This is a genomic window from Butyricimonas sp. Marseille-P2440 (genome assembly GCF_900091675.1).
GTDB lineage: Bacteria > Bacteroidota > Bacteroidia > Bacteroidales > Marinifilaceae > Butyricimonas > Butyricimonas synergistica.
The window spans coordinates 114,528-575,900 of sequence record NZ_LT594608.1 but is presented as its reverse complement, the minus strand read 5'-3'; the positions used below and the strand labels follow the sequence as shown (position 1 = coordinate 575,900).

Annotated in this window: 367 protein-coding genes, 9 tRNA genes, 1 other RNA gene and 2 pseudogenes (2 of these 379 running past the window's edge); 206 read left to right on the top strand and 173 right to left on the bottom strand. The window is 43.6% G+C overall.

Features of this window, described 5'->3' with window-relative positions; all coding sequences use genetic code 11:
- From BN8899_RS05950 to BN8899_RS05940, 3 genes are all read left to right on the top strand, one after another.
- Positions 1–2,285, top strand: partial view of a zinc-dependent metalloprotease gene (locus tag BN8899_RS05950; protein ID WP_065218701.1) — the 3' portion only. The gene continues 199 nt to the left of window position 1, outside the view; the window shows 2,285 of its 2,484 coding nt (coding positions 200–2,484); the start codon falls outside the window, past its left edge; the stop codon is at positions 2,283–2,285.
- Positions 2,286–2,295: 10 nt separating this feature from the next.
- Positions 2,296–4,680 (top strand): zinc-dependent metalloprotease, encoded by a 2,385-nt coding sequence (locus BN8899_RS05945; protein WP_187376782.1) that lies wholly within the window; start codon positions 2,296–2,298, stop codon positions 4,678–4,680.
- Between the two features lie 208 nt (positions 4,681–4,888).
- A complete protein-coding gene (locus BN8899_RS05940; RefSeq protein ID WP_065218699.1) occupies positions 4,889–5,788 on the top strand; it encodes a lysophospholipid acyltransferase family protein in 900 nt (299 codons plus the stop codon).
- 34 nt (positions 5,789–5,822) lie between these two features.
- Here BN8899_RS05940 and BN8899_RS05935 read toward each other — a convergent pair whose 3' ends face one another.
- The 4 genes from BN8899_RS05935 to BN8899_RS05920 form a co-directional block, all read right to left on the bottom strand.
- A complete protein-coding gene (locus BN8899_RS05935) occupies positions 5,823–9,080 on the bottom strand; it encodes a golvesin C-terminal-like domain-containing protein (RefSeq protein WP_148375292.1) in 3,258 nt (1,085 codons plus the stop codon).
- 181 nt (positions 9,081–9,261) lie between these two features.
- Complete coding sequence (locus tag BN8899_RS05930) at positions 9,262–9,597, bottom strand: fibronectin type III domain-containing protein (RefSeq protein ID WP_065218697.1); 336 nt, start codon at positions 9,595–9,597, stop codon at positions 9,262–9,264.
- 75 nt (positions 9,598–9,672) lie between these two features.
- On the bottom strand, positions 9,673–10,311 hold the full coding sequence (locus BN8899_RS05925; protein WP_065218696.1) for a hypothetical protein: 639 nt from the start codon (positions 10,309–10,311) through the stop codon (positions 9,673–9,675).
- A 122-nt stretch (positions 10,312–10,433) separates the two neighbouring features.
- Positions 10,434–11,078: a hypothetical protein gene (locus BN8899_RS05920; protein WP_065218695.1), complete on the bottom strand. Its 645-nt coding sequence runs from the start codon at positions 11,076–11,078 to the stop codon at positions 10,434–10,436.
- 311 nt (positions 11,079–11,389) lie between these two features.
- Here BN8899_RS05920 and BN8899_RS05915 point away from each other — a divergent pair, with 311 nt between their 5' ends.
- Positions 11,390–12,274 carry an Rpn family recombination-promoting nuclease/putative transposase gene (locus BN8899_RS05915; protein WP_065218694.1) on the top strand — a complete coding sequence of 295 codons (885 nt, stop codon included), beginning with the start codon at positions 11,390–11,392 and terminating at the stop codon, positions 12,272–12,274.
- Between the two features lie 85 nt (positions 12,275–12,359).
- Here the strand turns inward: BN8899_RS05915 and BN8899_RS05910 are convergent, their stop codons facing one another.
- Both BN8899_RS05910 and BN8899_RS05905 read right to left on the bottom strand, forming a co-directional pair.
- A complete protein-coding gene (locus BN8899_RS05910) occupies positions 12,360–13,358 on the bottom strand; it encodes a GGGtGRT protein (RefSeq protein ID WP_065218693.1) in 999 nt (332 codons plus the stop codon).
- Between the two features lie 56 nt (positions 13,359–13,414).
- Complete coding sequence (locus tag BN8899_RS05905; protein WP_018339406.1) at positions 13,415–14,107, bottom strand: iron-sulfur cluster assembly scaffold protein; 693 nt, start codon at positions 14,105–14,107, stop codon at positions 13,415–13,417.
- 221 nt (positions 14,108–14,328) lie between these two features.
- Between BN8899_RS05905 and BN8899_RS05900 the strand changes: the two genes are divergently transcribed.
- Positions 14,329–15,726, top strand: coding sequence for an alkaline phosphatase (locus BN8899_RS05900; protein ID WP_065218692.1), 1,398 nt, complete (start codon positions 14,329–14,331; stop codon positions 15,724–15,726).
- 107 nt (positions 15,727–15,833) lie between these two features.
- Positions 15,834–16,385 carry an RNA polymerase sigma-70 factor gene (locus tag BN8899_RS05895; RefSeq protein WP_018339404.1) on the top strand — a complete coding sequence of 184 codons (552 nt, stop codon included), beginning with the start codon at positions 15,834–15,836 and terminating at the stop codon, positions 16,383–16,385.
- 55 nt (positions 16,386–16,440) lie between these two features.
- Here the strand turns inward: BN8899_RS05895 and BN8899_RS05890 are convergent, their stop codons facing one another.
- Positions 16,441–17,619, bottom strand: a complete 1,179-nt coding sequence (locus tag BN8899_RS05890) for an OmpA family protein (protein WP_065218691.1) — start codon at positions 17,617–17,619, stop codon at positions 16,441–16,443.
- A 348-nt stretch (positions 17,620–17,967) separates the two neighbouring features.
- On the opposite strand from BN8899_RS05890, the gene BN8899_RS05885 reads away from it, so the two are divergent.
- The 22 genes from BN8899_RS05885 to BN8899_RS05780 all read left to right on the top strand — a co-directional run bounded on the left by BN8899_RS05885 (position 17,968) and on the right by BN8899_RS05780 (position 60,220).
- A complete protein-coding gene (locus BN8899_RS05885; RefSeq protein WP_065218690.1) occupies positions 17,968–18,483 on the top strand; it encodes a GNAT family N-acetyltransferase in 516 nt (171 codons plus the stop codon).
- 156 nt (positions 18,484–18,639) lie between these two features.
- Positions 18,640–19,821, top strand: a complete 1,182-nt coding sequence (locus BN8899_RS05880; RefSeq protein WP_065218689.1) for a FecR family protein — start codon at positions 18,640–18,642, stop codon at positions 19,819–19,821.
- A gap of 256 nt (positions 19,822–20,077) precedes the next feature.
- On the top strand, positions 20,078–23,506 hold the full coding sequence (locus BN8899_RS05875) for a SusC/RagA family TonB-linked outer membrane protein (RefSeq protein ID WP_082986924.1): 3,429 nt from the start codon (positions 20,078–20,080) through the stop codon (positions 23,504–23,506).
- A gap of 13 nt (positions 23,507–23,519) precedes the next feature.
- Positions 23,520–25,028, top strand: coding sequence for a RagB/SusD family nutrient uptake outer membrane protein (locus BN8899_RS05870; protein WP_065218688.1), 1,509 nt, complete (start codon positions 23,520–23,522; stop codon positions 25,026–25,028).
- An 11-nt stretch (positions 25,029–25,039) separates the two neighbouring features.
- A complete protein-coding gene (locus BN8899_RS05865; RefSeq protein WP_065218753.1) occupies positions 25,040–25,789 on the top strand; it encodes a DUF4843 domain-containing protein in 750 nt (249 codons plus the stop codon).
- A gap of 11 nt (positions 25,790–25,800) precedes the next feature.
- Entirely contained in the window at positions 25,801–27,465 is a 1,665-nt protein-coding gene (locus BN8899_RS05860) for a PKD-like family lipoprotein (protein WP_065218687.1), read from the top strand.
- A gap of 86 nt (positions 27,466–27,551) precedes the next feature.
- On the top strand, positions 27,552–29,888 hold the full coding sequence (locus tag BN8899_RS05855; RefSeq protein WP_065218686.1) for a S9 family peptidase: 2,337 nt from the start codon (positions 27,552–27,554) through the stop codon (positions 29,886–29,888).
- Between the two features lie 16 nt (positions 29,889–29,904).
- Positions 29,905–32,244, top strand: a complete 2,340-nt coding sequence (locus BN8899_RS05850) for a S9 family peptidase (protein ID WP_065218685.1) — start codon at positions 29,905–29,907, stop codon at positions 32,242–32,244.
- Entirely contained in the window at positions 32,241–34,565 is a 2,325-nt protein-coding gene (locus BN8899_RS05845; protein WP_082986921.1) for a S9 family peptidase, read from the top strand. The genes BN8899_RS05850 and BN8899_RS05845 overlap by 4 nt, the downstream gene beginning before the upstream one ends.
- A 45-nt stretch (positions 34,566–34,610) precedes the next feature.
- Positions 34,611–37,241 carry a zinc-dependent metalloprotease gene (locus BN8899_RS05840; RefSeq protein WP_065218684.1) on the top strand — a complete coding sequence of 877 codons (2,631 nt, stop codon included), beginning with the start codon at positions 34,611–34,613 and terminating at the stop codon, positions 37,239–37,241.
- A 29-nt stretch (positions 37,242–37,270) separates the two neighbouring features.
- Positions 37,271–39,901: a zinc-dependent metalloprotease gene (locus BN8899_RS05835; protein WP_187376780.1), complete on the top strand. Its 2,631-nt coding sequence runs from the start codon at positions 37,271–37,273 to the stop codon at positions 39,899–39,901.
- Between the two features lie 122 nt (positions 39,902–40,023).
- Positions 40,024–42,729, top strand: coding sequence for a S9 family peptidase (locus BN8899_RS05830; protein ID WP_065218683.1), 2,706 nt, complete (start codon positions 40,024–40,026; stop codon positions 42,727–42,729).
- A 167-nt stretch (positions 42,730–42,896) separates the two neighbouring features.
- The gene (locus BN8899_RS05825; RefSeq protein WP_065218682.1) at positions 42,897–43,469 is read left to right on the top strand and encodes an RNA polymerase sigma-70 factor; all 573 of its coding nucleotides are present in this window, start codon (positions 42,897–42,899) and stop codon (positions 43,467–43,469) included.
- Between the two features lie 86 nt (positions 43,470–43,555).
- Complete coding sequence (locus BN8899_RS05820) at positions 43,556–44,746, top strand: FecR family protein (RefSeq protein ID WP_065218681.1); 1,191 nt, start codon at positions 43,556–43,558, stop codon at positions 44,744–44,746.
- A gap of 158 nt (positions 44,747–44,904) precedes the next feature.
- On the top strand, positions 44,905–48,303 hold the full coding sequence (locus tag BN8899_RS05815) for a SusC/RagA family TonB-linked outer membrane protein (RefSeq protein WP_231932277.1): 3,399 nt from the start codon (positions 44,905–44,907) through the stop codon (positions 48,301–48,303).
- 12 nt (positions 48,304–48,315) lie between these two features.
- The gene (locus BN8899_RS05810; RefSeq protein WP_065218680.1) at positions 48,316–49,845 is read left to right on the top strand and encodes a RagB/SusD family nutrient uptake outer membrane protein; all 1,530 of its coding nucleotides are present in this window, start codon (positions 48,316–48,318) and stop codon (positions 49,843–49,845) included.
- 6 nt (positions 49,846–49,851) lie between these two features.
- Positions 49,852–50,610, top strand: a complete 759-nt coding sequence (locus BN8899_RS05805) for a DUF4843 domain-containing protein (protein WP_065218679.1) — start codon at positions 49,852–49,854, stop codon at positions 50,608–50,610.
- Between the two features lie 12 nt (positions 50,611–50,622).
- Positions 50,623–52,275, top strand: a complete 1,653-nt coding sequence (locus tag BN8899_RS05800) for a PKD-like family lipoprotein (RefSeq protein ID WP_065218678.1) — start codon at positions 50,623–50,625, stop codon at positions 52,273–52,275.
- Between the two features lie 113 nt (positions 52,276–52,388).
- Positions 52,389–54,707, top strand: a complete 2,319-nt coding sequence (locus BN8899_RS05795) for a S9 family peptidase (RefSeq protein ID WP_065218677.1) — start codon at positions 52,389–52,391, stop codon at positions 54,705–54,707.
- Between the two features lie 5 nt (positions 54,708–54,712).
- On the top strand, positions 54,713–57,037 hold the full coding sequence (locus tag BN8899_RS05790) for a S9 family peptidase (protein WP_065218676.1): 2,325 nt from the start codon (positions 54,713–54,715) through the stop codon (positions 57,035–57,037).
- Positions 57,038–57,067: 30 nt separating this feature from the next.
- The gene (locus BN8899_RS05785; RefSeq protein WP_082986918.1) at positions 57,068–59,770 is read left to right on the top strand and encodes a S9 family peptidase; all 2,703 of its coding nucleotides are present in this window, start codon (positions 57,068–57,070) and stop codon (positions 59,768–59,770) included.
- Positions 59,771–59,803: 33 nt separating this feature from the next.
- Positions 59,804–60,220, top strand: coding sequence for a lipocalin family protein (locus BN8899_RS05780; RefSeq protein ID WP_065218674.1), 417 nt, complete (start codon positions 59,804–59,806; stop codon positions 60,218–60,220).
- Positions 60,221–60,315: 95 nt separating this feature from the next.
- Here BN8899_RS05780 and BN8899_RS05775 read toward each other — a convergent pair whose 3' ends face one another.
- From BN8899_RS05775 to BN8899_RS05725, 11 genes are all read right to left on the bottom strand, one after another.
- Positions 60,316–61,965, bottom strand: coding sequence for a PKD-like family lipoprotein (locus tag BN8899_RS05775; protein WP_065218673.1), 1,650 nt, complete (start codon positions 61,963–61,965; stop codon positions 60,316–60,318).
- Between the two features lie 16 nt (positions 61,966–61,981).
- The gene (locus tag BN8899_RS05770; RefSeq protein WP_065218672.1) at positions 61,982–62,674 is read right to left on the bottom strand and encodes a DUF4843 domain-containing protein; all 693 of its coding nucleotides are present in this window, start codon (positions 62,672–62,674) and stop codon (positions 61,982–61,984) included.
- A 12-nt stretch (positions 62,675–62,686) separates the two neighbouring features.
- The gene (locus BN8899_RS05765) at positions 62,687–64,177 is read right to left on the bottom strand and encodes a RagB/SusD family nutrient uptake outer membrane protein (RefSeq protein WP_065218671.1); all 1,491 of its coding nucleotides are present in this window, start codon (positions 64,175–64,177) and stop codon (positions 62,687–62,689) included.
- Between the two features lie 12 nt (positions 64,178–64,189).
- Positions 64,190–67,621, bottom strand: coding sequence for a SusC/RagA family TonB-linked outer membrane protein (locus tag BN8899_RS05760; RefSeq protein WP_082986916.1), 3,432 nt, complete (start codon positions 67,619–67,621; stop codon positions 64,190–64,192).
- 55 nt (positions 67,622–67,676) lie between these two features.
- Positions 67,677–68,849, bottom strand: a complete 1,173-nt coding sequence (locus tag BN8899_RS05755; RefSeq protein WP_187376779.1) for a FecR family protein — start codon at positions 68,847–68,849, stop codon at positions 67,677–67,679.
- A gap of 75 nt (positions 68,850–68,924) precedes the next feature.
- Positions 68,925–71,225 carry a Gldg family protein gene (locus BN8899_RS05750; RefSeq protein WP_065218669.1) on the bottom strand — a complete coding sequence of 767 codons (2,301 nt, stop codon included), beginning with the start codon at positions 71,223–71,225 and terminating at the stop codon, positions 68,925–68,927.
- Between the two features lie 11 nt (positions 71,226–71,236).
- A complete protein-coding gene (locus tag BN8899_RS05745) occupies positions 71,237–72,175 on the bottom strand; it encodes an ABC transporter ATP-binding protein (RefSeq protein WP_065218668.1) in 939 nt (312 codons plus the stop codon).
- Between the two features lie 17 nt (positions 72,176–72,192).
- Entirely contained in the window at positions 72,193–74,490 is a 2,298-nt protein-coding gene (locus BN8899_RS05740; protein WP_065218667.1) for a Gldg family protein, read from the bottom strand.
- 16 nt (positions 74,491–74,506) lie between these two features.
- A complete protein-coding gene (locus tag BN8899_RS05735) occupies positions 74,507–75,439 on the bottom strand; it encodes an ABC transporter ATP-binding protein (RefSeq protein ID WP_065218666.1) in 933 nt (310 codons plus the stop codon).
- Positions 75,440–75,550: 111 nt separating this feature from the next.
- Positions 75,551–76,105, bottom strand: coding sequence for an RNA polymerase sigma factor (locus BN8899_RS05730; RefSeq protein ID WP_018339371.1), 555 nt, complete (start codon positions 76,103–76,105; stop codon positions 75,551–75,553).
- 190 nt (positions 76,106–76,295) lie between these two features.
- Positions 76,296–76,949, bottom strand: a complete 654-nt coding sequence (locus BN8899_RS05725; protein ID WP_231932276.1) for a hypothetical protein — start codon at positions 76,947–76,949, stop codon at positions 76,296–76,298.
- Positions 76,950–77,220: 271 nt separating this feature from the next.
- Between BN8899_RS05725 and BN8899_RS05720 the strand changes: the two genes are divergently transcribed.
- On the top strand, positions 77,221–77,907 hold the full coding sequence (locus tag BN8899_RS05720) for a hypothetical protein (protein ID WP_065218664.1): 687 nt from the start codon (positions 77,221–77,223) through the stop codon (positions 77,905–77,907).
- Positions 77,908–78,055: 148 nt separating this feature from the next.
- On the opposite strand, the gene BN8899_RS05715 is transcribed toward BN8899_RS05720, so the two are convergent.
- The 9 genes from BN8899_RS05715 to BN8899_RS05675 form a co-directional block, all read right to left on the bottom strand.
- Positions 78,056–80,674, bottom strand: a complete 2,619-nt coding sequence (locus BN8899_RS05715) for a zinc-dependent metalloprotease (protein ID WP_018339368.1) — start codon at positions 80,672–80,674, stop codon at positions 78,056–78,058.
- 46 nt (positions 80,675–80,720) lie between these two features.
- Positions 80,721–81,611: a BACON domain-containing protein gene (locus BN8899_RS05710; protein ID WP_018339367.1), complete on the bottom strand. Its 891-nt coding sequence runs from the start codon at positions 81,609–81,611 to the stop codon at positions 80,721–80,723.
- A 27-nt stretch (positions 81,612–81,638) separates the two neighbouring features.
- Positions 81,639–82,721 carry a hypothetical protein gene (locus BN8899_RS05705; RefSeq protein ID WP_065218663.1) on the bottom strand — a complete coding sequence of 361 codons (1,083 nt, stop codon included), beginning with the start codon at positions 82,719–82,721 and terminating at the stop codon, positions 81,639–81,641.
- A 21-nt stretch (positions 82,722–82,742) separates the two neighbouring features.
- Positions 82,743–84,209, bottom strand: a complete 1,467-nt coding sequence (locus tag BN8899_RS05700; protein ID WP_065218662.1) for a RagB/SusD family nutrient uptake outer membrane protein — start codon at positions 84,207–84,209, stop codon at positions 82,743–82,745.
- Positions 84,210–84,220: 11 nt separating this feature from the next.
- Positions 84,221–87,910, bottom strand: a complete 3,690-nt coding sequence (locus tag BN8899_RS05695) for a SusC/RagA family TonB-linked outer membrane protein (RefSeq protein WP_231932275.1) — start codon at positions 87,908–87,910, stop codon at positions 84,221–84,223.
- A 100-nt stretch (positions 87,911–88,010) separates the two neighbouring features.
- Positions 88,011–89,213 carry a FecR family protein gene (locus BN8899_RS05690; RefSeq protein ID WP_018339363.1) on the bottom strand — a complete coding sequence of 401 codons (1,203 nt, stop codon included), beginning with the start codon at positions 89,211–89,213 and terminating at the stop codon, positions 88,011–88,013.
- Positions 89,214–89,289: 76 nt separating this feature from the next.
- Positions 89,290–89,850: an RNA polymerase sigma-70 factor gene (locus BN8899_RS05685; RefSeq protein ID WP_018339362.1), complete on the bottom strand. Its 561-nt coding sequence runs from the start codon at positions 89,848–89,850 to the stop codon at positions 89,290–89,292.
- A gap of 82 nt (positions 89,851–89,932) precedes the next feature.
- Entirely contained in the window at positions 89,933–90,535 is a 603-nt protein-coding gene (locus tag BN8899_RS05680) for a LysO family transporter (RefSeq protein ID WP_065218660.1), read from the bottom strand.
- Positions 90,536–90,546: 11 nt separating this feature from the next.
- Complete coding sequence (locus BN8899_RS05675) at positions 90,547–90,816, bottom strand: LysO family transporter (protein WP_065218659.1); 270 nt, start codon at positions 90,814–90,816, stop codon at positions 90,547–90,549.
- 135 nt (positions 90,817–90,951) lie between these two features.
- Between BN8899_RS05675 and BN8899_RS05670 the strand changes: the two genes are divergently transcribed.
- The 3 genes from BN8899_RS05670 (at position 90,952) to BN8899_RS05660 (ending at position 95,318) form a co-directional block, all read left to right on the top strand.
- Entirely contained in the window at positions 90,952–91,389 is a 438-nt protein-coding gene (locus tag BN8899_RS05670; RefSeq protein ID WP_065218658.1) for a DoxX family protein, read from the top strand.
- Between the two features lie 100 nt (positions 91,390–91,489).
- Complete coding sequence (locus tag BN8899_RS05665; protein WP_148375291.1) at positions 91,490–94,858, top strand: golvesin C-terminal-like domain-containing protein; 3,369 nt, start codon at positions 91,490–91,492, stop codon at positions 94,856–94,858.
- 43 nt (positions 94,859–94,901) lie between these two features.
- Positions 94,902–95,318 carry an immunoglobulin domain-containing protein gene (locus tag BN8899_RS05660; protein WP_065218656.1) on the top strand — a complete coding sequence of 139 codons (417 nt, stop codon included), beginning with the start codon at positions 94,902–94,904 and terminating at the stop codon, positions 95,316–95,318.
- A gap of 82 nt (positions 95,319–95,400) precedes the next feature.
- On the opposite strand, the gene BN8899_RS20935 is transcribed toward BN8899_RS05660, so the two are convergent.
- From BN8899_RS20935 to folB, 3 genes are all read right to left on the bottom strand, one after another.
- A complete protein-coding gene (locus tag BN8899_RS20935; protein ID WP_018339358.1) occupies positions 95,401–95,550 on the bottom strand; it encodes a hypothetical protein in 150 nt (49 codons plus the stop codon).
- A gap of 153 nt (positions 95,551–95,703) precedes the next feature.
- Positions 95,704–95,774: transfer RNA gene (locus BN8899_RS05655), tRNA-Cys, on the bottom strand.
- Positions 95,775–95,838: 64 nt separating this feature from the next.
- The gene (gene folB / locus BN8899_RS05650; RefSeq protein WP_065218655.1) at positions 95,839–96,192 is read right to left on the bottom strand and encodes a dihydroneopterin aldolase; all 354 of its coding nucleotides are present in this window, start codon (positions 96,190–96,192) and stop codon (positions 95,839–95,841) included.
- 424 nt (positions 96,193–96,616) lie between these two features.
- On the opposite strand from folB, the gene BN8899_RS21340 reads away from it, so the two are divergent.
- The 8 genes and pseudogenes from BN8899_RS21340 to BN8899_RS05610 all read left to right on the top strand — a co-directional run.
- Positions 96,617–98,806: a M18 family aminopeptidase gene (locus BN8899_RS21340; RefSeq protein WP_018339356.1), complete on the top strand. Its 2,190-nt coding sequence runs from the start codon at positions 96,617–96,619 to the stop codon at positions 98,804–98,806.
- Positions 98,807–98,961: 155 nt separating this feature from the next.
- Complete coding sequence (locus BN8899_RS05640) at positions 98,962–99,513, top strand: RNA polymerase sigma factor (RefSeq protein ID WP_065218654.1); 552 nt, start codon at positions 98,962–98,964, stop codon at positions 99,511–99,513.
- A gap of 76 nt (positions 99,514–99,589) precedes the next feature.
- On the top strand, positions 99,590–100,738 hold the full coding sequence (locus BN8899_RS05635) for a FecR family protein (protein ID WP_065218653.1): 1,149 nt from the start codon (positions 99,590–99,592) through the stop codon (positions 100,736–100,738).
- Between the two features lie 82 nt (positions 100,739–100,820).
- Complete coding sequence (locus tag BN8899_RS05630; protein WP_065218652.1) at positions 100,821–104,408, top strand: TonB-dependent receptor; 3,588 nt, start codon at positions 100,821–100,823, stop codon at positions 104,406–104,408.
- 11 nt (positions 104,409–104,419) lie between these two features.
- Complete coding sequence (locus BN8899_RS05625) at positions 104,420–105,850, top strand: RagB/SusD family nutrient uptake outer membrane protein (protein ID WP_065218651.1); 1,431 nt, start codon at positions 104,420–104,422, stop codon at positions 105,848–105,850.
- 22 nt (positions 105,851–105,872) lie between these two features.
- Entirely contained in the window at positions 105,873–106,775 is a 903-nt protein-coding gene (locus tag BN8899_RS05620; RefSeq protein ID WP_065218650.1) for a hypothetical protein, read from the top strand.
- A 151-nt stretch (positions 106,776–106,926) separates the two neighbouring features.
- A complete protein-coding gene (locus tag BN8899_RS05615; RefSeq protein WP_065218649.1) occupies positions 106,927–109,848 on the top strand; it encodes a golvesin C-terminal-like domain-containing protein in 2,922 nt (973 codons plus the stop codon).
- A gap of 918 nt (positions 109,849–110,766) precedes the next feature.
- Positions 110,767–111,291: pseudogene (locus BN8899_RS05610) on the top strand (alpha/beta hydrolase family protein); the annotation flags it as partial.
- A gap of 1 nt (position 111,292) precedes the next feature.
- On the opposite strand, the gene BN8899_RS05605 reads toward BN8899_RS05610, so the two are convergent.
- The 3 genes from BN8899_RS05605 to BN8899_RS05595 form a co-directional block, all read right to left on the bottom strand.
- On the bottom strand, positions 111,293–112,417 hold the full coding sequence (locus BN8899_RS05605) for a helix-turn-helix transcriptional regulator (protein ID WP_082986914.1): 1,125 nt from the start codon (positions 112,415–112,417) through the stop codon (positions 111,293–111,295).
- Positions 112,414–113,568 carry a hypothetical protein gene (locus tag BN8899_RS20700; RefSeq protein ID WP_222860553.1) on the bottom strand — a complete coding sequence of 385 codons (1,155 nt, stop codon included), beginning with the start codon at positions 113,566–113,568 and terminating at the stop codon, positions 112,414–112,416. The genes BN8899_RS05605 and BN8899_RS20700 overlap by 4 nt, the downstream gene beginning before the upstream one ends.
- Before the next feature lie 369 nt (positions 113,569–113,937).
- Complete coding sequence (locus BN8899_RS05595; RefSeq protein WP_065218646.1) at positions 113,938–114,687, bottom strand: DUF5131 family protein; 750 nt, start codon at positions 114,685–114,687, stop codon at positions 113,938–113,940.
- A 571-nt stretch (positions 114,688–115,258) separates the two neighbouring features.
- Between BN8899_RS05595 and BN8899_RS05590 the strand changes: the two genes are divergently transcribed.
- The 13 genes from BN8899_RS05590 (at position 115,259) to BN8899_RS05530 (ending at position 136,541) form a co-directional block, all read left to right on the top strand.
- The gene (locus tag BN8899_RS05590) at positions 115,259–115,852 is read left to right on the top strand and encodes a DUF3575 domain-containing protein (protein WP_148375286.1); all 594 of its coding nucleotides are present in this window, start codon (positions 115,259–115,261) and stop codon (positions 115,850–115,852) included.
- A 10-nt stretch (positions 115,853–115,862) separates the two neighbouring features.
- Positions 115,863–117,275, top strand: a complete 1,413-nt coding sequence (locus BN8899_RS05585; RefSeq protein WP_065218747.1) for a DUF3868 domain-containing protein — start codon at positions 115,863–115,865, stop codon at positions 117,273–117,275.
- Between the two features lie 20 nt (positions 117,276–117,295).
- Positions 117,296–119,236 (top strand): Mfa1 family fimbria major subunit, encoded by a 1,941-nt coding sequence (locus BN8899_RS05580; protein WP_065218746.1) that lies wholly within the window; start codon positions 117,296–117,298, stop codon positions 119,234–119,236.
- Between the two features lie 8 nt (positions 119,237–119,244).
- The gene (locus tag BN8899_RS05575; protein WP_065218644.1) at positions 119,245–120,255 is read left to right on the top strand and encodes a FimB/Mfa2 family fimbrial subunit; all 1,011 of its coding nucleotides are present in this window, start codon (positions 119,245–119,247) and stop codon (positions 120,253–120,255) included.
- Positions 120,252–121,337, top strand: coding sequence for a hypothetical protein (locus BN8899_RS05570; RefSeq protein WP_065218643.1), 1,086 nt, complete (start codon positions 120,252–120,254; stop codon positions 121,335–121,337). The genes BN8899_RS05575 and BN8899_RS05570 overlap by 4 nt, the downstream gene beginning before the upstream one ends.
- Before the next feature lie 18 nt (positions 121,338–121,355).
- A complete protein-coding gene (locus BN8899_RS05565; RefSeq protein WP_065218642.1) occupies positions 121,356–124,340 on the top strand; it encodes a DUF4906 domain-containing protein in 2,985 nt (994 codons plus the stop codon).
- 347 nt (positions 124,341–124,687) lie between these two features.
- The gene (locus tag BN8899_RS05560; RefSeq protein WP_026207836.1) at positions 124,688–125,794 is read left to right on the top strand and encodes an OmpA family protein; all 1,107 of its coding nucleotides are present in this window, start codon (positions 124,688–124,690) and stop codon (positions 125,792–125,794) included.
- Positions 125,795–125,941: 147 nt separating this feature from the next.
- Entirely contained in the window at positions 125,942–126,520 is a 579-nt protein-coding gene (locus tag BN8899_RS05555) for an RNA polymerase sigma factor (protein WP_018339326.1), read from the top strand.
- Positions 126,521–126,589: 69 nt separating this feature from the next.
- Positions 126,590–127,789 (top strand): FecR family protein, encoded by a 1,200-nt coding sequence (locus BN8899_RS05550; protein ID WP_065218641.1) that lies wholly within the window; start codon positions 126,590–126,592, stop codon positions 127,787–127,789.
- 72 nt (positions 127,790–127,861) lie between these two features.
- A complete protein-coding gene (locus tag BN8899_RS05545) occupies positions 127,862–131,425 on the top strand; it encodes a SusC/RagA family TonB-linked outer membrane protein (protein WP_065218640.1) in 3,564 nt (1,187 codons plus the stop codon).
- An 18-nt stretch (positions 131,426–131,443) separates the two neighbouring features.
- Positions 131,444–132,925 (top strand): RagB/SusD family nutrient uptake outer membrane protein, encoded by a 1,482-nt coding sequence (locus BN8899_RS05540; RefSeq protein ID WP_026207834.1) that lies wholly within the window; start codon positions 131,444–131,446, stop codon positions 132,923–132,925.
- A 25-nt stretch (positions 132,926–132,950) separates the two neighbouring features.
- On the top strand, positions 132,951–133,841 hold the full coding sequence (locus tag BN8899_RS05535) for a putative zinc-binding metallopeptidase (RefSeq protein ID WP_065218639.1): 891 nt from the start codon (positions 132,951–132,953) through the stop codon (positions 133,839–133,841).
- Between the two features lie 63 nt (positions 133,842–133,904).
- Complete coding sequence (locus tag BN8899_RS05530; protein WP_065218638.1) at positions 133,905–136,541, top strand: zinc-dependent metalloprotease; 2,637 nt, start codon at positions 133,905–133,907, stop codon at positions 136,539–136,541.
- 206 nt (positions 136,542–136,747) lie between these two features.
- Here BN8899_RS05530 and BN8899_RS05525 read toward each other — a convergent pair.
- A tRNA-Val gene (locus tag BN8899_RS05525) sits at positions 136,748–136,825 on the bottom strand.
- A gap of 247 nt (positions 136,826–137,072) precedes the next feature.
- Here BN8899_RS05525 and BN8899_RS05520 point away from each other — a divergent pair.
- Positions 137,073–138,008, top strand: a complete 936-nt coding sequence (locus BN8899_RS05520; RefSeq protein ID WP_231932274.1) for a DUF4595 domain-containing protein — start codon at positions 137,073–137,075, stop codon at positions 138,006–138,008.
- 66 nt (positions 138,009–138,074) lie between these two features.
- On the opposite strand, the gene BN8899_RS05515 is transcribed toward BN8899_RS05520, so the two are convergent.
- The gene (locus BN8899_RS05515) at positions 138,075–138,491 is read right to left on the bottom strand and encodes an acyl-CoA thioesterase (RefSeq protein WP_018339519.1); all 417 of its coding nucleotides are present in this window, start codon (positions 138,489–138,491) and stop codon (positions 138,075–138,077) included.
- On the bottom strand, positions 138,488–139,123 hold the full coding sequence (locus BN8899_RS05510) for a lactate utilization protein (protein WP_065218636.1): 636 nt from the start codon (positions 139,121–139,123) through the stop codon (positions 138,488–138,490). Before BN8899_RS05510 ends, BN8899_RS05515 begins: the two co-directional genes overlap by 4 nt.
- 190 nt (positions 139,124–139,313) lie before the next feature.
- Here BN8899_RS05510 and BN8899_RS05505 point away from each other — a divergent pair, with 190 nt between their 5' ends.
- The 3 genes from BN8899_RS05505 (at position 139,314) to BN8899_RS05495 (ending at position 143,207) form a co-directional block, all read left to right on the top strand.
- Complete coding sequence (locus BN8899_RS05505) at positions 139,314–140,447, top strand: OprO/OprP family phosphate-selective porin (RefSeq protein ID WP_065218635.1); 1,134 nt, start codon at positions 139,314–139,316, stop codon at positions 140,445–140,447.
- Between the two features lie 40 nt (positions 140,448–140,487).
- Positions 140,488–142,602, top strand: a complete 2,115-nt coding sequence (locus BN8899_RS05500; RefSeq protein WP_065218634.1) for a type IA DNA topoisomerase — start codon at positions 140,488–140,490, stop codon at positions 142,600–142,602.
- A gap of 98 nt (positions 142,603–142,700) precedes the next feature.
- On the top strand, positions 142,701–143,207 hold the full coding sequence (locus tag BN8899_RS05495; RefSeq protein ID WP_018339523.1) for a TlpA family protein disulfide reductase: 507 nt from the start codon (positions 142,701–142,703) through the stop codon (positions 143,205–143,207).
- 87 nt (positions 143,208–143,294) lie between these two features.
- On the opposite strand, the gene BN8899_RS05490 is transcribed toward BN8899_RS05495, so the two are convergent.
- Positions 143,295–143,663: a YccF domain-containing protein gene (locus BN8899_RS05490; RefSeq protein ID WP_065218633.1), complete on the bottom strand. Its 369-nt coding sequence runs from the start codon at positions 143,661–143,663 to the stop codon at positions 143,295–143,297.
- Positions 143,664–143,826: 163 nt separating this feature from the next.
- Here BN8899_RS05490 and BN8899_RS05485 point away from each other — a divergent pair, with 163 nt between their 5' ends.
- The 3 genes from BN8899_RS05485 (at position 143,827) to BN8899_RS05475 (ending at position 147,359) form a co-directional block, all read left to right on the top strand.
- Positions 143,827–144,180 (top strand): thioredoxin family protein, encoded by a 354-nt coding sequence (locus BN8899_RS05485; RefSeq protein WP_018339525.1) that lies wholly within the window; start codon positions 143,827–143,829, stop codon positions 144,178–144,180.
- Positions 144,181–144,275: 95 nt separating this feature from the next.
- Positions 144,276–145,928: a SulP family inorganic anion transporter gene (locus BN8899_RS05480; protein WP_065218632.1), complete on the top strand. Its 1,653-nt coding sequence runs from the start codon at positions 144,276–144,278 to the stop codon at positions 145,926–145,928.
- A gap of 15 nt (positions 145,929–145,943) precedes the next feature.
- Positions 145,944–147,359 carry an amidophosphoribosyltransferase gene (locus BN8899_RS05475; RefSeq protein ID WP_065218631.1) on the top strand — a complete coding sequence of 472 codons (1,416 nt, stop codon included), beginning with the start codon at positions 145,944–145,946 and terminating at the stop codon, positions 147,357–147,359.
- A 66-nt stretch (positions 147,360–147,425) separates the two neighbouring features.
- Here the strand turns inward: BN8899_RS05475 and BN8899_RS05470 are convergent, their stop codons facing one another.
- The 14 genes from BN8899_RS05470 to BN8899_RS05405 form a co-directional block, all read right to left on the bottom strand.
- Positions 147,426–147,707, bottom strand: a complete 282-nt coding sequence (locus tag BN8899_RS05470; protein ID WP_065218630.1) for a hypothetical protein — start codon at positions 147,705–147,707, stop codon at positions 147,426–147,428.
- Between the two features lie 23 nt (positions 147,708–147,730).
- Complete coding sequence (locus BN8899_RS05465; protein WP_065218629.1) at positions 147,731–148,537, bottom strand: formylglycine-generating enzyme family protein; 807 nt, start codon at positions 148,535–148,537, stop codon at positions 147,731–147,733.
- 33 nt (positions 148,538–148,570) lie between these two features.
- Complete coding sequence (locus tag BN8899_RS05460) at positions 148,571–149,143, bottom strand: TlpA family protein disulfide reductase (RefSeq protein WP_065218628.1); 573 nt, start codon at positions 149,141–149,143, stop codon at positions 148,571–148,573.
- A gap of 25 nt (positions 149,144–149,168) precedes the next feature.
- On the bottom strand, positions 149,169–149,738 hold the full coding sequence (locus BN8899_RS05455; protein WP_065218627.1) for a TlpA family protein disulfide reductase: 570 nt from the start codon (positions 149,736–149,738) through the stop codon (positions 149,169–149,171).
- Positions 149,735–150,256, bottom strand: coding sequence for a TlpA family protein disulfide reductase (locus BN8899_RS05450; protein ID WP_065218626.1), 522 nt, complete (start codon positions 150,254–150,256; stop codon positions 149,735–149,737). The genes BN8899_RS05455 and BN8899_RS05450 overlap by 4 nt, the downstream gene beginning before the upstream one ends.
- Before the next feature lie 10 nt (positions 150,257–150,266).
- A complete protein-coding gene (locus tag BN8899_RS05445) occupies positions 150,267–150,968 on the bottom strand; it encodes a fibrobacter succinogenes major paralogous domain-containing protein (protein ID WP_065218625.1) in 702 nt (233 codons plus the stop codon).
- 26 nt (positions 150,969–150,994) lie between these two features.
- A complete protein-coding gene (locus BN8899_RS05440; protein ID WP_065218624.1) occupies positions 150,995–151,906 on the bottom strand; it encodes a hypothetical protein in 912 nt (303 codons plus the stop codon).
- A gap of 2 nt (positions 151,907–151,908) precedes the next feature.
- Positions 151,909–153,447: a RagB/SusD family nutrient uptake outer membrane protein gene (locus BN8899_RS05435; RefSeq protein ID WP_065218623.1), complete on the bottom strand. Its 1,539-nt coding sequence runs from the start codon at positions 153,445–153,447 to the stop codon at positions 151,909–151,911.
- Between the two features lie 11 nt (positions 153,448–153,458).
- Entirely contained in the window at positions 153,459–157,007 is a 3,549-nt protein-coding gene (locus BN8899_RS05430; protein WP_231932273.1) for a SusC/RagA family TonB-linked outer membrane protein, read from the bottom strand.
- A 37-nt stretch (positions 157,008–157,044) separates the two neighbouring features.
- On the bottom strand, positions 157,045–158,109 hold the full coding sequence (locus BN8899_RS05425) for a FecR family protein (protein ID WP_065218621.1): 1,065 nt from the start codon (positions 158,107–158,109) through the stop codon (positions 157,045–157,047).
- 84 nt (positions 158,110–158,193) lie between these two features.
- Complete coding sequence (locus BN8899_RS05420; RefSeq protein WP_018339537.1) at positions 158,194–158,784, bottom strand: RNA polymerase sigma-70 factor; 591 nt, start codon at positions 158,782–158,784, stop codon at positions 158,194–158,196.
- Positions 158,785–158,978: 194 nt separating this feature from the next.
- Complete coding sequence (locus BN8899_RS05415; protein WP_065218620.1) at positions 158,979–160,097, bottom strand: cytochrome d ubiquinol oxidase subunit II; 1,119 nt, start codon at positions 160,095–160,097, stop codon at positions 158,979–158,981.
- A 56-nt stretch (positions 160,098–160,153) separates the two neighbouring features.
- On the bottom strand, positions 160,154–161,707 hold the full coding sequence (locus tag BN8899_RS05410) for a cytochrome ubiquinol oxidase subunit I (RefSeq protein ID WP_065218619.1): 1,554 nt from the start codon (positions 161,705–161,707) through the stop codon (positions 160,154–160,156).
- A 4-nt stretch (positions 161,708–161,711) separates the two neighbouring features.
- Positions 161,712–161,921, bottom strand: coding sequence for a DUF4492 domain-containing protein (locus tag BN8899_RS05405; RefSeq protein ID WP_018339540.1), 210 nt, complete (start codon positions 161,919–161,921; stop codon positions 161,712–161,714).
- Between the two features lie 220 nt (positions 161,922–162,141).
- Between BN8899_RS05405 and BN8899_RS05400 the strand changes: the two genes are divergently transcribed.
- Positions 162,142–163,269, top strand: a complete 1,128-nt coding sequence (locus BN8899_RS05400) for an AI-2E family transporter (protein WP_065218618.1) — start codon at positions 162,142–162,144, stop codon at positions 163,267–163,269.
- Here BN8899_RS05400 and ahpF read toward each other — a convergent pair.
- The 4 genes from ahpF to BN8899_RS05380 all read right to left on the bottom strand — a co-directional run bounded on the left by ahpF (position 163,264) and on the right by BN8899_RS05380 (position 166,982).
- Positions 163,264–164,820 (bottom strand): alkyl hydroperoxide reductase subunit F, encoded by a 1,557-nt coding sequence (gene ahpF, locus BN8899_RS05395; protein WP_065218617.1) that lies wholly within the window; start codon positions 164,818–164,820, stop codon positions 163,264–163,266. The genes BN8899_RS05400 and ahpF overlap by 6 nt on opposite strands.
- An 84-nt stretch (positions 164,821–164,904) precedes the next feature.
- Positions 164,905–165,471 carry an alkyl hydroperoxide reductase subunit C gene (gene ahpC, locus BN8899_RS05390; protein WP_065218616.1) on the bottom strand — a complete coding sequence of 189 codons (567 nt, stop codon included), beginning with the start codon at positions 165,469–165,471 and terminating at the stop codon, positions 164,905–164,907.
- Between the two features lie 123 nt (positions 165,472–165,594).
- Positions 165,595–166,269 (bottom strand): hypothetical protein, encoded by a 675-nt coding sequence (locus BN8899_RS05385; RefSeq protein ID WP_231932272.1) that lies wholly within the window; start codon positions 166,267–166,269, stop codon positions 165,595–165,597.
- 74 nt (positions 166,270–166,343) lie between these two features.
- Positions 166,344–166,982 carry a DUF6266 family protein gene (locus tag BN8899_RS05380; protein ID WP_065218614.1) on the bottom strand — a complete coding sequence of 213 codons (639 nt, stop codon included), beginning with the start codon at positions 166,980–166,982 and terminating at the stop codon, positions 166,344–166,346.
- A 478-nt stretch (positions 166,983–167,460) separates the two neighbouring features.
- On the opposite strand from BN8899_RS05380, the gene BN8899_RS05375 reads away from it, so the two are divergent.
- Both BN8899_RS05375 and BN8899_RS05370 read left to right on the top strand, forming a co-directional pair.
- Positions 167,461–169,365, top strand: coding sequence for a leucine-rich repeat protein (locus tag BN8899_RS05375; RefSeq protein WP_065218613.1), 1,905 nt, complete (start codon positions 167,461–167,463; stop codon positions 169,363–169,365).
- A gap of 10 nt (positions 169,366–169,375) precedes the next feature.
- Complete coding sequence (locus BN8899_RS05370; RefSeq protein WP_065218612.1) at positions 169,376–170,647, top strand: agmatine deiminase family protein; 1,272 nt, start codon at positions 169,376–169,378, stop codon at positions 170,645–170,647.
- Between the two features lie 168 nt (positions 170,648–170,815).
- On the opposite strand, the gene BN8899_RS05365 is transcribed toward BN8899_RS05370, so the two are convergent.
- The 4 genes from BN8899_RS05365 to lon all read right to left on the bottom strand — a co-directional run bounded on the left by BN8899_RS05365 (position 170,816) and on the right by lon (position 174,275).
- Positions 170,816–171,067, bottom strand: coding sequence for a hypothetical protein (locus BN8899_RS05365; protein WP_065218611.1), 252 nt, complete (start codon positions 171,065–171,067; stop codon positions 170,816–170,818).
- A complete protein-coding gene (locus BN8899_RS05360; protein ID WP_065218610.1) occupies positions 171,042–171,533 on the bottom strand; it encodes a DUF3990 domain-containing protein in 492 nt (163 codons plus the stop codon). The genes BN8899_RS05365 and BN8899_RS05360 overlap by 26 nt, the downstream gene beginning before the upstream one ends.
- Positions 171,530–171,769, bottom strand: a complete 240-nt coding sequence (locus tag BN8899_RS05355) for a DUF3791 domain-containing protein (RefSeq protein ID WP_065218609.1) — start codon at positions 171,767–171,769, stop codon at positions 171,530–171,532. Before BN8899_RS05355 ends, BN8899_RS05360 begins: the two co-directional genes overlap by 4 nt.
- A 91-nt stretch (positions 171,770–171,860) precedes the next feature.
- Complete coding sequence (lon, locus tag BN8899_RS05350; RefSeq protein ID WP_065218608.1) at positions 171,861–174,275, bottom strand: endopeptidase La; 2,415 nt, start codon at positions 174,273–174,275, stop codon at positions 171,861–171,863.
- 186 nt (positions 174,276–174,461) lie between these two features.
- Between lon and BN8899_RS05345 the strand changes: the two genes are divergently transcribed.
- The 11 genes from BN8899_RS05345 to BN8899_RS05295 all read left to right on the top strand — a co-directional run bounded on the left by BN8899_RS05345 (position 174,462) and on the right by BN8899_RS05295 (position 190,529).
- Positions 174,462–175,637 (top strand): GlmU family protein, encoded by a 1,176-nt coding sequence (locus BN8899_RS05345; protein ID WP_065218745.1) that lies wholly within the window; start codon positions 174,462–174,464, stop codon positions 175,635–175,637.
- Positions 175,638–175,900: 263 nt separating this feature from the next.
- Positions 175,901–176,473, top strand: coding sequence for an RNA polymerase sigma-70 factor (locus BN8899_RS05340; RefSeq protein ID WP_065218607.1), 573 nt, complete (start codon positions 175,901–175,903; stop codon positions 176,471–176,473).
- A gap of 169 nt (positions 176,474–176,642) precedes the next feature.
- On the top strand, positions 176,643–177,872 hold the full coding sequence (locus tag BN8899_RS05335) for an AAA family ATPase (protein ID WP_065218606.1): 1,230 nt from the start codon (positions 176,643–176,645) through the stop codon (positions 177,870–177,872).
- Positions 177,869–178,501: a retron system putative HNH endonuclease gene (locus BN8899_RS05330; protein WP_065218605.1), complete on the top strand. Its 633-nt coding sequence runs from the start codon at positions 177,869–177,871 to the stop codon at positions 178,499–178,501. The genes BN8899_RS05335 and BN8899_RS05330 overlap by 4 nt, the downstream gene beginning before the upstream one ends.
- A gap of 124 nt (positions 178,502–178,625) precedes the next feature.
- Complete coding sequence (locus BN8899_RS05325; protein WP_065218604.1) at positions 178,626–179,813, top strand: FecR family protein; 1,188 nt, start codon at positions 178,626–178,628, stop codon at positions 179,811–179,813.
- 76 nt (positions 179,814–179,889) lie between these two features.
- A complete protein-coding gene (locus BN8899_RS05320) occupies positions 179,890–183,450 on the top strand; it encodes a SusC/RagA family TonB-linked outer membrane protein (protein WP_065218603.1) in 3,561 nt (1,186 codons plus the stop codon).
- A gap of 10 nt (positions 183,451–183,460) precedes the next feature.
- On the top strand, positions 183,461–185,008 hold the full coding sequence (locus tag BN8899_RS05315) for a RagB/SusD family nutrient uptake outer membrane protein (protein WP_065218602.1): 1,548 nt from the start codon (positions 183,461–183,463) through the stop codon (positions 185,006–185,008).
- Entirely contained in the window at positions 184,996–185,637 is a 642-nt protein-coding gene (locus BN8899_RS05310) for a hypothetical protein (protein WP_231932271.1), read from the top strand. Before BN8899_RS05315 ends, BN8899_RS05310 begins: the two co-directional genes overlap by 13 nt.
- A gap of 10 nt (positions 185,638–185,647) precedes the next feature.
- Entirely contained in the window at positions 185,648–186,451 is an 804-nt protein-coding gene (locus BN8899_RS05305) for a hypothetical protein (RefSeq protein ID WP_065218601.1), read from the top strand.
- Between the two features lie 17 nt (positions 186,452–186,468).
- On the top strand, positions 186,469–187,749 hold the full coding sequence (locus tag BN8899_RS05300; RefSeq protein WP_231932270.1) for a thioredoxin family protein: 1,281 nt from the start codon (positions 186,469–186,471) through the stop codon (positions 187,747–187,749).
- On the top strand, positions 187,746–190,529 hold the full coding sequence (locus BN8899_RS05295) for a M16 family metallopeptidase (RefSeq protein ID WP_065218600.1): 2,784 nt from the start codon (positions 187,746–187,748) through the stop codon (positions 190,527–190,529). The genes BN8899_RS05300 and BN8899_RS05295 overlap by 4 nt, the downstream gene beginning before the upstream one ends.
- A gap of 73 nt (positions 190,530–190,602) precedes the next feature.
- Here BN8899_RS05295 and BN8899_RS05290 read toward each other — a convergent pair whose 3' ends face one another.
- Both BN8899_RS05290 and BN8899_RS05285 read right to left on the bottom strand, forming a co-directional pair.
- Positions 190,603–190,866: a type B 50S ribosomal protein L31 gene (locus BN8899_RS05290; RefSeq protein ID WP_026207888.1), complete on the bottom strand. Its 264-nt coding sequence runs from the start codon at positions 190,864–190,866 to the stop codon at positions 190,603–190,605.
- A gap of 218 nt (positions 190,867–191,084) precedes the next feature.
- Positions 191,085–191,840: a Fic family protein gene (locus BN8899_RS05285; RefSeq protein WP_065218599.1), complete on the bottom strand. Its 756-nt coding sequence runs from the start codon at positions 191,838–191,840 to the stop codon at positions 191,085–191,087.
- 163 nt (positions 191,841–192,003) lie between these two features.
- On the opposite strand from BN8899_RS05285, the gene pgeF reads away from it, so the two are divergent.
- Genes pgeF through BN8899_RS05265 form a run of 4 tightly spaced genes read left to right on the top strand, consistent with a single transcriptional unit; the run spans position 192,004 to position 194,395 of the window.
- On the top strand, positions 192,004–192,819 hold the full coding sequence (pgeF, locus tag BN8899_RS05280; RefSeq protein ID WP_065218598.1) for a peptidoglycan editing factor PgeF: 816 nt from the start codon (positions 192,004–192,006) through the stop codon (positions 192,817–192,819).
- A gap of 4 nt (positions 192,820–192,823) precedes the next feature.
- Complete coding sequence (locus BN8899_RS05275; protein WP_065218597.1) at positions 192,824–193,177, top strand: CidA/LrgA family protein; 354 nt, start codon at positions 192,824–192,826, stop codon at positions 193,175–193,177.
- A 21-nt stretch (positions 193,178–193,198) separates the two neighbouring features.
- The gene (locus BN8899_RS05270) at positions 193,199–193,897 is read left to right on the top strand and encodes an LrgB family protein (protein ID WP_018339566.1); all 699 of its coding nucleotides are present in this window, start codon (positions 193,199–193,201) and stop codon (positions 193,895–193,897) included.
- Positions 193,898–194,395, top strand: a complete 498-nt coding sequence (locus BN8899_RS05265) for a 3'-5' exonuclease (protein ID WP_065218596.1) — start codon at positions 193,898–193,900, stop codon at positions 194,393–194,395. It abuts the gene before it with no gap.
- Here BN8899_RS05265 and BN8899_RS05260 read toward each other — a convergent pair.
- The 3 genes from BN8899_RS05260 to sppA all read right to left on the bottom strand — a co-directional run bounded on the left by BN8899_RS05260 (position 194,390) and on the right by sppA (position 198,101).
- Positions 194,390–195,202, bottom strand: coding sequence for a purine-nucleoside phosphorylase (locus BN8899_RS05260; protein ID WP_065218595.1), 813 nt, complete (start codon positions 195,200–195,202; stop codon positions 194,390–194,392). The two genes, BN8899_RS05265 and BN8899_RS05260, sit on opposite strands and share 6 nt — an antisense overlap.
- The gene (gene lpxK / locus BN8899_RS05255; protein ID WP_065218594.1) at positions 195,177–196,229 is read right to left on the bottom strand and encodes a tetraacyldisaccharide 4'-kinase; all 1,053 of its coding nucleotides are present in this window, start codon (positions 196,227–196,229) and stop codon (positions 195,177–195,179) included. The genes BN8899_RS05260 and lpxK overlap by 26 nt, the downstream gene beginning before the upstream one ends.
- Positions 196,230–196,295: 66 nt before the next feature.
- Positions 196,296–198,101 carry a signal peptide peptidase SppA gene (gene sppA / locus BN8899_RS05250; protein WP_018339570.1) on the bottom strand — a complete coding sequence of 602 codons (1,806 nt, stop codon included), beginning with the start codon at positions 198,099–198,101 and terminating at the stop codon, positions 196,296–196,298.
- Between the two features lie 200 nt (positions 198,102–198,301).
- On the opposite strand from sppA, the gene murA reads away from it, so the two are divergent.
- Positions 198,302–199,609, top strand: a complete 1,308-nt coding sequence (gene murA / locus BN8899_RS05245) for a UDP-N-acetylglucosamine 1-carboxyvinyltransferase (protein WP_065218593.1) — start codon at positions 198,302–198,304, stop codon at positions 199,607–199,609.
- Between the two features lie 17 nt (positions 199,610–199,626).
- Here the strand turns inward: murA and folK are convergent, their stop codons facing one another.
- The 3 genes from folK to BN8899_RS05230 all read right to left on the bottom strand — a co-directional run bounded on the left by folK (position 199,627) and on the right by BN8899_RS05230 (position 203,178).
- Positions 199,627–200,106 carry a 2-amino-4-hydroxy-6-hydroxymethyldihydropteridine diphosphokinase gene (gene folK, locus BN8899_RS05240; RefSeq protein ID WP_065218592.1) on the bottom strand — a complete coding sequence of 160 codons (480 nt, stop codon included), beginning with the start codon at positions 200,104–200,106 and terminating at the stop codon, positions 199,627–199,629.
- A gap of 28 nt (positions 200,107–200,134) precedes the next feature.
- Positions 200,135–200,761 carry a DUF4290 domain-containing protein gene (locus BN8899_RS05235; RefSeq protein ID WP_065218591.1) on the bottom strand — a complete coding sequence of 209 codons (627 nt, stop codon included), beginning with the start codon at positions 200,759–200,761 and terminating at the stop codon, positions 200,135–200,137.
- 146 nt (positions 200,762–200,907) lie between these two features.
- On the bottom strand, positions 200,908–203,178 hold the full coding sequence (locus tag BN8899_RS05230; protein ID WP_231932269.1) for an ATP-dependent helicase: 2,271 nt from the start codon (positions 203,176–203,178) through the stop codon (positions 200,908–200,910).
- Between the two features lie 832 nt (positions 203,179–204,010).
- On the opposite strand from BN8899_RS05230, the gene BN8899_RS05225 reads away from it, so the two are divergent.
- From BN8899_RS05225 to BN8899_RS05185, 8 genes are all read left to right on the top strand, one after another.
- On the top strand, positions 204,011–208,060 hold the full coding sequence (locus BN8899_RS05225) for a hypothetical protein (protein ID WP_148375282.1): 4,050 nt from the start codon (positions 204,011–204,013) through the stop codon (positions 208,058–208,060).
- Between the two features lie 49 nt (positions 208,061–208,109).
- Positions 208,110–211,391, top strand: a complete 3,282-nt coding sequence (locus BN8899_RS05220; RefSeq protein ID WP_231932268.1) for a DUF6443 domain-containing protein — start codon at positions 208,110–208,112, stop codon at positions 211,389–211,391.
- 18 nt (positions 211,392–211,409) lie between these two features.
- The gene (locus BN8899_RS05215) at positions 211,410–211,766 is read left to right on the top strand and encodes a hypothetical protein (RefSeq protein ID WP_065218588.1); all 357 of its coding nucleotides are present in this window, start codon (positions 211,410–211,412) and stop codon (positions 211,764–211,766) included.
- A gap of 425 nt (positions 211,767–212,191) precedes the next feature.
- The gene (locus BN8899_RS21100; RefSeq protein ID WP_065218587.1) at positions 212,192–213,409 is read left to right on the top strand and encodes an RHS repeat domain-containing protein; all 1,218 of its coding nucleotides are present in this window, start codon (positions 212,192–212,194) and stop codon (positions 213,407–213,409) included.
- A gap of 1 nt (position 213,410) precedes the next feature.
- Positions 213,411–214,103 carry a hypothetical protein gene (locus BN8899_RS05205; protein ID WP_065218586.1) on the top strand — a complete coding sequence of 231 codons (693 nt, stop codon included), beginning with the start codon at positions 213,411–213,413 and terminating at the stop codon, positions 214,101–214,103.
- Positions 214,104–214,110: 7 nt separating this feature from the next.
- Entirely contained in the window at positions 214,111–215,256 is a 1,146-nt protein-coding gene (locus BN8899_RS21095; RefSeq protein WP_065218585.1) for an RHS repeat domain-containing protein, read from the top strand.
- Between the two features lie 555 nt (positions 215,257–215,811).
- Positions 215,812–216,243: a DUF4279 domain-containing protein gene (locus BN8899_RS05190; protein ID WP_065218583.1), complete on the top strand. Its 432-nt coding sequence runs from the start codon at positions 215,812–215,814 to the stop codon at positions 216,241–216,243.
- Between the two features lie 409 nt (positions 216,244–216,652).
- Positions 216,653–217,444, top strand: coding sequence for a DUF6443 domain-containing protein (locus BN8899_RS05185; RefSeq protein ID WP_065218582.1), 792 nt, complete (start codon positions 216,653–216,655; stop codon positions 217,442–217,444).
- A 43-nt stretch (positions 217,445–217,487) separates the two neighbouring features.
- Here BN8899_RS05185 and BN8899_RS05180 read toward each other — a convergent pair whose 3' ends face one another.
- The 6 genes from BN8899_RS05180 to BN8899_RS05155 all read right to left on the bottom strand — a co-directional run bounded on the left by BN8899_RS05180 (position 217,488) and on the right by BN8899_RS05155 (position 225,700).
- Positions 217,488–220,493 (bottom strand): golvesin C-terminal-like domain-containing protein, encoded by a 3,006-nt coding sequence (locus BN8899_RS05180; RefSeq protein ID WP_148375280.1) that lies wholly within the window; start codon positions 220,491–220,493, stop codon positions 217,488–217,490.
- A 509-nt stretch (positions 220,494–221,002) separates the two neighbouring features.
- On the bottom strand, positions 221,003–221,722 hold the full coding sequence (locus tag BN8899_RS05175) for a 16S rRNA (uracil(1498)-N(3))-methyltransferase (RefSeq protein ID WP_065218580.1): 720 nt from the start codon (positions 221,720–221,722) through the stop codon (positions 221,003–221,005).
- A gap of 360 nt (positions 221,723–222,082) precedes the next feature.
- Positions 222,083–222,430 (bottom strand): hypothetical protein, encoded by a 348-nt coding sequence (locus BN8899_RS05170; RefSeq protein ID WP_065218579.1) that lies wholly within the window; start codon positions 222,428–222,430, stop codon positions 222,083–222,085.
- 5 nt (positions 222,431–222,435) lie between these two features.
- Positions 222,436–222,744 (bottom strand): hypothetical protein, encoded by a 309-nt coding sequence (locus BN8899_RS05165; RefSeq protein ID WP_065218578.1) that lies wholly within the window; start codon positions 222,742–222,744, stop codon positions 222,436–222,438.
- Between the two features lie 2 nt (positions 222,745–222,746).
- Positions 222,747–223,328 (bottom strand): hypothetical protein, encoded by a 582-nt coding sequence (locus tag BN8899_RS05160; RefSeq protein ID WP_065218577.1) that lies wholly within the window; start codon positions 223,326–223,328, stop codon positions 222,747–222,749.
- Between the two features lie 212 nt (positions 223,329–223,540).
- Complete coding sequence (locus tag BN8899_RS05155; RefSeq protein ID WP_018339581.1) at positions 223,541–225,700, bottom strand: elongation factor G; 2,160 nt, start codon at positions 225,698–225,700, stop codon at positions 223,541–223,543.
- Between the two features lie 177 nt (positions 225,701–225,877).
- Between BN8899_RS05155 and BN8899_RS05150 the strand changes: the two genes are divergently transcribed.
- Positions 225,878–226,567, top strand: a complete 690-nt coding sequence (locus tag BN8899_RS05150; protein ID WP_018339582.1) for a zinc metallopeptidase — start codon at positions 225,878–225,880, stop codon at positions 226,565–226,567.
- A 71-nt stretch (positions 226,568–226,638) separates the two neighbouring features.
- Here the strand turns inward: BN8899_RS05150 and metK are convergent, their stop codons facing one another.
- Entirely contained in the window at positions 226,639–227,925 is a 1,287-nt protein-coding gene (gene metK, locus BN8899_RS05145) for a methionine adenosyltransferase (protein ID WP_065218576.1), read from the bottom strand.
- 250 nt (positions 227,926–228,175) lie between these two features.
- On the opposite strand from metK, the gene BN8899_RS05140 reads away from it, so the two are divergent.
- The 3 genes from BN8899_RS05140 (at position 228,176) to nagB (ending at position 232,401) form a co-directional block, all read left to right on the top strand.
- Positions 228,176–229,096, top strand: coding sequence for a cation diffusion facilitator family transporter (locus tag BN8899_RS05140; protein WP_018339584.1), 921 nt, complete (start codon positions 228,176–228,178; stop codon positions 229,094–229,096).
- A gap of 167 nt (positions 229,097–229,263) precedes the next feature.
- Complete coding sequence (locus BN8899_RS05135) at positions 229,264–230,448, top strand: ROK family transcriptional regulator (RefSeq protein ID WP_231932267.1); 1,185 nt, start codon at positions 229,264–229,266, stop codon at positions 230,446–230,448.
- A 24-nt stretch (positions 230,449–230,472) separates the two neighbouring features.
- Entirely contained in the window at positions 230,473–232,401 is a 1,929-nt protein-coding gene (nagB, locus tag BN8899_RS05130; RefSeq protein WP_065218575.1) for a glucosamine-6-phosphate deaminase, read from the top strand.
- Between the two features lie 56 nt (positions 232,402–232,457).
- Here the strand turns inward: nagB and BN8899_RS05125 are convergent, their stop codons facing one another.
- The gene (locus BN8899_RS05125) at positions 232,458–234,095 is read right to left on the bottom strand and encodes an ABC-F family ATP-binding cassette domain-containing protein (protein ID WP_065218742.1); all 1,638 of its coding nucleotides are present in this window, start codon (positions 234,093–234,095) and stop codon (positions 232,458–232,460) included.
- A 361-nt stretch (positions 234,096–234,456) separates the two neighbouring features.
- On the opposite strand from BN8899_RS05125, the gene BN8899_RS05120 reads away from it, so the two are divergent.
- Positions 234,457–235,365: a PLP-dependent cysteine synthase family protein gene (locus BN8899_RS05120; protein WP_065218574.1), complete on the top strand. Its 909-nt coding sequence runs from the start codon at positions 234,457–234,459 to the stop codon at positions 235,363–235,365.
- Here the strand turns inward: BN8899_RS05120 and BN8899_RS05115 are convergent.
- The gene (locus BN8899_RS05115; protein WP_065218741.1) at positions 235,359–235,943 is read right to left on the bottom strand and encodes a sugar O-acetyltransferase; all 585 of its coding nucleotides are present in this window, start codon (positions 235,941–235,943) and stop codon (positions 235,359–235,361) included. The two genes, BN8899_RS05120 and BN8899_RS05115, sit on opposite strands and share 7 nt — an antisense overlap.
- Before the next feature lie 119 nt (positions 235,944–236,062).
- On the opposite strand from BN8899_RS05115, the gene gnd reads away from it, so the two are divergent.
- The 6 genes from gnd to BN8899_RS05085 all read left to right on the top strand — a co-directional run bounded on the left by gnd (position 236,063) and on the right by BN8899_RS05085 (position 243,281).
- Positions 236,063–237,538, top strand: a complete 1,476-nt coding sequence (gene gnd, locus BN8899_RS05110; RefSeq protein ID WP_018339590.1) for a decarboxylating NADP(+)-dependent phosphogluconate dehydrogenase — start codon at positions 236,063–236,065, stop codon at positions 237,536–237,538.
- 6 nt (positions 237,539–237,544) lie between these two features.
- A complete protein-coding gene (gene zwf, locus BN8899_RS05105; protein ID WP_018339591.1) occupies positions 237,545–239,047 on the top strand; it encodes a glucose-6-phosphate dehydrogenase in 1,503 nt (500 codons plus the stop codon).
- On the top strand, positions 239,044–239,886 hold the full coding sequence (locus BN8899_RS05100; RefSeq protein WP_018339592.1) for a patatin-like phospholipase family protein: 843 nt from the start codon (positions 239,044–239,046) through the stop codon (positions 239,884–239,886). The genes zwf and BN8899_RS05100 overlap by 4 nt, the downstream gene beginning before the upstream one ends.
- A 4-nt stretch (positions 239,887–239,890) precedes the next feature.
- Complete coding sequence (locus BN8899_RS05095) at positions 239,891–240,304, top strand: DUF2721 domain-containing protein (RefSeq protein WP_018339593.1); 414 nt, start codon at positions 239,891–239,893, stop codon at positions 240,302–240,304.
- Positions 240,305–240,439: 135 nt separating this feature from the next.
- Entirely contained in the window at positions 240,440–241,216 is a 777-nt protein-coding gene (locus tag BN8899_RS05090; RefSeq protein ID WP_018339594.1) for a Cof-type HAD-IIB family hydrolase, read from the top strand.
- 442 nt (positions 241,217–241,658) lie between these two features.
- The gene (locus BN8899_RS05085; protein ID WP_065218573.1) at positions 241,659–243,281 is read left to right on the top strand and encodes an ATP-binding cassette domain-containing protein; all 1,623 of its coding nucleotides are present in this window, start codon (positions 241,659–241,661) and stop codon (positions 243,279–243,281) included.
- A gap of 345 nt (positions 243,282–243,626) precedes the next feature.
- On the opposite strand, the gene BN8899_RS21090 is transcribed toward BN8899_RS05085, so the two are convergent.
- The 6 genes and pseudogenes from BN8899_RS21090 to BN8899_RS05060 all read right to left on the bottom strand — a co-directional run.
- Positions 243,627–243,779, bottom strand: a complete 153-nt coding sequence (locus tag BN8899_RS21090) for a HepT-like ribonuclease domain-containing protein (protein ID WP_231932266.1) — start codon at positions 243,777–243,779, stop codon at positions 243,627–243,629.
- Between the two features lie 77 nt (positions 243,780–243,856).
- Complete coding sequence (locus BN8899_RS05080; protein ID WP_231932265.1) at positions 243,857–244,084, bottom strand: nucleotidyltransferase family protein; 228 nt, start codon at positions 244,082–244,084, stop codon at positions 243,857–243,859.
- A 14-nt stretch (positions 244,085–244,098) separates the two neighbouring features.
- Positions 244,099–245,040, bottom strand: a complete 942-nt coding sequence (locus BN8899_RS05075) for an ADP-ribosylglycohydrolase family protein (protein WP_065218572.1) — start codon at positions 245,038–245,040, stop codon at positions 244,099–244,101.
- Positions 245,041–245,718: 678 nt separating this feature from the next.
- Complete coding sequence (locus tag BN8899_RS05070; protein WP_065218571.1) at positions 245,719–246,243, bottom strand: hypothetical protein; 525 nt, start codon at positions 246,241–246,243, stop codon at positions 245,719–245,721.
- Between the two features lie 11 nt (positions 246,244–246,254).
- Entirely contained in the window at positions 246,255–247,409 is a 1,155-nt protein-coding gene (yidD, locus tag BN8899_RS05065; RefSeq protein ID WP_065218570.1) for a membrane protein insertion efficiency factor YidD, read from the bottom strand.
- Between the two features lie 384 nt (positions 247,410–247,793).
- Positions 247,794–248,668, bottom strand: a pseudogene (locus BN8899_RS05060) (DUF3871 family protein); the annotation flags it as partial.
- Positions 248,669–249,196: 528 nt separating this feature from the next.
- Between BN8899_RS05060 and BN8899_RS05050 the strand changes: the two are divergent.
- Positions 249,197–249,958, top strand: a complete 762-nt coding sequence (locus BN8899_RS05050) for a Fic family protein (RefSeq protein ID WP_065218568.1) — start codon at positions 249,197–249,199, stop codon at positions 249,956–249,958.
- A 550-nt stretch (positions 249,959–250,508) separates the two neighbouring features.
- Here the strand turns inward: BN8899_RS05050 and BN8899_RS05040 are convergent.
- The 5 genes from BN8899_RS05040 to BN8899_RS05025 form a co-directional block, all read right to left on the bottom strand.
- Positions 250,509–250,847 (bottom strand): HepT-like ribonuclease domain-containing protein, encoded by a 339-nt coding sequence (locus tag BN8899_RS05040; RefSeq protein WP_065218566.1) that lies wholly within the window; start codon positions 250,845–250,847, stop codon positions 250,509–250,511.
- Positions 250,840–251,139 (bottom strand): nucleotidyltransferase family protein, encoded by a 300-nt coding sequence (locus BN8899_RS05035; protein ID WP_013613501.1) that lies wholly within the window; start codon positions 251,137–251,139, stop codon positions 250,840–250,842. The genes BN8899_RS05040 and BN8899_RS05035 overlap by 8 nt, the downstream gene beginning before the upstream one ends.
- Before the next feature lie 159 nt (positions 251,140–251,298).
- Positions 251,299–251,404, bottom strand: a tRNA-Gly gene (locus BN8899_RS20685).
- Between the two features lie 379 nt (positions 251,405–251,783).
- Positions 251,784–252,131: a HepT-like ribonuclease domain-containing protein gene (locus BN8899_RS05030; protein ID WP_065218565.1), complete on the bottom strand. Its 348-nt coding sequence runs from the start codon at positions 252,129–252,131 to the stop codon at positions 251,784–251,786.
- Positions 252,115–252,411: a nucleotidyltransferase family protein gene (locus BN8899_RS05025; RefSeq protein ID WP_065218564.1), complete on the bottom strand. Its 297-nt coding sequence runs from the start codon at positions 252,409–252,411 to the stop codon at positions 252,115–252,117. Before BN8899_RS05025 ends, BN8899_RS05030 begins: the two co-directional genes overlap by 17 nt.
- Positions 252,412–252,774: 363 nt before the next feature.
- On the opposite strand from BN8899_RS05025, the gene BN8899_RS05020 reads away from it, so the two are divergent.
- Positions 252,775–252,954 (top strand): hypothetical protein, encoded by a 180-nt coding sequence (locus BN8899_RS05020; protein ID WP_065218563.1) that lies wholly within the window; start codon positions 252,775–252,777, stop codon positions 252,952–252,954.
- A 112-nt stretch (positions 252,955–253,066) separates the two neighbouring features.
- Here BN8899_RS05020 and BN8899_RS05015 read toward each other — a convergent pair whose 3' ends face one another.
- The 5 genes from BN8899_RS05015 to BN8899_RS04995 all read right to left on the bottom strand — a co-directional run bounded on the left by BN8899_RS05015 (position 253,067) and on the right by BN8899_RS04995 (position 259,509).
- On the bottom strand, positions 253,067–256,540 hold the full coding sequence (locus tag BN8899_RS05015) for a BACON domain-containing protein (protein ID WP_187376773.1): 3,474 nt from the start codon (positions 256,538–256,540) through the stop codon (positions 253,067–253,069).
- An 8-nt stretch (positions 256,541–256,548) separates the two neighbouring features.
- A complete protein-coding gene (locus BN8899_RS05010; RefSeq protein ID WP_065218561.1) occupies positions 256,549–256,782 on the bottom strand; it encodes a hypothetical protein in 234 nt (77 codons plus the stop codon).
- Positions 256,783–257,172: 390 nt separating this feature from the next.
- Positions 257,173–258,225 (bottom strand): DUF3871 family protein, encoded by a 1,053-nt coding sequence (locus tag BN8899_RS05005; RefSeq protein ID WP_148375277.1) that lies wholly within the window; start codon positions 258,223–258,225, stop codon positions 257,173–257,175.
- 251 nt (positions 258,226–258,476) lie between these two features.
- Positions 258,477–258,929 (bottom strand): JAB domain-containing protein, encoded by a 453-nt coding sequence (locus BN8899_RS05000; RefSeq protein ID WP_065218560.1) that lies wholly within the window; start codon positions 258,927–258,929, stop codon positions 258,477–258,479.
- Positions 258,930–259,125: 196 nt separating this feature from the next.
- The gene (locus BN8899_RS04995; RefSeq protein ID WP_148375275.1) at positions 259,126–259,509 is read right to left on the bottom strand and encodes a hypothetical protein; all 384 of its coding nucleotides are present in this window, start codon (positions 259,507–259,509) and stop codon (positions 259,126–259,128) included.
- A 341-nt stretch (positions 259,510–259,850) separates the two neighbouring features.
- Here BN8899_RS04995 and BN8899_RS04990 point away from each other — a divergent pair, with 341 nt between their 5' ends.
- Complete coding sequence (locus tag BN8899_RS04990) at positions 259,851–260,627, top strand: HNH endonuclease (RefSeq protein WP_065218558.1); 777 nt, start codon at positions 259,851–259,853, stop codon at positions 260,625–260,627.
- A 186-nt stretch (positions 260,628–260,813) separates the two neighbouring features.
- Here the strand turns inward: BN8899_RS04990 and BN8899_RS04985 are convergent, their stop codons facing one another.
- Entirely contained in the window at positions 260,814–261,752 is a 939-nt protein-coding gene (locus BN8899_RS04985; protein WP_065218557.1) for a hypothetical protein, read from the bottom strand.
- Positions 261,753–262,653: 901 nt separating this feature from the next.
- Here BN8899_RS04985 and BN8899_RS04975 point away from each other — a divergent pair.
- Both BN8899_RS04975 and BN8899_RS04970 read left to right on the top strand, forming a co-directional pair.
- On the top strand, positions 262,654–263,481 hold the full coding sequence (locus tag BN8899_RS04975; RefSeq protein ID WP_065218555.1) for a hypothetical protein: 828 nt from the start codon (positions 262,654–262,656) through the stop codon (positions 263,479–263,481).
- 298 nt (positions 263,482–263,779) lie between these two features.
- Complete coding sequence (locus tag BN8899_RS04970) at positions 263,780–264,508, top strand: phage Gp37/Gp68 family protein (protein ID WP_065218554.1); 729 nt, start codon at positions 263,780–263,782, stop codon at positions 264,506–264,508.
- A gap of 187 nt (positions 264,509–264,695) precedes the next feature.
- Here BN8899_RS04970 and BN8899_RS04965 read toward each other — a convergent pair whose 3' ends face one another.
- The 16 genes from BN8899_RS04965 to BN8899_RS04890 all read right to left on the bottom strand — a co-directional run bounded on the left by BN8899_RS04965 (position 264,696) and on the right by BN8899_RS04890 (position 278,894).
- On the bottom strand, positions 264,696–265,577 hold the full coding sequence (locus tag BN8899_RS04965) for a hypothetical protein (RefSeq protein ID WP_065218553.1): 882 nt from the start codon (positions 265,575–265,577) through the stop codon (positions 264,696–264,698).
- 569 nt (positions 265,578–266,146) lie between these two features.
- The gene (locus tag BN8899_RS04960; RefSeq protein WP_065218552.1) at positions 266,147–267,364 is read right to left on the bottom strand and encodes a site-specific integrase; all 1,218 of its coding nucleotides are present in this window, start codon (positions 267,362–267,364) and stop codon (positions 266,147–266,149) included.
- A 103-nt stretch (positions 267,365–267,467) separates the two neighbouring features.
- Positions 267,468–267,540 (bottom strand) — tRNA-Gly (locus tag BN8899_RS04955).
- A gap of 6 nt (positions 267,541–267,546) precedes the next feature.
- Positions 267,547–267,628 (bottom strand) — tRNA-Tyr (locus BN8899_RS04950).
- A 171-nt stretch (positions 267,629–267,799) separates the two neighbouring features.
- Positions 267,800–268,483 carry a NigD1/NigD2 family lipoprotein gene (locus BN8899_RS04945; protein WP_018339603.1) on the bottom strand — a complete coding sequence of 228 codons (684 nt, stop codon included), beginning with the start codon at positions 268,481–268,483 and terminating at the stop codon, positions 267,800–267,802.
- A 181-nt stretch (positions 268,484–268,664) separates the two neighbouring features.
- Complete coding sequence (locus BN8899_RS04940) at positions 268,665–270,425, bottom strand: sensor histidine kinase (protein WP_018339604.1); 1,761 nt, start codon at positions 270,423–270,425, stop codon at positions 268,665–268,667.
- A 24-nt stretch (positions 270,426–270,449) separates the two neighbouring features.
- Positions 270,450–271,127: a response regulator transcription factor gene (locus tag BN8899_RS04935; protein ID WP_065218551.1), complete on the bottom strand. Its 678-nt coding sequence runs from the start codon at positions 271,125–271,127 to the stop codon at positions 270,450–270,452.
- 10 nt (positions 271,128–271,137) lie between these two features.
- Positions 271,138–271,815, bottom strand: a complete 678-nt coding sequence (locus tag BN8899_RS04930) for a phosphate signaling complex PhoU family protein (RefSeq protein WP_065218550.1) — start codon at positions 271,813–271,815, stop codon at positions 271,138–271,140.
- A gap of 123 nt (positions 271,816–271,938) precedes the next feature.
- Positions 271,939–272,706 (bottom strand): phosphate ABC transporter ATP-binding protein PstB, encoded by a 768-nt coding sequence (gene pstB / locus BN8899_RS04925; protein WP_018339607.1) that lies wholly within the window; start codon positions 272,704–272,706, stop codon positions 271,939–271,941.
- Positions 272,707–272,775: 69 nt separating this feature from the next.
- Entirely contained in the window at positions 272,776–273,639 is an 864-nt protein-coding gene (gene pstA, locus BN8899_RS04920; protein ID WP_018339608.1) for a phosphate ABC transporter permease PstA, read from the bottom strand.
- A gap of 8 nt (positions 273,640–273,647) precedes the next feature.
- Positions 273,648–274,499, bottom strand: coding sequence for a phosphate ABC transporter permease subunit PstC (gene pstC, locus BN8899_RS04915; RefSeq protein ID WP_065218549.1), 852 nt, complete (start codon positions 274,497–274,499; stop codon positions 273,648–273,650).
- Positions 274,500–274,597: 98 nt separating this feature from the next.
- Positions 274,598–275,656, bottom strand: coding sequence for a phosphate ABC transporter substrate-binding protein PstS (pstS, locus tag BN8899_RS04910; protein WP_065218548.1), 1,059 nt, complete (start codon positions 275,654–275,656; stop codon positions 274,598–274,600).
- Between the two features lie 99 nt (positions 275,657–275,755).
- Positions 275,756–276,736, bottom strand: coding sequence for a hypothetical protein (locus tag BN8899_RS04905; RefSeq protein WP_026207894.1), 981 nt, complete (start codon positions 276,734–276,736; stop codon positions 275,756–275,758).
- A 114-nt stretch (positions 276,737–276,850) separates the two neighbouring features.
- The gene (locus tag BN8899_RS04900) at positions 276,851–277,387 is read right to left on the bottom strand and encodes an RsmD family RNA methyltransferase (protein ID WP_018339612.1); all 537 of its coding nucleotides are present in this window, start codon (positions 277,385–277,387) and stop codon (positions 276,851–276,853) included.
- A complete protein-coding gene (locus BN8899_RS04895) occupies positions 277,375–278,217 on the bottom strand; it encodes a DUF3822 family protein (RefSeq protein ID WP_018339613.1) in 843 nt (280 codons plus the stop codon). Before BN8899_RS04895 ends, BN8899_RS04900 begins: the two co-directional genes overlap by 13 nt.
- 26 nt (positions 278,218–278,243) lie before the next feature.
- A complete protein-coding gene (locus tag BN8899_RS04890; protein ID WP_018339614.1) occupies positions 278,244–278,894 on the bottom strand; it encodes a hypothetical protein in 651 nt (216 codons plus the stop codon).
- 181 nt (positions 278,895–279,075) lie between these two features.
- On the opposite strand from BN8899_RS04890, the gene BN8899_RS04885 reads away from it, so the two are divergent.
- Positions 279,076–280,503: an ATP-dependent DNA helicase gene (locus tag BN8899_RS04885; RefSeq protein WP_018339615.1), complete on the top strand. Its 1,428-nt coding sequence runs from the start codon at positions 279,076–279,078 to the stop codon at positions 280,501–280,503.
- Positions 280,504–280,579: 76 nt separating this feature from the next.
- On the opposite strand, the gene BN8899_RS21085 is transcribed toward BN8899_RS04885, so the two are convergent.
- The 11 genes from BN8899_RS21085 to BN8899_RS04830 all read right to left on the bottom strand — a co-directional run bounded on the left by BN8899_RS21085 (position 280,580) and on the right by BN8899_RS04830 (position 292,758).
- Positions 280,580–282,211 (bottom strand): carbohydrate-binding protein, encoded by a 1,632-nt coding sequence (locus BN8899_RS21085; RefSeq protein ID WP_065218547.1) that lies wholly within the window; start codon positions 282,209–282,211, stop codon positions 280,580–280,582.
- Between the two features lie 6 nt (positions 282,212–282,217).
- Complete coding sequence (locus tag BN8899_RS21080) at positions 282,218–283,327, bottom strand: hypothetical protein (protein WP_231932263.1); 1,110 nt, start codon at positions 283,325–283,327, stop codon at positions 282,218–282,220.
- Between the two features lie 687 nt (positions 283,328–284,014).
- Positions 284,015–284,389 carry a fibronectin type III domain-containing protein gene (locus BN8899_RS04870; protein WP_018339617.1) on the bottom strand — a complete coding sequence of 125 codons (375 nt, stop codon included), beginning with the start codon at positions 284,387–284,389 and terminating at the stop codon, positions 284,015–284,017.
- A gap of 291 nt (positions 284,390–284,680) precedes the next feature.
- Positions 284,681–286,423: a phospho-sugar mutase gene (locus BN8899_RS04865; RefSeq protein WP_065218545.1), complete on the bottom strand. Its 1,743-nt coding sequence runs from the start codon at positions 286,421–286,423 to the stop codon at positions 284,681–284,683.
- 147 nt (positions 286,424–286,570) lie between these two features.
- Positions 286,571–286,924: a 50S ribosomal protein L19 gene (gene rplS / locus BN8899_RS04860; RefSeq protein ID WP_018339619.1), complete on the bottom strand. Its 354-nt coding sequence runs from the start codon at positions 286,922–286,924 to the stop codon at positions 286,571–286,573.
- Between the two features lie 241 nt (positions 286,925–287,165).
- Entirely contained in the window at positions 287,166–288,863 is a 1,698-nt protein-coding gene (locus tag BN8899_RS04855; protein ID WP_065218544.1) for a dipeptidase, read from the bottom strand.
- 34 nt (positions 288,864–288,897) lie between these two features.
- Positions 288,898–289,359 (bottom strand): DUF4293 domain-containing protein, encoded by a 462-nt coding sequence (locus BN8899_RS04850; protein WP_018339621.1) that lies wholly within the window; start codon positions 289,357–289,359, stop codon positions 288,898–288,900.
- A 16-nt stretch (positions 289,360–289,375) separates the two neighbouring features.
- A complete protein-coding gene (locus BN8899_RS04845) occupies positions 289,376–290,254 on the bottom strand; it encodes a nucleoside phosphorylase (protein ID WP_026207895.1) in 879 nt (292 codons plus the stop codon).
- A gap of 113 nt (positions 290,255–290,367) precedes the next feature.
- Positions 290,368–291,903, bottom strand: a complete 1,536-nt coding sequence (rny, locus tag BN8899_RS04840) for a ribonuclease Y (RefSeq protein WP_018339623.1) — start codon at positions 291,901–291,903, stop codon at positions 290,368–290,370.
- Between the two features lie 269 nt (positions 291,904–292,172).
- Positions 292,173–292,466, bottom strand: a complete 294-nt coding sequence (locus tag BN8899_RS04835) for a cell division protein ZapA (protein WP_065218543.1) — start codon at positions 292,464–292,466, stop codon at positions 292,173–292,175.
- Between the two features lies 1 nt (position 292,467).
- A complete protein-coding gene (locus BN8899_RS04830) occupies positions 292,468–292,758 on the bottom strand; it encodes a hypothetical protein (RefSeq protein ID WP_065218542.1) in 291 nt (96 codons plus the stop codon).
- Between the two features lie 89 nt (positions 292,759–292,847).
- Between BN8899_RS04830 and BN8899_RS04825 the strand changes: the two genes are divergently transcribed.
- A complete protein-coding gene (locus BN8899_RS04825) occupies positions 292,848–294,548 on the top strand; it encodes a M23 family metallopeptidase (protein ID WP_082986908.1) in 1,701 nt (566 codons plus the stop codon).
- Here the strand turns inward: BN8899_RS04825 and BN8899_RS04820 are convergent.
- Positions 294,510–295,163 carry a hypothetical protein gene (locus BN8899_RS04820; RefSeq protein WP_231932262.1) on the bottom strand — a complete coding sequence of 218 codons (654 nt, stop codon included), beginning with the start codon at positions 295,161–295,163 and terminating at the stop codon, positions 294,510–294,512. The two genes, BN8899_RS04825 and BN8899_RS04820, sit on opposite strands and share 39 nt — an antisense overlap.
- Before the next feature lie 259 nt (positions 295,164–295,422).
- Between BN8899_RS04820 and BN8899_RS04815 the strand changes: the two genes are divergently transcribed.
- The 16 genes from BN8899_RS04815 (at position 295,423) to BN8899_RS04740 (ending at position 311,200) form a co-directional block, all read left to right on the top strand.
- A complete protein-coding gene (locus BN8899_RS04815; RefSeq protein WP_065218539.1) occupies positions 295,423–296,106 on the top strand; it encodes a hypothetical protein in 684 nt (227 codons plus the stop codon).
- Between the two features lie 75 nt (positions 296,107–296,181).
- Entirely contained in the window at positions 296,182–296,457 is a 276-nt protein-coding gene (locus BN8899_RS04810; RefSeq protein WP_065218538.1) for a tetratricopeptide repeat protein, read from the top strand.
- 247 nt (positions 296,458–296,704) lie between these two features.
- A complete protein-coding gene (gene rpsU, locus BN8899_RS04805) occupies positions 296,705–296,896 on the top strand; it encodes a 30S ribosomal protein S21 (RefSeq protein ID WP_065218537.1) in 192 nt (63 codons plus the stop codon).
- Between the two features lie 67 nt (positions 296,897–296,963).
- Positions 296,964–297,875, top strand: coding sequence for a tyrosine-type recombinase/integrase (locus BN8899_RS04800; protein WP_065218739.1), 912 nt, complete (start codon positions 296,964–296,966; stop codon positions 297,873–297,875).
- A gap of 18 nt (positions 297,876–297,893) precedes the next feature.
- Positions 297,894–298,190, top strand: a complete 297-nt coding sequence (hpf, locus tag BN8899_RS04795) for a ribosome hibernation-promoting factor, HPF/YfiA family (RefSeq protein WP_065218536.1) — start codon at positions 297,894–297,896, stop codon at positions 298,188–298,190.
- A 172-nt stretch (positions 298,191–298,362) separates the two neighbouring features.
- The gene (tuf, locus tag BN8899_RS04790) at positions 298,363–299,550 is read left to right on the top strand and encodes an elongation factor Tu (protein WP_065218535.1); all 1,188 of its coding nucleotides are present in this window, start codon (positions 298,363–298,365) and stop codon (positions 299,548–299,550) included.
- Between the two features lie 48 nt (positions 299,551–299,598).
- Positions 299,599–299,671 (top strand) — tRNA-Trp (locus tag BN8899_RS04785).
- Between the two features lie 19 nt (positions 299,672–299,690).
- Positions 299,691–299,882: a preprotein translocase subunit SecE gene (gene secE, locus BN8899_RS04780; RefSeq protein ID WP_065218534.1), complete on the top strand. Its 192-nt coding sequence runs from the start codon at positions 299,691–299,693 to the stop codon at positions 299,880–299,882.
- Positions 299,883–299,900: 18 nt separating this feature from the next.
- Entirely contained in the window at positions 299,901–300,449 is a 549-nt protein-coding gene (gene nusG, locus BN8899_RS04775; protein ID WP_065218533.1) for a transcription termination/antitermination protein NusG, read from the top strand.
- Positions 300,450–300,473: 24 nt separating this feature from the next.
- On the top strand, positions 300,474–300,911 hold the full coding sequence (rplK, locus tag BN8899_RS04770) for a 50S ribosomal protein L11 (RefSeq protein ID WP_065218532.1): 438 nt from the start codon (positions 300,474–300,476) through the stop codon (positions 300,909–300,911).
- 24 nt (positions 300,912–300,935) lie between these two features.
- Positions 300,936–301,631, top strand: coding sequence for a 50S ribosomal protein L1 (gene rplA / locus BN8899_RS04765; RefSeq protein WP_065218531.1), 696 nt, complete (start codon positions 300,936–300,938; stop codon positions 301,629–301,631).
- 29 nt (positions 301,632–301,660) lie between these two features.
- Positions 301,661–302,179 carry a 50S ribosomal protein L10 gene (gene rplJ / locus BN8899_RS04760; RefSeq protein WP_065218530.1) on the top strand — a complete coding sequence of 173 codons (519 nt, stop codon included), beginning with the start codon at positions 301,661–301,663 and terminating at the stop codon, positions 302,177–302,179.
- A gap of 42 nt (positions 302,180–302,221) precedes the next feature.
- Positions 302,222–302,599, top strand: coding sequence for a 50S ribosomal protein L7/L12 (rplL, locus tag BN8899_RS04755; RefSeq protein WP_065218529.1), 378 nt, complete (start codon positions 302,222–302,224; stop codon positions 302,597–302,599).
- 93 nt (positions 302,600–302,692) lie between these two features.
- Positions 302,693–306,505, top strand: a complete 3,813-nt coding sequence (rpoB, locus tag BN8899_RS04750; protein ID WP_065218528.1) for a DNA-directed RNA polymerase subunit beta — start codon at positions 302,693–302,695, stop codon at positions 306,503–306,505.
- Positions 306,506–306,579: 74 nt separating this feature from the next.
- Positions 306,580–310,824 (top strand): DNA-directed RNA polymerase subunit beta', encoded by a 4,245-nt coding sequence (rpoC, locus tag BN8899_RS04745; RefSeq protein ID WP_018339638.1) that lies wholly within the window; start codon positions 306,580–306,582, stop codon positions 310,822–310,824.
- A gap of 58 nt (positions 310,825–310,882) precedes the next feature.
- The gene (locus tag BN8899_RS04740) at positions 310,883–311,200 is read left to right on the top strand and encodes a DUF3467 domain-containing protein (protein ID WP_065218527.1); all 318 of its coding nucleotides are present in this window, start codon (positions 310,883–310,885) and stop codon (positions 311,198–311,200) included.
- A 6-nt stretch (positions 311,201–311,206) separates the two neighbouring features.
- On the opposite strand, the gene corA is transcribed toward BN8899_RS04740, so the two are convergent.
- Both corA and BN8899_RS20335 read right to left on the bottom strand, forming a co-directional pair.
- Complete coding sequence (gene corA / locus BN8899_RS04735) at positions 311,207–312,268, bottom strand: magnesium/cobalt transporter CorA (RefSeq protein ID WP_018339640.1); 1,062 nt, start codon at positions 312,266–312,268, stop codon at positions 311,207–311,209.
- Positions 312,269–312,309: 41 nt separating this feature from the next.
- Complete coding sequence (locus BN8899_RS20335) at positions 312,310–313,860, bottom strand: mechanosensitive ion channel family protein (protein ID WP_082986907.1); 1,551 nt, start codon at positions 313,858–313,860, stop codon at positions 312,310–312,312.
- Positions 313,861–314,254: 394 nt separating this feature from the next.
- Between BN8899_RS20335 and BN8899_RS04725 the strand changes: the two genes are divergently transcribed.
- Both BN8899_RS04725 and BN8899_RS04720 read left to right on the top strand, forming a co-directional pair.
- Entirely contained in the window at positions 314,255–316,099 is a 1,845-nt protein-coding gene (locus BN8899_RS04725; protein WP_065218526.1) for a 2-oxoacid:acceptor oxidoreductase subunit alpha, read from the top strand.
- A 2-nt stretch (positions 316,100–316,101) separates the two neighbouring features.
- Positions 316,102–317,118, top strand: a complete 1,017-nt coding sequence (locus BN8899_RS04720; RefSeq protein WP_065218525.1) for a 2-oxoacid:ferredoxin oxidoreductase subunit beta — start codon at positions 316,102–316,104, stop codon at positions 317,116–317,118.
- Positions 317,119–317,172: 54 nt separating this feature from the next.
- Here the strand turns inward: BN8899_RS04720 and BN8899_RS04715 are convergent, their stop codons facing one another.
- Positions 317,173–319,539 (bottom strand): GH92 family glycosyl hydrolase, encoded by a 2,367-nt coding sequence (locus BN8899_RS04715; RefSeq protein WP_065218524.1) that lies wholly within the window; start codon positions 319,537–319,539, stop codon positions 317,173–317,175.
- Positions 319,540–319,654: 115 nt separating this feature from the next.
- Here BN8899_RS04715 and BN8899_RS04710 point away from each other — a divergent pair, with 115 nt between their 5' ends.
- The 30 genes from BN8899_RS04710 to BN8899_RS04570 all read left to right on the top strand — a co-directional run bounded on the left by BN8899_RS04710 (position 319,655) and on the right by BN8899_RS04570 (position 362,692).
- Positions 319,655–321,808: a cation:proton antiporter gene (locus tag BN8899_RS04710; protein WP_018339645.1), complete on the top strand. Its 2,154-nt coding sequence runs from the start codon at positions 319,655–319,657 to the stop codon at positions 321,806–321,808.
- Between the two features lie 17 nt (positions 321,809–321,825).
- Positions 321,826–324,435, top strand: a complete 2,610-nt coding sequence (locus BN8899_RS04705) for a hypothetical protein (RefSeq protein WP_065218523.1) — start codon at positions 321,826–321,828, stop codon at positions 324,433–324,435.
- A 77-nt stretch (positions 324,436–324,512) separates the two neighbouring features.
- Positions 324,513–325,058, top strand: a complete 546-nt coding sequence (locus BN8899_RS04700; RefSeq protein ID WP_065218737.1) for an RNA polymerase sigma-70 factor — start codon at positions 324,513–324,515, stop codon at positions 325,056–325,058.
- A 77-nt stretch (positions 325,059–325,135) separates the two neighbouring features.
- The gene (locus BN8899_RS04695) at positions 325,136–326,458 is read left to right on the top strand and encodes a FecR domain-containing protein (RefSeq protein ID WP_065218522.1); all 1,323 of its coding nucleotides are present in this window, start codon (positions 325,136–325,138) and stop codon (positions 326,456–326,458) included.
- 169 nt (positions 326,459–326,627) lie between these two features.
- Positions 326,628–330,137 carry a SusC/RagA family TonB-linked outer membrane protein gene (locus BN8899_RS04690; RefSeq protein ID WP_231932261.1) on the top strand — a complete coding sequence of 1,170 codons (3,510 nt, stop codon included), beginning with the start codon at positions 326,628–326,630 and terminating at the stop codon, positions 330,135–330,137.
- A 20-nt stretch (positions 330,138–330,157) separates the two neighbouring features.
- Positions 330,158–331,660: a RagB/SusD family nutrient uptake outer membrane protein gene (locus tag BN8899_RS04685; RefSeq protein WP_065218520.1), complete on the top strand. Its 1,503-nt coding sequence runs from the start codon at positions 330,158–330,160 to the stop codon at positions 331,658–331,660.
- Positions 331,661–331,664: 4 nt separating this feature from the next.
- Positions 331,665–332,672 (top strand): hypothetical protein, encoded by a 1,008-nt coding sequence (locus tag BN8899_RS04680; protein WP_065218519.1) that lies wholly within the window; start codon positions 331,665–331,667, stop codon positions 332,670–332,672.
- 88 nt (positions 332,673–332,760) lie between these two features.
- Entirely contained in the window at positions 332,761–333,141 is a 381-nt protein-coding gene (locus tag BN8899_RS04675; RefSeq protein WP_065218518.1) for an HsmA family protein, read from the top strand.
- A 41-nt stretch (positions 333,142–333,182) separates the two neighbouring features.
- Positions 333,183–334,103, top strand: coding sequence for an ABC transporter ATP-binding protein (locus tag BN8899_RS04670; RefSeq protein ID WP_065218517.1), 921 nt, complete (start codon positions 333,183–333,185; stop codon positions 334,101–334,103).
- Positions 334,104–334,114: 11 nt separating this feature from the next.
- A complete protein-coding gene (locus BN8899_RS04665; protein WP_082986905.1) occupies positions 334,115–336,418 on the top strand; it encodes a Gldg family protein in 2,304 nt (767 codons plus the stop codon).
- Positions 336,419–336,451: 33 nt separating this feature from the next.
- Complete coding sequence (locus BN8899_RS04660; RefSeq protein ID WP_065218515.1) at positions 336,452–337,384, top strand: ABC transporter ATP-binding protein; 933 nt, start codon at positions 336,452–336,454, stop codon at positions 337,382–337,384.
- Between the two features lie 18 nt (positions 337,385–337,402).
- Positions 337,403–339,748: a Gldg family protein gene (locus BN8899_RS04655; RefSeq protein ID WP_065218514.1), complete on the top strand. Its 2,346-nt coding sequence runs from the start codon at positions 337,403–337,405 to the stop codon at positions 339,746–339,748.
- A gap of 21 nt (positions 339,749–339,769) precedes the next feature.
- A complete protein-coding gene (locus BN8899_RS04650; RefSeq protein ID WP_065218513.1) occupies positions 339,770–341,107 on the top strand; it encodes a MutS-related protein in 1,338 nt (445 codons plus the stop codon).
- Complete coding sequence (locus tag BN8899_RS04645; RefSeq protein ID WP_065218512.1) at positions 341,097–342,428, top strand: MutS-related protein; 1,332 nt, start codon at positions 341,097–341,099, stop codon at positions 342,426–342,428. The genes BN8899_RS04650 and BN8899_RS04645 overlap by 11 nt, the downstream gene beginning before the upstream one ends.
- Positions 342,429–342,433: 5 nt before the next feature.
- On the top strand, positions 342,434–343,645 hold the full coding sequence (locus BN8899_RS04640) for a thioredoxin family protein (protein ID WP_082986904.1): 1,212 nt from the start codon (positions 342,434–342,436) through the stop codon (positions 343,643–343,645).
- A gap of 20 nt (positions 343,646–343,665) precedes the next feature.
- Positions 343,666–345,036 carry a TolC family protein gene (locus tag BN8899_RS04635; protein WP_065218511.1) on the top strand — a complete coding sequence of 457 codons (1,371 nt, stop codon included), beginning with the start codon at positions 343,666–343,668 and terminating at the stop codon, positions 345,034–345,036.
- Between the two features lie 21 nt (positions 345,037–345,057).
- Positions 345,058–346,242, top strand: coding sequence for an efflux RND transporter periplasmic adaptor subunit (locus BN8899_RS04630; protein WP_065218510.1), 1,185 nt, complete (start codon positions 345,058–345,060; stop codon positions 346,240–346,242).
- A gap of 32 nt (positions 346,243–346,274) precedes the next feature.
- Positions 346,275–347,015 (top strand): ABC transporter ATP-binding protein, encoded by a 741-nt coding sequence (locus BN8899_RS04625; RefSeq protein WP_065218509.1) that lies wholly within the window; start codon positions 346,275–346,277, stop codon positions 347,013–347,015.
- 10 nt (positions 347,016–347,025) lie between these two features.
- The gene (locus tag BN8899_RS04620; protein ID WP_065218508.1) at positions 347,026–348,246 is read left to right on the top strand and encodes an ABC transporter permease; all 1,221 of its coding nucleotides are present in this window, start codon (positions 347,026–347,028) and stop codon (positions 348,244–348,246) included.
- A gap of 179 nt (positions 348,247–348,425) precedes the next feature.
- Complete coding sequence (locus BN8899_RS04615; RefSeq protein ID WP_065218507.1) at positions 348,426–348,977, top strand: sigma-70 family RNA polymerase sigma factor; 552 nt, start codon at positions 348,426–348,428, stop codon at positions 348,975–348,977.
- Between the two features lie 109 nt (positions 348,978–349,086).
- Positions 349,087–350,250 carry a FecR family protein gene (locus tag BN8899_RS04610; protein WP_187376771.1) on the top strand — a complete coding sequence of 388 codons (1,164 nt, stop codon included), beginning with the start codon at positions 349,087–349,089 and terminating at the stop codon, positions 350,248–350,250.
- Positions 350,251–350,433: 183 nt separating this feature from the next.
- Positions 350,434–351,756: a SusC/RagA family TonB-linked outer membrane protein gene (locus tag BN8899_RS21075; protein ID WP_231932260.1), complete on the top strand. Its 1,323-nt coding sequence runs from the start codon at positions 350,434–350,436 to the stop codon at positions 351,754–351,756.
- Positions 351,753–353,882: a TonB-dependent receptor domain-containing protein gene (locus BN8899_RS21070; protein ID WP_231932279.1), complete on the top strand. Its 2,130-nt coding sequence runs from the start codon at positions 351,753–351,755 to the stop codon at positions 353,880–353,882. The genes BN8899_RS21075 and BN8899_RS21070 overlap by 4 nt, the downstream gene beginning before the upstream one ends.
- A gap of 19 nt (positions 353,883–353,901) precedes the next feature.
- Complete coding sequence (locus tag BN8899_RS04600; RefSeq protein ID WP_065218505.1) at positions 353,902–355,398, top strand: RagB/SusD family nutrient uptake outer membrane protein; 1,497 nt, start codon at positions 353,902–353,904, stop codon at positions 355,396–355,398.
- Positions 355,399–355,408: 10 nt separating this feature from the next.
- Positions 355,409–356,320, top strand: coding sequence for a hypothetical protein (locus BN8899_RS04595; RefSeq protein WP_065218504.1), 912 nt, complete (start codon positions 355,409–355,411; stop codon positions 356,318–356,320).
- Positions 356,321–356,327: 7 nt separating this feature from the next.
- Positions 356,328–357,326: a TlpA family protein disulfide reductase gene (locus tag BN8899_RS04590; protein ID WP_065218503.1), complete on the top strand. Its 999-nt coding sequence runs from the start codon at positions 356,328–356,330 to the stop codon at positions 357,324–357,326.
- Between the two features lie 67 nt (positions 357,327–357,393).
- Positions 357,394–359,094, top strand: coding sequence for a S8 family serine peptidase (locus BN8899_RS04585; RefSeq protein WP_065218502.1), 1,701 nt, complete (start codon positions 357,394–357,396; stop codon positions 359,092–359,094).
- Between the two features lie 11 nt (positions 359,095–359,105).
- Positions 359,106–360,245 (top strand): aspartyl protease family protein, encoded by a 1,140-nt coding sequence (locus BN8899_RS04580; RefSeq protein ID WP_065218501.1) that lies wholly within the window; start codon positions 359,106–359,108, stop codon positions 360,243–360,245.
- A gap of 3 nt (positions 360,246–360,248) precedes the next feature.
- The gene (locus tag BN8899_RS04575) at positions 360,249–361,415 is read left to right on the top strand and encodes a pepsin/retropepsin-like aspartic protease family protein (protein WP_018339671.1); all 1,167 of its coding nucleotides are present in this window, start codon (positions 360,249–360,251) and stop codon (positions 361,413–361,415) included.
- Positions 361,416–361,420: 5 nt separating this feature from the next.
- On the top strand, positions 361,421–362,692 hold the full coding sequence (locus BN8899_RS04570) for a thioredoxin family protein (protein WP_026207906.1): 1,272 nt from the start codon (positions 361,421–361,423) through the stop codon (positions 362,690–362,692).
- Between the two features lie 124 nt (positions 362,693–362,816).
- Here BN8899_RS04570 and BN8899_RS21285 read toward each other — a convergent pair whose 3' ends face one another.
- Both BN8899_RS21285 and BN8899_RS04565 read right to left on the bottom strand, forming a co-directional pair.
- Entirely contained in the window at positions 362,817–362,945 is a 129-nt protein-coding gene (locus BN8899_RS21285; RefSeq protein ID WP_255366253.1) for a hypothetical protein, read from the bottom strand.
- 119 nt (positions 362,946–363,064) lie between these two features.
- Positions 363,065–364,183, bottom strand: a complete 1,119-nt coding sequence (locus BN8899_RS04565) for a PDDEXK nuclease domain-containing protein (protein WP_065218500.1) — start codon at positions 364,181–364,183, stop codon at positions 363,065–363,067.
- Positions 364,184–364,656: 473 nt separating this feature from the next.
- Here BN8899_RS04565 and BN8899_RS04560 point away from each other — a divergent pair, with 473 nt between their 5' ends.
- The 9 genes from BN8899_RS04560 (at position 364,657) to BN8899_RS04520 (ending at position 376,781) form a co-directional block, all read left to right on the top strand.
- On the top strand, positions 364,657–365,208 hold the full coding sequence (locus tag BN8899_RS04560; RefSeq protein WP_065218499.1) for an RNA polymerase sigma factor: 552 nt from the start codon (positions 364,657–364,659) through the stop codon (positions 365,206–365,208).
- A gap of 69 nt (positions 365,209–365,277) precedes the next feature.
- Complete coding sequence (locus BN8899_RS04555; RefSeq protein ID WP_018339674.1) at positions 365,278–366,504, top strand: FecR family protein; 1,227 nt, start codon at positions 365,278–365,280, stop codon at positions 366,502–366,504.
- A 137-nt stretch (positions 366,505–366,641) separates the two neighbouring features.
- Positions 366,642–369,878 (top strand): SusC/RagA family TonB-linked outer membrane protein, encoded by a 3,237-nt coding sequence (locus tag BN8899_RS04550; protein ID WP_187376769.1) that lies wholly within the window; start codon positions 366,642–366,644, stop codon positions 369,876–369,878.
- A gap of 14 nt (positions 369,879–369,892) precedes the next feature.
- Positions 369,893–371,311: a RagB/SusD family nutrient uptake outer membrane protein gene (locus tag BN8899_RS04545; RefSeq protein ID WP_018339676.1), complete on the top strand. Its 1,419-nt coding sequence runs from the start codon at positions 369,893–369,895 to the stop codon at positions 371,309–371,311.
- A 13-nt stretch (positions 371,312–371,324) separates the two neighbouring features.
- Positions 371,325–372,119, top strand: coding sequence for a DUF4843 domain-containing protein (locus BN8899_RS04540; protein ID WP_082986902.1), 795 nt, complete (start codon positions 371,325–371,327; stop codon positions 372,117–372,119).
- A 16-nt stretch (positions 372,120–372,135) separates the two neighbouring features.
- Positions 372,136–373,671: a PKD domain-containing protein gene (locus BN8899_RS04535; RefSeq protein ID WP_065218497.1), complete on the top strand. Its 1,536-nt coding sequence runs from the start codon at positions 372,136–372,138 to the stop codon at positions 373,669–373,671.
- Entirely contained in the window at positions 373,668–374,195 is a 528-nt protein-coding gene (locus BN8899_RS04530; RefSeq protein WP_148375273.1) for a TlpA family protein disulfide reductase, read from the top strand. Before BN8899_RS04535 ends, BN8899_RS04530 begins: the two co-directional genes overlap by 4 nt.
- Positions 374,192–375,724: a hypothetical protein gene (locus BN8899_RS04525; protein ID WP_065218496.1), complete on the top strand. Its 1,533-nt coding sequence runs from the start codon at positions 374,192–374,194 to the stop codon at positions 375,722–375,724. The genes BN8899_RS04530 and BN8899_RS04525 overlap by 4 nt, the downstream gene beginning before the upstream one ends.
- 1 nt (position 375,725) lies before the next feature.
- A complete protein-coding gene (locus BN8899_RS04520; RefSeq protein ID WP_065218495.1) occupies positions 375,726–376,781 on the top strand; it encodes a thioredoxin family protein in 1,056 nt (351 codons plus the stop codon).
- A 45-nt stretch (positions 376,782–376,826) separates the two neighbouring features.
- On the opposite strand, the gene BN8899_RS04515 is transcribed toward BN8899_RS04520, so the two are convergent.
- Together BN8899_RS04515 and BN8899_RS04510 are read right to left on the bottom strand one after the other, a co-directional pair.
- Positions 376,827–377,909, bottom strand: coding sequence for a linear amide C-N hydrolase (locus BN8899_RS04515; protein ID WP_065218494.1), 1,083 nt, complete (start codon positions 377,907–377,909; stop codon positions 376,827–376,829).
- Between the two features lie 192 nt (positions 377,910–378,101).
- Positions 378,102–378,449 (bottom strand): STAS domain-containing protein, encoded by a 348-nt coding sequence (locus BN8899_RS04510; RefSeq protein WP_065218493.1) that lies wholly within the window; start codon positions 378,447–378,449, stop codon positions 378,102–378,104.
- Positions 378,450–378,772: 323 nt separating this feature from the next.
- On the opposite strand from BN8899_RS04510, the gene gcvT reads away from it, so the two are divergent.
- The 4 genes from gcvT to BN8899_RS04490 all read left to right on the top strand — a co-directional run bounded on the left by gcvT (position 378,773) and on the right by BN8899_RS04490 (position 383,465).
- Positions 378,773–379,870, top strand: coding sequence for a glycine cleavage system aminomethyltransferase GcvT (gene gcvT / locus BN8899_RS04505; protein ID WP_065218734.1), 1,098 nt, complete (start codon positions 378,773–378,775; stop codon positions 379,868–379,870).
- A 224-nt stretch (positions 379,871–380,094) separates the two neighbouring features.
- Positions 380,095–381,168 (top strand): 3-phosphoserine/phosphohydroxythreonine transaminase, encoded by a 1,074-nt coding sequence (serC, locus tag BN8899_RS04500; protein ID WP_065218733.1) that lies wholly within the window; start codon positions 380,095–380,097, stop codon positions 381,166–381,168.
- Between the two features lie 103 nt (positions 381,169–381,271).
- The gene (locus BN8899_RS04495) at positions 381,272–382,189 is read left to right on the top strand and encodes an NAD(P)-dependent oxidoreductase (protein ID WP_065218492.1); all 918 of its coding nucleotides are present in this window, start codon (positions 381,272–381,274) and stop codon (positions 382,187–382,189) included.
- A gap of 25 nt (positions 382,190–382,214) precedes the next feature.
- Positions 382,215–383,465: a DUF1015 domain-containing protein gene (locus tag BN8899_RS04490; RefSeq protein ID WP_065218491.1), complete on the top strand. Its 1,251-nt coding sequence runs from the start codon at positions 382,215–382,217 to the stop codon at positions 383,463–383,465.
- 33 nt (positions 383,466–383,498) lie between these two features.
- Here the strand turns inward: BN8899_RS04490 and BN8899_RS04485 are convergent, their stop codons facing one another.
- Genes BN8899_RS04485 through BN8899_RS04470 form a run of 4 tightly spaced genes read right to left on the bottom strand, consistent with a single transcriptional unit; the run spans position 383,499 to position 387,681 of the window.
- Positions 383,499–384,839, bottom strand: a complete 1,341-nt coding sequence (locus BN8899_RS04485) for an ABC transporter permease (RefSeq protein WP_065218490.1) — start codon at positions 384,837–384,839, stop codon at positions 383,499–383,501.
- Entirely contained in the window at positions 384,836–385,759 is a 924-nt protein-coding gene (locus BN8899_RS04480) for an ABC transporter ATP-binding protein (protein WP_065218489.1), read from the bottom strand. The genes BN8899_RS04485 and BN8899_RS04480 overlap by 4 nt, the downstream gene beginning before the upstream one ends.
- Before the next feature lie 45 nt (positions 385,760–385,804).
- Complete coding sequence (locus tag BN8899_RS04475) at positions 385,805–386,119, bottom strand: acyl-CoA carboxylase biotin carboxyl carrier protein subunit (RefSeq protein ID WP_065218488.1); 315 nt, start codon at positions 386,117–386,119, stop codon at positions 385,805–385,807.
- Positions 386,120–386,136: 17 nt separating this feature from the next.
- Entirely contained in the window at positions 386,137–387,681 is a 1,545-nt protein-coding gene (locus BN8899_RS04470; protein WP_018339692.1) for an acyl-CoA carboxylase subunit beta, read from the bottom strand.
- Between the two features lie 307 nt (positions 387,682–387,988).
- Here BN8899_RS04470 and BN8899_RS04465 point away from each other — a divergent pair, with 307 nt between their 5' ends.
- Positions 387,989–392,734 (top strand): translocation/assembly module TamB domain-containing protein, encoded by a 4,746-nt coding sequence (locus tag BN8899_RS04465; RefSeq protein ID WP_065218487.1) that lies wholly within the window; start codon positions 387,989–387,991, stop codon positions 392,732–392,734.
- Positions 392,715–395,042, top strand: coding sequence for a translocation and assembly module lipoprotein TamL (locus tag BN8899_RS04460; RefSeq protein WP_065218486.1), 2,328 nt, complete (start codon positions 392,715–392,717; stop codon positions 395,040–395,042). The genes BN8899_RS04465 and BN8899_RS04460 overlap by 20 nt, the downstream gene beginning before the upstream one ends.
- A 433-nt stretch (positions 395,043–395,475) precedes the next feature.
- Here the strand turns inward: BN8899_RS04460 and BN8899_RS04455 are convergent, their stop codons facing one another.
- From BN8899_RS04455 to glpA, 7 genes are all read right to left on the bottom strand, one after another.
- Positions 395,476–396,444: a hypothetical protein gene (locus BN8899_RS04455; protein ID WP_065218485.1), complete on the bottom strand. Its 969-nt coding sequence runs from the start codon at positions 396,442–396,444 to the stop codon at positions 395,476–395,478.
- A gap of 38 nt (positions 396,445–396,482) precedes the next feature.
- Complete coding sequence (locus tag BN8899_RS04450) at positions 396,483–397,634, bottom strand: porin (protein ID WP_065218484.1); 1,152 nt, start codon at positions 397,632–397,634, stop codon at positions 396,483–396,485.
- Between the two features lie 48 nt (positions 397,635–397,682).
- A complete protein-coding gene (locus BN8899_RS04445; protein ID WP_018339697.1) occupies positions 397,683–398,624 on the bottom strand; it encodes an HAD family hydrolase in 942 nt (313 codons plus the stop codon).
- A 5-nt stretch (positions 398,625–398,629) separates the two neighbouring features.
- On the bottom strand, positions 398,630–399,970 hold the full coding sequence (gene glpT / locus BN8899_RS04440) for a glycerol-3-phosphate transporter (RefSeq protein ID WP_018339698.1): 1,341 nt from the start codon (positions 399,968–399,970) through the stop codon (positions 398,630–398,632).
- Positions 399,971–400,309: 339 nt separating this feature from the next.
- Complete coding sequence (gene glpC / locus BN8899_RS04430) at positions 400,310–401,530, bottom strand: anaerobic glycerol-3-phosphate dehydrogenase subunit GlpC (RefSeq protein WP_065218483.1); 1,221 nt, start codon at positions 401,528–401,530, stop codon at positions 400,310–400,312.
- 8 nt (positions 401,531–401,538) lie between these two features.
- Entirely contained in the window at positions 401,539–402,795 is a 1,257-nt protein-coding gene (gene glpB, locus BN8899_RS04425; protein ID WP_065218482.1) for a glycerol-3-phosphate dehydrogenase subunit GlpB, read from the bottom strand.
- 2 nt (positions 402,796–402,797) lie between these two features.
- Positions 402,798–404,423 (bottom strand): anaerobic glycerol-3-phosphate dehydrogenase subunit A, encoded by a 1,626-nt coding sequence (gene glpA / locus BN8899_RS04420; RefSeq protein ID WP_065218481.1) that lies wholly within the window; start codon positions 404,421–404,423, stop codon positions 402,798–402,800.
- Positions 404,424–404,937: 514 nt separating this feature from the next.
- Here glpA and BN8899_RS04415 point away from each other — a divergent pair.
- Positions 404,938–405,357, top strand: coding sequence for a helix-turn-helix domain-containing protein (locus BN8899_RS04415; RefSeq protein WP_018339703.1), 420 nt, complete (start codon positions 404,938–404,940; stop codon positions 405,355–405,357).
- A 428-nt stretch (positions 405,358–405,785) separates the two neighbouring features.
- Here BN8899_RS04415 and BN8899_RS04410 read toward each other — a convergent pair whose 3' ends face one another.
- The 4 genes from BN8899_RS04410 to ffs all read right to left on the bottom strand — a co-directional run bounded on the left by BN8899_RS04410 (position 405,786) and on the right by ffs (position 406,622).
- Positions 405,786–406,106, bottom strand: a complete 321-nt coding sequence (locus BN8899_RS04410; RefSeq protein WP_065218480.1) for an Arm DNA-binding domain-containing protein — start codon at positions 406,104–406,106, stop codon at positions 405,786–405,788.
- Positions 406,107–406,345: 239 nt separating this feature from the next.
- Positions 406,346–406,417 (bottom strand) — tRNA-Thr (locus BN8899_RS04405).
- 24 nt (positions 406,418–406,441) lie between these two features.
- A tRNA-Thr gene (locus BN8899_RS04400) sits at positions 406,442–406,515 on the bottom strand.
- An 8-nt stretch (positions 406,516–406,523) separates the two neighbouring features.
- Positions 406,524–406,622: signal recognition particle sRNA small type (ffs, locus tag BN8899_RS04395), an RNA gene on the bottom strand.
- Positions 406,623–406,850: 228 nt separating this feature from the next.
- Between ffs and BN8899_RS04390 the strand changes: the two genes are divergently transcribed.
- Positions 406,851–407,954: a hypothetical protein gene (locus BN8899_RS04390; RefSeq protein ID WP_065218479.1), complete on the top strand. Its 1,104-nt coding sequence runs from the start codon at positions 406,851–406,853 to the stop codon at positions 407,952–407,954.
- Positions 407,938–409,068, top strand: coding sequence for a hybrid sensor histidine kinase/response regulator (locus BN8899_RS04385; RefSeq protein ID WP_065218478.1), 1,131 nt, complete (start codon positions 407,938–407,940; stop codon positions 409,066–409,068). Before BN8899_RS04390 ends, BN8899_RS04385 begins: the two co-directional genes overlap by 17 nt.
- Here BN8899_RS04385 and BN8899_RS04380 read toward each other — a convergent pair.
- Together BN8899_RS04380 and BN8899_RS04375 are read right to left on the bottom strand one after the other, a co-directional pair.
- Entirely contained in the window at positions 409,065–409,664 is a 600-nt protein-coding gene (locus BN8899_RS04380) for a 3'-5' exonuclease (RefSeq protein WP_018338235.1), read from the bottom strand. The two genes, BN8899_RS04385 and BN8899_RS04380, sit on opposite strands and share 4 nt — an antisense overlap.
- Positions 409,665–409,674: 10 nt before the next feature.
- Positions 409,675–410,211 (bottom strand): DUF5063 domain-containing protein, encoded by a 537-nt coding sequence (locus BN8899_RS04375; RefSeq protein ID WP_018338234.1) that lies wholly within the window; start codon positions 410,209–410,211, stop codon positions 409,675–409,677.
- Positions 410,212–410,574: 363 nt separating this feature from the next.
- On the opposite strand from BN8899_RS04375, the gene BN8899_RS04370 reads away from it, so the two are divergent.
- Together BN8899_RS04370 and BN8899_RS04365 are read left to right on the top strand one after the other, a co-directional pair.
- Positions 410,575–410,662: transfer RNA gene (locus tag BN8899_RS04370), tRNA-Ser, on the top strand.
- Between the two features lie 161 nt (positions 410,663–410,823).
- Positions 410,824–412,017 carry a site-specific integrase gene (locus BN8899_RS04365; RefSeq protein ID WP_065218477.1) on the top strand — a complete coding sequence of 398 codons (1,194 nt, stop codon included), beginning with the start codon at positions 410,824–410,826 and terminating at the stop codon, positions 412,015–412,017.
- Positions 412,018–412,037: 20 nt separating this feature from the next.
- On the opposite strand, the gene BN8899_RS04360 is transcribed toward BN8899_RS04365, so the two are convergent.
- From BN8899_RS04360 to BN8899_RS04340, 5 genes are all read right to left on the bottom strand, one after another.
- Entirely contained in the window at positions 412,038–412,307 is a 270-nt protein-coding gene (locus BN8899_RS04360; protein WP_065218476.1) for an HU family DNA-binding protein, read from the bottom strand.
- Positions 412,308–412,316: 9 nt separating this feature from the next.
- On the bottom strand, positions 412,317–412,508 hold the full coding sequence (locus tag BN8899_RS04355) for a hypothetical protein (protein ID WP_065218475.1): 192 nt from the start codon (positions 412,506–412,508) through the stop codon (positions 412,317–412,319).
- 54 nt (positions 412,509–412,562) lie between these two features.
- Positions 412,563–412,769 (bottom strand): hypothetical protein, encoded by a 207-nt coding sequence (locus tag BN8899_RS04350; RefSeq protein ID WP_065218474.1) that lies wholly within the window; start codon positions 412,767–412,769, stop codon positions 412,563–412,565.
- A gap of 488 nt (positions 412,770–413,257) precedes the next feature.
- Positions 413,258–414,220, bottom strand: coding sequence for a tyrosine-type recombinase/integrase (locus BN8899_RS04345; RefSeq protein ID WP_082986900.1), 963 nt, complete (start codon positions 414,218–414,220; stop codon positions 413,258–413,260).
- A 117-nt stretch (positions 414,221–414,337) separates the two neighbouring features.
- Positions 414,338–415,507, bottom strand: a complete 1,170-nt coding sequence (locus tag BN8899_RS04340; protein WP_065218473.1) for an LPD29 domain-containing protein — start codon at positions 415,505–415,507, stop codon at positions 414,338–414,340.
- A gap of 1,573 nt (positions 415,508–417,080) precedes the next feature.
- Between BN8899_RS04340 and BN8899_RS04335 the strand changes: the two genes are divergently transcribed.
- Genes BN8899_RS04335 through BN8899_RS04305 form a run of 7 tightly spaced genes read left to right on the top strand, consistent with a single transcriptional unit; the run spans position 417,081 to position 421,307 of the window.
- Entirely contained in the window at positions 417,081–418,625 is a 1,545-nt protein-coding gene (locus tag BN8899_RS04335; protein ID WP_065218472.1) for a phage/plasmid primase, P4 family, read from the top strand.
- Positions 418,626–418,636: 11 nt separating this feature from the next.
- Positions 418,637–419,020, top strand: coding sequence for a hypothetical protein (locus BN8899_RS04330; protein ID WP_065218471.1), 384 nt, complete (start codon positions 418,637–418,639; stop codon positions 419,018–419,020).
- The gene (locus BN8899_RS04325) at positions 419,013–419,837 is read left to right on the top strand and encodes a hypothetical protein (protein WP_065218470.1); all 825 of its coding nucleotides are present in this window, start codon (positions 419,013–419,015) and stop codon (positions 419,835–419,837) included. The genes BN8899_RS04330 and BN8899_RS04325 overlap by 8 nt, the downstream gene beginning before the upstream one ends.
- Positions 419,830–420,207 (top strand): SH2 domain-containing protein, encoded by a 378-nt coding sequence (locus tag BN8899_RS04320; protein WP_065218469.1) that lies wholly within the window; start codon positions 419,830–419,832, stop codon positions 420,205–420,207. The genes BN8899_RS04325 and BN8899_RS04320 overlap by 8 nt, the downstream gene beginning before the upstream one ends.
- On the top strand, positions 420,200–420,535 hold the full coding sequence (locus BN8899_RS04315) for a hypothetical protein (protein ID WP_065218468.1): 336 nt from the start codon (positions 420,200–420,202) through the stop codon (positions 420,533–420,535). The genes BN8899_RS04320 and BN8899_RS04315 overlap by 8 nt, the downstream gene beginning before the upstream one ends.
- Positions 420,519–420,950 (top strand): hypothetical protein, encoded by a 432-nt coding sequence (locus BN8899_RS04310; protein ID WP_065218467.1) that lies wholly within the window; start codon positions 420,519–420,521, stop codon positions 420,948–420,950. The genes BN8899_RS04315 and BN8899_RS04310 overlap by 17 nt, the downstream gene beginning before the upstream one ends.
- Before the next feature lie 12 nt (positions 420,951–420,962).
- On the top strand, positions 420,963–421,307 hold the full coding sequence (locus tag BN8899_RS04305) for a hypothetical protein (RefSeq protein ID WP_065218466.1): 345 nt from the start codon (positions 420,963–420,965) through the stop codon (positions 421,305–421,307).
- On the opposite strand, the gene BN8899_RS04300 is transcribed toward BN8899_RS04305, so the two are convergent.
- The 4 genes from BN8899_RS04300 to BN8899_RS04285 are packed head-to-tail and all read right to left on the bottom strand — an operon-like array spanning position 421,302 to position 425,354.
- Entirely contained in the window at positions 421,302–421,667 is a 366-nt protein-coding gene (locus BN8899_RS04300; RefSeq protein WP_065218465.1) for a hypothetical protein, read from the bottom strand. The genes BN8899_RS04305 and BN8899_RS04300 overlap by 6 nt on opposite strands.
- The gene (locus BN8899_RS04295; protein ID WP_065218464.1) at positions 421,664–422,164 is read right to left on the bottom strand and encodes a hypothetical protein; all 501 of its coding nucleotides are present in this window, start codon (positions 422,162–422,164) and stop codon (positions 421,664–421,666) included. Before BN8899_RS04295 ends, BN8899_RS04300 begins: the two co-directional genes overlap by 4 nt.
- Positions 422,165–422,166: 2 nt before the next feature.
- Positions 422,167–423,696: a phage portal protein gene (locus BN8899_RS04290; protein WP_065218463.1), complete on the bottom strand. Its 1,530-nt coding sequence runs from the start codon at positions 423,694–423,696 to the stop codon at positions 422,167–422,169.
- Positions 423,684–425,354: a terminase large subunit domain-containing protein gene (locus BN8899_RS04285; protein ID WP_231932259.1), complete on the bottom strand. Its 1,671-nt coding sequence runs from the start codon at positions 425,352–425,354 to the stop codon at positions 423,684–423,686. The genes BN8899_RS04290 and BN8899_RS04285 overlap by 13 nt, the downstream gene beginning before the upstream one ends.
- Before the next feature lie 174 nt (positions 425,355–425,528).
- Between BN8899_RS04285 and BN8899_RS20675 the strand changes: the two genes are divergently transcribed.
- The 12 genes from BN8899_RS20675 to BN8899_RS04230 all read left to right on the top strand — a co-directional run bounded on the left by BN8899_RS20675 (position 425,529) and on the right by BN8899_RS04230 (position 436,716).
- Entirely contained in the window at positions 425,529–425,708 is a 180-nt protein-coding gene (locus BN8899_RS20675; protein ID WP_148375271.1) for a hypothetical protein, read from the top strand.
- Positions 425,709–425,806: 98 nt separating this feature from the next.
- Entirely contained in the window at positions 425,807–426,523 is a 717-nt protein-coding gene (locus BN8899_RS04280; RefSeq protein WP_065218461.1) for a hypothetical protein, read from the top strand.
- An 18-nt stretch (positions 426,524–426,541) separates the two neighbouring features.
- On the top strand, positions 426,542–427,189 hold the full coding sequence (locus BN8899_RS04275; protein ID WP_065218460.1) for a hypothetical protein: 648 nt from the start codon (positions 426,542–426,544) through the stop codon (positions 427,187–427,189).
- 13 nt (positions 427,190–427,202) lie between these two features.
- Complete coding sequence (locus BN8899_RS04270) at positions 427,203–428,315, top strand: major capsid protein (RefSeq protein ID WP_065218459.1); 1,113 nt, start codon at positions 427,203–427,205, stop codon at positions 428,313–428,315.
- 2 nt (positions 428,316–428,317) lie between these two features.
- On the top strand, positions 428,318–428,713 hold the full coding sequence (locus BN8899_RS04265; RefSeq protein WP_065218458.1) for a hypothetical protein: 396 nt from the start codon (positions 428,318–428,320) through the stop codon (positions 428,711–428,713).
- Positions 428,706–429,032, top strand: a complete 327-nt coding sequence (locus BN8899_RS04260; protein WP_065218457.1) for a hypothetical protein — start codon at positions 428,706–428,708, stop codon at positions 429,030–429,032. Before BN8899_RS04265 ends, BN8899_RS04260 begins: the two co-directional genes overlap by 8 nt.
- Positions 429,019–429,543, top strand: a complete 525-nt coding sequence (locus tag BN8899_RS04255) for a hypothetical protein (protein WP_065218456.1) — start codon at positions 429,019–429,021, stop codon at positions 429,541–429,543. The genes BN8899_RS04260 and BN8899_RS04255 overlap by 14 nt, the downstream gene beginning before the upstream one ends.
- A gap of 2 nt (positions 429,544–429,545) precedes the next feature.
- Positions 429,546–429,947, top strand: a complete 402-nt coding sequence (locus tag BN8899_RS04250; RefSeq protein ID WP_065218455.1) for a hypothetical protein — start codon at positions 429,546–429,548, stop codon at positions 429,945–429,947.
- A gap of 24 nt (positions 429,948–429,971) precedes the next feature.
- On the top strand, positions 429,972–430,553 hold the full coding sequence (locus BN8899_RS04245) for a hypothetical protein (protein ID WP_065218454.1): 582 nt from the start codon (positions 429,972–429,974) through the stop codon (positions 430,551–430,553).
- Between the two features lie 55 nt (positions 430,554–430,608).
- Positions 430,609–431,064: a hypothetical protein gene (locus BN8899_RS04240; protein WP_065218453.1), complete on the top strand. Its 456-nt coding sequence runs from the start codon at positions 430,609–430,611 to the stop codon at positions 431,062–431,064.
- A 17-nt stretch (positions 431,065–431,081) separates the two neighbouring features.
- Complete coding sequence (locus BN8899_RS04235) at positions 431,082–431,351, top strand: hypothetical protein (RefSeq protein ID WP_222860552.1); 270 nt, start codon at positions 431,082–431,084, stop codon at positions 431,349–431,351.
- Between the two features lie 4 nt (positions 431,352–431,355).
- Positions 431,356–436,716, top strand: coding sequence for a tape measure protein (locus BN8899_RS04230; RefSeq protein ID WP_065218451.1), 5,361 nt, complete (start codon positions 431,356–431,358; stop codon positions 436,714–436,716).
- A 23-nt stretch (positions 436,717–436,739) separates the two neighbouring features.
- Here BN8899_RS04230 and BN8899_RS04225 read toward each other — a convergent pair whose 3' ends face one another.
- On the bottom strand, positions 436,740–437,177 hold the full coding sequence (locus tag BN8899_RS04225; RefSeq protein WP_065218450.1) for a hypothetical protein: 438 nt from the start codon (positions 437,175–437,177) through the stop codon (positions 436,740–436,742).
- A complete protein-coding gene (locus BN8899_RS04220) occupies positions 437,170–437,748 on the bottom strand; it encodes a Panacea domain-containing protein (RefSeq protein ID WP_065218449.1) in 579 nt (192 codons plus the stop codon). Before BN8899_RS04220 ends, BN8899_RS04225 begins: the two co-directional genes overlap by 8 nt.
- Positions 437,749–438,035: 287 nt before the next feature.
- On the opposite strand from BN8899_RS04220, the gene BN8899_RS04215 reads away from it, so the two are divergent.
- The 9 genes from BN8899_RS04215 (at position 438,036) to BN8899_RS04175 (ending at position 449,726) form a co-directional block, all read left to right on the top strand.
- Positions 438,036–438,506: a hypothetical protein gene (locus BN8899_RS04215; protein WP_065218448.1), complete on the top strand. Its 471-nt coding sequence runs from the start codon at positions 438,036–438,038 to the stop codon at positions 438,504–438,506.
- A gap of 2 nt (positions 438,507–438,508) precedes the next feature.
- Positions 438,509–446,122: a hypothetical protein gene (locus BN8899_RS04210; protein ID WP_065218447.1), complete on the top strand. Its 7,614-nt coding sequence runs from the start codon at positions 438,509–438,511 to the stop codon at positions 446,120–446,122.
- 21 nt (positions 446,123–446,143) lie between these two features.
- Positions 446,144–446,491: a hypothetical protein gene (locus tag BN8899_RS04205; protein ID WP_065218446.1), complete on the top strand. Its 348-nt coding sequence runs from the start codon at positions 446,144–446,146 to the stop codon at positions 446,489–446,491.
- Between the two features lie 17 nt (positions 446,492–446,508).
- Positions 446,509–446,745, top strand: a complete 237-nt coding sequence (locus tag BN8899_RS04200; protein ID WP_065218445.1) for a hypothetical protein — start codon at positions 446,509–446,511, stop codon at positions 446,743–446,745.
- A 181-nt stretch (positions 446,746–446,926) separates the two neighbouring features.
- Positions 446,927–447,322 carry a hypothetical protein gene (locus BN8899_RS04195; RefSeq protein ID WP_065218444.1) on the top strand — a complete coding sequence of 132 codons (396 nt, stop codon included), beginning with the start codon at positions 446,927–446,929 and terminating at the stop codon, positions 447,320–447,322.
- Positions 447,303–447,758 carry a hypothetical protein gene (locus tag BN8899_RS04190; RefSeq protein WP_065218443.1) on the top strand — a complete coding sequence of 152 codons (456 nt, stop codon included), beginning with the start codon at positions 447,303–447,305 and terminating at the stop codon, positions 447,756–447,758. Before BN8899_RS04195 ends, BN8899_RS04190 begins: the two co-directional genes overlap by 20 nt.
- Positions 447,755–448,291 carry a hypothetical protein gene (locus BN8899_RS04185; protein WP_065218442.1) on the top strand — a complete coding sequence of 179 codons (537 nt, stop codon included), beginning with the start codon at positions 447,755–447,757 and terminating at the stop codon, positions 448,289–448,291. Before BN8899_RS04190 ends, BN8899_RS04185 begins: the two co-directional genes overlap by 4 nt.
- Positions 448,292–448,407: 116 nt before the next feature.
- Entirely contained in the window at positions 448,408–448,713 is a 306-nt protein-coding gene (locus tag BN8899_RS04180; protein WP_065218441.1) for a hypothetical protein, read from the top strand.
- Positions 448,714–448,766: 53 nt separating this feature from the next.
- Positions 448,767–449,726: a hypothetical protein gene (locus BN8899_RS04175; protein WP_065218440.1), complete on the top strand. Its 960-nt coding sequence runs from the start codon at positions 448,767–448,769 to the stop codon at positions 449,724–449,726.
- Positions 449,727–449,766: 40 nt separating this feature from the next.
- On the opposite strand, the gene BN8899_RS04170 is transcribed toward BN8899_RS04175, so the two are convergent.
- Entirely contained in the window at positions 449,767–450,405 is a 639-nt protein-coding gene (locus BN8899_RS04170) for an HNH endonuclease (RefSeq protein WP_065218439.1), read from the bottom strand.
- A 130-nt stretch (positions 450,406–450,535) separates the two neighbouring features.
- On the opposite strand from BN8899_RS04170, the gene BN8899_RS04165 reads away from it, so the two are divergent.
- The 5 genes from BN8899_RS04165 (at position 450,536) to BN8899_RS04140 (ending at position 452,812) form a co-directional block, all read left to right on the top strand.
- The gene (locus BN8899_RS04165; RefSeq protein WP_065218438.1) at positions 450,536–450,880 is read left to right on the top strand and encodes a hypothetical protein; all 345 of its coding nucleotides are present in this window, start codon (positions 450,536–450,538) and stop codon (positions 450,878–450,880) included.
- A 45-nt stretch (positions 450,881–450,925) separates the two neighbouring features.
- Positions 450,926–451,459, top strand: a complete 534-nt coding sequence (locus BN8899_RS04160; protein ID WP_065218437.1) for a hypothetical protein — start codon at positions 450,926–450,928, stop codon at positions 451,457–451,459.
- Positions 451,460–451,465: 6 nt separating this feature from the next.
- Positions 451,466–451,717, top strand: a complete 252-nt coding sequence (locus BN8899_RS04155) for a hypothetical protein (RefSeq protein ID WP_231932258.1) — start codon at positions 451,466–451,468, stop codon at positions 451,715–451,717.
- A 50-nt stretch (positions 451,718–451,767) separates the two neighbouring features.
- Positions 451,768–452,190, top strand: a complete 423-nt coding sequence (locus BN8899_RS04150) for a DUF7841 family protein (protein WP_065218435.1) — start codon at positions 451,768–451,770, stop codon at positions 452,188–452,190.
- A gap of 175 nt (positions 452,191–452,365) precedes the next feature.
- Positions 452,366–452,812, top strand: coding sequence for a hypothetical protein (locus BN8899_RS04140; RefSeq protein ID WP_065218433.1), 447 nt, complete (start codon positions 452,366–452,368; stop codon positions 452,810–452,812).
- Between the two features lie 343 nt (positions 452,813–453,155).
- Here BN8899_RS04140 and BN8899_RS04135 read toward each other — a convergent pair whose 3' ends face one another.
- From BN8899_RS04135 to BN8899_RS21065, 16 genes are all read right to left on the bottom strand, one after another.
- Positions 453,156–453,959 carry an NYN domain-containing protein gene (locus BN8899_RS04135; protein ID WP_082986864.1) on the bottom strand — a complete coding sequence of 268 codons (804 nt, stop codon included), beginning with the start codon at positions 453,957–453,959 and terminating at the stop codon, positions 453,156–453,158.
- 446 nt (positions 453,960–454,405) lie between these two features.
- Positions 454,406–454,723, bottom strand: coding sequence for a hypothetical protein (locus BN8899_RS04130; RefSeq protein WP_065218432.1), 318 nt, complete (start codon positions 454,721–454,723; stop codon positions 454,406–454,408).
- A gap of 18 nt (positions 454,724–454,741) precedes the next feature.
- Positions 454,742–454,942, bottom strand: a complete 201-nt coding sequence (locus BN8899_RS04125) for a hypothetical protein (protein ID WP_148375269.1) — start codon at positions 454,940–454,942, stop codon at positions 454,742–454,744.
- A 25-nt stretch (positions 454,943–454,967) separates the two neighbouring features.
- Positions 454,968–455,177, bottom strand: a complete 210-nt coding sequence (locus BN8899_RS04120; protein ID WP_065218430.1) for a hypothetical protein — start codon at positions 455,175–455,177, stop codon at positions 454,968–454,970.
- Between the two features lie 2 nt (positions 455,178–455,179).
- Positions 455,180–455,461, bottom strand: coding sequence for a hypothetical protein (locus tag BN8899_RS04115; protein ID WP_065218429.1), 282 nt, complete (start codon positions 455,459–455,461; stop codon positions 455,180–455,182).
- Positions 455,462–455,639: 178 nt separating this feature from the next.
- Positions 455,640–455,990: a hypothetical protein gene (locus BN8899_RS04110; protein ID WP_065218428.1), complete on the bottom strand. Its 351-nt coding sequence runs from the start codon at positions 455,988–455,990 to the stop codon at positions 455,640–455,642.
- Between the two features lies 1 nt (position 455,991).
- Positions 455,992–456,141 carry a hypothetical protein gene (locus BN8899_RS20670; RefSeq protein WP_157237426.1) on the bottom strand — a complete coding sequence of 50 codons (150 nt, stop codon included), beginning with the start codon at positions 456,139–456,141 and terminating at the stop codon, positions 455,992–455,994.
- Between the two features lie 13 nt (positions 456,142–456,154).
- On the bottom strand, positions 456,155–456,415 hold the full coding sequence (locus BN8899_RS04105; RefSeq protein ID WP_065218427.1) for a hypothetical protein: 261 nt from the start codon (positions 456,413–456,415) through the stop codon (positions 456,155–456,157).
- 276 nt (positions 456,416–456,691) lie between these two features.
- A complete protein-coding gene (locus tag BN8899_RS20665) occupies positions 456,692–456,982 on the bottom strand; it encodes a DUF3391 domain-containing protein (RefSeq protein WP_148375267.1) in 291 nt (96 codons plus the stop codon).
- 54 nt (positions 456,983–457,036) lie between these two features.
- Positions 457,037–457,810, bottom strand: coding sequence for a phage antirepressor (locus BN8899_RS04095; protein WP_082986899.1), 774 nt, complete (start codon positions 457,808–457,810; stop codon positions 457,037–457,039).
- A gap of 13 nt (positions 457,811–457,823) precedes the next feature.
- Complete coding sequence (locus BN8899_RS04090; RefSeq protein ID WP_082986898.1) at positions 457,824–458,489, bottom strand: Rha family transcriptional regulator; 666 nt, start codon at positions 458,487–458,489, stop codon at positions 457,824–457,826.
- 10 nt (positions 458,490–458,499) lie between these two features.
- Positions 458,500–459,003 carry a Rha family transcriptional regulator gene (locus BN8899_RS21335; protein ID WP_082986897.1) on the bottom strand — a complete coding sequence of 168 codons (504 nt, stop codon included), beginning with the start codon at positions 459,001–459,003 and terminating at the stop codon, positions 458,500–458,502.
- A gap of 254 nt (positions 459,004–459,257) precedes the next feature.
- Entirely contained in the window at positions 459,258–459,497 is a 240-nt protein-coding gene (locus tag BN8899_RS04080; RefSeq protein WP_065218423.1) for a hypothetical protein, read from the bottom strand.
- A 12-nt stretch (positions 459,498–459,509) separates the two neighbouring features.
- A complete protein-coding gene (locus BN8899_RS04075; RefSeq protein ID WP_065218422.1) occupies positions 459,510–460,019 on the bottom strand; it encodes a hypothetical protein in 510 nt (169 codons plus the stop codon).
- Between the two features lie 10 nt (positions 460,020–460,029).
- Positions 460,030–460,836, bottom strand: a complete 807-nt coding sequence (locus BN8899_RS04070; RefSeq protein WP_065218421.1) for a phosphoadenosine phosphosulfate reductase family protein — start codon at positions 460,834–460,836, stop codon at positions 460,030–460,032.
- Between the two features lie 4 nt (positions 460,837–460,840).
- On the bottom strand, positions 460,841–461,373 hold the end of the coding sequence (locus tag BN8899_RS21065; RefSeq protein WP_065218420.1) for a DNA cytosine methyltransferase. The gene runs 1,522 nt beyond the window's last position; 533 of the gene's 2,055 nt are visible here — the last part of the coding sequence; its start codon lies beyond the right edge, outside the window; it ends in the stop codon at positions 460,841–460,843.

Genomic DNA, 461,373 nt, shown 5'->3' with positions numbered 1-461,373 from the left:
ATTACATGGAAATTCCCGACGCGATGATGGAGCGGGAATTTGTATCCATGATTTCCATTATCAAGGGGTCGGAAAATCCGAAGCCGACCCCTACTCAAATGTACGGTTACCCGGGGGATGCCTTGACTCACACGATCATTAGTTTCGAGCGGGGACCCAAGGACAAGGTGTTCGTGAAGAAGCCGACTTATGGTTATGCCGTGACGGACACGACGATGGGAATATACAATACGGTAAAGAATGCCAGTTTGATTCCCGTGTTATACGTGTTCGACGTGAAGGCGAAGAGTGACAATTCCCTGTTGTTGGATGTGACAGCAGCTGTGACCGGGGATAATGACTTGTTCTCCTTAAAGGCGTCAGCCAAGAAAATGGGATTGGGATCCTTTCAGGCAGACCGTTCTTATATGACAAAGATCAGTACTTTCAAGAATAATATCATCTTCCGTTCCGTGAAGAGTTACTCGGCGGGTTCGAGAGCGTTGCCGCCCAGTCCGGCATACCCCAAGGGCGGAAGCGAGCCGACGCCTCCCACGCGTTGGGAGATAGGGGTTTCCATTGCCCTGTTGCCGGAAGTGCCCATGCGTCCCCGTTTCGAGGATAGCCGGGTAGGATACTTTGCGTATGGTAAAGTGGATTTCGGGGCGAATCCGTACAAATCGGAGCGTATCAGCATGGTCAGCCGCTGGCGCTTGGAGCCGAAACCCGAGGATATGGAGAAATACAAGCGGGGAGAATTGGTAGAGCCTGTAAAGCCGATCGTGTTCTACATTGACCGGAATACCCCGAAGTTTTTACAGCCTTATTTCGTGGAGGCGGTGAACTTGTGGCAACCCGTGTTCGAGAAAATCGGGTTCAAGAACGCCATTATCGGTAAAATGGCTCCGACACCGGAAGAAGATCCCGACTTTTCTATCGAGGATATCCGTTATTCCGTGATTTCCTACAAGGCGTCATTGGTGGCGAACGCTTATGGTCCGCACATGGCAGATCCCCGTTCGGGAGAGATACTTTGCTCGCATATCGGAATCTTCCACAATGTGATGGCGATGGTACAGCAGTGGTATTTCTGTCAGGCTGCCGCTTCTGATCCCCGGGTGCGCCAGTACCCGATGCCGGAAGAGGTGATCGGCGACGTGATGCGTTTCGTCGTAGCCCACGAGGTGGGACACACCCTCGGGTTGCGCCATAATTTCGGGGCAAGCAGCACGTATCCCGTGGAGAAATTGAGAGATCGGGAATTCGTGAAGAAACACGGGCACACCGCTTCCATCATGGACTACGCGCGTATGAACTATATCGCCCAGCCGGAAGACAAGATCGACACGAAAGATCTGATTCCCGGTATCGGAATGTATGATGAATTTGCCATCGAGTGGGGATATCGTTATTTCCCCGGGATGAAACTGAACGAGGAAACCGCTTATTTGAGAAAATGGGTGAGTGAAAAATACAAGGAAGACCCGAAATACTGGTTCGGAACGGAATTGGATATGTCCGATCCCCGCTGGCAATCCGAGGACTTGGGTGACAATAGCATGAAAGCAAGCGAATACGGTATTAAGAACCTGCAGCTAATCATGAATAACCTGGAAGCGTGGACGAAAGGCGATGACGACGAGGCAACTTACCTGAAAATGATATACAACGGGGTATTGAATCAGTATATGTACTTCGTTACGCACGTGCTGAAAAACGTGGCAGGTCGTTACAGCGAAACTCCCTTGCGTTCGGAACCTGGAACGGGCTCCAGCATGGTGGAATTCGAACGTCAGAAAGAGGCGATGGACTTCCTCGCGAAACACGTGTTTAATAAGCCTGACTGGTTATTTGATAAACGTATCACGGGATTGGCAGAAGTCGACGGGTTGAAAACCTGGAGCAGTATCCAGCGTTTCGTGATTCAAAACTTGTTGCCGAAATCAGCATTCCTTACCACTTGCGTGGAATTGTACGGGCGTGAAGGGAATTACACCCCCGAGGAATTCTTCCGGGATATGGAAAACGGTATATTCTCCGAGTTGAGAAATGGGGACGAGATTTCTTCTTCCCGCCGTGACCTTCAGATGGAATACATCCGTCAGGTGATGGCGATCACGAATTACTCGGAAGTAAGAAAAACGACCAACCTGTTGACGTTGTTTACCCTGCAAATGGAGCGGGTGGCAAAGGCGGCAGAAGCCTACGCGGCGAAGACACAAGACGAGTCTGCCCGGATGCACGCTAACGCGATCGTGAAAACGATAGGGGCTTGGTTGAAGGGCGAGAAGAATGCTATATATTAAAAGGGAGGTTATGATGAGAAGTTATATATTGTTCATTGTATTGTGCCTGCTGGTGTCCTTGCCGGGTATCGGGCAGGAGAAGAAAGCCCCGGAAGAGAAAAAGACCGAGGTAAAGAAAGGACCCATACCGTTTGAGAAATTCTTCAAGGAAGGAATGAAACGGGTGGATGCTATTTTCCCCGTGTACGAGGCGGACGATAAATATTACATGGAGATAGCGGACGAATACTTGGGAAGAGATATCTTCATTTCCGGTCAGATGTTGAAAGGCATCGGGGTAAGAGCTTCCGGTCAGGAATCCGCCGGGGTAGTATGCTTCAAGAAGGGACCGAAAGATAAACTGTATATGTACAGCGAGTACAACGGTATGGTGGCATCCGGCGAACAACCTGAATTGGAGCGCATACTGGCGGAGGAAACCCTCTTGCCCGTGGAAGCGGTTTACCCGATCGTGGCTTGGGGAAAGGACTCCGCCGGGGTGATTATCGAGATCACGAACCAGATCAAGGGTGTTGCCGATTGGTACAAACTCTCGGACGAGGGCACGAGTGCCGCGCTCAAGGGAAACAAGCAGTCCGGCGGGGGCGAGATGATTTTCGTGAACGAGGTGTTGAAGAAGCGGAACGGGGTGAAATTCACCTTGACATGGATTGTTGACCAAAACGTGGCGGGAATCGAGTGTCACGTGGACTTGTTGCCCGAAAGACGTATGCGGGTACGCTACGCTGACGAAAGGGTGGGATACGAAACTTTGAATTACTACGATTTCGGGACGAATCCTTACGGGGTGAAGAAAAGAACCATCGTGACCAAATGGAACTTGGAACCGAAGGACATGAACAGTTACGCCAAAGGCATTCTGACCGAGCCGAAGGAACCGATCGTGTTCTATCTGGACGCCTACTTCCCGAAAGAACTGGTCAAATACGCCAAAGAAGGGGTTTTGCAATGGCAGTCCGCTTTCGAGAAAGCGGGATTTAAAAACGCCATTCAGGTAAAAGAGGCGAAGGACGAGAACGAGATGACTTCCGCCCGTGCCGTGATCTCGTACAGTATCAATGCCGGTAGCAACTCCACCTCTTTCGACCGGGATATCCGTACCGGGGAGATACTGGCTTGCAACGTGAATTTGAACCATGTTACGCTGGGAGGCTACTTGGAAACCTATTTCGCCCGTTGTGCCGGCGTGGATCCCCGTGTGGAAAAGAATTACTTCGATCCCCGTGTGGCAGGCGCTATCGTTCGTATGTTCGTGGCAAGGCAAGTGGGATTCGCCTTGGGATTGCTTCCCAATTACGCGGGTAGCTATGCGTACACTCCCGCCCAGATCCGTGATCGCGCTTTCGTGAGGAAGAACGGTTTCTCGGCTTCCGTGCTGGATGATTGTTCCTACAATTTCGCGGCACAGCCCGAAGACAAGATGACCACGGATGAGTTGATCGGCAGTAAAGTCGGTGTTTATGACCGTTGGGCTATCGAGTGGGGCTACCGGTGGTTCCCGGACAATAAAGATGCCAATGCCGACAGAAAGATATTGAAAGACTTGGCAGACCGTCGTTTGAAAGACAAGGCACTTCTTTACATGAAGAACACGAGTTTCGACCTTCGTGCCCTGCCTTCGGATTTATCTTCGGACAAGATAGAGGCGGCACGCTTGGGAATCCGCAACATGGAGCGTTTTATCAAAAACCTGAACAAGCTCTCCGCCTCTGCCGACAAGAAGAAAGACGATTGGATGGTGTATGCACAAGGCGGGGCGACGGCTTTAGGGTCATTGTACCAAAATCTGGTATACAAAGTGATGGAAAACATCGGCTGCCGCATGGCTTTGGAAAAAGGGGAAACCTTTTCTTCCCGGGAATTGCAGCAACAGACGTTGGAGTTCTTGAACGAGTGCGTATTTGCCGCCCCGCAACCGTGGATGTATGACAAGGTACTTGCCCGGGAATTCGGCGTGGGACCGGAAGCCGTGCGTTACGGGTTGCAGGAGATCGTGTTCACGTACTTGTTAAACCCGAAAGTGGTCGGAAATATCGAGTTGGCATCCCGTGTCGAGGGCGAAAAAGCGTATAATCTGATTGAATACTGGCAGGATATACGTCGGCTGCTATTCAAGGATTTTGACAAGAATACAGTTCTTTCCGCTTTCGAGTGCCACACGGAAAATATATTTATCATGTGCTTCATGGACTTGTTGGTGAAGAATGCCGTTCTAACTAACAGCAACAAATTGTCGACCTATGGCACGAACATGATCGCTTGGGTGAATGATATTCACGATCAGGCGAAAATATTGTCCGAGCAACACGCCGACCAAACGATGCGGGACCATTACCGAGCCATGATGTACCGTATCGAACAGGATATGAAACTGATAGCTTCCGTGACGAAGTGAGAATTATTGAATGAGGGAGCTTGCTCCGAATGTTTGTGGGCAGGGAGGCGTGTACCCGGGTACACGCCTCCCTTTTTGAGTGCCTTTAATATATGGAAAAAAGTATAAAAGTTGAGTGATTACCGCTAGAAAGCCGATTATTTTCATACCTTTGAGAAACTTATGGCAGGAAACAAGTCAAAATGCGTGTGAAACTTATTCGTTTTGAATGAAATTATTAGTTACTTTTTGTTCTTATGTGGGGTATGGGATGTTGTGGGGAGTTAGTTTTTTTTCGTTGCGGGTAATGTATTTGGTTACTGACGTACTATTTCTGATTCTGTATTATGGCATCCGTTATCGCCGCCGCGTGGTGGACACGAACCTGCGGAATGCTTTCCCCGAGAAAAGCAAAGAAGAACGCCGACGGATCGCCCGGCATTATTACAGGCACTTGTGCGACACCTTTGCCGAGTTCTATAAATTGTGGCATATATCGGAAGCCGAAATCAAGCGGCGTTGCGTGATGGTAAATTTGGACGTCCCGCGCCACTATTTTGAACAGGGACGTAGCGTGATCGCTTTCTCCGGGCATTACGGGAACTGGGAAATGATGTATTCTTATAAACTGTGGGAAAAGGGTATCGAGTTAATCCCGATCTATAAACCGATACACAACAAAATATTCGACCGGATGACGTGCAACATCCGGAGCCGCTTCGGTGCCACCCCTCTGGCGAAGGCGGACACGCTGCGTGTCATGCTGCGAAACCAGAAAGAGGGAAAGATATGTATGACCGGGTTTATCGGCGACCAGACCCCAAACAGGTATTCGCTTAACTTCTGGACTACTTTTCTGAATCAAGACACCCCCGTGATGGAGGGGACGGAACGGATTGCCCGGAAACTGAACCAGCCGGTAGTGTATCTCAACATGAGAAAAGTGAAACGCGGTTATTACCATGCCGAGTTCTACGATTTGTGTGCAAATCCTGGGGATTTGGAACCGGGAGAACTGACCCGTATGCACACCCGTATGCTGGAGAAGTTTATCCGTGAAAATCCCGAGTACTGGCTTTGGTCGCATCGGCGTTGGAAACACAAACGTCCCCAGCTGGAAACGGAATGACAGGAGTTCGGAAATATTCATGGCGTAAGATGATTTATATTTTATTTTGGCATTTTACCCATTTCGCGGCATCTCCGATGATAGCCTGGTAAGGATTGCTTCCGAGATCAAGTAACATGATTTTCACTTCCCCTGTGACAAATGGAAATTTCCCGAGTGAAACCCATCCGTATCCGGTTTGTCGAATTTCAAGCGTAATGCTTTCTTCCCCTTCGGCATGCGTGAATTGGTAAGTTTGCGTGGGATTCTCCACGATTTGTTTTTTTCTATCGACATATTGTTTGATATACCCGTTTTGGCTAAATAGTTTTTCATCGAGATAAACGAATATTTCATATATTCCATCCTCGGGTAGCATGGTGTTCCACTCGACGTGGGAATTTCCCATTCCCGCGAGTCTTATACAATAACTCTTCACGGGTTCCCCGTAACAGTTGTTCATGAGGTCATATTCCCTAGTCCACCGTTGATAACTAGATAAAGGTGAGTATTTTCCCTTTTCCTCTTGTACCAAACGTGTTAGGACCTGTCGGGATTCGACAACACGGAACCCGTTATCCTCGTTATCCACGATAAATTCATTCGAGGGTGTGATAAAGAATGTGCTGTCGCAATCAAATATCCCAGGTGTAGTATTTTTGATACTTCCTGTGGGTTCAATATTTTTGAAATTGTAAAATGCCGGGATATTTCGAGCCAAATTGGTTTGCACTTGGAGTGAAAATTTATCCGGTTCCTCAGGGATATAAACCCTGAGTTCTTTGCATGTTTTTGCGGGTATTAGGTAATGTATATTTTGCTCAAGATGTGAACCCGTGAGGGTGATTATGCCATCGGTAGTTCCCCGGTTCCACACCTTTATGCTTTGTAGGAAACCTCTTTCCCCGGTAGTGTTTTCAACCTGTTGCACACGGATATCTCGTACACGGAACTCGGGCAATCCTTTTTCTTTATATAATTGTCGGGTAAGTGCTAATAGATTAAAAGTGTCAATCGCTTGTAATTCTTTGCATAGCCGCTCGTGGTCCACTTCGCTGAAAGCGTGTGTCGAGTAGAAACGTTCCATGAAATTTTGAAATCTCTCGGGAGAAATGGAACATAGGATACGGGTCAGGAACGTGATACTTTTTGCGGTCAGATATTGTTGGAAATGCAATGATTCTTGTGGTTCTTGAAAAATATCGAGCAAACAATGGTCGTCGAAGTATACGGATGCATTCTCGTAACTAGGATTGTCATTATAACTGTAAAGTGCGTTTCCCCAATAGTTTTGAATCTTTTGGAATACCCGATGAATACCGGGAAATTCGGGAGAAGTGATTTGCACGTGGTATTTTTGTAATAAATCTGCTAAATCGTACTCGTTACTCGTGTATTCTTCTTTTTCCGCTATCACGGGGAAGCCCGCGTGTATAGTCCGGGAGGAGGAGTAAGCACGAGTATATTGGGAGAACCATTCTGCTTCCGGGGGGATACCCGGGGTGGAAGCTTCTGCGGGGATTTTTATTCCTTGTGTGCTCAAAGCCTCCCGTTCCGGACGGAAAATCATTTCGGGTTGCACGTACTCGCTTCCCGTTTTCCATGTTCTGGCATACGCGCAATAGTTGACAGGTACTTCAATCATGGCTAATTTGTCGAACGCGTATGCCTGATCTTGCCTTTCCAGGTCTTGCAACCAAAATTGCAACACCATCGGGAATTGTTCAGGTAATTCCGGCAGGAAATCCTCATGCTGTTTTAGTACATAGGTTTCAAATCGGATATCATTCACCGTGAGTTGTTTTTGTGTATAATTGCCGATGCAGAGGGAAAGTCCGGGTAACGGGATCTCGTTCGTGAAATATGCCGTGTCTCTTTGTTCGATACGCTTGCCTTGGGAAACCGGAGTGCGTTCTTTTTCTCCTATGACAGAGAGCTGGAATTTCGTGTAATTTTGAATTGTCATCATCGGGGACAACACGTTTACAGGGGGAAGTGTCACCGGGTACCACAGGCATTCCGGCGTGAGTAGCGTGAAATCCTCCCGCAAGTAATGGAAGTCCATTCCCGTGTTGAAGTGATAATACTGCCGGAGTTTGTACAAGGAATCCAAATTTTCTATTTCCGCGTAACATACTTCCGGGACGATGTGCCCGCGGTATTGAAGGGTTAATTCCCGTGAAGTATGTGAGGACAAGGAAATGGGGATGATGATCACCTGTTCTTCCCGCTCGAAAGCGACCTCTTTTCCATTTCCAGTGAGCCTGGTGACTTTTAATCCGGGATTTAGGTACAGTAGGATAGAGGAAAGTGTTTCCTCGTGTGGGTTGTGTATTTGTAGAGTACTGGTTGCTCGATAGGTGTTTCCGTTTTGCTCGAACGTGATACTGTGTTCTGTGATGCGGGCTTTAGGCATTCCCTTGTGTTTTGCGAACACTTCCCGGAGTTGTTTGCGGTATTGGTGTATTTGCTTTTGTTCTTGCAAGTAAATTATTGCCGGGATGAAACCTGCCGCGATAAATGACAAGTAAAGCCATTTCGTCTGTCGATAACTCCGTTGCGAGTCCGGTATTCGGGTGATAATATGGATACCCGCGATCAACAATCCGCATCCCAAGAGAAAAAAGGTGGAGCGTTGTAAAAAATAGAGGAATGCTTGCGCCATTCCTGTCACCTCCGAGAGCACGTTGGGCATGTTCGTGAGAAATAAGTCATTTATCCCGTGCAGCCGATTGGCGAGTAAAACGGTCCCGAGGTAAAAAATGACCAATAGACACGATACCGCGAGGACACTTTTTCTTAATACACTTTTGATGAATAAAGAAACTCCCGTCACGAAGATTATCGTTGGCACGGATAACGTGAAAAAGTAGAACAAGTACGGGAAGAACGAGAAGGGCGAATCGCTTAAAAACAAATGTATGCTTATTGCGATACTTGCGGCAGTGACATCAAACAAAAATATGACCAAGAGAAAGCCTACTATTTTTCCTGCTAGCCATTCCGCGTTCGAAAACGGGCGTACGCTGAGGGAGGTGAACGAATCGATTCGTTCTTCCTCCTGAAGCGAATGTCCGGTCCAAAATATAATGATTAAAGCCTGCAACCAGTTGACCATGTAGGCATTCGTGAAAGGAATCATCGAGGGTAACGCGATGGTCAACCACATGGGCGACGCTAAATTACTTTGCGTGATAACGTGTATAAACGCTATTAATAATATGGACAGGCATAGAATGCCCGTGAGCACCCGATCCCTGCGGAGCAATTTCATCTCATTCGTCGCTATATGTTTGACCGTATTGTAATTCATCGTGTTCTCTTGTTGATTATTATTCACTTGTGCCGCTTCGCAACTATTTTTTAAGTCGATATGGAATCGGATTTGTCTCTTTGGGCGAGATGTCTAGTAAACTATTTATGTCGAATGTATTAGTATGTGATTTTGAATATATGCTTTTCGTTGCGCCATCCTCGCAAACTAGAAAAATTTCTCAAGAATTAGATTTTGAAAAGTCAGCATAATCTGGATCTGATGGTTTAGATAAGCCATATTTATTTATAGCAATAACTCGAAATTCGTATCTGATAGGTTCAAAATCTCCTTTGTACGTGTATTCTTGAATTTCAGGAAGCAGGCTCCAATTTATTAGCCGCTTCCATTTGGTATCATATTGGGATTTTACTTCTATCCAATAACCTGTAATAGGTGTACCTCCATTATTTCTTGGTGGTTTAATTTTTATTTTAACCTCACAAGTTTCTGCAAATAGCATTGTACTGAAAAATAAACTGATCAGTAAGACTGTAATTCTTTTTGTAGTTCTCATAATAAATCAAGTTGATTATTTGTTCTATATTAATACACGATAAGGAGGAAAAAGGATTAAAACTTTTTTAATTTTTCACTCGTGTTTTACCTTCGTGTATGCCGATCGGGAAGCCCGGGTGTTAAAAGCCGATACCGCGAAGACATAAGCGATGATGCCTTCCGGTTGGAAATCCTCGTGAAGTGGGAAATCTGCTTTACCGGGATTCCCCCGTTTACCCAGCGGGAAGACTAGGTCGCTTCCTGCCTTTGGGTCGAAAATGGCAAGAAATAAATCGTCCTCGTCTTTTGCCACCGGGGAAAGTGGTTGCCGGAACCATTCGGCATGTATACGCCTTCCCCTGTCGTTGCAGGTTACTGCCACCGTGGGCGGGAGCAGGTTGCCTGTCGAGCAAGTGATGCGCTCGAGGTGAACCGTCACGGCAAGCGTTTCTTCGTCGACTTCCACGGCATTTTGGTTTGTCCCGATAAATAGGGCACGAGCTTTTGCCCACGACACTCCCCGGTACCCTTTCTTCAACGCGTTGTAAAAACCGAGTGACAGGTCGGAAAGCGTGGCAAACCGTATTTGTTGTACCCGTTGCGCGGGCGATTGTTTTTTACTTTTGATGAAAATCTTGGCTCTAGCCACGTTTTTCCCATCGTAATGGCACATGGTCACGTTTCCCACGGAACCCGATGCCTTGTCGAATAAATGTGAATGAAATATTGCCATATTGAATAGAGTTATAAAGTTTATCAAGTTTGTAAGGTTCATAAAGTGGCAATAACAACCCGGTCAACAAAGCAAGTATCACAAGCTTTGTTGACGGTTGCCACTTCACTCCGCACACGGGTTTACTTTAACTGTACGTTGAAGTAAATACTGTTCGTGAATTTGTCTTTCTCTTGGTTCATGAAGAACGCGTAAACGTGTGCTTCCCGCGCGGACGGGTTTTCTAGCGGGATCAAAGCGCGGCCATCTGCACGGGTTGTTCCGGTGTGATCGATTATCTCGACCCGGAAAGGTTCGTTGTCATAGATGACTGCCAATGCCAATTCGTCCTTGTTCCTGCGGTCGCTGCTCCACGGGGTGGTTTCCCAAACCAAGGAAAGCATACCTGCTGGGGCTTCCTGTTGCCGCATTTGGAAAGGGATTTGTAATGTCCCCAGCGTGAGATGGAGCAGGCGAAAATCACCGGTGGAGTAGTTCGCGTTGTAAGCCTGAAGATTTGTTTGTATAAAAAGATTGTATCCCGATATGATCTCTTTCCGGGTGGCTTCCATGCGCCACGTGTCGTACAGGTACGTTTTCTTTATCGATTGATAAAGCGTGACAACTGCCGCCATACGGGCATTTTGGGCAGCCCGGGTCGCGGAACCGGCGTTACCGTCATACGAGGGCAATGCCCTGCCGAATGTTTTCTTTCCTTTTTGGAATATGACCATTCCCTTGTACTGCCCTTTGGCATCTTTTAGTACTCCTGATTTGATTTCAACCATAACTTTACCTTTAAATATTACCTAATACTCCTCGATCCATCCATTTTGCCTTTTGGAAGGCTTTCTAAAGGTACTGCCGGAAGGAGGCTTTGTCAAGTTAAATTTGCTTTTATTTCGTTAAAACGTGGGCGAAGAGTGGGCGAACTGTAGGCAACGAGTGGGTGATGTCGCCTAAAACCCGCCCAAAACCCGGGCAAAACCCACTCGTGAAGGGAGAATTGGTTGCGGTCAGCGGTATTTCGCCCTCAGTAAAGGATAAAATGGAAAATCGTCAAAAAAATATTATATTTGTGATATAAACAAAGATTGCCATGGGTATAGATTACTTGAAAGAGCGTTACGTGAATCCTTACACCGATTTCGGGTTCAAGCGGTTGTTCGGGGATGAGATTAGTAAAGATTTATTAATCAGTTTTCTCAACGCTTTATTGCACGAGGAACAACACATCGTGGATATTACTTATTTACGAAATGAACATCTGGGATTTCTGGAGAAAGACAGGAAAGTCGTGTTCGATGTTTACTGCGAGAATGACAAAGGGGAGAAGTTTATTGTCGAGATGCAGAAAGCCGAACAACAATTTTTCAAGGATAGAAGCGTGTTCTATTCTACTTTCCCTATACGGGAACAGGCTTTACGGGGAGAATGGGATTATAGTCTGAAGGCTGTTTATACTATAGGTATACTGAATTTTGTTTTTGACGAGGATCGGGAGGACGAGAATTATTATCATCACGAGATTAAATTAATGGATATTAATAAAAAGGAAGTGTTCTATGATAAACTCTCGTTTATTTACCTCGAGATGCCGAAATTCATGAAAACGGAAACGGAACTTGTAACTTTGTTCGACAAGTGGATGTATGTACTCAAGAATCTCCCCCGGTTAATGGAACGCCCGATTGCTTTACAAGAACGGATTTTCGAGCGGGTGTTCAGGATTGCGGAGATCGCCAAATTCAATAAAAACGAGCTGGTGGAATACGAGGAGAGTTTGAAAGTTTTCCGGGATATGAACAATGTGATTAACACTGCCGAGTTGAAGGGAGAAATCCGAGGAAGGGCAGAAGGAAGGGCAGAAGGCGAGAGAATGAAAGCTCTTGATATCGCCCGCAATTTGAAAAGCAACGGTTTGTCGATAGAAGATATTGCGAAGTTTACCGGGTTGAATCCGGAAGAAATTTTGAAACTTTAGTACTGGTGCGGGGGGTAAAAAAAGAAGTCAGGTAATGTTTGATTTACCTGACTCCCGAATGAAAAATTTGTTGAAAACGAGTTTTTTATTTCATCGCTTCCTCGATGGCAACGGCAACGGCAACCGTTGCGCCCACCATCGGGTTGTTACCCATCCCGAGGAATCCCATCATCTCCACGTGGGCGGGAACGGATGACGAACCGGCGAATTGTGCGTCGCCGTGCATACGCCCGAGCGTGTCGGTGAAGCCGTAGCTTGCGGGACCTGCTGCCATGTTATCCGGGTGAAGGGTACGTCCGGTACCACCCCCGGAAGCCACGGAGAAGTATTTCTTCCCGGTTTCCATGCACTCTTTCTTGTAAGTTCCGGCAACGGGATGCTGGAAACGGGTCGGGTTCGTGGAGTTCCCCGTGATGGATACGTCCACTCCCTCGTGGCGCATGATGGCAACACCTTCCCGAACATCGTCGGCGCCATAGCATCTCACTTGCGCGCGTTCCCCCTTGGAGTAGGCTTTCTCCCGCACGATTTTCAATTCCCCGGTGTAATAATCAAATTCGGTCTGCACGTAAGTGAAACCGTTGATACGGGAGATAATCATGGCGGCGTCTTTGCCCAAGCCATTAAGGATCACTTTCAGCGGTTGCTTGCGTACCTTGTTGGCAGATTTGGCAATGCCGATAGCGCCCTCCGCGGCGGCGAAAGACTCGTGACCGGCAAGAAAAGCGAAGCATTTGGTTTCCTCGCGGAGCAACATGGCGGCAAGATTACCGTGTCCCAGCCCTACCTTGCGGTCGGCGGCAACGGAACCCGCGATACAGAAAGATTGCAGCCCCTCGCCGATAGCTTCGGCAGCCTCTGCCGCTTTCGTGCATCCTTTCTTGATCGCGATAGCCGCGCCTACAACGTAAGCCCACGCCGCGTTCTCGAAAGCGATAGGCTGAATCTCTTTACACATCTTGTACGGGTCTATCCCTTTCGCGTCGCAAATTGCCTTTGCCTCGTCGATGTCCTTGATCCCGTAGCTATTTAATACCGCGTTGATTTGATTTATCCGGCGGTCATAACTTTCAAATAAAGCCATAATAATTTTGAATTTAATGATTACAAAGTCGTTTGCGACTTTTTCACTGAATTGATTTATTCTTGCCGCGGGTCAATGTATTTAACGGCTTCTGCGAAACGACCGTAAGAACCTTTCGCTTTGTCCACGGCTTCTTTCGGGTCGATGCCTTTTTTCAGCATGTCGGTGAATTTGCCCAAGTGAATGAACTCGTAGCCGATAACCTCGCCGTCCTCGTCCAGACCCATGCGGGTAACGTAACCTTCTGCCATTTCAAGATAGCGGGTTCCCTTGGCACGAGTGCCGAACATTGTACCTACTTGGCTGCGCATCCCTTTGCCCAAGTCTTCAAGGCTGGCACCGACGGGAAGACCACCCTCGGAGAAGGCGCTTTGGCTGCGTCCGTACACGATCTGCAAAAATAACTCGCGCATGGCGGTATTGATAGCGTCGCAAACCAAGTCCGTGTTCAAGGCTTCCAGTAACGTCTTGCCGGGAAGAATCTCGGATGCCATGGCGGCAGAGTGAGTCATCCCGGAGCAACCGATGGTTTCCACGAGTGCTTCCTCGATGATTCCGTCCTTGATATTCAAGGTCAATTTACACGCTCCTTGTTGCGGCGCGCACCAGCCGATCCCGTGGGTTAATCCTGAAATGTCCTTGATTTCTTTGGAACGAACCCATTTCCCTTCTTCCGGGATAGGAGCCGGACCGTGATTCGGTCCTTTCTTCACAACACACATGTGTTGTACTTCATGTGAGTAAATCATTGTCTTTGTTTTTGATTGATATATTGTTAAATACCTCGTCTAAATGCTAATCGCGGGCAAAATTAACACATTTGTTCCGGATAAAAAATATCTTATAAAACATATAATTGCGCATACGTTTGCATTATAACATATTGGTATATAATATATTATTAAAAGTGCCCGGAAGATTTGGCATTTTGCCCGTTTATGCCTAATTTTGATAAATTAAATAACGAGTGATGAAAAGAGTTTTATTTGTTGGATTGATGTTAGCGTGTTTCCTTGTATTGGCGGGATGCAAGGACGATACCGTGAAAATAAAGTACGTTTTTTATTTCATTGGTGACGGCATGGGGGTGAATCAAGTGAACGGAACGGAAATGTTTCTTGCCGAACTGGATAGCGTGATCGGGGTAAAGGCTTTGAATTTTGCGGGCTTCCCCGTGCGTAATTACGCCACTACTTATTCCGCGTTCAACGGGGTCACGTGCTCGGCTGCCGCGGGAACAGCATTAGCCACGGGCGAGAAAACGAAAAATTACACGATTGGAATGGACCGGGAACGGAAGCAACCCCTGTACAGTGTCGCTCGAAAAGCCAAAGATGCCGGGCGCAGGGTTGGGATTATTACCAGCGTGGGGATGAATCATGCCACGCCTGCCGCCTTTTATGCCCACCAGCCGAGCCGGACGATGTACTTCGAGATCGGGAAGGATGCCGCTGTCGCCGGGTTTGACTTGTACGGGGGAGGGGGAATCATACGGGCGGTTTCCCCGAATGATTCGTTGAATCTTTACCGGGTACTGGAAGGGGCGGGTTACGTGATTACCCGTGGAGATAAGATGTTCCGGGAGAAAGCGGGAGAGGCGGCGAAGGTTGTCATGTTACAAGAGGGAGAGAAGTCGACGCTTCCTTATGCCATTGATCGAGGCAAAGAAGATTTGACATTGGCACAGATGACTGCCGGGGCGATCGGTTATTTGAACCGGGGTGACGAGGGATTCTTTCTGATGGTAGAGGGCGGTCTGATCGATTACGCTTGCCACGTGAATGATGCTGCGACAGCGTTCCGGGAAACGGTGGATTTTGCCGATGCAATCCGGGAGGCGATTCAGTTTTACACGAAACATCCGGACGAAACTTTGATTGTTGTTACCGCCGATCATGAAACGGGAGGGATTGTTCTTGGTGACGGGTCATATGAATTGAATCTAAAAATACTGGGGAACCAAAAAATATCGTTGGAACGGTTGACGGGAAAAATAAAAGAGATGCGTAAAACAAAAAATAATAAAGTGAGTTGGGAAGAAGTAAAAGCCGTTTTGTCCGAGAATCTTGGTTTCTGGAAGGAAGTTGTTTTGTCGGAAGAAAATGAGCGGCGGTTGAAAGAGTGTTATGTAAAAACGTTTTCCGGGCAAGAGGTGGAAATGGTAAAAAATCTTTATTCCGAGGATGAACCGATAGCTATATTGGGGGTGCGTGTCTTGAACGATATGGCTAGGGTGAAGTGGGCGAGTGGCGGACATTCGGCAGGCGTGGTACCCGTGTATGCCACTGGTAGCGGGGCTGAGCGCTTTCAAAGACGTTTGGATAACACGGATATTCCCAAGGTTATCATTGAATTAGCAGGATATTAAAACGGTATTGATGTTTTTTCTTTTTTGTTACGATTAATTAATTAGGCTTTTCTCGTTGGAATTGATTTCTTTACTGAGTTTTAGTAGCATGGAAAAATGTAAGTAAGATGGCAAGAAGTGACGTGCGAACAACAAGTGATAAAGTGAATGATGTGGAACTGGTATTTAAAGAATATTACGGTTCTTTGTGTTATTTTGCTTCCAAGTATTTGCAAGACGAGGAGGTGATCGAGGATATCGTGCAAGATATATTTATTACTTTGCTGGAGAGAAAGACTCAATTCCAATCTGAAACTCATTTAAAGAATTTTTTATACCTTTCCGTCCGTAATGGTTGTTTGAACCATATGCGTAACTTGCGGTCGCGGGATAGATATATCGCTTCGTTAGCCCGTGAAGAACAGGAGGAGTCTTTTGAGGAGAATATCATCTTGGCGGAAGTCCATCGTGAATTGGCTACCGCTGTGGGCAAATTGCCGGAAGAATGCCGCAAAGTGTTTGAACTCTGCTATTTTCAAGGGCTTGATAACGAGAGTGCCGCCAAAGAGCTAGGGGTGAGTATTAATACTGTTAAGGCACAAAAAGCCCGCGGGAAAAAGATACTGAAAGAGAGCCTGAAAGACCTTATGCCGCTTTTTTTCTACTTTTTTATGGGATGAGCAAAAAAAAGAGGCTGTCCTCCAGCCCCTTTTTTGTTTAAAAAACAGATTAGGTCTATTCTATGATAACAACGCGGTTTAATTCAACCTCTCCTTTGTAAAGATTTGCAACACCGCCTTTACCGATAACTTCCAATTGTTTTGCATCTACCCCGTATGTCTTGATTAAAGCGTCAGCCACGTTTTGTGCGCGTTTTTCGCTTAATTTCTGGTTGAACTCGGCGCTACCGGTAGCTTTGTCCGCGTAACCGATAACCTTGTAAACTTGTCCCGGGTTACTCTTGATGAGGTTAGCGTAGTATTCCAAGTTAATCAACTCTTTTTTCGTGAGGTTGGCTTTGTTTATCTTGAAGAAAATAGCCAAAGGCGCGTTCTTGATAGTTTTTGCTTTGTTTTTCTCTGCTTCCAGATCTTTGCGAGCTTGGTTTAACTCGTCTTGCAAGCGGTCTGCACGACGGATTTGTTCTGCCAATTTAGCTTCTGCCGCGCTCAACATTTCTGGGGAAACACCGGTGTAAATTGTTTCAGCTTTTTTCTCTCTTCTAAAATTGCGTTGTTTGAATTTGTAGGTAACACCCACAGAAACTCCCAGAATGCCTTCTCCCTTGCATCCGCCTACTTCTCCGTCAAATGCTTGCGGTACGAGGCTACCTTTGATTTCCACGTTAACATCGAAGGCGTCCGTTAAACGCATTTTATTGATTAATCCTGCTGTAAACATGAATTTCGTGTTGTCCACGGAAGAACAACCATGGATCATTCCGAAACCGGCAAAGGGTACTGCCTCGTAAAAACGGTCGGTACGGTATCCTCCAATCCAGTTTGACAAGTTGAGCAACCCGTCCACGTGCAGATTGAATTGTTGCCATTTTTGTTTGTAGTAGCCATTTTTAAGGACACCTTTAGCGTAAATGTTTTCAGCGTTTGCCGTTGCACCTTTTAACGTGAATCCACCTACTTGAACTCGAGCTCCGATTGTTGGTAATACCCATTTTCCAACTGATAGGTCAAAAGCCGGAGTCAAACGTTTCCCGAAACTAGCTTTACTATCACTCTCCCCGAAGTAAATTTGTCCCCCGAAGTTAAAGGATGTGAACCAATTGTCCCAAAAACCGTTGGTGACGAAACCACTCCAAGCCTTGCCTTTTTCTGTTCCCAAGTTGTTACTTTCATTTTGGGCACTAGCCCAAAGAGGCAATGCAGCGATGCATAACAAAATAAATACTCTTTTCATACAATATTGGTTAATTTGTGAATGGGATAATCATTTAGAATGAATAAAATCATACCCCTTTTAATTCAAAAATAATAGTTTTTTCGTGGTGCAAATATACAGTATTTTCATTTATAATACATTTATATTTTATATTTTTCGAATTGCGTCATTTACATGGGCTTGCTTGCGCTTTTCGTTGATATCCAATATGAAAGAAATAGATATTTTGAATTAAATTATATGCAAAGTGTTAAAATCGCCACTATATAGTATTGTAATTGGATATATTTTTTGTTGTAAATATTCATGTCGGATTGATTTTTTCCCGGAAAAATTAATTTTGTGGTAAAATAATGAAGTTTAAATATGGTACTAGAAACAAAAAGATTGGTTTTGAGAGAACTTGTTCAAGAAGATTTTGATGACGTGTGTAAATTATTGCAGGATCCTGTAGTGATGTATGCTTACGAGGGGGCTTTTAACGAGCGGGAGGTGCAAGAGTGGTTGGATAAGCAATTCCGGAGATATGCCAATGATGGTTTCGGGTTGTGGGGAGTAGTGGAGAAGAGTTCCGGGGAGCTGATCGGGCAATGTGGTGTTACTTTGCAGGAATTTGACGGGAAACAGGTTCCGGAAGTCGGTTACCTGTTTAGAAAGGAGTTTTGGCACAGGGGATTTGCCTCGGAAGCGGCTGCTGCTTGCAAAGAATATGCCTTTGAAAAACTTGGTTTTGATAAGGTTTATTCAATTATACGGGATACTAATATTGCCTCTCAAAATGTGGCTTTACGGAACGGGATGAAAAAAGAGGCGGTTTTCGTGAAGCATTACCGGAATGTTGATATGCCGCATTTCGTCTATTGCGTACTTAAAAATGAATGAGTTTATTTTGTTTGTCTATTCATTTTAAGGTATGCGGGAATTAGGAATCGGGCAAAATGCTTATTACCGTGGGGGGTGGGGGCAAGAATGATTTTTTTTAGAAAAAAATGCGATTCCGTTTAATCCTTTTTGTGAGGGGTCGTGTATTAATAGTGTATGAAAAAGAAAGAAGAAACATATCAGTATGAAATTGCCGCTTTAATACTGGCGTATTTGCGGAATGAAATTGATGATGAGGGACGGAAAAAACTCGATTCATGGTTGAGCGAGTCCGCTTCTCACGAGGTTCTTCTTGCCCGGGTACGGGACGAGGAGTTACAAATGGAGGCCATCCGTAAGATATTATCTTATGATGCCAACAAGGCATGGATGGAAGTGACTCGGAAAGTAGCTCGTCGCCGCAGAAGGAGAGTAGGAATAATATACAGGATTGCAGCTTCTGTTGTGGTAGTGTTAGGTGTTTCTCTTGCGCTGTGGATGAACCGGAATGAAAAAGTGAACACGAATAAAGTCGTGGAGGTCGCACAAGTTGCCGAGATCGTCCCGGGACGCCCGATGGCGACGTTGACCGTGGCTTCCGGTGCGGTTTACCAGTTAGATACGTTGAATAACGTGGCGTTATCTTCTGCGCTGGCAGCCAACAATGGCAAGGAAGTGATTTTCACGGATCTTCAAGGGCGTGATTCTTTGGCGGAAGTACAATACAACAAGATTGAAATTCCCCGGGGAGGAGAATATAAAATTACCTTGAGTGATGGAACGCATGTATATTTGAATTCACAGACAGTGCTCCGTTTCCCGGAAAGCTTCGCGAATAGCGAACAACGTGTGGTGTATCTTTCCGGAGAGGCTTATTTCGAGGTGGCAAAAAACGCAACCAAACCTTTTATCGTGTGTTGTAAGAATTATAACGTGAAGGTGTTGGGAACCTCGTTTAACGTGAATGACTACGAGGATGAGAGTGATTCCAAAACCACGTTGGCATCCGGGAAAGTGGAGATCAGCATGAACGGTCGTCAGACGGTCTTGAAGCCGGGGCAACAGGCTGTGATTAAAGCTGGGTGGGTGGATGTGAAGGAAGTCGACGTGGAAGTGTACACAACTTGGATGCACGAGAATTTCCGTTTCCAAAGCGAGACAGTGGAAGAGATAATGAAAAAGTTAGCCAGATGGTATAATATAGATGTGGTTTACTTGGGCGAGTCCGTGAAAGGTTATCACTTTACGGGTTATTTGCCTCGGTATGCTGATATTTCAAAGGTGTTGGATTTATTGAGTTTAACGACAAAAATTAAATTTGAATTGAAAGGTGAAACAATTATGGTGATGGAAAGATAGTGTAAAATAAAGCCGAAGCTGCAACTCCGGCTTTATAAATGTGTACTAAAAATAAACCCAAAAGGGATTTGACAAATATACACGATTTTTTTCTAAAACCAAGCTGAAATGTATTTTATGTGGTGAATTTTCACTGCAAGTGCGTGTAGTATTTTTTAATAAACATCAATTACTTGAACATGGGGGGTAATTCTCAGAGTTTTACCCACTTGTTTCAAGTGAAAGAGTACTAAAAATGACCTAAATAAATTTATCAATGAGAAGTAGAGTTAAAAATTGCGTGTTCGGTTGCGGTAAGCGGTCATTAGCCTGCAAGCTAGTGATGGTGATGCTGCTACTTACACATTTTGCGTTTTCGAGCGGAAATGCGTTTAGCCAACAGAACATTACTGTTCAGTTTGAGCAACAGCCTTTAAGTGAAGTCTTGCGTGTTTTAAAACAAAAGACGAATTACGAATTCTTGTATAACGACGAGGAAATCAAAGGGATCACGGGAATTACCCGTTCATTCACGAATGCCTCGGTGCAAGAGGTTTTGACGGTTTGTCTGGCAGGAACTAGGTATAGCTTTAAGATTGTGGACAATCTGATTGTGATTACTCCCGATGACGAAAAGAAAGAGGAGGTGAAGAAGATAACCGTGAAAGGAAAAGTCGTTGACGAGAAAGGAGAGATGCTTCCCGGGGTGACAGTTCTTTTGAAAGGTACAACTGTCGGAGTCGTTACCGATATTGACGGGAAATTCAAAATTGAATTACCGAAACGGGATACGATGATTTTGGTTTTCACTTTCGTGGGAATGAAGTCGCATGAGTTGAACGTGGGTAAGGTGAAAGATTTGAGTAAAGAGATTTCTATTAAAATGGAATCTGATACAGAAACATTGGATGAAGTGGTGGTAACAGGATATGGAAATATTAGAAAAGAAAGCTTTACTGGTAGTTCTGTTTCTGTGAAGCGGGAGCAATTATTAAAAGCTTCATCTACCAATGTGATTCAAGCATTATCAACTTTTGATCCTTCTTTTCGTATACAGCAAAGTAATAAATGGGGATCTGACCCAAATGCTATTCCTGAAATTTATATTCGAGGTCGTTCCGGTATTGGTGTGAAAGAATTGGATTCAGATGCTTTGTCGAAGTCTAATTTGAAAAATAATCCAAACCTTCCGGTGTTTATCATGGACGGTTTTGAAGTAAGCGTTCAGAAGGTTTATGATATGGATCCCATGAGGGTAGAAAGTATCCAAATTTTGAAAGATGCTGCAGCTACTGCAATGTATGGATCTAGAGCTGCCAATGGAGTTGTAGTTATAACGACAGTCGCACCTAAACCGGGAGAAGTGACTATTTCTTATAGTTTTACCGGTACTGCGAATATGCCTGATTTGTCTGATTACAATTTGGCAAATGCGGCAGAGAAACTAGAAATAGAAAAACGAGCTAATTTATATACTGCAGAAAAATATAACGGGGATTGGGCTGCAGCTTTGAATGCTTATAATCAACGTTTGGTCAGAGTACAAGAAGGTGTTACAACCGATTGGTTGTCTATTCCTTTGCGGAATTCATTTGACCATAAACATAGTTTGTCAGTAGAAGGAGGTAATGCTGATTTACGTTACGGGCTTGATTTGAGTTATAGTAGTAAGAATGGTGTAATGAAAGATTCATATAGGGATGTGCTTAATCTGGGTTTTCATGTTGATTACCGGATCAAGAATTTGCAAGTGGTCAATTATATCGAGTATGAATATACAGAGGCACCGGATTCTCCTTATGGAGATTTTAGCGATTACGCCCACTTGCAACCCTATGATCGCCCTTATGATAAAGATGGAGTTTTGATTTCTGGAGCATTGGATTTTTCCCGGAAGTCAAATGGAAGCACTATGAACAATCCTTTGTATGAGGCTCTATTGAATAATTATAAGTGGGATAAGTCGGATGTGTTCACGGATCGAATTATGCTTAATTGGTTTTTTACAGATGCGTTGCATTTGAAAGGTCAGTTCGCTGTAACTAAGGAAATAACAAAAAGTGAGCGTTTTATAGATCCACTTTCTAGCAAAGCAACGGCTTTGGATGATAGTGATAATTCCGATTTGTTGGGAGATCTTTACACGACGGATGGAAACTCTACCAAATGGGATGCGCAAGTGGGGCTTTATTATTCTAGAGCATTGGGACTTCATGCGCTTAATACTTCGCTTGTGATGAATGCTACTTCTAATAAATCGGAAAATACTTCAGCGCACTATCGAGGTTTTCCATCTGGCGAATATCATTCACCGAACTACGCTGCGGAAATTTATGAAAAACCTTCTAAAACTCAAAGTATGAGTAGATTGATTGGTTTTGTGCTGCTTGCAAACTATAGTTGGAATGATATATATTTGGCAGACTTGTCTGTTCGTTTTGATGGTTCTTCTGAGTTCGGTTCTGATCAAAAATGGGCTCCATTTTGGGCTGGAGGTTTTGGTGTAAATATTCATAATTACGGTTTCCTGAAAGATAATGCTATTATAAATCGTTTGAAAATAAAAGGCTCTTACGGGCAAACCGGTAAAGTAAATTTTCCTTCTTATAGTGCGACAACTATTTATAAAACATTTGACCGTTGGTATATCTCCGGTTTTGGAACAGCTTTAAAAGCTTTGGGAAATAGAGATTTGAAGTGGGAAACAACAAATAAATTGAATATTGGAACTGAGTTAGGTTTTTTGAATGATCGGATTTCGTTAGATTTTGATTATTATCGTAATAAGACTGTTGATTTGATTACAGATGTAACCTTACCTTTTTCTTCCGGTTTTTCTTCGTACAAGAGTAATTTAGGAGAAACATTGAATGAGGGATTTGATATCCAATTTCGTTATGATATACTTCGGACAAAAACTTGGAATTTTGCGGTATGGGGAAATTTGAATCATAATGTGAATAAAATATTGAAAGTTTCGGATGCGTTGAAGGCTTATAACTCGCAAGTAGATGATTATTATAGTGATGCAGAAGAGAGTTTGACTATAAATGCGAGCTGGGATAAAACGCCAGCGGAGTATGCAAAACCAATTATGAAGTATGAAGAAGGTGCTTCTTTAACTTCAATATATGGAGTACGTTCATTGGGTATAGATCCGACTACTGGTAAAGAATTATATCTTTATCGGGATGGGCAAGTAAGTAGCGTTTGGAAAGCTTCTCAGCAAGTTCCATTAGGAGATACAGAACCTGATGCTAGCGGGTCGTTTGGTTTTAACGCAACGTATAAGAATTTTTCACTTTTTGCGTCTTTTGCATATGATTGGGGAAAACAAATCTACAATGAGACTCTTGTTAATTTAGTAGAAAATGCTGATATCGAGTATGCTAATGTCGATAAGCGTGTGTTGACGCAACGTTGGGAAAAAGCAGGGGATATAGCACCATTGAAGGATATCAAGAGTACAGAGAGTACGACTTTGCCTACTTCTCGTTTTGTGCAAAATGAGAATGTACTTTCGTTATCAGCGTTGACATTTAGTTATGATTTTAATTCAGAATGGTTGAGAAAGATATATTTGAAAACACTCCGTCTTGAAGTGCAAGCGAGTGAATTGTTCCGGTTATCTACGGTTAAACAAGAAAGAGGTACGAGTTATCCATTTGCTCGAAGTATAAATTTCTCGTTACGTGCAACTTTCTAGAAAATGATATAATATGAAAAGATATAAATTATTATTATGGGGTATTATCCTGCCATTTTTCCTTTTTTCTTGTAGTGAATGGTTGGATGTAAGACCAGAGGATGAGATTGCTGAAGAAGATGCTTTTGCTTCCGGGGACGGATTCCGTCATGCGTTAAATGGAATTTATTATTCCATGGAATCACAGAATATGTACGGAATGTACTTGACTTGGGGAATTCCAGATGCTTTAGGGCAAGTATATTCTTATTCTTATTCTATGTCGAACGAATTAGAAAATGCAGCTGCATACGAATGGGAGAATAAGAATCTGAAACCGGTGTTGGAGGCGATGTGGAAAGAGACTTATTATGTTGTGGCAAATTGTAATAACTTAATTCAGCAGATAAGGAATGCAGATCCAGATATGTTTTATGCGAAAAACAGAGAGAAATCTGCTATTTGGGGGGAAGCGTTGGCATTACGGGCATTTTTACAATTTGATATGTTGCGTTTATACGCTCCCGCTCCTATTACGAATCCTGGAAATCGGAAATTTGTTCCATACGTGCAGGAATATCCTTCTTATGTGTCTCAACTTAAAACTGTAGATGAATGTTTGACTGCAATTGTAGAAGATCTGAAAGCAGCTAAAGAGTTACTTTGGAAAGTGGATTCTGCAAATACGTTTACCCAGGGAGTATTTGATATTCCGGGATCCGGAGAATCAACATTTTTGACTAGAAGAGGTTATCGATTAAATTATTGGGCGGCAACAGCTTTGTTGGCTCGGGTATATTTATATGCACAGAAAGAGAATGAAGCATTAGAGCAAGCAAATGAGGTTATTGAATTTGTAACAACGAAAGGTGCATTCCCATTTAGAAATAATGCATCTAATGGTGATATAAAATTTTATTCGGACGTGATCTGGGGATTGCATGTTATTGATTTATCAAAGATATATAGTACCGTAAACCGGATTGAAAATACACGTGATCAGCACTATCTGGAGATATGTAATGTCGAAGGTAATTATTTTGGGGAAGATATGTCCCAGAGGAATGGAGTATGGCAGAGTAATGATAGGCGTTTTACTTACTGGATTGAAGATATGAATAATTACCATTATTATTATCGGTTTAAAAAATACGATGAAGAAAAGTCCGGTTCCTATATAAACATATCTAATACAATGGTTCCGCTTGTACGGATGAGTGAGGTGTATTATATTGCTGCAGAAATACTTGCTGCTCAGGGTGACGAAGGATTGACCAAGGCAAAGTCATATTTGAAGTTAGTAAAACAGGGGCGTGGATTGAAAGTCTCGGATAATTCCATGTTAGCTGTAGATAATGCTTTATCGAATGATGATTTTATGAATGTTTTGATTAATGATATGCGTCGGGATTGGATAGGGGAAGGACAGACATTTTATATTTATAAACGTCTGAATAAAGATATCCCAGGGGATAGGTCTTCTATTGCAGCAAGTGAAAAAGTATTTGTTATACCTCTTCCTGATGGAGAAACTAATTTATAATGGATTTAGTTATGAAGAAATATATTATTTTACTGTTTATATGTATTGGAATGTTAACTTCTTGTGAAGAGAAGGGGATTATGGAATATTCCGATAATTCGTTGTACGTTTCTTTTGAGGCAGATGCAACAAAAGATAGTGTAATCTTGTCTTTTAGAGCTTACCCGACTGGGGTTGTGACTTGGAAAGTGCCGGTAAAAGCGGTAGGGGTATGGGCAAGGGAAAATCGTGAATACACGATATCTATAGATGAAGAGATGACAACTTTGCCTGCAGACCTTTATGAATTACCGGAGAAATGTGTATTTCCTGCTGGACAAGATCGGGATACGATAGAAATCACTCTTTATAATGGTTCGATATTAGCGGAGAAAGCATACCGTTTGGTTTTAAAAATTGATGAAAATGATAAAGTAAAGGAGGGGGAACTTAATTATAGGCGGGCAATATTTCAAGTATCAGATAAACTAGAACGTCCTAAATGGTGGACGGAATTAAATGGTGGTTATGGATATGCTAATGTATATAATATCGCAGAAACTTATTATTTAGGAAGTTATTCTGAAGTAAAATATTCAATGTTTCTGGAAGAGTTGGCGAAAGATAATATTGTTTTTGACGGAGAGGATACCGCAATATTGAAAAAATATTCACTCCGTTTGAAATATCGTGTTCAAGATTATAATGATGATCCCGCGAATGCTGGAAAGCCTTTGTCCGATGAAAATGGAAATCCGATTATAATTCCAGTTGTAGGTTAAAATGAAATGTTATGAAAAAGAGTTTTTTATGGATATGTATGCTTTTATTAGTCTTTGGCTGTTTAGATGATAAAAGTAATTATGATTATAAGGATATAAATGATTTTGATAATTGGATAAGTAAGGGAGTATCCAATATTCAAGACTCGTATACGTTATATCCGGGAGAGAGTCAGTTATTGGAACCTAAGGTGCGTTTTTCGATTGATACATTAAATCCAGATGCCACTTATGCTTGGTATTTGGGAGATGTAGATGAAATGAAAAAACTTGCAGACACAAAAGATTATACCTATACTGCAGAAGTATTGGGGAAGCATAATTTGATTTTTTCAGCAACAGATAATAAAACTGGAGTGACCTTTAGCAAAAAAATTGAGGTAACTGTTGTCACCTCATGGAAAAATGGATGGTTGGTGCTGGCGGAATCTGCTTCAGGAGAAACACAATTGTCTGTAATTTTATCGAAACTACAAACAAAACAGATCGTGGGTGACGATGGAAAAGTTACGTATGTGGATACAGTTATTTATGTTGGAACGGATATGAATGTAACTCCAAATTTAGGTCGGAAACCACGTAAATTAGTCGAAAACTTCCCATTTGTTGATTATGCTAATTTAGAGATTGAGGATGAAATTATGGTGTTGTATGATGGGGGATATGTTGAATTGGATGGAAATGCATTGCAACAGGTGGGGAGCCCTGCTGAAGAGTTCTTGAATGGTTTCCCGGTAGATTTTGATCCGGTGGATGCAGTACTTAGTTGGGGTGGAAAATGGCTGTTAAATGCTGACGATTATGTTTACTCAGCCGTAATGTCTGTATCAACCGATTTGCATTCTGGACGTTATTTGAGTGAACCATCATTTAATAATAAGAAAGTGAAAGAATTATTGCCATATTGGAAAGGTGGTGGAAATTATTACGATGTTGCTAATTTTTTTCTAGGCGTCGGAGAGGATAATACGTTTTTTGCTGTTCGTGACGATGGAAATGTCGGTGGATATTATAATGGTAATTTCGGTATTAATGCAGCTAATTACATCAGTAGTTACGTGGAATTAAGTGATAATATAGGTGATGGTGTAGATATGTCGTTCTTTAAAAATATAAATGGAGAATATATATTTCATGCTTGGGCAGGGCAGGCATCTTATTATGATCCTCTCGTTTACCTTTCAATTTTGAATCGAAGCGGAAGTTATTATTGGAGTTATTATACTGTGGAACCAGAGGTTAATCGTTATACGCCAGGGCATAAGATTGAGATAACAAGTCAGTCATATGGGTTATTGGATGCAGGAATAATGGCAAGTTACCAGTGTGCAACTGTGTTGCCATGGAAGAAATTGCTTGTAATTGCTTCCGGTAATAGATTGTATGGCTTTGATTATTATGAAGATAAGTCAAATGTGGCGATTGTAAATGCGCCGACATTTAATTCAGAAATCATACATATGGCAGTAAAAGATTATGGGAAAGTTACAAATAATGCACACCTTGCAGTGGCATTAAAATCTGGGGAGATATACGTGTATGAAGTCGCATACGATGCTGAAAATCATCAGGCTAAATTAACAGAGTTGTATCATAAGGATGGATTTGGGAAGATTGCTGATTTGATCTATAAATTTGGGAATCCCTATAATCCGGGATCTTATAACTTGTATTAATGTAGTATTTTAAAATTTTGAATTCTTGAAGGGGGGAAAATACCCCTTCAAGTTATTTCTATCGTTCGTATGTGTAAATAATTTGTATGAAAAGAATTGTATTGTCGTTATTATTACTTGTTGCTTATCTGGGAGGAAATGCTCAACAAAAGGCAAATTACAAGTTGGCAGAAAGATTTACTCAAATGGGTTTATCTGGGATTGCTGCCCGGAATAGTATGCGGGTGGTACCGCATTATATTCATGGTGGCGAGAAGTTTTGGTTTGAGTTTAGGACGGACGAGGGGACGATGTATTATTTGGTTGATCCGGAGAAAGCGGAAAAGCGATTGCTCTTCGAGAATACGGATATAGCGCAAGGGGTGAGTAGTATTGCCCGGAAGGCATATAACGAGAAAGATCTGCAACTTTCAAATGTAGATTTCTCAAAGGATATGTCAAAGATGACTTTTTCGTTGGGAGGAGGGAATTTCGAGTATAATATGAAAACGAAGAAGGTAAAGGAGTTGCCGAAAGAGGAGAAGAAGGAGGACATGGTAATGTACACGTGGATGTCTTTATCTCCGGACAGCAACTATATTGTATACGCGAAGAATCATAACCTCTACATGAGAGGGAATAAATATAAAGGGCAGGATACGACAGAGATTCAGTTGACGACGAACGGGGAGCGTTATTTCTCCTATGCCCGAAATGGTCAGGATACGGTATCTGATGAGGAAGCCATGGCAGGACGTTGGTTCAAGAAAGTGAATAAAATCTATGTCTTGCGGCAAGATAATCGGAATTCTGACGAGATGGCGGTGATCAATGTGTTGGCGAAGCCGAAACCTGTATTGGAACGCTACAAATATGATATGGCGGGAGATAAGAATTTGTCGAAGTGGGTACTTTCGGTGATTGATGTAGACAAACGGAAAGTAATAGATTTTAATATCGAGCGCTGGCAGGATCAAGATGCCGAGGTAAGATACGTGACGGACAAAGGAGATAAGATATTCTTTGAACGTTATAGCCGGGTGCGGGACGAAGTGGAATTGTGCGTGGGGAACACGGAAACGGGAGAAGTGAAAGTGCTGATTCACGAGGTAGATAAGCCCTATATCGATTATCATATGCGTAATATCGTTTTCTTGAACGAGGGGAATGATATTCTCTACCGTTCGGAGCGTACCGGATGGGCCCATTATTATCATTATGATGGTAATGGAAATTTGAAGAATACGATTACTTCCGGTGATTGGGTTGCCGGACAGATTGCAGCTATCGATACGGTGGGTAGAACAATTTACTTGTACGCACACGGGTATGATAAAAAGATGAATCCTTACTATTATCAAGTGGTGAAGGCTCATATTGATCGTGAAGGGGTGAAATTGTTGAGCCCGGAAGACGGGCAACATAAGGCGGAGTTCTCTAAATCCCGGAAATATTTTGTGGATAGCTATTCCCGGGTGGATATGGAACCAAGATTTACTTTGAAGGATAATAACGGGCGAGTGATTATTAAGGATTTGGCAAAGGTAGATATCCGGAGGGCTTACGAGATGGGATGGCGTGCACCGGAACGTTTCGTGGTGAAGGCTGCCGATGGATTGACTGATCTGCACGGGATCATGTGGAAACCGGCAGACTTTGACCCGAACAAGAAATACCCGATTATTTCATCTGTATATCCGGGACCTTTCTTTGAATACGTGAGTACGTCTTTTAGTTTGGATGACAGCTATAACATGAAGTTGGCTCAACTCGGCTTTATCGTGGTGTCCATGGGACACCGGGGAGGAAGCCCTATGCGGGGTAAGTTTTATCATCGTTACGGGTATGGAAATTTGAGGGATTATCCTTTGGCTGATGATAAATATGCGATCGAGCAATTGGCGGATCGTTATTCTTATATCGATATAACGAAAGTAGGTATTTTCGGGCATTCCGGCGGAGGTTTCATGTCAACGGCAGCATTGTGTACTTATCCTGATTTCTATACTGCCGCGGTGTCTTCTTCCGGTAATCATGACAATAATATCTATAATAATGGTTGGGTGGAGATTCATCATGGCGTGAGAGAAACGAAGGAAACGGTGAAAGATAGCGTGAACGGAGATCATGAGGTTTCAAAGTTCAGCGTGAAGGTGCCCACGAATATGGAGTTGGCTAAAAATTTGAAAGGACATTTGTTGATCGTGACCGGGGATATGGATAAGAACGTGCATCCCGCTCATACTTTGCGGATGGTGGATGCCTTGATTGAAGCCGGAAAGAATTTCGATATGCTGGTATTGCCGGGCAAGACTCATGGTTACGGGAGTGCGGATAGGTTCTTTGAACGGAAGTTGTGGTATCATTTTGCTAAATATCTGTTAGGTGATACCACTGCCGATCATTACGGTAACATCGAGGAATACAAGGGAATTGAAAATTGAAAATGGAGGATTGAAAATGAGGACAAAATATATCATCATGCTTTTGTTGGTGGTGGCAGGAAGTTCTGTATGCGCGCAACAAAAGGCTAATTTTAAACTTGCAGATCGTTTCTCTAGCCGAAACTTCCGGTCGGCAGATAGAAACAGTATGAGTATATATCCCATGTATATCAATGATGGGGAGTGCTTTTGGTACTCTTTCACGACGGAGGAAGGGAAACGTTATTACTACGTGAATCCGGAGAAGAGGGAGAAGCGTTTGCTGTTTAACACGGAGAAGTTATTCGGGTTTCTGAATAAAGAAACACACGAGGTGTGTGACGCAAAAAATTTTATGTTTCAAGGATTAGAGTTTGATAAAAAAGGTACTTCTTTCACATTCGATTACGAAAAGCATAAGTATCGTTATGATATGAAAACGGAGGAAGTAACGAAATTAGATACGGTTATTCATAAGGGATTCGGGGAATCATGGAAAAAATATTCACCGGATAGCACTTATATTTTGTTTGCCCAACGTCATAACCTATATGTCATGGGAAATAAGGATAAAGGGAAAGATACCACGATCGTGCAATTGACGACAGATGGCGAGAAATATTTCTCTTATTTCAAGGAAGAAGAAGAGGTTGGTACGGATACATTCCCGGCAGCTCCCGTTGCCGTGTGGATGAAAGATTCCAAGAAAGTGTATGCCTTGCGTGAGGATACCCAGCACGTGGATGAATTGTTTCTGGTGGACGTGATGGAAACTCCCCGTCCTAAAGTGAAAACATACAAGTATTCTATGGCAGGCGATCAGAAATTGGAAAAATACGAATTGACGGTTATCGACGTGGAAACAAAAGAGGTGAAAACGATCGATATTGATCATTGGCAAGACCAGTATGTAGATGTGCTTTATACCTCCAAGGACGGTAATAAGATCTATTTCGGACGGAAGACCCGGGCTTTTGACGAACAGGAGGTTTGCGTTGCCGATCTTACTACGGGAGAGGTGAAAGTGTTAATCCACGAGATAGACAAACCTTTTATGGATTACAAGATGGCAAATATTATGTTCTTGAATGACGGGAAGGATATTATCTATCGTTCAGAACGTACAGGCTGGGGACATTATTATCTCTATGATAACGAAGGGAATTTTAAACATGCTATTACTTCTGGGGAATGGGTTGCCGGTCCTTGTTCGGATATTGATACCGTGGGACGTACGCTTTATTTCTACGCTTTGGGGAAAGACGAAAATATCGACCCGTATTATTATACCCCGTGTAAGGTGAATATTGACAAACCGGAAAGTCTGACACAATTGACTTTTGATAACACGAATCATCAGGTACATTTCTCGAAATCTTTTAAATATTTCGTGGATACCTACGAGCGAGTGGATATGGTTCCCCGTATCGTGTTGAGAAACCGAAAAGGAAAAGAAATCATGGAATTGGAGAAACCTGATATTCGCCGGGCTCTAGAGATGGGATGGAAGGCTCCGGAACGGTTTAAAGTAAAGGCAGCCGACGGAACGACAGACCTATACGGGGTGATGTGGAAGCCATTTGATTTTGATTCGACGAAGGTTTATCCGATTATTTCTTCCGTGTATCCCGGTCCATTCTATGAATACGTGCCGACACAATTCCGGTTGATTCATGATGATAATACCCGTTTGGCTCAATTGGGCTTTATCGTGATTGCCGTGGGGCACCGCGGGGGAACACCTATGCGGGGAAAATTCTATCATACTTACAGTCATGGAAGATTGCGGGATTATCCGTTAGCGGATGACAAATACGCTATAGAGCAATTGGCTGACCGTTATCCTTTTATCGATGCGACGAAAGTCGGTATCTACGGTCATTCCGGGGGAGGATTTATGTCTACTGCTGCTATCTGTACTTACCCGGATTTCTACAAGGCAGCTGTTTCTTCCGCGGGAAATCATGACAATACAATTTATAATCACTGGTGGGGAGAAACTCACAACGGGGTGAAAGAAGAAAAGAAGGTGATCAAGGATAGCGTGAATGGCGACCGGACGGAATCGACCTTTAAATTCAAGGTGGGTACGAATATGGAACTGGCGAAACGATATAAAGGCGGTCTGTTGTTGATTCACGGTTGGATGGATGATAACGTGCATCCGGCTCATTCGTTGCGTATGGTCGATGCGTTGATTAAAGCAGACAAAAATTTTGATATGATCATTTTACCGAGATCGAATCATGGTTTCAGTGGGGCGGAGAATACATTTTACGAGCATAAGATGTGGTTCCATTTTGCCCGTATCCTGCTTGGGGATGATACCGGGGATTATTATTATGAGATTGAACAATACAAGAAAGCTGATAGATGATAAAGAATTTTTTATTCGGTCTATTTTTACTTGTTACCGTTGGAGCGTTCGGGCAGCAAAAAGCGAATTATGAGCTTGCCGAGCGCTTCCGGCGCATAACACAAGTGCCTCTGACGAAGAATAGCCTGGAAGTAAGTCCACGTTATATTAATAACACGGATCGTTTTTGGTATTCATTTCGCACGAGTGAAGGAAAAAACTATTATTTGGTCGATCCGGCTAAAAAAGAGAAACGTCTGCTTTTCGATAACGCGGAATTGTTGATGAAGATTAGCGAGATCACGAGGAAGGGATATAATCATAAGGATCTGGACCTGGATTTTACTTTCGATGCGGATGGTGAAACAATTCGTTTTTGGTTTGACCGGAAGGATTTCACCTATAATATCAACACGAAAGAGTTGAAGTTGGCGGAAAAACAAAAGGGACAAACCAATTATAATCCTTACTGGATGTATTATTGTCAGGATAGTTCCTATATGCTGTTTGCTAAACGCAATAATCTTTATATCGTGGGGAACCCGAATAAAGGGAAGGACACGATTGAAGTGCAATTGACTGCCGACGGGGAGCGTTATTTCACGTTCAATCGGGAAGACGAAGGCGAATTGGACGAACGCATGGGATGTTCTGCCAAATGGTTTAAGACGGGGCACAAGTTTTACGCTATCCGGGAGGATTCCCGCGAAGTAAGTGATTTATGGTTGATTGATGCGCTGGCGAACCCCCGTCCTCGCTTGAAGACGTATAAGGCAGAGTTGGCGGGAGATAAGAACGTGATTCAGTTCGAGTTGTTGATCGGTGATGCCGATACCCGTGAGGTGAAAAAGATTAATATAGATCGATGGAAAGATCAATATATAGACATCTTGTATGCCAGTAAAGATGCAAAACGGCTTTATTTCCAACGTTATAAGCGGACATGGGATGAGTGCGAGATTTGCGTGGTAGATACGGAAACAGGAGAGGTGAAAGTGTTGATTCATGAGATTGACAAGCCCTATCTGGATTATCAAATGCGTGCCATTCATTTTTTGAATGACGGGAACGAGATTCTTTTCCGTTCCGAACGTAATGGGTGGGGGCATTATTACTTGTATGATAAGGATGGAAACTTGAAAAATCAAGTTACTTCCGGGTCATGGGTTGCCGGACCGATCATGAAGGTCGACACGACAAACCGGCAAATTTATTTTATAGGCTTGGGCAAGGAGAAAGAGATCGATCCTTACTATTATGTCCTTTATCGTGCCGACTTGGATAAAACTAACGCGATAACATTATTGACCCCGGAGAATGCTTCCCATAACGTGAATATATCCCCGTCGAGCAAGTATTTCGTGGATAGTTATTCACGGGTGGATATGGAGCCCGTGAACGTGGTACGTGACCGGAAAGGTAAAGTGATTGTTGAGTTGGAAAAGGCGGATTTGGAAAGCCTTTATGCTTTCGGCTGGAAGAAGCCCGAGCGTTTTAAAGTGAAGGCGGCAGATGGGGTGACGGACATTTATGGCGTGATGTGGAAACCGGCGGATTTTGATTCCACGAAAACTTACCCGATTATTTCGTCCGTTTACCCGGGACCTTTCTTTGAATACGTGCAAACCCGTTTCACGGTAAACGATGACATGAATACCCGTTTGGCTCAAGTCGGTTTTATTGTTGTATCCATGGGACACCGGGGAGGAACGCCTATGCGGGGGAAATATTACCATACTTACGGGTACGGTAACCAGCGGGATTATCCTTTGGCTGACGATAAATATGCGATTGAGCAATTGGCACAACGTTACCCCTTTATTAACGTGAAAAAAGTGGGAATATTCGGTCATTCCGGTGGTGGGTTTATGTCCACGGCGGCATTGTTGACTTATCCGGATTTTTACAGTGCAGCGGTATCTTCGGCAGGGAATCACGATAATAATATTTACAACAAGGGATTTGTTGAAATTCACTATGGCGTGAAGGAGAAAAAGCAGGTGGTAAAAGACAGTGCGGGAAACGAACGGGAAGAAATCACTTTTGAAACCCGGAGCAAGACGAACCAGGAATTGGCGAAAAATTACAAGGGAGGATTGTTGATCGTGACCGGGGATATGGATCGCACGGTGCATCCGTCACATACCCTGCGAGTGGTCGATGCCTTGATTAAAGAGGGGAAGAACTTCGATATGCTCGTGTTGCCCGGTAATTCTCACGGATTCTCCGGTGAGGCGGAAGAGTTCTTTGAACGCAAGTTGTGGTTCCATTTTGCTAAACATCTGTTGGGGGATGCCTCGGCGGATTATCAGGGGGATTTGAATTACTTTTTGGAAAGATAATGTATTGTATGTGTACTATAATGTAAATCCAGTAAAAGATTAATTATGAAATTGAAAACAATTCTTTGTGTAGCAGCAGGATTATTTTTCATGCAGGCTACGTCGGTAACTTATGCCGGGGAGAGGAAGAAAAAGGAGTCCAAGAAAGAGAGTGTGGAGAAGAAGGAAACGGCGTATGACAAATTGTTCAAAGAGAAGAAGTGTGAAACCGTGAAAGGGATGGTCACGATTCACAAGATGGACGGGAAAGTTTATTTTGAATTTCCGTTGAACCTGTTAAACAAGGATATGCTATTGGGGTCTACGATTACCAAGATCACGAATAACGGTTTTGGAAGCGTGGGAGAGAAACCCTATGATCCGTTGCATATCACGTTTACCAAATTGGATTCAACAATTAATTTGTGTTTGGTGAACACGAATTACACGTCCAATGATAAAAAAATCAAAGAACGTATTGCTGAAAGCACGACTCCGGCAGTGATGAAGGCTTTTAAAATAGAGGCATATTCACCGGATAGTACTGCCGTTGTTTTTGACGTGACGGATTATTTTCTGTCTGACGACGACAACATCAGTCCCTTCTCGGCTTACGCGCCTATTTTATACCGTCGCCGGTTGGATAAGGTGTTCAAGAGAGAGGATTCACAAATCACGAAAATCAAAGCGTATGCCGATAATATCAGTGTCGGTTCGGCATTGAATTATGAAATCAGTGTCAATGACGAACGTTATTATTATATCTACAAGGCTCCTTTTACAGCCGAGATGACACGCAGTTTGATCCTTTTGCCGGAGGAACCGATGCGTCCCCGTTATGCGGATCCTCGTATCGGTATTTTTATCGGGGGAATGTCCGAGTTTACCAGTGATGGTTCCGGTGTACAGCCACTTTATTTTGCAAACCGTTGGAGATTGGAGCCGAAAGACGTGGAAGCCTACAAGCGGGGTGAATTGGTAGAACCAGTGAAGCCGATCGTGTTCTACGTGGATAATACTTTCCCGGAGGCTTGGGTAAAATATATCAAAGAAGGGGTGGAGCAATGGCAAGCTGCTTTTGAGGCGATCGGTTTCAAAAATGCTATTGTCGCGAAAGATTTCCCCACGGATGATCCTGAATTCGATCCGGATAATTTGAAGTATTCTTGTGTTCGTTATTCTCCTTCCTGGACTGCAAATGCGATGGGACCCTCCTGGACAGACCCTCGTACGGGAGAGATTTTGAATGCTTCCGTTTATTTATATCATAACCTGATCGAGCTGGTACAAAACTGGCGTTTCATTCAAGGTGGTCCGGCAGACCCGTCTGTTCGTAAAAAGGTATTGGGCGAAAAGACTTTGGGTGACTGTATCCATTACGTGGTAGCCCACGAGATCGGGCATTGTTTGTCATTGATGCACAACATGGGGTCTTCTTCGGCAATTCCGGTAGACTCGTTGCGGTCCCCGTCATTCACGCAAAAGTATGGTACGACTTATTCCATCATGGATTACGCTCGTAATAATTACGTGGCACAACCTGGTGATGCAGCCCGTGGGGTGAAGATGACTCCGCCGGACTTGGGCGTGTACGATATGTATGCTATCCATTGGTTGTATACTCCTATCTTTGATGCTGCAACACCGAAAGATGAGGTGCCGACGTTGGATAAATGGATTACCGAGAAATCCAATGACCCGGTTTTCCGTTACGGGAAACAACAAATCTATTACCGGATTGACCCGAGTTCCATGGAGGAAGATTTGGGAGATGATGCTGTAAAAGCTGCCACGTATGGCGTGAATAACTTGAAATATTTATTGAGCCACTTGAACGAGTGGGTTGGTGAGGATGATAAAGATTTCCGTTTCCGGGAGAATATTTACAATGAAGTGATCTACCAGTATGTCCGTTATATCAATCACGTGATTTTTAATATCGGTGGCGTGTATTTGAACGAGCGTTACGCAGGTGATGCCCGTCCTAGCTATCAATCTGTTGAAACCGAGAAACAGAAACGGGCTACCCGTTTCATGTTGGATCAATTGAAAGATTTGTCTTGGCTGGATAACGAGGAATTGTTGAAAAACTTTGAACTTCGTTCCAGAATTACTTCCGATTTGGAAGATATGATCCTGGATGGTTTGATGAAACGTTTCGGACCGGTAGCCATGAGTGCCGATAAAGCAGGCAAGGGCGCTTATACCCAGCGTGACTACATGAAAGATTTGATGGATTTCGTGTGGAACCCGACAAGACAAGGACGTTCATTGACTGATTTGGAGAAAAAATTACAATTGAATATGACTTCTTTCACGATCGGGAATACCGGAATCAATATGAACCGGGCTAACCCGCTAGCTTTCTCTGCCGAGAATTTGATGATTCAGGTTCCGGAATACGTGAAAGCCAAGAGCCGTGAAATGTATGGTGAAATCCCAGAACATTGGATGGGGATGTTTACCAACCGGGAAGTGGCAGGACATACCGGGTCATGTTGCCAGGGTGAAGATGTGCAAGGTTTTGGGTGGCATCTTTCCGTGACTCCTCCTTATGAACCGTTAGAGCATCTGTATTTCGAGTATTTACAGAATACACTGGCTTTATTGAAGAGTAAAGCAAATACCGGAAATTCGGATACTCGTCAACATTATCGTTTGTTGATCTACAAGATCGAACAGGCATTGAAAAAATAGTTGTATTCATGTTGATAAATAAGTTCGAAATGAAAAACGGAATCTATATATTATTAGCCTTTATCTTTCTTTTAGGAGCGAGCGGAAACGTGGACGCCAAAAATAGAAAGAAAGAACAAAAGGAGACGAAGAAAGAGGTGGAAACTCCCTATGATAAATTATTCAAGGGGAAGAAATGCACCACGGTCGACGGATTAATGAAAGTACATTGTATCGATCAGAAAGTTTACGTGGAATTTCCCTTGGCTTTGTTAGAGAAGGATATGATGTTGGCTTCATCTATCGAGAACATCAGTGATAACGGGGAAGGTGTGGTCGGGCAGTTTGCCGGGTATCCTTTCCGTATGCGTTTTACCTTGCAGGATTCTATGTTGCAAGCGAGAGCCGTGCTGTTTGATCTCCCTGTAAATACGGGTAAAGAGGTAAAAGTAAACCGTGCTTTGGCAGAAGCATCGCTACCTGGTATTTACGCCAGTTTTGACGTGAAAGCCTACACGCCGGACAGTACGGCTGTCGTTGTGGATATGACAAAACTGTTTTTGGAAAGTTCATACTACACGAACCCGTTTGCCGGTTACGCGGGAAACTCGTTGTTCGGTTTTGTTTCTCGTGAGCATAAATTCAGAAAAGAGCGTTCTTCTATTGTCGGGATTAAGGCTTATGACGATAATATAACCGTTCTGTGTAATATGGGATATAACGTGGATCATAAGGTGTTCGGGGCATTCATGATGAAGAAGGATGTACCCGTGACGGCGACGATCAACAAGATGTTGCGTTTGTTGCCTGCCGACCCGATGATGCCTCGGTTGGCAGATTCCCGTATAGGAGTCGCTCATGTTACTAAAACCGATTATTCCGGGGGAAGCGAAGGATTCAAACCGGTTTATTACACGAAACGTTGGCGTCTGGAACCAGCCGACGAGGTGAAATATAGAAATGGAGAGTTGGTGGAACCAAAGAATCCTATTGTCTTTTATTTGGATACTTTGATGCCTGAATTTTGGAAGCCTTACGTGAAAGAAGGCGTGGAGGCATGGAATGAAGCCTTCGAGAAGATTGGGTTCAAGAATGTACTTTCTGTTCGGGATTTTCCGGCTAATGACCCGAATTTCAACGCAAATAACGTGAATTATAATACAATTCGTTATGCTCCTTTGTGGATGTATTTTATCCAAAATTCGATACAGATAGATCCTCGTACGGGTGAAATATTGAATACGTCGATGTATATTCACGATAACGTGGTTGCTGGATTGCACGAAGATCGGTTAATGAACACCATGGCTTCTGATCCTTCTGTACGCACGTTGAAGCCGACTCCTGATTTGGATGGCGAAGCGCTTCGGTTGAAGGTGATGCAGATCACGGGAAAATGTTTGGGATTGGAGGAGAATATGGGGGCAAGCTATGCTTATCCGACCGATTCTTTGCGTTCGGCATCCTTCACGAAGGTGCATGGATTGAGCCCGTCTATCATGGATTATTTCATGTTTAATTATATCGCCCAGCCGGAAGACGTGGAGAAGGGGGCTCGTTTGACGACAACAGGCTTGGGTGCCTATGATTTTTATGCTATTAAATGGTTGTATACTCCCATCCCGGATGCCAAAACTCCGCAAGGTGAAACGGCGACATTAGACAAATGGATTCGTGAACATCAGGACGATCCGATGTATCGTTTCGGGATACGCCAGCCTTCATACGCTTCGTATGATCCGACCTCTATGTATGCCGACCTGGGAAATGACCCCGTGAAAGGTTTGAAGTATGCCATTAATAATATAAAAGCTTCGATTCAGAATGTATATACCTGGTATGACGGAAACGAGGATCGCAATATGGCTAAAAGAAAAGGAATGTACAATTCTTTGGTTTCGGCGTTACGTTCTAAATTGGACTACGCATATGCCTTGATCGGTGGAATGTACCTTACCGATAAACGCGAAGGAGATGTGCAACCTTCTTATCTGCCTGTGGATAAAGCCCGTCAGAGAGACGTGATGAAATATATGGTAGAACTTTCCCGAGATCTTTCTTGGTTGGACAATGAGTCTGCATTGAAAGAGTTTGAAATCGGGGATAAGGCTGCGGCAAAGAACGAAACGGAAATTATCTACGGATTGTTAGATCGTATTCGTTACATCGCTATTGCGGCAGAACGGGGTGGTGAATATTCTCCCCAGGAATATATCAATGACATTTACAATATCATCTGGGAGCCAACGATCAAAAATCGGAAGTTGACCATGAATGATATGAAATTGCAAAGTAATTTCTTGGCAAGCATTATCGCGACCTCATCGGTTACTTTGCCGGCAGCCGTGTTTGAAGTTCCCCGTGAAGCATTCCGTTTGACTGATTTTCAAGCTCAATGTGCCCGGAATATCCAATGTCGTGATTATTCCTTGCTCGAGAATGCAGCATTCCCGGTAACTTTCGGGGAAGATGGATTAGTTTTGGCTCAAGAAAGAAAAGGTTTTGGAGAAATGCCTTTCATTGAGGCAAAACCCTATCCGACGACGCATCTCTTTTACAGTATGTTGCTAAAAACCAGAGATATGTTGAATACGGCTGTTTCAAGAAACACGGGAGAAGCTAAAGCATATTATGAACTTTTGTTATTCAAAGTTCAGAAAGCGCTGGACAATAAAAAATAAGTTTGCCTTGAATAAGGGCGGGACAGATTGTGATGAGTTGTTTTAACAACCTTCAGGAAAAAAATAAAAAGAGGTTGTCAATTTATTTTGAACAACCTCTTTGAAATTATAAAAGAAAAAAAATGAAGATTCGGAAATATTTAATTGTATTATTCCTGCTGGGAATTGTTCTACCTGCTGCGGCACAAAAAAAGCCCCTTGATATGGAGGCTTATAAATTGTGGCGCAGAGTTGAAGGTCAGCATATGTCGGATGACGGGAAATGGATCACCTATCGTTTCGTGTATATTGACAGCGACGATCATGAAAAAGATACGCCTGTCACTTACCTGCATCATAACGAGTCTGGGAAAACCTACGAGTTGGAAAATGTACGGCAAACTAATTTCTTTAATAACGGGAAATGTTTGAAATACGTGGTATCTCCATCTCCGCAAGATACTTCCGGGTTGGTGAAAGATTCCGTTTTCCTGTTGACTTTAAAGAATATGAAAAAACAGTTGTGGGATAGACCTTATGACTGTAACGAATCCTCCGATTCTCCCGTGATGACTTATTCTTATCCTATCGGTAAGAACGAGAAAGGCAATGACATCAAGAGGTTGGTGATTTGGAATTTTGAAACGGGAGATTCTACGGTTATGGATAGCCTGGATTACCATATACTGCTGGATAATAATAAAACGATCATCTACACGAAAGAGCGTAACGGTTATAAATCCTTGTATACTGGTCCGGTGAAAGGAAAACAACGGTTGATTTATGGTGACCCGGATGCCCGTTTGATAAGTTTTTCTTTGGACAGGAGAGATTTGAATGGTGTATTCACCGTAGCGTCGGACACGTCTTACCTGAAGGATCCCGATCTGTTGTATGCTTTTAATTTGAAAGACGGCAAGTATAAACAGATCATGGATGTCAAGGAAATCGAACTTCCGGGAGATTATAAGGTTCGGGGAGGAATACACACCCCGTTCAATAACGGGAAGTATATCTTCGTGGAGGGTTCGCCTAAAGTTCCGGCTCCTCGTCGCCCTAAAGTAGAGCCGGACAAGAGTTTCGAGCTGGAATTGTGGAAATGGGATGATGAACTCTCCCAAAGCCGGCAAAGACACGGGCGAGGTTATCGGCGTAATGTTCCGAAGTACGTTTACCATATCGATACTAAAAAATGTGTTCTTGTATCTCCACCCGAGATGGATAATATGTTCAATCCGACTTGCGATGAATACAATTACGTGATTATCGCGGATGAATCTCCTTACCGGGGACTCACGGATTGGCGTGACGGAAACGCGATGGATTTGTATCTCGTGAGCCTTGAAACAGGGAAACGGAAATTGATATTTTCGGATTTCCGCCAGCGTCCGGTATGGAGCCCGAACGGGAAGTATGCCTTGTTTTACTACGGGGAAAAGAAAACGTGGTATAAATTAGACCCGACCACGGGAGAGTTGACAGATATATCCACGGTAATTGGTTATCCCGTGTACGATGAAGACCACGATAAACCGGTTCCTGCCGGCTCATATGGTATTGCCGGTTGGCTTGCCGGGGGAAATGAAGTTGTCCTCTATGACAGGTATGATATGTGGGTGGTTGACCTGACGGGTAAGAATCCCACTTATTCGCTTACGGACGGTTGGGGAAGGAAGAACAACGTTTCTTTGCGATTGTTGAAAACGGATTACGATTCTAAATGGATCGATACGAAGCAAAATATTTTGTTGAGAACCGTGAACACGGAAACTTTGGATCAGGGGGTATATGCATTGACGCCTGCCCGTAAGATTCGTAAATTAATGGAAGGGCCTTACGCGTTCAATTTTAACCAAATGACACGTGACGGGAAATATTGTATGTTCATTCGCCAGAACTATCAGGAGTTCCGTGATATATGGTGGAGTAAGACCGATTTTGCCCGTCCGGTGAAGATTACGGACACGAACCCGCAACAGAAGGATTATCACTGGGGAAGCGTGAAATTAGTCGAGTGGACAAATTTCGGGGGCAAACGGAATCGGGGGCTGTTGTATCTGCCGGATGGTTACGATCCGTTGAAACGCTACCCGGTCATCGTGAACTTTTATGAAACACACACGGGAGATATTCACGTGAATCCCGTGCCTGCCTTGAGTAGTGCCATGATTAACGTGGTAACCTACGTGAGTAACGGGTACGTGGTCTTCATGCCGGACGTGCATTTCACGGTAGGAGCTCCCGGGGAGAGCAGCTACAATGCCGTGGTGAGCGGTTCCCAGATGTTGATCGACCGGGGAATTGCCGACAAAGACCGTATCGGGATACAGGGACATAGCTGGTCGGGCTATCAGGTGGCTTACCTGGTGACCCGCACGAATATGTTCCGGTGTGCCAATCCCGGTGCAGCCGTTTCAAACATGGTTTCGGCTTACACCGGCATCCGGGAAGGGAGCGGTATGCCCCGTATGTTCATGTACGAGGAAACGCAAAGCCGCATGGGGAAAACACTTTGGGACGATCCCGAAATGTATATTAAAAACTCCCCGATATTCTATGCCGATAAGATACAGACACCTTTGTTGATTTTCCATTGTGATAAGGATGAGGCGGTGCCTTACTCGGAAGGATTGAATTTATTCCTAGCCATGCGTCGTTTGCAAAAGCCCGCTTGGTTACTGAATTACAAGGGCGACAAGCATTTCTTGTACAATAAGGCGGCAGAGAAGGACTGGACGATTCGTTTACAACAATTCTTTGACTATTACCTGAAAGATGCACCCATGCCTCGTTGGATGAAGGAGGGGATAAATATCGACGAGAGGGGGATAGACCAAAAGTATGATTGAGTGAAATAGTCTAACGTAAAAAAACTCGTTTTACAGCTGTAAAACGAGTTTTTTATTGCAAAATAGTTGTGGCGCGAACGAGTAGAATCATTCGTAAAATTGTTATTATCATTTTTTTCTCTATTTTTGTGACCGCAAGAGTTTTTTCTGGTGTAACTCATAGAATTATGTCTGAAAGTGATCAAAATAGCGAAGATTTTTTATTTAACTCCATTCGTGCGGGTAATATTGCGGCTTATGAAGTCTTATTTAAAAAATATTTCCTGTCTATGTGTATGGTCGCTTGCCGTATTGTTGGAGATGAGGATGTTGCAAAAGATATTGTTCAGGAGGTGTTTATGCGTTTGTGGGAAAAGAGGGAAGCTTATGATTTTTCAACCACACCGGATATATTTTTATATGTAACTGTCAAAAATAAATGCTTCGATTATTTGAGGATGCAAAAGAAAATGCCTATTCAGGATAATTTAGGAGCTGCTGACAATGAATATTTTTTTCGAGACATATTGATTGAGGAGGAAACATACCGGATTGTTAACGAGGCAATCGATGCACTGCCGACTCAAAGTCGTCGAATTATAAAATTGAGTTTGGAAGGTAAGCAGAATAAAGAAATTTCAGAGGAATTGGGGATTAGCGTGAATACAGTTAAGTCGCTTAAATATAAAGCAATGGATGTACTCCGTGTGGCGTTGAAGGATTATTATTATGTATTTTTGATTCTGCTGTTAAAAATATAATTGAAAAAAAACGGAAAATCCACTCATCCCTTTCTGAAATTTTGACGTTCTGTAAATAGAAATATAAATTAGAATTAGGACGTTTTATGATGGAATATCCGAAAGATTATAAAATATCTCGTTTGATCGCCAAAAAAATGATCGGAACAATTCTTCCCGCCGAAGAAGAAAAATTGGAGGCGTGGTTGAAAGAGGATGTTCGGAACGGGGAATTGTTTCAACGTATCCTTGAAGGGAAGAATGTTCCTGACAGAGATTTGTACGCCGAACGTTTTGAAGTGAATGAGTCATGGGAGGTGATAAAGAAGCAGTTGGTAGAACAAGATAAACGCCGGAGTATATCTCCCTGGTGGATGGGGATAGCGGCTTCTATCGTATTACTTGTCGGTATCGGGTTGTACCTGGGACTTTTAAGGAAGCCGGCGGTACAAGAGATTGCGCAACCGATAGCCCGTATTGAAACGGGTGGCTCCAAGGCTGTTTTAATTACTTCCTCTGGTGACAAGATTGTATTGCAAGATACTTCCATGCAATTGATTTCGCTGGGAAGCGGCATGATAGCCCGCAATGACGGTAGCCGGGTTTCTTACGAGGGAGTCGGGGAAGGAGATGGAGAAGATGTGCTGGTGTATAATACGATTCGGGTACCCCGTGGCGGGGAGTACAAATTATTTTTGTCCGATAGCACGGAAGTGTTTTTGAATTCGGATTCCGAGATCCGGTTCCCTGTAAAATTCGGGAAAAGCGAACGGGATGTATTTTTGCGGGGAGAGGCTTTCTTTATCGTCAAAAAAGATGCTTCACGCCCGTTTGTCGTGAATGCGGATGACAAGGTTTCTGTCGAGGTGCTTGGAACTCAATTTAATTTGCAGGCTTATCCGGATAAGAAAATGGTGGAAGCCACGTTGAATGAAGGATTGGTGCGGGTGTATGACAAAAAGCAGAGCGTGAAGATCAAGCCGGATCAACAAGTTGTATATAATCGTGAAGACAGCAAGCTGGTTGTTCGTGAAGTAGATGCGAGTCTTTATTCTGCGTGGAAGGACGGACGGCTGGTATTGTTGAATAACACGTTGGAGGATATTATGGTTTGTTTGGGGCGTTGGTATAATATTGATGTATTTTGGGTAAACCCGGAATTGAAAGAATATCATTTCTCCGGAGAGTTAGCTCGGTATGAGGATTTTATGGAGATATTGGATATGCTGGAGAAAGCTACGCGGGTACATTTCGTGGTGAAAGACAGAACCGTGTTCGTGAGTAAAATATTCAAATAGATGTTGTTATATATAAAGAGCAGAAAATATTGGTACTATTTCCTGCCCTTAAATGAGTTTTAATAACGATTAAAAAATCAATTATTAATCATTAAGCATGTAAAAGTATGAAAAAAAACGGAATTGAGGTCTTTAGCGGCATGCAAAGATTTGAAAAGATGCGATTTATTTTTAAACGCGCTCTTCTTCTTCTGTTTACGTTTCTCTTCCTCCTGCAAGTAGATGCGAAATCTCAGGTCGTAAGATTGACGATGAATCTGGAAAACGTTACGATTGATCAGGCAATCACGGAAATGAGTCAAAAAACAGGTTATCGTTTTTTGTACCAGATGGAAGAGGTTATGAAGTTCGGGAAACGGGATTTGAAGGTGAAGGACGCAACTTTGGACGAAGCGTTGAAGGTGTTACTGAAGGGGACGCCCTTGTCTTATGTTATTCAAAACGATGTGGTCATTATCACTCCGGCAAAGGAGGAGGAAGTGCAGAAGAAAACCCGGCAGATAAAAGGCAAAGTGATTGATGAGAAGGGAGTGCCGTTGCCCGGGGTCACAATCCTTATAAAAGGTACTAAACTGGGTATGGTAACAGATGTGGATGGAAAGTTTAAAGTTGAGATACCCCAGATGGATAGTACAATTCTGGTATTTTCATTTATTGGGATGGAAACGATTCATTACCGTTTGAGTGATGACCGGAAAAATGACGGGAAAGAATTGGTTATCGCGATGAAGGAAGATATCGCAGAAATGGACGAGGTGGTAGTAACGGGATACGGTAATATTAGAAAAGAGAGTTTCACGGGTAGTTCGATTTCCGTGAAACGGGAGGATTTGTTGAAAGCGTCCTCCACGAACGTTATTCAGGCATTATCTTCATTTGATCCCTCGTTCCGCATTCAACAAAGTAATAAATGGGGATCAGACCCGAATGCTATACCAGAGATTTATATCCGCGGTCGTTCGGGTATCGGGGTGAAAGATTTGGATAAAGATGCGTTGTCAAAATCTTCTTTGAAAAATAATCCGAACCTTCCGATTTTTATCATGGACGGGTTCGAGGTGAGCGTGCAGAAGGTGTACGATATGGACCCGATGCGGGTGGAAGATATTCAGATATTGAAGGATGCGGCTGCCACTGCCATGTATGGTTCTCGTGCGGCGAATGGTGTTGTCGTGATCACGACTGTTGCACCCAAGCCGGGAGAGGTGACTATTTCTTATAGTATGACCGGAACCGTTTCTATGCCCGATCTTTCAGATTATAATTTAGCCACGGCTAGAGAAAAATTGGAGATCGAAACGAAGGCAGGGCTTTATACACCCAAATATTTTATAACTTGGAAGCAAGCGTTGGATGCGTATAATGAACGTTTATTGCGGGTGCAGGAAGGCGTGAACACGGATTGGTTGTCGTTGCCTTTGCGGAATGCCGTGAATCACAAGCATAGTTTGTCTATCGAGGGGGGAAATGCTGATTTGCGTTATGGGCTTGACCTTTCCTATAATAACAACAATGGTGTTATGAAGGATTCTTACCGGAACACGATGAATCTAGGATTTCACGTGGATTACCGGCTTAAGAATTTGCAGGTCGTGAATTATATCGAGTACAATTACACGAAAGCAAATGAATCTCCTTACGGTGATTTTTCCGATTACGCTCACCTGCAGCCTTATGATCGTCCTTATACGAAGGATGGAAAGTTGATAGAAGGTACTTTGGAGTTTTCTACGATACCTCATCGGGATGATAAGTTGAATAATCCGTTGTATGAAGCTCTTTTGGATAATTTTGAGTTTGAAAAAGGGGATGTATTTATTGAACGATTGATGGCACGGTGGTATCTGACCGATTATTTATACCTGAAAGGGCAATTTGCCATAACGAAAGAGTTTAACAAGAGAGAGCGTTTTATTGATCCTCTTTCCTCGAATTCGACGTCTAAAACACAGGGTGAAGATAAGGAGTTGGCGGGCGATCTTTATTTAATGAAAGGAGAATCTACCAATTGGGATATGCAGGTTGGGGCATATTTCTCGAAAGTATTCGGCAGTCATGCGATCAATGCCTCGGCGGTGATGAATGCAACTTCGCGTTTCTCCGAAAGTACTTCCAGTCACTATCGAGGGTTTCCTTCTGGGGAATTCCACTCACCTAATTACGCTGCTGAGATTACAGTAAAGCCGAACAAAACACAGAGTGCAAGTCGTTTGGCTGGATTCTTGTTAATGGCGAATTATACTTGGAACGATATTTATTTGGCAGATATATCCGCTCGTTTTGACGGTTCTTCCGAATTTGGGTTGGATCAGAAATGGGCTCCGTTCTGGTCGTTGGGAATGGGTATTAATGTTCACAAGTATAACTTTTTGCAGAGTAGTAAAATTATTAATCGCATGAAACTTCGTGTTTCATACGGGCAAACCGGTAAAGTGAATTTCCCGTCTTATAGTGCGAGAACGGTTTACAAGACTTTTGACCGTTGGTATATCAGTGGGTTTGGTGTCGCTCTGAAAGCCTTGGGGAATCGGGATTTGAAATGGGAAACGACGAATAAATTGAATGTCGGTACGGATCTGGAATTTTGGAATAATCGGATCTCTTTTGTCTTTGACTATTATCACAATAAAACGGTGGATTTGATTACAGACGTGACCCTGCCGGGATCTTCGGGATTCTCTTCTTATAAGAGTAATTTGGGAGAAACTTTGAATAAAGGTTTTGATATTCAGTTTCGCTTCGATGTGATGAAAGATAAAGATTGGAATGTGGCTTTATGGGGAAACCTGAATCACAATAAAAACGAGATATTGAAGGTGTCGGATGCCTTGAAAGCGTATAATTCTCAGGTAGATGAGCATTATGAACTTGCGGAAGAGAGTCAAATACCGACAACCGCGTGGAGTAAAGCTGGGAAAACGTATGAAGATTTTATTAAGCCGATCATGAAATATGAAGAAGGTGCTTCTTTGACGGCGATTTATGGGGTACGTTCACTAGGTATTGACCCTACTAACGGGAAAGAGTTATACTTGTATCGCAACGGTAAAGCCAGCAACGTGTGGAAAGCTAGCGAGGAGGTTGTACTTGGAGATACCGAGCCTAAGGCGAGTGGTTCTTTTGGTATAAATGCGACATATAAGAATTTTTCGTTATTTGTTTCATTTGCTTATGAATGGGGAAAGCAAACATATAATGAAACTTTAATTATGAATGTCGAGAATGCGGATATACAGGGAAGTAATGTAGACAAACGGGTGTTGACTCAACGTTGGGAAAAGCCGGGCGATATTGCGCCTTTAAAGGATATACAGGATATGAATAGCGTTACCTTGCCGACCTCTCGTTTTGTCCAGGATGAGAATGTTTTATCGATGAGTGCGTTGAATTTAAGTTATGACTTTAATCCGGCGTGGTTGCGCAAGATTTACTTGAAGACCCTTCGCTTGGAAGCAAGTACAAATGAGTTATTCCGTTTATCAACGATCAAGCAGGAGCGGGGTACCAGTTATCCTTTTGCCCGGACGGTGAATTTTTCTTTACGTGCAACTTTCTAGTTAGTTAAGAATATGAGAAATAAGTTATTATATTTGATTTTAGTTTTGCCATTCTTTATGTCGTCATGTAATGGATGGTTGAATGTGGAACCGGAAGATGAGATTACCGAGGAGGAACTATTCACCACGGGCAATGGTTTCCGTCATGCGTTGAATGGTATTTATTATAGCATGGAGTCGCAGAACCTGTACGGGAAACAGTTGACATGGGGAGTTGTGGATGCGTTGGGGCAAGTGTATTCTTATAATAAATCCGGTAGTGTAAATGAACTGGAATACGGAGCCAAAAAGTACGCATGGGATTATTATGCGCTGAAGCCGGTGATTACTTCTATTTGGAAAGAGGCGTATAATGTCGTGGCTAATTGCAATAATTTGGTACAACAGATTGAAAATGCCGATCCTGAGATGTTTGATTGGAAAGGTCAGGAGAAGGCTATGATCTGGGGAGAGGCGTTGGCATTGCGTGCCTTCATACAGTTTGATATGTTACGCTTGTTTGCACCTGCTCCTGCTGCCAATCCCGGGGAACGTAAGTTTATCCCTTATGTAGACACGTATCCCTCTTATGTTTCAAAGCCGAAGACGGTTGATGAATGTTTGGAATTGATAGCCAAAGATTTGAAAGAGGCAAAACAGTTGCTGTGGAAATTTGATACGGCAAAAGCTTTCAGCCGGAGTGATAATTTTGAAACTAAGGGGAATACATTTCTAGGTCGTAGGGGATTCCACTTGAATTACTGGGCTGCGACGGCTTTATTGGCACGAGTGTACCTGTATGCGCAGAAAGAGGACGAGGCTTTAGAGCAAGCCAGTGAAGTGATTAATTTTGCCTCGGAGAAAAGGGCTTTTAGTATTGCCAACAGGTATTCCTATGGGGATCGGAAATGTTATTCGGATGTTATATTTGGGCTGCACGTCATTGATTTGTTGAAGTATAATTCGGCAGTGAATATCATGGAAAATGAAAGTAGGGCTTATTACTTGTGTGTTTCCGAGATCGAGAAAAATTATTTCGGCGAAGATTTGTACAAAACGAAGGTTGAAAAAGAGGAAATCGTGAAGAGTAACGATTACCGCTTCACGTACTGGATCGAGGATATGAAAAATCAACATTCAAATTACCGGTTTAGAAAATATGAAGCGATGTCTTCCGGTTCGACTGCATCAGTGATAGATGTTTCCGATCATATTGTCCCGTTTATCCGGATGAGCGAAATGTATTATACTGCTGCCGAGATTTTATGCAAACGGGGAGCGGAAGGATTAAGCAAGGCAAAGACTTTTTTGTCCTATGTAAAGAAGTGTCGCGGCTTGAAGGATACTGACGTGTCCGTGAAGCAGATAACAACAGCCAACACAGATGACTTTGTGAATCTTTTGATTAATGATATGCGTCGGGAATGGCAGGGTGAAGGACAGACTTATTTTATTTATAAGCGTTTGAATAAGAATATCCCGGCAGAAAAAGGCGGTTTTATTGAGGCTGCGGAAAATGTATTCGTCGTACCTGTTCCGGATATTGAAACTAATATAAAATAATGGATTATGAGAAAATATATATTATTGGTATTTGCATGGATGTGTGTCCTCTCGGCTTGTAGCGAGAAAAATATAATGGAGTATTCCGAGGATACGCTTTACGTGTACTTTGCGGCAGATGCTACTGCCGATAGTACGACTTATTCGTTTAAAGCTTTTCCCAGTGGGGAAATTCACATGAAGATTCCGATGAAGTCTAACGGTGTTTGGCTAACAAAGGAACGGGAGTATACGGTGTCGGCAGACGAAGAATTTACAACCTTGCCTTCCGAGTTGTACGTGTTGCCGGAGAAGTGTTTTTTCCCGGCAGGGCAAGCACAGGACACGATAGAAATCGTTTTGTTGAACGGTGATCTGTTGAAAGAGAAGACTTGCCGTTTGATGCTGAAAGTTGATGAAACGGAATGGATAAAAGAGGGTGATGATAAATATAGCCGAGCGATTATCTTGGTTTCCGATAAACTGGAGCGTCCCCAATGGTGGACTGTGTGGGATGGTGGTTATGGTGGCGTTCCCTATTATAATATTGCTGAATATCTCTATTTAGGAGCCTATTCGGAAACGAAGTACACGATGTTTCTGGAAGAATTGGCGAAAGATGGGGTGGAGTTTGACGGACAAGACAAGATGATTTTGAAGAAGTATTCTTTGCGGTTGAAATACCGGATTGAAGCATTCAATAATGATCCGGAGAATATCGCTTCGGGGAAGGCTCCGCTAAAAGATGAAAATGGTAATGAATTGGTTATTCCCGCGGTTGGATAAAAACGAGTAATTATGAAAAAGAATTTGATATATATATTCATTCTATTATTTACGGTGGGTTGCTTGGATGATAAAAGCAACTACGATTACAAGGATTTGAATGATTTTGAAAATTGGGATAAGGACGGAGTGAAAAATGTAAAGAATAAATATACATTGTATCCCGATGAGGAAATCAGGTTTGAACCAGAGGTGCGTTTTTCTATCGATACGTTGAATCCGGATGCTTCTTACGCATGGTATTTGGGGGAAGAAGAGAAAATGACTTTGTTGAGCGATCAATTGAATTACACGTATCGGGCAGAACAGTTGGGTGATTTTGTCTTGTTATTCTGTGCAACGGATAATAAAAGTGGTGTCACGTTTTCCAAGGAAATTGAAGTGGCGGTTGTTGCCCCATGGAAAAACGGCTGGATGATTCTATCCAGATCTGCGGGTAACGACTCCCAATTGTCGTTGATTTTATCCAAAAAGCAGTCAAAGATAGTGGTTGTTGATGGCAAAGAACAATCAAAGGATACCGTCGTTTATGTAGGGGAAGCTATGAATGTTGTGCCCGGTTTGGGGCAGGGACCTCGTAAATTGGTCGAAAATTTTATTTATCCGACGGCTCCTGGAATTGCCGTGGAAGATGAAGTGATGGTTTTGCAGGAGAGCGGGACTGTCGAATTGGATGGGAATGATTTGATCCCGGTCGGGTACGCGAAGAATGAATTTTTTGATGGAGTCCCGGATAATTTTGACCCGGTGGATGCCGTGTTGAGTTATGGCGGGAAGTGGCTGTTAAGTGCCGACAACTATATTTATCTGGCTAATCTTTCGGTTGCTATTGATTTGCATTCCGGATTTTATTTGAAAGATCCTAGTTTGAACGGTAAGAAAGTAAAAGCATTATTGCCGTATTTCAAGGGTGACAACTATGGAAACTTCCTGATTGTCGGGATTGACGAGAATAATACTTATTTCGGAATTATGGATGATGGGGAATGTGCTAGAGATGATAATAGTTATACTATATTGCCTGCAAATCACATTGGTTCTTATCTGGAATTAGTAAATCTCTCCCAGGATGAGCATCCTTTTTTATTTAAAAATGTGGAAGGAGAGTTCGTGTTTCATGCTTGGGCGAATGGAGCGGGTGGATATTATGCTCCTCCTGCCTACTTTTCAATCCTTCGTCAGAACGGGAATTATTATTGGCATCGTTATGAACTCAACAGAGCGAATTATTCATATAAGCCGGGACATAAGATGATTGTCGAGTCGAGTGAATATGGGGAATTGCCCGCTTCCATCATGAACGATTATCGGTGTGCGGCATTGTTGCCTTGGCAGGAATTATTGGTGGTCGCTTCCGGCAACAAATTGAATATTTATAATTATTGGGATAAGTTTATTTTTAATTTCGCTTCTCTTCCGGTGTTTAATTCTGAAATTGTCGGGCTTGCCGTGAAGGATTATGACACATATTACAAGACGCTCAACGCTCATCTGGCTGTTGCCTTAAAGTCCGGGGAAGTCTATGTTTTTGAAGTGAAATATGATAATGCGGAGCAGACTGCTGAGTTCGTGGAATTATATCATAAAGACGGCTTCGGGGAGATTGTGGATATCGAGTATAAATTTGGTAACGGAAGTCGACCGGGGTCTGGCGGTTTGTATTAATATGTTGTTTCAGTATATTGATTTCGGAGGGAGCATAGCTCCCTTCGTATCTTCTTTCGTGTGTAAAAAAAAGAGTGGGTTGTTTGTTAATTGTATGTAAATCAATCGATGATATGAAAAGGGTATTTGTATTGTTGTCATTGCTATTGTTGTTCGTGAGCGGAAATGCCCAACAGAAGGCAAATTATAAGTTGGCAGAAAAATTACGGAATGTTTCATTTGGTAGCTTGGTCGGAAAATACAGCATGGGTATATTCCCCCGGCAAATCAATGATACGGACAAGTTTTGGTTTGAATTCAGCACGGAAGACGGAAGGAATTTCTATTTCGTCGATCCGGCAAAAGGAGAGAAACGGTTGCTTTTTAATCCCACGGATATAGCTCAAGGAGTGAGCCGGATTACTCGTAAAGCTTATAACGAGAAAGATTTGAGAATCTCTGGTATGGAGTTTTCCAAAGATTTGTCCAAAATGACCTTCTCGATGGATGGTCATTATGAATTTGATTTTAAGACGAAAAAAGTTCGGGCGTTAGAAGAAAAGAAAAATTCAGAGGAAGACAACGAAGTCATATACTCTTGGATGACTTTCTCGCCGGACCGGAAATATATATTATATGCTAAAAACCATAATCTGTACGTGAAAGGGAACAAATATAAGGGCATGGATACCACGGAGATTCAGTTAACGACTGATGGAGAAAAATATTATTCTTTCGCGCGGGATCCCGAGGAGGATAAAGAGGGAGAGGCGGAAACCAATGCCCGATGGTTTAAAGATTCCAAACATATTTACGTGGTGCGGGAAGATAGCCGGAAGTTGCAGGATATGTTCGTGATAAACTCGTTGACGAAGCGTCCCACTTTGGAAAAATATCGTTACGAGATGCCCGGCGAAAAGGATTTATGCCAGTACGAGCTATGGATTATCGATGCCGGGGAAAAGACAGCTAACCGGGTGCCTGCCGATAAATGGACGGATCAGTATATTCAAGTGATCCAACCTGGGGAGAAAGGGGATAAACTTTTCTTCCAGCGTTTTAAACGCACGTGGGATGAGGTAGATATTTGCGTGGTGAACACGGAAACCCTAGAGGTGAAGGAATTGATACATGAAGTAGATAAGCCCTATCGGGATTATCATATGCAGAATACCGTGATATTGAATGATGGAAAAGATATTCTGTTTCGCTCCGAACGAACGGGGTGGGGACATTATTATCACTATGACGGGGAAGGACGATTGAAAAATGTGATTACTTCCGGAGCGTGGGTAGCCGGACCAATAGCCGCTATCGATACCGTGGGACGCACGCTCTATTTATATGGATATGGACGGGAAAAAGGGGTAGACCCTTATTATTACATCCTTTATAAAGCTCACATAGATCGGGAGGGTGTTACGTTGTTGACTCCGGAGAATGCCCAGCATAATACTTCATTCCTGTCTTCCCGGCGTTATTTTGTGGATACATACTCCCGGGTAGATATGGAGCCTAAAATTGTATTGAAAAATAATCAGGGGAAAGTAATTATGGAACTGGCAAAACCGGATACCCGGCGTTTGCGAGAGATGGGATGGCGTGCCCCGGAACGTTTCACCGTGAAAGCGGCTGACGGAATAACAGATTTATATGGCATTATGTGGAAGCCTGCGGATTTTGACCCGAACAAGAAGTATCCGATAATTTCCTCCGTGTATCCCGGTCCGTTTTTTGAATACGTGAATACTTCGTTTAGCTTGGATGACAGTTATAACATGAGGTTGGCACAACTCGGTTTTATCGTGATGTCCGTGGGGCATCGGGGAGGAAGTCCGTTACGGGGAAAATTTTATCATCGGTACGGGTATGGTAATTTGCGGGATTATCCTTTGGCTGACGATAAGTATGCCATAGAACAATTGGCTGATCGTTATTCTTACATCGATATTACCAAGGTCGGGATATTCGGTCATTCCGGGGGAGGATTCATGGCTACTGCTGCGATTTGTACTTATCCGGATTTCTATACTGCCGCGGTGTCTTCTGCGGGGAATCATGATAATAATATATTTAACCGGGGATGGTCTGAAATCTATCATGGTGTTCGTGAGTCTGTCGATACCGTGAAAGGTAAAGACGGGCAGGACAGTACGGTATACACCTATTCTTGTAAAGTGCCGACGAACATGGAATTGGCGAAACGTTTAAAAGGGCATTTGTTATTGGTCACGGGCGATATGGATAAAAACGTGCATCCCGCGAATACCTTGCGAATGGTCGATGCCTTAATCAAGGCAAGGAAAAACTTCGATATGATCGTGTTGCCCGGAAACGGGCATGGTTTCCGGGGAGATGCCGATGCTTTCTTTGAACGAAAGTTGTGGGCTCATTTCGCGAAATATTTACTGGGGGATTCGTCTGCCGATTATGAAAGTACAATTGAAAGATAGAGGGTATGAAAATGAATAAATTGCTGATAGTTATATTTTTAATTGCTTTTTGTGTTACGGGATTTGCGCAACAAAAGGCAAATTACGAGTTAGCGGAACGTATGCGGGAGATCACGCAAGCTCCGATAACGAAGAATACATTATTGGTAAGACCGAATTTTATTAAGGGAACCGATTGTTTTTATTATTCTTTCCGGACAGAGGAGGGGAAAAATTATTACTGGGTGGATCCCAAGCGGAAGATCAAAAAATTATTGTTCGATAATGTTGAATTGGTGTCTAAAATTAGTGAGATTACCAGAAAACCGTATAACCACAAGAATTTGGATATTGAGGTGAAATTTTTGGACAAGGAAACTTTCCGGTTCTATTTTGATCGTCAAGATTATACCTATAATATTCGTACAAAAGAATTGAAACGTTGGGAGTGTGAAAAAACGATCGATTCGACTCCTTATTGGATGTACTATTCTCCGGATAGCAGTTATATGCTATTCGCCAAGCGTCATAACCTGTATCTTGTCGGTAATCCGCTAAAAGGGAAGGACACGACAGAAATACAATTGACTTTCGATGGTGAGAAGAATTACTCTTTTAACCGTGAGGATGAAGGGGAACAGGATGGGCGTTTCCTATGTAGTGCCAAATGGTTTAAAAGAGGAAACAAATTTTATGCGTTGCGGGAGGATTCCCGAAAAGTGAATGATATGTGGCTGGTAGATGTACTCGCCCAGCCTCGTCCGAAATTAGTAACATACAAGTACGAAATGGCGGGAGATAAAAACGTGATACAATATACGTTGCTTATCGGGGATGCGGAATCACGGGTGGTACGGGAGATTGATATTACCCGTTGGGCAGATCAATACGTGGATATTGTTTATAGCAGCAATGATGGCAAACGCCTTTATCTTCAAAGATACAAACGCACGTGGGATGAAGCGGATATCTGTATGGTCAATGTTGAAACCGGGGAAGTGAAATCGCTTATTCACGAGGAGAATAAACCTTATTTGGATTATCAGATGAGAAGTATCGCTTTTCTCAATGATGGCGAAGAGATCCTGTTCCGCTCGGAACGTAGCGGTTGGGGGCATTATTATTTGTATGACAAAGACGGGAATTTGAAAAATCAGGTTACCTCGGGAGCTTGGGTTGCTAGCCCCTTGATTAAAGTGGATACTCTTCGCCGGCAGATCTATTTTTATGGATATGGACGGCAGCAAGGGATTGATCCTTATTATTATATCTTGTATCGGGCAGATTTGGACAAAGAGAATAAACTGGTTTGCCTGACGCCGGAAGATGCGACGCATAATGTGGCGATATCTCCTTCGAGTGAATATTATGTGGATGGATACTCTCGTGTGGATATGAAACCCCGGAATGTGGTTCGCGACCGGAAAGGGAAAGTGATAATGACTTTGGAAGAACCTGATTTGCATCGTTTGTACGAGATGGGATGGAAAGCTCCGGAGCGTTTTTCGGTGAAAGCGGTTGACGGGGTTACCGATCTGTACGGGGTGATGTGGAAACCTGTCGATTTTGATACCACGAAATCTTACCCGATTATTTCTTGCGTGTACCCCGGTCCATTCTTTGAATATGTTCCCACTCGTTTTACGATCAATGATGCCTTGAATACCCGTTTGGCTCAGTTAGGATTTATCGTCATTACCGTGGGACACCGGGGAAGTTCTCCAATGCGGGGGAAATACTATCACGCCTTCGGGTATGGAAATCAACGAGATTATCCTTTGGCTGACGATAAATATGTAATAGAACAGTTAGCGGATCGTTATGCTTTTATCAATAAGAAAAAGGTGGGTATTTACGGTCATTCCGGGGGAGGATTTATGGCAGCAGCGGCGATTTGTACTTACCCGGAGTTTTACTCTGCGGCTGTAGCTTCAGCCGGGAATCATGATAACAATATGTATAACAAAGGGTGGGTAGAGATTCATTTTGGAGTACAGGAACGGAAGAAAATAGTAAAAGACTCTTTAGGCAAGGAATATGAGGAGATCACGTTCCATACATCCAGTAAAACGAATATGGATTTGGCAAAAAATTATAAAGGCGGCTTGTTGCTCGTGACGGGCGATATGGATCAGACCGTTCATCCTGCACACACTTATCGTATGGTAAATGCCTTGATTGAAGCGGGTAAACATTTTGATATGCTGGTGCTTCCTGGGCAGGATCATGGGTTTAGTGGAGATGCCGAGGTGTTTTATGAACGAAAGCTGTGGCATCACTTTGCTCGTTTGCTTTTAGGGGATTCCTCTGCGGACTATCAGACAGACCTGGATTACTTTATGAAGAGATAAATCCCTAAAGTATGGAATGTTAAAGCTATCATGATGAAATTGATTAAATGCGGAATAATTTTCCTGTCGATCCTTTTGGGCGGGGAAATCGGACTTGCCCAGAAAAGGGCTTTGGACACGGCGGCATATAAATTATGGCGAAGAGTGGATGCTCCCAATCTCTCGGATGACGGGAAATGGGTGACATACCGATTGGTTTATATCGATTCCGACCATGACACGTTGCCCCCGGTGACCTATTTATATCACCCGGAGAAAAAAGTAAAAATAGAGCTTAAACACGTTGTTCGACCTACCTTCTTCGCGAACGGGAAATGGTTGCGTTACACGGTGGCTGCTTCCGAATCGGACTCCTGTGCCCGCGATTCGACTTTTTTGTTGCGTTTGCGGGATATGAAAAAGATTTATTGGGATAGAGAATATGATTTCAGTGAATACAGTACATCAGAATTGATTACTTATTCCTATCCGATAGACAAGGAACAACCGGATATGAAAAGGTGGGTACTTCGGAACATCGGGACGAACGATTCCATCGTGATGGATAGTGTCGAAAATTGTATTTTGCTGAAAGGGCATAAATCCATGGTTTATATCAAGAATCATGGGGATTACAAGTCTTTGTGCTACCGTCCGTTGCGAGGGAAGCCTGTCGTTATTTTTTCGGATAGGGGGAAGGTGTTGAAAGATTATTCGTTATTGCCTCACCAGATGCAGGGAACCTTTGCCGTCGCTTCTGATTCTTTGAGAAGCAAAAATCCCAATCTGCTTTATTCTTTTTCTTTGCCGGAAGGAGAGTGTCGGCTTTTAGTGGATTGGGAACAGGTGCAATTCCCTGAAAACTATATATGGCGGGGAAGGGCTTATCGGTTGTCTGATAACGGGAACCGGATTATTTTGGATGTGGATACCGTGTACCGGGAACCGGCAAAAAAGCAAGGGAAGAAAGACGCCCGCTTCGAGTTGGAATTATGGACTTGGGATGATGAGGTTTCGTCTCTTCAACAGCGAAGTGGTAATTACAGGGCAAGCAACGTGAAATTTGCTTATAATCTCGACACGAGGACGTGCTGCCGGGTAACCAATCAAAAAATGGAAAAGTTGATTTTACCGGAGAGTAACCAATACGATTATGCTTTTACCCTGGATAAAACGCCCTATAAGCGTTTTGCCGACTGGAAGAGCGATATTAACGCGGATATTTACTTGGTCAATCTGAACACGGGTGAAACGGTGCTCTTTGAGCGGAATGCTTACGAGGAACCGGTATGGAGTCCGAACGGTAAGTATGCTTTGTGGTATGATGCGTTGGGAAAGGCCTGGTATAAAATTGATCCGGCAACCCGTGAACGGGTGAATATCTCCGGGGGAATAGGTTATCCCGTCTATAACGAATGGCACGACCTTCCCAAGCCTGCCGATGCTTACGGTATTGCCGGGTGGACGAAAGACGGGAATCAAGTTGTCCTGTACGATCGTTATGATATGTGGGTAGTAGACCTGACCGGTCGGGAACAAGTCTATTCATTGACGAATAGGTATGGGCGAGCCACGGGTCGGCAATTCCGTCGGTTGAAAAATGATTACGACGATAAGATGATCGATCTGGAAAATGGCTTTTTGATGACTTCCGTGAACCTGGATAATCGGGATGAAGGAATTTATCGTTTTTCACCTAACGGGAAAATAAAGAAATTGATTGAAGGGGCTTATTCCCTTTCAATCAACCAACGGTCCGATGATGAGAAATACTGTATTTTTTCCCGGCAGAGTTACACGGAATCCCGTGATTTATGGTGGAGTGATTTGACCTTTACCCGTCCCGTGCGGATAACGGATGTAAACCCGCAACAAAAAGATTATGCCTGGGGAACCGTGAAATTGATCAAGTGGATGAATTACGGGGGGAAAGAAAATGCCGGCTTGCTTTATTTGCCGGAGAATTATGACTCGAGCAAACGCTACCCCGTCATCGTGAACTTCTACGAGACTCATACCGAGGGTTTGCATGAATATGTCGTACCCACTTGGAGCAGCGGGATGCTGAATGTCGTTTCTTACGTCAGCAACGGATACGTTGTGTTTATGCCGGATATTCATTTTACAGTAGGTGCTCCCGGCGAAAGTTGTTATGATGCCGTGGTCAGCGGGACACAATGGCTTATTGACAACGGTATTGCCGACAAGGATCGTATCGGCATACAAGGGCATAGCTGGTCAGGTTATCAAGTTGCTTATCTGGTGACCCGGACGAATATGTTTGCTTGTGCCAGTCCGGGGGCTGCCGTATCCAGTATGGTCTCCGCGTATACCGGTATTCGCGCGGGTAGCGGGATGCCCCGGATGTTCATGTACGAGGAAACGCAGAGTCGCTTGGGTAAATCCCTGTGGGAAGACAAAGAGATGTATCTTCGCCATTCTCCCATCTTGAATGCCGATAAAATACAGACCCCTCTGTTGATATTCCATTGTGACAAGGATGAGGCTGTCCCCTATTCCGAGGGATTGAATTTATTTCTAGCCATGCGACGTTTGCAGAAACCCGCTTGGTTATTGAATTACAAGGGAGAACGACATTTCTTGTACAATAAAGCGGCAGAGGCGGATTGGACGATCCGGATGAAACAGTTTTTTGATCATTACCTGAAGGGTAGCCCGATGCCTCGTTGGATGAAGGAAGGGATTCACGCGAATGAGCGTGGTTTCGATCAAAAATATGATTTGATGAAGTAAATTTTTGAAATAGTAATTTTAATCCAAAATAAAATGAGAAATTTGTTATGTATAGGTTTTGCCTTACTTTGTTTGGCTTGTGCCAGTGATCCGCAAAAAGAAATGGAGAAGAAAATTATCGGGGAATGGTGCAATCCCTACACTTACGAGTCGACCGGGGAATTAAAAGGGTTTCGTTTTAAGAAAGGTGGCGTGTGTGAAGCGATTAATATCCCGAGCCTAGACTTGAAATCCTGGAATATTAATGAAGGGTATTTGTTTATAAAAGGCTTTAGTTTAACGGAGAATGGCGAGAGAGAAGTTTACGAAACAAAAGAGAAGATTGATCTCTTGAATGCCGATTCTTTATGCCTTGTGGCACGGGAATCAGCTCCCCGGCTTCTTTTTTTGTATTTGAATTCGAAGATTATTAAAGAACGAGTTCCCGTGAATACGCAGTCACAAGAGTAGTATTGCAAGATGTAAGAAGCCCGCCTGACTTTTCTTTTTGTCAGGCGGGCTCTTGCTTGATGTTTTATATTATTTTCTATTTAGGTAATTTTAATTCAGGATACAACTCCTCCAACTTTGAGAGTTACATCCACTATTTTTCCTAAGTCAACCTTGGAGTCCGATTCCCAAAGGAATTTTTCTGCATCTGAACTTAATTGTTTTGCGTTTTTCGTGTTCAATAGCAGAACTCCGCCATTGTCCAAACCAATGATCATTTCATCTCCAGAGTATGTACGTCCATTCATGTCAACAACATTTCCTTTGCAAGTGTAATAGTGCCTGATCCCATTTTGAGGCACATCTCTATCCATGAAGTAGATCTCTTTGCCATGTGCCAAGAATACATATTTGTTTTGACTGGAAGCAAGCGTGCAGAACACGCATTCTTCTAAGGGAACAGGGGACGTCATAGGGGATGAGAATAGTATTTCGGAGTTTTTATCGGAACCGGGAACTTTTCCTTGTGGATAAGATAAGCCCTCCCCGCTATATTCTCGTTCTATTTCAAAATATTGATATTGGTACGTGCCGTCAGAGGTTTTCAGAAACATGGTATAACCAGCCGTTTTTCCCCAGCCACTAGGACGAATGTAACCTATGTGTAATACTTTGGAATCGCCAAGATCTGTTAAAGGTTTAAAGTTTTCCGGCCATCCGTTCTTGGGGGTTGGTAAAGCAACTACTTTACCGGATGAATAGAGGTCGTCATATTTATCTCGGATGTCGTGTATTAATAAAAGACGATTTTCTGGTTCATCCGGTGTACCTCTTGAAAGAAGCAACGTGAAAGGTTTATCTTGGTCTCGTTGTGAGTTGATGAGATTTCCCCGCACTTCTTTGTTTTCAAAATATAAAGGGGTATGAATATAATAACCGCTTTGGAATAGGTCATATGAATCTTTAATTTTGGAATAAATTTTTCCGTCATAGTTTTCTATCATGTGCGTGTAAACCATCATTTCTGCATTTACAGGATGAAAATCCTCCGGGTAAGCCCCTCCGATAAAAGCATCGGCGAGTAAGATGTCTTTAAGCATAGTAGTTCCGTCTAAATCGACAGATCCTTGTCCTCCTTCTTGGAAAACAATAACATGTCCGTCTGAAGGATATATATGGGCTATATGTTCTTGGAGAAAAAGAGGGTGAGAACCCAATACTTCTTTGTTTTCTTTGTAATATACATCTTCGATTACCTCAAATTCCTGTATGTCCCGTCCGAACTCGTCTTGGATATAATCTCCGTCTTCATCTTCTTTATATCTTCGCACGATATAGGAAAGTATTGATTGTCCACCCTTTTCGGATAACACAAGGTAACCTTTATCTGACGTGTAAATAGTAGTCGGAATTATTGTTTCAGATTGTATGTAAGTCAAATTATTCTCTACGTTGGTCACCCGTAAGACAAGTTTATGCTGAACGTGAGTATCAAGAACCCAAACAAGCTCCCTTTCTTGATTGATTACTTTATTTGCGTAAGTCCATTCATATTTCAATTTTAAATCAGAACTGTCATTGAGGGCGTATTTGAATTTGGGATATACCCTAATTGTGTCGCCAATTATTTGATGTGTAGCTACTTCTGGAGTGAATAAAATCTCAATGTCGTTTAACTTTTCGTAATCATAGTTCCCTTTGTCATCATAGCACCCCATGAATACGGATAATGCTAGGAACAAAAATAGAGTATATTTATTTTTCATAGTCATTTATTTTTTATTAATAAACAGGAATGCCATTTACCATAGGTGTTTTGCCGTCATCCTCCATGATATTGTTTTCAATCAAATAAACCTTGAATTTCATTGTCAATTCGCGAGCTTCCGACAAACTTATTCCCGTAAGGTCATTTCTACCTGTTGCGATGATAAAATGCCTGAATTTGTTGGGCGAATACGCTCCTAAGATTAATTTTTCTAAATCACCGTCCCACCACAGGGGTTTGCTTTCAATATTGTTGAAGATAATGCGAATCATTTGTTTGCCGGATAAACCGGGAGAGAAGTTTTTATTTGCGGCGATTTTAAACGTCACATGAACTTGTTGCGTTTTTAAAGCTTCGCGGGTACCATTGCAGCGTATTTTTAACGTGCTCAATGTTTCTCCTGCCGGGAACAGTAATCCTTGTGGCATTTCGTAATCTTCAGCTAAGGCGGTTGTCAGGGAGTCTACCACTTGCAATTCATATTCGAGGTCTTCTTCCGCTGGCAATCCGGTAAGGGCGATGTAAAAAGAGGCATCATGACTCGTCTCTCCGGGATAGTGGGAAAAAGAAAATTTGACAGAATCCAAACCCTTCAAGGAATCCTGAAAGAACAAATATCTCGGGGAGGAATAAACATTAACCTCCTCTGTATTGCAGGCGTACATCCCTGCGATAATCAAGCATATATAAATAATATGTTTCCTCATATTCTATATTGTTTAGTGAATAGTTTCGTTTTCCGGTTTGGGTAAAATCATATCAGCGTCTTTCATGCCGGTTTTAGGAAATATATTGAAGCGTTTGTAATAAAAGAATGCTTGTCCTTCTTGCATGAATTCCCGCAACGCTTCCTTTGCCATTTCCTGTTTGAAAGATTCAAGGTCCTTGATTTTCTTGCTCATTTCGCCCATGCTACCGGTTTGACAGTTGCGTGCAAACCTTACTTTATCGAGTTTCTCTATTGCCCCTTGAATATCATCCTGGCGGCAAAGATGCTCTGCTTGTATGTAGTACAATTCGCCTAAACGGATCATGGGCAACATATCTTGGCAATACACGTAGTCGCCGATATTTCCATGCGGGGCGATGTTTTTAGTACAAATTTGATAGCTGCCGCTGGCTTCTATTAATTCCGTCCACCGGGCGTCGGCATTATCGTCAAACAAGGAACTGGGAGATCGCAGATAGAATTTAACCTTAGGTGACTCGCTTGATGTCAGAACTTCGTAATTTTCCAGTAGTTTTTGGTTGGAAAGGCAGAAAAGTACCTCCTCGTACCGTTTCTTGTTTTCATCCGTGTCATAATAATCCGTGAAGTCTAAAGTAGAGTAATAGCTGTCAGGAGCAACGGCAAACGTAAGGACATGTTCTGCCATATCGTATGATTTTTGGTAATAGGTTGCGTCCAATTCTCCCATGTAATTGTACACCCTTGCCAATAATGCGCAAACGGCGAGATAATTCATTCGGAATCCTCTGTTCTTGAAGAACAAATCTTGATTTGCTTTTGTATCTGTTCCCCTATAATATATTCTGTGAGCATTTGTCAACATATACCGCCAGTCTAATGTGTCGTGTGGAGCGACAAGGTTTTTGGCTTCTTCCAAATCCTTGATGGCAAGTTCCAAGACTTCTTTTACCGTGCGGTCCGGTTCGAACGTCGACGGATAAGTCGTGAAATAGGGTATGTGTGTTCCTGTATTTTGGGTCACCGGTGCCGGGGCAAAGAGTCGGAGTAAGTCGAAGTGTAGGAAAGCCCGTAATGCCAATGCTTCTCCTTTAATCAATAATTTTTCGTGATTCAAAGCCCTGAATAGCGTGGAATCTGTTTCGTCTATTTTGCTTAACAGGCTATTGCAATTAGCAATGGAATTGTAAGCTTGCGACCAAATAGTCTGGATGACAGGTTTTATATCCTTGTCTTCGTAATTGTATTTCGACATGATCTTGTAATAGTTCGTGGCCGAACCGAAAGCTCGAGATTGATACAATTGCGCCATTACATCCAGCATGCCCCAGCTTAATTCCTGTCCATACATGGAGGAGGTTGCCATTTGTTTGTACACGCCGTTTAATACGTTACGGTATCCGTCCCCTGTGGCGAATAACTTATCTTCGTCCACCGTGTCTTGGGGGGTGATATCTAGCCATGAGTTGCAGGAGGTCAAGGCTAGAATGAATATTGTTGAAATGATACTGATTACTTTCATAACAATTAAATTTTAGAAAGTTAGGTTTAAAGAGAAATTCATGGTTCTGGCAAAGGGGTAACTCAATCCTCTTTCTGCCTTGATGCTGGACCAATAGAATAGTTCGTTGGCCCCGATTTCAAAACGCAACATACTGATGCCGCTCGTTTTCAACCAACGGTGAGAATTGGCTTGCAGACTATATCCCAGCGTGATGGAATTTAACGATAAATTGTTGTTTTTTTGAACGAACCGTTCGGTAGGCCGGGTTGTGGGTATCGTGAACGAACCTTTGTTTTCCCTTAGTGCCAATTTGCGGTATTTTTTTACATCTCCCGGTTTTTGCCAACGTTCCGTTAGAATTCGCTTATCGACATTCATCGTGTAGATATTGGCGTTTTCGACTTTATCTACTAAAGTTTGATTGTAAGCGTCTCCGCCGAATTCATACATGAAAGTGGCGTACAAACTCCAATTTTTCCAGGTCACGTTGATTCCGAAGGTACCCTGTGCGTCCGGTTCCGTGTTCCCCAGTACGGTTTGTTCACTGGAAGACCAGGTTTTTGTTTGCTCTCCGTTACGCTTGAGTAGGATCTCATCGCCTGTGGCAGGATCTATGCCCAGGGAACGCATACCGAAGATGGAAGTCAGTGACCCTCCTTCAACATATTTTAAAAATGGTTCATTTTCATCTCTGTTTTCTTTAAAATGTTGGTCAACAGAGTCATTGTATGCTTTTAGGCTTTCGGAAATTTTTAAGATTTTATTTCGATTGTGAGCCAGATTAGCGAACAATGCCACGAAAAGGTTATTCTGTCGTATAACGTTTGCCCTGAAATTCAATTCGAAACCTTTATTCTCGATTTCTCCTATATTATCCATGTAAGTAGTGAATCCGGTAGAACTGGGAATGGTTACGTTGTTAATCAAGTCTACGGTTTTTTTCCGGTAATAAGTGGCATCCATGTACAGTAAATCTTGTAATACGCCCACCTCGATACCGATGTTATATTCTTTGGTCGTTTCCCAAGTCAAATCCTTGTTCCCCAGTGCCATTAACGTGGCTCCGAATCCGGTTTTGTACCATTCGTCGGAGAGGATCTTGAATGTCGTGCGGGCAACGTAAGAAGGGAAGTTTACTTTTCCTGTTTCCCCGTAAGTTCCTCTTATCTTCAATAGATCGAACTTGCCCCAATTTTTCATGAATGCATAGTTGTGGATATTGATTCCGACCCCGAATGATCCGAATGGAGCGAAACGTTTGTCCGAACCGAATTCGGAAGAACCGTCCATACGCACGGATGCATCCAGTAAATAAATGTTATTATAGCTGTAGTTGATTGTTCCCAAGAAACCCACAAGGCGGGTGCTGTTCTCGGAGGCACTTGGTTTCTCGTATATTTCTTCCGCGTAATTAGGAGAATTCAATACTCCGGAAGGAAATCCCCGGTATTCGGCGGAAATGCTTTCCGTCTTTGAAGCTTTTTGGTTGACACCGACCAGGAAATTGATATTGTGTTTCTCGAGGGTACGGTTATAAGAGAGGGTTGCCTGCATATCCCAGCTGAAACTATTGCCGTCCGTGGTATGTAATTCTCCTGAAGTCGAGTTAAAGGAGGAAATGGGATTGGCATTTTGTTTAGATAACGGATCCAAGAAACGGCGGCTTTCGTTCATTTGTCGGGTGAGACTGAACTGGCCTTTCAACAACCAGTATTGCCCGATGTTCCAATTTACGGATAGATTGTTTATAAGTTCTTCCGTTTGGGATTTGTCAAAGTTTCTTAGAGATGATTCATACATGGGATTGGGGAATGTGTTTCCTTCACCCCAGGTATTCAATTCCTCCAAATAACGTCCGGCTTCATCTTTGTATTCGTTATATGGTAATGCGTTCGCGAAATTGCTGAAAGAACCGTAGGGTGATTCTTTGGATTTTGTGATGTTGAAACTGGTTTGGTTCTTTACTTGAAGGTTTTTGAAGCGGTAATCTAAAGTGACTCCAGCTCCCAAACGGTCTCGGAAAGAGCCTTTCATCACACCGTCTTCGTTATAATACGACAAATCAACACCAAAACGCAAGTTGTCCGAACCGCCCTCGATAAACAGGCTGTGTTTGTGGTTAAAGGCTGTTTGCAGGGGTAACGACAACCAATAAGTGTCAACACCTTTTACAATGTTATTCAGTTTTGCCTGGTATCTTTTTTCCAACTCTAAATCAATATCATACTGGTAGGGGCCTTCATAGGGTTCAAAAGCTCCGGCAAGTCGTTCTGTTTCCAATTTTTCTTTGGCGTTCATCAAGTTGTAGGCGGACAAGTCCGGCATGGTTACTTCTCCCGTTAAGCTGTACGATATGTTCAGTTTCCCCGGCTTCGGAGCTACTGTGGTGATGATGACAACCCCATTGGCAGCACGCGAACCGTAAAGTGCGGTTGCGGCAGCGTCTTTCAGTATCGTGATGTTTGCAATACGTGCCGGATCCATGTCGTATAGTTTTTGGACGCTGATCTCAAATCCGTCCATGATAAAGGTCGGCAAATTCGGATTATTTTGCAGATTCCCTTTACTCGTGTAATTGGCGTCCAGTTGTTTGACTCCAATTCCCGAACGTCCCCGGATATACATTTCAGGCAAAGCATTCGGGTCGGATCCCCATTGGTTATTGGTTTGTATGCGGAAAGAGGGATCGAACGCCTGTAAAGCTTTCAAAACATTGGTTTTAGAAACTTTCATCAATTGTTCTTGCGATACGCTGACGCTGCTTCCCGTGAAACTTTCTTTCCGGACTTTGCCGTAACCGGTAACCACCACCTCTTCCATTTCGGTGATCTCCTCTTTTAGTTTGATGGCAAGTTCTTTTTTATCATCTTTCGGGTCTTCGCTCAACGGGAGATACAACGTTTCGTATCCGATAAAAGATACTACCAGAACGATACTGTCCATCTTGGGAATTTCCAACTTGAATTTCCCGTCGGCATCCGTTACAACCCCTACAGCAGTGCCTTTTATCATGATTGTGGCTCCCGGTAGCGTCTGTCCCTTTTCATCATAGACCGTTCCTTTTATATTTCGTGCCTCCTTTGTTTTTTTATCATCATCTTTAGAAGGACGGATGATGATGACGTCATTTTCTATTTCGTATGATAAATTCGTTCCTTTCAAAATGTTTGTCAAAAATTCTTCGATAGATGCATTTTGGAGGTTTACGTCCCGTTTCCCGTATTTATTCACTTCTTCAATACGATAAAGAAATTTGTAATCGGTTTCCGTTCTTACGGTTTTGATTAATTCATCGATGGTGGCATTTTCCATCTTCATCGTAATTTTAGTCACTTGTCCCGACGCATTCGCTTCCACGGTGAAAGCCTGAATGAGCAAGAAAAAGAGAGCTGTTCGTAGAATGAGAAGCATCTTCTTCCCCTTTTGATGAAAATCAAAAGTACTCTTTCGTTTTTTTTCCATAAATTTAAAAATTAATGATTTGGATGATCAGTTTTAAAATTGCTTGTTTAATTGGTTATTGTTTGACGATAACGGTATTCCCATTTATAACGAATTGAATGGATGTAGCTTTTTCTATCATATTAAGTACTTTTTGAAAATTGCTATATCGTTCTAGGTCTCCCGTGAAATGATAGGTCTTCACTACAGGGGATTCGTAGAACACGTGGATGTCATACCAGCGGGAAAGGGTGTTCATGATATTCTCGAGAGATTCATTTTCGAACACGAACATTCCTTTTCTCCAAGTTGTGTACGCGCGTGGGTTCACTTTTCGGGTAGATAGATTCTTGTCCGCTTTCACGTACACCGCTTGTTGGGAAGGAAGTAGGGTTACGCTGTTTTCTCCATCTGAAACTTTGACAGAACCTTCGCATAAGGTTGTTTCCGTAACTTTTGCATCGGGGTAAGCTTGGACATTGAATTGCGTACCCAATACTTGGATGTCAAGATTATTCGTCTTCACGATGAATGGGCAGTCTTTCATTTTGGCAACATCAAAATAAGCCTCTCCGGAAAGTAATACTTCCCGTTTGTCGTTGCTGAATTGAACGGGGAAGGATAATTCGGAATCCGAATTGATCCATACATGAGTTCCATCCGGTAATATTAATTCGTATTCTCCTCCTCTCGGAACCCGAACGGTATTCTTTTTCCCTTTATAATTGATCGCTTTGTCGTCACCGATGTATTCAATGCCTTGCTTTTTGGCAATAACTCGAATGCCAGAACCAAGTTCAAGGATGCGGGTTGTATCCTGAAGCGAAAGATGGAATTGTTTTCCTTCGGGAGTGATGAATGTCGCCTTGGTGCTTCCCGGCTGCACGTTGGCTACAGGAATGGCATTTTTTATCTCTTTTTTTGAAGAAATATTGGGCAATAATGCCAGAGCTAACAAAATAATAGCGGCTGCAGTGCTTGACCACCATGCAAGTTTATGTATACGCGCCTTGCTTTTTCGTGAAATGCGTTTCTCCACTTTTTGCCATGAAGAAATCGTGTCCAATTCATGTATAAACGAAGTGCGTTGGCGCTTGTTTTCCGGATCTTCTATTTTAATCCGAAGCGACTTGTTGGAAGGGTTATTTTCCCATTCTTGCAGTTCGTGCTTCTCTTCTGGAGTGAGAGAGCCCGTCATTTGTTTCGCTAAAAGCTGTGCGATCCGGTATTCTTTTGTGTACTCTGGCATAAGTTTCCGATATTTAGGTTTCATTATCTATTTACAGAACACATGAAGTGTGTAAAAGGATGAATGCAACAACAATTATTTGCTCTTTCGTTTCCACCATAAGCAAAGGTATAGTATGACAAGTATTCCCGGGATCATTCCCATGAAAAGAATATTTATCCAGATTCCTGCTTTTTGTCCCAAGTGTACACCTCTGTCCGAAGAATAGTTTCGATGCGTGTCCACGGGAAATTCCCCGTTTGAAAGCAATCTGAAAGATTCTGTTACAAGCGTGAAGTTCGTTGCGTCAAGTCCGTTGCGCTGTTTAGACAATTCTCCATTCCCGATACAATCGGCATCCCCGAGGACGATGACACGCTGTTCTTTGCCATTTATTTGTCGGGTAAGGTATAACATGGTGGCGTATGCTTTTTCTATTTCTCCGATAGCGGGATTGACGCGGGCTGTGTCTTCAATGAAATTAGTGGTTTCCAATTCATTCCACGTTCCGGTTGAGTCCGTCATTAATAGCGGGGTCAGGGTGAATCCCTTTTCTTCAACTTGGCGTATTTCGACAGTGGTTGGCATTGTCGCTTTGTAGCCATAACGAGCCATCCTGTAGAAAGAACGAGACAATTCGCTTGCGGCTTGAGTGGCAGAAGCTAAAATCAGGTCGGCAGAAAAATCTTTACTTTCCTGTACAAGAATACCGGGCATAAACTTTAACCCGAAAAGGGCGAGCAATGGGTTCATTTGTTCTTGACGCCGGGGCTCGCCCGCGATCAAAAGATTTCTGCCTTCTTCAACATAGTTTTCAATAATTTTCTGTTCTCTATCAAGTAAAGAGGTACGCATGTCTGAAATGACGAGAATATCAACGTCATTTGGGATTGCATCAATGCTGTCAAGCGACAAAGATATACAGTCAAAGCCTTGATTGACGAGTGAATTGCGGAAAGATTTGTATTGGGAGAAGGCGTAGTAATCGCGTTCTCCGGCTCCGTTAATATTCCGTTCTCCGTGACCGGTGAGAAATGCTACCAACGGGGATTTTACCACCATGCGCTTGAGTGCGGCTGTGATTTCTGTTTCAGAAGGATGCTTATGGTTATCATCGTATATTCGGAGAAAAGCTTTTTGCCCGTTGCCTCGTTCTATAACGCGTACAAATTTGTTATATTCGCCTGAAAGATCTTCTTGCTTGCGAATTTCTTCAGGGGTAAGGATGTCTTCTACGTCAACGTCTTCAACTTCACATATCTTTTCCAGGCATTGCTCGTCTGTCAAACCAGGGTAACGCTGTTGAAGGTGCGGGTTGGCAATTTTGTCATAATAGTAGACATATTTTATTTTAATTTCCGGTTTAAAACGGACATACTTTTCAAATCGTTCGTTATCATCGTTGTAATAACGGGGCATGCCTCGGAAATAGTCTTCGTCCAACATGTTGACGTATGTTGTGATGGATAAGGGACCATCCAGTTTTTTCATGACATCCTGGCTGTTTTGGGTCAATGTGTTATCTTTCATTTCCGTCGCATCGTAATATACGCGTGCATAAGGACGGGAGCTCGTGTAACCGATAACGAGAGTCAATAAAATAACGCCACCATACCGGAGTGTATTTTGTGTAGCGGAACGTTTGGTGCGTTCTGCTTGTAAGCGAAGTATGGAAAGTGTTATAAAGAGTGCGATAACAAGAAGGAAATAGAGCAGATCTTCACTGCACACAAGGCCGCGGAAAAAGGTATCCGCACGTCCCGATATGGAGAGCCAATAGGTGATATCGCGTACGAAAGGTATTTCTTGTCCGATATTACCGATATAGTTCAGGGAGGCCAATACTGCCAGCGTCCCCACGGCGGCAACAACTTGGTAAGATGTCAGGGTCGACATGAACAAACCGATGGCAGCGTAAGCGCATACCATCAGGAAAATTCCCAATAAAGCGACAAAGACGTAAGGAGTATCTATGTTTATTATCGAAAATGCCGCGAACACGTAATAGATAAAAAGAACCGCGATGAGTAATAGCGCGTAAACAATCATGGAAAGGTATTTCCCGAAAATAATCTGGCGATTGCTTACCGGGGAGGAATAAAGTAATTTGATAGATCCTCTATTATACTCTTGGCTCATGAGTCCCATGGTCAGGAGTGGAATGTAAAGGTACAGATTATCTTGCATGCCGGATATGGCTCCAGAATAGCCGAGAAGCAAACGTTCGGTCGTGTTGTACACGTTATAGCCTAGTGCCAGTGAGCGTAAAATGCCGGCCCAAGCGTCCGCGAAAGTCATTCCCGATTGGAACGTGAAGATAATAAGAATAAGCCAGGCTATTGGGGAATAGAATAGCGTGCTAAGTTCGTTTTTGGTTATCTTTAATATTGTTTTCATAGATGGGGTTTTCATTTTTTACAATTGAACTTTTTTCCTGATAACTGGGCGAAAATCGTGTCAAGAGCCAGTCGCTCCAGTTGAATCTCGCATAATTGCCAAGCATTGGTCACGCTGAGTTGAACAATCCGTTCGCTAATTTCTTTTGATGCGTCAAATCGCAGGCGATAACTGTACCGGTCGATTTGTTCCACGGCGTCAACATCTTCTATCGCCTCGAGAGTCTGCAATGAAGGAGCGGCTTCAAACCGGACTAATAAAGAGGATGGAGCCACGTAGTTGTTGAAGTCATCCATGCTTCCTGAGAATACAAGTTTCCCCTGTTCAATCATTTGGATATTGTTGCAGGTTGCCTGTACCTCGGATAAAATATGGGTAGATAACAATACGGCATGGTCTGTGGCAATTTCTTTTATCAAGCGGCGAATCTCGACAATTTGGTTCGGGTCAAGACCGTTTGTAGGTTCGTCCAAAACAACGAAACTCGGATTATGTACGATAGCTTGTGCGATTCCCACCCGTTGTTGATATCCCCCGGAAAGATTGCTGATCATCCGGTTGCGGAAATGCGTGATGTCGCAGCGTTCCATGGCCCGTTTGACGGCTTCGGGTATGTCTTTTGTCTGCATGAGTCGCAAGTGGGCACAATAGGTTAGGTATTCTTCCACGGTAATATCCGGGTAAAGAGGTGGTTTTTGGGGAAGGAACCCAATATGGCGTTTCGCTTCTATTGGGTTTTCCCGGAGACTGTAACCGTTAAGGTAAACCTCTCCTTCGGTCTGGTTCAGCACGCCGCAAATAATATTCATGGTTGTGGATTTTCCGGCACCGTTGGAGCCAAGTAAACCCAATACTCCTTTTTCTTTGATTTCGAAATTGATATCTTCTATTGCCCAATGTATATGATACCGGTGAGACAAATGCTCGACCTTTACAATTGAATTTTCCATGTGTTGTAATTTAAAATTTAAAACTTTCTTCTCTTGTACCACACCATGAATCCGGCGAAAGCCAGGATAAATGGAATTACTCCCAATGAAAAAGCTCTTATCCACGGGTCGGCTTTACGGGTTAGGAATATCGTGTTGTCGATGGTTTCAGGACGAGAAGTTTCTATGGGGAATTCCCCGTATGACAACCATTTAAAAGTTTCGCTGATAAAATCGAAATTAACTGCGAAAATACCGTTGCGGCTGTTTGCCAATTCCGTGTTGCTGATACAGTCGGCATCTCCCGTAATCACGATACGTTGTTCTTTATCGCCCCGTTGGCAGGTTAATGCCAGGATTGTGGGATAAGATGCTTCCTTCTCGCCGATAGCTTCGTTGACGGACAATTCCCCGTCGAGGAAGTCCGTTGTTTCCAATTCATTCCAACTGTCTTTGGGAAGAGTCATTGCGATAGGTTTGACCGTGTATCCTTTGTCTGTGTCATATTGCAGGGGGGAGGCGTCGGGCATAGCGATACAAGCTCCCCAATTTTTGACTTTAGCATAACGGGGGCTTTGTGCTGCGGCTTGATCTGTAAGGCGTGCCGTGATAACGGATGGTAGGTAATCCTGATTGCGCTGCACGAGAGTTCCGGGCATAAGTTTTACCCCGAAACGAGAGAGCAACGGGTTCATGGCTTCTTGTCGATTGGGCTCTCCAAGGATGAATAGGTTGCCACCTCGATCTATATACCTTTCCAGTCTTGCCATTTCCTCGTCGGAAAGCGGGCTGCGCATATCGGCGATAACCAGTATATTTACATCTTCCGGAATATCTTTATCTTTAATGGATAAGGTCGTGGCATCAAATCCTTGGTTGATCAACGAGTGGCGGAAATAAATACTCCGGGCAAACGTGTAATAGAAACGGTCTCCACCACTATTCACGCTACGCTCGCCATGCCCGGTAAGGAATGCCACTTTTGGGGCTGGTACTAAAAAGCGTTTCAATGCTGTCGTAATCTCTGTTTCCGATGGATGTTTCATCATATCGTTATAAAGACGCAAGGTTGCCTTTTGTCCGTTTTCGCGTTCCAGTATGCGGACGAAACGGTAGCCTTCGGATTTTAAATCGATGACTTGATCTATTTCTTCCTGTGAAAGGAACATATCGAAATCAACCTCCATGATTTTACAGATACGTTCTGCTCTTTCTTTCCCTTGCAACTCCATGAATCGGCCATCGAAAGAGGGCTCTACGGAAGGTGCGTAGTAATAAACATATTCCATCTTGATTTCCGGCTTGAAGCGCACGTATTGTTCGAAGCGTTCAAAGTCGCTTTTTAATTGGCTGGGAAGGGCACTGCCATAATTGGCGTCCAAAATATTCATGTAAGTTGTGATTTTCAGGCCTCCATCAAGATTTTTAACAACTTCTTGGCTGCCGGGAGTCAGCGTGTTTACCTTGAGGTCTGTTGCGTCATAATAAAATTTGCAGACTGGCAACGATGATAGGTATCCGATAAAAAGCGCACAACCGACAACTGTAAAGTAACGGGCGAAAGTAACAATCGAACTGCGTTTTTTCCGGGCAGCTTGCAGGCGCATGACAGAAAGTAGGATAAACAACATCACCACGATGATGAAGTACAAAACGTCCTCGCTGCATATTATTCCGGCAAGGAACTTGTAAGCGCGTCCCGAGATAGACAGCCAGTATGTGATGTCGCGCACGAGTGAAATATCTTGTCCAACTTCACCGATGAAATTCAACACGGCCAAAACAGCCAATGTTCCCATGGCGGCGACAACTTGGTAAGATGTGATGCTTGACATGAAAAGCCCTATCGCGGCGTAAGCGCACGTGAGCAAATAGAGCCCCAGTAAGCCGGTAAGGACGAAAGGCAAATCCATATTCTCTATGGTGAATGCACCGAAAACAACGTATATTAATAAGATAACTACTAGCATTGCACCGTAAATCAACATGGAAAGGTATTTGCCGAGAATAATTTGCGTTGTAGTTATCGGTGATGAATACAAAAATTTAATAGAGCCGCTGCTTAATTCCCGGCTCATTAGTCCCATGGTAATAAGCGGAATGTAAAGGTACAGGCTTTTGAGCATGGAAACGAATAACCCCGTGTACCCGGCAAATGTTTCTTTGGTAATCCCGCCCAGCCCGTATTCCAGGGCTTGGCGTTTTAATTGTCCACCGAAGTTGTCCGAAAAATTTAACCCTGCCTGAAAGGCGAAAATCACTAGGATCAGCCAAGATACAGGCGAACAGAATAGAATGCGAAGTTCTGTCTTCGCTAGTCTGAATATTGTTTTCATATATAAATGGTGTCTTTTATTTTTGAATATTTTTTCCTGACAGTTGGGCAAATGCCGTATCGAGAGAATCTCTTTCCAGTATAATCTCGTGCAGATGCCAATTGTTGGCAACACTCAATTCGATCATTTTTTTGGTAATCTCTTGTCCTGAACTGAAATGCATTCTGAATCGGGTGTCCGTGATATGCTCCACGTGAGTGATTCCCGGGATTTTTGATAAGGTGTCTATTGACGGGGGGGCTGTCATGGAAACGATAAAAGTATTAGGCTCCATATAATTGGAAAAATCGTCCATGGTGCCCGAGAAAACGATTTTCCCGTGTTCGATCATGATAATGTCGTCGCAAGTGGCTTGTACTTCCGGCAAGATGTGAGTGGAAAGCAACACGGAATGGTCTTCAGCAATCTCTTTAATTAGGTGTCGTACTTCTACGATTTGATTCGGGTCCAATCCGTTTGTCGGTTCATCAAGAATCACGAATCTTGGGTTATGCACGATAGCTTGGGCAATACCCACTCGTTGCTGGTACCCTCCGGATAAGTTTTTGATCAACCGTCTGCTGAAATGTGCTATACCGCAGCGATTCTTTGCTTTTTTCACTGCGGTTTTGACTTGATTTTTATCAACCAGACGCATCAAGGCGCAGTGAGTCAGGTATTCGTCGACCGTGAGGTCCGGATACAATGGCGGTTTCTGTGGAAGAAAACCAATATGTTTTTTAGCCTCGACCGGATTTTCCCGAAGATTGATACCATTTATATATACTTCTCCGGCTGTCTGATTAAGAACTCCGCAAATGATATTCATCGTGGTGGATTTCCCCGCCCCGTTCGAGCCGAGCAACCCGAGAGTTCCTTTGCGTTTAATTTCGAAATTGATGTCTTTAATCGCCCACTGTACGCTGTAGCGATGCGAGAGATGTTCGACTTTTACTACTGATTCTTCCATAATCTTTTTATCGTGTTATTGGATTTTCGTTTCTAATAGCAGAACACGACAAAACTGGGAAAGGATGAATCGAGGGTGCTTTTTCACGTTATTTTGACATTTCTTTTAGAATTATTTTTCTGCCAGAAATAGCAAAAGAACGTAAAAATAGTCTTTTAATATCGTTCGTAACGAATTTAGTGCGTTGTATTTTAGCGTTTTAACAGAATTGACGGAAATATTTAGGATTTCTGAGATTTCTTTGTTTTGTTTTCCTTCTAAATACATTTTAACTATTCGTGCGCTTTGCGGGGGTAGGGCGTTTACTGCATCTTCTATAATTCGATATGTTTCCTCCTCGATCAAAAGATCTTTGAAAATGACCTCTTGCTTTTCCGCTTCAGGCGAAGTATAGTCGATAGTGACCTTTCTATCCCGGATGTGATTGAAGCATAAATTCTTGACAGACACGTAAAGAAATGTTTTTAAGCTAGGAATATCTTGGTAAGCATTTCGTTTTTCCCACAGTTTGATAAACGCCTCTTGTACAATGTCTTCTGCCGCTGTTTGATCAGCGATGAATTTCGTAGCGACAATACACATAGAAGGATAAAACTCTTGAAAGAGAGTTTCAAAGGCTTTAATATCCCCATTTTTAATGTCTTCGTATGTGATTATAGCACCCATTGCATTAAACCTTCGTTTATTGCTATCATGCCATATTTTCCCGTAAAAAAAGAGAACTTTACGAAACCATCTAATTGCCAGAGGAAAAAAACATCCTATCTAAAAGTCTGTGAGATGTTTTTTTCGTATTTTTGAAATCAATAAACGAAGGTTTAATGATAGATATTTAATTATAGATTTATCATTCATATCAAACTTCCACGTACTCGCTTGGGGAGAACCGATTGGGGTTCTCGTTGCCGAAGAATAAATAGAGGTGTAGAGGGGTTCCATCCGGTTGTTTTGCCGTGGGAATTTCGATGATAATTTCGCCGTCGCCCCGGTGGGAGTTGATGCAGGTGATGAATTGCGGGGAACGGGGTTGCGTGCCGTAGAAGTAACCGATGTATACTTGGTCGGAAGTGCTTGCTTTGGGGCAATCAATATCGTTTTCCCATCGCAAGGTGACTTGCCAGCCGTCACGTTCGGCACTCGTGATCACGGGAGCATCCAGTGTCCCCATCGAGAATCGGAACGTGGGGAATGCCCATACACCTTCACCCGGGCGGAAGCAACTCCCGTTCACGGAATGGAATAGTGTGTCGCTCTTGGGAGCCCCTGTTTCTCTCGCCCACACGCTCCATATCGGCAATCCCCCGATGGCACGACGGTACATTCGCCACATTTTGCGGACTTCGGTAAAGCGGTTCGAGGATTTTTCCTCGCCTTCCGTTCTTGTTTTCTTGGGACCCCGTTTGGTTTTGCAGGTTCTTACTTGACCGCCTTGAAGAAAGTAGGTAACCCCGTCCATTCTGATCGGTCCGTTGGCGAGTAGCGCGAGAAGTAGTGGTGATGTTTTATCCATAACCTATATGAATTAAGTATTAATAGTGTATCAATTCCGGTACAATAGTACAAATAATATTGTAAATATACAATAGGTTCGCTGTAGCAACGCTGTATATATATAGCGTTGTTACAGCGAATCTACAGGGAATCTACAGCGTTTTACACGGTATTGATTCTGTATTGTTACGAAAATAAAACTAAAATAATTTATGTATTTCCCTTGTCTTGGGTTAATTTTGAATTTATTTCCTTATTTTTGTAAATAGGAAAAATAAAGTAAGAAGTTTATGGCAGAATTTGTAAATCCAATAGGAAAGATTAGGGGAAAATACGGGAACGTTATCGGTTACGTGAGGCCCGACGGGAAAAATTGTTGTAGAAGTACCTCGTTGAAACGTAAATCCGGGGGAGAACCACAAAAACGGCAGTCCATGGCGTTTGGGACTGTTGCGGGAAGAAAGCAGTGGATGATGGTGGTGATTCGGTTGGGTTTTCCCGGGGGAAACGGGTATGGCAAGGGGTTTAACGGGTTTACCGGTGCGAACGTGAAGAGCGCGGTCGTCGTGGAGAAAATAGACCCGGAAAAACCGGTGAGTAATCGTAAAAAGGCGGAGAAGGAATTCTCGGGAGTGATTGATTATGGCAAATTGCGCGTGGCGGCGGGACAGTTAGTGTCCCCGATGGTCGATGTCGAAGTTGATGCGGGGAACCGGAAGGTTGTTTTCACCCACGAGGGGATGCCCGTGGAGTCGGTTGATTGTTTCTCTGATGATAAGGTGTACGGGGTAATGCTTTCCGTGCAGAAGCGGCGTTGTCGGTTGCAAGAGTTGGGAACTCGGGGTGAATCGTTTGTTGCGAGCATGGATTTTCCCGGCAAAGCGGATGCGGACGGGCTTTTTGTTTATGTTTTCGCCGTGAGAGCTGACGGGAAAGATACTTCCGATTCGATATGCGTGTGGGAGCCGGAGGCGTGAGGGTATTTACTTGTTTCTCTGCTGATAGTATGAAAAATAGAAATTGTGTTTCGAGTGTATATTTTAGTGAATAATAAGAGGGGGCACTTTATTTCAAAATGATTGTGCCACCCCCTTTTTACCCAAAAGAACAAACCGTTTTGTCCGTTTATTTGTTCAAGGCTTTTATTTTGAACAGGATCGCCTGGTAGTGTGCTTTATCTATTTTGTTAGCAGAGGCGATTCGATTTTCCAATAAGTTTTTTACTTTGTTGAGCATGGTTATGTAGCAACTTTCGGATTCGTCGATGCTTTCGATTTCTAGTTTCTTTTGCCACTTGTAGCCGTAATCGAAATTTTGTTCCAACCGTTCGGCGATGGCAGCCTGTCCTTTTTCTTTCTCGATTTCTTTCAATTCTTTGTAATACCGCTGGGTCATGCCGGACGGGTCAAGGCGATAATCGATGATTTCGTCCAGCGAGGGGGCATAGGCATTGAAAAGCGGATCCTTACCTTCTATGATTCGTAGTGTTCCTTTCACGAGAGCCTGCATGGCGGAGCGTTGCAACATCCGGTCATTCGCGGTTAGTTTTTTGTTGTCGATGGTGTTTTTCCAGATTCCGGCATACAAGTCATCGTAGTAATCTTGTATCGTGTAAGGATCGTCTGACAGTTGGGCTGCTACCTGTACTTTGTTGGATAAGGTTTCAAATATGGTTTCTGCCATACTGGAAACGACACGGGAAGACATCTTCAGGGAAAGGCTTGCCTGTGGAGCGTTTGTCTGATTGTCCAGCCATTCGCAGTCCCGGAGTTGATTTAAGACCCAGTTGATGGAACGTTTTTGCAGGGCTTTGGGCAGGGGTTCAAAACGTTTGCCCGGCGTGCCTTCTTTTACTGCGGTCATGCGTATGCCGCCCACGTTGTACATCACGTTGCGAAGGTAACGGAAGTATTGGCTGGCTAGTTCCCCGTACAGTTCCTGCCGATGGAGGGTAGTTGCGTCGTCTTGAATCCAGTTGTTCAGGTTGGCGAAGATGTATTTCAGGTTTTTGATCCCGTATTCGCCTGCTTTAATCGGGTCGTCGCCGAGGTCTTCCTCGATGGCGGTCGGGTCGTAACGGCTCAGGATTTGTTGTTTGCCGTAACGGAAGCGGGGATCGCCGGCTTTCTCGTCCACCCATTTTTCCAGAATCTTGGCTTCTTCGGTGGAGGTCAGGTTGCCGGAGATGGGGGAGTACAACCATTTGATGGCGAATTCATCATATACGCCCAAGTCGGGAGGGGTTAATCTTACGCCTTGGTCACCCGGTTGAGCCACGTAGTTGAATCTGGCATAGTCCATGATAGACGGGGTGGTGCCGTATTTTTGGGTGAAGGTGGCTGAACGTAACGAATCGACAGGGTAGGCATTGGATGCGGACATATTGTGCATTAAACCGAGAGTGTGTCCTACCTCGTGGGCGATAACGTAGGCGATGGATTCCTTCACGATGTCGTCCGGCATTTTCTTGGTGCGGACGGAGGGATCGATATGTGCCGTTTGCACGAAACGCCAATTGTTGATTAGTTTGATGATGTTGTTGTAGACGATAACCGATGCGTTGATGATTTCCCCGGTCGTGGGGTCAACCCAAGAGGGACCCATGGCATTTTCGATGCTGAGCGGGACGTAGCGGATGCAGGAATATTTCAGGTTATCCGGGTCAAAGTCCGGGTCGTTTTTCGGGAAGTCCCGGACTTGTACGGCGTTTTTGAAACCGATTTTTTCGAATGCCTTGTTCCACCGGAGTACGCCTTCTTTTATGGGGTCTTGCCACAGTTGCGGGAAAGCGTTGTCGATGTAGTACACGATCGGCTTCTTCGGTTCTACCAGTTCGCCCCGTTCCCATGCGTTCATGTCTTTGGGTTCGAGCCGCCAACGGTTGGCTATGCTGTAAAAGTTGATTTTGTCTTCGTCCGTGGAGATATGTTGTTTCATGGTGAGGAAGATGCCCACGCGGGAGTCGGATATGCGGGCTTTCATTTTGTCTTCCGGTAGTAGCAGCACGGTGCGTACTACCCGGGCTGATACGTCGCCGCCGCCGCCGGAGAAGAACAGGAAGCGCAGGACGTAGCTGAATGACAAGTTGGATTCTATGGTCACGTTGTCGTCGAATGCCTTGATGTTGCCTAACGAGGATAGGTCTGATTTCATGTTGGAAACGACAGACAGGTATCCCAGTTGCGTGATGATGGGGGATAGTTCGGGTTCGTTGCCCATGAACATGGACGTCATGTCGAAGACCACTGCCGTGCTGTCCGGATTGTACGCGAGGACGGGGTATTTTTTGATGTACACGTCCTTGAAGCTGCTTTTGACAGCCCGGGTCAGGTTCGGGTCGGATTCGTCATATGTTACCGAGCTGGTTACGCGTTGCAGGTAGACCAGGCTGTCCTCGAGGACGAATTTCACGTGTATGGGGTCATGTCCCTTGTACCCGATGGGGCATACCGTGGGGTCACTGGATTCTGCCGGGGTGGAGGCGATCAACATTTCCCGAGTCATGTATTTTAACGGGAATTCAAAGTAGATTTTCCCCCCGAGTTTGTGTAAGGTGATGAAATTCCCTTTCGCGGTTTGGCAACCCGGTTTTTTGAGGAGTTTGTCATATTTGCTGACTTTCTTTTTTATGGAGTCTGTTTGAGTGGTTTTCTTTTTGTCCTTTCTCTTTTTTTCTCCTCCATACGCTAGGCTACATGGCACAAGAAGGGCTAGTGCCAGGATGAGTACATACAATCTTTTCATACATCCAATTTTTAAAGTTAACATTTTGTTTTTATTGTGTGATTATTTAAAAGGCTCGGATCGCTCTCACCCACCGTTTTGTTGTTTTGGAGGTGTAGGGCATACTTTTTTCGTTTGTTTTAAAGAGTACCTGGTAGGCATTTTGTGCGGTCATTTCGGAAGATGCCCACAGGTGCATATTGTTGTTATAGACGAATGGCGTTCCGCCGGCGGCAGTGACCATGGTATCGAATTGGTTTCTCCACGTGATGTTGTGTGTCCCGGCGAGTTGCTTGCATCCGGTGGCGGCGAAATAAAGTTCCTGTAATTCCTGGTAGGAGGGCAGGTACCATTCCCCGTCGGGGTTGTTGCCGTTTTTAGTGTTGTATATCCAGTGGAATATCGGGTATTTCCCGGCAAAGTCGGGGTCGTCTTTGTGGTTGCGGATGACGGTACGCGTGTTGTTTATGCCGTCGGTTTCCGATTGTACTTTTTCAAGCGCATCCGATACGCCCCACTCCCCTTCAAACATGTCGAGAGACATGATTAGACCGTGTTCTCCCCCGTGGGTGACTTTGTAGATGATGCCGATGGGATGGGTGGCATCCGGGTACGGGTCGCCGATAGCCCGCATGCTGGCTTTTTGGGTTACCATGAGGAAGCCTGGGGTTTTGCGTGAAACGACAATCACCCGTTCCGTTCGTTCCGATTTGGTGGGATTGGGCTCGGCACCCACGACCACGTAGCAGCTGTCACGGTCTGTTGTTAGCCATGAATTTTTGGAGGCGACAATTCGCCATTGGGGGTTGTCCGTGAATACTTCCACTTTTTGCGGTTCTCCGCTTGCCTCCAACGTGATGGTTTCTGTTGATAAGTCCAGCGTTTCCTCTTTGTCATCGTTACAGCTAATCATGCTACCGAGGCATAGGGTCAGGAGTAGATATATTAACTTTTTCATGTTCGTCGAATTTTAAGGTTTTCCGAATTACTTTTTTGACGTGGCTTGCAGTTCGTTCGAGAATTGCAGCGCTACTTGGTATTTGTCGAGTATGATTTCCATGTAGTGTTCCGCGTATTCGTCCACGAGTTCCTGAAATTCTTGTTCCGTGAGGTCTTTCAGGTCGTCCTCGTCCAGGTTCTCTTCCAGGAAGTCGGGGATGATTTTATTCATTTCTTTTTTCATGTTTTCCCGAAATCGATCGAGGGCTTCCCCGTACAGGAGCGTGGCTTTGAGGTAAGCGGCAAGGTCTTGCGCTTTCGTCGGGGTAGTGTATTCGTCAACGTCGGAGTATCTGCCGTCCGGGCTGGGAGCGAGGAAACCGAAGCCGTACCAGATATCGAATGCCGGGTGGGTGCCCCTCGGGTCTTTGTAATAATTGTCCAGGACACAGCCGTATATGGTATGCCCGGCTTCCGGGTCTTCCCATTCAGCCAGTTCCTCGGAGAGGGCGTAGAAATTTTCGACTTGTTCCGTCGGGTTCTTGTACAGGTGAGCCCCACAGATTTCTCCCGTGATTTCGGCTGCAAAATCATCTTGTTCGTCGGCGGTCATTCCTTGAATGTCTTCGACAGCGCCGATGGCGGTCGTCATCATTGCCGTCCATGTTTTCCCGACTCTCATGGTGGTAGAGGATGTCGTGTTGAGTATCAATTCCTTGACGAGCAGTAAACTTTTGGGATAGGCAATAGCCGGAATGGCGGGTATTACTTTTTGCTGGACAAATTTGATTGCGTCGTAAAGTTTGTCTCGGTCTGCCGACAACGTGTATTCGACGGTCTGGTTGTTCTCTTCTATCGTGTAGCATAAGTCCAATATCTCGTAATGGATGACTGAATCGCCGTATCCGGACATTCCCCTGTATTGCGAACCGATGGTGTCGTTGTAGTAGACGGAAATCCTGTTTTTTTTGTAAATATCGTAACGCAGCCCGTCTAACGGGTCGTCGCTGGGCTGGATGGCGAACCAGTCGATGTCGGCGTACGTGGGGTCTAATCTGCCGTCGTCGCTTGTGCATCCGCGGAGAAGTAGCCCCGCTAAAAGAATGTATAGTAATATATTATTTTTCATATTATGGTGTTTTTTATGGTGTTATTCTTTACTTTCCGGTTGCCGGTCTTTGCGTTCTTCGTTTTGGATCAGGGCACCCTGGTTTTCGGTGATTTCGTCTTCCGGGATCAGGAGTGTCCACCCGGAGGGTTCTTCCGAGTATTTGCCCAGTACCATGTCGTTCAAGGTGACGGCGGAACCATCCTCGTAGTAGGGGTGGCGGATACTCGTTTCGGAAGGGTATTTGGGACTGACGGCATAGCGCCGCAGGTCAAACCAGCGATGTCCTTCGAAGGTGAGTTCAAGTCGTCGTTCGGTACGGATGAAGTTTACCAAGTCTTCGCCGCTTTGAGTGATTGCACCACCGCTCTTGTCCGCGAATCGTTTTGCACGCAGGGCTTTGAGCAATTCGATGGCTTCTGCGTCTTCGCCTAGGATGGCTAAGGCTTCGGCTTTGTTTAGGTAAGCTTCGGATAGCCGGAGCCCGAAGGTGTCGGAGTATTCCCCTCCGGCAGAGGATGCCTGTTTGTTCGGGTAGTTGTAGCGGGCACCACCGAAATTACCCGATTTGAAGAATAGTTTGTTGCGTAAATCTCCCTGCACGTACAGTTTTAAGAATTCGTCCCGAACCCGGAAAAAACTACGGTACATATACATATATAGTTCGTTGGAACCGCCGAAGGAGTTGCCGCCATTGGTGAATATGGTTTCCGGTGACGTGGCGGATAACGCTTTGCCCGCGGTCACGGAATTGTAGTCGAGGAGGTGGTATTGGGGTTTCGCCATCACGGAGTCGCAATGTTTGATGCATTCGTCCCATTCGCCCATGTACAGGTACAAGCGGCTTAACAGAAGGTGGGCGGCTTCTTCCGATGCCCGAAAGGTGGTGGGCTGGTTGATGCCTTTCAGGCATATGATGGCATTTTTCAGGTCGGAGATCATTTGGTCGTAACATTCTTGCAGGGTGTTGCGGGTGAAATTGCGGTCTTCGATTTTTGCCGTTAGTTTCAACGGTATGCCCAAATCCCGCTCTGCCGTGGCTTTCGAGTAGGGTTTCGCGTAAATGTTTGTCAGGAAAAAGTAGTATCCTGCCCGGAGAAAGTGTGATTCTCCTTTGATTCGACGGTAGCCGTCGCCTTTTTCATCCTTGAAGTCATCGATTTCACTGAGGATGGTGTTCAGGCACAAGATGTGTTTATACAGGTCGCTCCACGTGTCCTCAGAGTCCGGGTTCGCTTCCCAGTTGTAGAATTTCAGGTACTGCTGCATGGAACTCATGACGGCAGTCACGGTGCGGGTGTATTCCACGTCGTCGTCCATGAGATTGAGCCATTTGCCGATGTCCCATCTGGTAGGACCGGAGAGGTAGCCGTCACCGATGAGGAGTTCATTGAAGTCGTCGGTGCTGGTGGGGTACACGGTGTCTTTCGGGTATTTGGTAAGAAAATCGTGGCAGGAGGTTAGTGCCAGCACGATGATGACCGATATGTAAAGTATTCCTGTTTTCATAGATCGTTTATTTAAAATGAAATATTCAGGTTGAAAGAATAGGTCGGGCGCAAGGACATATTGATTTGCGGTGCCGAACCATTTTGTGTAGCGGGATCTTGCCCCTTGAGTTTTTTGCTGCAGAAGGTATGCAGGTTGGTCGCCGAGAAGCTCACGTAACAGGATTTTAAACTCAGTTTGTTACACAGGTTGTCGGATAGGTTGTAGCGTAATGACAGTGACTGGATTTTGACGTAATTGCCGTTCACGACTCTCAGATCCGAGTTGTCGTACATTTGCCACAAGTCTGACGCAAAGCTGTAAGAAACTCCCGCTTCGTTTTTGGCGTTGTAGTTGTTCCACCATACTTTGTCGTGAAGCGTGTTCACGAATTCGGGTCCGGAAACGACTCCCGGGATGTCCGTGCGTAGTTCGTCGCCGGGGACTTGCCAGCGTTTCAGAAATTCCCGGCGTACATTTTCAGTCGGTCGGGGAGCGATCGTGCCATAGTTGGAAGATACGTTGGAATACATTTTTAACAAGCGTATTTTAGCACCGAAGCTGTAAGCCACGTTGATAGCCATGGTGAAACGTCGCCAGGCAAACGTGTTCTGGATTCCTCCCTGGATGTCGGGTACCCGGCTTCCGGAGTAGACCATGACTTCCTGCCACACGTCTTGGCGGTCGCTCATTTTGTTGTATCTTTCCATGAGGTCGGTTTTTTTGCCGTCGATGTAAGTGGTTTGGTCGGAACCGAAGAATGTGGGCAACCCGTTTCCTGGCTCCAGCCCGATGTATTGGTACGAGAAGAAGGAGTTGAGCGGGCGACCGGCGATGTCTGCCGAGCCATTGAGGTACATATCGTAAGTGACGGTTTGTTCAAAGGATCTGTCCTTGCGTGACCGCCGGTTTACCAGTTGGTTGATGACTTGCCCGATGTTGGGGTTGAACGTCCAGCGGAACCCGTTGATGTTGACGCTCCGGGTGTCTATGGGGGTGAAGTTCATGGATACTTCGATTCCTTGGTTGGTGATGACTCCCTGGTTTACTGTCCAAGTGTTCAGCCCGTTGATTTTGGATACGTTTTTCGTCAAGAAGGCGTCTTGTGTCCTCTTGTAAAAATAGGACACGGAGCCCCGGAGAAAATTTTTGAAGAAGGAGAAGTCGAGCGAGGCGTTGTAGGAAGCTGTCTTTTCCCATTTCAGATCCGGGTTCGGGTAGTTTTGCACGGTAGAGTAGTATTCTTTCCATGTGTCTTGTATGCCTTCTTTGCGGATCACGAGTTTTGCCGAGGCGTTGTCCAGCATATTTCCCTGGTAGCCGAAAGAAGCTCTTAAGTCTAGGGTATTGATCCAATTGGCTTTTGACAGGATACTTTCTTTGATGTTCCAGCGTCCGGATACCGACCAGATGGGTGCCAGTTTCTCGTTTGCCCGCGAACCGAAACGGTTGGAGGCGTCTATCCGGATGTTGGTATTCAGGGAATACATATTTTTGTAGCTATAAGAGATTGTGCCGTAGAAGGAAGCGACGTTGGTCAGTTTATCTGCCCATTCGCCCATTGCAGCCGAGGTCTTGCCTCTCCATTTCATGAAATCTTCGTATTGGCTCCAATCGGTGATTTCTGCCATCTTTTTCCCCCTTTCCCGCAGGTAGCCCCGGTAGGTTTGATTGAGCCCGTAGTATTGGGTGGAAGATATTTCTCCCCCGGCGGAAGCGGAGATCAGGTGAATTTGTTCGGAGTCGATGAATTTATTGAAATCCAGTTGTGTCCGTACGACGTAGGAGTATTTTTCGGAATTCTGGTAAATGAGTTCTCCCCCGAATGGCAGTACATTTTGGATTTGCAGGGATTTGGCGTAGAATGATTTCTCGCCGTGCCAGGTTTCCTGGGTGGTGTTTGCCGTGGAGTACGAACCGGTGACAGAGGCTTTCAACGGATCGAGGATTTTGTAGTCTACCGTTGCCCGGATGGTCATGCCCGTTGCCCGGATGTCCTGTGAGGTGTTGGCGACGTCCTCGAGGATATTGAAGTCGACGGGTTGGTTGTTTGACGTGTAACGCTGGTAGTACCATAATTCGTCATTCTCGTTGTAGACGGGGAGTGCCCGTGTGGTGTTGTAAGCGTACGTGGTGACGCCGACGTCCCCCGGTGTGTATTTCCGTTTACTGGCGTCAGCGGTGATTCCCATGCGGAAGGTGAATTTGTTGTAGTTTGCCGTCAGGTTGATGTTTGCCGTGTAGCTTTTGTTGTTTTCGCCTTTTATGCTTCCGCTGGCGTCGCTGAAACCGACAGAGGCGTAGTATCTCAGACTGCTACTTCCCCCGGAAATGCTTAGTGTATGTTTGTGCGTGAAGGAGTTGCGCATGAGCAGGTCAAACCAGTCTGTGTTCACGGACTCGTAGTACCCGACTTCTTTCTGCATTTCCTCGAAGGATATTTTGTTTTCCCAATAGTCCCGGAGGGGTTTCTCGTATCCCATCCAAGTCTGCAAATCCCCGAAAGGAGCCCTCTTTTCGATGAGTTCCCGGGAATAAGCGATTCTCTCGCGGGAGTTCATCATATTCACGCTGTTGTCCCCGTAGTGCGGGCGGCGCATGAAGCTTCCCGATAAGGAGTACGAGATGGTGGGCGGTCCGGGTTTGCCTTTTTTGGTCGTGATTACGATTACCCCGTTGGCGGCACGTGCCCCGTAAAGTGCGGTTGCCGAGGCGTCTTTCAATACGTCGATTTGTTCGATGTCTTCCGGGTTGAGCCCGGATATGGCATTGCCGACCAAATTGACGAAGTCCAGGTCATTGATCTGTTCCGGATCGACATCCACGGGGTTCTCCTGTACGATACCGTCGATGACCCACACGGGTTCCTGGGAACCGAGCACGGTGGACGTTCCCCGAATGCGGATGCGGGGGGTAGCCCCGATCTGACCGGAGTTTTGCATGAAGGTCATGCCGGGAATGTAGCCTTCCAGCATCTGGTCGATGGATTGCAATCCAGCGACAACGATGTCCGAGGCTTTGATGGATTGTATGGCACTGGTGGTCTTGCGAAGGTCGATTTGCTGGTAACCGGTGTTCACGATGACTTCGTCCAGCATTGCCGATGATTCTTTCATCACTACGTTTATGGTGTCTTTGCCCGTGTATTTGATTTCCCGGGTTTCCATTCCGATGAAGGAGTAGACTAGGGTGATAGAATCCAGTTTCGGAAGTACGATCTGATACCACCCGTTGATGTCGGTAGAGGTGCCCATTTGACCGGATTTCAGGCGAACAGTCACGCCTGCCAGAGGCTGCTTTTGCTGATCCGTTACTTTTCCCACGATGCGGATTTCTTTCTTACCTTCCGGTTCGGTGGGTTTTTCGCGAATGATTACCACGTTATCATCCCACTGGTATTCCAGACCGAATCCGGGTAGGAGTTCGTCCAGTATCTGTTTGAGTTCTTTGTTTTTGGCAACGAGGTTGACTGTACCCTTGCTTTTGATGAGGTTGTGATTGTACAAAAAATCACATTTTGCCTGTTTCCCGAGTTCTTTGAATACGGCGGTCAAGGATACATTCTGCATATTCGCGTTGATTACCGCTCGTTGAGAGAAGACGTTTGCTTGTACTGTCATAAATGTACAACATAAAATGATCCATGCGAATTTCATAAAGATTAACATTTTACGCAACGAAATCCAAGGTATGGTTTTCGTTCCCATTCGTTTTTTTTCCATAAATTTGTAATTGAATAGTTATACATGTTACACCTATTACTTGCAAGGCTATAAGTGTAATTTAACTTGGAGATTGGGAATTGACGGATTCCCAATTTTTTTATTTCTTCTTTATCGTTACACTCCTTTCTTTAATAATGAATTCGACTTCATTGGTTTGTTCAAATTTTTTCAAGAGGTTTTCTACATTCTCGTATCTTTTCAGGCGACCGGTGAAGAGAATATTTTTTGTTTCCGGGTTCTGGTAGAATATATTCAAATCATACCATAATGCCAGCGTGGACATGATCTCTTGCAAGGACATTTGTTCGAATTTGTAGTACCCTGATTTCCATGACGTGTAGAGTTCCGTGTCTACTTCTTTTATTTCGATTTTTTGATCTGTCGTGTTGTAGGTGATTTGGCTGCCGGGGGTGATATTATAGTTTTTGCCCTGGCAGGTGACTTGTATTTTTCCTTCCTCCAGCGTGGCTGCCGTCTGTTCCTGTGCCGGGTAGGCTTTCACGTTGAATGAGGTCCCCAGTACGCGGATGGACATCTGTCCCGTTTTCACGATGAAAGGATGAAGAGAATCTTTGGCAACCTCGAAGTAGGCTTCCCCGATAAGACATACTTCTCTGTTTTCTCCCGTGAAGCCGGTGGGATAATGGAGTCCCGATCCGGAGTTCAGGTGTACTTTTGTCCCGTCAGACAGGATCACTTTGTATTCGGCTCCCAGGGGGACGGAGAGGGTGTTGTACGTGATGTCCTTGGTTGCGGGGTCCTTCGTGTCGTAGATCAAGGTGTGGGCTTTGTTTTTGATCTCGAGGGAGCTGTCAACCATGATGTATTCCCGTTGACGGGCGTTTAGTGGTATAACTTCTCCCGTGGCTAGTTGCAACAGGGCTTTGGATTCTCCCGGTTTTATTTGTTGGGCAACGGGTGCGGGAGTTTTTATTTCGGGGTGGCGGTTGTCACTGAAATAGTAGAACATTCCCAGTATGATGAGGATACTTGCTGCCGCGGATAACCAAGCGAGATGTTTTTGTTTTTGTCGTTTTGTTTCTTGTTTTTTGATTTTTTGTTGTATTCGTTCAAAAAGGATTTTTCGATCGGTACCCCGCAGGATGCCTGAGTTCCTCTCCATGAGCGAACGGAATTGCCGGTATATCGCTTGATTTGCCGGATGGGCTTGTTTCCATGCCTCGAATAATCGGGCTTCTTCGGTTGATAACGGTTCCCCGGACAGGTCGTTGGCTAATATTTCATAGATGTTTTCTGTCATATCCCAAGGATCCGTGTGCTCGTTATTTTGATTCTCCATATTTGGTGCTTTTTATGGAGATAGCACCGGTACTTTGATTTTGTGTGACAGGGAAAGATTATTTTTTTATTTTTTTCTAGCATTTTGTCCAAAGCTGGAATAGCGTGATAAAGATGTTTTTTTGTAATTTTTCCCGCAGGAATTTGAAGGAACGTCCCATTTGTTTTTTGACGGTGTTGATGCTTATGTGTAGTTTTTCCGCTACTTCTTGGTATTTCATGCCCTCCAGGCAGATCATGAGGAATATTTTTCTTCGTTCTTCCGGCAGTTCATTAAGCGCCTTGTATAAAACTTCGTCGTTCCATTCGATTTCACTGGCATTCAAATTTTCTCGTTCGTTTTTCTCGGCGGCAATATAGTATTTTCTCCTTCTTTTTTCTCCCCGCAGATGGTTGAGGGTAGCGTGTTTCACGGATTGGAAAATGTATTGTTCTAATCCGTTGGGAAGATTAGCAAAACGGCGGTGTACCCAAAAGTCGACAAAACAATTTTGAACGACATCTTTTGCCGCTTCCGGATCATCGATCATTTGATTGGCGAACAGCAACAATGTATCATGATAAGTATCAAAAAGCAGCTTGAAAGCCTCTTCTTCATTTTGTTTAAATAGAGATAATATGGTTTCCGCCTGTCCCATAGCACGTGTTTAAGTTTTACAAATATAAAGAATAAAATTATCTTACAAACTTTTGTCTTTTAAATTTAACGTGATGGTGTTTTTATATCGTGCAGAAAAAGGTTACCAGGAAGGGGACGCTTAGGTCGACGGTGATGCCGTGGACGATGGAGATAACCACGAATTCTTTGCCACAGAATTTGGTGATGATGGGTAATGTGGTGTCGGCAGTTGTGGCGCCTCCCACGGAGATGGGGGCTAATTTCCCGAAATAGCGGACAAGGAGGGGGGCGGCAAGTAGGGCGAGTAGTTCCCGCATGATGTTCGAGACGAGGGCGATAGTGCCCAATTCGGCTCCCTTGTACTGGGTAATGAATATGGAGGAAAGGGAGTAGTAGCCGAAGCCTGATCCCACGGCAAGGCAATCCGTGATGCTTCTGCCGCTTAGCAGGAAACTGACCAAGGCGGAACCGACGAGCGTGCCGACGACGGTAGCCAGGGGGACGAGCACGATTTTCAGGTTTTGTCGTTTCAGGGCTTGCAGGGCTTTTTTGTCACTCCCGATGCTGATACCGACAAGGAACATCAGTATATACAGGGCGTAAAGCGTGGGGGCTTCTGCCGTTAATATGGCGGGGATGTCGACGAAGCGACCCAGTAATACCCCGGCGACGAAGAACGAAACGATGATGATACTGCCTTTCATGGGAGGGAATGTTATTTGGATGGTACGAAGAAAAAACGGTATATCCCCCACGCGCAAAGAACACTTCCGGTGACGGCGGCGAGGGTGATGAGCAAGGCGTCGTAACCGATGGCGGCCAGGTTGTTCATGATGTCCCCGTTGGCACCGACTGTTATTCCCAGCAAGAAAAGTAATAAAAAAATAGCGTAGTTGATCAATTTGTGTACGATCTTCAAATTCCTCTCCCGGAAGAGGTATCCCAGGATGATTCCGCTGACCATTAAACCGATAACAATACTCATAACTCGATAATTATTTTCCGCGAAGCTACGATTTATTTTTTAAAACACTATCTTTACAATAGGCGTGTAGAAATTGAAACATTCTTAAAAGAGTGTTCGTTATTAATAACAGTTTTAATCTTTAAAAATGTTGTTATGAAAAAAGTGATTTCGTCGGTTATATCTCCCAACCAAAGGTTTTTGAGTTTGGGATTGCTTTTCTTGCGCGTGTTGGTGGGAATTACCATGTTGACTCATGGACTTGCCAAGTTGACTTCGTTTTCGGAATTGTCTTCGACGTTCCCAGATCCGATCGGGTTGGGCGGTACGCTTTCCCTGGTGATGATTATTTGTGCCGAGGTGGGGTGTTCCATTTTCCTGATCGTGGGGGCATTTACCCGTCTGGCGACGATCCCGTTAATCTTTTCGATGCTGGTGGTGATCCTAATCGTGCATGGTAACGATCCGTTTCAGGTGAAGGAGTTGCCCTTGTTGTACCTGGGTGTCTATATTTTCTTGTTTTTTACGGGTGCGGGAAGGATTTCCCTGGATTCGATTCTTCTGAAAAAGATAAACACGAGTATTCCGAAATAGCGATTCTGTCCCGTTAAGGGAGAGGGTTGTATTTTTTTTTGTTATTATCTTGTATTTGTAACGAGTTTTTTTTGTAATTTCACAAAAAATGTTCGGCGTTATGAATACAAGTAATGTTTTTATAGAATCTCTTTACGAGTTTAAATGTTCGCGACGGAGTATCCTATTTCGTATATTTGCACTCTTGGCGCTTCTTGGATTAATTATTTACCAGTTTACTTTTTTATCCAAAGGTGGTGGAATTTCAATAAACGAGTTATTTCGATTTTATTTGGATTGGCCTTCTCAGGCTTTGGCGTCGTCGATACCTTTTAAAAGTGCTTGTTATTTTAATTTTATACAATTGCTTTTGGTGGTGTGTTTTGCCGTGAATGATTCTAGGGAATTTAGGTTAAGCACGAGGGATGCATTGTATACTCGGTCACAAAGTAATCATGAAATAGTAGTCGGGAGGTTTTTGGGGAGGTTGTTGATAGTTACTTTGTTGAACGTGCTGGCGTTTGCCGTATCTATTATTTTTAATGTCGTCCTGTTTCCCCACTCTTTTGAGGTGGGGTATTATTTTTTCTATTGGCTCACGCTTACCTTTCCCTCGTTGATTTACTTTCTTGGTTTTTCTTACCTGTTGACCCGTTTTGTGCGTAATCAAGGGTTAGGTATCATGATATTACTTGTATTTCTAGGAGGAATGATTTTGTGGGGTGCCGATCTTTGGAATGGGGCGTTCGATCCTAGTGCCCGCCATGTGCCTAATATGTTTTCGGATTTCACAGGACACGTGAATCTTGGGAGTTACTTGTTGCAGAGAGGAGGGACGCTGCTGATGGGGGTGGGTTTCTTGGTATTGTCGGTTATCCCTTTCCGGCGGATTCCTAATAGTTTGCACGTGACGGGGAGATGCACGAGTGTGGCGGTAGGTTTGTTCGTGGTGGCGGGCGGTTTGCTGGGGGAATATTGGGGACAACGGGAAATGGGAAGGAGTGACAGGGAACGTTACAAGGTGATTTATGATAAATACGCGGGGGAAGCTATGGCAAAGGTTTGCAAAAACGATTTGCACGTGAGGGAGCTGAAGAATGGCGGTATATCGGTAAAGAGTCGGATGGAGATCGAGAACGTGAACAAGATGCGTGTACCCTTGATCGTGTATTTGAACCCGGGGCTTGAGGTCAAGTCTTTCGAGGTGGATGGGAGGGCGGTTTCTTGCCGTCGGGAATGCCAGGTTTTGCTGCCGGGTAAAGAACTGGAGCCGGGAGAGAGGTGCTCGGTGGAGATTGAATACGAGGGGCAGATTGATAATTCTGTGTGTTTTTTGGATGTTCCCGCAGCCCGGTATGGCACTCCGGAGGTGAACCGGAACGGAATATATCATTACGGCTACAAGCCTGCATTTTGCGAGAGAGGGTATAAATTGCTTACGCCGGAGTGTATTTGGTATCCCGTGTGCTTGCCCCCGTATAGTCAGTCGGGATGTAGAGGGGTAAATTTTACCCGTTACGCCTTGCGAGTGGAGCATGATTCCCGGCTGGTGGCTGTTTCGCAGGGAGAGGTGACCCGGGAGAAGGAGGGGGTGACTACTTTCGTCGTTTCGCACGATATGCCGGGGATCAGTCTGTGTATCGGGGAATACAAGAAGAGGGAAATGACGATATTCACGCAAATCCCGGATGATACGACCCGCGTGGAAGTGTATTATTTACCCGGTCACGAGTATCTTTTGGATAAATATGATCTTCCGGAGGAGAAAATGTTTGAAATATTAGCGGGAAACAAGCACGATCATGAATATAGAGAGGGAATGTATAGGATGGTCACTGATCTTACGGTCGAAGAGTGGGAGGCAATAAGGTCAGAGGATAATTGGATGCAAAACATGAGTGAACTTATTAACATTCAGTACGCTAAAAGAGGGTTTGATCCGAGACGTCATTACCCGTATCGTTCGTTGACCTTGTTGGAGGTCCCTTGTGATTTTCATTGTTTCTCGAGTTTAACGCGATTGAGTGGAGAACGGGAACAGGGGGGAATGGTGTTTGTACCGGAAAAGTTGTATTCGATGAAAGGTTATAAATTTTCTATTTCTGAATCTGAGAATAGAGATGAAGATGTTGAAAATGAATTGAATAAAGATATTGAAAATTTGTTGTGGCAGGGGAGTTGTGATATTACCCCTGTGCTTTATGGTAAAACTACATTTATTGCTTCGGATGATTGCCCGGTGTTGCATAGTGTGCTGGTAAATATGGCACGAGCGAGTGATGGATTGACTTATACACTTGATGATGTGCAACTGGTGGAGTACTTGAATGGACATAGCCTAAAAGATGCTTTATACGATTCGGCTCTTTCGTCGGATGAGCTTCGGAATATTATCCGGATGAAAAGCGATGAATTGTACACGTATATGCTATTGCATATAGATAAGGAAGCCTTTCCGAAGTTTTATTTTGATTCTATCGCAGGTAATTTATTTAAAGAGATGTCCTTGGAGGAGTGTTGCTCTAAGATGTATGATGCACTAGGGGTTAGGCTTGATTCGTTGATCAAGTACTGGTACGAGGTGGATTGTTTGCCGGCATTGGATATTCGGGATGCATGGGCGATACGTATAGGAGAGTTTCCAACTGGTGGAATTTTGATAGCAGAACCTACTGACATCGTTTACCATTTTAAAGTGTTTAATCGAGGAAATGTGCAAGGATTAGTAAAAGCTGATGACGGACAGGTATGGATCATTCCGCCTCACGAGGGAAGGGAAATCAAAGCTCGGACGCAAGCTTATTTTAAGAATAGTCTATTTTTCTCCTTGTCAACCCTTTTGGCTCAAAATCTTCCTATCACTGTTGATTTAAAGTTGGAATGTAGTGATATTGCGAGAGTGGACACGGCAACGGGTGTTAATAAAGTGGATTCTTCTATGTTTTATCAATCCGAGAAATTACTTGACGAGATTATCGTTGATAATGATGATCCGGGGTTTAAAGTGTTAAAGGCAAAGGGATTTGATTTGTTGTTTTTGTTTGGTAGGGGGGGGCGTGGCTCAAAATATTATAATAGGGTCAAGCCTGTTGATTCATGGGTACCTATTATTGATCAACATTGTTATGGTTTCCCGGTACGAAGTGCTTTCTATAAAAGAGCCGGTAGCGGACAGCAAAAGGTGGAGTGGAGTACACAATTGCCGCAAGCGGGAGAGTACGAGGTGTTTTTTTATCACGTGAAGCCATATAGTGTGAATTATGATCCGGTTCAAGAGTTTTATTATACTGTTTTTGACGGGCGTGAGGAGCATGAAGTGGTCATTCCCGTACAAGGGAAGGAGGTCGGTTGGGTGTCTTTGGGCGTGTTTGAATTTACTGGCGAAAGTGCAAAGGTTACGTTAAGTGACAAGGATCGGGGAAATATTGGTGGTGAGAATAGTAGGTCGCAAGAACTTGTGGCAGATGCGGTGAAGTGGGTAAGATTGTGAGTTTTTTTAGTTAATAGATTGTAAAATTTTAAAATTGTAAATTATGAAAAAGCTGTTGTTTGCTGTTTTTGTATTTTTGGCTCTTACTGGATTTGTAAACCAAGACGTTAACATTTTGTCTAACAAATTTGTTTCGGTGGGTTATGAATTCATCAATCCTCCCCAAATAAAAACTTGGAGTCCTTCTAGTCGTACAATCAATGCGGACGAAGGCCAATCCGCTAAGATGGAAATTACATTTTCGTCAGGTAATGATCCTGATGCTCGGATTGAAGTATTTAAGGATGGAAAGCCTCTGGGCGTTTCAAGTAACTATCAAATGACGACAAATGGAGATCGTTTTCAACTAACGATATTGGATATAAAGTCTGGAGATAGTGGAACATACACGATACGTGTAAGTAATAAAGCTGGAACCGTTTCTATTAATTTTACATTGACGGTAAATTCTAACTCTTAAGATAAGAGTTCTTTTGTTTGAAAAATTTTAGAAAAAAATGTAATTCTTGAGCAGAGAAGACAATGAATGTGAGCAGGTGTTCCTACGGGATCACCTGCTCTGTTCCGTCCAGTATGGGGACGACATTTTCATCTTCTTCCAGTACGGTTGCCGCAAGCAGCCAATAGATCAGTAATACGATGGCAATGATGATTCCTACAATTGTCCACACGTTGTTTTTTCTTCTTTTCATGATTCCTTTTGTTAGATTGTTCGTGTAGGAATAAACGAAAAACGGATGGGTTTGGTTCGGTTTTTAAACTAAAACATCCCCGAGTAGGTAGGATTGGAAGGATAATTTTAGAGGAAACAAAAATCAGCCACTTTCAAAGTGACTGATTTTCTGAGGTCGGTAGCAGATTTGAACTGCTGTACGCGGTTTTGCAGACCGCTGCCTAACCGCTCGGCCAACCGACCCTGTTGCGATTTTGCAGTGCAAAGATAAGGTGAAGTTTTGAATTTTACAATACCTTGCTGTAATTTATTTTGATAAAGTAACACTCGTTGCCGCAATCTTACCACCTAGGGGAGGATTGAGCTTTGATACTTTTATAGTTACGTGCGTGATTTGAGGGAATGCCTGGTAAAGGGCGTCGATCATTCTTTGTGCCACGTGTTCCAGTAAGTGTGATTTGATCATCATTTCCCGGGCGATGATCTCGTACGCGGTCAGGTAACTGAGGGCGTCGTTGATGTCGTCGCTTTGGGCGGCTTTGCTGCAATCCGTTTGGATGCGGGCGTATACCATGAATTTGTTTCCCACGATTCGTTCGGTTTCATAACATCCGTGGTACGCGAAAAATTCCATTCCTTCAATTTCGATGATTCCTTCCATGATTGTTAATTTTTGTTTCTCGTAATTTATTCTTACCTTGCGGCTGTAAATACAAAAGAGCCGACGGGGAATGTCGACTCTTAAGATTACATTACTAACTACTAACCTAAACCATACAAACTTATGAAAAATCTTCAATCTCTTAAAGACGGTGCAAAGATAGAGGCTATTCTTGAATCTGACGAATGTTTAGTGTTAATAAAAGCTGTTTTTAGGGTTAATGTAGGTTAATGATTTCCGTTTTGTTTGGAACTAAATGGCGTGTTATAAGATCGTTTTTAGTGTAACATGTTGTATGATAATGTCATGTATTTTTGTGTCATGTGAATACTATTCATTAATTGTTAATTAGTTGTTATTGGATGGTACATCGAACGAATATTATTCGTATGTTTATCAAATAGATTTAAGTATAAAAATTAATATGATTGATTGGGTAAAAGTATCAGATATTCAGGATATTATTCGTGGAGCGGGATTTTTAGTGATGGAGATATATAAAAAAAGAAATTTTCAGGTCGAGACGAAAAGTGACATGACTCCGGTCACGGAAGCGGATAAGGCATCGAGTGAATACATTGTGCAGGGGCTGAAAAAGCTTTATCCGGATATCCCCGTGATTAGTGAGGAAGCGTCATTGCCTTCTTACGAGGAGCGCAAAGGATGGAAGTACGTGTGGCTTGTCGACCCGCTGGATGGAACGAAGGAGTTTATTTTTCGGAACGGGCGTTTTTGTATCAATATCGCTTTGGTGGAGGATGGGCATCCCGTGTTCGGAATGATCAATAATATTTGTGATGAAGAGATATTGTGGGCTTTCGCGGATGGGGAACGAGGGGTCGTACGAAAAGAGCAGAAGAGCAAGTTGTTGTCATCCATGGAAGTACCGCCTCGATTGAGGGTTGCCGTGAGCCGTTTCCATCTGACAGAAGGAGAGATGCAATATATCGATCACTTGAAAGAGGCGGGGTACGATGTGGAGTTAATGCCGCTGGGGGCTTCTTCAAAGCATTGTTTGGTGGCGGAGGGAAAGGTGGATATTTGCCCGAAGTTCGGGAAATGCTCGGAATGGGATGTGGCTTCAGGTCAGGCATTGGTGGAAGCTACCGGGGGGCTTGTCGTGAACATGGAAACCGGGAGAGAGGTTGTGTACAACAAGGAAAATATATTGAGCCCGCCTTTTATCATGTTCAGTAAGCGGATACACGAGGAAATTAAACGGGGGAATCGTACTTTTTTGGGTTGTGATGCCGAGATTGAGGTAAAAAATGATTATCTTGGGGCACAAAGAAATGAAGTAATAAATCAAGATATAATGGAAAAACAATTAGCAAAAGAACTGATTGAGTTTATACACGAGAGTCCGACGAACTTTCATGCCGTGGCGAATGCCAAGAAAGAGTTGTTGGATCATGGTTTCAAACAACTGTTTTCCGGGGAAGCCTGGCAAATTGAAAAAGGGGGCAAGTATTTCGTGACGAAGAATCACTCTTCGCTTTTCGCTTTCGAGATCGGAAGCGGGGAAATCGCTGAAGACGGGTTCAAGATTATTTGTGCCCATAGTGATTCGCCGACATTCCGGATCAAGCCGAATGCGGAGATGCCTGTCGCCGGACAGTATCTGAAGTTGAACACGGAGGTGTATGGCGGTCCCATCATGTACACGTGGTTCGACCGTCCCTTGTCTATGGCAGGACGCGTGATGCTAAAGAGTTTGAACCCGTTGAAGCCCGCTACGCAATTCGTGAATTTCAAACGCCCGTTGATGGTAATTCCACATATCGCGATTCATTTTAACCGTGCCGTGAACGATCAGGGGAATCCGTTAAGCAAGCAAAAGGATATGTTGCCGGTGATCGCTATGATCAACGAGACTTTCGAGAAGGATGATTTCTTGTTGAATTTGATTGCCGAGGAAATGGGCGTGAACAAGGAGGATATTCTTGATTTCGACCTGACCTTGTACGAGTTCGAGAAAGGTTGCCTGCTCGGGGTGAACGAGGAGTTTATTTCTACCGGGAAATTGGATGATTTGGCTATGGCATTTGCCGGGTTGAAGGCATTCGTGAAATCGGAGAAGTGCCGGAAAACGAAAGTGCTTGCTATTTTCGATAACGAGGAGGTGGGAAGCGGAACAAAACAAGGTGCCGGTTCTCCGATCTTGCGTACAATCGTGGAGCGTATCGTGTTCGGGCTGGGTGGCAAACCGGAGGATTTGTACCGGGCTATTCATAATTCCTTTATGATTTCGGCGGATATGGCTCACGCTTTGCACCCGAATTACGTGGAGAAGCATGACCCGACGAATCATCCGGTGATGAATGGCGGTCCGGTGATTAAGTTCAATGCGAACCAAAAATATGTTACGGACGGCGATTCCGCTGCCGTGTTTGAAACGATCTGTAAAATGGCGGGTGTCCCGTGCCAGAAGTTTGTCAACCATTCGGATATGGCTGGCGGTTCAACCTTGGGAAATATTTTGCTTTCCCAGATGGAGATGCGGGGGGTGGATATCGGCAACCCGATGTGGGCGATGCATTCCGTTCGCGAAACGGGCGGGGTGATGGATAACGCTTACGTGATTAAAGCTTTCACTACGTTTTATAATATTTAAGATTGTTGTTATTGATAGAAAGGGTGCATCTTACGGGATGCACTCTTTTTTTGTTTTGGTTGAAATCAGTTGAGGCTAATTCCGTGTTCTTCTTGTTAGGTAAAACTATTTTGTCTATTTTTGTTTTTTGGCGGTTGTATAGAATCTATTAGTGTATGGCAATCCTGGACGAAAAGGAAATATTAGTGAAAATTAATCAAGGTGATGAAGCCGGGTTAGAGGGATTATTCGTTTTGTATTATAAGCCTTTATGTGTGTTTGCCTTGAATTTTATAGATTCCTATGAAGAGGCAGAGGATTTGATTCAGGAACTTTTCGTGAAGTTTTGGGAACGACGGGGAAAAACGGAGTTCCAGGGGTCTTTGCGTGCTTATTTGTTTTCTTCCGTGCAGCATAATTGTATCAAATTGATAAAAAGCAGAAGAAGGTATCATTTTGATGGTATCGAGAATTATGAGGATTTGCTTGAAGATAAATATACTTCCGTCGAGATGGAGGAGGAACGGGAAAGGTTGTACGCGGAGATCGAGAAGCTGCCGGAACAGTGCCGGAAAGTGTTTGAAGCGATTGTATTGAAGGATATGAAATATAAAGAGGCGGCAGAGTTGCTTGGCTTATCCGTAAATACGGTGAAAACTCACCTTGCCAGGGCAATGAAGCAGTTGCGTAGTTCGTTGCATATCATTGTTTTGGTAATGCTGCGGTAAAATTATTTATTTTTTTTGCTTTTTCGTTCACCCATTTTTGCCTCTTTGGGCTTTAGGTAGTAAAAGATGGCATTTTATGGATGAAAAAAGAATTATCGAGTTTGTTATTTTATATTGTAGAGATGAGTTGACAGCATCGGATGCCACGGAATTGGATCTGTGGCTAAAGGAGAGCGAACGGCATCGGGTGCTTTTTACTACTTATTTAGAGCGGTATAGGTTAGCGAGGCGCGTGGGGTTTTATGATGCAATGGATGAGCGTAGGGCTTGGAGCCGATTGACCCGGAGAATAAGATATGTAGGGATGGGAAGAAAAAGTCGTTTTACGCGTTATTTCCCCTATGTGGCTTCATTTTTGTTATTGGTGTCCGTATTTTCATACACGGGGTATAAATATTTTGGTGGGGATAATGTGCCAAATATTGTTGAACCCGGTTCGTCAAAGGCTGTGTTGCAATTATCGGATGGAAGGACTATTCCTTTATCGGCGGATTCGGTGATGTCGTTGACCGAGGTGAATGGAGTGGTTATAGAAAAAGGAGAAGAAGGGGGTATTCGTTATTTAGTGGCAGGCGGGGAGGTTGAAACGGTGTTCAATACGATACGAGTGCCTCGAGGGGGAGAATATTATTTGTGTTTGTCGGATGGAACAAGAATTTGGCTTAATTCGGACTCGGAATTGACTTATCCCGTTTCAATGGTCGGGAGTTCCAGGGATGTGCGATTGAAGGGCGAGGCATATTTTGAAGTTGCAAGGGATGAGGTTCATCCTTTCCGGGTGGCGTGTGGGGATTCCCGAATCACGGTGTTGGGGACTAAATTTAATATCATGGCTTATGCCGGGCAGAGGGATGTAGTGACGACTTTGGTTGACGGGAGCGTTCAAGTAACTGCCGGCAGGGATTCTTTAACGTTAGTTCCGGGAGAACAGTCCTTATCCGGGATAAATGGTATACATGTGAAGAAAGTCGATGCCAATATGTGTATAGCATGGATTTCGGGAATATTTGAATTTGAAAATATGACTTTGCGGCAGATCACGGAGCAATTGGGACGTTGGTATGATGTGACGTTTGTCTATACAGACCCGGTGTTGCAGGATATAATGTTCACGGGAGCTGCCGATCGCCACCGTTCGTTGGATATTGTTTTAAAGATGATTGAAAAACTTTCGGGCGTGTATTTTGAAACAAAAGGGGATGTAATTGTGATATCTAAAAAATAGAAAGAGAGGAATGTTTCCGCATCCCTCTCTGCAAACTCCTGTCGGCTAAACAGGAATTGATTTTAATGTAAAAAACAAAATTATGAAAAAAAGAAGTAAGTGGTATGAATTTGCACGGGGAAAATGTGCAAATAAATTCATGAAGATTATGAGGTTAACGTGTTTATTGATGTTTATTTTTGTTTTGCACCTTTCCGCGGAGAGTGTGGCGCAACAAGTGGTGAGTGCCAAATTTTCGGATCAGACTTTGAAGGAAGTGTTTCGGGAAATTAAGGCTCAGACCGGTTTTTATTTCATGTATAATAGCCAGGAGGTCGATGTTCGGCAACGGGTTAGTGTAGAACTGGATCAGGTATCACTGGAAGAGGCGTTGGAAAAAATATTCGAACATTTGCCTTATCGATTTGAGGTGACAGAAGGGTACGTGTTGGTTGCGGCTCGTCCGAAAACGGCAATGGATGACAAGACTCCCAAGAAAAAGGTGCATGGTGTGGTCATCGACGAAGATGGATTAAAATTACCGGGAGTCAGTATCGTGATTAAAGGTACGGGTATGGGTACCGTAACTGATGTGGAGGGAAACTTTAAATTGGATGTACCTGCCGATAGAGATATTATTTTGGTATTTTCTTTTGTAGGGATGGAAAGTAAAGAGGTGCAGGCGGATACTTCGTTTATGAAAGTTGTGTTGAAGGAGTCGGTGGAACAGATGGATGAAGTGGTGGTGACCGGTTACCAGCAGATTGATAAACGAAAATTATCCAGTTCTATTGTATCAATTAAAGGAGAAGATTTGGTCGGGGGAAGTGCTATTTCTATTGATCAGATGTTACAAGGGCGTTTGGCAGGGGTGGCTGTTTTGAATCAAACATCAACCCCGGGGGCTGCTCCGAAAATCAGGATTCGGGGTTCGTCTTCTATCACCGGGAACCGGGAACCCGTGTGGGTGGTGGATGGGATAATTTTGGATGAGCCGGTGCAACTTTCCACGGAGGAGTTGAATAGTATGGATCGAGTGAATTTGATAGGGAATGCCATTTCCAGTTTGAACCCGAATGATATCGAACGGGTTGATATTTTGAAAGATGCTAGTGCCACTGCTATTTACGGGGTGAAGGCGGCAAATGGTGTGATCGTGGTGACCACGAAGAGAGGAAAGTCCGGAAAGCCCAGGATTAATTATGCTGCCGGAATTTCGGTGATGACGCCTCCTTCCTATAAGGTGATGCGTTTGATGGATTCGGAGGAACGGATCGAGTTGTCGGAAGAGATGCATAAAAAAGGATTACAATTTTCCTCGTATCAACCAACAAACATGGGGTACGAGGGTGCTTTGATGGATTTGTGGAATGGTGTACTCTCGTATGATGAGTTCCGTTATAAAGTGAAGGATTTGAAGGAATTGAATACGGATTGGTATGATTTGTTATTTCGCGCTTCTATCAGTCACCAGCATTCGGTAGCCGTGTCCGGAGCATCGGATAACACGGATTATTATTTTTCTGTCGGTTACGCGAATGACCAAGGTGTGAATAAAAAAGAGGATTTAGATCGTTTTAACGCATTGGTAAAGGTGAATACCCGTTTTACGCCTAATTTTAAGGTCGGGATGAATATGAGCGGGGCATTGACGAACACGAAGCGACCGCATAATTCTATCGATGTTTATCAATATGCCGCACAGACATCAAGGGCGATACCCGTGTATGACAAGGATGGCGAGTTGTTTTATTACGATAATGCATTCGGTATTTCAGAGAATATTCCTTTTAATGTTTTGAACGAGTTGAAGGAAAGTGGCTCGACGGTGAAAAATCAAGCTTTGAGGTTTGATGTTTCTATTGATTGGAATATTATTCCCGGTTTGAAGTTTAGTTCTATCATCGGGTTGACGACCAATAATAATTACCAGACGTATTGGGCGAGCGAGAAGTCTTTCTATATTTCTCAACAAAGGGGAACGCCTTATGGTACGCCTCTCCCCACGCAAGTAGGTGATGATTTTGCTGCAAAATGTAAGATCCCGATGGGTGGTGAATTGATAAAGGAAGACACGAGAAATACGCGTTACACGATACGTAATAGTTTTGCTTATCACGAGGCTTGGGGGAATCATCAGGTTTCAGCCATGGTCGGGAGTGAGATTTCATCTTCAAAGTATGATGCATTAAAGTCGACACAATGGGGATATTTGCCGGAGCGGGGAAAGAAGTTTGTAAATATAGATTTGGCAATATGGAAGGGATATGCAGAGATGGTGACGAATACGCCGAATGTAATCACGGATAACCTGACGAATATTGTATCTTGGTATGGAACATTTACTTATTCTTATTCTGATCGTTATATCGCGAATTTTAATATTCGGGTGGATGGTTCCAATAAGTTCGGGCAGGATAAAAGTGTACGATTCCTTCCGGTGTGGTCGGCTTCGGGCAAGTGGAATTTACACAATGAAAAATTCCTGAAGTCAGCGGAGTGGATGGATGAATTGGCTGTACGTGCATCTTACGGGATACAGGGGAATGTGCATCCGGATCAGACGCCGAATCTGATTGTTAAATTGGGGACTTATGATGGCATTGCTAAAGAGTATCAATCTACTTTGTACAAGTTGCCGAATAATAATTTGAAGTGGGAAAAAACGGAATCGTATAATTTGGGTATCGATTTTTCTTTTTTCCGTTCTTGGTTATCCGGTACGATCGAAGTGTATAAGAAGATCGGTAAAGATCAAGTTGTACAAAAAACGTTGGCTCCATCGACAGGAGCGAATTACGTGGCAATAAATGATGGTGATGTGGATAATAAAGGATGGGAGTTAAGTGTGAATCTGAATCCTGTCCGGGGAAAGGATTGGAACTGGGGCATTTCGTTCAATACCGCAAAGAATTATAACAAGGTGAAGAATGCTGGAGAGGAGTTGTCCGTGACGTGGAGTGATTACGTGAATGGAACTTTGGTGAGTAACGGAAGGTCAATTAATAGTTTTTATGCTTATCGTTTCAAAGGATTGAATGATGAGGGGTTGCCAACATTCTATGGCGAATCGGAGAAGAATGAGGACGGGGAAGTGATTATTACCACCCAGGAGGAAGCTTTTGATGCTGCATTCGTGTATGCGGGACGGCGTGAACCGACGTTGTCTGGAGGTTTCTCGACTAACGTGAGATTTAAGCGGTTGACGATGAACGCTAATTTTTCTTTTGCCTTGGGAAATAAAGTTCGTTTGAACAATCTTTACTATGAGTCGGGACAGGCATTGCCGTTCCCGCAACAGAATATGTCCAGTGAGTTTGTACATCGTTGGCGTGAACCGGGTGATAAGACGGTTATTCCTGCCTTGTCGGATAATGCTATGACATTTACCACGTACGAGAGAAAATTCCCGATAGCTAACAATCGTTGGGATATGTATAACAAGAGTGATTTGAGAGTTGTGTCGGGAGATTTCCTTCGTTGTCGGTCTTTGAGTCTTCGTTATGATATATCCTCGGAATGGTTACGCAAGTTTTATCTTTCGGCTGCCAGCCTGAGTTTTGACGTGAGCAATCCTTTCGTGGTTAAAAGTAAAGACCTGAAGGGGCGCGATCCGGAACAGGTGACGATGGGCTCCGGTACAGTTCCACCACAAAGGGGATATTCATTGAGGTTAAATGTTTCATTCTAAATTTATTCGTGATGAGAATACAGTATATATATATTATCGTGATGGGGATGTTGCTGGGAGCGTGTAGCGATTTCCTAGAAGAAAATTCTCAAGATTTGATGATTCCTAAGACTGTACAGAGCTACAAAGAGTTCTTGTATGGAGAAGGTTTAAATAATAAAATCGTTCTTTGTGAGTATTTGGATGTTATGACGGATGATGCCGAGGAGATAATAAACACGAAAAGACCTTACGAGACGAGTGTCGATTCTCGTAAATATTGGTCTTATTATACTTGGCAGGAGTACCCGGAGATTCAAATGGATAATTCTTTATCGGAGGATAGGGCTTGGGGCGAATTTTATCATAGAATACTGATCGCTAATATTATCCTAAATCATATGAGTGATATGGAGGGTACGTATGCAGAGAAAATGGATTTGGCGGGTGAGGCTTATTTCTTGCGGGCTTGGTCTTATTTTATGCTGGCTAATTTATACGGGAAGCCGTATATTAATAAAGAGCAGGCTGCAAAAGATTTTTGTGTTCCGATAAATCACGCCATTGATATAGAAGATAAATTATTGCCTCGTTCTTCTATAAAGGAGGTATATGATTTGATGGAAGCGGATATAAAGTCTTCAATAGCATCTTTTAAATCATCAAGGGTTGAAAAAACGATTTTTCGTCCTAATTTGGCGACTTCTTATTTGTTGGCTTCCCGGATAGCGCTTTTTCGGAAGGATTATGATAGGGCGATTGTTTATGCGGATTCCGTGTTGTTGTCTTCGGAAGCAAGTTTGTTTGATATGACGGAGCCATATAGTATTCCTCGTTTTTTGAATATTGGAAATAATGAAATTTTATTTTCTTACGGAGAGGTGCCGTCGAATATTTCAGCTGTTTTCCAATATTCTTCTTCGCAACGGGCATCTTTTATTCCTTCAACGGATTTGATGAAGTTGTATGCCGCGAATGATATACGGAAGACTTCTACGTTGTTTTTTGCTAATGCAGGAAAGAAGCCAATGAAATACTATGGTACCACGTCAGAAGGTTTATATCCCCATGCTTTTCGTTTGGCAGAAGTGTATTTGAACCGGGCAGAGGCTTACGCGGCAAAAGGTATGACGACAGATGCGCTTCGGGAAGTGAATGCACTTCGGGAGAAACGAATCCCCGAGAATCATGAAGTTACGGCGACAACGGCGGAAGATGCACTTGCTTTAGTGAAGGATGAACGACGGATGGAGTTCTGTTTCGAGGGGTTCCGGTGGTTTGATTTGCGGCGGTGGGATCGCCCTCAGTTAAAACATCGTTTCTCTTCTGCCGAGAACCCGAGTAATTATATCGAGTATGTGTTGCAACAAGATGATCCGGCGTATACTTTACCAATACCACAAAAAGAACGGGAGATGAATTTGCCAATAGAGAATATTAACCGTCCGCGGCGAGATAAGTAAATGAATTAAAAAACTGGAAGTTATGAAACAAGTAAGATTAATGATTATATGCGTGTTGCTCTTCGGTTTTAACGCGTGTTCAACGGAAGATGATATTCATGCTAAGGTGGAGGATGGGTGGTATAATTTGGAAGATGATCCTTCCGACCCGGTGCAGCATTATATCTATCAGTTTTATCGGGATTATCAAACGATTATTATAAAAGACCCGGAAGTAGAGGATTACCGGTATAATTTTAGGAAGAGGAATAATATTCGGATTGTAGCTCCCACGCAAGAGGCAGTTTTGCTAGAGAAGGGGTTGGATATGGTGAAAGATGTTTTTATCGATATTTATCCGGATGGTTTTAAAAAAGATTATTTCCCTTATTCTATTATTATGGCAGATTCGATTCTCTTTTTGGGTATGGAGGATCAGATTCCTTCTTACCATGGATTTGCAAGTACAAACTTTGTTGCTATTGCCGGAATACGTTCGGAGATGAGTGGTTACACGGATAGTGATGTTCGGAAAATACGGGGAGAGGTGAATGCTAAGTTTTGGAATGATTATTTGTCTGCTATCAAAAATGTTTTTGTTGTTCCGGATGATTTTTACGAGGTGAGTAAAAAATTCTACGGGCAGAGCGATTGGGACTGGGATGTGGTTTATACCCCGGATGATGTGGATTGGCATGAGATGGGATTTATCTCTTATGATCCGGGTAACACGAGTTTTGATGATGACCCGGTGTGGGGAGGATGGTGGATTCAAGCACCCAATAAAAGCATTGATATTTCGCAATGGTTGGAATTCGTGTTTGGTACGACAATGGAAGAGCGGGAAGCATTATTAGAGGAATACCCATTGATGAAAAAGAAATATGAAATTTTGCAAGGAGCAATGAAGAAGTGTAGTGGTTTTGATATTTCTAAGTTGAATTGAAATTGGGTTTGTTGTATTTTATCCGGAGGAGGAGGCATATTGCTTCCTCCTTTGTTGTTTGTAAAATGAAATGTCGGAACAAGGACTGTTTTTTCGGGAATAATTTAGGGAAAGGGATAGTACTGTCCGTGCATGGGAAAAGTGTGATGCGATGGAAGTTATTGATGTTTATCCGGCAGGAAACGGGGAACGGACAATGGGATATGTTGGGGCAATCGTTAGATTGATATTGGTACTGAACGTGGTCGTGTTGTTGATTGCCGCTCTTTTTCAAGCGTTGTTTTATCAAGGGGTGTTGAGTTTGTGGATTAATGTTTTCTATCTTTTGACATTGACATTACCCACGTTAGTATTTGTTTTGGGATTGTCCTTGTTCGTGATGCGAGTGGTGAAGATTCATTTTTTGGCGTTGCTTCTGCTGCTGGGGTATCTGTTGTTGACCTATTTCTTCTTGTCGGAGATCGGACACGGGGTGTTTGATCCTTGGGGACGTGTAATTCCAAACGTGTTTTCTGGATATGTGGGACACGTGGGCTTGGCGGAATATCTGCCGCACAGGATGGGATATTTGTTGATAGGTATTGGGTTGATTTGTTTATCGGTATGGAGTATGCCTCGTTTGCCTAATGCGAGGCGACCCGGTCGTGCTTGTGTATGGGAAGGAATATGCTCTTGTTTGATAGGATTGTTGTTGATGGCTGGATTCTCACGGATATTTACGGAGTCGGAAAGCACAAGAGAGAAGTATCGGGCATTATACGCTCGCCATGCAAAAGAACTTCATGCGACGGTTTCGGAGCATCATATCGATTATTTTGTTTTACCTGACGGATACCGTGCAACGAGTCGTTTGATGTTGAAAAACGGCACGGGGCAAGATTTGGAAACTTTGTTGTTTTTCTTGAATCCGGGTTTACGTGTGAAACGATTGGATGTGGAAGGGGAAGCCGTTGCTTCGGAACGGGATGGTCAGGTGCTAAAGGTGAAGTATCCCTTGGTAGCGGGAGATAGCGTACGATTATTTGTGGAGTACGAAGGTGAGATTGATGATCGGGTTTGTTATCTTGATATTCCATCCAGTGATTTTTATCAGACGAAAAGTTCGATGGGAAAAATACTTCGGACAGGGCGGCAATTGGCGTATTGTTCGCCGGAGTTCACGTTCCTTCATCCTGAATGTTTATGGTATCCTGTGACGGTGCCTCCTTTGAACCTGGAAATCGCTTTTGTTCGGGAAGTACATTTTACAGATTACAGGTTGAACGTGCACAATGCCGGGGGGCAAACCGTGATTTCGCAGGGAAAGGCTGTTCGGGAGGGAGATCGGATTTCACACACTCCGGCGCAACGTCACACGGGACTCTCGCTCGCGATTGGAAATTACTTGCGACGTTCAATGACGATTGATAGCGTGGAGTTCGAGATTTATTATTTCCCGGAGAGCGAGTATTTGATAAAGGAATACGATGATTGGGAGAAGGTAGAGGGCGACGAGGCAAAGGAGGTGCAACTGATTCGGACAAAGAGGTGGGTGGAAGAAGCACATATCCGTCGGAAATATCCTTTTGAGCGTTTAGCTTTCGTGGAAATACCCGTGTCTTTTACCGCACATTCCCGCTGGTGGGTAGCGGGTTCCAGTTATTCGCAGCCGGAAATGATTTTTATCCCGGAACGAGGGACTGAATCTCAGTTTCTTTCTATAACTCATCAGAAATTATATTATTCTTCTAACATCGTTCATATGGACAATCAAGTGATTGAGATGCGTCGGGAGCCTCATATCACGAGTTCTTTTTTCGGGGGATTGAGCGGGGGCTTGTTTGACGTATCCAAACAAGCCGGGGAGTTTTCGAATTATGTATCCTCTACGGTCTATCCTGCTATTAATGTTGTAATGGAATCTCTTATGCGGTTAAATAGTCGTTTTGATTATGAATTTAGCGATGATAGCCATTTGGAGATGGTGGAATATTTTGATAAGCATAGTCCGAAAAAATCATTGGAAGATTTTTACAGGCAAGCGAGAGGGCGTACTTGTGATTTCGAGGAGTTTCGATCAGGATTTGAGGAATTGTCCGGTGTCGATCTTGGACCGATATTTGACGAGTGGTACGATAGCCGGGGAATGTCCTCGTTGATACTAAAGGATATTCGGTACGAGAGAGCGGAGGATGATGTCTATGCTCCGCACTTGAAGGTGAGTTTTAAAGTATATAATCCTTCTTCCGTGGATGGTGTTATATCTTTGATCGGGCAAGATGGATTTTATTCGGATAAAGGGCTAAGCGTGAAAAGTTTTTTGATTCGTCCGGGTGAATGCAAGGAAATCAAAGAGATAGAGCCATTTGCAACCCAGCATTTGATCACAACGGGATTGTCATACAATGCACCTGCCGATTTTCATTTCAACCCGACTGATTATAGATTTAGGGAAAGTCCAGTTGCACGGGATCTTTCTATCGGCGTTACAGATATTGATCCGGGAGAGTTTTTTCCGAAAGAAGGAGAGTATATTGTGGATAACACGGATGAGGGTTTCCATTTGATTGATTCTGTCGGGGGGCGTCGAAAATTGGCTGATTTTTTCAAGAAAGATGAAATTGTGTTTAAAGGCATCTCGTTGCTAGAGGAGAATCGGTGGAGAGAGGTAATCATGGCAGAGCTTTATGGTGGAATTTTACGCAATGCTTTTGCCAAATTAGCAGGTAATGGGCGGCTTAAGGCGGAATGGAATCAAATATTATCAGAAGAAGGAGAGTACGAGGTATTCTTTTATCATATTCCGATAGATAATACCGGAATCACGGAGAACTACGGGAAAGGTGCAGAGTTGTACTACACGGTAAGTTACGGGGAAGAAAGTAAGGAAGTCGTGGTTGATCTGAGCGAGAGAATGGAAGGTTGGATTTCTCTCGGGAAATATTATTTCCCGGCGGGAATGAAAGCAACGGTTGTTTTGGATGACCGGGGTTGTACGTTTGAGACGGATCCCAAGTATGTAGAGAAGGGCTGGGAAATTCCTCCGAGAAAACAGATCATTGTTGCCGATGCCGTGAAGTGGGTGAAAAAATAACTTTTGATATGCCATCGTTCTCTATGATAAATGAGACTTTTTGTGCAACCTCTTTCGTGGAAGAAGATTATTTATTGGCGGGAGGGGGGTGACAAATGTTGTATTATTTGATCTGGGGAAAACGAGAAGTTTTATATCCGAGAATTTCTCGTTTGTTTTAGGGACTTTTTCACTCGTGTGCACTTCGATAAAAATACTCCGAGAAGTTCTGTCGTTGACGGAGGAGTAGGCGAAGAGAGGGGCAATGTCGCCTATTTGTCTGCTAATTGTCGCCTTTTAATTGCTTAACAGTGTAGGATCCCGGTTTATCGGGGAAATTAGGGGAACAAATGTCAGAAAATGTTCGATATTTAAAGTATTTAGAGGCATGTTGTACTTTTTTGGAAATTATTTATACCTTTGTCACACGAGCGATGGAGATTTCGCTCGGTAGAGTTTAGAACCTTTAAATGTACTAAAACCAAAGATCATCTCCACCGCTGGAAACGAAAGGGTGATCTTTTGGGGACGGAGTGCGTATATATAAAAATTTACGCACCCGTCTTAGTTCTACATCCTCTTTCGTTTCCAGCGGTGGGAGGTGTCGGCTAAGATTGGGTGCGTTTTTTTATGCTCAAAAATATTTAGTAATGATAGTTTTTTGATCTGATTGTCTGTGATGTACGAGTGGTGTTGTACAAGCAAGACAGCGACCGCCAAATGCAACTAAACCAATTCAAGACGGCGGCGGGGGGAAGATATGGACACTTCCCCCTCTTTTTTTGTACCGATCTGATTTTTGCTTTGATTTTACGCGTGAATCATTATCTTTGCAGATGGATAATCTCCTGATGTATGGATGATGTGGAGTATGACAATCTTGTCGAGGGTATAAGACATCGGAAAGAAGCGGCGCTTGCCACGCTTTTTGATTTGTATTACGGTAATTTGCGGGATTATCCTTTGGCGGATAATAAACACGGATTGGAACAACTCATTACTCGTTACCCGTTTATTGATGGTTCCCGGGTAGGCATATACGGGCATTCCGGGGGAGGGGCTATGTCGGTAGCCGCCATTTGTACTTATCCCGATTTCTACACGGCGGCAGTTGCTTCCTCGGGTAATCATGATAACACGATTTTTGATTATGGGTGGAGTGAGATTCATCACGGGATAAAAGAGAGCCGGAAGGGCGATAGCGTGAGTTTTGAATTTAACGTGCCGACGAATCTGGAACTGGTGAAGAATCTGAAAGGACACCTGATGTTGGTCACGGGAGATGCGGATGATACCGTGAATCCGGCGAACACGTTGCGCCTGGCGAGTGCCTTGATTAACGCTAAGAAAGATTTCGAGTTGGTCGTTTTGCCGGGGCAGAAGCACGGTTTTATGGGACCGGCGAAAGAATTCTATCATCGCAAGATGTGGTCGCATTTCGTGAGATATTTGTTAAAAGAGTGAATCATGCTCTTATCAGAATGGTATGGGAATTTTCTGTTTGTTTCACCCGGACGTAGCTGCGGTAGCTGCTGAACCCGGCGTGTAGGATGAGGTCTATCGTGTTGTCGTTTTTGTGAGTGGGGTTGATACGCAGGTGTTGCAGTTCTTCGAGCCGGAGTCGATTGATGTACCGGCTGAAATTCATCCTGTATTCTTGATTGATAAAAGCCGATAGATAGCTTCGGTTGGTGCCGAAGTCGAGGCACATATCCGTGATTTTCAGTTTCGGATCGAGATACGGTTTCTTCTCCCGGATGTATTTCTCAAATTTTTTGCGGTCTAGTTTTGCCGTTATGATCGGTTTTGATTCTTCCCCGGTCGAGGGTTCTATAATTACGTAATTCCCGGAGATGAGGTTGTAGGTGAGTAGCCCGTGTTGGATAAGTGCCGGTAATGTTCCCAAGATGATAAGCGGGGAGCCAAACACGATATTCCTGGGATAAAAAATGGTGGCAAGGGGGATGGGAATGATAATGATAATTAGGACAATGAGGGAATAGATCCATCTGACGGATGTCTTTTCTGTGTCGGCAGAGTAGTTGATTACTTCCCGGCGATACTCGTTAGCCCGGCGGAAGGCCAAGATGGAGTAGAGTATGTTGTATATGCAAAATACAAAGGTCGACGAGGAGAAGAATAGGGAAAATACGGGGTATTCCGGGTGGATGATTCCTCGGCTCGCCACGAGCCGGTATTTCATTTCAAAGGGGATCGTGACAGACCAGACCCCGATGAATAGCGTGATCGCGAGAGGAATGATGTAATGTATCCGCTTGAATCTCCGGCGTTGTTTCGTGTGTGTTATCGTGTAAACGAATTTGTATAGTAGAACCTGATCCAGCATGAGTATGAGGAAGAAAAACGGGTTGAAGTAGACGAATAATTTGTAATTGGAGATGTACAGCACGGCACCGTACCAGCAGAGGGCTCCGAAAATGAAAGTGTAGCCCAATAGCCCGGAAAGTCTTCCCTGACGCGTGTGGCGAGTTTGGTAATAGTGCATGAAGCATAACGCCGAGCATACCCATGCCGAGAACATAGGACCCGACAGGGCGGTTAATTGTAATATGTAATGAGAGTCCTTCATTCTTGTTGTGTTTGTTCGTTTTTCTGTGCCCGGAGGTAATGTTTCCCGTCCCTGAATCCCGCTTTGGAGGCTAACCGGTAAGGTTTTATTTTCAAGTTGGAAGGCAATTTTGCCAGTCGTTCCAGTTCGAGTAGCCTGCATCGGTTGATGTACCGGTTGAAATTGACCTTGTAAGTTTCATTGATAAAACGTGAGATGTAGGTACGGTTGATTCCTAACTCCTCGACAAGATCGGTGATCTTGAAATCCGGGTCGAGATACGGTTTGTACTTTTTGATATAGGTTTCGAACGTTTTTTGAGTCAGTATCTCCGGTATTTTGCTCGAGCGGGAGTGATATTGTTTGTTCTTCGCGTGAACGTGATTTCCCTCGCCTTTTCCTTGCATGATGGTGTAAAAGAGAGATTGCCTTTGAATGACGTAATACGTGAGAACGAGATGCTGGCATATGATGACGGTAACTGCGAATAGCATGACAGGGGAGTGAAGTGCTGTTTCCCGGGAAAAACAGCTCCCGATAAATGAACATAGAAGTGAGGATAACGTCAACCCGATGATGATCGTGATTGATGCATGGAGTTTTGAACGTGAATTTACCTGAAGATGCATCATTTTGTGGTATTTCCGTAACCTGATGAAGGTTAATGTGGCATAGACTATTCCAAAAAGTAAACGTGCGAGAGGTTTCGAGAGGAAGAATCGGGCGTAAGATTCATACCCGGGTGGGAGGGAGGCTCCTTTCCCCTTGACTATCGCTAATTGAACATCGAGAGGGATGAAAAATGACCAAATCAACAAGATACAACTCATGACCACGGGCAGGACGTAATGGCAGGAGGAAAACCGATCCTGTTCGTCGATCCGGGTCAGAATGTAAAAGAGATGGTAGAAGAGTACTTGAATGAGCAGAAAGGTCAGGTAACAAAAGGAGTTTATATAGATAAATATCTCGGAAAGATGAAGGTATGCAAATATGCAGAACCATGATATGGATGCCGACAGGAAATACCACGACATGACACGTTTGACGTGTATTTCGCCTTGGGATTGGCTATCGCGACACGACAAAATCATTAAAAATCCGCAAGTGATTGCGGAGAAAACGGGTATTAAAAAATAAATAAAACAAATATATTCGACCACTGTCATCATAACATTTCCAAAAATACTCAGAAAAATAGACGTGGTGGAAGATTTATTTTTCTAAAATGGCACGGGATAGTTCTTTTTTATCTTTTTGTTCTATTTTACATTTTTACCCTTGTCAAAAGGCTTGATTTACGATTTTGCCTGTTCTTGTTTTACGATTTGTCAAGCGAACAAAGATTTGTTTTATCTGAAATAGAAACACGTGAGCAATACGAACACTGGAAATATTCCGGTGCCGGGCTGAGCAAATAGTTCGAAATGGGGGGGAGTTGTATATTGCAAAAAGGTAGACTTGTTGCTGTGCTAGACGGAAGCTGAAATCGACCTTCGGTTTTTCGATGATATTGAATTTTGTATGGGAGATGCTCTTGTTTATTCCGCATCGAAGTTAATCCCCGCTTTTCGAGCTTGGGAATGTTGTTGGCGGTAGTTGATGGGATATAATTTCCCGTTTTTTATGAATTTGGCTCCGGTTTGCTTGAACCAAAACGAAATATTTTGTTCCACGCATACATCATGTAGTTCCATTATCCAATCGAAATCGCAGGGGCGGGCTTCGTTGCCTGACTCCCCGCCGGCAACAACTTGTTCGATCCACGAGTCAATATTGTATGGAGTCAGGTCGATTCGTTCCAAGATGGGTTCGCAGATGATGATTTTGTGTTTTATCGGGGCGGCTTGGTAGATTGGTAGGCGGTAATCCGCTCTATCCTGATTCTCGACCGTGCAACAGATCGTGACGTGATCGTACCCGTCGCCCCAGCCATCGGGGAGGAATATTTGCAAGCGGTCGATGCGTTTGGTTATGATCATGAAATTTAAATCATCCCGGGTACGTATCATGTCCCATGCCTCGGCACGCCATTCGTCGGCATCTTCGAGAAAGAAGTCGGACGTGAAGCACGTGTAAACTAATGTTTCCGGTGGGATTTTATACTCTCCGTTTCGCTTTTTTTGGACGGGCAGGTCAAAATTTTGAGTTTTGGAAACAATGCTGCTGTTGATACCTCGTTTGGAATCGCCCCGGTATACGTAACAATGCTTGCAGCCTGCGCTTAGTTTGTGGCAACCGTGCCACGGGTTCCACATTTTGGATTTCGATTCGATAGCGTTCTTGCTCATTTGTCACGGTTTTAGGTATCGTTTTACTGGTTACAAAAATATTTAAATCCGGTACGATCGTCAAAAATAAGTAGGATGATTTTCGTATGTACTTATTTTTTTGATTTATTATGAGTGGTTGATGCAAAGATTTTTGTTGTCAAAAATATATCTGTATTGGTGATATTTTGGTAAAATGTACAAAATTAAATTTATGCGTTTTATATCTTGAAACCTTCGTTTAAAGCGATTAAAAAAAAAGGAGGTAAAAAACGAATTGTTTGATAATTAAATATAATCATATATACATATGCACCAAATTATTACGCGAAAATTTTGTATTGTAATTTTACCCCATTATCTTTGTATCATTAAACGAACGATTAAAGCGATTTTGTTTAATAGCTTCATTTATTTGTGCAATAGATGTTTAGTATAGATATGAAGTGTTTTGAATTGATAGTGTATTGAGGAACAAGTGTTAGAGTGGTATAGTATGAAATGGCGTTTATTTATAAAGCAGACCGAGGCTTTGTTTATTATGTTTTGTAGTGAGATCTGCATAGGTGTATAATTACGATGAATCTTGGATATGGGAAAAATGAGTTTAAAGCTTTGTATGTTTTTGCTTTTGGGACTTTTTTTCAGCACGGGAGCAAAATGCCAAAAAATGGCAGTGAAGAGCAACTTGTTATATGATGCAACGGCAACAATTAACGCCGGCATAGAGTTTCGTTTGGCGCCGAGATGGACGTTTGATCTCTCGGGCAATTATAACGGGTGGACTATATCGGGCGATCACAAGTGGAAGCATTGGATGCTGCAGCCGGAGGCTCGTTATTGGTTTTGTGACCGTTTTGCAGGACATTTTTTAGGTGCACATGTGTTGGGCGGGAAGTATAATGTCGGTAACTTGAAGAATAATATTTCTTTCCTGGGAACGGATTTCTCCAAGTTGACGGATCGCCGTTACCAAGGGTGGTTTGTCGGAGCGGGAGTGGCTTACGGTCACTCGTGGGTGCTTTCCAAGCACTGGAATTTCGAGGCAGAGATCGGCGTGGGGTACATTTATACTCGTTACGACGTGTATCCTTGTGCCGAGTGCGGGACAAGGTTGGCAAAAGGGCGGTCGCATCATTACGTGGGACCGACGAAAGCGGCGTTGAATTTTGTTTATTTGTTTTAAAAAGATGGCTATGAGAAAGATATGGTGTTTAGGCTTGCTGATGTTGTTCATGGTAAACGTGAGCGGGCAGGAACTTGCCGACGGGCAGGTTGTGGTAAGGAATCTCGACGTGGTGCGTGGGGAGAATGCCTTGTTCGTTTCAATGGACGTGGACGTGTCCGCTTTGAATATTGCCACGAACCGGGAATTGCTTTTTGTCCCGGTATTGAAAGGCGAATCGGATAGCGTGCAGTTGCCCTTTATGATCGTGGCGGGACGGAACCGCTATTTCTATCACTTGCGCAACACGCCCGTGTCGGACGGGGATGTTTTGGAACGGGCGGGACAGGCGAAAGTGATTCGTTATCGTGCTTCGCTTCCTTTCGAGTCGTGGATGTCGAAGGCTACCTTGGCAATAGACGAGAGAGCTTGCGGTTGTCGGGGCGAGGGGGAGGACCGTCGGGTGCCGCTGTTGCGGATGGAGCCGAAAGTTTACACTCCGGTGTTCGTGTATCTGCCGCCGGAGGTGGAGATGGTGAAGACGCGTGAAGTGAAAGGTTCCGCTTATATCGATTTCCCGGTGAATCGCACGGAGATACACGAGGATTACCGGAAGAATCCGACAGAGTTGCGGAAGATACGACAGACGATCGACGTGGTGCGGGAGGATCCGGATGTGCGTATCACGGCATTGAGTATCAAAGGATATGCCTCTCCGGAGGGTACGTATGCCAATAACACTCGCCTGGCGAAGGGGAGAACGGCAACGTTGAAAACTTATGTGCGGGAGTTGTATCATTTCCCCGATAGCGTGATTCTTACCTCTTACGAGCCGGAAGATTGGGCGGGTTTGGAGGCTTACGTGGACAGTACTAATTTGAGGAATCGAGATGATATTCTGGGGCTTATCCGTGCCGATTTGGAACCGGATGCCAAGGAAAAGATGATAAAATCGACTTACCCGGAGGATTACCAGTTCCTGTTGAAGAACGTGTACCCGGGACTTCGGCACTCGGATTACGTGGTGAGATACGTGGTACGCACTTACACGGACGCGGAAGAGATCCGGCGGATCATGAAAACCCAGCCACAGAAATTGAGTTTACGTGAATTATATATAGCGGCGAAAGATTTGGAGCCGGGTAGCGACGAGTACAATGAGGCGTTCGAGATCGCGGTACGGATGTTCCCGGCGGACGAGATTGCCAACCTGAATGCTGCCAATGCCGCCATGGCGAAAGGCGACTTAAAAGGAGCTGCCCGTTACCTGGGCAAGGCGGGTGATCGCGTGGAAGCCGTTTATGCCCGGGGGGTTTACGCGGTTCTATCGAAAGATTACGATTCGGCAATGAGGTTTTTCGCCGAGGCTGCCCAAGGGGGGATCACCGAGGCGGAAGATGCTTTGCGTCAAGTGAAAGAAGTGAAAAATGACCAAATAGAATGACCAATTTAAATAAAAAAGAGATGAAAAGAATGTGGAATTATTTCGCGAGCATTCTCGTGATGGGGTTGCTCGCCGGGTGTAGCAATGACACTCTTACAGGCGACGATTCTGACGAGAATCTGAATGGCTCTAAAGATGCCGTTTACATGAATGTATCGGTACAGCTTCCTGCCGGGGGAGTGGGGGCTCGCAGTAAAACGGATACACCGGAAAATGGGGATTATGGAACCAGTACGAGTGGCACAGAGGTGGGGCAGGATAAAGAGAACACGGTGAGCGAGGTTTTGCTCGTGTTGGCAACGACGGGTGACGAGTTGATTGCCCACAGTATCACGGAAACGTCAGAAAACATGACGAACTTGTCTTCGACTTCTTTCAGCACGACGAAAAGGATTTCGAAGACATCAATCGCCGCTTATTACAGTAAAGAGGCTGGCAACACGGATGCGAATGGTAATTTGACAACAGGAAAGGATGAAATACACGTTTATGTGTTCTGTAATCCTACGACGGTTTTAAAAAATTTGATTGATGGTGCAGGTGTGGGAACTACTGCATGGAGAGATGGAATTGCTGGCAGAACGGAGTTTGATGCTGCTATTACTGATAAAAAGTTCTTGATGTCAAATGCTGTATTGGCAAAAAAGAAATTGCCTAAGGCATTAGCTGATTGGAACGATTACACGACAGAGAATAATGCGTTTAATTTGTCCGGTCCCAATAATTATGGTACCGATAAAGAGGTTGTCAATAACGGGGCAATTCGAGTAGAACGTTCTGTCGCTCGTTTTGATTTCAAGGACGGGAGCGGAAAGAACAATACATACGATGTAGTGATGAAAAATAATAAACCTCTCATGCAAATTCAGTTGCAAAAAATGGCATTGGTGAACATGAGCAGAAATTTCTACTACTTGCGCCGTGTATCCACGAATGGATTGAAGGACGGCTGGAATATTTGTGGTGTGGAAACTTCATCAAATTACGTGGTAGACACGGATGCCGCAGAGAAAAATGAGGGTATTACCAGTGGTTTTGTAACGTATTTTGATTATTGCTTAGGCCACGAGGAGGGTACGTCGTGGACAATTGACCAGACCGCTCGCGGGCAGTGGGATACGCATGATATTAGTACGGTGTTGGGTGAAAATGCCCCGAGTGACAATTATGGTTCAAAAGAGTATAAAATTTGGCGTTACGTGGCGGAAAATACAATTCCCGGGGAAACTTCTAATCAAAAACAAGGAATTACTACCGGGGTTGTTTTTAAAGGTCGGATGATTGCACCTGAGGATGCGGACGAGACAAGTTCCTTGGTGCAACTTCTGAAACGTACAGATCTCAAGGGAGATCCGATGCTGGACCCGATCCTTTATACCTATTTGACGAATATTTACGTGACTTGGAAAGAGGTACGTGCTGCTGCTTTGGATGAAAATGCCAGTCGTGAATTTTATGCTGCGGTATTCGGGAATCCGAGTAATGCAGATAAGATCTGTGTAGAGAAAGCGGCTGAGGGCGATGTGGAAGCTGTAAATGCCGTGTACAGTAATGACCCGAAGAGTCCTGATTACTTGTGGAGTCAATGGCAAGCAAGCGCTTCTAACACGACTTATTGGGAAAGTTTTAGAACGGCTGCTGTCGGTTCCAGATTTACCATTTACCAGTCTAGTAAAGAAGGTAGTGATCCTGTCGGGTATTATTGCTATTATTACTACTGGAACCGCCACAATGATAACAGGGATAATGGAAGCATGGGCCCGATGGAGTTCGGCGTGGTGCGTAACAACGTGTACAAACTTGCTGTCACGAAAATTGACCGTTTAGGCCATCCGCGCATTTCTGACAACGATCCGGACCCAATAGAGCCGGATGAGCCGGATGAAAAAAGCGATGTTTACCTGACGGTTTCCGTGGAGGTATTGCCTTGGACGGTCCGTATAAATAATATCGAATTTTAAGAATCAACATGCAAAGTAGAAAACGAAATATAGTTTCAAGAATCATCGGTGCGGCACTTTGTGCCGCGTCGATGAGCTTTGCCTTCTCCTCGTGCGAGAAAATATATGAAGATCTCGATCCATGCGCACACGGGGTGTCGCTTCGTTTTATCTACGACTACAACATGGAGTTTGCCAACGCTTTCCCCAAGAAGGTGGATTGCTTGACACTTTATATATATGACGAGGAAGGCAATTACGTGGATACCCGCGTGGTGACGGGACCGGAATTGCGGAACGAAAGTTACCGGATGACGTTGGAATTGGAGCAGGGAAATTATCGCTTCGTGGCTTACGGGGGAATGGCTTGCGAGGAAAGTTCTTTTTTCATGGTACGACCTCCGGCACCGGGAAGCAAGTATGGCGATGCCCGGGCAAGAATGGACGAGGATTGCCTGACGAACCCCGACCGGAAGGAATTGCATGGCATGTACTGGGGACAGCTCACGCTTGCCACGGCGGACTTGTATCAAGAGGGCGTGGTGGAGATGATGAAGAACACGAATAATATCCGGATCATGTTGCAACAGATGAACGGCGACCCGGTGGATGACAAGGATTTCGATTTTGAGATCACGGATGACAACACGTTGTTCGCTTGTGATAACGATCTGATCCCGAGCGGGGAGGTGACCTACACGCCTTGGGCGAGGGGGCAAGTGTCAGCGGGAATGATGGGGGACGACAAGGAGGTGGTCATGGCATACGCGGAGTTTTCAACCTCGCGGTTGATGCTGAAGAATAGCCCGAAGCTCGTGATTCGCCGGAAGGCGGATGCAGGGGAGGTGCTGAACATTCCGTTGAACAATTATTTGCTGGCGTTCAGGAGTGAATTTTACAAGGATATGGATAAGCAGGAGTTTTTGGACCGGCAGAGCGAGTGGTCGATGCTTTTTTTGCTTGACACGGATTACCGGTGGTTGAAAACGACGATAAAGATTAATGATTGGACGGTTAGAGTCAATGACATTCAAAAATGAAACAGGTTGCGTGTTATCTCATATTTGGATTGATGGCGTTCTTGTTGTCCGGGGGATGTAGCCGGGATACCGGGGAAAATGCCGAGGGAGAGGTTCTGGTGAACCTCAATATCAACGTGGCGTTGTCCGACGTGGCACGTCCCATAGCCCGCGGGGTAGTGGAGGATGCGAAACCCAAGAATGAGGACGAGATGATGCAAAAATTGCGGGTGATCGTGGTGCGGGAGAATGGCGTGGTCGAGATAAACGACTTTATAAATTTTTCTTCTTCTGCCGTGATGAGCGTTGTGTCTGGAAAATTTAAGGTGGTTAGCGGGGAATGGAAACAGATTTATCTTTTCGTGAACGAGGATAACAAGAGTATTCAGGTGGGTCAGGGAGATAGCAACGAGACGCTTGCCCTATCTGATTTCCTTGATGGTATAATGGTCGGGGAAACATTCCCCGCGGAGGTAATTTCCAATCTGACGGTCCGGGTGGAAACGCCTTCGGGACAATTGTCGGGAGCTTTGCCCATGAACGAACGCCACCAGGTGTACGTGTCTCGCCAGGAGAATAACGAGTGCCAGCTTTTCGTGACAAGAGCTGCCGTGAAATTCACGTTCCGGATAACGAACGAGACTTCTACCATGAGGGAATTGACGGGTTTGGTGATTAAAAATATGGCGGACAAGGAGTATTACTTGCCGCGAAACGCTAAATACGAAGAAGAGACGATTGGGGAGGAGGGGGACAATTATTCGGTTTTAGCGATAAAGAGTTACAATGTGCCGCCGTTTTCCGGGGTGTATGATTACAAGCATGAGGGGGTGGATGTTATATTGCCCGCCAATAATGGATTTAAGGAATTAGAACCTATTTATTTACTGGAGGGGAAACCCGACGGGGAGTATCTCGTGGGTATCACGGTGAATGGGGTTTCTTGGGAAAGAAAACTCGGAAACCTGCCTCACGGGCTTCCGAGGAACACGCATGTCGTGGTGAATATCACGATAAAGAATGATGATAAATTTGAATTAGAGTGGGTGGTTGATGTGGAGCCTTACCGGGAAAAAGAGCTTAAACCGGATTTTGGGTTATAACAGAGAATCGTTGAAAATATGAAACGGGATATACTATATAGTCTTTTGTATGTGCTGTTCATTTGCTTCGCCGCTTGCGAGGATGAACCGCTGGGAGGAGATGATGATTTTACTCCCGGGGCTACAAGTACGGTGTCCGCAACCGTGGAGTTCAAACCGCTGGTTCCCGCGTTGAACGGGGCGAGCAGAAGTGCCGGGGACGCGATAAAAGATATTCAGAGTTTGTGGGTGTTGTTATACACGGAGGGGGGAAACTTGGTCGAGAAATACGAGATTGAAAATTTCAAGCCGACGACATCCGTTGACAGGGATGGCCTTACATCCGGGGGGCCTTATGCCGAATCGGCAACTTCCCGTGCTTCTTTTACATTGACTGTTCCGCAGGGGAGGTATTATATTTACGCGGTTGCCAATTTGGACCTTGCTTCTTATGGAGAGGCCATTCAAACTGTGGAGGGATTGAAAGGAATCACTTTAACTTGGATCGCTGATGATGTGGCAAAGAATAGTCAAATGTTCGGTCACTTTATGGTAGATAATGATGGATTGGCAGATAAAAAGGCGCTTGTCGCGGAGGAAACGGTGTTGATCAACAAAAACACGACAAAATTGCACTCATGGGTGCGGCGTGCGGCATCGAAAGTGACGGTGGCGTACGATGCTTCCGGGTTGAAAGAAGGGGTTTTCGTTTACTTGAAATCGGTCCGGATTAAAGATATACCCAGTACTTGTTTCTTGGGGGACACGAATAAAATAAAGGACGTGGCGAATCTTATTGATGGAGAAATTATACGTTATTACGAGGGAGAGGATGTGCCGGCATTTAATGAATATTATCCCGTGCGCTTATCGACCGGTAAGCCCGAGTATGGCGAACACAGAGATACGTCCAACGCTTTGTTCTTTTTTGAAAATATGCAAGGAAAAGGAAAAGATAAACGGCAAGATACCGATGGGAATGGATTGGACCGCCCCGGATTTCCCGGTGATGATACTTATAGTCCTAAAGATGACATGCCTTTCGGCACGTATATCGAAGTGGACGCTTATTACGTGTCCATTAATCCCCAAAAGGTGGGTAGCGGTCCTATAAAATACCGATTCATGCTCGGCAAGGATGTCACGACCGATTATAATGCCGAACGAAATTATCACTATAAACTCACGCTGGTGTTGAAAAACTTTGCCAATGATGCGGATTGGCACATCGAGTATAAAGAGGAAAAACCGGGAATAGAGGTTCCGCCGGTTTATTACATTTCTTATCTTTATAACCGCTCTTTGGATTTTCCTATAAAAATAAATACCGGAGGGGGGCAACTTGAATCTTTGGATGCGAGAATTATATTCAATAATTGGGCGCCGGAGGGGGCCTCTACGCTTGACTATGCCAAGCAATATGATTACGCGGTGACACCTACTGACGCAAACAATGCCCCTTGGCATGGTTTCCTTTCGCTTCGCAAGACTACGGCTAAAATATTGTCAAATGGTAATGAAAAAGGGGAAGGTATAATAACAATTACGAGTAATAAGGCGTACTATGAAGAAACAGAAAGGGGAACAAGGAATTACTCGACAACAGATGGGACGCATTCGGAGAAGGATGGAGATTACACCATAGTCACGGATAAAGTAAATAAAACCGTAAACATAACGATTCCCTTGTACACTCGGGCGAAGCAGATGATTGTCAGTTCTGCCTATACCGGTAACAATCCTTATGTCGCCTATCAGCGTCAGGCACAGGTAGAATTTACTGCGAAAATAAAATTTGATGACGGGGGAGAGAAAACATTAAAAGACACGGCAAAAATTTTCCAGGTGCGACGTGTCGTTAATCCCAAGGGCATTTACCGAAGTGCAGGGAACACGAGTTCTTTTCATGTAAAATTGATGAGATTGCCGAAGGAAGAGGCAGTCAATTTTGAAGCCTTCCCTTCCGAAGGGCGTTGGCGGGCTTATATCCCCTCGGAGGTGGATGGAGTCCCTTTTCGGGGGGATGATTTCATTACGCTTGAAAATGCAGAAGGGAAGACGGGAAGTTTTATCGAATTTGACGTGAAATTCAAAGGCAAGATACCAGAGGGGGAGGTGCGTCAAACGGTTATTCGTGTAGATTATCATGATTACACTTGCCAGCACTTGATTTTCGTGACGCAGGGAGATGGTCCGGTGCAACTCGTGGACGGAGGTGCGAAATGGCATAACCGTAATTTGCTTGCCGCGGGTAAAGAAGTTGATACTCCGCTTGACGAGGGGTCGTTGTTTCGTTATGGCAATTTGGAGCAACCGATAGCAGCTTCCAGCCAAGTACATCGCAAAGTTCCATGGAATAATGTCAAACCGGGGGATTTCGTGGCTCCCGGGACTTTGAATATTGTAGGTGCGGCACCTCTCGCGTGGGATGGCATAGCCTCTCAAAATACGGAAAATCCTTCGTGGAAAGTAAATCTTGGTGCTAACGTAAGAATTGCGAATTACAATGATTATAATCTTCTTTTTACCACTTCTAGTGTTGAACAAGGTTTTGGTGTGCTTTATGGAGATAGCACCAATGATAATTCGACACATACAAGTATTCAGGACGTTTATGAATACCGCTCGGGGAAAGGCGGTTCCGGCGTTGAAAGCGGTTATGGGATGAGAGGATGTTTCGTGTATAACAAGACGAATGGTAAGCACGTATTCTTCCCTATAGGAGCGTCCGGATACGGGCGTCGAAGATTTGCAGAAAATGGTATGCTTCGGTATGCCAATAGAACTGCGGCATATCCCGATGGTGCGGATTTATTGGCACTCCGTCCTCTATTTTATGATTTGTATCGTCGGCAGGGAGCGATTTATTGGCTTGAAAAACAGTATGGTAAAACTTCTAGTGAGAATATTTGTGGTTGGGATATAAATTATTATACATTTGATTTCCATGAAATAAGTTCAGGTAATAATTTAAGTTCTGGTGGCAGTGACGCTTGTTTTATCCGTTGCGTGGAAGATAATTAAATAATTATGCGGGGAAGTGTATCAAAACACGCCTTTTAATTCCTAATTTCTATAAAGTCAAGCAATGTACAAATTGGTGATTATCAGTGTAATTGTGCGTAATTTTGTGATGTATGTGACTTTATGGACAGACTTTGGGGTGTGTTTATGGCAAAATGAAAGCTCATGGGTGTAAATTCCCAATTGAGTGTTTTGTAACTTACAAAACGCTCAGTTAACTAAAGGTGCCTTTCAAAGGTATGTTTATTTGTTTGTTGTGTTGTGCGTGAATTTTATTAATTTTGCGATGTTTTTTCAATTTTGTATATGAGGATTGTTACCGAATAAACACTTTAATTGTTTTGAAAATGAAAAAGAATTTATTGTTTGTATGCATGTTGGTGTTGTGCATTTCAACTTTTGCACAATCTAGCCAAGAAAAAAACTTACCTGGTTACAAAACATCTTTTGAAACCAATAATTTTTGGGATAATTGGTTTGTTTCTTTGAATTTTGGTGCCCAGGCTCTTTACGCGGAAGGTTCTACTGATGCTAAATTCGGGGATAGATTGACTTTTATGCCGGCATTGTCTGTCGGTAAATGGTTCGCACCGTGGTGGGGAGTGAGAGTACAAGGTCAGGGAGGTGCGTTACACGGATTCCAGAATAACGGGAATACCATGTTGCATAAACATTATGGAGCTGTTCATGGAGATTTCATGTTCGGGTTGCTGAATTTTTTCGGACGTTATAACGAGAAACGTTGTTTTGATTTGGTTCCTTTCGCCGGGATCGGGGGAGCGTTTATTGGCAGTGACCAATCTTTCACGATTAATGCCGGTGTTCAGGCTCGTTTCCGTTTGTGTGAACGCTTTGACTTGAATTTGGAATATTCAGGAATGATTTTGGATGACGATCTTGTGACTCGCGGTGGTTTTCCCAATGACGGTATCATGGGGTTGAGCGTGGGTGTTACCTATAGATTCAAAAACCGTTCTTTCAAGAAAGCTGTTAGCCACAAGCAATATGCAGAGCTTCAAACTTTGACAAAAGCACAAGAAGCCCAGATCCAAGAGTTGTTGAGAAGAGCTCCGGATACTGTTGTGAAAATTGTAAAACAAGAAGTTCCGACGACTAAGACCGATGTCGAATACAAGGCTCTGCCGACTACTATAAATTTCGCATTCAATAGCTATAAGATTGATGCAACCCAAGAAGTGGGTATTTATAATTTAGCACAATTCCTGAAAGAGAATCCTGATGTGCGTATTCGTTTAACCGGTTACGCTGATAAACGCGGAACGCAGAAAGCAAATATGATTATCTCTGAAAAACGAGTAAATGCCGTTGCGGATATGTTTATCAACAAATATGGAATAAGCAAGCAGCGCGTTGTTAAGGATCATAAAGGTGTTAGTTCCCGTTATGACAAAGATGAATGGAATCGTTGCGTTCTTGTTGAGATTATCAAATAAGATACTATGTGATTTTAAAGAGGGACCCCTGTCGGATTCGACGGGGTCTTTTTTTTAACTGGTGGAGGTTTGTGCACGTATACAAGAGAAGGTTTTTGAACTTACAAGGAATATTATTATTTTTGTTCATCACTAAAAAGGGGATACGTGATACATGATGATGCAGACATATTGAGAATGCTAAAGTCCGGGGAACGGGACGGTATGAAGTTTTTACTGCGACGTTATTACCGTTCTTTAGTTCTTTTTGTTGACGGATTTATGCATAATTTGTCTGAATCCGAGGATATCGTGCAGGAGCAGTTTATCAAGCTTTGGGAAAATCGTCTGTTTGATGGGATACACGCGAAAGCTTTGTCAACCTATTTGTTCACGATAAGCCGAAATGCTTGTTTTAATATACTAGAACACCGTGGCATTCAGACGGAAAGAATATCTCCTTCCCATTTAGATATCGCTTTTCATGAAGCCGAGAGATTGGACGAGAGAACAGTTCAACTGGTACGCGAGGCATTGAATAAATTACCCCAGCGTATGAGAGAAATCGTTTATAGCGTGGTTTGTGAAAATTATTCTTACGCGGAAACTGCAGAGCGATTTGGAATTTCAATTAATACAGTCAAAACTTCACTAAGGAAGGGAATGAAACAGTTACGCGACGATTTGGGAGATCGAAAAGATCTTCTCGTGTTCCTTTTTTTACTTGGAAATTTTTCGTTTGATTAAAAAAAGTCGTATTTGAGTCACCCTTTTTTTTGAAATATCTGTTTAATGGATAAAAGTCCGTAAGAACAGATGAAAAAGAAATACGATGAAATATACCGGAGCCTCTTGGAATTTTGGGGTGGGAAATTTTCTTCAAGGCAAGAAGAAGATATTGCTGCATGGTTGAAAGAGGAGCCTGCCAACGAGAAGCGTTTGATACAATTATTCCGGTTACTTTATCGCGTGAGTTACGCGGAAAAATATAATCGTATAAATTTAACCCGGGCAGAAGAAAAAATATTATCTCGTTTGCCCATGCGGGAAAAACGAGGAAGGAGAATATCTCAAAGATTGTATCTCTGGAGTGGAGCGGTTGCTGCCTGCTTGTTATTGTTTTCAACCATGTTTTGGTTCCCGGAAAAACAAGAGTATATTGAAAAAAACGGGGCATCTCAGATATTGGGCGGGCATTCCGATATAACCTTGCTTTTGGATAACGGGAAGAGGATGGTTATTCACAAGGATTCTTCTTTTGTATTAAAAATGGACAGGGTAAGTGTTGAGCATAGCGTGGGAGCGGGATTGTGCTATATGGCGAAAGAGGATTCTTTGTCGGGGAGAGTTTTCGGGGAAGCAGTTGAGTATAATACGTTGATCGTTCCCCGGGGAGGTGAATATATTTTGACTTTGTCGGACGGAACTAAAGTTTGGCTGAATTCGGAAACCGAGTTAAAATATCCGGTGCGTTTCACGGGGGCAACCCGGGAGGTGGAGATCGTGGGAGAGGGATATTTCGAAGTGGCGAAGAATGAGGCTTGTCCGTTTATTGTTCATGCAAAAGATTTAGATATGAAGGTTCTTGGGACATCATTTAACGTAATGGCTTATCGGGACGAAAATGTTTCAGTCGTAACCTTGGAAACCGGGAAGGTGCAAGTAAATGCGGCGACGGGACGGGAAATGTTGAGTCCCGGTTGGCAGGCGGTTTGGGATATAGAAGGGAAATCGTTGATGAAACAACAAGTGCCCGTGAATTTGATCGTTTCCTGGAAATCCGGGATGTTTGATTTCGTGAATATGCCATTGGAACAGTTGGTAAAACAGCTAACGCGTTGGTATGACGTGGAGTTTTCTTTCACGGATGAAGCTATTCGTGCAATTCGTTTTACCGGGGCTGTCGAACGTGCCCAATCTTTAAAATTCATGCTGGATTTTATAGAGATGACGTCGAATGTGAAATGTAGGATGGAAAACAAAATGGTTTATCTAGATAAAAAGTTGAGTTTGTAGTGTAGTGAAAACAATCTAGTCTATTTGTAATAGCTAGAGTTTTTTGAAAGTGTTAATTGAAAATTAAAATTTATGGAAAAACAATGTTGGAGAACTTTCGTTTTTGTAAAAAAACGAACGGGTAGAACTTTTTTGACCATAATGATGATTACGGTCATGCAGTTGCTTTTTGTACTGGGTGGTTATTCTTCGGGATTAAGCCAAAACAAAATGCAGATGAATTTCAAAAAAATCACGTATGATAAATTATTTCAGGAGATCCGTTCCCAAATTGGTTTTGTGGCTATGTATAATAATGGCGTTGTAGATTTGCAAACAGAGGTTCGAGCTGATTTCGGGGAGATTGATTTAAAAGATCTTTTAGACAAAACGTTGAAAGTAAACGGTCTGTCGTATAGGATTGAGGGAAAGTTTATTATTGTATTGAAAGAAGAGCAGAAAAAAGACAAGAAGGTGCTTGCGTATGTTAAAGGAGTGGTGAAGGACAAGGAGAATCAACCCTTGTCGGGAGTGGCTATTCGTTTGAAAGGGACTACTGTCGGGACTACTACAAATGTTAATGGATCCTATGAAATAGGAATTCCTAAAGATAGTTCTGTATTGATTTTTTCTTTCCTTGGAATGAAAACCGTGGAGGTGAAATACGTGGGGCGGGATACGATAGATGTGGTGATGAGTGAGGATGTGCAACAAGTGGAAGAGGTTGTGGTTACAGGTTATCAGGCGGTGAAGAAACGGGGGATGACGGGTTCGACCAGTAGTATAAAGGGGAGTGACCTGGTGGTAAACGGGACACAAACGTTAGAACAAGCATTACAAGGTAAATTGCCGGGGATGATGGTGATTAACCAAAGCGGTTTGACGGGTACCCGCCAAAAGGTGAGAGTGCGTGGAACTTCGACTTTGTTAGGAAACCCGGAACCGGTATGGGTTGTGGACGGGATTATTCAGGAAGACCCGTTACCTTTTAATGCGGCACAATTAACGGATATCGGTGACGATAATATGGATATGATTAAGAATTTCGTGGGAGGGGCTATTGCTTGGTTGAATCCTAGCGATATTGATAATATCGTCGTTTTGAAAGATGCTTCGTCAACCGCAATCTATGGGGTGAAGGCTGCTAACGGGGTGATTGTAATCACGACGAAAAAAGGAGAACGGGGTAGAATGTCCGTGAATTATAGCGGAAATTTCTCGATGAGCGCGAAAATGAGCTACAAGAACATGGAATTGATGAATTCACAGCAACGTGTTGGTGTTTCCCGGGAGGCGTATGAACGGGGATGTATCGTGGAGCTGGAGGATCCGATTGGGTATATGGCTTTGGCATTGGCTTATAAAAGACGAGAGATTAGTTATGACGAATTTAACACGCAAGCCAAGAAACTTGAAGCAATGAACACGGATTGGTTTGATATTTTGTTCAGGACTCCGTTTAGCCATAGCCACAATATTAGTATCTCGGGAGGAAATGAAAAATCTACTTACCGGGCATCCTTGGGTATTAATCGAAGTGAAAATACGGCTAAGGGGAATGGACTGGAACAGTACAATGGAAGTTTTAATGTTACTTCAACTTTATGGAATCGTGTGACATTGAATGCCGGGTTAGCTGGTAGTGTGGTGAAAACAACCGGTTTTGCGAGTGTTGATCCTTATACGTACGCGAGTACCACCAATCGGGCTATTCCTTGTTATAACGAGGATGGAAGTCTGTATTTTTACCCGAAAGGGGAAAATAATTACTTGTATAATATTGTCCATGAACTGAATAATAGCGGCAATGAAAATACAACAAGTAGTGTGAATAGTAATCTAAGTGTACGTTGGAATATTGTTGGCGGGTTGACACTGTCTTCTACCTTGGGATATAATCATTCTTCTTCTCTAGGTGAATCATGGTACACGGAAGAATCTAATTATATTACTGCAATAAGAGAGTATGAATTTGGAGCTTACGGTTCCGAGGATATTCAGTACAAAAATTCGCCTTTACCTGTGGGAGGATTATTAAATGTCGTTGAGAGTAGGAATGACAATTATACTTGGCGTAATCAATTGGAATATATTAATAATTTCGGGAAGCATGCTGTTAGTGTTATGCTGGGACAAGAATCCCGAAGTAACAAGTATGACGGTTATACTCAAAAGAATTACGGTTATATGCCTGACCGGGGCAAGTCGTTTGCCCAGGTGCCGATCACGATAGGCGAGAAGGGGGAAAAGAATAAACTGGTGAGAACGAGTCCCTCGATCACGGACCGGACAGCGAATTACTTGTCTTTTTATGGCAATATGAGTTATATGTTTGACGAGCGTTATGCGGTGAATGCAAGTATTCGTGTGGATGCCTCCAATCGTTTTGGGCAGGATAAAAGTGCCAGATACCAACCCGTTTGGTCCGTGGGTGTGCGTTGGAATGTTTCCCGGGAGCACTGGTTGGAAAATCAGGATATATTGAATGATGTAAGTATTCGGGCATCTTATGGTTTTCAAGGAAATGTTGCGGAGAATGTGGGACCGGAGCTGATTGCGAAATTTGTACCCGTGGATGAATTAAGCGGTAGCGATGATTTGAAGTTAAGTATTAAAAGTTTGCCTGCTCCTCATTTGAAATGGGAAAAGAATAAAAGTTTGAACTTGGGTATTGATTTTAGTTTGTTCAAGAGCAAGATAAACGGAACGTTCGAGTATTACTACAAACGTACGGTAGATATGATCACGGAGCGTAAGGTGCCGTATGCTAACGGGGTATCTTCTATGGTTATTAATGGCGGGAATATGACAAATTCCGGTTGGGATTTAAGTGTTAGCGTGGTGCCTGTACGGACAAAGGATTTTGTTTGGTCGTTGGGGATGAATACTTCCCAAGTGTACAATAAATTGAAGAGTTCTTTGGAGCCTACGGGAGATTGGAAAGAGGCTGTGTCGGGAGAATTGAACAAGGAAGGGTATGCCATGTCTAGTTTTTGGGCATTCCGTTTCTCCGGGTTGAACCCTGAAAACGGGGCTCCTGAATTTGACCTTTCGGGAAGTGATTCGGAGGCAGCTTGGGAAGATGCAACCCGGTATATGGTTTATGCGGGAAAGTTAGATCCAGATTTTACCGCGGGTTTGAATACCTCATTCCGGTATAAAACGTTGACATTGACAGCCAATTTCTATTTGAGCACGGGGAATCAAAAATTTTTGGTTTCTCCTTTCAAAGAAATGAATTCCAGGGGACGGATTCCGAGTGAATATTTAAATATGTCCACGGAAATGGTAAAACGTTGGCGAGAGCCTGGTGATGAGGCTCACACGAACATTCCTTCATTGCCTCACCCGACGACGAATTTGGCATCTTATCCTTTTTATCAGAATTGGAAATCTTTTTATCCTTATGAAGCTTATCCTTATTCTGATGTCAGGGTGGTGGATGCCTGGTACTTGAGATGTAATAATATTACTCTTTCTTACAATATACCCCAGAGATTGATTTCTCGTTACGCACAGGATGTGAGTGTGTCATTTACGGTTAGCAATCCTTTCCAGATTGTAAGTAAAGATTTTCAGGGACGGGATCCGGAAGTAGCAAGTGGTAATCAACCTTTATCAAGGAATTATTCCTTGAGTGTGAACGTGAGTTTTTAACAAGTAAATTAGAGATTGATGAAAAGAATAATAATATTGCTGTTTGCTTTGGGATTGTTTGGATGTAGTGACTTCCTGAAGGAATCGAGTCAGGACGAAATTCGTCCTTCGACGGTAGACGATATGGATCAATTGTTGAACGGAGAGGCTTATACTGAACTTTATACGGATTATCTTTTGGGTATTACAGATATTTTTACCGATGATATCCAGTGTCGGGGGGCTTCTATTTACTACCCGGATGATAAAACGAAACTTGAGAGAGAACGTTGGAAATTTGGTTGGCAAAAAGATATGTTTGATGAAGGTGGTGGCGGAAATATTGTAAGTTATTGGGAATTGCCTTACCGGAAGATTAAAGGATGTAATGTGGTTTTGGATTATTTGGATAAAGTTCGGGGGGATGACACTAGACGGGAGAATCTGCGAGGAGAGGCGCTTACTTTAAGAGGGTTCTATTATTTGATGCTCGTGAATTTTTTCGGGCAACCGTACAATGCCGGAGATCCCGAGAAAAATTTGGGTGTACCTTTAAAATTACACATGGATGTTACGGAAGAATTGTTTCCCCGGGAGAGTGTTGCTACGGTTTATCGCCAGATTGAACAGGATTTGTTGGAAGGGAATCGTTTGTTGGAGGAAAATGATTTTGCCAAGAGCTTGCATAGAATGAATCATATCGCGGCTAAAGCGATCTTGTCCAGAATGTACCTTTACATGGAAGATTGGGATAATGCTTTGAAATATGCTGATGAGGTGTTGAAAGTAAAACCAAATTTACTCACGCTTGCCATGTTTAGGAATCCTGATGATAATACTTCTTCCGAGGGCGTGTATAATAAAAATACGCTTGATGAGGTTATCTGGTATCGGGCGGAAAACGGTTATGCTAATATGCGTGCTTTGGCGGCAAGTCCATACAGTGCTTCTGATGATTTATTGAGGTTGTATGAAGTTTCTCCTGCCGGTAAGGTGTTGGATTTGCGGTATAATACTTATTTTACAAATTACACGGACTACAATTCTTTTGACTTTATTTCGATGTCTTTTAAACGTGTCCCGGATATTGTTTGTAAAGATAGAAATGACGGTTGTCTAGGTATTCGTACCGCAGAAATGTATTTGAATAGGGCTGAAGCTTATATTCATAAATATATTGTTTCGGATAACGAGGAGTTTAGAGAAAAAGCTTTGTCTGATTTGAATTTCCTGAGAGAACATCGTTATGATACTCGGACCACTACTTATATTCCAGTGGATAAGGATGGGGAGGCTTTGTTGAATTTTTATAAAGAAGAGCGCCGTCGGGAATTATGTGGTGAGGGGAATCATCGTTGGTTTGATTTACGTCGGTATGGGATGCCGGAATTAGAGCATATTTATTTCTTAAATCTGGGAGAGGAACAGAAATTTACGTTGCAAGCGAATTCTCCCCGTTATGTTTTGCCGATTCCCCAGCAAGTTTTGGAGTATAATCGGGAATTGGAACAAAATCCTTGATGTTGAATATTAAAATATGAATGTTATGAGATATAGATTGATATTTGTATTATTGAGCGTTGTGCTTTGGCTGGGATGTTATGATGAAGACCCTATTGTACCGACAAGTGAACCGGAATTTAAATATACCCTTCCTCAAGGGGCGCATGATTATGACCAGAATATTGTAGAATGGTTTGATCGATGTGGTTTTTATATATTGTATAAGTTTGAACCGAAAGATGTGTATTTTAACGGGACGGATTGGGATGAAGCTGTTTTGAATTCAAACACGAATACCTATTCGGGAAATATTACAGTGGTCCCGGCAGAAGAAGCGTATGTCGGCAAACAATTAGCTCTTGTCGAAGATTTGTTCTTCCAATTTTATGCGGATACGATGTTACAACGCTGTATGCCTATGAAGTTGTTACTGTGTAGTTCTGTAAAGGTATGGCCTGTTAGTACCGAGCAATTGAATGTTTATTCCGGATTTGATAATCTTGCCGTGAATTGGGGATGCCAGGAGGTTGAGGCATTCTCGAAGGCTGCCAAAACATCATTTAAAAATGATGTAAACACGGCTTTTTTGGAACGTTTGTTAGATCGGAAAATGATAGGGATCTCAGAGGAATTTACGAAAGTATCTACTTATGGGGGATATGTGGATGAATATAGTATGTATGAACAAGGTTTTTTGAAAGAAGGACAGGTAGATGCTGAATATGACTGGAAGGAATATATCGCTGCGGTAGTGCAATATTCGTATGATTATTTGAGGGCGGAGCCAGATGCTTATGAAGATAAACCTACCATGAAAGGAATTCTGCATCCGAATAAAGATGTTCACGGGTTGATTCGTGAAAAGTATGCGATATTGATTGCTTATTTTAAAAATGAGTATAACATAGATTTACAAGCGATTGGTAATAAATGAGGTGCGTTTTTATTTTAGAACGATAAAATATAGATTATTGATTAACATTTAGAAATCTGTTGTATGAAAAAAGGATTAGTATTGTTACTTGTATCACTATTCTTGCTCCCGTGTACGGAACCCTTGTACGCCTGGGGTAAGAAGAAAAAGAAGAAAGCAAAAACTGAACAACAAGACTCTACCGCTAAAAAAGTAGAATCGAAATACGAGAAGTTGTTCAAGGGAAAACAACACGAGGAATTTCGCGGAAACTTTATCACGGTTCATCGGGTTGGCGATAAAATTTATTTCGAGTACCCGTTAAAATACTTGGGACGTGATGTTTTAATTACTTCAACTCCTTCCGCAACGAGTGACCCTTCCATGGTTAACGTGGGCTATAAAGCCTCGGACCCGATGCACGTTCGTTTTAAATTGCAAGATAGCACTATCTTTATGAGCGAGTGCGCAACTTATACCACTTTTGACCAAACAAAAGAAATGCAAGAGGCCGCGGCTTTGAATTTCATGGATATTCCTAAATTGAAGTTCAAACTGGAGGCTTACAATAAAGATAGTACCGCTGTAGTATTCGAAGCGGGAAAGATATTCTCCGACCCTTCTATGAATCCTGTCGGGGGGTATATTATGGGTTCGTTGCCAATCAATGGGAAATTGAAAAATGAACTCTCTTGTACAGGAAAGATTAAATCTTTTGATGATAATATTTCTATCGAATCCCAGGAAGTGTACAGTTGTTCCGCTAGTTTTTTCATTTTCTCTATTGATTTAGGGGATGTTGCCGTTAATACCGTGAAGACCGTGTTGTTGTTGCCGGAAGAAAAAATGAAGCCGAGAATTTCTGATCCCCGTATCGGGATTTTCTTGACCGGGAAACAAAATATCTCTCCCAGGGAAGGATCTAAATATTATTCATTTGCCAATCGCTGGCGTTTGGAACCGAAAGATGTTCAAGCCTGGGAGCGGGGTGAACTTGTTGAACCGGTAAAACCGATCGTGTTCTACCTGGACAATACTTTCCCGGAAAACTGGAAACCTGCTTTGCGGGAGGGAGTTTTAGACTGGAACAAGGCTTTCGAGAAGATTGGTTTCAAGAACACGGTTCAAGTTAAAGATTTCCCGACGGATGACCCGAACTTTGACCCGGATAACTTGAAATATTCTTGCATCCGCTATTGTCCTGCCGGGGTGGCTAATGCCATGGGACCGAGTTGGGTAGACCCGACAACGGGCGAAATCGTGAACGCTTCCGTGATCGTGTATAATGATATCGTGAAGTTGGTATCTCAGTGGCGTTTTGTTCAAACCGCGCAGGTTGACGAATCCATGCGCCAGAAAGAGATGCCACAAGAGGCTTTGCACGAGTCTTTGGTTTACGTGATGGCTCACGAGGTAGGGCACACGCTGGGCTTGATGCACAATATGGCGTCTTCTCATGCTTACCCGGTGGATTCGTTACGTTCCGCTTCTTTCACTCGTGAATACGGGACAACACCTTCTATCATGGACTACGCTCGTTACAATTACGTGGCACAGCCCGGTGATAAAGGATTGAAATTGACCCCTCCCGATCTTGGTGTTTACGATTATTACGCGATCAAGTGGTTGTACTCCCCGATCGCCGGCAATAAAAGCGTGAAAGAGGAATCAAAGATTGTCGAGCAATGGATTGACGAGAAAGTTGGCGACCCGATGTATCGCTATGGTCAACAACAAGTTGCAAGCATGTATGACCCGAGCGCGTTGACCGAAGACTTGGGGGATGATCCTATCAAGGCTAGTAATTACGGTATCAAGAATTTGAAATACATTCTGCCAAACGTGAATAATTGGATTTCAGATGATGATTTCTCTGAATACCGATTGGAATTGTATTCTCAAATATTGAACCAGTACTACCGGTATATTTCAAACGTCCTGTGCCAGGTGGGTGGAGTTTACCTGAATCCTGTAAAAGAAGGGACCTCGATAGAGCGTTACCAGCCGGTATCCCGTGATGTTCAACGGGCTTCCATGCGTTGGACTATCAAGCAATTGAGAGATAGCGACTGGTTGAATGACAAAGCTTTGGATCAAAAAATATTCGCCCCGAAATATTCCACGCTTTTGCAGGGTGTTGTGGCTAAAGCATTATTTACTATTGCGCCGAGGGTTACATTGACGGCTCATTTGTCAAAAAATCCTTACACGGTTAAGGATTACTATGATGATTTGTATGCTGGAATTTGGGAACCGACAATTCAAAATAGAAAACTAACTGATGGCGATAAATTAATGCAAAGACTTTGCGTGGCTCAGGGAGCAGAAATTGTTGGAAAGGCTATTGCTCCCAAGAAGGCAATAAATGATTTCAGTGATATGATTCCAATGATCAGTTTGTCTATTGATGAAGTGATCGAGTTTGGAATGGATAAAACGGGTGACGTGCGTCGTTACCGGGATCAGTTGAAAGCCTTCGAGGCTGAATACGGTCAAGGTTTGATTGCAAACCAAGTTGCAGCGTACAATATTTTGGGTCCCGATCCTTACGGGTGGCAAAAACCGGTAAAAGTTGAGGTCATTGATGAGTCCGTGGGATATAATGTAGATATGTTGAATAAAATTCAAAAATTGATAGAGAGTAGACTTGTTGGTGCGAATGTTGCAGATAGAGCTCATTATCAGTCTATTTTGATTCAAATAAAAGCATTGAAGAAATAAAATATTTTTCTTCTTCTTTACAAGGAGAGTGTGCTGGCAAAGGCATACTCTCCTTTTTTGGCTCACGTGAAAAAACACAGATTTTACAGTTGATCCGTGATTGACATTTTAGAATAGGAAGTAGTCAAATGGATAAAAGAAAACATCCTGTAAATATCTAATTTACAGGATGTTTGTTGTTTTCTTGTCGCTTCATGGCGTTCAAGTGGTGGGCGCTGAGGGATTCGAACCCCCGACCCTCTGGGTGTAAACCAGATGCTCTGAACCAGCTGAGCTAAGCGCCCTTGTTGCTCAATTGCGGATGCAAATGTAGTACATTTTTTGAAGCCTGCAAAGAATTTGAAATATTTTTTTCAAGAAATAGATGAAATGTTACTTGATGTTGCTTATCAAGGAGGTGGGAAGGGGAATAGATAATTCGAAAAATATGGATTAAAATATTAAAAAAATGAATTTATGGATTTGTTTTTTTTTATAGGCTTGATTAATTTTGCGATCAGATTATTTTATAATTCTTAAATAAAAAGAAAGATGAAAAATTTGTTATGGGCAACACTAGCCATAGTAATGTGCTTGTTTGCAGCTTGTAGTGATGATGACGATGACAAAACGCCACAAGGACCGGTAATAACGTATGCAGGGAAATTACCTTCTAAAGTCGGAAATTATATTTTCGAGTACGATGACAACAATCGCTGTGTGAAAGTCAGATACAATTCTGACGAGCTTGGAGAGATTGATTATGACAAGGGGCTTCTAATCTCCGATGGCGAAGAGCAGGCTAAAGTGTCGTTTACCGGTAAGGGGTATATCAAAAGCATTAAATCATCGTGGGATTATAAGGATGAAGAGGGCTGCTATAAAGGAAACGGTGAGATTTCTTTTTCTTATAAAAATGATCAATTAGTGTCTTATTCGGAAGAATACAACGAGAATAGTAAGGAATATGGAGAAAGCTATTCTATTAAAGGAACTTATAAGGTTACTTACACCTGGAAAAATGGAAATTTGCTTCAGGTAGACTCCGAAGGAAGTGAGATAGAGAATGGGGAGAAATCGAAAGAGCGTTCCACTTATACGATCGAATACGGGGAGCAAAAAAATGAATTAGGGCAATTCACTATGACTCAATCTGAAGTTCTCGATATGGAGGATGCAGATATTTTTGGGTTAGTGGGGATGTTAGGAAAAGCTTCGGCTTATTTCCCTATTTCATACACGGAGGAATGGTACGAGGAATCTTTTGACGAGAGTGATCGAGATGGTAAGAGTACCGTGAATACGACCTATTCTTTTAATCAAGACGGTACTATCAGAACTGAAAGAATGAATAGCTATTCATCATACACTTATTCTTATATCACGGTTGACGGAGAAGAGTTATCGGGACGTTCTAGCCAATTGGAGAATGATGGCAAGAAATGGAATTTCCGTTCCTTCTTTATGCGTCACGGGGATAGAAAATAGAGCAGAAGAATCAAAGGATTGATTTCTAGATATTATAGAGAAGAGGTGTGTCAAACACACCTCTTTTTATTTTTTCTTTACCTTGTCGATAAATATCGTATCGAAGAGTTCGCCGCGGGTGAGTTTGCCGTTCTGAAGGCAAATGGCTTCGATGCGTCCTTTGGCACATAATGTTTGTTCCGGGAGTTTGTAAATATCTTCAAAGAATACCAGTTTTACGCCTTCCCGTTCGTAGGCAACTTTCACGATGAATCGGTCGCTACCCCGGAGCGGGTGTTTGTAGGAGATGTCTACGCGGGCGACCATGACGTCGATACCTTGGTCGTGTAAAGCGGAAAAACTAGTTCCGGTGGTTTCCAAAAACTCGTGGCGTGCGTGCTCCATGTAATGTTGGTAGTTGGAATTGTTGACCACGCCTTGCAGGTCGCACTCGTAGTCGCGTACTTTCATTTCTATTTCAAATACAAATTCTTTTGTGCTCATAGTCCTAGTGATTCGTTGATAAGAATGATTTTTACCCGTTTTTGCGGGAATGATTTTTCAGTGATCGTCCACGTGTTGCACAACCGGTCGGCACTTTGGCAGTTCATGCATGTCTTGGTCTTCTGGCATGGGGTATGCAGATTGGTGTGGCGGATGGCGTTTAATGGTGCTGCCACGGTGCGGATGCGTTCCATTGCTTGTTCGATGTTTTCGACGATCTTGTTGGTGCCGATAAAAAGAGCCACGTGCTCGGGACCGAAAGAGAGCCCGGCTACTCGGTTGCCTACCATGTCGATGTTTACCAGTTGTCCTTGTTGTGTGAGGGCATTCGTCCCCGTCAGGAAAAGATCGGTTTGAAGAGCTTGACGGCGCCAGTAAGTCTTTTGTGTCCGGCTGTATCCTTCCTGGAATGTACGAATGAGGATACATTCGGGGTTATTGGCTATTTCATCCAGCACACCCGTGGATTTCATGGTCATGGAATCGCCCCACGACACGGTGGCGGGTTTTATTTTCTCGAAAATCTCTTTAAAAAAGATTTCTTTTGCTTCTTCCCGGTTTTCGGCAAGATAAACCTCGAAATGATTCCTTTCTAGGGCTTTTAGCGTGCGGGTAATGATTTCTTTTTCCATAGAATCTTTTTTATTGTTTTAGCCCGTTGAGCTTTCGTCTCAAGGCGTTACAGGATGTTCTGCAACTTTTTATACGTCGGGCACGTTATTGTGTTTGAGATAACAAAGATAGTGAATCGCTGATTTTTTTGTATTTTTGCGAGAGATATTCTGGTCTTGAATGGATTATTAATTTTTTAAAACCTTGATGATGAGGAAAGTATTTTTACTTTTGATTTTGATGGCTTGTTACGTGGGAGTCTTTGCACAATTAACGTTGAAGTCTGAAAAAGGAAATTTTGAGGCACGATTGATCGGTCGGGCGTTGTTTGATGGGGGAGTATTTTTTAGTGATAAGACTTCGTTGGGCAATGCCATGGAGGTGTATGATTTGAGGTTGGGAACGGCAGTACGTTTTCTTGATCGTTGGACAGGGAAGATTGAAGTGGGATTTGCCAAAAGCAAAGTATCTATGAAGGATATTTTTATAGAGTATCGTGACGGTAAGAATCTGTTTCGGGTCGGGCATTTTTTTGAACCTTACTCCTTGGAGTATCGGATCGGGAGTTCGGATATGAAATTCAACGGGGCTGCAGTGACGGGTATTGCTTTCGGTGATCGTCGTAAATTGGGCGTGAGTTACACGTATAATGTCGATCTTTTGAATGTTTCAGCCGGGGTGTTCAGTGACAAGGATGTAGATAACACGGAGAAAGGTGATGAAGGGTATGCTTTGTCGGGGCGGGTGTTGTATCGCCCGTACGTGAATGACAAGGACGTGATTCATGTCGGGGTTTCTTCGCGTTTTAGTGCGTTGGGGGAAGCGGAGAAGAATAAAGTGGTGTATTCTGCCGGTGCCCCGTCTAATTTGATCCCCGAGAAATTTTTGCAAGCAGACGTGACGGATGCTATCAATGAATGGCGATTCGGGACGGAGTTTGTCATGGTGCTTGACAAATGGTACGTACAGAGTGAGTATTTGTTGGCTCACGTGAACCGTCGTGCGGTAGTGGAGAATTATAATGGCGACGGGTGGTATGCGCAAGTCGGGTACGCTTTACTGAATGGCCGTTATGCTTATAATAAGGAGAGTGGTATGGCGGTAGCTCCGGGTGAAAAATGTTTGGAGATTTTGTGCCGTTATAATATCACGAACATGAATGATAAAGATGCCGGAATCATGGGGGGCAAGGAGAATGACTTGTCTATCGGTGGTATTTATTATTTTAATAAATATGTCTCGGCAAAGATGAGTTATAGCCTGGTGAGTTTGGATAAGCATGCGAGGGAGGGAGGAAAACAGACATTCAGCATGATCCAGGGAAGAATCCAGCTGAGCTTTTAAACAATTGAAAATTAATAATCACTGAATCTAAAATTAGTCGATGCGTGTCTGTATAGCGGAGAAACCGAGTGTGGCAAAAGAGATTGCGGAGGTATTGGGTGCCAAAGTGCGTCGGAATGGTTATTTCGAGGGGAATGACTATTGCGTGACGTGGACGTTCGGTCATCTTTGTTCGTTGCAGGAACCGCACGAGTACACGGAAAAGTGGAAACCGTGGAATTTGGCGATGCTGCCGATGATTCCTTCCACGTTCCGGATTAAATTGATTGATGACGAGGGTATCAAGCGACAATTCGGGATTATCGAGGAATTGTTCAACCGGGCGGAGATGGTGATTAACTGTGGTGATGCCGGGCAGGAGGGTGAATTGATCCAGCGTTGGGTGATGACGAAGGCGAAATGTAAGGTGCCGGTGATGCGGTTGTGGATTTCGTCGTTGACGGAGGAGGCGATCAAGGAGGGGTTCGACAAGTTGATGAGTGCGAAGGATTTTGACACGTTGTATGCGGCGGGTTCGGCAAGGGCTATCGGCGATTGGTTGCTGGGGATGAATGCCACCAGGGCTTACACGTTGCGCTACGGGAACGGGAAGAACGTGCTGTCGATTGGTCGGGTGCAGACGCCCACGTTGGCGTTGATCGTGGAACGGCAGAAGGCGATCGAGCAGTTTAAACCCGAAACTTATTGGGAGGTACGGACGGATTACCGGGGTGGCTGGTTTTCTTACACGAAAGGGCGTTTCACGGTAAAGGAGGAAGCGGAGGCTTTCATGCAAGAGATTATGCCGCTGGAGTTGGAGATCAAGAGTTCGGAGCGCAAAAAGGCGATGGAACATCCGCCGAAGTTGTTCGACTTGACGTTGTTGCAGGTGGAATGCAACCGGAAGTTCGCTTTCTCTGCGGACACGACGTTGAAGGTCATCCAGTCGCTTTATGAGAAAAAGTTGACGACTTACCCCCGTGTGGATACGAATTTTCTACCAAATGATATATACCCGAAAGCCCCGGGAATTTTGAAGGGCTTGAAGCCTTATGCGACGTTGGTCGATCCCGTCCTGAACGGGGGCAAGTTGCGGAAGTCAACCAAGGTGTTTAATGACAAGAAGATTACGGATCACCACGCTATTATTCCGACGGGAGTGTTCAGTTATGACATGACGCCTGACGAGAAGCGGGTGTACGATCTGGTGGCACGACGTTTTATCGCGGTATTTTACCCGGATTGCGAGATTGCTAACACGACAGTCATGGCACAAGTGGGGGTACATGAGTTTAAGGCTACCGGGAAGCAAATTATTGATCCCGCTTGGCGGGTGGTATTCCCTGCGGTATCCAACAAGCAGGGTGATGAGAACGTGTTGCCCGTGTACGAGGCGGGTGAGCGGGGACCGCACTCTCCCGAATTGCAGGAAAAGGAAACACAACCCCCGAAGTATTACACGGAGGCTGATTTGCTGCGGGCTATGGAAACGGCAGGGAAGCAGGTGGAAGATGAGGAATTGCGTGACCTGATGAAGGAGAATGGCATTGGCAGACCGTCCACGAGGGCTGGAATTATCGAAACTTTGTTGAAGCGGGGGTATATCCGTAAGGATAAGAAACGCTTGCTGGCGACTTCCACGGGGGTGGAGTTGATAGACACGATACAGAACGACCTGTTGAAGTCTGCTGAGTTGACGGGGCTGTGGGAGAAGAAGTTGCGAATGATTGAAGACGGAACCTATCAAGTAGCTGATTTCATGGAGGAGTTGAAGGTGATGGTCAATGAATTGGTGCACGTGGTGAAGTGTTCGCCGCGGAGAGCTATCACGGTTGAAGTCGCAGAGGAAGAAAAAAAGGACGAGCCGAAGAAAGAAAAAACACCCCGCAAGGAGAAAGCGCCCGCGGAACCTGTCGTGTTGAAATGCCCGAAGTGTGGAAATGGCGAGATCATCAAGGGGCGGGCTGCCTGGGGGTGTAGCCTGTATCGGAAGTCGTGCGATTTTTTAATTCCGATGGAATTTTTTGGGAAAAAATTAACACAGAAGCAGGTAGAAGCGTTGGTGTTGAAGTCCAAAACGGGGGTGTTGACCGGCTTTAAAAACGAGGACGGGAGCACGTTTAGCGGGATATTGCGCCTGGATGACAGTTTTAAGGTTGTCGTGGGTAAAAAATGAGGGTGTATTAAATCTATCTTAAATCACTTTTTCGAGGCGGTGTAATTGGTTTTATTCTTTAGATTTGTGAACGATAACACAAATTGAAGTAAAAGACAATGAGATTAAAGTACTATTTATCCTGTATCTTACTTTTGCTGGTATTCGCGGGAGTGAACGCCCAAGAGAAAAAGGAAGAATTGAAAGCCGGGGATCAATCTCCTGTTTTTAAGTATGTAGACATTAATGGTAAAGAGGTTTCTTTAAGTGATCTGAAAGGGAAGTACGTGTATATTGACGTGTGGGCAACGTGGTGTCCTCCTTGCAGGGGCGAGTTGCCTCATTTGAAAGAATTGGAAAAGAAAATGCACGGCAAGAATATCGTGTTCGTGAGTATTTCTTGCGATAAGGATAAGGCTGCTTGGGAGAAAATGGTAAAAGAACAAGGATTGGGTGGAATCCAATTACATAATGGGGGTGACCGGGAGTTCATGAAGGCTTATAATATCACGGGTATTCCTCGTTTTATACTCTTGGATAAAGAGGGAAAGATCGTAAATCCGAAAATGACCCGCCCCTCGAATCCGGAAACAGAAAAAACATTGAATGCACTGAAAGGAATTTAAGGATGTAGAGATTGATTGAATTTGTAAATTACTGTCGCTTGGCGACATTTTTAGATGAGCGGACCTTAGGGATGTGGTCCGCTTTTCTTATTCCACGTCATGACCGAATGGAGTCAAGGCTAGTCCGGCAAGTTTGAAATGCTGCATGCCGAAAGGGAGGCCGATGACGGTGATACAAAAGAGTACCCCGAAGAGAATGTGCGACAGGAATATCCATACGCCCCCGATGAAGAACCAAATGATATTCATTATGACCGAGAGGCAACCGCTGCTCTTGGGAATATCGACGACTTTACTACCGAAAGGCCATAGGGCAAGTACACCGAGTTTTAAGGTTTGTAAGCCGAATGGTATGCCGATGATGGTGATAAATAGTCCCACGCTGGAAACGAAGTATTCTATGGCGATGAATAATCCGCCGAAGACAACCCAGATAATATTTCCTAAGATTTTCATGTTTTATGGTATTATGGTTTAAACTACCTCTCCAAAGATACGATAAAGAGAACAAAAAGGGAAATAATATCGTAAGATAAATAGTGTTTATGAAGTTGATGCTGTTTCCGGCAAAAATGGCTTTGTAAATTTGATGGGTTTTATGAATTTTATAAACTGATTTATGATCGAGCATTTGACCAAGGATAGCTTTAAACAGAAGGTGTTTGATTACCAAGATGACAGACGGTATAAGTTTGAGGGGAAACGTCCGGCATTGATAGATTTTTACACGAATTGGAGTGGTATATGTAAGACTATAGCCCCGATACTGGAAGAGTTGCAACGAGAGTACAAGGGAAAAATTGATATTTATAGGGTGGATAGCGATACTGAGCGGGAACTGGTGCAGGCTTTCAGGGTGCGGAGTATCCCCACACTGTTGTTTGTTCCGGTTATGGGGCAGCCGCAAGTAGGGAGAGGTGCGCTGTCGAAATGGGAATTGAAGAGATACGTGAGAGAGGTGTTTAACGTGTGAGGGGTTGCCTGCGGGACATTTTTTCATTTTCACATTTTTTCATTTTACCATTAATATTACTACCTTTGCCGCTTGTTTTTTAACAAGGTAGTATTATGGAAAAGGTGTTCAGTCCGAAGTTGTTCGGGTTAATTAAAGACGGCTCCGTGAAGAAGAATCTGTCTAAAGACATTCTGGCTGGAGTTGTGGTGGGAATTGTTGCAATTCCGTTGGCAATTGCATTTGCCGTGGCTTCGGGGGTATCTCCGGAGAAAGGTATTATTACGGCTATTGTTGCCGGGTTTTTAATTTCATTTTTAGGTGGAAGCCGGGTGCAGATCGGTGGTCCTACCGGGGCTTTTATCGTGATCGTTTACGGCATTATCCAGGAGTACGGGATAGACGGGATGATTATTGCGACGATATTGGCGGGGGTAATCATGATCGGGTTCGGTCTGTTGCGGTTGGGTACTTTGTTGAAGTTTATCCCTCACCCGTTGATTGTCGGGTTTACTTCCGGGATTGCGTTGGTGATCTTCTCGACGCAAATATCCAATGCTTTAGGCTTGACGATTGCGGACGTGCCCAGTAGTTTTATCGGGAAATGGGGGGCTTATTTTAGTAACCTCGATACTGTGAACTGGTATGCGGTGGGAATCACGATCGTGACGATATTAATCACGGTGTATATGCCAAAGATCACGTCACGGGTGCCGGGTTCTTTCGTGGCGATCTTGCTGATTACGCCTGTTGCGATGTTTCTTTTGCCGGAAAACTCGGTGACGACTATCGGGTCGCTATTCGGGGAAATCAAATGTAATTTCGAGCCTGTTATTCCAACGATAGAGTGGGAAAATTTGTCCTATTATTTGCAACCAGCATTGACAATCGCTATACTGGGGTCTATCGAGTCATTGTTGTCTGCGGTGGTGGCAGACGGTATGATTAGCGGGCATCACCGTTCTAACACGGAATTGATCGCGCAGGGTATCGCTAATATCGCTTCTCCCTTGTTCGGGGGAATCCCTGCCACGGGAGCTATTGCCCGCACGGCTACTAACGTGAAAAACGGGGGACGTACTCCGGTAGCGGGAATTACTCACGCGGTGGTGCTCCTGTTGATTATGTTATTTTTCGGGAAATGGGCTTCCTTGATCCCGATGTCCTGTCTGGCAGGTATTCTGATCGTGGTTTCCTATAACATGAGTGAGTGGCGTTCGTTCCGTTCCATATTGCGGGCTTCGGTGTTCGACGTGGTGATTTTGTTGGTGACTTTCTTCCTGACGGTGTTGGTCGATCTGACGGTAGCTATCGAGATCGGGGTGGTGTTGGCAGCCCTTTTGTTCATGAAACGTATGGCAGACAATGCGCCGAAAGAGATTATCGGGGCGACGAATCTGGATCAGGATATTTCGGAGAATTATAAGGATTTACCGAAAGGTTTGGGTATATACGAGATTAGCGGGCCGTTTTTCTTCGGTTCGGCTAAGACTTATTGCGAAACGATTCGTAACTTGGGCGTGAATTATAACGTGTTGATTATCCGGATGCGGCACGTGCCGTTCGTGGATTCTACCGGTTTGAAGAATTTGCAAGAGACGATTCTTCAGTTGACGAAAGTGAATACGCAGATCGTGTTGTCGGGAGTGAGTGAACCCGTGAAGAAGGATTTGTTGAAGGGGGGAATCGGCGAACTTGTCGGGGTGGATAATATTTACCCGAAATTTGATATTGCTTTGCGTGCGGCAAAAGAGATGGTAGAGAAATAATTTAAAAGATATTGTATGAGCGGATTTTTTGGTTGTGTATCTCGTAAGGATTGTGTGGCAGACGTGTTTTACGGCACGGACTACCATTCCCATTTGGGCACGAAACGGGGAGGTATGGCTTTTTACAACGGAGAGGAATTCAATCGTTCTATTCATAGTCTGGAGAATGCCTATTTCCGTAATAAATTTGAGCCGGATTTGGACCGGTTTATTGGGTCGAATCTGGGTATTGGGATTATTAGTGACATGGAGTCCCAGCCGATCACGGTGACTTCCCACTTGGGGCGTTTTGCCGTGGTGGTGGTGGGGCGTATCGACAATCTGAACGAGATCGTGGAGCGTTTCTTGAAGGAACGGAAGCATTTTGCCGAGTTGTCGGGGTCTGCGATCAATCCGACAGAGGTGGTTGCCATGTTGATAAATTCCGGGGAAACTTTCAAGGAGGGGATCGAGAACGTGTACAACTCGGTGAAGGGATCGTGTTCCTTCCTGATTCTTACCGAAACGGGTATTTATGCCGCCCGGGATAAGTACGGGAGAACCCCGATTATTTTGGGTAAGAACGAGTTCGGGTACGTGGTGGCAAGCGAGAGTTCTTCGTTCACGAATTTAGGGTACACGATCGTGCGGAATATTAAACCCCGGGAAGCGATACAGATTACCCGTGACGGAATCACGCAGATTACTACCCCGGGATGCAAGAAACAGATTTGTTCGTTCTTGTGGGTGTACTATGGTTATCCCTCCTCTTATTACGAGGGGATAAACGTGGAGGATGCCCGCTATCGTTGCGGTGCGGCTATCGCTGCTGACGATGACGTGGACGTCGATTACGCTGCCGGGATCCCGGATTCGGGCGTGGGGCACGCTATCGGTTACGCCAATGCCCGGCATATCCCTTACAAGAGACCTTTCGTGAAATACACGCCCACGTGGCCCCGTAGTTTTATGCCGCAGAACCAGTCGATGCGTGACCTGGTGGCAAAGATGAAGTTGTTGCCGAACGAGGCTTTCACGCGGGACGCTAAGATTTTGTTCCTGGATGATTCTATCGTGCGGGGTACGCAGTTGAAGGATAACGTGGTGAAATTGCGGGAGTGCGGGGTGAAAGAGGTGCATATGCGTATCGCTTGCCCGCCGCTGGTCTATCCTTGCGTGTTCTTGAATTTTTCGTCTTCCCGTTCAAATTTCGATTTGTTTACCCGCCGGGTAATTCGGGACTTGGAAGGTACGTCCGATTTGACGGAAGAGATTTTAAAGCCTTATACCGATCCGGACTCGGAGAAGTATAAGAAGATGTTGGAAGTCATGGCTGCCCATCTGCAATTGGACTCATTGAAGTTCCAGCGATTGGAAGACATCGTGAAAGCGATCGGTTTGCCGAAAGAGGAGCTTTGCACTCATTGTTGGGATAATTCGTCTTACATGTAGAAGGGAGCGCAAGGTATAAAAAAGAGGTGTGGTCAACACACCTCTTTTTTATTAGGAATAAATAGTTCACTCGATTTTTCCATCGGGATAAGAATCCTTGTGTGTATCAATGATCCATTCCCGTACTTTCCCTGCTTCTATCGCCGGGAGTATTTCGGAGACCTCTTCCCAATCAAAATGAGTGAGATAGAGAATCCTGTCATCTTTGTTTACTCCCGCGACGTATAGGCCGTCTTCACTTCCCTCTCCGCCGATATAGGCTTCGTGGGCTAGAGTTTTCATTGCTTCCAGGACGGCTTGTATGCATATCCGGCGGGCTTCCTCGAAATTTTCAATGGTGAGTTCCATTCGTTTTTATATTTGGTTATAAATTAAGGCACCATGGCAACCCGGAAGCCCAGACGGAAGGCACGGCAGACCGGACGGCTGCCGTCCCGATGGAACACCTGACAGCTCCACGCATCGTTGGCGGAAGAACCACCACGGCCCACGCGGCCGGGACCACTTGCAGGACCAGCGGGATTCGTCTGCGGAGAATTGGCATAATATTCATCATCGTACCAGTCAGCGCACCATTCCCATACGCTGCCGCTCATGTCATAAATTCCTAATTCATTCGGTGCCTTCGTACCCACAGGATGATTGGAACCGGTTTCACAATTCCCTTGATACCAAGCCACATTATCTATCGTATTGCTGCCGCTGTATTTGAACCCCTTGCTCTTCGCTCCGCCACGGGCCGCATATTCCCATTGAGCCTCCGTGGGCAGCACATACTTTTTGCCTGTTAGTTCACTCAGTTTCCTGACAAATTCCTGCGCCTCGTCCCAGTTGACATAGTACATCGGATAATTGTCACCCACACCTGGCAGTCCCTGTTTTTCCTCCGATTTTTCCATCTGTTCCTCCACGCTCGTACCCATCACCGCCTTCCACAACCCCTGCGTCACTTCGTGCTTGCCGATGTAGTAATCGGATAAAGTTACGGCATGGACAGGCATTTCATCATTATCATACTCCCATCCCTCCGTAGTCGCTCCCATCTGGAACGTACCGCCCTGCACATAAACCATTTCGAAAGGGAAACCGGAAACAGCCTTTTCTTCATAATCCTTACCGCCGCGGCAGCCTGCAAACAACGCTGCGCACATCAGTAAATAAAACAACTTTTTCAACATTACAATTTAATTTATAGTTAAACAATGCCGATTTCACTTTCTGTGTGAATCATTCGAGTAGGCTGTGATGATATTCCTGATTACTTCTTCCGTCAATCCTCCTTCTCCGTCTCCTCTTTCCCCGTGGGGATTGCCTTGCCAGCGTACAATGCCATCCGGGTCAATAATGATTACCATGGGGATATAACCTTCAGCGCTGTATGTATTGAAGAGTTTAGCTTTGGGGTCCGTGGCTTGGTAAAAAATGATTGGCGTGTATTTTTCTTTCAATTTCTTTTTTGTTTTCTTTATTTCTTGAAGACCTTTTTCCATACTTTCTTTTGATTGTAAGGTAATGGCGATAAAAACAGCTTCTTTTTTAAATTTCTTGGAAAATTTATTCATCTGTGGAATGAATTTCACGCAAGGACCACAAAAGGTGGACCAAAAGTCCAAAATGATAAATTTCCCAGTTGTATCAGGTTTTTCGGTTATCCATTCTTTGACGTTTAACGCAGGGGCTTTCTTTCCTAAGAAGGGGCGGGCCCAGTCAAATTTTGTATCTTCCTGTGAAAATACTGATGTTACCGAGAAAAATGCTAACAAAAATAAGAATAATTTTTTCATGTTGAATATTGTTTTGTGTAATAGTTTATGATTTCTTGGTATTGGATTTCTTGGTTTCTTTTTTCTTTTGGTATTTGTTAAAGAAATTTTCCAACATATCTTCTGTTAAATTGAATGTGTTCTTCTCTCCTATGCCTTCTTTTAGCACGTGACCTTTCCATACGATGATTCCGTCTGGATCGATTAAATATGTCGTGGGCCATGCTTGGATGTTGAATATATCCTCGATTATTGCCTGTTCGACAATGCCCCTGTGGTAGTGAATGTCCGGTTCTACCATAAGTTTCACGAGATTGGTTTCATCACTGCTGAATCCTACTACTTGAAGGTGTTTTTTATACTTTTTTGCCAAATAATTCTGGTATGGCACCGTGCGATGGGTTACAGGGTAAGCCATGATGCACCAGAAATCGATAAGTACGAATTTCCCTTTTAATTTAGGTTTTTTCCCCAGCCATTCTTGTACGGCAAAATCCGGGAAACGTTGACCGACCAAGATTTCTTTTTTGGCCGTCATGTTTTTATTCGGTTGGGCTTGCGTGTTGCCGAAGCCGAAAAGTCCCAGTAATAATCCTGTAATAAGTAATATTCTCATTTCTTTTTATAATGTTTGCGTATTAGCTTTTTTAAAAATTTTTCTGAGATAATTTCTCCTTCCAGTAAAGGGAAACCCTCGTAAATGACTTTTCCCCGGGCATTTAAGATATAACAATAACCATAGACTTTGATTTTGAAATTCTTTACGGCTTGGGGGGCGTAGGCGTAAGGAAATTCTATCGCCGGTTCAATGTCCGTGATGTATTCCACGGGATCTGCTGTCAGACCAATAATATTCAACCGGTCTTTGAATTCCTTTGCAAATTTGTTGAAACGAGGTATGTCCACGTATGCGGGCAAGGGGTTGGAGGTCGACCAAAAATAGAGTAATGTCAATTTTTTATCGTTTTTTTCACTTGCTTTATTGATCCATTTTTCTACCGGGTATTCCGGGGCTAGTGCCCCCAAAAGGGTCGGGGGCCGTAAAGAACTGATACTTGTTTCTTCCTGTGCGGAACACCATGTCGTGAATAATAAACACGTGAGTGATAACCAAATTTTTATGCTAAGATTCATGTTATTTGTTTTATTTGTGGACCTCCCGCACGTAACGTACTGAAAGCATTTTATTTTTATTAATTAAAGTTCGTGCTATTTGATCGGAGTTATAACTTATCTGGCGGCAATAATGGAGGTTGCTGCCTTCTTTTTCCGGGGTTGCGCTCCAGTAAAAGCCGTACACATAGATAAAATAGGGTACAAAATCACTCCCGTCATATTCTCCCATGCCTCCCGTGCGGAGGTTTATCATGGTGCCTTCTTGCTGTTGCAGCAACGTGCCGACGGGATTCCCTCGCCAATCGGTGGCGTTCAAATCAGCATCCGGCATGCCCATTGCCTTTTCCAGTGCCTGCCAGTCTTCGTCCGTCGGGATGCGCCAGCCTTCGGGACAGAGTTCCAGGGCTTTTTCGTAGGTGTAAAGACATCCGAAGGTCTTGAGATTCTCTTCCTTTTCCAGCGCTCTGTCAACGGGATTTCTCGAGGGTTCATGGCTTATCTCGCATCCGTTCTGCGTCCAATCGTCCGGTTTGACATCGAGGTTCAGGTTGGTGGTCATCCACTCCAGGTTGCCATAACGTACCCACGGGAACTCAAGTCCCGTGGTTTCATCTTTGAACACTCCCTGTGCTTCCGGCTCAATGACCGGTATTTGTTGTTTGTCGTCGTCTGAGCAAGCCCAGCTTAAAATCAGTAAACCGATTGCAATAATTATTGATTGTCTTTTCATATCCTTTCTTTTTATGCATGTTTTATTCAGACAGCGAAACCTCCTTCAATCAGAAGTTGTTTCAACATGTCGTATTTTTTGAGAACCAAGGGGTAATCCGCGTATTCTGCTTTGAAATCCTCTTCCGAACCGTCAAGTATGAATTCCAGGTATTTTACTAAATCAGATTCCGAGCCATAAACCTCAAAATATTCCCATCCGTCATAATAATAAGCTAAAATTCCCGTTGCCTGGATGAAATCTTCCTCACTCCAAAATCCGTACTCATAATCATAGATATATTTACCATAATAATTCCTGCCGGGAGCGTAAAATTCCTGCAATTTTTCCGCTGTCAGATAATAATCCCTGATAAGACGGTTGAGGATTCTTTTGGCAAAGGCCTCTCCTTCGTTTTCCAGCATCGAGATATTGATGGCCATGGCACGGGTACCGAAATAGAAGTCTTGTTCGTAACCGCTATCCCACCAACCGTCTGTAGCCCCCTCCTCGCTCCACCACGTGTAAGCAATCAGATTGTCTATCAGCAAAAAGGAGTAAGGGTAATAATTTTTAGGCAAAACAGGCAAAATCTGTTTTTTGAGCAATTCAACCGCTGATTGCTGTTTCTCGTAATCCGATAAATATTCGAATTCAAATTTCCATAGGGCGGAGCTGTTTATGCCATACGACAGGTCTAACAATTCTGTAGTATACAACGGATTGCCGTACACGTCCGTCCCGTAATACTCGTTTTTCAACGTGTCCGTGAACAGCAGGTATGCTCCGGTTTCCTCGTAAAACTTCCGGCGCAATTGCGAGGTTGGGTCGGTGGCGCCCTCAGCCGGTGCGAACAGGTTCGGTTGAGGAGCGTTGGGAATCAGGTTGTCTTCCTTTTTGCATGAAAAACAACCCAACAAAATGATTCCGTAAAGGATATATGTTTGTATTTTTTTCATAGTCAGTTGAATTGGTTGATGGATATGTAAGTTCTTTCATTTCTCGGGTTCGGGGTCAATTCTTCAAACTGTATGACCTCGTAAGGTATCTGCAACGTCCACGCCGGGTCGCCGGCTTTCAATTCATACGTGTAAGTGGTCGATGCTGTTTGCCAATCGCCAAATTCCGTATACGTATTGCGGATGGCTTCGGTGAAAGGCTTTTTCTCGCATACGTTGTAGCGGCGCAAATCGAACCAACGGTGCCCCTCGAAGCATAGTTCCCGCCGTCTTTCTGTACGAATCTCCTCAATCAGGTCATCGCCTGTCAAAGTTGTCGCATCATAGTTTTCCATGCGGTGTTTGTGCAAATGATCCAACACTTCCCGGGCTTTTTTCTCATTGTCTCCTCCCATGTATGCGGATGCTTCGGCCAGATTCAGCCACGCTTCGGCGGTACGGAAGAGAAAGTTGCTCGATACGTTCGCATTGAATGCTCTCTCTTTCAAGTCAAATTTGTTGCAGAACATGTATAAATCCTCTAAACCCGACCAAGCATCTTCATCGATTGTCAGAAAATATTGCTTGCGGAGGTCACCTTCGGGGTAACATGCTTTTAAGCCTTCTGAAGCACTGAGTCCCTTCCAGTAAGTAGTAATCAGTGCCGATATGTCATTCCCGCCCATGGAGAAGATGATTTCGGGCGAGGAGGCATCTGCGAAGGCTTTGGACGTTCCGTCAAACGAGTTCAGGTCAATCAGGTCCGATTGCAAATCCAGGCATAATTGGGCATACTTGGCGGCATCCGGCCAGTTTTGCATGTAAAGGTATACGCGGCTTTGCAGCAGGCGCACGGCAGTCAGATCTGCCCGGTAGATGGATTTACGGGCGATTCCTTCTAGATTCGTTGCCGCATGTTCCAAATCCTGGAGGATTAAGGCATACACGTTTTCCAACGATTCGCGGGGGAACATTTTATCTTCAATCACGGGACTGGTTTTCACGGGTACCCCCAACGCAGTTGCCGCGCTGGCAGGCTGATACGGTTGCCCGTAGAGGTTCACAAGAGTAAAATAGTAGGCTGCCCGCAAGAAATAGGCTTCACCGCGAATCCGGGATATCGCTTGTTTTTCGTCATCGTTTTCCGCGGATAATTTGTCCACCTCGAAAAGTATCATATTGGCGAGGTTGATGTGTTTATACAATTTGTTCCAATCCGTATCCTCCGGGCTTGTCGTCAATTTGTCCGTGTGATACCCGACCCGGTATTGCCAGGTCACGTACCCGAAATACTGTTTTTGAAACCAGGAATAATCCGTATCCCAATCGGTACTCTCAAAATTCTCCTGGGTTTCATCTGCCATCAGATGGATATACGGGTAGTAGGCATGGGTTAAATTCATATCATAGAATTCCGTTTCCATGTATGTTTCCCCAATCAGTAATTCGTCCAGGTCCGCGTAATCCCGGACATAGGCTTGGTCCTGTGAATACTCTTTCAGAAAATCCGAGCAGGAAGAGAATAGTATCCAAAGTAAACCGATAAAATAAATATATTTCATAATCTGCTTTTTTAAAATGAAACACTAAGGCTAAATGACCACGTCGGACGTTCTGACAGTTGCGTTTCGGAGAAACCGCTCTGGATAGGAGTCTGTCCTTTCAGTCTCTTGGATTTGATGTCAAACAGGTTGGTCGTGGACAGCGAAGCGGTGAGCATGGATATGCCCCATTTTTCCAGTTTTTGTATCGGGAAGTCGTAGCTGAAACTTATGTTCGTGCATTTCAGGTAATTTCCGCTTACCACCCGGTGGTCCGATTGGTCATACATTGTCCATGCGTTTTCCGCAATGATTTGGATATTGTTTCTCGATTCGGCAAAAGACCAATGTTGGAGGTAGGCCACGCTTTCCGGGTTCGAACTATTTATAATATTCGGGATATCCGTGCGTTTCTCATCTCCCGGGTTGCGCCAACGATTCACCATTTCGTAATTGACATTTTTCTCCGGGTCGAAATTCAACCCGTCGTCGTATAATCCGAACAATCGGATTTTGGAGCCTAAACTGTAATTTAGGATAAAGTTTAACCGGAAACTCTTGTAGCGTAACGAATTCGTGATGCTACCCTGTGCTTTAGGGTCTCTTTGTCCCGAGGGGGTTAGCACCATCGTGTACGTGTCGTATTTGCTCAATCCCACGAGTTCTTGTTTCCGGTCCTGCATGTCGTTAAAAATAGGTCCTCCGTTACGCGGGTTCAAGCCGATGAACTTGTATGACCAGAAAGTGCCTACTGCATGGCCTTTGGTCAGGGCAGTACCGCTTAAAAAGTCATTCAATTCATATTCATCGACTCCCGGCAAGGTGTTCATTTCGTTGTACACTTTGGAGAATGATGTCGAAAGTGTCCAGCGGAAATTGTCGTTTGAGATAGGGGTTATCGTTGCGTCGATGCTGAAACCTTGATTGTCAATAGTCCCGGAGTTGATCACGTATTCTCCGCGTCCGTTTACGCTTGAAATCTTTTTTGTCAGGAAAGCGTCTTTCGTGTGTTTGTAATAGTAGGAAGTGTTCACTTGAAGAATGTCTTTGAATAAAGAAAAATCCAAGCCCACGTTAAAAGAACCTGTACGCTCCCAGCGTAAGTCTGGGTTCGGGTAAACCGATACCTCTGATGCCAATTCATTGTAATGGGTGTTGAAAGGCAATTTCTTCATAATCAATTCCGGGGATTGTCCGCTCAACATATTTCCTTGATAACCGTAAGAGAGACGCAATGCCATGTTGCCTACCCACGGGTTGTCCATCCTGGTGTGTTCCGAAATGTTGTACGAACCGGATACGGACCACACGGGTAGCAATTTTTCGTTACTTCTGCTTCCGAATTGGTTGGAACCGTCTACACGAGTATTGGCATTTAACGTGAAGTAGTTCTTGTAGCTATATGATACGGAAGCGTATCCGGAAATCATATTTGTCAGGTTGTCGGATGCGCTCGGCAAGTTGTATTGCATCCAGGCCTTATAATGTGGAAAATCATCCAAATTTATCATGGTAAATTGCTTTCCCCGGTCGGCGTAATATCCCCTGTCGGTACGGGAGAATCCCGCGTACTTGGAGGAACTGACCTCGTATCCCAGGTTGGCGGTGATGTTGTGCTGGTCGTCCGCCCCGAAATATTTGCTGATGTCCGCTTGCAAACGTCCCGTGTAAGCGTTATTGCGCGTGTATGTCTTTTTCAATTCTCCCCCGTAAGGCATTTCGTTGTAAATCGCCTCACCTTTGCCGGATACTTCCCCATACTCCGATTTACGCAGGCAGGCCGCATACCAGGTGCGATCGCCCAAGTAATTTTCCTGTTCCGTGTTGGAAGTTGAATACGAGAATATGGCTTGGAACGATAACCAGTTGGTCGCCTTGTAGCGCAAGTTTGCGGTTAGCGAGACCGCCGAATTATCTTGGTGCGAATAACTGTTATCCAGTTCGTTCAAGATATTGTAATCGTACAATTGTTGGTATGCGTATTGGCGTTTGTAGTAAATGTATCTCCCTTGGTCGTCTAAAGCGGGGATGGTGCGGCTCGTGGTGTAAGCGTAATCAATGGGGTTTACGCTTTCCTCGCTGTATTTGCGTTTGCCGATATTCGCGTTTAAATTAAGGCTGGTTGTGATCTTGGGAGATACGCTGGCATCCACGTTTAGGGCTGCGGTGTAACGTTCGTACTTGTTTCCTTTAATAACATCATTGTCTATGGAGTACCCGATGGATGAGTAGTAGCGGATTTCTTCGTTCCCGCCCGAGAGGCTTATCGTGTGCTGGTGAGAGAATGTATCTTCGGTTAATAAGTCGAACCAGTCGGTATTCGTGCTTTCCAGTTTGGCAACTTCCTCTGTGAATTGGGTGTGTGTGAGGGTTCCGTTGTATAAATCGTGCACGAGTCCTTCGTATCCGATTAAATTGACATCCGAGGAAAAAACGTTGTGTTTTTCCACCAAATCTTTAGAGAACTCCACCCGCTGTTTGGAATTCATCAAGTGGATGTTGCGGTCCGTGTACCGGGGACGGCGACGGTAAGTGGCGGAGAAATCGTAGTTTACGACAGGGCGTCCGATTTGACCTTTTTTCGTGGTAATCACGATTACCCCGTTTGCGGCTTTTACCCCGTAAATTGCCGTGGCGGAGGCATCTTTCAAAACATCGATACGGTCAATGTCTCTAGGGTTAAGTCCTGCGATAGCGTTACCGATACGGTTGATATAATCCGGGTCGTTCAATTCTTCCGGGTTGATGGGCACGGGATCCTGCACGATAATTCCATCTACCACCCATAGCGGTTCGCGGTTTCCCACGAGCGTGGATGTACCCCGGATACGGATTTTCGGGGCAACACCGACCTCACCCGAGTTTGTCATCATCATCATGTCCGGTATGCGTCCTTGAAGCATCTGGTCGATAGACATGGCTCCGGCGATCATCACGTCTTTGGCTTTCACGCTTGAAATGGCACTCGTTGATTTTTTCTTGTCTATCACTTGATAACCGGTGACAACAACTTCGTTCATCTCGTTTACGTCCATTTTCATCACGATGTTAATCACCTCTTTCGTGACCGTGATTTCCTGGGTTTGCATTCCGATAAAGGAGAAGATGAGTTTCATACCTAACTTCGGGACAATTAATGTATAATTCCCGTTTGCGTCTGTCGTGCTCCCGGTGGTTGTTCCTTTTACTAGGATAGTTACCCCTGGTAACGGCTCCCCGTTTTCATCTCTCACTGTTCCTGTGATTTTCTTGCTTGAAACGAGGGAACGGGCTGCAATTACGATAGCGTTCTTTTCCAACGTGTAGGTGTACTTGTCCGTTAAAATGAATTGCAATGTTTCATCCAACGTCATTTGCAAACGGGGCAAACGAACTATCTTCTGGGCATCTAGCAGGTTTTCGCTATAAAATACATCACATTTTAATTGCGTTGAAATTTCATCGAAAACTTGTTCAATCGTCATTTGTTGACTTTTGAAGTTTAGGTTGTCGCTAGGGGAGAGTTTGCCCGCTTGCAGCGGTATTATGCTTAGCAATAATACCGCTATAACCATAGCTGTTTTGAGATACTTCTTTTTCATTAATTTATTACTATTTAAATGGATAATATAGGTTGCTCTATTTTTTCAGGATAGTGATTGTGTGGTCTTTTATTTCAAAACGTATGACTTTTGTCCCTTCCAGGAGAGACAGGGTTTCTTTTAAAGAGCGGTCTTTGTCAATGACACCTCGGAATTTGAAATCTTTGACATCCTCTTCCTGGTATATGAAAGTGAAATCATACCATCGTTCCAGTTTCCGGGTAATATCTTCCAGGCGAGTGTCTTTGAAGTAAAGCTTCCCGTTTAGCCAAGAGGTATGTAATGTTGCATCCACTTGTTGCACTTCCGCTTTGCCTGTTTGGTTGTCAACGATGTATTGTTCGGAAGGGTGCAGCACGTGTAATTTCCCGTTATCCGATACGGATACTTTTCCCTCGACCAATGTTGTGCTCCAGTTCGGGTCGTCTGAATATGAACTGATATTGAATTTTGTTCCCAGTACCGTAACCTTTCGTTCTCCGGTGATGACTTTGAATGGCGAATTCTCGTTTTTCGTTACTTCGAAATAGGCTTCTCCTTCTAGGTATACGGTTCGGTTGTCTGCGGCAAATTGTACCGGAAACCGTAAAACGGATTCGGAATTAAGCACGATGAAAGTACCGTCCGGTAATTCAAACGAGAAATCGGCTCCTCTGGGTACCACTAAGCGGTTATAACGAATTTCAATGGAATCTTGGTGTTCCTCGTTGTTCCGGTAAGTTAATTGATTATGAATACTGTCTCGCGTGATGGATATTCCTAATTCTTCTTCGAGTAGATCGTTTATGTCTTCTAAATCAATACTCTTCCCGTTCGCTAAGGTTAATTCCACTTTAGCGGGGAGAGTGGGATGTTGGGATTCATTATGCGCAAGAGGTGTGGGGAATTGAGGTTCTGATAGATTGTTTACAAACAGAATGCACCCTAGAATGATTAGGGCACATGCGGCACACCCTGACCACAAGAGAATGACAGAATGTCTTTTCTTTTTCTTGTGGAAATTTCTTGCTTGAACTTTCTTCCATCCGGCTTCTTCGTCAAATTTCTTCTTTTTTTTCGAGTTGCACACTCGCTGTATTAAATAATCTAATTCATCTTTCATGATTTCGTTTTTATATCTTCGAGGTCCACAACTACCTCAAAAGGGTGATCGAAAAAATAAAAAAATGAAATAGAATGAATAAATTTATTGTATTCTTCTAAAATAGAGCCATATAAATAAGGAAAGATTTTTAATATCTTGCACTTTTTCCCGAATGATACGATAGGCTTTACTGACGTGTGTTTTTACCGTGTTTAACGAAACTCCCAATTCATCAGAGATTTGTTTGTAACTCTTTTGGTCCATGAAACTCATTAAAAAAACATTTTTGCATTGCGAAGGCAGTTCATCTATCGCCTGTTCGATTTTTTGCAATTTGATGAGTTCATCTTCGGAAAACTCGGATTTTTCCAAGTACTCGATAAATTCGGTCAAGCGAGGCATATGGTGTTGTTCTAAAGCCTGAGTTCGAATAATTTTTAAAGCCCCGTTGCGTACGGATTGATACAAATAAGATTTTAATGATATTGTAATGTTGATTTTCTGTCGATTCCCCCACAAATAGACAAAAGCGTCTTGTACAACATCTTCCGCTTTTTCGGCATCACCCAATATGCCCATGCTGTAATTACACAATTCTTGATAATACTTATGAAATAGAATTTCGAAAGAGTTTGCATCTCCTTCTATAATAGCTTTTAATATCGTGTTATCAAGATCTGTGTTTCCGTGCATGACCCTCTTGCGGACTTTGTTATCAATCGATTTTGTATGCAAATATATATAATGTCTTGAAATTTAGGAGTTGCATTTATAAATAAAATCGATAAAAAATCGGAGAAAATTGAAACGTATCGGCAATCATGTAAGTAACATGGGAAATTGCAGGTTACAAATTGAATGCCGGTAACCTGCAATTTCTCGTTTTTTTAATAAGCGTGGTGATCGTCTTGCACGTCTTGTATATCTATCTGTTTCTTGTTAAGGGCTCTCCATGCGTAGAAGATATACGCTATAACAAGGGGAGAAACCAAAGAAACGTATGCCATGGTTTTTAACGTGTAGTACGAGGACGAAGCGTTATAGATGGTCAGTGAGGAATTCAAATCCGTGTACGAGGGATAGAATGCCGTGTTGTTAAAGCCTGCCACGATGAACAGGGCGATAACGGCAAGTACGATACCGGCTCCGGAGAACCAAATTCCTTTTCTCCAGTGAGGTTTGATGATGGATTTGATGATGCCGAATAGAACCCCGGCAACTCCGATTAACAGAATCAGCGTGTTTAACGGCATTTCCAATAGGTTGTAGAAGTATTTGTACTGAACCAGTTGGATACTTTTATCTTCCATGATAGCGTAACCTTTACTTGTCAGAATGATACCGAGGAAAACCAACAGTAAGATGACGAAAGGAACCGAGTTGTACAATACTTGCTTTTTACTTCTTTCGTAAATAGCGTTATGTTTGATATTATTCATGAAATAGAGGGATGCCAGTGTCCGGGCAAGGAAAAAAATGGCTAACCCCAGGCAGATGTTGGCGAAGTTAAACAGGACTTCGATTCCCCGCCAAGGGCTCATCCAATTGACATCATTCATCTCGCCTAATTGGAACGGATTGCCCGTGAAGAAAGAACCGACCACGGCACCGATGCAAATTGTTCCGATCACCCCGTTGATAATCAAGAATGCATTGTAAGTGCGTTCGCCGAGCAAGTTACCCGCTTTCCGGCGGTACTCGTAGGACACGGCTTGTATCACGAAGCAAAACAACACGACCATCCAAGCAAGGTATGCCCCACCGAAGCTCGTTGAATAGAATAACGGGAAACTGGCAAAGAATGCCCCGCCGAACACGACCAGTGTCGTGAACGTGAATTCCCATTTGCGCCCAAGGCTGTTGACAAGTACATTGCGTTCGTCCTCGGTCTTGGCAATGGTATATAGTAGTGTTTGCCCTCCTTGCACGAATAGCAGGAAAACCAGCAGTCCGCCAAGCAGTGATATTAAAATCCACCAGTAGTGTTGAAGAAATTCCATATTCATTTTCGATTTATGATTTACAATTGGTCACTCGTCTTTTAATTTTCAATATTGCATTTTCAATTGTCTGTTTCCGGTCCTTTTTTGATCTGATGGAACATGATCTTCAGTTCCGCGATGAGCAGGATTGTAAAGAGTATGGCGAACATCCAGAACGTGGTGATAACCCAATTCGATGCGATCTTCGTTACGGCAACATTGGTCGGCATTAAATCTTGTACAACCCACGGTTGGCGTCCTACTTCTGCCACGATCCAACCGCATTGTGATGCGATGTATGCCATGGGAACACAGAATAGTGCCAGATAAGGGATTAATTTGAATTTCTCGAACTTTCTTTTCTTGGCGTACCATAAGGAAACGGCGAAAAGCAACACGAAAAGCATGCCTAATCCCACCATGATACGGAAACTATAAAATACCAGCGGTACGTGGGGTATCGCGTCATACGGGGAATTGAGATAGCCGTACCCGAAATCCGAGTAATTGGCTTTAAAGACTTGCAAGGTACTGTCGGCAAGGATTTGATTCTCTTCTTTGACGGCTTGCTTGTAGGTCTTCAAGGCGTCAATTGCCGTGCGACCGTTTGCCATGCGTTGTTCTAAAGACGGATAGGTCACCCCGGATTGGGAAGTGTATCCATCCAGAATATTTTGAATACCGGGGATATAAGCATTGAAGTCGTGGTATCCCAAGAACGAAAGCATTTTAGGAACATGAATGGCATATTCCATTTTTTTCATTTTGTCTGTCGGTAAAGACGGATCGTTTACCGGAAGACCGATAACGGTAAATGCGGCTCCTCTGCCACCTTCATTCAAACCTTCCATTGCCGCAAACTTCATGGGTTGGGTTTTCGTCACGTCTTGTGCGCTGCTATCGCCCGTGTAGATCGTTAGTATGATACTGATTAATCCGAAAACGGAAGCGAGCATAATACTTTTGCGGGCGAATTCAAGATTTCTTTTCTTGAGGATAAACCATGAACTGACGCCCACCACGAAGCAAGCGGAAAGCGTGTACGCCGAGGTCACCGTGTGGGTGAATTTGCTGATAGCCGTGGGCGAGAACAGTATCGCCCAAAAATTGTCCATTTCGTTGCGGGCTGTTATCGGGTTGAACTCCATGCCGACGGGATTCTGCATCCACGCGTTAGCGACCAGAATCCACAGGGCAGAGATGTTTGCACCGACGAATACCATCCACGTGGATACGAGATGGAAGCGTTGGCTGACTTTGTTCCAGCCGAAAAACATAACTGCCACGAACGTCGATTCGAGGAAGAAGGCGATGATGCCTTCGATAGCTAACGGGGCACCGAAAATGTCACCCACGAACCAGGAGTAATTCGACCAGTTCGTGCCGAATTGAAATTCGAGAATCAACCCGGTGGCAACCCCGATAGCGAAGTTAATACCGAAAAGTTTCATCCAGAATTTTGTGGCGTTCAGCCAACTTTTGTCACCTGTTTTTACCCACATCGTTTCCATGATGGCGAGCATCAAGGCTAGTCCCAAGGTGAGGGGAACAAACATGTAGTGGTAGATTGCTGTCATGGCGAATTGCCATCGTGACCACTCCACTAGAGTGGTGGTTGTCAGATCAAGAAGCATAATATCAAGGTTTTGTTGTTAATTCTTTGAACACGTGATCGCTTTTCTCCTCCGCGCTGTCGTATTGGGAGTTCAGGAAGTTGGGCATCAGCCAAAGTTTGAAAACTAGAAACATGATACTCAGCTTAATAATAATGATAAGCCAAAGGGTACGTCCCCAGCGGGGCATATTCTTAAATCCGTCGTAATAAAGATACCAAGCCTTTTTCAACATACACGACAATTTTTATTATTATCAATTAAGAACGTTATCAAAGGTAAAAATGTTTTTCTAATCTTCCTGTTTTTTTGTATAAATAATACTTATGTGCGTATAGGATAAATTTATTTGTCTATTTTTGAAGGGAGAAAAAGCAGAGCGGGATATGTAACGAGAAGTCGTCCCGACCGTAAACGAGAGGTAGTTTCTTACGCGGTAATGTAAAATTGGAATTATGAATAACATCGGAAAATATTGTCTGGGGGGATTGGCGTTGTTGGTTGTAGGATTTTTATGTTGGTACTTTTCTTCGATTATCGCTTATATACTGGTAGCGGTAGTCCTTTCCTTTTTCGGTCACCCGATTATCGATCTTTTGGGGAAAGTTAAGATTAAGGGAAAAAGAATGCCGAATGGGTTGAGGGCGGGGATCGCTTTGGTTTGTATATGGTTTGTTCTCGTGCTTTTCTTCTACACGGTGATCCCGTTGGTCAGCCAGGAATTCCAGTCCTTGAGTGACATTAGCATTACAAATATCGTGAACAAGTTGGAAGATCCTTTGGCAGACTTGGAGGAGGGGTTGAAACATTTCGGGATTATAGATGCGAATCAGGATATTAAGGAATATATCGTGAAGAATTTGAAATCCGTGGTGGATGTCACCCAGATTCAGAATTTGTTCGGTTCCTTGGCGGGAACGATCAGTAGTATTTTTATAGCGCTCTTTTCGGTGACATTTATGGCGTTTTTCTTTTTGAAAGACAGTAATCTTTTTTACAAGATGCTGTTGGCTGTTGTCCCTGCCCGTTACGGTGAAGGCGTGGGAAAGGCGCTCGATTCGATCCAGAGATTGCTGGTGCGTTATTTTATCGGGATCACTTTCGAGGTGTTGATTGTTATGGGGTTGAATATTTTGGGTTTGACCATAATAGGACTCCCGTTCAATAATGCCGTCCTAATCGGGTTGATTACCGGGGTGACAAATGTTATTCCATATATCGGACCGCTTATCGGTGCCGCTTTCGGGCTTTCGGTAGGGATCGCCACGAACGTGGACGTGGATTTCTACATGGTAGTATTCCCCTTGTTGATTTACATGAGTATCGTGTTTATCATCACGCAATTGATCGATAATGTCGTGTTGCAGCCTTTGATCTACGGGAATAGCGTGCATGCCCATCCGATGGAAATATTTTTGGTAATCTTGATTGCCGGTAATCTGGCGGGGATACCGGGTATGATTCTCGCCATACCCGGGTATACCGTGCTAAGGGTTATATTGCGGGAATTTTTCAACAAATACAGGCTCGTGAAATCGCTCACGAAAAGTCTGGAACTACCTGATGAGGAAACGAGGTTATAAGCCTAATACACCACGCGTACGGTCTTCAAAAGCGGAAAGTGCAGCTTTCGCTCCTTCGCCCATTGCTATGATAATTTGTTTGTAAGGCACCGAAGATACATCTCCAGCCGCGTATATACCCGGAATGTTCGTGCGGCAACGCGCGTCGATTACTATTTCCCCGGGACGGTTTGTTTCCACCACTTCACGGAACGCTCCGCTGTTCGGGACTAATCCGATTTGAACGAATATGCCGTCCAAGGCAATTACCCGAACTTCCCCTGTTTCGCGGTCTTTTACCCGTATTCCTGTTACTTTCTCCCCGTTGCCCGTGATCTCAAGGGTTTGCGAGTTCGTGAATACCTCCACGTTCGGCAGGCTCTTTACTTTTTCCCGTAACACCTGATCGGCTTTTAATTCCTCGAGAAATTCCAGAACGGTTACTTTAGAACAAATACCAGCCAGATCGATAGCTGCTTCTATTCCTGAATTGCCCCCTCCAATGACCGCCACGTGCTTGCCTTTGTAGAACGGTCCGTCGCAATGCGGGCAAAAAGCCACGCCCCTGCCTATATATTCTGCCTCCCCGGGCACGTTTAATTTTCTCCAACTTGCTCCCGTGGCGACAATGACTGCCGGGGCTATGAATTTCTCTCCCTTCGCGGTGGATAATATCTTTTGATTATTTTCGATTTCTACTTTTTCAATCCGGCGATGTTCCAGCACGTCTATCGGGTAGCGTTGGATGTGTGTTCTGAGATCGTCAGCCAATTGGCTGCCTGTTGTTTCGGGTACGGATATTAAGTTCTCGATTCCCACGGTTTCCTTTACCTGTCCCCCGATGCGTTCAGCCACGATAGCGACGTTCAATCCCTTGCGTGCGGAATAAATCGCGGCGGCTGCTCCGGCAGGTCCTCCTCCCGTGACAATCACGTCATATTGTTTCTCCGTGGCTTCTACTGCCTCTTCGTTACTTCCGTACCGGGCTTCCAGTTTATTTAACAATTCCCCGAATTCACCTCGTCCTACATGAATCAGTTTGCCATCCGCGAACACGGAGGGAACGCCTTGTATATTCAATGCCTCGACTTCCGCTTGGTTGATTGCCCCGTCCACCATCTCGTGAGAGATTTGGTTGTTCAACGTGGTCATGGCATTCAGCGCTTGTATCACGTCCGGACAGTTCGTGCAGGTCAGAGAAACGTATGTCGTCAAGTGAATCGGACCTTTCAATGCTTTCACCCGGTTGCAAATTGCCGTGTCGGGGAAATTCTTTCCCTTGCCATCCAAGTTCATGATGGCGAGCAACAGAGAAGTAAATTCGTGTCCATTGGGAACTCCACGGAATCTTATACCTGTTTTCTCTCCGTTTTTCAAGATGGTGAACGATAACCCGTCGCCTTCCGTGATCCGGTTGGAGATATTGTCCGTGCAATCGGCAACATCGCTTAATATTTCCACGAGTTCCTGCCGGCTCTCGTGTTGAGGCGAAACAACAATATCAAACGTGTATGTTGCTTCCAATCCCTCGAAGATCGTTTTTAGCTGTTCTTTTAGTGTAGTATCTAGCATGTAAATGAAGTTTAGAGTTTAAAATGTTAAGTTTAGAATTCAGAATGGCATCACTCTAAATTCTAAACTTTAAATTTTGTACTTTTAGATTTTACCGACCAAGTCGATGCTCGGCTTCAGGGTGCTGCCTCCTTTTTTCCATTTCGCGGGGCAAACTTCGTTCGGGTGCTCTGCCACGAACAAGGCTGCTTCCACCTTGCGGAGTAATTCTTCCGCGTTACGTCCGATATTGTTGTCATGGATTTCGGCAATCTTGATCTTTCCTTCCGGGTTTACCACGAAAGTTCCGCGGTATGCCATTCCTTCTTCCTCGATCATCACCCCGAATGCGCGGCTTAATGTCCCGGTCGGGTCGGCAAGCATCAGGTAGTTGATTTTGCGAATACTTTCAGAAGCGTCGTGCCATGCCTTGTGCACGAAATGTGAATCTGTACTTACAGAATAAACCTCTACTCCCATTTTCTGGAATTGCTCGTACTTCTCGGCAACGTCTACCAGTTCGGTCGGGCATACAAAGGTAAAATCAGCAGGGTAGAAGAAGAAAATCGCCCATTTCCCTTTTACGTCATCACTGCTTACAGTTTTGAAATTGCCATTGTGATAAGCTTGAACTTTAAATTCCGGAATTTGTGAATTGATAATTGTTTCCATTGTTAGTGTGTTTATGTGTTATTATTAATTTGTTTTCCCGGTACAAAGATATATAGTTTTTATTGATATAAATAATAATATCGATTGAAATATTTTATATCTATATAGATAAAACAAATGAAGTCACGCCACTTCCACCCGGGCGTGCCAGCTCGCGGAGAAATCCGTGCCGTTGCTTCCCGTGAAGAAAATGTACACGTGTGCCGATTTCCCGATTGCTTCGTCAAGAATGAATTCGCCTTGCAAATCGCCCCGGCATCCTTTCACTTCCGGTGCCAGGCGGGGGGAGCGTTGCAGGTTGTCGTACAATATGCCTACCTGCATCCTGTCCGTTCGTGCCGTGGTGCTCCATTCCCTTTCTTCGTGCCACGTCACCCGGAAGCGGTTCCCTTCCCGTGTCACCCGTAAATCGCGGGGCAAGGCTAAAATGCCCAGGGTAAACACGAAATTCTCGAAATCGACGATCTCGCCTTGCCCGTCAAAACAGCGGGAGTTGGTCGCGTGAAACAAGTTCGGCGCCGTCCAGCCTTGTGGCTTGGCGGCAGAGCGCCACGCCACGGGCGAAATCTGTTTCATGTACTCCTTGTAGAACCATTGTACTGCTGTGAAGCGAGTGGCAACCTCTCTTTGTTTTTCCGTGCGTCCCTCCACTTCCCATTTTCTCGGTTTGCCCGGGATTGCGTATCGTTTGGCGTGTAATTTCCCGTTGCGCGTGAAATAAATCACGTTGCCTCTTCTGCCTCGGACGAGGTCCTTGAAATAATCAATAACTTCCATGGCAATTTTTTTAATATTCACGATACTTTAATTTTTATCTTGTTGTCAAAGGAAAGGGAACTCCCCGTTCCCGGGGAATTCCTCTCTCGCAAGTGTTAAGCATCTTCCTCCACGGTCAAGTATATGGATTTGGATGCCAGCTTCCCGTCGGCGCTCGTGGCGAAAGCGTACACGATCACGTGTTCCTTTTCCCACCTTTTCGGCAACGTGACGGAAGTGGAACCGCTTTCTCCCCGTTGGCGTAGTTCCGTCAATCGGCAGAAGCCTTGGTTGCTTTCCAGCAACACGGCGTACACTTTGTCGTCCGCACTGTTGTTCCTCTCTTCTTCTGTCGTCGTTTGCTCGAACAGGAATTTTTGGCTTTCCGCGGAATAAGTGACGGTCACCTCCGGCGTGTGCAGCTGACCGTTGGCACAGAGCAACCGTTCGTAGTCGACGCTCACCGTATCACCCGTCACCGTGCAAATGTCCTTGTTCAGCCGCACGAACTCGTTTGCCACCGTGAGCCCTCTCTTGCGCTGGGGGAAGCCCAAGTGTGTTGCCGCTTGTAGGACGGATGCCAGTTTTGTTAAAACCCCGAACTTCATCCGTTGTTCGACGGCGGCGGGAGAGTTGCTGCTCTTTCCACCGATCACTTTTCTTCTTGCGATATTTTCTCCGTATCGCATGTAATAAGACACTTTTCCGGTGCTCCCGATAAGGGCGCCCAGGAAATCAGGATAAATTTTACTCATAATGAATAAATTTTAAAAATTAAACTTTTAGTTAATTTGACACCGATTCTCTTGGAATCCTCGAAAAAATCCATATTTTTCATATTTATGAAATTGAATGATTATTACAAATGCAAGAATATACTAAAATTACTTCCTCTAAAAATCAAAAAATATATCTATTGGTAAATAAATATATTTCTTTATATTTGCAATAATGCCTGGGGAACAGAAGCGTCTATTCCGGGCAGGACATAATTTGAAGCGTTTTTGCTTATCCTTGTATTGAAAACGGCCAATTTTTTAGCGCAAAGGGTAAACAGGAGAAACGTTCATGCTTTCCGTGTACACTTTTCCAATGTATATCGGTTAAGCGTGGGGTGACTGTTTATTTTGCGCTTGGTGCTTGGCCGTACCTCAATACAGATAAACTAAAAGTTCCCACGCTTTTCTTTTTATCAATAAACCATCCGGGAATTGTGGTTCAAAACAGCGAAGTATGAAAAGGTGTATTTTCTTTTTGGTCTTTCTTTCCGTGGGATTGCTTGTAGCTTGCAGCAAGTATGATGACGGCAAATTGTGGGATAAAGTAAACGAACTAGACTCTAGATTAGCGGCTCTTGAAAAGCAATGCAAGGAGATGAATACAAATATCGCTTCCATGAAAGTTATCGTGGATGCCTTGCAAACTAATGATTACATCACCAATGTAACCATTATCTCCGAGAATGGCATCGAGATCGGTTATAAGATTGACTTCAAAACACACCCGTCCATAACAATATACCATGGGAAGAATGGGGAGTCGGGACAAGCCCCGGTAATCGGGATAAAGCAAGCGGAAGACGGATATTACTATTGGACCCAAAAAATCGGAGACCAAAACACGTGGCTCCTGGATGATAAAGGTGAAAAGATAAAAGCCCGGGCGGAGGATGGCAAGGATGGCGTTACCCCCCAACTAAGGATCGAGAATGGTAAATGGGAACTCTCCATTGACAACGGGCTTAGTTGGAGTGTCGTGGGTGACGCGGGTGGAGATTCTTTTTTCAAAAACGTGATTAATAAAGACGATGTACTGATCCTCGAACTCGAGGACGGAACCGTCGTTACATTACCCAAGGGGGCGACATTCTCGGTTACCTTGGATAAAGATAAAATTGAAGATACACTCCCGAATGCCACGTACGAGATTAATTACACGGTAGTAGGAGGAAATGAGCGGGTCAGTATACAAATTAATGCTCCGTTAGGTTGGAATGTTTATGCTGAAACGGTAGGCCAATATAATGGGAAGATATTGATAACGACCCCAGAAATAGTGGCTAATGAAAAAATTTATGTGATTTTTTCAGATGGAGAAACTGCTGTTACACGCGTGATTCCCATGCTGCAAGGACGTTTGGTTCATGTCGAAAAGCCAGGAACGTTAAAGGATTGCTTCTCGGGGGAAGCCGATTGGCAACAATGTAAAAGACTCAAGATCACGGGTACATTAAATGATGATGATTATTTTTTTCTAAAGAACAAGATGCTGTTGTTGCGTTTTTTAGATTTATCAGAGGTAGATAGTGAAACTTTACCAGAAAGTGCTTTCAGAGGACATCCTTGTCAAACGGTGATTTTGCCCGAGAAGTTAGTGGCTATACCAAGTTATGCATTTGATAATAGTGGTATAACCTCGATAAAAATTCCCGATGATGTTCGGGAAATAGGCGAATACGCTTTTTATAATTGTCGCAATTTGCGGGGTGATTTGTATCTTCCTTATATTATACAAACTATCGGGGAACATGCTTTTGAATTATGCGGGTTTGACGGGAATTTATCTTTGGGTGCGATGTTGCAAAAGATAGGGAAAGTAGCTTTCAGGAGTTGTAAATTCACGGGGAAATTGACGATACCTACGCAAGTTAGAACTATTGAAGACGAGGCATTTGCTTATTGCTCTGGATTTACCGAGCTTGTGTTTTTGACTAACACGGGGCTTGGAGAGTCTCGATTGACATCGATCGGGAAAAGTGCGTTTGAAGGATGCACTGGATTTAGGGGAGATTTGGTGTTGCCTGATAATTTGGAAAATATAGGCAGTGATGCGTTTCGATACTGTTCTGGTGAGTGGAAAGGACGGCTGGTAATAGGTAAAAGTGTGAAGAAGATAGGAAATCTAGCTTTTATTTATAACGCTTCTACTGGAGGAACATATAGATTGAATTTTGAAAAGATATATTTTAAAAGTTGCTTCCAACCAGAGGGAGTCATGGCTGGTTTAGTGTTAAACTGGGATCCTCGCGTAGAGTATGTTGGAGTTCCTTTGGGGTGTAGGCATAATTATGCTAACGACTTCGTTGGAGAATATGTTGAAGTTATAGAAGAAATTGATTATAGTACCTTTAATTTTTAAATTCCTGTATATGAACATCGAATTTATCATCGGCACCCTCCTCGGGGTAATCGGGATTATTCCGATTATAATTTCCGTTGTGAAATGGATGCGGAAAACCAACTTGTCCCGCTTGATGGATAAGTTGGTCAGCAAAGAACTGTCACAAAAAGAGCGGCAGCGGGTGTTGCGTTCGATGAATCGGAAATTGTTGGTTTCCGGGCATCGGTTGAAAGATGAATACATAAATAACTTTGCCTTGGGTAAAAAGGGGAAAGAAGCCGTGTTTGAAGAATTGTGCCTGCAAAATCACATAGAACCGACCAAGGAGATGTGTCGTCGATTCATGAAAAACGATTACCCCTCGATTCGCGAGCGTTACTATCGGCAAGTGCCCCCCTCTTCCGTGGTATCCACCGCCACTCCTTCTCCCTCGCGAAACGACGTGTCGGCTCCGGAGGTGAAACGGCAGATTGTTTACATGTCTGAATTATTAAGGGAAAGGTATCCCGCCACCTGTCTGAAATTGACGGGTATCCTCGACAAGCACGGTATCCCGTATCGTTTCCTGCAAGCGACCAAGGATATATGGTGCCGGGATTACCTTCCCGTGCAAACGGCATCAGGCAAGCTCGTGCAATTCCGTTACGAGCCTTCTTATTTGAAAGGGAAAGAGTGGGAACATACTCGCTCGGACGTGAAGGAAGTGTGTCGAGCTAACGGTTTGCAACCGGTATTTTCGCATATTAACCTTGATGGGGGCAATGTCTTGTTGTGCGACGGGCGTGCAATCATTTCTGACCGTGTATTTGCCGAAAATCCCGGGTTCACGGACAAGCAACAATTGATTGCCAAAATCGGGGAACTCCTGGAGGCGGAAGTCATCGTGATCCCCGCGCAAAGAGGTGATATGACAGGTCATGCGGACGGCATGGTACGGTTTGTGAAGCGTGATACACTTCTGGGTAATAACCGATCGGATGAATACAAATACTGGACCGACGGGATTAACAACGTGTTACAAAGCTATCATTTAGAGTATGAAGATGTCCCGTTTTTCTGGGACTATAAATCTCCCGCTCATCCCCATCATGCAATCGGTATTTACGTGAATTACCTGGAAGTGGGCAATTTGATCGTGCTGCCAGTTTTCGAGATGCCCGGCAACAAGGATGCCGAAGCTGTGGAACGTTTCCGGCAAATCTTTCCCGATCGAATCATTGAAACCATAAACTACAATGAAATCGGTTTGGAAGGTGGATTATTGAATTGCACGACATGGGTAATGAATGCAGTTTTATAGTATACTTCCCCGTCTGCTCAGGCTCTTATCTATCGATTAGGTATTGACTAACTATTGACCACGAATTGTATATACAATAGTTTATTAATAGGTAATCAATAGGTAATCAATATTTGAGAGCCGGAACAGACGGGGAAATACACTATGAAACAGGGATTATGGTTAGATTTATACTTTATCTTCGTATTCTCGTATGAATTCATCCGCGATATAGAGATTTCCGTACAGGTAAAGCCCGGTATCTTTGTCATGCAGGTCGGCGCAGGTTTTGCTCTCGTAGAATAATTGTAATGCCTTGACTGGGATGATTCCCAAACGTTTTGATAGTTCGGCGGATATGATACCGATGCGGCTACTTAATATCATTTCTTGAATTTCCGGTGATTTTGCCGGGTCATTCTGCAGGTTCGGTTCTTTCATAAATAAGGTGTTTGTCTGTAATGCTTTGGTTTAACAAGCATATTTGGTTATTAGGTTGATGTTGAGCTAAGCGTTGTAATGCTATATCGGCACTCATCAAGCCAGACATGTATAAATTTACTGTATCGATTACCCGGTCGTCGGCAATGCCTCCTTCCACGTAATCGTAAGCGGCTGCAGGATTTTCTCCTCGGCGGCTGGCAACGATAAAATCCAGCCATTCGGTGTCATAAGCTTTGAATATCTTGCAGCGGGCTTCGGTTAGAATTGCATCGCGATCAAGTTTATAAATATTAATGACTGCTTGAGCTTTGCGGCGTTTGGCTGTGGCACTTGCCCAACGGAGTGCTTGTTCTTTAATTGTGGTTACGTAGAAGCCTTGACCGAAATCTAGATTCTCTCTTCCTAATCGGCAAAGTGGTGTATTTACTTGTTCGGTTCCTCCATGATACACGGTTATCGTCATTGTTTACCCTCCCATGTCGTTAAACATTCTACCATATTATCAGTCACGTGCTCCCGGCTTTCTGTGTGGAGTGTATCATAGTAGGGAAGAATATAATTTTCAATCATATTCACGTGTTTCATACGGGCAAATACTTCTTGGTAAGGGATTCCAAGTCTGCGGGCAACTCCTTCAATACAAGAAGCGACGAATGATAGTATTAGTTCAGTATGCGATAATTCTATTAAATTTTTCATTGAATATGTGTTTGCACTAACAAAAATACAAAAAATCTCGTGTGTTTGGTAATTCACACGAGATTCTTTAGGAAGAATTGTCGGGGCAATTTTAGATCAAGGCTATTTCCAACACTTCCCGAATGTGGTCGACGAAGTGGAATTTTATGCCTTTGACGTATTCTTTCTTGATTTCGTCGATGTCTTTTTTATTCTCGCGGCAGAGAATGATCTCTTTGATTCCGGCGCGTTTGGCGGCAAGGATCTTTTCCCGGATGCCGCCCACGGGGAGGACTTTGCCGCGGAGAGTGATTTCTCCGGTCATGGCGAGGGCTTTTTTCACTTTCCGCCCGGTTAGCGATGAGGCTAACGAGGTAACCATCGTGATACCTGCCGACGGTCCGTCTTTGGGGACGGCTCCCGCGGGAACGTGAATGTGAATATTGTGTTCCTCTATTGCCGTGGGGCTGATGCCCAGTTCTTCGGCGTGCGATTTGATGTATTCCAGTGCCAGCGTGGCGGATTCTTTCATGACGTCACCGAGGCTTCCGGTCATGGTCAGTGTCCCTTTTCCTTTGCTGGTGCTCGATTCCACGTATAGGATTTCCCCACCGACGGCTGTCCATGCCAAACCCGTAACGACACCCGGGAGTTCATTCCCCTGGTACTCTTCTCTCGTGAAGATAGGGGTGCCGAGGTATTCTTCCACGGTTTTCTGTGTCGGTTGTATCGTGAAGTTCGGGTCGAGGGCGACGTTCTTCGCCACTTGGCGCATGATTTTTGCAAGAGTCTTGTCTAGTCCGCGAACACCGGATTCACGGGTGTATTTGTCGATGATATAGTTTAATATATCGTCCGAGAAGGTGATCTGTTCCGCTTTCAACCCGTGGTTTGCCAGTTGTTTCGGGATCAGGTGGCGCTTGGCGATCTCTATTTTTTCTTCCATAAGGTAACCGCTCACCTCGATCATCTCCATACGATCCCTTAGCGGGGGAGCGATCGTGGAAATATCGTTTGCCGTGGCGATGAACATGACTTTTGACAAATCGTAGTCGATGTCCAGGTAGTTGTCATGGAAAGCCGTGTTCTGTTCTGGGTCAAGTACTTCCAGTAGCGCGGACTGTGGGTCGCCTCTGAAATCCTGCCCTACCTTGTCTATCTCGTCCAGTATGAATACCGGGTTTGAGGTTCCGGCTTTTTTGATGCTCTGGATAATCCGACCGGGCATGGCTCCGATGTAAGTACGGCGATGTCCGCGGATCTCGGACTCGTCATGCAAACCTCCCAAAGACATACGTACAAATTCCCGGTTCAGTGCACGTGCCACGGATTTACCGAGTGAGGTTTTACCTACTCCCGGAGGTCCGTACAGGCAGAGAATCGGGGATTTCATATCTCCTTTTAGTTTTAGCACGGCAAGGTATTCCAGAATACGTTCTTTCACTTTGTCCAGCCCGTAATGGTCTGCATCCAGTATCTCGGATGCTTTTTTCAGATCGAAGTTGTCCTCCGAGTAATGTTCCCATGGCAGTTCCGTCAATTCCTTCACGTAGTTGAATTGCACGGAATAGTCAGGGGTCGACGGGTTTTGGCGTTTTAGTTTTTGAAGTTCCTTCTGGAAGATTTCCTCCACTTTTTGTGACCATTTTTTCTTGGAGGCAGCCTCTTCAAGTTCTTGCAAGTCCTCATCTACCGGGTTGGCTCCCAATTCGTTCTGGATGGTCTTCATCTGTTGGTGGAGAAGGTATTCCCGTTGTTGTTTGTCAAGGTCTACTTTGACTTTCTTCTGGATATCTTCTTTTAATTCCAACACTTTCACTTGTTTGCCTAGCAAGCCCAGCAATTTGCCCGCGCGTTCTTTCAGGCTGTCGATCTCGAGTAATTCTTGTTTGTCCCTGTAATCGATCTCTGTATTCGACGATATGAAGTTGACCAGAAACAACATGCTCTCGATATTTTTCAGCGCGAAGCCTGCCTCGTTGGGGATGTTGCTCGAGAACTTCACGATCTTCATAGCCATATCCTTTAGTGCTTCGGCTATGGCGTTGTATTCCTGGTCGTCGGCACTGATTTCCTCTTCTTCTTTCACGATAATTTTACCCACGTGATAGGGTTCGTCATACAAGATGTCGTCCAAGTGGAAACGTTTTTTCCCTTGTATGATAGCCGTGGTTGTTCCGTCGGGCATTTCCAGTAACCTCAACACGGAGGCAACCGTACCGGTCGAGTAAAGATCGGCTTGTTGCGGGTTTTCCGTGAGAATGTCCTTTTGCGCGATAACACCAATCAGGGCGCTTTGCTTGTACGCGAAGCGAACCAGTTTCAGGGATTTTTCCCTGCCGATATTAATCGGAATGATTACTCCCGGGAACAATACCGTGTTCCGAAGCGGTAAAATTGGCAGAGTGTCAGGAATATTACTGTGGTCGTTCAACATCTCTTTCTCGTCGCCCAGTATAGTTAAATAGTCCTGATTTTCCCCGGATATCGTATCTTGTAAAAAATCTTTCAAATCTATGTTGCTCATTATAATCTCTTTGTCTATTTGTAGTTGTTTTTCGTGTGATGATTATTTTTCAGGAAGCCCGTTGATTAGCCTTGAATCGAGGACTGTCATTTTGACAAAAAAAGCCCTGAAAATAAATCTTTACTTAATAGGGCAATTCCTATGCCAAAGATTTTTTCTATTTTTGCACTCAAATATAAAACACAAATGAAAATAATTTTGTTCGACGATAAAAGTTGGGGGACGTTAAGACCTCTTACTTTGACCCGTCCGGTATCTGAGTTAAGGGTAGGAATTCTCACGATTCGAGAGAAGTGGGAAAAGCGGTTAGGGAATAAGGTTGCATACCTGACTAAAGACTACCTTCAAGAAAAATACCCGTTGTCTGTGGAAGATGATAATTTGCTGATCAATGCGTCCGTGTGTCCGAACCAACCGTTGTTGGGGGAGATCGGAGGTCTACAGCCGGGGGAAATGTTATTACAGGGCGATTGTGTGATCGCTTCGCGAGTCGATAAGCAGGGTGTGGCAGCCTTTGATCCTGCGGTATTACCAAATTTAGTACGGAAAGAATTCACGGGCGATCTCGTTCGTGTGGTCTATCCTTATCACGTGTTTTCGTTAAACGGGCAGGAGTTGGAAGTTGACTTCAAGTTGCTAACCGAAGGACGAAAGAGCGCGCCGCTGGATAGTCACGTGCGGGTGTACGGGAAATATCCCGTCTTTGTGGAGGAAGGTGCGGTTGTGCGTGCGGCGGTGATAAACACGGAAGGCGGTCCGGTGTATATCGGGAAGGATGCTGAAATCATGGAAGGGGTTCTTGTGAGAGGTCCTTTGGCGATGTGCGAGCATTCCGTGTTGACCATGGGAGCGAAGGTGTACGGTGCCACGACTCTCGGTCCATACTGCAAGTGCGGGGGTGAAGTGAACAACGTGGTGATGATCGCTTATTCCAACAAAGCGCATGACGGTTTCCTGGGAAATTCCGTGTTGGGAGAATGGTGCAATATCGGAGCCGGGACAAACAACTCGAACCTGAAGAACACTTACGTGGAAGTGAAGCTGTGGGATTATGACACGAGGCATTTCCGGAAGACCGGGCTTCAGTTCTGTGGTTTGATATTGGGCGACCATGCCAAATTGGGTATTTCCACGATGATTAATACCGGAACCGTGATAGGTGTGGGTGCCAATGTTTTCGGGGCTGAATTTCCTCGTAATTTCATACCCTCCTTCGCGTGGGGTGGGGCTTGCGGTTTTACCGAACATAAGATGCCACAGTTTATCGCGACAGCCGAGGCTGTGATGAAGCGCCGGAATAAGGTATTCGATGACGTGGATCGCCGGATTATCGAGCGCGTCTTTGCCGACCCGGAGAGGTGATCCCCGCTCCTTGCCTCCTCGATACGTTACCATACAAACAAGGCATATTCGAAGCATGAACGGAGCATTAACACTCGTTTGCGTTCATGCTTCGTTCATGCTTCGAATATGCTGTGTTCGTGGGGGCGAGAAGCGATAGCCTAATGCCGGACCCGGGGGTAGGCGGCGTGTGATTGCCGCTAATTTGCGTCAATAGGTGGAATTTGCTTGGGAAAATTTTGGAGATTTGCAAATAGAGAGTATTTTTAACTCCTCAAAATAATATGCAGATGACCGTGGAGGGAGAGGATTTGTACATAAATGCTTTGCAGCGTTATGATGATGTTGCTATCAAGTTGATGTTCGAACAGTATTACACTCCGCTTGTATTGTTCGCGAAAGGTTACGTGATTGATTTGGACGCGAGCAAGGATATCGTGCAGGAAGTTTTCACGGCTTTGATCGAGGCGAAGGAGAAGTTTGTTTCGATAGATAATTTGAAGGCTTATTTGTACCAGGCAACGAAAAATCGTTGTTTAAAATACTTGCGACACGAGGAAGTGAAGAAAAAGTATGCCGAGGATGTGAAGTTGGAGGGGGAAGAGTATTATTTAGATAAAATTCTGGAGGAAGAGGTATACCATCACCTGATGAAGGCGATTGCCGGGTTGCCCGAGCAGTGTCGCAAAGTGTTCCTGCTGGTGCTGGAAAACAAGAGCAACCAGGAAATCGCCGATGCCCTCTCGCTGCAACTGGAAACCGTGAAGGCGTACAAAAAAGCGGGAAAAAAGATGCTTTACGAGCGTCTGAAGCATATCGTCCCGTCGGTGGGATTGATCTTTTTATTTTACCTCTGAAGTATGAAAAAAATTCAAAGTTCTCTTAAATATTAGGTATTAAATATAAGGTCGACGAATCGTATTGTAAATTGCTGATTTATCATATATTTTCTATAACTTTGTATTTGAAATTGTCCTCTTTTGCAAGAGGGGTATTTAAAATATTAGAATCTAAATTATAAATCCGATGAAAATTAAAAGTATTTCCATAGAATACTTTCGTGGATTGAATGATGTTGATATACAAGAGTTTGATGAGCATGTGAATTTGTTCGTCGGTGTTAATGGGGCTGGAAAGTCAAGTATTCTTGATGCAATGTCACTTGTGTTTTCTTGGTATACGGCAAGAATGTTGTCAGCCAAAGGGCGAGGGCGTGATATACCGAAAGATGATATTTCGTTGCATTCTCCCAATGGATGTACCATAGAATTGGGGATCGGGAATGATAATATCTGGAAACTTTATAGAAGTTTGAAGTATTATAAAATGGATAAATCTGATTTATCATCCATGAATCAAGTTGTATTTCAGTTACGCGAAAATTTGGATAACGTACCTGGAAGTTCCATCCCTATTGTGGCTCATTATGGTGTAAATAGAGTTATTCCAAATAAATATCCTCGACTTCCACGTGGGAAAAATCTTTACTCTCAATTGGATGTTTATAAGAATGCTTTGAGTGGGGGACAATTGTTTTCGGATTTTTTTAATTGGTTCCGACTTTCTGAAGATTACGAGAATGAACAATACAAGGAAAACAAGTTATATCGAGATCATGGGCTTGAAGCTGTACGACGTTGTATGTCTATTGTGATGCCTGAATATTCTAATATGAAAGTTTCTCGTCGTCCGCTTGCCCTGACCATGAAAAAGGGAGATGAAACGTTCAGGTTAAACCAATTATCAGATGGAGAGAAATGCTATATTTCTTTAGTATGTGATATCGCACGACGGTTAGCGATAGCTAATCCTAATGGCGATCCTTTAAGCGGTGAAGGAATAATTTTGATTGATGAGATTGATTTACATCTGCACCCCAAGTGGCAGCAAACAGTTGTTTCGAGGCTAGTAAAGACTTTCCCTAATTGCCAGTTCTTTATAACTACCCACTCTCCAATTGTAGCTTCTGATGTTGATGGAAAAGTATTTGGCATTAAAAATGGGGAGATTGTGCCACAACGTACTTTTGGCAAGTTATCTTCAAGTATTTTATCTTCAGTTTTCGATGTTTCTATGGCTCGTAGCTTGTTTGTCCAATCTATTATAGATTCGGCTTATGATGCGATCAGTGAAAGAAATGATGCGGTATTTGTGCAACGCTTTGATGAACTTGTGAAGATTTTAGGAGCAGATGATTCGGATGTTATTGGTCTTAAAATTGAAAAATTGCGTAGAGATAAACTGGTTTGTAAATGAAGACTATTATAAAGACTGATGCCCATCAATGTTTGCAAAGAGCAGTGGACGAAGGTTGGAACTGGGATGACTTCCACAGGAACGCGCACGATGATTATGTTTTAGTACGTGAACAAGCACTTTCAGATCAAGGAAATGAATGTGCATATACTGGGCTTTGGCTTGGAGATGGAACTTCTCAGAAAGTGCATATAGACCATTTCCGGAAAAAAGCTTTATATCCGGAACATACTTTCTGTTGGACGAATCTGTTTGCAGCAGCCAAGGATCTTGACTATGGTTCAGATTGCAAAGATGAAAATATTCGTGGTCCTCGTGCAAATGCCGATAGCCAATATCATTCATTTTGGTCACCTTTTGAAGCAAATCTCAACGAGGCTTTTTGGTACAGGCAGGATGGAAAAATAGAACCAGATCCAAATCTTTCTGAAGATGCAAAACTATTTGCTCAAAGAACGATAGATATGTATAATTTGAATGCAGCTGATCTAAAGAGGCGAAGAGTAGAAGTGATTCGAAATGTAAGATCATTGCAACAGTTTGAGGACGAGCTGATTCGAGTTAGCATGGATAGGGCCGGTTTTTCATTTGTCGTTGAGTTTGAGTTGAAGAACAGAGTGGTGAAATAATTAGGAGAGTGAAGGTAAGTAATTCAGAAAACTACGATTTGTAATTTTTTTTCCAAAAAGTGCCAGTTTTATACCCCCTTTTTTTAACAATGGGGGTCATAGTTTGTGTAATGATAGAACTGACATGGAAAAAGAAAAGGATATATTTCGGTTGGCAAATATAATTGCCCGTTCTTTGGAGGGAACGTTAAGCGTTGAGGAACAGCAAGAACTAGATGATTGGCTGGCTGCTTCGGATATTAATCGCAAAAAGTATGAGGGTTTTAGCGCGTTAGGGGTGTTGAAGAAAAAGAGTGCGGAATATTTGCAAGTGGATTGGCAGGCAGATTGTAAAATGTTTATGGCTTCCCGGGTAAGGTTGCAAAGGCGTCGGAGAATGCAACGATTTTCACGGTACGCGGCTGTGTTTGTGTTGGTGCTTGGGGTTGCGTTAGGGGTGTATGTCGGGGTGGGACACGAAACGGGCGAGCGTCCGGTGGTGCAAGCGAGTGTTCCCGTGTCGAAGAATGCTATTTTGACATTGGCGGGGGGTGAACAAGTGGTGTTGTCCGATAGTAATTCCGGTGTTTTAAAAAGGCAGGGGGATACGCGTGTGACCGTGGAAGGAAATAATATATCCTACACGAATAATGACGGTACAAGTGGAAAGAAGGAGAAGAAAATGTTGTTTAATACGCTTCGGATCCCGAGAGGGGGGGAGTATTTTGTTACATTGTCTGATGGGTCGACAGTTTGGTTGAACGCGGAAACGGAGATTCGTTATCCGGTAGAATTTGTTGGGAACGAGAGGATCGTGTACGTGGAGGGTGAGGCTTATTTTGACGTGAAGAAGGATGAGAGTAAACCTTTTATCGTTAGGTCCGGGAAGATGGACGTGAAGGTGATGGGAACCTCGTTTAATTTCAGGTCTTATCCCGACGAGAACGGGGTTGCGACGACGCTCGAGAGTGGTTCAGTCATTATGGTTTCCAGGGAATCAAAGCAGGAAATTCGTTTGAACCCCGGGGAACAGGGTATCTTGGATAAAGAGTCGGGGCGTTTGTCAAAGCATACCGTGGATACATATTTGTATTCCGCGTGGAAGGATGGACGTTTTGTTTTTTTGGATACCCGGTTGGAAGATTTGTTCCATGTTTTGGCTCGCTGGTACGATTTGCAAGTGTTTTACGTTCACCCGGGGGCAAAGGATATTCGTTTCACGGGGGATTTGAACAAGAGTGAAGATTTCGGGACGATACTTAAGATTATCGAGAATAATGAACGGGTGGAATTTGACGTGAACGAACGGACCGTGTCGGTGCGATTGCGATAAAACAAGACCCTTGGTGCGCCAACACCAAAGGTCCAAGGATTGTTATTAAGTTTTTATTTTAAAGCAGTGCAAATGTATGAAAAAAACAATTGAAAATTGCCATCATCATGGTAGATGGCGAAAAGAATGGAAAGTTATGAAGTTATTTATTATCTTGACCTTTATAGGTGTGATGCAGGTTTCTGCCCATACTTATTCACAAACGGTCAGATTGAATCTGACGTGTTCCAACGCTTCTTTGCGGAGTGTGATGAGCGATATCCGCGCTCAATCGGAGTATAGCTTTTTCTTTGATGATGTCGCAGTTGAGAAGATCGGGAATATCTCTTTGGATTTGAAGGATGCCACGATTGAAGAAGTCTTGGAAGCTTGTTTGAAAGGTACGGGATTCGGCTATCGGATTTTGGACAAAACGATTATTCTTTTCCGGGAGCAGGTGAAGAAGGATGACGAGAAGAGGACGTATCTTATCAAAGGAAGGGTGGTGGACCACGAGAATCAACCCTTGCCGGGTGTGACTGTTTTATTGGATAGTACTCGGATAGGAACGGTGACGGATACTGCCGGATGTTTCGTCTTGCCTTTGCCGAGGGAAAAAGGGTATCTGGTGTTTTCCTTTATCGGGTTTAAGTCGCAGAGAGTGGCTTACACGGAGGGAAAGCCGGTGGCAGTGAAGATGCAGGAGGATATTTCCGGTTTGGATGAGGTGCAAGTGATAGCTTATGGTTCGCAGAGAAAGAGAAATGTCATTAGTGCTATTTCTTCGGTGAAAGGAGAGGATTTGCAAGAGATGCCGACGCATAGCCTGGAGAATTTGCTTCAAGGGCACATGGCGGGGGTCGAGATCAATAACATTTCCGGTTCTCCCGGTGGCGGCGGTACGGTGGTTGCCATTCGCGGTTATAATTCTTTGTTCACGGAAGGTGAGGGGCAGGAGCGGTCGTACGGTACGCCACTGTACGTGGTGGATGGAATCCCGATGCAGTCGTTCACCTCTCCGGTGACGGGTGCCAACACATTGTCGAATCTGGATCCCTCGATGATCGAGTCGGTCGAGGTGTTGAAAGATGCGGCATCGGCAGCTATTTACGGTTCGCGTGCCGGTAACGGGGTGATACTGATAACCACGAAAAAAGGACAGGCGGGGAAAGCCCGTTTCACGGCAAACGTTTCTTATTCGGCATCTTGGTTGCCCGTGGCCCCGAAGCAGGTGGGGGGACGCTATGAGCGGATGTATCATTTGAATGCTTTGATTAACACGGTCGCTCCTTACAAGACGGAGAACGGTGAATGGAAGTTGCCCGAGTCTTACGAGGAGGTGTATAATAATCGTTATGATAACGGTCCCCTGTACGATTGGTTCTGGGGTGGGGCGAACGGACCTCAAAATGCCCTTATTTTGCAAGATAGTTTGAACCCGTACTTTAATAATTCGACGAATTGGTACAGGAAGAATTACCAGACGGCAAGAGTGATTAACGCAAACCTTCAGGCTTCGGGAGGGGCGGGAAATACGCGTTACATGGTGGGTGCCGGGTATTATGACGAGGAGGGTATCATGCCGAACACGGGTTTCCAGCGTTTTACCGTTTTGTCCAATTTGTCCGCACAGCCGGCAAAGCGTTTGCGGTTGGACTCTCAGTTGGGGCTCGCGTATAGCGACCGTAGCCGGGGAAGCAACGCGGGATCGTCGGCAAGTAAGTTTGAGGAGATTACCTCGGATCCCTCGGAAACGTCCACGTTGTTGCCCGGTAGCGGGGCTTTCGGGCAGGCGATGTTGAAGAATTTGAACCAAACTTCCGAGAAGAACCAGAGTTATTCGTTGCGTTATAATATGGTGTTTGATTACGAGTTGATTCGTGATTTGCATTTGAAAGTATCGGCAGGTATCGATTATAACCAGCAGAACCAAAATGTGTTTAAGCCGAGCACGTTGGATCCGAACACGAACGCGGCTTATCGTTTCTCGACTTCGGAAGGGACTATCGCCCGTGATTTGTCAATATTGAACGAGAATTTGTTGTCTTATAGTTTCAATTATTTGGAGAAGCATAATTTCGATATCATGTTGGGGTTGTCTTTCCAGAAAGATCAAAGTTTCTCGAATGGAGGCGGTGGTACCAATGGTCCGAATGATAAGATCCAGTATGTCGGTGACGGTTGGGGCGGATCGGATGGTCTTAATCAAGTAGCCCCGGGCAATGAATTGGAATCCTACGCTTCTGCGTTTAAATACTCGTCGGGGTTCTCGGAAGAGCGGATGTGCAGTTATTTCGGGCGTTTGACGTATAATTTCAGGGATAAATATATGCTTGAAGCGACGGTTCGTCGGGATGGTTCTTCTGTTTTCGGTGAAAATGTGCGTTGGGCGACATTCCCTTCTGTTGCCGTGGGGTGGATTTTCACGGATGAGCCTTTCATGAAACGTTTTTACTGGTTGAGTTTCGGTAAGATTCGTGCCAGTTGGGGAACTTCCGGTCAGAAGTTCGGGCAACGTTATTTGGCTCAAGGTTTGTTCTCTGCCAGCGGGATGTTTTTGGGTAACTCGGGGATGGCTCCGGATAAGAGTGGCGGTGTGATTAACCGGGAATTGAGTTGGGAGGAAACCGACCAGTATGACGTGGGGTTGGATTTGAGTTTCTTGGACTACCGGTTGAAGATGAATGTCGATTATTATTACAGGTACACGACGGGGCATTTGAGCAAATGGGATCTGCCGGGAGATGTTTATTATCATTCCTTCCAGTGGCAGAACGCTATGGCTATTTCCAACCAAGGATTGGAGATCGAGTTGGATGCGGATATTTTGCGTGAAACCGCGGTGAAGTGGAGAATGAAGTTTAATTTCTCAAGGAACTGGAACCGTTTCGAGAAGAGTTCGGACGGGTATGATTACGGTAGCCAGGTGATCGGTAAACCGTTGAACCAGATTCTCGCGTATAAGACTTCCGGGTTCTATGACAGCATGGACGAAGTGCCTTTTATTTATAACGCTCAAGGAGAGAAGCAGCCTTTGTGGTCGGGAGTGAACACGTATGCCTTGTTCTTCCCGGGTGCCCGCAGGATCGAGGATTTGAACGGGGATGGGAAAGTGAATGAAAATGATAGATATTATGCCGCGAGTCCGCTTCCGAAAGGACATGGTGGTTTTATTAATGAAATCCGTTGGAAGAATTTCGATTTGAATATCCTGTTCAATTATTCGATAGGCCGTCACGCGGTGGCTGTTTATGATGATTATAGCTTGTCCCCGAGGGAGGAAGGCGGTCCGTTGTTCGTGGAGCTTAAAGATTTGAATACGGCATGGACGGGAAACGGTGCGAGAGCCGCTTATCCCAAGGCCCAGAAATACGAGTATTTGTATAACCAATATGTGGGAATATATGACGAGGATATTGAAACGGTGCATTTCGTGCGTTTGAAGCAGTTGACTTTGGGATATAATTTTGGCGAGTCGATTTGTAAAAAGGTCGGTTTGAGTGGAATCCGGGCATTCGTGACGGCGGAGAATTTGTTCTTGTTGTCGAATTATTCCGGTATTGATCCCGAGTTGATAGATATTACTTCCGGGACGGATAATTTACGTTCTTATCCTTTGCCACGGAAATTTACGATCGGATTGACTGTTAATTTTTAAAATGTAGAGCATGAAAAAGATATTGATACTTTTTTTATTTATTCCCTTGTTCTCTTGTGACAATTGGTTGGAGGTGGAGCCGGAGGATTCGGTGACTTTCGTGAATTATTTCAAAAGCGAAAGTGAATTGGAGGCTTTGTATAATATGGTGCAAAGTAGGATGAAATATGTTTGTTTCGGTAAACAACCTTACTTTTATTCTTCCATCGATGCGGATGACGTGCAGGCTGACGTGGACGGGTATCGCAAGTTGGATGTGAGCAAGTACACGGGTACTTCGAACACGCAGAGTTGGACAACCTATTATGACGTGATTTATTTGGCGAACGTGATGATCGAGAATGAATATCGTTTCGAGAACGTGTCGAAGGAGCGGGCGGCTTTTTGGTTGGGGCAAATGCACTTTGCCAAGGCATTGGCTTATTTCCGGGTGGCACAGATCTGGGGGGATGCTCCTATCACGAAGAATTCGGAATCTATCGAGCCTATCGGGAAGAGCCCCGCGCTGGAGGTGTTGCAGGAAGCGCTTCGGGAAGCCAAAGCTGCCTTGGGTTTGCCCACGCGTGACAAGTTGGTAGGTGCGGCGGGTGCGGCGATTACCACGAAACAATGTGCCAGTTTGGGAACCGTGAATACTTTATTGGCTAATATTTGCGCTTGGATGGGCGGTTTGACGGGAGAACGGCAGTATTGGGAAGATGCGGAGAAATATGCCTCGGAGGTGTTGGACGGGAAAGCCGGGGTGTACGACTTGGAGAGCATGAGCGGTTTGATCGAGAATGTGCTCGGGAAGAATCGGGTAAGTGATGAGATTATTTACGCTATTTCTAATAACGCGCTGGATTATGATAGAAATTTCCAGTCGTTACAGAAAGAGGCTCCGGGGCATTTCTTGATTTCTTATCCTTACCTCACGCAGGATAGAAGTGAAATTGCCAGCATGGCGAATAGTAATGACAATAGTTATACCCGGATTTTGGTGAGTACGGTAGAGAAAATTTACCCGGAGAAGAATGATTTGAGAAGGCAGGAGTTCTGGTATGAGTTGGGAACGTTGACTTATTCTTCTTCTAACGGAGAAGTGAAAACACCTTATGCCCATATCGCGAAGTGGCGGGATATGATCAGACAAATGAAAGAGGATGTTGCGGGTATGCCTGTTATTTTGGCTGATTGCGACTGGGTATTCTGGAGATTGGCGGATTTGATTTTGTTGCGTGCCGAGTGTCGTGCGCGGTTGGATATGACGGACGAGGCTGTCAGCGATTTGAACCGCGTGCGGGAACGTGCCGGATTGGGTGAATATGCGGGCAGCATGGGCAAGGAGGATTTGCGTAAAGAGATATTCTTGGAAAGACGTCGGGAGTTGTTCGGCGAGGGACAGTATTATTTCGATATTGTTCGGAACGGGTATTTCCGGGAGTTCTTGTTGGGAGGTTTCCGGACGCTTACCGACGAGGATGTGAAGAATGGTGCTCTTTACACGAAAGTGCATTCCAATGCTTTTAACAAGAATACGTTAATGACTCAAAATATTTATTGGCAATGGCAAGAATGATGAATAATATATTGAAAGCGGCGATTTGTGTCGCGATGGTAGGATTGGCTTCCTGTACCAAGTGGAATTACGAGGACGGGGGTATTTCAAACGGGGTGCATGATTGTTCTTTATGGGAATATTTGCACACCCAACCGAGGGATTGGGATTCCACGATCGTGATGATTGAGCGTGCGGGATTGAGGGAGTTGTTCGAGGGAAAAAGTGAACACGAGCAAATTACCTTCTTGGGGTTGACGAACTATTCGATCCGTACTTATTTGTTGGACATGGGGTATAACCAGGTGAAGAGTCTGTACTGGGATGAATGTTACGCTATTTTAAGCAAGTTGATTATCACGGAACGGGTTATGGTGGCCGACGTGCCTCGCGGAAGTTGGGACAGCGAAACGGGAGAGGTGACGGGAGGCAAGGAGTATTCCTTGTTGGATGGTTCCACCGTGAGATTGTGGACCACGCAAGAGCCTTACATGGATATGAATACCGATGACGTGGGGATCGTGCGGTTGAATTTCAAACTGGAGGATACGAATTTGTCGCGGGCATTGATATTCTCTTCGGATATTCAGACGAACAATGGTGTCGTGCAAGCGTTGGGATATGATTTTAAAGTGTCGGATATATATTAAATAGAACGAGATGAAGAAATTATTATATGTATTCTTGTTATGGGGATGTAGTTTTTTGCATGCTTGTGACGATGTAACTGTAGGGTACTTGGATTGTGATAACGCCAAGTACGCGATAAGCACCTTGGAGATCGTGCGTTTTTCAAATTTAACCAAGGAAATCGAGGGATTGCAAGCGACATTGGAAGATTTGTATGCCAACGAGGAGTTGTCCGGGTTGTTTGACGAAATGAAGTCATTGGATTCCGAGTTGAAGGAGCTGGAGATCAAGATGGAGGAGATGTATGAACAAGCGTATTTACTTATGGAGCAAGTTGCCATAGAAGAGGGGGCGTTGGAACCGGATCAAGATAAGATAGATCGGTTGTGGGAGCAGGCGTACGAGTTGGATGCAATTATGAATGAAGAGTATCTTCCTCGACGTAATGAATTGGAAGAGAGTATTTACGGTTTGACAGATCAAATTATTGAAATTTGCGCGGAGATGGGACAGGATGATCCGTTTGTGATAGAAGAGCAGATCGTGCAGTTGCAAAATCAAGTGGAGAAGAATACCCCGTGGACGACGTCTACGATCGGTCAGATATTGGGAACGGAACCCATGCGTTATTACTTGGAATGCGTGCGTAGCGACCAGGGAGAGGATGCTGCCGGGGATTTCGCTTCTCACGTGCAGGTGGTCGGTGGCGGTCGTATTTACGTGGATATGAAAATGGATTCTCCAGCAGGGAAATATTTTGTTTCCTTGCGGGTGGAGAATGAAGGGCATACAGCCGTGTTGCGGGATGTGTTCACGTTTGTTGTAAAAGATTAGATTCAAAAAATAGAGTAATGATGAAAATGATGAAATATGTATTAGCACTCCTTTTTGTGGGAGTGCTTGGAAATTTGTCTGCCCAAATTACTTTCTTCCAAGGAAGTTTTGACGAGGCTTTGAAACGGGCGAAGACTGAAAAGAAGGATGTGTTTATCGATTTCTACACGGAATGGTGCGGACCTTGCAAGGTAATGGCGCAAAAAGTGTTTACCGTGCCAGAAGTGGGTGATTACTTTAACAAACATTTCGTGTGTTGCAAGTTGAACGCGGAAGCTCCCGAACAGGCGGAACTCGTGAAGAAATATGGGGTGGAGGCTTTCCCCACGATGTTGTTCGTGAATGTGAAAGGCGAGGTGTTACGTTTGGTGTCGGGTGCGAAAACTCCGAATGCGTTGCTCCGCGAAGCGAAGATCGTAACGGGTGATATGTTGACGTTCGAGAAATTGTATGAAAAGTCCAAGAAGGAAAAGAAAAACACGGAGTTGCAGCAGGAATTATTGTTTCGGGCCCCCGAGTTTATCACTACTCAAACGGGCTATAACCGGGATAAATGGATGGTGCGTATTGAGTCGCTTTTCCCCGAGTACGTGAAGAACAAGAAATTGGATCAGATGATTAACGCGGAGGATTTTTATATCATCAGCATGTATCACACGGAAATCAAGGATAATGACGGGATATTTGATTTCTTGGTGAAAAATTATCCGGAGTATGCCGAGAAAGTGGGGAAGGAGAAAATTCAGGATTTCATCTTGGGACTTTACAACAATTACATTGTTTCTTTCTGTAAAAACGGGAAACAGGATTACAAGAAACATCTGGAGAGAGTGAAGGGTGACCTGCAACCTGTGTACGGTGATATTTCGTTTGGCTCGCTTTCCGCTTATGAAGCGATATCCTTGCTGGCGGACGGATATTACAGTCTTTACCGTAAAGATATAAATACGTTTTTTGGAAAGATGGACCGTTATTTTTCCGGAGCGGAGAAGGCTTTGGAGGTAAACGATTACACGCAGCCGATCGAGGATTTGTATACCGTGTACCGCGGGAATTTGCCGGAAGGGACACATGCTAAAGTTATCGTTTGGTTGGATAAGGCTTTGAAACACGAGATGGCAGCGCAGTTGCGCACTCGTTTGTTGTATATGCTGGGGGATTGTTTTTATGCCACGGGTAATTTGGAAAAAGCGAAACAGAGTTTGAATCAGGCTTTTGTCGTTAGTTCCGGAATTGAAGATGTGGAATTGATGAAGCATTTGCAGAATATGATACAAGAGAAGTTGAGAGAGTTATGAGGAAATTTTTGTCATTCATATTCCTTGCTTTGTCTTTTGTTCCCTCGATATTCGCGCGAGAGGATACGGTAAATTTTCGGTATGGTCGATTGGAAAACGGGTTGACGTATTACATTCGCCGTACCGGAAGTATGCCCGGGCATGCTGATTTTTATCTCGTGCAAAACGTGGGAGCTTTGATGGAGGAGGATGAACAAAACGGGTTGGCTCATGTACTTGAACACATGGCGTTTCATGCCACGGAGAATTTCCCTGACGGGGTTCCGGCTTTCTTGAAGCGGCACGGGGTGAGTAATTTTAACGCGTATACCGGGCATGACGAAACGGTGTATAATATAAATAACGTGCCTTCCGTTTCGAAATTGCTGGTCGATTCCTGTATTCTGGTTTTGAGGGATTGGTCCGGTTTCCTCAAGTTATATCCCGAGGAGATGGAAATTGAGAGGCAGGTGATACTGGAAGAACGCCGTTCGGGAATGGATTTGTCCAACAGGTTGCAAACTCGGGCTAATTATTTTATTTACAATGGAAGCAAGTATGCCACGCATGACGTGATCGGCACCGAGGACGTATTGCGGAATTTCACGGCCGAGCAGCTAAGGAGTTATTACAAGGATTTCTATCGCCCGGACCAACAGGCTGTGATTATTCTCGGGGATATCAACGTGGATGAGGTGGAAACCGAGGTGAAACGTTTATTTGTTCCCATTCCCCGGCGGGATAACCCGAAACCTCGTCTTGTGTATGATATTCCGGATCATCCGGAACCTCAATATCACAAATTGATAGACAAGGATGTGCCGAAGAACGGGATGGTGCTTATGAAACGTTTCCGAAAGAATCCGGTAAATTCATTGCGGGAGATGTTGCGGGAGGATTTGTTACGGGAGTTGTATAATAAGATCATGCGTGACCATTTGGCGGAGTGCATGGAGAGCGACGAGATGGCATTTCTTGACGCGAGTATCGGTGTCTTCGATATCGTTCGTGATTACGAGGGGGTAAATATTGTCGTATCTTCTTTGCCCGGTATGGAACTCGAGGCGCTGGAGCAAGTGATGGAACAAATGGTGCGTGTGCATCGTGCGGTGATCACGGACGAGAAATTGCGTGCTTTGGCTGCCGGTTATCTTAAACGCTTGGAACAATTTAAGTTGCAACAAGATAAATTCCCGAATAATATGTATTTGAAAATGTATCAGAACAACTTCTTGCTCGGCTATCCGATCAGCGAGTTCGCGCAAAATATAGATACGACGAAGACCTTGCTTGCCGGTCTGACCGCGGAAGAGTTCCGGAAATGGATTGACCGTTGGTTTGATGATGACCGGAATTGGATTTTTATCATGCAGGGGAATCGTTCGGATTACCCGTTTCCCGAGGAAGAGCAAATTTCTACGGTGGTCGGGAAGGTGCGTGATTTGACGTTTGAGAAGGAAGAAGGACAAGAGGAGATGTTGGTGAACGGGAGGTTGATAGATTATGATGTCCCGGTAGGTAAGATCGTAAAAGAGAGGGCGTTAAAAGCGATTGATGCGGAAGAGTGGACTTTGAGTAACGGGACAAAAGTTTATTACAAGTACACGGACCATAACAGGGGCATGTTTAACATTTTACTTGGTAGCCGAGGTGGGCGTTCTTTGATTCCTGCGGAGGATTTGCCGTCGGCGGATGCCATGGTGGCTTTGTTCTTGAAGAGCGGTTTATACAAGTATGGGACGAAAGAGTTGAATGCCCTCACGCAAGCGCATTCCATTAATCTGGATATATTCCTGGAGGAAACATCCGAGAGTATGAATTGTACGAGTACGGCGAAAGATGCGGAATTTGCTTTCCAATTTTTGCATCTGGTGATAGAGAAGCCTCGCTTTGATAAGGTCGCTTTTGATAAGTACGTTCACGTCAATAAGTTGATGTCAGCCCATTCCCGCAAGACAACGGATGATACGATCAACGACGTGTTGAGGGAATTGCGTGTGGTGGAATCTCCCCGTTTGTGGGTGAAAGGGGCTTCTTATTACGAGGCGATGAATTACGAGAAGATGGTGCGTATTTTCAAGGAGCGTTACCAGAATGCCTCGGATTTCACTTATTATATCGTGGGGGATTTAGAGCGGGAAACAGCACGGGAACTTGTTGCCGAATATATCGCTTCTCTTGCTTCAGCTGGGGGGAAGAAGGAGCAACCGGTGAAATACGAGTATTACAAGAAAGAGAACGTGACAAAAGATATTGCCGTGGATATTCCCGGGCAGAAATACATGGTAGACATGGCTTTCTCGAATACCTTGAAAGTTAAACCGGTAGATAAACTTTGCATGATGATCCTTCAGAAACATTTCGAGTTCCTTTTCCAGCAACGTATCCGGGAAACGGAGGGCGGTTCCTACGGGGTGCACGTGCGGACGGATGTGAGTGATTATCCCGATCCGTTGCAGCTGTTTAATGTGCAATTCGAGAGTTCGCTGGAGAAAGGTCCCCGTATGCGAGCCATTGTGCACGAGTTGATCGAGGAGTTTTTGAGAGAGGGAATTTCTGATGAGGATGTAGAGGATTTTATCTTGTTGTTGAAAAAGGAACGGGATGCCGTTCCGGATTTCGGAAGTATTCCTTTCTGGACGGAAAATATTCAGTTTTACCAACGAACGGGGAAACGTTTGGATGCTCCCGAGTTTTTCGAGAATGTGATTGATAAAATCAAGGCGAAAGATGTGTTGGTTTTTGCCCGTAAGTTTTTCGCGGATGCGCAATGTGTTGATATTGTCGTGAAATCACGATAGTGTGAATCGGGCATAGAATACAAAAAACGTCCGAGTTTTCTCGGACGTTTTTTTGTGTATAATATCAGAAAAATTATTTCTTTCTGTTTTCCATGTGCGTTTTGTAACGGTTCATGAACTTGTCAACGCGTCCTGCAGTGTCGATCAATTTGATCTTACCGGTGTAGAACGGGTGGGAAGAGTTAGAAATTTCCATCTTGATTAATGGATACTCAACTCCGTCGATTTCAATAGTCTCCTTTGTTGCTGCGGTAGACTTGGTGATAGTAGTCATTCCATTAGACATATCTTTAAATGCTACTAGTCTGTAATTTTCAGGATGTATGCCCTTTTTCATCTCGTATATAATTTTTAAAATTGTTTCTACTTTTACGGGCAGCAAAGATAGTCGATTCATTATAAACCACAAAGAAATTCAGTGACTTTTTTTCGAGAAGGGGGCATTAAAACGTTTATATCCTTTGTTTGATAGGTGGAGCGTATGTTTTAAAAATAAATGACGCCGGGGTTTACGCTTGTCAGCACGTACCTTCCGGCGTCGGGGAATGGATTATATCATTTTTGAGGAACCACTTCCTTCCTCAAGTTTTTTAGTAATTCTTCACCCACGAAGCGCTCGAAGACTTCCGGAGTCGGGTTGTCTTTTTGCATTTTCAAAGCGGACAAGTACTTTGCTTTGTCTTCCCCCGGGATGATAATCAAGGGTTCATGAAACATCATTTGGATGTAATTCATGAGCAACAGGGCAACGGTAATATTACCTTCCCCGAACGGCTTGATGTGAGAAAAATAGTAATGGAGGTCGGCTCCCAGTTTTACGGTTAGTATGTCGTGTACGTTATTTAGTTTTTCATTTGTTTCCTTGCATAGGGCGTCCAGCTTGCCCGGTATCTGTTCATAGTTTGCCGTGACGCCTTCCTCGTAGTAATCCTCCTCCAGGCGGAAATCACCCAATGACGTGTCATACCTGCCGACGGGCGTGGTTTCCTCTTTTCCGGTGTGGTGCATTACTTTTGCACTGACTTCGCGGATGAAATCGGAAGAGAGCCGTTTGCGTTGTTGGGCGCATTTCATCAGGTAGAGGAAAGCGTTGCTCAGGTCTTTTACCCGGAGTACGGTTTCCCGCGGTACCTTCGGGGAAATCTCGATGTCGTTTATAATATTGAAGAAATCTTGTTTCTTTATATCCAGCCCGTCGAGGCGGGCGATCTCGTAAAGCAAGGTTTCCACTCTTCTCGGGGAATAGCCTTTGGTTGCCAGTTTGGCTCTTTCGAGATACTCTTCTCTTGTCCTACATAATTCTTGCCACATAATTGTTCTTTTTTTCTTTTGGTACGTGGAGTTGGTCGGGTTGGTTCGGTTTTTAAATTTATTTGTCACATGAGTCTATCTGTTGACAATTAAAGTTTATGGATCGGGAGTATAACCTTTATGAGAATGTTGTATCTTTGTCCCCTCGAAAAAACGAACAGTTATGATTAGGGTTGAGAGAGAGTATGTACCGTTTTACCGTTTCGCGGGATTGAGTCGTTTCCCGGAATTGAATCACTTCGTTTCCGGTAGGGAAGGAGGGGTGAGTACAGGGGGGCGCTTTTCGTTGAATCTGGGATTCATGGATGAAGACAGCATGGAAAATGTACTGGTTAACCGGGAGCTATTGGCTAATGCTGTCGGGTGTAATCTTGATGCTTTCACCTTTGGAGAACAGAAGCACACGACACATATCGAGGTGGTCGACACGACAAAGCGGGGAAAAGGTGGAAAAGAAAAAGAGAGCCGCCTGCCCGCCACGGATGGACTGATTACCCGGGACTCGGGAATTTGTTTAATGGTCCTGGCTGCGGATTGTGTTCCGGTATTGCTTTATGATCCCGTGGAGCGGGTGATTGCCGCGGTTCATGCCGGGTGGCGGGGAACTGTTGGGCGGATTGCAGCACGGGCGGTGCAACGCATGGAGGAGGAATTTCACTGTCAACCCGAGAATGTTGTCGTGGGTATTGGTCCATCCATCGGACCTTGTTGTTTCGAGGTGGGCGAGGAAGTCATCGAGTCTGCCCGTGAGGGATTGGGAGATATACGGGGGCTCGTCACGAACTCCGAGAATCCCGGCAAGTATTACTTTAATCTGTGGGAGGCGAACAAGCGGCAATTGGAACAAGCGGGTGTACTACCTGCCCGGATTGAGGTTGCCGGAGTCTGTACGGTATGCCATCATGATCGATTCTTTTCTTACCGCGGGGATCACGGGGATACGGGACGTTTTGGAGCGGGAATCATGCTAAAAGAATGATACGATGTTAGGAGGTATTTTTATCATTATGGCTTTTTATTTACTGGGCGAGTGTATGGCTTGGTTGTTGAACGGGTTCGTCCCGGGAAGCGTGTTGGGAATGATGTTGCTTTTCGGGGCGTTATCCTTGCGATGGGTAAGTCCGGACAGGGTGCGCCCTGTTGCCCGCTTCCTGTGTAACAATATGGCGTTCTTTTTCCTTCCGGCGGGAGTGGGGATTATCACGTCGATGGATGTATTGTCACGCTATTGGGATATCGTGTTGGTGGTCGGGACGGTCACGACGTTGCTGGTGTTGGTCGTGGTGGCTACACTTCAGCAATGGCAGGAGAATCGCAGGCATTCGGGAGTGAAGTAACATTTTTAAATTACAAAAGAGATGCAGTCAATAGTTTCGTCGGAGATATTTATTATCACCTTGGTTTGCGGGGTATATTTGATGGCGTTGTGGTTGTACCGGAAAACAAAGATTGCCTTGTTGCATCCTTTGTTGGTTTCGATTCCGGCTTTGTTGGGATTGATGAGCGTGTTGGAGATACGGTATGAAACGTTCCAGCAGGGGAGCCGGATGATTAATTTCTTGCTAGGACCGTCCGTTGTTGCCTTGGGATTCGTGCTTTGGGAACAAGTGGAATACATGAAAAGTAACGCGGTTTCCATTTTAACTTCTATCTTTGTAGGTAGTCTGGTCGGTATCGTGAGTGTGATAGGCATTGCCCGTTGTATGGGAGCCGATCATGTGCTGATAGCCACCCTGGAACCGAAGTCTGTTACGACCCCGATAGCTATGGATGTCGCGGAAAAAGCCGGGGGAATACCGGCAATCGCGGCAGTGATTGTCATCGTGGTCGGTATTTTCGGGGGTATTGTAGGACCGTTCGTGTTGAACAAGTTGAATATCGATAGCAAGATAGCCCGCGGGTTATCGCTGGGAGCTGCCGCCCACGGGTTGGGGACTGCCCGGGCGATGGAATTGGGCGCTTTGGAAGGAGCCATCAGCGGGTTGGCGATCGGGTTGATGGGAGTGACTACCGCGATACTGGTTCCGGTTATTGAATGGATCATGTCATTGTTTTAGATGTTAAAGGATTTTACGGCTATAGATTTCGAAACGGCTAACCGTTACCCGACAAGCGCTTGTTCTATCGGGATTGTCGTCGTGCGTGGCGGAGAGATCGCGGAGGAATTCTCGCATCTGATAAAGCCGGAACCGTTTTATTTTTACCGCAAATTCGTCGAGATTCACGGGATTACCCCGAAGATGGTAGAGGAGGCGCCTTCGTTTTATGATTTGTGGAGCGTGATGGGGCGCTATTTCGACACGCAGGCTTTGGTGGCTCACAATGCGGGGTTCGACATGAGCGTGTTGAAGGCTTGCCTGGAACGGGCGGATATTTATATCCCGATGCCCCCGTCCTATTGCACGTGCCGGCTTTCCCGCAAGCTGGTGAAGGGTTTGCCTAATTATAAATTGAATACCTTGTGCGATCATTTCGGGATTGCACTGAATCACCACGAGGCATTGAGTGATGCCCGTGGTGCAGCAAAAATCATGATAGAACTCGGTCGGTTATAACCGGCTGATAATTTCTTTGAAGATAGCTCCCATGCGGGGTTGGGCGTGATTGCCCACGTCTTGTACTTCCGCGTGATTCGTGTTGAGCAGTTCCGGGCTGGCTGTACTGTTCGTGATGACCGACATTCCGAAGCATTCCATGCCCATGTGGCGAGCCACGATGATTTCCGGCACGGTAGACATTCCCACGGCATCCCCGCCGATAACACGGATCCAATGGTATTCCGCCGGAGTCTCGAAAGAAGGACCTTGCAACCCGGCATAAACGCCTTTCTGAAGTTTAATGTCCAATTTTTTCCCGGCTTCCTCGGCGAGGGCTATCAGGCGGGGGCTATACGCTTCTGCCATGCTCGGGAAACGGGGTCCCAGTTCGTCGATATTCTTTCCCCTGAGCGGGTGTTCCGGGAATAGGTTGATGTGGTCGCGAATCACCATGAGATCGCCCACGAGATAGCCGGTATTTACCCCTCCTGCCGCGTTGGACACGAAGAGGGTCTTCACACCCAGGGCGTGCAGTACTCTCACGGGGAAAGTCACTTCCTGCATGGAATATCCCTCGTAATAGTGGAAGCGTCCTTGCATGGCAATCACTTTCTTGCCCCCGAACGTGCCGATCAGCAATTGTCCCCGGTGTCCCTGTACCGTGGATACGGGGAAATGGGGAATAGCCATGTACGGGATGGCGTGTTCGATCTTGATGGATTTCCCGAGCTCTCCCAGTCCGGTGCCCAGGATAATCCCTATCGTGTGTGCGCCTTTGATGTAAGGCGCCAAGTATTGGCTACTTTCTTTTATCTTGTCTAACATAGTTGTATATATTTTTAATGAGTTGGTCTTGTGACGTCAGGAATTCCGGTTCGATAGGAACGTAGAATATCCGTTGCCTGATTTCATCCGGAATGTTGCATAGGGCTAACCGAACGGCATCTTTTTCCGTGGTGAAAATGTACTTGTTCGGGTTGCCGATCTTGTTGTATTCCTGTGTGATCTGTTGTATGTCTGTTTCTCGGTAATTGTGATGGTCCGGGAAAGAAACATGATGTATTTGGTTAGTTAATTTTTCAAGGTGTTCGATATAAGGTGCCGGTTGGGCAATTCCCGTCACGCACAAGATAGCACAATCCGGGGTAATGGAACAACGGCTGCTCGTGTCCAGCGGGGTAATGTTCCCGTATTTCATCGTGGTAAACAGAAGTTGCTGGTAAGCCATCAGGTTCAAGTGCTTCGATATGATCCGCTTCTCGATGGGAGATATATTGGCAGGGCATTTCGTGACAATCACGTAATTTGCCCGGTCTTTGGCACTCTGTTTCTCGCGCAGTCTGCCTAAAGGCAGAAGGCTGTCTTCATAGATCGGTCGGTTGTAATCGATCAGCAGGATGTTAATATCCGCCTTCACGTACCGGTGTTGGAATCCGTCATCGAGGATGATAACATCCGGTTTCTCCGGCAATTGCATCAATTTCTTGATGCCCCTCACCCGGTTGGCGTCGACCGCCACGGTGATGTCCGGGAATTTATTTTTTATCTGCATGGGTTCGTCCCCGATTTCGCTGGCTGTGGATTGTTCGGTTGCCAGAACGAATCCCGAAGTTTTACGTTTGTAGCCCCGGCTCAGGCAGGCTACCCGGTAATCGTTTTTCAACACGTTGATTAATGCTTCCGTGTGGGGAGTCTTGCCCGTACCGCCCACGGTGATATTCCCTACACAGATGATGGGGATATCAAATTCGTGTGTTTCCAGTATGCCTAGGTTGAACAGCCTGTTTCTGACGCTGACACCCAGTCCGTACAGGACGCTTAATGGCCATAAAGTAAGATATTTGAGCACCATGCAGTATATTGTTTATTCCTCGGGCAAAGGTCTTTCGGCATTTGCCCGGGGAGTTCGACATTCGCTTTAGTTGAACGTGAGATCGTAAGGTATTCTGGCTACCATCCCGTTGATTTTTAATAATTCTTTCTGACTACGGTATGTATCGTAGAATTCACCTAATTCCGCCTTGATGATCTTGGCTTTTACCGTTTCCGTGAGGTTGAGCAAGAGGTCTTCAAGCGTGTTGCGTTCAGCCGGAAGTTCCGTGATCTGGTATTCCGTGAGTCCGGCTTTTGCCGCGGCAATCTGTATGGCATCTTCCAACCCTCCCAGCACGTCAACCAGCCCGATAGTTAAGGCGTCCTCTCCGGTCCAAACTCGTCCTTGCGCGATCTCGTTCACTTCTTCTTTTGTCATGTGGCGACCTTGGCTCACCCGGTCGAGGAAAGAGTCGTAACCCCGGTTGATGTAATTTTGCATCACGTTTCTCTCGTAAGCGGTCAGCGGTCTGTCGCTGATCGGAATCGGGAGCGGGTAACCTCCGCCGAAATCACTGTGGTCATTGGTTTTAACCACTTCCGAGTTGATGCCTAGTTTATCTTTAATCAATTTCTCCCCGCTGAATAATAACCCGAAAATCCCGATAGAACCGGTCAGTGTGGTCGGGTCGGCAACGATGGTATCGGCTGCACAGGAAATGTAATACCCGCCGGAAGCGGCAACGTTCCCCATGGATGCAATCAATGGTTTCGTTTGAGCGGCAAGCTGAACTTCTTTCCAGATAATATCGGATGTCAAGGCACTTCCTCCCGGGGAGTTCACTCGCAGGACGATAGCCTTGATGTTCTTGTCTTCCCGTGCTTTACGGATGGTTTGAGCCAGCTCCGGACCGATCGTTGTCGGTGATTGTTGGAAACCGATTTCCCCTTGCGCATAGATAACGGCAATTTTGTCAGAGGCAAGATTGAGGGTCGGGAGTGCTGCGTTTTGGTATTTATCCAAGCTAATCATAGACAATTGGGTAGAGTCCGAAATTCCGCAAGCGGCATTCAGTTTGCCGAGCATCTCGTATTCATAAAGTGTCCCGTCGAAGAAACCTTCTTTCACGAATTCTTCCGTGGGATATACCTGAAAATCGTTGGTCAGCCGGGTAATCTTCTCTATCGAAATATCACGCCTCTCGGAAATACCTTTGATGATATTTCCCCATAGGGAATTGAGGTACGTCTGCACTTGCTCGCGGTTGGCATCACTCATGTGATCCTGTATGTAAGGTTCTACTGCCGATTTGAATTTTCCCACGCGGATCACTTCCGGTTGTACGCCGATCTTTTTCAACAAGTCTTTGTAGAAAGAGATGTTGGCAGACATACCCGTGAGCAATAACGGGGTTTCCGGGTTCACGAAAATACTGTCGGCTACCGTTGCCAGATAATAGCTTTTCTGGTCGTATCCCATGTTCGAGTAGCTGTATATGAATTTTCCGCTTTCCTTGAATTTCAATAGGGCAGTTCGTATCTCATCGATTGTGGCGAGAGCCCCGAAGTTCGATTGAATTTCCGTCAGATCGAGGTAAATACCCTTGATGCGGTCGTCTTTGCCGGCTCGGTCGATGTATTTCAGTATGTTGTTCAATCCCATCTGTTTATTCACGGTGAAGGTCATGATATTTAGGTTCTGTAACAGATTATCGGAAGCCCTGTCCGGGATCGGATCCCTGAAAGAGAGTTTCAAAATAGAATTATCCTTGAGAGTTACACTCTTGTTGCCCGCGAAATTAATGAGGCTGATGGAACTGATGAACATGACCATGCAAATGACAAGCATGAACGTGTTCACGATAATGACGCCGACAATCGTTGCTAATAAATACTTTAGAAAGCTTTTCATAATGTAGTTTTAATCGTTAATTATTTGTTATACAATAAACGAGATAGCTTTTTATTTTGGGTACGCGCAAATCATTTTTTTATAGAAAATGATTTTTACAAATGTATGGATTAATTTTGGTCATGCAAATTTAAAATTGGTGTTGTTTTGTTTCTCTTCTAATTTTTGATAGTTTTACGTCGGAACAAAATAGATACGGAATGAGTAAGTTTGAAGTTATAGGAGGGAAGCGGTTAAAAGGCGAACTGGTCCCTCAGGGAGCGAAAAATGAAGCGTTGCAGGTGATATGTGCTTGCTTGTTGACGAAGGAAGAAGTGGTCATCAGTAATATTCCGGAGATCCTGGACGTGATCAAATTGATTGAGTTGCTGAAAGGTATGGGCGTACAGGTCGAACGGCGGCAAAAAGGCGAGTTCTCGTTCAAAGCCTGCCATGTCGATTTGAAATACCTGGAAACGGAAGAATTTTATAACAAGGCATCCAGCTTGCGCGGTTCTATCATGATACTCGGCCCCCTGCTGGCTCTTCACGGTTTCGGGTTGGTGCCGAAGCCGGGAGGGGATAAGATCGGTCGGCGACGTTTGGATACCCATTTCCTGGGATTCGAGAAATTGGGTGCTACTTTCGAGTACGACGGTACCAACGGGTGTTTCAAGGCGTCCGCCCAAAAACTGAAGGGCGCTTATATGCTGTTGGACGAGGCTTCTGTGACGGGAACCGCTAATATTATCATGGCGGCTGTTTTGGCAGAAGGGGTTACTACTATATATAATGCGGCTTGCGAGCCTTATGTGCAGCAACTTTGCAAGATGCTGAACGCCATGGGAGCGCACATTTCGGGTATCGCTTCCAACCTGTTGACCATTGAGGGGGTCGAGAGTTTGGGTGGTTGTTGCCACCGTTGTTTGCCGGACATGATCGAGATTGGCAGTTACATCGGGCTTGCCGCTTTAACCCGCTCGGAAATCACGATCAAGGGTTGCGCTATTCCTCAACTGGGGATAATCCCTAATGTTTTTCGTAAACTGGGTATTCGCATCGAGGAACGGGATGACGACCTGTATATTCCCCGGCAGGAGCATTACATGATAGAGGATTTTATCGATGGCTCCATCCTCACGGTTGCCGATGCCCCGTGGCCCGGCTTGACGCCCGACTTGTTGAGTGTCTTTCTAGTCGTGGCGACACAGGCAAAGGGTAGCGTGTTGGTACACCAGAAGATGTTCGAGAGCCGTTTGTTTTTCGTGGATAAACTGATTGACATGGGGGCGAAGATCATCCTTTGCGATCCGCACCGGGCGACGGTGATCGGGCAGAATCATGAATCGCAATTGCGAGCCACGAAGATGACTTCCCCCGATATTCGTGCCGGAATCGCTTTGTTGATCGCCGCCTTGTCTGCCTCGGGAACCAGCGTGATCGACAATATCGACCAGATCGACCGGGGATACGAGCATATCGACGAGAAGTTGAACGCCATCGGGGCGGAGATCAGGAGAACGGAGTGATTGGGTGATTCAACGAATCACCCAATGATTTCGGTTTTCAAAGTATCCGGACTTTCCAGCAGGAGTTCGGATATTTTTTTGCCAAGAATGGGATGGATGAAGTCGGGCATGATTTCATTCAGCGGACACAAGACAAAGTTGCGTTGCGCCATTCTGGGATGAGGAACTGTCAGGCGAGGGGTATTGATGATTTGGGAATCGCAGAACAGAATATCAATATCCATGGTACGGGAAGTGAATTGTATTCCCGTGCGTATACGACCCAGCTGTTTTTCTGTTGCCTGGCACTTGTCTAAAACTTCTTCCGGGGTTAGTTCCGTGTTGTAAACCACGATTTGGTTGTAAAAGGGATTCTCGGATTCAAATCCCCACGGGGCGGTTTCGTAAAGGGAAGAACGGATTTCGATCTTCCCTATGGTCGACATTTCTTTTATCGCTTCGTCAAGGAGAGCTTTGCGATCTCCTTGATTTCCACCGAAAATGAGAGTTACCAGCATCTGCCAATTTTAGATTTTTGGTTCAGATTTAGTGTTTCTTGAAAGTATGCTTTCTGTTTTTTTGTTGCCTGTTATTATTGTTCGAAGGCTTTTTATTTGTCTTCTGTAACAAGTCTTTGGAATGTGACAACATCATACCTTCCGGCATTTCGATATTGCCCCCGTACAACGTGTTGATGTCATCGTATATTTGTTCGTCTTCCACGGAGTCTTTGTTCCAGGTAAGGAATGATTTTTTCATGTGGTTTGCCGTCAGTACGGTAAGGACTCTCTTGATCTCCGGGTCTTCGGTTTCCTTGATCTTTTCGATCAATCTTTCGGTCAACAACCCGTAGTGTCTGTACTTGATGCGGTGGTTGTTATACGGTAACTTTTCGGGCTTCTCTTCCAAGATCGCTTTATCGGGAAGGGGGTAGGGGGCATCAATGTCGAGAGTGAAATTCGACATGATCATCAAGTGATCCCATAGTTTGTGCCTGAAATCCGGCACGTCCCGAAGGTGGGGATAAAGGTTACCCATCACGCTGATGATTGTCCTGGCGGCACGTGTACGTTCGTCTCTGTCTGTTATTGTTGCCAGGTGATCGATCATGATCTGTATATTTCTTCCATATTCCGGAAGAATCAGTTTTTTTCTTTGGCTATTATAGTCCATTACAGGATAAGTTTTGTCTTTAAATTATTTATTTATAGGGAAACGCCGGAAAAATAATTTCGCTATACCGGAATCACTGTCCCTCGCTGTATTTATTATAGAATTTAGAATATGCTGCAAATATAATATTTTTTATTTATAAGTCGTTAATTTGTATCCCCTTGCACGTATAGTTTTGCAAACTTTAACAATAATACTTTTTGACCGTGCTTGGAAAATAGCACTTTAGCTTTCTTGTTTACCCCTAGCCCATCAAGCGCGATGACCTTCCCTGCCCCGAAACTCGGGTGGTAAATGACCATGCCGGGAATGACGCTGTTGCCGCTGATTGGTTGTAGTTTGGAAGTATCCATTTCCGGGATGTCTACCCGCGGTTGGGGTGCTAACGTGGGTTTTGCCATCCTTTCCATGCGTCCCGGGACGTTCAGTTTCCGGTCTGCGGATGACCGGGTCGGGGTGAAGAAACCTTCCAGGTACACGGGGTTGATTTCCGCTATAAATCGTGACGGTTGGGGATAAACCACGTTACCGTTCTTGTAACGGGAAGAGGAATAAGTCATGATGACCCTTTTCTCGGCGCGTGTCAGTGCCACGTAGAACAGGCGTCTTTCTTCTTCCAATGCTGCCGGGGTATAAGCGCTTTGCTGCGCGGGGAAAAGGTCTTCTTCCATACCCACGATAAAGACATTCTCGAATTCCAGCCCCTTTGCCGAGTGGATGGTCATCAAGGTCACCTTATTGTTGTCTTCCGGCTTCTCGCTGTCCTGATCGGTCAGCAATGCCACTCCTTCCAGGAATGCCGGGAGTTTATCTTCCCGGGCCTCGTTGTAAGCCGTTTCACAGAAATCCTTGACGGCGTTCAATAACTCTTGTATATTTTCTTTCCGGGATACACCTTCCGGGGTATCGTCCGCGGACAGGTCTTCGATGATCCCGGATGCCTTGGCGATACGATAAGTCGTTTCGTAAGCGTTTTCCTCTTTTGCCAGTTCCGTGAATCCCTCTATCAATTGTCTGAAGTTCGTCAGTTTGGCAGCTGTCGCGGCAGAAACCGCGCCGGGCACTTTATTCAGGTTGCAGAGCACCGTCCAAATGCTCGCGTTGTATTTTTGGGCGACCTCCTTGAGTTTGTCCACGGTCGTGTCGCCGATGCCTCTCTTGGGATAATTGATGATTCGTTTCAAGGCTTCCTCGTCATTTTGGTTGACCGTCAGGCGAAGGTATGCCAGCAAATCCTTGATTTCTTTCCGCTGGTAGAAAGACAAGCCCCCGTATATTTTATAAGGTATATTTCTTTTGCGCAACGCTTCCTCCATGATACGCGACTGGGCATTCGTCCGGTAGAGTATGGCGAAGTCGTTGAATTCGGCTTGTTCGTTCTGGGATATGCGGAATATCTCTTGGGCGACTTGGAAGCCTTCTTCTTTGTCCGACAGCGACTTCATCACCCGTATTTTGTCGCCTTCCTCGTTCTCGGAGAACGTCTTTTTGGGTATCTGCTCCTTGTTGCGGCTGATGATACTGTTCGCCGCGTCCACGATAGTGGTGGTGGAACGGTAATTCTGCTCCAGCTTGCAGAGTTTGTATCCCGGGTAGTCGTTTCGGAAGTTCAGAATATTCTCGATACGGGCACCCCGGAAAGAGTAGATACTCTGGGCATCGTCGCCGACCACACATATATTCTTGTGTTGTTCCGCCAGTTTCTTGATAATAAGGTATTGCGAGTAATTCGTGTCCTGGTACTCGTCCACGAGGATATAATCGAATTTCTTCTGGTACTTTTCCAGTATTTCCGGGAAGTCGCGGAACAAGATGTTGGTTTGCAGCAGCAAATCGTCGAAGTCCATGACGTCACTTTGGCGGCATCGTATCTGGTAATACTTGTATATTTCGGAGATCATCGGCTTTTTCGCCGCTTGGTCAGCCGCCACGATCTTTGCCGATTGGGCGTAAGCCTGTGCCACCACGAGGTTGTTTTTTGCCATGGAAATACGCCCCAGGACATCGTTCGGCTTGTACACCTTGTCGTCCAGCCGCAAGTCTTTGACGATGGATTTGATCAGGTTCTTGGAATCCTGCGAGTCGTATATCGTGAAATTGGACGTGTACCCGAGATGTTCGGCTTCCACTCGCAGTATTTTCGAGAAAATGGAGTGGAACGTGCCCATCCACAAGTTTGCCGCGTTGCTCTGCCCCACGAGCGCGGCAATACGTTTCTGCATCTCGCGTGCCGCTTTGTTCGTGAAAGTAAGTGCTAAAATACGGTAGGCGGGTACTCCCTTGCTCAACAAGTTGGCGATACGGTACGTCAATACCCTCGTTTTGCCCGACCCCGCGCCGGCAATCACAAGCGTGGGTCCTTCCGTGTTCACCACGGCTTCTCTCTGGTTCTCGTTCAGTTCGTTAATAAAGTCCACGATTTTTGCGTTTTCTGGAATCTTGAATTACTCGTGCAAAAATATAAAATCATTTCTATATCGGCAGGTGTATCGCGTGAAAATTTGCGACCTTTTTCTCGTGGGACATTTGTGCGGGGAATATTTATCTCGCTCTCTTGGGATTGAGAGCGGGACGTGTAACGGTTATGCTGGGATTAAGCTCCTGTATGGGATAAAATTTGCTGAAATTTTGGTCGTGTATTGCAACGGAACGAGGATTTTTCGTCCAAGTTAAAAAAGCATATTTTTCACTAAAACGTGGGCGAAGAGTGGGCTAACTGTAGGCGAAGTGTAGGTGATCCCGCCTAAAACCCGCCCAAAACCCTGCCAAAACCCGCCTAACGGGGGAAGATATCCCTCGCTTTAGGGGTGTTTGCCGGGTTGCTTGCATGAAATTGATGTGGCAAGCCACGGTTCCGCTAGTTTTCGTGTGTCGTTTTGTGGTATCGGCTCTTTCTTTCTATGGTATGTTTGTTTAAAATGTCTATCTAATGATAGAATTTATTGTTGTAATATTTTGTAAAAATGATTTTATTTTATACCTTTGAGAAGTATGTTGGGATAAGTCATATTGCGATTGAGTGATAAGGGGCGTTTATAATTTAAATTTCATTATCATGGGTGGCTCATATTTACTTTCCAAAATAAGGATGCAAGTTATTGAAAATACGGCATTCAATTTCTCGTGGAAAAATCAACGTCTTTTAGTCTTGTGCTAGTATCTGGCATGGGAATGCTGTGAATCAGGTGTGCTGATTTCATGTCATGAAGTCCGTTTTTTACTATTTACAAATCCCTTAATAATGAATTTATGAAGAGAATTCTTTTAACTTGGAGTGGTCTGGTTATTTTTTGTATAACTTGGTCGCAAGAGATAAAACCAAGCGAGCAGGCTCAAGGTTTTATGAACTTAAAAAATACCTCGGTCGATTATTGTTTGGGCTTGTTTAGTTATAAAATACCTTTGTTCGAGTTGTCATCGGGGAGTTATAGATTATCTGTTTTTCTTTCTTACACGGGCAAAGGAGTAAAAGTTCAGGATAAACCCGGTATATGCGGGTATAATTGGCAGTTGATTTGTGGTGGTGTGGTGACACGCACTTTGCGAGGAGGACTGCCGGACGAGGAGAGTAACGGGCATGCTTTTCATAATTACGATGTATATACGGATTCACTTTGTAAATTGGTGAATAAACACGAGATTGACGGGGAATCGGATATATTCACGGCTGTTTTTAACGGCAAACAAATATCGTTTATACTTGAAGCCTCGGGTGAGTTTAATGAAGTCCGGGCAGTGCCTTTAGAAAAAACCGGTATTAAGATAGAGTATGTTCATAGGGCTAATGGTCGGACTTGGTGTTTGACAGATGAAGACGGGGTTGTATACGAGTTCGGGAATCGAGAAGTAACAAGTAATGTAAAGTTGGAAGAAGGGGTGACATTTAATAGCGTGAAGAACATCGGTTATATTTCGGCTTGGTATCTTACCAAGATTATCATACCATCGGGACGGGAAATTTGTTTCACGTACTCGAAAAATATTACCACGAATTATTTTTTTACCTCGAAAATGATGTATCGATATGGGAGGCCCGTGAAAGAATACACGTTTAGTTTAAAACCTTACAAGACCCAATTGGCTCAATTGTATTCTTTGGCGGAACAACACGCGATGGCTGCGAAGTATGATTTCTACGCTATACGGGAGATGTTAGGGAAAATAGAACGCTTGGAATACTTAACTCAATGCGTTTCAAATTATAATGTATTGATGTATCAAGAGAAATTGTTTTTAATGTACCATAAATGTATGGGGATGGTAGCGGATTTATCCTCTTTATCCGAAAGTTCTTTTGGGGCTATTTCTGAGTTGGACAATTGTATTAATTTTTTGCAAAGTTTGTCGAAAATGTCACCCGCGGGTAACGGTCATATTCTTGCTGCTTTGGCCAGAACATTGGAAAGTATAAAGTCTATTTATATAGAAGCTTATTTGACAGCAGAAGAGAAATATGAGCAAGAAACAAGTACGGGGCAACAATATCAGGTGAGTTCCGCGCTACTCACGAAAGTTACCTGCGGGGACCAGGAACTGGTTCTGGAATATGATAACGGAAATACGTTGAATTCATTGAAGTTGTATTCTTCTTTGCATGATTTGATAGGACAGGTCATGTTGACACAGGAAGGAGGAAGGTTGACAAAGGTTTGTTTTGAAGATAATTTGGGAGAGAATAGGCAAGAACAATATTTTTCCTATTATAGCGGGAATTTTTCAAGTTATAAAGCTGATCTGTGGGGATATTACAGTGATAATGCGGGTTCAGGCGGGGAAGGGTATACTACTTATCGATTTATTGATTCTCGAATAAGGGTTGATTCGGCTTTTGTTTTCGGGATAAACGCCAAGTGTAATAGTCTGAAGATGATACGAACCTCTCTCGGGAGTGAAATTCAAATTGATTACGAGCCGAATTTTGTGTCTTACGGGGGTGGTTTGGATTACGGAGAAAGGGGATTTAGTCAGTCTCTTGTTTCTTATCCTTACGGGGGAATAAGAGTAAAGAATCTGATTTCGCGTGATGGATTTGGCCATGCGGATACTATCCGTTACTGTTATAACACGGAAGCGGGATATAGTTCGGGAGTATTCGTGTTGGATGGTGCTTTTGCGAGTAGAGAATTGAGGTATCGTGGTTCTAGTGTGGTCGATTACGTGAAATTTAGTGATTTACAACTAAACGGGGCTGCCGTGTTAAACACGGGAAATAACGGGGTAATGTATACTTACGTGGTGGAGGAAAGGGTCGGACAGGGTAAGACGGCTTATTATTATCACGTGCCGTGGAATGTTGTTTATAAAAATCGTTTTTCCGGGGGATATGGTTACTGGGCTTGCGGATTGCCCTTGGGGTGTGTTGATTACGATAAGGACGGGCGGATGGTGCGTATGGAAAAGAATTATTATCACGCTTCTTTGCCCCCCGATTGTAATTATTATACATCCCCGGAATTTGTTAATGCAAGTTCTGTCCCATTTCCTTTTGCCGGAAAGAAGAGGCAGTTGAAACCGTTCGGTTTTTACATGGACCGGAATGAAGTCGAGAAATATTATAAGGGACAGAGGGATTTTGTCGTGTGTAAAAGTCCCGTACGGACAATAAGTCCGTATTATGATTTGTATTTGCCGAATATTTCGCCCCGGGTGGATGTAAATGTACCGGATCAACGCTACACGCTATATTATGGTGGAAAAACTGTTTTGCGGGAGAAACAGGAATATATATTTGATTTGTCGGGGAGTGTTCAACAAGAAGGGCCGAAGTACGAGGATTTGTTCATGAATCCTGTATCTTCTTGCATTTTGAATAAGGTTAATTATTTTTATGGACAGAATCATGTGAATCCGGTTTTGACTGTCAGGCAGCAAAGTAACGGGGATGTGTATCATTTGTTTACACGTAGGATTCCGGATGCGGTAAATGTGTCGGATATGCCGGAGTGCGTGGATATGGTTGCATTGAACATGATTGATTTTCCGGTATCGGAACAACTTTATATTACGAGAAATAATGTTACATCACTTGTTTCGGAACGGGTATTTAGGTACGTGGCGGATACTATGAACGGGAAAAAGAGCTATTTGCCGAACGAGAATCATGTATTGCAGTTGGAGTCGCCCGTGGAAACCGCTTTGCCGTCCGTCGCTACTTTGAATAAGGTTTATTCATGTCCACGGGAGCAGTATGAATCTACAAAATTTTCACATGCCTGCGAAGGGGATTTTTTTCATGTGGTGCAAACTACAAGTAAAAGCGCGAGTTCCGTGGTTCGCCACGATCCGATAACAGGGAGGGAATTATTGTATGCCCGTAATGTCCGGTACGCGGAAATTGCTGCGATGGACCGTTTTAGAGCATTGCGGTTAACGGAAGCACAGGTGCAGGCGATTGACGATGGTTATGTTCCCGAGTTTTATCTCGTGAGCAAGTATGGTAATAGTGATCTTTTTTTTAAAGATTTTATTTCCATGTGTGATACGCTTGCCAGTCTTCAGACAACGCCCCCGGATGTTAGAGAGCTTTTTTATTATTATATGTTTTTTCCTATTCGGGAGTATGCCAAGAGGTTTTACGCTAAAGAACCTTACAGGAATCTGGATTCATTAAGAAATGTTCTTTTGGGTTGTTTGTCGCCAACGGTTTACGAGCACTCTTGTCGGGCATTTCTTGCAAATACGCCAGACGTGTCTGCCCGTATACGGAATTTATTTGAGACTTGCGTTTACATTGTTTTGTATAATGTGTTTTATTTCACGGAAGACGTGTATCAATTACGCGGAGTTACGCTTAACCGGGAGTTGACAGGGGTGGATTTGCCGGATAAATTGATTGTTGATGTAGGGAAGAATCTTTATTACATTTTGGCTTTAGTTATTAGGGGAAAAAATAATTTCACGGAAAATATCAATTATAGGGTTGTTTACAAGGGAGGCAATTCGCGGGATTTTACAACGGAAATTCCGGTTGATACGGCCATTTGGCAAGCGCGATCGCTTGACATAGATTTGACGGGTGTCGTTGACAAGGATAATATCGAACGATTGGAGGTGCAGCTTCCTTCTCGTGTCGGGGAGGCGGGAAAAAGGGTTCGGGGAGCGGTGTTGGGAGTGCTGGCACCGGTCGGGGTTGAATTTAAAGCTCTCTGCAGGGATTGGCGAGGTTGGGTATTTTGCGAATTGGATCATCAATTGCAGTTGAAGCGGTTTGAATATGACGGGGTCGGGCGGGTCGTGAGAATTTTTGATGCTCAAGGACGTGTCGTGACGGAAAATAATTATCACGAGTCATCAAGGTAATCTCGTGAAAGTACAGGTACGCGAGTGAAAATTTTAAAAGGAAAAAAAGATGAAACGGGTTGTATTAATGGTATGTTGGCTGGGGCTGGCGGTTGTCGTGACGGGAATTTCTCGTGTCTTTGCCGGCGAAAGAGTGGACGCGCGCGATAGTGTTCCGCGGCGAATGTCAAATTCATTGCCGGCGTACACGCCGACAATGAATCACGTGGTAGAAAAAATATTTTTGGACGAATCCGGAGATCGTTTTGTGAGTAACGTGACATACCTTGATGGTTTCGGGCGGAAGTTGCAAGCAATTCAGGTTAACGGTTCTCCCGGGGGAAGCGGTGATCTCATCATTCCGTATGTTTACGGTGTTCACGGCAGAGTGGAGAAAGAATACCTTCCCTACGCGAAGGTGGGGAATAACGGGGCTTTTGACAATAATTCTTTACTTCCCTCGAACTGGTTGGTTCACGGGAGTTCGGATGCCCCGTTCGCTTTCACGTTGTCGGAATATGACAATAGCCCTCTCGATAGGATTGTGAAGCGGACGGGACCGGGGAAGAGCTGGCACGAGTCGGGCAAGGGGGTGACGACGAGCTATCACCTGAACGAGGCGAACGAGGTGCGCCTGTACCGGGTGACCAGGGATGGGGCGCTCACGCTCGACGGGTATTACCGGGGCGGGAGTTTACAGAAAGTTATAGTCAAGGACGAGGACGGGACTCAAAACGAGACATTCATGGACAATGACGGTAGGACCGTTTTGTCTGTCAACGTGAATGTTGATGAACGTTTGGAAACATATAGCGTGTACGATGATTATGGAAGATTGAGGTACGTGTTGTCGCCGGAGGCGAGCGCTTTACTGGGCAACACGATAAACGAGAGTGTCCTCGAGCGTCTTGCTTACCGTTATCACTATGACCGTTACGGTCGTCTGGTTGAAAAGCGTTTGCCGGGATGTGCCCCGGTGTACCTGGTTTATGACCGGCGTGACCGGCTGGTGCTGAGCCAGGATGGGAAGCAGTGTGTAGAGAATGCCGACAAGTGGAGTTATTTCCTTTATGACGGTCAGAATCGCGTGGTGGAAACGGGTGAGGTCGTGATAACGGGAACGGTGAAGAGCCATGCCGCCTTACAGGGGTCGGCGACGGCGAGTGATAATTACCTCCCGACGGGGAGCCGAGTTCCCTTGCAACACACGCTGTACGACAGTTACACGGGTACGGCGGATGTGCCCGTCCTTCCCTTCGAGGCGACAGACGGGTACGCTTCCGGTTATCACGACCGGGTGACCGGGCTGGTGACGAGCGTGAGGACGAGGGTGTTGGGAGTTACCCCGGTGAAATGGTTGACGGTGACGACGTATTACGATGACCGTTGCCGTGTAATCCAGACGGTGAGTGATAACCTGGAGGGAGGTCTGAGCCGGGTGGACATGAAGTACGATTTCACGGGTAACGTGGTGAAGCAGCGGGAGAGCCATGTTGTCGGGGGGCGGACTGACGTGCTGGAGAGCGAGAACACGTATGACGACCGTGGTCGGTTGTTGTCCTCGACGGTGAAGTTGAACAACGGGAGCCCGGCGACAACGAGCTACACGTACGACGCTGTGGGTCGGCTGGTGAAAAAGAAACACGGGAGGGTGGAGGAAACGCTGGCTTACAACACCCGGGGGTGGTTGACGGGGAAGGAGAGCGTGCCTTTCAAGATGAGGTTGCGATACGAGAACCCGTCGGGAGGCGCGGACGCTTGCTGGAACGGTAACATCAGCGAGTGGGAGTGGCAGCACGGGACGGGTGCCGCCTTGATGTACGGTTTCGCATATGACGGCGTGAACCGGTTGACGGGCACGGTGCAGAAGCAGAAGAGCGGGACGACGTGGTCGGCGCTGTCGGGCAGTTACCTGGAAAAGGGGATCACTTATGACCGTAACGGGAACATCAAGACGTTGCAGCGTACGGCTAACGGGACCACGGTGGATAACCTGGTTTACAGTTACACGGGGAATCAATTGACGGGTTTGACGGAGAACGTTACCGGGACTCCCGCCGGGGATGTTTACGTGCGGGGGAGTGCCGCTGCCGGGAGTTACGTCTATGACAAGAACGGTAACCTGGTAAATGATAGCCGCCGTGCTTTGAATTTGTCGTATAATGTTTTAAATTTGTTGAGTGAAGTCAAGACCGGCAGTACGGTGAAGGCGAGATACGGTTACCTCGCCGACGGTACGAAGTTGAGGGTACGTGACGCGGGAAGCAATGGTTTTGACTACTTGGGTTCTTTGACATACAAGAGTGGCAGTGGCGGTTTGCAACTGGAGTCGGCGAGTTTCGGTGATGGCGTGATCTTGACGGGCACGGGCGGTCAAGAGGTGAATTACTTCCTGACGGATCACCTGGGTAGTGTTCGGGTGATCGTTGACGGTAGCGGGGTGGTGAAAGAGCGGAATGATTACTACCCTTTCGGGGCAAGGCACGCGAGGGCAGATTACCCTCAACAGGCTGTGAACCGTTTCAAGTACAACGGTAAGGAGGAGCAGGTGACGGGAGGCTTGGGGTACCTTGATTACGGGGCGAGGATGTACGATAGCGAGTTAGGGATATGGTTTGTGGGAGATCCTTTTCAAGAGAATATTGTTTCATTATCTCCTTATAATTATTGTTCGGGAAACCCCATGATATTTATTGATCCTAACGGGGCTTTGATGACTCATTACGTGGATGAAAATTACAATGTGATTTTGCAAACGAATGACGGCAGTGATGATGTTGTTATGGTTCCTAATAATCGTCGCCAAGAGTTTGATAAAGAAGTGAAGTGGTATAATAGTTGTGGATACTTGAATAACCCGACATGGAATCAATACTGGAAGGACGAGTTAGGTTTAGCAGGTTTCCAATTTTCCGAAGAAGCTCTTCGAGTCTTGGACCAATTTAATAGCAAGTGGGCTCGAAATAATGCCGCTCGTTTTTTATTGAAGCCAACTTTTTGGAATGCTATAAGGATGTCCTTTAGCGAGGCAACAAGTCAATGGACTAACCCGGAATTATTGTTAGTGGGTGCAAAGGCGACAATTGTTGGCTTGAATACAACAGCTCGCATGAGATCTGAAGTGGTATTTGTTGTGACAGAGAATGGAGTTGTGTTACCTAAAGGAGCTAATATACCAAAACATTATGTGCAAAATCCTTATAGAAAAGGAAGTTATGGAATAATTAAAGATGGAGTATTTCATGAAAAATTGAGAATAGATGCGGCAACTCCCAAGGGAAAGAAGGGTCCTAATGTGAGTCACATTCATGTAAATGGAAGTGGGCATCATAAAACGAAATGGGATTTTTAATAATAAAATTAGAGTGATATGAGATTTGATGATTTTGATTGGCATGATTCTATATTGGAGTATATAATAATAAATAGGCAAGATTTAGGTTTAAACGATATTGTTGAGTTAGGTATAACGTGGACTTCAGGAGAGAGTGTTACATTGTTATTTATGAATGTGCGTAAATGTATAATGAATTTGAATTTTGGAATAGACACAAAAGATTGGGTCTATTGTGCTTATGAAACAGATGATGATGAAGATTTTATATTCTATAAAAAGCAGGTAGTAAATATTTATGATGATATAGATAAGTTGAAATGTTTTGTGATAGAAACATCAACAACGGGTAGTGTTATGAAAATTTTTGCATCTCAAATGGTTGTAAAATAGAATATTAGTTTTTTTTTTAGAAGTTTAAACAGTGCAACGGCTAGCATCGGAATTTTATTAATTGTTTTGTTCTAGAAAAAGTTTACAAAACTTTATAATTAACTTGTTTGGGCAAATTGTATGATTTATACTAACGAGAAAACGTAGAGTAATGTTTGTTTCGAGTAAAAGACGAGCGAGGAAATGTAATTTGTATTATCCTGAAAAAAGTTTACTTGTACCGATAACTTTAGGCTGTATATTGAAAGTTTGAAATATCGAGGAGGAAAAATAGAATCTCCTCGATATTTATTTTGTTAGGTTTGGAATTATTCTGGCAAAGGTGGCAAGATAACTTGTAGGCTTAACGCTTTGGGGAAGCATGGTAAAAGTGTGGAATCGTACACGGATAACACGGGGAAGGTGTTGCCTGTTGGGAGGGTAACATGATAAATGATAGCCGCCGTGCTTTGAATTTATCGTATAATGTCTTAAATTTGTTGAGTGAAGTCAAGACCGGCAGCACGGTGAAGGCTAGTTACGGTTACCTCGCTGACGGTACGGAGTTGCGGGTACGTGACGCGGGGAGCAACGGTTTTGACTACCTGGGTTCTTTGACATACAAGAGTGGCAGTGGCGGTTTGCAACTGGAGTCAGCGAGTTTCGGTGATGGCGTGATCCTGACGGGCACGGGTGGACAGGAGGTGAATTACTTCCTGACGGATCACCTGGGGAGCGTCCGGGTGATCGTGGATGCTAGCGGGGTGGTGAAAGAGCGGAACGATTACTATCCTTTCGGGGCTAGGCACGCGAGGTCGGATTACCCCCAGCAGGCGGCGAACCGTTTCAAGTACAACGGGAAGGAGGAGCAGGTAACGGGTGATCTGGGTTACCTTGATTACGGGGCGAGGATGTACGATAGCGGGTTGGGAAGGTGGTTTGGTGTAGATCCTAAAGCGGAGGATTATTTTTTTATAAGTACATACAATTATGTTGCCAATAATCCGATTAATGCAATTGATATTAAAGGAGAAAAAATAAAAATAGTAAATGGAAACAATTTCAGGCAAGTATTACTAGACTTGGGACGTGTTTATGCAACAAGTCTAGGAAGAAATATTATAGATCGATTGATTCAATCAAAAGATATATTTGAGATTAAAGGAATTACAAGTAGTCCTTATAATTCATCTTATAATAGATTGTTTAACAAGATAAAATATTATTTGGGTGATGCGCATGTTGATGGTGTTGAGAATACATCATTTCTATTTTTAGCCCATGAATTATTTCATGCCTATCAAGATGATATATCTAAAAAATATGATACATATGATGATCGACAAAGGGATGCTATGCGCTTTGAAAATTATGTAAGAGAAGTATATGGCATGAATGAATTCCGAGTCTTTAGCAGTGGAGAGCAATTGTTATCTAAATTTGATAATCGTTTCCCTTCAAATGGGGAAAGAATTGATTTTTCGTCTGTTTCCGTGGATATTCGAGTTACAGATTTTAATGGAAATTTTGGAATAAGAGATGGGAATTCTCAATATGTACTACAGGATAAAACTAGAATGAATCAGCACTTTTTTGATGTTGCTTATTTATTACAATACATGAGTAATAAGGGATTGCAAAAATTAACTTTTTATTTTTATTGATATGTTACGAAAGTTTGCTTTAAGTTCCATTATAACAGGTGGAGTGATGATTATAAGTATATTGTCCTATAGATTATTTATAGGATTATGTAAGGGATGGGATGTTTTTATGGTGCTTAATCCTGTGTTTTTTTATATACTATTAATCATAGCTGGGAATTATTTACTAAAGAACAGGAATGAAGCGGTTCATTTATACAGATTGTTTAGCTGGGGAATCATTATTGAACGTTCTTTATTTATGTATCTGATGAATGATATTGTGGAAATTATGCTCATGGATTACGTCCCTTTAATTTGTGCATTGCCTTTTATTATAATGTATCCAAGAAAATTTAATGGAGGAGTGAATGATTATATGGAACGTAAATTTGCATGGAGTTCTATAGTAATGGGAATTATGCTTATTTCAGGTATAATTTTTATTAGATTAACAATAGACTTGTACACGGGCTGGAATGTTTATATGATGCTTGGACTTTTATTTTTTTATTCATTATTGAGTGGAGCTGGCATTAGTTTGCTACTCAAGAGGAAATACGCGATTCTTTTATATAAACTATTCAGTAGAGGAATTATAATAGAACGATTCTTGCTTATGATTTTTTTGTATAAATATGTGGATATCGTGCAAGTGGTTTGTATTCCTATTGTTTGCATATTACCCTTTATTATAATGTGTCCAAGAAAATAATTCACATATGTATTGCTTTGAAAAGAGTTTACTTGTATCGATAACTTTAGCCTGTATATCGAAAAAGAGCGGGAGTGGCGGTTTGCAGTTGGAGTCGGCGAGTTTCGGGGATGGTGTGATCTTGACGGGCACGGGCGGTCAAGAGGTGAACTATTTCTTGACGGATCACCTGGGTAGTGTCCGGGTGATCGTGGATGGTAGCGGTGTGGTGAAGGAGCGGAACGATTACTATCCTTTCGGGGCTAGGCACGCGAGGGCAGATTACCCTCAACAGGCGGCGAACCGTTTCAAGTACAACGGGAAGGAGGAGCAGGTGACGGGTGATCTGGGTTACCTTGATTACGGGGCGAGGATGTACGATAGCGGGTTGGGACGTTGGTTCGTGAACGATCCCCTTCTAGAGAAGTATTTATCTCTATCTTCTTATTCTTATTGCGGGAATCACGTGATTGGCGCGATCGATTTAGGTGGGCGATTGTTCGTGTTTGTTAACGGTTTCAATCCCGTGGAATATGCCGCTCACGAGGGACGAAACATGGCAAGGGATTTGCACGGTTTACCGGCAGAAAGGTATAATCCTAATCGTGACTTTCAAAGGCATGATTTTTACGGGTGGGCGAATATAGACAAGTTGTACATGGCAACGTGTAAAGATGATAACGCTTTATACGTTAGTGGAAGTTTCGAGCCATTTTCGCGAGCTACCGAACGGTATCAAGCGGGGGTACAAAAAGGAATGGAGCTTTTAACACGATTACGGTCCGGTTCGTTATCTTTAGCTGAAAATGAAACTATCAAAATTGTCGGGTATAGCATGGGAGGGGCGTACGCGGCGGGCATGGCAAGTGTGCTGATGAAGGATGAGGAGTATAGAGGGAAGTTAGAATTTGTCGATTATTTAGCACCTTTTCAGCCAGAACAATTTGAACACCCGAAAGGAGTCTTAGGAAGACAATACGTGGCTTTACAAGATATGATTGCGGGAAAAGGTAAAAGAATTCGAGGTGGAGACGAGTTAAAACTTTTTTTGCGTAATATAAGTACTATAAAAGAAAGTATTACCAGCTTGGGAGGACATATTCTTGATTACGGTTTTTATCAATTCATGCAAAACTGTTTTAACGCGGGAATTCCTATTTATATTGTTCAATAAAATTATAAAATCATGATTATTAAAAGCAAGTATATAAGATTTATTTTTGTTTTAATGGCCGTACTTTCAGTACTTTTTTATTCTCCTTTTTCTTGGATAGATCCTTTTGATTGTTTCATGTCATTCCCGGCATTGTTGAGAAGTTTGCTTGTAATCCTTGGAATGGTAATTTATATAGTATTTGAGTGGAGAAAGATTTTTTTTGGGAAAAAGAATATAACTTTCATGGAGGCTTTTATACTGGTATTTTTTATATCGTTTACGTTTAGATACCTCATTTTTGCAATGATGGAATTGATAGCGAAAACAATATTTGCCATGTTACTTGTTTTCTTGTGGTACCCCTTTCTTGTCATGTATGTCATAGTTAGTTGTTTTTGTTCATTGTACATGTTAAATAAGGCAGATAATAATATATCATGCTAAAAAAGTTTACTTATATTCGTGACTTTAGGTTGTATATCGAAAGATTGCAATATCGAGGAGAAAAAAACAGAAACATGAATTTTCTTCAAGCATGCTTTAATTCAGGGATCCCGATATATATAAAATGAAATGGATAGTTATTATTTTAAAATTAGTTGTGAACTAGGAATCACTTCAGAAGAAATTTCTGTGGCAGATATAACGAGACAATTGGGTTTTTCTCCAGGTAGATCTTTTACTAAAGGTGAATTTTTTCGTTCAAAACATAGTGGTACTCAAGGGGAAAAAGCATATAATTTGTGGGCGATATCATCGTCCGAGTGTTTATTGGAATACGAGAATATAACTCCAGCATTAAATGAACTTAGAAGTATATTCATTGGTAAAGAAGATATACTTAGAGCAATGAAGTTTGATGCTCGTTATAACATAACTCTTACAATTTGGATAGAAACAGATGATGCAGGTATAGGTTTAGATATTAAAGAAGATGATATTGCGTTTTTTAATTTAGTGAATTATGTGCATTTTACATTTTTGCCTAATAAAGAAAGTTGTTAATCGATGTGTTTATCCTGGAAAAAGTTTACTTGTACTGGTAACTTTGGGGAGTCTATCGAAAGTTTGAAATATTGAGTAGGAAAATAGAGTGCACTCCTCAATATTTATTTTGTTAGGTTGGGAATTATTCCGGCAAAGGAGTCAAGATAACTTGCAGGATTAACACCTTGGGGGATAGAACGGTAAAAGTGCGGAAACGTACAGGGTTACCTGTTGGGAGGGTAACCTGGTAAATGATAGCCGTCAGGCTTTGAATTTGTCGTATAATGTATTGAATTTGTAGAGAGAGGTTAAGACGGTGGCACGTTGAAGGCTAGTTACAATTACCTTGCCGACGGGACGAAGTCGCGTGTACGTGACGCTGGTAGCAACGGTTTTTATTACCTGGGTTCTTTGACATACAGGAAGAGTGGTGTCGGGTTGGGGTTCATATGTTTACGGTGTTCACGGCAGAGTGGAGAAAGAATACCTTCCCTACGCGAAGGTGGGGAATAACGGGGCTTTTGACAATAATTCTTTACTTCCCTCGAACTGGTTGGTTCACGGGAGTTCGGATGCCCCGTTCGCTTTCACGTTGTCGGAATATGACAATAGCCCTCTCGATAGGATTGTGAAGCGGACGGGACCAGGGAAGAGCTGGCACGAGTCGGGCAAGGGGGTGACGATGGGCTATCACCTGAACGAGGCGAACGAGGTGCGCCTGTACCGGGTGACCAGGGATGGGGCGCTCGCGCTTGACGGGTATTACCGGGGCGGGAGTTTGCAGAAAGTTATAGTCAAGGACGAGGACGGGACTCAAAACGAGACATTCATGGACAATGACGGTAGGACCGTTTTGTCTGTCAACGTGAACGTTGGCGAACGTTTGGAAACATACAGCGTGTATGATGATTATGGAAGATTGAGGTACGTGTTGTCGCCGGAGGCGAGCGCTTTACTGGGCAACACGATAAACGAGAATGTCCTCGAGCGTCTTGCTTACCGTTATCGTTATGACCGTTACGGTCGTCTTATCGAAAAGCGTTTGCCGGGATGTGCCCCGGTGTACATGGTTTATGACCGGCGTGACCGGCTGGTGCTGGGCCAGGACGGGAAGCAGCGTGTAGAGAACGCCGACAAGTGGAGTTATTTCCTTTATGACGGTCAGAATCGCATGGTGGAAACGGGTGAGGTCGTGATAACGGGAACGGTGACGTGTTAGAAGTAAACTTTATGATGTACTTCTAACACGTTATTTATTAATTTTAGTTTGGGGCTTGTGGCGTCCATTTGATCGCGTCAGCAATAAGTGTTTGATTTTCGTCTCCTTCATCGTAAAGGGTTATTTTATACTCTCCGGGGATGCAATAGAAAGTACCTAAAGAATTCCATCCCGATTGTTTATTGATATACACAATGTGTTCCTGTTTGTCTGGGAATGTAATCGAGTACTTTTGTATTGGAGATGATTTCGGGGAATCATTATTAAGATGTTCCATGGGAATATAAACGAATGCCTCAAATGTATCTTCTTTGGTGATGTTTGTGCTCCATTCCACGGAGGGTTGGTTGCTCATGGTTGTTTTTTTGCATATGTAGTTTCGTTGGGGAAAGCCGTATGCTGTTTCGTTGAATATTGTTTGCCATTTTTCCGTGATTACTTGGAATTGCTTTGTGGTATAAGAGTATTTTTCTTGTGTATGTATGTGCTTTTCCAAATAGTCACGAAGTTTATGGAATTTTTGTATGATTTTGAATCCCGGGTCAAGGTTATCCACGATGATTTCATTCGGGAGCGGCATGAAATGGGTTTTATCAAGATCGTGAGTATGTGGTATGGTATCCGGGGGAAAGGAGAGGTATTCTCTATGGTTGAATTGGCTAGGGAAGTTTTTTGAGATGTTTGTGCTTAATTGAAAATCTCGAAAATTGTTTATTAAGAACACGAATTCTTTCCCCGTTTTAGCTTTGATTTTAAATGATTGGTATTTTATAGTCATTGCTCGCTTATGTTGATCGAAAGCTTGTTGGAGAGCCGCTAATCCACGAGGAGGAAGAGTCTTTTCAATAGTCGTGATGATGCCGTCCACGTCACTGTCGTTGAAAATCCTAAATTGAATTCTACATTCACTGGTAATCTTATTCGTGAAAGTGAAATAATAGTCTTGGATACGATAGGCGGGAAGATGGTTTCGTGTGTACCAGTCGGGAAGTATATTCTCCAAGTCTATTTGGAATTTTGTGATACATTGTTCGTTTAACAAATGAAAATCTATTTCTTGGAACAGGTGTGTGGTCATGAATGTGTTGAAAAATGAAACAAGAGAGTCTTGTGGAATGCCGCGAGTGCCGAGGATATCCACGAGTTCCCTGCTTTTTAGTAATAGAATTGCGTCAAGAAGCGTGGGGTTTATCTCCCTGTCTTGCAGGGCTTGCTGCAGGCTTTTGTCGGAAAGATATTCTATTGCACGATGTTCTATGGTTGATGGGATTTTTTGGCGTCCATCTACGCTCGTTTCGTTGTTGTCTATTAAAATAATATTGACGATAGCGTCCATGAAAGGGTACTTGCTTGATCGTAAATACGTGGTTTGGTTGGTGAATTGAGGGAGAATGGAGTGTGGATTTTTTTGTTTTTTCAATTTGAATACAGTATTAATCATTTGTCTTGTAGTGTATAATGACAAAATTTCAGACCAGGAAAACGGTAAGAATTCTTTGTCATTCAGCAGGAAAATGGAGATGTCACCTGATACTTTTAGCCTTCGTTCCGGGTAAAAGAGTAGTTCCGGTTGGACAAATTCACTTCCCCCTTTGGCGTTTCGGAAATAGGATGTGAAGCTTACGGGAGTTTCTGCTAGAATGAATCGTTTGTAGGGATACGATCTCCCGACACGTGTTTCCACGGAGTGCCTGGTATCTCGTATCATGCCGGGGTAAGAAGATGCCTTGTTTAACCCGAAGTTTTTAAACAGGCGGGCGTGTTTCTTTAAAACGTTGAACTCGTACGTGATGGAATCGACCACGAGCTTGCGCGTGGCGTAATCCCCGATGCAAAGGGAAATGCCGGTCAAGGGATGCTCGTTCTTGAAAATGGTATTTTTGTCGTTAGAAAGTCTTTTGCCCTGGGAAATCGCGCGTTTTCCCGGCAGATGGGTTACTTGCAGGGAGTAGCGGGAGAGGTTTCTCGGGGTTTGGTATGGAGAACGAGGATTCACGGGCGGTATCGTTGTCGGGTACCAGGCAGCCTCTGGAACGAGTAAGGTAAAATTTTTCTCGAGAAACACGTGGTGTTTGCCGTGCCGTGCTGCTAGATGCATGTTGTCAGTCGTGTTTGTCACGATGTTATCCGGGATGTCCAGGTAGCATAAATTTTCGTCGATTTGCCCGTCGTAAGAGATTTGGATTTTTAAGCTGTCGTTTTCACGTAGTTCTTTTTGAACGCGGATGACTTGCTGTTCTCGTTCAAAGGGCAGGTTTACGTTGTTCGTGGTTAACGAGTTGATATTTAAGCCCGGGTTGAGGTATAGTATGATCTCGTCAAGTTGTTGGGGAGTCTGGTTTTGCACGAGTAGCTCGGTTGTAACGGACATTTTGTTATCGGTCTGGGAGTATAGTATATCTTGTGATAATAGGGTGGCCCGGGGGGTAGTGGCGTAGCGGTTGTACACGTCGGTGTACGCGTGGCGTAGCGAGATAACGTGTTGGTTTGCCAGGAAAAAGGATAAGCCGAGGAAGAGACTCGCTGTGATAAAAATGGTTGCCGTGCAGACCCTGGAAATTTTGGAGGGGTGATTGGGTATTCTGTCAAAGTTGATGGCTGCCAGTTGAATGCACCCGATCCCGAGAGATAGCCAGCATCTGCGTTGGAGGAGGTAGTTCGTCATGTCAGGGTGTCCCGTGATGTCAGAGAACGTGTTGGGGAGCGAGAGTCCCATTGGATCGAGGAGACCGGCCTGGAAATCCTGAATGTAAAATATGCAGAAGAACGTGAATCCTAAAAGAATGATGATGCTTAATATATGGCTTTTAAGCCAAGTCCCGAGTAAGAATGAAATTCCTAGAAAGAACACGATCGAGGGAATGGTCATCGTGAATAGATAGAAAAAGTAATAGGCTATGTTTAAAGGGGCAGAATGACTGAATAAATGTAATATCATGGCAAAGAACAAGGATAGTATGGCTAGACCACCAAAAAAGCAGATGAAGGCGATACCGACACTCCACACGTATTCCATGTTACTTGTCGGACGATAGTATATCGCGTCCATTGTGTCTATTTTTTGATCTTTATAAAAAAAATGGCTTCCGAAAATAATTAACGGCAGAGTCAGAAAGATGGAGAATAGAAAAGTATTCATGTACGGGATGAACGAGGGAAAATCTAGCTCGATCGAGTTCCCTCGAAAAATAGTTTGTTGCATTTGGGCATGCAAGATGAGTCCATACACGAAGAGAAAGTAGATGATTAAGCTCTTGTTCCTTGATAGTAGTTTTATATTATATCGAATGATTTCAAGGTTTAATGCCTTGTTGGCATTTCGTTTTTGGTGTGTATTTGTTTCCATACTTGAATATATTAAGGAGGGACGTGTTCGTTATTCGCAAATATATAAAAATAAATATACTTGTATGTAGAAGTGGAGATTTATGTCGGGTCGCGGAAAAAGGATATTCAGCATCCGACGAGCCAGGAAGGTGTAGGTTTGCTGTATGGTTGAGAAATTGTGGAAAATGTGAATTTTCTCGTGGTTATATATTTGAGAAAAGAAAACGTTGGTTAATTGTGGTTGTTGCGGGTTTCCTGCATGAAATTGATACTGTGGCAAGCCACTACGCCTGCGGTTTCCGTGCGCAGGCGGCTTTCGCCCAGCGTTACGGGAATGAAGCTGTTGTTTTTGGCTAGTGCTATTTCCCGGCTGGAAAAATCTCCCTCGGGTCCGATGAGTATCGTGACCGGTTCGTCGGGAAGGTAGGCTTCGTCCAGTCGTTGCTTGTTGTCCTTATCGCAATGGGCGATACATTTTACGCCTTCTCGCCGTGCCTGCACGAAATCGTCGAAGGGCGTCATCGGGTGAAGCGTGGGGAGGTAGGCTTTCAGCGATTGTTTCATGGCGGAAACGATCACTTTCTCCAACCTGTCTGGCTTGATGATTTTCCGTTCCGAGTGTTCGCAAAGCAACGGGGTGATCTCGTCAATCCCTATTTCCGTGCATTTCTCGAGAAACCATTCGATGCGCTCGATGTTTTTGGTCGGGGCGATGGCGATGTGTACGCGGAAATTCCGTTGCCCGTAATGTTCTTTTTTCTCGATGCATCTGACTTCACAACGCTTGGCGTTCGGCTGAATGATCTCGCAGGTGTAGAATCCCCCTTTGCCGTCAACGAGCGATACTTGGTCACCCGCCTCGAGGCGAAGCACTTTGATACAGTGTTTTGATTCTTCTTCCGGTAGCGTGTATTCATTGCCCGTGATGTCCGGCGTGTAAAATAGATGCATGGTTTCGAGTTTTAATGACAGGGCAAAGGTATAAAAACGCTTGGGAACACGCAACTGCGACAGGGAAGTTAATAAGAAGAATACCTAAAAGAATACAAGTGATCAGAATTTTTTCTGATCATTTGTGGTACTAGATATTATCTTTAAATTGAAAAGTACAGATTTAGTTTAGCTAATCTAAACTTCACAGCATATTTTGATTTAAATACTCTTTCTGATAGCATAAAATCCATCTATATTGCCTTTTAAAGACATTTACTGAATGTTCCTTCTATAAGATTTCTTTGTTTCGTCATATTCTTTTTTTATCCCAAAGAGATGGTATATTCTTTTGTTATTCAATTATTTAATAATAAATGTTTATATCACACCCCGTTCAGTAAGAATAGCTTTTAATTTATTAAATCTTTTTATTTCCCACTCGGTTTGCTCTTTTTTTTCCTCTGCTGTATTTTCACGTTTGTAATAATTAGCAGGAACTTCAATTGGAGGTGACTCATTTTCGATATCCTTTATCGCTATATGAATACAATCCCCTATTTGTAACTTAGATTTGAACCAAATTACCCCTTTTTTCGTCTGTATATCCAATCCGTTGAAATTGAGGTAAATATTCTCACGGACCTTACTAATAGCTATTCCAATACTTTTGTTGCCAATAGATGCTGAAATTGTATTTCCATTGTATTGTAATTCAAGACCTAACATATTTACTAATCTTTAATATCTAATTTCTTTTTCAAACTATTATACTCTTCTATTAATAACCAAGTAGTCATCTTCGTGATTGATTCTGGTTCTGTTATATCTTGCTCATTAATGTCGATGACATTTATAGTTAAAGAGTCACCAATATTTAAACTCGTTTCACACCATGTCGTGTTTTCAAAACGGTCTTCTTCTTGACCAGCATTAAGTAATAATATCCTTTTTTCATATCCAGATATCATAATGCTGAGTACTCCACTTTTTAAAGCAGACTTTATTGATTTGTCAGCAACGATTAATTCAAAACCTATCATTATCAATAATTTAAGTTATCGTAATAATGTAATATACTATCATTAGTCTGAAACTCTTTATCATGAATGAATAAGTTGGACAAGAACATTGGTTCGTTGCCAATGCGATATGGTAAGACATATTCACAGAAATCTTCAAATTTCATTTCAAGAAGCCAAGGTGTCCTTTCCCTCTGTTTAAAAACATTATTAATATACGCTATCAAAAAATCAGAAGAAATATTTAGAATATCATCTTTTCTACTAAGCCTAGCTGTAATTTCAGAATTGAGCAATGGAATGATTTTAAGATAATACCTATAGTAACAAGAATATTTAGAGAAGTTTGAATCTATGTAATTGTAATAATTGTTCAATGCTTCACCTTCAAAAGTGTAATGACCGGGCATATTCTTGATTAAGTATTGAGCGGCTTTTAATTTTAAGTGCTCCCCTTTTGATGAAAAATGATCTAACACTTTTTCTAGTTCTTGTCTATTATTCCCACTAAGTTTTAGTGCTTTTTCAAGAGATGACGATGAACATCCTACGATGTACAGGCAGACGGAAAATAAATAAAGCAACTTTTTTAAAATATGTTTCATGTTCAACCTCATTTTTCTCTATTACAAATAACTTACGGAAAAGGATTACGCAAAAGATGCTTATTTTTGAAATAAATTATTTATGTATTGATTTTCAGTTATTTTTTAAGCCTGAAAGGGATAATTTCGATGAAAATTTAAAAGGAACTCCAACTATTTTGAATTCAATCAAAATAGCTGGAGTTATGTAATTCAAATTAATGTATCTATTTCTATTCTTCGTCGTCTTTCTCCTCCTGGTAAGCTTTCAGTAGTTCCTCCTGTACTTCTGTGGGTACTTTTTCATAACCGGAGAAGCTCATGTTGAAGGAGGCGCGCCCGCCCGTGATGGAACTCAATGCCGTGGAGTAACGTTGCATTTCTTTTAACGGTACTTTCGCCATTAGTTTCTGGAATCCGGCGTCGGCTTCCATACCCATGATGATGGCTCTACGGGTTTGGAGGTCGCCCATCACGTCGCCCATGTATTCATCGGGTACGAGGACTTCCACGTCGTAGATCGGTTCAAGGATTTTTGGGGCAGCCTGTTTGAACGCGGCACTGAAGGCGTTACGTCCGGCGAGTTTGAACGAGATTTCGTTTGAATCCACCGGGTGCATCTTGCCGTCGTACACGCTGACACGGATGTCGCGGGCGTATGACCCGGTAAGCGGACCTTCTTCCATTTTTTCCATGATACCTTTCAGGATGGCTGGCATGAAGCGGGCGTCAATTACGCCACCCACGATACAATTGTAGAACACCAATTTTCCACCCCATGGCAATTCAACCACTTCTGTGTCTTTCACGGAGATTTTGCTGTCGACACCGTTGATTTTGTACATGGTCGGGGCGGGCATTCCTTCGGTATAGGGTTCGATCACGAGATGTACTTCACCGAATTGCCCAGCACCACCCGATTGTTTCTTGTGGCGATAGTCCGCATAGGAGTATTTCGTGATGGTTTCACGATACGGTATTCTTGGCGGGTAGAATTCGATTTCCAGTTTATCGTTGTGTTCGATACGCCATTTCATCGTGTTCAGATGGAATTCTCCCTGACCGGATATAATCATTTGTTTCAGTTCCTTGGAATATTCCACGAGGAATGTCGGGTCTTCCTGGTGGATGCGTTGCAGCACTTCTGCCAGTTTTTCTTCATCACTCGTGTTAGCGGCTCTCACGGCTGTCCTGAAGCGAGGGTTCGGGTATTGAATCTGACCGAATTTGTAATGTACGTCTTTCTCGTTCAGCGTGTCGCCGTTATTCGTGTTTTTCAGTTTCACGGTGGCACCGATGTCCCCTGCCATCATTTCCGTTACTTTGGTACGGTTTTTACCTGCCACGGCGTATAGCGTGGAGATACGTTCTTTACTGTCGTTGGTGGCGTTATATAGGTCGTCGCCTTCATGTATAGTGCCGGAAGCTACTTTGAAGTAAATTACTTCTCCTAAGTGGGGTTCCACGGTCGTGTTGAACATATACAGGGAGGTTGCGCCTTTTTCGTCGTAAGGAACTTCTTGTCCGTCTTCCGTGATGGAAGGAGGCATACTGCCTGCACTCGGAGCCACGTTGATGACAAATTCCATGAAACGGCGTACGCACATATCTTTTTCTGCCGATACGCAGAACACGGGGAACATATCCCGTGCGATGAGCCCTTTGCGGATGCCGGCACGCATTTCGTCTTCGGAAAGACTGCCCTTCTCGAAGAATAATTCCATGAGTTGCTCGTCGTTCTCGGCGGCAGCCTCGATCAGGGCGTTATGTAGTTCGTGTGCTTTTTCTTCTTCTTCTTTCGGGATGGGGAGTACGTCCGGTTTTCCGCCTTCGGGCTTCCATTGGTACATTTCCATCTTCAATACGTCAATTACCCGGTTGAATCCGGTGCCCGGGTTCACGGGATATTGTACTTGTACGACTTTTGAACCGAACGCTGCTTTGGCTTGTTCCAGCGTGTGATCGAAATTCGCTTTCTCGTGATCTACCTGGTTGATAACGAAAATCAACGGTTTGTTGAGTCGTTTCGCGTGGCGTGCGATGATCTCGGTTCCTACCTCGACACCTCTAACGGCATTGAGTACCATTATACCCGTGTCGACCACGTTCAGCGCAGAGATAACTCCTCCGACAAAATCGTCTGCACCCGGGGTGTCTATGAAGTTGAGCTTGTGCTCTTTCCACTCCGTGTATAGTACAGCCGGGAATACTGATGATCCGTATTCCTGTTCTACCGGTCGGTAGTCGGATGAAGTGTTTTTTGCACTAATGCTACCTCTGCGCGGGATGACCCCGCCCTCGTACATCATAGATTCCGCCAACGTGGTTTTGCCAGACCCGGCACTACCCACTAGCGCGATGTTTTTAATTTCGTTAGGTTTATAGGTCTTCATTATAATACAGTTTAGTTAATAACGTATATAACTGTTCAAATAATTCGAGGGTTACAAATTAGTGAAGATTTTATTAAAAAGCAATAGTAAATGTCATTCTTGCTAAAAATAATTGCCAGCGATGGGAATGGTCTGCTTTTTGTATATATTTGAACTGAATTTTAATTTGAATGATTTATGACAGGAAACGCTTTAATTTGGATTATATTTATTGGGTTTGCAATCTTGAGTTGGTTAATAAGCCGCCAGTTGCAAGTCCGTTTCAAGAGATATTCGCAAATACCCACGGCTAACGGGATGACCGGGAGGGACGTGGTGGAGAAAATGTTGAGGGATAATGGTGTGCAGGGAGTGAAGATTGGTAGCGTGGAAGGACAACTGACAGACCATTACAACCCGACGGATAAGACGATTAATTTGAGTCATGAGGTATATTATGGTGCCAATGTGGCAGCTGCCGCCGTGGCAGCGCACGAGTGCGGTCATGCTTTGCAGCACGCGCAGGCTTATAGTATGTTAAAATTACGTTCGTCTTTGGTGCCGGTGGTGAGTTTTGCTTCCCGGTGGGTGCAATGGATTTTGTTAGGAGGTATTTTATTGGTAAATACGTTCCCTCAATTGCTGTTGGCGGGGATATGTTTGTTTGCCATGACGACTTTGTTTAGCTTTATCACATTGCCCGTGGAAATCGACGCCAGCCACAGGGCGTTGGCTTGGTTGCGGAACTCCGGAATCACGACGTACGAGTCACAAGAGAAAGCCCAAGATGCTCTGAAATGGGCGGCATATACTTACGTGATAGCGGCTCTTGGTTCTTTGGCAACCTTATTATATTATATCATGATTTATATGGGGAGAAGAGATTAAAATTTTATTTAATCAGATATAAAAATGGAGGGGAGCAAAATGCTTCCCTCCATTTTTTATATTTGGTATCGTTACTTGAACGTTTCTTTGATTTTGTCGACGTAATCGAGTTTTTCCCACGTGAATAGTTCAACTTCTATTTCCTTGGTTGGCCAGTAGTTTGAAGTAAATACTTTCTTCACGGTTTTTGGGGTACGTCCCATGTGCCCGTAGCTTGCCGTTTCTTGGTAGATCGGGTGGCGGAGTTTCAGGCGTTCCTCGATGGCTTTTGGGCGAAGGTCGAAGATTTGGGAGATTTTTTCGGCAATGGCGGAATCACTCAAGTTTACTTTCGCTGTGCCGTAGGTGTTCACGAATATTCCCACGGGACGGGCGATGCCGATAGCGTAGGATACTTGTATCAATATTTCGTCGGCAATTCCTGCCGCAACCATGTTTTTGGCTATGTGGCGGGCTGCGTAAGCGGCAGAACGGTCTACTTTCGAGGGATCTTTGCCGGAGAATGCTCCACCCCCGTGTGCGCCTTTGCCCCCGTAGGTATCAACGATGATTTTTCTTCCGGTAAGTCCGGTATCCCCGTGAGGACCGCCGATCACGAATTTGCCCGTGGGGTTCACGTGCAGGATGAGGTTTTCGTCGAACAGGGCTTGCACGCGTTCGGGAAGCAGGCGTTTCACTCGCGGCAGCAAAATATTGATGATGTCCCAGCGGATTTGATCCACCATTTGGGCATCCGCCTCGAATTGTGCTTCCGGTGAGGCTTCTTTGGCACGTACGAATTCGTCGTGTTGCGTGGAGATCACTATCGTGTGGATACGGGCGGGTTTGTTGTCGTCGCCATATTCGATGGTTACCTGTGATTTCGAGTCCGGGCGCAAATAGGTCATTTCCTGTCCCTCTTTACGGATTTGCGCAAGCTCGAACAATAGCAAGTGTGATAATTCGAGGGCTAACGGCATATAGTTGTCCGTTTCGTTGCAAGCGTAACCGAACATCATGCCTTGATCTCCGGCTCCCTGTTCCATGGGGTCTTCACGAACCACGCCCCGGTTGATGTCGGGGGATTGTTCATGGATGGCGCTAAACACGCCGCAACTGTTACCGTCGAACATATATTCGCTCTTGGTGTAACCGATGCGGTTGATGACGTCACGGGCGATTTGTTGCACGTCGACGTAGGTTTTTGTCTTGATTTCTCCCGCGATGACGGTTTGCCCGGTGGTTACCAGCGTTTCGCAGGCAACTTTGGCGTCCGGGTCGAACGCGATGATTTTGTCTAGTACGGCATCCGAAATTTGGTCTGCCACTTTGTCCGGATGTCCTTCCGATACGGATTCAGATGTAAATAAGTATCCCATAAATTAATTGAAAATTGAAAATTGAAAATTGAAAATGTAATTGAACAAATTCAATAGTCAATGATTAATTAATATTACAGGAAAGTACATGGATGGTTGAATTCAGAATTATACTGCGGTTTAGCACTTTTTTTCCGTGGTTGCAATCAGCCAAATCTTTCCACTTTTGTCGGGTGCAAAGGTAATTATTTTCTCTATGAAATGAAACATTCAAAGAGGAAATGAGTATTTTTACTGAAAATGAACAGTTATGAAACACGAACATTCACACGAAGGACATTCACATTCAGGTCATAATCACTCCCACGGGGAAAGTACGACGAATTTAGGGATTGCTTTTTTCTTGAATCTGGGATTTGCGATTATTGAGATTATAGGTGGGTTGTGGACAAATTCGGTGGCAATTATATCGGATGCCGTGCATGATTTCGGCGATGCATTTTCTATCGGGGTGTCTTTTTTTCTGGAACGCTTTTCGGAGAAGAAGAGAACCCGGACGTTTACTTACGGGTACAAGCGATTTTCGACTTTGGGAGCGTTGATTAATTCGATCGTGTTGTTGGTGGGGTCTATTTTTGTTTTCATGGAAACGATACCCCGGTTGTTTCATCCCGCCGAGGTGAATTATTCGGGTATGATGTGGCTGGCTATTGCCGGGTTGGCGGTGAATGGTTTCGCGGCGTTGCGGCTGATGAAAGGGAATTCTATTAGCCAGCGTGCCGTGATGTTGCATTTGCTGGAAGATGTGCTGGGGTGGTTGGCGGTGCTGATCGGTAGCATGATTATTCGTTACACGGGATGGTATTTTATCGATCCGCTGCTATCCGTGTGTATCGGTATTTTTATCTTGACGAACGTGTGTCGCAACCTGTACGCTATTTTCCGAATTCTTTTGCAGGCAGCGCCGGAACATATGCCGGAAGATAAAGTGAAAATAGTATTGCAAGAAGTGCCGGGAGTGAAAGAAGTACATGATTTGCACGTGTGGACGCTGGATGGGGAGAAGAATATCGCGTCGGCTCACCTGATCGTGGCGGATGATATTTCACGGGACGGGATGATTCGGGTAAAACATGATGCGGTGGATCGATTGAAAGATATTGGAATTGACCATTTGACCGTGGAAATCGAGTATGAATCCGAAGGATGTTACAGTTGTCCCGTGGAATGACAGACCGGGACATACAAATGAAAGTTTTTGTGATAGAGTGATTAATATGTGTATGGGTGTGTAAGAAAAATATTTTTCATTTTCTCGCATACTTACGCAAATATTTTAGAAAGTATTTCATATATTTGTGATGTCAATAATGATGATTTCTTTTGATAGATGAAGTTATGAATGACTCGAACATGGTAAATAAAGGTTCATTGCCGGGATTGAAAGAGAAACGGTACTTGCAAAAGAAGGCTATTATAGGCTTTCTTTACAGGATGGGCGAGTTGTCGAAACCGGAAATCTGTCGTTTGACGAACGTGACGACTCCCACGGTGAGCCGGATGATCGAGGAATTGATCGAGGAAGGGTGGGTAATTGACCGGGGATGCGGAAATTCTATCGGGGGAAAGCGTCCTCGTGTTTTTTCGTTGAATCCCGATGCGGCTTATATATTGGGAGTGGATGTCGGGCGTGAATTCTTGCGGATAGCGATATTCAATTTACAGAACGAGCCTATCGAGGGCATCTTGGAGTACCCGTCTATCTTGGAGAAACAAGATGACAATGCTACAATAAAGTACATAAAAGAGAGAATCGATGAGACAATCGAGAGGTTGGGCGTAAACCGTGCGAAAATTAAAATGTGCGGCGTGGCTCTTCCGGGATTGATTGACCGGGAGGGGAATACCTATACTTATTTGACTTATGAACGCCCGGGTGTGAAGGCTATTTTGGAAGAAACGCTGGGAATACCCGTGTTTATCGATAACGACTCGAACGTGATGGCAATGGCTGAACATACTTTCGGGGTGGCTAAAGATATAAACAATGTACTGTGTATTAGCGTAAACGAATGCATCGGTTTGGGAATGATATTGAACTCCAAACTGTATCGCGGGGGAAGCGGAATGGCGGGGGAATTCGGGCATATTCGTATATCCGGGCTGAATGCACCTTGCCATTGCGGGAAGATCGGATGTCTGGAAACGGTGTCTTCCGGTCGGGCGATCGAGAAAGTGGCGGGAAGGTCGTTGGCGTCCGTCATTCAATCTGCCCGGAAAGATGATATTTCCGCTATCGAGTTGTTGCACCAGGCGGGGGAGAAGCTGGGAGAAGGTATCTCCACGATGATCCATTTGTTCAACCCGGATATGGTGGTGATCGGCGGGGAGGTCGTGGAAGCGGGTGACTTGTTGATCGTTCCCGTGCAACAGGCGATTAATAAATACGCTTTAGCCCGAATGAGGAATCATTGCGAACTGGTGATGAGTAACCTAGGAGGTTATTCGGCGATACTGGGAACGTTGATGATTGTTATGGAACATTTGTATGATGATTCAGAAAGTGTTTATTCACTTTATTAACTGGTATATAAAAGGAGAAACAATATGGTGATTACAAAAAACTACATCGCGAAAGGGGAAGGGGCTGACAGGTTCGAGAAGATACCTGTTCAGATCTATGAAACGGCGGACGAGGCGGTGAAAGCCGTCGCCCGGGAAATTGTGGATTTGGTGCAAACCAGAGCTGCCAGCAGTGAGAAGTGTGTACTGGGTTTGGCGACGGGAGTTTCCCCGATCAAGCTATACCAGGAACTCGTGAGGATGCACCGGGAGGAAGGGGTGTCTTTCCGCAACGTGGTGACGTTCAACTTGGACGAGTATCTGCCGATGCCGAAGGAATCGGAGCAGAGTTACCACTATTTTATGCATCACCATTTGTTTGATCATATAGATATAGATCCTAAAAATATTCATATACCCGACGGGACGCTGGAAGGCGATGAGGAGATCGAGAAGTTCTGCGAGGATTACGAGAAGGCGATAGAGGCGGAGGGTGGAATTGATCTTCAAGTGTTGGGAATCGGTCGGACAGGACACATCGGTTTTAACGAACCGGGGTCTTTTATCACATCTGCCACGAGAAAGGTTTATTTGAACGACTTGACGATCAAGGATGCGATTAAGGATTTCGGGAGCCGGAATCTGGTGCCGACAAAAGCGATTACCATGGGAGTGGGGACGATCATGAAGGCAAGGCGGGTGATCCTGTTGGCCTGGGGAGAGAAGAAAGCCTCTATTATCAAAGCTACTGTCGAGGGACGGGCGTCGGACTCTGTGCCGGCAACCTTCTTGCAGATGCACCCGAATGTGCAATTCGTGATTGACGAGAGTGCGGCAACCGAGCTGACAAGAGCGGATTACCCGTGGCTGGTGAGTAAGGTGGATTGGGATAAGAAACTGATACGTAAGGCGGTTTTGCGTTTGTGTCAGAAATTGAATAAACCGATATTGAAAGTCGAGGATAAAGATTACCAGGAGAATGGTTTGAATGATCTGATCGAAATGTTCGGTTCGGCAAATAAGGTGAATATCGAGGTGTTCAACGATATGCAGCACACGATTTCCGGGTGGCCTGGAGGAAAACCGAATGCCGATGACTCTACCCGACCGGAAAGGGCGAATCCTTACCCGAAGCGGGTGTTGATTTTCAGTCCCCATCCGGATGATGACGTGATCTCCATGGGCGGTACGGAAGCCCGTTTGGTGGAACAGGGGCACGAGGTGCACGTGGCTTACCAGACGTCGGGAAGTATTGCCGTGTTTGACGATTATCTTTACCAGATGATAGATGTTGCTGATATGTTTTCTCGTAACTCGGGAGTGGAGAACGCGGGCTTTAAAAGGTTGAAGGAGAAAATCCTCCACCGGAAACCGGAGGAGAACGAGTCGTGGGAGATCTTATCGTACAAGGCGGCGTTGCGTTCGGCAGAAGCCTTGTCTGCTTGTCGGTTTATGGGTATTCCGGAAGAGAGAGTGCATTTCTTGAATATGCCTTTTTACGAAACAGGGTCGGTGAAAAAGAAACCACTGGAAAAGAAAGATATTGATATTATCGTGAAGTTGTTGCGTGAGATAAAACCTCACCAGATATATGCTGCCGGGGACTTGGCAGACCCACACGGGACACATGCCGTTTGCCTGGAGGCGATCATGCAGGCATTTGATGTCGTGTGTAAGGATGATTGGTTCAAGGATTGTTACGTGTGGTTGTACCGCGGGGCATGGCAGGAATGGGAAGTGGAGAAAGTGGATATGGCAGTGCCAGTGAGCCCATCAGAACTGATGATTAAGCGGGAAGCTATTTACAGGCATGGTTCTCAGAATAACGGTCCGGCATACCCGGGTGAAGATGCCCGGGAGTTTTGGCAGCGGGCGGAAGACCGTAATCGTAATACCGCGGATCTGTATAACAAGATCGGAATGGCGGAATACGAGGCGATGGAGGTCTTCGTACGCTACGAGCATGAAAAATAATATGTTGTGTTTTATATTTTTTTGCGGGAACGGGGTCTTACGGGATCCCGTTTCTTTTATCCCTTCCGTTCGATCTCTTTCAGGTTCTCCATTTTCTTTTTCCGGAGGAAACCTTGGATGTCCTCAAGGTGTTCGGTGACTTTTTTGTTGCCAAATTCGTAGACTTTTTCTACTAATCCGGTAAGGAAATCACGGTCGTGCGAAACGACGATGAGGGTTCCGTCGAAATCTTTCAGGGCACTCTTCAAGATGTCTTTCGTGCGTAAATCCAGATGATTGGTCGGCTCGTCAAGGATCAGGAGGTTGACCGGGGAAAGCAATAGTTTAATCATTGCCAGACGGGTACGTTCGCCACCGGAGAGGACTTTTACTTTTTTGTCTATGTCGTCACCGCTGAACATGAAGGCTCCGAGCATATCTTTTATCTTGTGCTTTAATTCCAGCGGGGTAACATCATCGATCGTTTGGAAGACAGTGAGATTTTCGTCCATCAGCGAGGCTTGGTTTTGGGCGAAGTAGCCGATTTTGACGTTGTAGCCCAAAGTTAGTTTTCCGGTATAGGGAATCTCTCCCATGATACATTTCACGAGGGTGGATTTTCCTTCCCCGTTCCGTCCCACGAAAGCAACTTTTTCGCCTTTCTCTATCGTGAAGCTGGCATCCCGGAATACGACGTGCCCGTCGTAATCTTTGGTAAGTTCTTCTGCCGAGACAGGATATTTCCCGGAGTTGGGAGAAGGCGGGAATTTCAATCTCAAAGCGGAAGTATCTTCCTCGTCTACTTCCAGTATCTCGAGTTTCTCCAACATCCTCACCCGGGACTGCACTTGCAGGGTTTTCGAGTAAGTGCCCTTGAATCGCTCGATAAATTCTTTGGTTTCGGCGATCATCTTTTGTTGCTCGTCGTATGCTTTTTGCTGTTGGATACGGCGGTCTTGGCGCAACACGAGGTATTGCGAGTAATTCACCTTGTAATCGTAGATGCGTCCCATGGTGACCTCGATGGTGCGGGTGGTGATGTTATCCACGAAAGCCCGGTCATGGGAGATCACGACAACCGCTTTCCCGTTGTTCACGAGAAAATCTTCCAACCATTGAATAGAATCGATGTCGAGGTGGTTGGTCGGCTCGTCCAGTAGCAACACGTCCGGGTTTTTAAGCAACATTTTTGCCAGCTCGATACGCATACGCCAGCCTCCGCTGAAATCGGAAGTCGGACGGTTGAAGTCTTCCCGTTGGAATCCCAAGCCCAGGAGTATTTTCTCGACATCCGCCTCGTAGTGTGTGGAGTCTATGCTGTAAAACTTCTCGCTCAAGGTGGACACGTCCTCGATCAGTTTATAATATTCAGGAGAATCATAATCGGTTCTCTCGGTTAGTTGTTGGTTTAAACGTTCAATTTCTTTTTCCATCTCGAAAAGATGGGCGAATGCCTGTGAGGTTTCATCAAAGACGGTACGCTCGTTTTGCGTCATCAAGTGTTGGGGCAGATAGGCGATCACCGTGTCTTTCGGGCAAGATACATTTCCCCGGTTGGGTTGTCTTTCCCCGGCAAGGACTTTCAGCAGGGTGGATTTCCCCGCCCCGTTTTTACCCATGAGGGCGATACGGTCTTTGTCGTTAATCACGAATGATATATCTTTAAAAAGTGCTCTGTCTCCAAATTCTACTGTTAATCCGTCTACTGAAATCATATAAATTGAAAATTGAAAGTTGAAAATTGAAAATGGATTCACCATTTCCAAATGGCGGTGCGAAGATAAAATAATTTGTTTATATTTGCGGTATAAATAAAATGCCATAAGGCAAATAATAATCATTTAATACATAAACACGATGGCAATTCTTTTATATCAATCGCAAGTGAGGGTATTGAACTTTGAATCTTTCAAAGGGAATGCTTGCTGTTGTTGCTGTCGATGTAGATAATTCCGAATTTAAAATTTAGAATGAATGGATTCGGTGATGCCGAGTCTGTGGGTGGGTAATTTGTTGGATACCGGTGTATGTAGCCGGAATCTGCAATCTTGAATCTATAAATCAAAAATCATAATCATGGTAAAGAAGAATATTCTTGAAACCATTGGCAATACGCCAATGGTGTGTATAAATAATTTATACGTGAAGCCGGGCGTGAATATTTACGCCAAGTTGGAAGGATTCAATCCGACGGGAAGTATTAAAGACCGGATCGCTTTGCAGATGATAGAGCAGGCAGAACGGGAAGGGCGTTTGACGCCCGGGAAGACGATTATTGAACCGACCTCCGGCAACACGGGGATCGGGTTGGCGATTATCGGTATCGTGAAGGGATATCCCGTGGAGATCGTGATGAGTGAAGCGGTTTCCGTGGAACGGAGGAAGATTATACGGTCGTACGGGGGGAAGGTGATACTGACTCCTGCCGCGGAGGGAACGGATGGAGCTATCCGGATGGCTCACAAGTTGGTCGAGGAAAATCCGAATAAGTATTTTATGCCCGACCAGTTTAGTAATGCCAGTAACTATCAAGCTCATTACGAGAACACGGCGATCGAGATATGGCAGCAGACGGAAGGTGAGATCGATTACCTGGTGTGTGCTCTCGGGACTTCGGGCACGATTATGGGGGTTTCCCGTTTTCTGAAAAGATGCAAGCCGGAGATAAAAGTCGTGTGCGCTCATCCCGTGAAAGGACATTATATACAAGGATTGAAGAATATGGACGAAGCGATTGTCCCGGCAATCTACGATCCTTCACGAATAGATATACAAGTGATGGTCGAGAGCGAGGAAGCGATTGCTATGGCACGGGAGATTATCGCCAAAGAGGGCATATTTGCCGGCATGAGTAGCGGGGCGGCTATGTTAGCGGCATTGAAGACGGCGGAGCGGATCGATGCCGGTAATATTGTGGTGATCTTCCCCGACCGGGCAGAAAAATACTTGAGTACCTCGATGTTCGATCATCTGGCAGATTATTGAATCTGCCGGATGACCTTGCACGGGTTGCCGACGGCAAGGCTGTCGGCGGGAATGGATTTCGTGACGATGCTTCCGGCACCGATCACCGTGTTGTCGCCGATAACGACACCGGGCAGGAGAATGGAACCTCCTCCTATCCAAACGTTATTGCCGATACGGACGGGGGCGGTCTGCGATTTGCAGAAAGGGAAACGGGTGCCCGATGCTTGCCCGAAGCGTTCGGAGGCTTTCAGGGGGTGAAACACGGTGAATATTTGAACGTTGGGACCGATGAGCGTGTTGTCGCCGATCGTGATCGTGTTGCAATCCAGGAAGGTGCAATTCAGGTTGATCTCGCAGTTGTTGCCGATGTGTATATTTTCCCCGTAATCTACGTGGATGGGGGCTGCTATCCACACGTTTTCTCCCCGGGAGCCTAAAAGTTCGGATAATATTTTGTCGAGGACCTCCGGTTGGTCTGTCGGAGCTTGGTTGTATAGGCGTGTCAATTCCTTCGCCCTGTGCCAGCGAGAGATCAATTCCTTGTCCCCGCAATCGTAGATTTCCCCGGCAAGCATTTTTTCTTTTTCAGATTTTATCATATTTGGCGTTCTTTTTGCTTTCTTGTTTAACAAAGTTAAGAATAAAATAGTGTGAACGTAAACAAAACGATGAGAAACATCGTAAAAGGTAGTTACGAATAAAATTGTAAATTGTTATGCAGGTATCAGATATAGGATTGATAGGTTTGGCGGTGATGGGTGAAAATCTTGCGTTGAACTTGGAGGATAAAGGTTACACGGTTTCGGTTTACAACCGGGTACATCCCAACCGGGAGAGCGTCGTGACCCGTTTCATTGAAGGACGGGGCAAGGGAAAACGTTTTCGTGGCACCTATACAATAGAGGAATTTGTAGAATCGGTGCGTCTGCCCCGGAAGATCATGTTGATGGTCAAGGCAGGCGATCCCGTGGATGAGTTGATCGGACAGCTGGAGCCTTGGCTCTCGCCCGGGGACGTGATTATCGATGGGGGAAACTCCGATTATCACGACACGGAACGCCGGGTGAAGATGTTGGAAGAGAAAGGACTGTACTTCATCGGGGTGGGTATTTCGGGAGGAGAGGAAGGTGCATTGCACGGACCTTCCATCATGCCGGGAGGTTCCGAGATGGCTTGGTCTTTGGTAAAAGATATACTTCAATCGATTGCCGCAAAACTGGACGACGGTTCGCCTTGCTGCGAATGGATCGGACCGGGTGGTGCCGGGCATTACGTGAAGATGGTGCACAACGGCATCGAGTACGGGGATATGCAGTTGATCGCCGAAACGTACTCGATACTGAAGAGAAGAACCGGGTTGGATAATGACGGGTTGGGCGACGTGTTCGAGCAATGGAACCGGGGGGAACTGAATAGTTTCCTGATAGAGATTACTTCCCGCATTCTACACTATAAGGAGGAGAACGGAAATTATCTTCTGGATCATATTCTGGATGTAGCCGGGCAGAAGGGAACGGGTAAATGGAGTGTCATCGCTTCATTGGACGAGGGAGATCCCTTGACGTTGGTATCCGAGGCGGTATTTGCCCGCTTTATGTCGGCTTTAGTGGAGGAACGGGAACGGGCTTCCAAGCAATACCCCTCTGGACGGGTGGGGGATATGAAGACGAATATGCCTTTGAACAACGAGGGCATTGAGGCTGTGCGGGATGCTTTGTATGCGGCGAAGTTGATTTCTTACGCGCAGGGTTTCTCCTTGATGCGCCGGGCTTCCGACCGCAACGGGTGGAATCTGGATCTCGGGACGATAGCCAAGATCTGGAGGAAGGGGTGTATCATTCGTTCCGTGTTTCTGGAACGGATTACCCGGGCGTTCAGTAAGAACAGTTCTTTGGAAAATCTTTTGTTTGACGCCTTTTTCCACGAGAAAATGGAAGATGCGCTTTCCGCCTTGCGGGGCGTCATTGTCGATTGCGTGTTCAACGGGATTGCGGCTCCTTGTTTCTTCGCGGCGTTGAGTTATTTCGACAATATGCGTACGCTGGATTCCCCTGCTAACATGATTCAAGCGCAACGGGATTATTTCGGGGCGCATACTTACGAGCGGACGGACTCGGAGCGGGGCAAGTTCTTCCACACGGATTGGACGGGAGAGGGAGGAAAAACAGTTTCAGGTACTTATAACGTGTAAAAGGATATGAATAGACCGGAGGATCAGGTATTGGTTATTTTCGGGGCATCGGGCGATCTGACAAAACGGATGCTGATGCCCTCGCTATACGAGCTTCACGTGCGACAGATGTTGCCGGAGCATTTTATTATTCTCGGGACATCGCGTACCCCGATGAGCGACGATGAATTTCGCTTGTCTATATGCGTGATGTTGCAAGAATTGAAGGGAGAGGATAATTTGAAGGGGGATGAGGTCGACCGTTTCATGCAGAATGTGTATTACCAGCCCTTCGACCCGGAAAATGGGGCGGACGAGTTGGGCGAACGGGTGATGCTTCTCATGGAAGAGAACGCGATTCCCATGAAGGTGGTCTATTATTTGGCTACTCCGCCGACTTCGCAACAGGCGATTACAAAATACCTGGGGCGGAGTTGCCTGTTTCAGGTAAAGGAGAAAGGGGGCTGGCACCGTATCGTGGTGGAGAAACCTTTCGGGATTAATTTGGCAACGGCTCGGAATTTGAACGAATCTCTGCTGGAAGTATTCTGCGAGAGCGAGATTTACCGGATTGACCATTTTCTGGGAAAAGAAACGGTGCAGAATATCTTGGTATTGCGTTTTGCCAACCAGATATTCGAGTCGCTTTGGAACCGGAATTATATAGATTACGTGGAGATATATGCCCTCGAATCTTTGGGTATCGAGAAGCGCGGGAAATATTACGAAACGGCAGGAGCGCTGCGGGATATGGTGCAAAATCACTTGATGCAGTTGCTGGCATTCGTGGCGATGGAAGCACCCGCGACGATCGAGCCGGAGGTGATACGCGACGAAACGGCAAAAGTGTTGCGTTCCTTACGGCTATGGACGGGTGAAGATATTGCCCGGAATGTCATACGTGCACAATACGAGGGGGGAGAGGTAAAAGGACAGGCAGTTCCCGGATACTTGGAGGAAAAAGATGTCGCCCCGAACTCGGACAGGGAAACTTATGTCGCTCTGAAGGTCTTTATCGATAACTGGCGCTGGAGCAACGTGCCTTTCTATATTTACACGGGAAAACGCTTGAAAGACAAACGGTCGGGAGTCGTAATCCATTTCAAGTCGACCCCGCACAAGTTGTTCGAGGGACAATGCCAGGGAACTTCCTGCAACCAGTTGATTATCCGGATGACACCGGACGAGGGCGTGATGCTGAAATTCGGGTTGAAAATGCCGGGCGGAGGTTTTAAAGTACAGCAGGTGGGGATGGATTTCCTGTACGCTTCGCTGTGTAATAATTATTTGCCGGGGGCTTACGAGCGGTTGTTGCTCGATGCCATGCAAGGGGATTCCATGCTTTATACCCGGAATGATGCGTTGGAGGCAAGTTGGCGTTTTATAGACCCCATCGTGAATTATTGGCGGGAGCATCCGGGCGACCATTTGTTGCGTTATACTGCCGGAAGTGAAGGACCGGATCTGACCGGACGGTGGGATGTCTTGCCGCCCGTGTCGAGTGAAGAGAAAAATGTTTGTTGGTTATGATGATAGATGAATGTACGGGATTGGTGTTGGAAGGCGGTGGTATGAGAGGTGTCTTTACTGCCGGAGTTTTGGATTGGCTGATGGATAACGGGATGTATTTCCCTTACTCGATAGGTGTTTCCGCCGGGGCGTGTAACGGGCTTTCGTATGTTTCCCGGCAACGGGGAAGGGCGAAAACCTGCAATATAGATTTGCTGGACAAGTACCATTATATCGGGGTAAAGTATTTTTTCACGAAACGGAGTATCATGGATTTCGATCTGATATTTGATGAATTCCCGACTCGTATTATCCCTTATGATTACAAGACTTATTTTACCTCGCCGGCACGTTTTGTTATGGTCACGAGCAATTGCCGGACGGGTGAGGCGAATTATTTCGAGGAGAAGAAAGACCCTGTACGTTTGTTGAACATTTGCCGGGCGTCGTGCAGCCTGCCTTTCGTGTGTCCGATTACTCACGTGGACGGGGAACCGATGCTCGACGGGGGGATTTGTGACGCAATACCTATTCGTAAGGCTATCGCAGATGGTTTTTCCCGCAACGTGGTGGTTCTGACCCGTAATAAAGGATACCGGAAGGATGAGTCGAAAAAGTCCATCCCCTGGTTCATGTACCGCCGCTATCCGGCTATGCGGAAAAGTTTGAAAACGAAAAATAAACATTATAACGAGACACTTGATTACGTGGAACGTTTGGAGGAAGAAGGAAAAGTGATCGTCATCCGACCGGAGAAAGTGCTCGAGGTCGACCGCATTGAACGGGACGTGGAGAAACTGACCGATTTGTATAATCAAGGATACGAGTGTGCTAAACGAGCATTAAGCAGTTATTTATGATATTATGGAAGAATTGACGTTGACAACCCCTTCGATATTATTTTCGGCTATTTCGTTGATTATGCTGGCGTACACGAATCGTTTTCTGGCTTATGCCCAAGTGATTCGTAATCTGAAAGGAGAGCACGAGAGCCGCCCGAATGCCATGACAAAATTGCAGATCGATAATTTGCGGAAAAGGCTTTACATGGCACGGTCGATGCAGATATACGGGGTAATGAGCCTGTTGCTTTGCGTGGTATGCACTCTTTTTATTTATATCGGGTTACAAACCGTGGCGGTTTATACTTTCGGGTTGGCATTGTTGCTTTTGGTGATTTCCCTGGGTATCTCTGTGAAAGAAATCTTGATTTCCGTCAAGGCTTTGGAGTACAGGTTGGACAACGTGTTGCCGGAAGAGGGGAAGAAAGGTCATTAATTTTAGGAAACGACACCTTGAACACGGTGGAACTTCACGTTGATTCGGGTATTACTGCGTATGACTGTCTTTTTTTGACCCAGATCAATCATTCCTGTCATGTAATTCTGTATTTTTACGACGAAATTGGAGAATATGATAAAAGCAGTTTTTTTTGATATTGACGGGACTTTGGTGAGTTTTGATACTCATCGGATTCCAGAGTCCGCGGAGAAAGCAATTGTTGCCTTGAGGGCGAAAGGTATTAAGGTTTTTATCGCGAGCGGAAGACATTTGTTGTCAATTAATAATTTAGGAGATTTGCAATTTGACGGCTATATTACCTTGAACGGGGGCTATTGTATAGCCGGCAAAGATCAAGTGATTTATAAAAATAGTATGTCCGCTGAAGATATTGCTTCTCTCGTGCAGTATATGGAAAAACAAGAGAGTTTCCCTTGTATTTTCGTGCATGAGCACGAGTTGTATTTGAATTTTCATAACGAACAATCCCGAGAAGTATTCCGGATGCTGAATTTCCCGGAACCTCCGGTAGCGTCTTTGCGAAAAGCGAGCGAGGGGGAAACTTTTCAGCTAGTAGCCTTTTTCACGAAGGAACAGGAGAAAGCGATAATGTCGGCAATGCCCCATAGTGAAGCGACTCGGTGGAATCCCCTTTTTACTGATGTTATCCCGCAAGGTAGTAGCAAGCGGGTTGGGATAGATAAGATGTTGGAGTATTTCGGGATTGCCCTGGACGAGAGTATGGCGTTCGGTGACGGGGGGAACGATATTACGATGTTGCAACACGTGGGGATAGGTGTCGCTATGGGAAATGCCGAAGATGAGGTGAAGCGAGTTGCCGATCACGTGACTTCGTCTGTTGACGATGACGGCGTGATGAACGCTTTGCGTCATTTCGGGGTGTTGTAATCCTTCCTTCGCGATTAATTGTGAACGTGATGGATCCGGATGCCGATTTGGTAGTCCGGATAATAATTCTTATTTTTGTTCCCAGAAACTAAAAAATTACACCAATGAAGATGTCTAAATAATTAAGTCGGTTGTAAAAACCGATATAAAGTCTCCGAACGGAGTGTCGGGTTTTATTAATTGTTTCATGTGCCAGCACGATCGCAAAGAGGTCGTCGAGAGCCGACTTTTAATTTAGAGATCATGTCCCTTTCCTTATAAAGTTTGTAGAGCCACAAGGTCTGTAATGTCAATAGACCCGGGAATGTTTTGCCCGTGGTTGATTCCTGTTTTTCGAGAGCACCATGTCGCTTTATGAACTTTACAAGCGTGAGGAACTTTGTCAGACTCGCTTGCCCGATAGATTGTTTTTCAAGTATTTAATTTCTTAACATTACATTTTATGAGTGATATAGTCGTAAAACAAATAACTTATATTCACCCGAACAGGGAGTTTTTGTTTCAAAATATCAATTTCACGCTTGGGGCTGGAGAGAAAGTATCGTTGGTCGGGAATAACGGTTCCGGGAAATCTACGCTTTTGAAAATCATGGCGGGACAGCTGGAACCTTCCGGCGGAGAGGTGATTTGTGATGCTATCCCCTATTATATCCCGCAACATTTGGGACAGTACAATCATTTAACGGTGGCTGGGGCTTTGCGGGTGGAAGAAAAAATAGATGCATTGCATGCGATATTGAGAGGTGAAGTGGATGAATCCTATTTCACCACGCTTGGTGATGACTGGCAAGTAGAGGAAAGGTGTCGGGCGGCATTGGATAGCTGGGAATTGAAGCACGTGGAATTGACTTCAAGCATGGAATTATTGAGTGGCGGGGAGAAAACACGGATTTTTCTTGCCGGGCTCGATATTCATACGCCTTCCGTGGTGTTGTTGGATGAACCGACCAATCATTTGGATCGTTGGAGTCGGGAGAAATTGTATGACCTGATTTGTAGGGGAAGTGCCACGGTTTTGGTGGTGAGTCATGATCGGACATTATTGAATTTATTGTCCCAGACGATGGAACTGAGTAGAATGGGAATAACTGTTTATGGCGGTAATTACGATTTTTGCAAGGAACAGAAAGAAGTTCGGGTTCAAGCATTACAAGAACGGATCGAGGATAAGCAAAAAGAATTACGGTTGGCGAAGAAGGTTGCCCGGGAAGCGGCTGAACGCCAACAAAAAAGAGAAGTGCGGGGAGAGAAACAGAGTTTACGCAAAGGGATTCCCCGTATTATGATGAACACTCTGAAGAACAGAGCGGAGAGCTGTTCCTCGAAATTGAAAGATGTACATGCGGAAAAGATCGGATCTATTGCGACTAGTCTTTCCGAAAATCGTGCGGCATTACCTGATCTGGGGCAGATGAAAGTGAATTTTAATCCGTCTGTGTTGCACGAGGGAAAGGTACTGGTTACGGCTCGTGACGTGAACTTCGGGTACACGGAGGGAATGCTGTGGGAACGACCTCTCGATTTCCAGATTAAAAGCGGTGAGCGGATAGCTTTGTGCGGGCGAAACGGTTCGGGGAAGACTACCTTGTTGCGTCTTTTATTAGGAAAATTGGAACCGACGAAAGGCGTGTTGACCCGGACGGACTTTAAGTACGTTTACCTTGACCAGGAATATTCCATGCTCCGGGCTGATCTTACCGTTTACGCGCAAGCGGAGCGCTACAACGTGAATAACCTGCCGGAACATGAATTGAAGATGAGGCTCAATCGCTTCCTGTTTTCTGCTTTGGCATGGGATAAACCGTGTGAACAGTTGAGTGGTGGTGAGCGGATGAGATTGATATTTTGTTGCCTGATGATAAGTAATAATACTCCCGACGTGTTCGTGCTGGATGAACCCACGAATAATCTGGATATTCAAAATATTGAAATCATGACCTCTACTATTCGGGATTACCGGGGTACCGTGATCGTTGTTTCCCACGACCAGCGATTTATGGAGGAGATAGGGGTAGAACGTTGTATTGATTTATCATCGAGTAGTTTTTTTGAAATCTTAGAATAGCATGTAATTTCCCGAGGCGGGAAGAGAAGCTTCTCGTGAAGAAGTACGTGTGTGGCTGATTTTGTTGGGAATGATAATTGAGGTAAAGTGGCACGTACTTCTCGGGATGCTTGTATGTTGTAACCGGATAGGGAGAATACCCGAGGAGGTAATACCTTAATCCGTATTTACTAGCGTATTACTTCCGGTGGAATAGTGTATAAAAAGTTTTAGGTAAGTTTTTAATTTCCTATAAGAACGCTATTTATATATAGGGTTCATATAGCGTTACTATAGGGTTTCTATAGCGTTTATGACGGAAATGATACGGAAGTGATACGAGATTAATATAGATTTAATATTTGATTAGGATGTGAATTCCAGGGGGGTATTACGAGCGTTGTTGATAGCAATATCCTTGTTCTCTTTTAATATTCTATTCATCGCTTCACCGATAATTTCGATACATCTTTCAATGGCTCTTTGTAAACGAATATCTCGACAAAATTCTTCAAACAACTTCGATTGCCCGTTAAAGAATGTTTCAAAACCATCAATCGCATTAAGTATAATCTTGCAGGTGTTTCTTAGTAAAGTTATCCATATATCAATGCTTTAGTTTGCTCGATATTTTCTTTCAAATAATGGTTACGAATAGCGTGTTCTTCCAGTAAATCAACTTTTCTCCCCAGAATATCTTCTAAAGCGTATTTCAAGTCAAAGAAATTGCTGAAGTAATCCGTTATTTGCGCCTTGTCGAAGTTGACGATAAAATCAATGTTTGCTCTTTTTGCAAAAAAAGTGAATGTTGATGAGAAAACCATAATGTTATGAGCAACTAATTCATTATTGAATCCAGTTTATCAGCCAATTTAATAATATCATCTTTCTTTGCTAATACCTCCAACCATTCAGAGGGAATAGTATCATAACCGTATATAATTCCTGCTAATCCTCCTGTAATCGCACCCACGGTATTTGCATCATCTCCTAAATTCACTGCTTTTAAAACAGCATTTTTATAACTAGTAGTATTGAAGATACACCACAAGCTGGCTTCCAATGTATCTATAACATATTCTGTAGAATGAATATCCTTCAATTCAATAGTTTTAAATTCTTCATAAGATAAGCCTGCTAACCTTTCAAAAGGAATGCCTTCTTCAATAAACATATCTCTTTTCAAGAGTTGTAATATTGTTTGCTGCATAGTTTGGTAGGCTTCCTCTACTGATTGGAGGTTGATATACTGTATGGCAAATTCACATAAGGCGATACAGGCTAAAATACTTCTTGGGTGCCTGTAGGTTAACGAGGAAATTTCTTTTATTATCCTAAATTTCTTTTCTTCCTCCATGTTAAGGATATAAGGTACTAGTGGAAGAATCCTCATGAGTGATCCGTCTCTGTTACCTCGTTTATTATTTATCCCTGCTATATGTGGAGATCCGTTATTCCTTAAATTTACAATGGTAAAATAATTTATATAGTTTATATCAAATGTTTCGTTAGCTGGTGTCCAATAGTCTTCATACATCCATTTCGTGAACTTGTTGATAATATCATTTAGGTCATAACCATTACAGAGGGATTCTGCCAGACAAAAGGATAAAGAAGTATTGTCAGACCATGTACCTGCTGGTACATTAAATTGCTCGAGTCCTTCCATTGCCGTGATTGGATTTTTTGCGACGACTTCTCTCGCTAAAAATTGAATCGGCAATCCCAAAGCATCACCTATGGCAGTCCCTAATAATATATCTTTGTTTAAGTTATTCATGTTCTATATGTTTATGAAGTCTGTTTGATGATATAAATATATATAAATCCCCTTATTTGTGATAGTTTTTTTAAGCAATATGTTTTTCTGAATCTTGAAATCTAAACATGGTGACTTTTCTTCTGAGTTGGCATATAATACCTAATCTTCCAAGTTGTCAACATGACAATGAATCAATACATTATTACATATATAAATATTTGATATTCTGATATATTTACTTTGTACTATCCTGTTCAACAAGTACCTTTGTACGTGTAAATGATTGCTCTGGTGTTCTTTCCTGAACTAGATATTCTTTTGTTTGTTAGAAAAATTTATTCTTATGAAATTACGTGAGAAAGGAAAAACCACCGATTCAGAATGGTTTGGTGTGGAACATTACCGTGTTTTTCATGAATGGATTTATTCAGGTATGTAAACATAGAGAGGTTAAAAATGTTATATCCTGATATTTTGGGAAGTCCCAAACCGAAGCTTGTCAAGAAAAGACAGCACAAATAAGCCAGTACCTCACAAGTGCTGGTTTTTTTATTTATACATAAAAAGGGATGACAAACCGAAGTCTATCATCCCCTCGCACCCAAGTTGACATACGCACGATGAATCAACGTAAAATCATATTAATAAAACATGATCATGAACAGACATTTTAAAATAATAATCAACCCTTTTGCATTACAATTTAATATAAGTATCTGTTGCCACGGTTGCGGCGATAGCTGTTCCTGCGGGAATTACTGCCTGTTTGCCTTTTAATAATAGAAATAGAGGACAAACAAATACGGCAAGTACAATTGAAAGGACTAGGTTGTTTTCACCTTCTTCAGACATATTGCCACCCGTTAACATAACATCCGTTCCATCCTTGGCTGTTACACTTTTAAGTTGGATTTGTATGGAAGCGCCTTTACCTACGCCTTTACGTTTCTCGAATCTTGAAACCTGCCCTTTAGCGATGGCGCCAAAAGGAATAACAACATTTTTATCAACACAGATCTCTTTTGTTACTTTGAAATCTATGATTTGTCCTGTCGTGATATTTTTTGTGTTAATTTCACTTAGAACTTCTAAAGGGATCAATGTCCCTGCTTTCAAGATAACTTCGTTATCCGCGAGGGTAAAAGAAAGATTTGTGAAAGCCAATATCATGATTGCGATAATTGGCTTGACAACGAATGATTTACTCAATAATGTTCTCATGGTTCAAAAATTTAGTTGATGGATTTATTATTCTGATACAGGGTTGATTGTATTTTTTGTAGTTTATGTTGATTGTAGCTTGAGGCACTTCTGCCGGAGCCAAATATATTACCGATATAGAAACTTAGGTTGAAAACACCCAGTAAAGTTGCTGTTCCATAATTTTTTTGTTTGATACTTGTAAACACGGCATATCCAAGTAATGAATTCATAACGAAAGAGGTTAGTGCACTTTTGGGGCGTTGGGTGTAAATATATCCAAGACCAGGAATTAATGATAATGACGAAGCTACCCAAGGCTTTTTCTTTTTTAAAGTAGCCGCTTCTTGAATAAGTTGAAAATTCTCTTTATCTCTCTTGAGTTTTGTATCAGAACTAGCCAATAAATTGAAATATTTATTCGCTTCATCCCAATTTTCTTGATATGCACTAAAAATTCCTTGCCAAGCATATTTTTGGGATATTATCGGATGAATATTGTTATCAGAGATTTCAGAAAGAAGTTTGTGTGCCATATCGTAATTCTCTACCGTCAAGAGAATATCTAACATTTCAAATTTTATTCTTGGAGAGTTTTTTATGGATTCGGGGAAATGGACCTCGTAATCGAATATGGCATTTTCTATTTGCCCCAAACCTTTATAGCAGATTAATTTGTTCGTGAATAATTGTGTCGTTAGTAGTCGCTTCTGAAATTGTGTTTTTTCGATTTCAATTAAAGCTTCTCGGTACATTTGTTTATTTATCAGATGATTAATGAATAATAATGTGCTATCAGGTTTCGCATCCCAGTCTGTATAAGAGTAATATTGTTTGTTATTGTGAATGTAAGTTCTAGGAATTTCTGCATACGGGGGAAAATCAAGTAGAAGTAATTGTCCTTTATTTAAAGTCAAATCATAACAATTGAAATCATGCCCACATCTAATGAGGCGATCTGCCATATACATCATCGCTTTGGGAAAATAACAATCTTCAAAAACAATTAATCCATATTGGGAACAAGAAGGGTACATAGCACAAGTACCGCTCCCTTCATCCCTATGTAGATACTTCTTGTAAATATTCACGTAATCAGATAAAGCTGACATTTCTGTTTGTGCGTGAAGAAATTGTGAATTTGTAACACAAACAATAATGATTAAAACATTCTTCAACAAGTGCATAATATTGCAATCTAATGTGACCTTGAAGATTCCCAGAAAGGTTGATTTTATAAGTATAAAAAAGCGTGGGATCTAAATTGTTTATCACGTAAGAGGTATCGCCAAACACCCAACAGAAAATAAACAATCAGCCCACGCTTAACCATGTATATTGTAGTATATATATGGTCAGCATGAAGTTTGTACTTGTTTATCCTTTCTGTTAAAAAATTGGCGATTTTCTTACGCAGGATGAAACAAAAACGCTTCCATTAATTCAATATGTCTGCCATGAGAAAATGATTTTCCACATGACGCTACAAATGTAAATAAATTTCAGCATCCAACAAACGTCAGGACTGATTGTAATGGCAAAATTAGGTTAATCAATGGAATAAAAAGAATTTATTTCCAACGGTTTTCATTTATAAACCATTTATAGGTGTTATCACCATGTAACGCCCTATCTATCCCTTCCGTTAATTGCGTGGCGATTAATGATCTATCAAGGAAATTATCAATGTAACTACTTTTATTGGCTCCTGTAAGCATATTATAGAATTTTCATAGATTAATTCCATTCTCTTCATGCTCCCTCTTGAAATTGTCATCGTTGTAATAAGCTTTTGCCACCATGTTAATCTGGTTATCCGTCAACTTCATGTAAGGAAAATGCTTCTTATCTCTTGCTGGTAAACATTGATACGACCTACTTTTACCCAAGAATTGTGTGAATTGATGTTCCGTGAGGTAAGAACCTGTAAAACTCTTCATCAACCTTAAATGCTTGTCTGCATCATATTGTTGGAATAACTTCATCACACCTCTAAATAGATCATGGTAACTCATCGCTCTTAAATCAGTCTGGAAACTATCCGTGAAAGTACACAGATTACAACATACTTTATTCTGGAATCCAATGGCAACACTAAACCTTTCAGAAGTTTTCTTTGAATAGAGGTTTTCCCTGTTATACGCTCTCACTCCCGTAATGCATAGATTGACCCTGTTGCCGTTTATAGATTCATAAATAGTTGGAATCTCAAACGCAAATCCATTCTTTCATAATAGATAGTTTTATCTGTTTCCAGTAATTCTGCCACTGGTTTATGTATGGCTTCTGGAATCCTACCTTTTATAACATGGCTAACCATTATATCAGGTTCATCTATGCTTTCCCCTCTAAACAATTCACTCGCCACCTTATGAACTGTTTCAATAAATGCTGGATGGGATATAGTCATCTCGTTATCCTTGCTGAACACTGGCACGATACAATCATTCTAATAGTGGTGGAAATATTTAAATTTTCAGTTTATATATACAATTCACAAATTCTCCACCAACCTTGATTTATAATGTTCATTATCACTTTTACTTGTTTTATTCATTCTCTAGCTTTAAGCCAATTAAAAAATTAAACTGGAAATATATTTATAGTTTAATAGCCAATGGTGGTGAGAATTATTGTCCTTATTAGTAATATATACCAATCTAGACGAGAGAGGGAGGTACTGGAAAGAACCCCTAACGAGAGATTTATATTCTTTTTGCGTCTGGTCGCCGAGATCGGCAAGTTTCAAACTTTGAAGGAGAGAACAAGTAACAACTTTATTCTTGAACGGAAAAGATGAACCTTAATTTCTTTTGACTGGGCAACACTCTCCTTGTAGGCTTTGGTGTTTATCAATGAAGTAAGGGGTAGTGGAAAATTTGTAAAATGTATATACCGATTAGAATTTTGTATTTTCCACTAGATATAAACAATGATAATTTCTTACCTTTGTAATCAACTAAAATATGGCAACATGAATAGTAAGTTGGTTGATTTATTAAGAGAAGTGGATTCATTGAAAATGCGGTTATCTTCTTTGCGTCCTTTGCCAGTGGAGGCATTAAAGAAAATTCAGGATGCTTTGGATATCGAGTACACTTACGAGAGTAACCGTATAGAAGGGAACACGCTTACCCTGCAGGAAACGGCACTTGTTGTCAACGAGGGAATCACTATTTCTGGTAAATCCATGCGTGAACACTTGGAGGCAATCAATCATGCAGAAGCTATTGACTATATAAAGGAGGTTGCTAAACAGGATATTGAAATAAGTCAAAGAACTATCAAGGAGATTCATGCACTTGTGTTACACGGTATAGATAGGGAGAATGCTGGAAGTTATAGAACCGTACCTGTAATGATCTCGGGTAGCACTCATGTACCGCCTCAGCCTTATTTGTTGGAGAAGCTAATGGAAAATTTCATGCTGACATTTCAAAGTATGGAAAAAGAAAATGTTCATCCAGTTATTATCGCCGCCTATTTGCATGATGAACTGGTGAGGATACATCCGTTTATAGATGGCAACGGGCGTACTTCTCGACTTCTGATGAACCTCTACCTGTTGCAAAAAGGTTATACCATTGTTACCCTGAAAAGTGATAATGATATGAAGTTACGTTATTATAAAGCTTTGGAATCTTCTCACACGAAACAACAACATGATGATTTCTACTTGTTGGTTGCTGAAGCTGAAAAAGCATCTTTAGAGAGGTATATCTCTATTTTAGAATGAAAAATAATCACGAGTTAGAATGTTTCTGTAACTAGAGATATTCGTGCGTGTAATTTCCTTGTGTGGTAAAGTTGGAAATAGAGTGTCAAATCAATATGTTATCATAGATATAAATGTTTGATATTCTGATATATTTACTTGGTACCATCCTATTCAATAAGTATCTTTGTACATGCAAATGATTGGTCTGATGTTCTTTCCTGAACTAGATACTCTTTTGTTTGTTAGAAAAATTTATTCCTATGAAGTTACGTGAGAAAGGAAAAACCTCCAATTCAGAATGGTTTGGTGTAGAACATTATCGAATTTTCCATGAAATGGATTTATTCAGGTATGTAAACATGGAGAGATTAAAAATGTTATATCCAGATATTTTTGGAAAGTCCAAACCTAAGCTTCTCAAGAAAAGACAGCACAACTAAATGATTGAAGCCAGTACCTCATATGTCCTTAGGGTGCTGGCTTTTTTATTTGTTGGTGGAAAATTTATAAATAGTACATAGAGATCAAAATTTTATATTTTTCCACCAAATGGATTTACCGCTTAATATTATTCTTGTAGTAATTTTTCCACTTCATTTTTCAAACGGGGGAGGTGATTGACAACAATACTCCAAAGAATATCAACCGAAAGACTATCATAACCGTGTATGATATAATTACGAGCGTCCACGATCTTACGAGCGTTAGTGATGGCTATATCCTTGTTCTCTTTTAATATCCTGTTCATCGCCTCACCGATAATTTCAATGCACCTCTCAATCGCTCTTTGTAAACGTATATCTCGACAAAATTCTTCAAACAATTTTGGTTGTCCCTCGAAAAATGTTTCAATGTCATCAATCGCATTAAGTATATCTTGCAAGTGTTTCTTGGTAAAGTTATCCATATATTAATGCTTTGGTTTGCTCGATAGTTTCTTTCAAGTAATGATTACGAATAGCGTGTTCTTCCAGTAAATCAACTTCTCTGCCCAAAATATCTTCTAAAGCGTATTTCAAGTCAAAGAAATTACTAAAATAATCTGTTACTTGTGCTTTGTCGAAATTGACTATAAAATCGACATCGCTTTCTTTATTAAAACGATTCGTGAGGATAGAACCAAACACGAATAATTTACTAACCTTGTACTTCTTGCACAAGGCAATGATTTTATCCATATTTAATTCAATCAGGTTCATGTAGTCATTCTCTTTCTGCAAATATAGTGATTGTTGAAGACAAAACAAAAACGCTAGAAATAACAGATTATTAAGTGTTGGTTTAAATAAATGCTCCAAATCTCATGAAAACCGCCTAAAACAATAAAGCACCTACTTTCGTAAGTGCTTTATTCAGAGAGCGGAAAACGGGACTCAAACCCGCGACCCCCAGCTTGGAAGGCTAGTGCTCTACTTCGGCAATGAAAAGCTTCGCTTTCCCTTGCTTCGACTGAGCTATCACCGCTTTACACTTACTTAAAATGCTCTTATTTTTACTTGTGGTTGACGTGTCGGTTGACAATTATATCAACAGAAGACTTGATTAATACTATTAATGAACTCACTCTTATTTTATACTCAAATATAAGCAACATATAGCTTATATACAAGCAATTTACCGCTAAATTATGGTAGTTGGGATATGATTTTTATACACATACTTCCTGTTATTAATTGGTTACACATTAAATTTCAACTTCATTTATTATTTAGTTTATAATATTGTTGTTGGTGAATAATATTTCTATTGGGTATATAGAACTAAATCTGCTACGATTTTTCACCAAATAAAAAAGGCAATAGAGGTGAATCCATTGCCAGTATATTTTATCTATGATGATATTTTATTCTAGTCCACGTTTGTATCGTTCAACCTTCTCCCTTAATGGTAGTAGTTCTGTTTGAATTGTAGCCCATACCATTTCATCACTGATTTGATAATAACCATGTACTAAAACATGGCGCATTCCAATTATAACTTTCCATTCAACTTCTGGATGCTTTTCTTTAAATTCATTTGTCAGTAAATATGCCGCTTCTCCAATTATCTCTAAATTTTTGATAACAGCAAAACGGAGTATCTTATTTTCCTTGTACTCGTCAAAACTGATACCTTTAGTAAACTCGAACAAGTTATCAATTGCCTCTATTATATGGGATAAGCGGTTAATATCTTTAGGCTTCTCTCTCATAGATCAATATTTTATCCTGTTCTGCTGATTCTTTAGCGAAATCTTTCAACTGTCCTTCTTCCACCAAATCAATTTTCTTGTGCAGAAGAGATTGTAAAGCGTTCACGATACCAATATACTTGAAAAGAGTAACATTAGCATTCTTGTCAAAGCGTACAAGTATATCAATATCACTCTCCCTTGATTCTTCTCCACGAGAATAAGAACCAAACACCCATGCTTTCTCAACTGGTTGTAGCGTGAAGAACTCTCTTAGTTTATTGATAATAGCTTGGTTCATATTTGCTCTTTTTGCAAAAATAGTGAATGTTGATGAGAAAACCATGATGTTACGAGCAACTAATGGTTAAATATTTGAGTTGGTGATTTTTCTACTGAATTGGCATATAATACCTAAAATGAAGATAATTACTCACTAACTAAAATTCTGTTATGAGGAATATCTAAAATGCAATATTCTTTATTTTCCAAGCTGTCAACATAAAAATAAATCAACACGTTATTATATATATAAATATCTGATATTCTGACATATTTATTTGGTGCTATCCTGTTCAATAAGTACCTTTGTACATGTAAATGATTGGTCTGATGTTCTTTCCTGAATTAGATACTCTTTTGTTTGTTAGAAAAATTTGTTCCTATGAAATTACGCAAGAAAGGAAAAACCACCAATTCAGAATGGTTTGGAGTGGAACATTATCGAATTTTCCATGAAATGGATTTATTCAGGTATGTAAACATGGAGAGATTAAAAATGTTATATCCTGATATTTTTGGGAATCCCAAACCGAAGCTTGTCAAGAAAAGACAGCGCAACTAAATGATTAAAGCCAGTACCTCGTTATATTATTGTGGTACTGGCTTTTTTATTGGCAAAAAAATAAAGGGTGATAAGCCTAAACCTACCACCCCTCTCTATACAATGTATGTTGTTATTCTTGCGGTTTACCTTGCCCGTTCAAAATTTGATACTTCGTTGGATTATAACCATTTTCAGATACATAATACTCACAACCATTTTGTACCACAGTCTTCAACACGTTAAAATCGTAAAGATTCATACATTTCGTTATTGAAACTCCTTTTGCTGTTGCAAGACTTGACAATCCACTAATATCTGTTAAATGAGGATTATTATTTATGTCCAAATTACCACCGATATTAGCCAACTTCGATAAACCATTAATATTTTGAAGTCCAAGATCGCAATAACTAATTATTAAATCTCCAGTAATTGAAGTTAAAGAAGTAAATTCTATCATATTTACTTTTCGACAAATTATTTTAAAGCTGCCGCTAACCTTATTTAATTTACCTATATTCAATGTTTCCACGTTATCTGAACCTATGAATACATCCCCGCCAAGATTTACAAATGAATTCAAGGTCAACTTTTTCAACTCCTGCGCATGGATAGAGAGGGCTCCCCCGATCTCTTCCAGTTTCGGTAATTCTAACACATCCAATTTTGATGCCGCAAGAATAACTTGAGGATCTGAACTGCCTGTATCCCAACGACAAGAACTACTATACACATACAAATCTCCCCCAATTGATTTTAATTCATCCAAGCCCTCAAACGAAATCAAACCATTCAAAGAGGATGCCGTCGAATGTCTGTAATTATTTAGAGCCTGTGCCTTTACCGTAAAATTACCTCCAATTGTTTTTAAATTTTCCAAACCTTCAAATGAAGTCAAAGCATCCAAACAATAAAGATCAGTTCCACCAGTTCCTACATTAGTTTCAGCAGATATTTTAAAGTCACCTCCAATAAAATTCAATTTACCCAACCCCTTAAATGAGGCTAAACTATTTAACCCTTCTATTTCAGTAATACGATTTGAGCTCACGCTACAAAAAGCATTCAACTCGAAGTTTCCTCCAATAGTCTCCAAATTTTCCAATCCCTCAAATGAAGTCAAAGAATTTAAGGAAGCATAAGCAGATGTGGATACTTGTATCTCAAAATTTCCATTAATATTCTTTAATTTGCCCAACCCTTTGAAAGATTTAAGATTATGCAAAACTTTTCCTTCCAAAACACTCATATTTCGTTCCAAGTTAGCCCGAGTTCGTATTTTGAAATTTCCACCTATAGATTCCAAATTCTCCAAACCTTCAAATGATTCTAAAGAATTAAAAGAACCCGTATAGGCATTTATTTCTAAATCTTTACCTATTGATTTCAGTTTACTTAATCCTGTAAATGATTCCAGTTTATTAAAAAAAGGCTGATTAAAGCTATAATCCGTTTCATCAAAAGCTCCAATATACAAACGACCTCCAATTGTTTCCAAATTCTCTAAACCTTCAAATGATTTCAAGGTATTAAAATCAGATAAACTTCCTGCTTTGATTTCAAAATCACCACAAATCTCCATCAAGTTATTTAACCCTTCAAAAACGACCAATTCTGCATCACGAAGAATTAAATCCCCATTAATTTTTCTCAAACCATACAATCCATCTAAAGTTGTTAAATAGCTAGCATTTATTTCTACATTTCCATCTATTTCAACAATCTGATTCTCCAATTTTTGCAATGTCTTTAACAACCCTCCAATCGAGACATTTCCTTTTATCTTCTTGTACCCCATTTCCCTAAAACGAATTAATTCCTCTTCAGTAGAAAAAGTAACATCTCCGATATAAATATCACTTTTGGCTGCTTGAACTATTTTAATCGTATCTGCCAATGAGCTATTTTTGTCTTTAATGAAAATTTCACCCTTCCTTTCCTGATAATTAGGATTAGGTTTTACCACAAAATTCAAAGAACTTGTAACAAGTGCTCTCGACTGCACCATTTCGATCCAATCTTGTGCGTTAGAAGAAATCTGCACTTCACATTCAACATTACTACTTATCTCTACAGAAATTTCACACCCTTCCATTGAAACATCATACAAATGCTCATTCAAGATAATTGCATCATTTTGTTTTTGGTAAATTTTAATTGTATCTCGAAGTTCATTTTTTTGAACAACTATTTCAGCGTATCGATCTTCGTAAGATGTGTTGGGAGATACAGAAAAAATCAAACTATCGGTCGTAACCATTCGAGATTGAATCTGCGTAATCCATTGACTTGCTGATACAGGAATATTAACAATGTAATCAACATTACTATTAACCCCAACTTTTATATTGCAACCAGCACTTGAAACATGAAATTCTTTCTCTTTTATATCAATTAAGTCTTTTTGCTTTTGTATGATTTTTACAGTATCTGCGAGTTCGCTAATTTTACTTTTAATTATTATTTCTCCCTTTCTCTCCTTGTAAGTATCATTCGCTAAAATTTCGTAATGCAACGAATTTGCTTCCAAAGTTCTCCCCAAAGACTCTATAGAAACTTTTGTAATCCACGCTTGCGCTTCCTCCGAAATAGTTGCAACATATTCAATATTACTTTCTAACTCGATCACAATCTTCATCCCCTCAGTTGGAACATCATACACATTTTGTGATAAAATAATCGCATCTACTTGTTTCTGGATCACGTGTAGAGTATCTGCCAAATCACTATTTTTATCTTTTATAATGATCTCTGCTTGCCTCTCATCGTAAATAGTGCTTTCCAAAATCGTGAATGACAATTTATCCACTCTGGACGCTCTACTTACTAATTGTTCAATCCACTCTTTTGCGTCTTCTGGAATGATTACCTCGTAATCAACGTTTGTTTTTAATTCAACGTTAATTGTTTCTCCTTTTGCGGGTACATTGTAAGTATCTTGCGTCAGGATCAATTCATCCTTTTGTGCTTGATAAACATGAACCGTGTCTGCAAGTTCACTGGCATTATCTTTAAAAATAATGAAACCTTCCCTTTTATCCGTGTTTGGATTGGCTTCTATTTTGAAATTTAAGTTTTTAGTTTCTAAAGCACGTGATTTTGAATCAGCCTGTTTTATCCAGTTGAACTCTTGCGGGATGGTTGTGGTGTACGTGATGTTACTTTTAACCTCCACCGTTATATCACCACCCGTGGTTGGTAGATCATACTTATCCTTGGTTAAAAGAATCGCATCCTTTTTCTTCTGTGTCACCGTTAAAATTTTGGTGTTAGTTCCAGCCTTTACAGTGATGTTGGTATTTTGATCATCGTATAGCTCCGAGGGATTTACCGTTACAGAGATCGTGGCATTACCATTACCGCTAGTTATATCCGTTTTGCACCACTGGCTAGTGTTAGTGATAGTCCAATCTCCATTGCAAGTGATATAAAACTCTTTCTCTCCACCTTCCGCTTCAAAAACAATATCTGTTATTGAAAGTTCAAGCGTGATGTCGCTAGAATTACCTCCGTTGGGATCATCCCCGTTATCATCCTTACTATCACTACAACTAAAAATAGCGAGTGACATCAAACACGCTAAAAATACAAATAACCTTTTCATAAACATGATTATTTTAATTGTTGATTTAAAATTTTACTGATAAAGGCGTTGAAGTTACCTTTCATGTTTCCGTCAACGGAATCATACTCGATTTCTTCCAAACAGGTAATATCCTCCTCTTTTTCCCCGTTTGTTTCGAGAAGAAACATTTTTGAATTTTCATCCAATTGATAGATGCACACGACATTTCCATACACGTCTTTTTTCACGAAGAAATGACACTTGGCTAAAGAGTTTTCCATGATGAATTATCTTTTACCTCCAACCACCAAAGAAGTAATTAATATAAATAAGAAAGCGTGGTGATTGTCAGCTTATTCTTTCAGAGGTACGACCAAGTAACCTTGTTACAAATAAACAGCAACCCCACGCTAAACCATGTATATAGTAGGTATATATACGGCAAGCATGAACGTTTGTATCTGCTTATATCCCTGTAACATAAAATTGGTCGTTTTCTGAAAGAGGATAAAGCTAAACGCTTCCATTAATTCAATATGTCTGCCATCCAGTAAACCGAATGACACCACAAAAGTAAATAAATTTCAGCATCTAACAAACGCAATTTAGGGTTGCTGTGTGACAAAATTAGGCTAATCAGTGGAATAAAAAGAATTTATTCCCAACGGTTTTCATTCAATAAACCATTTATAGGTGTTATCACCATGTAACGCCCTATCTATTCCTTCTGTTAATTGCGTGGCATTTAATGACCTATCGAGGAAATTATCTATGTAAGAAGATTTATTCGCCCCCGTAAGCATATTGTAGAATTTCCATAAATTAATTTCATTCTCTCCATGCTCCCTCTTGAAATTGTCATCGTTGTAATAAGCTTTAGCCACCATATTAATCTGGCTATCCGTCAATTCCATGTATGGTAAACGCTTCTTCTCTCTGGCAGGTAAGCATTGATACAACCTACTTTTGCCCAAGAATTGTGCGAATTGATGTTCCGTGAGGTAAGAACCTGTAAAACTCTTCATCAACCTTAAATGCTTGTCCGCATCATACTGTTGGAATAACTTCATCACACCTCTAAATAAATCATGGTAACTCATGGCTCTTAAATCAGTCTGGAATCCATCCGTGAAAGTACACAGGTTACAACATACCTTATTCTGGAATCCAATGGCAACACTGAATCTCTCTGATGTCTTCTTTGAATAGAGGTTCTCCCTGTTATACGCCCTAACGCCAGTAACACATAGATTGACCCTGTTACCGTTTATAGATTCATGAATAGTTGGAATCTCGAAAGCGAACGCCATTCTTTCATAATAGATGGTCTTGTCACTTTCTAGCAGTTCTGCCACTGGTTTATGTATGGCTTCTGGAATCCTACCTTTTATAACATGGCTAACCATTATATCAGGTTCATCCATGCTTTCCCCTCTAAACAGTTCACTAGCCACCTTCTGCACCGTTTCAATAAATGCTGGATGAGATATTGTCATCTCGTTATCCTTGCTGAACACTGGCACGATACAATCATTCTTTAAATGTTGCATATCTATGGGTGAAGTGTTAGCCTCTATGAAATGTTTCCTCCTTTCCTTCTTGGTGGGTTCATTTACTATCTCGTAAGGAGTGTAGGTAGATTCTTCTTGCTTGACGTTATTACTGCCAAATAAAACTGGCAACAACCCTTCATTTTGACTTGGAATTAATATTGCAGTACTCATAATCTAGTCTATTTAACGGTGGTGGAAATATTTGAAATTTCAGTTTATATATGCAATTCATAAATTCTCCACCAACCTTGATTTATAATGTTCATTATCACTTTCACTTGATTTATTTATTCTCTAGCTTCAAGCCTGTTAAAAAATTGAATTGGAAGTATTATTATTGCTTACTTTCTATTGGTGGTGAGAATTATTGTCCTTATTGGCTATATATACCAATCCAGACAAAAATTCACCAACCTAAATTTTCATATCCTACCGTTAGCTGAATAGCTGTAATACCCCTCTTCATAATAGAGGACATAATCCAGTAACTCTACGTCTATACATGAAAGTGCGATCTTTACCTGTTGTACCAGTTCATCATCCTGTTTAGTTGGTTCAATATCACCAGAAGGTTGATTTATGCAAACTATTAAACTCTTGCAATTAGAGAGTGCAGCCAGTTGTACTATAAACCTAATATCAGTGATGTTGTAAGATAACGCACCTTCACTTATCGTGGATATACCTAACACTTGATTCCTACCATTTAACAGGATAACTCTAGTTGAGATATGGTGTTCGATGGTATCTTTAAATGGAGAAACCAGTAACTCGTGGACATCTTTAGCGGTTACTATTTTATACCTTTTAGAAGGTTTGGTATTATTCCTGTACACCAGTTCCACCACTGGCACTTTTATCAATTCTTCATTCATGTCTTTATTTTACTTGATTTTTAATTTGAACACGTTAATGGTAATGAAATTTAGAGAGTTGTAAGTTTATCAGGTTTGGCAATGGAGAGGAAAGATTCTTGTTTATACTGCCTGTTTAGAAAGGTGGTACTTCTTTCACATTGGTATAACAATATCTTTCCCCTTTCCACCGCGCTCCCTGTCCCTGTATCTTTAACTACTCTTCCAAGTAGGCGAATTTCTTGATCTGCATCTTTGTTTTAGTTCCAGCGTAAACGGCAGGAGTTTCAACCTGACCACATAGAACAATGGTTTTGCCTTTAAGCGTCAGGATAAGCTGGTCTAGCATCATGTTCTTGGCGAAAGAGTAAATGAAACGTAACTTGTCACCATGTTTCTGTTCTATGGCAGGATCACAGGGAATATCATCTGGCGTGATGTCCCCTTTCTGGCTCGCACGGACTAGTTGAGTGTATTTGATCTCTTTCACCTCTTCTTCTCCCAAGGCGCAAACCAGTTGTAATTGTTGAGGGTTTTCCCCTTTAAAGTCAATAACGGTCATTTCATCACCAACCTTAACGGGAGTGGGTAATACCGCCACCTGATTTTTAAACTTTTCAATCAGCTCTGGATTGAGTTCAAGGGAATTGTTAGGTTGGGCAACCTCCAAATTTTGGTAGTAAGTTTTCAAGTTCATAATTGATAAGATTTTGATTAATTAATTTGATTTTCTTCACTCTTGGGGTGGGGGTATAAATGGTTACACTACTCTAGCGTGTAACACTCTTTACATATAATGCCAACCTGAAATTGAAGGGGAGGGGGTGTTTTATAGAGGGAGGTGTATGCTTGGCGTGTCGCCCACAAATGAATAATAAAGAAATATATGTTACTATTTGTACTAATTATTTTTTAGATTTGTACTAATTTCAATTTTTTATTATGGAAGCAATAGAAAGAAAAGAAGATATATATGAAAATATAGCCCAAGTTGAGAAATATTTAGCTTGTGAAGAGGGGAACAAATTACAACTAGAAATGATAGAATTGATTCGAGGTGGGCATAAGTTTGTATCTTATAAAGTCTATAATGAATGGCATTTTGTTCCTAGTAAATACATAGGATATAAGAATAATAACTTGAAAGTTCATAAAGCTAATAAAAAAGCACATTCTATTACAGGTTCGAAAACAAACCGATTTATAACGAAAGTATTAGAAATAAAACATCAACCAAATGAAGTTTTAGAAAAAGCATATCATCAATTTTGTCAACATCTAGGTATTCCAGCCAATAAAATACACAAACGAATTCGAGAGTTTTGGGAATTATCCGTTCCAGAAAAATATTTTGCTTCTGTTTTAGAGAATGGTTATGAATATACAGAAGGAAAAATTAAAGAGGTAAATCATCATAAATATAGAGGACGAGATTCTAAATTAATTCAGGCAGCAAAAGCTAAATTCAAAATAAATCACGAAGGTCGACTTTATTGTGAAATATGTGGATTCAATTTTAGAGAGAGATATGGTGATGCGGGATATGATTTTATTGAAGCACATCACATAAAACCAATATCAGAAATGGACGAGGAGGGAGAAATAACTGATATTAACGATTTAATAATGGTGTGTTCTAATTGTCATAGCATAATTCATCGCAGAAATCCGTTTTATACAATAGAAGAGATGAAAAATATTATAAACTTAAATTCTTAATATATACATTTTTTTATCGCAAAATCCATAAACTTTACTAGGGCTATAGTAAAGATTCACATAATGTTATTTTGAACTTTTACAAACTTTGCTTGTATAAACAAAAGGTGGATTATAATTTTCAATGGGTAGATGAATATATAAACTTATCACTGATTTCTAAATATTATTTCTATTATAATACAACTAAAGGTATAATACTGGTAATTTCACTTTTTTTTCTAGCTGGGCAACATTCTCTTTATAACATTTAGTATTTATCAATGAAGTAAGGAAATATTGTAAACTATGTATCTGAGGTGGCAGGTTAGGGCATAATTTAGGCAGGTTATATTTCAATGAATAATAGTTGTAATGCTTCTTGGCGTTTCTATCTCCATTCCTAACTGCCGTTTCCAGTTCCTCTTCTGGTTGATCGTACCTGTGAATACACAACACTTCCATTAGCTTGAAATCGTATGGAGGTGGGATAACATTCTTCTCTATACAATAGTTATATATAATATCGTATTTCTCTCTGGCTAGTTTGTCAAAAATTCTAAGCCCAAAATTACTTTTAGCATGTGGGGTATCCAGTATAATATTACTATCCGTGATAAGAAAGAAATTATTAACTTCCACCAGTTTATGATGCTTTATTGCCAAATCTATATATTTCTTTACGGTTTTGGGAGATAAATTTAATCGCCTAGATATTTCTGTCTTGTTATAGCAAGTAATATTGGTATTATTGATACATAAACATTTAAGTAGTACTAGGAAGGCTTTTAATTCATCAGGAATATCTTCCAGTAATAAATCTTTCTTGAACCTGACCCAGTTACTCTTTGGAATGTTTACATGATAGGTAACTGGTGTGGTCAACTGTCCTTCATTGTTCCTGTAATTATACTCTTTACTCAGGAAACCTAAATCTTCAAATTTGGCAGTGTACTTGGAAATGGTATCCACATCTTTAATACCTGTAACCTCACGAAGTGTTTCCCTCAGTACATGGGATTCACCTGTTTCATAATCTGATTTAAAAAGTAACCATGTAAATGTATAAGTTTCATTCAGGTTCAGTTTACCTGCAATATCTCTCGTTATGATTCTATAATCCTTCTTTTCTTCTTCATTTGCCATTATTAATTCCAGTTTGAAACAACCATCTAAAAATGATCTATGGATTCACTGGTTCTGCTTTTATCTCGTGGGATAGGCTGGCAAGCCTGTAACACCAATACTAGTTATTAGTTTACTAGTTAATAGTATGTACCCTGTCAATTCCCTAAAAGCATACCCCGTCAAATCCCCAACTTTTAAATATTGATCTTTATGGTTGGATAATCTCTCTATTTCAGGTTGGAATCTCTGGTTACATGAAATACAGTTATATCATGTAGCTTTATAGATTAATCTTTAGAAGGTGGTAGTATCTGGATTCTAGTATTCTCATCTGGAACGTAATATATCTTTCTCACTTTATCTACCTGTTTTTTAATCTTTTTCAGCCCTTTAGACTTTATCCAGAATCCTATGGATACCTTGTTATCAGGGATGCCAGATTGTACGGCTAAACGCCTTAATCGCTCGTAAGTGTACATGATTTAATAGTTTGATTGGTTAGTACGGTGTATCTAGTTTAGTGCCACTTGAAGACTAAAAATTACTCCTTACAGGTTGGGGTGCAAGGAGTAACAGGAATCCTTATATGATTGTTTCAAATGGTATACATTGATCTTTAAGATGGTACAAAGATATTAAACATCTGGGATACCGACAAATAGAGTATAGGTATTTTTTAAAAATCGAGTTGGGGTATATATAAAGTGAGAATATTGAAGATAAGGGTAGCTAACAGGCAAGTTTTCAAATTATAGATATACTTGTACTGGATATATTCAGGTTGGTGAGTTTTTAACGGATCGGGTATATAATAGTAAAATACTATCAATTCTTCACTAATTAAAAAATGAAGTATCTCTACAACACTTTTAAATTTTAAAAACAATACCTAACTTCACTGCAAATTTGAAAAAGGTTCATGGAAAATAACGAAAAAGAAAAAAAGGAACTTGAATACGGGGATAACGAATTGGAATACGTTATAAAATGGGCAAACTACTATTTTCCTAGTTTCCCACCAGATGAATTTGAAGTTCCAGAAGGACATGATATAAGTGAATACACGGGAGAATCCATGTATATTTATCGTTTCATGGATAGGTACAATGACAGGCTACTTAAAGCGAATTTTAATTTTAAAAAATATATAGAGAATAAAGAATTCGATTTATATTTCAAACAACTTGGAATAGACCGAATTAAGTTCTGGTATTTACTCCTTTTTATTTATGATTTCTCGTGGGGAAAATGCAAGGAGGCTTTTAAAATTGAATCAATAGAAGAAAAAATTAGACCTTTAAATGAACATGTTGAAAAACTATCAAAAAATATTCGTTACGCTCAAAAAGTGAACCTTGTTTTAAGAGAGGATAAAAAAATAATTTCAAGGATAGATGATTTTGATGTTATCCGTTTCATGGTCGAGTGTACCCGAAAAGAATTAAAAGATTTGTATTCAAGAAAGAAGGATGTCATAACTAGACAAACAATATCAGATAGTCAAATGGCTTATTATTTCGCTCAACAGGTTCTCTCTTTTTTTAATATCATACCAAGTATAATAGAAAAACGGAGAGAGGGTGCAAAGATTTCTGACATGGAGAAAGATTTTATCGTGGATATCATGAAGTTCATAAAACTTGTTGCTTCTTTCACGTCTTCCTCTAACAAGGAATACTTTAACGCCCTGATGAACCAGTACAAGAATAAGCCAATAACGGGTATCAATAATTTCTACATATATTAATACTCTCCAAATTCTTTCCTCCTTTTAAGGGAAATACAGTGGATCCCATCTTATTACCCTTGTAATCAGTAAATTACTTTCTAGTTTCTGAGTGAAGCCTATATTTGCATTGTCAATCAAGAATGACGGTAGCTACTTTATTTTGAAATGACGGGTAAGCTCCAGCCCTGTTGGATGCAAAATGTTGAATCCATTAAAATAACGACATGGATAAAATAATTTTAAACAATAATCGTCTGGTTGCCCAGACAAAAGCTGTTATAGAATTTTACAGGAAGAATATTAATTTACAAGAAATATGAATATGACAAAAATCGAATGGACGGAAAGAACGTGGAACCCAGTAACGGGATGCACGCAAAAATCGGAAGGTTGTAGAAATTGTTACGCCAAGACAATGGCTCTACGTCTTCAAGGTATGGGGCAAGCCAAGTACAAGGACGGGTTTAAATTGACCTTGCATGAAGATGTACTGGCAGAACCCAAGTGTTGGAGGAAATCAAGCATGGTCTTCGTTTGTTCCATGGGAGATTTATTCCATGAAGAAGTTCCCTTTGAATTTATCGACAAAGTGATGAACACGATCTGGGAAACTCCACGGCACACCTACCAGTTATTAACCAAAAGACCAGAGAGAATGGAAGAGTATTTCCGAGATCATTATATTCCAGAGAATGTATGGTTAGGAACAACGGTAGAGGCGGCAGAATACAAATACCGTGTTGATGTACTAAGACCTTTAACTCCAACGGTGAAATTCCTGTCCTGTGAACCTCTTGTTGGTGATTTGGGAGAACTGGATTTAACTGGAATAGACTGGGTAATTGTAGGTGGAGAAAGTGGTGGTAGTGCCAGACCCATGAAAGAGGAATGGGTAATGAATATCAAAAATCAGGCAGAGGCACAAGGAGTGGCTTTCTTTTTCAAGCAATGGGGAACGTGGGGTAATGACGGGGTGAAACGGAACAAGAAAGCTAACGGTAAACTCTTGCAAGGGGAAATTTGTCAACAAATGCCCAAGAAATAAACGTGATTAAATTTTAGAGAAAAGCCAGTTACTTGAACAAGGTAACTGGTTTTTATTATTCCTTTTTAGTCTTGGAATACCCGAAGATACTTGTATCGCCAGCAAGAATGGATAAAAATAGAAAGTGTCCCACCACGTGGCAGGACACCTTAAAAGGTTTGATGTACAACCTAGCTTTCTTGTTACACTATTCCTTACTATGTTTCAGGAGAGTTGCTTGTTCGATGATTAAACTTTGCAGGCAAGCGATTTTGTCATCACATTTGCTTTTCTCTATTTGCAATTTTTCGGTAGCCCCTATCTTTTTCAACGCTTCCATTATGGTTGCCATATTGAATTGGGAGATACAGGTATTAATTGCTTTCACGTAACGAGTTTGCTGGGCAGCCCTAACTCCAAAGGCTTGAACCATTGCCTTGAATAAATTTTCAGCTTGTTCAAAGGTTCTGTGCTCACCCAGCAATGCAGAACTTTCCATGACTAGAGCCTTACTTTGCAGTAAAGACGTGTTGGCACTTAACCCGAAATAGCCTTGGGCGGTAGTTCCCCCGATTTCATATTTATTTCCAAACTGGCGAATCTGGATCAATAATTCATCCTTGGAAACGATTCCACCTAGACCGATCCAATCATCTTTTGAAGCCCCTTGCGAGAGGTAAGCCGTTGTGGCAACCTTCTGGTACGCCTCGGCAACACTTTCACAGGGGATGATTACAGAAGGTAACGGTTCGTTCAATAATCCGAACAAGTTCATGTTGTCCGCCTTATCGAGGTAAACCATCACGGGAACTTGAATGTCTTGCAGGGCAACCAATTCTCTACCAGTATAATCGTGCAACTGAATCCCCTCGTCAATGAAGATTCGAGATTCAGCGAAACAGAATAACGTCGGTAATATTTTGGTTTTATCCACGGACTTGAATAATTTATCCTTTTCAAAATTTTTACGTTTGAAAGAATAATCGGTGAAGGCGGGAATTACTTCCCTTGTTTCACCATTTACCGTGATCGTAACCACGGCATGAAATTTGGGAGTTTCTTCACTCCCGAAATTTATCATTTTGAACATATTATTTTTGTATTAGTTGAAACATTAAATGTTATTTCTAATACTGCTGTTCGTCTTCTTAATTAACCCTTATCATCATCAGGTGAAGCTAAATTGTACATCATTTCAAAGAACTCGTGTCGTTCTTTACAGAAGACCAGTCGAGGGATCTCAATGTCACCTATGACCTTGCCACCTTTTCGACACTACAAAGGTAAAAAATTACAATTTATCACTTGTTGCCAGTCCGAACATTTTAGAGGGGAAAACTGTATTTAGTTCGGAATATTTATAAATGTATAAATCACCTAATGTCAGTGAACGATATATGATCATACTCCCGAAAATGAAGATTCGGTGAGTTTTTTACAGAATAGGCATGTAAAAGAAATTAGATGGTATTTTTTCATCCACTATATTCTATTTGAATTTGGTTTTAAAAAGGAAAGGTAGTACCTCCATTGAATTGGAAATACTACCTATTTTTAGTAAATGGATTAGTTTTCAGGTGAATAATAGCCAGAATATAGATTGTTATATACCATTCTGGCTAAAACTCACCTTACTTGATTTATCAACTTTAGATATACCTAAAGTAAATTACTCATTGCTTCATCTATCTGGTCATTCTCGAAACTATCCAGATATATTTGTGTTGTTTTCAAATCTGTATGTCCCAACATTTCGCTGATAAGAGAAATATTGACACCATAGTTTTTCAATATCGAAGCAAATGAATGCCTTGCAACATAAGTAGTCATGTCTGCTTCAATTTCCAATTCCGAAGCAAGTACTTTCAATTCTCCATTGATTTGTCCCAGTACTTTATGAATCCTGTTTTGTTTCTGCATGGCAGTTTTATGTGATTGCGCATTTAGAATAGGGAAGAGGTAGGTTGCCTTTTTTCTGTGGTAAGCGTACTTTTCTATAATCTCTTTGGCTTGCTCACGCAATTTGATATTAATATCTTGGTGTGTTTTTTGACGGGAGTACCGTAATCTCCCTCTATAAATATTGTTGGATGTCAAGTTTGCTATATCTACAAATGAAATTCCACCACTTAAGTAAGCGAAAGTGAAAACATCACGGGTGAGTACCCTCAATTTGGTTGCGTTTATCGTTTCTGTTGTGATAATCTTCATTACCTCTTCTTTCGTTATAGCCCTCTTTTTTGTCTTGGTGTTGAATTTGCTCACTTTATACTCATCAAACGGGTAGTACTTTTGGTTTGCTGCTTTTGCATCAATAGCTTTGTTATAAGCACTTCTTAAAGTTCTGAATTGTAAACTGATGGTAGTTTCTTTGTTTCCTCTTTTACGTTGCCATTTCTCGTATGCTTTCAACCATTCAACATCAATATCACTGAAATATATATCAAGTTTATTGTTAGTATAAGCTTTTAGAGAGTTGAAAGAGTTTTTATAGATGAGCCTGTTTCCAACTTGTTCCGCTTCCTCAAACTCTTTTATTAGTTGGGTGTAAAATTCACGAATCGTCTTTAATTGTAGTTTGGATTGCTTACTTTCGATTAATGAAGCTGCGGTGAATTCTTTTTGCTCCGCTTTAAATTCAAGTGCTTGTTTGTTATATTCTGCAATTTTATCCGCAATAATTTTATTTATAAGTTCTTTATTGGGGCAACCTTTCTTCGGACAATTTTTAGAAATGTCCCACCAATCTGGGTGCACGGATATACCGATACTTTCTAATTTCCGTTTACCATTTTTGTAAATTCGTAGCATTAGCGGGTGTTCCCCGTTTGAAAGTGTCTTGTACTTGTAGTAAATGATTGAAATTGAGGTATCCATGATAAAATGTTGGTTGACGTCTTGGTTGACAAAAACTATCAAAACCTCATGAAAACCGCCTAAAACAATAAAGCACCTACTTTCGTAAGTGCTTTATTCTGAGAGCGGAAAACGGGACTCAAACCCGCGACCCCCAGCTTGGAAGGCTAGTGCTCTATCGACTGAGCTATTTCCGCAGTATGTGGGGAGAGCAGGATTCGAACCTACGAAGACGATGTCAGCTGAGTTACAGTCAGCCCCAGTTGGCCACTTTGGTATCTCCCCTTTGTTCAAAGAACATTTGCTTGTCTTAAGCGGGTACAAAGATAGGTAGTTTTGCTGAACTTCCAAACATTTCGAGGAAAAATCTTTAAAAAAATGTGCTTTTACGAGAAAAAAAGTACGGGAGAGTTCAGAACGAACTTCTCCCGTTACATCTTACCGTCACGAAGAGACCTATTTACGAGGACGATAAGTAATGTCAATAGTTTTGTCTGTTTGATCGAATGCTTTGTAACGTATTTGCAATTCTACGGAGTCTTTTACTTCGCCAAAGGTTTCTTTTAGTGGGAAACTCACGTAACCGTTTCTACTGGTGTTTTCCGGATCGTTGTAAGCGTTATGGCGGAATTCCAATAATACTTTTCCGTCTGCGGTTTCTCCTTCATGTTTGGTGAGGTTTACCATATGGGTAATTGTACTTCCCCCGCCATAGAAAAAACGGAATGTGATAAAGTCGTTAGCGATCCAGTATTCGGGTAATTCGATTGGATCCATACCCAGGCTGTCGCTGATGGATTCCTTGTACGGAACGATTGGTTTTGTCAGTAATTCTTGCAAACCGTTTACCTTCACGTAATGATCTACGGCAGATCCCGGGGTGGCATCTTGTAGAATCGTGAAGTCAGCAAATACACGTGTGTTGTTTTCTAGCGTACGTGCGGGAACGTTTGACACGGATGGGAATAGAACCGGTCCTTTATCCAGTACGATTTGATATTCATTATCGCCTGTTTTTTCGATGGTTCCGAACTCTAACCAAAATTTGTCAAGGCTATACCCGTCGTCGTTGCAAGAGGAAAACGCAAGTGTAGTTATGATCAAAAAAATAATTAGCGTGAATGTGTTCTTGCTTTTCATTTTTTCCCTTTCTTATTACTAGTTGTTTTAAGCATCTATGAGATAGATGAATAATTATTGAAATGGTTGCGTCGAATAGTATTAAAATATTTCAAAAAAGCCTATTGCCGATAATAAACGTAGAGATCACCTGAAGGGCAACCTCTATGTTTATTTTAAAAGGAAGTGGGAGTTCCGTGTTTTAGAAAAGAGTTTTCTTCAACGAGAATAGAAATTCCAATCCCCCGTCTTTTCTGTTTTTGGCAGAAATATCGCCTTTATGGAAAAGTACAGCATTTTTCACGATGGAAAGACCTAGCCCGGAGCCTCCAGATTGGCGGCTACGTCCCTCGCATACCCGGTAGAAGCGTTCGAAGATACGGTTTAGGTGGTTTTCGTCGATGCCTCGTCCGGTATCGTAATAAGAGAAATAATAGAACTCGTTATCCTCCGTGTAATTACTGATCCCGATCATGATATTTTCCCCGGCGTAGTTGATCGAGTTTTCTATCAGATTACGGAATATAGCGTATATCAAGGTTTTATTTCCCTCGATGGAGATTTTTGGGTCGACTCCGTTTTTTACCGTGATCTCGTGGGATACGATTGGTTCATGCAAATCTGTGATTACCTCTTGTAGTGTGCTGTGAATGTTAATTTGTTCTTTTTCAAACATTTCCGATGCTTCTTCCGTTTTGGTGATTAAAGCAATGTCACGGATCAAGTCGGATAACCTCACGACTTGTGAATAGGTCCGTTCCAAGAAGAAACGTTGTTTATCGGGGGCTATATTTTGCTGTTCCAGTAAGGTTTCGATATAACCGCGGATACTGCTCACGGGAGTTTTCAACTCGTGAGCGATATTGTTGGTCATCTCTTGTTTCAATAAACGGTTTTTCTCGTTGTCAGAGATATTGTTCAATGTGATCTCGAAACTATTATCCGTAAATATCAATACTTTAATGGCAAAATGTTTGCCGGCTTTACTGATCTTGTTCTGGTAAACTGGAATATTTGTTGTGTTGGGGTTGACCGGCGTATTCTTTTGTAGAAAGGTGTTTACCTCCTTGAAATCCGGTTGACCGAGAAAACCTTCCACCTTGAAAGTGGGTTCATCCAAAATCGTATTTAGATATTGAATAAAATGCGTGTTCGCATAGATCTTTTCCCCGTTGGCTGAAAAAATTGCGATACCTTCGTCGGAGTAATGGAAGTGGCGGAGCAATTTTTCTTGTTCCACGTTGATTTGTTTGTTACTTTCTTCCAGCAAGCGATAGCTATGGATGATTTTTTCTCCGATTTCGCCTAGTTCCGAGTGGGGGAAACGGATATTCTTGTAGTTGATATTATGGTTCTCCGCGGCAATGATAAAGTCTTTCAAGCCGGAGATGGCTTTCCCGAACCGATCGGAAATATAAATCAACGAGAGTAATGTGATAAAGAATAATAGTGTGATGAAATACAAGAACATATTGTCTGTTTTCAGAAAGTTTTGTACTTCAATATCGTAGGGAAGTGCGACCCGGATATAATAATTGACGTAGTCTTTGGCATAGTAATAATATTCAATTCCCGTGCTTTGCGAGAGACGTATGGCGGTTCCTGTTTTTTGGATAGAGGCGGTTTGTATTTCTGGGCGTTGCAGATGATTTTCAATTTTTTTTCCCGTGTCGAGGTTGTTGTCGTATAGGACTTTCCCGTCGTGGTAAATAATAGTCAGGCGCAAGTTGGAGGGCATGAGTGTCAACACGCTGCTCAACGAGTCTGTTTCGTGTTTTTCAAGTAGGTGGTGTTGATGAATATAGCGGGCAATAATGTCGGAATAATCATCCAGCGTGGTGCGCAGGGTTTCTGTCTTGTATTCTTTTTCCCGATTCTGTTGGAAAAAGATAATCACGATTGTGAATGCTGCAAATACAATGAAGAAGTAGATAAACAACTTCTGTTTATAGGATAATTTCATTGGAAATAATTTATGTATTAACTTTTAAAGTTCTATGCAATAGCCATATCCGGAACGATTGACAATATGTTTCCCCTGGTCCCCGAGTTTTTTTCTCAGTCGGGTAATGTGGACATCGACAGTACGTTCCAGCACGTAACTGTCGTCATTCCATACTTTGTTGAGAATATCTTCGCGGGAATAGATTCTACCGGGCGATTGTGCCAGCATATTTAATATCTCGAACTCTTTTTTAGTGATAGGAACAATACTATTGCGGATGGACACGCACTTGGTACTTTGGTCTATGTGCATTTCCCCCACGTCGATGATGATCTTCTTACTTTCCGGGGAACCGGTTCTTTTCAGCACGGCTTTTACCCGTGCGGATACTTCTTTTATCGAGAAGGGTTTGGATATGTAATCATCCCCGCCGATGTTGAAACCGGTGAGCATATCGTTTTCTGTGTCTTTGGCGGTGAGGAAGATGATAGGGGTGGAGTTTTGCATATCTCTACGTAATTTCTCCGCCATCTTGAAACCGGACATCCCGTCCATCATGACGTCCAGTAATATGAGGTCATATTCTTCGGAGAGCATTTTCAAGGCTTGCTCCGCGGAAGGGGCAGTGTCGACTGTATAGCCTTCGCTTTCGAGGTTGAATTGCAGGATTTCTCTTAAATCTGCTTCGTCGTCGACGACTAAAATGCGTTGTTTGTCCATAATTCCAAATTTAATTGTTATGAATATGTTTTGCGTTCTTCCCTTCCATGAGATAGATTGCTGCCTCCGCTATATTTGTGGCGTTGTCGCCGATCCGTTCGATGTTGTACGACATGCTGCTTAGTGACAGGGCGTCCAACAAATCTTGGTCTTTGACGGTTTTACCCACGAAATGAAGAGGAATCCCGTGAATGATTTCCTTGTGATTCTTGTCCACGATATCATCTGTTCGGATAATCTCTTTCGCCAGGTTCTCGTCTTCACACGTGAAAGCAAAGATAGCATTTTGTGTCATTTTTTTCACGATTTCCAGTTGTTCGTGAATGATTTTCAGGAATAGCGTGTATAAACTGCCTTTGGGATCTACTTCCCGCAAGAAATCTGCAATGTTAAGAAGCAAGTCGCCGATTCTTTCCAGGTAAGCTGTCATATCATGATAGGACATGATTTTTCGGCAATCGCTTGCACGGGGACAGTAAAGTACGATGGAATTGATGATTTCATCCCGAATTTTTACTTCAAGACTGTCGATGATGACTTCGTTTTGTTCTATCGAGGAATGTAATTCCGTGTCTTTATTGCTTTCCGTGAGGGTGTACACGAGTTCCATCTGCTGGATAACCACCGTGGACAGCACTTCAAAATCTTCTTTTATTTTTTCGAGGTATTTTTCTCTGATTGTAGTCATGATGTATAAGATATAAGCTAAAAGTTAAAAACTATAGATTCAGAGATTGGTGATTCAATGATTACTAAAAGTATTAGCCTTGTGCGGTTGGAATCACTTAATCTGAAATCATAAATCACGAAATTATCCGAACTGTCCTGTCAAATATTCTTCCGTGCGTTTGTCGCTCGGGTTGGTGAACATCTTCTGCGTTTCGTCATATTCGATGAGATTCCCGAGATACATGAACATGGAGTAGTCCGAAATACGTGCGGCTTGCGACATATTGTGTGTGACGATCATGATTGTGAATTCTTTCTTCAGGTCAAGCAGTAGTTCTTCGATGCGATTCGTGGCAATCGGGTCAAGTGCAGAAGTCGGTTCGTCCATCAGGAGTACCTGAGGTTTTAACGAGAGAGCTCGAGCAATACACAAGCGTTGTTGTTGTCCCCCGGAAAGAAAAGTTCCCTTTTTGAATAAAGAGTCTTTTACTTCATCCCATAAACCCACATTTTTCAAGCTTTGCTCCACGAGTTCGTCTTTTTCCCGCTTGGGTAGAGATATGCCGTTCAGCTTATACCCGGCAATCACGTTGTCATAGATACTCATGGTAGGAAAGGGGTTCGGTCGTTGGAATACCATTCCCGCCATACGGCGTACTTCCATGGGATTTGTTTTTAATATATTCTTCCCGTTCAGCAGGATCTCCCCGGTCGTTTTTATGTCCGGGTATAGCTCGTGCATTCGGTTGATAGCTCGTAATAAAGTGCTTTTCCCGCATCCGGAGGGTCCCATGATTGCCGTGATCTGTTTCTCCGCTATGTCAGCACTAACCGATTCCACGGCATTCTTCCCGGGAGTGTATGATATGGAAACGTCTTTTAGTTGTAGTATTGGATTTGTGATAACCATATTAATTTTAGATTTTAGATTTACGATTTTAGATTTGAAATTCATAAATCTAAATTCATAAATCGTAAATTATTGAATTCTCCATTTTTTCGCAATTTGTTTTGCAATAATATTAAGTGATAATATCAAAATCAGTAGGAAGAGAGATGAACTCCAAATCATATCTATCAAATTGGGGTCGTTGTAGAATTCCCAGATTAATAGAGGAACTGCGCTAGTCGGTTTTACGATATCCCAGTTGATTGTGGTACTTCCCAGGGCGGTAAGCATAAGTGGGGCGGTTTCTCCCATCACGCGGGATATGGCGAGCAGTATGCCCGTGAACAATCCCCCGAAAGCTGCCGGTAGCAATACTTTGAGTATGACACTGGTATATGAAGCCCCGAGAGCAAGCCCGGCTTCTTTCAGGCTGCCCGGTAACATTTTTAATGTTTCTTCTGTCGAGCGAACGATGAGGGGAAGCATCATAATACTTAGTGCGACGCTTCCTGCCAGGGCGGAGTAACTTCCGATCGGTTTGACAATCCAGGCATAGGCGATAATACCAATCACGATAGAAGGGCTGCCTTGTATCAAGTCGGTTAGAAACCGGGTGATGTAGGAAAACTTCGTTTTCGGATGTTCCGATAGATGGATGCCTACCAAAATGCCGATCGGTATTGCGATAATAGCTGCCAGCACGACCATAAGTAAGGTCCCTGTGATCCCGTTGGCTATACCCCCGGGAATAATGTCCCCCGTGTTGCGTGCTAACATGGCATCCAGTGTGCTCGGGGCACTCTCCGTGAAGAAGTTCCAGTTGATCTGTTTGTAGCCTTTTTTGATTAATTCCCATATAATTGCGAATAACGGTACTACGGTCAATGAGGCGAGAAAACAGGTTACGTAGAAGAATGTCTTGTCTTTTATCGTTCTATATTTTAAACTGCTCATTTTTTTTATTAGTTAAGTTTCTTTGTAACGAGTTTTGCGACTAAGTTTATGATTGCAGTGATCAAGAACAAAAGTAACCCGATGGCAATGAGCGAACTTAATTTTAAGCCGTCAGCCTCGCCGAATTGATTTGCAATAATACTTGCCATCGTGTTGCCCGTGTCGGCAAGGGACGTGGGGAGGTTGTTCGTGTTTCCGATCAACATGGTTACCGCCATCGTTTCACCCAAGGCTCGTCCCAAGGCGAGAATATAACTGGCAAATACACCGGAACCTGCAGCGGGGAAAGTAACGCTTCTGATTACTTCGTAGCGGGTTGCGCCTAAGCTGTATGCTGCTTCTTTCAGTTCGTTGGGAACCATTGAGATAAATTCGCCACTGAGGGAAGAAGCATAAGGTATAATCATGATTGCCAGGATGATGGAAGATGTTAGTATCCCGAATCCTTGTGCGTTTACCCCCATTTCTATGATTAGCGGGCGGAACGTGTAGAAGCCCCATAAGCCGTAAACGATGGAGGGTATTCCTGCCAGCAAGTCAATGATGGAACTAATAAAGGAGGCTATCTTTTTACCCCTGAAGAATTCCCCGGTGAAAAGAGCAACGGGTAGGGAGAACGGGATGCAGAAGATTAACGCCAGAAAAGAGGTTAATAATGTCCCTACAATGAACGAAAGGGCTCCGTAGGTTTCTCTATCCGGATGTGGGTCCCATTCCGTTGAACCGATGAATTGGAAGAATCCGTAATGACCGAAAGCAGACAGGGAGCCACTCACGAGGGAGTAGATCATCCCGGCGCTGATCAATAAAATCAGGATGCAACAAATGGAAAGTAGCCGTTTGAAAATAATATCACGCATAAAATAACTTATTGAGTGATTTGATGATTTACGATTAAGTGATTTTCAAGAATGAAAATTCAAGAATCACTTAATCATGAAATCGTAAATCACCTAATTTACTTGAGGACTTGTTTGCCCTCGAAACTTATAGAGTTTAATAGTGCTTTGGCGTTGTCCACCGCGGATTTCGGAAGTGGAGAGTAATGTACTTTTGTCGTCAACGCTTGTGCTTCGGGACTTAGCATCCAGTCCAGTAATTTGGCAGTAGCTTGTGCTTGTGCCAAAGTTCTGTTAGAATACGCTTGTTCTTTGTAAAGGATAATCCAGGTGAAGCAACTAATCGGATAGGCATCCGGGGCGGACGAATTAGTAATCATGGTACGTGTGTCTGCCGGGATGTCACCTTTGGCTGCCGCGGAAATGCTTTCCGTGTTTGGCGTGATAAAGTTGCCGGAGCTATTTTTCATTTGTGCCATCGGGATATTCAGGGAGAAAGCGTATTCCGACCCGATGTAACCGATGCTGCCGGGAGTTTGGCTAATGGTTCCGGCTACACCTGGGTTGCCTTTTGCTGCAAGTCCCACGGGCCATTTCAGTGATTTCCCGGTACCCATGTTGTCTTTCCAATCGTTGCTGACCTTGGTTAGATAATCGCTGAAAACGAATGTCGTACCACTACCATCCGAACGATACACTGGGGTCAGCTCTTTGTCCGGAAGGATTATGCCGGGATTCAATTCTTTGATCTTGGCATCATTCCATTTGGTGATTTTGCCTAAATAAATATCGGCAATCACCTCTCCCGAGAGTTTCAAATCTTTCACTTCCGGCAGGTTATATGCCAGCACCACGGCTCCCATGCAAGTCGGGATGTGTATCGTGGCGTAAGGCATTTCTTGTATTTCGGCGTCAGAAAGATAAGCATCCGATCCCCCGAAGTCAACAATTTTATCTTTCAAGCTTCTGATTCCGCCGCCGCTACCGATACCCCCGTAGGTCACGGTGTTTCCGGTTTTCTCCTGGTAGGTTTTGAATGCCAGGTTGTAGAATGGCAATGGGAAAGTTGCCCCGGCAGCTGAGATGTTCATTTTCTTATCCTCGGAACCCTTGTTTTTCTTGGAGTTTCCGCAAGATGCAATCGCGATAGCAAGAAGAATAATAAATAAGTTTTTCATTTTCTAATCGTATTAATTTCAACATCTATTGATTCATTTTTACAATGCAAGTTTAGATGAATCTTGTTACATGAATGTTGCACGAATGTTACATTCATGTTACAACTTGAATTCGATGTTTAAATAGACGAAAGCGCTTGATTTACCGTCACGGGGATTCCATGTTGAGAAGTTCGGGGCGATTTTCAATTGTTTGATTGGTGAATATTGGATACCTGCCAAGATTCTTTGACCGTCTGTGCTGCTCCAATCGTCTTTAGAAGCTAGATTGTCGTATCTCCCGAAGATGTCAAACTTGTCAGCTAATTTTACCGTGGAATAAATGGAGAAACCGTTTTGGTCTTTGTCTTTTTTGGATTTCGAGTTGAACATTTGGTTGTATTCGGCTCCAAGAGAGAATAATTTGTGTTTGTAACCAGCAAAGAAAGCTAAGCTCTGTTGACTCTCGATCCCATCGCCGTCGCCATTTTTACCGGCAATGTCATAGTAAGCACGAACGGTCAGACCTTCTACCGGGAATAATGTAGTCCCGAGAGCGTATCTGTATTTGTTGTCGCCATTCAGTTTTTTGTAACCCTCACCGTTACTGATCGTGATGTCAGCAGACAGCCATTTGGCAAATTTGTATTTTCCCAAGATACCCATGTCTGCGCTGGAACCGAATTTGTATTCGTCTTGGAATGATTTCATGATATAACGGTATCCCCAGAATTTTTCCTGCACGTTGAATTGTTCCAATCCGATCAACCCGAAGTCCAGCGTGAAATCTCCTGTTTTCCAGCTTAACATGGCATTCTTGAGGTAAGCTACTCTTTCAAGGTCAGCACCGTCTACTTTGGTGGAACCCATATCGAATACTACTTTACCGCTTAATTTCTCGGTGAGGGAGAATTGATACCCAAGATAAGCACGGTCTAGTGCGAAACCGGATTCTTTGTTTGCGTTTCCTAATCCTGCATGATAATTCGCGAAAACAGTAACGATAGGCTTTCCTGTAATTTGAAATTTCTTTTTTTCTTCTTGTCCGAAACTGCTCAAGCAAGCAATGATCAAAACCACACTCATTAAAATCTTTTTCATTTGTCTAAATTTTAGTCATTAATAAATAATTGAAAACCTCTTGTTTTCGGTGACTAAAGTAGATTGAAAAGATTTCTAAAAAGATACATTTTAATTACAACAATGTTACATTTTCTATTGTCTGAAAATAGAAAAGTTAACACTGCCATATTGGCGATGTTCGGAGAAGAAAGGTGCGGAAGAAAAATCCACGGTGCCGGGATGCTCGATGATAGCCAATCCCTCCGGTGCTAACAACTCGTTGTCAAAAATAGCTGCCGGAATATCCATGATTTTATCCAAGTCATACGGCGGGTCGGCAAAGATGATATTGAACGACTTGCCTTTCAGTTTTTTGCAAGCGATGAACACATCGGTTTTAAACACGGTGATGCTTTTGAAACCGAGTTGTGCCACGGTCTTTTTTATGAAAGAATAGTGATTGTAATTCTGTTCGATAGATACGATTCGTTCCGCTCCTCGTGAGGCAAATTCATAACTTATACTACCGGTGCCGGAGAATAAGTCTAGGACAGAAGCTCCCTCTATATCGATGTAGTTGTTGAGCACGTTAAACAAATTTTCTTTGGCAAAGTCCGTTGTCGGGCGTGCTTTAAAATTTTTGTCCGGGCAAATCACTTTGCCTTTATGTGTTCCGCTTATAATCCGCATCGATGAAGGTTTAACAAGTGAATAAAATGAGAGGAATTCATCTCTTTGTCATTCAATATTTCGTTTAATAACGGCTCTTTCGCGAAATAAGGATGTGGCAAATATGTTGAAAGTAATTCTTTTAGTTTACCGTCGTTTGTTGCCGGACCAAAAACAGAAACGTGTAATTTCTCTTTTTGAATCTGGCATTCTTTTATACAGTTCAACAAGAAATACACGGTGTCGGTTGCTGTCCTATAATTGAACGTGTTGAATAATTGTACTCTTGTGTCTTTTATAAACAGTACATCGAAAAAGCTGTCCTGGATGTTCAGGAATATCTGTTCCGAGTCATGCAATGCTTTGGATAAAGCCCCTTGTATAAAAGGATATGCCTCATTCACGATCCGGATGGTCGGGAAATGTTCCCGAATAAAATCGTTGAAAGGAGAGTTGATGGTTTCAACCAGGTAGGCATCCATACTTTCGATCGGATGGAACAAGAGTGTATCGTCGGGAGCAATCTCTTGATTTAACGAGTATAAGGTCGTTACGTTTGCTTTATCGAAAAGAGCCTCGGGGATGAGAGTTTTCGCGCTAAAGCAAGGCATAAGATATACTTTTTTGAAACGTAGATTTAAAATTACATCGTTCACGAGATAATTTTTCAATCGGGCGAGAACTGCTTCCCGGGAATCGGCGGCATAAGGTTCATGCACAAATACCATTAATTTATCGTGAGCATCGTACACGCAAAATGAAAATCCATCCGTTGCATAACGGATGGATAATATCGACTGTGTAGATAATTCGTAAGTGAAATTCGAGTCAACAAAATAAATACTCTGCATGTATTTCTCGTTTACAAACCAGAAGTTTACTCCCAGTTACCCACGTTATTGTTTGCCTCTTGTACGCTACCCACTTTCAGACCTGGGTATTTTTGTAACCGTTTTCTTTCACCGTTTTCTTCGAGAATAGCATCACCGTATTCATCGAACATATCTTCGAAAATAATCATGTTATTAACACGAGCTTCAAAAACGGGTACCTCAATATTCGATTCGGTCCAAATCATATTTGTTCCCATCAAGAATTCGTGTTTCCTTTTGGTGAACGGGACATACCGGATTTCATCGATCGGATAATCTTTTCCGAAAAGTTGCTCCAAAGCAGACACGCGAATCGTATCACGGATGATTAATCCCTTTTTCAAAGCTTCTTGTTCCGTCATTCCTTGATCCAGTTGGTCGTCGGTAAGTTCTCCGATAGAACGAACGGTTTTTAAAGAATCGTATTTCACGAAACTAATTAAAGTATCAAAACTACTCGTGTATACTCCGTGAATGTCTTTGTAAGCCACTTGTGCAGTTCTGATATCCTTTAATCTCTGGATAATCCTATCATATCTTTGTTTCTTCAATTTTTGGAATTGAATGGGATTCTGCACGCTCTCGTAGCACAAATACCCCAGGTAGATAGCCGCAATTGCTAAAACGATTTGGATAATGATCTTAACTGGTTTCATCTTTTCTGTCTGTATATTTATTATATATTAAACAAGTTAGTTCTATTACTTTCAAGCTGTTTTTTCATATCTTTACACGGTGTTTCTTACGACACCCCGCACCAATCCACGGTGGATTGTAGTGTTGGCAAATATAAGAAAAAAAAAGATCATACCACAGTTTTGGCTATTTATTTTAATCATGATAAATGAACATTTTGAACGTGTTGTAAAAGAGAAGTTTGGTTTTGAGTTTTCGCCTTCACAACAAGAAGCGATGAGACTTTTTGCGGCTTTCTTTTTTGATCGTAATCCCGAAAGTTTGTTCTTGTTGAAGGGATATGCGGGGACGGGTAAGACGTCATTGGTTGCGGCAATCGTGAATACTTTGGCACAATTTGAATATCATGTTGTGCTATTGGCTCCGACCGGGCGTGCGGCAAAAGTGTTTTCCGGGTATTCGGGGCAGTCTGCATATACGATACACAAGAAGATTTATCGTCAGAAGAATGCACAGGAAGGAATTGGCGTCTTTAACTTGGGATTTAACGCGGGTGCCAACGTGCTGTTTTTCGTGGACGAGGCATCTATGATCTCGATGAATTCCCAGGATTCTAATTTCGGGACAGGTTCTTTGTTGGACGATTTGTTCGAGTTTGTTTATAACGGGCGCAACAACCGTTTGGTGTTGATCGGGGACACGGCACAGTTGCCCCCGGTGGGAGTAGATGTCAGTCCTGCTTTGGAAGCTGATTTCCTGCAAGCAAGTTATGGGATGGAGGTTTACGAGGCGAGCCTCACGGATATTATGCGTCAATCCGAACAATCCGGGATACTATACAATGCCACGCTCGTGCGGGAGATGATCGGGGCGGCTCCTTATGCCCAATTGCTTTTGAAAGTTGCCCCCTTCCCGGACATCGTGCGTGTCGGGGGAGGCGAGTTGTTGGAAGAAATAGACCATTGTTACAGTACGTTCGGCATGGACGAAACGATGGTGATCTGTCGTTCTAACAAGCGGGCGAATCGTTTTAACGAGGGAATCCGGGCTCGGGTACTTTATCGGGAAGAGGCGTTCGGTAGCGGGGACAAGATTATGGTGGTTAAAAACAATTATTTTTGGGGAGCGGAGTATGACAAAATTGATTTTATTGCCAACGGGGACATCGCTACCGTTGAAAAAGTAGGTAAGTATAAAGACCTGTACGGATTCCATTTTGTCAATGCCCGCCTGAGTATTTACGGGTACGAGGAGGAGATTTCAGCATGGGTAATGCTCGATACATTGACCTCGGAACAACCGGCATTGAGTTATGACGAATATCGCAAATTGTTTGCGGCAGTGGAAGAGGATTATATGGATATTCCTTCCAAACAAAAGCGGTACAAAAAGATTCAGGAAGACGAGTATTTCAATGCCTTGCAAATCAAATTCGCTTATGCTGTAACTTGCCATAAAGCACAAGGCGGGCAATGGGATGCTGTTTTCATCGATCCGGGATGGATGGGAGAAGAAAAGCCGGACGACGAATATTGGCGTTGGCTATACACGGCATTCACACGTGCCCGTAAGAAATTGTATTTGATTAATTTCAAAGATGAGTTGTTTGGTGATTCCGTGGTGGAATGAATTTGTAGAATGTTCATAATAAAGGTACCCTAAAAGTCAGACACTTTTAGGGTACTCTTTATTGTATAAATTTCCATTAATATTTTTTCTTTACCCACTTAACGGCGTCGGCGACCACCATTTGATTTAACTCTCCATATAGTCTATCTGTAATAGTAGACACTCCCCGGTCATCCAACACGACTCGGGATTCTCCTGCCGGCAGGGTAAACGTGCCTAATGATACCCAGGCTTCTTCTTCCGGTAAGGTGGAGGTGCATCCTATCCAAATCTCTTCTTTATCAGGGATTTCTAAGATGATTCCCTCTTTTCCCTTGGGGGTATAAACTGTATAGTAATTTTTCATTCCAGGGTGATCGGTTGCTGTTTTTCCTCCTTCGTATCCGACAAGATGAGGTCTATAGACAAATATTTCGTATTTCCCTGCTTCCGGGAGATTTGCTCTCCATTCAGCCTTGAATTGTCCCGTGCCGGCTTTTTTTACGAAAGCACTACGAATATACTTGCCATGGAGTTCCTGTAATATAGGCAAGCTCCAGGCGTTAGTTTTTAGGACCTGCAAGCGGTTAGTATATTTCTGTCCGTCTTCTTTTTTGATGATATCGGTCAATCGTTTTCGATTGTTTGCCGAATCGATTAAAGAGAAATTATCATCCTCGTTGTCTACAATGATCTCCCCCGGGGAATAGAATTGATTTCTATCAAGTAACGTGATGCCTTCCTTCGGTATAGGACCGGATAATGGAGATTGCTGGACTTCGAAAAAAATGTTTTCAGGGAAATGTCCTGAAAAGTTTGTGGTTAATTGTACCTGATGTTTTATGTCTTCATGAACGACGATTCGTTTGCATTCCCCGGCTTTAATCAAGTAACTTTGGAGATTTCTGATTACACTTTTCCCGGGGTAGTTCCTTGCTACGATTGAAACGATACCGTCTGTCTTGCTGAAATTACCAACTTTGAACTCGATGATTTGTGTATCTTCCGTGGTTTTACGGGATGCGTCTTTTATTGATAACAAGGGAACTTCGTGAGTCGTGTACCATTCGTCCATGTATGCCTTGATGTCTTGTCCGAAACGTTGTTCGAATTTCTCGATAAATGAATCGAAGTTAACTTCTTGGAAATAAGTACGTGTATTAAATTCTTGCATAAACTGGCTCAAGGCATCCCAGGGCGTGATTGTGGTAAGATACCCGAGTAAATGGGAAACTTTCGAACGGATAGCGATGTTTTGTTCACGGCTATATTCTTCCGTGATGATTCCTTTTAATCCTCGTTCTGCGATGTGATTTAATAATTGGGGGCTCATGATATTATCGGAACTTATATGTACATCCGGATTTATCATCCGTTTGAATATTAGTTCTATGCCTTGGTACGTGTCGGACGTGATGCAACTATTGTAATCGGTGAAAATATGTTTTATTCTCATATAGTTATTCCATAAACCGGGAAAATTGACAGTTAAAAGATATTCTTGTACACTTTTGTCGTAATGGTTATTATTTGCATAATCAGCAGGATTGCGGGTTTCTATGCGGCATAATCGTTCATGGAAAAGTGCGATTTCCGGTTGCATGCAGTCGTTAAATAAAGTCGAACGTAAAAAATAAGAAGATGAAGGCACCTCAATCAGTTTGAAATATTTGAAAGGATAAGGATTGGGTTTATCTTGCTCTATCTCATCTTTGCACAGGTAAAACATTTTTTTTTAATCTTTCTCCCGGTTTGGGTTGTCTTCTTTGAGGAGATCCCATTCGTCGAAATATTTCATGTAGCAATCATTTCCCGAGTAAGTATAAAGTTCCACGGTAAGCGAGTCGATTGTGAGAGCTCTTTTCTCGTATTCCCCGATACAGAGGGTTAGCCCCGTCAAGTTTTGTAAATTGTTAAACGTGATGTAATCTCCTTCTGTCGTGGGTACTCCTTGGGATAAAATAGTCAGTTCGCCCGTTTTTTTGACATGGAGCGTGTAACTCGTGAAATTCATTTCTGCAGATGCTTGCCATGCTATCGAGGGAACTGTTGTCGGGTACCACATCACTTCCGGTCTAAGGAATGTGAATTTACTTGATACAAAAGCGGAGTGCTTGCCATAATTCTCTTTGCGGTATAAATCAGGGGTTGGAGAAAAGAAATCCTCGTCAGGTAGATTTATCTGGTAAATATCTTCATCAATGTATCCCCCGTAATCGATATCTAATTTGATATATTCATTTGGTTCTAGGGAACGTTCGATGACAACGGCTAGGTAGTTTCTATGAAAGGGAAGGCTTTGTCCGTTGGATTCAATCTTGTTAATTTTCAGCCCTGGGTTAAGGAATAACAAGAGCTGGTCTATTTGCTTTTTTTTCTGGTTTTGTACTTTCATTCGGCTTGTTGCCGAGAATGTATTCCCCTCGGGGCAATATGTGATGTCGTGTGCGATCACGCGGGCTTTGGGAGTTTTGGTGTATTTAAGAAAGGCTTTGCGGCAGGTAATTCTATTTTCCAAGCGGGATTGGAACTTTTCAATGTAGATGAAACTGAGGCACAAGGAAAATGCTAAAAATAACATGGCAGGAACAGCTAAATAACGTTGCCGACCGGCGATCCCGGGGAGCCTCTTCACGAGTAAAATGCTAAAGTAGAGAAAACTAATCCCTAGTAGCAAGAAAACACCCCGGTGGAGTAGGAAACTAGATAGGTCTACGAATCCCACCATAGAGGAAAAAGAGTTGGGAAGCAAGCGTCCTTGGAAGTCCAGTATGCCGTAAAAAGCTGTTGCAGCGTAATTGTATTCGAGATAGAGAAAAGCCATTAGAATCAACCAACTAAACATGGGGTGTTTAACCAGTTTGTTGACAAACATAGATAGGCTGGTGATGAAAACTAGCGAGGGAATCGTATAGGTGAAAAAATAGAAAAGGTTTATCCATAAACTGACTGGAGAATTCGGGATGAATATGTTGATAATCATGGATATGGTCATGAAAATAATATCTATCGTGAGGAATGGGATAAGAATGCCTATAGCCTCTCCGAGAAGGGTTTGACCATTGCTGATTGGTCGTGCTGAGAGAACTTCCCCGGTTTCAGCTTTTTTCCGTTTTCTTTGAATGTCACAAACAAGGAATGCAACAATGAGAGATTGAAATAGGTTTAGAAAATAGATTCCACGCAAAGGCATAGAAGATGCAAATACAACATCATCCCACGAAATTCTCCCAATACCTGGGATAAAAAACACACCTGGGATAAGAGTACCTAATATACACGCTACCCCCAAAATGAAAAGGTAGAATAACCAATTCCTTCTTATCAACTTACTTTCGTAAGTTATAGCTGTTTTTAGATTTGTAGTTTTCATGTTTGCAGGTTTATTTTTAGTACAGGTTAAATATATAAAATATCGTATAATATATTGTGAAACAAGAAGATTTTTTGAAGATTAGAATAAAGAGAGGTATATGATCCTCTCTTTAAAAATTCGGTGTGATTGTTAGATCATGTGGAAATTGTTTATCCTTTAATACTTAAATTCAATAATTCCGGTTTCTACAGGATCACTTTCTCCTACACGATTAATGGCTTTAATACGAAATCTAGTCGTACTATTTTCTTTCATATTAATAACAGTATATTTAAGTTCTTTAGATACTCCTTTTTGAATCCATCCTGGAGAATTTTTGTATTGGCATTCTATAATGTAAGCTAGTATTGGTGATCCGCCGTCATTCAAGGGTGCTTTATATGATATTTCGCATGAAGTAGCCGTTATGTAATTTACATTAGGCTCTCTCGGAGGACTAGGACGCTCAAGAACTACATTAGCAACGACAATTGTCATAATGACTAAACTTAGACAGATAAGTGCAAATGGCTTCAAAAAGTTTTTTTTCATAATTTTGGTTTTTAAGATTTTGAATTTTAGTATATCGTTATAAATATACGTAAATACTCATGCCTTTGCAAATATTTGTCGTGATATTTTAAGAAGAATTGTATTTTATAGAATAACTTTTTTTGATATTTCAAGTGAGTTTAAATATTTGATTAGAAATGGAACTATCGAATTGAAGATTCTATTGTTTTCTTTTGCGAGAAAAAATCTACAATACAAAAGCCGATTAATTCATGATAAATTAATCGGCTAATACTTATACTCTTAATCGGAAATCACCCAATCACAGAATCATTCAATCTTTAAATCTTTGATGATTGCATCGATACGATCGTTTGCTTCTTTTTGCGCTCGTTCGTAATCATTCACGTCTTTCATCAGTGTACGTGCCTCGAAATAGAATTTGATCTTGGGCTCGGTTCCGGAAGGACGTACAGATATTTTACTTCCGTCTGCGAGGAAGAACTGCAACACGTCGCTGGTCGTTTCAAAATCGAGATGCTTCTTTTCGCCCGTGCGAAGGTCGGTCGCTTCCCGTGTCAGGTAATCTTTTTTGAGCACCACATCGCTATGGTTGATGCTCTTGGGCGTGTTGTGACGGAAGTCCTCCATCATGGATTTGATCTCCTGTGCCCCGGTGATGCCTTTGCGCACGATGTAAATCATTCTCTCCTGCGAGAATCCGTATTTAGCGTAAATCTCTTTCAGGAACGTGTATAGCGTCTTGTTTTGCGTTTTCACCCATGCGGCGATTTCTGCCATGAGTGAAGTGGCTGAAATTCCGTCTTTGTCACGGGTGAAGGCTCCCGGCATGAAGCCGAATGACTCTTCGCCGCCACCGATGAATTTCTCGCCGCCCTCTTTTCGGATCACGTCGGCAATCCATTTGAAGCCGGTGTACACGTCATAACAAATAATGTTGTTCTTTTCTGCGATATCCTTGATCAATTCTGTGGTGACAATGGTTTTTACGGTATATTCGCTACCTTTCAGCAAACCTAATTCCTTTTTTTTGCGGATGATGTATTCCGTGAAAATAATATTGGTTTGATTGCCGTTCAATAAAGTCCATTCTTCTTTGTCATCCTTGACCGCGATACCGATACGGTCGCCGTCGGGGTCACATGCCATAGCGAGGTCTGCATCTATTTCGCGAGCCAGATCCAAAGCCATTTTGAATGCGGCAGGTTCTTCCGGGTTAGCGGAAGCCACGGTAGGGAAGTCCCCGTCCGGAATGCTTTGCTCGGGTACGGTATGGATGTTTGTGAATCCCCAGTTTCGCAAGGATGCAGGGACGAGTTCATAAGTCGTTCCGTGTAGCGGGGTAAAGACGATCTTCAAATCGTGTTCTTTCCGGATAGCTTCGGGAGAAAGACTTAGTGTCTTCACCTTATCAAGGTATTTTTTGTCAAAATCTTCTCCCAGAATGGTGATCATCTGGGGATTTCCTTGGAATTTTATATCATTGATTTGTACTTTCTTGACCTCGTTTATCACGTTTTTATCATGCGGGGGCACGAGTTGTGAACCGTCGTCCCAGTATGCTTTGTATCCGTTGTATTCTTTCGGGTTGTGGGATGCCGTGAGAATAACTCCGCCTTTACAGCCTAATTCCCGGATGGCGAATGACATTTCCGGTGTGGGACGCAGGTCTTCAAACAGGTAAACGTGAATCCCGTTAGCCGAGAAAATATTGGCGGCAGTTTCCGAGAATAAGCGGGAATTATGCCGGCAATCGTGTCCGATGCACACGGCTTTTTTCTCGTTAGGAAACATTTGGTTGATGTAATTGGAGAAACCTTGCGTGGCTGCCCCTACCGTGTAAATGTTCATCCGGTTGGTACCGACTCCCATGATTCCTCGTAACCCTCCCGTGCCAAATTCGAGGTCATTGTAGAATGACTCTACTAATTCTGTCGAGTCCGGGTCATTCAACATACGTTGTGCCTCTGCACGTGTTTTTTCGTCATAAGCCTTGTCTAACCATTTTTCGGCTTTTGCTCTGGCTATTTTAATAATGTCATTGTTTTCCATAAGCGGTCATTTTATTTACCTTCTTGCAAAGTTAGGATTTTCCTGAATGAATGATATGGATTTTTAGGTTAAATTGTTACGTTTTAGAGAAGAAAAATAAAAAAGCCTCGTGTCAAACGAGGCTTTTTTATATAGCTAAAGCTTAAATTAAAATTTCTTCTCTTTAATTTTTGCTTTCTTTCCGGTAAGATCACGGAAATAATAAATTCTAGCTCTACGAACAACACCTTTTTTGTTCACCTCAATTGATTGAATATAAGGAGAATTGAAAGGAATGATACGTTCTACTCCAACGTTACCAGACATTTTTCTAACCGTAAAGGTTTTGGTGGTACCTGTACCCTTGATTTGGATAACTACACCTTTGAAAATCTGAACACGTTCTTTGCTCCCCTCGATAATCTTGTAATGTACACTGATGGTATCACCTGTAGAAAATACGGGAAGTTCTGTAGCATTTTCTCTTGCAAAAGCTTGTTCCGCAATTTTAATTAAATCCATTGTCTTTATTTTAAAAGGTTCATTTATCGAACGCAGTATTACGACTTTCAGTCTTCAATGTAAGAGACTGCGTACGTTTCAAAATTGAGTGGCAAAGGTATAAAAATAAATATTCCGGTGCAAGCATCGGAATATTTATTTTGTTACAAGTTCACAAGTTACAGGTTGCAGGTTCTCGAACTTGTGACTTGCAGAACCGTAGGCTCAACTTGTAACCTGCAACCGAAATTAGAAGTAGTAGCTATTCTACTACTTCTAATTTTTTACCGGTTTGCTCGATAATCATGCGCAAAAACCACTCCGGTAGTGCCGGTTGCTCTACTTTCGGGTTCTTTTGTCCGGGAATAGCTGTTTTCACGTTTCCGTCCATGTATTTGCAGAACAAATAGCCATAGAAATCTCTCCACGTGTCAACTAATTGATTACCCGTGTTACAAGAGAAGTCTGTTAAGAATTCTATTGCGGCATTCTTGTCTTTTGCCAACATTTCTTTTGCTCCGGCATCAATCATTTGCACGAAATTCACGTATTGTTTTTCCAGGGCTACTTGTTTCTCCCGAATTTCCGGGTGAATCAGGTTATAACGGGTGTAAGCAAAGTTCGTCACTTGGTTGAATACCCAGAAAGCAGCCTTGTTCGTGAATTCCATCATACTGCCATTGCCCTCGGCGAATGCGAACGGTACTTCCGTTGAAACGGTGTACATCGGGAAATATACCGTGCTGGCTGCGTCGTCTACGCCGAACCAAAGGATACCTCCGATTTCGTTGGGTAACCAGCCTCTACATTGAGCGACAAAGGTAAACCCGGTTTGTTGTGTGGCAGTTGCTCTCTCGTGAACATATTCTTTACCGTCTACTTTAAAGCTCATCGGACGCCATCTGTAAGGACATTCGTAAGGTCCGGCTCCCATATCTTTGCTCATATCCAATTCTGTCCCTTCCAAGTGATCGCGCATGAAGTCCATCACTTGAAGTACGTCAATTTTTTCACTCGGCTTAATCCACAAAGGCATACGGTTCGTGGCGTATCCTTTGGCATCCCGTTGGATATTTCTTCCGTTTGCGTAATCAAAGTATTGTCCCATGTCCGGGTTCACGGCATTGAAGAATGCCCATACGCGAATCTCGCAAGCCCGAGCCCCGCTAAAATCAACTGGAGCGTAGGTGTCAGAGAAACTAAAATCTTTATTTTTAGCGTCTTGTGGATAGAATCCTTTTTCCTTCGCGAAAGAAATCACGTCTTTAGCATACACGGTCGTGATGTTCGGGTCGTAAATTTTGTTCATCTTGTCAGAAGAGATAGAAGTTTTGCCTTCTAACGGGAAAGTGGTGATACGAGCTTGATTCGCGTGAGCGGACACGTATCCGTCCGGTACCATACGGGCTACCCAAACGGCTCCTTTTTCTCCTTCACCCTTGCCGATGATTTCAAGAATCCATACTTCATTCGGGTCGATGATCGAGATAGACTCGCCACTACTTGCCCAACCGAATTTCTCCACGAGGTCAGTCATGACAACAATTGCCTCGCGGGCGGTCTTTGCGCGTTGCAGCGTGATGTAGATTGCGCTACCGTAATCGATGATAGCCCCGGATTGGGTTTCCAGCTCTTTTCTTCCGCCGTATGTCGTTTCAGAGATAGCCAGCTGGTGTTCGTTCATGTTACCGACTACATTATATGTATGTGCAACCTGGGGAATCTTACCCATGTATTTGCCGGTATCCCACTCGTAAACGTCGAGCATACTCCCGGCAGGCCAATCTTTTGCAGGCCAGTGATATAATTCTCCGTACAACACGTGAGAGTCTGCGGAGTAGGTAACCATAGTAGATCCGTCTTTCGTGGATCCTTTCGTGAACAAAAAGTTCGTGCACGCCATCGTGTAGGAAGTGCAACAAACCAATGCCAATGTAATTAAGGTGTTTACTTTTCTCATCTTCAGTTATTGGTTTATATAATTGATTTAATTATTATCGAATCCGGTCGAGCGATTTCAGTAACTTGATGTCCTTGAAAATCCCTCTCATCCCCAGGTACGTGAATACCACGCAAATCAAGGGGAATATAAAACTAAGCTTATACAGGATATCGGCATCTATTTTATTCTGGAATTGGTTAATATGATACCACATCAATATCGTGGAGCCCACCAGAAGGATAATTTCAACAATGCACAGGCGAAGCTGTAAAAAGCGTTTCTTGTAAAGGAAAATTGTCACTAGGGGCAGACCGATCGTGAAAATATTCAGGATAAGTAAAGCCCAATAATGTGCTTGAAGGGCAGATCGCTCGCCGATCAGCACGACTCCGTAAGTGAAAAAATTGTAACTTGCATCGTTGGGAACAACTACTTGGGCAATGGGGACAAATAAAGGCATTGTCATGATAAGGGCAACGATGAGCAGGTAGAGGGTTTGTATTCTTTGTATCATATTAAAAATAAAAAAATTAACGTACGAGTGAATCTAAGGTATATTCAACAAGCTTTTTCATGTAAGGTTTATAATTGGAGGAAGCATCCCCGGTTGTCCGGTTGGCGATAATCAGGCAGATCGTGGTAGCATGGTGTCCCATGAGTGCCGATAGTCCCGCGATGGCTGCACTTTCCATTTCATAGTTCACGATTTTGTGACCGTTAAAGTGGAAACGGGCTATTTCGTCATTCACGGCAGGCATTTCTATGGGTAACCGAAGCACCCGTCCCTGGGGACCGTAAAATCCGTTTGCCGTGAGCGTCACGCCTTTTACCGTTACGCCCTCCGTGTGTAGTTTGTTCACCAATTCCGGAGAAGCCTTTACGGCATATGGTCGGGCAGCAAGCGAGGTCCAATGGCATTCTTTGATAAACGTATCTTCAAAAGCCGTGTCGCATACCCTTTCGTTGTCCCGGTAGAAACGCAATACGCCGTCGATTCCCAGGCTCATCTCGGATATCACGAACGAGTGTACCGGAACATCAGCCTGCACGGAACCGGATGTGCCAATGCGCACTATATTCAAGTGTTTTTTCTCGGTCTTGATTTCTTTGGTTTGCAAGTCGATATTCACGAGGGCATCAAGTTCGTTCATCACGATGTCAATGTTGTCGGGACCGATACCCGTGGAGATGACGGATATCCGTTTCCCCCGGTAGTGTCCGGTGACGGTGTGAAATTCCCGGTCGCTTTTTCTGATCTCGATCGTGTCGAAATAAGAGGCGATCATTTCTACTCTCGACGGATCGCCCACGAGGATAATCTGGTCTGCCAAATCCTCGGGATGCAGATGAAGATGAAAGACGCTACCGTCTTCATTCGTGATTAATTCGGATGATTTTATCGGCTCCATAATCTGTTTACTTTTTGAGCAACCAAATTTAGTAAAACAAATAATACCGGACAAATGTTTGCCCGGTATTATTTGGTTTCATGAAATTAACCCGAATGAATGGGCTAAATGAATTATTTTGCGTAATTAATCGCTCTGGTTTCGCGGATTACCGTAACTTTTACCTGTCCGGGGTAAGTCATTTCATCCTGTATTTTCTTGGCTATCTCGTATGAAATCTTTTCTGCTTCGGCATCGGAAACTTTTTCACTTCCTACCACGACACGAAGCTCGCGACCTGCCTGAATGGCGTATGTTTTAACCACTCCATTGTATGACAGAGCCATGTCTTCCATTTCTTTCAGGCGTTTGATATAAGATTCCACGACTTCCCGTCTTGCTCCCGGGCGTGCCCCCGAAATAGCATCACAAGCTTGCACGATAGGAGCGATCATCGTAGTCATTTCAACCTCCTCGTGGTGAGCCCCAATAGCATTGCAAATATCCGGTTTCTCTTTGTATTTTTCAGCTAAGCGCATACCGAGGATTGCGTGCGGCAATTCCGGCTCGTCGTCGGGCACCTTGCCGATGTCATGCAATAATCCGGCACGTTTTGCTTTCTTCACGTTCAGTCCTAGTTCGGCAGCCATGATGGCGCAAAGATTCGCGGTTTCACGGGCGTGTTGCAATAGGTTCTGTCCATAGGAAGAACGGTATTTCATTTTACCTACGAGACGGATCAATTCCGGATGCAAGCCGTGGATGCCGAGGTCGATTGTGGTACGTTTACCTGTCTCCACGATTTCTTCCTCTATTTGTTTTTTCACTTTATTCACGACTTCCTCGATACGTGCCGGGTGGATACGTCCGTCTGTTACCAGTTGATGTAAAGACAAACGGGCGATTTCACGTCTTACCGGGTCAAATCCGGAAAGTACAATGGCTTCCGGGGTATCGTCCACGATAATCTCTACTCCGGTGGCGGCTTCAAGTGCCCGAATGTTACGTCCTTCGCGCCCGATGATGCGTCCCTTGATCTCGTCCGAGTCGATGTGGAATATAGATACGGCGTTCTCCGTGGCAGTTTCCGTGGCAACCCGTTGAATGGTTTTAACCACGATCTTTTTTGCTTCCATGTTAGCCGTCATCTTTGCTTCTTCCATGATCTCGTTCACGTAAGACATGGCCTCGGTTTCCGCCTCGTCTTTCAGCGAACTGATCAATTTCTCTTTCGCCTGTTCCGCCGACATCCCGGAGATGGCCTCCAGTTGTTCGATTTGTTGCTTTTTGTATTTATCCAGTTCCGCGTGTTTCTTCTCCCACAATTCCTTTTGCGCTTCCAGCGTTTCTTGTTGTACTTCCGCCTCTTTTATCTTGCGTTGGCATTCTTCCATTTTGCGAGCCAACTCGGCGTCTTTTTGTTTCAGCTTATTTTCAGCGAGAAGAATTTTGCTATTTCGGGCATTTACCTGCTTCTCGTGTTCTGCCTTGATTTGCAAGAACTTCTCCTTTGCTTGCAGAATCTTGTCCTTCTTGATCACTTCCGCCTCGGCTTCCGCTTCTTTGATGATGTTTTTGCTTCTATATTTTAAGGTCATGTTTATCAGCATATAGCCTATAAGCAATCCTACAACTAAAGCAATAACACCGGTAATTATAGTTGTTATCATATTCGTAACTTGAATTTATAGTTGTTATATTATATTTTGGTGTTTTTTGTTCAAACAAAAAACCCGCACTATTTCTCTTTAAAAAACCCCTGTTAGACACGGGTAGAGCTGCCGTTATATTCAGACTTCCACTGTCCTTGCGGAACCCCGAGGGGTTGAGGCCTGCCTTCGGATAACAAAGCTTCACTCTAATTGGTTAAGTGTTGAGTTTTCCAGTTAAATACGAAATAATGCGGGTATATCTATTTCCTTTTCAAAGAACTCTATTTTTATCCTAACTCTTTCACAATCCCATCCAGCCTGCCGCTAATCTCTCTCACCCTATCCAACACGGACTCGATGTTATTTTGTTTCTCGGCCTCCAACATTTTCACCGTGAATTGTAACGCGGTAACTGCCAGGAAGTCGATGGGATCGGCATTCGCATACTTTTCCCTATATTTTGCAATCTTACTATTTATTAGCTGGGCGGCTTTTCTGATCGCCTCTTCTTCCTCTCTCTCTATGGTCAGAACGCAAGACCTACCGGCTATATTTAATGTAATAGTAAGTTTATCATTCATATTAATTATTCAAAAGAGCAATACACTTATCAATCTCCCGCACAAGTTGGCTTATTCTATTCTTTGCCTCGGAACTTCCTTCTCCGGTTGAAATAGCGGCTGCCACCTTCAATGTTTTGATTTCTTCATGTAATTTCATGTTCTCGCTTTTCATCCGCTCGATCCGGCTCCGGAGTTCTTTCATTTCCTCTTCCATCTCTCTGTTTTTGTCCAGCGAGGATATATATAGTTTTATCAATCGTTCAACTTTCTCCTTTAGCTCGTTAATAACGGCATCTTCTTTTGCTGTCATAACATCTTCTTTACACGACAAAGATAGAATAATTTCTTTTAAATATCAAGAGTGTTATTAATTTTGCGGTGAAATTAATTGTTTTTTTTATGACAAGGAAAAAATTGTGGAGAGAGATACTGTTAGTAGTAATCATGCTACCTGTTTTATCATCAACTATTTGTGCACAATCGGAACGACTGTTGCCCCCCTTGTGCGGCACCTTGCTTTTAAGTGGAAATTTTGGAGAATTGCGGGCTACTCACCTGCATTCCGGGCTTGATTTTAAAACCGGGGGACGGGAAGGAATGCCCGTGATTTGCGTGAAAGACGGGGTTGTTGCCCGGGTTCGGGTTTCCCCTGTGGGATACGGGAATGCTTTATATATCGAACATGAGGGTGGGTTTACTACCGTGTATGGGCATTTGAATCGGTTTGTGCCCCGGGTGGCAAAAGTTGTGCGGGAGATACAATATAATAAAGAGTCATTCGAGATTGACGAGAATCTGTTGGAGCGACGCTTGTTCTTCCGGGCGGGAGATACGATCGCGTATAGCGGTAATACCGGTTCCTCGGGAGGACCGCATTTGCATTTCGAGGTACGCGAAACCGAGAGCGAGCAAGCGTTGAATCCTTTAAATTTTCTTTCCGTGACGGATGAAACGGGACCTAACGTGCGAGGAGTCTATATCTACACGTTTTCGCCGGAAGGCGTGGGGAATGCTCCCCGTCGGGTTGAAGTGAAGAATCTCGGGAAACGGATGTATCAAGGGGGGAGAATAAGTGTGCCCGAGGGAAGGGTCGGTGTCGGTGTGCAAGCGGACGATTACATGAAAGACTCGTGGAATAAGCTTGGCGTGTATGAGATGAAGGTGATTGCCGGCAGGGAGAATGTTTTTGAAATGAAACTGGATCGCTTGTCTTTTAGCCAATCGCCTTGGGTAAATACCATAAAAGATTTTCACCAGTACAGGGCGGGAAGGTATGTTTACTTGGCTTTCGGGGATTGCCAGACGCGATTGCCCGGCGTGAATAATCGTCAAGGAGGTTTTATCGAGGTGCAAAAGGATAGTGTGGTGGATGTTACCGTCGAGTTGCGGGATATAAATGGAAATTGTTCCCGGGTATCGCTTCAACTCGTCGGGAAGCAAGCGGGGGCGGGAGTAAAGATACCCGAGGGCGCTAAGGTTCTGACGGGCGAGCGAGGGGGTGTTTTGCAAGCGGGGAAGTATTCTTTGATGCTGGAATCCGGGGCTTTGCCTTATCCTGTCGTTTGCGCGCCTCGTGTTTACCGGAAAGAAAAGGATAGCACGGAGACGATCGAGGTCTTTTCCTTGACGGAGCGGATCCAGCCTTTGTTAAAGAACGGGAAATTAGTCGTGCAAGGAAGTTTCCCGGATAAATCGGTGATTTGCTTGTTGGAAGCAAAGGGACGTTTTTCACCCTTGGGCACGACCTGGAGTGCCGGGGGACTGGAAGCATCACCCCGGGTGTTGGGTGAATATGCGATTCGGCAGGATACTGTTGCCCCGATCATATTATACACGGGAGTGAGCGGACGGAAGGTGCAGTTCCGTATTTTTGATGATTTGTCGGGGATCGCTTCTTACCGGGTGGAGGTAAATGGCAAATGGTGCCTGTTCAGTTATGACGCGAAAAACCGGCGGCTCGAGGGAAGTTTGAACGAACCGGTTTTCATGAAAGGCAAGAACCACCTCGTGGTAAAGGTGGTGGATGGTGTGAAAAATGTCGCAACGTTTGAAACCGACGTGCTAAATCCCGGCGTACCCGCTCGGGGAAAAACGCTTTAGATCCTTGTCCCCGAAGAACAAGTACAGGTGGAGGGGCACGCCTTCCGGTTGTTCTGCGGCGGGGATTTCTATGGTGACAGCCCCGTCGCCGCGGCGGGCATCGATATTCTTTGCCAGTTGAGGGGAGCGGGGTGCCGACTCGTAGAAGTAGCCCACGAATACCCGGTCCGTCATGCTCGCTTTCGGTCGTTCTTCGTCGTTTGTCCAGTGAAGCGTGACTTTCCAGCCTTCTCGCCCGACGCCCGTGATGGAGGGAGCCTCGAGAGTCCCGGTGGAGAACCGGAATGTCTGAAACGACCATACGCCCTCTCCCGGGCGGAAACATCCCCCGTTCATGGTGTGGAAGAGTGCGTCGCTCTTGGATACCCCGGTTTCCCTCGCCATGATTTTCCATATATCGAGATTGCCGATCGCCCGTTTGTACACCTGCCACATCTTGCGCGCTTCCGTGAAACGTCTCGTGTTATTCATTTCTCCTTCCGAGATGTTTTTCTTGGGACCCCGTTTGGATTTGCATTTCCGGAGGGTGTTCCCGTACATGAAATACGTGTACCCGTCGGCTTTCACGGGACCATGGGCGAGCATTGCAGCTAGAAGAGGTGAGATTTTATCCATGACAAGTATGATTTTTTGATGAATAGCTTATTTATTTCGTTGCAATGTTATAAATTATTTTTTGAATATACAATAGTTATATTTTATGAACCTTATTATAAATAGAGTTCATATAAAGTTCATATAGAGTTCATATAAAGTTCATGACGTTATTTGAGCGTGATTCATAAGAAATTACAAATAAAATAACTCGTGAATATTTCTTGTCCCGGGAACTATTTTTCTTATATTCGCGAGAGAAATTTTAAACGAGAATAATATGGCGGAGTTTGTAAATTCTATCGGGCAGATACGCGGAAGGTATGGCAATGTGATTGGTTACGTGGGGGCTAACGGGAAAAATTATTGCAAGGGGACGGCCCTGCTGCGCAAGTCCGGCGGTGAATCGGAGAAGCGTAGATCCGTGGCTTTCGGCACGGTCGTGGCGAGAAAAGGATGGATGATGAACGTGATCCGGGTAGGTTTCCCCGGGAGCGACGGGTATCCCAAGGGGTTTCGCGGTTTCACGAGCGCGAACGTGCCGGGGGCGGTGGCCGTGGAGGCGATAAACCCGGAAAAAGAGGTGAGCCCGCGCAAGAAAGCGCCGCGGGAATTCCGTGGTTGTATCGATTACGGGAAACTGCGCGTTGCCGCGGGCGCGTTGGCGGTTCCGTCTGTCGGGGTGAACGTGGATGCCGGGAACCGGGAGATCGTTTTTACCCACCGGGGGGCTTCTCTCGAGTCGGTGGATTGCTTCTTGGACGATAAGGTGTATGGCGCTTTCTTGTTTGAACCGGAGTGCGTTTGCCGTGTCATGGAATTGGGAACGCGGGGGGAAACGTTCGAGAAAAGCATGGGGATTCCGGAGGATGTTGATCCTGACCGGCTTGTCGTTTATGTTTTCGCCACGAATGCCAACGGCAGGAGAGCTTCCGATTCGGTGTGCTTGCACGGGGGAATGTGAGAGAAAAAGGAGGGCGTTTGATTGTGAATTTTTAAATTCTTATCTTTGTGCCTGGATACATATATAACATATAAAATGAGTATAGACGAGGCAAAACGGTTAGCTAAAAACGGGCAGCGGGAAGAGGCTGCCAAGATGCTTTCGCGGATGATGGAATGTGGCGAGGGAAAACGCGAGGATGTGTTATTGGAATTGGGGGCCGTGTATTACGCGAAAGGAGACACGACAAGCGCCTTGAATTGTTTGAACGAGGTGGTGCGATTGAACCCGGCAAACAGAAAGGCAAAGGCGTATTTGGAGATGATAAATGGTATCCTTGATTATTATTGCAAGGATTTGCTGAATCCATGATGTGGAGTGCCTGTCGCGTTCTCGGAGAAAAAATAGGCTGCAAAGATTTTATATCTCAATTAATTGATATATCTTTGCAGCCAGTTTTTTGAATTTTGAATATAAACTTCAATCCGCTTGAAAGGGGGTGGTCAATTATTTTTGAGAGATTAAAAAGAATACATATATTTGGTTTTAGTACAGCACAATAGCGTGTTGCCGTTTTTTTTGTATTATATAAAATATTCATTTTTAAAAATTAGAAATCATGATAATTGTACCATTAAAAGAAGGCGAAAATATTGAGAGAGCGTTGAAGAAATTCAAGAGAAAATTCGAGAAGACCGGTGTTATTAAAGAACTGAGAGATCGTCAGGCTTTCACGAAACCGTCTGTTAAAAACAGAATGGCTCGCATGAAGGCTGCCTATCGTCAATCTTTGCAACAGGCAGAGGAATAAAAAAAGGCTTCTTCCTTTGTTTTTCAAAACAAAAGACGTAACTTGCTTACGCCTTATATTTATAGAAATGACACGAATTGAATTATTCTTGAAGTACTTGGAGAATGTGAAGCGTTATTCCGTTCACACGGTAACTGCTTACAAGACGGATTTACGTCAGTTCTATGCGTTTTGTGGAATGGAGGAAGATGATGAAGATTTTTCCCGGATGACGACCAAGCTCGTGAGGGAGTGGGTCGTGGCGGAAATGAGAGGCGCTTTGAGGAACCGGGGTGGAAAACAACGGTTACATCCCGCTTCGGGCAAGCGTAAGTTGAGCAGCGTTAAGGCATTTTTCCGGTTCTTGGTAAAGGAAGGCGTGATAGAGGTAAATCCGGCGGAAGATATTTCCGGTCCGAAATTGCCGAAAAAATTGCCTGTTTTCGTGAACGAGCAGGATATGGAAAGCACGTTGAATGATGCCGAGAAGGAGGAAGGTTTTCATGGATTAAGAGATTTCTTGATCTTGTTGATGGCTTACGACACGGGCATGAGGCGTTCTGAAATTGTTGGATTACGGCTGGAGGATGTCGATATGTCGCGGCGCTGTATACGTGTACGCGGTAAAGGCGGGAAACAACGGGAGATACCTCTCCTGAAAGAGTTGGAACAAGACATTGTTTGTTATCTCGAGGGACGGGAACGTGTGGTCGGACGGGAGCACGGGTATTTCTTCGTGACAGATAAAGGGAAGCCGGTTTACCCGCAATTCGTTTACCGTTTGGTGGTAAACGCATTGAGCGAACATACTTCTTTGTCGAAACGAAGCCCGCACGTGTTAAGGCATTCGTTTGCCACGCATCTGTTGGATGGCGGGGCGTCCATCCAGGGAATCAAGGAATTGCTGGGGCACTCGAGTTTGGCTGCCACTCAGGTTTACACTCATAATTCCGTGGAGAAAATGTTGAAAATTTTTAAACAAGCTCACCCGCGAGCATAAATTATAGGAGGAAACGATATGGAAATTAGAATTAATCCTGTAGGTTTTTCAGTAAATCCGGTATTGGAGGATTTTATAAACAAGAAGTTTTCTAAACTGGAAAAGTATCACGACGGTATTATGGGGGTGGATGTTACCTTAAAATTGGAAAAGGACGACCACCTGGAAAATAAACTGACCGAGGTACATGTAGATATAAAAGGGCAAGACGTTTTTGCCAAAAAGAATGCGAAAACTTTCGAGGAGACCGTTGATGAGTTGTATGATGTGCTCAAGAGGCAGTTGGTAAGAGCGAAAGAAAAAAGAGAAAATTGAGAAAAATGATCTCATTTATTGTGAGATATGATTTTTAATTTGTACATTTGCAAGCCAAATTAAATGGGTTTTCTCGCACTTGTCTGATTAAGTGTTGGATAATTAGCGAGTTACTTGCATGAATATAGAGTTATTGTGATAAATTGTTTAATAATAAAATTGTTTTAGAGTTATGGCTAAAGAACATTTTGACAGGTCCAAACCACACGTAAATATTGGTACTATCGGTCACGTAGACCACGGTAAAACGACTTTGACGGCTGCTATCACTACGGTATTGGCAAAAAAAGGTCTTTCTGAATTGCGTTCATTCGATTCTATCGATAACGCTCCGGAAGAAAAAGAAAGAGGTATCACCATTAATACTTCTCACGTAGAATACCAGACAGCAACCCGTCACTACGCACACGTTGACTGTCCGGGACATGCCGACTATGTGAAGAACATGGTAACTGGTGCTGCCCAGATGGATGGTGCAATCTTGGTTTGTGCCGCAACCGATGGTCCGATGCCTCAGACGCGTGAGCACATTCTTTTGGCTCGTCAGGTAAATGTTCCGAGAATCGTGGTGTTCTTGAACAAAGTGGATATGGTGGATGACCCGGAAATGTTGGAATTGGTAGAGATGGAAGTTCGCGAGTTGTTGTCTTTCTATCAATATGATGGTGACAATACTCCGATTATCTTGGGTTCTGCTCTTGGTGCATTGAACGGAGAGGCAAAATGGGAAGATAAAGTAATGGAGTTAATGGATGCTGTAGACAATTGGATCGAATTGCCGCAACGTGCAGTTGACAAACCATTCTTGATGCCTGTTGAGGACGTGTTCTCTATCACCGGTCGTGGTACTGTTGCTACCGGTCGTATTGAAACCGGAGTTGTTCACACGAGTGATGAATTGGAAATTATCGGTTTGGGAGCTGACGGTAAGAAAACCGTATGTACGGGAGTTGAGATGTTCCGTAAGATCCTTGACGAAGGTCAAGCCGGTGATAACGTAGGTTTGTTGCTTCGCGGTATCGATAAAGACGAAATCAAACGTGGTATGGTGTTGGCAAAACCGGGTTCTGTTAAACCGCACGCTCATTTCAAGGCTGAGGTTTATATCTTGAAGAAAGAAGAAGGTGGTCGTCACACTCCGTTCCATAACAGATACAGACCTCAGTTCTATATCCGTACTTTGGACGTTACCGGTGAAATCACACTTCCGGAAGGACGTGAGATGGTAATGCCTGGCGATAACTTGACTATCGAGGTTAATTTGATTACTCCGGTAGCTTGTAACGTAGGTTTGCGTTTCGCTATCCGTGAAGGTGGTAGAACCGTAGGTGCTGGTCAGATTACCGAAATTCTTGAATGATTCAGGGAATAATATAGAATAATAGGGTCGGCTTCGGTCGACCCACACACGGGAGTGGCTCAGTTGGTAGAGCATCGGTCTCCAAAACCGAGGGTCGGGAGTTCGAACCTCTCCTCCCGTGCAACTAAATTAAATAGCAAATGAAAGTTAAGGCTTATATATCAGATGTTTATAATGAACTGGTGAATAAAGTAAGTTGGCCTACGTGGTCTGAGCTCCAGAGTAGTGCGACGATCGTGATGATAGCTTCCGTCATCATAGCGCTTTGCATATTCGCGATGGATTTTTCGTTCAGGCATATCGTGACCGGTATATATAATTTGTTTTACTAATAATCTTGGAGATCTAAGATGGCTGAACTAGAAAAGAAATGGTATGTGCTTCGGACCATTGGAGGTAAAGAGAAGAAGGTAAAGGAGTACATCGAGAATGAAATCGCCAGTTTAGGGCTTCAGGAATACGTTTCACAAGTTTTGGTACCTGCCGAGAAGGTGTATCAAGTACGCAACGGGAAAAAGTATAGCAGTGAGCGAAACCTTTACCCGGGGTATGTATTGATAGAGGTCGCACTTGTTGGTGAAATCCCACACATTCTTCGTGACATCACAAATGTGATAGGCTTCCTGGGAGAAACCAAAGGAGGAGATCCTGTTCCGATGCGTCAAGCAGAGGTGAACCGAATACTCGGTACGGTGGATGAACTTGCGGAACAACCAGAAGAAATAAGTATACCTTATTTCGTGGGCGAGTCGGTTAAAGTGACTGACGGACCGTTTAATGGTTTTACCGGTGTGATAGAGGAGGTGAATTCTGACAAGAAGCGCTTGAAGGTAATTGTCAAGATCTTCGGGCGGAAAACGCCACTCGAATTGAGTTTCATGCAGGTAGAAAAAGAATAACAATTATTTGATTTAAAAACAATCATGGCAAAACAAGTTGAAGCTATTATCAAGCTACAAATCAAAGCCGGAGCTGCGAACCCGTCTCCTCCAGTAGGACCGGCGTTAGGTTCTAAGGGAGTCAACATCATGGACTTCTGCAAGCAATTTAACGCTAGAACTCAGGATCAGGCTGGAAAAATCATTCCGGTAATTATACAGGTGTATGGTGATAAGTCGTTTGATTTTATTACAAAACAACCTCCTGTTGCTATTCAACTTTTGGAAGTTGCTAAAATCAAATCCGGATCCGCGGAGCCCAATCGTAAGAAAGTGGCTTCCCTCACTTGGGATCAAGTGAGAGCAATTGCTACGGACAAGATGAAAGATTTGAACGCTTTCGAGATTGAAAAAGCAATGAGTATGGTAGCTGGTACCGCCAGAAGTATGGGTATAACCGTAACCGGTGACAGACCTTTTTAATGAACTTGTAACACTTCAAACGTAATGAGTAAACTGACAAAAAATAAGAAGTTAGCTTTAGCGAAGATCGAAGGTGGAAAAGTATATTCTATCGACGAGGCCGCACAGCTTGTGAAAGAAATCACTTTCACGAAGTTTGATGCGTCAGTTGACATGGACGTTCGACTAGGGGTGGATCCGCGTAAAGCCAATCAAATGGTGCGCGGTGTATGTACTTTACCTCACGGTACCGGGAAACAAGTAAGAGTTTTGGTTTTGTGTACTCCTGACAAGGAAGAAGAAGCTAAAGCAGCCGGAGCCGATTACGTGGGTTTGGACGATTATATCGAGAAATTGAAAGGCGGTTGGACCGACATCGATATTATCATCACGATGCCTTCTGTAATGGGTAAAGTAGGAGCTCTAGGTAGAATTTTGGGTCCTCGTGGATTGATGCCTAATCCGAAGAGTGGTACGGTAACCCCGGAAATCGGGAAAGCTGTAACAGAGGTTAAAGCTGGTAAAATCGACTTTAAGGTTGACAAATTCGGTATTATTCACGCTTCTATTGGTAAAGTAACATTCGAGCCGAATAAGATTATGGAGAACGCTAGAGAATTCTTGAACGTGATCAATAAACTGAAACCGACGTCCGCGAAGGGTACTTACATCAAGAGCGTATACCTGTCAAGTACGATGAGTCCCGGTATTCAAGTAGAATTAAAGACTTTACTTGATTAATGTAGTAATCTAAAAAGGACTTCAGTAGTATGAAAAAAGAAGATAAAAAAGTCGTTATAGAAACCTTGACAAAACAAGTGGATTCTTACAAGCACTTGTATGTTTGTGACATTGCCGGTCTTGACGCTGTGGACACGCAAGCTTTGCGTCGGGCTTGTTTTGATGCCAACATCAAATTAGTGCAGGTAAAGAACACTTTGTTGAGAAAGGCTTTGGAAAACGCTGGCAACAATTATGAGGAGATTTTCTCCGTGTTGAAAGGCGATAGCGCGATCATGTTATGTGATACCGGAAATGTTCCTGCGAAACTGATTAAAGAATTTCGTCAAAAGAAAGATAAACCTGTCTTCAAGGCTGCTTTCGTTGAGGAATGTGCTTACGTTGGCGAAGACCAACTCGAGTCGTTGATCAGTATCAAGTCTAAGGAGGAGTTGATTGCAGACATCATTGCTATGTTGCAATCACCGATGCAGAATGTTATTTCCGCATTGCAATCCGGACAAAATACGATCGCTGGTGTTGTTAAAACACTTTCTGAAAAAGAATAATTTTTATAGTTTAGTAAACAAACAATTTTAAATAGAATAGAAATGGCAGATTTGAAAAAACTTGCAGAAGAGCTAGTAAACCTTACCGTAAAAGACGTAAAAGAATTAGCTGACATTTTAAAAGAAGAGTACGGAATTGAACCTGCAGCTGCTGCTGTAGCTGTAGCTGCTCCTGCAGCTGGTGGTGCTGCTGCCGCTGAGGCTGAACAAACTGAATTCGATGTTATTTTGAAATCAGCTGGTGCAGCTAAATTAGCCGTTGTTAAGTTGGTTAAAGAATTGACTGGTCTTGGTTTGAAAGAAGCTAAAGAAATAGTTGACAAGGCTCCGGCTCCATTGAAAGAAAAAGTTTCTAAAGAAGAAGCTAACTCATTGAAAACTCAATTAGAAGAAGCAGGAGCTGAAGTTGAACTTAAATAAAGTATAAAACCGGATGGTTTTCAGGTTTAGAGTCTCGTGTAGACTCTAAACCATTTTGTTGTTATGATTGTTTAGGTTCAAAAAAAATAATAGATGTCTTCATATAATTCAAACAATAGAATAAGCTTTGCATCGATAAAAAATCAGTTGGAATACCCTGATTTTCTTGAGGTGCAGTTGAAGTCTTTCAAGGACTTTTTTCAATTAGGTACCACGCCTGAGAACAGAAAGAATGAAGGCCTTTACACGGTTTTCAAGGAAAATTTTCCTATAACTGATACACGGAACAACTTTGTTTTAGAATTTTTGGACTATTTTATAGATCCCCCTCGTTACACGATCGAGGAGTGCTTGGGTCAGGGGTTGACTTACGGGGCACCCTTGAAAGCAAAGTTGAAGTTGTATTGTACGGATCCGGAACATGAAGATTTTGATACCGTTATTGAGGATGTATATTTAGGAAATGTTCCTTACATGACCCCGAAAGGTACTTTCGTGATCAATGGGGCAGAGCGAGTGGTAGTTTCTCAGTTACATAGATCTCCCGGTGTTTTCTTCGGGCAGAGTATCCACGCGAATGGTACGAAGCTTTATTCCGCGAGAATTATTCCGTTCAAGGGGTCCTGGATCGAGTTCGCCACGGACATCAATAACGTGATGTATGCGTATATTGACCGGAAGAAAAAATTGCCCGTGACGACTCTTTTGAGAGCGATTGGGTTTGAAACGGATAAGGATATTCTTGAAATATTCGGTCTTGCAGATGAAGTGAATGTTTCCCGTACAGGGTTGAAGAAAGTCGTTGGCAGACGTTTGGCTGCTCGTGTTTTGAAATCTTGGATTGAAGATTTCGTTGATGAAGATACCGGTGAAGTCGTTTCTATCGAGCGTAACGAGATTATCGTTGATCGTGAAACGGTACTGGAGCCTGAGCATATTGATGCGATTGTCGAATCCGGAGCGAAGACGATTCTTCTTCACAAGGAAATGCAAAACCTGGCAGATTATGCTATTATATACAACACGCTGCAAAAAGATCCCTGTAACTCAGAGAAAGAAGCCGTATTGCATATCTACAGGCAATTGCGTAGTTCGGAGCCGCCAGATGAGGCAACCGCACGTGATGTGATCGATAAATTGTTCTTCTCGGACAAACGTTACGATTTGGGTGACGTGGGACGTTACAAGTTGAACAAGAAATTGAATCTTACGACAGACCCGGATATCCGGATTTTGACGAAAGAGGATATCATCGAGATCATCAAGTATTTAATTCGTTTGTTAAATGCCAAGACGGATGTGGACGATATTGACCACTTGAGCAATCGTCGCGTTCGTACTGTTGGCGAACAATTATATAATCAATTCGGAGTTGGATTGGCTCGTATGGCTCGTACGATTCGTGAAAGAATGAACGTGCGCGATAACGAGGTGTTCACCCCGGTTGACTTGATTAATTCGAAGATTTTGTCTTCAGTAATCAATTCGTTCTTTGGAACGAATGCGTTATCCCAGTTCATGGATCAAACCAATCCGTTAGCCGAGATAACTCACAAAAGACGTATGTCCGCTCTTGGACCTGGAGGTCTTTCCAGAGATCGTGCAGGTTTCGAGGTTCGTGACGTACATTACACGCACTATGGTCGTTTGTGTCCGATCGAGACGCCGGAAGGTCCGAATATCGGTTTGATTTCCTCTCTTTGCGTGTACGCAAAGATCAATGATCTCGGGTTTATCGAAACCCCTTACCGTAAGGTGAACAACGGGGTGGTTGATTTGTCCGAGGAAGGTGTGAGATATTATTCTGCCGAGGAGGAAGAAGAGTTGGTAATCGCTCAGGCAAGTTCGCCGATTGATGAAAACGGGAAGTTCACTGACAAATGGGTAAAGGCCAGAAAGGATGCCGATTTCCCGTTGGCTGCAGGTGAGGACGTTGATTTGATTGACGTTGCGCCGAACCAGATAGCCTCTATCGCTGCTTCTTTGATTCCGTTCTTGGAGCATGATGATGCGAACCGTGCGTTGATGGGATCTAACATGATGCGTCAGGCTGTTCCGATCATTTCTCCGGAATCTCCGATCGTGGGTACCGGATTGGAGGGTAACCTGATCAAGGATTCCAGAACACAAATCGTGGCGGAGGGATCTGGAGTTGTTGCTTTCGTGGACGGACGTAAGATCGTGATTAAATATGACCGTACGGAAGAAGAGGCTTTTGTAAGTTTCGAGCCTGACACGAAAGAATATTATTTGCCCAAATATCAGCGTACCAACCAAAGTACGACGATCACGCTGAAACCGATCGTGAGAAAAGGTCAGCGGGTGGAGGAAGGACAGATATTAACGGAAGGTTATTCTTCTCAGAAAGGGGAGCTGGCACTTGGTCGTAACTTGAAGGTGGCATTCATGCCCTGGAAAGGATATAACTATGAGGATGCTATCGTGATCTCCGAGAATATTGTTCGGAATGATGTGTTCACTTCTGTTCACGTGGACGAATACTCTTTGGAGGTTCGTGAAACCAAACGTGGTCTTGAGGAGTTGACGGCTGATATCCCGAACGTGAGCGAGGAAGCCACGAAGGATTTGGATGAAAACGGAATCATTCGTGTTGGAGCCCGTGTTCTGCCGGGAGATATTTTGATTGGTAAGATTACCCCGAAGGGTGAATCTGACCCGAGTCCGGAAGAAAAGTTGTTGAGAGCGATTTTCGGGGATAAAGCGGGTGACGTGAAGGATGCTTCTTTGAAGGCTTCTCCGTCTTTGAAGGGTGTGATTATTGACAAAAAGTTATTCCAACGCACGATCAGTGACCGTAAGACGAAGGCTGCCGGAAAGAATCTGTTAGCTGAGTTAGACGAGCAGTTCCAACGTAAAGTCGGTGATCTTACTTCTTTGTTGATCGATAAGTTATTCGAGCTTGTGAATGGTAAGACTTCACAGGGAGTGAAGAATTACTTGAACGAGGATATTGTTCCGAAGGGAGTGAAATTCTCTTACAAGATGCTTCAGAATATGGATTTCTTGCAGATCAACCCGAACAAGTGGACGACTGACAAGCAGAAGAATGATATGATCCGTGACTTGTTGCATAACTATATCATCAAGTATAAAGAGATCGAGGGACAGATTAAACGTAAGAAATATAACGCAACTGTCGGGGATGAACTTCCCACGGGTATCATTAAGATGGCAAAAGTTTACGTGGCTAAGAAACGTAAGTTGCAAATCGGTGATAAGATGGCAGGACGGCACGGTAACAAGGGTATCGTTTCTCGCGTGGTAAGAGTGGAAGACATGCCATTCTTGTCTGACGGAACACCGGTTGATATTTGTTTGAACCCGCTAGGTGTACCTTCCCGTATGAACTTGGGACAGGTATTTGAAACCGTTTTGGGTTGGGCTGGCAAGAACTTGGGTGTGAAATTCGCTACCCCGATTTTCGATGGTGCTACACTTGATGATATCAATAAATACACGGATGAAGCAGGTGTGCCTAGATTCGGTACCACGTACTTGTACGACGGAGGAACGGGAGAGCGTTTCGACCAGCCGGCAACCGTGGGTGTGATCTATATGTTGAAGTTGGGACACATGGTTGACGATAAGATGCATGCTCGTTCTATCGGTCCGTACTCGTTGATTACCCAGCAACCTCTTGGAGGTAAAGCTCAATTCGGAGGTCAGCGTTTCGGAGAGATGGAGGTTTGGGCACTTGAGGCTTTCGGTGCTTCGCATATCCTTCAGGAAATCTTGACCGTGAAGTCGGATGACGTAATGGGAAGAACGAAGACTTACGAACATATCGTGAAAGGTGAACCTCTGCCGAATCCCGGAATTCCGGAGTCTTTCAACGTGTTGTTGCATGAACTTCGCGGGTTAGGATTGAGCGTAAATTTAATATAATTGTTGATTTATGATTTTAGATTTATGATTCTATGCAATCGTAAATCTAAAATCTGAAATCTAAAATCATAAATATGGCCTTCAGAAAAGACAATAAAGTAAAGACTTTTACTAAAATAGCGATTGGACTAGCTTCTCCGGAAGAGATTCTGGAACGGTCTAGTGGCGCTGTACTAAAACCGGAAACGATAAACTATCGTACTTACAAACCTGAACGTGACGGTTTGTTCTGCGAGCGTATTTTCGGGCCGGTGAAGGATTACGAATGTCATTGCGGTAAGTACAAGCGTATCCGTTATAAAGGGATCGTTTGCGACCGTTGTGGTGTCGAGGTGACGGAGAAGAAGGTAAGACGTGAGCGTATGGGGCATATCCAGTTGGTTGTTCCGGTAGCTCATATCTGGTATTTCAAATCATTGCCGAATAAGATCGGTTACTTGTTGGGTTTGCCTTCCAAGAAATTGGATACCGTGATCTACTACGAGAGATACGTGGTGGTTAACCCGGGTATCATGGGTGATACCGGTATTAAGACAATGGACTTCTTGACGGAGGAAGAGTATCTGGATATTTTGGATAAACTTCCGACGGATAATCAATACTTGGATGATGATGATCCAAATAAATTCATCGCTAAGATGGGTGCCGAGGCGATCTCTATGCTATTGGAGCGTCTGGACCTGGATGATTTGTCCTATGACTTGAGAAATAAGGCGAACACGGAGACTTCTCAACAGAGAAAGAATGAAGCATTGAAGCGTTTGCAGGTAGTGGAGGCTTTTCGTGAGAGCAAAGAAATTAATAAACCGGAATGGATGATCGTGAAGGTGTTGTCTGTGATACCACCTGAATTGCGTCCGTTGGTTCCGTTGGATGGTGGCCGTTTTGCGACTTCCGATTTGAACGATTTGTATAGAAGGGTAATTATCCGTAACAATCGTTTGAAGAGATTGATCGAGATCAAGGCTCCGGATGTGATCTTACGTAATGAAAAACGTATGTTGCAGGAAGCCGTGGATTCATTGTTCGATAACTCTCGTAAGTCCAATGCAGTTAAGATTGAAAACAACAGACCGTTGAAATCTTTGTCCGACAGTTTGAAAGGTAAACAAGGACGTTTCCGTCAGAACTTGTTGGGTAAGCGTGTTGACTATTCCGCACGTTCGGTAATTGTCGTTGGTCCAGATTTGAAGATGCACGAATGTGGTCTTCCGAAGGATATGGCTGCCGAGTTGTATATGCCGTTCATCATCCGTAAGTTGATCGAGCGTGGTATCGTGAAGACGGTGAAGAGTGCAAAGAAGATCGTGGATCGTCGTGACCCGATCGTTTGGGATATTTTGGAAAACGTGTTGAAAGGTCATCCGGTTTTATTGAACCGTGCACCGACCCTGCACCGTTTGGGTATTCAAGCATTCCAACCGAAATTGATTGAGGGTAAGGCTATTCGTTTGCATCCTTTGGCTTGTACCGGATTCAACGCCGACTTCGATGGTGACCAGATGGCAGTGCATTTGCCGTTGGGTAATGAGGCTGTGTTGGAAGCACAGATTTTGATGTTGTGTTCTCATAATATTTTGAACCCTGCTAACGGTGCGCCTATCACGGTGCCTTCTCAAGATATGGTACTCGGTTTGTACTATATCACGAAACCAAGGAAAGGCGTGAAGGGTGAAGGCTTGAAGTTCTATGCCCCGGAGGAAGTTATTATTGCTTTCAATGAACGGGCTGTGGATTTACATGCCGAGATTGAAGTAAAAATTGATGATGTCGATAAGGATGGTAATGCGATAAAACACATGATTAAGACTACTGTCGGTCGTGTGATTTTGAATCAGTTTACCCCGAAGAATTATCCGTATATTAATACTTTAATCACGAAGAAAGCTTTGCGTGACATTATCGGTGACGTGTTCAAACGTTGCGGTGTGGACGTGACTGCTAAGTTCTTGGATGATATCAAAGACTTGGGGTATCGTAAAGCGTTCGAAGGTGGATTGTCATTCAACTTGGGTGACGTTATCGTTCCCGAGAACAAGCAAGACTTGTTGCAGGAGGGATATGACCAAGTAGAAGAGGTGATGGCTAACTATAACATGGGATTCATCACCAATAATGAAAGATATAACCAGATTATTGATATCTGGACGCACGTTAACGCTAATTTGACTTCTACTTTGATGAAGCAGTTGGCGGCAGACGACCAAGGATTCAATTCCATTTACATGATGTTGGATTCCGGAGCCCGTGGATCTCGTGAGCAAATTCGTCAGTTAGGCGGTATGCGTGGATTGATGGCAAAACCGCAGAAATCAGGAGCTGCCGGTGCTCAGATTATCGAGAACCCGATTTTGGCAAACTTTAAAGAGGGACTTTCGGTGTTGGAGTACTTTATTTCAACCCACGGTGCTCGTAAAGGTTTGGCGGATACGGCATTGAAGACAGCAGACGCGGGATACTTGACTCGTCGTTTGGTTGACGTGGCGAATGATATCACGATTACCGAGGAAGATTGCGGTACATTGAGGGGTATCACAATTTCGGCTATCAAGAATAACGAAGAAATTGTATCTTCTTTGTCTGAAAGAATATTGGGACGTGTTTCCGTACATGATATTTACCATCCGAATACCGGCGAGTTGATCGTGGCTTCAGGTGATGAAATTACGGAAGTTATTGCAGATATTATCGAGAAATCTCCGATCGAGCGGGTGGAAGTTCGTTCCGTGTTGACTTGTGAGGCGAAGAAAGGTGTATGTGCTAAATGTTATGGGCGTAACTTGGCAACGAGCCGTATGGTTGAGAAGGGAGAAGCTGTCGGGGTTATTGCCGCACAGTCTATCGGAGAGCCGGGTACACAGTTGACATTGAGAACCTTCCACGTGGGAGGTACCGCTGGAAATATTTCCAGCGAGAACTCTTTGAAAGCGAAGTACGATGGTTACGTTGAATTTGAAGAGTTGCGTTCTGTTGAACACGTTCTGGATAACGGCACTACGTGTGATGTTGTTGTAGGACGTTTGACGGAATTGCGTATTCTGGATAAAAATACAAATATTATATTGATTTCCCATGCTATTCCTTATGGAGCAAAATTGTTCGTGAAGGATGGACAGGAAATCGATAAAGGGGAATTGCTTTGCGAATGGGACCCGTTCAATGCTTTGATCATTACCGAATTTGCCGGAACGATCGGGTTGGAGAACTTGATTGAAGGTGAAACCTACAAGGAAGAATCTGACGAAACGACCGGATTTAGAGAAATGATTATCATTGAGTTCCGTGATAAGATGAAAGCTCCTGCCCTTCGTATCAATGATAAGGAAGGCAACACGATCAAGAGCTACAACTTACCGGTAGGCGCTCATATCGTTGTAAAAGAAGGTGCTGAAGTAACGGCAGGTAGTACAATCGCTAAGATTCCGAGGGCTGTTGGTAAAGCAGGCGATATCACGGGAGGTCTTCCTCGAGTTACCGAGTTGTTCGAGGCTCGTAACCCGTCGAATCCTGCAGTCGTATCTGAAATTGATGGAGAGGTTACTTACGGTAAGATCAAACGCGGTAACCGCGAGATTATCGTGACTTCTAAAGCCGGGGAGGTGAAGAAGTACTTGGTATCTCTGTCAAAACAGATATTGGTTCAGGAGAATGACTACGTGCGTGCCGGAACCCCGCTGTCTGACGGTGCGATTACCCCGATTGATATCTTGAATATCGAAGGTCCGATTAAAGTACAAGAATATATCGTGAACGAGGTACAGGATGTATATCGTATGCAGGGTGTGAAGATCAATGATAAGCATTTCGAGATTATCGTACACCAGATGATGCGTAAGGTATTGATTCAGGATGCCGGCGACACGAGATTCTTGGAGAATCAAGTTGTTGACAAGAGTGAATTTATGGAAGAGAACGATTCTATCTACGGTAAGAAAGTTGTACTTGAAGCCGGAGATTCGGATCGGGTGAAACCGGGACAGATTATCTCTGTACGTATGTTGCGGGATATCAATTCACAATTGAAACGTCGTGACTTGAAGGTGATTGAAGCCAGAGATGCGGTACCTGCAACTTCTGCTCAGGTATTACAAGGTATTACCCGTGCGGCATTGCAGACGTCAAGCTTTATTTCTGCAGCATCATTCCAGGAAACCACGAAGGTATTGAATGAAGCAGCAATTTATGGTAAAGTCGATCCGTTGGAAGGATTGAAGGAGAACGTGATTTGCGGTCACTTGATTCCGGTTGGTACGGGTATGAAAGAATTTAGAAGTATGATCGTAGGTTCTAAGTCTGACCTCGAGAGACTTGAAAAATAAAAATAAGATAGAGGCGCCGAAAGGTGCCTCTATTGTTTTATAACTATAATCTAATATTATGGAAGAAAAGAAACAACAACTTGATATCGAGCTTAGTCACGAGGTCGCGCAAGGTACTTATGCTAATCTGGCTATCATTTCTCATTCTACGTCCGAGTTTATTGTTGATTTTATTCGTATCATGCCCGGAGTGCCCAAAGCGGACGTGAAAAGTCGTATTATTTTGACTCCGGAACACGCAAAACGTTTGATGTTGGCTTTGCAGGATAATATCCGTAAATTTGAAATAAATAACGGGAAGATTAATCTGCCGGAAGGTGGTGCTCCCGGCGCACCAATGTTCCCGCTGGATATGGGACCACAAGGACAGGCTTAGTAATTGTCAGAGCCATTTCTTTCGTTTGAAATAAAGGAGCATGATGATCGTGATAACAATCATGATCCCCCACAGAACGAAGTAGGCATGAGGGTTATCGAGTTCCGGCATATATTTAAAGTTCATCCCGTAAATGCCAGCGATGAAGGTGAGGGGGATGAAGATGGCGGAGAAGATGGTCAATACTTTCATGACATCATTGATGCGGTTGCTGGTATTGGTTTGGTAGAGGTTTATTTGATCTGATACCATGGAATAGTAAATTTCTATGGCTTCTTGAGCTTGTAGAACCAGATCGTCCAAGTCATGCAAGTAAGTGAATGTGCGTTCGTTGATTAAAGGGGAGTCGCAATTCGTGAAGCGGGTTGTTACTTCTTTAAAAGGACGAACATTTTTTCGTATATAAGATAACTCTGTTTTAAAATGATAAAGATCTTCTATTGTTTTTGCGTCAGAGTCAAGAATATTCCTTCCTCTCTCTTCAATAGCGGCTCCCAGTATTTCCAGATTGATAATATAGCTATCCACGAGTGTGTCCAGCAAGGCATAGCATAGATAGTCTATTCCAAAGGTGCGGATACGGGTTTTTCCGTCATAAAGGCGTTTCTTTACATCTTTGAAATAATCGGCATCCGTTTCCTGTATGGTGATAAGGTAGTGGGAACCTGCAATAAAGGAGAGTTGTTCCATATGAACCACGTTATCTTCATTTCCGAGGTAGAATGTTTTGGCAATGATATACAGGTGATCGGATTCCTCGCTGAAACGGGGACGTTGGTCTGTGTTTAGGATATCTTCCAAAAATAGGGAAGAGATATCGAAAGCCTTCCCCATTTCGGCAATAAGGCTTGTATTCTGAAGACCGGAGATATTGATCCATGTCATATGATCATTGGAAACCATATCGTGGATGCCGTTCATGGTTTCGGGGAAAAATTCCTTGACCCCTTCCTGTGTATATTGTATGACATGGATGGAGTTTTTGGTCATTTTTTGCTTCCCGATAAAAATGAGTGAACCGGGTGCTGCTCCTTGTGATTTTGTCCGATCTTTTAGAAATCTGGCCATAATACGATATAAGTTTAAAGTTAAAAACTAAAAGATAGAAGTTATTTTGGAATATCGGAAATATCCGAATCTGATTTTTCTATTTTTAGCCTGATGGGGTTGGAACTATCTCCCCACGTGATACTACGGTATGGGAATGGGAACTCGACATTTTTTTCGTCGAATAATTTCTTTAATCTTCGGCGATATTCTCGTCCGACAGCCCATTGCTGCATAGGTTTGGTTTTGAGTACAAGACGAATCATCACGGCGCTGTCCGCGAAATCATTTACTCCACTGATGGATACAGGTTCCAGCATGATGTCTTTGTATTGAGGATCATTGAGCATTTCATCCCCGACTTGTTGCATGAGTGCCACGGCATTATCCGTGTCTTCTTTATAGGCAATGCCTATGTTTAGCACGATTGCAGACCATTCTTTGGTCATGTTGGAAAGCGTGTCAATTTTTCCGTTTTGGAAAATGTGTACGACTCCCGAGCTATCCCGCAGGGTTACGGTTCGTAACTCGATTTTTTCAACCAGTCCTTCCGTGCCGTTGATAACAGCCCAATCGCCGGTTCGTAACTGGTCTTCCAATAAGATAAAGAATCCGGAAATGAAATCCCGGACAAGTTCTTGTGCCCCGAAACCGACTGCCAAGCCGACAATACCGGCACTGGCGAGGATGGGAGCTATATTGATATTGAATTTACCGAGGAGTATCAGTAGGAAGATGACCCATAAGAAGATTTTTCCGATACCATATATAATACCCGTGAGTGTGTTGATACGTTTTTCTGCTTCTCCGTCATCAATGTCTGCTGCTTTGTGGGCTTTGGTGGTGGCTATTTTTTTCATCTTTTTGACCGTGAAGCGCAAAGCTCGCAGCAAGGAAACAAAGAGTACTATTAAAATAGCGATAGAGGGTAGTTGTATCACGCACCAGGTAATTAATTTAGTTAACATTTCGTTCCAAAAGTTTGCGGTAAACACGGCAGGAACTTTGGATGCGGCTTCTTTGGTATTCCAGAATACCACGACACCGTCTATTTGTGTACTGTCCGGGATGTTTTTTTCTATGATGTCATTGGTCGTATTATCCCACCATGAATCATCCAGATTTGCTTTATTGATTAAGAAGTTGGTGCTGATTTTTGGAACGGAAACAACGATCTCACCCGAGGAAGGGAGAAAGTGAATATTGTGGTAAGCGTCCCGGAGTTCTCCCAGCGTGGAGTTCAGTCCGATGCCCTCGGCTGTTTTGAAAATCGTATCCCGGATAATGATCCGGTTTATATATGAACTGGTATCCCCTGAAACTTCCGGAGTCGCTGTGAATAGCAATATTCCGTCCCGGTCATACACGTTGTAATCGTCAAATTCTTGATTGAAGAATCCGCCTTTGTTTTTTATTAGTTTGATTTGTTTTTTGGGGTATAGCGAGTACAATTGGTTGATGTTCGTACCTCTTTGAATGATGCCCACGTGAGTGGAACTGATCGTGTAAGGATTCTGATCGTCGGGATTTTCAATAAAATCAGAGAGTTTTGATTTCTTTCCGCAACTTGCGATCCCTATTACCAAGCAAAGAAGAATCAAGTAATATTTCATGGTAATATGTCTTATTTTAAATAGGTTATTATGTACCTTTTGTTCGATAAAATTATACAAAACTTATTATTTATACAATTTTTGCCCTGCATTTGTTCCATTTTGAAAGGAAAATTCTTCATTTAAATTTTCAACTGTAACGGGAAAGTAACAAAAAAACGACGGGAAACCGGTTCTTCTTTAGAACGGTTTTATTTTATATGGGTTGAAAAATATGTTTTTTAACATGTTTGGTCTTGATTGTCAAGGCAATATCTGAAAAGAAAAAAATCTTGATACAAACTTGTTTAGATATTTGTATTGGCTACCTTTACGCATGTTTTACAACATAAAATCAGTGTGATATTATAGTATATTATTTATAATCTAATATTAAAGAACAAGTAACTAAGTCATGAGTGAAAAGACAAAAGTTATCGACAAAAAGAACATTGTAATTCGTTTTTCGGGAGATTCGGGAGACGGAATGCAATTAACGGGTTCGCAGTTCTCGGATGCTGCAGCCTTATTTGGAAACGGTGTATCAACGTTTCCGGATTATCCTGCTGAGATTCGTGCCCCGCAAGGTACAGTAGGTGGTGTTTCTGGTTTCCAGGTACATATTGGAAATAATCCGGTAAAGACGCCGGGTGATTTTGCTGACGTGCTTGTGGCGATGAATCCTGCTGCGCTGAAAGCCAACTTGCGTTGGGCTAAAAAGGGTGCGACGATTATCGTGAATTTAGATGCATTTAATGACAAGAATATCGAGAAAGCCGGGTATAAAGAAAACCCGCTGGAAGATGTTGGTTTGCAAGATTATAACGTGATTCCTGTAAAGATCACAACTTTGACGGAAGAAGCTTTGAAAGACAGTGGCCTGGATCAAAAGTCTATCGTTAAATGTAAGAATATGTTTGCTCTTGGTATGATTTACTGGATGTTCGATCGTACGGTAGATCACACGAGAGATTTTATCAATCAGAAGTTTGCTAAAAAGCCGGAAATCGCTAAAGCTAACGTGAAAGTGTTGGAAAGCGGATTTAATTACGCTTCTAATGTTCATGCGCTGGCAGTGCATTTCAATGTGGCTCCCGCTCAAATCGAGAAAGGGCGCTATCGTACGATCACCGGAAATAAAGCTACGGCATGGGGATTCTTGGCTGCTGCTGAAAAGGCTAATTTGCCTTTGTTCTGCGGTTCTTACCCTATTACTCCGGCAACGGATATTTTGCAAGAGTTGGCGTTAAGACGCGACTTGGGGGTTAAGACTTATCAGGCAGAGGACGAGATTGCCGGAATTTGTACTTCAATCGGTGCAAGTTACGTTGGGAATTTGGCTATTACAACAACCTCGGGACCCGGTCTTGCCTTGAAGAGCGAGGCTGCCGGTTTGGCAGTTATGGCTGAATTGCCTTTGGTTATCGTTGATGTTCAACGTGGAGGTCCTTCTACCGGTCTTCCCACGAAAACAGAACAATCTGACTTATTGCAAGCTCTTTACGGACGTAATGGTGAAAGCCCTATGCCGGTAGTTGCTGCAAGTACCCCGGGAAATTGTTTTGATTATGCTTTTTGGGCTTCTAAAATAGCTATTGAACATATGACTCCGGTTGTTTTGTTGACGGATGGTTATCTTGGAAACGGCGCTCAACCTTGGAAAATTCCTTCTCTGAAAGATTTCCCGGCTATTACGCCGAGAGTAGCCAAAGAAGGTGATGATTACAAACCTTATGCACGTGATCCGGAAACTTTAGCCAGAATGTGGGCTTTACCGGGCACGAAAGGATTGGAACATCGTATCGGCGGTTTGGAGAAAGTAAATATTACTGGAGAGATTAGCTATGTGCCGGAGAATCATCAGGTGATGACGGATTTGCGTGATGCTAAGGTGGCTAAAATAGCTGACTATATTCCGCAACAAGAAATCTTCGGGAACCAGAATGGTGGCGACGTGCTTGTTGTTGGATGGGGTGGTACTTACGGTCACTTGTACTCGGTTGTTCGTGAATTGAGAGAAGAGGGACAGGATGTAAGTTTGGCTCACTTCAACTTTATCAATCCGCTTCCGAAGAACACGGACGAGGTACTCGGTAAATTCAAGAAGATCATCGTTTGCGAGTTGAACTTGGGGCAATTTGCTCAATATTTGAGAGCTAAATTCCCGCATTACACTTATTATCAGTATAACAAAGTAGCTGGATTACCTTTCACGGTAGTTGAGTTGAAAGAAAAAATAACCGAATTATTAGGAAAATAATCATGGCAGAACAATATACACCGAAAGATTTTAAGAGCAACCAAGAGATTCGTTGGTGTCCGGGTTGCGGTGACCATGGTATCATTAACTCCGTGCAGAAAGCCATGGCTGAATTGGGGTACCCGAAAGAATCGTGGGCAGTTATTTCCGGAATCGGGTGTTCTTCCCGTTTCCCTTACTACATGAACACGTATGGATTCCATACGATTCATGGGCGTGCTGCCGCTATCGCGTCCGGGGCAAAGAGTGCTAACCCGAAATTGAATATTCTTCAAGTTTCCGGTGACGGTGATGCGTTGGCTATCGGGGGTAATCACTTTATTCACGCTATCCGCCGGAACATTGATATTACTACTTTAGTGTTCAATAACGAGATTTACGGTTTGACGAAAGGACAGTATTCTCCGACCACGAAATTGGGAACTAAGACGAAAACTTCTCCTTATGGAACGATCGAAACTCCGTTTAACCCGGGGGAATTGGTAATCGGTGCACAAGGAAAATTCTTTGCCCGCTCGTTGGATATGAATATCAATTTGACGGCTGAAGTGATAGAGGCGGGGGTGCGTCATAAAGGAACCGCTGTTGTGGAGATTCTTCAGAACTGCGTTATTTTTGCCGACGGGGCTCACTCTGCTATTACTGATAAAGAGATGAAAGAGGATCGTCAGTTGATTTTGAAGCACGGCGAACCGATGGTTTTCGGAAAGAATAAAGATAAAGGTATCATGTTCGATATGAAAGCCGGAAAGTTGAAAGTTGTGGAGATCGGCAAAGACGGAATCACTCTTGACGACATTATGGTACATGATGCACATAGCGTAAATCCCTCTATACATTGGATGCTGGTACACATGAAAGCGCCGGAATATCCCGTGGCATTAGGTGTGATCCGCGATGTGGAAGGTGTAACTTACAATGATGCTTTGGAAGGACAAATTGAAGACGTGAAAGCAAAATCACCGATTCATTGTGTTGAAGATTTATTGAACAGCGGTGATGTTTGGGAAGTGAAATAAAGTATCAGTTGATAATATTGAAAATAGAGGCGTTCCATCGGGACGCCTCTATTTTTAATCCTTGGAATGTGGCATGGATGCAATCCCCCAACGGGTGTTGGGAACGGAATCCATTTTCAGTTTCAAATGCCCGCCTTTCATGATTTCTTTGCGATAAAACCAGCAATCTTCCAGCGGTTTCCCATTTAGTGTGGCGGATTGAACGTAATAGTTTTCCGGGGCACTATTTTCCGTTTCGATCACGAATTCTTTGCCGGAATAATATTTAGGGTTTAGTTTAATCGTGATCTTGCTGAATTTCGGGCTGCCGATTTGGTAGGAGGGCGTGATGTTTGTTCCGCCTTGCACGTCGAACAAGCCCATGGCTGCCAGCACGTACCAGGCTCCCAATTGTCCCTGGTCTTCATCCTGCCCGTATCCGTAACCGTGTTCAGGTGTTACCCCGTAAAATTCATCACAAATCAAGCGTGTGTATAATTGAGTTAACCACGGTTTCCCGGAGTAATTAAATAACCATGCGTCATGCAAGCAAGGTTGATTCCCTTGGTTATACAATTTTTCGACTCCCGAGAAACTGTCAATTTCTTTCCCTCCGCCGAAAAATGTATGGCGGGATTCTGTAAAAGTATTTTCAAGTCTTTCATTAAATAGTTCCAAACCCATGAGGTCGATCAGCCCCTTTATGTCGTGGGGAACATACCACGTGTATTGAGCGGCATTCCCCTCTTGGAAGCCTTTCCAGCCTTTCATCGGGTCGAAATCTTGCATGAATGTGCCGTTTTCTTCTCGTGGGCGCATATATTTCGTTTCCGGGTCAAAAAGTTTTTTGTATGCGTACGAGTAATGCATTAACGTGTCGTGTTCTGCTGTTTTGCCCAGGGCTTTTGCTAGTTGAGCTGCGGCATAGCAACTGAAAGCGTATTCCAACGTGTGGGATGCCCCGAAATTGCATGTCCAGCCGTTGGGGTAGTGATAATCTTTTAAAGGCACGTAACCACCTTTGATAAAGTACTCGTTATCGTATTTCCCGTTGCCCATGTCCCTGCCGATGTATTCCAGTTCGTTTTTACGCACGGCATCCCAAGCGTTCGGGATGTCGAAATCCCGGATTCCGGCTTGATACGCCGCGCAAATGACTAATCCTTGAAAATTGGTTTGTACCCCGTTCGTGTAAACTCCTGCGGCTTCTCCGTCGTGTAACCAACCGGAATTTTTATAAAAGTCGAGATTGGATTTCACGTAACCGGAATAGATTTCGGGGTAGGCAAGCGTCCATACTTGGGTGAGATTCCAGAAACCTCCCCACATTCCGTCTGTGTTGTGGTGCGAGTAAAGAGGTTGCCCCTTTTCGTCCAATGGAATTTGTCCGATGGTTCTATCGTGTTGGATAAATTGTCCGTTGATATCATTGGAAATGCCTCTGCCGAGCAAAGCGTGATACAATCCGGTGTAAAATTTAGTTTTGTCTTCATTTGTGCCTCCCTCGACTTGTATGCGTCCCAGCATTTTGTTCCATGTGTTGCGGGCGCTATTTTTCACGTCGTCGAATGTTTTGTTTGCAGCTTCCGTTTCCCGGTTATTACGGGCGTTTTCGATACTCGTGTAGGATAACCCCATTTGCATTTGGATTTGTTCCCGCTCTTTTGTGTAGAAGTTCAAGAATAATCCGCATCCTACACCGTGCGTCGTGTTTGTGTTCTCACTGATCTTGTCGTTGATAAATGTACCGACAGATTCCGGCTTCTTGTCTATTTTCGCCGCAAAGTAAATTTTAACTTTCCCGTTGGGCTGGCAAAAGGTAGCGTAAATCGGGTAATTCTCGACCCATCCGGTTACTTCGTTGTTTTCCGGGTGATAGGTTATTTCGGCATCTGTTACTGTGGCACTTTCGCCTTGTTTGTGACCGATGTCGAACAAAATGCGGGCTTCGGCGGATGCCGGGAATGTGTAGCGGTGGAACCCAGTGCGGGTTGTTGCCGTGAGTTCCGCTTTAATATTGTAATCCGTGAGGTTTACAGAATAATATCCCGGCGTTGCGTATTCTGTTTTTTTGTCAATACGGGAACGATACCCCTCGTCCGGATTCTCGAGGGAACCGGGGAGCGTCTTCAGCGTACCCGTGGTCGGGATAGTCACGACTCCTCCAATTTGAAATTCATGGAAGTGAGCGAACCCCTCAATCGAGGAATGACGGTCGTCATAGCCGCAAGGCAACCAACTTCCGTAACTCCCGTAAGCGTTCGTTGTCGGGGCTAGTTTTGCCATTCCCATGGGGAGGGCGGCAGGCGTGTAGAAAAACCATCGGCAATGCACGGAGCCGATTTGAGGGTCAACCCAGTCCACGGGTTGTTTTTTTCTACTTTCCTCTTGGCACGAGTAAAGTAGTGATATTAACAGGAATAGGCTAACGAGAGTTCTCATGAATCGTTTTATTTTTATAAGTTTTGATGATTTTGCCTACAAATTTATCTTTTTTTAATTCTCTCTTCATTAAAAAAGAATAAATTTGTAATGCTAAGAATTAAAATTCAATCTTATGATCTATCAGAATATATTGAGTATTACACTGCCGTTGACCAATCCCGTGTTGATTTTCTCTGTAATCCTTTTTATCATTCTGTTCGCACCCCTTTTGCTGCATCGTTTCCGGATTCCGGATATTGTTGGGTTGATTATAGCCGGAGCCGTGATAGGTCCTTACGGTTTGCATGTCATGGATCGGGATAGTAGTATTGTGTTGTTCGGTACGGTAGGATTGTTGTACATCATGTTTGTTGCCGGTCTGGAAATAGATATGGCGGATTTCAAGAAGAACAGCAAGAGAAGTCTGATCTTCGGTTTGTACACATTCTTTATCCCGATGGTCTTGGGAACTTTTGCGGGAGTTTTCTTGTTGGATTTTTCTTACCCGACTTCCATATTGCTGGCGAGTATGTTTGCTTCCCATACGCTGGTGACTTACCCGATTGTCAGTAAATATGGTATCACGAAGAATAGGGCGGTCAACGTCACGATCGGAGGGACGGTGGTCACCTGCCTGCTCGCGTTGCTTGTGTTGGCGGTGATCGTGGGAATGTCCACGGGTGAATTGACACAAGGCTTCTGGATTCGTTTGGGTGTTTCTACCGTTTTGTTTGCATTCGTGGTTTTGTGGGGCTTTCCTGTCGTGGGACGATGGTACTTCAAGCGGTATGACGACCGTGTGGGGCAGTTCATCTTTGTGTTGGGACTGGTCTTTTTTGCTTCATTCTTGGCGGAAGCTGCCGGATTGGAAGCGATTATCGGGGCATTTCTTGCGGGACTTGCGTTGAATCGTTTGATCCCGAATACCTCCGCCCTGATGAATCGCATTGAGTTTGTGGGGAATGCGCTTTTTATCCCTTTTTTCTTGATTGGAGTGGGAATGTTGGTGAACTTTCACGTGTTCTTTAATGATTTGACTTCAATATGGGTTGCGGTGGTCATGACTATTGTTGCCACAATCGCTAAATTTATTCCGGCATGGTTGGCTCAAAAGAATTTTAAATTCACGAGTTCGGAAAGAACGCTGATTTTCGGATTGAGCAATGCCCAGGCTGCTGCGACATTGGCAGCCGTGTTGGTCGGTTATAACGTGATTTTAGGGACGACGCCGGAAGGCGAACCTATTCGTCTGTTGAACGAGAGCGTGTTGAACGGGACTATCGTGATGATTTTGGTAACTTGTATCGTGGCTTCCTTTGCCACGCAGAAAGGGGCGCAGGAAGTGGCGTTGGCTGAGTTTGCGGGAGACGAGTTGGATAATGACGATGAAGAGGAAGACCGAATATTGATTCCGTTAAGCAATAGCGAGAATGTGGAAGAGTTGATAAATCTAGCCGTGACGATTAAATCGAAGAAAGCGAAGGCTGTAATGACTGCATTGAATGTAATCAAGGCAGACGTGGGCGACCCGACGGCAGAGAAGAAGGCGAATATGCTGTTGGAGAAAGCCTCCAAGGCGGCAGCGGCAACAGACAATAAATTGGAGACCTCGTTGCGTTATGATGATGATGTGGTGAACGGTATCAAGAATGCCACGAAAGAACACAAAATTACGGATATTGTGTTGGGGCTCCGCAAGGAAGGGGAAATATCGGATACCTTCCTGGGGAATTTGACCGATCGGGTGCTGTCGAAATGTGCGACCACGACTTTAGTGTATCGTCCCACTCAACCCTTGTCAACGATAAAACGATATATCGTGGTCGTGCCTTCCCGTGCGGAACGGGAGATTGGGTTCCCGTACTGGGTAATACGGATCTGGAATATTGCCAAGAATTCGAGCAGTAAAATTATATTTTATGCAGATGAATCGGTTTTGTCCGTGTTGCGGGAAGTGAATTCGAAACATCCGGTAGAAGTTGAATTTAACGAGTTTGCCAGTTGGGATGATTTCTTGATTATTTCCCGGGACGTGAAGGAAAACGATGCTCTGATGATCGTAATGAGCCGTCGGACTTATCCCTCTTACGTGAGGAATATGGCGATGATCCCGACCTATCTGAACAAGTATTTCAACAAGCATAGCTGTATTTTGATTTATCCGATGCAAATCGGTATCGGGGAGCAAGAGTTAGGAGCGCTGAAGAGTATGCCTCACGCCGATTCACGTGATAGCCTGGATGATTTGGCTGACGTGTTGAGAAGTCTGTTTAAAAGGAATAAATAATTTTATCTGACAGGTTTATGAAAAAAGTCGTGGTCTTTGTGGGAATTATTTTACTTATTTACGCGTTTAAAGAATTGTCCCCGTTCGAGAAGCAATTATTGGGAAATTTGACGGCACAACTTCGGGAATTACAACAAGAAAAGTTGTATTTGCATACCGATAAAAGTGTTTACAACGTGGGCGAAAAAATCTGGTTCCGGGGGTATCTCGTGCACGCCGCGGGGCTTCAACCGATGGTGTACAGTCGTTACGCGTATGTCGATCTGGTGGATCGCCGGGATTCCGTGATACAACGAGTAAAGGTGGTGGAACGTGATTCCTGTTTCTACGGTCAGGTAAATATCCCGAAAGATTTGCAACAAGGCGATTATTGCCTGCGGGGATATACTTATTATATGCAGAATCAAGGAGAAGATTTCCTGTTCAAGAAGAAGATACGGGTCATTAACCCGGAGGATTCCAAGGTATGGACGGACGTGACCTACACGAAAAACCGGGAGAATAGTTACACGGCGACCATTCGTTTGTTAGACGCCGACGGGGAGCCTTATGACCGGGTGTTGCTGACGTATATCGCCGGAATCAAGAAAGATGCTTATTCCAAGAAGAATGCCCGGACGGATAAAGAGGGGAAATTCGAGGTGAAAATAGATACCACGATGAAGACGATTGAGGTGGAATTCCCGGAAGGGCGTCCCTTCCCTTTTAAACGATATATTCATATCCCGTCTCATTTGCGGGATTTTGACGTGCAGTTTTTTCCAGAAGGCGGTTCTTTATTATCGGATAATTGGCAAAAAGTAGCGTTTAAAGCTATCGGGGCAGACGGGCGAGCCGTTCATGCCAGTGGCGAGGTGTATCAGGATTCCGTGGCGATTGCCGAGATCGAAACTCAACACGACGGAATGGGATGTTTCAGAATTCCCGTGAACCCGGGCAAGAAGTTCTATGCCATCATGAAAACGGAAGATGGAGTGAAGAAACGATTTGATCTGCCCAAGGTTTCCGATGACGGGTGGGGAGTCACGCTTGTCGGACAGGATTCCATGTTGCACTACCGGGTTATCAAAGCCCAAAATGCCCGATTGCCGAAAGAATTGTATGCCGTGATACATTGTCGCGGTATGCTTATCGGTTCCAATCGGGTAAACGGGTTGACAAAAGGAAGCATCAATATGAGCATGATTCCCGAGGGAATCTCGCATATTGTGTTGATGGACGAGGAGGCGAACGTGTATAGCCAACGCTTGTTTTTCCGGAAATTCAAACAGCGTCCCGAGTTGAAAATTACCACGAATAAACCGACTTATGTTAGCCGGGAGTTAGTGAAAATGGAAATTGATTTCGATGCTCCTTTCAAGGGATATTTGGACGGTTCTTTTTCCATATCTGTAACAGATGACGAGAAAGTGGTACAGGATTCATTGGAAGATAACATTTTGTCTAATTTGCTGTTGACTTCGGATTTGAAGGGGTATATCGACAATCCGGCTTATTATTTCAATGACACGACGCCGGAGATCGACGCTCATCTTGATCTCGTGATGATGACTCACGGGTGGACTCGTTTTGATATATCCAAGATTGCAAAGGGAGAATTTGCCGTATTGAAATTCCCGTTGGAGATCGGGCAAATCGTGTCCGGGCGGGTGAATAATTTCTGGGGGAAAAAGTCGAAAGGGGCAAATATCGTACTGATTTCCAATTACGGGCTTTGCCGGATGGTGGAGACTGACGAGACGGGAAATTTCGTGGTTAACGGGATCGCATTCCACGATAGCACGAGTTTTTTGGTACAGGCATTGAGTGCCAAAGGACGCCGGGGGGTTACCGTGCGAGTGGACGAGGACGAGTTTCTTCCTCCCGTTTACGACTTGCCGTACAATATGCAGGAGAAAAAGAAAGAGGAGGAATTCTACAAGCGGCACGGGTTGAATTATTACTACGAGAACGGGGAGAAAATATACGTGTTGGATGAGGTGCAAGTTGTGCGGCGGAAAATAAAGAAATCCTATTCTTTCTATGATAATTTGGCATATCATCAGTTGGACTCCGCGAAGATTGCCGAGAACGGGGTGATGGATATAACCCAGATCATCCAGTTGTTACCCGGTGTCACTTTCGAGAAAGACGATGAGGGTGAGGATTGTTTCAAGCATTTTGGGCGTAAGCTTTATATTTTGGTGAACGATTTCGAGGAACCGATGGATCAAATCCGGTTAATCCCGGTAGGCGCCTTGCGGAATATCTCCTTGTTGGATCGTATGCAGGGACAAATCTTTTTTGGCGATCGGGGGGCGAATGGGGTTTTGATTATTTCTGCGGAACCGGGATGGACTCCGAAGCCCTTGGGACGCCCGAACGTGTTGCCTTTTAAATTATTGGGTTTCCAAGTTCCGGATGAGTTCTATGTGCCGAAATATGACGTGGACTCTGTGCGAAAGGATAACCGCTATGATGAACGTTCTACGATTTACTGGAAACCTGTCATAACCATAGATCGGGAGAATCCGGCAAGCGTGTCATTCTACACGGCGGATACGTACGGAAAGTATTCGGTTATCGTGGAAGGAATCACCTCGAATGGGATTATCTGCCGGAAGCGGGTGCCGTTGGTGTTGAAATGATATTGTCAGGGGTAATTTGTTTTCTCCGAATTTATTTGCATCTTTGCTTCTTGAAGTAGTGAATGTTGGATGTATTTATGAATAGGAATTACAGTATTATATTGAAGAATGGAACACGTCTTGAGTTTAAGCAGGTGTTCAATCAGTATTTTAATTCCTTGGTTCTTTTTGCCGATCGTTATTTGAAGGAGCGAGAAGAATGCGAATCATTGGTTCAGGACACTTTTCTAGCTTTGTGGGAAAATCGGTTGGAATTCCCGGACGAAATCTCGATTAAGGCTTATCTTTATACCACGGTGCGGAATAAAGCCCTCAACGTGTTGAAACACCGTAAGGTGGAACAGGAGTACATGAATGATGTCCTTCAAGAGGAAGATTCCGAACTTTATTACATGAAATCCGTGATCGAGGAAGAAACTCGCCGGTTAATTTTCTCGGCTATCGACAGCCTGCCGGAACACGCCCGGAAAGTATGCTTGCTTCATCTGGAAGGTCTGGATAATCAGGAAATTGCCAATGAATTGAAAATTTCATTGAACACGGTGAAATTTCACAAGAAAAATGCTTACCAGTTGCTGCGTGATAAGTTGAAAGATAAATTTTACTTGTTGTTTCTCGTGTGAAAAACTGGGATTACTTTACCTTTTCTCTACTGCTTCCTGCGGATATAAACCAATTATGAACCAATCATAAACGAAGCATGAACGTAAATTTGCGTTCATGCTTCGTTTATGATTGGTTCATGGTTGGTTTTTGGGGTAGCGAATCGGTAGAGCAGGTGTTGACGAATGATTTTTTTTCGTTTTTCCACTACCCGTTTTCTTTTTTTGGTTGTTTTATGGATGTAAAAACAACAAAAATGACGAAGAAGTATATTCACATAGCGGATTTAATCTACAAGGATAAAGTCGGAATCGCTACCGAAGGAGAACAACGGGAGTTGCGGGATTGGTTGGATGAGTCTGATTTTAACCGGCAGGTATTTGACGAGTTGTCGAAAGGCAGCACGTTGAGCCGGAGTTACGAGGAATACCGGGCAATTCATCGGGAACAAGTGTGGAATCGTATCGAGCAACAGATTGCTCCCCGGCGGCGAAATCTATCGTGGCGATGGATGGGATATGCGGCTTCTGTGGTCGTGTTGATTGTGGCGGGTTGGTTTATGGGCACGATGTCAGGGCATAAGGGGAAACATGAGGACGTGAAAACTGTCGCCGTGATTTCTCCAGGCGAACGAAAGGCTATTTTGCATTTGGAAGAGGGTAAAAAAGTTGTTTTGGGGGGAAGGAATGGTGTGATCGTGGATGATAGTTTGTCCGGAAGGATCGAACAGGTGAATGAAGCTTTGTTTTATCAATCGGAAGCAGGGATGAAAGAGGAGAGGATGAATGTACTGGAAATACCCAGGGGTGGCGAGTTTAACGTGACATTGGCTGACGGAACCCGGGTGTGGTTGAATGCCGGGACGAAGTTGACTTACCCGGTGGCTTTTGTCGGGGACGAACGCCACGTTCGTCTTGAAGGGGAGGCTTATTTTGAAGTAAAAAGAGATGAGGACAAGCCGTTCGTGGTAGATTTGAACGGGATGAAGGTAACCGTGTTGGGAACTTCTTTTAATTTGAAATCATTTAAAGAGGACGGGCGAACGACAGCAACGTTGGTAAGCGGGAAGGTTGAGGTTGAGGCTGGTGCAAGGAAGATTGTATTGGAACCGAACCAACAAGCTAATTTGTTCGTGGGAAAAGATAGTCTGGAAATACGGGAAGTGGATGCCGAGGCGTATCGGGCATGGACGAAGGGACAATTTGTATTCCGGCGCGAACGCTTGGAATCGATATTGGATGACGTCGCTCGCTGGTATAACGTGACGGTGTTCTACGAGCAGGCAGGGGCGAAGGATATCGTGTTCTCGGGAATCATGGAGCGTTTTGCGGATATTTCGGAAACATTGAAAATGCTGGAAAAGACGGGTAAAGTGTCTTTTGCCGTCGATGAAAAGAAAATTATAGTGAGATTGAGATAAAAAACAAGGACGTGCGCCAACACGTCCCTGCCTAGAGTTTCATAACTGTTTGCTTGCGCCAACAAGCCAACAATGACGTTTAACTTTAATAATTACAGACAAATCTATGAAAAAAAAACGAGGATTAGACTTTCTCGTTAAAAGAAAGTTGCAATTTAATCTGTTAAAAATGAAAGTGACAGTATTACTATTAATGGTGAGTGTCTTGCAAAGCATGGCAGGCGTTTATTCGCAGACGGCGAAATATGATATTTCAATGTCAGGCGGGAAATTGGAGAACGTGTTCAAGATTATCGAACAGAAAGGGGAATTTACTTTCTTGTATTCTATCGAGGATGTGGATCGTGTCTCATCTGTTCATATCGACGTGAAGCAAGCCGATCTGAAAGAGGTGTTGGATATTTGTCTTGCCGACACGAAGTTGACTTACGAGATTAACGGACGTTTAGTGGTTATTCGGGTGAAGGATGATGAGAAGCCGGCAAGAAAGCTGACGGTGATCAAGGGCGTGGTGAAAGATGTTAAAGGGGAGCCGTTACCCGGGGTGACCATCATGGAGAAGGACACGAAGAGCGGTGTGGCAACCAATGTCAATGGCGAGTTCTCCTATTCCACGTTCAAGGATACCGTGACGTTTGTCGTTTCGTTTGTCGGGATGAAAACGAAAACGGTTGTGTGGAAGGGACAGAAATTACTGACCGTTATTTTGGAGGAAGATGCCCTAGTGGTGGATGAGGTGGTGGTCACCGGTTACCAGACCGTGAAAAAACGCTCCATGGCAGGATCTACCAGTTACGTGAAAGCAGAAGATTTAGTGTTGACCGGTACGCAAACCCTAGAGCAGGCTTTGCAGGGAAAGATTCCCGGGATGGTAGTCATGAATAGGAGCGGCTTGACTGGAACCCGCCAGCGGGTGAGAGTACGCGGAACGTCCACTCTATTGGGTAGCGCCGAACCGGTATGGGTGGTGGACGGCGTGATACAGGAGGACCCGCTTCCATTCAAATCCAATGACTTGACCAACCTGAACCCGGATAACACGGACATGATTAAAGACTTCGTGGGAGGTGCCATTTCTTGGTTGAATCCGAACGACATCGAAGACATCACCGTGCTGAAAGATGCATCCTCTACCGCCATCTACGGAACGAAAGCCGCCAATGGCGTGATTGTCATTAATACAAAAAAGGGAGAAAAAGGGCGTATGTCCGTGAACTATAATGCCAATATGTCGCTTACTCCCCGTTTGAATTACAACCGGATGGAGTTGATGAACTCCAAGGAACGCGTGGATGTATCCCGCGAGGCTTACGAGAACGGACTGGTGCTGGGCTCGGACCAGAAAATGGGATACTTGGGCTTGGCTCTTGCGTTCGAGCGCCGGGAGATCAGCCTGGAAGAATTTAGCAAAGGGGTACGCGAGCTGGAAACGAATAACACAGACTGGTTTGATCTTCTTTTTCGTAATTCTTTCAGCCACAGTCATAATGTCAGTATCTCGGGCGGAAGCGACAAAGCCACTTACCGTGCCTCCTTCGGGTACAACAATACGCAGAATACCGCTATCGGGAACGACCAGGAGCAATACACGGGAAACCTGAATTTGACAACCACCATGTGGAACCGCGTGACCTTCAATGTCGGTTTGAACGGAAGTGTTTCAAAGACTTCTGCATTTGTCGGGGGGGATCCCTACGGGTATGCCACCTCGACCAACCGTGCCTTGAGAGCCTACAACGAAGACGGGAAATATTTCTTCTACAAGGCAACGAACGGGTATGAATTTAATGTACTGAATGAGTTGCGCAATAGTAGCAACGAAAACACGACTTCTAACGTAAATGCCAATTTCTCGTTACGCTGGAAGATTCGGGATGATTTGAATTTCAATACGACCTTCTCTTACGGCTACAACTCGACTCATGGGGAAACTTACTACACGGAACAGTCGAATCACATCGCTGTTATCCGGCAATACGACTTTGAAGCGGTAGCCGAGGGCAGTGATGCCTATAACAACTCCTGGTTGCCGGTGGGCGGTGAAATGACCGAACTGAGAAACAGTAGTGAAAATTGGGGTTGGAGAAACCAACTGGAGTACACGAAGGTGTTCAACGAGGTACACTCTTTTTCTGCCATGCTCGGGCAAGAGATGCGTAGCGGCTCCACCTCCAGTTTCAATCAAACTAATTACGGTTATCTGCCCGATAAAGGACATATCTTTGTCAATCTACCCGAATACCGGACAGAGGGAACCGGGAACGGAATGGTCGTATACACCAATCCCTATTTGAAAAACCAACCCAAACTGACCCGGACGAAATCGAATAACGTCTCCTTTTACACGGCTTTGTCTTACATGTATGACAACCGTTATGCCGTGAACGTAAGCGTGCGCACAGACGCCTCCAACCAGTTTGGACAAGATAAAAGCACCCGTTTCCGCCCCATCTGGGCTCTCGGGGTCCGTTGGAACGTGGGATCGGAACATTGGCTGCAAGGACAAGATTTATTGAGCGACATGAACATCCGCTTCACCTACGGGTTCCAGGGGAACGTGGCTAACGGCGTCAGTCCAGATCTGATCGCCACGATTACTGCCAATCCGGCTATAACTGGTGGTGGATACACGCTGAAAGTGCCCACGTTGCCGGCACCGGGATTGAAATGGGAAAAGGTGCAGAGCATTAACTTGGGTACGGATTTCAGCCTGTTCAAAAACCATATCCTGGGATCGTTTGAATACTATTCCAAGAAGACCACCGACATGGTGGTGCAACAAGAGGTGCCTCTGGAAAACGGTATCGTTTCCCGCGCCATCAACGGCGGGGAGATGAAAAACTCCGGATGGGATGCTACGATCAGTTTCACCCCGTGGCGGAGCAAGGATTGGTTGCTTACCTTGGGATTCAATTTCGGTAAGATAAACAATAAAATCAACTCTACCCTCGAACCGAATGGCAGATGGCAGGAAGCCGCCGCCGGGAACCTGAACAAAGAGGGATACGCCGTATCCAGCTTCTGGGCATTTCGATTCGCGGGTTTGAATCCCAAGAACGGGGGACCGCAATTCGACCTCACGGGAATCGATCTGGATGCAGCTGCGTCGGACGCCACCCTGTACATGGACTATGCCGGGAAAATGGATCCGGATTTCACCAGCGGGATGTCGTTTACCTTGCGCTACAAAACCTTGAGCCTGACCAGCGGATTGTATTTCAGTTTCGGAAACAAATCCTTCATGGCGCCGATGTCTTCCAATTACGAGTCCATACCGGGCGAAGAGTACAATATGTCGACTGAATGGCTGAAACGCTGGCGGAAACCGGGTGACGAGAATACGACCACGGTTCCCTCGTTGCCGAATATTTCCTCCAGTGCCCAACCGATAAATGTTCCCGTGGCTGTCGGCACCCGTTTGAGACCGTATGAATTGTATGCCAAATCCAATGTGCGGGTCGTGGACGCTTGGTTCATCCGTTGCAGCTCGATCCAGCTGGCTTATACCCTTCCGCCCGCCAAATTGCCCCGTTTCCTGCAAAACCTTTCGGTTTCATTCTCCATGACCAACCCGTTCCAGATCCGGAGCAAGGATTTCTTGGGCAGGGATCCGGAAGTAGCTTTGGGCAACCAACCGATGAGTCACGATTACTCGTTGGGTATCAGTCTTAGTTTTTAAAAATCATTGTAATAAAGCCTATGAAAAAATTCATATATATACTTGTAGCTTTGGCGGTTTTCGGGTGTGACGATTTTCTCGAAGAGACCAGCCAGAACCAGATACGCCCTTCAACCGTTTCGGATATGGAAAAAATCTTAGAAGGGGAGGCTTATCTGACAGAAACGGAGTCGGAGATGTTTAATTATATCACCGCTTTTCTAACGGATGAGGTAAAATGCGGTCTATACGACGAGAATCAAGCATCTACTGCAGGTGCTTTTAAAAACCTAAAAGAGACGTGGCGCAGAATATTCTGTTACGATGTCACCATGTTTGACGAAGGGGACGAGGATGAGAAGGCACACACGGATTATTGGTCATTGCCGTACGAACGGATCAAGGGGTGTAACATCGCCTTGGACTACGTGGACGATATGCAAGGCGATGACGACCGGAAAGCCTATTTGAAGGGAGAGGCGTTGGCATTGCGCGGCTTTTATTACCTCCATTTGGTGAATTTCTTCTCCCTGCCGTACACTTACGGGGATCCCGCGAAAAACCCGGGAGTGCCTTTGAAATTAAGATCCGGGGTCACGGAAGAGAAACCTTCCCGCGGGACGGTGGCGGGCGTCTACGAGCAGATTGAAAAAGACCTGTCGGAAGGGGCCCGGTTGATGCAGGCAAATCCGCAGAACCTGACGCTATACCGGATGAACGGTCCGGCGGCTTACGGGCTGCTTTCCCGGGCATACCTCTACATGGGAAAATGGGACAAATGTATCGAGTACGCCGATTCGGTGTTTAAAGCCAACGAGAACCTGGCTTATTTCCCGGACTATACCGGATACGGTAAAATATGGAGTGTCCGTTATTGCCCGGATGAAATTTTGTGGGCATGCCATTATACACCTCCAACAGGTAGCAAGCTAATCTTTGGCTGGCCTTACCCAAGCCCTTGGTTACCTTCGGACGAACTGGTGAATCTGTACGGGCAAGACATCGATCCGGAGCAAGAGGAAGATATCCGGGCAACCGTAACACACAGCAAAAGTTATTTGCAAAGAGGTATAGCCTACGTTAATGGTGTCCGTCAAGAATGGATTAACGGCATCTATAAAGCAATCGACTCTTACGCTGGCATCCGGACGGGCGAGGTGTACCTGAACCGGGCAGAGGCTTATATCCGCCAATATGCGGAGAATGGCGATGTCGTTGCCGGACAGAAGGGCTTGGATGACCTGAACCTATTGCGGAGCAACCGGATTCGAGATTGCATCGAGAAACAGTTGAGCGATTTCGCTTCCCCCCAGGAGCTGTTGGACCTCTGTCTGCGAGAACGCCGCCGGGAACTTTGCTGGGAAGGCAACTTCCGCTGGTTCGATATGCGTCGCACGGGAATGCCCCGGATCGAGCATGAGTTCTTCTACCAGGAATCGAACAAGAGCAAATATGTATTGGAAGCAAACGATCCCCGCTATGCTTTGCCCATACCGCGGGTAGCCTTGGAAAAGAATAGTAATTTAAGACAAAACCAATATTAACGTTATGAAGTGGATTTATTTATTGTTGGTGCTTGCCTTGGCGGCAGGATGTAATGACGAGGATGAACTCACCCCATCGGAAGGGGAAGAGACGTTTTATAAATTGCCCCAGGGGGATCATGATTACGACTCCAAAATCGTGGATTATAATACAAAGTACGGTTTTTATATCCTGTATGAATTCGGGAAAAAGGATCTTTTTTGGAATAGTATGTCATGGTCGGAGTTTCTGCAGGACGATGAAGATTTTGTCTACGTGGCTACAGCTACCGGAGAGATATGCGGGAAACAAGCCGACCCCAATTACGTGGGGCAAGTGTTGGACATGTGCGAGAAGTGCTGTTTTAAAATTTATCCCGAGGAGTATTTGAAAAATTATATGCCGCTCCGTTTTTTGATTTGTTCCAATTTGGGGAAAGTGGTCACGGTCGGTACAAAATATGAAAACGGTGTAGCGATTACCATTCGCGATACGACAAAATTAAATGTTTATCGTAGCTTTAATCGCTTGGCTGTCAATTGGGCGAGTACGGATTACGATACGATCAAACCGAATGACAAACTTTATTTTTCCAAAGACTTGAATGATGCGTTTATGTCCATCTTGAAAGAGAATGATGTATTCGAGTATGATAACGGTTTTATGCTAACAGGTCATATTTATACTTACGCATCTTTGCAAGGGGAGAATCTGTTTAAAAGAGGGTTCTTGACAAATACTACATTGGTGAACGGGAATATCACCCAATCGCGCATGAACGACTTTATGGCTTTCCTGAATTTGGCAATGGTGCCTTTGGATATCCTGAACGCAGAACCGGTGGCAATAGGTTCACAGGATAACAATCCCTCTGTTGTCGGATTGTTCAGCCGGGTGTATGCGGATGCCGATGACGGGAGAGTGGACGGAAAAACCGGTATCGACTGGATCAAGCAAAAATACAATTTCATGATCGAACTGCTGAAAACATACGGCATCGACACGGATAAGTTGCAACATCCGGAAATTTAATCATTTACATTAAAACATCAATCGGATTTCCCGGTATTCCTTCATCGGAATATCGGGGAGTCTTCAAAAGTATTGCGCTTTACAAATTATGACAGCTTTTTTAGGAACAGCAATTATCAGCATCTCGCTGGCATTGGTATTTTACTCCATCGGGACTTGGGCGGAAAGAATACAACGCACGTTGAAATTATGGCACATTATCTTTTTCTTGTTTGGACTTTGTGCCGATACGTTGGGAACGGCTTTGATGTCGCGAATAGCCTCGGCAAACGGAGGGAATACAGACCCCTTGCATGCCGTTACAGGGCTTTTGGCTATCATCCTCATGGCGATTCATGCCTTGTGGGCCGTCTGGACGTATTGGAAAGGCAGCGAGCACGCAAAGAAAAATTTCAGCAAATTCAGCGTGTTCGTTTGGGCTTTCTGGTTGATCCCGTATATAGGCGGAGTATTTTTGGCAAGGATTTGACTTTATGAACTTTAGCACTTGTGCTTAATATTTATATATTTATGGAAGAGGATGTAATATTGAAAGTAAATCACTTGAGTCACCGCTATTCTGCCGCCTGGGCGTTGCGGAACGTGAGCTTCGAGGTCCGGAAGCATGACATTTGCGGCTTGCTGGGACCAAACGGGGCGGGAAAGTCGACGGTGATGAATATCATTTGCGGCATATTGCGCCAATTCGACGGAGAGGTGTCCATTGCCGGTATCGACATACAGAAACACCCGTTGGAGGCAAAAGCCCGTATCGGTTTTTTGCCCCAGAACCCGCCGATATATCCTGATTTTACCGTTGAGGAATATTTGCGGCATGCGGCTGAAATCCGGCGTATGCCCGACCGGGAGATTAAAAAAGCTTTGGACGAAGTGCTCGAACGGTGCGGGATAACCCATTTCCGCTACCGTTTGTTGAGTAACCTTTCCGGGGGATACAAGCAACGCGTGGGAATTGCCCAGGCAATTATCCACAAGCCGGATTTGGTGATTTTTGATGAACCGACGAACGGGTTGGACCCGACCCAGGTACTGGAGGTGCGTCGTTTGTTGCGGGAAATCGCACAGGACTCCACGGTGTTGATTTCAACGCACATCCTCTCGGAAGTGCAAGCCGTTTGCAATAAAATCGTGATGGTGAACCGGGGGAAAACGATTTTCAAAGGGAGCACAAGTGATTTTGACAATTATATTGTTCCGGATAGTATCTTTTTGAAAATTCTCTCGGAACCGGATGTGCGGGAAGTCAATGCTATCGTTGGGGTGACGGGAGCCGAGGCGTTGGGAAACGGTGCTTTCCGTGTCCGTTTCAGTGACGACACCGAGGCACTGGAAAACATTGCGGCAGCGGCAGCCGCCAAGGGGTGGCATCTGGAGGAGATGCGCATCGAGCGCAGTTCTTTGGATGCCGTATTTTCTGCATTAACTAAATAACAGCACGAATTATGAGGATGATATTAAAGATAGCTAAAAAGGAGTTGATGCAACTCTTCTTTTCACCGATCGCATGGTTGCTTTTGGTGGCTTTTATCGTGCAGACGAGTTTGATTTTTATCGCCCGTTACACGAGTATGGTGGATACTTCTGCCTATCGTAGCGGTTTCCGGGAGATAACCCAGTATATATTTAGCAGTATAGATATTTCTTCCACACGGATAAGCACGGGTGGTTTGTGGATCAATATACAAGACTACCTGTTCCTGTATATCCCGTTGCTGATAATGGGTATCGTGAGCCGGGAGATTGCCAATGGGTCGATCAAATTGATGTATAGTTCGCCGTTGCGCAATTCCCAGATTATCGTGGGAAAATATTTGGCATTGGTGGGCTATGCCGCAGTGATGATGATGCCCTTGTTGTTTTACGTGTTGTTTACCTGCTTTACGACGGAGTACTTTGATTTGCCTTGGGCGTTGACGGGGCTGTTGGGATTATTCCTGTTGGCTTGTACCTATATGGCGATCGGGCTTTTCGTTTCCTCGCTGACCAATCATCAGGCGATCGCTGCTATCATGACTTTCATGCTTCTCTCTTTCCTGGGTATGGTCGGGGGATTGTGGCAACAGTATGATTTTGTCCGCGAGTTCACGTATTGGCTTTCTATCCCTAAAAGGGTGATGACCTTTATTGCCGGACTGTTGTGCAGCGAGGATTTGGTTTATTTCCTTTCGCTTTGCACGACTTTCTTGATGTTGACCATCATTCGGTTGAATTCCGTCCGTCAGAAGACGCCTGCCGGGTTGACGGCTTTGCGCTACTTGAGCGTGGTGGTGCTGCTCGGCGTGGTGGCAAGTTTGTCGTGTGTTCCCCGTTTGATGGCTTTTTATGATGTCACTGCCGATCAAAAAAATTCATTGCATCCCGAGAGCCAGCAGGTGATGGAGCAAATCGATGAAAGTATTGACGTGACGGCGTATATCAATATTTTGGATTATTATTACAATCATAATTTGGCTTATCCCGGCTTTATCATGAAGAACCGGGAAGAGTTTAAAGATTACATCCGCTTTAAACCTGACATGAAGATCAAGACCGTGTATTATTACGCGATGGATACGCCCGATTTGAATATGAATTTCGTGAAGGACTTCCCCGATTTATCGGAGAAAGAACTGGTCATGAAGTTTTGCTTGAAAAACGGGATCAATCCGAAGATCTTGAAGTCAAAAGAGGAGTTGGATCCGGCGGTGGGCTTGAAAGAGGAGGGCTACCCGACTACCCGTGTGTTCTGTACGAAAAGCGGGAAAAAGGTTTTTTGCCGGAACATGCAAATTTCACGTTTTGACGAGTCGGGAGTTGTCGGAACGTTCAAACGTTTCGTGAAAGAGACACCGCAGATCGGTTTCGTACAGGGGCACCGGGAAAGACGCTTGGACAGCAAAGAACCGCTGGAGTATCAATCGGTGTTGAACGGGAAACGGGAGAAATTGGCTTTGTGCAACCAGGGATTCGATGTCCGGGCAATCACGTTGGAGCAGCCGGTTCCGGAAGATATTACTATTGTCGTGTTGGCAGACCCGCGGGAGGAGATTCCGGCAGCGCATGAAAAGGTGCTGGAGGAGTATATCAACCGGGGGGGCAATTTGATCGTCTTGGGAGAACCTCGTCGGCGCGACATACTGAATCCGACCCTTCGCCGGTTGCTGGGCTGTGAAGTGACGCCCATGTTGGTACATGCCAACGATTCGCAATCCCAGAAGGTGTTGCCGGTTTATTTCCAAACGGAAACCGCCCGGGAGTTGGGAATGAGACGGTTGTTGATTAGTAAACGGATGAACCTTTCCGTTGCCGGAGGGATCGAGATCGTGGAAGACCGCGGGTTTCAACAGCATGTGTTGACCAACACGGATCCGGAGAAATTGTGCTGGACGGAATTGGAAACCACGAATTTTGAGGATGAAAAAGCTGAATTCAACCCGCAGGCAGGAGAAAAGAGCGGGGTGTTCAACACCATGGTCGCTTTGAGCCGGGAGGTGAATGGCAAACAGCAAAAGATATTTTTGGTCGGGGATGCCGATCTGTTTGACAATGAAAACAGTGCATCCGGTTGCCATGTCATGCACGCCGTGGGAGTCTGGCTGACAGACGGGGAATTCCCGTTGTTTATCCCTCGCCCGATGGCTCCGGTGGATAAGGTGAGCGTTTCCCCGAGTCAGTTTGGCATAATCAAGTGGGTATTCTCGTTGGTATTGCCGTTGTTGGTGCTATTGGGTGGATGTATTTTGTGGTTCAGGAGAAAGGCGAGATAAAGAATGTCGGTCAATGAAATTTAAAAGAGAGTTATGGGAGCTATCATAAAAGTAGAGCATTTGTCGCACCGTTACAGTGTACAATGGGCGGTGAAAGATATAAATATCAAGATTCCCAAGCGGGGCATTTACGGCTTATTGGGTTCAAACGGGGCGGGAAAATCGACGTTGATGAACAGCATTTGCGGGATCATCAAACCCACGGAAGGAAAGATATACATTGATTCCGTTGAGGTTGGGGAAAATCCGATGCTGGCAAAATCAAAGATCGGTTTTTTGCCTCAAAACCCGCCTGTCTACGGGGATTTGAACGTGTACGAGTATTTGTATTACGCGGCGGAGTTGCGGGGCATGGAAACGCGGGAGATCCCTGCTGCGGTGGAGCGGGTGCTGGAGTTGTGCCGGATTGCCCATTTCCGGAAACGGTTGATCCGCAATCTTTCCGGGGGGTACCAGCAGCGGGTGGGGATCGCGCAGGCGATCATCCACCAGCCGAGCATCGTGATTTTCGATGAGCCGACGAACGGGTTGGACCCCAACCAGGTGGCGGATATCCGTTCCCTGATCCGGTTGATTGCCGAGGAGCATACGGTGATTTTCTCTTCGCATCTGTTGCCGGAGGTGAAAGCCTTGTGCGAGCATATTTATATGATCGAGCAGGGAGAGGTCGCTTTTGACGGGTCGATCGAGGAGTTTGACCGTCTGGCGAGTCCGGATTCCATCTTCGTGACTTTGCGGGATGCTCCGGCATTGTCATCCATCGAGTTGATCGAGGGGGTGATGGGTGTCGAGGAGTTAGGGGACGATAATTTCCGGATCCGTTTCTCGGATGCCCGTTTAGCGATGGACGGACTTGTGCGGGCGAGCGTGGAGAACCGTTGGCGTATGACGGAAATCCGCCTGGAGAAGAAGACCCTTGAAACCATTTTCGCAGAACTGGTGCAGAAGGCGAAAGAGTGTCAATAATGGATTAAAATCGATGTTATGAGAAATATATACAGAATAGCAAAGACTGAATTGCGCATGTTGTTTTGCTCGCCGATCGCGTGGGTATTGTTGTTGATTTTTGTGATGCAGGCATCCGGGATCTTTTCCAGCTTGTGTTGGAGGTTTGCCAATAATAACGAATGGGGAAACGGAATTTCGGAAGGTGCTTCTTTCAGTTTTATCATGAGCATGTGGATGAGTACGTGCGGTTCCCTGCATTTTTATATTCCGTTGTTGACCATGGGGATCATCAGCAAAGATTTGAGTACGGGTTCCATCAAGTTGCTTTACTCTTCACCCATCAGTAACGCACAGATCGTGTTGGGAAAATTCTTCTCGACGGTGATGTTTGCCGTGGTGATCTGCGTGTTGCTCCTGTTGTACGTGTTTGTGGCGGGCAGTATGATCGAGGCTTTTGAATGGAAAGCCGTTTTCTGTGGTTTGTTGGGAGTTTTCCTGTTGGCTTGTACTTACATCTCTATCGGTATATTTGTATCGAGTCTGACTTCCTACCAGTTTGTGGCAGCCTTGGGTACGTACCTGTTGTTGGCTTTGTTGTCGGCCGTGGGAGGTTGGTGGCAGGAGTACGATGTGGTGCGGGATATCACTTACTGGTTGTCAATCAACGGCAGGGCGTTCACGTTCGTGACCGGTATGATTTGCAGTGAGGACCTGATTTATTTCCCGGTGGTGACGGTGATGTTCCTGTTGCTGACGATTATTCGTCTGAACTCGAAGCGGCAAACCATGTCGGCATTGAAGGTATTCAGCCAGTATGCCGGCGTGGTGGTCGGGATCAGTTTGATTGCCTATTTCTCTTCCCGTCCGATGCTTATGGCATATTATGACGCCACGAGCACGAAGTTGAACTCGCTGACAAAACAGAGTCAGGAGATTGTCAAGAAGTTGGACGGGGAGTTGAAAATTACCGGTTATTCCAATATTTTCAACACGCGTTACCGTGATTTCTCTTTCCCGTATTTCGTGCAGAGAAACCGGGAAATCTTTAAACAATACGAGCGGTTTAAACCGGATATGAAATTGAAAATGGTGTATTACTATGACAGTATCACGGTGGAAGACCGGGTGGGGGCTGCCCGTTCATTCGATAAAACTTGCCAAGAAATCCCGGATATGACGCTGAAAGAGCGTGCTAAAGTTATGGCTCAACGATACCGTTCGCCGTTCCGCGTATTCAAGAGCCCGGAGGAGTTGAAAGCGCAGGGGGTAGACCTTCGGGGAGAACGTACTGCCAACTGGCTGGTGGAGTGGAAGGATAAAAAAGTATGGTTGAGAACTTATCCGGAGCAGATAGAAAATGTGTTACCTAAGGAGGGGGAGATCAGTGCGGCGTTGAAGGGGTTGGTATCGAAATTGCATAAAGTGGCGATCGCGACGGGACATGGGATGCGGCAATTTTCAGATGTAGGTACAGACAGTTATTATGAAATGGCTTTCAATAAAGATAAACGTAATCCATTGATTAACCAGGGATTCGATCCCGTGGAGATCGATTTGACCGAGAGGGTGGCGGACGACGTGGATATTTTGATTGTGGCGGATATGCGGGAACCGCTCACGGAAACGGAGTATGCCTCTTTGAAAGAGTATGTTGACCGGGGAGGCAACCTGATGATTCTCGGGGAGCAAAAACGCCGGGATATTATCAACCCGATGCTGGAGGATTTGTTAGGAGTCCGCCTGATGGAAGGTACGTTGGTACAATACCGTTTGCCTTCACTCCGTCCGGATGTATTGATTTCGCGTGCCACGCCGGCAGCCGCCTTGTGTTCTTATTTGCTTGACGGTTTGACTTTAGCCATGCCTTCCGCTTCGGGATTGGAGCAAACGGCAGACCGGGGATTCACCTATACCCCCTTGTTCTGTACTGACACGCTGGTGCCGGAATTGAAATCGAATCAGCGGGAAGGGCGTTCCTATAGTGTGTGGAACGAGATGGAGTCATTGGACATCGATGCGGGAAGATTACAGTGTAATTCGGCGGCAGGTGAAGTGGCACGGGAGTATTGCACCGTTGCAGCCTTGAGCCGGCGGGTAGGCGATAAGGAACAGCGCATTCTGGTCAGCGGGGATGCCGATTGCTTGGGCAATGAAGAGATGCGTCAGGTGAGGGGAGGGAATCCTTTCTTCGGATTGGCGGCCGCCCATTACCTCACGAATAACGAGATGCCTTTTGATGTGCGTCGTCCGGGAACGCAAGATTTCAAAGTACATTTGAACTTGAGCGGGGCCGGCCGGATCAGTACTATTTTCACGAAGATTCTTCCGTTGTTGATTTTGGGTCTTGCTGTCGTGGTTTGGTTGCGCCGGCGTTCCCGATAATGAATTTTAAAAGATGAAATTATGAGTTTTAGAACAGATAAACAGACCTTGGAAGACCTGATGCTATTCGGTCGTTCCAATCGCCGTTCGGTTTTCGAGATTTTTAATCACACGCACTCCCGGGGAGCGATGCGGGTGATGGGCGATATGTTCCGGAATCCCTTGTCCGATGACGAGGCGATTCGTCGGCGGGTGGAGAGCATCTCCTTTTTCACCTCGCATACGATCGATTTCCCGTTCACGGGGGAGATGTTTGACGCCTTGGAGTTTTACCTGAACAACGTAGACCGCCGGACGCAGTTGACGAAGGAGCAGGGAAACATGTCGCAGAAGTTGAAAAACATGTTGCGAAGCGGCACGGAATCTGCTTGGATTTATAACGGGATTAACGCTTCGCTGGGGTTGTTGAATGCGTTGGGTGCCTTTTTGAAACAGTTGCGGGAAAGCGGTTATCCCGATGCAGACAACCGTTGCGAGGAACTCGGGCAGTTGCTGGCATCGGAAGAGTGGAAATGGTACGCGGAATACAAGGAGAAAAAGAAATTGACGCAGGATCAATCCATTGAATTGGATCGGGCGTTCCGTTTCCAGTACCGAGACCGTTTGGTGCGTATCTTGGAACATATCTTCTTCCTGGACGTGTATATAAGCGTGGCTGCCGTTGCGGTAGAGCGTAAATACGTGTTCCCGAAGGTGCACCCGGCAGAGGATATTTGCTTGAAATTGAAGGGGGTATTCCACCCGTTGCTGGACAAGCCCGTGGGCAATGACCTAGAGATGGACAAGGAAACGAACGTGATCTTCCTGACGGGGGCGAATATGGCGGGAAAATCGACCATGATGAAGACGCTCTCGATCGCCTTGTTCCTGGCACACATGGGATTCCCCGTCCCGGCTGCCGCTATGGAATTTTCGGTACGTAACGGGATGTTTACCACTATTAACTTGCCGGATAACCTGAACCGGGGATACAGCCACTTCTACACGGAGGTAATGCGCGTGAAGAAAGTGGGGGAAAACCTGCATAACACGGGTCGGTTGATCGTGCTTTTCGACGAGCTTTTCCGGGGAACGAACGTGAAGGACGCGTATGATGCCACGCTTGCCGTGGTGCAGGCTTTTGCCAAGAACCAGGATTCTTTGTTCATTATATCCACTCATATCACCGAGGTGGGCGAGGCGCTGAAGGGCGTGTGCAAGAATATACGCTACCTGTATATGCCGACCCGGATGGAAAACATGAAGCCCGTGTATCCTTATAAATTGACGGAAGGGATCACCACCGACCGACACGGTTTGGTGATCGTGAATAATGAGCATATTGTAGAAATTATAAAAGGAGAGTATCATGATTTTTGAAACAGACCAACAGACATTAAATGATCTGAATATCCTGGGAAAATATAAACCGAATTCCATTTATTCCTTGTTTTCTCAAACTGTAACGGAGGGGGGCGAGGCTTTGTTGGAACAGATGTTTCTGAATCCCTTGACCGATGTTGAAAAGATAGAAGAGCGGGTAGCCGAATTCCGTTGGTTCGAACAATACGGGCAGGAATTTCCCGTGAGCATGGATCAGAGCGAGGATGTGGAACATTATTTACAGACCAGTGGGTTCAAGATGTTGCCCAAAATCATGGATGCCTGCAAATTTAAGATGCTGGAATTGGTCGGGAATGATCCGGCTTTGGAGTTATGGCGGGAACAGGTTACAACAGCGATTCAGTATTTGCTGCAGGTAAAAGGGTATGTGGACACGTTGCATCCTTCCGTGCTGTCTACTCCGTTGAAAGCGCAAGTGGAAGAGGTGCGGCGGACGCTGAGCAATAAAGATATGACCGAGATTTTCGGTTACGGGAAGAATGGCAAGATGTCGTTGAAGCAGTTGTTCCATGCCGACCGTGTATTGCTTGCCCTCCAGCGCGGCGCTTTGCAGGAGGTGCTGGAGTTCGTGCACCGGGTGGACGTAGGTACCGTCGTGGGGAAAGTGGCTCGCGAAAGGCATTTTTGTTTTGCTGAAACAACGAGCGGGAATGATATCAACATTCAGATCGAAGGGCTGTCGCACCCGTGTCTGACCAAGGCGGTATCCAATAATATGGAGATTACGCCGGAACGGAATCTGTTCTTCCTGACGGGAGCGAATATGGCGGGGAAATCGACTCTAATGAAGTCCTTCGGTATTGCCGTCTATATGGCGCATATGGGATTCCCGGTGGCTGCCAAGCGAATGCGATTCCGGGTACAACAGGGAATGTACACCTCCATTAACGTGTCGGATAATCTAAGCATGGGGTATAGCCATTTCTATGCCGAGGTGCTTCGGGTGAAGAAAGTAGCGATCGAGGTGAGCCGCAACAAACAATTGGTGGTGATTTTCGATGAGCTTTTCAAGGGAACGAACGTGAAGGATGCATACGATGCCACGCTTCTTGTTGCCGCTGCCCTTGCCGAACGGCAGAATTGCTCGTTGCTTATATCCACTCATATCATCGAGGTTGCCGAGGAGTTGAAGAAAAAACGCGACAACATCAATTACGAGTACTTGCCCACCGTGATGAAAGGGAGTGTGCCGACCTACACATACAAGTTGGAACCGGGTGTGACCCGCGATAAGCACGGTATGATCATCCTGCAAAACGAACGGGTGGTTGAAACTATTTTAGGAGAAAATAAATAAATATAATGATGAAACAAATACTATTCTTTTTATTGATAACCTGTGTGTTTACCCCGATGGTAAACGCACAAGACTCTGGTGTACACTTTGAAAAAGGGGTTGAGTGGAAACAAGTGGTGAAGAAAGCGAAAAAGGCGAAGAGATTGATCTTCCTAGATTGCTATACCTCGTGGTGCGGTCCGTGTAAGATGATGACGAATAAGGTGTTCCCGAATGATACCGTGGGCGCATTCTTTAACAAGCATTTTATCAATGCGAAATACGACATGGAGAAGGACAGTTCCGGCGTGATGTTGAAGAAAAAATACAAGATTGCGGCGTTCCCGACCTTGCTTTTCATCGACCCGAAGACGGAAGAGGTGGTGCACAAGGTAGTCGGAGCCTGTGACGTGAAGCTGATGGTTGAGGAGGGAGAACAGGCTATTAATCCGGAAGAGAATTTGAAGGGACTCCGGGCGCGTTTTGCTGCCGGGGAACGGGATATGGCTTTCTTAAAGGGATATTTGTTCACGGCGATGTATGCCCGTGAAAGTGAGGATCAAGCCCGGGCAATGCAGGCTTTCTTGGATGTGGTGCCGATTCGGGATTTGGCGGACCAGGCAACTTGGCATATCGTAAGCAAGGCGCCGTTGAATCCGCTTTCCGTGCCTGTGAAGCACATGATGGATAGTCTGGATTACGCATATCAAGTGGTGGGAAAAGAGAAGATAGACGAGTTACTGAAGTGGATGTTTTATGATTATGCTTATGGAATTGCCCGGTGGACACCGGAAAGCGGACAGCCTTTCAATGAGGAGGCGAACGATTTGTTGGTGAAGTACTTGTTGCGCTTCGATCATGTTTCCTCTCCTGCCCGGCTGGCATACGTGTACACGGCAAAGTGTGCGCGGGAAGGAGATTACAAGGGAATGTTGGACAAGATGCAGGAGGCTTTCAGTTACAATGTTTTCCGGGAGAATGACGGGGTGACCTATTTCCACTTGTTCATGGACCAATTGGCACGGAGCACGGATGTTGCAGCTTTGCGGCGAGGTATCGACTGGATAGACAAGGAAACCTTGAAAACGACAGATTTGATGTTGTTGAGCAATTTGATGAGACGGCGAGGTAATTTGCTGAAAGCGATGGGAGAGCCGGATGCCGCAGAAAAGGCTTTCGAGCTTGAAAAAAAGTACAAAGATGATTGGGTAAAGGTCACCACTCGTCCGAAACATTAAATATTGAGAAAAAGATATATATGAAAAAATGGAGTGATATTTATTCACGTTCCGGGAACGTGAAGCGGGGGATTATTGTGTTCTTCGGGAGCATGTGTGTGCTATTGGGACCGAACGATGCGGCGGCTCAATCTAAAGCGGGTGCCTGGTCATTGCGTGCTTGTATTGAACATGCCCGGGAGCATAATATTCAAGTGGGGTACTCTCGCTTGTCATTAGAGAATGCATCAACTGAATTGCTTCGGGGAAAAGCCCAGCGTTTACCTTCATTGTCTTTTTCCTCTTCCCAAGGCTGGGGACATCAAAAGAAAGCGGATGCGAGCGGGAAGTTGTCTTCATCGAGCGCTTACACGGGTAATTACTCGTTGAATGGTGATTTTTCGATTTACGAGGGTGGGAAAATTTCCAGGACAATCCGGCAACGGGGTTTAGAAGAAAAGGCGATGCAGCAGGAGGTGCTGGTGGCACAGAATAGTATTGAGGAGGCTGTCGCCAAGGCTTATTTGCAAGTTTTATACGCGAATGAAACTTTGAAAACGGACCGGCAAACCCTGGAAAGTTCGGAGGTGCAACTCTCACGGACAAAGGCTTTGTTCGAGGCGGGATCCATCTCGTCGAGCGATTTCTCCCAGATGGAAGCCCAATACAGCAGCGACCGCTACCGGGTGGTGCAATCCGAGAATAATTTGGCTTTATCCAAATTGCAATTGAAGCAACTTTTGGAACTTGAACCGGAAGAAGATTTTGATGTCGTATTCCCGGAGCTTGATGAGACCAATGTGCTTGTTCCTATTCCCGGGTTGGAGGAGGTGTATCGGGAGGCTTTGCGGTTGCGTCCCGAGATGAAAAGCGAACAGATCAGCGTGGAAGCATCCGTTTTGGGCGAGAAGGTTGCTCAGGGGGATTATCTCCCGAGTGTTTCTCTTTCGGCTTCTGTTTCGACTGGGCATGATTCTAAAAGTTCCGGTTCCTATTTTTCACAGATGGATGACCGGCTCGTGGAGAATGTCGGCATCAATATCAGTGTTCCCATTTTCAACCGGAAACAGGCCCGGTTGAATGTGGCGAAGGCAAAACTGCAAACAGAGCAAGCCCGGTTGGATGAACGGAATACCCGAAAAGATTTGTTACAGACAATAGAATCTTTGCATCAGGATGTTGCTGCCGCACAAAGTCGTTATCAGGCTGCCATACTACGGGTAAAATATACTTATGAAAGTTATCAGCTCGTGCAGGGGGAATTTGACGCGGGGCTGAAAAACGCGGTGGACCTGTTGGTGGAAAAAAATAATTACCTGTCTGCCTTGCAGGAACAAATACAAGCGAAGTACCAGGCGGTGCTGGCGTTCAAGCTATTGAATTTTTATAGGAATGAAGCAATTGATATATAATAATTTGTAAAGATCATTGAAATGAAGAAGATTGTTATCGCGATAATCGTTATCCTCGTGGGACTCCTTTGTTTTTTTTCTTTTCGTCCGAAAGAAAAAGAGCGTGTAAATTACGAGGTATTCGAAGTTAAGAAAGGAAATATTAGAAATACTGTAACAGCAACCGGAACGATAGAGCCGATCGTCCAAGTGGAAGTGGGTACCCAGGTTTCCGGCACGATTGCCCGTATTCTCGTGGACTATAACTCGGAAGTGAAAAAAGGTCAGCTTGTAGCAGAATTGGATAAAACCGTACTGGAGGCCGAATACAAATCGCAATTGTCTCTGTTGTATTCAAACCAGAATGAATTCGACTATCAAAAAAGAAATTATACGCGTATGGCGGGGTTGTATGCTAAAAAAATGGTGAGTGACTCGGAATTTGAAACTGCCGAGTATCAATACGAGAATGCCCGTCGCGCTTTGGATAAATCCCGTTCCGATTTGTTGAAGGCGGAAACGAATTTGAAGTATTGCATGATCTATTCGCCGATTGACGGGGTGGTCATTTCCCGTGCCGTGGATGAAGGACAGACCGTGGCGGCAACGTTTAATACCCCCAAGTTGTTCGTGATCGCGAATGATTTGCGGAATATGCGGGTGATCGCGGATGTGGATGAGGCAGATATCGGCCAGGTCAAAGAAGGACAAAAGGTGATCTTTTCGGTGGACGCTTTCCCGGATGAGTATTTCGAGGGCGAGGTAACTCAGGTCCGTCTGGAACCTATCGTGACATCCAACGTGGTGACTTACGAGGTCGTGATCAATGCTCCCAATCCTGACTTAAAATTGAAACCCGGATTAACGGCTAATATCACGGTATTGATTCACGAGAAAGAGGATGTGTTGATGATTCCTTTGCGTGCCTTGCGTTTCCAACCAGAAGATGTTGACGGAGAACCCGTGGTCACGGAGGTATCCAAGGGGCAACCTACGGTGAAAGGTGGCAAATCCATTTGGGTGCAAACCGCAGAGGGGTTGGCTTGTAAGAACGTGCGAACGGGTGTGTCTGATGGAATCTACGCGGAGGTCCTGGAAGGCGTGAAAGCGGGTGAGCAGGTCGTGATTGGGATTGAGTTGCCCGAGAATGCTTCCGGTTCTAAAAAGAAAAATGCTCCGGGAAGTAATCCTTTGATGCCTAATATGACGGGACAGCGACCGCATTAATCCTATACGACAATTATTATTGTATTGAATAAATGGAAGATATTATAAGAATCGAAAATCTTTGCCGGAATTTTGTGGTAGGAACAGAAACTGTACACGCTTTGCGGAAGGTTTCTTTTTCTATCCAGCCGGGAGAATTCGTTACGATTATGGGAACCAGCGGTTCGGGAAAGTCTACCTTATTGAACATCTTGGGGTGTTTAGATACGCCGACATCGGGGGAATATTATTTAGATGGAATGGCTGTTAGAAAGATGGGGGCGAATGAACGGGCTTCTTTCCGGAATTTGAAGATTGGTTTTATTTTCCAATCCTATAATTTATTGGCAAAGACTACTGCCTTGGAAAATGTGGAATTACCTTTGTTGTATAACCCTGCTTACACGCGACGGATGAGAAGGGAAAAAGCTCTTGAAGCCTTGAAAGCCGTGGGGTTAGAGCATCGAATCCAACATCGTTCCAATCAGATGTCGGGGGGACAGCAACAACGGGTAGCGATAGCCCGCGCGATGGTGAACGACCCTGTCATTTTGTTAGCCGATGAAGCTACTGGTAATTTGGACAGCCGTACTTCATACGAGATATTGGCTTTATTTCAACGTCTTCATGCGGAAGGGCGAACGATTATCTTTGTGACTCATAATCCGGAAATAGCCGAATTTAGTAGTCGTAATATATTGCTTCGAGATGGGCAGATCATTGAAGATAAGATAAATCCTCGAATCAGGTCGGCTCAACAAGTATTGGAGTCTCTGCCCAAAGAAACGAATTAATTTGTGATTTATGAATTACGGGAATTTGATAGTTATTGCCTTTCGGGCATTAAGCAACAATAAATTGCGAGGATTTTTGACCATGCTTGGAATTATTATCGGGGTAAGCTCGGTAATTTCGATGCTGGCAATCGGAGAGGGTTCCAAGATTAGTATCGAGAAACAAATACAGGAGCTCGGTGCGAATATGGTTGTAATAACGCCCGCCAATGCATTGGTGGGAGGAATCCGGCAGAATGGCGTGATCGTGCAAACTTTGAAACTAAAAGATTATCAAGCGATCACCTCGGAAGTTCCTTATCTGGAAAATTGTTCGCCTTACGTGACGAAATCAGGACAGGTTATTTACGGAGCGAATAATACCCCGACTTCTATTTATGGGATTAACGAGGATTATATGAATATCCGGCGTTTGACCGTTGCTAAAGGGGAAATGTTTAGTAACCAGGATATGAAAATGGCTGCAAAAGTATGCGTGGTAGGACAGACGGTTGTGGATAATCTTTTCAAAAATGGGGAAGACCCTTTAGGTCAGGTTATTCGTTTTGACAAAGTGCCTTTGCGTATCATTGGGGTATTAGCTCCCAAAGGTTACAATTCGATGGGACGGGACCAGGATGACATTATCGTGGCACCTTTCACGACGATACAAAAGAGGTTGCTGGCGATTCCTTATATGCATGGGATATATGTTTCCGTTATAGGTGAGAAATACACGAATAAAGTGATACAAGAGATAACGGGAGTTTTGAGGCAGACACACGGGATCACGGGGGGACAGGAAGATGATTTTAGCGTTCGTTCGTTGGAAGAGATGAGCAAGGTGTTGACTATGGCGACGAAAGTTTTGACTATTCTTCTGGCTTGTATCGGGGGAATATCTTTGTTAGTCGGTGGGATTGGAATCATGAATATCATGTATGTGTCGGTGACGGAACGTACTCGTGAAATCGGTCTGCGAATGTCGATCGGGGCAAAGGGAAGGCACATCTTGTTTCAATTCTTGATAGAAGCGATCATCATCAGTGTATCTGGGGGAGTCATCGGTGTCGGACTGGGGATCGGTGCGGCTTTAGCTTTACGTTTCTTTTTAGGATGGCCGGTATCCGTTTTGCTGTATTCTGTTGTGATTTCATTTTTGGTCTGTACGATCACGGGCGTGTTTTTCGGTTGGTATCCGGCGCGTAAAGCTTCCCGTTTGAATCCAATCGATGCTATTCGTTACGAGTAATTTTATGCATAGCCTCTAGTTTATAAGGTTCATAAAGTTTATAAGGTCGAGTGATTCGAGACTTTATGAACTTTATAGCTAGGGAGGTGTGCACTTTGAAAATGATAGGCAGAAAAATATTTATCTGTTTTGTGAAATTCTGCTTATTTCCTATATTTGTTCCGTAACTATGGTAAACTATGGATATAGTTATCGGGATAAATAGCAAAGACCGGCAAGTTTTCAAATTTTTTTTCGAGAAGAATTTCTCGTCTGTAGTTATGTTTGCCGATAAGTATGTGAAAGATATGGAGGTGGCGGCAGACATCGCCCAAGAGTGTTTTATCCGTTTGTGGCGAGAGAAATTGAGTTTCGAGTCAGAGGAAAAGATTAAGGGATTCTTGTATACATCGGCGAGAAATCTAGCCCTGAACGAGTTGAAACATGAGGCTATCGTTAATCGGTACGTGCAGAAAGGTATGATTGAATCGGAAGAATATTTTTTGGATAACGTGGCGGAGGAAGAGGTGTACGCTTTGGTTTATAAAGCTATTGATGAGTTGGCGCCTCAATCCCGTAAGGTTATTTTGATGTCGCTTCAAGAACTTTCGAACGGGGAGATTGCAGAGCAATTGAATATTTCAGTCAATTCAGTAAGAACATTGAAACAAAATGCCTATAAGAAACTAAAGGGATTGCTGAGGGACTATTTTTATCTTCTTTTTTTGGTCGATTGGACTCGTTTATCTTGACCTTTTCGGTATGATACAATTTTTAACATTAAATTTTTAGAAGGGGATTCATCGATTTCTTTTTCTTGGTTGTTATATATATGATCAGATGAAATAAATTGAAATGACAATGCAAGATAAAAGAATATATCAATTGATAGCCAAGCAACTCGTGGAAGGGTTGAATGAGAAGGAAAAGCAGGAGTTGAACGATTGGATTGCAGAACCGGGAAATGACTCGTTCTACCAGGAAATAACGGAGAAAGAGTATGTGAAGTTGAGGTTAGAAAAATGGTCGTCCATTGATGTAAAAAAGCATACTACCGCTTTTGAGAAGGAAATTGGGATAAAACCTGTCAGGAGAGTGAGTGTATGGTGGCAGTATGCTGCTGCTGTTGTTATTTTCTGTGTTATCGGAATCGGATTTTGGATGGCTGTAGGGAAAGATGCGGAGGTGAAAAAAGTGGCAGGTATGGATATCGTGCCAGGGGAGGCCAAGGCTGTTTTGGTATTGAATGATGGACGACAAGTAGATCTGGGTGTAAAGAAAGTCGATAGAATTATTGAAAAAGACGGGAAAGTAATCATGAATGATTCTCTCGGAATTAATTACAACCAGGAATCCGGGGAACAAGGTGTGGGGTTGAAAAATGAAATTATTGTACCAACCGGAGGGGAGTACAATTTGATTTTGAGTGACGGTACCATCGTTTATTTGAATGCTGAAAGCAGGATTGAGTTTCCCGTGAAATTCTCGGGTAAAGAGAGGGTAGTGACTTTGGTGGGGGAAGCGTATTTCCAGGTTACTGCCTCTAAAGAACATCCATTTATCGTGAAAACAAAGGATATGGACGTGTTGGTGACGGGGACAGAGTTTAACGTGAAGGCATACCCGGATGAATTAGAGGTGCAAACGACGTTGTTGAAAGGGGAAGTGACCGTTTTTGCCGGTTTCGAGAAAAAGGAAAAAATGACAATTTCTCCTAATCAACAAGCTCAATGGGACCGGGAACACGTGGCGTTGGAGGTTCGGGAAGTGGATCCCGGTTTGTTTATGGCTTGGAGAAACGGGCGGTTTATCTTCCGGCAAGATCGTTTGGAAGATATTATGAGGACATTGGCACGTTGGTATGGCGTGGAAGTGGTTTTCTTGGATGAGTCTATAAAAAATATGACTTTTGCCGGAAAACTTGATCGGAGTGAAGATATTACGCCTATATTGAATGTGTTAAAGGCTACAGGTAAATTGACCGTGAATGTAAAAGGAAAACAGATCGTTTTGGGGGTGAAATAGAAAACGGGTGATGCTGCGAACATCTCCCGCTTGGATTTTCACTTCATGTAAAATAAAGCGTTTAAATAAAATCAGTTAGACAAAAGTATGAAAAAGAAGTGGAAAAAATACGTTCCTTATGGGGAATTGTATGTAAAAATTTTGAGGATTATGAAATTATGCGTGTGTTTATTGCTATGTTCAATGATGTCGATTTCGGCAAATGTACGAGCTCAATATGCCAAGATGAGCCTTGAAATGAAGGGCGTGACGTTGGAGGAGGTGATTTGGGCATTGGAGAAAAAGAGTGACATTACCTTTTTTTATAATGTTGCGGACGTGTCTGAGGTGCGGAAGGTGGATGCTGTGTTTAAAGATGTTTCTTTGGAGAAGATCTTGGATAAAGTGTTGAAAGGAACGAATCTTTATTACGAGATACAAGGAAAGGTCGTGGTGATCAAACGAGGTTCTCCGGTATCCATGTTGGATACATTGAAAATCACGAAGGTAAAGGGAGTTGTGAAAGATAAACAAGGAGAACCTCTGCCCGGTGTGACAATAATAGAGAAGGGGACGACTATTGGGGTGGCTACCGGGATAAATGGCGAGTTCACGTTTACAACCACCAAGCAGGATAGTGTGACTTTGATTTTTTCTTTCGTGGGGATGAAAACGAAGTTTGTGACTTGGAAAGGGGAGAAAGAGTTGAAAATTGTGTTGGAGGAAGATGCGCAGGAGATGGATGAAGTGGTTGTGACAGGGTATCAACGTGTGAAGAAATCGAATATGGCGGGTTCCGTGAGTACAATCAAGGCGGAAGATCTTGTATTGAACGGGACACAGTCTCTGGAGCAGGCGTTACAAGGTAAGTTGCCGGGAGTGGTTATCCAAAATCAAGACGGTTTGGTCGGTACCCGCCAGAAAGTACGGGTACGGGGAACTTCGACGTTGTTAGGTAGCCAGGAACCCGTGTGGGTTGTGGATGGAATTATACAAGAGGATCCGCTTCCTTTTAAAGCGACGGATTTGTCCACGTATAATACAAGTCCGGATAATATTGATATGATTCGGAATTTCGTGGGTAGTGCCATTGCTTGGTTGAATCCTTCCGATATCAAAGATGTAACCGTGTTGAAAGATGCTTCCGCTACAGCAATTTATGGGGTGAAGGCGGCGAACGGAGTTATCGTGATTACCACGAAAAAGGGAGAAGAAGGGCGTATGTCTATCAGTTATTCCGGTAATTTTTCTATCGGCTCAAAGGTGACGTATGATAAGTTGAATTTGATGAATTCTAAGGAGAGAGTAGATGTTTCCCGAGAAATATACGAGAGAGGATTGGTAGGTAGCCAGTCCTTGGCAAACGTGGGATACCAGGCTTTGTTGCAACAATATTTGCAGGAAAAAATTTCTTACGATAATTTCAATGCCGGGGTAAAGAAATTGGAAGTTGTAAATACGGACTGGTTTGATCTTTTGTACGCGGCGGTAGTGATAAAACTACGTATTATGCATCTTTCGGTATAACAAATAACAATGGTACTGCCAAGGGGAACGACTCGAAGAGTTATCAAGGAAGTGTAAATGTGAACACGATTTTTTGGGATCGGTTACAATTTTCAGCTAAAGTAGCCGGAAGTGTTTCAAAAACGAATGGTTTTCATAGTAGTGTTTCGCCTTATTCCTATGCTTCCACCACGAGCCGAGTGCTTCCCGCGTTTGAAGAGAATGGGGAATGGGCATATTATGTCACTCGTTCCGGGTATAAATATAATATATTGAATGAGTTGGCAGAGTCCGGAAACGGGAATACGTCCAATTCCCTGAATGTAAATGTGGGTCTGAATTGGGAAATCATTAAAGGATTGAAATATGAAATGTCACTGGGATACAACTATTCTTCGACGCATGGAGAATCCTGGGCGACGGAAATGACACATTATATTGCTAAAATACGAGGGTATGAATTTGGAATGTATGGTCCTAATGATACTCAGTATCAGGCTTCAAGACTACCTCATGGAGGACAGTTGAATATGTCGGATTCTCGTAACGAGAATTATACATGGAGAAATCAGATCTCTTACGTGAAGAATTTCGGCAGGCATTTGCTTACGGCAACCGTGGGACAAGAGGTTAATAGCACGAAATATGATGGGTTTACTGGAACGTTTTACGGGTATTTACCTGATCGAGGACAAACAATAAAAAATCCTCCTTTGACGACTTCAGATGCTGCTGGAGATCCTAGGGAAAATACATCGTATGCACAACCGACAACCTCGATTATTGATAATAAGTCGAATAAACTTTCTTTCTATGGGGCGTTTACCTATACTTTTGACGAGCGTTATGTTTTTAATGCCAGTATTCGTTCGGATGCATCCAATCGTTTCGGGCAGGATAAGGATGCCCGTTATCTGCCGGTTTGGTCTTTGGGTTTGCGTTGGAATATGGGACGGGAACATTTTCTGGAGGGACAAGACTTCTTGAATGAATTCAGTTTACGCTTAACTTACGGCTACCAAGGAAATGCAAGTGAGGCTGCAGGTCCGGATTTGATTGCCAGGATACCTTCCGGGGCGGGGATATCTAAAGCGACTGGAGAATATTATTTGGAGATAAAAAGTTTGCCGAACCCGAAATTGAAATGGGAAAAGACAGCAACCGTGAATGCCGGTGCGGATTTCGTGTTCTGGAAGAATAAGATTAACGGATCGTTTGAATATTATTATAAAAAGACCACGGATGCGATTATCAATAAGGAGGTGCCTTACGAAAATGGGGTGTTGAGCATGCCGATGAACGGAGGTTCGCTGGAAAATTACGGATGGGAGTTATCCTTTAGTTTTGCTCCCGTGCGGACAAAGAATTTTATCTGGACGATGGGATTAAATACTTCCAAGAACTATAATAAGGTGACTAGTAAATTGGAATCGAACGAGAATTGGCAGCAGGCTGTTGCTGGAAATATAAATAAGCAAGGGTATCCCGTGTCGGGATTTTGGGCGTTTGAGTTTGCGGGGTTGAACCCGGAGAATGGAATTCCTTTGTATTATTTACCCGGAATAGATACCCCGGAGGCAAAAACAGACGCTACGGTGTACATGAAATACATGGGTAAGTTGGACCCTGATTTTACCGCCGGTTTGAATATGGGATTTAGATTTAAGGATTTAACCCTTTCTACTTCTTTTTATTTGTCGGTTGGTGGTAAGAAATTCTTGGCAAAAATGTTTGATAATGATATGATCAATAGTACCCCGTATGAATATAATAATTTGCCCAAAGATTTGGTGAACCGGTGGCGTAAACCGGGAGACGAGAAGTACACGAATATTCCTTCTTTGCCGGAATACCAGAAAGCTTCAGTTGATTTATCTTCGTCAAGCGCTTATAGTTACGAATTATATAATTACACGGATATTCGTGTCGTGAATGCTTCTTTCCTGAGATGTAACAGTATTTCATTATCTTATAATTTGTCGAAAGGGTGGATTAAAAAGTTTGCTCAAAATATGGGATTTACGTTTAGTGTATCCAATCCTTTTATGATTGTAAGCAAGGATTTCAAGGGAAAGGATCCGGAAGTTGCAACTGGTTCTCAACCTTTGTCACAAAGCTACACGTTGGGCGTGAATTTAAGTTTTTAATGATATAGAGATAAGTCGTATGAAAAATATATTATATTTTATTTTATTGTTAGGATTCGTTGGATGCAGCGATTTCCTAGAGGAAGCCAGTCAGGATGAGATTCGTCCGGCGACGGCGGATGATTTGATGCAGGTGATGGTAGGTGAAGCTTTTCCTATGAGCATTTTACAGTATGCTTATGACGATATATTGACAGATGATGTACAATGTAATGGAGCTGGTGGGCAGGAAACATTGGAGAGTTCCGTGGAAGATATGTATCCTTTGTTTTCTTGGGATGATGATATGTACGAGAAATTGACTCATGATAAGTATAATACTTGGCAGATTTGTTATAATAAAATCATGGGGTGTAATACGGTTATCGATTATATGGATCGGGTGAGTGGAGAGGAAAAAACAAAGAATAATATGTTAGGGCAGGCTCTTGTGTTACGGGCGTATTATTATTTGTTGTTGGTAAATTATTATGCCTTACCTTATAATTATGGTGACCCGACTAAAAATCTGGGAGTACCCTTGAAATTGGAAATGGAGGTGATTGATGGTTTTTTACCCCGGAAAACAGTGGCTGAAGTTTATGAACAAATGATAACTGATCTGGAAAAGGGGATTAAATTGTTGGAAGAGAATAAAATGGAAATGTCCTTGTATAAGATTAGCGCTTTGGCGGGAAAAGCTATTTTGTGTAGGGTGTATCTTTATATGGAAGATTGGGATAATGCTTTGAAATATGCCAATATGGTGTTAGAGGAGAAGCCAACTTTAACTTCTTTAGCTAGTGCTCCCGAGGATGCCATGCAATATCAGGGAAGTAATACATGGTGTGTTTATAATGAGTCGACTAGCGACGAGATTATTTGGATGTATGGAGGAAGTGGAGAATATTCATATTATCCTGGTGGTAATGGTGTTGCTACTAGTCCGTACACGGCATCTGATGAATTGATGGATTTGTATGAGTTTTCAACGGATAGTGATAATCACTGGGATTTACGACGTTATATGTATTTCAAATACGAGGCTTGGATGGATTGGTCTATTTTTAGACCAACGATTTTCCCCGCTTATGGATTTAAGGGAGGGAAAAATGAAAAATGGGCTTCGCATGGAATTAGAACGGCAGAATTGTATTTAAACCGGGCGGAGGCATATGTCCGCAAATTTATGGAAACAGGCGAGGATAATTACCGGACCTTGGCTTTGGCGGATTTGAACAAATTACGTGAGAATCGTTATGATACGCGTAATGTGGCTTATAATAAAGTTGATTACACGAATGCAGAGGAGTTATTGCAGTTCTACAAGGACGAGCGCCGCAGGGAGTTATGTTTTGAAGGTCATCGCTGGTTTGATCTGCGTCGTTACGGGATGCCGGAATTGACACACGTGTATTTTATCAAAGCGGATTCAAAACAACAATTAGTTTTAGGGAAGGAAGACCCTCGTTATGTGTTGCCGATACCGCAATCTGCTTTAGATCGTAATCCTTATTTGGAACAAAATAAACGTTAATCGAGAAATTATGAAACTGCATTTAATTTATATATTTATATTGGCAGCGAGTCTGGTCGCTTGTAATGACGATAATAGTTTAACGCCGACAGAAACGCCTGAATTCGGGTATAGTGTGCCCCAGGGAAATCATGATTACGATGATCGTATCGTGGATTGGAATAAGAGATGCAACACGTTTATCCTGTATAAATTTGATTTGAAGGAGTTGTATTGGGACGTGAACCGTTGGAATGAATCAACGCCGACACCGGAAGATAGTAGTTATCCGTATCCTTACAGTCGTAATGGATTGGTGGGAGCGATTGCTGATGAAGTTTACGTGGGAGAACAGTTGGATTTGGTTGAAACGTTGTTTTTAGATTTTTACCCAGATTCTACATTGTACCGTTTACTTCCGTTGAAGTTATTGTTGTGCGGGGAGTTAAATTGGCGTACGGTGGATGGTAAGGTTACATTTTATAATGTATATAGTGGTTATGATTATTTGGCGTTTAACTGGGGAAACGAAGACGTCCTGACGATGACAAACGTACAGAAAAGTACTTTCAAAAACGAAGTTAATTATGCCTTTTTAACCCGGTTGTTGAATAGTGGTAGGATCGTGGAAGATGCGAGTTTTTACGAGGGAATGAATTACGAGGATAAAGTGACGCGAACGAATATGTATGAGCGCGGCTTTATAAAATCCGGAACAAAGCAAGAGGATGATGTGGAAATCTATATTCAGGCGATTATTCAAACCCCGTATGAAGATTTGATTGCAGAACCGGCAGATAAAGACTACACGAATAAAGGAATATTGCACGCCAAAAAGGATGTGAATGGCTATATCCGGAAGAAATATGATATTCTAGTGAACAAGTTTAAGGAGAATTACGGAATAGATTTGCAGTCGATTGGCAATGTCGTTTTGAAATAAAAGATATATGTTGAAGATTGTTTTTATTTTTTGGGTCTTTCTCGGGGGAATTACCCCCGGGATTGCCCAAACTGGTCTGACATTGTCCGGGAGATTGCGTTTGTTGGAACCCGTGGAAATAAAAGTGACTTCCATCGAGGGTGAAAAGATATTATCTGTTCTTGTTGAGAATGGTAAAGAGTTTCGTTCGGAGTCTGTAGAAATCGTGCCGGACGTGTATATATTGAATATCGGAAACACGGTACAGCCGATCTATTTGAATAATCGGGAGGTAACAGTGAAGGGATTTTATGATGAGAAAAATCCGGAGAATAGTTCTCTTGCTTTTAGTGGGATTGATGAATTTTTAGAATTATCACGATGGCTTCCGACTGAAAAAGCGGCAAAGAATCGAGTGATTAATCCCGAGGTAAAAGGAAAGTTGAGCGGAACGATGTATAGTGCCTTGGCTTATATAGCTGATATGGAGCAATACGAACCGAATAAAATGTTGCTGGATCTTGTGCCGAAGGCCGGGCAGAATGCAGCTTCATTTCGTTGGTTAGCACATCGTGTGGATAGCTTGGGGCGTTTTGCCGTTGGGGCGCAGGCGCATGATTTCGAGTATGTTGATCCGAACGGGGAAATGGTCCGTTTGAGCGATTTCCGGGGAAAACTGGTGTTGGTTGATTTTTGGGCATCGTGGTGTGGACCTTGCAGGCATGAGATGAAAAGTCTTTTGCCGATTTATAACGAATTGAAAGGGAATGATCTGGAGTTTATCAGCGTGTCGTTGGATAAACGGGAGAAGGACTGGAAAAAGATGTTGGCGGAAGAGGATTTGCCTTGGGTGATGTTGTGGAATCAGGAAGGATTCACGATTGGTAATGAACCCAACGAGATTCAAAAAGCATATGGTTTTTACGGTATTCCTTTTATCGTGTTGATCGATAAAGAAGGGCGAATTCTCGCAAGGGGGTTACGGGGAGAGAAGGTGAAAGAGGCGATATTGGAAGCCAGAGAGTAATTGGCGATTATTGTGTCTATAAGTTTTTTAGGTTTCGTATTGTATAACAAGATAAATTCTGTAAATGATGAAAAAATATTTCTTATTATTACTGGTGTGCATCGGGATAGGTAAGGTGAATGCACAGCTTGTCAAGCAAGATAATCAAGCACAAAAGAAACAAGCTGATTTGGACTGGTATAACTGTTCCTTTGACAAAGACGGGGTTTACGGGGTAGAGGTGAATAAGGCTTATGAATTTCTGAAAGGGAAAAAGATAAAGAAAAGACCGGTAGTCGCTTTGATCGGGACTGGATTGGATGTTGAGCATGAGGATATAAAGCAAGCTATTTGGGTGAATCCGAAAGAAAAAGCAGATGGGAAGGATAATGATAAAAACGGTTTTGTGGACGATATTAACGGGTGGAATTTTCTTGGAGGCAAGAACGGGCTGGTGATGGAGGCTTTGATGCAGGAGGGAGACCGGGAATTCTTGCGTTTGAAGGATAAATACGCGGATTATATGACGAGTAACGGGGAGTTTTTTAAGATCGTGAACGGAAAACGGACAAAAGTTGCAGCCCCGGCGGATCTTGCGGAGTATTCTTATTATAAAAATAAGGTTATGCCGGAATCGCAGCTCGCTAGGACTTATGGAGGTTGGCAAGTAGCTTATGTAATAGAGGAATACGCTCAAAAATTTAAGGAAGAATTGGATGCAAAATTTCCAGGTAAGAAACATACGTTGGAAGAGTTCCAGACTTGTTATGACCCGAAAGCCCCCCAGGATACCTTGAGAGATGTGGCTTTCACGCTTATTGCCATGGGATTTAACTTGTATAAAACCGATGAACTTGACGTGATTTATAAAAATTTTGTAGAATCTTCGGTAGCAAGAGGCAAGGATACATATGAAAAGGCTTTGCAAAGGGGTGGTAACGACGGGCGGAAAGATGTTGTTGGGGATAATTACTTGGATATAAAGGATAATAAATACGGGAATAATGTGTTGTTGACTTCAGAGGCGGCAACGGGAACCATGCAAGCCGGTATTATCGGGGGAAAAAGAGGAAACGGTCTTGGTGGAGATGGTATCATGGATCAAGCTGAGATTATGTGTTTGCGAGTGGGTGCGGCTAGCGGGGAACCTTATTTGAAAGATATGGCTCTGGCTATTCGTTATGCTGTTGATCATGGTGCGGATGTGATAACCCTGCCGCAACAGAATACCTTGTATCCGGAAGCTCAAAAGGTATGGATGATCGAGGCTTTGCGTTATGCTGAAAGTAAAGGGGTGCTGGTGATCGTTCCTGTTTGGGAGTTATCACATGATTTAGCCAAACAGGTGTTTTTCCCGCATCGTTGGATGGACGGAAGCAAGGAATTGACGAATTTGATGGTGATCGCTTCTTCCGATAAGAATGGTAATCCTTCCATGAATTCCAATTATGGCGCAAAGGAGTTGGATTTGTTTGCTCCGGGAATGGATATCTATGCTTCGTACATGGGAGACACTTATAAGACCGGAACCGGAGCGGGGTTGGCATCTGCAACCGTGGCGGGAGTGGCAGCTTTGGTTAAGGCTTACTATCCGAACCTGACAGGGGCGCAGATACGGAATATATTGTTGGAATCGGTGACTTCCCGGAAAGGCACGGAAGTAGAAAAAGGGATTATCGTAGATGGAAAACAGGCTCAGGACTTATTCCTTTTTGATGATTTATGTTTGTCCGGAGGTATATTGAATGCTTATCAGGCTGTGGTGACTGCAGATAGGTTTGATAAATAATAGGTTATGTTATGAAGGTGATATACAGGATCATTATTATATGGTTGTTTTGTATGGTGGTTCTTCCGGTAGCAGCACAGCAGTATAGGACTGTGCTGCCTTACCGGATGGTCGGGGGCAAGATGGTCGTGGAGATGGAGATGAACGGAATCCCTCGTTCCTTTATTTTTGACACGGGGGGACGCACTGCTCTGACCGGGGAGGTTTGCGAGGAACTGGGTTTAGTTGTTGTAGATTCGTTGGTTGTCACAGACGTGAATAGCAAGAAAGCGGCTTACCCGATCGTGGCGATAGAAAGCCTGCTCACGCCCGACAAGAAAATTAATTTCACAAATGTACCGGCAATGAAATTGCCTGAACCTTCTCCTTTCGCGTGTTTTCAGGCGGATGGATTGATCGGTAGCGATTTGTTGGCACATACTATTGTGGAGATTGACGGGAAGGCAAAAATTATCACGATTACTTCTGCCGAGAATCCGTCAACCGTGTCATTGCGGAAGATGATTCCTTTCGTGAAAGCGGGGATGCCTGTTATCTCTTTGCAAGCCGGGGCGGGGAATAATATTACTTGCCTGTTCGATACGGGATGCCCGTCTTTCTTTTCCTTGAAAGACACTGATTTTAACGTATTGCGGTCTGCCGGTGCTTTTGATATCCTGTCCGAGGGATACGGAGAAGGGTCTATCGGGGTTGCAGGAATGGCAGATGCAGATGTTTCCCACCGGGTGCGTTTCCCCTTGTTGTCCGTGGGGAGTACAAGATTTATTAATGTAAGTTCCGAGACTTCTACTCCGCCTTTTACTTTGTTAGGAGTGAAATTGTTGGATTATGGCAAAGTAACGCTGGATTATCCTAGGGCTCGTTTCTACTTCGAGGCGTATGAACCGGAGAATGATTTGGAAAGCAAGCATTACAACTTGGGGTTAAGGGTGAAGGATGGTGAATTAGTGGTGGCTACCGTGTGGAGTGCCATGAAAGGGCAGGTCGAAGTGGGAGATAAGGTAACTAGAATAAACGGGAAACCCGTGGGAAGATACGATTTTTGCGAGAGTATTATTAATGGGATTCCCGAGTTGAAGGCGAAAAAGAAGACGAAGTTGACGATACAGACCCAGCAAGGGGAGAAAGTGATTGTCTATCAAAAAGAATAGAGAATGAAAAATATCAGGATATTATTCGTTTTTGTTGCTGTTTCTTTCTCTTTAGCAGGAAATGCGCAACAACAAGCGACTCGTCGGGTTTGTGACACGGTTCATTACGAGTTCGTTCACGAGAAGATTATTATTCCCGTGACAGTGAACGGGGTGAAAGTGAAGTATATCGTGGACACGGGTGGGCAGACCGGGACAATAAGAGAAAATGCCATGGAAATGAAAGCCATGGGCGGGATTGGAGCACGAGGGGTATCTGATGTGAACGGGATGAGTCTGTCTTATGACGAGGCGATCTTGAAGGACGTGCAGTTGAGCCCGAATTACAAGTTGGCTCAAATGAAAAGTATTATTTTTCCGCCAAATGGCTTCTTCCGGGAACTGGGAGTTGCCGGTATTTTGGGGAGTGATGCTTTTGCGCAAGCGGTGGTTACTTTTGATGCTCGTGATAAAATCATGGTCATCAATTACCCATATCGTCCGGGAGGTTTGAAAATCACGGAAGGTGTGCCGTTTTACCCGGGCAGCACGAATCACCCTATCGTGGACGTGGACTTTAGTGGAACGACGAAGCGAATTTTGTTTGATACAGGGGCGCAGGGATTGTTGGCTCTTGCTGCCAATGATTACGAGAGTTTAAAGAAGACTGGAAGTCGGTTGTTAGCTAAAGCCTTTGGAATTAATAGTGTTGGGATAGGTGGCTTTGATTACAAGAATGCGGCAGAAATAGACAAAGTAAGTGTCAATCGGGTTAATTTCGTGGGGAAGGAATTTGTAAACATGGAGAGTATCACGGTCAAGATGGGAAGGTCTTTGATTGGTGTGGATATGTTGAAATACGGGAAAGTGGTGATAGATTACGCACGTAACCGGTTTTATTTTTTCCCTTATGGAGATGTGGTTGAAGATTTATCTGGAAACTTGAAAACGTGGAACGTGGGTATTTTACCCGTGAACGGTCATTTCGAGGTAACCACGGTATGGGACGACATGAAAGAGCTGGTTGCCTTGGGTGATCGGGTCGTGCGTGTAAACGGAAAGGAATTGTCGGAATTGAAACAGAGTCAATTGGAAGTAGAGGCATTGCTTGATAGTATTGAAGGAGATAAAACCGAGATCGTGATCTTGAAGGATGGTAAAGAAAAGAAGGTTGAAATCAGAAAAATTTAACGAGTATGAAAACTAAATTGTTTATAGGTTTGGTAATAATGTTGTTGCCATTGTTGACAATTGCTCAATCCAAGAACACTGCCACGGAGGTAAAGGATTACCGGGAAGTGGACGGTAAAATAATTATTGGAATGGTTGTGAACGGGGTGCAGGCGGATTTTGTGCTGGACTTGGCTGGACATAATGCTATCTTGCCGGAATACGTGGAGAAATTTAATATAGACCCGAATCAGGAAGGTGATTTTCATTACGATTCTTTTCTGTACAAGAAAGTCCCGACGTCCAAAAGTGTTTCTATTAGCACAATTTCTTTCGGGAATAATGTGTTCGGGAATAGTGTGGCGGCATTCGTGCTGGAAGATGAACCTTATTTGCGAAAACTCGGGGTTGCTGGAGTTGTTGGCGGGGCGTTGTTCCGTAACGTGGTATTGACGATCGATAGTAAACGCAAAAAGATTACCACGTCTGTCCCGTACCGTCCCTCGTACATGAAGTTAGATCATCGTGCTGATCTGAGTATCCTGCCGGGTTCGGTGGTTGCTTTCTCGGTAACGATAGACGGGGAGGTGTTCTCTTTGGCTTTTGACACGTGGAACGAGGGGATGGTTACTTTGACATCGTCGGATTATGCTAAAATAGGGGGGAGTGCCGGGAATGAGGTTGCGTTGTATAATGGTTACGGGCAGCTTGTGAAAACGAGTAACACGAAAGTGGCGGGCAAATGTGACTTCGTAAAAAATAGTTTCCCGGGGATGGTCGTGGCAGAAAATAAGGATTTGCCTCGTTCTGTCTTGGGAACCGGAATCCTGAAGGAAGGAATACTTTCTATTGATTTCCAGAAACAAAAAGTGTACTTCCAGGCTTTTGATTTGGCGGAAGTGAAAGACGAGGTCCTGTCCGGTTCGACAGTAACGGTGGAGGCGGGTAAGTTGAACCCGATCACCCGTGATTATTTTTTGGAGCATATCTACGATTATCGGAAAGATAAAGAGTTTGTTTTTAAGGGCGATAAGCCCGTTGTGATCGATTTTTGGGCGACGTGGTGCGGTCCTTGCATGCGGTTGATCCCGGAATTGGAAAAGATGGCGGAGAAGTATAAAGATAAGGTCATTTTTTTGAAAGTAAATGCCGACAAGGAAAAAGAGTTGTGCAGTATGTTTAATGTTGTTGCGCTTCCTACCTTGTTTTTTATTCCTGTCGGGGGAAAGCCGATTATTGAAACGGGGGCGATGCCAGAAAAGTTCGAGAAGATTATTCAGGAACAATTACTAAAATAGTTGTTTGGTGTATTAAAAAGAAGCAGTTCGGATTAGTTTTCGAACTGCTTTTCGAGTGCAAACATCTATACTCCGGGATTCCGTACGCAATTCTATAGAGAACCCACTATAATCCCAAAGAAGATTAACCCAAAATATCCCCCCCTCTCGCACCGTCTATTGCCATTGCCACATCACTGCGGATATCCTCTGCAAGCCGTGCCGTTAGTTTACGACGGGCATTAAACTGCCTGCGGCTGATCAGGTTTGGCAAATCATTTTAGAATTTTAATTCAACCAACGAGTTAAACTTATTTCTATTGACAGCAAAGTATATATGCTGGCGAAAAGAAAAAAGTATTCTTCTTTTCGCCAGTTTTTAGGTTTGTTGTTCTAATAGTTTGAAGAAGAAATGAACTCCTTTAATTCTTCTTCGGTTGGAAGTTCTATCATGTATTTCTGTACAAAGATATTCGGGTCTAATCCGGCAGTGGCATACTTAACTAATGTATCCCCCTTTTCGGTGCAGAGCAAAATACCGATAGGCGGATTATCATCCGGCTGCATCATTTCTGCTTTAAAGTAGTTAAGATACATATTTAACTGTGAAGCATACTCATGGCGGAACTTGTCTATCTTCAATTCCACAATAACATGACATTTCAAAATGCGATGATAGAACACAAGGTCGGCAAAGAAATAATCTTCATCAATCAAGATGCGTTTTTGCCGGGCTTCAAAGCAGAAGCCATGTCCCATTTCCAATAGTAAGCGTTGCAAGTTGTCAAGAATAGATTGTTCCAAATCGTTTTCTGTCACTAATGCACGTTCATTCAATCTTAAGAACTCCAAAGTAACAGGTGTATTGATAACATCTTTAGGTTGTAATAAGGTTGCTTGTTGCTGGACTAAAGCGGAGAGGGCTTCTTTGTTTTTGGATAGTCCGCTACGTTCGTAATATAAAGATGCTATTTGTCGCTCCAATTCTCTTGCAGACCAACAGCCCCTCATTGTTTCTATTTCATAAAAAGCACGTTTGACTGGGTTCTCAATTTTGGATATAAATTTTAAGTGAGAATATGGTAGCCTGTTAAACAGCTTTTCGGCAGGTATATTCCAGTTATTAATCTGATTGTCTGCTGTATGTAATTCGGCATACACCGTGTGCCGAATTGGTTCTGTGAATTCGGCGGACAGTGTGTGCCGAATTTCATTACCTGACATTATGTAGTGTAATATCTGCTCTTTTAGCTGTGGATAAACGAGGTACAGCCGCCTAAATTCACGGAATCTACGTTCATTCAGACCTTTTGTTTTCAGTCGTTGTTCCAGTCTTTTCAACAGTTGTTCTCCGTATGCGGCACGGTCTTCTCCGTTCTGCTCAAATTCCACGATATAGTAACCCATAAGCCAGTTACGGGATGTAAGGGCAAGGTTTACAGCGTGTGCGGCTTGTGCCTGCAACGTGTTCTGTATCGTGTTGATATGTTTTACTAATGCTTCAAAGTTCATAGTTACAAAGATAAGTCTTTTATGGTTAAAACTTTAGTTCCGGCAAGCTGTTTATTGCTTCCTCTTTTAATTTTTTTTGAAAGTAAATGTCGACAAGGAAAAAGAGTTGTGCAGTATGTTTGATGTTATTGCGCTCCCTACCTTGTTTTTTATTCCAAACATCTATACTCGGGATTCCGTATGCAATCCTATAGAGAACCCACTATAATCCCAAAGAAGATGAACCCAAAACATACCCCACCCCCGTTCTCGCTTCGTTTTTGCCGTAGCCATTCTATAATCTTTGATGTAGAAACACTATAGCGAAAACGTTGGCAACACGACAGTGATAGAGGATTATCTCGGATTTTCTACGGTTTCTCTTTGGGTCTTCTGTTGATATAGTCGAAGATAGTGCAAGATATTGTTTTTTTTTGCGATATTTGTTCTGAGACCGAATAATACTTATTTTTGTCCGGTAAATAATTTGAGCAGTGAGTATAAAGCAAGGTATAGTATCGGACATTAAGCGAGGGGATTTGCTTGCGTTCAAAGAATTCTTTGATGATTACTATATTATGTTGTGTGTATTTGCAGCCCGTTATTTGAAAGATGACGAACAATGCAAGGATGTGGCTCAGGAAGCTTTGATCGGGTATTGGGAGAGGCGAGAGGATTTTGATGATATTTATAAGGTGAAAGGATACCTTTATACTGTTACGCGGAATCACTGTTTAAATATCTTGCGTCACGAGAAAGTGAGTTTGAATTACCGGAAGATGTATGAGGAGGAATTAGAATCCGAGCGTGTTTTTGAAGAACAGGTTATCGAACAAGAAACTTATCTTTTGGTGCGAAATGCTGTGGATAAATTGCCGCCTCAAATGCGGAAGATTATCCGTTATTCTCTAGATGGAATGAGTAATCCGCAGATAGCAAAGGAGATGGGAATCGGAGAGGGCTCTGTAAAGTCGCTGAAACAAACGGCATACCGTAAATTAAGGGCGCAATTAAAAGGGCATTTTTATTTATTGTTATTTATTTGACGATTTTTTTTACTTTCTGACTATTCCTGTTTGAGGGTTCGCGTGTTATATGAGTAAAATAAGATAACAATGGAATCGTTCAAAAAGCATTTTAGGATAGCTGAGTTTTTGGCGGCATTTTTTACTGATGCTCCGACGGAACAGGACAAGAGGGATTATGAGGAATGGGAGAAAGAGCGGGAAAGCAATCGAGATTTAGCCAAGCATGTGTTGGATTTGAATAATTATATCCGGTTTGAATCTACGACAAGGCGGTTTGACCAACAAGAAGGCTGGAAGGTTTTTAAAGATCATTTGGCAAGAAAATCCAATATGCTTGCTGATAAAACAGGTATGATAAAGAAAAAGCCTTCTGGAAAAGTGTGGAATAGGTTCAAATATATAGCTGGATATGCGGCAGTGGGTATCATATTGATTATTTATGGTATTTTCTATTGGATAAACCAACCGGTCAAGGAAGAGCCGGGAGCTGTTTTCGCTTACCGGATTGAAGCCGGGACGACCGGAGCCCGTTTGACCATGGCAGACGGGAAGGTTATGGATATAGTGAAAGACCAGACCTTTTTATTGAAAGAGTCAGATGGAACTGTAATTATGGCGGATTCAACGGGAATAGGTTATCAGATCCACGAAGTTAAGAATGAAAAAGAAGTGCGGAATATGATTCAGACGTTGACTGGGATGGAGTACTCGTTGACTTTGTCGGATGGTACAAAAGTTTATTTGAATGCGGAATCGAAATTGAGTTTCCCGGTGAGTTTCAAGGGGGCGCAAAGAATCGTGGCGTTGTCCGGAGAGGCGTATTTTGATGTAGCCAAAGATGCCGAACATCCGTTCGTGATAGAAACTCGGGATTTGTCAGTTAAGGTGTTGGGAACTTCTTTTAATTTGCGGGCTTATGATGACGAAAAGGTGGTAACGACAACTTTGGCATCAGGGAAAGTGCAGGTTTTTGACGGTCGACAATTTGAAGATATTATTTCCGGGGAACAAGTCGTTTACGAAAAGGCGGCAAGAACCATGGTGGTGAATGAAGTAGATGTTGCACGTTATGTCGCGTGGCGAAGCGGTAGGTTTATTTTTAGGAACGAGCGTTTGGAGGATATAATGGCTTATTTGGCTCGATGGTATCATGTAAAATACCAATTTGTGGATGACGACGTGAAGAATATCAGAATCGGGGCTAAATTGAATCGGTATGACAACATGAATCCGATTATCGATATGTTGAAAATGAATTCGTTGATGGAGATAACCTTACGGGATAGTGTGTATTTGATTTCGAGTAAAAAATAAAAGATGCGTTTACGCTGGCAACATAAACGCATCAGAATCAATAAATAAGTGTTCTTTATTAATTGTTCAAAATTATGAAAAAAAAACGAGATTCTGGTTCCTTTTTTAACGGGAATTGGCGAAAAATTTTGTGGATTATGCAGTTAAAATTGTTTTTAGTGTTGTTTTCTTGTTTTCAAGTTACAGCGGCTGTGCATTCTCAAGGCAAGTTGCTGGATCTGCGTTTGGAAAACGCTTCCTTGGAGCAAGTGATTTGGAAATTGGAGGAAAAGACCGATTTCACGTTTATGTATTGGACAGACGAGATCAAGGATGTGAAAGTGTCTTTGGATATGCGACAGAAGACGGTGAATGAAATTCTGGATTATTGCTTGCGTAATACGAAGTTGAAGTACGAGATCAATGAAGAGACGGTGGTGATCTACCGGGTGAAGAATGGCGAGCCGGAAAAGAAGAAGGTTGTCATTACCGGTGTCGTGAAGGATCAGAACGGAGAGCCGTTGCCGGGAGTCACGATCGTGTTGAAGGGAACGACTATCGGGGTTTCCTCGGATGTCAACGGAAAATTCCGCTTGGAGTTGCCCGAGCAGGCGTCGATTGTTTTGGTCGCTTCTTTCGTGGGAATGCGCGAGGAGGAGGTGAAAGTCACGCCGGGAAAAGAGGTGAATATCGTGATGAAAGAAGAAGTTGAATCGATAGACGAAGTTGTAGTGAACGGTTATTTCACGCAAAACCGGAATAGTTACACGGGTGCGGTGACCTCGGTGAAAGGAGAGGATTTGTTGACCGTGTCGAAGACCAACGTGCTGAAGGCTTTGAGTTTCATGGTTCCCGGTTTGCGTATCGTGACGGATGACGTGAACGGTTCTAACCCGAACAAGATTCCCGAGATCATTCTTCGCGGTATGAATTCGCTCGATAGCGAAAAGATGGAGATGGGGTTGAATCGCCCGTTGATTATCATGGACGGGGTGGAGATCAGCATGGAGCGTTTGTACGATTTGGATATGTTCGATATCGAGCGTATTGATGTGCTGAAAGATGCTTCCGCCACGGCGATGTACGGGGAGAAGGCGGCTAACGGCGTGATCGTGGTCGAGAGAAAGCGCGTGACAGATAGTAAAGTGAGAGTGCGTTACAATTTTGTACCGAACATTGGTTTCCCGGATGTATCTTCTTTCAATCTTTGTTCCCCGTGGGAGAAGTTGGAACTGGAACGTTTGTACGGGAAATATGATAGCCCGACGGGAGAGTATGACGAGTTGTATAACGAAAAATTGAAGCGGGTTACTGCCGGAGTGAACACGGATTGGAAATCTATCCCGTTGCGCAATTCCTGGTCGCATGCCCACTCGTTGAGCATCACCGGGCGCGGTGGCGGCATGGATTACGGGATTACTGCCAATTTCTCGGATGACCGGGGTGTGATGAAAGGTGACTATCGCCGTAATTTGGGATTAGGTTTCTATTTCTCTTATCATTTGAATGATAAATTGACGGTTAGTCTCCGTACTGATTTTTCTAAGATGGCAACAAAGGATTCGCCTTATGGAAGTTATAGCGATTGGGTGACGATCAATCCTTATGATGCCCCCAAGGATGAGAACGGGGAGTGGGTGAAGGTGTTGTCGTATGACAAGATCAATCCACTTTGGAATGCCACTTTGAGCAGTTTCAGTAAAGCGGAAGAGAAAGGTTTTTCCAGTAGCTTGAGCATGAGGTGGGATATTTTGAAAGGATTTTATTTTACCGGTACTGCCGGATACAACATGAGTAACGGGCAGTCGGATGTGTATGTTTCACCGGATCACACCAAATTCCAAAGGGAGGAATACCCGGAAGACGAGAAAGGCAGTTACGATGTGTCAGGAAATAAAGGGACTGGATGGAGTTTGTCCGGGGTGTTGAATTACAGCCTTCCTTTGGATGAAGAGGGAACTTTGTTGAGCCTTCACGGGGGAGTTAACGTGTCGCAAAGTAAAGGAAATTCATTTAGTTTCCAGGCAGTCGGATTCTCGAAAGACCGTTTGGATGATTTGAACTTTTCACAGAAATTCCCGGAGGGTTCTCACGCGGGAGGTGGTGAATCGTATAGCGCCACGGTGGCTTATTTCGGGAATGTCAACTTTATTTTGAAAAATCGTTATTTTGTTGATTTTTCGTTCCGTACGTCAGGTAACTCCGTGATCTCCAAGGATCGTCGTTGGTCACCTTATTGGTCGGTCGGTTTTGGTTGGAATGTTCACAACGAACAGTTTATTGCGGACTTAGGCTGGGTGAAGAGTTTACGTATCAAGGGAAGCGTGGGGTATGTGGGAAGTAACAATTTCGGGGGAACGCTCGCGCAGACTACTTATAAATACAATGCGACATACGATAGTTATCTTGGGGCTTTACCTTCTGCCATGGGAAATGACAAGTTGAAATCACAGCGCACGTTGAAATGGAACGGTGGAGTTAATGTCGAATTGTTCGAGGGACGTTTGGGCGTGAATGTGGATTTTTACAAAGAGGCGTCGAAAGATTTGTTGATGGCGGTTTCGTTGCCCCCTTCAACGGGATATAATTCCGTTAATTATAATTTGGGAGAGAGTGTCAACCGCGGTTACGAACTTTCCATCTCGGGGCAGATTATTCATACGCGGGATTGGGGTTGGTCGATGAGTTTCGGCACGAGCCATACGGTCAACAAAATCAAAAAGATCAGTAATTCGTTGAAAAATATCAATGCCGAGAATCGTGACAAGTACAGTACATTCACGGCACCGAGGATCCAATTGGAAGAGGGTGAGTCTGCCACGGCAATTTATGCCGTCCGTTCGGCTGGTATAGACCCCGCTACCGGGAAAGAGATTTTTATCAAGAAGGACGGTTCTTACACGTTTACTTTTGATCCGCAGGATAAGGTGGCGTTGGGAAATACTATCCCGAAGTTGCACGGGACGATTTCCACCGGAGTCCGTTGGAAGAATCTTTCGGTATTTGCCGGATGCTCGGTAACCTTCGGGGGAGATATTTACAATGTCACTCGGGCAAATAAGGTCGAGAATATCAATGTAGAGGATAATGTGGACCGTCGGGCTTTCACGGAACGTTGGAAACAGATGGACGATTACGTGATGTATCCTAACGTGCAACGTCCCACGAGTGGTCACACGGAACGTTTCGTGGAGCGGAACAACGAGTTTTATCTTTCCTCACTCAGTGTATCCTATAACTTGGAAGGAGACTGGTTGAAAAAGATCGGTTTGAAACGTTTGGCGTTGGGTGTCGGTTTCAGCGATATACTTCGGGTCGGTACGGTGAAGTATGAACGGGGAACCAGCTATCCCTACATGAGAGGATACAATTTTACGATTAGTCCGACATTCTAAAAATTGAATACACGATGAAAAAATTAGCGATACTATGGATTTGGGCAGCACTCCTGTTGGGAGGGTGCGACGATTTTCTTACCTCGCGCGATAAGTCGACGGTATTGGAGAATAAATTGTTTACCAACCGGGAGGGCGTAGAAGATGCGTTGTACGGGATATATGCCGGGTTGGCGCAATCTACGGTGTATGGCGTGGATGTGCCTTTCTGGATGGATTTTTTGGCACAGTTTTACATTCCCGCTAACGCATCCTTGAACTCTATGCTGGAATATGAACATGATCGGGAGGAATGCAGGAGGGTTTACAATTCGATATGGCAGGGGATGTATCATTCGATCAGCGATATTAATAATTTCCTGTCGAATTTGGATGCTTACGAGGGTGAGCGTCTCCGGTTCGAGGATCTTTACCGGGGTGAGGCGTTGGGTTTGCGGGCTTACCTCCATTTCGATTTGCTTCGGATGTTTGCCCCGGTGAAATTGTCGGAGAGGGGAATCCCTTATGTCAAGCATTTCGGTCCTGATGTGACTTCATTCTTCACGGTGAAAGAGTGTTACGATCTTATTATCCAGGATTTGCTGGATGCCGAGAAATTGTTGCGGGAGGATGAAACGCTTTTGACGTGGCCGCGGGTGCGCTCGCATGAATTTATTATCTGTCGGAACCGTGAGGTACATTTCAACTGGTACGCGGTACAGGCGACTTTGGCCCGGGTGTATTACATGCGCGGGGAACCGGGCGATTTGGAGAAGGCGGGAGAGTATGCACGGGCATTGATTGAGTCGGAGAAGTTCCCCCTGGTGAGGGAGGTGAAAGATGTCACGTATATGATGGCGGGTGTAATTGCCGAAACGGAGGCAATTTGGGGATTGTCTACTAAGACATTGTATGACAAATTGTATCCCCGTTATATCGGGAGAGGTATGGATTCGTACGATCCGACTGCAAGCCAGATTGGACTTTATGCGTCGGTAGCGGGAGAGATGGATGCCCGGCGGGATTGGTTTGGCAATACGGTGGCAACCGGAGATTACACGAGAACGCTTAAATTGTTGGATCCCGTGGAGTTGGCAAATTCCTCAACGCCACCTGCCGGGTTGGAAGGGATAAATCAGATCCGCATTGCGGAGATGTATCTGATTGCGGCCGAGGCTGCTTTAGCTGCCAATCCTACAGCGGCACAGGGGTATCTTGATGACCTCGTGATTTCCCGTGGTTTGTCGAAATTCCCGGGCACGTTGACACTGGAAAATATTGACAAGGAGTGGAGAAAAGAGCTGGTGTGTGAAGGGCAGGTGTGGTTTCAGATGAAACATCGTTACCCGCAGACGGTGATCTCTGCATACGGACAGGAACTTACGATGAGCGAGAACATGTGGCAATTGCTTATCCCGGATGATGAGTTTGATTTTAGAGAGGATTTAAATTAAAGGGGCAAAATATATGAAAACAAGTATATTATTGAATCGATTTTTTAGGCTTTGTTGTACTATGCTGGTGATTTCCGCTTTTTTAGGCGGTTGTGACCGCGATTATTTGTGGTATGATACCGATCAAAAGGCCGGTGTGTATTTTTTAGGCTCATACGATACATTGGATATTCGCCCGTCATCGTTGGGTAATGAATGGTGCGAATACAGTGACCGTATTGATGTTCTCGGTTTCTCCGCGAATGTAGACCGCCATTTCAAGGTGGAACTGGTGGACTCTTTGAGCACGATACCTGCCGAGCGGTTGAGATTCGAGGACACGTGCTATATCCCGGCAGGGCAGACGTTCGGGATGTTGAATTTTTCCTATGCCTATTCGGAAACAGATACGGTGTCGGTTGTTTTTAAGCTCGTGGAGAACGAGCATTTCCAACCGGTGATCTCTTCGCAGGTATGCTATATTATCTATCCGTTTAAGTTGTATCAACCGATGTGGTGGAGCTGGAGCGGTTATATGTTCGGGACGGCATGGTCGCCTAAATATAACGAGCTGGTACTTCGTTTTTACCATCAGGTGGAAGAATTGGAACCTTACGTGTGGACAGAGTATTTTCTGCCGAATCTGGGGAAAAATATTGAAAAGATATGGAATTATGATTTTGCCGAGATGCAGGGGTGGTTCCGTTATTTTTGGAAAGAACCTTATAATACCATGCTTAAGCGATATGTGGCGCGTCCCTTGTATGACCATTTGAAAGCTCATCCGGAAGATGGGGATTACACGTTAATGCCGGATCCGTATTTATAATTAAATAAAGTGTATTATGAAAAAGAGATATATACGATTGTTGTTATGTTTGCTCGGGGTATCGTTGGGAATGGTTTCCTGTATTCATGACGATACGACCGGGTTCGTGAATGAAGTTTCCGACATCACGATTGCGAAGATGTCGGGCGATGGGATGAACGAAAGTGGGGATGCGGCGTTTGTGGAATTTATGAAACCGGTGCATTTCGAGGCTGAAGTATCACAGAGTTTGAAGGAATACGAGTTGGCGTATGAATGGCGCGTGGGATACATATCTGATTACAAAGACGGGAAGCCGGTGATCGATTCGATGCGTTTTGTTTCCACGGAACCGGCGCTTGAGTACGCGTTTAATCGCGTGGGTGAATTTCTGGTACGTTTGCGGGTCTATAACGAGTTCGGGAGTACCTTCCATTACGTGACAGTCACGGTGAAAGCCGGGATGGAAACCGGTTTGCTGGTGTTGAGTTCGGATGATGCCGGGAATGGGCGATTGTCGTTTTGTCCCGTGTTGAGCGATGCAAATGAATTGTTGCAGGCAAAGGCAGAGGACTTTAACGTGGATGTCTGGTCGATGATCAATCCGGATTTCGAGTTGCGGGATGCCTGGGATATTTGTTTGATGAATAGTGGAAACTATAAAGGAAGCGTGTTTGTGCTTTCGGAGTCTCAAAAATGCATTTACGAGTTGGAGAAAAACACGTTGATGGTGTTGCGTAAAATGGATTTGACTTTGTTGTTGGAATGGGATATACAACCGGTAGCCTTGTCCGTGTACAATACGAATTTGGGCGTCCTGTCCAAAGGCGGCCAGGTGGTGGGGTCTCAATTGACCGCTAATGGATTGGTAAATGATTCTTGGTGGGGAAAGGATATGAAAGCCACGAAGTTGTATCAGGCGGATTTCATTAATGCTGCGGAAGAGGCGACTATCATCTCGTTCCCGATGATTGCGGATAACGATCAGGAGAAGATGTTCCTTTATCAGGGGAGCAGTAAGGTGTATAATTCAGGGAATGAGTTTTCGGGACATCGGATCATCAATTACCTGTTAGTCGGGGAGCGGGTCAAACGGTTGGTTGTCGTGAGCGAATCGAAAAACAGTTCGGGTAAGGTGCGGATTACGGTTTTTAACCAGGTACCGGATCATTGGACGTTGGGAGAATTGTTCGCTAAAGAGAGCGAAAGTCAAGTTCGAGATTATAGTGTATCTTCCCCATTGACGTTGACCCCAGAGTCGCAGGTGTTGTATAACGGGTTGTGGAATGAAGTTTTTTACACCAGTGGTAACAAGGTGTATCGTTGGCGTTACACGGATGCATTGCCTGATGCTTCGGCGAGTGGCCGTAACGTGTTGACGATACCCGGGGAGGCGACTTGTATTGCACAAAGCCCGGATGGAGAATACTTGTACGTGGGGGGATACGATGCGGGAGCATCCGGATTGAAAGGGAACGTTTATGTTTACAAGACGCAAGATTTTTCGTTCGTGGCAAAGTTTGAAGGGGTGGCCGATAAGCCCTTGAAGTTGTTCTATAAAGATGTAAAATGATGACGAAAATTTATCTATTTCTTATGCTTGTTCTCCTGGGAATCCCGGGGGGACAAGCTGTTGCGGCCGATCAGATGACGGCGCCGGTGGCGGATACACTGAAAGCGGGAATGGCTTCACCGGATTTCAGATACCGGGATGTGAATGGCAAGGTGGTGACATTGAAGAGTTTGAAAGGAAAGTACGTGTATATTGATGTTTGGGCGACGTGGTGCGGCCCTTGTTGCGCGGAGATTCCCTATCTGAAAAAATTGGAACAGAAGTTACATGGCAAGAAGATCGTTTTCGTGAGCATGTCGGTGGATGAAAACCGGAGTGTATGGCAAAAATTTGTGAAAGAGCGAGAGATGGGAGGGGTGCAGTTGAATGCAGAGGGAAACGAGACCTTTATGGAGGCTTATCGTATCAAGGGAATTCCCCGTTTTATTTTGTTGGACAAGAAGGGGAAAATCGTGGATGCCGATATGACGCGTCCTTCCGATCCGAAAACGTTGGAACGATTGTTAAAATTGAAAGGAATATGAGAAAAAGTGTTGTTGTTGTGTTTTTTTTGATTGTCGGCAGTGTATTTGCCGGCAATCGTCGCCCTGTAAAAGTTGAAGGATGTGAATACGTGGTATTGGCAAGTCGCTCGGTGGAACAAGAGCAGGCTTGGAAAGAGGTGGTGGAAGTTTTACGGGAGTTGCACGCCGCGGAGGTAGTGTATTACGTCAAGGAGCCGCGGGAGGCATTGGAGGAATTGCGGCGTATACACCCCCGTTACGTGGCGGTAGTAGAAAAACCGGAGCGGATTACCCGGGATTATGTTATCGGGATGCACCGTTTGTCGCGGCAGATGACCCCCTCGATTTATGCCGATTTTATTTGGGGAATTATCACGGGGATCGATGCGGAGATGGCAATGAAATTGGTGACGAATGCCAAAGAGCCGCTCGAGATACATAACGGATTGGTGGCGCAAAAGAGAGTTGAATTGACAGAAGCGGATTGGGAGCGATTCGGGTACGTGAGTTGGGGAAAGTCAGGAATGAAAATGAATAGTTGCGACACGCTTGCCGTGGAGCATTGGGAGGCAGACAAGCAAACAGATAAGTTTAACGAACTTTACCGGAAGTTAGAGCCGGATTTCGTGTTGTGTGAGTCTTACGCACCTAATTATCAGTTGTTGATGCCGGATAATTCAAGCGTGCACGAGCGGATTTATGCTCAAAACGGAGTTTTTCGTCACGCGATGCAGGAGGTGAAGGTAGAAGATAATCGCGTTTCCCGGCGAGAAGTATTGAATCGGGAATTGGAGTGGTCGGGAAAGCCAAAAGTGTATATTGCCGCCGGGTGTTTCGGTTGTGATGTGGATCAGCCGGAAAAGAGTTGTGCTTTGGCGTGGATGGGAAGCCCGAATGTGACAGCCATGGTGGGGTATCCTGCTAACCAGATATTGTTGGGGCAAGCCGTGTGGGGCGGTTTGAAATTCTGGCACGCTACCCCCGGGCGTTATACGATGGCAGAAGCTTATTTTCTTGGACAACAGCATCTATTGCATACGTTGCAGGATTTCTCTCCCCGATTGCTGGAATCCAGTTATGATTTCACCCGGGATGCGATGACAAATTTGTCTGTTATAAGTGCCCAAATGGAAGGGGCAACAGCTAAACGTGTCGATGGAAATATTCTCGGATTTTGGCAGGAGCGGGATTTGTTGGCTTATTTCGGAGATCCGAAATGGGATGTCCGTTTCCGTCCGGGGGAAGAAACTTACACGGTGAAAATGGTGCACAAGGGGAAGAAGTGCGTGATTACCTTGGAAACGAAAGAGAATTTTTCGGTGGACCAGTTGGAAGGAGAGGGGATCCGGACGTTTGATAACCGAATACCCGGGGAACCGGCAACTGTTGGTAAGATACCATTCGGTTTTATTTTCCCGGAGCGATTGAAAAATCCTCGTTTGGCATCCAAGCAGGATTGGAAGGTGGCCGTGTCTGAAGATATGTTGTTGGTGTATGACGCTTGGTTTGAGCCAAGTAAAACGTATAAATTTGTGTTGCAGGAGGATTAAGATGAGAAGGTTTGTTTGTTTTGTTATTTTTTTCACTATTTGTGTCGTAGTTAAGGGACAGGAAGGCGTGAATTTTGAAATTCTCTCTTTCGATGAGGCTTTAGCAAAGGCAAGAGCAGAGAATAAGTTGCTTTTTGTGGATTGCTACACGACGTGGTGTGGACCTTGTAAGTTGATGTCTGAAAAGGTATTTTCTCAAAAGAAAGTGAGTGAGTTTTTTAACCCGAGGTTTGTTTCCGTGAAATTTGACATGGAAAAAGAGGAAGGAAAGAAATTTGCTCGGAATTATAATGTCGCTTCCTATCCCACGTTTTTTCTGATTCGGGCGGACGGGACGCTTCAGCATAAGATTTCCGGTGCTTACGAGGTAGATGAATTTATCCGATTGGTAAAAGAAGGGATAGAGGGGACCGAGTCATTGGGAAGCCGGGAGGAGAAATATCGTGCCGGCAATCGAGATAAAGCATTTTTGTACGGGTATCTTCAATTGTTGAACGAGTGTGGCGAAAGGTCGAAATTGCCGGTTGTGGCAGACGAATTGTTGAAAGTTGCGAGCGATGAAGAAAAGATATCTCAAGAATATTGGTTTATTTTTGCTAATTCGCAATTGAGTCCTTCTGATTCCAAGGCGTTTCAGTTTTTGAGGAATAAACGGGAAAGATTTTATGCAACTATTGGTCGGGAAAAGGTGGATAAGCGATTGGGAGAAGATCTTTGTAATGAGATTTTGGCTATAATGGGAGGTGAGATTATTAATGTTGGGATCAAGCGTTTAAAGGCAGTAGAGAAAGAGATTAAAAAAATGAAGTTGTTGAATGAGTGTCATTTATTGGCTGCTTTGAAAATCGCTGAGGCAGTGGGAAGCGATGATATAGATAAATTGTTGGATGTGTGCGAAAAAGAGATGCCTATTTTGCAAGATGATTCTCAGTTGGCTGTTTGGGTCGTTTTTCGTTTAGCCGGTCCTTTTTGCCAGTATCAAGATTGTCCTTTAGCTTCGGCTACTCCGGCTCAAAAGGCACGTTGGGAGAAGATTATTCAACTGGAGAGAGTGTGAGATTTATAAATAATTGTAGATAAGAGGTGTGTTGAAACGCACCTCTTATTTAATATCTATCGGGATTATGGGTTGTTGTTGCACGTTGTTTAGGGGAATGGCACGGTATTTTACGCGGGTGAAATTGATCTTGTTGAGGTCAATGCTACGGATTGCACTGTCGTGCATCGTGCGGTAGTAGATTACCCGGTTTGTCATGTCGGTTGCCGAAGTCCATTGTGTCGCACTAGGTATGTCGATGGGGGGAGTGTTCGGTGAATATTCAATCCCGATGGGAATGTCAAAATTGTTTAGGATTTGAAAGCATTGAAGAACGGTTTTCAAGCCAGTTTCTTGCTGCGGGGCGGTTGCTTGGTAAAAAGTGGCTCGTACGAAGCGGGAAGGGGGTGTGATATCACCCGGGATACCCAAGAATCCGCTACCGTTTCCGAAAGAGGAGAGTTTTATATCGTCCAGTTGTTGCGGGGAAGCCATGCCGGGGAAAAGGTTTACGTAGTTGTTAAGATTGGTCATTTGCCACTCGAATCCCGGCGAATTGGTCAGTACCCCGAGTTTATTTTCATAAAAGACGGGTTTCCCGTTGATGATCTCGAGAACTACTTGCCGTCCGGAAGGATCGGCAAAGCGCCAGTGTACTGTGGAGGCTTGCGGGACAATACCAACAACGTGAACTTTCCCGATGGCTTCTTTTACTTCATCGATGTTTTTGCAACTGCCCAATATCCATGGCACGAGTTGCAGGTCTGAGATGGTGTTCGCTTTTTGGGCGGGATTGTATTCCTCGTATTTCCCGTAATTGGGAAAGTAGAACAACCCGGCAGAAAGTCCGGTTTCGTTAAGACCTTCTGCCACGAATTCTTTTTGTTCCACGGAAATCCCGACGTATCCGTACTGGGGCGAGAATGGCATCCCGTTGGTCCCGTCCGGCGTGTAGGATTGTTGCTCGAAGCCTCGCGGCACGATCACGTATTGACTGTTCAGGTGGCTACCGCCCCATTCTATCGTACGAGCCACGATGCGGGAACCGTCTTTCGCTGTCAAAGATATTCCGGTGCAAGCATCCAAGGTTTGCGGTTGTAAATAGATGATAACGGAGAAGAATAGTGAAATTTGTAGTTTGTATTTCATAATGACAAATAATTAGGACTGGTTGTTTATGAATTTCGCTTTGTATTTGATAATACGGGAGGAGTGAATTTTTGTTTCAAGCGATTCGGTATAAGTTATGTATGTCTGTTCCGTTAAATGTAGCGTAAAAAAGCACCCCAAAAGTTTTGAGTCTAACTTTTGGGGTGCACTTCAAAATCGGTTATAAGATTTTTATTTGCTATATGAAGCGATACAGCTTTCACGTGTACCCGTGATGTCAAAAATGACTTGCAAGTGGAGAAGTTCGAATATTTTTAAAACTTCCGGTGAAAGATTGCAGAGTTTCAAGCCTGATCCCATGCTTTTAGCCGTTTTGAAAAGAGCGATAACGGTGCCGATACCGCTACTATCCACGAATTCGATGTGATTAAAGTCAAATATCATCCGGCAATTGGGATTATTTAAGTATGGTCTGAGGTTTGATTTCACTTCTTCAGCCAACGCTAACGTGAAGCGAGTCACTTCTTCCGTGAATTCGGCGAAGGTAATACCGTTTTGTTCTGTTACTTTGATTATCATGATTTTTAGTGTTTCTAATTTATTGGTTGTTTAGCAAAAGTAATCATTTCCGTTGATATTGCAAACAATATTATCAAGAGATTTTCGTGTTGTTCGGTGAGTACAGATATCGTGCCTCATACGAAATTCATACAAAATTTCTATGTCTTCATTTACTTATTCTCGGTCAGTCGTGGCCGGAATGAGAGTATAGCGATTTAAATCATCGCGAGCGGGAAATAATATTTTTAGAGAAAGGGTGGGCAGGATGAATAAAAGTTATAACTTTGCGGAGCGTTATAGTTAATAGTATAATAATATGAATATTTAAGCGAAAAATAATGATGAAAACTACTCCATTTACACATTTCCATGAGGCGTTGGGAGCAAGAATGGCTCCGTTTGCCGGATACAATATGCCTATAGAATACACGGGTATCAAGGATGAGCATAATACGGTCCGCGAAAAGGTGGGGGTGTTTGATGTTTCTCACATGGGTGAATTTTGGGTGAAAGGTCCGAAGGCTTTCGAGTTGGTGCAGAAAGTTACATCTAACGACGTGGCAGCCCTTACGGATGGCAAAGTACAATATAGTTGCTTCCCGAATGAAACAGGTGGTATCGTGGACGATTTGCTGGTGTACCGTTTCAGTGCCGAGAAATATTTGCTGGTAGTGAATGCCGCGAATATCGACAAGGATTGGGCATGGTGTACCAAATGGGCGAAAGAATTGGGTATGAATTTGGAAACGGATTTGGAAAACGCTTCCGAAAATATCTGCCAACTTGCCGTTCAAGGGCCGCTGGCATTGAAAGCTATGCAAAAATTAACTTCGGCTAATGTAGTGGATATGGAATATTACACTTTCCAGGAAATCCCGTTTGCCGGGGTTGAAAAAGTTATTTTCTCCACGACGGGGTATACCGGAGCAGGCGGATGCGAGATTTACGCTTACGTGAAAGATGCCGAGAAAATTTGGAATGCGGTATTCGAGGCTGGCGCCGAGTTCGGTATTAAACCTTGCGGGTTAGGTTCTCGCGACACGTTGCGTCTGGAGGCAGGTTTCTGCCTGTACGGTCATGAAATTGATGACGACCATTCTCCGATTGAAGCCGGATTAGGCTGGATCACGAAGTTCGTGCCGGGAAATGATTTCATCAATCGCGCTTATCATGAGAAATTGAAAGCAGATAAACCGACTCGTTACATGAAACCGTTTGAACTTCAAGATAAAGGTATCGCTCGCCAGGGATACGTGATCGAGGATGCGGAAGGAAACGAAATCGGGGTCGTTTGCTCGGGTACTGTTTCCCCGTGGACAGGGAAGTCAATCGGTACGGGATACGTGAAGAGCGGTTTCCATAAATTGGATTCCGAGATTTTCATCCGGGTAAGAAATAAAGCTTTAAAAGCGAAAATTGTCAAAACCCCGTTCTTTTAGTCGGGTGCTTTTGAGCTGAACGATACAAGGCACCCGCTTCCGGGTGCCTTTTGTCTTTTAAGGTACAAAAACGTTTTCGAAGGACGGAAGTTGTTGATAATAAGAAAGTAATAAAAGCGAATAAAAATTACGGAAAAAAGTCTTTTATACCGACTTATTTTGCATCTTTGCAACGTGATTATAAACAAGATTTTAGTATTAATTATCTATTAAATATTTTAGAGATGAGAAAACACATTTTTAATGCCGGACCTTGTAAATTGCCGGATTCTACATTGGAAAATGTATCAAAAGCAGTACTTGAGTTTGGTAACACGGGACAATCTATCATGGAAGTGTCTCACCGCTCTTCTGATTTTCAAGCTGTTTATGATGAAGCTGTAGCTTTATTCAAAGAAGTATTGAACATTCCGGAAGGATATTCAGTTTTGTTCTTGGGAGGTGGGGCTAGTATGCAATTCTGTATGATTCCGTTCAACTTCTTGAATAAAAAAGCTGCTTACGTGAATACTGGTACCTGGTCAACTGCCGCTATTAAGGAGGCTAAAATGTGGGGTGAAGTAGAGATCGTGGCTTCTTCCGAAGCTGATGGTTTCACTTATTATCCGGAGTTCACGATCCCTTCTGACGTGGATTATATGCACATTACTTCTAACAACACGATCCGCGGTACGGAAATCTTCTATGATCCGACTTCTCCGGTGCCCTTGATTTGTGATATGTCATCAGACATTTGCAGCCGTCCGGTTGACGTGTCTAAATATGCCATGATCTATGGTGGTTGCCAGAAGAACCTCGGGCCTGCCGGTGTTACTTTCGTGATTATCAAGAATGATTTCTTGAATAACGTGGTTGCAGATAGAATGATCCCGACTATGTTGAGATACAAGACTCACGTGGATAAAGAATCCATGTACAATACTCCTCCTTGCGTGAACATCTTCGGAGTTAAAGAAACTTTGAAATGGGTTAAAGCTATGGGTGGCGTTGAAGCTATGGAGAAATTAGCTATCGAAAGAGCTGATATGATCTATGCTGAATTGGAAAGAAGTAAAGTATTCCGTCCGGTAGTGAAAGAAGGTTCTCGTTCAAGAATGAATATTCCTTTCTTGTTAAGAGAAGGGTTCGAGTCATTGGAGAAAGAATTCCTTGATTTTGCTAAATCCAAGAATATCGTGGGTATCAAGGGACACCGTTCAGTAGGCGGATTCCGCGCTTCTACTTACAATGCTTGTACAATTGAGGACGTGAAGGCTTTGGTTGCTGCAATGCAAGAATTTGAAGCAAAACATATTTAATTACTGACGGTTTACGATTTTGGCTCGATGATGGTATTCACTTCGTGAATGCGATTCTGAGCCAGAATCGTAAATCTTTTTTTACATTAAAAATAGAAATATCATGACTAAAGTATTGATTGCAACAGATAAACCGTTTGCTCCGGTTGCTGTAAATGGAATTCGTGAGATCGTTGAGGCTCAAGGATACGAATTGGTATTATTAGAAAAATATACTTCTCAGGACGAGTTAATCGCTGCCGTGGCTGACGTTGACGCTATGATTATCCGTTCAGACAAAGCCACGAAAGAAGTGATCGAGGCTGCCAAGAAGTTGAAAGTGATCGTTCGCGCTGGTGCCGGATATGACAATATCGACTTAGCTGCTTGTACCGCTCACAACGTGGTTGCCATGAATACCCCGGGACAAAACTCAAATGCTGTGGCAGAGTTGGCTTTCGGTATGATGGTGTATATGGCTCGTAATTTCTATAACGGTAAAGCCGGTTCCGAGTTGAAAGGCAAGAAAATCGGTATTCATGCTTACGGGAATGTGGGACAGAATGTAGGTCGTATCGCTCGTGGTTTCGGGATGGAAGTGTATGCTTTCGATCCGTTCATGACTGACGAACAAATCAAGGCTGCCGGTGCTACCCCGTTACATTCCGCTGAAGAAATGTATGGTATGTGCCAATATGTTTCTTTGCATATCCCGGCAACGGAACAAACCAAAAAATCAATCAATTATGATTTGTTGAAGAATATGCCGAAGGGTGCCGTGCTGGTAAATACCGCCCGTAAAGAGGTTATCGACGAAGAAGGTTTGGGCAAATTAATGGAAGAAAGAGCTGATTTCCACTATATCACTGATATAGCTCCGGATTGCGAATGCTTCAATAAATTTGAAGGTCGTTTCTTCGCTACCCCGAAAAAGATGGGTGCTCAAACCGAAGAGGCTAACGTGAATGCCGGATTGGCTGCCGCTCGCCAAATCGTGAACTTTATCGAGAAGGGTGACGAGAAATTCAGGGTAAACAAATAATCAATTTTAAATCTAAAATCAATATATGGCAATAGTAAAACCATTTAAAGGATTGCGTCCCCCAACCCAAGAGGTGTGTGAAGAGTTGGCGTGCTTGCCTTATGATGTGATGAATTCGGAAGAGGCCGCGCAAATGGCTGCAGGCAAATCCCGTTCATTATTACATGTTACCAGAGCGGAAATTGATTGTCCTGCCGGAACGGATATCCACTCGGAAGTTGTTTACAACAAGAGCGTGGAAAACTTCAATATGTTCCAGGAAAAAGGATGGTTGGTGCAAGACGAGGAAGCTAAATTTTATATTTACGCCCAAACGATGGACGGAAGAACACAATACGGTATCGTGGGTTGCGCGGCTTGCGAGGACTACATGAACGGTATTATCAAGAAACACGAGTTGACTCGTCCGGACAAGGAAGAGGATCGTATGATCTTGACCCGTTACGTGAAGGCTAATTTGGAGCCCGTGTTCTTTGCTTACAAGGCTGTGCCGGAGATTGACGCTATCGTTGAGGATATCGTGAAGAACCGGAAAGCGGATTACGATTTCGTGGCGGAAGACGGTTTCGGTCATCATTTCTGGGCTATCAACTGCCCGGATACCAACAAACGCCTGGAAGAATTGTTCGCCACGAAAGTTCCTTTCACGTATGTTGCCGACGGACACCACAGAACAGCTGCTGCCGCTCGTATCGGCGCAGAGTTCAGTGCGAAGAACCCGAACCATAACGGAACGGAAGAGTATAATTTCTTCATGGCTGTTCACTTCCCGGATCATCAGTTGAAGATTATCGATTACAACCGCGTAGTGAAAGACCTGAACGGTTTGACCGAGGCTCAATTGTTGGCTAAATTAGGCGAACATTTCACGGTAGAGGATATGGGTACGGAGATTTATCATCCGGCTAAATTGCATGAATTCAGCATGTATTTGGATGGAAGATGGTATAAATTGACCGCTAAACCCGGAAGTTACGACGATAACGACCCGATCGGGGTATTGGACGTAACGATCCTTTCCAACCACGTGTTGGCTGACATTCTTGGCATTCAAGATTTGCGTACTTCCAAACGTATCGATTTTGTCGGTGGTATCCGCGGATTGGGCGAATTGAAACGTCGGGTTGACAATGGCGAAATGAAAGTAGCTTTTGCTTTGTATCCCGTTTCTATGGAGCAATTGATTAATATTGCCGATACCGGTAATATTATGCCCCCGAAGACAACTTGGTTCGAGCCGAAGCTTCGTTCAGGTATGGTTATCCATAAAATCTGATAGAGATAAAAAAAGCGGCGAAAGCCGCTTTTTTTATGCCTTGTATCTAAGCCATTTGTAAAGTTCTTTCCAGGTGACTTTCTTCCCGTACATGAGAATTCCCACCCGGTAAATCTTGCCGGATAACCAAGTGAAGAACAAGAACGAGGCAATTAGCAATGTCATCGAAGTTATGATTTCCCATGCCGGCACCCCGAACGGGATACGCACGAGCATCACGACCGACGAGGTAAACGGGATGAGTGAACTCCAGAATACCATGGGTGATTCGGGATTTTTCATGGCAGCAATACCGATGTAAAGGGCAACGACTAATATAATCGAAAGCGGAGTCATGAATTGCTGGGAATCGGTTTCGTTATCCACGGCAGCGCCAATGGCGGCAAAGAGGGAGGCGTAAAGTAGATACCCTCCGATGAAATAGAAAAGGAATGCAGCCAGGAATTTCATGATAAACATGGGATCAATGGTCTTTGCCAGATTCTGTATCACTTCCAGTTGTTTGGTATTTATTGCCGAGTCTTGGGCGAACATCGAGAGATCGCTGGCGTTTTTCAAGGCTTCCAAATCGAGGTTGGGCATAAACAAGGCTTGAAAGGCGATCATGATAATCCCCCCGAGTACAATCCATATCAGGAATTGTACGAGTCCCACGGCAGCGACGCCGATGATTTTACCCAGAAGGAACTGGAACGGTTTCACGGAAGAGATGAGTACCTCTATAATCCGGTTTGTCTTCTCCTCGATCACGCCTTTCATGACTTGCGAGGCGTACATGAAAATAAAGAAATAGATGATCATGCCGGCGACTAGCCCGATGATGGAAGTGATCTCGGATGAACCTTCCTTTGTGTCCCCCTTGTCCGTGATTAATAGTGTTCTAACGAGTACGGGTGTTTTTGCGGCTGCCAGTTCTTCCTCGAGATTGGGAACCTGACTTTTGGCTATCACTTCGGCACGTTTGACATTTTCTATATATTGGCACAATTGAGCGGCTAATTCGTTCTTTAATTCCATGGGTACCTGTGATGTTGAGAACACGGGAATTTCCGCGCAGGTCATTACATTTGCCGGAATTCGGGTGATGGCGTAATAATCGTTTTTTTTCAGGAACTCGGCATAGTCGCTTTCCGGTATATTTTGATCGAGATATTGGAAGGTTGTATTGTTGATTTTTTGAAACGGTGTTTCAAGGGGCGATTCGTTGATCACCGCGATGGTTCTTTGCTGTGTGTCATCGCGTAATAGCATCCACATTAGGAATGCATAGAATAGGGCAAATAGGATCGGAACAAAAATAGTAACCACCAAGAATGTTTTCTTGCGTACTCTGGTGGAAAATTCCCGGCTTATGATGATGAATATCTTGTTCATGATAATTGTTCCTTTACGAGTTTGATGAAAATGTCGTTCATGCTGGGGATAATCTTTTGGTATGAGATAATATCCGCTTGGGGTAAAACTCTGGATAGAAGAGTGTTTGTCGAGCAGTACGAGTTTTGTCGTAAAATAATATCTTGGCGTTCGCCTTCGACACGCTGGGATACTATCTCGAATTCGTTTCCGACAATTGTCCCCGGGTCGAATCCCGGGTTGTAACGGCAACTTAGTTGATACGTATTGTTGGCATATTTCTCCCGGATTTGGTTGATCGGTCCCTCGATAATTTTACGCGATTTGTTGATTAGGGTGATGTGGCTGCAAATCTCTTCGACGGACCCCATGTTGTGGGTCGAGAAAATGATAGTTGTCCCTTTTTTGCGAAGTTCCAGTATCTCTTTCTTTAATAATTCCACGTTAATCGGGTCGAAACCGCTAAAAGGTTCATCGAATATAAGTAATTCCGGCTCGTGCAACACGGTCGTGATGAACTGTACTTTTTGAGCCATGCCCTTGGAAAGTTCTTCAACCTTTTTGTCCCACCATGTCTCGATGCCGAATTTCTCGAACCACATTTTCAGCCGGGTGACGGCTTCGCTCTTGCTGATGCCTTTCAATCGCGCGAGATAGACGGCTTGTTCCCCGACTTTCATCTTTTTATAGAGTCCTCGTTCCTCTGGAAGATACCCGATACGATTTACGTCGGTCGGTTTCAAGTGTTCGTTTCGGAAGAAGATTTCACCCGAATCGGGAGCTGTGATTTGATTGATGATACGGATCAATGAAGTTTTACCGGCACCGTTCGGACCTAACAAGCCATAGATAGAACCTTCCGGGATATTGATGGAAACATCGTCCAATGCTTTGTGGTTAGCGTATGTCTTGACAATGTTTAAAGCTTTGAAAAAACTCATATTCGTTTAGTAAGCAAAGGCTGCCGAAGGGGCAGCCTTTGAGGTTTATTTAATTTCAAACATTAAAGCGTCTTTCGGGAGTTTGTCGCCTTTGTTCACGTGAACTTTGGCGATGCTACCGCTTATGGGAGCCAAGATCTTGTTGTGCATTTTCATGGCTTCCAGGAGGCATAACAGGTCTCCGGCTTTAACTTCTTGACCTTCTTTCACGTACATTTCGATAATTGAACCGGGTATGTGCGTGGTGACGATTCCAGGATCTGGTTTTTCCCATTTCTTCCGGTTGATAAATTTCTCCGTGAATTGGGTTTTGTACTGCAATCCGTCAATTTCTAACAAGTCATATTTTGGTGTACTCATCGTGGTATAATTTAAGATTAAAATGGAGGAATACCATGTTTCTTTGCCGGTGTTAATACCGACTTGTTGCTGGATACCTCGATAGAGTGTTTCAAAATTTTCCGGGTTTCCTCGGGTTCGATGACAGAATCGATATACCCTTTGGATGCTGCCACGTAAGGATTTGCGAATTTCTCACGATATTCGGCAACTTTGATTTTCCGCATTTCTTCCGGGTTTTCGGCAGCCATAATCTCTTTCTTGAAGATAATATTGGCGGCTCCTTCCGGACCCATTACGGCGATCTCTGCTGTCGGCCACGCGAACATGAAGTCTGCTTTCAAGTGACGGGAGTTCATGGCGATATAACCACCTCCGTATGCTTTTCTCAAGATAACCGTGATTTTCGGTACGGTAGCCTCGCTGTACGCGTAAAGTACTTTTGCCCCGTGACGGATAACGCCCATGTGCTCTTGCTCTACTCCCGGCAAGTAACCCGGCATATCCTCGAAGGTCACGATCGGGATATTGAAGGCATCGCAGAAACGGATGAAACGTCCGGCTTTATCCGAAGAATCGCAATCCAATACTCCGGCTAACACGGAAGGTTGGTTTGCCACGAACCCGATGGTTTCTCCGTCGATACGTCCGAATCCGACCACGATATTCTTTGCAAATTCCTGTTGTATTTCCAAAAAGTCCGAATCGTCGGCTACGGCACGGATAATATCTCTCACGTCGTAAGGTTGTGTCGGATCGGAAGGAATAATCTTCTCGATCTTGTATTCCGGTCTTGGCGGTTTGGATGGGAATGGTTTGGCCTTTGCCTGATTGCTCCACGGGATGAACGTCAGCAATTTTTTGATCTGCTCGAAACATTCATATTCCGAGTGAGCGAAGAAGTGCGCGTTGCCGCTGATTTCACTATGTACTCTTGCTCCCCCGAGTTCCTCCATGGTCACCACTTCACCGAGAACGGTTTTTACCACTTCCGGTCCCGTGATAAACATTTTAGAGATATTGTCCACCACGAACACGAAGTCGGTTAAGGCGGGTGAATAAACTGCACCTCCCGCACAAGGACCCAAGATGACGGATAATTGAGGAATAACCCCGGATGCTTGTGTGTTACGGAAGAAAATTTCCCCGTATCCTGCCAGAGAGTCAACACCTTCTTGGATACGTGCACCACCCGAGTCGTTGATCCCGATCAGAGGCACCCGCATTTTCAAGGCGTGATCCATGATCTTGGTGATCTTACGCGCATGCATCAATCCTAAAGAACCACCGGCAACGGTGAAGTCTTGTGCGTAGATACACACGGGTTCTCCGTAAATAGTTCCAGTTCCGATGATAACACCGTCACCATGCAGAACCTTTTTATCCATGTCAAAATCTTTTGACTGATGCTCAACGAACATGTCGTATTCATGGAAAGAATCTTTGTCGAGAATTGCTTCGATACGCTCCCGGGCTGTCAATTTTCCCATTGCAGCTTGCTTCTTAATAGCCTCTTCGCCACCACCTTGAAGAACAATCTCTTTTCTCTTTCTTAAATCAAGAACATTTCTTTTTAGTGACATAAGTAATAATTTATGTTTGTAAATGATAGGTTTCAACCAAAATAGAATCCCACCTACCCAAGCTGCGAAATTACGAAAAAAAATGGAGAAAAAAACACTTCCGGATTAATCTTCAAAACGGCTTCTATTTGAACCGTTTTTGCTCTGCTTTTCGTAACACGGGGCGAGTTTCAGCCGTAAAATCAGCATTCCATTTTAAGGGAGTGGTGAGGGAAGGGTGGGTGAGGAGTTTTCCTTATAGCTCGTGGGATTTAAAGAAATAATTGTAGTTTTGTAGTTGGTTTACAATCTCCGAAATGAAGATATAATGAAGAGTTTGCACAAGATTTTTAAATATATACTTAGGGTAATGCTGGGGCTTTTGGCTCTGGTTGTGCTTGTGATGGTTCTCCTGTATATTCCCGGGATACAGAATTTTGTGAAGGGGAAGGCGGAGCAATACGTGGAGCGCAACATGGGGATGAAGCTATCCGTGGGGAGAGTCTTATTGAAATTTCCCCTCGATTTGGCGGTAGAGAAGATTTATTTTGGGAAAACGGAACAGGATACTATGTTGAGTGCCGACTTGATTCAAGTAAATGTAACTTTAGCGAAATTACTAAAGAAAGAGATTGAGGTGCGGCGCCTTGTGGTAGAAAATGCAGCTTTGAATTTCGGGGATTCCCTTTCGGGCATGAAGATGAAAGTTGCTGTTCATGAACTGAACCTTCGGGTGGATCGGTTGAATCTGGCGAAGCAAGAAGCTGATATACCTATGGTTTCTTTGCGGGGAGGGATTGTTGCCATGCACTTGGGAGAGAGCCAACCGGACACGACGGAGGCGGGGGAACCGGTACGTTGGAAATTTAAAGTAGGTGAAGTCGTACTGGATAGCATTGATTACGTGATGAATGGATTGCCCATGGGGCAAATGCGGGTGGGCATAGGTGAGGGACGTTTGAGAGGGGCGGAGATACAACTCGGGGAACAGACGGTTAACTTGGATTCGATACGATTGACACGGGGATATTGTGAATTGTTGACGGAGAGTGATAGCACGTCGACGGAGGGAGAGGTCATTCAAGATACCATGTCGAGTGTCCCGTGGGATGTATACGCGGGAAGCGTGGAATTGGCTGATTGTCGTTTTTTGATGAAACCCCGTGGCATGATGGTTTCCGAAGAAAGATTCCCGGAAGCCATACGGTTGTCGGCACTTTCTTTACAGGTGGATAGCGTGTTTAACCGGGGAACGGAGATTGCCGCTATCGTGCAGCGGTTACGGGTGAAAGAGGGAAACGGGCTCGATTTGCGTAATTTGTCTTGTCGGGTAAATGTGGGAAGCGATAAATCCAAAGTTTCCGACTTGTCTTTGAAAACGGCTTACAGCCAAATAAAAATGAACTTGCAGGCGGGTAGCGGGCTTACGGATTTCGGAATGACTACACCGCTGCAATTATCGGTGAACGGAACGGTTGGCGGTAAAGATATACTGCTGTTTATGCCAGACACGAACGGGATGATAGAAGCATTTCTGCAAAATAAAACTTTTTCTCTTGCCGGATTATTGGACGGGGCGATCGATCAATTGAATATTAACCATTTGAACGTGGGTGCCGGGGACGATTTCCTGTTAGAAAGTAAGGGAAAGGTTTCTTCCGTGACGGATATGGAACAGATGATTGCGGATTATCATATGACCTTGACCGTGCGGAACGGGCGTTTCTTTGAACCCTTCCTGGCGAGTGGCGGGGAGGCTGGTTTCGTTGTGCCGGATAACCTGACGATGAATGCCGACTTGAAAATGGCAGACCAGACGGCACGAGCCGAGGTGGAAGTAAAACCCCGGGAAGGAAGCCTGAATGTGATAGCCGGATACGGATTGAAGGATGATTCTTATTATACCGTCGTTCGGTTGAGGGAATTTGCCTTGGATGAGTTTATGCCAAAGGATTCGCTGGGGGAAGTTACGGCAACCCTTTCTGCCTCGGGGAAAGGGTTGGATTGGAAAACTGCATCGGCTAAGGCGAACTTGGTATTGACAGTATTGCAGTATAACGGTTATGATTACAAGGACCTTACGCTAAACGCTACCATGAAGGAGAGGGCGTTGAATGGTGAATTGAGAAGTGCCAACAAGGAATTGGATATGGATATGAAATTCCACCTTGTTGCGGAAAAGGATGGGTATAAAGCTAAGCTGGAAAGTGATATCCGGAACGTGGATTTGAAAGGTTTGCATTTTATGACCGAAGACTTGGCTTTCTCGTTGGGATTGAATCTGACGGGAGTGTTGAATGCGGACAGTACTTCTTCCTTGAATGTCGACTTTTCAAATATTATTCTGAAAGATACAGGAACCAGGCAATTGGGTGATTTGAACCTATCATTCGCGGGAGAACGCGGTCGTACCCGTTTGGGGGTAGATGCTGGGGATTTAAGTATAAAGTTTAACGGGGAGGGGAATGGTTACTTGCTGGCGGACCAATTTGCCAAAGCGGGGGCGTTGTTGTCCGAACAGTTGGCGAAGCGTGATTTCAACATGGAACAATTGGATGAATTGTTACCGAATTTTCGATTGACGATAACTGCCGCCCAAAAGAATATATTGAATAGTTATTTGAAAAATAACGGGATGCGTTTCAAGCGTATCGGGCTTGATTTGGAAACGGGGGCTGCCTCTCCTTTTAAAATGGATGTCGGGGTGTACGGTTTGGATATTGAGGGCTTCGTGATGGATAGCATACTGATGGATGCTTACGGGCAAGGGGTGGCATTACGTTATGCCGTGAATGTGTTCGGGGCAAAAGATCAGTTGGAAGTCTTGTCGCAATTCACTGTAGAAGGGTTTGCCGAACACGATCAAGTAAATGTACGCCTGCGGGAACGGGAAAATAAGGACGGGGAAATTTTTAATATCGGGGCGAATATCGCTTTCCAAGATAGTGCCTTTAGCGTAAGCATTTCTCCCGATCCTCTCGTGTTGGGATACGTGCCTTGGCAAATAAACCGGGGAAACTTCATCCGGATAAAGCAAGGCGAGATTCCGGCTGCAAACTTGTTGTTATTGAGTGAGGACAAGCGGATTCGGTTGGTTTCAGAACAAGGAGTTAACCAAGAGCCTGAATCTCTCGTCGTGGATATAAAAGCAATAGACCTCGGGCATATATCTAAAGTGTTGACTTTTATCCCGGATATGTCCGGGTTGTTGGGAATTGATCTGCAAATGCATAGTAAAAATAAGGTGATCGATGTGGGGGGAAATATCACGGTCAATGAATTTAATTACCAGCAAGAACGAATCGGGAATCTGGATATGGGGATACAGTACAAGTTGTCGCAACAGACACAACACGACGTTGATTTCACCTTGTCCGTGGACGGGGTACAGGCACTGTTGACTCAGGGAAAAGTGATGACCGGGGCGGACGACCAGAATATTGATTTGAATATTGGCATACCGGAACTTCCTCTACGGTTAGCGGGAGCCTTTACACCGCCGGGAATGATTCGCTTGGGAGGAAATATGGTAGGTGCTTTCCGGATCAAAGGTAGTATGAATAATCCCTTGATAAACGGAAGCTTGTCTTTCCGGGATGGGGAGGTGGAAGTACTTCCGGTAGGGACGACCTTTAAAATAGATACCTCTGCCATTAAAGTACAGAATAATTTATTGGCATTTAATCATTTCGGGTTGATAGCCCCGAATAAACAGCGTTTGGAATTACAGGGGAATGTTGACTTCGCTTCTTTCTCGACGATCAAAATGGATGCCTCTGTTTCCGCTCGTAATTTTCAAGCCATGAAGGTCAAAGAGAACACGGAAACGATGGTTTACGGGCAATTGTTTGTCGATGTGTCGGCAACATTGAAAGGCATATTGGACGACTTGAAGATTCGAGGGAATATTAATTTGTTGGATAACAGTGAGGTGTACTACACGTTGAAATCCTCGCCCCTCTCGGTGACCGACCGGAGTGTTGATCTCGTGCGTTTCGTTTCTTTCCGAGATAGCACAGAAGTGGCGGAAGAGGACGAGTTGAAACAAATCCATACGATGAGTTTGGATTTGCTGATGTCCGTGAATATAGCTCCATTGGTAAATCTTAACGTGTTGTTGTCTGCGAACGGGCAGAACCGGGTTTCTATCAACGGGGGCGGAAGCCTGACTTACACCCTTAGTCCGGTAGGAGAGAGTCGCCTCGTGGGACGTTATGTGCTTACGAGCGGAATCGTGTCTTATGGGCTTCCGGTGATCGGGCAGAAGGATTTCACGATACAGGACGGAAATTACGTGGAATGGACGGGTGATTTGGCGAATCCCACGTTGAACATTATGGCTGCCGAAACAATTTCGGCAAGCGTGACGGATGATAGCCAGAAGTCACGTCTGGTGAATTTCAAGGCAATCATACGTATCACTAGTACGTTGGAAAAGCCGGATATTACTTTTGACCTTGCCGCTGAAGGCGATATAACGATACAGAATCAGTTGGCGGCAATGACGCCGGAGGAAAGATCGCGGGAAGCCATGAACATGATGATTTACGGTTCATACTCGGGACCGGGGACGGTGGCTAAATCAAATGCTTCCGACAACGCTATTAATAATTTCGTGGAACGGGAATTGAACCAGTGGTCGAGAAAACATCTGAAAAATATGGATTTGACGTTCGGCATCAATACTTACAATCAGGTATCGGAAGCGGGCGAATCGAAGAAAACGGATTATTCCTATCAATTCTCGAAACGTCTGTTCAATAACCGGGTTCGGGTGAAAGTGGGGGGACGTATTTCCACGGATAACGACCCAGCGGCAGGTGGGGTGGAGGAAAATTTGGTGGATGACATTGCCGTCGAATATTTGTTCGGGAAGAATCCGAATTTCTTTCTGAAGATATTCCGGCACACGGGATACGAGAGCGTGTTGGAAGGTGAAGTAACCCAAACGGGTATCGGTGTCGTGTTACGGAAGAATTTCCAGAAGTTCCGTGATATTTTCCGGCGGAAGAAAAAAGCAAAGGTGGAATCGAAAGAAACACAGCAAACAGAGTATGAAAAGTCTGATAAATAGAATATATATACTTGTAGCTGCAGCTTTGTTGCTATTGAGCGCATCGTGTTCGCAGACCAAAAAACTGGCGGAAGGCGAAGTCTTGTACACCGGGGTAAAAAAGATGAAAATAGAAACGGCAGAAGGCGTGAAGCTGGAAGGAGCGCAGAGTTCGGCTATTTCCAGCCCTTTGTCCTATCCCCCGAATAATCCCTTGTATGCCCCTTACGTGCGTTCCCCTTTCCCTGTCGGGTTGTGGGTGTATAATTGGAATATCAAGAAAGAAAAGGGTCTTAAATACTGGTTGTACAAGAAGCTGGCAAAGAAACCGGTATTAATATCCGACGTGCAGCCCGAATTGCGCTTGAAAGTGGTGGATAATGCCGCCAAGGATTATGGATATTTCGGAGTGGAAGCAAGTTACGAGATTATCCCGAACAAGCGTAACCCGAAAAAAGCCAAGATCAGCTATCACGTGAATATCCCTAAGCCTTATATGTTCGGGGATATTGCATTTTGGGGATGGAAGGGGCGTATGGATAGCCTGTTGCAAAGGACGAAACAACGCTGTCTTTTGATAAAAGGAACAGAATACAGTGTCTACGCGATGGAAGATGAGCGGGCACGTATTACCCAGTTACTGAGAAATAACGGTTATTATTATTTCCAATCGGACTATATCGAGTTTCTGGCCGATACGACGCGGGAGAAGCGGGTGGCGGATATTCGTGTCGCCTTGAAACACGGGGTTCCGGCTATCGCTTTGCAACCCTATAAAATCGGTAAAGTGGAGTTGGTACTGGAAGAACCCGACCAGTCGGGAACTCCCGATTCGTTGTCTTACAAGGAAATCAACGTGAAATACATGAAGCCCTTGGGAGTTAAGCCGAAAGTCTTGGCTCGCTCGATGCACTTGTTGCCCGGGAATACTTATTCGTTCCGTCGGCAGAACCGGACACAGACAAGTCTGGCACGTCTGGGAATCTTTAAATACACGAACGTGGACGTGACCCGGACGGATACGGCTAAAACGGAAGAGTTCGGGAAATTGAATTTCGGTATTAACGCCGTGTATGATTTGCCGATAGAAACAGAGATTGAACTCGATGTATCCTCGAAGTCCAATAATTTACTTGGACCGGGATTGATTTTTAGTATTACCAACAAGAATTTGTTTCGGGGAGGCGAGAATCTTTCGTTCAAGCTGAATGGCGCCTACGAGTGGGAAGTCGGGGATAAGCAGGGGAATTCCAAATCCGGATTGATCAATTCCTACGAATTAGGAGTGAATGTCGCTTTGTCGTTGCCACGCCTGCTGGTACCTAATTTCTTGAAAAGCACGAAGGATTTTACCGAGCGCACGCATTTTCAAGTGGGAGTCGATTTCCTGAATCGCCATACTTTTTTCCGGATGATTTCGTTCACGGGAGCCACGAGTTATGATTTCCAATCTTCATACCGGGTGTATCATAGTGTTACTCCATTGAAAATCAGTTATACCCATTTGTTGCGCACTTCTTCGGAATTCGATGAAACGATGGAGAACAATCCGGCAATCGCAATGAGTTTCAAGAACCAGTTTATTCCATCCATGTCTTATACTTACACGTATGACCGGGGGGCAACTTCCCGTAACCCGAACCGCTTCTACTGGCAGAATATGTTGATGTCGGCGGGAAATATATTGTCGGCTATACAATATCTCTCAGGAAATCACAAAGGGGAAGGGAAAACGATATTTGGGAACACTTATTCTCAATTCTTGAAAGCGACTTCCGAAGTAATTGTCTATCGTAAATTAACCGAAAATTCTTTGATCGCTACCCGGTTCATGGGTGGAATAGGGTATGCCTACGGGAATTCGGAGGTGATGCCTTATAGCGAGCAATTTTATATTGGGGGTGCCAATAGTATCCGGGCATTCACAATTCGTTCTATCGGACCGGGAAGTTATCATCAAAAAAGTGATAACAAAACGGCGTATCTCGACCAGACCGGAGATATTAAGCTGGAAGGAAATATAGAGTTGCGTTTTAAAATTGCGGGAGATTTGAATGGAGCGGTTTTCTTGGATGCCGGCAACGTATGGTTGTTGAGAAATGATTCCAAACGTCCTGGTGGTGAATTCAAGCTGTCCGGTTTGCTAAAAGAGATCGCTTTGGGAACCGGCTTCGGCTTGCGTTACGATATTGGTTTTATCGTCATTCGCGGGGATTTGGGGGTACCTCTGCACACTCCTTACAAGAATCCGGACAAACATGGATATTATAATATTCCCAAATTCTGGAACGGGTTGGCATTCCATTTGGCTATCGGTTACCCGTTCTAGAATAACAGCAGGAATCATCTATATATTTGTCGTATTCATTCCGATATACGGTGTTTATATTTTTGTACCCTTGTTAAGTAGAGGCGGGTGAAATGTGTTGGAAGAAAAGTGGTATTGTTGTTGATGAAAGTCATTTAATTGTAATATTAGAACATTTTAATTTGTACTTTCTTTATATCATCTCCTATTCAACTCCCATTCAACTCCCATTTATCTCCTATTATAAAGGTATATAAATAGAAAATTAATTGGAATTAAATAAAATTTGACAATACTGAACTATATGATATGATTATAATTAATTCTTAGAAGATAACTGAACAGGGCAGAAATTGATATCGAAAAAGAGAGGAAAACAGGAACGGCCTAAAAAAGAAGACTGCCCGAGCGTGTCGGACAGTCCCCCGTTGTTTGAAATTATTAACCCCGAAAACTATTTTACTTTTTCGTAGATGTAAAGTTCGTGAATTTCTCCGGTGTAACCTTCTTCTTTGAACGGACCTTGTGACATACCGAGAACGATCAAGGTACCGCGGTTGTTCAATACTACTAAGTCGTCATTTACCGGGTCGATAGCAAGACCTTCGATCTCACCTGCACGGCGGAAATCACTCATTTCACGGAACAATTCAACTCTTCCTGCTTTTGCACCGGCAGCGATTTTACCTTTACGCATTACAGGTTTTCCGTTTTTGTCAAGTTTCACACTGAAAGGAGTTTCTTTTACAACTTCAGTACCATCTTGCAAACCGGTGAAGTGTACTTCAGTGATGTCGGCAATGTAGATGTTGTCAGGAATGTTGTACAAAGACTCACCATCATCAGAAGTGAAAAGCATTTTACCATCAGCGATGAAAATACCTTGACACCAGTACGGTGTAGGACGGCATTGCATTTTCGTGTAGTATTGTCCTGTTTCAAGGCTATAGCAATATACATAGCGGCTATCCACCCAGTCAGACATCCAAACCATATTCTTCTCACGGTCAACAGCAAGACCGGATACCTCTACTTGTCCTGATTCCGGTGACCAGGGAAGATCGCGTTTCCATTGTAAAGTTTCTGCATCATAAATTGATACGGCGATATTGTAACCGCGTCCGTATTCGAATTTCTCGATACCGCAATAGATTTCTCCGTTATAAATGTCTATATCACCGAAGTGATTGGCAATTTCGGGATGTCTGAATGGTTGGTCGTTCTTTGCAACGATGTTACCTTGCTTGTCGTATTTGTAAAGAACTTTCGTGTCCGATACGTAATAATAATTGCTATCGATAGCAATACCTTGGCGTCCTGCCACGGGAATCACTTTTTTCAAACGATATTCGCTCCCTAGATGTTGTGCACTTGCGGCGATACCCATTAGAAGTAGTGCCACTACAAATAATAACTTATTCATACTAAAAATATTTAGGTTATTAATAAAGTTTTTTATAATTAGAATTTAAGCAAGCACATGATTTGCAAGCTGTTTCCTGTTCCCTTGTCTACCTTGTCGGTGTAGTCGGAAATGATGTAGTTTAATTGGAATTTAACATCCTTGATCAGTTCGTAAGTACATCCAATAAGATAGTTGTCTTTGTTGTTTGCGGAAGTTTTGTTAGCCTTGTCACGATACATATCATAACGTACTACAGGGATGAATTTGCCGAATCTGTAAGCTGCAAGAGCGTAGAAACCATCTTCGTCAACATTAGCATCATCACTCTTGATGTGACCGTATTCTGCACGAATGTCAAGACCATTCGGGTCATAATACCAAGCACCCGTGATAATGCGGTTCATAGCCTGATAATTTCCTACTACAGTACCTGCATTAAGTTGTTTGTATTCACCCCAGTTATAGCAACCAATAATACGCAATTTCTCGATAGGGCGAACGGTGATACGACCTACAAAGTCTTTAGACTTGTTATCATCGTTCAACGTCGGAAGATAACCGTTCGTCAATGATAATTGATAGCTCAAATAGTTGAATTTTTTGTCTTTACTCGGGAGGAAATCTCCGTAAGCCATGATACCGAGATCACGACCGTAGTCGATCAAATTCGGGGTAGACACGGCATTGCGGCATACCATACGATAACAAATGTTTGAGAAATCGACCGTCTCCAAAGTAGCGGGAGAAATGTCATAGTTCTCGAAACCTAGTGGCAAATAGTATTGACCGGCACGGAAATGCAATGCAGAAGTGATATGTGCATTAACATATGCATCCATAACCGTGATTACTTTTTTGGCGTAAGCGGTTCCGTCCGTTGATCCGGAGAAGCACTCCAATTGGGCGCGGAAATCGAATGTCTTTGAAACTTGTTTGTCAATAATCAAACGCATACGTTTCAACTGGAAAGATGATCTGTTGTCGCCATTCTTGTCACCCCAGTTGTAACCTGTTTGGATATAGCCGGAGAATTTAGGTAATAAAGAAAGGAGTTTATTTACTTTTTGGGTAAGTTCTCCGTCATTCGCTTGGGTAGCTTCTCCTGTTGCTTTAGAAGTTCCGTCGTTTTCGGCTTTAGCCCATGTAGACGTGCATACTAGAAGAGCACCACACAAGATTAACACGTTTAATAAATAACTTTTTTTCATAACAATGTTAAATTAAGTTCATGTAAAATATAAATATTCTTCTCAGAATTAGTTTTTAGGGTTGCTTACATTCTCTCTGATTCCCCATTCGCCCGTGTGGAAACGTACTTTCGGGTTTCTCACGTCGTTGCATCTGACAATAAGAGCTCCTTCCTTTTCCCAGTACGATTTCACTGTTTCACCGTGCATCGGACCGTCTTCCGGGCCGCGTACCGTCTTGTCGTCCGGGTTAATTACGATCTTCAGACCACAGGACTGGTTCAACATATCCATGTCGCCCCGGCTATTGCCACCTACTACCAACGGGCGGGTTTTAATGAATGTCGGAATAACGTTGGCTTTTCCGTCGTCTTGAGGTATCGGGAGCACGATTTCGTTGGTTAATACTCCGTCAACTACGACAGACTTCATCCCGAGAATATTCACATCAGGGATTCCCAATTCCTCTGATAAAAATTTTTGGTATAAAAACTCGGGAGAAGCTGTCAGTATCCAAATTTCAAAACCATATTCTTTCAAATTTGCAAGAAACTGTTTCATCTCCGGGTAGAATTTCCCCTGGTAGGATTCCACGTAGCAATCGTATCCTAAATTAGCTACGGCTTCGGGAGTCATCCCGGCAAGGAAATGCGCACGGTCTTCCACGTAGACTTTTCCCACGTTATCTCCATTCTTCACCATCCGGTTCAGAATTGCCATTTTCTCTTTGGACACTTTGTCATTCTTGCCCTTGTAGTTTTTGTCGGCATAACGGTATAAGGCTTCGTCTGCCAGATAATGGGGTACTTGTCCGAACACGGTGCCATCCCCGTCGAATACGGCGACTTTACGGGTCTTCATGGTTAAGGTCGTATTCAAGAAAGTTTCGATGCGGTCATTGACTTCTTTTGACCATCCCTTGATCTGACGATAGGTTTGTGCAGATATGCAAGGGGTGAAGAATAGCATTACCAGAACGATAACGCTACTCGTTAAAAGTTTCTTTTTCATGTTTGTTACTTTTTGTTTTTAACCAAATATTGTTCTTCCTTGTAAGTAAAACTGATGAAAATAAACGATAGTGCGCACGCGATTAGCAGGGCAATGAAATTGCCGTTCCATCCCCACTTTTGCACGATGTATCCTAAACCGATATTTGCTAATAAGGCAGTACCGAAGAAGTACCCGAAGAATCCCGTCAGGCCTGCCGAAGTCCCGGCAGCTTTCTTGGGAGCTAAATCCAAGGCGTGAACCCCGATCAACATAACCGGTCCGTAAATCAGGAATCCGATAGCAATCAGACAGATACTGTCCATGAGCGGAGTCTTGCTGAACTGCCAGTACACGACTACAAACAAGGCTACGAGAGCCATGTAGATCATGGTTGTTAATGCCCGGCGACCCTTGAATACCTTGTCACTCAACCAACCGCAAATGATGGTTCCCGGGATAGCTGCAAACTCGTATGAAAAATAAGCCCAGCCGATTTCTCTGATGTCATAACCTTTGGCTTCTTTCAGGTAGGTCGGAGCCCAGTCGAGAACCCCGTAACGTACCATATAAATGAATGCGTTCGCGATGGCGATAAACCAAAGTATTCTGTTGTTTAGGACGTATTTGAAGAAAATCTCTTTAGCTGTCAATTCTTCTTCTGATTTGGCACTGTAATTTTTGGGGTAATCGTTACGATATTCCTCGATAGGGGGAAGACCACAAGATTGTGGCGTGTCGCGAATAAGCGCGTAAGCAATAACAACGATAATCAATGCCACCACGGCAGGAAACCAGAATGTTCCGGCTTGCCATGAACCGAACCAAGTCAACCCGATGGCAGCCATGGGACCGATTGCCGCACCTCCCACGTTGTGGGCGCAGTTCCAAATAGACATTTTCGTACCTCTTTCGTTATGGGAGAACCAGTGTGTCATCACGCGTCCGCAAGGAGGCCAGCCCATTCCTTGGAACCAACCGATCAGGAATTGCAGGATAAACATGGAAACGATAGAAGAGATACCGAAGCTTGTTCCTAACAATAAGGTTGCTAATGCCGAGAGAGTTAATCCTAAAGGCAAGAATTTGCGAGCGCTACTCCGGTCGGAAACTCCACCCATAAGAAATTTGGAAAGACCGTAAGCGATGGCGTTTGCCGAGATAGCCACTCCCAAAAGTCCTTTGTCGAAGCCCATCTCGTTCAAGTAGGGCATTGCCAGGGCAAAGTTCTTTCTAACAAGGTAGTAACCTGCGTATCCTATAAAGATACCGATGAAAACTTGCCACCGTAGACGATTGTACGTGTGGTTGATTTCTTCTTTTGGAAGTAAAGGCTTGTGAGGCTCAGGTTTCAAAAAATTCCACATGTTATTAGATTTTATTTTTATAATTATTAATCAAGTACACTTTTGTATATATTGGATTTTAAAAGTATCCGGAAGTCAGGAAAAGGACATTTCAATATGGCAATATTTTTCTGCTCCATTTGTTCTTGTTTTTATGATCCTCTATTTTTCCTTGAATCGAATGAATTCGAAAACGTTTTCTTTCTTATTCGTAATAAATATCTTTCAATTCACAACAAAAATAGGAATATTGATTTTTAAATCAAAATAATTTTCAATAAAATTACGTTTTCCTTTTTATTTTATTTTCCTTGTTTTTGTAATAAAAACATTTTACACTTTAGAGTGATGACGCGCGTGTCATTCTAAGGCGTTGGCTAATATTGATATAGGATGCTCGCATCGTTTTGATGTGGACATTTCGATTTGCCATTTACAGGTTTCGCAATCGGTGACTACCACATCGAAATCGCAATTTTCTATCTGTTTGAACAGGGAAGCCCCGATGTCTTGTGATGTCTTGTAGTTCTCTTTCTTGAAACCGTAAGTGCCTGCTATTCCGCAACATTGAGAGTCTAGTACGGTCAGTTCAATGTTCGGGATGAGTTTCAGCAACTCGATGGAGTAATAAGACCAGCCCAATTTTTCCATGTGGCAGGGGGTGTGATACGCCACCTTGATTTTTTTCTCGCCCTTCTTGAAATTCAATTTTGCACTTTGTTGACTAAATAGACGATAAATGTAACGTGTTGCTAATTCGATCTGATCTCTTACATCGTCATTCTTCACGTCCAAAAGGTGAGGATATTCATCCCGAATCGTGAACGTGCACGTGGACGAGGTGGCTATTACCGGAATCTTCTTTTCGAGTACGGACTTTCGAATCGAAGCAATATTTGTTTTGGCTTGTTTTTTTGCTTGGTTGATGAAGCCGTTGGAAATTAATGCCACCCCGCAACACTTCTCTTTTTCCAGCAATTGTACGCCAAAACCGAGGGCGTTCATCACTTTCACGAGATCTTTTCCCAGTTGTGGATTGTTATAGTTTGCGTAGCAACCGTGGAAATAACTTACTTGCTTGGGATAGGCGGCTTGTTTTGCGGCTTGTTTTTTATACCATCCCTCGAACGTCCCGAATGAATATTTCGGGAATGTACGGCGGTGGTCGATTTTCATGACGCCATCAAGAATCGCCTTCACGGGTTTCAAACCTAATGTGGTGTTCACGATCGGGGCGAACGGGGTGGATAGTGTCCCCACTAAATCCGTGTTCGCTAGGATGAAATCACGTAATGTCGGTTTCTTCTCGCTATATTTAATGCGGGCGGCTTGTATGATGTCGCCGATCCTCACGTTGGAAGGGCATGCCACCTCGCATCGTTTGCAATTGATGCAATATTTCAGCGATTCGTCATAGAAGTTGAATTTCTTCAAGCGCAGGCGTTCCCCGTCCGGTCCTGCCTGTTTAGGACCCGGGTAATCCGGGTTGACGGCTGCCACGGGGCAGTAGACTGTACACACGGTACATTTGATACATTGCTCGAAATTGTTGTCGCTTATATTGTGTTGTTGTAGATTCATAACTTCTTCTATTTACTTGAAATTCTATCTGCTACATACAATGCACTCAGGATGGAAACTCCAGCCCCGCATCCTTCCTTGATGGCATTAAAGCCTTCCAGTATCGCTCCTGATATATAAAGATTCTCGATAGCTTCTCCCTTGTATAGCCCGCGGAAATCTTTGTCCGTCCTGACCCCGAAGGTTTGGTAGGGTTGTGCGGCAAACGCATTCCGGTCATACCATTGTTCCCGGTTGGACGAGAAGGTAACGTCCAGGTCGAAGATCGGTTCGTAAACTCGCTCCGTGTCGGCGATTAGTCCCTGGCTGAAATAACTTCCCGTTGCCAAGATTACATTTTTGCCCGAGAACGGTATGTCCCCGTGGTTGTTCGTGTAAATCCGGCTGATCCGGTTGTCTTCTTTTTCTGCTCGTATCACGATGTCCCCGAGCATGAAAACGCCTCCCGCTTCCTGGAATCGGGCACGTAGTTGTTGTTGTACCTGTATGCCCGGTACGGAAGGGGGAAGAGTTGGCAATAAGCAGATCGGTTTCCCGATTTCCTTTTGGAGGTATGTCACGGCGTCTTTCCTGCTCAATCCCACGATCGCCGGGAGGGCGATGATTTCGCAATCCCCATTTTCAGCCTTGATTTGACGGGCGAACTCATCTAGATTCTCTTGGTTGTCAAATACCCTGGCGATATTCACGGAACGCATCTCTGTCGGATTCTTCCGTAAGTGCTCCAGGGCGGGAAAATTAATTAAATGGGTGGTGCAAGTGGTGCCTATTTTAGCCAATTCATCAACGATGAACTGGGTGTAAAAATCAAGAAAGCCCGTTACGTTGAAGATGCTTATTTTCTTCCATGAAATCCGATCAGCGTTTTCTCCTTGCATATGGTCTTCCAAGGTAAGCCATGTCGGCTTTAGCGTACCCATCGGGGTCATACGGAAGTGATTCTTTCGGGCGTCGCCTTTCACGGAAATTCCAACCTCTTTCAGAAAATTCTCCGCCTCCTTTGCTAGTTGGGAAAACTTGTTGCTTCCTAATTTGGTGTAAGGATGTGTGGGTGCTTGTTTTGCCAATTCTTCGATCGCTTCGATCGGGTTGTTCACGCTATTTCCGTCCGGTAATGTGTTCAGTAGGTCGAAAGAGCCGGATGAAAAATGTAAAGCACTTTGCCCGGAAGAAATGATAGCACAGCGTTGTCCTTGTTTTGACAAGCGTATTCCGGAAATTAAACCGGACAGACCGCCACCGATGATAATAGTATCAAATTTCATAGTTATTCCTTTGAAGATGATGTTAGTCCGCACACGCCCTCGTAGATCCATGCGGTATATTCACTTTCTCGTAACGTGTCGCCCCATGCGATAGGTGCCATGCCTTTCCATCTCTCGTTCAAGAAAGAAGTAAGGTCAGCTTTTGCTCTTTTTGTGCAGGCTTTCTTCATGTTGCTCATTAGCCCGGCAGCCCGACAGGCGCAAAGTTCGCCTTGGCAAGTACCCATGCCCGCGCGGGTTCTTCTCCGTAAATCGACAAGGTTGTTCACGTCCAATTCGTTCAGTGCGTATTTCGCCTCTCCCACGGACACTTCTTCGCATTCGCAAATCAAGCTGTTGTCTAGAGGTGTGTTTTCGGAGAATTTGTCCGCCATATCCCCGTGGCGATTGATTATCGCATTGCGTTGAGCGAGAGGGACGGATATAATCTTTTTGCTTATTTCTTCGGTGTTCTCTCTTGAACCGGGCAATTTTTCCGAGGCGGTGGTGCAAGGAACGGTGACATTTAATTTCTTGCAAACCAAGTCGGTTGTCCATTCGGACATCAACCGGTAGGTCATCAATTTTCCCCCGGTAATGGTGACGAATCCTTCGAGCCCGTCTCTCGTTGCGTGATCCAGAAGGACGATACCCCTGCTTACGTTTCGTCCGCTAGGATCGTCATCTGACGCCACTAACGGGCGAACTCCCGCATAGGCTCTTAGGATGCGTGTCTGAGCCAGTTGCGGGGATAATTTCTCGCCTTCCCGCAATAGTAAATCTACTTCTTCCGGGGTGACATACATGTTATCTACTTCCTCGTAAGGAACTTTGCTGGAAGTTGTTCCGATCAGACAGATCGTGTCGCCCGGCACGAGAATATCGGCGTCAGCAGGTTTCCGACATCTGTTCAGCACGATGTTGTTTACCCGGTGACCGAAGATAAGCAGGGCTCCTTTGGCAGGTAACATATTGATATTAACCCCTGCTAGCTTCGCTATATTATGTCCCCATATACCTCCCGCATTAACAACAACGGAGCTGTAATAGGATTTTGTTTCTTTTGTTTTGTGATCAAGTACTTTGATGCCCACGATCCGGTCTTGTTCCCGGATGAGTTCGGTGACCTCGTGATAGGTAAGGACCTCGGCGCCGTAAAGTTTTGCGTCCATGATGTTGGAGGCGGTTAGGCGGAAGGGGTCTACGGCTCCGTCAGGAACCCTCACGGCTCCTATAATGTTCGGGTTGGCAGAAGGTTCCATTTTCAACGCGTCTTTTGGATCGATTACGTCAGCCCGGATGCCGGCTTGGCGGCACGCATCTACAAATTTGGATTGGAATTGAATGTCATCTTCGGGGAGAGTCAAGAATAGTCCATCTGTTTCTTCTACGCAGTGGCTGGCTATTTTACGGAGAATCATGTTTTCCTTGATGCATTCTTCTGCTGACTCTTGATCGGTTACCGCGTAGCGGGCACCACTATGTAGCAACCCGTGATTGCGTCCCGTGGCTCCGGTTGAAATGTCAAATCTCTCCACCAAAAGCACCCGTAGTCCTCTGCGGGAACAGTCTCTAGCGGTTCCGGCTCCTGTAGCCCCGCCGCCGATGATGATCACATCAAATGGTTTGGTTGTCTCGTGCTGTGTCATATCCAAAAGATTTTATATCACAAAGGAAAGAAGAAAACGAAATAAAACAAAACAAAATCGCAATTATTTTATCTAAAAACGAAACTAAATGAAATGTTTTGTATTCGATTCTCTTTTGAAGCGTTTTTTATTTCTCCATTGAGGTGAAAAAAACGAAACTGTTTTATGCCTATTATATAATAGGAGTGGAAGGGGATTCGTGTGGTATATTCCGGGGGGATTTATAAGGATTTTGTTGGGGAATATGCTGGGATTTCCAGAGTGTGTTTGAAATGATGCCTTGTGATCGTGTGTGAAAAAAGGAGAAGACAAAGAGCGTTAACGGGATAAATGTCTCTGTCTTCTCACATCACCAACCGATTAACTAACCCCAACAACTTGGGGATTTCACCAATAATCGCTATATTTGTAACAAACGATATGCAAAGATAATGCAAATTTGGAAGAATGCAAAGTCAAATTGGATTATATTTTGCTAGAAAGTAAAATTTAAATTAATTCTAAATAAAAAGATATGTCATTTTCCGAGAGATTGCTAGAGGTGATGAAAGAGAAAGGGTACACGAAATATCGTGTGGCGAAGGATTTAAATATGTCAGCTACAACTATTTCAAATTATTTGAATAACAAGACTAAGCCTGACACCACAAAATTGGAAGTATTGAGTCGTCTATTGGGAGTGAACCGGATTTGGCTTCTGACAGGGGATGGAGAGAAATGCCGGGGTGATGTGATTGGAGAAGATTCTTGTTCTCCTGTTCGTTCTGTGAAAGAGGATGATAGCGAGTTAACTCGCCATTTAGTGGAAATTATGGACAAACAAGCTTCTTCCTTGAAAGCGAAAGACGATCAGGTGTCCATGTTGATTAGTACAAATGAATTGTTGTTGCGTAAGATTACGCCTCTGCTTGAAAGGTTGATGGAGAAACTTTAATGATGTAATATTGGAATACTATTTTACGAGCGTTACAAGTGTTGAAAAATGGATTTTTCGATCGTTCGTGAAGTAGTTTTTCTATTTTCTTGAAAAAATACGATTAAAATAGATTTTTTTTTTGAGATAAAATCTTCAATGAAAAGTGTGGTATTTAAGAGCGGCGTCAAGCCATACCCGTGTACGGGTGAAACCGGCTCAATGGGAAAATCTGTGTGTTTTATTTTTGCTTGATAAAATTATTTTTCATGACTGCTTTGGAAGAACTTGTATCTTTAATGTTTCTTGCAGGTTTGGTGGATTATTTTGTAGTAACTCGAGTCAGTAAAATTGATATCGGCTACTAGGTTTACTAGTTTTCATGACGAGTAAGTGATCCATGATTTCCCTTTACGTGGTAAGGTTTTTGACCTGGTAATCAAACGTCGTCATTGGAGGCATGTTGAAACGGGCAAGGTGATATCCCGGGACTGGTATCTTGTGGCATGCTGGAGTTCTTTATCGAGAGAGTTCTCGGATTTTTTGTTTAACTTTTGAATTTCAGAGTCAATAATGAGTTGGATGTATTCTTTGTTGGGTGTTTCCTCTTTTAAGGAATCATTTTCAAAGTCCCAATAATCAATATTGATTTTTGTCCCTAAGCTTTTTCTTCTACTATCATAGTTGTAACTTATTTTAAGGGCAAGGGGTGCTTCATTTTTTTTGTTGATTTTGTCTTTTCTACAAATAGGTGTTATACTTACTTCCATAAATTTTCTTGATTTATAGAACTGGTATTTGGCTTTATTGAAAAAATGGGGACCAAATAGGGGGACAAATAAGAGGCAAAATCCCTATTTTTTATCTAAAATCCCCTTTTGTCACTTGAAAAATAAGAATATTGCATTGAAAGGGAAGGTTTGGTAACTAAGAAACATTCTTATTGTAACTATTTAAATAATAGCTATATAAAACAAAAGAGCAGCCCTTTTACAGACTGCTTCTCCTGAGCTGTTAATGGGATTTGAACCCATGACCTCTTCCTTACCAAGGAAGTGCTCTACCCCTGAGCTACAACAGCAATTTGAAAGAACTTACTTTCTAGAGCCTCTTGTCGGATTCGAACCAACGACCCCGAGATTACAAATCACGTGCTCTGGCCAGCTGAGCTAAAGAGGCATTTTTAAAATGGGTAAGCTGACTATGTCGCACCGCTCAACCATCTACCCTTGCTGCCTTCCGACCCTGGGGGAGTTCGACAGGAGCTGGTCGCATAGGACTTACCCGGGCACAAAAGTACAAAAATCTTCTCAGTTACCAAATGTTTTGAACCTTTTTTGTGCGGGAAAATATGACGAAGAATTTAATATATTGGTTAATAGGAAATTGTTGTCTGATATATTTTATGGAAGTTGTATAAAAATAGGGATTAATGTAACCTAAAATGTAAATTTCGTGTATAAATACTGACAATTGAAAGCATTTATTAAGGACTAAACGATCCAAACGAACGTATGCAAACACAAAACAACATAACAGGAGCGGAGTTTCTTTCAGATTTAAACGTATTGTTGTCTACAAGCGTGGGATTGAATAGAAACGTGAAACAAGCCCTAAGGAAATTGGGCGAACACGAGAAAGCCGATCAGGTGTATATCGTTAGTATTAATCATGATATGACTTTCACGATCACGGAGGAATGGACGCGAAACGGGGATTCCGTGTTCCCGGAGACAGACGAGAAACGAAGTTTTTATTATGACAGGAAGCTCGAGCAGGACTTGGAACGGGACAATTATATTTATATCCGGGACATCGAGGAAGTGACAAACGAGGGATTGAAAAATATCATGCGAGCCATGCAAGTGCGTTGCGCTATATTCTTGCCTTTATATGTGTCCAGCCATCTTTTTTCTTTTTTATCCTTGAGCCGTTGCGGGGAGCAGGAGTTGTGGTCGGAGGAAGATATTGCTTTTTTAATTCAGGTGGCATCCGTTATGTCGGGCGCTCTGGAGAAAGAGTTGATACTGCGCAAGCTGGTTAAACATCACGCCCTCTATCAAGATTTTATCGAGAACCGGGTAGATTATATTCTGAGGCTGAATAGGCATTTGCATATCAGTTTTTCCAACAAGACTTTCTACTCGTTGTTCGGGGATAGCCCGGATGATGTTATCGGGTGCCGTATCGGGGATTTGATGACGGAAATGGATATACCCCCCAAACAACTGGAAGCCGTGGCAAAGCACCCGGATATGTTATTGACGTTTCATTCCACGCTGGCTCCCGCGGACGAGGTTATTTTCATCGAATGGTATGCTTATCCCGTGAAGTTAGACCGGGAGCACATAGAGATACACCTGATCGGGCATAACGTGACCAGATTCCGGGAAGTGGAGAATGAGCTGAACGTGTTGAAAACGGACTTGCAGGTATTTTCCGAATCAATGTTTCCCATGTGGAAATCAATATGTGAGCGAGTGCAGAACGACACGGGAAATGAAAGCGGGGAGGAGAAAGATGATTTGATGAAAAAGACTGAAATATTTAATCGGTTCTACGAGGAACTTTTATCAAAAATTGGTTATAAATTTGCGGCGCATGCATATAGATCATAGCGAATATACGATACTTTTGGCGGACGATTCCGTTTCGAATATGGAGAAAATGAAAAGCCTGCTTGCGGGGGAGAATTTTAGGTTGGTTACTACCTTGGAAGCAGAAGAAGTGTTTCTGCTCGCGAAATTAAGATCGCCTGATTTGATTATCGTTCGATTGGCATTGGAAGAAGGTAAGGGGATCAAGGTCGTTCGTCAGTTGAAGGAGAGTGTCCTGACGAAACATATCCCGATTCTTTACATGACCATGCCGAACCGGCACGAGGATTTCCGGAAAGTGGCGGATTACGAGGACGTGGAATTTGTCTCCCGCCCGTTGAGTAAGAAAGAACTAGTATTGAGGATTAACAATCAATTGCTTTTGTTGGAATCACAACGGATTATCGCTTGCCAGAACGAGAAGATTCAGGATGTGGTGCGCTCCAAGGATAAACTGTATTCGGTGATAGCCCATGACTTGCGTGCCCCGATCGGGACGTTGAAAATGATTCTCGAGGCGATAGACCACCAGAAAGAGCGGATTCCGGATTCTAATATCAAGCATTTGATTAAAATGTTGCAGGAAACCACCGACGAAGCCTATTTGCTTCTGGAAAACTTGTTGATGTGGAGTAATAGCCAGAATGGGGTGTTGGAGCCTTCCTTGCAGACATTTTCTTTCTCGGAAGCAGCGAAGGAAGTTGTGGCGCTGCAGGAGAATATTGCGGGAGCAAAAGGAATCAAGATGCATAACCATCTGAAAAAGGTGTTTTCCGTGCATGCCGATCTGAACATGATGAAGACGGTGTTACGTAACTTGCTGTCAAACGCGATAAAGTTTAGTTACAAGGGGGGGGAGATCACGATTAACGGGGAGGAGAAAGACGGTTTCCTGATCGTATCCGTGCAGGATAAGGGGCAGGGGATAAGCAAGGAGCACCAGCGGGATTTGTTCGCGGATGGATTGCACTTTATATCTTACGGTACCCAAAAGGAAAAAGGTAGCGGATTGGGATTACAACTCTGTAAGGACTTCGTGAAGATGAACCACGGGAAGATATGGTTTAACTCGGAGGAAGGGAAAGGAACTACGTTTTATTTTTCCATTCCCGTGTCCGATAAAGTCCAGAATTAGGATACTTGTTGCAGTTGGCTTTTGCCGGATTTCAATGCTTTATACATTTTGAGTGCGCCCCAGGCGTCTGTTGCCGCATAATGAACTTGTGCGGATGTTAGTTTCGGGGCTTCCCAGTTTGATGTGCGTTGCCGCTTCGAGATTTTTACATGAAATATGATAGACATGAGTTTCGAGAATGACATTTCTTCGATCCCGAAGGCTTTCGCGAAAATCTGTAAGTCCAGGAAATTGGTTGGCGTGAAATTAGCCAGTTTTCTCAATCCCCGGATGTCGTCCCGTATGCCCACGCCAATTTTCGTGGTCTGCTCGCTTGCTAAAAGTTCTTGCAAGGCTTCCGTGAAACCACATTTATTCAAACGGAATAAATACACCCGCTTGTCTGTTGCCAATTGAAGCAACCCGACCTGGTGGGTTACTCCTTTCTTGAATGCCGGTTTCGTTTCCGTGTCGAAACCGATGTAGGGATACGAGAGCAAATCTTTCACCGCCGCATCGATTTTATCCTCATGGTCGATCACGACGATTTCCCCGTCGAACGTAAAGATAGGTAACCCCTTTATCTCTTCTTCACTAATCTTCGCCTGGTATTCCATGTTTCGTATTTTATTGAAGGTCGTCCGTGTCGGTCACTTTGTATATAGCCAGATGGATTGCCCTCAATACGCTGGTGCATGATTTGCCCCAGTATAATTCAAAACTATTGTTTAATTGCCACAGCGCTTCTCCCATCACGTCGATCATCCCGCTACGGTACGAGGAAATGAAATTCTTTAAATCCTGATATATGTCGCAGAGTTTTTCCGAGATCGAGTTCACGATCGGGGTTTCGCTGTATTGCATGTTGTCATCAAAAACCTCCAGGTACTCGTCATGTTCCCTGAGAATGCCGTGCAGGGATGCGAGCAACGTGTTGTAATCTTCTTCCGTCACCACCTCGTCCAGCATTCCCATTTCGTCACTCTCGCAGCTTGGCAATAGACTACCCTTCAAGTAAATTAACGGGATAAATTTCTGCATTTTAGAAAGAAAATCATTGGTTTCGTCCTCGTGAGCGGATTCCAAGTATCCACAAAATTCCTTTGCCACAGCCACGAATTCGATGACCTCTTTGCTATATCCCACGTGTTGTAAATCGTCCATAACGTTTTTGTTTTTCACCGCAAAATTACCAAATATCTTAGATTATACGTAAAAAGCGGACAAGTTTTTAGTTATTATGGTAAATTTTCCATGTAAAGAAAGTGCGGTTACCTTCATCACGAAGTAACCGCACCGAGACTAGCAACAATCTACATTCACTTTTTCCCAAGCTGTGATACTGGGGATTCCCTCTCTCCTAAATGCTAGCAATCTCTTGCATTTCTCCGGTTCATCTCACTTTCCCTCCGGAGAAATTGTATTATTGATACGCCCCGAGAAAAAAATCGTTGTAGATTTCCAGTTAAAAATAGATAAGAATATACGTGATGATAAAAAATAATTTCTATATTTGTCCCCGCATCCGGAAAGATGCAGGAGTGGCTGAACTGGCACGCCTGGAAAGCGTGTAATCCTCTAAAGGGATTCCGGGGTTCGAATCCCCGTCTTTCCGCTGAAAACAAGGGAGTTACAATCAATATTGTAACTCCCTTTATCGTTGATGAATCATTTTTTACATCGGGTTTTAGCGGTTTTTGGGCGGTTTTGAGGTGTGTTCGCGTGCAAATTGCACGCGAATTTTTTTTACCTTTGTTGCAAGTAAAATAAATAATTATGGCATCAGCAGTATTGACTATTGACGAGAGAAGCAAGCGAAAGGATAATACTTATCCTGTTATTATTCGTTTGACATGCAACCGGAAGACCACGGCTATGGCGATGGGAATTTCTATCCCGAGGGATATGTGGGTAAAAGGGAAAATAGGAATGGAAGTGAAAAAAACTTATCCTAATGCCTCCTTGATTAATGCGGATTTATTGCGTTCGATGAACAAGGTCCAGAGTTGCATCTTGCAACTAGAACAAAACGGGAAAATTGAAACTATGAACGTTACGGAACTTAAAAAATATATTTTAGATTCTTCCAGGGAAAAGAAAGAAGAAGAGAATCATAAAGTTATTTTTGCTGAATATTATCGTAATGCTCTGGATTTAATGGACAATGAAAGAACCCGGGAAATATACACGGAAACCCTAAAAAAAGTCGTGGAATATGGTGGAGTGGATCTTACTTTCGAGGAAATGAATGTGCCATGGATTAAGGCGTTTGACAAGTGGCTGAAAAAGGATTGCCCTTCTTTAAACACTAGATCCTTGCATTTAAGAAATATTCGTAAAATTTTCAATGACGCCTTGGATGATGAATTAATATCGGTTTACCCGTTCCGTAAATATAAGATTGAATCCAAAAAGATGTCGGATACAATGCCATTGACGATAGAGCAAATGCGTGCTATTCGCGACTACCAGGCGAAATGCGAATCGATAGAGATTGCTAAAGATGTATTCATGGCTACATTTTATCTTATCGGTATAAATTCTTCTGATTTATACGAGTTAAAGAAAGGGAGCCGATGCGTGTACAAAAGAAACAAGACCGGGAAACGCTATGACATAGGCTTACAACCGGAACTTTTAGAGTTAATCGAGAAATACAAGGATGACGAGAGAATGTTTAGTTTTTACAAGAGATACAGGAGCACGCACGCTTTTAATGCTAATGTTAATTTTAATTTAAAGGTTATCGGGAAGGTTATTGGCGAACCTGGATTGAAGCTTTATCATGCCCGGCACACGCACGCTACTATCGCTCGTAAATTGTTGCACATAAGTAAAGAAGATGTTGCCGAAATGTTGGGACATGGCAGTTTTGATGTAACGGATATATATGCTAGGTATGACACGAGGCAGATAGATGAAAATAATCGCAAAGTGATTGATTGCTTGAATCAAGTGGAAAATAAATAAAGCGGGAGGATAATCCCGCTTTATTTTGGCAATTTTATTAATTTCGATGGAGTGAATTTTACAATTTTCCTCTCGGGAATAACTACAGATTTCTTTTCCCATAGATCGTACCCTTTGCGCTCTTTTCGGACTTGCACCGAAAATGTCCCGAATCCCATAATTTTAACAGGCTCTTCTTTTTTTATAGTACTTAGAATTGTACCTAGAACAACGTTTATAACCCTTTGTACATCTGTTTGCGATATCCCAGTTTCAGCAGAGGTTATTTTAATTAATTCTCTTTTGTCCATATTAGTTTATTATATATTTTTTGAACGTTCTAATCTTTCTCGAATCGTTTCGTTTATAAATCGATTCACGTTTTTTTGCGCCCGGATAAATTCTTCTAGGTCTAAATCTGGTTTGAAAAGTATCGGTTTTCCACAAGTGGCTTTTTTCCCAGCCCCTTGGCGTTTGCCTCCCCTTTTTTTTGTATCTTTGTCCTGATTCATGGCGTTGCTATGATTTAACTACAATTTAGCCGGGATAATGTCCCGGCTTTTTTATTAGAAAGTGTCGCAATAACACTGCAATGTTTCAACTTCACTTTCATTCCCGTCTTCTTCGCTATCTGCTTTGTAATCCTTTATAAAAGCAACTTCTTTCCCGTTAAAATAAACTACAACTAAACCGTTTTCTTCTTTTGCCTCGTAACCTTTAGTCCAAGTTTTTACTTCTTCAATAACCTTGTTTATAAATTCTGCGTTCATCATGGCTTTAATTTTTTGATTGTTACTATTGATTTAACTACAATGCAAATATAGAACTTTTATTTGAAATAGTATATATTAAATCAAAATATTTTCATGGAAATTTGTTATTTATACACAATACAAATAATAACCACGTATAAAAATAAAGCCCCGCTACAAAAGCGGGGCAGATATATAATACTTAAATATATTATTCAACAATATGTAAGTTTTGTCACTAAATACGCAAAATAATTCCGAATTATAGAACTTATTCGGGGATGAAATTTTATAAAATAGAATTTATCTCAAGAAAATGATTCTTGGGAAATACAGTTATTCCTGTTTCCTCCCTTTGTAATTAATAAAGAAAAACAAGAAAAAAAGAGCCACGAAAATCAATGAACCCCACCCGATCAAGTTTACCAAAATGATCAGAATTATAATAAACCATATTATCGCACCAATCGTTAGCATACTCTATAAATTTAAATTGTAAAGTTAATAATTTACTTGAAATACTCTCTCGCTGACTCGGGTAATTTATTCACCGGAGCCAAAATATAACGCTCGGTCATGGTTGTACTGCTATGACCCATTCTCAATTGTATTTCCCGGATGGGAACTCCAAGAATTGCCAAATTGGAAGCAAACGACCGTCTAGCAGTGTGGCTGCTAACAAACTGGTACTTGTGCCCAGTCAAGCTTTTCCCGGCTTTAAAAACCTTCACTTTACTATCAATCCCCGCTTTCCGGCATATATCTTTTATCGTGTCGTTAAAAGTAGATTCGGCATACTCCCGGGTAACGGCTATTTCCAGTAACTTGGGAAGGCCTTTTTTCAGTTCTATCGTTGCCGGAATTTTCGTTTTCTTGCTAACGTAGGTTATATATTTTCCTTGTATATTATCCTCGTTCATGCACAAGATATCCGAATGCCTGGCTCCGGTATAACATCCGACAAGGAATTGCGCTAAAATAACCTCTTCCCGTTCGTTTTCCGGCTTGAATCTTTCCAGTTTGCACAGTTCGTCCACCGTCAAGTATATCGCCACGTGCGGCTCGTTTTTCACCCTTAACTCGTTCTCGAAATCTTTGCACGGGATATTGGCTATTTCCCTGTTATAATTCAGCACGGAACGGATCATAGCCGTGTATGTCCGTGCCGAACTACCGCAACAATTATTTTTAAAGTATTCCGAGATATCCCGTATATTTTGCCTCGTGAAATCATCCCATTCCGGGAGGCGTCCAACTATCCGTCGTATTGTATTGATTATCCCGTAATACCTCGGGTATTTAAGCAAAAAACTACCCGTGAATGTTTTACGCCATTCTCGCTTAAAAACGTCTATATCGTTAATCTCTTCCGGTAGCATCCCCGAATTTATCATACCAATAATAGTATGGTCGCTCACTCCATTGTTAAACAGAGCACTATTTATATTTCCAGTGTCTTTAATTGTTTCCATGATATTAAAATTTAATTCTTACCCCCGACCGGGCAAATCTGGTCGGGACGCTCCCGGCTTAAAAGCTATTTAATGCCGCCAGGACGGCTTACAAACAAAGGGTGGTTATTATTAAAATTAAGCTGCCATCGTGTTATTACTGCTCCTCTTCTTGTATTCCGCCAGCATAACGGCAATATATTTCAATTGCACGAATTTCATATAGTAGTTTTTTAGCTTTTCTTTCACGTGATTTCTAGCGTGTAAATACCCGTTTTCGATCGCTATTCTCTGAATACACGAGATAAAATCCGTGAAAGCAACGGTATCCATTTTCGCGCGTTCTTCTCGGCTGCTGGGAATTAACTGTATATCGTTTCCCTCGTTGGGCTTTTCGTCCATGTCAATCCCTTTTAACAGGCTTACCAGTGCTTCGCGCTTACTTTTCGAGAATACCCACCCGGCACGCTTCCCGCCGTCGTACTTCAAAGCCGGGTTAAATCGTCCTCCCAACTGTTTTAAATCTTCTTTTATAGCTTTCGTGTTGCCAAACACAGCGACCGCTTTTTCCGAGTAATCGATGATTTCTATATCTTCAACCGTTACCGTGTTCGTTTCTTCCTCGTGATCCTCACTAACCATTACCCCTTTTTTAGCTTCTTTCACCCGTGCTGTTTTGTGTATTTCCTCCCAATCGGACGAGCGGACCTCAACGAACTTGTAGAAATTGGTATCGAAATAGTCTATCATTCCGTCGCTATCGTCGTACCGGAAACTGTCTATATAGGCGTTCACGTCCAGCATAACGGCATTCACTAGATCGTTTAACCGACTATCTTCTTCCTTCATGTATGAGATTTGCGGGTTATAATATCCTTTTTCTCTCCCTTCACTAGATAGCGGATCTGCCACCGGTCCGCCCTTGAGATAAACTACGATTTCGGAACACATGGACGCGTATTTGCAACGCACGCTAAATTTCCATCCTGACCACTGTATTTTAACGTATTCTCTTACCCTGGCGGCAATGTCTTTCGTGCTTAAGCTAAAATCGTAACGGCTACCTTCCCAACCATTAGACGTGTAAAAGTTCCTCCGGTACTCGCTAGCTGTTTCACTCGTTGCTGTTTCTACTTCATCATCTTTTGATGGTTCGTTTTTCCAGATCTTGAAAAGTACGTCAAATTCAACGTTTATTTCTTGCATTACCTCGGTGTTACCTCCTTTGTCCGGGTGATTCGCTAGGGCTAGTTTGCGATACTCTTTTTTCAATTCCGCAATGCTGCTAATGTTTTTAAAGTGTTTCATGATTATTTATTTTAATTGTTATTATTATTTGTCCCCGCCCAGGAATCGAACCAAGGGCGTAAACCGTTCGGGGAATTAGTTACAAGGTGCTATATACATGCAATAATGAGCCGCTTTTTTCAAATTGTAGTCACTTCTATAAGTCACGTAATAGTTATAAGTTTTGTTTATTCGATTGGTGGCTTCCAAGGGATTGCAACCCATTTTTACAGCCGATTTAATTAATTGTGCTTTCGTGTACGTTTTCATGATTATTTCGTATATTTGCAAAAATCCGTCCCCGGTTTTACCCGGGGTTTTGGAATTAAAGCTTTACGCTAATCGTTAGCTTTACTTTCCAAACTCTAATACAAATTGTCAGTTCCATATTAGTACGGATTTTGTTTACCGGAATACGCCGGTAACGTTCGGGGCTTCATTGCCCCTTTTTTATTATATCTTCCTCTGCGTTATCACGGGCTTGGAACCGTTACCAATGGCAGCCGCATTAAGATATACAACCTTTATTCGGTTCGAAGCTTCCTGTTTATATACCGGCGAACAACTTTAAGACCGGCGAAAGAGTAACTATTTTGTTATCTCCTTTTGTTCTATACTTAAAGATACTACAATGTAGCAAAATAGCAAAATATTTTAATGGTTATTTGATTGATATACAGTTGTATAGAAATATATGCCATGCAATAACACCGTATTTTAAACGTATAATCAAATAAATACCACCATTCGCACTATTTTTATAAAGATAAGACCGGATACCATTCGTAATAAGTGCCCTATAACACGACACAATTAAGCGTACGAGGGAAAGGTTATCTTGAACCATTCTAAATTATTTCATACATGCCAAATCAATGATATTTTAACACTTATTTTTGGCAAATATTATAACACAATGATAATATAATACACAACAATGTATAGCCAGCATCAGATGTGTAATTTATAGCATTCCATCGGGATAATAAAGCAATACATCTACAAACATTCCACAATGCAAAGAGTATAACAATAATATACGCATGTAAGGCGTGAATAATGATATAGGAAGATATAAGGATGGATTACCTCGATTCAATCTCTTTTATCGTCGATGTGTTTTCAGTCTATCAAAGTGACTAAAAAGTGTCTAAAACAACACCTGTAAATATCTAAAAGTACATAAAATATTCACGAATGCGCAAACATAACACGCTAGTACATATATGTGTATAATTTTAATTTTGAATATTATACATATAATATACTGTACCCTCCCCCCCCTGCGAGATAACGAGAAACGGGGCTATTCACCCCATCTAAAAATTTTTTTTCTTATTTTTTAGTGTCATCATTGTTTACATTGCCAAACGAAAATTAACAACTTTGTTTTCTCCGTGTTTTGTATCATTTCGTGTATAAAAATATATATGAAGTAATACTTTAATTGATTCATATAATATATTGTGTGTAAGTATTTATATATTTTGATTTGTATAAAATATACGTTATATTTGTGGTGTAATAAATAAATTGAATAAAGATATTTGATCTTATCAAAGGGGAGTAAGAATTTTTGTTTTGTGTATATTTTATGAATTACGATGTAGATAACGGGTTAATTGACAATATGGTACAAAACCTGTACGAAAGTTCGGGGAAATACGATTATGATATAACGAGTTCTCCGACGTCGAAGGAGTACCAGAGGGTTTATTACGAGAACTTGTATAAAGTGACGGAGGCGGTTTATAAAACGATCTCGAGGAGTGGGTTTGGGAGGTACAAGGGTGGTATATGGTTTTTCACGGGCAAGGTATACGAGCCTATCCCGAGTACCTCTTGTTTCCGGAGGGCTATCAAGTTATTCTTGGGCAAGGTTCATGTTCCAGTTGACTTTATATTGAAGTCGCTCGATAATATTATCAAGGAGGCTTATCAGGCGTTGAATAATAACAGGATGTTGAAGCCTCGCTTTAACTTGATGGCATTCAATAACGGTGTTGTAGACATGAGTGACGGGGTATTGATGCCTTTTAGCAAAGATCATCATGTTGTTTACCTTCATGGCTACGATTATGATCCTTCAGCAGATTGCCCGATGTGGAAAGAGTTTTTAAGGGGGAGGTGTGTTGGTTTGGGCAAGTATTCCGGAGGAGTTTTGCCGGACAAGAATGACAGGGCTATACTACAAATGTTTCTTGGTTTGGGGTTGTATGACAGGGGTACGATGGACAAGAAGGTGGAGAATAGCTTGGTCTTGTTCGGTAATGGGAGTAATGGTAAGAGTGTTATCATGGATACGGTGACGGGAGTGTTTGGAGGGGAGAATATATCCAATTTGAGCATGGAGGCGTTATTGAGAGGTGGTGACGAGAGGCAGAGGAATTTGTCGCAGATAGACGGTAAGATATTTAACTGGAGCGGGGAGGTTGAGTCAAGGACTTTCGCGGGGAAAGAGGATGCTGCCAAGAGTTTGATATCCGGAGAACCTCAGCTTGGGAGAAGGATAGGTAATGATGCTTTCAAAATCACGAATATACCCTATTTTATCTTCAACGCTAACAGGTTCCCATCGGGTAATGATAGTAGTTTTGGATTTTTCAGGAGGTTTATTTTTATCGTTTTTGACCGGATTATAGACGAGAAAAAGCAGAATTTGCAATTGACTCACGATTTGATGAAGGAATACCCGGGTATTTTGAATTGGATACGAAGGGGAGCGGTTCTTTTGAAGAAGAATAAATTCAAGTTTCCAGAGAGCGAGGGATGTATAAGGAAAAAGATAACGGAGATGGGGTTATCGGCTCTAGGGAAGTCGTGGGCTATGGCGAGGGGATGTTTCGCTTTGCCCCGGCAGGGTGTTAGGAATGACTCTTGGTGCGAGATTGATTTCTCGGTCATGTACAAGGATATCGAGAGGTATGCCGAGGAGAACGGTTTCCCGATGGTGAGCAAGCAGACTTTGGCGGCTCACTTGCGGGATTTAGGTTTCGGGAAGAATAATAAAAGGAAAGTGGGTGGAACCGTGTATTACAAGGTTTACGGGTTGACGCAGGATGCTTTGATGAGTCCGGTTCCGGTGGTTTGCGACATGAACGTGGAAACTGGTAATGAAGGTTTTGTTTACGATGAATAAATATTATAATCATGGATTTAGGAACGAAGAAAAAAATCGGGAATTTCGTTTTAACGAAGAAAAAACAGGGCAAGGTGACGTTTATAATTGTTAGTACATTGTCCGGGGTATGGTCGATGTCTTTTAGGGCGGATAACAAGATGTTTAGGTCGCTCGACACGGTAGAGAAAGATGCCGAGGAATCTCTTCACACGTGGATAACTTCGCTTTATGCCGCTTGTCATATCGTTGACGGGGATTTCACGGGAGAGTTGATGAATTCTATCGACAAGTATTTCGAGAAACTTAAAAAGAATGAAAAGCCTATTGATGACGACGAGGATGCCAAGATTTTGAAGGACGAGAGAAGATCGCACGAGATGAGAGAGGAACTTGATAAATTAGAGAATGAGTAAAGCTACGTTGACGGGTATAATGCTTACACGAGAGCAAATAGATGGTTTAAATGAATTCTTGCACAATAATCCGGAATTGATACTCGATAACGTGACACCGGATGGAGGTTTTGAATTCGTGGATACTAGGCCCGTTGGAATAATAAACCATGATGGAAGCATTCGTGACAACTTGAGGCAATTCGTCGATCCGTTACCACTTGTTTCTAGGCAACGAGGTAAAATATTATTTACTCAAAAGATAAAAATGATGTGGAAGAGAAATAAATTGAAAAAAGAGAACGAGAAGCTGGCTTTAACTGAAAAGATGTACGTGAGCGTTATTAAATTAATTATTGGCATGATAGAAGACGGGTATGTTCGTTTGCCATATCCCGTCCCGGAATTAGAACAAATCGATCGTTGTTGTTCCAGGTTGGTCGGAATCGTTGGTCGGTTGATAGAAGAAAATCAAGATTTGAAATCGGAGAAAAAAAATAGTAAACCAATTCCAGTTGCCCCGATACCTGTTACTTGTTTCGATAATGGCACGGACAAGTTAAACGTGAATATAAAAAACGAGAACGTGGATAGAGGAACTGTCGATATTATTAAGGAATTGACGGAGGAAAACATGAAATGGAAGACGTATCATCATTATTTGTATCTTTTGGTTACTGCTTTCTGTAAAGGTGATACTAAAGAACCTGTAATTCTTCTTGGGGATATTCCGCTGGACGCTCAAGAACTTGATATTCATGACGAGTTGAAGAAGTTGTGTGATGAGGCTAGGAAATACCGTGATATAAAGTCTAAAATCGAGAATAAAAATGGATAATAAAACACGTGTACACGAGTTCGATTTACACGTTTACCCGAGGAAAATATGGGTGAGCGTGGCGGCTCCGTTAAAGGAGTTGAACGAGTTTTTCGAGAGTTCATACGATGAAATGGATATAAGCGAAGATGCCACGGTAACAGTAAACAGAAGGATGAACCCGGAGCCTATGGGTGGCGTGTTGATTAGATTCAAGAATAAGGGCGCGATGACCGTTGGAACTATCTCTCACGAGGCTGTTCATGCGGCGTTGGAGGTGTTTGATTACGTGGGGGCGAGTGTTGACACGAAGAATCAAGAGCCTTTCGCTTACTTGTGCGGGTATATAGCGAATTGTATTAATAGTGTTAAAACAGGAAAGCATGAATGATGTTTTGATGATTGACTGGAAGGACATTTTAGGTGCGTTTTTTATAGTTGTGATAGTTGGTGGTTTAGTTGTCTACAATTGGACTCGGGTACTTGGATTATTTTGGCTGGTACAACCTATAATCACTCCTCTAGTTTGGTATCACGTGGCGTTCCCGGGAGAAAATGATCCAACGGCATTTAGTTTGGGCAGCACGCTTGTCGTTTGGGTGTTAAGTTCTATTTTAAATATTAAGACGGGAAATATAGTAATAGATCTACATGATTGGTGGGAGGAGAAGAGAGTTGAAATAATTGGTAAATTTTTGAAGCATGATACGTCCAAATGAATTGAGAATAGGGAATTGGGTTTATATCCCAAGTAGAAAGGAAGAAGGGGTTGAAATGCCTGCTAAAATAAGAGAGTTAAGAGGTACGGATGTCACTACTTATGGTAATAGAAAGAGAAGTGATTCGTATTTATGTTTGAATCCAGTACCTCTCAAGGAAGAGTTGCTTTTGAAGTGTGGGTTTGATGTCCTTGTTGGTAGAAGTTGTTACAGTTGGGTAGATAAAATATATTCAACTCCAGATAATAACTTGGTGTTATATTGCAAAAATAATAGTTATAGGTTCGCTAGAGAAAGGTTCGGTATTGGCGGATGGACATTGGTTGATGTGAATGGTTATAACTTTATTTGCTTGCATCAACTCCAAAATTTGTATTTTGTGTTAACAGGTCAAGAATTGAATGTAAACTTATGAATAATATACTCTATGAACGCTAGAGAGGAATTTTTAAGGGAAATAGGTGATAGAGTAAGGGATGTAAAGTGTGCTTATATAACATTATATTATTGTGACATTGACACTAACACGCATGATGCTCATCCTTGCGATCCGAGAATAAAAATTATCTTGCAAGAAGGGTGGTGTGACAAAGATTTAGACGAATTTTTAAATCAGCTTGATATTGATTATGACAACGGTTTCGGGGGACAAGAGTTGTTCGGGTATGTCTGGATGAATGACGGGACGTGGTTTGAAAGGCACGAGTACGACGGTGCGGAATGCTGGGAGTATAAAAAATACCCAGAAATACCGGCTGAATGTTGTTCATAAAATTTCCATGTGGAATCCTGATTGTTCTTTTTTGACGAGTTCTTCGCCGAGGTAGACGGGGATGAAGTGCGTGGTGTCGTCGTCGGGGATGTAGCCAGCGGAAACGAGGTTGTCGGCGATGGATTGGGAGATGTTGTTGAAGTCCCATCGTCGTCGGCTGTCCCGGTAGAAGTAGAGCCCGATACGGAGGGGATATGGTTTTCCGGCGGTTTCTTTTATCCAAGCGGGTTTGTTGACAAGCAGGAGAGGTTGTATCCATTGGTCGTATTCACGCGATAGTTTTGATGATATGACACGTTTGCCGGTCCATTGTTTGGAGTTTTTCTTTGACGGGACGTTTTTGCCTGTTATTTTGATCATGATTTCTTTACTTTTTTCTGGTGAGCGGCGTATAATTCACATTGATAGCAAGATAAAGGCAGGTAGAAATGCACGGTGTTGTCCTCGTCTTTTACCTCGTCTTTTTTCATCTGCGTGACTTCTATGATTTGTTTGTTTATCTCGAGCCATTCCTTGCTCCCGATGGATGCTTTTTTCTTGGCTATGGCGAGTTCTTTCAGGGTCTGTTCCTTTGACACGCTAGACGGGTCAAAATCGTCGTCGGATGCCACATCGGCATCTTTGGAGTAGCGTTTCCGGGTGCGTTCTAGGTATTTTTGGAACTCGGGGCGAGATGTTATTTTCTCTATTTGCTGTTTGTTGTAGTCGTCGGAGTACTGGGCGTTGTAGCCGTAGGCGGCAACATAGGCGTTGACATCACGCCAGCCGATAGCCATTAGGTCCGCCATGATTTTTTCCTGCACGGAACCTAATGCTGAACGGCGACATTCTGTTTTAAGAGATTTTGAAAAGTCCATATTTATTCTGTTTCCGGGTTTACAGTAGTTTTTGTTTCCTCTATTTCGATTTGCTTTTGAATTTCTTCTTGTTGCTTTTGTTTTTGTTCACGAAGGATGGTGTCCCAGTCGGTGGAGGTGGAATACTCGTCGGCGACCTCGTTCGCTCTTTGCCGGGAAAGGAACCCGTTTTGAACGGATGTGGCGAGGTTGGTGATGGTTTCCGTCCAGTTCTGGTGGATGTATGGTTTTATCCACGAGTAGACTTCAAGTTGCATGAAGTCGATCATCATCTCGATTTCCACGCCATACCCGAAAGCGTATATTTTTCTCATTTGGTTGATGAATTTACTGAACTCGTTGGCGTCTTTCATGGCGTTCTCGTACGCGGGGGAATAAAGTAACTTCACGGCAACGCCGGGTAAGTCTCCCGATTTGAGGTCCGGGGGTATGACGGCGAATGATTGCTCGTATATGAGTTTGTATAGTTTGTCGAGCTGCGTAGAGAATGAATTGGAGGCGTCTTGCCCCGGGATGGCACCTACTTCCCCGTCTTTGTCCGGTATGACTATTGTTTTGATACTGCCTTTTAACGGGTCGCCAGCCACGGATATGTCGTTCCCCTTGAAGTACCACACGGGGAACCCGAACGCGGCGGTGTTTTGCGACAGGCGAGAGAAAGCGACCTCGAATTCTTCTATGGTGTCCTGCGAGTTTGTCCAGCACGCTCCCTCTTCGTTCCTTTTATACGCCACCGGTATAAAGTTGAACCCGTGTTTTTCCACGGACACCACGGAGTATGATTCAAGACCGAATATTTTCTTGATTATTGTTTTTGATTTGTTCACGATTCCAGAGTGGTCTTCACGGAACCTGTAGAAGTACTCGTCGTCCCATACTTCCAGCCATCTCGAAACGGTTCTCCCGTCGGCATCTACCTGGTTGTATCCACGGGCGAAAAGAACTAGTTCTCCTGTTAGGCTATCGAAGTGCGGGTACAAGGTGTCGCCATTGGCGTAAGATAGCACTTTCCACCCGAATTTTCCTTTGTTGAGGAATCCAACGAACGCCGTGTCACCTGTTGTTTTCACGGATTTAGCCGATTCGTACCACGCTATTTCCATGTCTTTTATAGCCCATCCTTTGCGATATTCACGGAATATTTCTTTTCTTTTTTCATCGCTCCACTCTCTCGTGGCACGTGAATCGTATAACTCGAACTGTATATTATTACCACACAAGTGGGCTAGTTGTTTGATGGTGATGATTCGTTGGAACGCGAACGAGCACCTGTCGACGTACTCTATGTATTTCTTCCCATCGGGGTCCTCGTGAATGATGTCTGGATAGAATGCTGGGTCGTTAATGGAGTGTGAAGATGGTTCGAATTCACGCATGAAGTCGGCTTGCGTGATGATCTGGTATCTTATATAGTCAGCTGGTTCTATCATTATATTCTTGAAATCTGACTCTCCACCTCTCTTGTACCCGTATGGTAACGCTCTTTTGAAGGGACGACGTACCATTATTTCTTTCGTTTTTACAGTTTCCATAGTCCTTTAGGTTTTGTGTATTGTTTTTTCATCTCGAATACCATTCTCATGATCAGTCCCTCGAAATAGTCCGGGGAATGACCCACTATTTTTTTCATTGTTTTTTTGTTTATGAGCTTGAATCCCTTGTCAGCCGTTTCCTCTTCTTGGCGTACGCATTTTCGTTCCTTGATCAAGATTTGGCGTAATGGCATTTTCTCGAACCCGTCACCGTTGAACTGAAGGTCGAGTAATCGTTCATTAATAGAAATTTCTCCCTTGATTATTTTTGACGCTAACATGTAAGCGCATTGTGATTTGAGGTTGGCGTACATGTATTTAATGCTATCTTCCTGTTCCCTAGTGGTGGCGAAAGGAGCCTGCTGGTTATTGAACGGTACCGCTTTCGGGAAGAACCCGGAACCGTTATTGGAGGGTTTGAATACTTGCCCGAGCCCGTTGAGGTCGTACACGAAGTTTTCTTCTCTCACTCCCCATTCATCTAGTTTGGATTTAACGGCGCTAATCACTGTTTTGGCGTCCATCCTGATAACGAATACATCCTCGATATGCCATCCTATCCATAGCCACATGACAAGCGAGTCGCCACCGGTGAAAGCGATGTCGCATGATGCACGGCGGGTTTCATCACCCGTGTTGTACGGGGCGGCGTAGAATCTCTCCATGTCACCGAGCTTTATCATGTCGTCGCCGGTATTTTTGAAGTTCCAGTTCCCGTCTAGGTCACGAGAGCGTTGTTCCTCGTCTTGCTGGGCGAGGTTCGCGACGTAGTTCGGGTCGGAAGATATTAGCTTTATGTTTTCCTCGAGTTTCCCTTTTATAAAAGTGGCGGATTTGACGAACATGGTCATTTTGTTGAACCCTAGTTCCTCGTAAGCCGGCTTCCATAGTTTGTCGATGGTTTCCTTGCACTGGTTGTAGACTTCTTCAGGGGTGTCTCCCCAGTATATGGACGTGGGTGAATCTCCTTCCATGAAGCAGTAACGGATCACGCCGTCACGTTCCTCTATGGGAAATCCATCTTCTCCTATCCACCAGTCGATGAACACTCTTACCCAAGAATCGGGGTCGGGGTTGCATGTGCCGTAAAATCTGTTGCGTATGTTGTAGGCGTTCCGGTTGCACGTGATCAGGTACTTGAATTTGTTGTAAGCGATGTGGGTGATCTCGTCAATGCCGATGTACGAGAATTGTTTCCCCTGGAATCGTTTCTTGAAATCCTCGAACGAGTCGGAATAGTAAGAGAATTTGAGTTTCCCACCGTTGTTGAAGTACCATGTCATGTCCTGTATGGACTTGTTGTATTGCCCGAACGGGGTGTATAGCGAGTATGACGTGTTTATCATGTCCAACAGGTCGTCTTTCTCGTTACGCAGAAGCGTGGCATTGAAATATTGGTTTTTAACGTCTTTCAGCCCTTCCATGAGCAGCGAGAATGTCTTGGACCCTCCCCTGTTCCCGCCGAATATGGTGATGTCGGCTGTCGTGGATAGGAATTTTTCCTGGCAACCTTTTTGAGCGATGATCCTCAATGGATTGTTTCTCCCTTTGTCGATTTCGCGCAGGTGTTGCACGTGATCGTTTGAATATACCGGAACACCATTTATTGTCTGTATGTCGCTGAATTGTTCCATGTTGATGATAAAAAAAAGACCCACTACCGGATATTTTGTCCGCTAGCGGGTCTTTAAAAACCTCTGAATACTATGTAATTTCGTGCAAATATACTTATATTAGTGCGTTATACAAAACAACTTAAAGTAAAAATTTAAATGAACTTATTTTGTTTGTTGAAAATAAAGTTTTTATATTTGTATTGTTAAACGATTGTAATGAAACAGAAGGTAGAAATCGTGCATGATAGTGATTACGTCCTGCGTAACCTTGGGATAAAACTGGAAGAGGTTCGTTGCAAATGCGGACATAAGCTATTGGAAGTAAAGAGGAGTAACGGGAGCGTGATCAGGTTGAAGTGCAAGAGGTGCGGATCTACCGTTGAAGTTACCGTTTAGGATATAGTATTTCATTTTGGTATAACAGAGGACTTTAAGCCCCGATTGACTAGTAAAATAGTCGGTCGGGGCTTTTCGTTTTCACAAAACAATTTTAGATGGAGAAAGAGATCCTTTTATCCGGTTTTAACGGAAAGATCGGAAACCCCGACGAGAATGGCTTTATCGGAGAAACCGGAATAAGCCAAAGAACACTTGAGGCTTACGTTGATAGTATTTTGCCAGAGATTGCCTCGGATGACATGGTAAACGATTCGTTTTACGATCGCCACGTGAATTTCCTGAAATCTGTTGGAGGACAGTTAAGGCACGAGAAAAGCGAGTTCGTGAAAAAATACAAGCCACAAGGACAGGTGAAAACCACCGAACAGTCGAAACCCGGCAACGAGGTAGTGGAACAACTTTTAGCATCAAACAAAGAGTTAGCAGACCAGTTGAAGGAAGCAGTTAAAGCTGTTTCTGATATGAAAAAAGAGCGAGAGTCGGAGAAAGCAGCGGAAAAAACGGAGATGATGTTCAAGAATGCCATGACGGTGTTGAGGAATAAAATCGAATCCGTTGGCGGAGTCGTGAATGATGGTGTTTTAAGCATGGCAAAAATTCTGACAACATTATCTGAAGGAATGGATGACGCGGCATTACAAGCGGCATTGCAATCCAATTACGAGAGCCAGTACAAGGCTGTATTCGGCAACGGTTCGAGCCCCTTGATAGCGGAAGGTGAACAAGGCGGCAAGAGCTATATCGATCGCTTGAAAGAACGGGATAAGACTAACGGCGAGATGATGGAGAAAGTGCGTTCCGAGTTGAAATAAACATAAAAAAAGAGAATTATGATTCATGTAGCAGACCAAATTTTGGAGTTTAGCGACAAAGTGGGCGGGGCTAGGAACGTGTACGAGGGGCATGTCAATTTGCTCGTTGGAGGTTTCATGTTTGACAAGTCCGAGTTGCCCGCTTATCCATGGGTACTTCCCGCCGGTTCGCCTATAAAGGTGGACGAGCAAGCGAGAACTATCAAGATTCATTACGCTTTCGAGGTGGCGGAAGCCGTGACCACGGGAGCCAAGGTGAAGGTGAAAAAAGGTTTCGAGGGTAGCCGGGTGAAAGCCGGAATGTTCTTGATGGTAGCTCCCGGAGACGTGGATACCGCCGGGACGGGTATCAAGGTTAACTCGGTAGTGACAACGAACGACGATTTCGACGAGATCACGTTGGCTTCGGCTCCTGGAACGTTGGCAGTTGGCGATGTGCTCGTGGAGGCAGACAAATCCGGGGAAACGGCAAAAATAAAGTGCGTGCCCAATTCACTTACAGACCGCGATAAGAGATTGGCTCCTGATGCCAAAAGTATTAACGGTGATGCCGTGTGGGCTTGTGACCGACCTATACTTGAAAGAAGGATCCCGCCAATTGCCCCGGCTATCAAAAAGGCGTTGAGAGATGCAGATTGTTTTTTCAGGTTCAGTAACCGTAAATAAAGGAGGGTAGAGGATGAATAGAAGTTACACTCAATACGATCAGTTCGATGTCAGACGTTACGTTTCTCCGGAGGAGTTCGGGGAAATCGTGAATTACGTGAACTCGAAGTATAATAACAGGGGATGGCAGACTTACGCCGGATGGGGAATACCGCAAAACAGTAGGTTGTGGGCTAATTTCGTGAAGAACGACGAGATCATCGTGAAAGCATCCGTGCTTTCAGTTGGAGCTCCCAAACCCCAGAGAAGTACCACGGGATACAGTTCTTACGGAGGATCGATTCCGAAGATCGGTCACGGTTTGTCTATAGACGAGGCGGATTTATTGACGATGCAGGAATTGTCCGCTCAAGGTTCCGCCCGGTTGAGCGACATGATGATGGATAGGTTAGTCTACACGCTTGATAAGCTTATCGGTGGTATTCATAACAAATTGAATACCTTCGTTTACCAGGCATTGTCTACCGGATTCATTAGAGAAGCCGTGACTGATAACGTTGACGGTGTCCCATTGGATATCGATTACAAGTTCAAGTCGAATCATTTCGCCACCGTTAGCGTCGGGTGGGACAAGGAGGGCGCAACCCCGATTAAAGATTTGCTTGACAGCCAGAAAGTGGCTAGTGATGACAACATGAGCTTCGACCACTGGGAGATGAAGAAAAGCAAGTACGATCAGTTTATAAATCACCCGAACACCACAAAGGTTGTAACGGGGAGAATGAATGTGTACAATCCCACGAATTACACGGTGACAGAAGCGGAGATTTTGCGAGTGATTCATGATTTAGGCGTTTTGCCCATCCGTGTAGTTGACGAGAAGAGCGCTCACGAGGTGGACGGAGTGGCAGAGTTATCGCCTTCTGCTTTCAACGAGGATAATTGCGTGTTGTGCCAGTTGGGTCAGATTTTCGAGATGAAGTGCGCTAATTCGGTATATCGACAGAGAGTGGCGGCGGGGCCAGTTGCATCCACCGCGATGTATTCTTTTGTTGAAGACCGTATTGCAATCCTTGACATGTGGCAGGAAAGCCCAATCAAGAATATTATCGAAACGGAGTTGTGGGCTTTGCCCGTGATCAAGAACCCGAATAACGTGTTCGTGTTGAAAACTAAAACCGAGTAACCATGGCAGACGATACCGGTCTTTACACGATAGAGGATTACTTGCGCGGGTGCGTTGGTTTCACGGTGACAGACGATATGATCAAAGCTATTCTCGTGAAGAGGGGAATCGAGCGGGGTACTCCCGTGGATTCTCTCTCAGAACGGGATTTGGATTTGGCAGAAGCGGAGTTGCTGTATCGAGGGATAACGATCCCTAGCGTGCGAGGCTCGGTGGAGGATGCTGACGGTCAGTGGAAGCACAAGGAGGGGCAAACGGAGTTTTACGCCACGGACAAGAAGGCGATGCTACAAAGGGCGAACGAGTTGAGGGTGAAATGGGGAGAGGACAAGTTCGTGAAGAGTGTTATCAAAATCGTGTCATGGGGCATGGGGAAAAGAAGGAGATGCCATGAATAACGAGAGGTTCCCGCATAGGTGCAAGATTTACAGGGAAGGGGAAGCGAACCCTTACGACGACAAAGAACCGGTTGAAACGGTGTTGTACGAGGGGAAGTGCAGGAGTTATACCCGGTACGTGACGAAGGGGGCTGGTAATGTTATAGCCAGCGTCCGGATTCTTGCCATACCCATGACCACGTTCGACTGGGTGGTTATGCCGTTCACGGGAGATAAGGTAATTGTTGAAGTTGGGACCTCCACGGAGAAAGGCGAGGTAGTAGACTGCGAGCCGAATAATCTAGGAACGGATATAACTTGGAGGTATGTCAGGAATTAACGATAAGGCGTTCAAAGAGGCGAAACGGAAGTTATCTTCCGAAATGTATGGCAATTTATCGGTAATTGTAGATGCTATTTCCGAGCGTGTTGCTAACAGGATACGGCATGATGGTAGATATCATAATGTCACGGGAAACACGAGGGGAAGTATCGCTTTCGGGATTTTTTATGATGGGAATTTGAAGATTGTTGACACTCCTTATGCGAGAGAGTATATTAAACGAAGGACGTTAATCAAGGGTGAAAGGTACAAAGGTTTCAAGGCTCCCACTGGAGAAAATCATTATTACGGTGACGAGGAGTCAGTAAAATTCTTAAAGAGTTTCACTCCGTCGGTTAAGAATGGTTTTGATATCGTTTTTGTAGTTGGCACTGAATACGCCGAGTACGTGGAGAAGGTTAGGCAGTTGAACGTGATGACGGATACATTCCAGTTTTGTCAGGTGACGAGGGACGGTCTGATTACGGGGAGCGTGTTTCCCTCTAGTTTAGATTTTGATTTAAGTTGATTATGGGAAAGTTGTTCAGGATAGGAGAAACGCTGGAGATGCTAGATACTGCCGTTAGCGGTTTAGGAATACGTGTATTCCCAACTAGCAGACCAAAGAGTGTGCCGGAGCACATGAGCGAGTTCGCCGTTGTGAGCCTTCCTGTTAGCGTGATTAACATGACTCACGGGACAAGGGATGCTTACGGGCTGACGAGGACCACTTGCTGGGTGGAGATTTTTGTCCGGGACAAGAAACAGGTGGAACACGTGAAGAGGATGGATGATTTGGTTAACGATGTTATAGACCTATTCCCTATCAGCAATAACGGCATTGTCGCTTCTAATCCTTCGGTGGTGATGGGTGGTGCTGACGGTTTCGGTTTCCACACGGTGACAATTCAAGCACAAGTGATTACAAGTTAGTGTTTAATTTAAAAATATTAAGTTATGACAATGAAAAGCAAGGTGGAGCTAAAAGAGGTTTTTTCCGGTCTAGCTTCAATTCTAATTAAAAAAGGTGGTATCACGGATTTTGCCACGGTGGAAGCTGATTTTGATCTTCCTGTAGAAGTGGATAGTTTATCCATGTCGCAAGGTGCTCCCACGTTAAATCATTACAAGGTTCATGGTTTGCAATCTGATTGGGCGGTTACTTCGACTCCAGGGGAGTTCGAGTTTAGTGCTTTTGTCCCTAGCGTTCACGAGGATTTGATTAATTATTTCCTCGGCGAGGCTAACGCCGTGGCGGCATCAAAGATTAACGGCAAGGGATACAAGGGGATCTCGGCGACATTAAAAGACGTTAAGTTGAATGTTGGCATGGTTTTATTGTCGGAGGACGATAGCCACGCTTTCGTGGTTAAAAACATGACCGTTTATGCTACCCCTACGTTAGATTCCCCGACGACAAAACCGTTGGGATTCACGTTGACCGGAAGTATTGTTCTGGATGACGCTGCCGCAACTGGAGCGAGTGATGACAATATCGCTTTCTTGACGAGAGATACAACGCAAGACACCCAAGTCTGAAGCTGATTATTCATTTTGGCGGGCTTACATATGCCCGCCATAATTACTGGAGTATATGGAGTGTATTGAACAACCGGATAAGAATGCGGAGGGCGTGTTGAACAGTATCATAGACAATTTGCCTAACGTGGTTAATATTCCCCACACGAGGAAGTCGTACAAGGTGAAATGGCTGAAAGGTATTACTACCCGGAAGATTACCCGTGTTTTAAGAGAGGATGGCAATGATGACAAGATCAGTGCCAAGGTGGCGGCGGCTATCGTGCTGAACGATTACTGGAAATTGCTTTTTTTCTGGTGGCTCACGTGGCGATGGTTTTATTACGTGAAGCAATATGACGAGAGCCAGCTAATGCCATTAATTGTTGAAGGTAAAAAAAAAGTACAGCAAGAACAGTTTTACGGGAATATCATGTTAGCGATCGGGATGCGGGACACGATCATGGCGATGAAGAAGGAGGAAGTAGAACGTTTCCTTCGAGAACCTCGTGGGGAGCGAGCCACTTTATAGGCGAGAAGCACCAATGGTTGCTAAAACCATTGATATTATTCTGGGGGTTGTGGAGTATACCGAGATGGGGGTACATGCAAGTGTACACGATAGCTCAAATAGAGCTGTTCACTTGCGATGTACCCCTTGTTGTTTATGACCACAAGGTAAAGGAGAAGAAACGGACGAAGAAGGACGTGGATGACTGGGTAGAACGGTGGAAGGCAAAGAAGGCGAAGAGAGAGGCGAGCGGGACAAAATTTAACCTGAATGATTTTTTGAAAACTGGAAAATTAAACAAAGAATAGTGTTATGGCAGATTTGGGAAAGTTGTGGTTTTCGTTGGGGTTGAAGGACGAAACGGAGAAGGATTACGATAAGATAAAGAAGAGGGTTGAAGCGAGATTAAAAGACGTTAGAATGAACGTGCGCCCTGATGTGGACGTGACCAAGCTGGAACGGGCGTACGAGAAAGCGCAAGCAGCAGCCGCTTTGGCAAAAGAGAAGTTAAACGCTTCTATCTCGAAACAGATGACCGGTCAGATGGTGGAATCTATTAATTCTATCGGAAAGGTAAATGACGAGTTGAAGAAGATGGGTGACTATTACCGGGATTTGGAACGTAAAGCTGACGCGGAGAGCAAAGCGAGAGTGTTATCAGATAACACAAGGCTTCAAAATATAGCACGGATACAAGGTGCCCTTAATAAACTGGATACTTTAGAGAGCAAGATACGCTCTACTGGCAAATTTTCTGGTGGTGGTAAAGGGTACGAAGAGGCGTTACGAAAGATAGAACAAATAAAGAACGCTTTAAGGTCGCTTGACAGAGAAGATGCGCGAGGGATTCAAAATGCTATCGGGAGCAATTTGACCCGGCAATTGAATTCAATTCGTTTGCTGGCACAAGAACAGGACAAGCTGAATAATATTCAAAGGAGAAGTGAAGCCAATCGACTTGCCGAGCAAACTAGACAAGCGGCACAAGAGCAAAGAAATCTAGCAAAGTTCACGAGTGATGCAAACACGAGATTGTCGAGTCAAGGTAGAATTGCAAGCGAGGTTAAAAATCAAATATCTGGATATTTGTCTATTTACGCCGCAGAACGTTTTCTAGGAAGTATTATACAGATTGGAGGAGAGTTCGAGAAGCAGAAGATCGCCTTGCGTTCTATTATTGGGGATGCCTCTCGGGCAGAAACTATTTTCAGCCAAATTAAAACTTTAGCTGTTGAATCTCCTTTCGAGTTCAAGGATTTAGCCAGCTATGCCAAGCAACTTTCCGCTTTTGCAATCCCTTACGAGGAGTTGTACGACACGACGAAACGTTTGGCGGATATTTCTGCCGGCCTCGGGGTTGACATGGGGCGTATTATACTGGCTTACGGGCAGGTTAGAAGTGCGGCTTTCCTGCGTGGACAAGAGGTAAGGCAGTTCACGGAGGCTGGAATCCCGTTGATTGACGAACTAGCGAAGAAATTCTCCCAACTGGAGGGTAACGTTGTTTCTGCCGGGGAGGTGTTTGACCGGATATCGAAGAGGATGGTTAGTTTCGAGATGGTGAAAGAGGTGCTGTGGGATTTAACGAACGAGGGAGGTAAGTTTTATAACATGCAAGAGGAGTTGGCAGAAAGTTTGGCGGGCAAATGGTCGAACTTGCGAGATAGCTACGACATCATGTTATCGGAGATAGCGGAGGGGAATAACGGACCATTGAAGGCGAGCCTAGAGATGTTGACAAGCTTGATGAATAACTGGCGGGGTGTTTCAATGGTTATCGGCTCTCTTGTAGTTACTTATGGGGCGTATAAGGCAGCGGTAACGATAGCCAACACGTTAGATGCTATACAAATTGTTAGAAAGCAAGGTTTGGCTTTGGCCACGCAAAGAGCGGCGGCAGCCATGGTTGCAGAAACAGCGGCAGCAGCTAAAATGAACGCCGCTACAGCCGTGACTATCGGTAGAATAAATAAATTAAACGGAGTACTTTCTTCTGTTGGAAAAGGTGGATGGATTGGTTTGGTTCTTGGAGCGGTTGTTAGTCTAGGCATTCATTTATATAACGTTAGCCAGGAAGCAACAAAGCTTAAAAGAGAGTTGGACGAGATCGGCGATAAGGCAGGATCTTCCGTTACAGTGGCAGTGGCAGGATACAATAATCTTGTAGATCGTTTAAAGAAGGCGAATACAGGTTCTAAAGAGCGTTTGGATATTATCAATCAAATTAATAACCGGTACGGGGAGTATTTGCCTAATTTGTTCAAGGAGGCGGACAGTAACGAGCAAGTAGCAGCATCTATTGATAAAGTAACAGAAGCAATCAAGCGCAGAACGCAGGCGCAGGCTTACGAGCAGGGAGTGCAGAAGATAGAAGAAGAGTATGCTGAAAAAATAAGTAAAACTAATATCAAATTGCAAGAACAGATCGCTGAAAAAATAGGGTTAGACCCCAGTATGACAAAGAAATTTGCTAGTGATTTTGTATACAGGTTGACTAGAGATTCGGTGACTGACGCCTACAAAATACTTTCTGAAGTAGGAAAGTTATACGGGAAGGATATTCATATAACAGAAGCTTTTACTGGCGATGAAAGTATTGTTACTTATGCGAATCGTATTCGGGAGTTAATTCAAGAACAAAAGAAAGCAGAAAATGAGTTTTCAAGAAGTTTGGATAGCAGGTACAATGGGATAAAATTGTATGAAGATGAGCTAAGGAAGATTGAGGAACGTTACGCTAAAACGATGCCTAGTGACTCGGAGAAAGCGAGGGCGCATCAAGTGGAGATGCTCACAGAACAGTTGAAGGTGTTCGGGGATGCTGATGACCAGTACACGAGGAACTATATAGCGAATATTAATGCCCGGATAGCTGAGTTGAGCAAAGAGTCGGACGAGTGGGTAAAAACGGCGGAACGGTTATCAAGGGAAGAGTTAAGCGTTGGTGGGCGGGATGTGACAACTAATTTCCTTGCCCCGAAAGACGAGGAGAAAGCTAACGTGATCAAGTTCCTAGAGCGTATAGGAGAAGAGTACGACAATGTTAAAAAAGAGATAGAGAGTATCGAGAAACTTTCTCCCAAGTTGCTTGATGGTAAAGCGATGGAGAACCTGGAGATATTCAAGTTCCAGAAAAAGCAGTATGAATCTTTCGGGCAGTCTTTCGGTGTTGATTTGACGGCGTACTCTAAGTCAGGGGCGAAAGGCATTAGGGAAGATGAGAAGAATGACTTGAAAGACTCCGTGCAGTTGATGAGAGAGGAAGTGGAGCTCGTTGCCAGGAAATGGGAGTTGTACAGGAAGTTGTATGACTTGACAGGTAGCAAAGAGGGGGCAATGATGGCTGCATTCGGTGGTAATGTTTCTTTCAATAGCGAGATAGAGGAATTGCGGGAGAAGTTGAGAAAAGAGATTGAGGCAAGCGGGAAGAAAGTGACGATTGAAGAGTTGCTCGGGATGAGCGACCGGCAATTGGGCGAATACGGCAACTTGTCCCCCATCGTGAAAAAGATCAAGGAGGCTACTTCGAAGCTTACGGAAGAAGATATGCTTGACGCTGCCAAGTTGATTAATAAATATCGTGATTACGAGGAAAAGATCGTGGAGATAAAAAGGAAAGCGAACGATGATATACGGAAACTGGAGGAGCAGAGAGCGATGCTCGGTGACGAGGCGACGGATAAGGCAATAGCGAAAAGAAAGAGAGATGAACAATCGGACATATTGAAAACAAAGTTTGACCAGTTCAAGAATTCCCCGGAGTACTTGAGGGCTTTCGAGGATTTGGATAAAACGTCAACCTGGACTTTGCAATTTTTGCTGGAACAACTTGAAAAGTTTAAACTAGAGGCTGCTGAATCTTTTGACTTGACGAACATGAAGGAGTTTGTCAGAATAATAGAAAGTATTGCAGATAAATTAACGGAACGTGACCCATTCAAGGCATTGAAGGATAGCATCGATGAAGTAAATTCCGCAACCACGAGGTTACATCAAGCTCAAAACACGGTGAAATTCGTTCTGTCTGGCGCAAACAAGGTGATGAGCGAGGCTGATGCCATGAAGGAATTAAACGAAGCCACGGATAACTATCTTGACAAGACGAGCAAGATGAAAAAAGCCATGTCGTCGGTAGCTGGAACCGTGGATGATTTTTCGGGGGCGTTGAAAGACCTTGGAGGGAGTATCGGCGGAACCGCTGGTGACATTATATCGTTGATCGGGGATATAGGTATGTTCGCCACGGAGTCGGCACAAGGAATTATGAACAGTATCGATGCCGTGGAGGTTGCCGCCACTGCTGGGGCGAAAGCAGTAGCCATGATAGAATCAGCGTCAGTTATATTGAAGGTAATCTCGACAGCCATGCAGATCGTGGATAAAATCAAAGGATGGTTGAGTGGAAACGAGGATCGGGAAAGATATCAACGTTGGTTGCAAGGCATCGTGGATACGCAGGACACGTATAACAAGAAGCTTGTTGAAACAAAACTGTTGCAGGAAGACGTGTGGGGAACCAAGCAGATATCGAACGCACTAAATGCTATTCAAGCTCTTAATGATGCCACGGATAATTACAATAACAAGTTGAACGAGCAGCAAAAAGCTTGGAAAGATCCGAAGAGTAAATGGAGATGGTGGGGAGGAATAGTTACAAACACCGTGTTGAATTCTGTATCGAAAAATGACAGCGAGTACGTGGCATTAAAAGATAATCTTCGTTATATCACCCGAACGAGAAAGAAAGGTTTTCTCGGGATAGGAGGCAAGCACACTAAGACTCAAGATCTAGTGCAATGGGTTAAGGAGAATATGGATGGTGCCGAGTTATTTTTTGCTGATGGAAGGTTGAATCTCGCGGTAGCTGAATCTCTGCTAGAGAATGCTGATAATCTAGCAGGTGAAACGGAAAACAATCTCCGGAAGTTAGTTGAACTGGAAAAGCAAATACAAGAAGCGGAGAAAGCTATATCGGAGTATATATCTGAAACATTTGGAAGTCTTGCAGATAGTTTGAGTAATAGTATCGTGGACGCTTTTAGAAACGGTACCGATGCCGCGAAGTCATTTCGGGATAGCGTGGTTGAAGTTCTTGAAGACGTTGGGGAACAAATCTTGAAGAACACTTTCATGCAAGGAATGTTTGACAAGTATCAAGAGAGAATAAAAAAAGCATATGAAAATTATGGAGACTACGGTGGAGGGCAAACAGGTAATGCTTTTGTAGATGCTATTGCTAACGCGTTATTATCAGGAGAGATTGCCGATGCTACCGAGGAATTAGCCAAGGATTCAGAGAAGGCGACTAAAATGGGAGAAGCATTTTTAGAAATGTATAAAAATATCATGAAAAATCATGGGTTTGACGTGTTCGGGAAAGACACTAACGCGCCAACTCTTGGGAAAAGCGTGCAATCTCTGACGGAAGATACTGGTAATTTATTGGCATCCTATCTTAACGCCACTCGTGCGGACGTTAGCATCATCAAGATGCAATGGGAAAAGTTTTTGAATGAAACGTATCCATCCGTGAATTTGATCGCTGAGGCGCAGTTGACGCAGTTGACCATGATACAGGTTAATACCGCTAATAACGTGCAGGTGTTGACGGAGTTCAGGGATTTGTTCAGGAGGGCAACGACGCCAGGTAGCGGGGTTAGATTGAACGTGTAATGTAAGCCGGGGGAATCCCGGCTTTATTTTATTATATTTTCCAATACATTTTCCAAGGACGGTTTATACTTTCTTTTTACCTTTTCGCTTTTGTAGAAACTGTAGACTAAATCTTCAAGTTCATCATCTTTAATATGATCCACGCGTACCACGTTGAATTTGGAAAGGAAATTATCGTCATGTTCCCGAATGCTACCTCGATGAGATAAAAATGTGTGTTTATTGAAACAAAAATTATTTATTCCAATGACGTGCCCTGCGGGGAAACAGAAACCGGATAGTTCACGGTCGACAATTTCGCCGTGTTTAACGAGGCTGATGTCAAAATATAATTGGGAGGTTGTCATGGATAACAGTTGGTATCCTGTTTCCATATTCCCGATCACGATGAAAAACTTGTCCTTATATTCCGATGGAAGTGGATAATTTTCCACGAGAAGAATATCACCTATGTTATACATTCCCCGAGTATATCTTCGTTTTCATGTTTTCTAACGCGTAATTGAATTCCGCTTTTCGAGAATCTGAATCTAGTAGCTGTTGGAAATCAATCTCTATCTCGGAAGTGCAATTATCTTCCGAAAATTCGATGCCATGTTTCTTTTTCGCGATATCGTATAAAGAATCTGGCTGGTGCGTTAAGTCCACAAGTTGACGTGCTGTTTTCCCTCCATACAATTTCAGTATATCATTTATAACCTGTAAGTCTAAATCTGAAAACTCGCCATCATCAAATTGTGCCACCGGCTTAATGATACAAGATCCATCCGCCATATCATTAAATGAAACGTAATCAGAGAATTTATTATGTCCTTTGATTTTTGAGTAATAGACATCTTCGGTTACCGGACCGTGCATCCATGCTTTGTAGTTCAACCACGTGATGGGAACTCCTGTTCTCTTGACTGATTCTTCGTCTATCAAGTAGAGCAATTTAAGTAATTTGGTGTGATATAATGGCTTGCAAGCGTTGGCAAGAAGTATCATCAAATTACCGATTAATTCCTTGTTTGTCCGAATGCCTATACACATGGTAATAATTCTTAGATGATTCAAGTACAAAGTTACAATATAAATTTATAATTTTATTATCCCCGCGTTATTTGATCGTAATTTAGAATGTGTTTAATCCCAAACATGAACTTCAAATTTTGAATTAGTATATTAAAGTAATACTTTAAATAAATGCTTTTATCATGTTGTTTAATAGTATTTATTTGTATATTTGTACTACCATAATGTAAAGAATGAGGCTCAATTGAAGCCCGGCACCTGGAGTATTAATTCCGGATGACGGGCTTTTTTTTTATTTTGATGATATGGCGTACAAAGGAATATATTTTCAAAAGGAGAAGGAAGGTTCGCTAGTGAAGGAAAGCGTTTCCGATTTCGGGATATGGTGCAAGGATTTCCCATTCAAGATACACGGGGACGCGAAGGAACTAGCGAATACCGAATGGTCTGACGAGGACGGAGATGACGAGTTTATTCCTGACGTTATAAGGTTAAAATCATACGAGATAAGTGTTGAGTTTGCTTACAAGGGCGTGTCGGGATCGGCAAATGAAAAGATACGTGACTTTCTGGATTACTTGACTGGTAGAGATGGAAGCGGGGCTAGTTTGAAAGTATATGATTCTTTCACTGGAATCGGTCGTAAAAACGTGAGATTCATGAGTGTTTCCCAAGATGGAGAATATGTTAGAAGCGACGCCGAGGGAGATGTTTTTTTGTTCAAGGTCACGTTCAAGGTCAATGATCCTGTAACTGATATAATTTTAACGAAGTGACCATGTGGAGTGTATTTGATAAAACTGGGAATATAGTAAGGTGCATTATCGAGAGTCTTAGTTATAACGGGACTTTCATGGGGGAGAGTTATGTTACGTTTAATTTTAATAGTCCAACTCCTGTATTGTTCGAGATTGGTGATTACCTTGAATACAGGGGAGAGAGATACGTTCTTAATTACACTCCATCTGCCGTGAAGAATAGTAACCCGATGGAATCGGGTAACGCTTTCGAGTACCGGGACGTGAAGATGAACTCGCTTGCTGACGAGTTGACAAGATGTGACTTTCTGGATTACGTTTTGGCGGATAATCATGTTCATTTTTCCGGGTTATCAAGTTTCTCTTTTTACGCTTCCACGGTTAATGATCTTGCCGACCGGATACAGGCTAACCTTGACAGGATGTACTCTGGGGACAAGAAATGGACGGTAACGGTAGAAAAGGAAGTGGCGGTAAGGGATAAAAGTATCGTCGTGGATAAAAAGAATTGCTGGGAAGCTTTATCGCTAGTTAATTCGGACTTTGACGCAAATTTTATTATAAAGGGACGGACGATAAAGATAGGCACCGCCGGGATGTCTGTAGGGAAAGTTTTTGGATACGGGAAAGGAAACGGGTTGTACGATATAGAACAGAGCACTAATCAAGACGCTTTGATTATTACCAGGTTGAGAGCTTACGGTAGCCAGCGTAATTTGCCTTACAGGTATTACAACAAGTTGAAAGACTCGGAAGGTAATTTACTGATACCCGAGAGTATGTACGTGAAGAATCTGATGTTACCCGGTTTCGCGGAAAATGGAGGGGATGCCTATGTTGATTCTTCTAGTATTAGTGAGTTCGGCATAAGAGAAGGATCCGTGTTTTTTGATGGAAGCGGGGAATTGCAAGACATATATCCTTCCCTGGAGGGTGTGACGGCAGAGGATTTGAAAGAAGCTGGCAAAAACGTGAATGCCACGGGACGGATAGATGAAGTCGTTACGGCGGAACAGATGACGGATGATGGCGTTATACCGGAAGAGGGAGAAATAAAAAAGAAGACATTCACGTTGACACTGAAAGATATCGGTTTCAATCCGGTTGATCAAGAGCATCTAGTAGTGGGAGAAACGCCTAAAATAGTGATGAAAAGTGGCATGTGTGGCGGGCGTGAGTTTGAAATAACGGGATGTGAGAAAAAAAATAATAATTATATTTTAACGTGTAACAGGGAAGCGGATAGTTCCATTAATATCGTGTTCCCTAATATACCTTATCAAATATCAGCTGGAGATTATTTCGTTTTCATTGGTATATCGATGGACGAGATTTATATAAAGGCTGCCGAACAACGACTTCTCGCTGCCGCCAAGAAGTATTTGGCAGAGAATGACAAGAGCAAGTATACTTATGTCCCTAAAATCGACAATGTGTTTATGGCAAGACACCCCGAACTTCACGATTCCATAAAAGAGGGAGATATATTTGATTTCAAGGATGTAGATCTAGGTATTGATGCCAGCGTGATAATCCAGTCTTTGGTTATAAAAGAGGGAGGTTCGGTTCCGGAATATGAAATTACCTTGTTTAATGACAGGGTGGCTAGCACGATAGACAAGATACAGAATTCTATCAGCCAGATTGCCAACAACACGGGTATCACGTTAGATCAAGCTAAAAGCCTTTTTGGCACGTGGGTGGAGTCGTGGAGAGTGAAATGGTTTGATCAAGAGTTGCATACCTTCGACGATGTAAAATTCAAGAGCCTTCAATCCACCGAGTTCGAGAGTAAGATAAAGGGCTGGATAATCGATGCGTTGGGAGATGCGGAGTTCCGGGATATTCTCGGTCGAGTGATAACGATCACGGGCGGGTTGATGACGGATGATTTTATCGCCGGGATGACGGGAGCAGGTACGGGTATTGTCAACAAATCCGAGTTACACACGGATAGAGGGGTGTTTAGAAAGTACATAGAGGTGTTGGCGCTTGTTGTTTCTAAAATGTACTGGCGAGGTGGTAGGCAATGCTTATCCCCTGCCGGGATGAAGGTAAGCAAGGTCGAGGAATATGCCGATTACTGGCGTCTTTACATGGAAACGGAAGACGGTCAGACGAACGATTTCACGGTTGGTGCGCAAGCGAGATGCAATAATTACGGCAACGGGACACAGAAATACTACTGGCGTCTAGTAACGGGGATAGGAGAAAACTATGCCGACCTCTCGAAAACGGATTGCGACACCGGTTCGGGAGTTCCCGCCGTGGGTGATGACGTGGTGCAGTTCGGGCACAGGACAGATCCTTACTTGCAATGGGTAGTGATGGACTCTTCATTCCCGGACGATGCCGGAAGAACGATATACGCCGGGGTGAATAGTTACGACTTGTCCGATAAATGGGTATTGAGAATCGGAGTCGACCCGGAGGATCAAACCAGAATAGGGCTCTTCACGAGGCACGGGGAGTTTAGCGACGTGATTAACGGGATAAACAAAGACATAAAGGATAACCAGCAAGCCATTCAAGACGCCAAGGATGCCACTGACGCCATCCAATCCGTCGTGGATAACTTAACAGGAATTATCATCCCCGATATGCAAAACCAGCTTGACGGGGCTATACAGAGCTGGGACGGGGAGGTCGAACCGACTCTAAACAATTACCCGGCTAACGAGTGGTTTGATGAAGAAACAGGAAGGGACGAGAGAGCCAAGCACGTGGGAGATACTTACATCTATTACACCACGGACAGCGAGGGAAACACGGTATCCAGCAGGTACAATTTCCGTTTTGTTGATGGTGTTTACAAGTGGGAAAAGGTGGCAGACAGCGTGTCGGCGGAACTGGAGGTTAAGCTGCGGGAGTTGACAGGGACAGTAGGGAAGAAAAACTCTATTACTTATTCCAATAACGTTCCTACCCCCGCCTATAACATCGACGATTTGTGGATTAAAGAAGATGGTTCCATGTACATTTGCCGGGCACAGAAGATGGACGGGATGCAAGGTTCTGCCGCCGATTGGGAGCTGTTTAACGATACAATGCTTCGGCTTGCTAAAATGGCGGATGATGGGGTTATCTCCAAAGAAGAAAAAGCATCTCTCCGGGACACGTGGAACCAGATACAGAAGGAATTTACATCTTATCAAGCACAGGCGACGAAGTACGGAGTTTCTATAACCGCCTTACAGAATGCTTACAACACTCTTAGTACTTTTTTAACGAACACGGTTAAGTTGTCGCAGAATATAGACACATCACTGACCGTGGCGCAGAAGACAGAGTACAACCAAGACTTTGCCAATTATTACTCGGAGAGGACGGCATTCGCCAACACTATAGCACAGAAGGTGGCAGAGGAGTCGGTAGATAATCTCCAAATCGGATCAGTAAACCTTATCTCCCGCAAAATGATGCTTGCTTGGAACGAGAAGAACAAGGATATAGCGGTGTGGGGACAGGATGCGGATGGGGTGTATTTAAAATGGAATCTATCTGCCATGGCAGGTGTAGGGTTGGCGGTAGATGTCACAGCAAATATAAATAATGCACAAGATATATTTATTGGCTCTTACAAGCCAAATACACAATATGTAATAAGTATAGATTGCAAAAATAGTGAAAATAAATCGGGGGCGACATTATATGTTATATACACGGATGGGACACGTTCTGCCATTCCAATGTCAGGTTCAAACACAAAGAAAAGAGTTGATTTAATAACGGACAAGAATAAAACTATACAGAAAATAGTTTGTTACATCAATTCTTATAATAATGTTTTAGTTTACTCCCTCGGCTTATTCGAGGGCAACAAGCCATTACCCGAGATACCCGTTGCCACGGAAGACCTAACGGGGCAGAGCAATGTTAACCTGGTTGACGGGGGGGAAGAGGTGACGGTGAATGCAGGTACAAACAATACTTACTTTAAAGCATTAGTAATACCTAAATTAAAGCCTAATACGGTTTATCACTTGTCGTTCAAGGCAGAGAATTTGGTTGGAACTCCAACAGAATATAAAGCTGAAATAAGGAATGCTAATGCTAACGTTGAATATGCAGGTTTACTAAGTATTTCCGGTGGCATTCTTATAACTACTAATAACTTTACCGATGGAGAGGGTAGATTATGTCTATTCGCTGGGAAATACGGCTCCACCGCTGGCAATTCCGTGAAGTTCTCGGAAGTAATGCTCGTCGAGGGCTTCACCGCTCCTTCTTCTTACTCACCCTCTCCCGGTGACGTGGCGAAGGATATTAAGGATGTAAGCGATGCGGTTACAAACCTTAATACCACGATTACCGGGGCTTTTAAGGATGGTATTATTGACGAGGCGGAGGCGAAGGCGATAGCGTCGAATATAAACATCCTTAACGCCGAGAAAGCGGATATAGACGCTTACTATACCAAGTTGTACGCTAACGCCTATCTAATCGGAACAGCTAAAACAAATCTCGCTAGTGCCAAAACTGCTTATAACACGGCACACGCCAACTTAATATCCTCGATCAATACCGCTATCGCTGACGGGAAGGCAACGGCAGCGGAGAAAGCGGACGTGAACGCTAAATTCACCGCTTATAACACGGCGCTTTCTACTTACAAAACAAGGGTCGGGGAAGCGGACAAGGCGATACAGGACCGGATTAAAGAGTTGGCGGAACAGGATGCAACGAACAAGGTGGACGGGATACAGATAGGGGTTAGAAACTTGTTTTTGGACTCTGGGAAAGAGGTAACAAACAATTCCTATAACATAAAAAACTATTACACATCTATAGACCTCATTACTGGCGGGAAATACACGTTAGTGTTAAGAGGGACAACGACAGGAGGACAAAAATTTGGAGTTTGGTTTAATGATGGAAATGCCTTGGCTGGATATCTCCCAGTCGACATGAGTGGTGAAGTTGCTTTTATCCACATTACCGCATCAACTGTACAAGAAATTTACAAGAGAAAAATAAATATTTACAATTTTCCTTCTTCCGGTTCTTCAGCCAACCCTGCAACGATAAAATGGGCTTGTCTTTACGAGGGACATATAAAGCCACCTTTAGATTGGGTGCAAGCCCCGGAAGACATGGAGCAAGCGATTCAGGACGCTATCGCCAAAACAGTAGATGTTACCGCCCCATCGCAAGTGTTCAAGTACGGGGCAGGTTATACTGGTACGCCAACCCCGGCGAGCATCGTGTTAACGGCAATCCCGAGGAATTTTACCCCTACTTCTTACCAGTGGCAATACCTTAATGGCAGCACGTGGACGAACATAAGCGGTGCGACATCCTCGACTTATACCGTTTCCCCGGGTAATACTACATTTTTCCCTTCCGGTACGAATGTTAGGACATTCCGGTGTATCTGTAACGGGGACGAGAAGTTGTCCGATAGTTTTACGATAGCGAAGTTGGCGGATGGTGCTACCGGAGCGACGGGAGCTGCAGGGAAAGACGCCTACACGGTGTTGCTTGGCAATGAATCGCACGCCTTTGCTGGTTCCACGGCAGCGGCATTGGCTGGCTCTACTACATGTGGTGTTACTGCATACAAGGGGGCGACGCAAGTAGTTGCTACTATCGGCACGATAACTGGGTTACCAGCGGGTATGACGGCAAGTGTGGCAAGCAACGGCACCACGGCACCCGTTATTACCTTTACCGTAACAACGAGCATGAAAACTGCAAGCGGGACGGTTAAAATCCCAGTTACAGTGGATGGTAAGGTGTTTACCAAGGTGTTCTCGTACTCGATAGCGTTTAAGGGGGCAACCGGTGCGACGGGAGCCCAAGGGAAACCCGGGGGATCTATTAACGGAAAGATGCTATACAAGGACCCGGAGTTTAAGCTGGGGTTGAATGGAACCAGAACATACAATGCGCAAAATAACGGCGGTGTAGTGGAGATTCACAGGGTTCGTAAATCTACAGGGCAAACTGCTTCAAACTCGTTTGATTCGGATACCGCTTTGCATATAAAGAACGAATTAGTCGGATCGCCTTATGCTGATTCTGAATGGTGTTTATATATAAAGGCTTACGGTGGTACGACAACAAGTCATTTGGGGGGATTTTATTTCGGGCACAATTCGAGAGCTAACGCGGTATTTGTCGTGGAGGTTAGTGCTAAAATTCCGGTCGGATACACGCTTAGAAATATTCATAACGCTCATGGCGATGGATATAAACAAGAGGCATTAACGCCAATGACAGGAACCGAAAAGTTTGAAAGGTATATTTTTAAAGAAACTTGCGGTCCAACTGGTACTTTTAGTACGATTAATTTCCTTTGCCTTTCTGGTCCGGTGAAGCCATCGGGTAATCCATTAGAGTGGTTCGTGGATTATGCCACAGTTATAGACCAAACGGCGGACGGTTACGCGGACGTGGAGATCACGACGAAAGATTCTTTCGCGGCTCAACTCGGGTTTACAAATTTCGAGGCGTTAAAAGCAAACGCTGTAACCAAAGGACCACTTGTCAAGGCAGGAATGATAAACACGGCATTGCTCACGGCAGATGCCTTGATCGCGGTTGATGGTTTTATAGACAAGTTGAAAACCAATATCCTGAAAGCGAACTCGATTAGTGCCAACATGCTCGCCGTTGCCGGGTTTTCGTTTCAGGATTACAAGGTAATTGGCGGTAAAGACTTTGGTATCGGTCCGGGGGTGAAGATAACATCGACAGGCGAGGAGAGGTCATTTAAAGCTTACAAGGATGCCTCGCATTACGTGGAGATGTTCTACATAAGCGCGAGCGATTGGGGACTAAAGGGGATTGATGGGAATGTAAGTGACCCTATTTTCCAGATAGGAAGTAAAAACATGATTTCAGGATGGGTAATAACGGCATCTGGATTCCAAAGTAAAGAATTTGTTTCACCATTTGTTGATTCAGATAACGCGAAAGGTTCCAAGTTGTTCGGCGATGGTGGTATGGTAATATCTCCGGAAAGTACTGGGATTCTGCCATTGTCTAGCGGGATCGTTCAAGCGGGATTAATACGGGTATTGCGAGATAACGCAAGCATTCTTGGATTAGAAATAGTCGCTAAACACACCACGGGTAATTACTTAGCCAATGTCACGGCTCTAGAGTTGTACGCTGAAAATCCATATTGGAATAATTCAGGCAATTACGGATCCCAAACTCCAGCCCGTGCCTTGCATTCGAAAAATGGGGACATTTACGTGGAAAATGGATCGATAGAAATAGCTTCCGATTGGCACGACTTAAGAATGAGTAACTATTGTTATACAGTCGGAGGATGTGGTTATATCCCTTCGTCCGTACTATTTGTTAACACGGGGATAGTGTTAAACGCGTATCAGACCGTTGTCGTGTGTGCTAATTCTAGTAAGATAAACGTTACTCTCCCTGCTAGTGGATACATTAAGCCAGGACATGTTGTTAGAATAATTCCTTTAACGGGTTATGCTGTTGGAATAATTGGTAATGGGAATGATCGAATTTTACAAGGAGGCAGCTTTTCCCCTTGGGCTGAAATAAGCGCTACAAGTGGAGGTATTAAAGTCACTGCGGTGTGCCAATATATAGGAAAATACAATGGGACTAATTGCTGGATAGTAAGATCAGAACACACGACGGGAATAACATTCTAAAATTAAATTAATAACAATAACATGGAAACGCAAACATTAAAACTAAACATTGTAGAGAGATTAAACCTACTCGGGCTAATAAAAGTAGCCGGGAGTTCTTTTCAGGAAAGAAAAGTGCTCGATAACTTCGTGCCGAAGGTGGAATTTTCCAACGAGGAAATAGAACGAGGAGAGATACACAAGGAAGGGGAGAATACTTTTAACCCGGGGAAAGACTTCGAGAAGGATATCGAGTTAATCGGAATTGAGGCCGAAACTTTAAAGAGAGTTGTCCTTGACTTTGCCGATGAATCGAAATGTATAACAGGGCGCAACAAGAGTCTATTCTACAAGATAGATGACCTTGTTGTGGAGAAAGAAAACGTTTAATTTAAAAATTTATAATCATGGAAATTAATTACAAAACACAAGCATCTGCTAGCGATGTTATTAAAGGAGTAAACGTGCATTTATCGGCAGAGTACGATCAAAGCGCGAACCCGACGAATGTTACATTCTATTGCGAGGGAACTTTGCAGGAAGATGGAAACCCGTACGTGAACATTAACGGCACATACGACTGCGTGAACGAGATGGTGTCTAGCATTAACGGGGCAAACCTTCCGTCTAACTTCCTTCCGTAACTGGAGGTGAAAATAATGGAGTTCTACAACCAACTCGGGAATTAACCTATTGGCTCTAGCGGGGAAATATCTTCGCTAGGGCATAAAAAAAAGAGCGTTTCCCATCCCGGTACTTCGCTCTAGGCACCAAGGTTCAGAAGAACCTTTTCGCGAATGTATAACTAAATTTTAAAATAATGAAATGGAGGAGATAAAAGAAATCGTAGATCTGATTAGCAAGGTCGTGACAATAATAATTGTACCGTTGCTCGGGATATTCTTGTTTTACAATTCCAAGAGGCGGAAAGAAACTGCGGCGGCAGTAAAGGCAGAAGCGGAATACACGAGCCAGTACGCCGATGAATGGAAGGAGTTGTACGACAAGAAGGACGCCGAGGCTATAGAACTTAAAGGGAAGATAGACAAGCTTTACTCGGAAAAAAACGATGATCGCTTGCGAATACGTGAAAGCATGGAAGAGATAACACGATTGAAACTTGAAAAACAAGAGCTCGAGTTTCTGAAGTGCAATATAGCTTTGAGATGTTTTAAAAGAGTCCCACCTAATAACTTCGTGAATGAACAAGGTGACGATTAGAAACTTGATAACGTCCGTTTTGAAGGAAATAGGACTTTACTCGGACAATGCCGTGAACTTGTTAATGGGCACGGCAGCGCAAGAGAGCCGTCTAGGCAAGTACAGGAAACAAATAGGAGGAGGTCCGGCATTGGGGATATTCCAGATGGAGCCGGCAACTTTCAACGACATCGTGAATAATTATCTCCGGTATAAACCGGAACTGGCGGCAAAAATTGAACGTGCCGCTCGTGTGTCCCGTTTTAAAGCGGAGGATATAGAGAACAACGACTTGCTAGCAATTTGCATGGCACGGGTGCATTATTTACGTGTAAAGAAGGCAATACCGAGCAACCTAGAAGGATGGGCTACTTACTGGAAGCGCTATTACAACACGCCTTTAGGCAAAGGGAAGGAGGAAGAGTTTATCGCTAATTACAAAAAGTACGTGCAGTGAAAAAGTTAGAAACAAATTTTAAACCTCGTGTCGTGAATATTCCCCATTTCGAGATAATCACGAACGGACATCCCGATCCTAGCGGGGAACTTGGAGCGTATGGGAATGATGTTCTAGCCCTATATCAATCAAAATCACTGAAAGGAAGGCTGTTTTTGTTATTTTTCATGGCTCTTTTTATTGTTTCTTGCGATAGTATTAAGTACATCCCCGTTAAAACAACGGAAACGAAGACGGAATACGTGGATAGGTTTAGAGTGGACAGCATCCACGAGAAGGATAGCGTGTTCGTGCTTGTAAAGGGCGACACCGTGTACAGGGACAGGACGAAAACCGTGTACAGGGACAGATATAGCCGGGATACCATCTATGTAAGCCAACGAGATACTATCAGGGAACCTTACCCGGTTGAAGTGGTTAAAGAGAGGTATAGGGTTCCTAGATCCTTGTGGTGGCTGGTTATCTTGTTAGCCGGGTTAAGCGTGCCTTCCATTATTAAAATACTCCGGAAACTTAGGCTTATAAAAATATAAAAGAGAGAGAACCTCTCTAAAGAATTAGCACCACCCAATCCTGTTCGTAGCTTTCTCTCTCAAAGTTGAAAGTTTTACGGACAGGATTTTTATTTGTTACACTAAAAACAAGAAAAATGGAAAAAATTTTCAACAAGGTGGTAAAAATTATCTCGGAGAGAACAGGAATAGACGGCAACGATTTAATATATAGCAAGAAACAAGACCACGTCGATGCTAGAAGTATTCTTGTAAGCTTGTTGTCTAATTTAGGTTTCTCCGACACGCTAACGGCAACTTACTTGCATATTACCCGGCAAGGGGTAAACAAGTTAAAAAACACGCTAGATAACCGCAAGAAACACAGCTACATTTTAGCAACTTATTATAAACAATGTAGCAACGACATAGCAACCAATAATTTAACTAGCAACTCGTTATAAGTGAAATTTGTGATACCCGGTAATGGTGCCGGGCGATTATAAATTTTAAAAATATGAGTGAAACTAAAACTTTTGTATTCCCGAACGAAGGAGGTAGCGGAAACGGGATGCTGGGTATGCTTGCCCCGCTTCTCCAGAAAAACGGGCTTGACCCGAACTTGCTTTTAGCCATGAACAACCGTGGAAACGGTGGATTCGGTGGCGAGGGAGGCTGGTTCATGTGGGTAATTTTCTTGTTCTTCTTGTTCCCGCTCATGGGACGTGGTGGACTCTGGGGAGGAAACGGCGAGAACGGTGGATTAGGTGCCATCCCGAACCTTATCAACAATGACAACGGTAGAGAATTGCTGATGTCCGCCATCCAAGGTAACGGGCAAGCCATCAACACGCTGGCAACCAACTTGAATTGCTCGGTGGGACAAATCCAGCAAGCCATCAACGGTGTCATGTCTCAAGTTCAGCAAGTTGGCAATCAAGTCGGACAAAGCTCCATGCAGATCATCAACGCCATCCAGCAAGGGAATTGCCAGATCGCCCAACAGATCGCTTCTTGCTGCTGCGACATGAAAAACCTGGTAACTACACAAGGGTACGAGGGTCAGTTACGTACAATTCAACAGACACAAGAGATTGTACAAAACGCAACAAGCAACGCAAACGTGATCGCTGCCAAAATTGACGCCCAAACGCAAATCATTAATGACAGGTTCTGCCAGTTAGAAATGCGTGAAATGCAGACTAAACTTGACGCGGAAAGAGCTCGTAGCACGGCACTTGCAGGTCAACTTTCACAAGAACATCAAACTGCACAATTTGGGCAGATGATTGGTTCTGCTGTTGCCCCCGCGAATGCCGCACTCGCTGATTTATCGGCAAGATTAGCCAAGATCGAATGTAAAGCTCCGGAAACAGTAACAATACCTTACAGTCCGATTGTTGGTGTCCCGACTTGCGTGGCTGCTCAATACGGGATTGGGTTTAACAATCTTCCCAATGGAGGGTTATGGGGATAATGCCTAACTAGGAGCAGATAAAGAGTTCTTTGATTTATTGTCAAGAGGTTGCGTATTCATCAGCGTACATCCATTTATATCCTTTGTGTATCACCTGTCTACCAACACAACATAGATACACGTTGGAAGGGCTAAATCCATCCGACTTTACAGAAGCTAGTGATTCGTATTCTTTAACCAAAGAAGAATTTTTAAATGATAGTATTTTTCTACGATTATGAGCTATTCTTCCTTTGGCGCCACGACTTATCGCTTCTTTTGTTAAAGGGTTTCCCATGTTAATTATAGGATTACACCACCGGAGATTTTCCACCCTGTTATTGTGTTTGTTCGCATCTATATGATCAATATGTTTGTAGCCAAGAGGGTTAGGTATAAATTCCGTCGCAACAATCCTGTGAACTAAAAAGCGTCTGTTTTTTCCGTTATTTCGTAACATAACGGAAAAATACGAATCATCACCTTTTTTGTGGTGATTATGATGTTCGCAAAGACTCATAATTTTCTTGGGAAAATGTATTTCATGTGCTTTCCCGCGTCCATTGCTTATACGCTGGATACGACCATATGAGACTACACGTCCAATGTTACTGACAGCATATAATCCTTCCCAGCCTGTTACATCTCGCCATTCTTCCCCTTCAAGAGAAATGCTTTTGATAAATTCTTCGTTAGTCATCGTCAACTTTATATTTATGATGTCAACATTGAAAATAAGGGAAGAGGCGTTGACATACCTCTTGTCAATGAGTTAATTACTCTCATCTATCCCAGTGCAAATATAGTAATAATCTATTAAAACAAGTATTATGGCATTTATAAATCCTTTCATAATGGCGAACAAGAACGGGATCCCGAGGCTTGAAAGCACGGGAGTTACGGTAGGAACCGCCAACGTGCGTTTCTCGTTCCGTAATCACCCTTTCCTGTCCGCACCGTTTAGCGGTCTGATTCTTTTCAGGCTGGCCCAGCCCATCCCGGCTGGAACCACGGGAACTCTCCCGGTGGTTTTCGACACGAACGGGGCGACCCAAGAACTGACAACGATAGCGGGTGCCAACGTGACGGCCTCGGATATAACAGGAACGGGTATTTACCTGTGTTATTACGAGTCTGGAAGTAACACCTTGCAAATTTTGACAGGAGTAGTGTAAAATCAGGAGCGGGAGTTATCCCGCTTGTTAAAGAGTTAATTAATCATGTTTCAAAGTTTAAGACAACAGAATATATTTTACATCCTTCAAAAAGGCGACAATCCAAGTTTGAAGGTCGGTCAGGTGGTTTCCGTGAGTAACCCGCAACCCAAGTACGGCCAACTCGTGCCGGGTCAAGCCTTCGGGCAAAACGTGGAAACGGTGGTTGACGTGTCGGTGAAGGTCGGGGAGGAAACGATGGAGTTCAAACAGCTCCCGGCAACCTTGTCTATCGCTAATTTCGGTTCTAGCGGCGTCGTGGTATCCGAGAGCAGGGAAGCGATGAACGCCGAGGTGGAGGCAATGCTAAGAACGAGCAAGCAAGTTATCGAGAGCATTCCTTACCATGAAAGCGTTATAGCTTCTTGCGACGACATGCTAAAGGTGTTAAACCCGCAACTCGCTAAAGAGAAAGCGCAAGAGGAGAAAATCGGGGCGTTGGAACAAAAGGTTTCCGGCATGGAAGGCACACTGACGGATATAAGAGAGATGCTGTCGAAAGCTTTAAACGGTAGTAGTAACAGTAAAAAAACAAGTTAAATGGTTATGATCGAAATATCAGAGAGCAAGGTCGAGAAAATGTCCGACTACGCTGAAAAAATGGTTCGTTACGGCGGCAAGTTGATGCAATGTCTCGAGGAACTTTCCAACGGGGAAAGCATGGGCGAACGCTGGGACGATGACGAGGATTACGACGACATGGGAGAACGTGGCGGTTATAGCGGCGGCTCCGGTCGTGGTGGTTACGGTAACCGCAGGGGAGTCCGTGGAACCGGTAGGTATTCGCGTTACCGGTAGTGTTTAACCGGGAGGCGGGTTTTCTCGCCTCCTTTTAAAAAAAAATTACAATGTGTAGACCAGCTTTAGACTTGTACGACGATATGCCACGGGAGATGAAAGCTTACTTGAGAAACAACGGGTGGCATTTTAACAAGAAGGCGGTAGAATACGCTACCTCCAAAATGAAGAAAAATAACCCGGCAACGGGGAAGATGGAAAAGATAGATCCTTACACGAAGGAGCAAGTTGATGACCTGTTATCAAGGAACGGTGTTAAACTGGGAAACGCCACGGGCTTAGACTATTTGTACGCCGCCAACATGGCGAAAGCGGATTTTCTAGGTTCCTCGATAAAGGACGAGCAGCATTTAGCCTTGTACGTTAAAGACGTTATTGACGATCCCGATGCCGCCGATGGCACAACGATGAGAAGGTGGTACGCCACGATGGTGGCGGCCGGCGAACCGGTAGAATGGGACGAGATACTATGAAAGGGTTAAAGTACGTGCTTAGGATTCTCCGAGGAGAAAACCCGGAGAGTGTTATTAAATCGATGCCAGAGGATGATTTTAACAAGTTAAAGGGTTTCGCCAAAGGCATAGATAAAAGTGTCTTAAATCGAGCGCAAAGGCGTAGGTTGGAAAAACAACTAGCGAAATTGAACCGATGATAGTGCAAGACCTGTATATTGACCGTTACGACTGGCACCTTCGAGTGTTCTACGCCGTGGATTGTTATTACACTCGTGATATTATTAACGAGTTAAGAGCGATACAATGCCCGAGGAATAATCTTGAAAGAGCCTACCGGAACATGGCTTCATGCAGGTTGAACACGGGTCTTACATATTCCAATAACGCCCTGCGTGAAACGGTGATGGTTATCGGGATGTGGGAAAGTCCGGCAGAGTTCGATAATTCGTTCTCGCACGAGCTAAGACATTTCACTGACCACGTGGCTAAAGCATTCGGGTTGGAAACAGGCGGAGAGGATGTCGCTTACCTGTCCGGGGAGATACGGCGTGATTTGTTCCCGGTAAACAAGATGTTCCTGTGTACCTGTTGTAATCACGATAAAGATATAGAGAGGGAAATTTGTAAATGTAAAACTTAAAAAAACACGCGCCATGAAGAACGAGGCTAATTTTGTTTATTTAATGGACTTGCTGGACAACGAGTGTATTGCCGGAGTTGCGGCGATAATTGTAGCGGAAATGCTCAATCTCGTTTAAGAGCGGTTAGATAGTTGTTTTAAAGTGTAGCACAGTTGGCGATGTGTTAGAGGGGCGGGATGCCCCTTTATTTTTGGCATATAAAAAAGAAAGTGAATTAAAGACGGCAATCCTGATTCACTTTCTTTTAGACTATTATCTAATTGGGGAATTAGACTAAGGCTTCTCTCCTTAGGTGTATAATAGTTACATTATTATATGCAAAAGTAATAAATAAAATGCTAGTTATTTATTTCTAGGCACTTTTTTTATTGTTTTCCGCTTGATTTTACCCGAGGGTTTAGGGCTATCTGTCTTTCCATCTGTTATACTTCCTGTGCTAGAATCCGCTTTTCTACAAAATTTAGGCGACTTCATTCCGTCTATATGCTCGAACAGGGAATTATCCACATGCGCCATCATCGGGTCTAAAATAAAATCTATCCCCTCTCTTCTTGCGAGTTTTGCAGCTGGAACAAAATCAGCATCACCAGAAATAAGCACAATCCTGTCTACAAAATGTTTTAAAGACAACGAAGCTATATCGACACCTATTTTCATGTCTATGCTTTTTTGTCTTAAATCATAATAAACATCATCCTCGGACAAATCGTCAATTACAATATTTTTAGATAGGAGTTCCTTTACTTTACTTGGTCTGATTAGCCAATTACCTGAATCTTTCAGGTATCCTAATCTAAGGGCTACTTTCCTTTTCTGTTTTAAAAATTCAAATATTTGATTCCTGAAAATCGCTTCTGGCGTTTTCTCGAAAACAATACATTTTTTGGATATCGGGTTGTGAACTCTTTTTTCAAACGGGAGGCAGTCATAGAAAAAAATACGGTATAAATAATTTTCTTTTCCGACATGAGAATGAGCTAACGTGTATATATCGTCAGCAACTTCCTCTGCGGTTTTTGATTTTTCTTTATTGTAAAGAGAATTGTATCTTTTAATGAAAAATCCCCCATCTATCAATACGGCTATTTTAACTGGAATATTAAAATTTGTTGAATTGTCTGTTTTGTTCGAGTTTTTCTTTTCCATAAGCTATAAAAAACGAGGCTCTTGGGTCGGCATCCTCGTTATTAGAATCAAATTGATTTGAGATATGCGAAGCCAAGAGCGTAATTATGTCGCAAATATAAATTCCAGGATTAAATCTTGCAAGAATTCTTCTTTATTTTACGATATTTTCGTTTTATTTGTTTCAATTCTATATAAAAAAAGGGCACTCCCGAGAAGGAATGCCCCTACCGTTCGAGAGTTATCCTTGCAACACTCGACATCTAATTTCAGTTTATTGAGAAAATCGGAATTCCCGATTTTTTTACTTTCCATTTTAATAACACTTGTCCGAGATAAAATTATCCTTCCCGTATTTTACTACCCAATCCCATATTATTTTTATCCTGTGTTCTGAATAGTAAAAGTTCTTGGATTCGACGGGGAGCCAGAAGAGTTTAAATCTCCTCCGGTATAGGGTTATCACGCTACCCTTGGTTCCGATCTTGTACACTCTTTTCATTTAAACGTTCTTTTTGTAGTTTAAGTTCTATTTCCACTAATCTCTTAACCTTTGCCGCTTCCTCGTATTGTTCGGTTGCGGCGTACATTTGTTGCAATAATAACAACTGGTTCACGTAGACGCTGTCCAATCTTTTCGCCGAGGCGTCGATTGACTTATTGGCGACGCTAATTAACTCCTCGACCCGTTGTATCCACCTTGTAACCACGGTGCAGATGAAGGCAATAGCGAAACAATTTACGATAAAAAACAACGCTTGTACTATAAATTGTGTATCTTCCATTTTTAATATTACTTTTATTTATGTTTTAGATTCTTCTAGTTTTTTCAGTTGCAGTCTTGCCTTTTCCATGTCAAATTCATAATTCTTGCAATTAGGCTGTTCCGTTATAACTAGAAGCAAGGGGAATAATAATCCATACTTGCATCCTCTCCCGTGTTCGTCCGCTGCCGATTTACATGTGGCGCACTTGTATATATCCTGCACGCAAGCTGTACTCATATCGTTTTTTTGTATTATTTATTATTTAAATTTTGCCATTGTCTTCTTCTGTTACTTCAACAAATACCACGTTCTTGTGGTCTGATCTTTTCGCCCAAAAACATTCTCCAACACACGATCCACAATCAATTAAATCACGCAAATAACATCCATTGCAATTCCCGCCTGAAACTTCCACGCATCTCAGTTTAATCCTTCCAAACTGGAACACTTCGCCTACTTTATATTCTTCCATAATTACCTATTTTTAAATATAAAACTACGAGTTACCGTTTCATATACTTCATCTGTTGTAGAATACTGGCATTCACTAGACAAAACAATTCTTCCGTCAACTAGTCTAATAATAGTAACACCTGGATATTCTTTGTCATCTCTAATTATTACACCACGTATTCTCTTTGCCGAATCGTAGTTAAAACAAACATTCACGATTCTACCTATCCCACCCATAACAGTTTCTTCGGGTAGATGCTGTTTGGGGAATTTATCCATGCTTATATTTTTCTCTACTCCCATGATTATTGCTTTTCTAAATAAAAACTATTTCCACATTCTTCATTGGGGCATACTATGTACATGGAACAATTGTTATTAAACAACATATTATCAGCGTCACTTACTTCAATAAATTCTCCACACCACGGACACGTACACCACCATCCGTTATCATACCACATTGTAGAACAAACTTGGCTCATTTCTTTTTCGTAATTACTATTTCATAAAAAGATGGAATAGGTGCCCATGCGACAACATCTTCCAAATCAAAACTCTCGTCGATTTCTCTGTCATACCAGAAATAAGTAGTCTTAAAATCATTCTCATCGAAAGAATCTAATATAGCAATTCTAACTTTCCAGTCCTTTAAAAGGATTAATTTTTGCTCATAATCTTTTGGTAACTGTATCTTAGCGTTTATCCATAGAGGATGACAAGCCTGCCATTCTGCACCAGCTATAAATCCATGGTAATATGCAGGGAAGTCACTACCGCTGCTCCTACTTTCAGCAAATAAATGGGCTGCTTCTTCTACTTTTTGTTGCATGTTACTTCTTCTTTTTAGCGAGTTTGTATTGATACTGTCTACTTAAATTCTTGTTGTGGAGGTAATCATTTTCTCCACGATTGTAAAAGGTGTTTTGGTAGTATAACTGGTTAGGAATGTATACCACCTTCTCTTTACGTTTCTTACTCATAGTCGTAAATTTGTTAAATAAAACACGCTCCTTTCAATGCTACTCTTATCGCTTCTCGAATATCATGGCAATCCTCGTACATATCCACGTCGCATATTTCTGTTTTTGCATCAACCACGAAGATATAAAAACGAGTAAGATGATCGTATTCTGCCTTCCCAAACCCATGATTGGAAGAAACATATATTCTTTTTCCCCTGTAGCTTGCGTAGAAAGTATCTTTGTTACTTTCCTTAATATTGCGTTTTTGTATGATGCATCCTGATATTTTCATAATTCTCCCCTGTTACCTATTTCTAGTTAATTCTTCGTCTTGTTTCATCTTCAAGTAGTCAATGATTATGTCTTGCCTAAATTTAATAAAGTAAAGACAGCATATAATCATTATAATGACCGCAGTTCCGTAAATACCAAACTCTTCATAACTGAGTGAAAAAACAGTCACGGGAATAATAGAAATTATTATCGTTCCCCAGAAACTATTCTTGTTTATGTGATTTAATTGGTTATTCATAGGTCTTATTTTAATCAATTGTAATCCATATTATATTCATTTAGAATACATTTTGGATATAACTTCCTTTAATTCCTTGTAGGATCTTCTACATAAATTAATTTCTAACACCGCTCTGCTTCCGGCAGAATGGATGTTTAACATCTGTGCCGCTTCCTCTAACAAGGAGCGGGAGAATAACCATGTTTTAATTAAGTGTTCTTTCATACCTGTTCTTTTTGTTTTAGGTAAACTGTCGTTTAATAAATTACATCGGATTATTATTACTTTTGTTGGATCGCTCAAAACAGGGAAGCGATAATTAGTAAACCAGCATTCTTGTGGCATAATTAATTACTTTATCTTTTATTTTATCTCCCCGTGGTTAGACGGGGAGGGTTATTACATTATTTTTGCTAGCTGCTTGGTATGTTTAACGATCTCAAACAACTTCGCTATAAAATCAAGTCCTTTTTGTGTTACCAATACTTTTACAACCATAAAGCCGTCATGATTATCCCGATCAATCCATTTCTCTTTTAGCTCGAAATAGCCACGTTTAATGTATTCTTGCTTCGGTTCGTTTCTATTGGAGAAGAAAACACCTTTCTCTCGCAATTTCTGAAAGAGAGTGTTCCTCCCGAACGGCAATTGAAGGATTTTAGCCGCTTGCCCGACGTCGATTTTCTGATCCGAGTCCATCACCTTGTCCATCAACTCGGCTTTCGGTTCAAGGATGCTATTACGGTGTTCGAGTTGTTTTAGCTTCTCGTCCTTTTTCTTTATAGTTTCTTGTGCCACAATAATAGCTTTTGCCATGATCATTTCCGGAGTGTCGTTCTCTGATGTGACTAGATAACCACCAGTTTTGCGGATAGATGGTAAAATTTCACTTGTTACCCATTTCCGAAATTGTTTCGCTTCTTGTTTCCGACTATCGAGTATTGTATCATACAAGCCATCTTCATTAACGAAATTGGCTTGCTGAATTCCTCCTGCTGTCTGAAGGGGTTGGGTTGAAACCACCCCCTCGTCTAATCGTTGTCTTACATCACCTTGTCTTAATCCAAGTATGTTACACACGTCGGAAAGACAAAATAACGGCTCCCCGTTCAACTCGGTTACTCTCTCTTCCCCGAATTGATCGTTTTTGAATAATTGAATGTTGTTTTCCATGATTAATTTATCGTTAGTAATAATAATTCAATAATTTGCTCGCCACCTTAGCAAGCTCTCGTTTCATTTCCTTGTTCTCCCTCTCTACCTTTTCAAGCTTCGCCCAGGCGAATTGCCCGGCAAGAATATCGTTGTTCAGAGCCTTGAATATGTAATCCAGCTGGCTTTTCAACGACCCCGTGCAGAACAATGCAGGTGATAGCATCCCGGGGTTCGGTGTGCTGCCGTATCGCTTAGCGAGTTGTTTCTCGTGTCCTTTCATCCTCGTGTCCATGTCCTCGCACAGCGACCGGAGGTACGTGGCAATATCTTCCTCTTTAACCGTTACGCCTCGCAAACGTTCCTCCATTTCATTAAATGCGTTAATGTAGGCTTCCTTGAATCGAGCGGCAATCTTGCCGGTGAACCCCATAACTAATAGCGTGAAACCGTCTCTTGTCATGTAATACATCGGGAGCTTTCTTTTCACGTTATTACGTAACTCACTGAAATAGAAACATGGTGCAAAATTGCGCCCTGTAAATTCAGCAGAACACTCTAAGTTTCGGATTGCTCTTAAAACGAGTTTGTGATCTTTCCCGAAATACTCGGCTACTTTTAGGGAAGTAGTTACTACTTGGTCACGATTGACCATTACAAGCCCGTTTGTTGGGCATGAAATTGAATTAATTGTTTTCATCCTGCTCTGACTAATTAGATGAATTAAACAAAATAGCAGCTCTATTAGATTCTAACCTGTCAGAGCAAACATACATCAAGGATATATGTAACGAATCTAAATAGAACTGCTTATGCTTTCTATTATCCTTTGTCGATGCACTCTTGCAACGATTGTATGTTTGTTCTGACGTGACAAACATACGAATAAAACCGGAAAAAACAATGTCAACTACCTCAAAATTCTTACCGGTGAATCCCATCGCAAGGAAAGTGAAGCCGTCACGGGTTAAGTAGTACATCGGTTCTTTTTTATAACCTCCATTTAGTAATTGCCTGTGATAGAACGAAAGCGAAAAATTTCGCTCTTGAAAAATAGGACTACAATCAAGTTTTCTTATAGAACTTAACACGTCTTTGTGTGGACGTTGAAAATGTTCTGCAACTTGTAAAGATGTGGTTACGACTTTTCCGTCATTTACGGATACTAGATTTTTAGTGCATGATGCACTTGATGAGATAGTTTGTGTTGCCATGACTATAAGGTAATTTTGGCATTATAGGCAATAAAAACGGTTGCCCTTTCCCGTTACCTTACACCGTCATAGGCAGTGGACGCATTAACGTTCCACACGGGGGTAGCAACCGTATATTTTGGCAGCACCAATCTTGCAAGCATAAAAAAATGCTCACCTAACAGCGAGCGTCACTCGCCTATGACTATGTAAGGTGAGGCAAACATACAACTATTATCCGTAATTTCAAATTTCACCACATTATTTTTTCGTATCTACTGAATCAACGATTCAACACTCACGCGACAACCTTTTTCTTTTACCCACTTCTCGTATTCCTGTACCGGAACCTCTTCGACGGAAAACGATGGATCATCCTCGTACGCGATAACAGGTCTACTAGAATACGATACATCTTTACAAATTCCATTACACCCGAAACAATCTCGTGTTATCTTTAACGCCATCCCATCAGATGGGATGTATCTTTTTAATATTACATCTTTAATTTCCATGCATTATCTTTTTCATGATTGTGCTTTATGTGATTCATTGTCGTGCATAATATCAACTAACTTCTGTTTCAAATTCCACACCCTCATGCACCCAAGGCGGGCGATAGTTAATTGCTCCTCTAGGAACAACTTTCTTCCCCGGTTCGTGTTAGGGAAGCCAACCTTCAAGTCAGTCACGACTCCTTCTTCCGTGTAAGACAAGACAGCAGGGATAAACTCGTGTTTAGTTTTAAATAGCTCTATAACCTTGTCTTTTATCGAGGAGGGAACGCAGTAATAGAACTTATACACCCTCTCGTCCTTGTGCTCGTGATCTTTCTTGAAATCCGCCTTGAAATCCTCCCAAGACCGTTTTATCTCGATCTCCGTTAAGTATCCCGATTTGGTCATTACGACCATATCGGCCTCGTGGTTAAGCAGCCCCCAAGAAACATTGGGGACAAATATATCTCCTCTCTTATTGAATATACTGCTATTCACGATAGCAAGTTCTATTTCATCTATTGTTAGTTTGGTATCCATTTTTCAGCTTTTATTCATTAATTCCTAAATAATTGTTTACCATCCTCCTGAAATCATTCTTGAACATGGATGCCGTTTTCATGAACTTGAAATCCTGTAAAGACAAGTCGTTGATGTAGTAATAAAACGCCTCTTGTTCATTATCAAAATTCTTCCCCCAAAATGTTTCAGGGTGCGTTTCCATGAACTTTTTTATAGCTTTCATGAGGTTTATCGCGTACCGGGGGAACGTTTTAAACTCGATTCTCATTTGTTGTTTCGTCGCGAGAGGACATCCGACACAGCCATGACGGGTGAAGTTGTAAGGCGGATCGTAATACTTCATATAAGGAAGGTTATGCTTGTGAATGTATTCCCAAATTTGCCTTCCCGTCCAAAATACAAGGGGCAACACGTGACAAGCACCCTTCATGCTTTTCCTGCTATCACATTGCTCCGGTTCGTAATCTGACCTATTGTTAGATTCATCCCTGCGCATCCCTTCCAAGTTCCTTTTCCCTATGCCGTAACTCTCTTTCAAGACCTCGCAACAGAATCTTCGTTGCCGGGATGGAAAACCTTTTCTCGCCACAAGCTGTAAAAACGACTCTTTCGGGTTCACGATCTTGACTTCCGGGTAATTCTCCCGGATAAACGGGATTGTTCCGGGAGGATCTATCGTTGTGTTAGAGTAAACAGCCTCAAATTTTACCCCGGATTTCTTCGCTATATCAAGAAGAACAACACTATCCTTCCCCCCAGAGAAACCCAAGTTATATATTTTGTCTGTTTCAAGACTACAAATCAGATCTATACTACGCTTCACGTGTCCTTCCATTGCTTTATATTGTTTTCTTCGTTAATGTTTCTTCTACTTGTTCTATTGCTAAAAATATCTCGTAAACTACTTGCGGAACCATGGAATTCCCGAGAGCCTTTATGCTTTCTTGTCGCCATTTTGAAAAGGAGATACCAAATAATCCAAGGGAAATCCCATCATCTCGCTTACATACAGGGGATTGAGTTGGGAATTTTTCCCAACATCTTTCGCAATTTTGTGATTCAATTGAGAAGTCCTCAATGATCCATCTTGACGGTTTGCTATTGTCCCAGTATTCCGACAACTTGCCGTTGGGGTTGGTAGTAATCCCATCTTCGCTGCAAGTGCAATCGTTGGTCTTTCCTTGGCTCCCGGTGATGTTCCCTTGTTTATTCTCCCTGATCCCGAATCTATTGCTGTCGGTGTCGGTAACATCCCTTTGTAAGCCGCTTCCGGCAATCCTTGTTGCTTGCTGTTCGGACCCCTGCGCTTGTAATCCTGTGCTGTCGGTGTTGGGAGTATCATTTTTTCTTGCCAAAAACCACACCCGATCTC

What these genes read in the sequence shown, in the direction of transcription:
- BN8899_RS05945 (WP_187376782.1), top strand. Translation starts at nt 2,296, where the DNA reads ATGATGAGAAGTTATATATTGTTCATTGTATTGTGCCTGCTGGTGTCC.
- BN8899_RS05940 (WP_065218699.1), top strand. Translation starts at nt 4,889, where the DNA reads ATGAAATTATTAGTTACTTTTTGTTCTTATGTGGGGTATGGGATGTTG.
- BN8899_RS05935 (WP_148375292.1), bottom strand. Translation starts at nt 9,080, where the DNA reads ATGAATTACAATACGGTCAAACATATAGCGACGAATGAGATGAAATTG.
- BN8899_RS05930 (WP_065218697.1), bottom strand. Translation starts at nt 9,597, where the DNA reads ATGAGAACTACAAAAAGAATTACAGTCTTACTGATCAGTTTATTTTTC.
- BN8899_RS05925 (WP_065218696.1), bottom strand. Translation starts at nt 10,311, where the DNA reads ATGGCAATATTTCATTCACATTTATTCGACAAGGCATCGGGTTCCGTG.
- BN8899_RS05920 (WP_065218695.1), bottom strand. Translation starts at nt 11,078, where the DNA reads ATGGTTGAAATCAAATCAGGAGTACTAAAAGATGCCAAAGGGCAGTAC.
- BN8899_RS05915 (WP_065218694.1), top strand. Translation starts at nt 11,390, where the DNA reads ATGGGTATAGATTACTTGAAAGAGCGTTACGTGAATCCTTACACCGAT.
- BN8899_RS05910 (WP_065218693.1), bottom strand. Translation starts at nt 13,358, where the DNA reads ATGGCTTTATTTGAAAGTTATGACCGCCGGATAAATCAAATCAACGCG.
- BN8899_RS05905 (WP_018339406.1), bottom strand. Translation starts at nt 14,107, where the DNA reads ATGATTTACTCACATGAAGTACAACACATGTGTGTTGTGAAGAAAGGA.
- BN8899_RS05900 (WP_065218692.1), top strand. Translation starts at nt 14,329, where the DNA reads ATGAAAAGAGTTTTATTTGTTGGATTGATGTTAGCGTGTTTCCTTGTA.
- BN8899_RS05895 (WP_018339404.1), top strand. Translation starts at nt 15,834, where the DNA reads ATGGCAAGAAGTGACGTGCGAACAACAAGTGATAAAGTGAATGATGTG.
- BN8899_RS05890 (WP_065218691.1), bottom strand. Translation starts at nt 17,619, where the DNA reads ATGAAAAGAGTATTTATTTTGTTATGCATCGCTGCATTGCCTCTTTGG.
- BN8899_RS05885 (WP_065218690.1), top strand. Translation starts at nt 17,968, where the DNA reads ATGGTACTAGAAACAAAAAGATTGGTTTTGAGAGAACTTGTTCAAGAA.
- BN8899_RS05880 (WP_065218689.1), top strand. Translation starts at nt 18,640, where the DNA reads ATGAAAAAGAAAGAAGAAACATATCAGTATGAAATTGCCGCTTTAATA.
- BN8899_RS05875 (WP_082986924.1), top strand. Translation starts at nt 20,078, where the DNA reads ATGAGAAGTAGAGTTAAAAATTGCGTGTTCGGTTGCGGTAAGCGGTCA.
- BN8899_RS05870 (WP_065218688.1), top strand. Translation starts at nt 23,520, where the DNA reads ATGAAAAGATATAAATTATTATTATGGGGTATTATCCTGCCATTTTTC.
- BN8899_RS05865 (WP_065218753.1), top strand. Translation starts at nt 25,040, where the DNA reads ATGAAGAAATATATTATTTTACTGTTTATATGTATTGGAATGTTAACT.
- BN8899_RS05860 (WP_065218687.1), top strand. Translation starts at nt 25,801, where the DNA reads ATGAAAAAGAGTTTTTTATGGATATGTATGCTTTTATTAGTCTTTGGC.
- BN8899_RS05855 (WP_065218686.1), top strand. Translation starts at nt 27,552, where the DNA reads ATGAAAAGAATTGTATTGTCGTTATTATTACTTGTTGCTTATCTGGGA.
- BN8899_RS05850 (WP_065218685.1), top strand. Translation starts at nt 29,905, where the DNA reads ATGAGGACAAAATATATCATCATGCTTTTGTTGGTGGTGGCAGGAAGT.
- BN8899_RS05845 (WP_082986921.1), top strand. Translation starts at nt 32,241, where the DNA reads ATGATAAAGAATTTTTTATTCGGTCTATTTTTACTTGTTACCGTTGGA.
- BN8899_RS05840 (WP_065218684.1), top strand. Translation starts at nt 34,611, where the DNA reads ATGAAATTGAAAACAATTCTTTGTGTAGCAGCAGGATTATTTTTCATG.
- BN8899_RS05835 (WP_187376780.1), top strand. Translation starts at nt 37,271, where the DNA reads ATGAAAAACGGAATCTATATATTATTAGCCTTTATCTTTCTTTTAGGA.
- BN8899_RS05830 (WP_065218683.1), top strand. Translation starts at nt 40,024, where the DNA reads ATGAAGATTCGGAAATATTTAATTGTATTATTCCTGCTGGGAATTGTT.
- BN8899_RS05825 (WP_065218682.1), top strand. Translation starts at nt 42,897, where the DNA reads ATGTCTGAAAGTGATCAAAATAGCGAAGATTTTTTATTTAACTCCATT.
- BN8899_RS05820 (WP_065218681.1), top strand. Translation starts at nt 43,556, where the DNA reads ATGATGGAATATCCGAAAGATTATAAAATATCTCGTTTGATCGCCAAA.
- BN8899_RS05815 (WP_231932277.1), top strand. Translation starts at nt 44,905, where the DNA reads ATGCGATTTATTTTTAAACGCGCTCTTCTTCTTCTGTTTACGTTTCTC.
- BN8899_RS05810 (WP_065218680.1), top strand. Translation starts at nt 48,316, where the DNA reads ATGAGAAATAAGTTATTATATTTGATTTTAGTTTTGCCATTCTTTATG.
- BN8899_RS05805 (WP_065218679.1), top strand. Translation starts at nt 49,852, where the DNA reads ATGAGAAAATATATATTATTGGTATTTGCATGGATGTGTGTCCTCTCG.
- BN8899_RS05800 (WP_065218678.1), top strand. Translation starts at nt 50,623, where the DNA reads ATGAAAAAGAATTTGATATATATATTCATTCTATTATTTACGGTGGGT.
- BN8899_RS05795 (WP_065218677.1), top strand. Translation starts at nt 52,389, where the DNA reads ATGAAAAGGGTATTTGTATTGTTGTCATTGCTATTGTTGTTCGTGAGC.
- BN8899_RS05790 (WP_065218676.1), top strand. Translation starts at nt 54,713, where the DNA reads ATGAAAATGAATAAATTGCTGATAGTTATATTTTTAATTGCTTTTTGT.
- BN8899_RS05785 (WP_082986918.1), top strand. Translation starts at nt 57,068, where the DNA reads ATGATGAAATTGATTAAATGCGGAATAATTTTCCTGTCGATCCTTTTG.
- BN8899_RS05780 (WP_065218674.1), top strand. Translation starts at nt 59,804, where the DNA reads ATGAGAAATTTGTTATGTATAGGTTTTGCCTTACTTTGTTTGGCTTGT.
- BN8899_RS05775 (WP_065218673.1), bottom strand. Translation starts at nt 61,965, where the DNA reads ATGAAAAATAAATATACTCTATTTTTGTTCCTAGCATTATCCGTATTC.
- BN8899_RS05770 (WP_065218672.1), bottom strand. Translation starts at nt 62,674, where the DNA reads ATGAGGAAACATATTATTTATATATGCTTGATTATCGCAGGGATGTAC.
- BN8899_RS05765 (WP_065218671.1), bottom strand. Translation starts at nt 64,177, where the DNA reads ATGAAAGTAATCAGTATCATTTCAACAATATTCATTCTAGCCTTGACC.
- BN8899_RS05760 (WP_082986916.1), bottom strand. Translation starts at nt 67,621, where the DNA reads ATGGAAAAAAAACGAAAGAGTACTTTTGATTTTCATCAAAAGGGGAAG.
- BN8899_RS05755 (WP_187376779.1), bottom strand. Translation starts at nt 68,849, where the DNA reads ATGCCAGAGTACACAAAAGAATACCGGATCGCACAGCTTTTAGCGAAA.
- BN8899_RS05750 (WP_065218669.1), bottom strand. Translation starts at nt 71,225, where the DNA reads ATGAAAACAATATTAAAGATAACCAAAAACGAACTTAGCACGCTATTC.
- BN8899_RS05745 (WP_065218668.1), bottom strand. Translation starts at nt 72,175, where the DNA reads ATGGAAAATTCAATTGTAAAGGTCGAGCATTTGTCTCACCGGTATCAT.
- BN8899_RS05740 (WP_065218667.1), bottom strand. Translation starts at nt 74,490, where the DNA reads ATGAAAACAATATTCAGACTAGCGAAGACAGAACTTCGCATTCTATTC.
- BN8899_RS05735 (WP_065218666.1), bottom strand. Translation starts at nt 75,439, where the DNA reads ATGGAAGAATCAGTAGTAAAAGTCGAACATCTCTCGCATCGCTACAGC.
- BN8899_RS05730 (WP_018339371.1), bottom strand. Translation starts at nt 76,105, where the DNA reads ATGGGTGCTATAATCACATACGAAGACATTAAAAATGGGGATATTAAA.
- BN8899_RS05725 (WP_231932276.1), bottom strand. Translation starts at nt 76,949, where the DNA reads ATGGATAAAACATCACCACTACTTCTCGCGCTACTCGCCAACGGACCG.
- BN8899_RS05720 (WP_065218664.1), top strand. Translation starts at nt 77,221, where the DNA reads ATGGCAGAATTTGTAAATCCAATAGGAAAGATTAGGGGAAAATACGGG.
- BN8899_RS05715 (WP_018339368.1), bottom strand. Translation starts at nt 80,674, where the DNA reads ATGAAAAGATTGTATGTACTCATCCTGGCACTAGCCCTTCTTGTGCCA.
- BN8899_RS05710 (WP_018339367.1), bottom strand. Translation starts at nt 81,611, where the DNA reads ATGAAAAAGTTAATATATCTACTCCTGACCCTATGCCTCGGTAGCATG.
- BN8899_RS05705 (WP_065218663.1), bottom strand. Translation starts at nt 82,721, where the DNA reads ATGAAAAATAATATATTACTATACATTCTTTTAGCGGGGCTACTTCTC.
- BN8899_RS05700 (WP_065218662.1), bottom strand. Translation starts at nt 84,209, where the DNA reads ATGAAAACAGGAATACTTTACATATCGGTCATCATCGTGCTGGCACTA.
- BN8899_RS05695 (WP_231932275.1), bottom strand. Translation starts at nt 87,910, where the DNA reads ATGGAAAAAAAACGAATGGGAACGAAAACCATACCTTGGATTTCGTTG.
- BN8899_RS05690 (WP_018339363.1), bottom strand. Translation starts at nt 89,213, where the DNA reads ATGGAGAATCAAAATAACGAGCACACGGATCCTTGGGATATGACAGAA.
- BN8899_RS05685 (WP_018339362.1), bottom strand. Translation starts at nt 89,850, where the DNA reads ATGGGACAGGCGGAAACCATATTATCTCTATTTAAACAAAATGAAGAA.
- BN8899_RS05680 (WP_065218660.1), bottom strand. Translation starts at nt 90,535, where the DNA reads ATGAAAGGCAGTATCATCATCGTTTCGTTCTTCGTCGCCGGGGTATTA.
- BN8899_RS05675 (WP_065218659.1), bottom strand. Translation starts at nt 90,816, where the DNA reads ATGAGTATTGTTATCGGTTTAATGGTCAGCGGAATCATCCTGGGATAC.
- BN8899_RS05670 (WP_065218658.1), top strand. Translation starts at nt 90,952, where the DNA reads ATGAAAAAAGTGATTTCGTCGGTTATATCTCCCAACCAAAGGTTTTTG.
- BN8899_RS05665 (WP_148375291.1), top strand. Translation starts at nt 91,490, where the DNA reads ATGAATACAAGTAATGTTTTTATAGAATCTCTTTACGAGTTTAAATGT.
- BN8899_RS05660 (WP_065218656.1), top strand. Translation starts at nt 94,902, where the DNA reads ATGAAAAAGCTGTTGTTTGCTGTTTTTGTATTTTTGGCTCTTACTGGA.
- BN8899_RS20935 (WP_018339358.1), bottom strand. Translation starts at nt 95,550, where the DNA reads ATGAAAAGAAGAAAAAACAACGTGTGGACAATTGTAGGAATCATCATT.
- folB (WP_065218655.1), bottom strand. Translation starts at nt 96,192, where the DNA reads ATGGAAGGAATCATCGAAATTGAAGGAATGGAATTTTTCGCGTACCAC.
- BN8899_RS21340 (WP_018339356.1), top strand. Translation starts at nt 96,617, where the DNA reads ATGATTGATTGGGTAAAAGTATCAGATATTCAGGATATTATTCGTGGA.
- BN8899_RS05640 (WP_065218654.1), top strand. Translation starts at nt 98,962, where the DNA reads ATGGCAATCCTGGACGAAAAGGAAATATTAGTGAAAATTAATCAAGGT.
- BN8899_RS05635 (WP_065218653.1), top strand. Translation starts at nt 99,590, where the DNA reads ATGGATGAAAAAAGAATTATCGAGTTTGTTATTTTATATTGTAGAGAT.
- BN8899_RS05630 (WP_065218652.1), top strand. Translation starts at nt 100,821, where the DNA reads ATGAAAAAAAGAAGTAAGTGGTATGAATTTGCACGGGGAAAATGTGCA.
- BN8899_RS05625 (WP_065218651.1), top strand. Translation starts at nt 104,420, where the DNA reads ATGAGAATACAGTATATATATATTATCGTGATGGGGATGTTGCTGGGA.
- BN8899_RS05620 (WP_065218650.1), top strand. Translation starts at nt 105,873, where the DNA reads ATGAAACAAGTAAGATTAATGATTATATGCGTGTTGCTCTTCGGTTTT.
- BN8899_RS05615 (WP_065218649.1), top strand. Translation starts at nt 106,927, where the DNA reads ATGGAAGTTATTGATGTTTATCCGGCAGGAAACGGGGAACGGACAATG.
- BN8899_RS05605 (WP_082986914.1), bottom strand. Translation starts at nt 112,417, where the DNA reads ATGAAGGACTCTCATTACATATTACAATTAACCGCCCTGTCGGGTCCT.
- BN8899_RS20700 (WP_222860553.1), bottom strand. Translation starts at nt 113,568, where the DNA reads ATGATGACAGTGGTCGAATATATTTGTTTTATTTATTTTTTAATACCC.
- BN8899_RS05595 (WP_065218646.1), bottom strand. Translation starts at nt 114,687, where the DNA reads ATGAGCAAGAACGCTATCGAATCGAAATCCAAAATGTGGAACCCGTGG.
- BN8899_RS05590 (WP_148375286.1), top strand. Translation starts at nt 115,259, where the DNA reads ATGGGAAAAATGAGTTTAAAGCTTTGTATGTTTTTGCTTTTGGGACTT.
- BN8899_RS05585 (WP_065218747.1), top strand. Translation starts at nt 115,863, where the DNA reads ATGAGAAAGATATGGTGTTTAGGCTTGCTGATGTTGTTCATGGTAAAC.
- BN8899_RS05580 (WP_065218746.1), top strand. Translation starts at nt 117,296, where the DNA reads ATGAAAAGAATGTGGAATTATTTCGCGAGCATTCTCGTGATGGGGTTG.
- BN8899_RS05575 (WP_065218644.1), top strand. Translation starts at nt 119,245, where the DNA reads ATGCAAAGTAGAAAACGAAATATAGTTTCAAGAATCATCGGTGCGGCA.
- BN8899_RS05570 (WP_065218643.1), top strand. Translation starts at nt 120,252, where the DNA reads ATGAAACAGGTTGCGTGTTATCTCATATTTGGATTGATGGCGTTCTTG.
- BN8899_RS05565 (WP_065218642.1), top strand. Translation starts at nt 121,356, where the DNA reads ATGAAACGGGATATACTATATAGTCTTTTGTATGTGCTGTTCATTTGC.
- BN8899_RS05560 (WP_026207836.1), top strand. Translation starts at nt 124,688, where the DNA reads ATGAAAAAGAATTTATTGTTTGTATGCATGTTGGTGTTGTGCATTTCA.
- BN8899_RS05550 (WP_065218641.1), top strand. Translation starts at nt 126,590, where the DNA reads ATGAAAAAGAAATACGATGAAATATACCGGAGCCTCTTGGAATTTTGG.
- BN8899_RS05545 (WP_065218640.1), top strand. Translation starts at nt 127,862, where the DNA reads ATGGAAAAACAATGTTGGAGAACTTTCGTTTTTGTAAAAAAACGAACG.
- BN8899_RS05540 (WP_026207834.1), top strand. Translation starts at nt 131,444, where the DNA reads ATGAAAAGAATAATAATATTGCTGTTTGCTTTGGGATTGTTTGGATGT.
- BN8899_RS05535 (WP_065218639.1), top strand. Translation starts at nt 132,951, where the DNA reads ATGAGATATAGATTGATATTTGTATTATTGAGCGTTGTGCTTTGGCTG.
- BN8899_RS05530 (WP_065218638.1), top strand. Translation starts at nt 133,905, where the DNA reads ATGAAAAAAGGATTAGTATTGTTACTTGTATCACTATTCTTGCTCCCG.
- BN8899_RS05520 (WP_231932274.1), top strand. Translation starts at nt 137,073, where the DNA reads ATGAAAAATTTGTTATGGGCAACACTAGCCATAGTAATGTGCTTGTTT.
- BN8899_RS05515 (WP_018339519.1), bottom strand. Translation starts at nt 138,491, where the DNA reads ATGAGCACAAAAGAATTTGTATTTGAAATAGAAATGAAAGTACGCGAC.
- BN8899_RS05510 (WP_065218636.1), bottom strand. Translation starts at nt 139,123, where the DNA reads ATGGAAAAAGAAATCATTACCCGCACGCTAAAAGCCCTAGAAAGGAAT.
- BN8899_RS05505 (WP_065218635.1), top strand. Translation starts at nt 139,314, where the DNA reads ATGAGGAAAGTATTTTTACTTTTGATTTTGATGGCTTGTTACGTGGGA.
- BN8899_RS05500 (WP_065218634.1), top strand. Translation starts at nt 140,488, where the DNA reads ATGCGTGTCTGTATAGCGGAGAAACCGAGTGTGGCAAAAGAGATTGCG.
- BN8899_RS05495 (WP_018339523.1), top strand. Translation starts at nt 142,701, where the DNA reads ATGAGATTAAAGTACTATTTATCCTGTATCTTACTTTTGCTGGTATTC.
- BN8899_RS05490 (WP_065218633.1), bottom strand. Translation starts at nt 143,663, where the DNA reads ATGAAAATCTTAGGAAATATTATCTGGGTTGTCTTCGGCGGATTATTC.
- BN8899_RS05485 (WP_018339525.1), top strand. Translation starts at nt 143,827, where the DNA reads ATGATCGAGCATTTGACCAAGGATAGCTTTAAACAGAAGGTGTTTGAT.
- BN8899_RS05480 (WP_065218632.1), top strand. Translation starts at nt 144,276, where the DNA reads ATGGAAAAGGTGTTCAGTCCGAAGTTGTTCGGGTTAATTAAAGACGGC.
- BN8899_RS05475 (WP_065218631.1), top strand. Translation starts at nt 145,944, where the DNA reads ATGAGCGGATTTTTTGGTTGTGTATCTCGTAAGGATTGTGTGGCAGAC.
- BN8899_RS05470 (WP_065218630.1), bottom strand. Translation starts at nt 147,707, where the DNA reads ATGGAACTCACCATTGAAAATTTCGAGGAAGCCCGCCGGATATGCATA.
- BN8899_RS05465 (WP_065218629.1), bottom strand. Translation starts at nt 148,537, where the DNA reads ATGTTGAAAAAGTTGTTTTATTTACTGATGTGCGCAGCGTTGTTTGCA.
- BN8899_RS05460 (WP_065218628.1), bottom strand. Translation starts at nt 149,143, where the DNA reads ATGAAAAAATTATTCTTATTTTTGTTAGCATTTTTCTCGGTAACATCA.
- BN8899_RS05455 (WP_065218627.1), bottom strand. Translation starts at nt 149,738, where the DNA reads ATGAGAATATTACTTATTACAGGATTATTACTGGGACTTTTCGGCTTC.
- BN8899_RS05450 (WP_065218626.1), bottom strand. Translation starts at nt 150,256, where the DNA reads ATGAATCTTAGCATAAAAATTTGGTTATCACTCACGTGTTTATTATTC.
- BN8899_RS05445 (WP_065218625.1), bottom strand. Translation starts at nt 150,968, where the DNA reads ATGAAAAGACAATCAATAATTATTGCAATCGGTTTACTGATTTTAAGC.
- BN8899_RS05440 (WP_065218624.1), bottom strand. Translation starts at nt 151,906, where the DNA reads ATGAAAAAAATACAAACATATATCCTTTACGGAATCATTTTGTTGGGT.
- BN8899_RS05435 (WP_065218623.1), bottom strand. Translation starts at nt 153,447, where the DNA reads ATGAAATATATTTATTTTATCGGTTTACTTTGGATACTATTCTCTTCC.
- BN8899_RS05430 (WP_231932273.1), bottom strand. Translation starts at nt 157,007, where the DNA reads ATGAAAAAGAAGTATCTCAAAACAGCTATGGTTATAGCGGTATTATTG.
- BN8899_RS05425 (WP_065218621.1), bottom strand. Translation starts at nt 158,109, where the DNA reads ATGAAAGATGAATTAGATTATTTAATACAGCGAGTGTGCAACTCGAAA.
- BN8899_RS05420 (WP_018339537.1), bottom strand. Translation starts at nt 158,784, where the DNA reads ATGCACGGAAACACAGATCTTGATAACACGATATTAAAAGCTATTATA.
- BN8899_RS05415 (WP_065218620.1), bottom strand. Translation starts at nt 160,097, where the DNA reads ATGAATATGGAATTTCTTCAACACTACTGGTGGATTTTAATATCACTG.
- BN8899_RS05410 (WP_065218619.1), bottom strand. Translation starts at nt 161,707, where the DNA reads ATGCTTCTTGATCTGACAACCACCACTCTAGTGGAGTGGTCACGATGG.
- BN8899_RS05405 (WP_018339540.1), bottom strand. Translation starts at nt 161,921, where the DNA reads ATGTTGAAAAAGGCTTGGTATCTTTATTACGACGGATTTAAGAATATG.
- BN8899_RS05400 (WP_065218618.1), top strand. Translation starts at nt 162,142, where the DNA reads ATGAATAACATCGGAAAATATTGTCTGGGGGGATTGGCGTTGTTGGTT.
- ahpF (WP_065218617.1), bottom strand. Translation starts at nt 164,820, where the DNA reads ATGCTAGATACTACACTAAAAGAACAGCTAAAAACGATCTTCGAGGGA.
- ahpC (WP_065218616.1), bottom strand. Translation starts at nt 165,471, where the DNA reads ATGGAAACAATTATCAATTCACAAATTCCGGAATTTAAAGTTCAAGCT.
- BN8899_RS05380 (WP_065218614.1), bottom strand. Translation starts at nt 166,982, where the DNA reads ATGAGTAAAATTTATCCTGATTTCCTGGGCGCCCTTATCGGGAGCACC.
- BN8899_RS05375 (WP_065218613.1), top strand. Translation starts at nt 167,461, where the DNA reads ATGAAAAGGTGTATTTTCTTTTTGGTCTTTCTTTCCGTGGGATTGCTT.
- BN8899_RS05370 (WP_065218612.1), top strand. Translation starts at nt 169,376, where the DNA reads ATGAACATCGAATTTATCATCGGCACCCTCCTCGGGGTAATCGGGATT.
- BN8899_RS05365 (WP_065218611.1), bottom strand. Translation starts at nt 171,067, where the DNA reads ATGAAAGAACCGAACCTGCAGAATGACCCGGCAAAATCACCGGAAATT.
- BN8899_RS05360 (WP_065218610.1), bottom strand. Translation starts at nt 171,533, where the DNA reads ATGACGATAACCGTGTATCATGGAGGAACCGAACAAGTAAATACACCA.
- BN8899_RS05355 (WP_065218609.1), bottom strand. Translation starts at nt 171,769, where the DNA reads ATGAAAAATTTAATAGAATTATCGCATACTGAACTAATACTATCATTC.
- lon (WP_065218608.1), bottom strand. Translation starts at nt 174,275, where the DNA reads ATGAGCAACATAGATTTGAAAGATTTTTTACAAGATACGATATCCGGG.
- BN8899_RS05345 (WP_065218745.1), top strand. Translation starts at nt 174,462, where the DNA reads ATGAAAATAATTTTGTTCGACGATAAAAGTTGGGGGACGTTAAGACCT.
- BN8899_RS05340 (WP_065218607.1), top strand. Translation starts at nt 175,901, where the DNA reads ATGCAGATGACCGTGGAGGGAGAGGATTTGTACATAAATGCTTTGCAG.
- BN8899_RS05335 (WP_065218606.1), top strand. Translation starts at nt 176,643, where the DNA reads ATGAAAATTAAAAGTATTTCCATAGAATACTTTCGTGGATTGAATGAT.
- BN8899_RS05330 (WP_065218605.1), top strand. Translation starts at nt 177,869, where the DNA reads ATGAAGACTATTATAAAGACTGATGCCCATCAATGTTTGCAAAGAGCA.
- BN8899_RS05325 (WP_065218604.1), top strand. Translation starts at nt 178,626, where the DNA reads ATGGAAAAAGAAAAGGATATATTTCGGTTGGCAAATATAATTGCCCGT.
- BN8899_RS05320 (WP_065218603.1), top strand. Translation starts at nt 179,890, where the DNA reads ATGAAAAAAACAATTGAAAATTGCCATCATCATGGTAGATGGCGAAAA.
- BN8899_RS05315 (WP_065218602.1), top strand. Translation starts at nt 183,461, where the DNA reads ATGAAAAAGATATTGATACTTTTTTTATTTATTCCCTTGTTCTCTTGT.
- BN8899_RS05310 (WP_231932271.1), top strand. Translation starts at nt 184,996, where the DNA reads ATGGCAAGAATGATGAATAATATATTGAAAGCGGCGATTTGTGTCGCG.
- BN8899_RS05305 (WP_065218601.1), top strand. Translation starts at nt 185,648, where the DNA reads ATGAAGAAATTATTATATGTATTCTTGTTATGGGGATGTAGTTTTTTG.
- BN8899_RS05300 (WP_231932270.1), top strand. Translation starts at nt 186,469, where the DNA reads ATGATGAAAATGATGAAATATGTATTAGCACTCCTTTTTGTGGGAGTG.
- BN8899_RS05295 (WP_065218600.1), top strand. Translation starts at nt 187,746, where the DNA reads ATGAGGAAATTTTTGTCATTCATATTCCTTGCTTTGTCTTTTGTTCCC.
- BN8899_RS05290 (WP_026207888.1), bottom strand. Translation starts at nt 190,866, where the DNA reads ATGAAAAAGGGCATACATCCTGAAAATTACAGACTAGTAGCATTTAAA.
- BN8899_RS05285 (WP_065218599.1), bottom strand. Translation starts at nt 191,840, where the DNA reads ATGTGGCAAGAATTATGTAGGACAAGAGAAGAGTATCTCGAAAGAGCC.
- pgeF (WP_065218598.1), top strand. Translation starts at nt 192,004, where the DNA reads ATGATTAGGGTTGAGAGAGAGTATGTACCGTTTTACCGTTTCGCGGGA.
- BN8899_RS05275 (WP_065218597.1), top strand. Translation starts at nt 192,824, where the DNA reads ATGTTAGGAGGTATTTTTATCATTATGGCTTTTTATTTACTGGGCGAG.
- BN8899_RS05270 (WP_018339566.1), top strand. Translation starts at nt 193,199, where the DNA reads ATGCAGTCAATAGTTTCGTCGGAGATATTTATTATCACCTTGGTTTGC.
- BN8899_RS05265 (WP_065218596.1), top strand. Translation starts at nt 193,898, where the DNA reads ATGTTAAAGGATTTTACGGCTATAGATTTCGAAACGGCTAACCGTTAC.
- BN8899_RS05260 (WP_065218595.1), bottom strand. Translation starts at nt 195,202, where the DNA reads ATGTTAGACAAGATAAAAGAAAGTAGCCAATACTTGGCGCCTTACATC.
- lpxK (WP_065218594.1), bottom strand. Translation starts at nt 196,229, where the DNA reads ATGGTGCTCAAATATCTTACTTTATGGCCATTAAGCGTCCTGTACGGA.
- sppA (WP_018339570.1), bottom strand. Translation starts at nt 198,101, where the DNA reads ATGAAAAGCTTTCTAAAGTATTTATTAGCAACGATTGTCGGCGTCATT.
- murA (WP_065218593.1), top strand. Translation starts at nt 198,302, where the DNA reads ATGAGTAAGTTTGAAGTTATAGGAGGGAAGCGGTTAAAAGGCGAACTG.
- folK (WP_065218592.1), bottom strand. Translation starts at nt 200,106, where the DNA reads ATGCTGGTAACTCTCATTTTCGGTGGAAATCAAGGAGATCGCAAAGCT.
- BN8899_RS05235 (WP_065218591.1), bottom strand. Translation starts at nt 200,761, where the DNA reads ATGGACTATAATAGCCAAAGAAAAAAACTGATTCTTCCGGAATATGGA.
- BN8899_RS05225 (WP_148375282.1), top strand. Translation starts at nt 204,011, where the DNA reads ATGAAGAGAATTCTTTTAACTTGGAGTGGTCTGGTTATTTTTTGTATA.
- BN8899_RS05220 (WP_231932268.1), top strand. Translation starts at nt 208,110, where the DNA reads ATGAAACGGGTTGTATTAATGGTATGTTGGCTGGGGCTGGCGGTTGTC.
- BN8899_RS05215 (WP_065218588.1), top strand. Translation starts at nt 211,410, where the DNA reads ATGAGATTTGATGATTTTGATTGGCATGATTCTATATTGGAGTATATA.
- BN8899_RS21100 (WP_065218587.1), top strand. Translation starts at nt 212,192, where the DNA reads ATGATAAATGATAGCCGCCGTGCTTTGAATTTATCGTATAATGTCTTA.
- BN8899_RS05205 (WP_065218586.1), top strand. Translation starts at nt 213,411, where the DNA reads ATGTTACGAAAGTTTGCTTTAAGTTCCATTATAACAGGTGGAGTGATG.
- BN8899_RS21095 (WP_065218585.1), top strand. Translation starts at nt 214,111, where the DNA reads ATGTATTGCTTTGAAAAGAGTTTACTTGTATCGATAACTTTAGCCTGT.
- BN8899_RS05190 (WP_065218583.1), top strand. Translation starts at nt 215,812, where the DNA reads ATGGATAGTTATTATTTTAAAATTAGTTGTGAACTAGGAATCACTTCA.
- BN8899_RS05180 (WP_148375280.1), bottom strand. Translation starts at nt 220,493, where the DNA reads ATGGACGCGATATACTATCGTCCGACAAGTAACATGGAATACGTGTGG.
- BN8899_RS05175 (WP_065218580.1), bottom strand. Translation starts at nt 221,722, where the DNA reads ATGCATCTATTTTACACGCCGGACATCACGGGCAATGAATACACGCTA.
- BN8899_RS05170 (WP_065218579.1), bottom strand. Translation starts at nt 222,430, where the DNA reads ATGTTAGGTCTTGAATTACAATACAATGGAAATACAATTTCAGCATCT.
- BN8899_RS05165 (WP_065218578.1), bottom strand. Translation starts at nt 222,744, where the DNA reads ATGATAGGTTTTGAATTAATCGTTGCTGACAAATCAATAAAGTCTGCT.
- BN8899_RS05160 (WP_065218577.1), bottom strand. Translation starts at nt 223,328, where the DNA reads ATGAAACATATTTTAAAAAAGTTGCTTTATTTATTTTCCGTCTGCCTG.
- BN8899_RS05155 (WP_018339581.1), bottom strand. Translation starts at nt 225,700, where the DNA reads ATGAAGACCTATAAACCTAACGAAATTAAAAACATCGCGCTAGTGGGT.
- BN8899_RS05150 (WP_018339582.1), top strand. Translation starts at nt 225,878, where the DNA reads ATGACAGGAAACGCTTTAATTTGGATTATATTTATTGGGTTTGCAATC.
- metK (WP_065218576.1), bottom strand. Translation starts at nt 227,925, where the DNA reads ATGGGATACTTATTTACATCTGAATCCGTATCGGAAGGACATCCGGAC.
- BN8899_RS05140 (WP_018339584.1), top strand. Translation starts at nt 228,176, where the DNA reads ATGAAACACGAACATTCACACGAAGGACATTCACATTCAGGTCATAAT.
- BN8899_RS05135 (WP_231932267.1), top strand. Translation starts at nt 229,264, where the DNA reads ATGAATGACTCGAACATGGTAAATAAAGGTTCATTGCCGGGATTGAAA.
- nagB (WP_065218575.1), top strand. Translation starts at nt 230,473, where the DNA reads ATGGTGATTACAAAAAACTACATCGCGAAAGGGGAAGGGGCTGACAGG.
- BN8899_RS05125 (WP_065218742.1), bottom strand. Translation starts at nt 234,095, where the DNA reads ATGATTTCAGTAGACGGATTAACAGTAGAATTTGGAGACAGAGCACTT.
- BN8899_RS05120 (WP_065218574.1), top strand. Translation starts at nt 234,457, where the DNA reads ATGGTAAAGAAGAATATTCTTGAAACCATTGGCAATACGCCAATGGTG.
- gnd (WP_018339590.1), top strand. Translation starts at nt 236,063, where the DNA reads ATGCAGGTATCAGATATAGGATTGATAGGTTTGGCGGTGATGGGTGAA.
- zwf (WP_018339591.1), top strand. Translation starts at nt 237,545, where the DNA reads ATGAATAGACCGGAGGATCAGGTATTGGTTATTTTCGGGGCATCGGGC.
- BN8899_RS05100 (WP_018339592.1), top strand. Translation starts at nt 239,044, where the DNA reads ATGATGATAGATGAATGTACGGGATTGGTGTTGGAAGGCGGTGGTATG.
- BN8899_RS05095 (WP_018339593.1), top strand. Translation starts at nt 239,891, where the DNA reads ATGGAAGAATTGACGTTGACAACCCCTTCGATATTATTTTCGGCTATT.
- BN8899_RS05090 (WP_018339594.1), top strand. Translation starts at nt 240,440, where the DNA reads ATGATAAAAGCAGTTTTTTTTGATATTGACGGGACTTTGGTGAGTTTT.
- BN8899_RS05085 (WP_065218573.1), top strand. Translation starts at nt 241,659, where the DNA reads ATGAGTGATATAGTCGTAAAACAAATAACTTATATTCACCCGAACAGG.
- BN8899_RS05080 (WP_231932265.1), bottom strand. Translation starts at nt 244,084, where the DNA reads ATGGTTTTCTCATCAACATTCACTTTTTTTGCAAAAAGAGCAAACATT.
- BN8899_RS05075 (WP_065218572.1), bottom strand. Translation starts at nt 245,040, where the DNA reads ATGAATAACTTAAACAAAGATATATTATTAGGGACTGCCATAGGTGAT.
- BN8899_RS05070 (WP_065218571.1), bottom strand. Translation starts at nt 246,243, where the DNA reads ATGAGAACATTATTGAGTAAATCATTCGTTGTCAAGCCAATTATCGCA.
- yidD (WP_065218570.1), bottom strand. Translation starts at nt 247,409, where the DNA reads ATGCACTTGTTGAAGAATGTTTTAATCATTATTGTTTGTGTTACAAAT.
- BN8899_RS05050 (WP_065218568.1), top strand. Translation starts at nt 249,197, where the DNA reads ATGAATAGTAAGTTGGTTGATTTATTAAGAGAAGTGGATTCATTGAAA.
- BN8899_RS05040 (WP_065218566.1), bottom strand. Translation starts at nt 250,847, where the DNA reads ATGGATAACTTTACCAAGAAACACTTGCAAGATATACTTAATGCGATT.
- BN8899_RS05035 (WP_013613501.1), bottom strand. Translation starts at nt 251,139, where the DNA reads ATGAACCTGATTGAATTAAATATGGATAAAATCATTGCCTTGTGCAAG.
- BN8899_RS05030 (WP_065218565.1), bottom strand. Translation starts at nt 252,131, where the DNA reads ATGAGAGAGAAGCCTAAAGATATTAACCGCTTATCCCATATAATAGAG.
- BN8899_RS05025 (WP_065218564.1), bottom strand. Translation starts at nt 252,411, where the DNA reads ATGAACCAAGCTATTATCAATAAACTAAGAGAGTTCTTCACGCTACAA.
- BN8899_RS05020 (WP_065218563.1), top strand. Translation starts at nt 252,775, where the DNA reads ATGAAATTACGCAAGAAAGGAAAAACCACCAATTCAGAATGGTTTGGA.
- BN8899_RS05015 (WP_187376773.1), bottom strand. Translation starts at nt 256,540, where the DNA reads ATGAAAAGGTTATTTGTATTTTTAGCGTGTTTGATGTCACTCGCTATT.
- BN8899_RS05010 (WP_065218561.1), bottom strand. Translation starts at nt 256,782, where the DNA reads ATGGAAAACTCTTTAGCCAAGTGTCATTTCTTCGTGAAAAAAGACGTG.
- BN8899_RS05005 (WP_148375277.1), bottom strand. Translation starts at nt 258,225, where the DNA reads ATGAGTACTGCAATATTAATTCCAAGTCAAAATGAAGGGTTGTTGCCA.
- BN8899_RS05000 (WP_065218560.1), bottom strand. Translation starts at nt 258,929, where the DNA reads ATGAATGAAGAATTGATAAAAGTGCCAGTGGTGGAACTGGTGTACAGG.
- BN8899_RS04990 (WP_065218558.1), top strand. Translation starts at nt 259,851, where the DNA reads ATGGAAGCAATAGAAAGAAAAGAAGATATATATGAAAATATAGCCCAA.
- BN8899_RS04985 (WP_065218557.1), bottom strand. Translation starts at nt 261,752, where the DNA reads ATGGCAAATGAAGAAGAAAAGAAGGATTATAGAATCATAACGAGAGAT.
- BN8899_RS04975 (WP_065218555.1), top strand. Translation starts at nt 262,654, where the DNA reads ATGGAAAATAACGAAAAAGAAAAAAAGGAACTTGAATACGGGGATAAC.
- BN8899_RS04970 (WP_065218554.1), top strand. Translation starts at nt 263,780, where the DNA reads ATGAATATGACAAAAATCGAATGGACGGAAAGAACGTGGAACCCAGTA.
- BN8899_RS04965 (WP_065218553.1), bottom strand. Translation starts at nt 265,577, where the DNA reads ATGTTCAAAATGATAAATTTCGGGAGTGAAGAAACTCCCAAATTTCAT.
- BN8899_RS04960 (WP_065218552.1), bottom strand. Translation starts at nt 267,364, where the DNA reads ATGGATACCTCAATTTCAATCATTTACTACAAGTACAAGACACTTTCA.
- BN8899_RS04945 (WP_018339603.1), bottom strand. Translation starts at nt 268,483, where the DNA reads ATGAAAAGCAAGAACACATTCACGCTAATTATTTTTTTGATCATAACT.
- BN8899_RS04940 (WP_018339604.1), bottom strand. Translation starts at nt 270,425, where the DNA reads ATGAAATTATCCTATAAACAGAAGTTGTTTATCTACTTCTTCATTGTA.
- BN8899_RS04935 (WP_065218551.1), bottom strand. Translation starts at nt 271,127, where the DNA reads ATGGACAAACAACGCATTTTAGTCGTCGACGACGAAGCAGATTTAAGA.
- BN8899_RS04930 (WP_065218550.1), bottom strand. Translation starts at nt 271,815, where the DNA reads ATGACTACAATCAGAGAAAAATACCTCGAAAAAATAAAAGAAGATTTT.
- pstB (WP_018339607.1), bottom strand. Translation starts at nt 272,706, where the DNA reads ATGGTTATCACAAATCCAATACTACAACTAAAAGACGTTTCCATATCA.
- pstA (WP_018339608.1), bottom strand. Translation starts at nt 273,639, where the DNA reads ATGAGCAGTTTAAAATATAGAACGATAAAAGACAAGACATTCTTCTAC.
- pstC (WP_065218549.1), bottom strand. Translation starts at nt 274,499, where the DNA reads ATGCGTGATATTATTTTCAAACGGCTACTTTCCATTTGTTGCATCCTG.
- pstS (WP_065218548.1), bottom strand. Translation starts at nt 275,656, where the DNA reads ATGAAAAACTTATTTATTATTCTTCTTGCTATCGCGATTGCATCTTGC.
- BN8899_RS04905 (WP_026207894.1), bottom strand. Translation starts at nt 276,736, where the DNA reads ATGAAAAAGATTTTAATGAGTGTGGTTTTGATCATTGCTTGCTTGAGC.
- BN8899_RS04900 (WP_018339612.1), bottom strand. Translation starts at nt 277,387, where the DNA reads ATGCGGATTATAAGCGGAACACATAAAGGCAAAGTGATTTGCCCGGAC.
- BN8899_RS04895 (WP_018339613.1), bottom strand. Translation starts at nt 278,217, where the DNA reads ATGCAGAGTATTTATTTTGTTGACTCGAATTTCACTTACGAATTATCT.
- BN8899_RS04890 (WP_018339614.1), bottom strand. Translation starts at nt 278,894, where the DNA reads ATGAAACCAGTTAAGATCATTATCCAAATCGTTTTAGCAATTGCGGCT.
- BN8899_RS04885 (WP_018339615.1), top strand. Translation starts at nt 279,076, where the DNA reads ATGATAAATGAACATTTTGAACGTGTTGTAAAAGAGAAGTTTGGTTTT.
- BN8899_RS21085 (WP_065218547.1), bottom strand. Translation starts at nt 282,211, where the DNA reads ATGTTTTACCTGTGCAAAGATGAGATAGAGCAAGATAAACCCAATCCT.
- BN8899_RS21080 (WP_231932263.1), bottom strand. Translation starts at nt 283,327, where the DNA reads ATGTTTAGTTGGTTGATTCTAATGGCTTTTCTCTATCTCGAATACAAT.
- BN8899_RS04870 (WP_018339617.1), bottom strand. Translation starts at nt 284,389, where the DNA reads ATGAAAAAAAACTTTTTGAAGCCATTTGCACTTATCTGTCTAAGTTTA.
- BN8899_RS04865 (WP_065218545.1), bottom strand. Translation starts at nt 286,423, where the DNA reads ATGGAAAACAATGACATTATTAAAATAGCCAGAGCAAAAGCCGAAAAA.
- rplS (WP_018339619.1), bottom strand. Translation starts at nt 286,924, where the DNA reads ATGGATTTAATTAAAATTGCGGAACAAGCTTTTGCAAGAGAAAATGCT.
- BN8899_RS04855 (WP_065218544.1), bottom strand. Translation starts at nt 288,863, where the DNA reads ATGAGAAAAGTAAACACCTTAATTACATTGGCATTGGTTTGTTGCACT.
- BN8899_RS04850 (WP_018339621.1), bottom strand. Translation starts at nt 289,359, where the DNA reads ATGATACAAAGAATACAAACCCTCTACCTGCTCATCGTTGCCCTTATC.
- BN8899_RS04845 (WP_026207895.1), bottom strand. Translation starts at nt 290,254, where the DNA reads ATGGAGCCGATAAAATCATCCGAATTAATCACGAATGAAGACGGTAGC.
- rny (WP_018339623.1), bottom strand. Translation starts at nt 291,903, where the DNA reads ATGATAACAACTATAATTACCGGTGTTATTGCTTTAGTTGTAGGATTG.
- BN8899_RS04835 (WP_065218543.1), bottom strand. Translation starts at nt 292,466, where the DNA reads ATGAATGATAAACTTACTATTACATTAAATATAGCCGGTAGGTCTTGC.
- BN8899_RS04830 (WP_065218542.1), bottom strand. Translation starts at nt 292,758, where the DNA reads ATGACAGCAAAAGAAGATGCCGTTATTAACGAGCTAAAGGAGAAAGTT.
- BN8899_RS04825 (WP_082986908.1), top strand. Translation starts at nt 292,848, where the DNA reads ATGACAAGGAAAAAATTGTGGAGAGAGATACTGTTAGTAGTAATCATG.
- BN8899_RS04820 (WP_231932262.1), bottom strand. Translation starts at nt 295,163, where the DNA reads ATGGATAAAATCTCACCTCTTCTAGCTGCAATGCTCGCCCATGGTCCC.
- BN8899_RS04815 (WP_065218539.1), top strand. Translation starts at nt 295,423, where the DNA reads ATGGCGGAGTTTGTAAATTCTATCGGGCAGATACGCGGAAGGTATGGC.
- BN8899_RS04810 (WP_065218538.1), top strand. Translation starts at nt 296,182, where the DNA reads ATGAGTATAGACGAGGCAAAACGGTTAGCTAAAAACGGGCAGCGGGAA.
- rpsU (WP_065218537.1), top strand. Translation starts at nt 296,705, where the DNA reads ATGATAATTGTACCATTAAAAGAAGGCGAAAATATTGAGAGAGCGTTG.
- BN8899_RS04800 (WP_065218739.1), top strand. Translation starts at nt 296,964, where the DNA reads ATGACACGAATTGAATTATTCTTGAAGTACTTGGAGAATGTGAAGCGT.
- hpf (WP_065218536.1), top strand. Translation starts at nt 297,894, where the DNA reads ATGGAAATTAGAATTAATCCTGTAGGTTTTTCAGTAAATCCGGTATTG.
- tuf (WP_065218535.1), top strand. Translation starts at nt 298,363, where the DNA reads ATGGCTAAAGAACATTTTGACAGGTCCAAACCACACGTAAATATTGGT.
- secE (WP_065218534.1), top strand. Translation starts at nt 299,691, where the DNA reads ATGAAAGTTAAGGCTTATATATCAGATGTTTATAATGAACTGGTGAAT.
- nusG (WP_065218533.1), top strand. Translation starts at nt 299,901, where the DNA reads ATGGCTGAACTAGAAAAGAAATGGTATGTGCTTCGGACCATTGGAGGT.
- rplK (WP_065218532.1), top strand. Translation starts at nt 300,474, where the DNA reads ATGGCAAAACAAGTTGAAGCTATTATCAAGCTACAAATCAAAGCCGGA.
- rplA (WP_065218531.1), top strand. Translation starts at nt 300,936, where the DNA reads ATGAGTAAACTGACAAAAAATAAGAAGTTAGCTTTAGCGAAGATCGAA.
- rplJ (WP_065218530.1), top strand. Translation starts at nt 301,661, where the DNA reads ATGAAAAAAGAAGATAAAAAAGTCGTTATAGAAACCTTGACAAAACAA.
- rplL (WP_065218529.1), top strand. Translation starts at nt 302,222, where the DNA reads ATGGCAGATTTGAAAAAACTTGCAGAAGAGCTAGTAAACCTTACCGTA.
- rpoB (WP_065218528.1), top strand. Translation starts at nt 302,693, where the DNA reads ATGTCTTCATATAATTCAAACAATAGAATAAGCTTTGCATCGATAAAA.
- rpoC (WP_018339638.1), top strand. Translation starts at nt 306,580, where the DNA reads ATGGCCTTCAGAAAAGACAATAAAGTAAAGACTTTTACTAAAATAGCG.
- BN8899_RS04740 (WP_065218527.1), top strand. Translation starts at nt 310,883, where the DNA reads ATGGAAGAAAAGAAACAACAACTTGATATCGAGCTTAGTCACGAGGTC.
- corA (WP_018339640.1), bottom strand. Translation starts at nt 312,268, where the DNA reads ATGGCCAGATTTCTAAAAGATCGGACAAAATCACAAGGAGCAGCACCC.
- BN8899_RS20335 (WP_082986907.1), bottom strand. Translation starts at nt 313,860, where the DNA reads ATGAAATATTACTTGATTCTTCTTTGCTTGGTAATAGGGATCGCAAGT.
- BN8899_RS04725 (WP_065218526.1), top strand. Translation starts at nt 314,255, where the DNA reads ATGAGTGAAAAGACAAAAGTTATCGACAAAAAGAACATTGTAATTCGT.
- BN8899_RS04720 (WP_065218525.1), top strand. Translation starts at nt 316,102, where the DNA reads ATGGCAGAACAATATACACCGAAAGATTTTAAGAGCAACCAAGAGATT.
- BN8899_RS04715 (WP_065218524.1), bottom strand. Translation starts at nt 319,539, where the DNA reads ATGAGAACTCTCGTTAGCCTATTCCTGTTAATATCACTACTTTACTCG.
- BN8899_RS04710 (WP_018339645.1), top strand. Translation starts at nt 319,655, where the DNA reads ATGATCTATCAGAATATATTGAGTATTACACTGCCGTTGACCAATCCC.
- BN8899_RS04705 (WP_065218523.1), top strand. Translation starts at nt 321,826, where the DNA reads ATGAAAAAAGTCGTGGTCTTTGTGGGAATTATTTTACTTATTTACGCG.
- BN8899_RS04700 (WP_065218737.1), top strand. Translation starts at nt 324,513, where the DNA reads ATGAATAGGAATTACAGTATTATATTGAAGAATGGAACACGTCTTGAG.
- BN8899_RS04695 (WP_065218522.1), top strand. Translation starts at nt 325,136, where the DNA reads ATGAACGTAAATTTGCGTTCATGCTTCGTTTATGATTGGTTCATGGTT.
- BN8899_RS04690 (WP_231932261.1), top strand. Translation starts at nt 326,628, where the DNA reads ATGAAAGTGACAGTATTACTATTAATGGTGAGTGTCTTGCAAAGCATG.
- BN8899_RS04685 (WP_065218520.1), top strand. Translation starts at nt 330,158, where the DNA reads ATGAAAAAATTCATATATATACTTGTAGCTTTGGCGGTTTTCGGGTGT.
- BN8899_RS04680 (WP_065218519.1), top strand. Translation starts at nt 331,665, where the DNA reads ATGAAGTGGATTTATTTATTGTTGGTGCTTGCCTTGGCGGCAGGATGT.
- BN8899_RS04675 (WP_065218518.1), top strand. Translation starts at nt 332,761, where the DNA reads ATGACAGCTTTTTTAGGAACAGCAATTATCAGCATCTCGCTGGCATTG.
- BN8899_RS04670 (WP_065218517.1), top strand. Translation starts at nt 333,183, where the DNA reads ATGGAAGAGGATGTAATATTGAAAGTAAATCACTTGAGTCACCGCTAT.
- BN8899_RS04665 (WP_082986905.1), top strand. Translation starts at nt 334,115, where the DNA reads ATGAGGATGATATTAAAGATAGCTAAAAAGGAGTTGATGCAACTCTTC.
- BN8899_RS04660 (WP_065218515.1), top strand. Translation starts at nt 336,452, where the DNA reads ATGGGAGCTATCATAAAAGTAGAGCATTTGTCGCACCGTTACAGTGTA.
- BN8899_RS04655 (WP_065218514.1), top strand. Translation starts at nt 337,403, where the DNA reads ATGAGAAATATATACAGAATAGCAAAGACTGAATTGCGCATGTTGTTT.
- BN8899_RS04650 (WP_065218513.1), top strand. Translation starts at nt 339,770, where the DNA reads ATGAGTTTTAGAACAGATAAACAGACCTTGGAAGACCTGATGCTATTC.
- BN8899_RS04645 (WP_065218512.1), top strand. Translation starts at nt 341,097, where the DNA reads ATGATTTTTGAAACAGACCAACAGACATTAAATGATCTGAATATCCTG.
- BN8899_RS04640 (WP_082986904.1), top strand. Translation starts at nt 342,434, where the DNA reads ATGATGAAACAAATACTATTCTTTTTATTGATAACCTGTGTGTTTACC.
- BN8899_RS04635 (WP_065218511.1), top strand. Translation starts at nt 343,666, where the DNA reads ATGAAAAAATGGAGTGATATTTATTCACGTTCCGGGAACGTGAAGCGG.
- BN8899_RS04630 (WP_065218510.1), top strand. Translation starts at nt 345,058, where the DNA reads ATGAAGAAGATTGTTATCGCGATAATCGTTATCCTCGTGGGACTCCTT.
- BN8899_RS04625 (WP_065218509.1), top strand. Translation starts at nt 346,275, where the DNA reads ATGGAAGATATTATAAGAATCGAAAATCTTTGCCGGAATTTTGTGGTA.
- BN8899_RS04620 (WP_065218508.1), top strand. Translation starts at nt 347,026, where the DNA reads ATGAATTACGGGAATTTGATAGTTATTGCCTTTCGGGCATTAAGCAAC.
- BN8899_RS04615 (WP_065218507.1), top strand. Translation starts at nt 348,426, where the DNA reads ATGGATATAGTTATCGGGATAAATAGCAAAGACCGGCAAGTTTTCAAA.
- BN8899_RS04610 (WP_187376771.1), top strand. Translation starts at nt 349,087, where the DNA reads ATGCAAGATAAAAGAATATATCAATTGATAGCCAAGCAACTCGTGGAA.
- BN8899_RS21075 (WP_231932260.1), top strand. Translation starts at nt 350,434, where the DNA reads ATGATGTCGATTTCGGCAAATGTACGAGCTCAATATGCCAAGATGAGC.
- BN8899_RS04600 (WP_065218505.1), top strand. Translation starts at nt 353,902, where the DNA reads ATGAAAAATATATTATATTTTATTTTATTGTTAGGATTCGTTGGATGC.
- BN8899_RS04595 (WP_065218504.1), top strand. Translation starts at nt 355,409, where the DNA reads ATGAAACTGCATTTAATTTATATATTTATATTGGCAGCGAGTCTGGTC.
- BN8899_RS04590 (WP_065218503.1), top strand. Translation starts at nt 356,328, where the DNA reads ATGTTGAAGATTGTTTTTATTTTTTGGGTCTTTCTCGGGGGAATTACC.
- BN8899_RS04585 (WP_065218502.1), top strand. Translation starts at nt 357,394, where the DNA reads ATGAAAAAATATTTCTTATTATTACTGGTGTGCATCGGGATAGGTAAG.
- BN8899_RS04580 (WP_065218501.1), top strand. Translation starts at nt 359,106, where the DNA reads ATGAAGGTGATATACAGGATCATTATTATATGGTTGTTTTGTATGGTG.
- BN8899_RS04575 (WP_018339671.1), top strand. Translation starts at nt 360,249, where the DNA reads ATGAAAAATATCAGGATATTATTCGTTTTTGTTGCTGTTTCTTTCTCT.
- BN8899_RS04570 (WP_026207906.1), top strand. Translation starts at nt 361,421, where the DNA reads ATGAAAACTAAATTGTTTATAGGTTTGGTAATAATGTTGTTGCCATTG.
- BN8899_RS04565 (WP_065218500.1), bottom strand. Translation starts at nt 364,183, where the DNA reads ATGAACTTTGAAGCATTAGTAAAACATATCAACACGATACAGAACACG.
- BN8899_RS04555 (WP_018339674.1), top strand. Translation starts at nt 365,278, where the DNA reads ATGGAATCGTTCAAAAAGCATTTTAGGATAGCTGAGTTTTTGGCGGCA.
- BN8899_RS04550 (WP_187376769.1), top strand. Translation starts at nt 366,642, where the DNA reads ATGCAGTTAAAATTGTTTTTAGTGTTGTTTTCTTGTTTTCAAGTTACA.
- BN8899_RS04545 (WP_018339676.1), top strand. Translation starts at nt 369,893, where the DNA reads ATGAAAAAATTAGCGATACTATGGATTTGGGCAGCACTCCTGTTGGGA.
- BN8899_RS04540 (WP_082986902.1), top strand. Translation starts at nt 371,325, where the DNA reads ATGAAAACAAGTATATTATTGAATCGATTTTTTAGGCTTTGTTGTACT.
- BN8899_RS04535 (WP_065218497.1), top strand. Translation starts at nt 372,136, where the DNA reads ATGAAAAAGAGATATATACGATTGTTGTTATGTTTGCTCGGGGTATCG.
- BN8899_RS04530 (WP_148375273.1), top strand. Translation starts at nt 373,668, where the DNA reads ATGATGACGAAAATTTATCTATTTCTTATGCTTGTTCTCCTGGGAATC.
- BN8899_RS04525 (WP_065218496.1), top strand. Translation starts at nt 374,192, where the DNA reads ATGAGAAAAAGTGTTGTTGTTGTGTTTTTTTTGATTGTCGGCAGTGTA.
- BN8899_RS04520 (WP_065218495.1), top strand. Translation starts at nt 375,726, where the DNA reads ATGAGAAGGTTTGTTTGTTTTGTTATTTTTTTCACTATTTGTGTCGTA.
- BN8899_RS04515 (WP_065218494.1), bottom strand. Translation starts at nt 377,909, where the DNA reads ATGAAATACAAACTACAAATTTCACTATTCTTCTCCGTTATCATCTAT.
- BN8899_RS04510 (WP_065218493.1), bottom strand. Translation starts at nt 378,449, where the DNA reads ATGATAATCAAAGTAACAGAACAAAACGGTATTACCTTCGCCGAATTC.
- gcvT (WP_065218734.1), top strand. Translation starts at nt 378,773, where the DNA reads ATGAAAACTACTCCATTTACACATTTCCATGAGGCGTTGGGAGCAAGA.
- serC (WP_065218733.1), top strand. Translation starts at nt 380,095, where the DNA reads ATGAGAAAACACATTTTTAATGCCGGACCTTGTAAATTGCCGGATTCT.
- BN8899_RS04495 (WP_065218492.1), top strand. Translation starts at nt 381,272, where the DNA reads ATGACTAAAGTATTGATTGCAACAGATAAACCGTTTGCTCCGGTTGCT.
- BN8899_RS04490 (WP_065218491.1), top strand. Translation starts at nt 382,215, where the DNA reads ATGGCAATAGTAAAACCATTTAAAGGATTGCGTCCCCCAACCCAAGAG.
- BN8899_RS04485 (WP_065218490.1), bottom strand. Translation starts at nt 384,839, where the DNA reads ATGAACAAGATATTCATCATCATAAGCCGGGAATTTTCCACCAGAGTA.
- BN8899_RS04480 (WP_065218489.1), bottom strand. Translation starts at nt 385,759, where the DNA reads ATGAGTTTTTTCAAAGCTTTAAACATTGTCAAGACATACGCTAACCAC.
- BN8899_RS04475 (WP_065218488.1), bottom strand. Translation starts at nt 386,119, where the DNA reads ATGAGTACACCAAAATATGACTTGTTAGAAATTGACGGATTGCAGTAC.
- BN8899_RS04470 (WP_018339692.1), bottom strand. Translation starts at nt 387,681, where the DNA reads ATGTCACTAAAAAGAAATGTTCTTGATTTAAGAAAGAGAAAAGAGATT.
- BN8899_RS04465 (WP_065218487.1), top strand. Translation starts at nt 387,989, where the DNA reads ATGAAGAGTTTGCACAAGATTTTTAAATATATACTTAGGGTAATGCTG.
- BN8899_RS04460 (WP_065218486.1), top strand. Translation starts at nt 392,715, where the DNA reads ATGAAAAGTCTGATAAATAGAATATATATACTTGTAGCTGCAGCTTTG.
- BN8899_RS04455 (WP_065218485.1), bottom strand. Translation starts at nt 396,444, where the DNA reads ATGAATAAGTTATTATTTGTAGTGGCACTACTTCTAATGGGTATCGCC.
- BN8899_RS04450 (WP_065218484.1), bottom strand. Translation starts at nt 397,634, where the DNA reads ATGAAAAAAAGTTATTTATTAAACGTGTTAATCTTGTGTGGTGCTCTT.
- BN8899_RS04445 (WP_018339697.1), bottom strand. Translation starts at nt 398,624, where the DNA reads ATGAAAAAGAAACTTTTAACGAGTAGCGTTATCGTTCTGGTAATGCTA.
- glpT (WP_018339698.1), bottom strand. Translation starts at nt 399,970, where the DNA reads ATGTGGAATTTTTTGAAACCTGAGCCTCACAAGCCTTTACTTCCAAAA.
- glpC (WP_065218483.1), bottom strand. Translation starts at nt 401,530, where the DNA reads ATGAATCTACAACAACACAATATAAGCGACAACAATTTCGAGCAATGT.
- glpB (WP_065218482.1), bottom strand. Translation starts at nt 402,795, where the DNA reads ATGAAATTTGATACTATTATCATCGGTGGCGGTCTGTCCGGTTTAATT.
- glpA (WP_065218481.1), bottom strand. Translation starts at nt 404,423, where the DNA reads ATGACACAGCACGAGACAACCAAACCATTTGATGTGATCATCATCGGC.
- BN8899_RS04415 (WP_018339703.1), top strand. Translation starts at nt 404,938, where the DNA reads ATGTCATTTTCCGAGAGATTGCTAGAGGTGATGAAAGAGAAAGGGTAC.
- BN8899_RS04410 (WP_065218480.1), bottom strand. Translation starts at nt 406,106, where the DNA reads ATGGAAGTAAGTATAACACCTATTTGTAGAAAAGACAAAATCAACAAA.
- BN8899_RS04390 (WP_065218479.1), top strand. Translation starts at nt 406,851, where the DNA reads ATGCAAACACAAAACAACATAACAGGAGCGGAGTTTCTTTCAGATTTA.
- BN8899_RS04385 (WP_065218478.1), top strand. Translation starts at nt 407,938, where the DNA reads ATGCATATAGATCATAGCGAATATACGATACTTTTGGCGGACGATTCC.
- BN8899_RS04380 (WP_018338235.1), bottom strand. Translation starts at nt 409,664, where the DNA reads ATGGAATACCAGGCGAAGATTAGTGAAGAAGAGATAAAGGGGTTACCT.
- BN8899_RS04375 (WP_018338234.1), bottom strand. Translation starts at nt 410,211, where the DNA reads ATGGACGATTTACAACACGTGGGATATAGCAAAGAGGTCATCGAATTC.
- BN8899_RS04365 (WP_065218477.1), top strand. Translation starts at nt 410,824, where the DNA reads ATGGCATCAGCAGTATTGACTATTGACGAGAGAAGCAAGCGAAAGGAT.
- BN8899_RS04360 (WP_065218476.1), bottom strand. Translation starts at nt 412,307, where the DNA reads ATGGACAAAAGAGAATTAATTAAAATAACCTCTGCTGAAACTGGGATA.
- BN8899_RS04355 (WP_065218475.1), bottom strand. Translation starts at nt 412,508, where the DNA reads ATGAATCAGGACAAAGATACAAAAAAAAGGGGAGGCAAACGCCAAGGG.
- BN8899_RS04350 (WP_065218474.1), bottom strand. Translation starts at nt 412,769, where the DNA reads ATGATGAACGCAGAATTTATAAACAAGGTTATTGAAGAAGTAAAAACT.
- BN8899_RS04345 (WP_082986900.1), bottom strand. Translation starts at nt 414,220, where the DNA reads ATGGAAACAATTAAAGACACTGGAAATATAAATAGTGCTCTGTTTAAC.
- BN8899_RS04340 (WP_065218473.1), bottom strand. Translation starts at nt 415,507, where the DNA reads ATGAAACACTTTAAAAACATTAGCAGCATTGCGGAATTGAAAAAAGAG.
- BN8899_RS04335 (WP_065218472.1), top strand. Translation starts at nt 417,081, where the DNA reads ATGAATTACGATGTAGATAACGGGTTAATTGACAATATGGTACAAAAC.
- BN8899_RS04330 (WP_065218471.1), top strand. Translation starts at nt 418,637, where the DNA reads ATGGATTTAGGAACGAAGAAAAAAATCGGGAATTTCGTTTTAACGAAG.
- BN8899_RS04325 (WP_065218470.1), top strand. Translation starts at nt 419,013, where the DNA reads ATGAGTAAAGCTACGTTGACGGGTATAATGCTTACACGAGAGCAAATA.
- BN8899_RS04320 (WP_065218469.1), top strand. Translation starts at nt 419,830, where the DNA reads ATGGATAATAAAACACGTGTACACGAGTTCGATTTACACGTTTACCCG.
- BN8899_RS04315 (WP_065218468.1), top strand. Translation starts at nt 420,200, where the DNA reads ATGAATGATGTTTTGATGATTGACTGGAAGGACATTTTAGGTGCGTTT.
- BN8899_RS04310 (WP_065218467.1), top strand. Translation starts at nt 420,519, where the DNA reads ATGATACGTCCAAATGAATTGAGAATAGGGAATTGGGTTTATATCCCA.
- BN8899_RS04305 (WP_065218466.1), top strand. Translation starts at nt 420,963, where the DNA reads ATGAACGCTAGAGAGGAATTTTTAAGGGAAATAGGTGATAGAGTAAGG.
- BN8899_RS04300 (WP_065218465.1), bottom strand. Translation starts at nt 421,667, where the DNA reads ATGATCAAAATAACAGGCAAAAACGTCCCGTCAAAGAAAAACTCCAAA.
- BN8899_RS04295 (WP_065218464.1), bottom strand. Translation starts at nt 422,164, where the DNA reads ATGGACTTTTCAAAATCTCTTAAAACAGAATGTCGCCGTTCAGCATTA.
- BN8899_RS04290 (WP_065218463.1), bottom strand. Translation starts at nt 423,696, where the DNA reads ATGGAAACTGTAAAAACGAAAGAAATAATGGTACGTCGTCCCTTCAAA.
- BN8899_RS20675 (WP_148375271.1), top strand. Translation starts at nt 425,529, where the DNA reads ATGAAACAGAAGGTAGAAATCGTGCATGATAGTGATTACGTCCTGCGT.
- BN8899_RS04280 (WP_065218461.1), top strand. Translation starts at nt 425,807, where the DNA reads ATGGAGAAAGAGATCCTTTTATCCGGTTTTAACGGAAAGATCGGAAAC.
- BN8899_RS04275 (WP_065218460.1), top strand. Translation starts at nt 426,542, where the DNA reads ATGATTCATGTAGCAGACCAAATTTTGGAGTTTAGCGACAAAGTGGGC.
- BN8899_RS04270 (WP_065218459.1), top strand. Translation starts at nt 427,203, where the DNA reads ATGAATAGAAGTTACACTCAATACGATCAGTTCGATGTCAGACGTTAC.
- BN8899_RS04265 (WP_065218458.1), top strand. Translation starts at nt 428,318, where the DNA reads ATGGCAGACGATACCGGTCTTTACACGATAGAGGATTACTTGCGCGGG.
- BN8899_RS04260 (WP_065218457.1), top strand. Translation starts at nt 428,706, where the DNA reads ATGAATAACGAGAGGTTCCCGCATAGGTGCAAGATTTACAGGGAAGGG.
- BN8899_RS04255 (WP_065218456.1), top strand. Translation starts at nt 429,019, where the DNA reads ATGTCAGGAATTAACGATAAGGCGTTCAAAGAGGCGAAACGGAAGTTA.
- BN8899_RS04250 (WP_065218455.1), top strand. Translation starts at nt 429,546, where the DNA reads ATGGGAAAGTTGTTCAGGATAGGAGAAACGCTGGAGATGCTAGATACT.
- BN8899_RS04245 (WP_065218454.1), top strand. Translation starts at nt 429,972, where the DNA reads ATGACAATGAAAAGCAAGGTGGAGCTAAAAGAGGTTTTTTCCGGTCTA.
- BN8899_RS04240 (WP_065218453.1), top strand. Translation starts at nt 430,609, where the DNA reads ATGGAGTGTATTGAACAACCGGATAAGAATGCGGAGGGCGTGTTGAAC.
- BN8899_RS04230 (WP_065218451.1), top strand. Translation starts at nt 431,356, where the DNA reads ATGGCAGATTTGGGAAAGTTGTGGTTTTCGTTGGGGTTGAAGGACGAA.
- BN8899_RS04225 (WP_065218450.1), bottom strand. Translation starts at nt 437,177, where the DNA reads ATGTATAACATAGGTGATATTCTTCTCGTGGAAAATTATCCACTTCCA.
- BN8899_RS04220 (WP_065218449.1), bottom strand. Translation starts at nt 437,748, where the DNA reads ATGTGTATAGGCATTCGGACAAACAAGGAATTAATCGGTAATTTGATG.
- BN8899_RS04215 (WP_065218448.1), top strand. Translation starts at nt 438,036, where the DNA reads ATGGCGTACAAAGGAATATATTTTCAAAAGGAGAAGGAAGGTTCGCTA.
- BN8899_RS04210 (WP_065218447.1), top strand. Translation starts at nt 438,509, where the DNA reads ATGTGGAGTGTATTTGATAAAACTGGGAATATAGTAAGGTGCATTATC.
- BN8899_RS04205 (WP_065218446.1), top strand. Translation starts at nt 446,144, where the DNA reads ATGGAAACGCAAACATTAAAACTAAACATTGTAGAGAGATTAAACCTA.
- BN8899_RS04200 (WP_065218445.1), top strand. Translation starts at nt 446,509, where the DNA reads ATGGAAATTAATTACAAAACACAAGCATCTGCTAGCGATGTTATTAAA.
- BN8899_RS04195 (WP_065218444.1), top strand. Translation starts at nt 446,927, where the DNA reads ATGGAGGAGATAAAAGAAATCGTAGATCTGATTAGCAAGGTCGTGACA.
- BN8899_RS04190 (WP_065218443.1), top strand. Translation starts at nt 447,303, where the DNA reads ATGAACAAGGTGACGATTAGAAACTTGATAACGTCCGTTTTGAAGGAA.
- BN8899_RS04180 (WP_065218441.1), top strand. Translation starts at nt 448,408, where the DNA reads ATGGAAAAAATTTTCAACAAGGTGGTAAAAATTATCTCGGAGAGAACA.
- BN8899_RS04175 (WP_065218440.1), top strand. Translation starts at nt 448,767, where the DNA reads ATGAGTGAAACTAAAACTTTTGTATTCCCGAACGAAGGAGGTAGCGGA.
- BN8899_RS04170 (WP_065218439.1), bottom strand. Translation starts at nt 450,405, where the DNA reads ATGACTAACGAAGAATTTATCAAAAGCATTTCTCTTGAAGGGGAAGAA.
- BN8899_RS04165 (WP_065218438.1), top strand. Translation starts at nt 450,536, where the DNA reads ATGGCATTTATAAATCCTTTCATAATGGCGAACAAGAACGGGATCCCG.
- BN8899_RS04160 (WP_065218437.1), top strand. Translation starts at nt 450,926, where the DNA reads ATGTTTCAAAGTTTAAGACAACAGAATATATTTTACATCCTTCAAAAA.
- BN8899_RS04155 (WP_231932258.1), top strand. Translation starts at nt 451,466, where the DNA reads ATGATCGAAATATCAGAGAGCAAGGTCGAGAAAATGTCCGACTACGCT.
- BN8899_RS04150 (WP_065218435.1), top strand. Translation starts at nt 451,768, where the DNA reads ATGTGTAGACCAGCTTTAGACTTGTACGACGATATGCCACGGGAGATG.
- BN8899_RS04140 (WP_065218433.1), top strand. Translation starts at nt 452,366, where the DNA reads ATGATAGTGCAAGACCTGTATATTGACCGTTACGACTGGCACCTTCGA.
- BN8899_RS04135 (WP_082986864.1), bottom strand. Translation starts at nt 453,959, where the DNA reads ATGGAAAAGAAAAACTCGAACAAAACAGACAATTCAACAAATTTTAAT.
- BN8899_RS04130 (WP_065218432.1), bottom strand. Translation starts at nt 454,723, where the DNA reads ATGGAAGATACACAATTTATAGTACAAGCGTTGTTTTTTATCGTAAAT.
- BN8899_RS04125 (WP_148375269.1), bottom strand. Translation starts at nt 454,942, where the DNA reads ATGAGTACAGCTTGCGTGCAGGATATATACAAGTGCGCCACATGTAAA.
- BN8899_RS04120 (WP_065218430.1), bottom strand. Translation starts at nt 455,177, where the DNA reads ATGGAAGAATATAAAGTAGGCGAAGTGTTCCAGTTTGGAAGGATTAAA.
- BN8899_RS04115 (WP_065218429.1), bottom strand. Translation starts at nt 455,461, where the DNA reads ATGGGAGTAGAGAAAAATATAAGCATGGATAAATTCCCCAAACAGCAT.
- BN8899_RS04110 (WP_065218428.1), bottom strand. Translation starts at nt 455,990, where the DNA reads ATGCAACAAAAAGTAGAAGAAGCAGCCCATTTATTTGCTGAAAGTAGG.
- BN8899_RS20670 (WP_157237426.1), bottom strand. Translation starts at nt 456,141, where the DNA reads ATGAGTAAGAAACGTAAAGAGAAGGTGGTATACATTCCTAACCAGTTA.
- BN8899_RS04105 (WP_065218427.1), bottom strand. Translation starts at nt 456,415, where the DNA reads ATGAAAATATCAGGATGCATCATACAAAAACGCAATATTAAGGAAAGT.
- BN8899_RS20665 (WP_148375267.1), bottom strand. Translation starts at nt 456,982, where the DNA reads ATGCCACAAGAATGCTGGTTTACTAATTATCGCTTCCCTGTTTTGAGC.
- BN8899_RS04095 (WP_082986899.1), bottom strand. Translation starts at nt 457,810, where the DNA reads ATGGAAAACAACATTCAATTATTCAAAAACGATCAATTCGGGGAAGAG.
- BN8899_RS04090 (WP_082986898.1), bottom strand. Translation starts at nt 458,489, where the DNA reads ATGAAAACAATTAATTCAATTTCATGCCCAACAAACGGGCTTGTAATG.
- BN8899_RS21335 (WP_082986897.1), bottom strand. Translation starts at nt 459,003, where the DNA reads ATGGCAACACAAACTATCTCATCAAGTGCATCATGCACTAAAAATCTA.
- BN8899_RS04080 (WP_065218423.1), bottom strand. Translation starts at nt 459,497, where the DNA reads ATGGAAATTAAAGATGTAATATTAAAAAGATACATCCCATCTGATGGG.
- BN8899_RS04075 (WP_065218422.1), bottom strand. Translation starts at nt 460,019, where the DNA reads ATGGATACCAAACTAACAATAGATGAAATAGAACTTGCTATCGTGAAT.
- BN8899_RS04070 (WP_065218421.1), bottom strand. Translation starts at nt 460,836, where the DNA reads ATGGAAGGACACGTGAAGCGTAGTATAGATCTGATTTGTAGTCTTGAA.